The organism is Rhodococcus globerulus (assembly GCF_019334125.1).
In the GTDB taxonomy this organism is placed as follows: Bacteria; Actinomycetota; Actinomycetes; order Mycobacteriales; family Mycobacteriaceae; genus Rhodococcus_F; species Rhodococcus_F globerula.
The window spans coordinates 3,605,408-4,060,545 of the sequence record NZ_CP079698.1; the positions used below are offsets into that span (position 1 = coordinate 3,605,408).

The following is a 455,138-nucleotide window of genomic DNA, read 5'->3' on the forward strand; positions in this document are numbered from 1 at the left end:
CAAAACCCTGCCGACTCCAGGCCGAACACAACGTTGATCGTGAAGTGATCGGCAATCCCGGCAACATCGATATCGGTACGCGCAACGCCCGCCATTTCGAATGCCGTGTCGGCAGCCAACTTCGCCGCGGGAAAGGTGGCCAAATCCGGACTGGCATTGGGATCGATGTGACTGTGGCCTTCTCCGTAGCCCATCAACTGCACTGGACGATGCTTCAAGTCGCGAGCACGGTCCAGACTCGTCACCACGATCGCACCACCACCCTGGTTGATCGCACAGCAATCCAGTAGGTGCAGCGGATCCGCGATCATCCGCGAGTTGAGGACATCATCGACTGTCAGATCACCTCGCGACCCGTACACGGAAAGCGGATGCAAGACGGCGCCTTGGCGCTGTGCGACGGCGATCTCTGCGAGTTGCTCAGGCGTCGTGCCGAATTCATGCATATGTCGCATCGCCAACACCGAATAATCGGACACGCGCGTCGTTCCGTAAACGTATTCGTACGGGCCGCTGAGCTTCGCCATGGTCTTGACTGCTTCGTCACGGTTCACACTTGTCAAGCCGGGAGCCTTCCCGGCCGCGGCCGTCGCGATCACCACTACATCCGCCAAACCAGCTGACACGGCGTAAACAGCCAGGTGCACGTTGGCGGCAGCGGATGCCGCGCCAATTGCTGCGGTTGCATGAAATCGCAACGGTTTTCCGAGCGTGTCGTATCCGAGCGTAGCGCCGGGAAGTGCGGCACGGATGCCGGTACCCTGCGGGGCCTCCCCCACCAAACCATCAATATCGCCTACCTCGAGGCCTGCGTCCGCGCAGGCTCCCGCTACCGCTTCCCACCACACTTCCGACTGGACTCGGTCGGACAAGTCACCTTGTTCTGTGAGGTGAATGCCAGCTATCACCGCTGGCCGATTCCGCTGAATCACTTGTTGTTTCCTCTCATGACAAATCAAAGGTCGGCCGCGTGCCTACTCGCCAGGTGCCAGTGCTAGGTCTGCTGAAGTAGTGGGCACGCGACCGCGAGTTTTGTATCCGTGAGCAGATGGAACCCGGTTTCCAGAAGCGATTATTGCGGCCGCTGCAACAGGCATAGGCCGTCGACGGCGACTGGGCCGTCGGCCGTGATGATCAGTGGATTGATATCGAGCGATTCGATCGATTCGCGACCTCGTGCGGCTAGATCGCCTGCAGCGCAGAGAATTTCTGCCAGACGATCGCGGTCCCAGGCCGGCGCACCTCGGAATCCGTCCATAATTCCGGTGTCGTCAACTTCACCGACAAGCTCGAGAGCAACCCTGCGATCGAAGGGCGCCAGGCGCCCCCCGACCTTCTTCATTATCTCCACGAACACTCCGCCGAGACCGAATACGGTCAATGGTCCAAGCTCCGACGCCCCTTGCAGGCCGATGAAGATCTCGCCGTGACCGGAGACCATTTCCTGCACCGCAACGGTTGTCGGCAGATCGTCGCGGCGCGCGATCTCCCGCAATTCGGCTGTCACAGCCTGCAGATCCTTCTCTGCCACGTTCACCCGCACCGCATTGTGTTCTGTGCGGTGCGCAACATCAGCCAACTTCACGACGTAGGGGCCTGCAAAGGGAACAGGTTCGACGGCTCCGTCGAAAACGGCCCAGCGCGCAACCGGGATGCCGGCGTCGGTAAGCAGTCGCATGGTGGCACCGAAGGACAACATGCGCCCTTCCGCGACCTCCAGGACTTCTTCATCTCGTATCTGCAGTACAGGAACATCAGTGGCCGATACCGCACGTGGCCCCTGGTTGCGGGACCTGACAAAATTGCCCATGGTCTGCAACCCGCGCAGGCATCCCAACAGCCCGTTTCCGACCCCGACACCGTCTCTCCGCAGGTCCCCCAACCACTGGCCCCCGATTCCCGCAAGAGGAGCGAGTAGGAACGGTTTGCCCGGCTGACGCTGCGCGCGCTCGGCGAATTCCTCGGCCCGCTGTCGACCATTCGTATCCCAATCCGCATGCTGGCTCGTATAGAGCAGCGCGTCGACATCCGGATCGGCGGCATATCGATCGACAATGGACTCCCACAACCCTGGAACTGAACCGACGAACCCGGTAGCGTCCAGCGGATTCGCCAACGGCTTTCCGGGAATGTTCTCGTCGATGAAGGGCTGAAGTTGCTCGAGCGCCGGGATATCGACGCCTGTGTCTTCTGCCAAATCACTTGCGAGCTGGGCAAACCCGCCGGTGGCCGTAAGTACAGCCAGACCACGGACCTCAGTCCAACGCTGCGGGTTCAGTTGTTCGAGAAACTGGACCCGATCCACGAGCTCGTCGATCTCGTGAGCAAGCTCGATTCCAGCCTGGCGTAGGCCCACTTCGTAGACCCAGGCGTCACCGACAAGACTGCCGGTGTGCGACGCTGCCATCCGCTGCCCGCGCTCCGACCTACCCATCTTGATCGCAACGATCGGTTTGCCCGCTTCCTGTGCGCGAGCGGCTGCGGCGAAGAATGCATCTGGTCGGCGGATCTTTTCCAGAGCAAGCGCGATCACCGTGGTTTGCTCGTCGTCGACCAAGAAATCCAGGTAGTCAGCCAAATCCGTGACGGCCTCATTGCCCGCCGAGATGAGGAGATTCAGGCCGGCGCCGCCCGGGCGGCATGCCGACGCTGCGATCGCCTCGATCATGGCGCCGCTGTGTGTAACAGCGGAAAGTCCACCCGGCCGACGCCCGAAAGCTTCGAGCACGGTCAAGTCGACTTGGTCCGGCACGTTGATCATGCCAATTCCGTTGGGGCCCACCAGATGCATCCCCGCACCGTTCGCGATGGTCGTTATTTGCTGTTGAAGCTTGGCACCGGTCTCACCTGCCTCGGCGAACCCTCCGGCAACAAGCACCACTCCTCCAGCGCCGATAGTTGCGGCCTGCTCAACGATGCCTACCGAGTGAGCCGCCGCCACTGCGCTGAAGACTGCGTCAACAGGGCGCCCGAGGTCTGCAACCGAGGGGACGCACGGCTGCCCGAACAGTGTGTCGTGTTTTGGATGAACGAATAGGACTTCTGCCTCGCCCTGCATCGTCCGGTGCACGCTGTGGGCGAACGGCGAGGTCTCGGAGACCCCGACGAAGGCAACGGAGCGCGGCTTCAGGACCCTGTGAAGCGTCTTGTCCGCCGAGGTAGTGGCCGTAAGGTAATTATCGGTCTGCGTCACCGCTGTGCCTTTCTGATCTGCTGCAAATCGCCTAATTGCATTCTGTTGCATCTAATTTCACAAAATGTTTGGTTACACGCTTATCCCGAGCAGTCGTGTCTCCAGGTACTCGAGAAGTCCCTCTTGCGCACCTTCGCGACCGAGTCCGCTGTCGCCGACCCCGCCGAAGGGAGCTGCCGCCGAAGTGGGATTGATGTCGTTGACTCCGACCATGCCGAACTTCAGACGCTCTGCCGTCCGCATCGCCCGACTGATGTCACGGGAATAGATGTACGACGCGAGTCCGTAGCTGGTGTCGTTAGCCATCGCGATCACGTCGTCGTCATCGTCAAAGGCGATCACCGGAGCAATCGGTCCGAAGGTTTCCTCGCGGTAGATCAGCATGTCGGGTGTCACCCCGGACAGCACTGTCGGCGCGTAGAAATTGCCGGCGGCCAACTCGCCCTCTGTCAAACGGTGGCCGCCGAGTCGCACCTTCGCGCCGTGGTTCACCGCGTCCGACACGTGCCGTTCCATTCGCTCCACCGCAGCCTCGTTGATGAGGGGGCCGACCGAAACACCCTCTTGGAGACCGTGACCGACACTCATCCGGCCAAGCCGGGACGTCAGCACTTCGCAGAACTCGTCGACGATGGACGAATGCACGAAGTACCGGTTGGGAACGATGCAGGCTTGGCCGGTGTTGAGCATCTTGATTGCTGCTGCGCCCTTTGCTGCGTGCACCGGATCGGCATCGCTGAACACGATGAACGGTGCATGCCCGCCAAGCTCGAGCGAAATGCGCTTCAGCGAACGACCGGCGCCCTCAGCCAATTTCCGGCCGACCGCCGTCGAACCCGTGAATGTCACCTTCGCAACTTTCTCGTTGCTCGTGAACTCCTCGCCGACCATCCGAGGGTCGGATGTCGTCACAAGATTCATCACGCCCGGGGGAACACCGGCTTCTTCGAGGATCCGAAATACCTCCACCGCGCAGAGCGGCGTAGCCTCGGCCGGCTTGAGTACGACCGTGCATCCCGCTGCGAGAGCGGGCGCGACTTTGCGCGTGATCATGGAGATCGGATAGTTCCACGGGGTTACCGCGCCAACCACGCCTACGGGCTGGTGCTGCACCACGAAACGCTGATCGGGTCGCGCCGACGGGATCGTTCGACCGTAGATTCGCTTAGCTTCCTCGGCGAACCAGATGAGAAAGTCTGCGGCATACTGGACTTCGGTCCTCGCAGCACGAAGCGGTTTACCCTGTTCCGTCGTCATCAGCGTCGCCAATTCGTCCGCGCGCTCCAACATCAGCTTGTGCGCACGATAGAGAATGGCGGAGCGTTCGTAAGCTGTCCGCGCGCTCCACGAGTCCAGGGCATCATGAGCCGCGTCGATCGCTGAGCGAACCTCCTCGACACCCGCGTCGCCGACATTAGCGATCGACCGTCCACTAGAGGGATCGGTCACCGTGAAAGTTCGCTCCGTCCGAGCGGGACTCCAATTTCCGTTGATGAAGATCGACGTGACCACAGGTACTTCGGTCGCCATGGGAGTTATTGCGGATTCGACGGCATGTACTTCGGTCAAAGTGGACCCCTAGGAGAGCTGATGGATGGATTTTCGTGGTCGTGAAAGATCAACTCGCCCACTGCGGGCGCCAACTGCGGCTTCAATTCGGCTGGGCCGCAAAGTGAGCGTCAGCCACGGTGAACCGATGCAGTTGTGCATCCTCGCAGCGGCCGTTGGTAACGCGAAACTCTGAGCGTTACGGATTCGTCGAGGTGCAGAACCAGCGAAATTAATTTGATGATTTTATAATAATCGAAGACAGTGCGGTTCTGTCAAGGTGAGAAACGGGAATTCCCTGCCAATAGATTCATGATCGTCGAATTGATTTCGCCCAGACGGCGGCGCCGTACTGTGCACGCCGCCCGATTCCTCCAGGTGGCGCCAGGCAGGTCAGATCGAATGTTCCGGCGCCCCAGAGCCTTCAGATGAGGGTCAGGTGAGTGTTGCGTTCTCGCTGGGGATTCCCATGGTGTCGAATCGTTCCATCCTGAGTTGACACCTCAACCCGTCTTCCATGGCGCTCAATCGGCGGAGTTCTGCCGCAATCGCGGCGCCCATCCGAACGCTGAAGAAATCCGGCTCGGTAGCCGCATCCGGATACTCCGGCACGATCACATCGACCAAACCGACCGCGCGAAGGTCGGTGGAGTCGATACGTTGGCGCACTGCCATTTCCGGTGCGTGGGAGATGTCGTGGAACAGAATCGCACTCGCCCCCTCCGGAGGTAGAGGAGACAACCATCCATGTTGTGCGGCAATGACGGCATCGGCCGGAAGAAGCGCCACAGCAGCACCGCCGGTACCTTGTCCGAGTAATACCGATACCGTCGGGACATCCAAGGCAATCAGGTCGGAGATACAGCGGGCGATTTCGCCGGCGAGTCCGCCCTCTTCGGCTGCCTTGCTCAGCGCCGCACCCGAAGTGTCGATCACGGACACCAAGGGTAGCTGGAGTTCCTTGGCGAGTTTCATACCCCGGCGTGCCTCACGTAAGGCAGCCGGACCCAACGGATTCGACACTGTTTGACCGCGGCGATCCTGGCCCAGAAGCACGCACGAAACGTCACCGAAGCGAACTAGGGCTAGCAACAGTGCCGGATCATTCTCGCCTTGGCCGGTGCCGTTGAGCGCCAATGACTCCGTTGCGGCATGCTCGAGTAGTTCTCGCACACCGGGACGCTTGGTCGATCGCGACGCAATCACCGACGCCCATGCGTCACCATCCTCATCCGAAACGGGCGCACCTATGTCGTCTCCGCCCGCAGGTTCAAGCCGAGGAGGGCTCGGCAACGAGATGATCGACAAGGCGCGGGCGATGAGCTGACTCAACTCTTGCGGTGGCACAACGGCATCGACCAGTCCATGCCGGAACAAGTTTTCGGCCACCTGCACATCCGCCGGAAAGGACTCACCGTAGAGGGATTCGTACACGCGGGGTCCGAGGAATCCGAGTAGCGCTCCAGGTTCGGCGAACGTGATATGCCCGAGCGATGCCCAAGAGGCGAAGACACCACCTGTAGTGGGGTGACGCAAGTACACCAGATAGGGCAGATGTGCGGCCTTATGTTGGTTGACAGCGGCGGTAATCCGAATCATCTGAAGGAAAGCACTTGTGCCCTCTTGCATTCGGGTGCCACCCGAGGCCGGCAGTGCGACTAGTGGAAGTCGCGCGGCGGTCGCGCGGCGGATTGCCGCGACGATCCGCTCCCCCGTCGCGACACCGATCGAGCCGCCCATGAATCCGAACTCACCGAATACGAGAGCGACGCGCCTGCCATGCACGGTAGCCTGACCAGTCGTGACGGCCTCGTCCATTCCCGTTGTAGCACGGGCACGGCCCAATTCGGCTGAATACTCGTCATCGGCGACAGCGTCACGCGGAGATTCGTCCCAGCACCGCCACGATCCCTGATCGATGACCAGATCCCTCATCTCTGCGGCGCTCCGGCGCGTCATCGACCGACCTCGATTTGCCACTGCTTCGCACTGATCGTGGTGGGATCGCCAGCAGCAGAAGGGCATTGCCAGATGACGGGCAGGGTACTGGTCGTATGCGTCTCGCACATCGGTGTACTCCAATCGTTTGTGGTCCGGTTCGGTTAGTTGTTCACGTCGTTGAGCAACGTGTTCGAGCGAAGAGTTGTGCGCCTTCGGTCACGGCCTTCAGTGGTTCAGTCATTGCCCACTACGCGTTGGCATCCGAGGGATCCGACTCTCGAGGTTCGGCGAGTACGTTCCGCGCCGGCGCGTCCGCTGTTCGTTTGATGTTGCGCCTGGTCGACAGCACGATGATCACGATGGCCGATATCAGGGCACAACCGCCGAGTATGGACAGACTTGACGAAGGCTGGGCGGAGACGCCCCCGGAAGTGACCAAGATCGGTCCGACAATGAGACCTAGGTTGCCGCAGAAGTTGACGAATCCCGTGGCGCCGCCGGACAAACTTCGCGAGAAGTTGTCGATGACCCAAGCCCACCAGGGACCGAGCCCGGCATAAAGCCCAGCAACTGCGATGTAGAGAAGAAGTAACTCGACACCGAATGCCCCGTGGACGTATCCCCCCGCGAGCAGAGCTGCACCGCCTATCAGCAGTGGGACTGCAGCGTTCCATCCCCGACTCCACGGAGACTTGTCCGACAGAAGAGAATTGAGCAGCATCACAAGAACGGCAACTACGAAAGGCACGATGGAGACAAGGCTGACCGTTGCGACGCTGATTTCAAATGCCTGCGCGACCAAGCTCGGTAGCCACAAAGCCATGCCGTAGAAGGCGGACTGCCACAGGAGGAAGGTGCCGCCGAGTATCCACGCCATCGGACGCCGCAAAACTCCCCGAGCGAACGATCCTGGCGTCGATTCGGAGCGCCTACCCGCCAGAATGTAGTTGCGCTCCCCTTCGGTGAGTCGCCGATCGGTGTCGGGTGAGTCAGCTCCGAAAACCGCGAACAGTGCTGCCATCACGAATGCAGCCAGTCCCAGGCTGATGAACACCCAGTGCCAGGTCAGTGCCTGGGTCAGCCATCCACTGGACAGGCTCGCTATGACTGCGGCCAGCGGGATCGAGATCACGGTGAACGTGGCTGCCCGTCCGCGCTCCCATGTCGGATACCAGTTCGCAACGATCACGGCAAATGTCGACCACAAGGCTCCTGCCGCAAGGCCCATGGCGAAACGAATCGCTATGAGCGCACCGTAATTCGGGATAGTGGCGCAGAGAACGGCGCATAACCCCCAGATCGCCAGGGTCGCAAGCATTACGCGTTTCGGTCCGAATCTCGCTGCCAGGACGCCACCCGGGATTTGGGTGATGATGTATCCCCAGAAGAACGCGCTGAGCAGAACCCCGGTTGCTGTCGCGGCGAGCTGCAAGTCCGTAGAGATAAGCGGTGTAGCAATCGGAAAACTGGTCTGGTCCACGAACGTGATGAGGTAAATCACGAACAGCATCAAGCCAATTCGGTACCAGCGCGCACGCCCGACCCGGATCTGCGCCGGAGTTGCAGTAACAGCCATAGGAGGTGCCTCGTATTCAGGAGTAAGAAGGAGTAATTCGCAACTTTCGGCCGTACGCCGCAAAACTGTTCACAGAATCGCCCCGGACAGGGTGTTCTCCACACCGGTACGCAAATGTGCATGCCGATCGATCGGATACTCGACCACTTCGAACAGCACGTCTACATACTCGTGAATGTTGTAGTTGCGAAACAATTTTCGACAACCTTGCATCGTGATGATGCGGCGGGTTTTGCGGAGTGCGTCATCCCGTACAATCTCGGTTCCGTTGCTTCACAACGTAATTAAAGTATTCCAACGGCCAACCAGTGCGATCATGGTTCAGAAAATCTCAGAATTCGTCATTCCCAGCTGCGACTCGCGTAGCATCCTGTGACGTGACACCGGCCCACGAAAGCCGATCCGGGCTGGCGGGCCCGTCGAGCAGGCTTATGGACGTGGCACCGAGACTATGCAGAATAGCCGCGAGCGCACCATCATCGGCCTCTGTCCAAGCGTGTGCAACCGGTAGCACAGCGCCGCGACCATGGGGGCGCCTGAGGTAGACGAGTAAACCTCCGTCCACCGCGATTCGCTCGGTAGCCTTGACAAGTTCACGCCCGCAGAAACATGAGTCCGACCCGAAGATGCCGCCCATCGTGCACTCCACATGCACTGACACAACAGGGCGCACAGGTGTACCCGGACCGCGCACCACAATGTGCTCGGCGCCGGTGATCTCATCGACGAAGCCCACGACGTCGAGGGCGCTGCGGATGGCATGCCATGGCGTTCCGACAGCGCGGGTGACCCGGCCTCGGGCACCGTCACCGACAAACAGGCGGTGCGTCACGAGATCAGCGATATCGACGATCGGGTGGTCGTGACTGTCGCCGAGATCCGTTATGTCTGCCTCACGAACAATTTCTCCGTCGTCTCGTACAAGTTGCCCAGCAAGGGCGACCGGTGGCAGGCCTGCCAAGCGACAAAGGTCCACCGCAGCTTCGATGCGCCCCGGACTGACAACAACACCCCCGTCGGAAGCGACGACAGGCATGAGGTGCCCAGGGCGCGTGAGGTCGGCGGGCGTGGAACCTGGATCAGCCAGCACCCGCGCGGTCCGAGCCCTGTCGATTGCGCTTATGCCCGTCGTTATCCCAACGGCAGCATCGACAGACACGGTGTGCGTCCTCGTTCGTGGGCTGTCTCCATTGCGCACCATCAGCGGCAGGTCGAGATCCTCAGCCAGATCCGATGGAAGCGGGGCATATAGAAAGCCCGACGACCACCGGACCGCCCAGGCTGTCCAGGCTGTGTCCGCAAGCGCAGCGGACATCACCATGTCGTAACCGCCGCCGGAACCGGGTTCTGCACCCACAAGTACCGGTCGGCCGGCCTGCAATGCCGACACTGCGGATTGAATCGCGGATCGGCCTTGCCACCAATCGCCCCGAGGTAGTGCTTGTGTCAGGGACATCAGGTTGCCTCGGACGCCAGCGTCCGGAAACCACTGCCATGGAAGACCAGCGGTGCAACGTCCGGATGGTCTTGCATAGCTTCAACCCGAAGCAGAACCACATCGTGGTCCCCGGCCCGTACGATCTCATGGATGGTGCACTCGAGCCACGCAACGGCCCCATGCAGCAGCACCGCACCACCATCGGTCACCGTATAGGACGTATCCGCGAACCGGTCGTTCGCCGACTTCGACGCGAGTCGACGGCACATGACGCCTTGGTCGCTTCCGAGCACCGACAGACCGAGTCGTGGGCGGTCGACAAGTAGCGGCCAGGTCGTCGACGTGTCCTGCACGCACACCGACACCAGAGGCGGGTCTACCGAAACCGAAACGAATGAGCTCGCTGCGAAACCCACTGGGGAACCATCACGCAAGGCACATACCGCTGTCACCCCGCTCGGGAAGGTGCCATAGATGGCGCGTAGTGCCATCGGTTCGGAAGGGTTCGGGATAATCAAGGGAAAACCTCCAGCATTTCAGGGATCTCGCCGGCCACGTAGCTGCCTGCGAGCTGGACGCGCCACTGGGGCCACAGCCGCTCACCCGCTCGACGTCCGATTGGTAGTCGAGCGGATGAGCATTGGACACCGCGGAGCCGGACCGGCAGGGAACCTTGAAGCCGGACCAGCGGGGATCTTGGAGCCGGACCGCATCATGTCCAAGCCTGCAGGCCTGACCACCGTGACCTACATTCGTAGGGGTCCCAGCGGCATCACACTAACATCGTGATGATAACTCTCACAACGGTTTCCGCCCGGTTGCGAAACACCGCAATCGCAACTCCGGCTGACTCGAGTTCGCACCGACTCGTCGAGAAAGTCCCCGCCGGTGCGAATGGCACCGCGGACGAAGGACTTCGTCTCCGCCTTCGGCCGGAATTGGCATCTTGTCGTTCTCTCGGACCGATACCCCCTATCGGGGGGTGCGCTCCGCGGCGTCCTCTGCGATTGCTTTGTCCTGCGCGGCACGGAATTCCGCACCGAATGCTTGGCGACCCGAGTACAGGCGATCCCACGACGATACGAGCGGTGCCGAAGTGCCCTGAAATTCGGGAATGACGTACTGGGCGAACAGTTCCAACGACTTCTTTGTTGCCGCCTGATTAGCCCAGTCGCTCCCGGCAAGCAGCAGTGTCCCGAAGCCGCCTGACTGCTTCTCGAGGCGACTGACAAGTTCAATGGCTTGTTCGGGTGTACCCACCACTCCCATGCCACTCATGTTCAGACCATCGACCATTTCCTCGTGGGTTGTCGAAGCGAGTACCTGTTCGATGTCCACGGCTTCACCCGCGAACGGGCCGGTAGCACCGAACTTCGACATCGGCACCAGGCCGTGGCGCACATCCTCGTATGCTTGCTCTTTCGTTTCCGCGAGGTGAATCGGGGCCATCACCCGCCAGTTGTCGCGACTCACCGACTGCCCCGATTCTTTCGCTCGTTCCTCCATCAGACGCCAGGTCTCACCGACAAAGGAAAAGCCGCCGTTCGGATCGGTCGCAGCGATCGACAGAAGGCCGAATCCGTAACGGCCAGCGAGCTTCACACCCGACGGTGAGCGGACCGAAGCAACTGCGATCTCGAGATCGCGGCCCTTGTACGGCAGGACCTGCAGACGTGCGCCCTGGAGGGTGAACCAATCGGTCTTCATGTCGACGGTCTCACCTCTGAGCAACCGGGTGATCGCGTCCAAGCCTTCTTCCATCATGCGGCGCTGGTTATTCGGTTCAATGCCCATCATGTGCGCATCGGTCACGAGCGCTCCTGGCCCCGCACCAAAGGTGAAACGACCACGAGTAAGGTTGTCCAACAATGTGATACGACCAGCAGCCACCAAGGGCTGGTGGTACGGGACCGAGGTGACACCGGTGCCGAACCGAATGTCGCGTGTGCGCTGCGCTGCCGCCGCAATGAAAAGGTCCGGAGCTGAAACAATCTCGAACCCACCGGAGTGATGTTCACCGATCCACACTTCGTCGTATCCGAGGCGGTCCATGTGCTCGATGATGTCGAGGTCGTGCGCGAGCGATACCGATGGGCTCTTCCCCGGAATATGGTACGGAGACATGAAGATACCGAACTTCATTGGAGTTTTCCTATCCTTGAATTGAATGATCACGGGTTCTGAGGATGGAGGCATGGGAGCCTCGAACCTAGGCAGTGGCGGCGATGTCAGTGCATCGAACGTCCACCATTGACATGAAGGATTTGCCCTGTGATGTACCGTGCGCGATCCGAACCGAGGAAGACTATCGCCTCTGCTATCTCCTCGGGACGTCCGAGACGGCCCATCGGCACCAAGGCCATCATCTGCGGATCCGAGTCGGCATCGACCTGGCCGTCCGCGAGCGTTCCACCTGGGCCGATACAGTTCACTCGCACCGAAGGGCCGAGTTCAGCCGCGATCACGCGGGAGAACGAAATGACCCCACCTTTACTCGCCGAGTACGCAGAGAGTCCGGGATACGGGATGCGTGCCGCGCCTGAAATAACGTTGACAATCGCCGCACCCTCTTGCTCGCTCAGCACCGGCGCCCAGGCACGGCACATGAAGAAGGTGCCATCGAGGTTCACGGCCAGAGTGCGCCGCCAAACATCATCCGAAGTCTCCGTCATCAACGAGTTCGGGTAAATACCAGCGACATTGGCCAGTACATCGACCTTGCCGACGGACTCGATAACTCGTTCCTTCATGCTCTCGACGCTTGCCGACAACGAAACGTCGACATCGACAGCGAAGTGAGAGACTCCCTGCGAATCAAGGGTTTCGAGAGCTCTCTTGGCTGCGTCGCCGTTCAGATCGGCGACGACAACTTGTGCTCCGCGCGATGCAAAGAGTTGCGCAGTCGCCAGGCCGATGCCCTGGGCGCCACCGGTCACGATGACCGTTTTTCCCGCAAGTTCTAGGTTCATATGCCCTCCGAGGTAACTGTTGTGCTGGCAGGGGTTAGCAGTGGGCCGCACAGAACGCGCGGCCGAAGACGGTTACGACACGCTGGCCCTGCTCCCGAGTTCTCCGAATGACCAGATGCCAAGTCGGAATTCTCGAAGTGCGTACCGTCACGGTCGAATTCGATGGCTGTGCGACGAGAACAATGCAGGGAAGCCGGGTCTGTCGCGAGCGCAACTGGCAGACTCGGTGGCTTTCTTACCATTGGCGCCACCCCACATCCTCGAAGCTTCGATAAGCCTCTAATGATTTTCATCACAAGTCAAGGTTTTAGTTTGATGAAAATCTGAAAAGTGTTCCGAATGCTTACTTTCACCCCACTTTGCCCACCCCATCGTGCTACAGTTTTGCATCAATCAAACTATCGAGAGGCATGGTGCAATGAACGATCTGCTGGTGGACAGACTCGAGAACGTAACAGTCTTCACGCTGAACCGCCCAGAGGCGATGAACGCCTTGAACGGCGCGATCATGTCGGAACTCGAGGAGGGTCTACGGGAGTTCAACGCTGACGACAACCAACGGGTGGCCATCATTACCGGCGCCGGCGCAAGAGCATTCAGCGCTGGCGGAGACCTCAAGGCCATGGCTTCAGGACCGGCGAAGAACGCTGTTCCGCTCTCTCCCCAACCGGACATCGCGGGTGTCGCCGCAAGCGAGAAGCCAGTGATTGCCGCGATCAATGGATTGGCCGTTGCGGGCGGCCTCGAATTGGCGATTTGCGCGGACATCAGAATCGCCGCTGATACGGCATGGTTCGGCGTATTCGAAGTCAAGCGAGGATTTCTCGCGGGTGTGGCTGCTAACGTTCTGCCGCGTCTGATGCCCTTCGGAGCTGCGATGGACCTGATGTTGACGGGCGAGCGTCTTTCCGCCGAGGACGCACTTCGTCTTGGACTGGTACAGAAGGTTGTTCCTGCCGAGAAACTCCTCGACACAGCAATCGAGAAAGCTGCGGCCATCGCATCACACTCGCAGGTCGCAGTGCGGGGCACCAAGCAGGTACTACGCTACTGGCGCGACGTGCAACTTGCCGAGCAGCAGAAGTACTACGAGTCGGTCATGCAGCGCGTACTGCTCGCCGGCGACTTCGTCGAAGGCGCTCACGCTTTTGCAGAGAAACGCGAGCCTGCTTTCGCCAACGGCTGGCCCGATCCGTTCAGCAACCGGTGAAGATGCAGTAACGGCTGAACTCGAACCCGGCGGCGCCTTGCGCGATAGTTACCAGGGATGTGTGAACGCCAATTCGTTTTCTATGACGACCAGCGTTCTGCGCCGCCGGAAGTGCAGGATACTGGCCGCAGCCATAGTCGCCGCTCGGGCCTAGTGGCTGCTACATGGCTGCTGCTACATCGGCGCGGGTCTCTCTCCTGCAAGCGAATTCGACCGTCATTGCTAGTGCGGTAGGTGCTTTACCGCAAACTCATTGCAGCGAAGCCTCCGACTTGGGCGCGAACAAGATCGGTGCAGCAAGTGCGCGTGCCGTCGTAAGCCATTCCGGCAACATCGCAGCCAATGTGGCACTCAGGTCGTCGTCTCGATCGGCCTCCTGCAGCGATTCCAGCAAAATAGCAAGGATTCCCCCGACCAAGAACGACGCCGCCTTCCCCGCGTCCAGGCTGCCGGGCTTGCCAGGCGACTGATGGATAGCCGCGGTCAGTTGGTCTACCAACGTTGTCTTCAGTTCGGCAAGCGCCGGCAACTGTGTATCGGAGACTAGAACTGCAGAACACAGGCGGCGATGCTGCCCGAGATGGGCAAACAAATCTTCGAAAGTAACCGAGGCAGATGCTCCGTCCTGACGATCTACGTTGCGAACCTCTCCCGGCTCGAATTCGTCCAAGATCGACCGGAGCGCTGCGACTCCCACTTCTTCGATCCCCGTGAAGTGAGCGTAGAACGAACTCCGACTCACTCCGGCCTCACGAACGAGTTCGGCGACGGTTGGCATCTTGTCTGCTTCCAGCAACTGTTCGAAAGCCTCCAATAGTTGTCGACGAGTCCGCATCGAGCGCGGATCCATCGGATCTCCCTCCCGCATGAAAACTGCAGGTGGAATGCCAGTCAAGCCCATGAGGTCACCTCCATTTTTCATAAACACTAACAGCTGACATCGGACAGGTGTCCGTTAGTGTTTTCGCGGAACCACCGCAGAACGAAGGCGATGAGATGCCAACGACGGCCACTCATGCGTTTGTCTCCGAGCGCACCAGCGTCAGGCTAACTTCGTGTTCTGCCACCCTCGGATACACGTTGGATGCGAAAGACCCTTCAAATTACCGCTTTTCGGCGCGGATGGCTCGAAGCGAACGCAGCGGTCACACTCCTAGCCAGGGAGATTCCGAAAGCCGTTGATCGGCATAAGATTTCACCCAATCCCCGTGCGGCACGCCCAGAACTGACGGCCTGCATTTTTCGAGGTTGGGTGACTACAGGTGCTTGACAGACCCCGAGAATACTTAGATCATTGCAAATGTATCTAAATATAGATGCGAATCATACTTCACCCACGGCGGTTTCCACGAAGATCGTGATGGCCGTCATATCCCAAGCCGGAAGGTTTCAAATGACTGGAAGAGTTCAGGGCAAAGTCGCATTCATCACGGGCGCTGCTCGCGGGCAAGGACGTAGCCACGCCGTACGTCTGGCCGAAGAGGGTGCAGACATCATCGCAATCGACATCTGCAGTCCTATGGATTCGGTCGACTATCCGTTGGCGACGCCCGATGATTTGGCAGAAACCGTGCGATTGGTTGAGGCCCTCGGCCAGCGCATCGTTGCCACTCAGGCCGACGTGCGTGATTTCAGCGCGGTGGAGGCGGCCGTCAACGATGGTGTTGCACAACTCGGACGACTGGATATCGTCGCCGCAAACTCCGGAATCTTCAGCGCTGCCCGTATGGAGAATCTCGAGGAAAATGCCTGGCGGGAAATCATCGACGTCAATCTCACAGGGGCGTGGCACACAGCCAAAGCCACGATCCCGCATCTCCGCGAGGCCGGCGGCGGCGCGATTGTCATTACCAGCTCGGTTGCAGGCCTGAGGGGCGCACAAAACGCCGGCGCATACGTTGCATCCAAACATGGCGTGGTCGGTCTGATGCGCAGCCTCGCCCTCGAACTTGCCCAGGATCACATTCGCGTCAACACCGTTCACCCGGCAATGGTTGACACACCGATCATTCAAAATCCCTACATGTACGAGGTATATGCGCCCGATTTGACCCCGGAGGAACGGACCAAGGAGACGATGGCCGACAGGTTCGGCATGTCACACGCGCTTCCGTTGTCGTGGTTGGAATCCGTGGACATCTCCAACGCCGTTCTGTTCCTTGCCTCAGATGAAGGGCGCTACGTCACGGGCGTCGCAATGCCGGTCGACGCTGGTTGCATGCTGAAATAACGCGACCAACCTCTTCACCATCAAGTAGCCGAACGCCGAAGTGAGTGCCGCAGAATGCGACAGATTTGCGGCACTCACTGGAGGAGAATCAGGAGGACTCGGTCGGCTGGAATCTACGAGTGCATCCTCCGACAAGAACCGCACGTCCAGCTCAACCACGGGGAGCGATGCTCCCCGCGACCTTTCCCTCACCAGGTAGTGACCACCGGAACATGCTCCGCGCCAACGGCTACCGGATGAGCCACGTGATCTGTCATTGCCTGCCCGTGTCCCCTGCCTGTGGCCGCGGGAAATTTCAGCACGCCATCATCAACCGGCGCGATATCCGGAGCAAGTACCGAAATCGCCTCGAGCAGTGCGTGCAATGCTTCGGGACGAAGCGTGTAGAAGTTGTTACGACCCTCTTTGCGGAGGTACATGAGACCAGCTTGTATAAGGATCTTCGTGTGGTATGAAATCGTGGGTTTGGATACGTTCAACGTGTGCTCGAGCGTGCTACAAGGCAACTCCGAGACGGCGCACAGCTGGCGAACGATGCTCCAACGAACCGGGTCACCGAGAGCGCGGAGAAGGTCCATCGGACCGACCTCAGCCAGTGAGCCAACTGACACACCCGCATCGGACATGGAATCGGTTCGATCTTGTGACCACTCCATTGCACCTTGCATGAGTCCATCATAAACCACAACATGTCGTTAACTATCAAACAGATAGCAATAGTGACAACGGTAACTCGACGCCGGCGACTGTTTCGCCTCAGTCAACCGTGTTGGCCGGACTATCTTCCACACGAGTGACTCTGCACATTCGCCGCGCGTGCTGTGACCACTCAGTCACCAGTGAATACCGGTCGACGGCGCTCTTGGCTGGCGGCGATCCCCTCATGCAAATCCGCCGTAGCCATCGTTACCGGTTGCGCCAGAGACTCCCAAGTCACGGCAGCCGCCAGACCTGCGCGCCCCTGCTCGAGTCCCATCTTGGTCAGCTTGGTCGGAATGGGTGCCGCCGAGGCAATTGTCCGCGCCACATCAATCGAATAGCTGAGTACATCGTCCTGCACGCCGGTTACCAAACCCAATCTGAGAGCCTCGTCGGCCAAGACGTCACGGCCCGTATAGAGCATCTCCCGCGCCCAGGCGTAGCCGATTACCTCAGGCAAAAGCGCTGTGATTCCCATGCCCCCGTGTGTGCCCAAAAAGTTGAAGGGGGTCTTGAACAGTGCATCGTTGCTCGCATAACGCAGATCGCAGGCTAGTGCAAGGCACACGCCGGCACCGACTGCTGGCCCATTGATCGCCGCGATCACCGGGAATGGCATCTCCCGGGGCGCCAGCCAAGAGCGGTAGAAGGGTGCCATCTTTCGCTGCAGCCGATCGGGGGTGCGTTCGCCCGAAGGAGCGTCGTCCAGCCAAGACAGGTCCGCCCCCGAGCAGAACGACGTACCACTCCCCGTCACCACCAACGCCCGTACATCACGATCATTCTCAATGGCGTCGAGCGCCTCGGTCCAGGACCAAGTCATCTCTTCTGTCATTGCGTTTCGCAGATGAGGCAAATTGAGGGTCAACAACCGAACGTGAGGGGCTGGCTCGCTCAGGAGCACAGCCTGCTGTGGATCCGATTGCGTCATCGGTTACTCCTAGTGCGTAGGTCGCGCGGGTCTCACGTGAACCTGAAAATATGAGGCATAGAGATGCGATTGTTCAGAAACTATCACACGATGGGACCGGCTTTGCCGTGGTCACGGATCGAAGAATCAGCTGCAGAACACAGCACCGGACAGGATGCTCGTACTAAATTCGCCGACGAGAGGGGCTTCGCCCCTGTGCGCCTTTTTGGTAGCGCCCACTACCAGAAAGGCGCACGGGGCTGCAGGCCCTACTTACCTTAGATTGCGTCGAATACCTTGGGGCCGAACAGGATTGATGCGTCTTCGAGGCCGGGGCCTTCGGCGATGTCGCCTAGGATGCGGCGCATGACCTTGCCGGATCGGGTCTTCGGGAGTTCGGAAGTTCGGAAGTTCGGGGACGATGGTGATCTGCCGGGGTTTGGCGATGGGTCTAATGTCGGTGGACACCTGAGCCTCGAGTTCGGAGATCAGGACGTCGCCGGTGTTTTCGACACCTTCCGCCACGACTCGAATCCCGCCGGCATCATTCGCCGGCGGGCGTCCTACGAGAGATCGTCAAGCGGACCGTCATCGAGAGTCGGTCGAATGCTCGATGTCGGCAAGAAGAATCCGGTTCCGAACAGATGACTGAGTTGGATCCTCAGTGCGGTTACAGGTCTGCGATGACCCTGCAGCGATCCGCCAGTGTGCGACGGGTGACCCCGATATCCAGACTCATGCGGTCATGTCCGTGAATTACACCAGGAAGAACCTGCAATTCACATGAGATTCCCACCTCGTACAGTCTGCGAGCGTACGAAATCGATTCATCCCTGAAGATGTCGAGTTCACCCACTTCGATATAGGTAGGAGGAAGACCCGAAAAGTCCTCGAGACGCGCGGGCGCGGCGATCGGCGAGACCCTGTCGCTGCCGAAGTCTGCTCCGAGCACCGCTCTCCAGGAGGTCCAGTTGTTATCATGGGTCCACGCGACGGCACCCTCGAGAATCGGGTCCGGTTCAGTGTTTCGGTCGTCCAGCATCGGGTAAATGAGAATTTGTTTCGAGACCGGAACGCCTCTGTCGCGAGCAAGAATCACAGTTCCTGCAGCGACACCGCCGCCGCCGCTATCGCCCATGACGGCAACGCGAGCTGGATCTACTCCGAGTTCATCGGCGTGGTCGACAAGCCATTGAAGACCGGTGAATCCGTCTTCCGCAAGTGAGGTGCCTGTCTGTTCGGGAGCGAGCCGGTAATCAACAAGCAGCAGTGGAACATTCGACTCCTGCACGTAGTAGCGAACGATTCCGTCGTAGTGGTCGGGTTTGCCGGAGATCATCCCTCCACCGTGCAAGTACACGACTGCTGGACGGTCGGTCGTCCCGGTATCGGTGCTGTAGAAATGCAATCCAATTTCTGAGCCGTCAGGCGTCGGGGCGAAGTGCGAACTTACGGAGACGCCAGTTGAGGGCGGAGAAGGAACGCCTGCCATCCCGGCTTCGAGGACGGCCCGAAGCCCTAACGCGTCGCCGCGCTCAGGGATTGTGATCCCGCCATTCGCCATGGCGTCGGAAGCGATAACAGCGCAGGCTGCTGCCAGTTCAGGATCCATCATGTTGATCGTTGACATCGTTGTCCTATCAAGCTCGTGTTGGGTTGGGATCAGCGCCCTCACCGAGACACTAACGGACAACTGTACGATTGTCACCACTAATGGACAGTTGTTTGATTACGGCAGTTTATGATCGAACTCTGGAGCTCCAGCGCATCGACCTGCACAGCGGTGCGCGATTCTTGGATGCATGGAACCCGTAGCGCCCGTTGTCGTTACGAAGTCGACATCCATAATTCGGCACGACCCCGGCCGGCACGACAGCAAGAGGGCTACGAGTAGCGACAGCTGCAGCCCGTCGACCCAAGCCCCCCCCCGGAGCTGTTCCGCAGATTTGCGCCATCGACACATAATCTCGCCCTCCGAGTGGCGACTACCGGCAGCCACCCGGCAGCGATATCCTGAGTACATCGTCGACAAGGTGGCATACGTCACACCTGCTTCGATGACACGAAGAGGGTGAAGTGCACAGAAGCCGATGGCCGACCAGAAATCCGTTCGGGACGCGGGGTGACATGGTCCCCGACGTCAGCATTGAATTGAGTGCCGCGGGATTCGACAACGCCCGCGAGATCGAACGTGGCGATTTCAGTGTGGTCTATCGGTGCGATCAAACCTCGCTCAACCGCACCGTGACAGTCACCGTCATCCTCTCCGACCTGGACGTCGGCGACCGGAAGCGCTTCCTCCGGAAACAACAGGCAATGGGCCGACTCGCCGGACACCCCCACATTGTCACCGTCCTACAGGCCGGCGCCACCGAAAGCGGGCACCCGTTCCTCGTGACGCAAGACCAGTTGCGCAGTTCCCTCGATGCTCAACTCCGCCAGCACGGCCCACTGACTCTGGAAGACACATTGAGGTTAGGGGTAAAACTAGCCGGCGCACTCGAAGCCGCGCACCGACTCGGAATCGTGCACCGCGACGTGAAACCCGCGAACATCCTATTCACGGAATACGGCGAGCCGGCGCTCACCGACTTCGAGATCGCCTACATTGCAAGCAATTTCGAGACCACGACCGACGTCCTGACCGTGCCGTCCGCGTTCACTGCACCCGAAATCCTCACGGGCGAATCTCCAAGCCCCGCCTCGGACATCTACGGTCTCGCTGCCACCTTGTACTGCGCTGTGACAGGTCATCCCGAATTCGAACGCCGCAGCGATCAGCCATTGTCCATCAAGATCACGACACAGCCCATTCCAGACCTACGCGATCAAGGCATCGCCGACGCCTTATGTGCGGTGATCGAACGCGCCACGTCCACAAATCCGGACGACAGACACCGAACGGCAGCCGCACTCGGCGAGGAGCTTCGCGATCTCTTACTGCGACACGACATCCCGGCCGACGACATAGCCGCGCATGGACAACCTGAACCACCCTCGGGACCGCGACGTCTTCGCCCGAACATCCACTCGCACACCTCGCACAACTCCAGTGGGACACTGCCACTCGACCTAACCAGCTTCGTCGGGCGCCGCAGCGAACTCTCAGAGTTGAAAGCCTTGCTGAGTTCATCGCGGCTGGTGACGTTGACAGGGATCGGCGGCGTCGGGAAAACACGGCTCGCGTTGCGGGCAGCGGCAAATGCGAAGTCGAACTTCGGAAACGGCGTCTGGCTCGTAGAACTCGGCGAACTGTCCGACGAGTCACTGCTAGTCGACGTAGTCGTGGCCGCGCTCGGGCTGCGGGACCAGTCGGCCCTGTCTCCGAACACTGTCCTCCTGGATTTCCTCGCCAACCGCGAGGTGCTGCTACTCCTCGACAACTGTGAACAGGTAGTCGACGCCGCGGCCTCCCTGTCAGAGACGCTGCTTCGGTCCTGCCCGGGCGTGCGCATTCTGGCGACGAGCCGAGAAGCGTTCGGGATCGGCGCTGAATCGGTCATGCGAGTTCCACCCCTCACAGTTCCTGATCCCAACTGTGAACCGTCGCTTCGCGGACTCCCCCGCTACGACGCGGTCACGTTGTTCGTCGAACGCGCAGCCACTGCTCTCCCCCACTTCGAGCTCACCGACGACAACCGCAGCGTCATCACACAGATCTGCAACCGATTGGACGGACTGCCCCTCCCGATCGAGTTGGCGGCGGCTCGGCTACGCGCCATGTCGCCAGAGCAGATCCTGCAGCGACTCGACGACCGGTACTCCCTGCTCACCCGCGGCAACCGGGGCGCGCCGTCGAGGCAGCGAACGCTTCGATTGTGCATCGACTGGAGCCACGACCTGTGCACGCCGCAAGAACAGTTGGTGTGGGCACGGCTGTCGGTGTTCGCCGGCAGTGTCGGACTCGATGCTGCGGAAGCGGTCTGCAGCACAGGGATGAATCCTGACGACGTGCTCGACACATTGACTTCCCTGGTCGACAAGTCAATCCTCGTACGGGAGGAATCGAACGGTGCGGTTCGATTCCGACTGCTCGAAACCCTCCGTGACTACGGCCGGGAACAACTGCAGCGGCGCGATGAGTTTCTGGAACTCCGTCGCATGCATCGAGATTGGTATCAGCAGCTCGCGCTTGACGCCGAATCCGAGTGGATCAGCGCACGGCAGCTCGACTGGATCGCGCGACTCGAGCAAGAGCAGCCGAATTTCCGTGAGGCACTGGAATTCTGCATGTCCGACAGCCCGGACGCAGGGCTGCGCATCTCCGCCGCTCTCTTGCCGTTTTGGAGTTCGCGTGGGCCATTCAGTGAGGCGCGGCACTGGCTGGACCGACTCCTGGCGCGCCAGCCAGGGCAGGTGACGGTCGAACGAGCCATCGCGTTGTACTCCAGCAGCGTGCTGGCCGAGGTGCAGGGCGACATGGATGCGGGCGCCGACCTGGCCGAGGAAGGGCGCGGGCTCGCGGCACGGATCACCGACCCACGGACCCATGCCTTCATCGCACACTCCGACGGGATCTTGGCGGTGTTCAACGGTGACATCCCCCGGGCGTGCGCACGCCTGGAACGGGCCCTTGAATTGTTCGGGCCGGGAGACGACGCACCACAAATCGGCATTCTGCACATGCTCGGAATCGCGTATGAACAAGGGGGCGACATACGGAAGGCAATCGAATGCTACGAACGCGTGCTCGCTGTCACCGAGGCACGCGGAGAGTCCGTATACCGGTCATACGTACTGTGGTCCATGGCAGTTTTGATGTGGCGTCAGGGCGACCGTTCCCGGACAATACAGCTGCTCGAGCATTCTCTGCAGCTGTGCCGACAGGTGAAAGACCGCCTCATGGCCCCGACATGTTTCGAGGCGCTGGCCTGGATCGCGGCCAGTGAGAACGACCCACGTCGTGCCGTAATTCTGATGGCCGCGGGCGAGGAGCTGGTACGAGAAGTCGGCAGTGTCACGATCATGTTTCCCGCCCTCTTCGTCCACCATGAGGAATCCGATCGAGCATGCCACCAGGCACTTGGACAACGCGAATTCGACGCTGCCCATCGGAAGGGCCGGTCGCTGGGATTCGACGCCGCGATCGCGTATGCACTGCGTGAGGAACTCCCGGAGGCCCCGCCCGGTCATGCGTCGACGACTCCGACGAGACGAGAACAGGAAGTCGCGGAACTGGTGGCCGAGGGCATGACCAACAAGGAGATCGCCGACCGACTCGTGATCTCACCGCGAACCGCACAAGGACACGTCGAGCACCTGCTCACCAAACTCGGATTCACATCCCGCGCCCAGATCGCGGCGTGGGTGGTGGAGCAGACACAAAACGATCGGTAGCGACAAGTAGCTATGCGGACTCCACAGCAGGAAACACGATCCGGCTGCGCGCCACCGGCTTCGACCTCGGTGCCAGCCAGGGTTCAGACCCGCTGCTGCGCAACGCCCTACCCACCGCGGTTTGCGCTACGACCTCGAGGCAGACACCGGCCAAGGTAGGCTTCTTGGCATGGCGAAGCGAATTGCGGCCGGGAGGCCGGACAGCGCTCCCGCACCAATCGAACTGCTCGAAGGTGAATCGGCGAAGCTTCCAACCAAGTCCGCCCCAGCCGATGCTGCGCCACTCACGACAACGCCGAACCGGCCCGCCCGAGTCTCGTTGCGCGATGCGCAGCGAGCGGTAACGCGGACTCGGTTGATGGCCGGCGCTATGGATGTTTTTGCACATACGACGTACCCCGCGGCGACTGTTGACGAAATCGCGATCGCGGCGGGTGTCGGTCGGGCGACGTTCTATCTTCACTTTCGCAGCAAACTTGATCTCCTGCAGGCGATCATGACCGATGCGACACCCGAGATCTTGTCATACTTCGAGCGGGCCGATCCAGCGTTCGCCACCGGAGATACAGCGGCCGTCGAAGCCTGGGTCCGCGACGGATTGTCGTACTTCGAGAAGAATCGAACCTTGATGTTCGTACTCGATGAGGTCCTCGCGACCGAGAGAGCCGAGTACGCAACCTTGTTCAACACCCCGGTCGAGTTCAGCGACTGCATGCCGTTGCTCATGTCGAACTGGCCGTCCGAACGTCGATCCGAGGCGAGCGCACGAATCCGCCTGATGGCCTTGATGCTCAATCGGACATGGCTGTCCTCATCCGGACTAACCAACGACCAACTCGTGAAAATGCTCGCCGATATCTGTATGAAAGCTGTCTGTCCGCCTACCTCGCCGCCGGCCACGACCGCAGGTCACGAGGCTTGATTTCTTCCCAAGAATCCTAGAACTTCATTGCGAGATGCAGGCACAACCGGTTTCACCAACTTATCACCGGATGCGCACGAGCAATCCAGACTGAGGGCCTTGGTGGCGGCTTACGCCCTTCCCGTACTTATTTGTCGGTGCGACGATCGTCGACGCGCCCCAGAGGCGGGGCCTAAGGACTGACCGACGCTCACTGACTGATGTCCTTGTAGTCGACACCGACGACCGTCAGCTTGCAGCGGTGATACCTGAGCGTCCGCATCCTTCGTTGTGCGACTGCGCGCGGTGCATCGCCTCCGTCCGAGTCCCGTCAGCCCAATTGGTATGGGAACGAACCGCATCGGGGCGAAAGGTCCGCTCCATGCGAGCATTGCGATGAGTTGCGAAAACGCATTGTCTTCTTGGTAGACAGGTCGTACAGTCTTTCTGACACGGCATGGTTGATCGGGCGTTGCCTTCATGGCGACCGCCCAGGAAGGGTGCGTCAAATGCCCAAGTCAAAAGCTCGTTCCACGCTCTCCCGCAGTAACGTCGCCATTCATCAGATGGTTAACACGGACGATTGCGTCGCTTCTGAAGGACGGCCACTTACCCAGTGCCTCAACAAGGTCCAGCGGTGGATCGCATGGTGAGCACCGACGAACCGAAAGTTCGGGTCGATCCAACCAACGCCGAGCTGACAGGCGAGGAGCTGGCGATCACGCAGGAACTCGTCCGCTCCGCTCGTGCCCGCGGCGTCGCGATGACCGGACCGCACGGGATACTGAAGGCGTTGACCAAGACGGTGATCGAGACCGCGTTGGACGAGGAGATGATCGAGCACCTCGGCTACAGCAAGCATGACCCCACCGGCCGCGACAGCGGAAACTCCCGCAACGGCACCCGCGTCAAGACGGTACTGACCGACAACGTCGGCCCCGTCAAAATCGACGTCCCGCGGGACCGCGACGGCACTTTCGACCCGGCCATCCTCAAGAAAGGCCAACGACGCCTAGGCGGGGTCGACACGATCGTGCTGTCGTTGGTCGCCAAGGGACTGACCGCCGGAGAGGTCTCTGCCCACTTCGAGGAGATCTACGGTGCGTCGCTGTCGAAGGACACCATCTCCAAGATTACCGACCGGGGCCTTATCGAGATGGCCGACTGGGCCGCCCGTCCCCTCGAGAAGGTCTACGCCGCGGTGTTCATCGATGCGGTCTACGTCAAAGTCCGCGATGGGCAGGTCACCAACCAGCCCTTCTATGCTGCGATCGGTGTCGACCTGGCCGGACACAAAGACGTCCTCGGCCTGTGGGCGGGTACCGGAGCTGGGGAATCAGCGCAGTTCTGGATGCAGGTTCTGACCGAACTGAAGAACCGCTGCATCGAGGACGTGTTCTTCATTGTCTGTGACAGCCTCAAGGGACTCCCGGACTCGGTCGGAGCGGTCTTCCCCCAAACAACAATCCAGACGTGTGTGATCCATCTGATCCGGAACACGTTCAAACACGCCTCGAAAAAGTTCTGGGGTGAGATCGCCGAGGACCTCAAGCCGATCTACCGGGCCCCGTCGCGGGAGTCCGCGTGGGCGGCGTTCGAGAAGTTCGAGGACAAGTGGGGCAAGGCCTACCCAGCGATTGGCCAACGGTGGCGCAACGCTTGGGAACAGTTCGTGCCGTTTCTAGATTTCGACGTCGAGATCCGAACAGTGCTGTGCAGCACCAACGCGATCGAGAGCTTGAACGCGCGTTATCGGCGTGCGGTCACCGTCCACGGACACTTCCCGACGGAGCAGGCCGCGCTGAAGTTCCTGTATCTGGTCACCAGGTCACTGGACCCTAAGGGAACTGGTCAACAACGATGGACCATGCGCTGGCAACCGGCGCTAACCGCGTTCGCGATCACGTTCGGTGACCGCATGCCCATCACAGCTCGCCAACAGCAGATCCAATCCGAAGAACCCGAAATACGACCTGCCAATTACCCCATTTCTCGGACAGACCCAAGGTGCCAGGCTCGAAGTAGCTACCTGCATCCAGAAGGGGCACAAATACGGCGCTAACTCGTCGTGGCGGCGCACGAGGAGCGGTCCCGCCGTGCCGAGTGGGGACTATTGCAGCCGAGTTCGTCGCACTGGTGTTGGGTGACGTCGAGTAGAACGACACGGATGCCCGGACTGCCTCACTCACGAAAAATGTTGTCGCTGGTGGCCATACGATCCTGGTAGCGAGGTTGTAGACACATATCCAGCTCGGACATGTTGTCCCACGGCTGACGGTTCACGCTTCGACAACTCCGCCGCGTGGCCGCTCCTCGCGACGCCGGCACAGATCTCCCCGTCCAAATCAAGCCGCTTTCACCAGCCGACGCAGCATGAGATTAGAAGCGCCACTTGCACTTTTGCGCACAGACCGACGTCAAGCCCCCGGGAGCTTCCGGGCGTGCGCTATCCACGTTCTGCCGTGACGCTTCATCATCCGATAGCCGCTAGTTACCACCGAATCACCCGGCGGTGAAAATCTCCCGCGGGTTATCCACAAGCATTGTCTCGATGTCTCGAGGCGCGACGCCCGCGTTCAGCAATGCGGGGACGACGTCGTCCACGATGTGTTGGAACTGCCAGTTGGGCCAGTTTTTTGCACGGTAGTCGTCAGGAACGTTCTGGGTGTGACATGAAGTGTCGTGGGACAACACCATTCGCGATGCGTATCCGCGCCGTACTAATGCTGCGACGGTGGCCACTCGTTTCTCGAACGTCATGATGCCGTCGAGGCCGAATCTGTCCATACCGAGGTAGGAACCCGCATCAATCAAGCGCTGCAGGTAATCCAGATCGTCAGTGTCCCCACTGTGGCCGATGACCACAGCACCCAGATCTACTCCTTCTTCCGCGAAGATCTTCTGCTGATCCAGGCCGCGCTCGGCCAATGCATCGGTATGCGTGGAAATCGGAACGCCGGTGATGAGATGTGCACGGGCGACGGCGCGCAAGATTCTTTCGATATCGGGAGTTACACCAGGAGCATCGGTCACGCACTTGAGGATTCCCGCTCTGATCCCTGTTCCCGCGATGCCCTCCGTGATGTCCTTCACGAACATTCCAACCAGAGGCTCCTCACCCCCGAACATCCTGCCAGGCCCCCGCACACGAAGGTAGGTAGGCAGATCGGCAAAGGTATAGAACCCTGTCGCGGCGATGATCGTCACCGGCGACTTCTCTGCTACGGCCCGCACCCGTCGGATATCCCTACCCAAACCCAGCACAGTCAAGTCGACGATCGTGTCGATACCGGCGCTTTTCAGCGCGACAAGCTTATTGACCGCGTCCGCCGTGCGTTCGTCGTCGTCCCAGGTCTCGGGGTAGTTGACCTGATACTCGTGGTTTATCACGAACACGTGCTCGTGCATGAGCACCCGCCCGAGTTGCCGGCAGTCGATCTCTCCGGTCACGGTCTGAACTTTTGCCATCGGTGTGAATTCCTCCATACGCGCGAGCTGTGGAATCTATCTACAAGTGGTCAAATCTCTACGGCTTCAAGCCATCCGCGGGGCCGGCCTCGGACCGCCACCCAAAATCTCGCGATCGAACCGGGGCCGATTTGCGACCCCGGTTCGATTGCGCAGAGTCAGAGTTGCGGGCGCACTTTCTCGGCGAACGTAGTCATCGACTGGAGAACCTGCTCCTGCGGCTGGCTCCCGCCGCCGTCGAACCAGAGCACCAGACCTCCGAGGCCCGTGTAGCTGTGGAAAGATGCCACTTCCTCCGCGACGTCATCTGGCGACCCCAGAATGAGCATCTTGCGTTCGACGTATTGCTCGAAAGTGAGATCCTCGATGCTGAGGCCAACCTTGGCACGGTTCTTCTTCTCCCCAACGAACCACATATAGCCCTCGCGGAATTCGCGTCTGGCCTGCTCGGCGGTATCGGCGACATGGGTTGCTTTGAACTGTGAACTGCGAGAGAGGTTTTCATCGATCGCGTCGAACGAGTGTCCTGCCGCACGTGCCTCCTCGCGGTAGACCTCGACCAACGACTTCACCTGGTCACGGGTCGCACCTCCGAGCACGAACGCGAAACCTTGGCGTGCGGCCGACCGGAGTGACTCCTCGGTCGAACTGACCATGACATAGGTCGGCGGAATAGGCTTTTGGAACACCTCCGGGAAAAGTTCGACTTCGTCGATCGTTTCACCGACACCGGGCACCTGGTGGTACTTGCCCTGGAAATTGACCTTCCCGGTCCGCCATGCCTGCATGACGATTTCGAGGACCTCGTTGTAGCGCTCCTCACGCTCGGTCAGGTCTATGTTGTAGGCCTGGAACTCGACCGGATCATAACCCTTGCCGATGCCGAAGTTCAGCCGGCCACTACTCAACTGGTCAATGTAGGCGTAGTCCTCAGCCAGGCGCAGCGGGTGGTGCATCGGCAACCGTGAGACCGCGGATCCGACACGAATCCGTGTCGTGGCGGCCGCAGCCGCGGCCAGCAACAGTTGCGCCGAAGCCGTGATTCCGAACTTGCGACCGTTGTGCTCGGCCACCCAGGCATCTTCGAAGCCGAGCTTGTCGGCATGTTTGATCTGCTCGAGCGCTTTGTTCACCGCTACGTTGTGGCTGTGCCACGGCGGAACGGTGGACAAAGCGAAGACTCCATAACGGGGAGTAGATGCAGAACTCATTGCGTTCCAATCCGAAGTAGTTGGTGTCCATTTCGACCTATCCCAAGGCCTGCGTCATGAACGATGTAATGACAAATCCAGGTATGTGTTCGTGCGTTAACTGACATCGGTCAGGTACCAGTTACTTCTTGTACAGGCGATATCCGGCGAAGTTGCGCGCTTTTCGCCGCGTGTGCACCAGCGCGGCGGCCCGAGTAAACACCATCGGCAAGTGACAGACCGCTGACATAGCTGTGGGAGCAAATTCCGATTGCACACCGGCCGACGGCATAAATCCCTGAGATGGGCTGGTCCGCACTGTTAAGGACATGGCCCGAGGACTCGTCCACCCTGAGACCGCCGAGCGTGAATACCGTGGCTGGATACAGCGACGAATTCTTGATGGAAATCTTGACCGCCCTGAACGGACCTTGTTCGATCGCCGTGCATAACCCGGCCGCCTTGTGGCCCGGATCGCCGCTCGTACTTGCGATTCCGTCGTTATAGGCGCGCACTGTCTGAACAAGACCAGCCGGCGGGACGCCAATCTTGGCGGCAAGAGCATCCAAGGTGTCTGCCTTCTTGTGCCCTGCGGTGAACAAATACATCGTTTGCGGAAATTGGAAGGCTTGCCGACACTGCTTGCGGACCTGCCCGCGAGCCTTCTTCCAGCTCTTGGCATCAAGAATAAGAAAGCCCTGCCCTTGATGCTCGGTGATCATGACCTCGGCCAAACGCGCGCCATACACGTCCTCATTGATGATTCGTGCACCCGTCGGGCCCACCGTCACACCCTCGAGGAAGGCGCTCGGCGGTGACAGGAACCGCCAGGCCGCCAGCCGATCGAGATTGGTGGCTACACCACCGGCTGATATCCCGAGGTTGATTCCGGTACCGTCGTCGCCCACCGTGCCCAAGGGAAGCAGGCCCGGGTCTTGGAAGGGACCGGCGTGCTTGGCCATCATCTCGGAATTGAGTACGAATCCGCCGGCAGCCAGGATCACAGCATTGGCTCGGACGCTGACTTCAACGGCGTTCTTCTCCCAGAGTTTCTCGGCCTTGGCGTTGAGTCGGGCCCCGATAGGCGGAACCCAGTTCCCCAGTTTTCCGCCGACCTTGCTCAGCTTCCGGTGGCTGTCGCCACCATCGTCGTCAGGATTCATACTCCGATAAACCACACCGACAACCGCACCATCTTCGATGATGAGCTCGCTGACACGACTCAACGGCTTGAACTCAACGCCCTTGGCAATGGCAGACTGGCACAAGCTCATGGTGAGCGTGTGCCCACTTTTTACGCCCTTTGCAACCTGCCGGTGCCCGCGGGCGGCCGGTACTGCCTCGAGATTGTAGGGCCACGCTGTTTCGTTACCCGAGTAGTACAGGTAGTGCGTGTCGGCCGTGTAGGACGCCTTGTACGGCGACAACGTTCCTTGGAACTGCGCACCTTGCTGTTCCAGCCAATCAACCATGGCCGGACTCGTCTCGCAGAAATGGCGGAGTGTCTCATCTGAGACCACACCGTTCGCTTCCTGACGAAGGTAGTTGAACATGTTCTGCGGGCTGTCTTGCACACCGGCTGCCTGCTGATACCGCGTTCCGCCGCCTGCGTAGATCACACCGCCCGAGAGCGCAGCGGCTCCCCCGCCGTAACCGCGATCGAGTACGAGAACCCTCGCACCGGAATCGGCGGCCTCGATGGCTGCCGACGCTCCCGCCACACCGAAGCCCACAATCACAACGTCGTAATCGTTTTGCGGCTTCACAGTGACATTACTTTTGACCATGAGACTCCTTCTGATAACAGATGAATAAATCAAAAGCGCCGAAAACTGAACAAAGGACCAACTCGGCACAGGACCGCACCACAGCTCCGCACTCATGAAATCGACGTTTCATCAAGATTCAGGAACTGATCGGTCATGTCAAGGGTCTAGACCGCCATCCTGAAAGACAACCCCAAGTTTCAGAAAAATGGTGTAAGTGGATCGAGGGAGTGTCATAAAAATGGTGTAAACGAATTTAGGTGGTGTCAGAAAAATGGTGTAACTTCTGCCATCAGGCCACTGATCATTGTGAGCTCTATCCGGCCCTGCAACGGCCCCTGAACGGTTCTGTAACAACCACCTGAATAAAGTCACTCAAGGGGCAACTGATATCGTTTCCGTCGATGCTGCAAGCTTCCCATGATGGCCGGAAAAGAATTTCGACGCACCTTTAGATGGGAGGCAACTTGGTCAATTCTCTACGGTTTTTCACGAACTGACCTACCGAAGTTTTCGAGCATCCGCGAGATCACGACGTGGTGGTTTCCTCCCACATAGGCCTTGCGGTCTAGTGCGCGCCCGAATCCAACCCGGACGAATTCAACCATGACCAGCAGGAAGAAGCGCTCGGTGGACAGCACCGCCTTAAGCAGCCGAGGATCGGCACTATCGAATCAGGTTTGAGATCATTCTTACGGCGCGGGTTATCGAAACTCAGTTCGGTGATTCCTTCTTTACGTAAAACTGAAGTACGGCACATGCGTGACATTTTCCCGAGACTTCATATCCTGATTCAATTCTTTTGCGATCAGCGAATTAAGCTTCGTTTAGACACGGTTAAGTCTGTCGATTTACCGCCACTAAAGAGCCTGCACAAGGACAGAATGCCATCAAGTGGATACCGAGCCGATCTTCACGCCGGCGCCAGCCCTGCAGTCGCGAATACTTCGGATACCAGAATCGAATTCTAGGTTACTCCGGGAAATGTTCTTTCCGCTCGCGACAACGCGATTCTTGACGAATCGGGTTCACGCATGGACCCACTTCTAGACAGACCAATTCGGAAACGATGAAACCAGGCAATATCGTCAAAGCTGACAAGCGCTGAGATCTACCGGATCAATCGTCCGTCTAATTCTAATTCGTATCCAGGTTTCGGTGCCGCATGGCATTCGCGCGGTAACGCCTACTCTGGACGAGAATTTCTGGCTCAGGACATGAACTCGAGGCTTCGCCGTGGGTGAAACACCGGCACCGTCGCCAATGAGACGAACGCGAGCCCCAGCAGAACTGCATATCCGGCGGTGAAGCTTCCCGTGAACTGCCTCAACACGCCGAGCATCGCCGGTCCCGTCGCGCCGACGAGGTAGGCGACGAGCATGACCATGGCGCCGAGCCGCGCAGCGTCCGCCTGCGTGTGCGTCACGTCCACGAGTGCAACCATCGCCAGTGTCGAACTACCGCCGGCGCCAAACCCGAACATGACCATTGCAGGTACAGCGAGCTCCAGTGGCGCGAGGACAAGGCACAGCATGCCGGCAGCTGACAAGGCTACGACGAGCGCAAGTAGCAGTCGCCGGTCGGACGTGTAATCGGCGAGCACCGGCAGTGCCAGCATCGCCAAGAGCCCTGCGAGTTGGAAAATCACGAAGTAGCCGGCCGCCTGCTGCTGTGAGCCGCCCAGATGGATGTAGAGCGGCGAAACCCAGGCCAGCCCGCTGAAACCGATCATCATCGCCGAAGCGGTGAACCAGGTGATCCACCAGGCGGTCGGTGCGCGCCATGGCAGTCGATGATCGACGACTGGACCTGCCGGCCGGACCGCGTGAAGCCTCCGCGCTGTGCCTGCCCAGACCAGCAAAGTCACCGCAGCGACTGCGCCCCAAAGGGCGAGCGCTTGCCGCCAGCCGCCCAGCCACTCATCGGTGGGCACGGCAATCCATGCTGCGAGCGCCACGCCCACCGAGGTACCGACCGAATACAGACCCAACGCGAACCCACGCCTCCGCGCAACGTGAGTCATGATCAGGCTCGGGACCAAAGCGGAGGCTCCGCCCATTCCAGCCCCGACCACCATGCAAGAGACGAGGAACAGTGGCAGGCCCACTGGGATAACGCGGGCTAGACAACCGATCGACAACACACCGAGCATTACGGTCATCGCGTTGTTCACTCCGATGCGAGCGGCGACCTTCTGCCCCATCGGCGCGCCAATCCCCATGAAGGCCACGGCAACTGACGTCAGTAACCCTTGGGCGAGGCCGGACAGGTGTAGGTCACGCGTCATGTCTTGGAGCAGCGGCGGTATCGAGCCGAGCGAGGCACGCAAGTTCAGCCCTATTACGGCCATCAACGCAATAATCGCCCACGCCGGGACCGTGGCCTGTTGTGCGCGAGCCGTGACCGCGGAGCCGGTCACTGGGCTTCGCTGACGAAGTGCAGCAGGGCCGTAACGGGCTGGTCGGCAACTTCACACCGTGAGAAGTCCAGTCGTCCGTGCAGGGCGACACCGACAATCTCAGCAACACCGGCCACTGACGGTATTTCAGCTTGGCCGTTGTGCAAGCGCCTAATGATGACTGCCTCCTATCAAGCTGATTTCGGTAAATTCCGAGGGCACATGCCGACGTGGGGGCAAGACCTACTCAATGTTCCACTTCTTGGAGATTTCATTCGTTCAGGCTGGCAGCGAGATCGTGAAGGGCGCACCAGTGCGCTCGCGGAGGTAGTCGAGTGTGACGCCCGGCGCCAACTCTCGGAGGGCGAGCCCATGTTCTGTGACATCGAAAACACAGAGGTCGGTGATGATCCGGTCGACCACACCCAAGCCGGTTATCGGCAATGTGCATGAATCGACAACCTTGAAACTGCCGTCTCTGGCGATGTGCTCCATAAGCACGATGACTGTCCGGGCTCCGCCCACCAGATCCATCGCGCCACCCATACCCTTGACCATCTTTCCCGGAATCATCCAGTTGGCGATGTCACCGGTGGTCGAGACCTGCATTGCCCCGAGAATCGCTGCATCAATTTTTCCGCCTCGGATCATGCCGAAACTCGCAGCCGAATCGAAGATCGATGCGCCCCGGCGAAGTGTGACGGTGGCTTTGCCGGCATCGACCAGGTCAGGGTCTGTATCGCCGACGTACGGTGCTGGTCCGGTGCCAAGCACTCCGTTCTCTGATTGCAGCACAATCTCGACGTCATCGGGAACATGGGCTGGAACCAAAGTCGGCAATCCGATGCCGAGGTTGACATAGTTGCCATCCGACAGTTCCTGCGCAGCTCGGGCGGCCATCTGATCACGACTCAGACCAATGCGTAGTTGACCGTATTCATCACTGCGACTAGATGATTCAACTTCTACCGAACCACTCGTTACTCGATTGCGAGTAACCAGTTTTTCAATCCGCTTGTCAGCTGCTTGTGCCGGAGTCATCGCGAGCACGCGATGCACGTAGATGCCGGGTAGGTGAATCTCGTCGGGGTCGAGCTCGCCAGGCTCAACGAGTTCTTCGACCTCGGCAATCGAGATCCTGGCGGCCATGGCCGCCAGCGGATTAAAGTTTCGGGCCGACCTATGGAATACCAGGTTCCCGTGCCGATCGCCCTTCCACGCCCGCACCAGTCCGAAGTCGCACGTAATTGCCTCTTCGAGCACGAAAGTGCGTCGCTGACCGTTGAAGTCGAATTGCTCCGTCCCCTTCGGCGGGCTCTGCTCGAGCACCTCACCGTCCGGGCCGAACAACCAGGGCAAACCCCCTTCAGCGACCTGGCTGCCCACGCCGGTCGCGGTATAGAACGCAGGAATCCCGGCACCGCCGGCGCGCAACTTCTCAGCCAATGTCCCCTGTGGGACAAGCTCCACCTCGAGTTCACCGCCCAAGAACTGCCGCTCGAACTCCTTGTTTTCACCGACGTAGGAGGACACCATTCGCTTGATCCGCCGCTCGCGAAGCAGCAACCCGAGCCCCCAGTCGTCGACCCCGCAGTTATTCGACACGGTCACAAGATCGCGGACGCCCTTTTCCAAGAGACCTGCGATCAGCAGACTCGGAATGCCGCACAGGCCGAAGCCGCCCACCGATAACTTGGCTCCATCGTCTATTCCGTCGAGCGCTTCGGCGAAAGTGCCGACAACCTTGTCCATTCACAATCTCCCTACATTCGATAGCACAGTCGTTCTGGCGCAGTACCTTTCACGGCGCGCAGCCAGATGACCAATCGATGCGAGCTCACACAGCCGACTAACGCCGCCACTGCGCCGGCTGGCGTGATGCGACGCTGCGACCACATCCGTTGTGGCGGTGAATGTTCCAGTGTCGCATTCACCGCCACACAGGGCCGCTAGGTCAGCTCTCCAACCACAGTGCCGACTGCATATGTTTCGTCTGCCTCTGCCTTGATCTTCAAGACACCGTCGACAGGTGCCTCGATCTCGGTCTCGATCTTGTCTGTTTCGAGGAGGTAGATGCCCTCGCCCGCACTGACTGTCGCCCCGTCTGCCACAAGCCATTCGGATAGCGTGCCCTCAACCATCGTGACCCCCAACTTGGGAATGCTCAGTTCCATCGTTCTTGTCTCTCCTTCAGAAATCGTCGAGGCGCGCACTAACGTGCCGTCAGTACTACGTTCAGCTCAGCGAAAAAATCCCAGGACTGCCTGTTCGATTGCAGAGCGACTCGGCATGTACGCCTGCTCTAACACCGATGCATATGGGACCGGCGTGTCGGCTGACGCCACCCGACGCACCGGGCCATGCAGGTCGCCGAAGAGCTCTTCGCTGATCGTTGCCGCAAGCTCCGCCCCGAACCCGTTGCGGCGGACCGCTTCGTGCACGATGACGGCGCGGCGAGTCCTACCTACCGATTCGAGAATCGCATCAAGGTCGAGGGGAACGAGCGTACGCAGATCGAGCACCTCCGCCTCGATACCCGCGGCGCTGAGGTCGTGCGCAACTGCCAGGCAGTCGTGGACCTGTCGGCCCCAGCTGATGAGGGTGACGTCGGACCCTGGCCGCGCGGTCCTGGCCTTGCCGAGCGGCACCCGGTAGTCGCCGGCGGGCACGAAGTCCGAGGCGGAAAAGTACAACGGGTACATCTCGATGAACACCACCGGGTCGTCATCGAAAATCGACGACAAAAGTAGGCCCTTTGCGTCGGCCGCCGTCGACGGAATCACGACTTTCAATCCCGGGGTGTGGACGAGGGGGCCTTCGAGCATGTCCGAATGCTGCGCACCGAAGCCGCCGCCGGCGCCGGTCATGGTGCGAACGGTCAGCGGAACATTGGTCTGCCCGCCCGACATGTATCGCAGTTTGGCCGCATGATTGAGCAGCTGGTCCGCGCACACTGCCATGAAGTTCATGAGCATGATCTCCGGAATGGGCCGCATTCCGGTGATCGCTGCGCCGATCGCCGCACCCATGATCGCCTGTTCGGAGATGGGTGTCGGACGCACGCGCTCGAGGCCGTACTTGGTGGACAGGCCCTTGTGGATACCGAACCCACCGCCCTTCGGGTCCTGGATGTCCTCACCGAGTTCGAATACCGAATCGTCGATATCCATCGCTATATCGATAGCCTCGGAGATGGCCTCGATCATCTTCATTTCACGCCCGGCCACCGCGCCATCGCTGGGCTTACTTTGTACTGTCATCGAGTTTCCATCCCGTACACGTCGGTGGTCAGATCTGCAATATCAGGCAGCGGAGCTGCCATCGCGTATTCGAATGCGTCGTCGATTTCCTTCTGCAATTCACCCTCGATCGCGGCCACCTCGGCTTCGGTGCGATACCCGGACGTGATGATCCGGTCGCGCAATCGCGGCACCGGGTCCGCGTCGATAGCAGCCTTCAACTCTTCCGCAGGCTGGTACTCTTTCGTGTCACCCATCATATGGCCCTCGAATCGATAGGTAACCGCCTCGATCAGCGATGGGCCGTCACCTGCGCGTGCCGCGTCGATTGCGATCCGGGCGGCTCTGTACATCGCTTCGGGATCGTTTCCATCGACATGCATGGAACGCATCGAGTAGGCCGCACCGCGCTTCGCGATCTGATCGACCGACGTTCCTTGATCGTACGGCGTGTATTCCGCGTAACGATTGTTCTGGCAGACGAAAACAACCGGAAGCTTCCACAGCGACGCCAGATTCAGCGCCTCGTGGAACGCGCCGATATTCGCAGCACCGTCCCCGAAGTTCACCACCGCGACTTGACCACTCCGACGCATCTGAGCCGACAGCCCAACTCCGACAGCGATCGGTATCCCGGACCCGACGACACCGGTCGTCACGATCAGGCCGGACTTGACGTCCGTGATGTGCATCGGGCCGCCTTTTCCTTTGCAGCTACCACTCGCACGCCCGAAGAGTTCTGCGGTCAGAGTCCGTAGGGGAACACCCTTCGAAACTTGATCATGCACGCCGCGGTACATGGTCACCACATAGTCATCCGGCGCCAGCACGGCATTGATCGCCGCCGGAATGATTTCCTGCCCGCGCGCGGAGTAATACATCCCGCCGACTCTTCCCGCATTCATCATTGCGCGATACTGGTCGTCGTAGAGCTTTGCCTTCGTGGCGGTCGTGAATATGCGAACAAGGATGTCCGCGTCGACCACCGGTTCGACTTCTTCGGCGATTGAACTTGTCATTGATGCACTCCATTGGGCTGCCGAGCGGCTATCCGCTCGATCACGAATACGGGCTCTAGTTTGGATCTTCTGGAAGTAGTTTTTCCTGCTCGACCCTGCGGACCCCGGGCTTTCTAACCACGACATCGCCGCGAACCTTCACCTGACACGCGAGCCTGACACGGCGGGGATCAATTCTTCGTCTCCGCCCTGCAAGGTCCCTGGTCATCTCGGCCTCGGGCTCGGTGTGGGGAGAAACCAGGTCGAGTCCCTCGACGAGTTCGCACTTGCAGGCCGTGCACTGTCCCACCCCGAAGCAGAGCGTCGGCCAGTGGTATCCCTCGCGCCAAGCGGCCTGCATCAGGGACTCGCCCGCCCGCACCTCGATGACATGACCGGCAGGTTGCACGGTCATCCGGCCGGCGATGGGCTCGTCCGGTCGAGATTCGGCAGTCGGGGTACTCCCCGCCGTGCGATCGCTCATCGTGCCAGGTAGCGGTCGATTTCGTTATGCATTCCGTAGATCATCTTCTCGAACCGAGGAGACATGGTGGCCTCGGCGAACGCACTGCTCCGGTACCCGGCCTGCTGGCGCTGGATATTCTCGGTGTCCTGACGCAGAACGAACGGCAGATCCTTCACGGCGAGCGGGCCTTCCGGCTGTGCGGGAGCCTGCTCCCCGTCGGCCTCGACCGGAATCTGCATCGCAAACACCTCGAAGCGGCAGACATTCGGATCGGACCCGATCGGTCGCATCCGGTACAGCAGGAGGTTGCCGGTCAGTCCGAGGAACACCATGTTCGGGAAGACGTAGCCATAGGACGACGCCTCGGGATCGGGAGGAGGCAGCGGAATTCCGGCATCCTGCGCATACGCGAAATATTCTGCGAAGAAGGCCGGGACCATCTCCTCGTCCGGCAGCCCTTGGTGGCGTACCCGATCGCCGATGAACTCCTCGCGTTCGGTGAGGTACGCGCCGGCGGTGCCTTCGAACATAATCCGATTCTGTTCGAGGAAAAACTCACCGAACGGCAGGTGTGTGACGGGCATCGGCGCCATCGGAGCGCCTGTCACTTCATCGGTCTTCATCCTGGCACCAACATTGAAATGCCCATTGCCCTTGGGGTGGAACTCCAGGAAGTCCGCGTCATAATCGTCGCCTGTTGCTCCGAATGCAAGCTCCGGATGAGCTTGCATGACGTGGTATGCCTCGATAAATGCCTCGGTAGCCACCTTCCAATTCGCTGGAAGATCCAAGTACTTCCACCACCGGACCCGCATGCGGTCCATCCACATCGGCTCGAGATGCCTATCCATCGGACCGATGAACTCATCGAACGAAGGCGCATCATTGTCGAAATTGATCCAGACAAAACCATATCGAATCTCGGAACGAACCTCTTTCAGATTGATCTTCGATGGATCAATTGACTCTGCGATAAAACCATTTCGGGCATAAAGGTACGACTGGGTCCCGTCGAGGTTCCATCGCCACCCATGGAATGGGCACACAATCTGCTTGCCGCTGAATGAGCCGCAATCGAGTGCGAGTTGCGTGGCCCGATGCGGGCAGACGTTATGGAAAACCTTGATGGTCTCCTCATCGACCCGCACAACCATCACGGACTCTTCGGCGACTTTGTACTCAACGTAGTCGCCAGGAAACTGGACGTCCTCCACCCGGGCAGCCCACTGCCAAGTGTGCATCCACAGCTTACTGTTCTCTAGATTGGCAAATTCTTGGTCGTAATAGCGTTCAGCAGGAATATGCACCCCATCCGCCATACGGAACGGCACCCCGGACGTGTCCACATCGAGATCCGGGAGACACGGATTGACCTCCAACTGGGGTAGCGGCAATTCGCCATCCCCGGCCAAATTTTTTTGCTCGATCTGAGTAGTCAAAACATATCCTTCCAGTTATTTCCAACCCACCTGGTAAGCACTGCTTCTAGATTCTTCTTTGCTTCATCTAATCGTCGACGCCGCTCCGAAGCTCACAATCACGGCATCATAATAGGTTTGCAGCCCCACTATGACATCGCTTCTGACCATAAGACTCCTTCTGATAACAAGCCAACAAATCAAAAGCATCGAAAACCCGTACAAAGAGCAACCAGAAACAGGAACGCACCACACCCCATGTTCATGAAAGCTTACGTTTCACAAGCATCCAGGAGCCAATAGGCATTTCACAAACATTCAGGAATCGAAAGGCCGTGTCAAGGGGTGCCGTCCATCATCTACGCAGTAACGGAGAGTTTTGCAAAAAAGGTGTAAGCGGATCGAGGACGTATCAGATAAATGGTGTAAGCCGATCAAGGAAGTATCAGAAAAATGGTGTAAGCCAGCCGAGCGGGTATCACAAGGTATTGCGATGACCACGCCGGAAGGGTGGGACTGGCACGACGACCACCGGCTACACCCAGATCTAGGGCTAGCCAACCGTGCCCAATGCGAGCACCCCACTGCGCCACCCTCACGCCGAGCTGCGGCCGCATAAGCGCGGCAGAAAACCCGACTGGCTCAATTTGTACTGAACTTTTCGTGTATTTGCGCAGAGCGCGCGGCGCCACCCCGGTGTGAGCGCGTCTGGCGCGCTTCTCCGCCCGATCGGCGATCGCAGACCGCGAGCATTTCGGCCCGCGTCGACTCGTCCGGAACCAAACTGGCGTGAGTGGCGAGAAGTTTCGCGAGCCGTGCGAAGTAGACCTTCGAAGACACGCCGAATGTTACGAAAATGTCTTCGTCACTTCCGCCACCGTAGGGCGCCCACAACGTTGCGAATTGGATGAGTTCCGCGGACCGGATTGTGCCGGCGGACCCGCCGGAAACGCCACCGAGTTCGACGACATCTGCGGAAGGTGAGGACATGGGGATCTCCTTGTACGGGCGGAACGTGGAATCAAGTGGGGTGGATCTAACGGGATGAGATAGCGGCGACCGCTTCGGCGTGCATACGGCCGGCGCGGTAGGAAGACCGGACCAACGGACCGGACATGACGCCCAGGAAGCCGATCTCGCGCGCGATCTGCTCGAGGTGGGTGAACTCCTCGGGCTCGGCCCACCGTTCTACCGGATGGTGCCTCGAGGACGGTCGCAGGTACTGGGTGATCGTGATCAGCTGACAACCCGCCTCCTGCAAGTCGCGCAAAGCCTGGATCGCTTCGTCCGTGTTTTCGCCCAGCCCGAGGATGAGATTCGACTTCGTGATCAGTCCATTCTCGCGGGCCCTGGTGATCACCTCGAGTGACCGTTCATAAGTGAAGGCCGGTCGGACCCTCCGAAACACTCGGGGCACGGTTTCGACATTATGTGCCAACACTTCTGGCCGAGTATCGAATACTTCTTGCAGCTGGGCAGGATCCGCGTTGAAGTCCGGGATAAGCAGTTCGACACCGGCACCCGGACACAACTGGTGGATCTGACGCACGGTTTCGGCATAGAGCCAGGAACCGCCGTCCGGGAGGTCGTCGCGGGCAACACCGGTCACTGTCGCATAGCGAAGGCCCATCGAGCGAACCGATTCGGCAACACGTCGCGGCTCGTCGCGGTCCAGCTCAATCGGCTTGCCAGTATCGATCTGGCAGAAATCGCAGCGCCGCGTGCACTGGTCCCCACCGATCAGGAAGGTTGCCTCACGGTCCTCCCAGCACTCGAAAATGTTGGGGCAACCGGCTTCCTGACACACGGTGTGCAAGTTTTCGCGCTCGACGAGCGCAGTGAGCGCACGATACTCCGGCCCCGTACGAACCTTGACCTTCATCCACGGCGGCTTCCTCTCTATCGGGGTCCGGGCGTTGCGAACCTCGAGTCGGAGGAGTTTCCGGCCACCCGGGGACGTCCCGAGGGCGCCAGACGTGGTGGTGGATACGGGGTCATCAATACTCATGTGGAACTCCTTCGTTCGCCGGAGCCGGCGAGAGTTCGCCCGAAGAGTCCGACTGCTGCGAGATGACGAGATGCCATCGGTAATGTGAGACCCGCACGATCGGCTGGAGCTGCACCCTGGCGACATCGCGCACCGGCGGATGCGAGCCGCTCTCGATAACCTTTGCGTGACTATGTATTTGGCCGACGTCTTTTGGGCATCGAACACTCGGGTGTAAGAGTTCACAGCTGAGCGAGGTCCAGACCGAGGATGTCAAACGTCCAAGCATTTGGCAAGGGCGCCTGGTGACTCGTCAAGAAATCCTCTGGTATCGAGGATCGCCGCAGGCAAGAACTTGTCCCACGAATTGCGGAGTCATAGACAGCGTCCCGCCAACGGCGAGGCGCACCATTTACACCTTTTTCCCGGCAGGCCCCTGAAAACTGTTTACCCATCATTGATTTCGAAGAAACCTTCATCTACCTTTCAGCCGCATGGAACAAGGAATCCTTTACGTCACCTCCCGTCCGAGCTCGCCCGAGCGAGAAGCCGAGTACAACGAGTGGTACGGCCTACATCTGCGCGAAGTCTGCGCAATACCCGGATTCACCGGAGCTCGGCGCTTCGCTCCGGTGCAGGACGACGGCCCGTACGTTGCGGTATATGACATTGAGGCCGAAGACATTACCGAGGCTCTGGCAGGCCTTTACGCCGCAGCCACCGAGGAGGGAAAGATGCAGATGTCGGATTCCATGCAAATGGACCCGCCTCCGACGATTCGGCTCCTGAGACTGTGTGGGACACACGCGGTGAACGACTGACGTCGTGATGAGCGGAGAACTGCAGCGCCAAGACGACACACGCCACCGCAGACATTGACAAAGCTTGCCGAAATGCACTCTGCACGCGGAACCAGCATCGGTGCAGAACCCGCAGAATCTCGCCACTAACGGTCGGCACACCAGAGTATCCGCGCTACCCCTGATGGAGCGCTGCAAGGTTCCAGCCCGCGACACCCTGCTAACACCCCACCGGGCAGTGGCGCCCCATCGGACACCTCAATGCACCGGCGGCGCGAGAGAAGGCAAAAGATCACCGCACGCTCGGCACGCGACACATGGACAGCGCCGGCTCCATGCGTCGTAATTCGATATTGCCGATGACAGCACAATGACAAAGAATCTCAACAGGTTTCGACGTCGAATCCCTCGACTTTGAGCCTCCTACCGGAGAGCCGGAAATTGGCATACCCTGCCACCTGCTCGTACTCGATACGATCGAGAACGTAACCTTCCGGGTAGCAGCGTCGACGTCGCGCCCAACAGTTTCTGACGTATTGCGCGAGATGCCGCGCGAAATCAATCGAGCATGGCGCATTGAGCGCTGTGTGATCGACGAGGCAACAGTTTCGGGTGTTATGGTCGGTTCCGAATAATCGGAACGAGAAAGATCGAAAAATGGTTGGTGAACTCGACATCTCCGGGTAAAACCCGGCACTGACGGCCACCGGTAAGCGCTTTCGGAGCGCTGCCGCAGTGGCCATGTTGTCGTTCACCACATCATTTCTTTCGCGGAGCAGCTTTGACGCGCCCGCGCGCCACTCGAGGTCTCATCATGTCCGATTCATACATTGTCTGTTCACACCTGTCGTTTGCCTGGCCTGACGACACACCGGTTTTCGAGAAACTGTCCTTCAGTGTGCCCGCCGGCCGGACCGGGCTGGTAGCACCGAATGGCGCCGGAAAGAGCACCCTTCTCCGACTGATAGCGGGCGAACTGCCGTTAGGCGGTGGCAGCGTGTCCGTCGACGGGCTGCTCGGGTACCTTCCGCAGAGCTTGCCGCTGACCGGCGACCTCACCGTTGCCGAGGTTTTGGGGATCGCACCGATCCTCGCGGCGTTGGACGCTGTCGAGTCGGGGGATGCCGCCGAAGAGCACTTCACCACGATTGGTTCCGACTGGGACATCGAGGAACGTACCGGCGCCCAACTGGACCGTCTCGGCTTGGGAGACCTGTCGTTCACCCGCCGACTTCACACGCTCAGCGGGGGCCAGGTCGTCTCGCTCGGTCTCGCTGCGCAACTGCTGCGTCGCCCGGACGTTCTGTTGCTCGACGAACCGACGAATAACCTCGATCTCGATGCGCGGCACAAACTCTACGGCGTCCTCGACGATTGGAACGGTTGCCTGCTACTGGTCAGCCACGATCGTGTCCTACTGGACCGAATGGACCGCATCGCCGAACTCGACAATGGTGAAATTCGTTTCTACGGTGGAAATTTCACCGAATACGAAGGCGCCGTGAACGCTGCACGGGAAGTTGCCGAAAAGAACATTCGCAATGCCGAGCAGGACGTCAAGCGGGAGAAACGGGAGTTGCAGCAGGCCCGCGAACGCGCTGCTCGTCGCGCAAGCAACGCAGCACGCAACCTCGGAAACGCCGGGCTACCGAAGATCTTCGCCGGGACGATGAAACGCAATGCCCAGGAGTCTGCCGGCAAGGCAAACGAGACGCATAACGCCCGCGTCGATTCGGCCAAGGCCCGACTCGATACCGCGGGGCGAGCGTTGCGCGACGAACAACGAATCACGTTTGAACTGCCCGGCACCGATGTTCCTGCGGGCCGGACAGTGTTCCTGGGCGAACGGATGCAATTCCGTTTCGGTAATCGGGAGGTCTTCGCCGACGGCGGGGCAGATCTGGCGATCCGCGGACCTGAGCGAATTGCGGTGACCGGTCCGAACGGCGCGGGCAAATCCACGCTGCTGCGGATCATCAACGGCGAACTGCCCCCGACTGGCGGCAAGATCGCACAGGCGCAGGGCCGCGTTGCGTATGTGTCACAGCGACTCGACCTACTCGATGTGAACCTCACCGTCGCGGAGAACCTCGCTGCTTTTGCCCCGGACATGCCGGCACCGCAGCGGATGAATCTGCTGGCACGCTTTCTCTTTCGTGGATCTCGCGTTCACCTTCCAGTCGGGGTCCTCTCCGGTGGTGAGCGGTTGCGAGCGACCCTCGCGTGCGTGCTGTTCGCCGAGCCGGCACCTCAATTACTACTACTCGACGAACCGACCAACAACCTCGACCTTGTCAGTGTCGGGCAGTTGGAGAGTGCGCTCAATGCCTATCAGGGTGCCTTCGTGGTCGTCAGCCACGACGAACGGTTCTTGTCCGAGGTGAAGGTCGAACGCTGGTTACGTCTGTCGGAGGGACGTTTACGCGAAGTCGCCGCACCGGCCAATGTCACTCTTGGTGATGAACATGCCTGAAACAGCGTTGATTGCACAAGATCTCGTCCGCACGCTGGGAACGCGGCGGGTACTCGACGGCGTCTCACTCACCGCGGCACCTGGTGATCGGATTGGTCTCATCGGCGAGAACGGCGCCGGGAAGTCGACTCTGTTGCGGGTGCTCGCGGGTACGGACGAGCCCGATGCGGGCAGCGTGGAGCGACCGTCTGATCTCGCGTTCCTGCAGCAGGAAATGGTGTACGACAACAAGACGACGATCGCCGACGTACTCGATACAGCCCTCCGGGACGCGCGCGAGATCATTGCCGAACTCGACAGAGCTGCACAGGAACTCAGTCATGCGCCCGAGGATCACAACGTCCTCGACGCCTACACGGAATGTCTTGCACGCGCGCAGCGACACGAGGTCTGGGATGCGGACCGGCGGGCCGCGATGATTCTTGGCGGGGTAGGTCTCGGACACCTTCAGCATGAACGCCTCCTCTCGTCGTTGTCAGGTGGTCAACGCAGCCGGCTGGCCTTGGCGGCTCTGATGATTCGCCGACCATCCGCGCTGTTGCTCGACGAGCCGACGAACCATCTCGACGACGAGGCGGCATCGTTTCTGGCCGAGCATCTTTGCGGCCTGTCCGGGGTTGTCGTCGTGGCCACTCACGACCGCGCGTTCCTCGACGCCGTCTGCACGGATCTGATCGACCTCGACCCCGCTCTGGACGGTCCCACCCGCTACGGCGGTAACTACACCGCGTATCTGTTGCAGAAACGCGCCGAACGGGAACGCTGGCAACGGCGATTCGATCAAGAGCAGGAGGATTTGGACGCGTTGCGCTACGCGGCCGGTGTCAGTGCATACGAGGTTGCGCCGAATCATGTGAAGCGCGACAACGAAAAAATGGGATACGGTCACGCCGGGGGTCGAGTACAGAACCAGATCGCACGCCGGGTTCGCAGTGCCACCCGCCGGCTCGACAAGCTGGAACGAGACCAGATTGAGCAACCCCCGCAGCCTCTTCGGTTCAGTCCGGGCATGTTCACGACACAGTCGGCAGACGAGCTCCTTCTGTCATTGCGGCAGGTTCGAGTTCCTGGCCGAATGACAATGAACAGTCTCGATATCTCATCCACCGACCGACTACTGGTCATCGGAGCGAACGGTGCCGGGAAATCCACCTTGCTTGCAGTACTCGCCGGTGCGCTGGACCACACCGGCACGCTGGCACGAAAACCCGACCTGACGATCGGCCTTTTGGCGCAGGACACCGCGTTCGATCGGGCTGACCGAACTGCGCGGGAAATCTATGATCTGACCCTCGGCGCGGAGATTGCCGAGAAGGTTCCGTTGGATTCCCTTGGCCTGTTGGCGGTTTGGGATCAGGACAAGTTGGTTGGCGAGTTGTCCGTCGGTCAGCGTCGCCGGCTGGCGTTGGCACTGTTGGTGGCCCGTCCACCCGAGTTGCTGCTTCTGGACGAACCGACCAATCACCTGTCCCCGAGCTTGTGCGATGAACTCGAGGACGCCATGGGCACCGGTCCGGGCGCGATCGTGCTGGCCAGCCACGATCGGTGGCTACGATCCCGCTGGAAAGGAAAGGAAGTCCGAATGCACGGGCTGGAAGCGGGGTAGAAGCACTCGGGCCAGTTGTTGTCGGACCCAACCGTCACACTGGAGCAGTGAGAGTTGTCCTGGTTCCCGGTAGTACGACGTCCACGGGAGCAGTCACCGCGACGGTTGTTCGCACCGACCCCGACGGGACTGCCGTCGGCGACCGCGTCGAATATCCCGATCTGGTTGCCGCGGTCCAAGCAATCGAGAGTGCCGAGCATCCACGGTGGGTCTGGCCGAGCACAGCGTCGGTCTACCCGATGTTGCTGCGCGCCGGCGTCCACGTACAGCGCTGCCACGATATTTCGCTGACCCGCGCGATCCTGAGCATGCGCGCGGGTCAGCCGTCACCACCGGCCGAGGAGTCCGACGACGACCGTCTCGGCTTGTTCGACACCGCTCCCGTCCTCGATCCTGATGGTGTTGTTGCGGAGTTCGCGGAGCAACGCACTGTCATCGGCGCCGACGCGCGCCTGGATCTGCTGATTGCCGCAGAATCAGCCGGCGCGCTCAGTGCTGCTGAAATGACGCACGCCGGTCTGCCGTTCTCGACGCGGAAGCACCGCGAACTCCTCGAGGAGAGACTTGGCCCCCGGCCAACGGGGTACGACCTCCCCGTTCGCATGCAGGAACTTGCCACCCAGATCAGCGACGCCTTCGGGCGGACGGTGAACCCCGCGTCGTCCGTCGAGATCACCGAGGCATTCGGGCGCCAGGGCATCGAACTGCCGTCGACGCGCAAGTGGTTTCTTCAGGAAGTTGATCACCCGGCGGTTCCGTTACTCCTGCGCCACCGTGAACTCGCCAAGCTGTACAGCACCAATGGCTGGCAATGGATGGACAGTTGGGTGCGTGGCGATCGCTTCCGCCCCATCTACGTTCCCGGTGGTGTTGTCTCGGGCCGGTGGGCAAGCCGAGGCGGCGGCGCCCTTCAGATTCCGAAGACCATGCGCTCGAGCGTTGTTGCCGATCCCGGGCACGTATTCGTGGTGGCCGACGCCGGTCAACTCGAGCCCCGGATTCTGGCTGCCATGTCACGCGACCGCCGCATGATGGCGGCAGCCGGTGATGACGATCTGTACGCTCTCGTTGGCGCCGAGGCATTTGGCGGCGACCGCGCCAAAGCCAAAGTTGCCATCCTCGGAGTGCTCTACGGCGCCACCGCCGGTGAAGCCAAAGCGCTACTCACGTTGCTGCGCAAGCGTTTCCCTGTAGCGGTCGAGTACGTCGAGCAGGCCGCCAAGGCCGGCGAGCGCGGCGAGGTAGTGCACTCTCTGCTCGGCCGAGCGTGTCCCCCACCGTCTCCCGATTTCTATTCACACGGCGACGCTCACGCGCGCGGACGTTTCACCCGCAACTTCGTGGTGCAGGCAACGGCCTCGGAATGGGCTCTGTGTCTCCTCGCCGACCTGCGACGACGCCTCGCCGAGGACCCGGACGGCGAATTGGTGTTCTTCCAGCACGACGAGGTTGTGGTGCACACGCGAAACCCCGAGTCCGGCACAGCTCACGTACTGGCTGCGGCAGCATCGGCAACTCGACTGCTGTTCGGCGACACGGTTGTTCGATTCCCCATGGACGTCGGGGTCCGCGAAAGCTACGGAAAGAGCAGCGTCTAGCCCGCTCGGATGTCGTCGAGCGCGTGAACGCGTGTGCAGCACGCGTCGAGCAGATCACGATCGTGGCTGATGAGCAGCACCCCGATACCGTGATCCGTTGCCCGCCGCTCGATCAACCGTACGATGGTGGCGGTGGTCGCGGCGTCGAGCATCGCGGTGGCTTCGTCGCAGATGAGGTAACGGGGTTGCTGCGCCAATGATCTCGCGAGCGCCGCGCGTTGAAGCTGGCCGTCACTGACCTGATGCGGGCGACGCGCCAGCAAGTCGGGTGTGAGTCCGACTTCCGAGGCCAGTGCTTCGATGTCGATATCGCGGCGCGCGATGTCGGCGGGCTGCCCGATGATCCGTGCCAGCGTCTGCCGGGGATCAGTTGCGGCGCGTGGCGATTGGAAGAGCATGGACACCGCCCCTCTGAACTCAGCGGGAACACCGAACTTGGTTCCTGCAACGCGAGAACCGTCGATCTGCACTTCGCCGGACCACGGCGCGTCCAGCGACGCGAGAATCCTTGCCAGCGTCGATTTTCCGGTTCCGGACGGCCCGGTCAACCCGATCAGATGGCCGGCCGGGATCTCGAGGGAGACATTCTCGAGGACGGGACGCCCACGCTCGTAGCCACCGGTGACATCCAGGGCGCGCAAACTCATCGTGCACTCACCTCCCGGCGGGTTCGGTACGTGCGCTCTCCGAACGTGACCAGTTCGGTTGGCCCACCGGATTGCGCGGACTCCGGTCGGCGCAGGTAGTAGACGCACTCGTCCGGAAGATTCGTCAATTGAGGGGGTGATCCGGGGATGGGATTGAGCCCGCGGGACGGCAAGGCTCCGAGCAGGTCTCGGGTGTAATCGTGAAGCGGGTCCTGCAGAACCTGCGCAGCTGGGCCAGTCTCCATGATGCGCGAGGCGTACATGACGGCCAACCTGTCTGCGATCGCAACTCGGGTCAACGACGCCAGATCGTGAGTGATCAGCAGAACCGCGGCACCCGCATCGGCGCACTCGCGCAGCAGGCCGAGAACATGATCGGTGAGCGCGCGGTCCAGGTTGGCGGTGGGCTCGTCGGCCACGACCACCGACGGGTCCCCGGCCAACGCGCCGGCAATGGCAACCCGCTGCGCCATGCCACCCGACAGTTCGTGCGGGTAGCAGTCGAGGGCGGAAGGTTCGAGACCCACTCGCTGCGCCAAGCCGTCGCAAGTGTGGGCGGTGCCGAGTGCGTCGATTGTCTCCTGCAGTTGCGAGCGTGCCGTCCGCACCGGCGTGAGATATGTTGCGGCAGATTGTGGCACGAGTGCGGCATGACTACCACGGAAGGGTGCTCCGGAAAAGACGTCGATGTCGTCGACGGTGATGGTACCGGTGCGCTGAGTGCCAGGCGGCAGCATGTTCATCACCGATGTTGCGATGATGGACTTGCCACAGCCGGATTCTCCGACCAGCGCTGTGACAGTCCCAGGCGGCACCGCGAGGTCGATGTTGCTGGCAGCGTGAACAACCGAGCCGCCGGGCAGCGGAATCCGGACGGTGAGCGCATCGATTCGAAGGCCGGCATTCACAGTCGAAGCTCCGATGGCCGAGGCGGCGCGAGCTTCGAACGCAATGCCGAACCGGCCACCGCCACCGCAACGGTAGTGATCACCAGAACGGCTGCGGGAAACACCAACGTCCACCAACCACCGAGCAGCAGAGAACTGCGAGCCTCTTCCAGAAGTGTTCCCAGACTGGGCTTGTGGGGCGGAAGGCCGAATCCGAGGAACGAGAGCGTCGACTCGTGCCACACGGCGTGCGGCAGCAGGAGGACCACCGCGATCAAGGCCTGCGGCGCAGCAGCCGGAACCAGGTGGCGAGTGATCACATGTCTCCGGCTGGCTCCGGCGAGGACGGCTGCGTCGATGTACGGGCGGTCACGCAAATTCAGGATCTCGCCGCGGATGATGCGAGCTACCTGGGTCCAGTGTGTGAGTGCGATCGAGAGAACGATGGCGAGGATACTGCCACGGAACATCGCGACGATGACGATGCCGAGCAGCAAGTGCGGGAGGGCGTTCACCGCGTCGGTGCCGCGCATGACAACTCGGTCCACCCAGCCGCCGAGGAGTCCGGCAGTGGTGCCTACCGCCACCCCGATCACCGTGGACAACAGTGCGCAGGCGAGAGCGATCAGCAACGACGTCCGGATACCGGCAGCGACTCGAACAAACAGGTCTCGCCCCGCAGAGTCGGTGCCGAAAGGATGCGTGAGCGACGGAGCCATCCGGGCCTGCGCGAAGTCGGTGACACGGTCGTCGACGTCGGCGATCCACGGAACCAAGCCGGCGTAGAGCGCGACGAGGATCAGGACACCGACGGCGATTGCGAAGCGGCGTTTAGCCATCTGTGCTCACCCTCGGGTCGAGGAGGGCAACAACCACATCAGCGAGAAGCGAGCCGAGCATGACCGTCAGAGTTGTTCCGACCGTGAGGAACGCGAGCAACGCCATGTCGAGGTCCCGAGCGGAGGAGACGATGGCACCGGCAATTCCCGGCCAACTGAACACTTCTTCCACCAGCACCGCACCGACGACAAGTTCGGGCAATCGGACTCCGATGATGTTGACGAACGGCGCAAGGGACGTCGGCACGATATGACGTTGTGTGATGGTGGAAGCCGGTATTCCGCGCGCCACCGCCCCGGCGACAAATCCTTCACCGGTAGATCCGACGACGGATTCGCGCACTGCGAGGAGTAGCCACGGCATTTGGGAGATCGCAAGGACGGCGACCGGGAGAATCAGATGCCGAATGACCTGCCCCGCTGTGGGATCGGCACCGCCGTCGGTCAACCCGGCCACTGGCAACCACCCGAGCGTCAGTGCAAAGAGCGCGATGGCTCCGAGCGAGAGAACAAACGGCGGAAGTCCTTGAACGACGACGCACAGCCCGGACACGGTTCTGTCCAGGAGCCCACCCTTGCGGATTCCGGCGAGCACTCCCAGCGCCAGCGACGCGAGAATCGCAATCACCAGACTGATGCCGACCAGGAGGAGCGTCCACGGCAGACGTTCGGAAATGACTTGGGAAACTGGCTGATTGAAGGATCGAGAGACGCCCAGATCGCCGGTCACCACTGCATGCAGCCACGTCCAGTACGTGCTGTACCAGGGGTTGTCGAAACCCATCTGCGCGGCGATCAGGGCCTTGTCCGCTTCGCTGGTTGTCATGTACCGCGTGCCCAGATAGCCGACAAGCGGATCGAACGGCGAGATTGCCGCGGCGGCAAACAAACCGGCGGACACGACGATGATCACCGGGACGATGAACAGCATCCGGCGCCCGACCATCACGAGGATGGAGCGTCGGCGAGCGTTGTGCGATCGTACCGGGTCCGACGTTGCACCGGCTCGAACGTCGAGCGCCGTCATTGTTCTTGCGTCCACGTCTGCAACGACCACCACGGACCCCAGGTCACTCCGTGCGCGTGCGGTTCCAGCACCGGACCGGAAATCGTCCAATCGGAATCTTTCGACACGTACGTGTGATCGAGGAAGACCAGGTACACATAACCGGGATCATCGACGTACGCCTGCTGCACATCTCGGTAGGCGGCGTCGCGGGTCGCTTGGTCGAGGCTTCGGCGACCGACGTCGAGTCCAGCGTCGACAACCTGATTCGAGTAGTCACTGGGATTGTCGTAGATGCTGCCGACACCGGGAGCGATGGACGCGGAATTGAGTGCGTCGTAGGCCTGGGTATCGGGATCGAACGGTTCGTCGCCGCCGCCGAGCAGTGTGGAGTCCCGATTGATTCGCGGATCGATGCGATCCCAGGACAGTGCTTCGAGATCTACTTCGACGCCGATCCCGAGTGCGTCGGATGCAAAGGCCTGGGCCAAGTCTCGACGGACCGTGTCCACAGAGTTGTACATGATCGTGAACTGCGCACGTCGACCGTCTTTCGAACGAATCCCGTCACTGCCTTCGATCCAACCGGCATCGGTGAGGATCTGCTCAGCCTTGGCCGGGTCGTACGCAAACGTTGCGTCCGGGTTGTACGAGGCACCGTAGACCTCGGGAATCGGCGTGGCGGCGACGCGGCCGTGCCCACCGAGAACGTTGTCGATCATGGACTGCCGGTTGGCGGCAAGGTTGAGCGCCATGCGCATCGCCGGGTCACCGGCTACCGGATTGCCGGTGGGCAGCGAAACACCACGCCAGTCCGCGGACTGATGGGCCGTCACCGACATGCCGTCCCGCGATTCGAACGTATTGGCAAGCAGCGGCGGGAGATTGGTGCCGTCTATCTCACCCGAGGCCATCCGCTGCGCCCGGGTGTTGTCGTCCGGAACATAGAGCAGCGTGAGCTTCTTGATTTCCGGTGCGCCGTCCCAGTAGTTCTCGTTGGCAGCAAACACCGCGCGGTCGGGTGAAAGATCGACAAGGGTGTACGGCCCGGTCCCGATCGGTTCGGTGTTGAGCGTCGACTCGGCCGCCAGGGCCGGTGTCGCGACGGACTCCGACGGCACAATGCCGATCAGCATCTTGGTGAGTAGTGGTGCGTAGGAGTACGCGAGACGGAACTCCACGGTGTTCTGGTCCAGCGCTACGACATCGCTGATCATGTCGAACGACGACTTCGCCTCGGACGCTGATGCCGGATCGAGGATCGCCTTGTACGTGGCAACCACGTCGGCGGCGTCAAAAGTGGAGCCGTCGGAGAAGGTGACACCTCCGCGGAGAGTGACGGTCCAGAGGGTGGCGTCCGCGTTGGCGGTGGGGATCGACGTCGCAAGAGCCGGTTCGAAACCAGGCATTCCCTCACCGCCGCGCAGGCGCACCAGACCGTCGTACATCTTGGCTTCGCCGGCTGCACCGAAGCCGGCAACGGGGTTGTATCCGCCCAGTTCGTAGCCGTCGGCGAGGACCAGACCGTCGCTTGCGGTCGACGTGCCCGACGGGGTGCTGCACGACGTGACGAGCAGGGTGCCGACGACGGCAGCGATCGCGAACGTCGGAACTCCGGAACGGATGAGACCCACTGTTTGCCCCTTTTCTTCTGAATAAAAATAACATCTGTACAGATATTCAGATAAAAAATGGGCAATGCGGACGTTTCGCCAGACGGCAGCGCGTCAGGACACTGCGTGAACCAGTTGGGGCAGCGGCAGGCCGGTGTAGTTCTCGGCAATCAAGGTCAGCCCTGCTTGGGAGCCGGTCACGACGTCGAGTTCAGCTTCCTGCCGTTTGATGTCGAACGGCGACGCGTCGGGCGCTGTATGCAGCATCGTCGACATCCACCACGAGAAATGCTGAGCACGCCATACCCTCGGCAACACAGCCGCGGAGTAGCCGTCGAGGGCTTGTCGATCCCCAGCGGTAAAGAAACCGACCATGGCGTCGGCCAGAACCCACACGTCTGCCAGCGCGAGGTTCATGCCCTTGGCGCCGGTCGGTGGGACAGTGTGCGCGGCGTCCCCGGCCAGGAACAAGCGGCCGGATTGCATGGGTTCACACACAAAGCTACGGAACGGCAGGATGCTCTTCGAGAAGATGGCACCCTCCTTGACCTCGACGCCAGGTCCGTCCACGCGTCGGTGCAACTCGTCCCAGATTCGATCGTCCGACCAGTCGTCGACAGTGTCGTCGACCGAAACCTGTAGGTAGTGCCGCTGCACAGTCTCGGATCGTGTGCTGCAGAGTGAAAATCCCCGCGGGCTGTGGGCGTAGATGAGTTCGTCCGACGTTCGGGGGGCCTCGGCAAGAATGCCGAACCAGACGAACGGGTACTGGCGGAAGTAGTCGGTGCGTACCTCGGGCTCCGGAATGAGGTGGCGCGTCCCGGTTCGCGAACCATCGCATCCCGCAACAAGTTCGGAGTCCAGCCGCTGCGCCTGACCGTCGGAGTCGACAAACGTGATGAACGGGCGATCGCCAGTGTGCTCGTGGACCTCGACGTCACTGACGCCGAAGCGAATGTCGCCGCTGTCTGCCAGCCTGCGCGCAATCAGATCGATGAGCACCTCATGCTGCGGGTACACAGTGACAGCCCGACCCGTGAGCCCTTCGAAGTCGACGCGACGCCCCTCACCGGCGAACCTGATCTGGGTACCGGTGTGGCGATGACCTTCCGCGAGTAACCGATCACCCACGCCGGTTGCGATCATCAAATCCACGGTGTTCTGCTCGAGAATTCCCGCCCGGATCGTTCCTTCGACGTCTTCGCGGGTACGGCATTCCAGGACAACGGAATCGATCCCCTGAAGATGAAGAAGATGGGAGAGCATCAGACCGGCCGGACCGGCCCCGACGATACCGACCTGGGTGCGAATGGGCGGCAGACTCATAGAACTCTCCTCGGTAGAGAACAACTTTTCACTGATTGGATGGTCGCGGGACATGAGGGCCGTCAACAAGGTAGTTTTCATTGAGTGAAAGAAGTCGCTACTCCGCCGGGAATGCTGGAACGAGCTATGGTCCTGCTCGATCTGTTCACTCCGCAGCACCCCCGCCAGACAATCACCGAACTTGGACTGGGTTCCGAACTGCCCGTGCCGACGGTCTTTCGCATCTGCCGAGAACTCACCAGGCTCGGAGCCCTCGAACGTGGCGACGACGGCCGATTTCAGATCGGACTTCGGGTCTGGGAGATCGGGTCCCGCGCACCCCGAGCACACGGTTTACGTTCCGTAGCAATGCCGTTCATGGAGGACTTGCACGAAATCACCGGGCAGAACGTACAACTGGTTGTCCGCGATCACCTCGAGGCTGTCTACCTGGAGCGGTTGTCGAGCCACGACGCCGTCGGTCTTGTCGGCCGGGCCGGTGGACGATTGCCGCTGCACGCGTCCAGCGGTGGGCTGGTGCTTCTGGCTCATGCTCCCCATGGCGTCTTCGACGATGTTGTCGCGGCCGGATTGCGGGCGCTGACGCCGTTCACGATCACCGAGGAACCTACGCTTCGTTCTCTGCTGGCCGAGATCCGCCGCACCGACATCGTCATAGCTCGCCAGTACCTCAATCTCGGCACGCTGGCGATAGCGTCGCCTATTCGCCGCTCTCGCGACGTTGTCGCGGCATTATCTGTTGTCGTTCCACTCGACACCGGCAGCGCTCCCCTCGTCCCGGCACTGCAGGCGGCCAGTCGCGCGATCTCCCGAGGAATTTCCTGACCCGAATCAGGTTTCACCTCGACGGAAGATCTTGTTGCCCAGCCAGACCAGCGGATCATAACGCCGATCCACGACTCGTTCCTTCATCGGGATGATTGCGTTGTCGGTGATCTTGATGTCCTCCGGGCATACCTCGGTGCAGCATTTGGTGATGTTGCACAGACCGAGTCCGGACTGGTCTTGCGCGGCGTCCCGACGGTCTGCTGTATCGAGAGGGTGCATTTCGAGTTCGGCGATCCGAATGAAGAAGCGGGGGCCGGAAAACGCCTCCTTGTTGTCCTCGTGATCGCGCACGACGTGACAAGTGTTCTGACACAGGAAGCATTCGATGCACTTGCGGAACTCCTGCGAGCGGGCGACGTCGATCTGCTGCATTCGGTACTCACCGGGAGCCAAGCCGGGCGGCGGTGTGAACGACGGAATCTCGCGTGCCTTCCGGTAATTGAACGAGACATCGGTGACCAGATCACGGATGACCGGGAATGCGCGCATCGGAGTCACAGTCACCACTTCGTCCTCCGCAAAAGTCGACATCCGCGTCATACACAGCAGCCGCGGACGCCCGTTGATCTCCGCTGAGCACGATCCACACTTGCCCGCCTTGCAGTTCCACCGCACCGCGAGATCCGGAGTCTGCGTGGCCTGCAACCGGTGAATGATGTCGAGCACCACCTCCCCCTCGTTCACCGGAACCGAATAGTCCCGCAGCTCACCACCATCGGCATCGCCGCGCCACACCCGGAAACTCGCGTCGTAGCCCATGTCAGGTTTTCCTTCCCGGATGGCCGGCAAGTTCGGCGTCCGTGTAGTACTTCGCCAACTCGTCGATGTCGAAGAGCGCCAAAAGGTCCGGTCGCATCGGCGATTGCGGCTCGGAGGTGACCTGCACGTCGGGAACAACAACATCCGCTCGCCCGGCGACCGCTGCATCCACAGCGCACACCAGCAGGGTGTTGCGCCACTGCGCAGCCATCGCCGGGTGATCGTCCCGAGTATGTCCGCCCCGGCTCTCGGTGCGCAGCAGCGCGGCTTTCGCGACACATTCGCTGACCAGCACCATGTTTCGCAGATCCACAGCCAGATGCCATCCCGGATTGAACTGCCGATGCCCCTCCACCACAACCGAATCGATCCGTCGTTTGATGTCGTCGAGCGTGCGCAGCGCGCGGTCGACTTCCTCAGCGGTGCGGATGATGCCGACCAAGTCGTTCATCGTCTGCTGCAGTTCGGTGTGCAGGGTGTACGGGTTCTCGAGGGCACCGGCGTCACCCTGAGGTTCGAACGGCGAGAGCAACATCCGTGACGCGGCATCCACGTCGCCGTCCGCCACGACGGGCCGAGCAGGCAGCGACTTCACATAAGTCGCGGCGCCGAGGCCGGCTCGTCTACCGAACACGAGCAAATCCGACAGCGAATTTCCGCCCAGCCGGTTGGACCCGTGCATTCCGCCGGAGCACTCCCCCGCCGCGAACAACCCCGGTACGTTCGACGAACCGGAGTCCGGGTCGACCTCGATCCCGCCCATCACGTAGTGGCAGGTCGGACCGACTTCCATTTGCTCTTTTGTGATGTCGACGTCCGCGAGTTCCTTGAACTGGTGATACATCGACGGCAACCGGCGCTTGATTTCCTCGGCCGGCATTCGCGACGCGATGTCGAGGTACACACCGCCATGCGGGGTTTCGCGTCCCTCCTTCACCTCGGTGTTGATGGCGCGAGCCACCTCGTCGCGGGGTAGCAGATCGGGGGTGCGTCTGTTGTTCTCCTGATCCTCGTACCAACGATCGGCTTCTTCTGCCGTCTCGGCGTACTGGCCCTTGAACACCGGCGGAATGTAGGAAAACATGAAGCGGTCGCCGTCGGAGTTCTTGAGCACCCCTCCGTCGCCGCGCACTCCCTCCGTCACGAGAATGCCTTTGACGCTCGGCGGCCACACCATGCCCGTCGGGTGAAACTGAACGAACTCCATGTTGATCAAGTTGGCGCCCGCGCGAAGTGCCAGCGCGTGTCCGTCCCCGGTGTACTCCCACGAATTGGATGTGACCTTGAACGACTTGCCAATTCCGCCGGTAGCCATCACCACGGCCGGCGCTTCGAACAGCACGCACCGTCCACTCTCACGCCAGTATCCGAAGGCACCGGAAATACGGTCGCCGTCCTTCGTCAGTTCCGAGATGGTGCATTCCGCAAAGATCTTGACGCGCGCCTCGTAGTCTCCGGTGGCCGCGAAGTCTTCCTGCTGAAGCGAGACAATCTTCTGCTGCATCGTCCGAATGATCTCGAGTCCGGTGCGGTCACCGACGTGAGCGAGCCGCGGATACGTGTGACCACCGAAGTTGCGTTGACTGATTCGCCCGTCCGGCGTCCGATCGAACAGTGCGCCATAGGTTTCGAGTTCCCATACCCGATCCGGCGCCTCACGTGCATGCAGTTCTGCCATTCGCCAGTTGTTGAGGAATTTGCCACCGCGCATCGTGTCCTGGAAATGCGTCTGCCAGGTGTCCTTCTCGTTGGCATTGCCCATCGCGGCAGCGCACCCACCCTCCGCCATGACAGTGTGAGCCTTGCCGAACAGCGACTTACAGACCACGGCAACAGAGAGTCCTTGCTCTCTGGCCTCGATCACCGCGCGTAGTCCGGCTCCGCCGGCTCCGATCACCACGACGTCGTAGGTGTGCCGTTCGACTTCGGTCATTCACTCTCCCTGAAGAATTGGGTGGTCAATTGATCAGACGTAGGTCGTCGATCGTGCCGCTGGCCACGAGCATGATGTAGAAATCGGTGATCATGAGCGTGCCGAGCGTGGTCCACGCCAGCTGCATGTGCCGCGTGTTGAGTTTGCTCACCTGCGTCCACAACCAGTAGCGGATCGGATGTTTCGAAAAATGGGTGAGCCGTCCACCCGTGACGTGACGACACGAATGGCACGACACCGTGTAGGCCCACAGCAAGCACACGTTGCCGACGAGGATCAGCGTGCCGAGACCCATCCCGAAGCCACCGTCTGCTCCGTGGAAAGCCCGAATCGCGTCGTAGGTATTGATGATCGACACAACAACCGCGACATAGAAGAAGTACCGATGCGAGTTCTGGATGATCAGCGGAAGTCGTGTTTCACCCGAGTACGCGCGATGTGGTTCTGCGACCGCACATGCAGGCGGCGACAGCCACACAGACCGGTAATAGGCCTTGCGATAGTAGTAGCAGGTCAGCCGGAATCCCAGAAGGAACGGCAGCACCAGGAACCCGAGCGGAATCCACATCGGCAATTCACCGATCGGTGTGCCGAAATCGCTGGAACCCGGCGCACACGAGTCGCTCAGGCACGGAGAGTAAAACGGTGTCAGGTAGTGATAGTCCGCGACCCAGTACGCGCTGCGGACGAACGACCGGATCGTCGCGTAGACCAGGAAGACGGACAATCCCAGTACGGTCAGTAGCGGCGCTCGCCACCACCGGTCCGTTCTCAGCGTGCGTGCCGCAATGCGAGCACGCGAAGAAGCACCGACCCCACTCGAATCGATCGGTGGTGCACTCATCCGTCGTGCTCGGTCGGGTGGCCGCCGATACCCTCGTCATCGGCGCCCTGCCACATCGACGCGTCGTACGGTGTGTCGGGCACGGGGATTCGTTCAGCCTGTTCGTGATGGGTTAGGTGCGGCGGCGATGCGTCCAGATCGCCGGAGTCGATCTCGAGCCGCTCCAGATCATTGACCAACCGGCGGACCTGCGGTACGTCGCCGTACAAGGACCGCAGCGAACCGACACAGTGACGGAGATGGTCGATGGTGCGCTCGAGTTCGAGCATTTCGGTGGTTGACATAAATCTCTCCAACCGATCGGTAGAAGTGGTGACTCATATCGGCTTCGACAACCGGGTCGCTGTACCTCCTGCGCGTGAAAGTTGTGTTCCTCGCATCAGCGGGTACCCCAATTGCGGTAGTTCCACCCGGCTTGCTCGCGTGTTCTACTGAAAATGTTGTTTTATCGGTGACGGCCTCATGTGCCCCCAGGAGAACGATGACCAAACTGGATTCCACTGACGCGGAAAAGAACGACGGCAGAGCGATCAGAGCCTTTCGCCTGCCGATCTTCACGGTGATCGCATTGGCGATCTTCGCCTTTGTCGCGGGCGGTTTCGGCGGTTCGTTCCAGAGCAAACTCGCGGAGGTTCAGAAGAACGACAACTCGTCGTATCTTCCGAGTTCGGCAGAGTCCACCGTCGTCGCAAATGAATCCGCGAAATTCCTTCCGGTGGAGACCATTCCTGGTTTTGTCGTATTCCATCGGGATTCCGCGCTGACCGATGCGGACAAAGCTGCTGTCGAATCTGCACGTCAAGCCATTTCCCGAGTACCCGGCGTCGATGCCGACGGGATGCAGCCAACTCAATTCTCCGCCGACGGCACCATTGCATCCATTTTCGTTCCGCTGATCGCCAAGGACGATGGCGCCGCGGTGTCCGGTGAGGAGCTGGCGGCAACCGAACAGAAAGTCCTCGACGCGGCCGAGCAGGCTGCCGGCGACATGGAAGTACTACCGGCAGGTCCTGGCGGGCTCCTAGTGGCCTTCATCGACGCTTTTGCCGGCTTGGACAGTGCGCTCCTCGGCGCCGCCTTACTCGTTGTCATCCTGATTCTTCTAGTGGTCTACAGATCGCCGGTGCTGTGGTTCTTCCCGCTGTTCTCGGCGCTCCTGGCAATCGGCTTGTCGTCGATGGTGATCTACTTCCTCGCGAAGGCCGAGATACTGACCTTGACCGGTCAATCTCAAGGAATCTTGTTCGTACTCGTGATCGGTGCGGGCACCGACTATGCGCTGCTGCTCATTTCGCGTTACCGCGAAGAACTTCACAGCTACCCCAATCGATTCGACGCGATGATACGAGCGTGGCGTGAATCAGCGCCCGCGATCACAGCATCGGCTGTCACTGTCGTTCTCGGACTGCTCTGCCTGACCTTCTCGCAGTTGAACTCCAACAAGAGCCTCGGCCCGGTGGCCGCGATCGGGATTGCCTGCACGTATCTGGTGATGATGACGTTCATGCCCGTCGCACTGGCGGTGGTCGGCCGCTGGGTGTTCTGGCCCCGAACTCCACGCGTCGATCACGCCGCAGATCTTGCGACGCACGGCATGTGGGGCAAGATCGCGACAACTGTCGGCAACAGGGATCGCTCGCTGTGGATCGGCGCGTCGATCCTGCTCATCGTGTTGTTCGCGGCCGGAATCGGAAGCCTGAAAACCGATGGGCTGACCGCGGCCCAGAACTTCACCAACACTCCGGACGCTGTTGTCGGGCAAGAACTCTACGATTCCGCGTTCGACCCGGGAGCCGGTGCCCCGGCCGTCATCACTGCGAACGCGGATCAGTCCGATGCGGTCATCAAAGCGGCAAGCGCTGTCGAGGGTATATCCCAGGACGCCGGGTCCGTATGCACGCAAATCGACGTGGCGAAGGTCAGCGAATTGATCAAGACCAATCCAGCGGCCGTCGCCCAGGCAGCGGCCGCCGGCTGTGCCCCACCAGGCTTCACTGCCCCGCCGATCAACGGTCGCACCATGATCAACGCGATGCTTGTCGATTCATACGACTCGCCACAGGCACTCGAGACGATCAAGCGTCTCCGGACCGCTGTACACGCAGTTCCAGGCGCCGACGCTCTTGTGGGCGGCAGCACCGCAACCACACTCGACGTTCAAGCAGCGTCTGTGCGCGACCGCAATCTCATCATCCCCATCGTGCTTGCGGTTATCTTCGTTGTTCTTGCGCTACTGCTTCGCGCGCTGGTCATTCCCGTAATTCTGATTGCAACGGTGGTCCTTTCGTTTGCGGCCACCTTGGGCGTCAGCGGCTTCTTCTTCACTCACGTCTTCGGTTTTGCAGGCGCAGACCAGTCGTTCCCGCTCTACGCGTTTGTCTTCCTCGTAGCGCTGGGCATCGACTACAACATCTTCCTGATGACCCGTGTTCGCGAGGAAACCGGTGAATTCGGCACTCGCGCAGGTGTATTGCGCGGACTTTCCGTCACAGGCGGCGTCATCACCTCGGCCGGGATCGTGTTGGCGGCAACGTTTGCCGTCCTGGGAATTCTTCCACTGGTCTTCTTGGCCGAGATCGGTTTTGCCGTTGCGTTCGGCGTGCTGTTGGACACGATCATCGTGCGCAGCGTCCTGGTTCCCGCTCTGTCCCATGACATCGGCAAGAAAATCTGGTGGCCATCCAGCCTGGCGACCTCGAAAGACTGACTAGAGAAAAGCTTCTTTCGTCCACAGATGAAACAACGCGTAAGCGCGCCACGGTCGCCATTGCTCCGACAATGCCGCAGCTTCCTTGCCGGACGACACACCCAACGCGCGTTTGAGAACCAGATCATCCGGCACAAACGCGTCCCGATCTCCGAGGATCCTCACGGTGAGATAGTCGGCAGTCCACGGCCCGATTCCTGGCAGAGCTAGAAGATCAGCACGAAATCGCACTGGGTCGGCATCCCAGCCGAGATCAAGATACTCGGCAGCGGCAATCGCCAAGGCGTGCACCGTTCGTGCACGCGCACTGGTCAATCCGACAGCTTTCTGTATCGCGTCCGGGGAACTGGCCGCTACAGACTCCGCCGATGGGAAGGCCGAGAACTCGTGATTCACGGGTAGTCCGAACGCTCCGACAAACCGTCCACCAAATGTTCGCGCCGCCCCCAGCGAAACCTGCTGCCCCAGAACAGTCAGCACCGCAGTCTCGAAACCGTCGACGCTACCGAGCACACGTAAACCTGGCCGGGCCGAGATCAGCGGAGCCAGCGTCTTGTCCGACGCCAGCACGGCCTCCCACACACGATGATCGCCGTCGAGATCGAGCCACCGCCGTACAACCGACTCGAGCTGAGCGGCGTCCGTGTCCCTGTCCGCGCTCACCGACACACAATCGTCGTGCCATGACACCGACACGATCACGGGACCGGTCGGCAACGGCACGACGCGCACATGAACCCCGTCGTCGTGACGTTCCAATCCGGCTACCGCATGGGCCTTCAACGCGCCGATCAACGGCTCCGTCGCATACGGCGGCATGAACGGAAGAGTCAGCGTCGCAGCCTTGTTCATTGCCGCGATTCCAGGTCCAGCAGTACGGCCTTGAGCTCCGTGCCGCCCGCGTACTGGCCCAGGCTTCCGTCACTTCGGACAACTCTGTGACATGGCACCACCAACGGCAATGGATTCTTCGCACACGCCGTGCCCACCGCCCGCACTGCACGCGGGCTACCCGACGCCGCGGCGACCGTCGAATAGCTTGCGGTGTGGCCGTATTCGATCTCCGGAAGGTGGCGCAGCACTTCACGCCGAAATCCCTTTGCCAGTTGGAAATCCAAATCCAGGTCGAATTCCCTTCGGGCGCCGGCAAAGTACTCGTCCAGCTCCCGGGCAACGGCGTCGAGCCTGCGCGGATGATGCAGGACACGCGGACTGACAGTATCGGCCAGCCGTCCAAGCACGACGTCGTGCCCCTCGACGGCAAACGCCACCCGCACCAATCCGACGTCCGTTGCAGCGAGGAGCAATTTCCCGATCGGCGAATCAACGATCCGATAGGCAACATCGATCAACTGCGCCGCCGCAGCGGCATCAGCCAGCCGTGAGTGCAGTCGCGCCAGCGCTTCCGGGTCGGACGCCGGGAGTGCGCCGAACACATCAGCTTCGGTAGTCATGATCGGCTCCCTTCCGGAACGGTGTTGGTTAAGTATGTTTTTCGCAGGGACGCAATACCGTCGGAGCCGGCCTTCCTCGCGGCGGACGGAGTACTGCCCAGAATCTCGGCGATCTCCGCGTACGGCAGCCCGCCCAGGAAGTGGTACGCCACCGACGCTCGCTGCTTGAACGGCAGTTGTTCGAGTGCATCCCAGAGTTCGTGATTCCAGGTTCCCGGAAGGCCGATACGCGTCGGCAATTCCGGAAGGTCGTCGGTGGGAATCGCGACGCGCCCTCGTACTCGCACGATGTCGATGGCTTTGCGGTGCGCAATGGTCACGAGCCATGCCTCGACATTCGCGCCGGGATCCAGGTCCGGATAGGCACGCATTGCCGCCAGGAAGGTCTCGGACCACGCGTCCTCCGCATCGACCGGACCGACCACAGCGCGGCACACCCGAAGCACCACCGCCCCGTGCTCTGTCACGACGTTCTCGAATGGTTTCAGTGCCACGATCGGTAAACGCTCGCATCACGAGATATGTGAGTTCGTTCCATCAGAACAGCACGTCCGAGATTCCGCCGGACTCCTGCTCGAGTAGAAAACGCTTGCGGTCGAGACCGCCCGCAAAGCCCGTCAGGCTCCCGTCACTACCGACCACGCGATGGCACGGCACGATGATGCTGATCGGATTCTTACCGTTTGCCGCCGCGACAGCACGAATCGCCAGAGGGTTGCCAAGGGTTTGCGCGAGGTCCATATAGGACCACGTCTGCCCGTAGGGAATTGTCCGCAGCGCATCCCACACTCGTTGCTGAAACTCCGTGCCCGACGGATCCAACGGCAACGAGAACTCGGTTCGCTCTCCGGAAAAATACTCGTCCAACTGTTCCTGGACAGCACCGAAATTCGCGGGTGAACTCTCCCCGAAAGTCGACTCGTTCGGCTTGTGACGATGCTCTGCCATGTAGAGACCGCACAACCCGTTTGCCGTCGCGACCAGTGTCAACGGCCCGATCGGCGACTCGATCACTGTGTGGGTACGGTTAACCGCCATTTCTCGATCCTTCCAGGTATCGAGTAGCAACGGCCACGATGTGGGAACGCCAGCGCCTGAGCTACTCATATCTCGAAGACGACCCGACTCACAGGAATGTGAGAAATACCTGCACTTCCGACCATTATCAGGCAGTATCGAGTGATGGCTCTAGTTTTGCCGGGACGTTCCAGCCTGGTCCACTCCGTCAGCGATGTGGTGCACTGGTCGCTGTCTACGGTCGTTTTCGCGCTCACGCTCCCTGCCCGCCTCGAGGCGCTGTTGGTGAGCGTCGAGAGACTGGTTGCGCGAATCAGCCAGATAGCCGAGAACGCAGACCGCGTCGTAGTCGGCGCAGCTTCCGTCACTGTTCGCGCCGAGACGTTGATCGAAGCCGTCGAGCAAACATCTGACATCGCACAGCAACTTCTCGAACTGTACGAACCCATCGCAGTTCAACTGGCTCCGTTAGCTGCCAGGTTTGCGGATGATCTCAGCGAATCCGAAGTCACTGCCGCCATCACGCTGATCGACAAGCTCCCGGAACTCACCGAGCGGGTCACTGCCGTCCTGCCGATTCTCGCCACCTTGGACTCGGTCTCCCCCGAAGTCCACGAACTCCTGGGGGTCGTCAAAGACCTGAAACAGGCGATCGTCGGTGTTCCCGGGTTCCACTTCTTCCGCAAGCGTGGCGAGAATCGGCCGGGTTGATCAGGCCCCGTAGCCTTCGGTACCGGCTCGGGTCATCACGATCTTGGGGACCACTGCCCTGGCGGACAAACGTAGCAACCCGTCGACCAGTTCGACGATGTCGTCGACTTTGATCATCGATTCCGGCGTAATCCGATCGTGCGTCCACGCCGACATGTCGGTGTCGACGTATCCCGGAGCAATTGCTGTGCCGCTGACGCCGTTTCCCGATTCTTCGGCGTTGAGCGCCTCGATCATCGAAATCAACGCTGCTTTGGTCGCACCGTAAACACCCAAGCCGCTTTCGGCGTAGACGCCGGCAATCGATGCCAGCGCAACAACCTTTGCTCCGCCACTCGGATGTGCATCCGCTGCCAGGCGCAGGAACGGCAACGACGCCTGAAGCAGCGCCAAGGGCGTCCGCAGATTCACTGCGAGCGTCTTGTCGAAGCGCTTCATGGGGTAGTCCGCGATCCGCCCACTGGTTCCCACACCAGCGTTGAGAATGAGTGCACGCATCGAACCGAATCGATCACCGTGGGCGGCAACCAATTCCGCCGAAAATTTCTCGTCCGCCATATCACCGGCCAACACCAGAACGTCGGGCGAACCGGCGCGGCGCAGTTCCTCGGCAACTGCGTCGAGTTTCTCACTGTCTCGCGCCGTGATGGTCAATCCGTATCCGAGCGTCGCGAGACGCGTCGCAATGCCCAGCCCGATGCCTTTGGACGCGCCTGTGACGAGCGCCGACGCACTCACGCGAACTTCCCGTTCAACGCGTTCAGTCCCGCCGAGATCAGTTCGGGTACAGCCGTTCCCGCACTCTCGAAACCACCACCGACTGTCGCGCCGGCCCGGAAACGATGATCGATCCCCTGGGCGACAACGGCCAGCTTGAAGAATCCAAGTGCCATGTAGAAGTTCCAGTTGCCGAGATCCCGACCCGAGACGCGCGAATAGCTTTGGGCCAGATCGACAACAGACGGCAATGACGAACTGGTCCAGGCTGCCGGCTCCCCGAGAACCAGGTCCAACGCGGAATGGCGATACACGCACATCATGGCGATGTCGGCCAAAGGGTCACCGAGAGTGGACAATTCCCAGTCCACTACTGCCGCGACCTTCGTGACATCGTCGGCAGCGAGGATCGTGTTGTCGATCCGGTAGTCACCGTGGACGATCGACGACTCGGAATTCTCCGGAATAAGTTCCGAGAGCGCAGAAGCCAAGCGGTCGACGTCCGCAGAATCCTCGACCTTCACCCGCGACCACTGACCGGCCCACAATTTCACCTGCCGGGCGACGTACCCGTCGGGACGCCCCAATTCTCCGAGGCCGACGGCCTTGTAGTCGACATCGTGCAGCGCCGCAAGTACACGCACCAATTCATCGACGCAGGCCGTGACCTGTTCTGCCGGAAGAGCATCCAGTTCCGACTTCGTCCGGATCACCTGACCTTCGATGAACTCGACGACCGTGAACGTCGCACCCATCACCGACGCGTCCTCACACAGGGCGACGGTGGGAGCCACCGGCACCGCAGTGTTCTGCAGTGCCGACGTGATGCGGAATTCGCGCGCCACGTCATGCGCCGACGGCGTCAATCCCGCAGTCGGAGGGCGGCGCACAATCCAACTCGATGTGTCGTCGTAGATCCCGTAGGTGAGGTTGGACTTGCCACCGGAGATCAGTTTCGCACGCAGATCGCCGCTGACCGCTACGTCCGAGTCGAGCAGGTACTTCCGCAGGGCAACCAGGTCGAGACCGGGAAACTCAGTCATCACGCACCGTCTCGAGCAGCTCGACGTGCCGCGCCCACAACGCGCTTCGCGATTGCCCACCGATGAACCTCGGACGGTCCGTCGTACACGCGGAACGGGCGGACCTCGCGGGACAGGCGTGCGAGAGGCAAGTCGTCGGACACACCGATACCACCGCACATCTGGATGGACCGATCGACGATACGGAAGATCGCCTCCGCTGCATACGTTTTTGCGATCGACGTGGAGTTGCTTGCATGGCCACCCTGATCGAGCTCCCAGCACGCCTGAACCAGCAGCGCGCGAGTGGCCGCGATGTCGATTTCGTTGTCCGCGATCATCTTCTGGATCATCCCGAGGTCACCGAGCTTGGAACCGAATCCTTCACGCTCCGCCACCCGGGCCACGGCGATGTCGTGCCCCCGACGCGCGGCGCCCAGCCAGCGCATCACGTGTGTCATGCGGGCAGGGCCGAGACGTACCTGTGCGTAGGCGAAGCCCTGGTCGACCTCGCCCAGAACAGCCTCGTCGGGGACAAAGAGATCTTCGAAAGTGACCTCGCAGTGGCCACCGATCATGGACTTGTCGAGGGTTCCGATATGACGACCGACGATCAATCCCGGGGACTCTGCCGGCGCGAGAAACATTGTGGCACCGCCACGTTGGCCGGGTTCACCCGACGTGCGCGCCATGATGATGAAGAAGCCTGCGCCGTCAGCGCCGGTGATGAACCACTTCTTGCCGTTGATCTTCCAGCCGCCCGGGGCCTTCTCGGCGCGGGTGTTGAGGGCCGACGGATCGGATCCGGCACCGGGCGCTGGTTCTGTCATCGCAAAAGCCGAACGCTGGTCGCCGCGGGCGAGCGGCGCGAGGAACTGTTCCTTCTGCGCCGCGTTTGCCACGTGGGCCAGCATATGGACGTTGCCCTCGTCCGGGGCGGCGATGTTCAGTGCGGTCGGACCGAACAGTGAGTAGCCGGCCTCCTCGAATACCGGCGCACGATCACTCATGTTGAGCCCGTGCCCGCCGTATTCGATCGGCGCATGGGGAGCGAAGACGCCTGCCGCCTTTGCCGCGGTCTGCATCTCGATACGAGTTGCGTCGCCGCCTGCAACGGCAATGTCGCCGCCATGCTTGTCCTCGATCGGGAGAACGACATCCCGAGTGAAGGCGCGCGTCTTCTCGATCAGCGCGGTCACCTCCGGCGCATACGTCAGATCGATTGCCACCATCCACCTCCAAGTAAGACCGACCGAGCGATCGTTCGGTACCAGCACTCTCGCACATGCCGACTCACCGGGTCAACAATCTTCGAGCAATGCCTCCGAATGATCAAGGCGACCGGCAACCACCATGTCCCGGTACAGGTCGTCCTTGTTCATGAGCTCGTCGTGGTTGCCGATGTTGCGAATCCGGCCGGCTTCCATGACCACGATCCAGTCGGCGTCGCGCACGGTCGAGAGTCGATGAGCGATCGTCACCACAGCCCCGGTGCGCGCACGCTCGTTGATCGCATCGACTATCGCAGCCTCGGTGAGCGTGTCGACCTGGGCAGTGGCTTCGTCGAGCAGGAGCAACGCACTCGGCCGCAGAACTGCACGTGCCATCGCGATCCGCTGACGTTGGCCGCCGGACAGCGACGTGGCGGTCAGAGCGGTGTCGAGTCCGTTCGGCAGGGCCTCGATCGCGTCGTCGAGCCGGAGCAGACGTAGTACTGCCTGCACCTCGTCATCGGTCGCGTCGGGATGACTGAAGACCACGTTCTCTCGGATCGTTCCCGGTACCACCGGCGTCTCCTGCTCGACATACGCCAGGCTTTCGCGCACTGCTCGGTGATCGAGCGCGTTGTATCCGACTCCGTGCAGAAGAACCTCACCGGCTCCTGGTTCGACAAATCGCAGCACGGTCGAGAGCAACGTGGTCTTTCCTGCACCCGACGGTCCGACGATCGCCATATGTCCCCGCTGCGGGATGACCAGCGAGACGTCGCTCAGCGCGGGCTCGGTCGAGCCGTGGTAGCTGACCGTGACGTTGCGCAATTCGATCAACGGCGCGACCGGGTCGGTTTTCTGGACAACTCCCAAGGCGACGTCATGCGTCTCCGTAGGCATCGACTGCATCTCTCGAATCCTGATGGCTGCCGCGATTCCCGACTGAACAGAGGTGACGTTCTGCGCAAGCTCCGAGACCGGACCCATCAGCGTGAAGGCGTAGAGCAGAAAAGCGATGAGTGTGGAGACTGCCATTTCACCGTCGGCGACGCGCCAGGCACCGAACCCCAAGATGGCAATGATCGACCCTTGAATGGCGGTCCACGCGACAGTCCATGCGGTCGCGGATACTCGAACCGCTGTGACTGCATGCTTTTTTGCATCGGCCGCATTGTTCGTCACGAGAGCGCCGACTCGGTCCTCCGCGAGTGACACCTTGACCGTCCGGATTGCTCGCAAACCACCTTCGAGAACTCCACCGAGCTTGCCGAGCGATTCCTGGGTTCTGGCCTCCGCTGCGGAAATCCGGGGCATCAGAACGGCAAAGAGGATGGAGGCGAACACGATTGCCACCATGGTCACGCCCAGCAACGGCAGATCGAGAACACCCATCAGGACAATCGTTCCGATGGTCAGGGCGGCGGCATTGAGAATGTTCACCGCGGCTGACGACGCGGCCTCGCGCAACAGCAAGGTGTCCGACGTGACTCGGGTGACCAACTCTCCCACCGACCGCGATTGCAACGAGGGCACGGTCGCGGCCAGGAACCGCCGGACCAGCGAGGACCTGGCGTCGAACACGACCTTCTCGGCGGCAGTGCCGAGCACGATCCATTGAGCGCAGCCGAGCACTGCACCCACCACGAGAAGGACGATCAGTGTCAGGATCGGCCCTTGCAGCGAAGCGCCGGTGTCGAGCGTATCGAGAACCCACTTGGTGACCATCGGCGTCGCCAGCGTCGCCGCGGAGCCACACAGGGCCAAGACCAACCCGAGCAGGAGCGACGGCAGGTGAGGGCGAGCGAACTCGGCAAGAACGCGGAGATTGCTCCATTTCGGCGTGGGTTTGCGAGCGTCAGATTCGAGCATGAATTTATGGAACACGAATGTTCCAAAAAGGGCAAGGGAATTCCGATACGGAAAGACTGGATACCGAAACCGGACACGGCTACGCTTCGAATTCGTGACAACGATCCACAGCGCACCAGAACAAAGCGCGACCCGCGAGCGCACTCGCAAGGCAATCCTCGATGCCGCCATTTCAGTGTTCGCATCCAAACCCGCCGCGACGCTCAGCGAAATCGCATCGGCCGCAAAAGTCGGCCGGACCACCCTGCACCGCTACTTTCCCGAACGGTCAGACCTGGTCGAAGCTGTCGCGTCAGAGGCCACCCACGCCGTCGACAAAGCTGGCGCAGCGGCGAGACTCGGCGATGGCACCGGTGCCGAAGCACTGGTTCGCCTGTGCCACGAGTACTTCGAACTGGCCGACCTTCTGACGGTCCTGTTCTTCACACCCGGTGTGTATCAAGAAGATTCCTTTGCCGAATCCGCATCCAACGACAGCGGAGTCAGCGACGCCATCGAACGTGGACACTCCGACGGTTCCATCGATCCCGACATGAGTTCGGACTGGGTACAGAACCTGCTGTGGTCGCTGCTCTACACATCCATGGACTACGTCAACCGTGGCGCAGGCACCCGACTGCAAGCGTTGGATCTGACGGTTCGCAGTCTCCGTCGCGGAATCACGCCCGATCCCGCGGGCTAGGCCGTCACCGCCCGAACCCAAAGGAGTCAGCCATGCCAACTCACCCGCTCGATCGTCGCGTTCTCCTGAAGACCGCCCCGAACTTCCGCGACCTCGGCGGCATTGCCGTTGCAGGTGGCACCGTCCGTCCGGGCGCGCTCTACCGTTCGGCGACGCTCGCGAAACTCGACGGCGACGACGTTGCCGCGGTCGCCCGCTTGGACATTCGGACTGTGTACGACCTGAGGACCGCCGCCGAGCGCGACGGCGCACTCGACAATATCCCCGACTCGACACGGACGGTCTGGCTCGACGTACTCGCCGACAATGCCCAGAACGCCGCAGCCACCGGACTACTCATGACGGACCCGGCCGCGTACGCCGAGACGATCAGTGGCGGGCGTGGGATCTCGCAGATGGAGGAAGCGAACCGCAACTTCGTCAGCCTGCCATCCGCGCTCGACGCCTACCGCACGTTCTACCTCGACCTCATCGACGAAAAACGCACTGGGGCAGCACTTTTCCACTGCACCACCGGCAAGGATCGCACCGGATGGGCCGCAACCTCCTTCCTGCTCCTACTCGGCGCCGACGAAGCCGATGTACGCGCCGACTACCTGCAGACGAACACCGACCTGGCACCCATGACGGCACCGATACTCGACTTCGCCGCAAGCAAAGGCGTCGACGCCGAACTGCTCCGGCCCCTCCTCGGCGTCCGTGACAGCTACTTCGACGCCGCGCTCGACGAGATGCGCACACACTTCGGCACCGTCGAGGACTACGCACTCAACGGACTGAAGCTCACCGCAGAGCAACTCACCGCGCTCCGCGAGCGGTTCACATCCCGATCGGGCTTCATCACCGCGACGTGATCGGGGCCCTGACCGGACAGGCATCTTCGCCCTCGTCCCGCTTCTTCGGGCGATTGCCTACCCGGGTGACCACGACGACGGCGAGGATGCCCACCGCCAAGCCGAGCGCGGTGAACGGAGTGAAGGATTCCCCGAACATCAGCGCACCCCAGACCGCGGTGACGGGGGCGATCAAGAACATCAACGTATTGACGGACGTAATGCCGACCCGACGGAGCAACAACCAGTACAGCCCGTAACCGCCGAAGGTGGACAGCACGATCAACCAGAGCAATGCGATCCAGAATGTGTTGACACTCGGCGGTACGGCATTACCCGAAGCGACCGCTAGAGCCGTGAAAACTATTGCGCTGGTTGAGCAGTGGATAGCCAGCGCCTGCAGCGGCGGCGTGGACGTGGGAGCACGTTGTTCGACGAAGGTGGATGCGACCAGGCAGAGCATCCCCAGGAACGGGATCGCGTACGACCACCACGGCGCCGCTGTACCGGCTCCCGCGTCGGCGGCGGTAACCATCGCGACGCCGCCCAGCCCGATCACCAACCCGACCCACTGTGTGCGCGGCACTGCGACACCGAGGACCGGGCCGAGCAGCGCGGCTGCCACCAGCGGCTGAATACCGTCGATCAGTGCAGTTGTTCCGGTGTTCACGCCGAGATCGACTGCCCAGTACACAGACAACAGGTAGCCGCTCTGGGAGAGCATCCCGATCACCACCTGCCTGCCGAGAGTCCGCGGGGCCGGCATCGTGTTCAGGTGCCGGGCGGACAACCAGACAATCGGGACGAGCACTGCGGCGAGCGGGAGGAACCGCCACATCAGCACCGTGGGAATCTCGGCGCTGCCCGCGCCGAGTTTGGCTCCGATGAATCCCGAACTCCAGCACGCGACGAACAAGACCGACAAGGTAGCCGTCACGGCAGATCTCGGGATCGCGATCCGAGGTATACCGATCTGTTTACTCATACCTCGACTATACAGATCGGTATACTTTTGGCCATGGCAGAGGAATCCGTACCCGAGTTGACTCCGAAAGCGCGTCGCATCCTGGAGTCGGCGTCGAAGTTGTTCTACGAACAGGGGATTCACGCCGTAGGTGTGGATACCGTCGCACTGGACGCCGGGGTCACGAAGAAGACTCTGTACGAGCGGTTCGGCTCGAAGGACGGTCTCGTCGTGGAATATCTGAAGGACCGAGATCGGCGGTGGCGAGCCTTTCGCGACAAGAAGCTGGCATCAGCCGGAGACACTCGCGCCGAACAGTTGAGTGCGGTGTTCGATGCTTCCGCTTCCTGGTCCAAAGCGAGCGGAGGCAAGGGGTGCAGCATGATCAACGCGCACGCCGAGTTCAGTGATCGTTCGCATCAGGTGTTTGCCGTTATCGCCGAACAGAAGCAGGAGATGATGAACCTTTTTCGGCGAATCCTGGCGACGGAAGGGCACTCCGACGAACGCCTCGTCGAGTCCCTCATGCTGCTTCACGAAGGTGCCCTCGTCGCAGACGGGATCGGTATAGGCACCGACCCCTTCGGCGTCGGCCGGGACGCGGCCCTCGAATTGCTGAAGAACTCCAGGTGATCGCCGAAGTCCCGCTACATCCCCACCCGCTTCGCCCCCACCGTTACTTCCCCACCCGCTTCGCCCCCACCGTGCACCTCGCAATCCCCAAATACCGCTCCACCAACTCCTCCGGCGACAATTCACCATCCGGCCGATACCACTGCGCCACCGCCACGCACATCGTTACGACGGCCCGACTCGCGTCCACTGGATACTCGGCGTCGAACTCACCCGCTCGAACTCCGTCGAGAATGATCCGGTCGACCTGCTTCTGCTGTTCGTCACGCTGAGCGATGTAGCTAGCCCGACCCTCCGGTTCCATACTCCGAAGCTCCGAAGACGCGATGAACGACTGCTCCCGTCGAAACATGTGGAACCGCAACAGTGATTCGATCACCGCGTCGAAGCGATCCGACGGATCTGGGCCGGCTTCGATCTCGGCGGCACGACTGCGTTCGAGCAACTCGCCCATCACCACCGTGGTCAAGCCGACGAGCAAGGCCTGCTTCGACGGATAGTGGTGGTACAGACCTGGCACCGAGAGCCCCGCTCGCGCTGCGATGTCCCGAATCGAGGCCCCGTGGTACCCCTGCTCGACAAACGCTTCCAGTGCCGCCGCGAGAGGCTTGGACAGACCCAGGTCTTCGTAGTGTCGCCAGGATTCGGGCATAGCAGGCTCGTTTGTCATAACCGTTACCGTAGATCCACTTGCGCCGACACCGAACATGTCACCGTCATTGGTTACAGTCGATGTCCACCGATAAACAAGGGACCAGTCATGATCCACGTTCGCCATTCCGCGGTTGCCGCCGTACCCGTTGACGTCGCGTTTGCCTACATAGACGACTACCGGAATGTCGTGAACTGGATGTACGGCGTCTCCGAGTTCTACCCCGACGGCGAGTTCGATCAAGGTCTGGGCGCAACATTCGACGCCGCAATCCAAATTGGTCCGAGCACCGTGCGCTCGAAGCTCGAAATCACCGAGTGGGAGAAAGACCGCATCATCACACTCTCGTCACTGGGAGATGTCGCCAATTCGTCTACCTGGGAATTCACGCGGGTAGACGACACCAAAACCGAGTTGGCGGTCGATTTTGCCTACAAGCTGCCCGACGGCCTGACGGGCAAAGCCCTAGGCCTCGTGGTCGGGCCGTTCATCGAGAACGCAGTCCGCAACAGTGAGGAAACTCTGCGCCAGAATCTCGAAGCGGAGTTCGCACGCGGAACCCGCTGAGCCGATGCTACCGCTGCAATCGGAGCGCGTTGGCCCAAATCTGGGTAGCGGTCTTGACCACTTCTTCGAAGGGCACCGGCTTGCCGTCTGAGCCCGGTTCCTCAGACACGAACACGCTGTAGGCGAAGCGACTCACCATCGACGAGAGTGCTCGCGACGCCAACAACGGATCCAGCGACGTGTCGGCCTTCCCTTCCGTCTGCAACCGCTCGATGGCTTTTGCATTGCGCGTGATGAAGGTTGCACCACGATCGCGTCGTAGTTTCGCGAAGGCCGGATCGATCTGTGCCACCTGCTCGAGCAGACCCATCAATTTGGCATTGCGTTGGAAGGCCGTCAGGTACGCGCGGTTGCTCGACTCGAGCACAGCGTAAGGGTTGTCCGCGTCGCGTACGCGACCCATGCCGGGATGCAGCATGTCTTCCTGCGCGACTTCGAGGACAGCGGCAAAGATCTGCTCTTTGTTGTCGAAGTACGTGTAGAACGTGCCCGTGGAGCAGTTCGCTTCCTTCGTGATGTCAGTCAACCGGGCGTCGAGGTACCCCGCTCGCTCGAACACCGTCCGGGCTGCCGCAACCAGAGAAGCCCTGGTCCGGACCCCGCGTGCCGTCACCGGGAGGTCACGTAAAAGCTCCGTTGCAGCCATGGACGGCGGCGGACGGTCTTCCCAGTTCTCCGAGGGGTCGGCGTTTGAAGTCACCTGCTACTTATACGGCAAACGGGATGACCTCCCGTCATCGACGTCAGGTGATCGTGATCCCGCCGTCGACGGCAATGGTCTGGCCGGTGACATATCCGCCCGCCGGGGAGGCCAGCCACACCATGGTTGCCGCGAGTTCTTCCGGATCTCCCATTCGACCCATGATCAAGCGGGGAGCCATCGATTCGAGGTAGCCGTCGTTGTATTGGTCGGTCATTTCCGACTTGAAGAATCCCGGCGCGATGGCATTGACACGGATGCCCTTGCGGATTCCCCACTGCTGAGCCAGGTCGCGGGTCAATCCGACGATGCCGGCTTTGCTGGCTGCGTAGGCGGCCTGCGGCAGTCCCGCCGTGGTCAACCCGAGAATGCTCGAGATATTGATGATGGAACTGCCCGGCAGCATCACTCGACCGCACGCCTGCGCAGCCCAGTACGAACCGTTGAGATTGATGTCGATGACGGAACGAAACTCGTCGGGAGTTTCACGGGTTGCCGGAACCGCGGTTCCGACGCCGGCGTTGTTGACGAGTACGTCCACGCGACCGAACTTCTCCATAGCTGCGTCGACCATGTGCTGGGCCTGGGCCGGATCGACAATGTCGGTGGCCACACACAACGCTTCACGGCCTGCATCACGCACGAGCTTGGCGGTGTCTTCGAGCTTGTCGACGCGCCTGGCTGCCAGCACGACGTCGGCTCCCGCCTCAGCTGCGGCTTTTGCAAATGCCACCCCGAGACCCGACGACGCACCGGTCACGATGACAACTCGATCGGTCAGAGAGAACTTGTCGAGAACAGACATACGCGGTGATGCTCCTGTGGTCGAAGGGCTCGGGAGGAAATAGCGCTTGCGGTCGAAACTACAGGCCGAGGTCGCGGCCGATGAGTTCCTTCATGATTTCGTTGGATCCGGCCCAGATCTTGGTGACGCGAGCGTCCATCCAGGCGCGAGCAGCCCGGTACTCGGTCATATAGCCGTAGCCACCGTGCAGTTGGACGCAGTGATCGAGGACCTCGTTCTGTACCTGCGCGGTCCACCACTTTGCCTTGGCTGCGTCGATGGCGGTCAGCTCGCCGGCCGCATGAGCGGCGACGCAGTTGTCGACGTAGGCCTGGGTGACCTCGACGCGGGTCACCAAATCGGCGAGCAGGAATTTGTTCCACTGCAGCGAGCCGATGGGCTGACCGAAAGCCTTGCGGTCCTTGGCATATTGCAGCGTCTCTTCGAGGATCGGAGCAGCGTGCGCAATGTTGGACACTGCAGCGCCGACGCGTTCCTGCGGCAGCATTTCCATCATGTGGATGAAGCCGCGGTCGATCTCGCCGATGATGTTGGCGGACGGCACGCGAACGTTCTCGAAGAACAGTTCAGCAGTATCGGACTCGTGCTGGCCGACCTTGTCGAGCTTGCGTCCGCGCTCGAAACCGTCCATGCCGGTTTCGACGGCAAAGAGGGTGATGCCCTTGGACTTCTTCTCCGGGCTCGTTCGTGCTGCCACGATCACGAGGTCGGCGTTGTAGCCGTTGGTGATGAAGGTCTTGGAGCCGTTGATGATCCAGTCGTCGCCGTCCTTGACCGCCGTGGTCTTGAGCGAGGCGAGGTCGGATCCGCCGGAGGGCTCGGTCATGCCGATTGCGGTCAGCATCTCGCCGGTGCAGAACTTGGGCAGCCAACGCTGCTTCTGCTCTTCGGTGGTGAGCTGAACGAGGTAGGGAGCAACAACGTCGGCGTGGATGCCGAAACTCGAAGCAACCGCTGCACTTGCGCGCGAGAGTTCTTCTGCCAGCACCGCATTGAAGCGGTAGTCACCGGCTTCGCTTCCGCCGTACGCCTCCGGGACCTCGAGACCGAGGAAGCCGTTGCGTCCCGCTTCGAGCCAAATCTCGCGGTCGATGAAGCGCTGATCGATCAGCTTCTCTGCGACCGGAAGGATGTTCCGGTTGACGAATTCGCGAGCCGATTCGCGAAACGCCTCGTGATCGGGTCCGTACAGAGTGCGACGCATGAGGAGTTGCTTCCTTTCGGTGCGGCGTTCCCGCACGTGACGACCAATCTAAGCGCATGCTTAGAATCTAAGCACTTGCTTATAGTGGTTCGAGAGCGCGATATTGTCAACATCCGACATCCGTGACACCTGGAGGAACTGTGAGCGATTCACCTGACGTGGTGATCAGCCCCTCCAAAGCTGCAGCCCGCATCCGTGCTGCCGCCGTCGACGCGTTTGCCTCCGCCGGGTACGGGGGCACCACTACCCGTGACATCGCCGCGCGCCTCGACATGAGTCCCGCCGCCATGTATCCGCACTACCGCTCGAAAGAAGAGCTGCTTTTCGCGATCAGCTACGAAGGCCACACCGAAGCGTTGAAGGTTGTCGAGAGCGCTGACCGACCGGGTGAAGAACCGGCGGTTCGCCTGCGTGAACTGGTCAGCACCTTCGCCAGTTGGCAGGCCGGGCACCATTCACTCGCGCGCGTCGTCCAATACGAACTCACCGCACTCACCCCCGAGCACTACCGGACTGTCGTCGCCCTTCGCCGCAGCACGACGCGAGTGGTCAGGGAAGTCGTCAACGCCGGAGTGCAGTCTGGCGATTTCACGATCCCCGACGCAGAAGGTGTCACGCTCGCACTGATGTCCCTGTGCGTCGACGTGTGCCGCTGGTTCCCGGCCGGCAACTACACGAATCCGGAAGACATCGGAAAGCTGTACGGAGACTTGGCCTTACGGATGGTCGGCGCGAGCGCGAAGTAGCTACTCCACTATCTCCCCGAGACGACGCTCCAAGTAGGCCCGCTCCGGTTCGGTACCAACCAGTTTCAGAGCTCGCCGGTACGCGGATTCTGCAGCATCGATGCGGCCCAATCGCGCCAGGAGTTCGCCTCGCGCGAGGTGGTACGGGTGATAGTCGGCAAGTTTGGGCTCCGCGGACAGCTCATCCAGAGCAATCAATCCCGCCTCATCGCCGTCGCGCATCGCCAGCGCCACTGCTCGGTTGACTGCGACGACGGGCGAAGGCGTCAGCGTGAGGAGTACTCCGTACAGCGCGCAGATCTGCGGCCAGTCGGTGCTCTCCACATCCGCTGCCTCGTCGTGCAACGCCGCGATTGCGGCCTGCACTCCGTACGGACCAGGCGCTCCCCCGGTCAACGCGACCACGACGAGGTCGCTGCCTTCCTCGATCATCGGCTGGTCCCAGCACCCGCGATCTTGATCGTCGAGGAGCACGATCCCGCCACCGGTGTCGGTGCGGGCATCCCGACGCGCGTGGACGAGAAGCATCAGCGCAAGCAATCCGGCAATCTCGCGCTCATCGGGAAGCAATGCGCGCAAGATCCTCGCCAGCCTGATCGCCTCTACGGCCAAGTCGATTCGTTGCAGATCCGGACCCGAGCTGGCGGCGTACCCCTCGGTGAACACCGAATAGATCACCTGCAGAACACCAGGAAGACGCTCCGGGAGTTCTTCGGCGCTGGGAGTTCGGAAGGGAATCCGAGCCTGACGGATCTTCTTCTTCGCGCGCACTATCCGCTGCGCCATCGTCGCCGAAGGTACGAGGAAGGCGCGAGCAACTTCAGGCGTCGTCAACCCGCCGAGGCAACGCAAGGTGAGGGCGATCCGGTCATCTTCCGCGAGTGCGGGATGTGAGCAGGTGAAGAAGAGCTGCAACCGCTCGTCGGGAAGTTCCCCGTCGACCACGGGCGGCGCAGGGTCGGCACGATCGGCGTCCACCTGCATCACGGCCAATCGCGCCGCATAGGCCTGATCACGCCGAAGCCTGTCGACGGCTTTGCGACGCGCTGTGGTCAGCAGCCACGCGCCGGGTTTTGCCGGCACTCCATCCACCGGCCAGTGCACCAACGCGGCCTCGACAGCTTCGGAGGTGACCTCTTCGGCCAGATCCAGATCACCGAAACGGCAGACGAGCGAGGCCAAGAGTCGTCCACGTTCCTCCCGGAACACGGACTCGACCGAGTTCTCAGCCTGCTCGTCCACGGCGAATCAGTCCCCGAACCCGGCCAGCGGACGCACCTCGACGCTGCCACCGTCACGGGCGCCGGGGCATCGAGCAGCCCACGCAAGCGCCGCATCCAAATCAGGAACGTCGATGACGTCGTAGCCGCCGAGGATCTCGCGGGTTTCGGCAAACGGCCCGTCGGTAACAGTCTTTTCCCCGGACGGCGAGACCCGAACCGTCGTCGTAGTGGTCAGGTCGGCGAGGGCATCGCCGGACACCCAGATACCGGCGTCCTTCATTTCCTTGTCGTAGATCTCCCAGTCCTCCATCGTGCACTGAGGTTCGGTGTCTCCGCCGGGTGCGGTGTAGATAAGCAACATGTACTTCATGGCTGAACTCCCTGGTCTGTTGTTTCTCTTCCGGCTTTCTTGCCTTACAACATGACGACGAACGGTTCTTCCTCAAATCGACAGACGACGCGAAAAAACTTTTGGCAGGCACTCCGACGAGCTGCCGCTAGGCTGAAGTTTATGTCCGAACGCGACCGCGATGTCGGCGGAAAGCCACTCAACGCACGCCCGCGCGACGGTCTCGGGCGCCCTCTGCCTCGCGATTCCGCTGACGGTGTTCCCCGAATTCCGGACGACGTGCGTTTACCGCCGGACGAGGCGATCACCGAGGCACAACGCCTCCTCGATCACGGGATGCCCTTTCATGCACACGAAATTCTCGAAGGAACGTGGAAAAACGCACCCGCCGAGGAGCGCGACCTGTGGCAGGGAATGGCCCAACTTGCCGTCGGGCTCACGCACTTGCTGCGCGGCAACACCACCGGCGCGGTATCGCTGTTGACTCAAGGGCACGATCGGATCAGGCACTACGAGATCGAAAGTCCCCACGACCTCGACATTGCAGGTTTACTGACATGGTCCGAGCATCTGATCGCAGAGATCGATCGTCCCGGAGATTTCCCCGCCCCTCCGATTCCGAGGTTGAGAATTCCCTGATGCCTATCTTCCCGATGTTCCCGCTCGGCTCCGCGTTGCTACCGGGTGAATTGCTGCCGCTCAACATCTTCGAGCCCCGGTACCGGGCGCTGGTCGAGAACGTTCTCGCGGCCGCTGACGGTCCACTGTTCGGAGTTGTCCTCATCGCTCGAGGTCACGAGGTGGGCGGAGGGGAATCACGCCACGATGTCGGCACATTGGCACGCATAGAATCCCATGTCGAGATGGGTGCCGGGCGGTATCAGTTGTACTGCCGGACGGAAGACCGAATTCGCGTCAAACAGTGGCTACCGGACGATCCTTATCCGCTTGCGGAGGTCGAATTATGGCCGGACGAGAACAACGGAACACCGGTCACCGCCTACGAATACGACTCTTTGCTCGAGCGCATCGAGTTCATGTACGGAATGTTGGGAAAGCTTGCACTGCGGGCCGGGGAACAGACTCCACGGATACCTGCACCACCCTCTCCCTTGGATCCGTTGGGTTCACGGCTGTACGCCCTGGCCCGCAGCGTTCCGATGGGCGACGCCGACCGCCTGGCGATATTGACCGCGCCAGGCGCCGACGAACGTATCCGCACACTGTCCGAAGCAGTCGAAAACACCATCGAGGTGGCGCAGTTCAATCTGCTCTGAGTGCGATTACGCCATGGTCTGACCCATATCGATGACGATCTTCGTTCCGGTGACTGCGCGGGAGAGATCTGTCGCGAGGTAGACCACCGCATTGGAGATGTCCTCGACCGTCGTGCGCGGAACGGAGGTGAGGGGCCACTTGTAGGAATTCATGTACTCGGGATGCGTTGTGAGCACCTTGCCGACGTTGGGATCGTTGCCCATCTCGGTCTCCACTGCGCCGGGGTGAATGCTGTTGACTCGAATGTCGAAGCTACCCAATTCCGTTGCTGCAGTGCGGGCCAAGCCCACGAGGCCGTGCTTGGCCGCCGAGTAGTGCGCACAACCGGGCGCTTCGGCGACGCCGGCAGCGCTGCTGACAAGCACAATGGAACCACCGTTGCCGGCCTCGATCATCGCGGGAACCGCAGCAGCCATCGTGCGCCAGACACCATTGAGATTGATGTCCACCAGCGTCGACCACTGCTCTTCCGGCATCTCCCAGAACCGATTCCACGTTGCGATACCGGCATTCGCGATCACGACGTCGAGGCGACCGAACTTCTCGACGCCTGACGCCACTGCCGCGCGCAGAGCCTCGAGGTCACGCACATCCGCTACCGCGGTGACGATCTCGCGCCCCTCGGCTCGAACGAGGCGCGCCGTTTCTTCGAGGTCGGCCTCGGTTGCAGCTGCGTAACCCACATCCTCGGACACGGACGCACACACGTCGACGGCGATGACGTCGGCACCTTCCTGAGCGAGTCGAATCGCATGATTGCGGCCCTGACCCCGCGCTGCTCCGGTAATGAAAACGACCTTGCCTGCCAACAGTTGTGTCATTCCACGGACGGTAATGCGACTGCGACGGGGCGAGGTCGTCGACTCCCGGACAACGGGAGCGGGAAAGGAAGTCGAGACGACGTCCTCTGCGCCGCACCTCGCACTCGACTTCCGAACACCGGGACTGACGTTTGAATGTGTCCTGCATCACCGCCACTGTTGTCAGCGAGTGGCGGGATACTCCCTGCCTCCGACGCAGTTGAGGACACCAAAGTCGTGAATGGAACGGTCACAACCTCCAAGGTCAGGCGAGCTACCCGAGAATCCATGTTGGCTCGCGTGACGTCGATTGTCGATGCATACACCTCACCGCACGAGCGGCTCAACCTCGAAGAACTGGCACTGCGGACCGGTTTGCCGCGATCGACTACCCACCGGATTCTCCTGGAGATGGTCGAACTGGATTGGCTCATGCGACACGATCGTGCGTACCGCCTCGGCCCTCGGGCGCTGGGCACGGTCGGCCCGGAAGTGGCGCAAGCGCATGTGCGTATTGCGGCCAACGACATCATTCGCGAGCTCTATCTGCGCACCGGCATGGTGATTCATCTCGGTGTTCTCCACGGTGGACACGAGTACTTTCTGGACAAGATGGGTGGACCGCTCGCCGCCGCGTTGCGCTCACGCGTCGGTGCACGATTTCCCGCGCACCGCGGCGCGGGTGGGCGTTCCATGCTGGCTCTGCTTTCCCCGGAAGAAGTCGATCCGATGATCGAGAGAAACCTTGCGACTGTACCTTCCGACGACCCTCGAGAATTGGATGCCCTGCACGCCGAACTTGCACGTATTCGTACGTCGCACGGCATCGCCTATCAATCGACCGGGAGGGTCCCGGGGTTCGGTTCCGGAAGAATCTCCAGCTTGGGTTGCGCGATAAGAACTCCCGACGGCGCGGTGGTGTCACTGTGTGTCGCGGGCGAGGCTGAGAAGGTTCATCTCGACCGAGTCACGCCACTGGTCAGGAAGGCCGCCGACGACCTAGCAGCAGCCGTTTGACCTGCTCCATCTCGATAGTCGAGATGCACCGACTGTCCATACAGAGCCTTTGGCTTACTGATTCGAGTACGGCACTAACTGCCCAAGAGGACGAGAGGAATCACCGTGGACGAATTCGAAGGCAAAGTTGCACTGATCACGGGAGCCGCACGAGGCCAAGGACGTTCTCACGCAGTGTCTTTTGCCGAGCGAGGCGCCGACGTCGTCATTGTCGATCGGTGCGAAAATCGTGAGACCGTCACATACCCCATGGCAACTGTCGAGGACCTGGACGAAACCGCACGGCTGATCGAGAAGACCGGACGCCGCGCGCTGATCGTACGGGCCGATGTGGCTGATCGAGCTGCGATGGACAGCGCGGTAGCGCAGGGAATCTCAGAATTCGGCCGTATCGACATCGCTGTCGCCAACGCCGGAGTGTCCGCAATGGGTGCCGTCCAAGCAACCTCGACAGCGCTGTGGGACGAAACAATCGGAAGCAATCTCACCGGGGTGTTCAATACCATCGGCGCCGTAGCACCGGGGATGATCGAACGCGGATACGGCCGGATCATCACCATCTCGTCGATGCTCGGCCGCCAAGGTGCGACAAACACCGCAGCCTACGTCGCGTCCAAGTGGGGCGTCATCGGGCTGAGCAAGAGTTCCGCGCTCGATCTCGCGCAGCACGGAATCACCGTCAATGTTGTTGCGCCAGGGAATATCAGCACTCCCATGATCCACAACGACAAGCTCTATCGGCACATGCGCCCCGACCTCGAATCCCCCACCGCCGACGATGTGGAACCCATCTTCCGGTCACTGCACAGCCAGCCTGTTGCCTGGCTTGATCCCTTCGAGATCACGCGCGCGGTGCTCTTTTTCGCTGCCGAGGGCAGCGCCCACATCAGCGGAACAGTCATGCCGGTCGACGCCGGTAACGCTGCCCGCGTCACCGGCTGATCACGCATCGCTCGAACAGTATTCGACCAAAGGAGCCTCACAAATGACAACATCAGTACCCGACTCAGACGACGCTATCCGCGAGATTCAGGCCGGCGACGCCCCCACCCGATTTGCTCGCGGCTGGCACTGTCTTGGCCTCTCTCGCGAATTCAACGACGGAAAACCGCACTCGATCAACGCTTTCGGCACCAAGCTGGTCGTCTTTGCCGGCGAGAGTGGTGACCTGAAGGTGCTGGACGCCTACTGCCGCCACATGGGTGGCGATCTGTCGCAAGGTGAGGTCAAGGGCGATTCGGTAGCGTGCCCATTCCATGACTGGCGTTGGGGCGGCAATGGTAAATGCACAGGAATCCCCTACGCCCGCCGTGTACCTCCGCTGGCCAAAACTCGCTCCTGGCCGACGCTCGATCAGGACGGAATGCTGTTCGTCTACAACGACCCCGAAGGCAATCCCCCGCCGCCAGAGGTAGCACCGCCGCGCATTCTCGGCGCACTGTCCGACGAGTGGACGGACTGGAAGGGCTTCAAGCAGATCGTCGTCAACACGAACTGCCGCGAACTCATCGACAATAACGTCGACATGGCGCACTTCTTCTACATCCACAAGTCATTTCCGACGTACTTCAAGAATGTCTTCGAAGGCCACGTCGCGGCTCAGTACATGAACGGCGTTGGCCGTGACGATTTTCGTCGGCCCGCCGCGGCCGGTGAACCGAAACTGTCCGGAAACAGTTCTTCGGCAGCGTATTACGGCCCGTCGTTCATGATCGACGAGTTGACGTACCACTACGAGAACTTCGATATCGAGTCGATTCTGCTCAATTGCCATTACCCGATCGACGAGAACAGTTTCGTGTTGACGTACGGCGTGATCGTCAAGAACTCCGAGCATCTCGACGGTGAAGCCGCGACCAGTATGGCCGAGAGCATGAGCGGGTTCATCAGCACCGGTTTCGAGCAGGACGTCGAGATCTGGAAGAACAAGGCACGCATCGACAATCCACTCCTCTGCGAACAGGACGGGCCGGTGTACCAGCTTCGCCGTTGGTACGAGCAGTTCTACGTCGACGTCGCCGACATCAGCCCGGACATGGTGGCCCGCTTCGAATACGAACTCGACACCACACGTCCCGTCGAGTCGTGGCGACAAGAGGTTGCCGACAACATGGCAGCACGTCAGTGAGCGAGGCTGTTCAGATCACCTGTGGGACATGCTCGGCCGAGGTTGTGGTGGAGAAGTTCAGTTGGCACCACACAACGGTGCAGTGGGACGCGGCGACGCTGTCCCACTGCACTGAACTCGGCGTTCCCGCAACCGCGACGCATGACATCGCCCCGATGCGCAGCTGCCCACGGCTACGCGACGCGATCAACGTGGCGGCAGTCGAAGGGAAGTTCGGCGACCTCGACTGACCCCCTCAGTCGACGATCACGACATGCAGATTTCGTGGGCCGTGAACACCTTCGACGCGCTCGAGTTCGATATCGGAAGTTGCCGACGGCCCACTGATCATGGTGGTGGGCCGTTCGGGGGTCAGCTTTGCCATCGCCTCGGGCACACCAACTTCCACGCTTGCGCGATGAACGACGCAAATGTGGGTATCAGGCACCAGAGTCAATGCGCGACGCCCCTGATCCGGACCGGCATCGAGAAAAATGGTGCCGGTCTCGGCGCAGGACACTCTGGACCCCGTAACCACCGCGTCCAGTCTCTCGAGCTCCGGCGCAGGCACCTCGGAGCTGTCGACCACCAGTTCGCCGCTGAAGCCGGCAACCCAGGAGCGGTCAAGGCCGACAGGTATACCCACGGTTTTCAGATCGTTCGCGATGAGAATGCCGTTGATCGTCTCCGCGATATCTGTTGTGCTGCACTGATAGACATGCGCCTTGTAGTCCACCAAACGGTCGACAAGAAGCTCGATGCGCTCGGCATCGGGCAAGGTTCTGCCGGTGCGGTAGTGGCGCGGGATTTCGGCATCGCGAGCCGGAGCCAGTGTGATGGCGTCACGGATACGTCCGAGCACCACTTCGCGTGAGTTCATTTGCCTGCCTTACCTTCGCGACGAGCCTCGTCCAGCGCTGCTCGGCCTTCGTCGGAGTCCCACCAGGACCGGAAGGTCTGCTTGGGCGGCGCCGGGATATCCCTGGCCGCGGTCCAGCCGTTCAGCGGCGGCGGAAGCGTCGAGATCTTGCCCTTCTTGCCGGCTACGATGCGGCCCAGCCCAGCGGCCTTCTGCGCGGCAGTCCAGCGCGTCGACGAGGACATCGCGAACGAGGCTGCCTTCATCGCCACCGATTCAGCCGTCACACCGGCCTGTTCCACCTTCTGGTGTCTCAATTCGACAAGCAGCGAAGGGATATCGATCTTGACCGGGCAGGCGTCGAAGCATGCGCCACACAGGCTCGAGGCAAAGGGAAGCGTCGAGTTGGGGTCGTCTTTGCCGTGCATCCCGGCCAGCTGCGGTGTGAGCACTGCGCCGATCGGTCCCGGATACGTTGATCCGTAAGCGTGTCCACCCGTGCGCTCGTAGACAGGACACACGTTGAGGCAGGCCGAGCACCGAATGCAGTTGAGCGCCTCGCGGCCGATCTTGTCGGCCAACGCGGCTGTGCGGCCGTTGTCGAGCAGCACAAGGTGAAACTCCTGTGGGCCGTCACCGGGCGTGACACCGGTCCACATCGAGGTGTACGGGTTCATCCGCTCACCCGTCGAGGATCGCGGGAGAAGTTGGAGGAAGACCTCGAGATCCTGATACGTCGGCAGGATCTTTTCGATGCCCATCACGGTGATGAGAGTTTTCGGCAGCGTCAGGCACATGCGTCCGTTACCCTCGGACTCCACGACAGTGAGCGTTCCGGTATCCGCGATCCCGAAGTTTGCACCCGAGATAGCTACCGGGGTGGTCATGAACTTGTGGCGCAGGAACTTTCGCGCAGCGCCGGCAAGGTCGGCCGGATTGTCCCCGAGATCGGGGTCCACATCGGGCATCTCACGCAGGAAGATCTCCCGGATCTCGGATCGATTGCGATGGATCGCGGGAACCAGGATGTGCGACGGTTTGTCGTGGCCGAGTTGAACGATCAGTTCGGCTAGATCGGTCTCGTACGCCAAAATTCCCTGGGTTTCGAGGTGTTCGTTGAGTCCGATCTCCTGCGTTGCCATCGACTTGACCTTGATGACCTCGTCGGAGCCGGTAGCTTTGACAAGCTCGGTCACAATGGCGTTGGCCTCGTTGGCATCTGCCGCCCAGTGAACGTGTCCGCCGCGAGCGATGACCGCAGCTTCGAACTGTTCGAGCAGTTCAGGCAACCGCGCCATGACGTCCGTTTTGATCGCAGATCCGGCGTCGCGCAACTCTTCCCAGTCCGGAAGCTCACCCGTTACATTGAGGCGCTTGGCGCGAATGGTGTGCGTGGCCTTGCCGATATTGCGTCGTAGTTGCGCATTGGCCAGCTCGTGATGCGCTGCGACGGGGAACTTTTCGGTTCCGCGCAGAAATCCCGCACCTTCGGGCGACCTCGGGGGAAAGCTGGGTAGACCCAGCGTCACGGCGCTCATGCGTGCACCCGGCTTTCCACAGATGCCAGGATCTCAGCGAGGTGAATGGTCTTGGCACCCATCTGCAGTCGCGACATTCCGCCGCCGATATGCATGAGACAGGACGAATCTCCGGCGCTGCAGAACTCTGCGCCGGTGTCGGCCACATGGCGAATCTTGTCGGCCAACATGGCCGTCGACGTCTCGGCGTTCTTGATGGCAAACGTGCCGCCGAATCCGCAGCAGGAATCGGCTTCGGGGAGTTCCACCAGGTCGATGTCGCGAACGTTGCGCAGCAACTGGAGCGGCTTGTCGCCTACCCGCAGCATGCGCAGTGAGTGACAGGTCGGGTGATAGGTGACCCGGTGCGGGAAGTACGCGCCGACATCAGTGACATCGAGAACGTCTACGAGGAATTCGGAGAGTTCGTACGTCTTTGCCTTCACCGTCTGCACCTGCCCACACAGTGACGCTGTGCCGTAGCGCTCGGCAACAATCTCATGCTGATGCCGGATCGAACCGACGCACGATCCCGACGGCGCGACAACAGCGTCGATCGACGTGTCACCGAACGTATCGGCGTAGTTCGCGACCAGCGGCAGCGCGCCCGGCTGATAGCCGGTGTTGACGTGCATCTGCCCGCAGCAGGTCTGTCCGGGCGGAAACACGACGTCGTGCCCAAGACGGGTGAGCAGGAGGGCGGTGGCCTTGGCCGCATCAGGAAACATCGTGTCTCCGATGCAGGTGGCGAACAGCGCTACTCGCATGTGATCTCCGCAATCTTTCGGTGTGGTCAGACCACAGTAAAGCACGGTCAGCGCCACAAGGAACCCGAATACCCCGAAAAAACAAAAAATCCACACAATGCTCGATTGTGAGCCGGGTCATGGTGTACGTTCCTGTGGTCCGACCACACAAACCGTCATTCAGACCGCCTGTCAGGAGATACCAGTGGCTACCGAGCTACTCGCGGTGACTTTCACACCGTCCACTACCGCGATCGGCGGGTCGTTGACCGCGTCGGCGCTCGTCGGGCTGCTTCCCCTGGCGACGTTCTTCGTCCTTCTGACCGGATTCAAACTCAAAGCCTGGTACTCCGGACTCGGCGCGCTGGCAGTTGCCGCGATCGTGGCTGTCGTCGGCTTCGACATGCCCACGTCGCTGACAGCACTCTCGGCTCTCCAAGGCATCACCTTCGGGCTCTTTCCGGTCATGTGGATCGTGGTCACCGCCATTTGGTTCTACGAATTGACAGTCGTCAGTGGACGTTTTGAAGACTTGAGACGCGTCTTCAATACCGTGGGCCGGGGCGATATGCGCGTGCAGGCAATGCTCATCGCATTCTGCTTCGGCGGAATGCTCGAAGCGCTCGCAGGTTTCGGAGCTCCCGTCGCTATTACCGGCGCCATGCTCATCGCACTCGGCATGCCGCCGATCCGCGCGGCCGTGACCGTCCTGGTCGCCAATACGGCACCGGTTGCCTTCGGCGCCATGGCAATTCCGATCACGACGGCCGGTAACCTGACGGGCATTCCCGCTACCGAGATCGCAGCCGTCGTCGGTCGTCAGACTCCGATCCTGGCACTGTTCGTACCGCTTCTGCTTCTGTTCCTGGTTGACGGAAAACGCGGAATGAAGCAGGTCTGGCCCATCGCATTGGTCACCGGTGCCGTTTTTGCGCTCGCACAGTTCTGGTGCTCCAGCCACTTCTCGTACGAATTGACCGACGTCGTCGCATCTCTCGCCGGCCTCGCGGCTGCGGTGACGATGCTCCGCTTCTGGCATCCCGCCACTCCCGACGATCAGCGTTCCAAGGTCGAACCCGAAAAGCTCAGTCCGTCAAGAACCTTCCTGGCACTTTTCCCCTACCTTCTCGTAGTCGTGGTCTTCGGCGTCGCCAAACTCTGGACCGCCGGATTCGACCTCCCCGCCTGGCTGAGCAAGACTGACCGCAAGGTCGAATGGCCTGGTCTGTACGGAAATCTGCTGACCGACACGGGAACTCCCTCGTCGAGCGCGATGTACACGTTCTCGTGGCTGTCGAACCCCGGCACGCTGCTCTTGATCTGCGGCATCATCGTCACAGCCGTGTACGGATTCTGGACTCACGGCGGACGATTCCCGTTGACCGCCAGGCAATCGCTGACCACGTTCGGTACAACAGTCGTGAAGATGCGTCTAGCCATTGCGACGGTCGCCACTGTGCTCGGCTTGAGCTACGTCATGAACCAGTCCGGACAGACCGTCTCGATCGGCACCTGGCTGGCCGGCACCGGTGCTGCATTTGCCTTCTTCTCCCCCATGCTCGGCTGGCTCGGTACAGCCGTGACCGGTTCAGACACCTCTGCAAACGCCCTGTTCGCCAAGCTGCAGCAGGTTGCTGGACAAACCGCGGGCATCGATCCGACATTGTTGGTCGCGGCCAATACATCGGGTGGTGTCGTAGGAAAGCTGGTCAGCCCCCAAAACCTGACGATCGCCGCGACCGCAGTCGGCCAGGTGGGCAGCGAGCCCATCCTGCTGCGCAAAGTCATCGGATACAGCCTCAGCATGCTGCTGATCCTCTGCACGCTCGTGTATCTGCAGTCCACACCGGTCCTGTCGTGGATGCTCCCGTAAGCGCCACCTAGGCTCTTGGCTCATGCCCTCCGATTCGAGTCCACGCGCGTGGGAACAAGTACTGACGCACCTGGAGAAGCGGCTGACCTCGGGAGAAGTCGTCCCGGGTCAGCGGCTTCCGGGTGAGCGCATTCTGGCGGCCGAACTCGGCGTCGGCCGATCATCGGTACGCGAGGCTCTACGCGTCATGGAAGCACTCGGACTACTCAAAGCCCAGACGGGATCCGGCCCGACCTCCGGCGCGATGATCGTGGCCCGCCCTACCGGCGGCATGACCATGCTGATGCGGATGCAAGTTGCCGCACAAGGGTTTCCGGTGACAGATGTAGTGAAGACGCGCCTGGTTCTCGAAGCCGAGGTCATGCAGGAACTTGCGCGGACGCAACCCACACCGGACCTGGGAGCCGCTGTCGAATTACTCGACTCCATGGACAACCTTGATCTCAGCGCACACGAGTTCCTGATCCTCGACGCACAATTCCACGTTGCGCTGGCCGATGCTGCCGGCAACCAGGTTGTCGCGGCCATGATGACGGGGCTGCGCGAATCCATCGAGGCGTACGTCCTCTCCGGAGTGAACCTGGAGTGCTGGCCAACCACGTGCTGCCGGCTCCGAAATGAACACCGCGGAATAGTCGACGCCGTGCAGGCCGGAGATCCTGAGTTGGCGCGCGAACGCATCACCGGTCACATCCGTGGGTACTACGCGGAGAGCACCCACACCGGGGCCTGAACGTGGGTTGGTAATTGCACCCGTTTTTGTAGTGTAAGGTTGGTTTCACACCGACGCGGGGTGGAGCAGCTCGGTAGCTCGCTGGGCTCATAACCCAGAGGTCGCAGGTTCAAATCCTGTCCCCGCTACAAAGTGAAGGCCCGTAGGTTGCGCAAGCAACCTACGGGCCTTTTGCTGTGCGCGCCAATTCAGGAACGAGCCACCCGGCCCATCAGATAGAACTCCGGATTCGGCATCATCCCCGAGAAACTGGCCATTCTGTTGCTCAGGCCGAAGAACGCGGTAACAGCAGCGATGTCCCAGGCGTCCTCGTCACCGAAGCCGTGCTTGTGCAACGCCTCGAAATCCGCATCGCAGATCTCGTGCGACGCGGAGTTGACCTTGGATGCGAAGTCGAGCATCGCCCGCTGACGATCGGAGATCTCCGCTGTCCGATAGTTCACTGCCACCTGATCGGCAACCAGCGGCTTCTTTTCGTAGATGCGCAGGATCGCACCGTGCGCGACCACACAGTACGTGCATTTGTTCGCCGCCGAGATGGCGGTAACGATCATTTCACGATCACCCTTGGTGAGCGCCGAGTCTTCCTTGAGCATGATCGCGTCGTGGTAGTCGAAGAAGGCCCGAAACTCTGCCGGACGACGCGCGAACATCAGGAACACGTTGGGCACGAACCCTGATTTTTCCTGAACAGCAAGGATTTTGGCAGCGATATCCTCGGGCACGTCGGCCAGCTCTACTTGCGGAAAACGGTCGGTCACAGTGCCTCCTGGGCTGTCAGCCAATGATCAAATTAAGATAATCACCATTAACTGAGTTGTCCAGGGGCTCCGACATGCATCGCACCCGGATCCCCTAGTTCGCCATGCAGTCCGCTCAAGAAGATCCGCAACAACTCCGTGAGTTGCGCCTGCTGGGGAGCAGACAGCACCGAAACCAAGTCGGCCTCGCGGCCGAGCACACGGTCGACCAATTGCTCCACCACCTCATGCCCCGCGGCCGTCAGCGACACGTCGACAACCCTCGATCCCGACGTCGCCGACCGCTCCACCAAACCGGCAGCTTCAGCCCGAGCCAGCCTTTGTGAAATTGCGCCTGCCGTCACTCCGGTCCGTTCGGTGATCTGACGGGTCGTCAATCGATACGGCTCCCCAGCTCTCCGCAAGACGCTCAGCAGATCAAGCGTTGCCGTATCTGCGCCCGCGGCGGTAAGGATTCGCCGTCGGTCCTCACCGAGGAGTTTTGCGCACGCCCACAGCCTGGTCACGATGCCGATCCCCTCGACCGGAGTTCCCGGACGCTCACGCAACCAGGCCAAGGCAATCGCGTCGACGTCGTCGTCAGGGTCCAAGCCACCAGTCACATTGCACCTCATTTAGATCTAAATGATACGTTCTCGTATAGACCTAAACGTAGCTCACTGGAGGAAGACATGACACGCACAGTTCTGGTCACCGGCGGCGGAACCGGCATCGGCCGCGCCGTAGCAGCCGCATTCGCTCAGAGTGGCGACACAGTGTTCATCACCGGACGACGCACCGGACCGCTCGAGCAGACAGCGAGCGAACTGAGCTCGAACGTCCACGCCGTAACCTGCGACAACTCCGACCCGAAGGATCTGAAGCGGCTTCAAGACACGCTCCCGGCAAACCTCGACGTCGTAGTGCATTGCGCGGGCGGTAACACGGACTTCGATCGAGAGGCGCCGTCGGATCTCGATACCTTGGCCGCCGGATGGCGAGCCAATCTCGATTCCAATCTATTGTCGGCGGTTCTGACCACTGCTGCCGTCCGCGATCGCCTCACCCGCGGCGGCCGCGTCATCACTATCGGATCCATCGCCGCAGACAAAGGTGCGGGCGCCTACGGCGCAGCCAAAGCTGCTGTCGCAACCTGGAATATCGACCTTGCCGCCGAATTGGGTCCACTGGGAATCACCGCGAACATAGTTTCTCCCGGCTACATCGCCGACACCGAATTCTTCCGTGCCGTTCTCACCGACGCTCGACGGGAGGCACTGATCGAAGCCACGAGCACCAAGCGCGCCGGGACTCCGGAAGACGTCGCTGCCGCAGTCCTCTTCCTGGCCTCGGCGGGCGCCGGACAGATCACCGGCCAGGTAATCGCGGTCAACGGCGGAGAACGAACAAGTCGTTGATCTAGCCGCCGTCGATCTAGCGCAGATGACGGCCGAAGAACGCGTCGATTCTCCTCCAAGCATCTTCTGCCGCAACCGGATCAGGGCCCATCCCGAGGATTCGCTCCAGCGGACGCAGCACCTTGGGACCGGCTTCGGCATCGTTGAGGAACGCGTGTCCGGCCGTCGGATATTCCTTGATGTCGTGTTCGACGCCGGCCCTGTTCAGGGCGGTTTCCAGTTTCAGCGCCGCACCCCGCAAGGTGACGTCCTTGCCGCCGAAGCTACCCACCAGCGGGCATGAATCTGCCACTGCCGCATCAAGTTTTCGCGGGAGCTGGCCGTAATTGACCGAAGCGACGTCAAAATCTTCGGCGCTGATCAGCGCGAATCCACCGCCCATACAAAATCCGATGACACCGATCTTCCCGCTGCAGTCCGCGGATTCGACCAGCCAGTTTCGTGCGACCCCGATGTCGGTAAACGCCCGCCCCTGCCCGCGGAGCATCGACGTCATCGTCGGTACGAGGCAGCGCCTCGCCCCACCCGCGCTGTACAGATCCACGGCCAACGTCAGAAAGCCGGCGCCGGCGAGGCGCTGCGCTTGCCGCCGCATGACGTCGTCGAGCCCGAAAGCCTCGTGAATCATCACCACACCCGGCCACTGGCCAGGGGTGTCGGGAGTTTCGAGGATGCCACGGAGCGGTTGGGATCCGCCGACAACTGCGGCGCGGGCCGTCAGATCGATGTCCACCATTACCCGATCGTAAGCATTTGCCTGGTAAATGTGCCCGATTCACCCCATCTGAAGTGCGTTTTCGCACGCGGGCGTGCGCCCTGTTGCGCGGCATGGGAGGATGGGGGAATCGAGATCGGGACTTCGATGTGAAACCCGGATCGATTTTGTAGGGAGTATTTGTATGGCACAGGGCATCGTGAAGTGGTTCAACGGCGAAAAGGGCTTTGGTTTCATTGCTCCCGACGACGGAACACCGGACGTGTTCGTTCACTACTCTGAGATCTCAGGCAACGGCTACAAGTCGCTCGACGAGAACCAGCGTGTGGAGTTCGAGGTTGGCCAGGGCCAGAAGGGCCCCCAGGCCACCAATGTGCGCGCTGTCTAGTCAGTGACACAAGAAGAGGGTCGTACCCGCAAGGGTACGGCCCTCTTCTGTTTCTCCTACTGCTCTTGATCGTCCGCACGGGCTTTGATCACAGCAGCCACCGCGGCCTCGATATTCGATTCCGCGACAGCTTTGTCGACGCCGAGGTCGCTCAGAACACCGGAACCGTCCTCGAGTTCCAGCAGTGCTAGCAAGATGTGTTCGGTTCCGATGTAGTTGTGCCCCAAGCGAAGAGCCTCACGGAAGGTCAGTTCGAGAACCTTCCGGGATTGAGCGTCGTACGGGATGAGTTGCGGCAACTCCTCTGATTCGGCCGCAGGCAAAGCCTCTACGATGGCCGTGCGGACTGCGGCAGGTTCGATCCCCTGCGCTGCAATTGCCTGTGGTCCTAACGCTTCCGGTTCGGTCAGGAGCCCGAGAACAAGATGTTCGGGTCGAATCTCCGCATTACCGGCCGCTCGGGCTTCGTTCTGCGCAGCCATCACCACATTCTTGGCACGAACCGTGAACCGACTGAAACCGTCTTCGGGAACCATCAGCTTGCCCTCACCAGCCGCTTTCGGCACAAAACGCTTCTGCGCGGCTTGTTTGGAGACGCCCATGCTCCGACCGATGTCGGTCCACGACGCGCCTGAGCGCCGCGCCTGGTCTACGAAGTGACCGATCAGGTGATCAGCTACTTCACCGAGATGATCAGCGGCAACCATTGCGTCGGACAATTGATCCAACGCGTCGGTGTGAACTTTCTTGATGGCGGCGATGAGGTCGTCGAGACGGACTTGGTTTGTCATCTTCACTGGATCACCCATGCGTCAACCATAAGTTGACGCACGAGAATCGTCAACCCTGGGTTGACGATCGGCGGCTTCAGGAAAAGAACTCGCGCAACACCGGCACCATTGCATCGTCGGACACACCGTGTGCCTGCCCTGGAATCTCCAGCGCCTTTGCTCCCCCGATCCTTTCGCTGATTCGCGCCGCCGAGGAGCGGCCCCACTGCCCACTGTCACCGCCGTGCATGACCAAGGCGGGGACGGCGGCCGAGGTCAGCCAATCGAGCGACTGACTGCCGTGGTTACAGATGGCGACGTCGTACGGCAGGGTGTGAGCAATGGCGCACATGCCTGGCCAGTCCGAACTCTGCTTCATCTCCTCGACCATGTGCGACGACGCACCGGTCAGTGAGAGGAACCGCACCACCGCCCCCTCCTTGTCCCCGGCGGCAACCAATCGCCAGAGGTCACCCAGCGCGGCCGCATCCGACTGACCTTCGTCCATGTACGGCGCCTCGTAGACGGCAAGCTTCCTCATCGGAACGCCCTGCGCCGCAGCTTCCAACGCCAGTGCGGCGCCCGAAGAAAGCCCGTAGACCAGCGGCACCTCCCCAGTAGCGGCGATAACGGCGCGCAAGTCCTCCACCTCGGCCCCGATGGAATATGCACTGCCGTCGCCGCTGTCTCCGCGACCACGCCTGTCGTAGGAGTACACGGTGAAATCTGCTGCCAGCTCTGCGGCCAGGGAGTTGAACCACTGCCGATCGCAGAACGCTCCGGCGACAAGAACCACTGCTGGTCCTGCGCCGGAGCGTTCGTACGCGATCATTGTTCCGTCCGCGGAGCGCACTGTGTCCATGACCATCTCCTAGGGTTGGAGGACATCTCCTTCCCTGATTAGACCGCCGCAGACTCCAGAAGTCACCGATTCGGCATCAGCTGATTTTGGCGTACAGAGCATCCCACCCCTGGGCGACGTACGAAATGGTGTAGATCGAACCGTAGAAAGTCGATCCGCCGAGGTTAGTGACGTTGCCCGCCTGCACCGCAGGGAGTCGCTGCCACAGCTTGCTGGCCACCAACGCCTGATACGCCGCACTGTCCTCGTCCTCGGTGATCATGAAACCGTCGACGCCGGCCAGTACGTCCAAACCCTCGAGGCTGACGCCGCCTTCCGGATCCAGACCTTCCGCAGTGACGGTCTTTCCGCCGATATCGCCGAGCGTCATGTCACTGGGCTTGTCGCCCTTTTCCGACGTACGAATACTGGTGACGTACAGAGTGTTGGTGTCCGGCAGGAATGACACACTCGCAACCGTCTTCGACGCGATCTTCTCGGCATGACGCGATTGAATATCCGCAATGAGGTTGTCGTAGTCGAGAATCAGCTGGTCGAGCGTCTCGGTTCGGCCGAGCCAGCCCGACAGCCTGGTGAGGTTGGTTCGCCAGTCGTCGGTGAACTCGGTGGTGAGAACCGGTGCGATGGTCTGCATTTCACCAACGGGCCACCACTCACTTTCATAGTTCAGGCACACGATCAAGTCAGGTTCGAGCGCAAGAATCTGCTCACGATTAGGGATTTCGGACAGGAAAGGCACCGATGCGTCGACGGGCACCCAGGGCGTGGCCTTTGCATAGGTGTATCCGACCAGCGGAAGCTCCAGCGCCACAGCAGGTTCGAGATCGAGCCGAGAGTCGATCGCGACCACACGCTTGGGCTCGACGGGAATGTCGTACGTTCCGAGCGGGGTGGTCACCGAGCGCATTTCGTTTGCGGCGGCACTACTTCCGCTCTCGCCGCACGCCGCGAGAAAAGCACCCAATCCGGCGATGCCTGCACCGATTCCGAATTGGCGTCGAGTCAGATTCGAGACGATGCGATTATCGGTGTACCCCCGCGGGAGCAGCAGGGTAGATGAAGCGGGCATGTGCGCGGACCTTCCAGAAGAACGTGATCATCCGCCCTTCGCAGGCGAATAAGGATGCCCTAATAGAGTACGTACCGCGCATCGTCGCGACCGGCCCAGAAGTGTTCGGTTCCGGCCACTGTTCTCAGTTTGCCCCCAGCACCTGCCCGGACCACTCGACCAACGGCGTCAATGCGCGCCACGCCTTGCGGACTTCCTTCAGCGTCCGAGGACTGTCCAACCACGACGGACTGGGATAGCTGCGGCCGGCCGTCAACGACTTGTGCCGCAACAGTTCGATGCGCGGATGATCAACGGTGTACCCGCGCGGCGCCGTCTTGAGCGTGTCACCACCCACCGTGAATCCGGCCTTGCGCACACCTGCGAGAATCTTCTCGAGTTCCGCACCTCGGACGGCGTCGTCGACCGCCGCTCGGTACCGCGCAATCGTTTCGGACGTGCTGGCGTAGAAGCCCCCGGCAACCATCAGGCCCGCCGCATCGATCTGAACGTAGTAGCCACAACTCTGCGCAAGGCCCACAAAAGCACCTTGGTGCGTCTTGTACGGAATCTTGTCCTTCGAGAAACGCACATCGCGGTACGGCCGAAACAGTTTGGCTGTGCCGAACTCGTCTTCCAATTCCGTGACCAACGCCGCCATCGGTCGACGAACGATCTCGTCGTACGTCTCCTTGTTGGCCGCCCACCACACCTTGCTGTTGTCCGCTTCGAGATCCTCGTAGAAGTCGAGTGCAGCAACAGGTATTCCAGTGAACGCAGCCATGCGTAAAGCGTAGTCGTACCGGTTAGAGAGGCCATCACCTCCCGATGTGAGCCATGCGCTGCAGTGATGCCCCGATCGGGCAGAATCCGTAGACTGCGTGGGGATGATTTCCGAAATGCAGGCCTGGCAACTGACCGATACCAATCGAGACTGGCTCATCCACCGACCCATCGAAATCGCGATCTATGTGGTGCTGGCGGTAATTCTGCGATTCGCTCTGCACCGTGTGATCGATCGAATGTCGAACGGGCGCAAGCCTTCGGTGAACGCACGCAGGACACAGCGTGCCCGCACCATTGGTTCCGTCCTCAAATCGACCGTCTCCATTGTCATCCTGGTCTGGTGTGTGCTGCAGATTCTCGGGATCCTGGGTGTCAACGTTGCACCGTTCATCGCCTCTGCCGGCGTCATCGGCCTCGCCATCGGTTTCGGCGCACAGAATCTGGTGCGTGACTTCCTCTCCGGAATCTTCATGCTGCTCGAAGACCAGTACGGCGTCGGTGACGTCGTAGATCTGGGTGATGCGGTGGGCACTGTCGAAACCGTCGGTCTGCGCGTCACCACGGTCCGAGATGCAAACGGAACCTTGTGGTACTGCCGTAACGGTGAGATTCTCCGAGTCGGAAACATGAGTCAGGGCTATGCGACCGCTGTACTCGATCTCCCCATCGCCCACAACGCCAACGTGCACCGGGCATGCGAAGTCGCAACGCGGGCCGTACTCGAGGCGGCTGAATCCGACTCCATCCGATCGGACATGATCGAAAAGCCGGAGATGCTGGGAGTCAATTCCGTTACTGCAGAATCGATTACCATCCGGGTTACCGCGCAGGTCAAACCAGGCCGACAGTGGGCAGTCCAGCGTGCATTTGCCCGCTCCGCCCTGACTGCGTTCGAGCAACACGGGATCGAGGCGCCATACCTACCGATCCTCCGCTGAGCAAAACTATTGACGCCGGTGCCTTCGACGGATGCAATTACTCGAGCACAGAGGGAGTTACGTGAGAACAGCGTCGGAGTTGATGATCGACATACCCGGCGGCGTGGTCGATCTGCGTGACGACCGCAAGGCCACCCGTTGGAGCGTCGACATCGCTCCCTTCCGGATGGCTCGATACGTCACGACCATGCGCGATTCAGCGAATCCCAAGGTCAACGTGTCCTGGATCGACGCGATCGCAGCGTGCAACAGCCTGTCAGCGCAGGACGGACTGACACCTGCCTATCACGACATCGACAGTGAATCTCCGACGTGGGATCGCACATCGAATGGCTACCGGCTCCCCACCGAAGCGGAATGGCAGTACGCCTGCAAAGCCGGGACTCCCGGGTATCGCTACGGCCCGATCGATGAAATCGCCTGGTACGAAGCAAACTCCGGTGACACTTGCCATCCTGTCGGATCGAAGGCCCCGAACGCGTGGGGACTTCACGACATGATCGGCAACGTCTGGGAATGGTGCTGGGATCTCTACGACCCGGAGGTATACGGCACTTACCGCATCTTCCGCGGTGGCAGTTGGGCGGAGATGGCGCGGGGTTGTGGCGCCAGCGTTCGGCGTCGTAGCCACCCGAGCTTCGCAATCGACGACTTAGGGTTCCGTATCGCCCAATCTGCCGGTCCCGGCGCATAACATGTGAAGAATCCGCACACCGGAACCGGTGGGGAGAGAGGGCACAACAATGCAGCGTGAAGAGTCGTCGTTCACCGGAGTGTCCGGCACCAAGATCGTTTACGACGTGTGGACGCCGGACCGTGAGCCCACCGGCATCCTTGTCCTGTGCCACGGACTCGGGGAGCATGCTCGGCGCTACGACCACGTGGCCGCGAGACTGGGTGAACTCGGTCTGGTCGTGTACGCACCTGATCATCGTGGGCACGGACGTTCCGGCGGCAAACGCGTCCACCTCAAGGAGTTCTCCGACTTCACCGACGACGTCAACACCCTCTTCGGTATCGCCACCGCCGCCTATCCCGGCAAGGACAAGTTCCTTCTCGGCCACAGCATGGGCGGCGCGATTGCACTCTCGTACGCCCTGGATCATCAATCGGATCTCAAGGCATTGGCGCTCTCAGGACCTGCCGTGATCATCGCCACCGGTACTCCCAAAATCGTCATGCAGGTGGGCAAGTTCCTCGGCAAGTACCTCCCGGACGTTCCGGTCGAGAGCCTGGAAGCTGCGGCGGTGTCTCGCGATCAGAAGGTAGTCGACAAGTACAACGCAGATCCATTGGTCCATCACGGCAAGGTCCCGGCCGGCATTGCGCGTGGAATGATCACGGCGGCAGAGGGATTCCCAGCTCGCCTGCCGTCGCTCACCATTCCTGTTCTACTGCAGCATGGTTCAGCCGACAGACTCACCGACCCGGCCGGAAGCAAGCTGGTCGCAGACCTCGCCGGCTCCCCTGATGTGACCCTGAAGGTCTACGACGGCCTATACCACGAAATCTTCAACGAGCCTGAGCAGGAAGAAGTTCTGAACGATCTTGTCGAGTGGCTGCGCCCTCGCGTTAGCGGAGCTTAGGTTCGATGACACCGTGCGGGATCCTCTTGGCCGCAGGCGGAGGATCCCGCATGGGCACACCCAAGGCGTTGAAGTTCGACGCCGACGACCGATCATGGCTACGCCGCGGTGTGTCGACTCTCCGCGACGCGGGCTGCGCGCCGGTCATCGTGGTGCTCGGAGCTCGAGCAGCCGACGCCGCAGCACTCCTGCTGCCTGAGTCCACGGATACCCTTGTGGTGGAATCAGACTGGCAGAAAGGCATGAGCGAATCACTACGCTCAGGCCTGGAGGCGGCACAGAACCTGGATGCTGTTGCCGCTGTCATCACGCTCGTCGACCTACCGGACCTCGACACCACGACCATCACCCGGGTGATCGGCCCGACGGTTCAGTCAGATGACCTCCGACGCGCTGTATTTCACGGCGCCCCAGGACATCCCGTTGTCATCGGCCGCGATCACTGGCCGGCTCTGATCGCTTCCCTGGCGGGCGACAGCGGCGCCAACGCGTATCTGCGCACGCACCACGCCGATCACGTGGAATGCTCAGACCTGAGCACCGGCCGGGACGTGGACTACCCGCAGGCCTGAGAGCGGTCGGAGCCGTGTCCCGCCATTTCGACAACGCGTGGCGTACGCGGGCACTCCGTCCGCGTCCATCTGAGCAGCGGATGCTCTGCTGCTGTGCGCCGCCCGAGCTCACAAACCGGCCGGGGCGATGTTGGGATTCGCCCATGCAGGCGGTTCCCGGCGCGGCATCGAGCCCTGACCGTCCAGCGTCTTCACCTCGAGACCTTGATGCCAGGGAAAGTGCAAGCTGAACGCCACGAGCCCGGTCCGTTCATCGGCAGGAACAGTGCACATCGCGAAGACTGTCTCCACGAGGTATTCGACTGGTTCCGTCTCGTAGCCTGCAGGAAGTAGTGCCTCGGCGCCAGGCGTCGAAATAGCTGTCGACGGCCCAACCGCGTTGACTGCGATGTTGTCGTCGAGTAGTTCCGCTGCGAGGCCCTGAGTCAAGCGATGCAGGGCAGCTTTGGCTGCCGCATAGATGACGTCACCCGATGTCTTGTTGTACTCACGGAACGGCCTGATCGGACTCAGCCCTGTTGACGACCCGATGTTCACGATCCACCCCGCGCCGCGGGAACGCATGTGCGGAATTGCATTGTGTGCCAGCACGAAAGGTGCACGAATATAATGCTCCATGGTTCGGTCGAACGTCTCGAGCGACATCTTGTCGATGGTCGAGTAGTCTGCAAACCCCGCATTGTTGACCAGGATATCGATTCCACCGGTGGCCTCGACAACGCGGTCGATCAGGGTGTCACGCGCGTCGGCATCTTCCAGATCTGCCGGAATAGCCAGCGCTCTACCACCATTCACCTCGATCATCGCGATGGTCTCGGCAAGCGAGCCTTCGACTACGACGCTATCCCCGCCTCGAATCGCCGATGTCGGGCCGGACGATCGTGCGGTGACCACCACCGTCGCACCTTCGGCCGCAAGTCGGCGAGCAATAGCACGTCCGATACCGCGACTACTTCCGGTGACCAACGCCGTCTTGCCCGTCAATGACTTTGTCATTTGGTGCTCTCAGTCGTAGGTTTCGAGGGGCGCAGGTGGTTAACGCGAATCTCATATCTTCAGGCTCGCTTGGCCCCTCGACAGGTTCCGCTCACCAGAATGATGCATTGGACACCGAAGTGGTTGCCGCTCTCCCACGTGGCGGGAAACGCCGCTGCCCTTTGCTTGCCACCGATTGAGTGATACGAGAGATCGACTCACACAAGACATCTACTACAGAAGCATCGAGGGCCAGCTGTACACCGGCAACCGGAAACATTGTCTCCCGGTACGCGAGACAAGCACTACTGCAGGGGTTTTGATCAGAAGTAGTCTAGAAATATGGCAGGCGAGAAGATATTCGTGATAGACCGAATCCTCACAGAACGGGGGTGCGGGAAACGGTTCGTCGATGCATACACAACTCACTACGTACCCCGCGCACAGCGCCGCGGCATGACACTGACAAATATTCTCGTCAGTCCCCCGCTCTGGATCGAGGACGAAACCAACATCGTGACGATTACCTGGACAGTGGACGGCACGTCCGGTTGGTGGAAAATGACACGCCAAGGTCGAGCCGATCAGGAGTCCAGTCAGTGGTGGGAACGGCACTCTGCGTTGACAATCGAGCGCAGTCGCACCATGGCTGCTGACGCAGCCGATATCGAGGGACTCTCCGATGTATAGCGTCACACGAATCGTCCACGCCGCCGAAAATGCATCGCGCGAGACCTGGGACGACGCCGTGGCCTCTGTGACAGTGGCGGCTGAAGCAGCGGGTGCCACCCGCCTGGTTGTGTCGAGAACGCTGCCGGGAGTGATCAACGGTGGAGATTTGATCGTCCACTTACAGTTCACCGACGAAACGTCGTGGCAATTGGCGAGCGACGCACTCGACGGCAGCTTCGAGCATCCGGCCATCGAGCGGTTCCACGGCGTCGAGTACACATCCGGATCGACCGGACGGTCGGCGATCGACACCCGTAACAGTGTCTACCGAACATTGCTCCTGCGAGTTGTGCCCGGCACCGAGGCAAGCAAGGTCGAGCATTTCGAACGCGATTTATTACGGATGCCGGCGCTGATCTCGTCCATCGGTGCATGGCGACTCAGCCGTGTCAGTTCTGCCGTTGGCCCGACTCCATGGACGCATGTGTGGGAGCAGGAATTCACTGACCAGGCTTCATTACTCGGGCAGTATCTCGATCATCCGATCCATTGGGCTGTCGTGGACCGTTGGTTCGATCCGGAGTGCACCGAGGTCATCGTCCGCGATCGGATCTGCCACAGCTTCTGTTCGATCGACGACGTCGTTCTCGCGAGCGATTAACCACAGGCCCGGCCCCCTCGAGGGCCGGGCCTGCACCCATGCGCGATCGCCTATCTCTTTTCGAGCACTCCGCGAACCATTGCCCAGATGTCACGTCGAGCGGGTTCCGTGAACGAGAGCGAAGTGAACGTCAGAAAACCGTGAAACAGTCCATCGAACCGGTGATGGACGACGGGCACATCGGCCGCCTCCAACATCTGCGCATATGTGTCACCCGACGTGCACGGCGGATCGAGTTCGGCGGTGATGATGACAGCCGGCGGTAGGCCGGTAAGACTTTCTGCCCGCGTCGGAATCACACGAGGATCGTCGGTTCCGTTGGGTGCATATTGCTGCCAGTACCACTTCATCGCCGAAGTGGTGTTGTAGTAGCCGGTGCCGTACAGCCGATACGATTCCGTCTCGAAATCGTCGTCTATCACCGGGTACAGGAGAACCTGCGCCGCAATTGCCGGGCCCCCTCGATCTCGCGCCGCAATGGATACAGTGGCTGCAAGATTTCCACCGGCGCTGTCCCCAGCGAGGACGATGTTCGACGGATCTGCGCCGTAGTCACCCGCATTTTTTGCCGCCCATTCCAAGGCTGCGTACACATCATCATGCGCTGCCGGAGCCTGATGCTCAGGAGCAAGCCTGTAGTCAACTGCAACCACCACAGCGCCAACACCTTCCGCCATCGAGCGACAGAATTCGTCGTGACTGTCGAGATCGCAAAATACGAAACCTCCGCCGTGTGCGAACACCACGACCGGCAGATCATCATGATCTGTGTGCGGCCGGAACACCCTCAACGACAGATCTCCTCCCGGACCGTCGATCGTGAGATCGTGAACCTCGCGCATGTCCGGTAGCCCCTGCAGCGGAGCACGCCGACTACGAATCAGCTCACGCAGTTCGACTGGCGGGAATTTCGTCACGTCCGGGAATCCGGATTCCAGCGCGGCCAGCATTGCCGCAACTTCTGGATGGACTGTCATGAATGATCTCCTGATCGTCTACGAATTCTGTTATCTCGGTGCGGAAATCGCCATTTCCTGGGCCTCCGCTGCGTCCCGTTCAAATCCGTTGCATCCGGACTCCGCTACTTCGCGCCCACGCCATGTGCGGCACTCACGATGTGACACCCCTCTCGAAACCCGTCGCCGATACCCGACAACCGGAACACTTGCGTGCTGCCACGATAAGTCGCCCACCTGGCGATGAGAACCGACTCTCCCGTCCAGTGGTCGCTTATGACAACGAACTCCCAGCCGTGAACTGCTATCCGAATTTGGCCCCGGCCGTCCACTAAATCCTGACGCAAATGCCTAAGCCAGGTTTGGGAAGCGATTCAGCGAAACAGGATCGACGCCCGGGTCTCGGCCGTTCTGGCATTCCTGACCCGGACAGAAGCCGACAAATAGAGAAATGTCAGGCGCTGATCTGACGCTTCGACGCCAAGGTACGTTCCAGGAACGCGATACTCAGATCAACGATCGTGCGCCCTTCACGCAGCGCCTTGCCGATCACCGGGAAGGCATGGATCTGCCCACTCCAGATGTGGGTTTCGACGGTTTGCTCTGCCTTGATGAAGTTTTCGGTCATTATTTCCACGTCCGGGCGCATCAGTTCGTACTCAGCGCACACCAGAAACGAGGGCGCAAGCAACTTCGGATCGGCGTTGATCGGTGACTGCTCGCCGACAATGTTGTCCGGTCCGTTCAACCATCGATCCTTGAGTTTCTCGACCTGCGACATCGGCAGGTACGCATCGCGTTTCATGAAATCAGGATCGTGCTCTTCGAGGTCTACGTTGAGGAGCGGCGAGTACCCGACAACGGCGGCCGGGCGTGTGATTCCGCGCAGCGCTGCTATCTCGGCGACCTTCATTGCCAGGTAGCCGCCTGCCGAATCACCGGCAACCACAATCTTGTTCGGGTCTTCCGCGGTCTCGAGAAGTGCCGTGTACGCGGCCATGGCGTCAACCACGGACGTGCCGATCGACCCTTCGGGCAATTGTCGGTACCGAACGGAGATCACCGGGACGCCGGCTTTGGCGGACAGGAGGCCACACAGTGCTCGGTGGGTGGCAAGTCCGCAGAAGATGAATCCACCGCCGTGGAAGTAGAGAATGGTGGCTCCCTCGAGCGCGCCGGTAGCGCGGCGCGGGTGCGTCACTTTCTCGCAGGAAACCCCGCCCATCGTCAGCGGTTCGATGTCTAGATTCTTGGGCTTGGGTAGGCGGTCGGCAAGCGCGTCGAGCTTTTCGAGTTGCCGGATCCCGCGGTCACTGGTCGGCCAGTAGGTGAATGCGGGCTTCACAAATGTCCTGGTCACAGCAAAGATGAACCGTGCGCGCGGGCTCACGTTCCAGTGCCATACCGTCGAATCTCGCGTCCGCATAGCGTCCTCCCAGGTCAAGGCATTTTGTGTATCCGAGTTACACATACCTTGACTGAACGATAACCGACGCAATTTCGACAGGACAGGCTGGCGCCCGAACTCAGTATCCGAGCTCTTCGAGCCGTCGCAGAATTTCCTCCACTATCTCGACTGGACTACCACCGACGTCGATGATGATCGCCTGTTCATCCGGGTCGATCGGCTCGAGCGTGGAGATCTGCGAGTCCAGCAGTGACGGCGGCATGTAGTGGTCGAGGCGCGCGGTCAGCCGCTGGCCGATCTGATCGCGCGAACCGGCAAGATGAACGAACACGACGTTCTCACCCCGCAGTATGTCGCGGTAACTGCGCTTGAGTGCCGAGCACGTGACGATGCCCGGCTGCCCTGCATCGGTATGTTGCGTGATCCACTGCGCGATCTTGTCCAACCACGGCCAGCGGTCGTCGTCGTTCAACGGATGCCCGGTAGCCATCTTCTCGATGTTGGCCTGCGGGTGCAGATCGTCGCCCTCTTGGAGATCCCAGCCCATCGCGCCGGCAATCATTCCGCCGACAGTCGATTTGCCGGAGCCCGATACACCCATCACGACAAGCACGGGATTCTTCTGTGCTGCTTTCTCAGTCATGCCAATCCCCTAGATAATTGCGCTCAGGACAAGGACACCGGCAAGTCCGGACACCGAGATAATGCACTCCATCACCGTCCACGTCTTGAGGTTCTGCACAACGGTGACGCCGAGGTATTCCTTGACCAACCAGAATCCTGCGTCGTTGACGTGTGAAAGGAAGAGCGAACCCGCGCCGATTGCCAGCACCATCAACGAAACGTGAGTCGAAGAGAGCTCGGCGGCAACAGGAGCCAGGATCCCGGAGGCCGTGACTGTCGCCACGGTTGCCGAACCTGTTGCGACGCGGATCAATACAGCGACCAGCCACGCGAGGAAGAGCACCGGCAAGCTGCTGCCCTTGATCGCGTCGGCAATCACGTCAGCGATACCGGTGTCGATAAGCACCTGCTTGAAACCACCACCGGCGCCGACGATCAGCAGGATGCCGGCAATCGGCGGCAGTGAACTCTCGAGTGACTTCGAAATGGCCTTGCGATCCATTCCGCCGCCGCGTCCGAGCAGCACCATGCCGACCAGAACTGCGAGTCCCAAAGCAACAACCGGGGTTCCGAGGAAGTCCAGTACCGATTTGGGGAGCGATTCGGAATCAGGGGCGATGACCTCGGCCAGAGCTTTGCCGAGCATGAGCACCACGGGAAGCATGATCGAGGCAAGAGTGGCCGCAAAACTGGGGCGCTGCACCTTCTCCTCTTCGCCCCGATCCTCGCCTGTGACAAAGAGATCGGGAACTTTGACATCTACCCAGCGGGCAGCGATCTTGCCGAAGACCGGGCCGGCCAGGATCACCGTCGGGATGGCAACGAGTACACCAAGTGCCAATGTCAGACCGAGGTTGGCGTTCAACGCGGAAACGGCGACCAGCGGTCCGGGGTGCGGCGGAACCAAACCGTGCATCGCAGACAGACCCGCGAGGGTGGGAATCGCGATACGAATCAAGGACTGCCCGGACCGCCTGGCCACCAGAATGATGACGGGCATCAACAGGACGAGGCCGATCTCGAAGAACATCGGCAGACCGATGACGGCGCCAACCAGAGCCATCGTCCACGGCAGCGCCCGGTCACTTGATCGACTGACGAGGGTGTCCACTATTCGATCAGCACCGCCGGAGTCGGCCAGCAGTTTGCCGAACATGGCACCGAAGCCGATGAGAATGCCGACGCCGCCCATCGTCGAGCCGAACCCTGTCGCGAAGGCCGCAACGGACTCAGCCGATCCGAGCCCTGCAGCCAATCCGACGCCTACCGCTCCGATCGACAGAGCAAGGAAGGGGTGCAGATCGAGCCAGGTGATGAGCGCGATGATCACGGCGACGCCCGCAACGGCGGCGATGATCAGTCGAGCATCGCTTCCAGCCGGGACGACCTCGGCTGCCAGCAGTGCTGTGGTGTTCATAGGGACTCCAGTCCAACGAGTGATGGAGGTCACTGTTCCTCAATTAACCTACAATTTCAAGACCAGACACTAATTTGTAGTATTTATCGGACTTTCATCGGGCTTAATCCATACACATGGGACGATCTACGCATGGCCTCACTCCCGTTTCAGCAACTGCATGACTCGATGCTGGAACAACTGGGTCAGGACATCGTCAGTGGTGCCCTCGCGCCGGGCACCACGATCTCCGCGGATGAAGTCGCAACCCGCTACGACGTGTCCCGCACAGTCATCCGGGAAGTCGTGCGAGTACTCGAATCACTCGGCCTCGCATCGGTGCGTCGACGCGTCGGAATCACGATCCTCGGATCGGAGCATTGGAACGCGCTCGATCCCACTGTCATCCGCTGGCAATTGGCCGGCCCCGGCCGGTTCGAGCAACTGTCGATCCTCAGCGAACTACGCTCGGGAATCGAACCTCTGGCCGCTCGCTTGGCCGCGACCCGGGCCACCCCGCAGCAGTGCGGCGCGCTCACTGCGGCTGTGATCGGAATGTCAGCTACCTCACGGGCTGCAGACACCGACGCCTATCTGGGGCATGATTCGGACTTTCATCGCACACTGCTCGCAGCGTCCGGAAACCCGATGCTGCGTGCGATGTCACAGATCGTCGTGGAGATCCTCGAGGGCCGAACCCGCCACGCCCTGATGCCCCACGAAGCTGATCCGGAAGCCATTCACCTGCACGGAGTGGTCGCGTCGGCAATCCAGTCCGGTGACGCCGACGCCGCCGAAGCCGCGATGCGGTCGATAGTCGCGGAGTCCGCCGACGCCGTCGAAACCATGCGCACATCCGCGCCGCCGAGCACGACGTAAGTAAGCCGAGCCACAGACTCTGCTGATTTGCTCCGCAACCGCTCCGCAAGTGGAACGCTTGGAACCATGACATCACTCGCTACGCCCGAGAGCGCACTCTGATGGCCCGCCCGGTACGCGTCGTTGTACTCGGCGCAGGATCCTGGGGAACCACGGTTGCCGGGCTGGCCGCCCGCAACACCCCCACCTTGTTGTGGGCACGCAGTGCGGACACCGCTGACGAGATCAACTCCCAGCGCACCAACGGCAGGTACCTCGGTGAACGCAGGCTTCCGAAAGGGTTGAAAGCGACATCCGACCTGGTTCAGGCAGCGCGCGAGGCCGACGTTCTGGTCTGCGGCGTTCCGTCGCATGCCGTTCGTTCCACACTTGCCGAGATCTCCAACGAGGTTCGCGCGTGGGTACCGATCCTGTCGCTCGCCAAGGGTCTCGAACCCGGTACGCGTCAGCGCCCCACCGAGGTGATCGCCGAGTGCCTGCCCGGACACCCTGTCGGGCTTCTCGCCGGACCCAATATCGCCAAGGAGATTGTCGACGGCATGGCCGCCGCCTCCGTTGTCGCGACGCAGGACGACCGCGTTGCCGCAGCACTGCAGCCACTCTTTGCGTCGTCGGTGTTCCGCGTCTACCGCAACACCGACGTCCTGGGATGTGAACTCGGCGGCGTCCTCAAGAACATCGTCGCGATCGCGTCCGGAATGGCCGACGGTCTGGGCGTCGGCGACAACACCCGCGCCATGGTGTTGGCTCGTGGGCTCGCGGAGATGACCCGGATGGGCGAAGCGATGGGCGCCAATCCACGAACCTTTGCCGGCTTGACCGGCGTCGGCGATTTGATTGCCACCTGCATGGCTCCCACCTCCCGCAACCGCCGGGTGGGCGAAGCACTGGCGCAGGGCCTGACAGTCGAGGAAGCCGTCGAGAAACTGGGTCAAGTTGCCGAGGGCGTGAAAACCGCTCCGACGGTCATGGCTCTGGCCCGCGAGTACGGCGTGGACATGCCGATCGCGGCGGAGGTCGAGGCGGTCATCGCCGGCCGTCAAAGCGCCAACGACGCTTACCGAGGTTTGCAGAGGGTGGCTGCAGGCGACGAGGAAGACATCGCGTGATCAATATCTACAGGTATCTAGCCCATTAGCTAGATACCTGTAGATTGATCAATCGATACTCAAGCAATCACTGGACGCAGGATCCACCAACCGCCGACAGCCAGCACTCCCACGTTCACCACGAAGAACAACGTGACCCACACGATCGCGGGTATCGGCGAGAGTCTGGCCAGTTGATCCGCGTCGGAATCCGGCGCACCGCCGCGGCGGCTCCGCTGACGCTGCAGTTCGACGACCGGGCGGGGTCCGGCAAACAGCAGGAAGAGCGTCAAGAAGTATGCGGCAGCCACTTGCAGTTCTGCCGATCCCCACCACACGAGAGCAAACAGCGCCGCCCCCACAACGGCAAGCGAGAACACTCCGTACAGATTGCGGATCAACACCATCATCACCGCAACAACAAACAGTCCGATCCACAACACCAACACCGCCCGTTGCGCACCCAACAACGCGGCCGCTCCCAGTCCGAGAATCGACGGACCCACATAGCCCGCGAACGTCATCACGATAACGCCGAATCCTGTCGGTTTACCCGAAGAGATGGCAACCCCCGACGTATCCGAATGCAGCCGAAGACCTTTCAACCGGCGGCCGACCAGGACAGCAACAATGAGATGAGCACCCTCATGCGCGATGGTCACGACGTTGCGGGCAACCTGCCACAGGTGTGGTTCGAGGACGATCACCACGGCGACAAGCGCTGCCAGCGGAACTACCCAGGCTTGCGGAGCAGGGCTGATCGCCGTAACCCGATCCCACGCGGTCTCGAGCGCGTTCACTCTGCCTGCCCACGCAAGTAGCGGCCGAAGTGCGGCACCGTGAATCCGATCGAGCCTCGCTCCGCGGAGTAGATCAGTCCCTTCTTGATCAGCCCGTCACGCGCCGGCGACAACGATGCGGGCTTGCGTCCGAGTTCAACCGCGATCGCTGCCGTCGCCACCGGCCCGTCGTCACCGGACAGATCTGCCATGGCTCGCATGTACTCCCGCTCTGCCGGGGTTGCTCTCTCATACCGTGATCCGAAGAACCCGACCGCCAATTCCTCCTCGGCCGTCGGAGCACCTACCCGCACATCGTCTTTCGTGATCGGACTCGACGCGGCCACATCCCACGTGGCTTTTCCGTAAGCCTGAACAAAATAGGGGTAGCCGTCCGCCGCGGCGTACAGAGCGTCGAGCGCTGCGTCCGTGAACTCGACATCCTCACGTGCGGCGGGTGCGATCAACGCCTGGTCTGCCGCATCACGTTCGAGTCGATCGATCCGGTGGTAGCTGAACAGCCGCTCCGAATAGCTTTTCGATGCCGACAACACTGCAGGCAGGTGCGGAAGTCCCGCTCCGACCACGATCAAAGGTGCTGCGTCCTGACTCAATTCGTGGCAGGCCCCACAGATCGCCGATACGTCCGCTGCACCGAGGTCCTGCATCTCGTCGATGAAAATCGCGATACCGACACCGACGTCCCGCGCCAACGACGACGCATCCATCAGCAGTTCGACCAAGTCGATTTCGATGTCGCCGCTGTCGGCCCGCCCCTTGAGCGCCGGGGCGTCAATACCTGGTTGCCACCGCTCACGCATCCCCTTGTCTGCCGTCGCCCGGAGCGCAAACGATTTCAGAACACCGAGAAACTGCTCGACCCGCTCAGGATCGCGATGCGAGACCGCAATCTCCCGGACGGCCATGTGCAGGGCCGACGACAGTGGGCGTCGTAGGTCTTGGTCGGGGCGAGCCTCGATCTTGCCCGTCCCCCAACTCTTCGAGATGGCCGCCGACCTGAGCTGGTTCAGCAGCACAGTCTTTCCCACACCGCGGAGCCCGGTCAGGACAACACTGCGTTCGGGTCGACCGCGGGCAATGCGCTCGAGCACGACGTCGAACGCGTCTATCTGCTTGTCTCGACCGGCCAGTTCTGGCGGCCGTTGGCCGGCGCCAGGGGCATATGGATTGCGTACGGGGTCCATGCCCATCGACGGTACAAGTCAGCTAGCCGAATATGCCGTCATCTAGGGCGTGTCCTAGAGAGAACTAGTAAGCGCAATATCGGCGGGAGCTCGTCGGAGGAGTCCGCCAACCGTTGCCTTTGAGCTGACTGAAAAACTCAGTGTGGACGGCCTGGGTACTGCGAGAGCACTTTGTTCCGATACGCGCGGAACTCGTCGAAGCTCCCGGTGAGGGCCTGTAAAAGTTCGGCGGGGCTCTCCACCCAAGCCGCGTCGTCGAGTTCCGGAAGGTCTTCAGGCGCGTGGTTGCGCTGCGGCACAAGAAACGTCGGATCACCAGAGGGGTTGACGATCATGAAACCGGCGGCGACACACAGCTCGTAGATGAACGCGCACTCTGCAGCAGAAAGGCTGGCGTGGAAGATGCCGCCGCTCAAAGGATCGCCCTGGTCCAGTGGGTCGAGGTACAGGTCAGAGAAACGATCGTCGAAGCTCAGAGGCTTGCCGTCGAGATCGAAGATCTCTCCTCCGTACCGGCCCGCAACGAGTTGCAGGCCACGCCGTTCGAGGAAGTCGGCGACGCCGCCGCGGTCGGCATCAACCTGCTCGTCCTGCTTGATGCGCATGAAGGTCAACGAGAAGCCCATGTCGGCACACTAACCCGAACGCGCCGACTAACCGGCGCATTCGATCACGACCTGGACCGCGCCTTTGTCGGTGCCGATATGGCTGAGCCAGTACCCCCCGACATCCATTCGGTGAGCAGGGTTTGCCACGACCCGCAGTGGCAGCGCAGGTAGGTGACAGTCCCTTCGCTGGTCCGATGACGCGATTCGATTTCCCACCGGTGGATGCACCTGACGCTGGCAAGTTCTGTTTTCTTCATACGACAACCATGATGTAATGCCATTATGCATCTCAACCCTTACGGCGAATATGCGGTGACTTTGGCCGCCGACCTGGCCAATCGCCATCCCCAGAACCTGAATGAACTCGTCGAACGTTGCGTCGAGGCGGGCATCATTCTCGATTTCCCCATCGCCGAGAAAGACCTCGGAGAGACGCTCGACCTCCTGATCGAATGGTCGAAAATCGTCGACGTCACAGATGAGAATGCCCGTGCCGAACTGGTGAACGTCATGTTGGAGCAAGCGTCGGCCTACCCGCGCATGACCAATCACGCGGGCGATGGCTGGCATCTGCACTACCGCGATCCACAGCAGTCGCTTGCCGAGGTCCTGAAAGCCTTGTTTTCAGTTGGGACGGCACTACACCTCGTGGGCCGCGGAATGCATCGTCTGGGCCGATGTTCCCTCGAGGAGTGCACCAACATCTATGCCGACACCTCACGCAACGGCAGACAACGGTACTGCTCCCCGACCTGTTCAAATCGAGACGCGGTACGACGCCATCGCGCGCGAACCTGAACTCGCTACGAGGTGGGCACGACTACATCTATGCCCGAGCCGCCGTGGAAGTCGAAGCTCCCGAGATTGGCGCCGAGGCTCTCGCTGTTGCTGCCGGTGTTGACGGCACTGCCGTTACCGCTACCCGAATCACTACTTCCGGCGGAGATCCGCTCCCAGGCCTCGATGAGATCGTTCACACTCTCGAACCCGAGACCTTCCAACGAGCCTGAAACACTTCCCGTTCCGAGCCCTTCGAAGAATCCGCCGACAACCACAACTTCGGGCAAGCTTATTGCCGGAAGCGTCGTGATCGGCGGAATGAGACTCGGAATGAACACGCAGGCACCGACAACCGCGTAAACCCCGGTGGGAATATCGGTGACAGTCTTGGTCAGCTCTCGCTGCGGAAGGACTCCGAACAGATCACCGATGTTCGTAACCTGTGGATAGACAAGGACACCGGGATCGAGCAACGACGCCGGGTCACTGATGACGGCGGGCAGATTCCTGATATCGACAATCGCCGGTGTGCAGTTGATCAGGCTCAGTCGCGGATTCGGATTCTTGATAGTGAACGTAATGTTGTTGCCCGACACACTCACCGAGAGCGGGGGTGGCAATACAACCCGCTCTGCCGACGCAGCGGCCGGCGTCAGAAATGCCATTCCGATCGCCGCAGCGGACGCCAGTGCAATTCCGCTGAGAATTCTGGTGAATCCACGTGTGGCCATAACCTTCTCCGCTCAGCTGCCGAACAGTCCTGTGAGACTACCGGTATTGATGCCGCCGAGGGGACCGCCGATGATAACCACGGCGGGAGTTCCGACTGTCGGGGTGAGTCCACTTCCGTCGCGGAAGTCGACGCATCCGCCGACAACGGCGTACGTACCGTCGGGAAGATCAGGTGCAGTCTTGGTAACGGTCGAGCCCACTCCGACTCCGAAAAGCGTGGGCGGATCCGAAACATCCGGATAAACAACAACATTCGGATCGAGTAGTTTGCCGGGCTCCTGGGCAACAGCCGCCGCGTCCGCCGCGTTCAGGACAAATACCTGGCACCACGAGGTGATCGTCGTGTTGGTATTGCGCACCGTCAGCGTCAGGTCGTTACCGTCAACCGAGTACGACACCTCGGGAGCCGTCGTTGCTGCCGACGCGACTGCCGGGTTGATCAGCACCCCGACACCGAGCGCTGCCGCTGCTACAGCGACGGTCCCGACTACACGACGAACTGCACTTCGGCGCTGAATCAGCATTGACATCCCTCTCGATCACGTTCGACGGCAACCAGCAAAGGGTAGAACCACCCATCCTGCCGGGTCGTTCGAACCGCCGGAGTCGCATGGACCGAAGGCAGATCAAGGACCAATGTCCCGCATGCGGTTACACCCGAGTCGCCACTGCGCCGCGAACCAGACCACGACGCTCGAGGATGGGACGAACTCCCTCACCGAACTGGTAGGTCTCCTCGAGATGTGGATAGCCCGACAAGATGAAGTGGTCCAACCCGATTGCCGCGTATTCCGCAATTCTGTCGGCAACTTCCTCGTGCGAACCGACCAGAGCGGTACCCGCACCACCGCGCACCAATCCGACTCCCGTCCACAGGTTGGGCGCAATTTCCAGTGAACGCGCACCGATGCCTTCCCGGTATGCGGATCCACCGCCATGCAGTTCGTTCATCAGGCGCTGGCCCTCCGAATTCGACCGGGCGAGGTTCGCCTGCGCACGCTCCACCGTCGCCGGATCCAGAGCGCCGAGCAGACGATCAGCCTCGGCCCAGGCTTCTTCGGCCGTGTCACGACTGATGACATGCAAACGAATTCCGTAATCGAGCCGCCGCCCCTGGATCTCCGCCAAGTCCCTGATCCACGCGATTTTCGCGGCAACAGCAGATGGTGTTTCACCCCAGGTGAGGTAGGTATCGGCAAAGCGCGAAGCGACGGTTCCCGCAGCGGGCGACGATCCGCCGAAGAAGACGGGCGGAACCGGGTCCGGAAGGCGATGCAGCTCAGCATTTTCCACGCTGACGTACTCGCCGGAGAAATCGACCGGACCGTTGCCTGCCCACAGTTGACGGACGACGTCGAGGTACTCGCCGCAACGCGCGTAACGCTGATTCTTGTCCAGGAAGTCGCCGAACGTCCGCTGCTCGTAGTCCTCGCCGCCGGTCACGACGTTCAGGAGCAACCGTCCACCTGATTGCCACTGAAATGTTGCTGCCATCTGAGCTGCCAACGTCGGACTCGTCAGGCCGGGCCGCAGAGCGACAAGGAATTTCAGGGTTTCGGTGGTGTCGATCATCATCGCCGTCGTCAGCCAGGCATCCTCGCACCAGGCTCCCGTGGGAGTGAGGACTGCTTCGAAGCCGTTGGCCTCGGCTGCGGCGCCGATCTGATTGAGGTACTTCAGTGTGGCCGGTCGATCTCCGGACATGCCACTGCCGTGGCCACCGGCCATCAGATTCCGGGAATCGCCATAGGTGGGCAGGTACCAGTGGAAGCGCAAGGACATGGCAGTTCCTTCGGATCGACAACAACAAACAGGGGCAAAGACTCCATTAGACCGTTCGAGCGCGCCCGGCAACAGGGTTGAAATCGCGATGATTCTTACCGTCAGCCACCGCACATATACAGATATTCGTTAATCTTGTGAATTTTCTAGATACGGATAGAAACACCGGTCAAAGGCAAATTTATCGATACGCGATCGCATCGGATACATCCGTGTATCGTTTAGGAAACCAGCACAAGGAGGTACCGATGACGGATGTTGACACCTCCCCTACAAAACGTGTCACTAAACGTCGAGGTCAAACGCGTCAACGACTTCTCGACGCCGCCGCTGAGGTTTTTGGCGACCAGGGATTCGGACACGCAACCGTCGAGCAGATCTGCGAACGAGGCGGATACTCACGTGGCGCCTTCTACTCCAACTTCGACTCCCTTGACCAACTGTTTTTTGCCATGTGGGAACAAAAGTCCGCCGCAATGCTCGCTGACCTGAAGTCAGCCACCGCCGCAATCAGTACCGACTCCCTCGACATGACTGCCGTCGTCGGACGGATTGTTTCCGTAGTCCCGGTAGACGCGCAGTGGTACCGGATCAATGCCGAGTTCACGGCGCACGCACTCCGCAACGATGCACTGCGAACTGCAGTGGCCGACCGCGAAGACGCGATACTCCAGACTTTGCTTCCCCTGGTGCAGTCCGCACTCGGTGACGTCGGACGGCGCATCGTGGGAGATCCGACCACATTGGGGCGCGCCCTGGTCGCCGTTCACGACGGCACCAGCGTGCAGTGCCTGGTCGATCCCGACACCGACGCCGCGTTTGCCCTTCGCCTCGACATCTTTACTCGAATCCTGCTGTCCTACACCGAACCAATCCCGCCCCACCCATCATCAGAGGAGTCCCCATGAGCGAACATGCCGACGTCATCGTTGTCGGGGCCGGGCTTGCCGGCCTTGTCGCCACGTACGAACTGACCCGGGCGGGACGCAAAGTCCTTGTCGTAGAACAGGAAAATGCAGCCAACCTCGGCGCTCAGGCGTTCTGGTCACTCGGCGGACTGTTCCTCGTCAACAGTCCGGAACAACGCCGACTCGGCATCAAGGACTCACTCGACCTCGCCATGCAGGACTGGATGGGTACCGCGGCCTTCGATCGGGATCGCGAAGACCACTGGCCTCGTCAATGGGCAAAGGCGTACGTCGAATTCGCGGCCGGCGACAAGCGTCAGTACCTGCACGACTTGGGGCTTCGGTTGATGCCCAACGTCGGCTGGGCCGAGCGCGGCCGCGGAATGGCTCTCGGACACGGCAATTCCGTACCGCGATTCCATCTCACCTGGGGAACTGGCCCCGGCGTCGTCGACGTGTTCCTGAGCCGAGTGATCGCCGCCCAGAAACGCGGACTGGTCACGTTCAAGCACCGCCACCAGGTCGATCAACTGGTGGTCACCGACGGCGCTGTCACCGGCGTCCGCGGCACCGTTCTGGAACCTTCCAACAACCTTCGCGGAGTTGAGAGTTCCCGGACCCCGGTCGGCGAATTCGAGTTCGCCGCACAGGCCGTCGTGGTGACCTCCGGCGGAATCGGCGGCAACTACGAGCTGGTGAAGAAGAACTGGCCGGAACGACTCGGCAAGGCGCCGAAGCACATGCTGACCGGCGTACCCGCACACGTCGACGGACGGATGCTCGAAATCACCGAATCAGCGGGCGGAAACATCGTCAACCGCGACCGCATGTGGCACTACACAGAAGGCATCCAGAACTGGAATCCCATCTGGCCCAACCACGGAATCCGCATCATCCCCGGACCGTCGTCGATGTGGTTCGACGCTACCGGCAAGCGTCTTCCGGTACCCAACTTCCCCGGGTTCGACACGATGGGCACCTTCAAGTACATCCTCGACAGCGGCCACGAGTACACGTGGTTCATCCTCGATCAGAAGATCATCGAGAAGGAGTTTGCACTCTCGGGATCGGAGCAGAATCCGGACTTCACCAATCGAGATTTCAAGCTCCTCCTCGAACGCATCAAGAAGGGTGCACCCGGCCCTGTCGAAGCCTTCAAGCAGAAGGGCGCGGACTTCGTGGTGCGCAACAACCTTCGCGACTTGGTCGACGGCATGAATGCCCTGACCGACACGCCACTACTCGATTTCGAGGACATCGAGCGCGAAATGATCGCCCGCGACCGCGAGGTAGACAACAAGTACAGCAAGGACTTCCAGGTCACCGCCATCCACGGTGCCCGTAATCTGCTGGCAGACAAAATCGTGCGCGTCGTTGCTCCGCACAAGATCCTGGACCCCAAGAACGGCCCACTGATCGCTGTTCGCCTGCACCTCCTCACCCGAAAGACGCTCGGCGGCTTGGAAACCAATCTGGACTCGCAAGTGATCAAGGCCGATGGCAGCGTCTTCGACGGCCTCTATGCAGCTGGCGAGGTTGCCGGCTTCGGTGGCGGTGGCGTCCACGGGTACAGCGCCTTGGAGGGAACCTTCCTCGGTGGTTGCATCTTCTCGGGCCGCGCGGCAGGCCGAGCGCTGGCCCGAGACCTGTAGCGAGCTGGTGACGCCGGCCTCGAGATCGTGCGGCCTCGAGGCCGGTGCTCTACAACGATGTCCCGAACAGCATTCCGAGTAGATATGTTGCCGCCGCGGCGCCGTAACCGATGGCAAGCTGACGGAGCGCCCGCTTGAAAGGCGGCCCGCCGGAGAGCAGTCCGACAACAACGCCGGTGCCCAGAAGGGCAATACCCACCAGCAGCGAAGCCACAATCAGGGCCGTCACACCTTCCAGCCCGAACAGGTACGGCAGCACGGGAATGATTGCGCCGGAGGCAAAGAAACAGAAGCTGGCGGCTGCAGCTCCCAAACCGGTGCCGACAGACTCGTGAGTGTCTTCGACATCTGTCACACCGAAGTTGTTGTGCTTCAGGACCTCCGCCGCTCTCACTTCGGCTTCCTCTGCCGTCATACCGCGGGCTCGGTACACCAGAGCCAACTCGTTGGCGTCGACGTCGAGCAATCCGACGGCATCGCGCGCGTCGGTACCTGGAGTGGACGCTTCCAACAATTCACGTTGCGAGCGGACGGAAACGTATTCACCGGCACCCATCGACAGTGCGCCTGCAAGCAGTCCGGCCATGCCGGTGAGCAACACGATCTGATTCGAGACGCCACTACCACTGATACCGAGAACCAGGGCCAAGTTACTCACCAGACCGTCGTTTGCGCCGAACACGGCCGCGCGGAAGGTCCCCGAAAGCCGATTGCGCCCACGAGTTGCCAGCGCGCGCACCACTTCTTCGTGGATCTTCTCGTCGGCACCCATCGAGGCAGTTGCATCCGCGTCGTTCGGGTAAGGCGATCGGGTCTCTGCACGTTGAGCGAGCGCAAGAACGAAAACCGAGCCGAATCGTCGGGCGAGGAACCCGAGGATACGAGTGCGTATGTCGCCGGGCATCGGCTTTCCGACGTGTTCGCCGAGGAGGGCACGCCAGTGTGCCTCGTGCCGACCCTCAGCTTCGGCGAGCGCAAGGAGGATCTCGCGTTCCTCACCGGTGCGCCGCCCTGCGAGGTCGCGGTACACCGCGGCTTCTGCCTGCTCGTCGGCGAGATAGCGTCGCCAGCGCTTGATGTCATGTGGGTCGGGATCAGGCCTCGCGTTCGGAACTGTCGGCATCGAATCTCCTCACGTTCGGTGCGTGAAATGGCGCACTCAGTTGCCGCATTCCCGCACATCCCAGCCATGATTCGGATATACCGGACACACATGTCGGCTGGCCGGAGGAGCGAACCATGAATCCCACAGTAATACGTCGGATCGTCCTGCTCGCAGCACCGCTGACCGCAATTGCCCTCGTCAGCGGTTGCGGATCCGACAGCTCCGACACAGCCACCAGCACTACTGTTCCCACCACTACCTCGGCGCTACCGACATCCGCAGCGCCCGGCCCGGCTCCGGCAACAACTACGCACGCGACCCACTCGGCAGCATCGAGTACACAGGTCAGTCCTGAGAACTGCACGGTCGCAGAACTCAGCGTCACCCTCGGACAGGCAAGCGGCGCCGCCGGTTCCACCGAACTACCGGTGGTCTTCACCAACACCAGCACGCGCACCTGCACCCTCGACGGGTTTCCCGGCGTTTCCTACGTAACCGGCGCAGACGGCAGCGAGGTGGGCGCAGCGGCAACGCGCACTGGCTCCGGATCTGCGGTCTCCCTCGCACCGGGTTCCGCTGGAACCGCCTTGGTTCGCGCCACCAACGTCGAGAACTATCCGGCCGACCAGTGTGGTGTCACCGACGTCGCCGGACTACGTGTGTACCCGCCCAACTCCTACGATGCGGTGTTCCTCCCCTACCCCACCGAGGGTTGCTCGATGACCGGCGCGAACATCAATCAGCTGAGCGTCGCACCGGTCACCGGCTGAGCATTACGGCTTGAGGCGTCGTAGACCCCAGAGCGCGGGGATCAAGAACAGTCCCGAAAGAACGAGAGTCAGAGCAGCTTCCGTCAACTGGAATCGGCGGAACTGATCGGCCGAATGGTAGCGGACCTCGTAGTGGTCTGCTCCTTGCTCGTGCAAGCAGACCTCCATGTCCCGATCCTGCTGGGCCAAGACCGCCTCCATACGAACGTCGTACTGGGCGCCGGTCTCCTCGGACCGCTGTTCGTACGGGTCGTTCCCGTCGTCCGATCCACTCCAGGTGCATTCGTCGTAGCGAACGTCCACAAAATTGCCTTGGATATCGACGTAACCCTGCTCGATTTCCCAATTCAGTCCGGGAACAAATGCACCTTCAACAGCCGTGTAAATTCTTCCCCCGGACAGGGGTGACTTCTCGATCCCCACCGGCGCGTAGTGCGGCCTGGCAACAAACTGAAACATCACCAGTACACCAACTACGCCGACCATAGTCAGCGCCATTGCGCCGATCGAACTGTGCACCAGCAAAGCAAGCGCCGCTCCGAGCACTAGAGCCATGAAAGTGTAAGCACCCAAGGCCAATCCGCTCGATTGAAAGAGCGGATATGTCAGACTTGACACACCGAAGGGCTGCCCCCCGCCACTGACGAATGCGTAGCTGTCCCTCCCTCCGACAGCGCGGGTCCATTCGAGAACGAACCCGAGGACAGCAGCAGCCATGGCGATGGGGACAAAGACAACCAGCACTCTTGTCCAGAACCAGCGAGCCCGGCTGACCGACTGGGTAAGCCCCAGCACATGTGTTCCCTGCTCGATATCCCGCGAGAACACCGTTACGCCAACCAACGCTCCCAAAAACACCGGCAGCATCGTTGCAATGACGGTGGTTGCCGTGAGAGCAGTTTCAGCCGCACAGACCGTCGTTGTGTTGCCGAAACATTCGAGAAACGATCCGATGGGTCGAGCACTGCTGTCACTCATGACGAATGCGCCACCTACCAAGGCTGTAACAGCCAGCACCGCAATGATTCCCAGCGAGACAATGAGTGACGTCCGATGATGACGCCAGGTAACCCAGATCATGCCGACACCTTCGCTTCCGCACTCAGATGCCCGAGCACCAGGTCGTCCAGAGTTGCATCGTCGACAGTCCAACCTGGTAGTTCGTTCGGTCGACGGCCGGCTACGAGGTGAGAATTTCGACGCAGCCCGACATCGGTGTGAACAACAGTGCCGCCACCCACCACGTCCGACGGATCGCCATCACCAACCAATACGTAATGGGCTGAGACCAATTCATCCAACGATCCGGAGAGTCGAGCATTGCCGTCGCCGAGAAGAAGTAACCGATCCGAGACGTCTGCCAATTCGGAAATGATGTGTGAAGACAATAGGACGGTTGTGCCGTGCTCTGCGACATCTTCGAGCAGCGAGGTAGCGACAGACCGCCTGGCAAGGGGATCCAGATCTGCCAACGGTTCGTCGAGAAGCAACAGCTTCGGCCTACGTCCGAGTGCCAAAGCCAGTGCCACCCTGGTTCGTTGACCGGGAGAGAGCGTCTTGGCCTTCGCATCGAGCGGAATGTCCGCACGTTCCACCAAGGCAAGCGCGTACTTCGCATCCCAGCTGTCATTGGTGTAGGCGCCGAACCGAAGTAGTTCCGCGACAGTGAATTTCGGGTACAGCGGTTTATGCTGGGCCAGATAGGCCAGGCCCGGGCTGATGCCGTCACGACTCGGAGCGGCGCCGAGTACGGAAATCGCGCCGTGATCCGGCGTCGTCAATCCCACTGCCAAGGACATGAGTGTCGACTTGCCGGCACCGTTGACGCCGACAAGCGCGGTGATGCTCCCTGCCTCGACTTCGAAGGTGCATGCGTCGAGCACCTTCTTGCGCCCGAAGCGCTTGTCCACGTCAGCCATGGTGAGCGCTGATTCTTGCTCGGTCACGATGTCTCCCCCTCACTCTCGGACGAATCAGATTTGACGAACTCACGCTCGAGTTCCATGTCGACCAGTGCCTCGATATCCGTGCGCTCGAGGCCCGCCGCCACTGCGTCACGCACCCATCGAGAAAGCTCTGCCCGCAGAGCGGAGTTCTCCGCCATGCCCGGCTTCGCGAGCGACTTGGTCACGAACGTCCCCAACCCCGGCCGCGGCGCAACAAGACCGTCGCGTTCGAGTTCCTTGTAAGCCTTCAGAACAGTGTTGGGGTTGATGGCAAGAGCCCCCACAACATCCTTGGCGGTAGGCAGACGGTCACCGACCTGTAGGTCACCGAGCCGTAGTGCCTGCTTCACCTGGACGACCAATTGCACGTAGGTGGGAATGCCGGATCGGCGGTCGATACGGAAGTCGATCATCCGAACCCTTTCACTAGTTCATTAGTGGAATAGATATTTACCGTGCCTTTGCCGCTCGAGTCAAGAGTGGCCGCCCCTGTAAAGTGCAAATGCCCCGGGTTTCCGGGGTGCCACGCTGCTTGTGAAGTCCGGTGAAAGCCCGGCACTGTCGACGCAACTGTGAAGTTGTCCGTATACCCACGGATGAACGAGTCAGGTCACCCAGCCTCGTGGCGACACGATGGTCCTCGGACGAAGGACGCTCGTGCAGCCCAGCCCTCCGGCCGCGCCGCATGGCGACTTTCTCCGCACTGATGGAGGGGTGGCTGTGAACATTCGGCCGACACGCACGTTCCGATCGATCTTTGCGGCGCTGGCGGTGAGTACGGCGCTGTTGGCCGGTGCCTGCAGCAGTTCCACCACCTCCGACGCCCCCACCACGTCAGCGGTCTCCGACGGCTCATTCCCCGTGACGGTGGAATCCGGTCCCACCGGTTCTGGCACCGACATCACGATCGCGGCGCGTCCGACGTCGATCGTCTCACTCAGCCCCAGCGCTACCGAGACGCTGTGGGCTGTTGGCGCGGGCGATCAGGTCAAGGCGGTCGACAACCAGTCCGACTACCCGGCCGACATCCCGGTCACCGACCTGTCCGGCTTCTCGCCCAACGTCGAAGCCATCCTCGGCTACGCACCGGATCTGGTTATTGCGTCCGACGACATGAACGACCTCGTGTCCGGGCTTCAGAAGGCAAAGGTGCCGACTCTCCTTCTGCCGGCGGCAACGAGCATCGACGACGTCTACGCACAGATCGAGCGCGTCGCGATCGCAACCGGCCACGAGGAAGAGGGCGCCGAGGTGGTCAGTGACATGCGCACCGAAATCGACGCAGCGGTGGCGAGCGTTCCGGCCCGCGAGCAGCCCCTCACGTACTTCCACGAACTCGACTCCTCGCTCTACACGGTGACGAGCACAAGTTTCATCGGCCAGATCTACGGCCTGTTCAGCATGAAGAGCATCGCCGACGCAGCCGCTCAGGGCGATTACCCGCAGCTTTCGGCGGAGTTCGTGGTTCAGGCCAACCCTGATCTGATCTTCCTGGCTGACTCGCAGTGCTGCGGTGTCACCGCGGAAGCTGTTGCAGCGCGCCCCGGTTGGAACGGGATGAAGGCTGTGACCGGCAACCAGATCCACGTACTCGACGAAGACCTGTCCAGTCGATGGGGACCCCGCGTCACCGACCAGGTGAAAGCTGTTGCCGCGATCGTGGCGCAGGTTCCGACGGCCTGAGTTCTCTGATGCACAAGGCCGGTCTCGCGAACCATCGAACCACCGCGCTGGTCGGTGCCGCACTCATTTTATGCGTGTCACTGTTGATCGGCGTTCTGGTGGGACCGGCAGGCCTTACCCCTGATCGGGTCATTCTCGAACTGCTCGACGGGATTCCGGGCGTCGATATCGATTCCGGGCTGACCGTTCAACAGCAGGCAATTCTCTGGCAGATCCGACTTCCCCGCGTAGTCCTGGGTGCCTTGGTGGGCGCGATGCTGGCCGTCGCGGGAGCCGCGTATCAGGGTGTGTTCCGAAATCCGTTGGCCGATCCGTATCTTCTGGGAGTGTCCAGTGGTGCCGGACTTGGCGCAACGTTGGCTATCGTCTCCGGCGGGGCTGTGGGAATGTTCGGAATCCCCATGGCCGCCTTTGTCGGTGGCGTTCTAGCCGTATTCATCACGTACGCTCTGGGCCGCAGTATCGGCGGCGCCCAGAACGCGGTCGTCATCATTCTGGCCGGCGTTGCGGTGGCCGCGTTCACCAATGCCGCGCAAACTTTTGTGCAGCAACGGTTCGACGATTCACTGCGCGAGGTCTATTCGTGGTTGCTCGGCGGTCTGTCGACGGACGGTTGGTCGGAAGTTCTTGTTGTGCTGCCGTACGTGATTGTGGCCTCGGTAGTCATCCTGATTCACCGTCGAGTACTCGACGTCATGGCAGTTGGTGACGTGGAGGCAGCCAGTCTCGGTGTGGATCCCGCCCGCTCTCGACTCGTCCTGGTTCTTGCGGCAACTCTCGGAACAGCAGCAGTGGTCAGTGCCAGCGGCCTCATCGGCTTTGTGGGAATTGTTGTTCCCCATGCCGTTCGACTGGTCGCAGGACCTTCGCATCGACTGCTTCTCCCGCTGTCGCTGATGCTGGGCGCAGCGTTCCTCGTCCTCACCGACGTTGCCGCCCGATCATTGATGTCCCCCGCCGAACTTCCCATCGGCGTTGTGACAGCCATGATCGGCGCCCCGTTCTTCCTGCTCGTCCTACGCCGCAGTCGGGTGTCGGCATGACCGAGTTTGCCGTTCACTGCCAGGACCTTCGGGTTGTCCTGGGCGGCAACAACGTTGTCGACGGCATCGGACTCGACGTTGCAGAGGGTGAATGGGTTGCTGTTGTGGGACCGAACGGCGCCGGGAAAACCACGCTGATGCATGCGCTCGCCGGGTTGATTCCGTCTGCCGGCCAACTCACCGTCTCCGGCCGTAACCCTCGAGATGCCGGTCGCAAAGCCATGTCTCAAGTTGTCGCGCTGATGCCACAACGGCCCGTGGTACCGGAGGGCGCAACAGTCAAAGAACTTGTCGCGCTCGGCCGAACTCCGTATCTACGACGCTTCGGCACGGAGACCGCCGCCGATCGCATGGTGATCAACAACGTCATTCAGCGCCTGGACCTCACTGAATTTGCCGATCGCCGGGCTACCGAACTGTCCGGCGGTGAATTGCAGCGAGTAGTGCTGGCCCGAGCGCTCGCGCAGGAACCGAAAGTGCTGCTCCTCGACGAGCCCACCAGCGCCCTCGACATCGGACACCAGCAGCAGGTCCTCGATCTTGTGGAGGCAATGCGCTTGTCGGACAACATCACCGTGATTGCCGCGATGCACGATCTCACTCTCGCGGGGCAGTACGGATCGCGCATCGTCTTGCTCGATCGGGGCCGCGTGGTGGCAGACGGATCACCGGCCGACGTTCTGCGTTCGGACCTCCTCAGCGAGATCTACGGCGCCCGCGTCGAGGTTCTCGATCGACCGAGCGGACCCGTCGTGGTACCGATCCGGGAGCAGGACGGCCGCTGATGGAACTGCTGATGCTGGGTACCGGCGCCGCCGACGGTTGGCCCAACCCCTTCTGCGAGTGCACATCCTGCACCGCCGCACTGGCAAGCGGCACGGTCCGAGGGCACACAGCGGCCCTGCTGGACAATCGAATCCTGCTCGACTGCGGCCCCGAAGTACCACGCGCCGCTTCGCGATCCGGCCGCACCCTTGCCGGAGTCGAACACATCCTGCTCACTCACTCGCATCCCGATCATCTCGGCCCGATGGCGCTGCTCTTCCGGTCATGGGCCGATCGCACCGAACCACTGCAGGTACTCGGACCTCCTGACGCCCTTGATCTCTGCCGCGACTGGGTGGGGCCACACGACCCGGTCACCTTCACACCGCTTGTCGCTGGCCAATCGATCACACTGGGCACGTATGACGTTCGCGCTCTCGAAGCGACACATGAAGTTCCGACCCTGCTCTACGACATCACCGACAATGCCGGTGCCCGCGTCTTCTGGGCCACCGACACCGGGCCCCTCGCACCGTCGACAATCGCCGAGCTCGAGAACGCCTCGTTCGACGCCCTTTTCCTCGAGGAAACCTTCGGATTCAAGACCGATCATGGCACCGGGCACCACGATCTGCCCAGCTTCGCCCGGACGGTCGCCACACTGCGCGAAATCGGCGCGGTCACAGACAGAACCGACATCGTGGCCGTCCACCTCGGCCACCACAACCCGCTCGCACACGAACTCTCGGCAGCACTAGAACAGTGCGGCGCACGAACCGTTCTCGACGGCACAGTGCTGCGCATCGGCTCCCGCGCGCCTGGCCGAACTCTGGTTACCGGTGGCGCCCGGGCGGGCAAGTCCACCTACGCCGAAGCATTACTGTCCGGATACCGGCACGTCACATACATCGCCACCGGAGATCCGCATGACGACGATCCCGACTGGACGGAAAGGGTAGCGTCACATCGCGCGCGGCGGCCGGCAACCTGGGCAACTCTCGAAACCGTCGATGTAATCGAAATACTCTCCGGCTCAACCGACCCCATCCTGCTCGACTGCCTAGGTACCTGGCTGACCGCACAGATGAATCGCCACGATGCCTGGCTGGACGGCAACACCGCTGCGGTTCGCGAAGACATCGATCAGTTGCTAGCTGCCTGGAAGTCCTGCCCTGTCCCGATCATTGCAGTCACCAATGAAGTCGGCAGTGGAGTTGTTCCGGAAACCAAGTCCGGTCGTCTCTTTCGGGACCTGCTCGGCCTACTGAACGCACGCATCGCCGATGCGTCCGAGTCGGTTGTCCTGATGACCGCGGGACTACCCACCCGTCTACGCTGACATCTCAGATCAGCCCTGTGAGACGCCGCGCGCAATCGAGGAGAAAGCCCACCAACTCTCGGTCTTCCACAGTGACACGCTCGCACGAACCCTGGATACACAATCCGCCGGCGACCAGGTCGGCATGATCGCGAATGGGCACCGCTAACGCCGACCGCCCGAGCCGGGATTCCTGATTCTCGAACGCGAACCCCTGCAATCGAACCGAACGCAACTGCTCGGCCAGCATGGCACGATCATCGATCGTGAATTCGGTGAGTCGACGTAGTTCCAAATCGACAACGAGCCGCTCGTCGTAGGCCAACAGAAGTTTGCCCAGCGCATTTGCATGGATGTTCTTCGAAAGCGTGGTTATCCCGATGATCTCGTGATCAGGGTCCTTGTCGATGAATCGGAGTCGCCCGGCGTTGAACGACGCAACATGCAATCCGTATCTCGTGTGGGTACGCATGTCTTCGACTTGTTCGTGCAGCGACGGCGCCGGGCCACTCGTTGTTGCGGCATGCGACAACTCAGCCGTCCGACGCCCCAACGCAAAGCCGGACAGGTCAGGTACCCGCACGAGAAAACCCTCTGCCACCAACAGATTCAGCATCCGATACGCCGTGGCCGATGGAACTCCCGCGAAAGTGGCGATCTCCTTCGCGGTTGTTCCCGGTCCCAGATGCGCAACCGCCTCGAGCATCCCGAGCGCTTTCTGAACCGCTTTGGGTTGCTGCCCGCTGAAGTGCGATTCGTCGCTGGTCCGTTTGCCGACTCTGGTGCCGGTGGTGGCGCGGTCGGCGCTCACTCGCCCCACTCCGGTAGGTCGCGGTCTGCGGCAGAACGATCCGGCACCAGGCGTCGTCGACCGTCGTCGCCGATAAGGAGTGTTCCGGCCCCAGGTAGGAGGTCCGCAGTTTCAAGGCTGTCGAAAGCTCCTACCGCCGTCAGACTCTCAGGCCGCACCCGCCGGAGAATTGCACTCCAGATCACTCCGGATGCAGCAAGCGCTCCAGCAGCACACGGCAGCGCCCAGATTCCGTGGACGGCACCGTCGAGAATGATGTACACAAGCAAACCGGCCCCGGCGACGCTGACCGACAACGTGCACACACGTGTCACCGCTGTGTGCTCGCCGATTCGGTTCAAGAACTTCCAGGACGCAAAGGCCACCAACGTGTACGCGCACACGAGGGCAATTTCCACCACTCCGTCGAAAGAGCCTGAATCATCTCTCACCGCATCGGAAAACAGAAGAACGCCGACTGTGCTGACGGAGACAAACGCGAGGACCGCAATGTAAGGGGTTCGGAATCGACGGTGCATCCGGGCGAGCGATGACGGCAGCGCCCGTTCGACGCCCATGGAGTACAACAACCTCGAACCCGCTTGCGCGCAGCCGAGAGTGCATGCCAGCCACGAGCACGTCATACCGACCTTGACCGCCAGAACTACCCCGGCACTGGCACCGGATGCCGTCCCCTGGAAGTACGCCCCGACGATGGTTGCGCCATGCCCCGTCATCGCCGCCCACGCTGCAAAGACGAATAGTAGCCCGCAGATGATCGGCGAAATCAGCACTGTGCGTGTGACAGTGATCAACGGGCGCTTGGCCTCTGGACCGAAGAATGCTGCACTCTCGAATCCGGCCATACTCAGAACAGTCAGCATCGCCAGAAAAGGAACCACGCTCAAAGACTGATTCGGCAGTGACACAGTGCTTGTCGTATCGGTACGGGTTGCCAGCATCACCGCGATGATCAAGATCAACGAACAGCTTTCGATCACCAGAATCGCGCGGGTCGCAAACCGAACTCCACGCACCGCTATCCACGCAACGGTGAGGGCGATCAGTACGGTCACCACTACCGTCGAAAGCGGCCCGCCTACATTGGTGCCGATGAGCGAAATCGTATCCAGCAGACTGGGAACCGCCTGGGCCAACACCGATATCGAGATCCCGAGATACCCGACGACCAACGCGGCTCCGACTAAAAGCGCACTTCGGGTTCCGGTACCTTGGAAGACAAAGCTGTAGAGCGAACCAGCCGCCGCCAGCCTGCGGGTGAAATGCGTGATGCAGAGCGCAACCAGAAAAACTGCCGACGTTGTCGCGGCGATGGCGGCCAAACCTGCGTACCCAGGGCTGTACGTGATCATCCACAATGCGATGAACACCATTCCCGTAGCCGGTGCGATGGTCGACAACGACTGTCCGAGAAGATCGATCGGCGTCAGCCGCCGCCGACCCAGACCGCGCAACGGCGAGTACACCGGCTCGCCGTCCTGATCCGCACTCTGTGCCCGCGCGAGTGCCGCGCGCAACGCCGCCGTCACGGCCATGTCTCACCGTCCGTCCGATATCCGATTCACCGATTTCGGTCAAGTTAGTCCGCATTTGTTTCCGGGCAGTTTCCACCGTGGCGCGCAGTGACGATCCAAGTGGGAATCCGCGCGCTCGAGGTCTCGCCCGCTGGCCCTGCCACAGCTCCGAACCATGTCAATCCCGTGCCGAAGAAACCTACTGACCTGCACAAATATCGATTCTCACCGGCGGTGCGCATTCCCAGTTGCGTATCCCCCGGACGTATCGACACCGAAGCATGTTCGCCGCATCACCAGTACAGGATGTGTCCCACACACCAGCGCTTGCCGACCTGAAAGGGAGGAATCATGGACTTCACCATCGCTGCCGTATCGGCGATCATCGGGTTTGTCCTACTGCTCGCCGGCATCCCCAAGCTGACGGACTACGACGGTGTTCTGCGTTCGGTACGTGGATACAAAGTCCTTCCGAGCGGGCTCGAAGGACCGGTTGCCCGGGCACTTCCCATCGCCGAGACCGTGGCGGGCGCACTTCTCGTGACCGGCATCGCCCGGCAGTGGGCGGCCGGGGTTGCCGCACTCATGTTCGCGTCGTTCTTTGTCGGCCTTGTCGTCAACCTTGCTCGCGGCCGACGCGACCTCGACTGTGGTTGCTTCGCATTCGGCATCGGCGAGATCCCGCGTATCGGATGGTTCCACGCGGTACGTGCCGGAATCCTTGCCGCTGCGTCACTCTCCATCCTGGCAATCGGCAGCTCCGCGGGCGCGGGCGCGCAAGCAACAGCTGCCACCCTCGCACTCCTCCTGGTGCTGGGCGGCGTCGCCATCGCACAGATCCGATCCGTCGTTCATTTCGGCAAGCGCCCCGTCGACGACTACCTCTCGAGTGCTTCCGTCCGACTGCGTGCCGCCGGCGCCACGTCTCGGTACGGCGTTTGACCTTCTCCCTATTCACCGACTGCGCAAAGGCAGGACTTCGACGATGACTACTTTTCTACTCGTAGCGACCGTGATTCTCGTGATCGCCGTGGCCGTACTGTTCTTGATGGTTCTCGCTCTCGCCCGTGAAATCGGCCGTGTGCAGGTGCGTCTCGGACCACTCGGTGCCCGAATGATGGATACCGGTCCCAAGGTCGAACAGGTTGGGCCGTCGTTTGCCGGTTTGATCGACCAGGAAGGTCGAACCGTCGGAGTTGGTGGTCATCGAGACAAGGCTCAGCTCCTGCTGTTCACAGCACCGAGTTGCTCGACCTGCAAGAGCCTGCTTCCCGGCGTGCGGGCAATGGCCCGAGCCGAATCCGACCTCGACGTTGTCATCATCTCCGACGGAACCCCCGAGGAACACCGAGAGTTCTTGGCCGGCAGCGGCATCGGTCCCGAGCTCAGCTACATCGACGCTCGTGACGTCGGCATCGCCTACCAGGTGGGCACCACTCCGTACGGCGTGATTCTCGACGAGCACGGCAAGATTCGCGGCAAGGGCCTGTGCAACCACATGGCTCAGGTCGAGAGCCTGCTCAACGCACTCGAGTCCGGCACCCCCTCACTCCAGCACCTTCATGCGCAGGCTAAGTCGGGCAGCGCGGCCTGATCACCCTGAGTTCTGCTCGTTCCTCTTCACGAATCAGGAGAAATTTGTTGGACGACAATGCGTTTCCACAGCACAACATGACAGAGAACCGATATCCGGTAGACGAGGCAACCGTTCAAGCGCAGGCCGAATGGATGGCAGGCCAAGGTGGTTCACTGACCAGCCGCACCGGCCGCAAGCTCTCCGAACGCGTCTCGCGGCGGTCGATGATCAGCCGAATCGGCAAGTGGACCATGGGAGTATCCGGCGTAGCGCTGATCAGCACCTTGCCCGTCACTCGTACCGCGTTTGCTCAAGAAGCCGCGCCTCCCGCTCCGGCACCGGGCCCGGAACCGCTTGTTCCCGTGTACGACGGCAAGGATCCCGCGGAATGTGAATACTGGCGCTGGTGCAACATGGACGGCACATCCTGCGCTGCCTGCAACGGCGGCGGTGTCACCACGTGCGCGCCCGGCAGTAAGCCAGGCGCCGAGTTCTGGGTTGGCTGCTGCACCAATCCCGATACCGGAAAGACCTATCTGATCGCGTACTACGACTGCTGCGGTGCGCCTTCGTGTTCCAACGCCTTCTGCGGCGAGCCGGACATGCAGGCAGTGATGTACAACCCGGTTTCCGGCAGCTACGACCAGGAAATCATCTGGTGTGTCTCCGACGAATCGCAGGCGTACACCTGCACCATGGCTCCCATCATCGGTGAGGACTGCCAGACCCGTCCGGCTGCACGCCCCAAGGTCGGTGCCGGATCATGAGCAGTTCACGAATCCGAAAGCTCGCCCGTCCCGCCGTCGCAATACTGCCTCTCACCGTTGTGCTCGCACTGGCTGGTTGCAGTTCGTCCGACAACGACGAACCTTCCAGCGCAGGTGATGTCACCTATCCCACCGTCCCGTTCACCGCTCCTGGTGATGGCATTTCGCTCGGTCACGACGATCAGGAAATCGGCGACACCATTCCCGAACCCCTGCACGTCGGGTCGATCGTTCCGATTGCCGCTGACCGACTCCTCGGCGTCGAGGGTGGCTTCGGTCAGCTCGAACTCAGCGTCAACGTCATCGATCCGAAAACCGGTGTGGCCGAGAGCCGTATCACCGTTGGACCCGGTATCTGGGATCCTGTCATCCACGGATTTGTCGGGGACTCCGCCGATGACCCAGCAGTACTCGCCGCCGAAGTGTGGCGTCCCCGAGGTTCGCGCGGGGCAGCCGATTTCACGGTCAGCACCTACTCCGGCAACCTGTTGGAGCCGGCCGAGGTCATGCTGCCGGATGTCGCACGCGTGCATTCGCGTCCCGGCTCCAATGCCGTCACCTCCGACGGCAAGTTCTTTGTCACTTGGGACGACGGCTTGTACGGCATCCGTGTTGTCGACTTGGAGAAGCAGGAGGCGACCGGCGCCCTCCAGATCGTCGGATGTGGACCGTTCACCTGGATGGTCGGACACGAGCTCTACAGCGTGTGCGAGGACACCCGTGAGCTGCTTCAAGTCACAATCAGCGACGACGGAGTCCCCACCGAGACCGCCCGATCCAAGGTCTTGCCCGACGATTTCGTCTCCACTCGCAAGGTGACGTGGGCGGCCGACGCACAGAACGCGTTGTTGGTCAGCGAGAACGGTGACGTCTTCGTCTTCGACTTCTCGAACGGACTACCCAAGGAAGCCGTCAAGCCCATCGGAAATGCGGGCCAGGATTCCGGACGCTTCTCCGAGAACCTCATCAATGCGGATGCAACGCGTCTGGCAATCGAATACACCGACAGCGCAATTCACCCGGACTCCGCTCGCGGTGGTTCGATCGTGAAGATCGATCTCTTCGACGCGGCTACGTTCGCCCCGATCAAGAGTCTTTCTCTGGCCGACCTCGGCCTCACCGATATCGGAAGCACCGCCTTCTCAGTTGACGGTGCAACGTTCTACGTGCTCGGCACCGGACCGGAGGTAGAAGGCTCCGCTCCGCAGAAGATCGTGGGCTACAACGCAACCACCGGTGAGCAGGTCAGTTCCGTGGATATCTCGGGCAATGTCGGTGATGTCACCGGGTTGATCACACCAGAAGTACTTCGATGAGTCGTCCCGGATCCGGTGTAGTGATGGGCCGGCGCCGCTTCCTGAGTCTGGGAGCACTCGGCGCCGGGGCAATCGGGCTCGGCGCCGTGGGAACGATCGCCGGATGCAGTTCCACTGCAGCAACTCCGACGCCGCTGACCGATCTCGACTTCATCATGCCCACCGACCCCGAAGTTGCTGCTGCAGAGTCGGCACGAGCCTGGAACGGAACCACCGCCGCGTTTGCCTTGGCAGCCGGATTCTCGACGGTTGATCTCGGCGGACGCCTCGTGGACACATGGACGTACGGTGGCGCTGCTGTCGCTCCGGAACTTCGGCTGAAATCCGGTGACCGGGTGAACGTCTCCGTCCAGAACAACCTCGATGCCGAAACCACGCTGCACTGGCACGGAATTCGAATCCGCAACGACATGGACGGCGCGGCACCAACCACGCAGGCTCCCATCGCGGCGGCTTCGACCTTCGACTACAACTTCGTCGCCCCGGATCCGGGAACGTACTGGTACCACTCGCACAGCGGACTACAGGCAGACCGCGGACTCTTCGGCGCCATGATCGTCGAGGACCCGAACGACTCCAGTGGGGCCGACGCCGATGCCGTTCTGGTACTCGACGACTGGGTCGACGGATTGGGTACCACACCGGATTCCATACTGATGGCACTCAATCCGGCAATTGCCGGCGGCCACGGCGGCCACGGCGGAGCCGCATCAACACCCGTTGAGCACGCCGAGGGTGACATGGCAGTTGCGCAGCAGTTGGTGAGCGCCGGCCATGGTTCGTCCGAGCCTTTGGGCGGCATGACACAACACATCGCGTATCCATTGCACTTGATCAACGGGCGACCGCCCAACGATCCAGCTGTGGTGACCGCTGCGCCCGGTTCGACTCTGCGACTACGAATCATCAACGCGGCGGCCGAAACTCCGTACCGGTTTGCCGTGGCCGGGCACGAGATGACGATCGTAGCCACCGATGGCTTCGACGTGGAGCCGACTCCCGCCGACGCCATCATCGTCGGAATGGCGCAGCGCTACGACGTACTCGTGACGGTCAAGTCGGGAACATGGCCGGTGGTCGCCAAGGTCGAGGGCCGCGACGGATACGCGTCGACCCTCCTTCGCAGCACCGACGCGTTGGCACTCTCGAATCCGGATGTGGGTGGTGTGATCTCGGAGTTGGGCGGCCGTTTGGTGCTCGAAAGCGCTCTCCGTCCCGCGGAATCCACACGCCTCGAGACGAAGTCACCCGATCGCGACTACCACATCGAGTTGATCCAAGCCGGAGATCGTTACGTGTGGGGTATGGCCGGTGCCGATGCGGGCAAACTCGTGATGAAACAGGGTGAACGCGTTCGGATTACGATGAAGAACACGTCCACCATGTGGCATCCCATGCACACTCACGGCCACACCTTTGCGGTACCGGATTACGGCGGGCTTCGCCGTGACACCGTCAACGTGCTACCAGGCAGCGAACTCGCCATCGAGTTCGATGCCGACAACCCCGGCGAGTGGATGTTCCACTGCCACAATGCCTACCACTTCGAAGCCGGAATGACGGCAAATCTGCGTTACGTCCGCTGACAAGTAAGAAGAATCGAGAGGACCTCTCATGAAGAAGCTCGTTCCCGCTTTCCTCGCCGCTTGTGCGGCTTTGAGTCTCACCGCATGCAGCAGCGACAGTTCGGTGTCGGACGAACCCGCCGTCGTGATCGAGGTGAAGAACATGGCCTACACACCGGCGTCGGTCACCATCGAAAAGGGCCAGACCGTCGAGTGGAAGTTCGACGACGGCGGACTCCCCCACGACGTGGTCGGTAACGGTGAACTCGAAGGGAAACTGAAGAGCGAGTTGCTCACCGAGGGAACCTTCTCGTTCACGTTCGACGACGCCGGTACCTTCACCTACCACTGCACGCCCCATCCGATGATGGTCGGCACCGTGATCGTTCAATAGTGAGGAGGTGGATCGCCGGCTTCAGCCTTGCCGTCGCGGCAACGTGTGTTCCCGCGTGCGGCACAGAAGGTCCCGCCCCCGACGTCGTGGTCGAGATCAGCAATGTTCAGTTCAGTCCGATGGACGTCACCGTTGAACATGGCGGCACCGTCGAGTGGCGTTTCGACGACGGCGGACTTCTGCATCATGTGGAATCACCCGGACTGTTCGACAGTGGCATCACCGGAGATGGCACCTTCCGGCACACGTTCGAGAGCGCCGGCGTCTACGAGTACTCGTGCTCCGTGCACCCGTACATGATCGGAGTCATCACAGTGTTGTGACTACTGGCTCATCATTTTTCGTGAACTACATACATTTTGGAGGATCTGATGACTACCGTTCTCTCACACGGCCCACTCCAGACCGATGTCCCTGACATTCGGCCGACCCTTCAAGGCTCAGTCGGCACGGCTACTCGCGCCAGCCTCATCGCCGCAGGTGCTGCGGCGGGTGCCGGCATTGCACTCGTGGCTGCGCCTTCTGCGACAACAGCTTTGACCACTGCGGTTGTCGGAGCCGGACTGGTCACCTCACTGGCCGCCAACTGGTCGACCTGCGGAATGTCGGTTGCCGGAGTTGTTGCCGCACCGAAGCAAGCCGACCGTAAGGGATCGTCAACTCCGGTACGCCGACTCAGTTGGCATGCACTGGGTTCCGTCACGACAGGTGCCGTCACCGGCGCCCTGATCGGCGCTCTCGGCGCGGCGGTGTCCGGTTTCATTCCGATCGGCTGGGCGTTGGGTGCCTGGGCTGTTGTGGCACTTGCGTACGGTCTGCACGAGTTGGGTGTTCTCACGATGCCGACTCCGATGCGGCGCCAACAGCTTCCGCGCCATATGCGCCGCACCATGGCGCCGTGGAAGGTCTCACTGATCTTCGGCGCTATCATCGGGCCCGGATTCCTGATCTTCATCCGCTCGAGTGCGTACTACCTCCTTGCACTCGGTGTTATCGCCTCGGGCTCAACGGCTCTCGGCGCTGCACTGTTCACCGTTGTCTCCCTCGGCCGCTGCATGCCTAGCCTCGCGGCAATCGTGCACACCAATCGCGGTGGCTCGATGCCCGGTTTCCTCTCGGTCATGTGCGTCGTAGACCGTCGGGTGCAGAGCATCACGGGCGCCGCACTGATCGCACTGGGAGCATTTGCTGCTTTCGCGTTGGTCTGAGTTTCCGTCGAAAGTAGTGTGGCCGGTGAGCATTTGCTCACCGGCCACACTGCGGTCCGGAGATTCGAATCAGAGACGAGGCTTGCCTCAGTCCGAGAGGAAGACAATCGGTGTCGCTTCGGGAATTCTCCAACTTTCTGATCGAACGCATCGACGCCGCGGCCGCAGTCTACGGGTCGGGACGGCCCATTCCCGAAGCAGAAGCACGTGAGCGGTTGGCTGCCGAATTCATCGTGCCGGACGACGGCTACCTGGCGTTCATCGGCAGATGGGGCGGGTGCTACGTCGGGGTGTCCGTCCACGCCTGGGATCAGAGTTCACTCCTCGGGACAACCACGTGCCTGGAACTCACAGCCCCGTGCGCGCGATGACTTCGGCGAGATCAGGCGAGGATGCGCCGAGATCGCCATGCCGTCCTTGCTCTCGCGCGGCTGCGGTTGAATGTGTTGTGAGCGATGGTCCGTGACAAAGTGGTCTATTTGCCAGGACCAACTGCCGCATTGGCCGCGTAGATAACTTCTGAAGCGATCAGTAACAGACCCGAATGGACTGTGTTCTGGCCCGCGTCCATTCGTAAGCCGTGTCAAGCTTTGTCGCTATGCGGCAGGGACACCCGTCGACTGGTGCGGGTGCGATGTGAACAGTGACTCAATCGAGACAGAACTCATTACCTTCGACATCTTGCATTACGAGGCATGACTCGTTGTAGCCATCGGCGCGCAGTAGTCGCACACGTACCGCACCGAGTGCGATCAATCGTGCGCATTCGGATTCGAGCGCGGCCACGCGTTCTTCGCCCACGAGTCCCGTACCTACTCGCACGTCGATATGTAGTCGATTCTTGACAACCTTGTTTTCAGGAACGCGCTGAAAGTACAGGCGCGGACCTATACCCGAGGGATCGATACATCCCGATCCGTTGCGCTCGTAACCTAATACTTCGCACCAGAATTCCGCTACGCGCTCAGGCTCCTCACAGTCGAAGGTGACTTGAATCTTCTTGATCGATGCCATCGGATCACAGTAGAGGCGGGTCTCTTCGTTTGCACGTTCTTTATCGCATGGTTCGCGCTAGACGTGAGCTGCGGTGAGAATTTCGTGAATCCGTCACCTTAGTGATCGAGTGTCGAATCCAAGACCTCTTTGGTGAATACCGATCGCGCACAGAACTACCGAAACATCAGCGCCCAGCTCCCGAAGGGCAAGAGCTGCGTTCCTGACCGCACCGCCAGTGGTGATGACATCTTCGACCAGGGTGACAGTCTTCCCTGCGACGTCGATTCCCTCTGCCAGCTTGTTGGTTCCGTACGGCTTCGGTTCCTTACGAATAAAGACCGCCGGTAGACCGGTTGCCTGGCTGAGCATAGTGACGATCGGGATACCGCCCATTTCCAGTCCGCCGAGTATTTCGGTGTGTTCTGGAACCAACGGGGCTATGCGGTCGGCGATGCGACGTAGAAGGTCCGGGTCGGTTTCGAATAAGTATTTGTCGAAGTACTGGGAAGCGGTTAGTCCGGAGCGGAGAGTGAACTTGCCCGTCAGGCGGTGTGAGGAGGGGCAGATCTATCTCCCAGTTTGGCGGCATGTGCTCGCATACAGGTCCTTCGTACCTGCATCGCCTCCGGCTCAGCCAGACGGAACGGCCTGCGGCCGTGCTTGACAAAACCTATTGAGATTCCTTTCAAGTGTTATGGGCTCGAGCCGTCGGCTAGAGCTGACCACCCGCGTCGACGGTATGCGTGGTTCCCGTGACATAGCGTCCGCTGTCTCCGACGAGGTAGAGCACTGCCTCGGTGATGTCGGATGATTCGAGCGCGGGCACCGGCAGGGTGTTGAGTGTCAATGCGGCTTCCTCGAAGTCAGCGCGTGTCGGCGCGGCGAGGTCCGGCCGGAAGAGCTTGTAGGTGGCGTCGTTGAGGATCATGTCGGTTGCCACGGTGGTGGGATGGATGGTGTTGACTCGGATATTCTGCGGCGCAAGCTCTTTGGCGAGCACCTTCATGAACCCGACCAGACCCGCCTTAGCCGCTGAGTAATGCGCGGTATTCGCGTTCGCTTTCAGAGCGGCGAGTGAGCTCGTGATCACCACGGAGCCACCCCGACTACCCGCGACAATATGCGGCACCGAAGCGACGCAGGTCTTCCACACTCCGGTGAGATTGATGTCGATCATCGTCGACCAGGTTTCCTCGGACATCTCGAGCGTCGGAGCAGGCACCGAGATACCGGCATTGGCGAGCACGATGTCGAGCCGGCCGAGCTCATCGACACCGGCGTCGACCACCGCTTTCAAGCCGTCGAGGTCCCGGACGTCGACTTCGCGGGCAACAATGCGACGACCGAGGGCTTTGACCGCACGCTCGGTTTCCGCGAGGTCGTCCGCCGTGGCGGTCGGATACGGCACTGTGTCGACCTGGCGACATACGTCTATCGCGATGATGTCGGCCCCTTCTTGCGCGAGCCGTAGCGCATGGCTGCGCCCCTGGCCCCGTGCAGCACCGGTGACGAATGCAACCTGACCATCGAATTGCCCCATGACAGCAAACCTTTCGGCACATGTGGCACCGACCTTCAGCGGTGCCGCGTCGTACAACCGAGGTTATGTCAGTCGATGCCAAAACATGGCGTTTTGAGAAAACTCACCACCCGGGCGATACGGGTAACCCGCCCAAGCCCGAAGGCCGACGCCATGGCCGGGCGAACCTGGAACGATGGACGCGTGATGAGTACCGACAACCGAATCGACCGCGGTGGCAGGCCGGCGGCAACAACCGCGCACCACCTCGCCGCCGTCGCCCAGAGACTGTTCGTCGAACGCGGCTTCGACCGAACCAACGTCGAGGACATCGCGCACGAAGCGGGAATCAGCACTCGAACCTTCTTCCGATACTTCCCGACCAAGGCCGACGTCCTGTGGGTCGAATCGGACGCCGAGATCAGTCGGCTGCGACAAGCACTGGCCGACAGCACCGCGACCGAACCGTACGAAGCCGTCTTGGTGCGCGCCGTAGTCACCGCCATGGCTTTCCCCGACGACCAGATCGAATGGGCCAGACACCGCGCCCAACTGGTCCTTACGGAACCCGCCGTGCAAGCGCAGGCATCGCAGCGCCACACGCGGTGGCGAGCCGCTGCCACCGAATTCGTCAGCGCCCGCACCGCGGACGATCTCTTCCCGATTGCGGTGGGACACGCAGTACTCGCCGCCACACAATCGGCCCACGAGTACTGGATCGCGCATCCAGAGACGCAACTCGCCGATCAGCTCGAACGTGCACTGCTCCTGCTCCTCCCACCCCTACCCACAGCGGTCTAGCTCGCATCGACCTTGGAATCGAGATCCAATGCTCGGCTTGAATTACCTCCGCTCGAGGTAAACCACCAGGACAGCGCAGCGAAAGAATTGTCCGTCCCGCTGGGCGCACCTCGAGATGCGGAGGTTCCGATGCCCGAGCTCGACAACAACTCACCGCCCACGGGCGGAGATGCAGAACCTGCTCACGGCGACGTGGTCGGGCAACCCCATACCTCCGCCGAGGGGCAACCGATCATCGCTGCAGAACAAGACGCTGCCCGAATCAGCTCACCCGCCCACCCGCTGGGTAAGCCCGGACCGAGCTTCGACCGCAAGTCTCCGTTCATGATCGGAATGGCCGCAGCCGCGGGAGTGGCCGTCACTTACGGCGGGATCGAGTTACTGATCGCAGCACACGGCGTACTCGTCCTCATTGTCATCGCCGCGTTCCTCGCAGCCGGCCTCGAACCCGTCGTGTCTTGGTTGGTGCAACACCGAATTCCCCGTTGGGCGGCTGTGACCGTGGTCTTTCTCGCGGCCTTCGGCATGCTCGCCGGTTTCCTCGCTGCCGCGATACCCCCGATCGTCACCCAAGGCAGCGCACTCGTGGACAACGCCCCTGGCTACCTGCACCACCTCCAAGAGCGCTACCCCGCCATCGACGAACTCAATTCTCGATTCCATCTTCAGGACAAGCTCCAACAGACGATCGGTGGCGAAGGTGTCCCGGATGTCGTCGGCGGGATCCTCGGTGCCGGTAAGTTCGTGTTCAGTGCGATCAGCGGAACCGTCATCGTGGTTGTCCTCACCGCCTACTTCCTCGCCAACTTCCCCCGAATCCGGGCCTCGCTCTACCGCCTGGCACCCCACTCCCGCCGCCCGCGGACCATCCTGATCGGCGACGAGATCTTCGCCAAGGTCGGCGGATACGTCCTCGGAAACATCCTGATCTCGCTCATCACCGCCGTTCTCACCTTCATCTGGCTGATCACCTTCGGCGTTCCGTACCCACTATTGCTCGCCGTACTGGTCGCAGTACTCGACCTGATCCCGATAGTCGGATCGACGCTCGCCGGAATCGTCGTAGCACTGGTGGCTTTGACTGTGTCACTACCTATTTCGCTCGCCACCGTAGCCTTCTTCATCATGCTCCGACTCGTCGAGGACTACGTGCTCGTGCCGCGCATCATCGGCCGGACCGTCCAAGTACCACCCCTGATTACGGTCGTTGCTGTCCTGCTCGGCGGGGCTCTGCTCGGAATCGTCGGCGCACTGCTCGCCATCCCGATCGCTGCCGCGATCTTGCTGCTGGCCCGCGAAACACTCCTCCCCCAACTGGACCGTCGATAATCTGCCGGGGTTGTTTCGAACTCCTGCGTTCACGGAATAAGCATGGTCTTGATGGAGCGTCGCTCGTCCATGGCCGCATATGCCTCAGCGACCTGATCGAGCGGCAGAGTCAGATCGAAGACCTTGCCCGGCTGGATGTGCCCGTTCCAGACGCGGTCCAGAAGATGGTCGAGGTATGCCCGCACCGGTGCAGGTCCACCGCGCAAGCCGACGTTCTTCCAAAACATGTGCCGCTGAGGAAGATCCGCGACATGGGGAACGCCGACCCAGCCAACCATGCCGCCAGGGCGCGCGGACCGCAGGGCCTGCTCGACGGAATCGTGAGTACCGACGCACTCGAGCACCGAATCTGCTCCGATTCCGGATGTGAGTTCCTTGACCCGCTCGACGCCGTCGTCGCCGCGCTCGGCAACGATCTCGGTGGCGCCGAATTCCAGTGCGAGACGCTGCCGATCCTCATGGCGGCTCATCGCGATGATCCTCTCCGCGCCCAGTTCCGCTGCTGCAAGTACACCGGAGAGGCCCACCGCGCCGTCACCCACAACCACGACCGTGCTTCCCGGCTTGACGCCTGCGCTGACCGCCGCATGCCAGCCGGTACACATGACATCGGAGAGCGCCAGGATGTTCGGGATCATCGCCTCGTCCGGCAGTTCGGGGGTGGCGACGAGTGTTCCGTCGGCATTCTGGACGCGGATCAGCTCTGCCTGGCAGCCGTCGTATCCGGTGCCGTGGAGGCAATTCGCGTGTGCGCCGACTTTGCACAGCGCGCAGGTGTTGTCGCTGGTCAAGAATCCACCGACCACAAACTGTCCGGGCTTCACGGTGGTGACGTCGCTGCCAACCGCTTCGACGATGCCGACGTACTCGTGGCCGATGGGCGTCGGCTTGGTGACCTCCGCGATGCCACGGTATCGCCACAGATCCGAACCGCACACGCACGCTGCCACTGTGCGGACTATCGCGTCGGTGGGCTCCACGATCACGGGATCGGGTCGGTCCTCGAAGCGGATGTCATTGGGACCGTAGATAATTGTGCCGCGCATGAATAACTCCTTCGCTGCCGTTTGCGTATCAGGCGGGAAAAACCTCGAGGGTGGCCGAACGGGGGCCACTTTCGACAAGGTGATCGACAATGCTCGGGTACTGGCGGTACTTCTTCCGGTAAGCACTGTCCACAAGCGGGAGGTCTGCGTCACCGGCCTCGACGAACTTCACCTCGTACGCGCTGCCGCCGGAAATAATCTGCCCGGTTCCGGTCGCGATCGCGCCCTTGAACCAGGCTGCCGGACGGCCGTTGGTAGATCGGATGAAGAGCCGGTCACCCTCGCCGACGATCCAGATGATCGTGGGACTTCTCAGCGAACCGTCGGCCCGCCTGGTCGCGACCTGCACTTCCTGAGGGTTCGCGATTGCCGCTACCTGCTCTTCGCTCCAGCCCGTCATTGCCCGTACCCCTTGCGTCGACGACATGTTCCTTCAGCCAACCCCAGATCTGCCACGGGCGCGAGGGCCAGGGGTTACCGGTAATGCCAGTGCCTCCTTCGAGGGAGTTCGGCAACCTGACACCCCTTGCGCATAGTGAGCACCCCTTGCTGCATGCCACAACCGTTGTTCACTGTGCACAAACCGTGCTCACTCAACAGCTCTTGATATGCAAGCTCCAGCTTGCCTATAGTGGTGCCGTGGTCACCATCTACCGTGCTCTCGACGACGACACGAGGCGCATCATCCTCGACGAACTCGCGGCACATGACGGCCAGACTCTGTTCGAGATCTGTTCACTGCTCACGATGCGACACGGTCTGGGCTTCACGCGTCAGGCGATCTCTCAGCACCTCGGTGTACTCGAGTCGGCTGGACTGGTCGTGACCGAGCGGCGCGGACGCTCCAAATTCCACTACTTCAATCCCGAGCCACTTGCCGAAATCACCCGGCGATGGCCCATCGAGACAGGAACACCATGCAAATCAAACTGACAAGCATCTTCGTCGACGACCAGCGAGCAGCACTCGCCTTCTACACCGATGTCCTGGGTTTCACGAAGCACCACGACATCCCACTGGGCGAGGATGCGTGGCTCACCGTCGTCTCGCCGGAGGTACCGGACGGCCCGCAACTCCTGCTCGAGCCCGCGAAGCACCCGGCTGTGAAGCCGTATCGCGATGCTCTTGCCGAGGAAGGCATTCCACTCGCTCAGTTTGCCGTCGAGGACGTGGAGGCCGAGCATGCCCGTCTGACGGAAAAGGGTGTGGTGTTCACGCAGGCTCCGACAGATATCGGCACCGCCGTCATCGCTGTTTTCGACGACACCTGCGGCAACCTGATCCAGATCATCGCGGAGAAGCCTGCTCAGTGAGGCTCCTGCTGTGCACCTTTGTTAACCGACCGCGGTTAATAAAGGCGCACAGCAGAATTGACCGAATCCTCCGGCGGACTCGTAACCTTGGCATCACGACCGGACAGCATGTCGATTGCCGCTTTCGGCTTGGCGAGAATCCACTCTCGGGCAGCATTTTTGACTAATGTCGTTGTTGCGCAACCACAGTCACTGTTCACGCCGTCCGCATCGATTCCGGCGTCACGGCATAACGCGACGGCGCGGGGAACATGGTAGCCCTGGGTGACAATCAACGCCTTCGACACACCATACGTATGTATTGCCCTCGAGCAGGTGTCATACGTGTCCAGGCCGTACGGATCCCCGACGATACGACGCTCATCGATCCCCTGCTCTACCAGGTAATTTGTCATGGCCGCGATCTCGTCGCCCGAAGCCCCATTCGCGTCCCCGGACACCAATACGGCGCTCGCTTTACCGTCCTCGACCAGTTGAACGGCCGCGTCGAGGCGCCCTTTCAGGAACGCCATCGGCTTGCCGTCCTTGATCTGAGCACCCAGAACGATTACCACCGGAGCCTCGGGCGCATCCGCGACGTCGAAGGTGTGCCCCTTCGCGGCAACGGAGATCCAGACGACGGACCCCACATAGGCAACGACGCCGAGTGCAACGAGACCCGCAATCCACCGCTTCACTAGCGGAAGAGATTCGCGACAAACGGAATCGTGTCGGCTTGCGATTCGATCAACGCGCCGCTGTGGTCGGTGTTGTACGCCTTGAACGTCACGGGTTCACCATTCGCAACCAGAGCCGCGACGAGCGAAAGTGCCGACGGGGCAGGCACATCCACGTCCAGCAAGCCTTGGCCGATGAAAATGGGGCGGTCGTAACCGCTGGTCGGCACACCCATGTAGTCGTTCAGGAGACCGTAGAAGTTCGGGATTTCGTTCAGCGGGCGAGACAGCACCTCGCCCAGAACGAGCTTCTTCGATGCATCTTCCAAGTCTGCGGCGCACAGTTTTTCGGCCAGATCGACCTGCTCGCGACCCAGCGGAGTCAGGTACGAGTTGACGTCGATTTCCGGGTGAGCTTCGCGCAGACCCGCCAGAATGTAGAGGGCGTACGAGGTCAAGCCTCCGCCGAGTGCAATGGGCGGAAATCCGGGACCGGCCGGCAGGAAAACCAGTTCGATGTTTGCGGGCACACCCGTCCCCACACCGCCCCGGTAGTCGAGAGAATCCCCGCCGTATTCGGTTGCGTATCGCGCGGTCGTGATTGCCGCGCCGCCGCCTTGCGATTGTCCGACCACTGCCCAACGATTCGAGATCGAAGAATCGAGGGCGCGAGCGGCCTTCACGGAATCAACGACGCTGTGCGCCTCCACTTTTCCGTCGAGGTATGGCATGAGGCCCGGAGTTCCCAGCCCGACGTAATCGGTTGCGACCACGGCATAACCTTCGGCGAGCCAGTGGCCCAGATACGGGTAGTCGCGTTCCGGGAGTCCTGGCCCGACCAAGGAAGGTGCGCAGGAGTCGTCGAGGCCGGTGGTTCCGTGCGCCCACGCGATGACGGGCCAGCCGCCTTCGGGGGCGAGGCCAGCTGGTACGTAGTACGCACCGCTACTGAGGGCAGGGCTGCCGTCGGAACCGATGGTCCAGTACGTGAATCGAGTAGCGTCGACGGTCCCCGGAATCCAGAGATCGCGCGGTAGCGGTTCGCTCGACACAACGGTTCCGGTCGCAACCGAAACCCCAGGTGCCTCCGCAGACGCCATTGGCGCCAAGACCACCGAACTAATTGCCGCAGCACACAGCGCCGCAATAATCGACTTCGACTGAAAATTCACGTCCCGACAACCCCTCACTCCGATGCACTGGAGTCATCGTAGGACGTGGTTCCGATCGGCGCGGCTGATTGTCACGGCCGCGACGACAACACCGATCACCACTCCGATGAGGGTGTCCGCCACTCGCGCGAGCGCCGCGCTGGTCTCGATGGGTGCGCTGAGACCGATGAGCACCAGGGCCATCGGCGTCACGGCAACCGACGTCAACGCGTAATTCTTGACGACAAACAGCTCTGCCGCGGTCTGCAGAATCACCACTGCAACAACAGCCTGCCAATAGCCGAGCGTCAGGGCGATCAGAGCGGCAGCGATGATCGCTCCGCCGACGTTGCCGACAAGCCGTTGGATTCCGCGTTGAACGGTCTGCTTGTAGTTCAGCCCCTGCATTGCTGCCATCGCACCCATCGACGCCCAGAGCGGATGCTCGAGTCCGGCGCCCGCGGCAACCCATCCGGCCAATGCCGACGCCATGACAATACGAACGGCATTCATCACCACGGCGCGCGAGTACAGATGCCGTAGACCGGCGACGACGTAGTTCTCCGGCGCGGGCAATTCTGATACAGGCTCGAGCGAGTGCTCGATCATGCTGGAGCGCTTCATCTTACGAAGCTCATCCTCGTGCGCTGCAATATCGCGAATCAGCGACGCGTCGCCATGCTCGCTCCACAATCGCACTGCGGCATCCGCTTCGCCGAGCACCGCCATCAGTTCACGACCATGACCCAGCGTCGACTTGATCCGACTGCTCGACGCGATAACCGTCCGCGCATGGGCAATCGACGCCCGCGCAGTCGGGACTGAACCACCGGCCTCTAGCTTCCCGACGTTCGCAAGCGCGCGAGCGACAGCCAGACGTGCGGGGCCCATCGGCAGCACAAGCGCGGGAAGCATCGCCGCGGCCCATCCGATCAGTACACCGATCGTTCCGGCGACCACCAGCCGAACCAGATCCGCAAAGCTCGTGGCGAAGCCTGCTGCACCCGTCGCGGCAAAGACAAGAATCACCGGCCCTGGACCAGTGATGCGGAAGCCGGAGATGAAGCAGTAGGCAGCGCCGGCCGCCAACGAGAGAACACCGATCTGCGCCCAGACCGGCACACCGAACATCCCCAGAGCCGCACCAAATGCAATGAACGCAACCAACGCTGCGCCCACTATCGCGAGTTTGCCGGCCAACCGGGGGTATGGCTCGTATCGTCCGAACGCCGCACTCAGCGCGCCCAGCGCTGCAAATCCCGCCAGCTCTTCGTGCCCGAGCGCACCACCCAAGATCAGGACTACCGCTGTTGCCAGGCCGACCCGTATTGCCGGGGCAATTCCAGCGTCGGCGGAACCGAGCCGGAAAGCCGCCCGCCACGTCTGCGCTGACACCGAATGCGCAATTGCTCCGCTCGAATGGCGGAGTCGGCTCGATGTCGTGGTGGGGGTCGGAGTAGGCGTCACTAATCCAGCATACAGTTATTTCACTAGTAAATTACTTGTGAAGTACTGTGAAATCAGTCGCTAAGATGTGTGCCATGGATCAGGCCAACAGTCCCGAAGACGACTTCATCGACAAAGTCCGTCGTGAATGGAATCGCGCCTACCCTGACATCGACACCTCGCCGGTCGAGGTGATGGGACGGATCACCCGCATCAGTTCGCAGTCCCTCCACCAACTTGATCGCGCCCTCGCTCCCAGTGGCGTCTCCCGCGCCGAATTCGACGTGATGAGCGCACTGGCCCGCAGCGATCGCCCACTACGCGCCAGCGAGGTCACCGCAGTCACCATGTTCAGCGGCGCCGCCACCACCAAGCACGCCGATCGACTGGCCAAGCTCGGACTGGTGGAGCGTCAACGGTTCGAACGTGACGGACGCGTCGTACTTCTCCAATTGACCGAAGCCGGAAGCGCTTTGGTAGAAGCAGAGTTTCCGCGCCGGGTCGAACGCGACCGCCGGTTGCTATCGGGACTGAGCGAGGACGAGAAAGTGCAACTCACCGCACTCCTCAAGCGAATCTCGGTCAACATCGACGCCGGATTACCCGACTGAGCTACTTCGGCAGCGGAACGTTCTGCAAGCGAACCTGTCCACGCGCCACTTCTTTTCCCGTTTCCGGATCGGTGATGACAACCGACCACAACTGCTGAACGCGGCCCTGCTGAATCGGAAGTGCCACGACATCGACGCGTCCGCCGGTGCGGGCTCGCAAGAAGTCGGTTCCGTTGTGAACGCCAACGGCAAATTCTCCACGGTCCGCGACAGCGGTACTCGCACCGATACTTGCCGCCGATTCCACAGCCGTTGTGTAGACGCCGCCGTGCACCACACCCCACGGCGTGTGATGAGCGTCGGACAGATCGATATGTCCGACAACTTTGGTGCCGGACACCTCGTCGAGTTGTAATCCTGCGGCGCTCACAAAAGCGCTCGCTGCCTCGAGATCCACATCGGCCACGTCATGCTCCTCGTCTAGTCGGTTGGATTTCCCAACTCACAGTGCGGCATAGATTTGATGCCGTCAAGTGCTAAGTTGGATTTCGCAACCCACTGTCGATCGGAGTGAGCGTGACACCCAAAGGTCGTAACTGCTCCATCGCCAAGGCGTTGGACCTTGTGGGCGAGAAATGGTCGCTTCTGATCCTGCGTGAGATCGTCCTCGGGCAACGACGCTTCGACGCCATCGCGAAGGGCACCGGTGCCAGTCGGGATATTCTTGCAGCCCGGCTTCGGACGCTCGTCGACGCCGACGTGCTGACAAAACGCCTGTACGAGGACCATCCCCCACGCTACGAATACGTCGCCACCGAGTCAGGTAAAGCGTTGTATCCGATTCTGATGGCGATCATGGAATGGGGAGACACCTACGTGATCGACGGCCCACCCCCGACCGTCGTCGAACATCGGTGCGGCGAGCAACTGCACGCACAAGTGGTGTGTTCGCATTGCAATGCACCACTCGAGGCGCGGGACGCCACCGTCCTGCACCTCTCCCCGACAGCTCCCTAACGCTCCGGCGGAAACCCACCTGTTGCGATCGGTCCCCACGAATCGACGGTGACGCGGATCAGGCTCTTGCCCTGCTTGTGCATCGCTTGCCGGTACTCGTCCCAGTCGGGATGATCGCCGGCGATCGAGCGGTAGTAGTCGACCAGGGGCTCGACGGATTCCGGCAGGTCGATGAGCTCGGCCGTCCCGTTCACCTGCACGTACGGTCCGTTCCACTCGTCGGAGTGGATACACAACGACACCGTGGGAGTACGACGCACATTCACCGCCTTAGCCCGCTCCGGGTAGGTGGAGATGACGATGCGGCCTTCGTCGTCGACACCACACGTGATCGGTGAAATCTGGAGTTCGCCGGACTTGCGGACGGTCACGAGAGTGGCACGGTGGCGTGGTCTGATGAATTCGAGTAACTCGGCGTGCGAAACCCGGTCTGCACTCGCAATTTTCGACATACAACCAGCCTAGGTGGGTTTACGCGCTCATGGCATCTCGATGGTCTGAGCGCGCGCGATCTCGCCGATCGCGGTGGTGATGTACGTCGTCAGCGGTTTCTTGACAACCGCGGACAAGCTTCCGATCACAAGCACAGCTGAACGCAGGTATGCACCGTGGCCGATCCGGAACGAATCGTCTTCGAGATCGGTAATGCCGAGCGCGCCGGTGTACACGGCGGCGAGAGCCTGCACGTCGAGGTCGGGAAGCCACACGATGGTGGCCTTGGCGCAGGCAGTGAGCGCGTCTTGCACATCTTCGCTCGAGAGTCCGTCCGGGTGGGTGTCCTCGAGGAGTTCACGAACGATAGCCGCGTGCACCGATGTGACCTGCTCGAACGACAGCGTGCGCAGTTCATCGACCGCCTCGGTCAACGCATCGCGGTTGGCCGCTCGCACCGCGGCCAGCGCGTCTGCCGTGGCAGCGGCGATGTCGCGGGCAACCTTCGGCCACTCGGTGGGCCAACTCTGCTGGGGGTTCACGTTCGGTTCTCCTTGTTCGCGCTCGCGTGTGAGCTTGCCAGGTGGCACCGACAGCACACATTCAGGCGAAGCGGGCCAGAAATGCCATCGCGTTGTGGGGCGCAAAACCCTTCATGTCGTTGTCGAAGTACACAAACACGTCCAGTCCGTCGCTCATCCAGCCCTGAGCGCGTTCGGACCAACTGTCCAGGGCTTTGTCGGTGTAACCGCTTGCGTACAGTTCCTTGTCGCCATGCATGCGCACGTAGACAAAATCGCTGGTCGGCGTAGTGATCTGGGGGTACCTTCCCGCGGTATCGGCGACGACAAACCCGATGTCGTGCTCGCGCATCAGTTCCACCGCTTCCGGAACGGCAAAGCTGGCATGGCGTGCCTCCACCGCATAGCGGATCGGGAGTTCGATCTCTGCGTGCGCCAATACCCTGTCTTCGGTCAGCTTGTCGTCATGGTGGGCGGCCAGTTCGGCAGCCTGCGTCGTCGTACGCGGAAGCAGTTCGAAGAAGCTCGCCAACCGTTCGGGCTCGAACTGCAAGGTGGGCGGCAACTGCCAGAAGATCGGCCCGAGTTTCGGACCCAGCGCAAGCACACCCGCCGCAAAGAAGTTCGCCAGCCCTGTCTGTGTGTCGAGCAGCCGCTTCATGTGCGTGATGTACCGACCGCCCTTGAGGGCAAACACAAAGTCGTCCGGTGTTTCACTGCGCCACTTCGCGAAACTCTCCGGTTTCTGAAGCGCATAGAACGAGCCGTTGATTTCGATCGAAGTCAATTTCTCTGCGGCATAGGATAATTCCTTGCGATGCGCAAGGCCGCTCGGATAGAAGTCTCCACGCCAGGCGGGATATGTCCACCCTGAGATACCTACTCGGATATCTGCCACCAGTTCAGACTAGACGCCCGATACCCCGGCACTGAGCGCAACGGACACCGGCACGACGGTTAGGCACACCACTGCTGCGACAAACAACCCGATGACGAGCCGACGATCCCACTTTCCGCGGGCGCCGCTTGCCGCAAGCATGAAGATCACAAAACCCACACAGACAGACACGATCGTCACGATCACCGGAGTACCAACCATGGGTTGATTGTCCCCTACCACTTTGTGGGTATACCCCTCGGAGGTGAATACCCCTGCCGAGCAAGGAGTCGAAATGCCGAAATACCTCTGGCAAGTGACGTACACACCAACCGGGGCCGCCGGCCTTCAGAAGGAAGGTGGCACCGCCCGCCGCGATGCAATAACCCACATGGTCGAAAGTGTCGGCGGCACAGTCGAATCCTGCCACTTTGCACTCGGCAGTCATGACATGTTTGTCATCGGCACCCTTCCCGACGCCGTTGCCGCCGCGGCATTGAGCATTCGCACCACCGCCGAAGGAGCGGCTCGATCCGAATCCGTCACCCTGCTCACGCCGGAGGAAATCGACGAAGCAGTCAATCGCCCCACCGACTACCGTGCGCCCGGCACGGAATAGATCCAGGTCACACTCGGGTTACCACCACCATGACTGACGCGACGCAGACACCTGACCTGGGCACCTACGGAATCTGGCGAGGAGCCGCCGGATTGAAGCCGGATCTGGGGGCGGCAATCGAGAAACTCGGGTTCGGCACCATCTGGATCGGAGGTTCACCCCGCGCGGACCTTCTGGTGGCCGAGAAGCTACTCGACGCGACGGAACGCATCATCGTGGCGACCGGGATCGTCAACGTCTGGTCGTCACCCGCTGCTGAAGTTGCCGAGTCGTACCACCGACTCGAAGCCAAGCACCCGGGACGGTTCCTCCTCGGAATCGGCATCGGACATCCCGAAGCCACCGGCGATTACTCGAAGCCGTACGGCACCTTGGTGTCCTACCTGGATGAACTCGACGCGGCTCAGGTTCCGGAATCTCGTCGCGTCCTCGCCGCTCTGGGCCCCAAGGTATTGAAGCTGTCGGCTGATCGCGCTGCCGGTGCGCATCCTTATCTGACAACTCCCGAACACACTGCCGAAGCACGCGAGATTCTCGGCCCGTCGAAAATTCTTGCGCCGGAACACAAAGTTGTTCTCGAGACCGATCCAGGCAAGGCGCGGGCGATCGGCCGTCCGGCTGTGGCCAATCCATATCTGCACCTACGTAACTACACGACCAATCTCGAACGCCTCGGCTTTGCACCCGACGAAATTGCGAACGACGGAAACGATCGTGTCATCGACGCGCTGGTGGCCTACGGGACCGCCCGTTCCATCGCGGACAGGTTGCGTGAACATATTGCGGCCGGGGCCGACCACGTTGCGATCCAGGCGCTTCCGGCCGATGGTGATCCAATTGCGACGTACGAGGCATTGGCCGCAGAACTGTTCCGGTAACTCTCGACTTGGATAAGTCGTGTCCGAGTATACTTGGACACGACTTATCCAAGTAAAAAGGAGACAGGCATGAAGATCGTCATTTTCGGGAGCGGGCTCATCGGAAGTCAGGTCGCGTCGAAGCTCGGCGACGCCGGGCACGACGTGAAGGCACTCGGCCGTGCGGACGGTATCGACACCACCACGGGCGAAGGCCTCCTCGAAGCCGTGACCGGTGCAGATGTGGTCGTTGATCTTACAAATTCCCCTTCGTGGTCGGACGACGACGTCATGGCCTTCTTCCGCGACGGAACTGGCCATATCCTCGCGGCGGAGGAGAAGGCGGGCGTCGGGCACCACGTCATCCTGTCCATCGTGGGTGCCGATCGACTGTCTGATTCCGGGTACATGCGAGCCAAGGTCGCCCAGGAAGACCTGGTCAAGGCCGGCCCGATCCCCTACTCGATCGTCCGCTCGACCCAGTTCTTCGAGTTCATCGCCGGAATTGCCGATGCCGGGACCGTGGACGGCACAGTCCATGCAACGCCGGCGCATCTTCAGCCGATCGCGTCGCGGGACGTCGTATCTCACGTCGCCGAGGTTGTGACCGGCCCGCCGTTGAACGGGACGGTCGAGATCGCCGGACCCGAACCGCTGGGTATCGACGAATTGGTACGGCGCCTGTTCTCCGTCACCGGGGACGACCGCTCGGTGACGCCCGATCCGGAGGCCGGCTACTTCGGCGCGAAACTCGACAGTGCCGCGCTCACACCGACTCCCGGCGCGAACGCCTGGATTGCGCCGACAACACTGGACGAGTGGTTGGCCTCGAAGGCCTGAAAAAAGACAACACCACCGATGTCCGCCCCAAACCGGTTTCCACGGCGTCGATAGAGTTCTGGCATGAAGCTTTCCGGAGGAGTGGAGTGGTCGCTCCATTGCTGTGTGGTCCTCAGCCAGGCGCAAGGCCCGGTCCCCACGGCCAGACTCGCCGAACTGCACGGGGTGTCGAAGACATACCTGGCAAAACATCTGCGCGCCCTGGCGCAGGCCGGTCTTGTCAATCCGACTGAGGGCCGCGACGGTGGATACGTCCTGACCCGGCCACCCGAAGACATCACAGTTCTCGACGTCGTTCAGGCCGTCGACGGTAAGGAACCTGCCTTCCGGTGCACGGAGATTCGGCAACAAGGGATCCTCGCCGCGCCACCGGAGCAGTGCCTCGCCCCGTGCGGTATCGCCAAGGTTATGGCCGACGCCGAAAAGGTATGGCGCGCTTCGCTGTCGGGAGTCACCATTGCAGATCTTGCGGCAACTCTCGATCTCCCCGCTCTCAAGAAAGTTCTGGCAGCACCGTCGAACTGAGTGCTCCTACAGGGAAGATTCCTTGTCGTTGGCGGGATCCAACTGATCCTGGGTAGCCGCCCAACTCGCCAAGACTTTGAGCGCATCTGCCGTCGGAGTGCCCGGCGCCGCGGTGTAGACCAGCAGCGTCAGCCCGGGGTTGGACGGAAGTTCCATCGCCTCGAAGTTCAGCTCGAGGTCTCCGACAACGGGATGATGAACCTTCTTGAAACCTGTTCGATGAAAGCGCACATTGTGTTTCGCCCATCGCGTGCGGAATATCTCACTGCGCGTGGCTAATTCACCGATCAGTTCGGTCAGCGCCTTGTCGTGCGGGTTCTTCCCCGCCTCAGATCGGAGCATTGCCGCAATATCATCGGCGGCACGTTCCCAGTCGGTGAAAAATTCCTGCGAAGCCGGGTCGAGGTATACAAAGCGCGCATTGTTCGCCGGACGACGTGGATCCGCCAATACCGGCGAATACAGCGCCCGGGCCATGCGATTGGCGGCCAACATATCGTGCCGGGCGTTGCGAACCCACGCCGGGGCGTCGGTGATGGCGTCGAGTATCTGCTGAATGGCCGGACTGACACCTTTGGGTGCTGATCGGCGCTTCGGCGGAGCCGACGCACTTGCGGTCTTCGCCAGATCGAACAGGTGATCCTGCTCGGCCTCGTCGAGTTGAAGTGCCCGGGAAAGACTTTCGAGTACCGAGTCCGATGCTCCGGCCAGATTGCCGCGTTCCATTCGCACGTAGTAGTCGATGCTGACACCCGCCAGCAAGGCAACTTCTTCGCGGCGCAATCCTTTGACCCGACGGTTTCCGCCGTACGCCGGTAGTCCCGCCTGCTCGGGAGTGATACGTGCACGGCGGGAGCTGAGGAACTCGCGGATCTCGGCTCGGTTGTCCATGCCGATTACGTTACTCGAGTCGTCGAACCGCAGGGAGGTACTGCCGGTACCTGGAACGACAGGAACTCCCGCCAGGGTGATGCGGACGGTTCACTGGGTATCGACACCGCGAACCGAACAACCAAGGGGATTCATCATGCGCGCAACCATCATGTACAGCGCCGGAGACGTTCGCGTCGAGAACGTGCCTGACCCGGCACTGCAGCAGCCGACCGACGCCCTGGTACGCATCGTTCGAGCATGCGTCTGCGGATCCGACCTACATCCGTACCACGACATGCCTGCCACACCGGGCGGCACTCCGATGGGCCACGAATTTGTCGGCGTCGTCGAAGAGGTCGGCGGCGACGTAGCCACGCTGAAGAAAGGCGACTTTGTCATCGCCCCGTTCGCCTGGTCGGACGGAACCTGCGAGTTCTGCCGCGAAGGACTGCAGACGTCGTGCCGCCATGGCGGATTCTGGGCAGGAAACGGCATCGGTGGCGCCCAAGCGGAGGCCATCCGCGTGCCACTGGCAGACGGCACCCTCGTCAAAGCACCCGTCGGCGAAGACTCGGAACTGCTCCCCTCACTGCTCACCCTGTCCGATGTCCTGGGCACCGGCTACCACGCTGCCGTCAAGGGTCGAGTGAACGAACGCACCTCGGTCACCGTCATCGGCGACGGCGCAGTCGGCCTCATGGCGGTTCTCTCCGCCAAACGACTGGGCGCCGAGCGGATCATCCTCATGGGCCGTCACAAGTCGCGCACCGATCTGGGCATCGAGTTCGGAGCAACCGATATCGTCGCCGAGCGCGGCGACGAGGGCATCGCCAAGGTCCGCGAACTGACCGGCGGTGACGGCACCCATGTTGTACTCGAAGCCGTGGGCCACATGCCCGCCTACGAGCAGGCGATCGGTGTCGTCCGCCCCGGCGGTGTCATCAGCCGCGTCGGTGTACCCCAGTACGAGGTGGCACCCGTCGGTTTCGGCAGCCTGTTCGGACCCAACGTCACACTCACCGGTGGTCCCGCTCCCGTGCGCGCGTACATCGAGGAGCTCATGCCAGACGTTCTCGACGGAAAGATTCAGCCGGGCAAGGTTTTCGACCGAACAGTCAACCTCGACGAGGTACCGGACGCCTACCGCGCGATGGACACACGTGAGGCACTCAAAGTTCTTGTTCGGCCGTAATCCATGACCACCGTCGACACTGCCCGGACCGGTCGCGTCAACTCCACGGCAATCCTCGCGATCATTCTGATCAGCTACTTCATGATCCTGCTCGACAACTCGATCATCTTCACCGGGCTGCCAAGCATCGCAGCCGAGATGGGGTATTCGGCGACCGGGTTGTCCTGGGTGCAGGACGCGTACACCCTCGTGTTCGGCGGCCTTCTCCTTCTCGGGGCGAGACTCGGCGACATCTTCGGCCGTCGCCGCGTCTTTGTTGCCGGGTTGGCGATCTTCGCAGCCGCGTCGTTCCTGGTCGGGGTTGCTCCCAACGGTTGGTGGCTCATCGCGGCCCGCGCCCTCCAGGGCGTCGGCGCCGCGGTGGTCGCACCGGCATCACTGTCACTCCTGACGGCAAGCTTCCCGCCAGGGCGCGAACGGACACGCGCGGTTGCCTGGTACGGCGCAGCCGCCGGAATCGGCGCGAGCCTCGGCCTCGTGATCGGCGGTGCCCTTGCCGATTGGGTGTCCTGGCGCGCAGGATTTTTCATCAACGTCCCGATCGGCATCGCGATGATCGTTCTCGCACCGCGGTTCATTCCCGAAACAAAGCCGAGCACAGGACGTTTCGATGTAGCCGGCGCCGTCTACGCCACACTCGGAATGGCCGCACTGGTCTTCGGCATAGTCAACTCCGCCGAAGCCGGATGGGCATCACCGACCACCTTCCTGACGCTGACCCTCGGTGCGGTTCTCCTGGCTCTGCTGATTCGCAATGAATCGCGCGCGGAGCAACCCATCATGCCGCTTCGACTCTTCCGCTCTCGCGAACGATCCGGTGCCTACGCCGCCCGCATGCTGTATCTCGGCGCCATGATCGGATTCTTCTACTTCACCACTCAACTTCTGCAGGGCGCAATGGGTTTCAGCGCTTTCCAAGCCGGTGTGGCCTTCTTCCCGATGACTGTCGTCAATTTTGCAGTTGCACTGCTGATTCCGCGATTGACCCCTCGATTCGGGAATGCTCCGTTGCTCGCCGCGGGTGTGGCACTCACATTGGTAGGTATGACGTGGCTCAGCTTCGTGCATTCGGGCAGCACTTATCTGAGCGGCGTTGCACTACCGATGATCTTGATCGGCGCAGGCCAAGGTCTCGCGTTTGCGCCGCTCACCGCTGCCGGAATCGCCGGGGTGAAGGCCGACGACGCCGGAGCCGCGTCCGGACTGGTCAACACAGCACACCAACTGGGTAGCGCACTGGGACTCGGCATTCTCGTCGCGATCTCAGCCGGGGCCGGATCCGCTGCGGAATCCCCGAAAGAAGCACTCACCGAGCATGTCTCGACTGCACTGACCGCAGGTGCCGGCCTCCTTGCCGGTTGCCTCGTCATAGTTCTTGTCTTCATCGTGCCGCCAACGGGTAAACGAAAAACAGGTCGAAGAAGTGCGAGTTTGCAGAGACAGTCAATCGAACATCGTTCATCCACAACATAAGGAATTCCCATGGAGATTCTGAAGCAACCGCCCACGAGCAAAGCTCCCGCAGACTGGTTCACCGGCGACGTCTGGTGGGACGTCATCTACTCAGGCCAGGAACCGTCACGCATGCGCGCCAACATGGTTCGCTTTGCGCCGTGCTCACGCACAGACTGGCACTCCCACGCGCTGGGGCAGACCTTGCACATCGTGTCCGGCACCGCCCTGATTCAGGCTCGCGGCGGCGAGATCATCGAGGCCCAGCCCGGCGACACCGTCTACACACCACCCGGCGAAGAACATTGGCACGGTGCGGCACCCGACCACTTCATGACCCACCTCGCATTGTGGGAAGGCCCCAGCGACGGCAGCACGGAAACCACGTGGGGCGACAAGGTCACCGACGAGGAATACAACGCCCCTCGTAGCAATCGCCGATGAAGTCCGAATATCAAGGAGCGCAACATCGTGACTGAGACCATGACTGCACTGTTCGGTGGGCAGGGCCCGGACTGGGTGGCCCGCGAAGTTCCCGTTCCCGAGCCTGGCCCCGGACAGGTTCTTGTGCGCACTCATGCCGTCGCACTGAACAACGCCGATCCGCAGATGCTCGCTGAGTTCGACACACCGGGCTCCGACAACGCGTACGTCGCCGGATACGAATTTGCCGGTGACATAGCAGCACTCGGCCCCGGTACCCACAACCTCACAGTGGGCGATCGTGTCATGGGAACTGCGCCGAGCAGTTTCGCACAGTTCGTCCTCGCGGATTACCGGCACGTCATAGCCATGCCCGACAACCTGGAATACAACGAAACCACAGCCCTGCCGACCGCACTACTCACCGAACACGGGGCTCTGATGCTCGCCGGCTACACGCCGGGACAGACGGTACTCATCACAGCGGCCACGTCAGGCATCGGCCTGCTGGGAGTTCAGATCGCGAAGGCGCTGGGCGCAGCCGCCGTCATCGGCACCACACGATCTGCGGACAAGGAAGACGTATTGATCAAAGCCGGCGCAGACACCGTTGTCGTCACGACGAATCGAAATCTCACGGACGCCGTACTCGAAGCAACAGAAGGTCGAGGAGTCGATGTCGTACTCGACCACGCCGGCGGGCAGACTCTAGCCGCCTGCTTACCCGCCACCCGAGACGGCGGGCACCTCGTCAATATCGGACGCCTCGACGCCGCGCAGTCCACGATCGACCTGGACGCGCTCTCCTACCGCCATCTTCACCTGCATGGAGCATCATTCGGCTTCGGTCGAGCAGAAGAACTCGGGAACGTGATTGCTGCTCTCGCCGACGAGGTCATGCCTGCTGTCGCCGACGGTCGGATACGTCCCGTCATCGACAGCATCTATCCCTTCGCGGAAGCGGCCGACGCGGCACACCGCATGCGTAGCGGCAATACCGTCGGAAAGATCGTGATGCCGATGCCCTGATCGATCTGTGCGTCACACCCCAACAGGATGAATGGTTCGTTTTCGGTCTGACTCATGGCACGCTGATCCCATGGAGCCTCTCGAACCGATGCGGCCGGTGAGCGTTCACGCGCCGATTCAGACGTCGACCCCGAGATGGAAATCTGCGGCGGCCATGCTGGGAACGATGTGCGTCTTTGCGTATGCCCTGCTCTCGACTAGAACCGGAGCCGGCCCTGTTGTGATGGGAGTTGCCGTCGGCGTTGTCGGCATAGTCCTCTATGCCATGTCGATATCGCGCACTCTCAGAGAGAACTCGGGCAAACGCATACCGATGTGGGGCGCCCCTCCGGTGTCTCCGCGCGAGATGGACCTGCTTGCCGGAGTCGGTATGCCGTTGTTTGCAGCCGGCACCTTGACTGCACTCCGGGCGTCGGGAATGAATTGGTCATTTCTCTTCCTCGGGCTGTGCGTGATGGTGTCAGTTCTCGCTTTGATACTTCCTGCCCTCATCCATAATTCACGCGTGAAACGGGCACTGTCAGCCTGAGAACTTCACCGCATTCCGGTATCCCGAAGCGTGATGTTCAACCGGCCGGACATCAATCCGCTGTCCGGATATGCGCTTCCTGCAATTACTTTCGGGACTCCGTGATAAGCGAAGCGTGAGGCACCGCCGAACACGAAAAGATCGCCGGACTGAAGTTCGATGTCGGTGTACGGCTTATTGCGATTCTCAGTGTTCCCGAACCGAAAGACACAACTCTGGCCGATGCTCAGGGACACGACGGGCGCGTCGCAGCGCTCGTCCTTGTCCTGATGCATTCCCATCCGGGCGCCGTCGTCGTAGAAGTTGATCAGCGCCGTGTCGGGGGTGTAGATCTCACCTGAATCTCCATAGGCAGCCGTCACGGCTTCACGTCCCAACGCGATCAGCCACTCGGGTAGTGGGGCTACAGCCGCACCGTTCACGTCGTCGGCCGTACGCGTGTATTTGTAGGGCTGCCAATGCCAGCCGAGGCACACGGTTTGGACGGACATCTTGTGTCCACCCGGAACCACCGCCGAGCGCATCGGGACCGGCGCGGTTGCCCACTGTCGACATTCGCTCACGAGCATGCGCTGTTGGTCTGCGCCGAGCCAATCCGGAACGTGAACAGCTCCCGGGGCTACCACCATCCGCGGGCGCGGGATCAGCGCGTTCATGATTTCCAGGCTAGTAGGCGATGAGGCATTGACACTCTCCGCATGGGCTCGTATCGTAATCAACAGATTGGTTGATAAAGGAGTTGATTGACAAGTGATCGTGGACCCCGGGGCTGATGATCGCCTCGACAAGGCATTCATGGCACTTGCCGACCCGGTACGACGACGGATCATCGCCCGCCTGAGCACCGGACCCCAGACGGTTAACGAGCTGGCCGAGCCGTTCGAAATCACGAAACAAGCTGTCTCCAAACATATTCAGGTACTCGAGGCAGCGGGGTTGGTCACTCGCAGCCGTGACGCCCAGAGGCGCCCGGTGCATCTGAATGCCGCAGCACTCGAGGCTTTGACAGCCTGGATCGACCGCTATCGACTGGTCCACGAACAACAGTTCCGAAACCTTGATCACCTACTGCACACCACACAGAAGGAGACACAGCCATGAGCACCACCAATCCCGTCACGATCACGGCGCCCGAGGGCGTTCCGTTCATCGACATCACACGCGAATTCGACGCACCCGTGAGTGCCGTGTTCGCGGCTCACTCTGATCCCGAACTGGTCAAGCAATGGCTCGGCCCCAACGGGTACGAGATGGACATCGAGGAATACGACTTTGTCAGCGGCGGTCGATACAAGTACATCCACCGCGATCCAGAGGGTGGCGAGTACAAGTTCAACGGCGTTTTCCACGTTGTTCGTAAGAACGAATTTGCCATCCAGACCTTCGAATACGAGGGCTTTCCCGATGTGGTCAGCATCGAATCCATGACGTTCGAAGATCTGGGCAACGGGCGCACCCGCCTCTCCGGCCACTCCGTATATCCGAGTCTCGAGGCGCGCGACGGCATGATCGAGAGCAATATGGAACGCGGCGTCGTCGAAGGTTACGAGCGCCTGGACAAGATCGTCGCACAGTCCTGATCACCTGTTTGCCCGATCACTAACTGCGAAAGGCACTCTCATGGATTGGACGCTTGAAGTTGTCATAGTTCCGGTCAGCGATCTGGGGCGTTCCATTGCGTTCTATCGCGATCAGGTCGGATTCAATCTCGATCACCACACCGTGAACGAGCACATGACGGTCGCCCAGCTCACGCCACGTGGATCGGGTTGTTCTATCGTCATCGGCAACCTGCCGTCACAAACCGAGATGCCTCCTGGCTCTTTGAAGGGCTTGCAATTGGTTGTGTCCGACGCGGCAGCGGCCAGGCAGGAGCTCATCGACCGGGGCGTCGACGCCAGCGAGGTCACAGTTTTCGACGAGCGTGATGGCGGCACCTTCTTCGGGTTCTCCGATCCTGACGGCAACACCTGGGCGGTTCAGCAGTTGAAGGTTCGCGGCGAGAAGCCACTCATTCCGAAGGAGTACCAGGACCGCTTCGGCCAGTAGAAGCAGCCTTCCACACTGCGTAGTCCGCGGGCATGCAGACAGCGCAGGGTCGATAGCCGGCCGCAATCGCGGTCGGCTCGTCGGCGAAGAACACCCGACTGGCGACATACCCACCGCGCGCGATCGCCCGCGCAGCCCCTCTGCAGTCGAGTCGACCGTAGATCTTCGTTTTCCGGTGTCCACCAAGCACTCCGGGTGCCTGACTCTCGTACGGCTTGTTGTCGGCATCACGGAGGATGTACGTCCTATTCGGCATCATGAAGCACCAATCCCAAGGTTCGACGCGCCCCTGACTTCACGACGCTGACACCATGACGCACAGACGCTCTGGACCAACCGCGCGCGCTGGGAACCGGCCTGTCCCTGGTGGTGAATATCAGGGCATGTCCTTGCTCGAGCACTACGACGGTTCCCTTGGACTGGGCGCGCGGCCGCTGCTCCACGATCATGAATTCACCGCCCGTGTAATCGATGTGCGGCTTGTCCAGCCCGATCACCACTTGCATCGGAAATACCAACTCGCCGTACAGGTCCCGGTGCAGCGCATTCCAGTCACCAGGGCCGTAGGACAGCAGAATCGGCGTCGGACGCTGTTGGCCGCCGTCATGGCACAACTCGATCCATTCGTCGAAGGTATCCGGCCAGGGCGCGTGATCCCCCACGTTGAAAGCCCACTCACGCGCAACAGGCAGAAGCTGCCGGTAGAAGGCGGCTCGCATGACCGTGATCGGGTCCGGTACCGGATCACGAAAGTATCGGTACTCCCCTTGCCCGAATCGGTACCGCGCCATGTCGATCGTGCTCCGAAATCGGCCCACCTCCGCGTACCAGGACGCAATTTCCTTGCATTCCGACTCGTCGAGCAACGGTCCCGTCTGCGCACACCCGCTCGTGTTGATTCCCTCGATCAGCGCAGGCCAATCGAGGGAATCAACACGAGCGGGCAAATCGGTGAACTGGTCCATACGAAGTAGACGATGCTGCGCGCAGAAACGTGAGAACGGCCCCTGCTGTACGTAGGCTGAGGCATTGCCCGCATTCGACAAGTTAGTGTGACTCGGCATACTGACTAAAGTCGAACGTCGAACAAGGGAGAGCCGTGCCGGACCACACACGACGTCCAGTCGGTCCCTACTCTTCAGGGGTGCCCGTAGGCGCTCTCGACGTACGTATGCCTGACCTGGAACGATTCGGCCTCCCTCAGCTGTGGCGATCGGCAGTCATCGCGGTGGTGCTGTCCACGTCGATCATGCTTGCCCTGATCGTGTGGCCGTTCCGCAGACGCGGGCGCACCATCGCGGACGCGGCTTCCGACGGCTTGGTGGACGGCTTCATCACCCTCGGCCCGACGTTCGTGAAGCTCGGTCAACTGGTTGCGTCGTCGTCGGGTATTTTCCCGGCACCACTGGCCAATGCGTGCCTTCGGTGCCTTGACGACGTGCCACCTTTCCCAGCGCAGCAGGCTCGCAACGTCGTGGAAGCCGACCTCGGATACTCGATCTCCGAACTGTTCGCGACGTTCGACGATCATCCGCTGGCGGCTGCATCGGTGGCGCAAGTGCATGCGTGCGTCCTGCACGACGGACGTGAAGCCGTCATCAAAATTCAGCGGCCGGGTATTTACGCCCGCATGCTCATCGATCTCCGGGCCGCATATCGAGGCGCGAGAATTCTGGAGAAGTTCGTCGAATTCCTACGGATAGCCAACGCCACGGCCATTATCCGCGACCTGCACAGTGCCACGATGACGGAACTGAACAGTGCCGTCGAAGCCGATCGGCAAACAACGTTCCGGAACAACATCGGCACCTTCGGCGACAACAAGGGCGTGACGACACCCGAGGTGTACTGGGATTACTGCGGGCCGCGGGTGATATGCATGGAGCGAATGCGCGGTGTTCCTCTCGATCGCTTTGTCGCGAGTCCGGACGGCGTCGACGAAGCCCGCATGCTTATTCGACGCGGCGTGAAAGTATGGCTCGAATCCGTCATTGTTCACGGACCATTCCACGGCGATGTTCACGCCGGAAATCTCTGGGTCCTCGATGACGGTCGAATCGCGATGCTCGATTTCGGAATTGTCGGAGTTCTCCCCGAAACGTGGCGAACAATTCTCACCGACATGTTTCGTGCAACATTGATCGACGGAGATTTCGCCCGTGTCGCCCGCGGTATCCGTGCCTTGGGATACGCCACCGACTACGAGGTGGACGACGACCAACTCGGCTTGCAGGTTGCCACCGCTTTGGCGCCGATTCTGGGCCGCGACCTGGGAGAACTCAAATTGAGTGAACTCATCATGGCGTTGATCCAGTTGGGCAGACAGTGGGGTGTGGCCAGCCCCGAGGAATTGGTTCTGTTCGGCAAGCAACTCGGATATTTCGAGCGATATGCCACCGTGCTCGCACCGGGCTGGGTTATCGGTCAGGATCTTTACCTTTTCAAGAATGTCTTTCCCGACGACGTCACGGCCAAGGCGCACAATTTGGGAATCACCCTTCCGGAATAAATCTGTCGAACTTAACTACTACGACAATCCAGGCGCGGGGATTAATCTGAAGCAACCCCCTGCGCTAGGAGCACGCCGTGCAAGCAGCACCCGCCATCATTGCCGAGCAGAAGTCCGCAGACAACCGAATCAGCGGAACGACCCCTGCAACCACCATCGGCACGCTCATCACGTCCTTCGACAGTTCCATCATCGAGTTACTCGTCAGCCCAGGTGGGCCCGACGTCGAGATTCGATCAATGACACTCCTCGAAGACTCCGACATCGACGGCACGGAATCCCCGGGCGCACTGTCCGACGTGTATCTGCCGGTCGGAGTTCCGATTGATTCGGTGATCAAGTGGCTGGTCGCGTCGGAGCACAAGCCGAAGCTGATGCTGGTCAAGAATGCCGTCAACGAAAGCGCATTGCGGGCGGCTGCGGAAAAGTCGGGAATCGCGCTCGCGTCCGTTCACCCGCAGGCCAGCTCCGGTCATATCTACTCGCTGATACAGCAGTTGCTCATCAAGAACACCTACCGCCGTCGTACAACTGCTCAGGGTTCTGGGCTTGACCCCACTGGCGATTCCGATTTGTTCGCGCTCTCCGAGACAGTCGCAGAACTGACCGGCGGCTTGGTCACGATCAACGACAATGCCCAGCACATCCTTGCCCATTCCATCGGACACGAGAATGAGGACGAATTACACCAGCGGTCGGTGCTCGGCCGCGAATGGCCGAGCGGTTACAGCGAATGGCTACAGAAGCGAGGCACATTCGAACATCTACGACGCTCGGACGAGGTCATCGACATCCCGGCCGCACCGGAGTTCGGCGCCGCCCACCGGCTGGCCGTCAGCATTCGGCGCCGCGGCACAAGCATCGCTACCTCCGGCGTGCACCAGCAGCATCTCGGAACCATCTGGGTCCAGACTGCGGGAACACCACTTCACGACGGTTCCGACGAGGTGCTTCGCGGCGCAGCAGAAGTGGCCTCACGCATCGTGATCCGGATACTCGACGCGTCCCGCCGGGAGAGCGCCCAGATCCAGCGACTGTTCGGCGCCCTGGGCGGCGGAGTCGATATCGCTTCCTTGGCGGATTCACTCTCACTATCCCTCGACGGACCGGCCGCGGTGGTGGGATTTGTGACCACCGAGCAGACGCCGGCCGAGTTGCGGCGGATGACGAACTCACTGCGCCTGCACGCCAGCGCTTTCCGACGTGACGCCGTCACCACCGCGATAGTCGACCGGATATACGTGCTCTTCCCTCTGGCAGAAGGCGAATCGCTGATCAGCGACTGGGCCTCCGACACAGTTCACTACCTGGAGAGTTCGACGGATATCGTCGCGCGCGCTGCGGTCGCAGTGATGATTCCCCGGCTGTCCGGGGTGCCAGAGGCCCGAAGAGAAGTCGACCGGGTACTCGACGCTCCCGGCGACACGCCCTCCCGCGTCACAACTCTGGCTGCCTCCCGCACCGCAGTGCTACTCGGCGAAATCCTCGACCTGATCGGGGACAACGACCGACTGCGCGATCCCCGGGTGGATCGCTTGTTGTCTTACGACGACAAGAACTCGTCGGACATGCAATTCACACTCACGAGCTACCTCGCTGCGTTCGGTGATGTGAAAAAAGCTGCGGCCCTGCTGAAAGTGCACCCCAACACGTTGCGGTACCGCGTCCGTCGCGCTGAGCAGATCATGGGAATCTCGCTCGACGAACCGGACACACGACTACTGACAGAGCTTCAACTAGCACTTGTCAGCCGGGAACCGTCCGAACCCGAACGGCTGACACCCACCCTCTGACGCCCACCGCTCCGTCCGATCAACGAGACACGTCACGTACCGCGCACCACTTGCGCGGTACATAACACTCGTCAATGAATCGAACGTCTAACTCAGGAGCACCCTTGAGAACTCGCGGAGCCGTCATCCGTCAAGCGCCCGGCAAGTACGAGGTCGTCGACCTCGAACTCGATTCACCTCGCACCAATGAACTGACCGTCAAAATGGTTGCCTCCGGCCTGTGCCATTCCGACGACCACATCGCCAGCGGCGATCACGCAGTGGGCCGCTACCCCATCTGCGGTGGCCACGAAGGTGCAGGCGTTGTGGTCGAGGTCGGCCCGAACACCGAGGGATGGACAGAAGGCGACCACGTCATCTTCTCCTTCCTTGCCGCCTGTGGCCGATGCCGTTGGTGTGCAAGCGGAATTCAGAACCTGTGCGACAACGGCGCAGCAATCATGACGGGTGGTCGTCCCGGCGACGCCGAAAGCTACCGCATGTCGTTGGACGGCGAACCGGTTTCACAGACCTGCGGCCTCTCCACCTTCAGCGAATACACCACGGTCAGCACACTCTCCGCAGTCAAGGTGGACAAGCACCTTCCGCTCGAGACGCTGTGCCTGCTGGGCTGCGGCGTCGGCACCGGTTGGGGTGCAGCCGTCAACTCCGCCCAGGTGTACCCGGGCCAGACCGTGATCGTCATGGGCGTCGGCGGCATCGGAATCAATGCAGTTCAAGGCGCCGCGCACGCCGGCGCCGCGCACATCATTGCGGTGGACCCCGTCGAATTCAAGCGCACGAGCTCCCTGAAATTCGGTGCCACACACGCAGTGTCCACGATGGAAGAAGCAACCGATATCGCTCGGTCCTTCACCAACGGCCAGGGCGCCGACTCCGCGATCGTCACGGTCGGCGTGACCACTGGAGACCATGTGGCACAGGCTTTCTCGTCGATTCGCAAGGCCGGTACCTGCGTGGTCACCGGACTGGGCAAAATGACGGACATCGGAATTCCGGTGAGCCTGATGGAACTCACGCTGTACCAGAAGAGAATTCAGGGATCGCTCTTCGGCGCCTCCAACCCGACTGCCGACATCCCGTGGATGATCGATCTCTACACGAGCGGAAAGCTCAACCTCGACGGGTTGATCACCAACCGCTACTCCCTCGATCAGATCAACGACGGCTTTGCCGACATGCATTCCGGCCGGAACCTCCGCGGCGTTATCAACTTCTAGCACACGCTGTCTGGACTCGACCTCAAGTCGAGTCCAGACAGAACTCGCAGCATGACCGGCTACTTGATCGAGGATCCGTGTTGCGTCAACGGCATGACTTCGATGCTCATGTACGGGAACAAGGGGAGATTCCAGAGAATCTCGTGCAGTTCGTCAGCCGACTCGACGTCGAAGATACTGATGTTGCTGAACTGACCCACGATTCGCCACAAATGCACCCACTTGCCCTGGCGCTGAAGGTCTTGCGAGTACGCCTTCTCCGTGGCTACGGTCTCCGCGCGCACCACCGGGTCCAGATCGCGTGGAATGTCGACGTCCATCCGTACGTGAAACAGTGCCATGTTCTTCTTGTCCTCTAGTTCCTGGTCCAGGTTTTGACGGCGTCCATGTTCAGTTCGACTCCCAGGCCAGGCCCGGAGGGAAGGTGCAACTGACCTTCGGAATACTTCAGGGGTTCCTGGAGCAATTCCTCACTGAAAAGCAACGGTCCGAAAAGCTCTGTTCCGAAGTTGATTCCGGGCTCGGCGCAGGCGAAGTGCAACGAAGCCGCCGTACCGATCGGCCCTTCGATGGACGTCGCACCGTGGCACGCGATACCCGCAGCCTTGGCAATCGCGACGACCTCGCGGCTACGCTGCAACCCACCGCATTTGGTGGTCTTGAGCGCGATGACGTCGGCAGCGCTGCGACGTGCGATTTCCAAAGCGTCGTGCGGCGTCTGCACGCTTTCGTCGGCCATGATCGGAATCGGTAACAGCCTACTGAGTTCTGCGAGGACCTCGATTTGGTCTGCCGGAGTGGGCTGTTCGATCAGCTCGACGCCCCCCTCGGCGAGTTTCGGCAGGTACCGCAGCGCAGTGAAGCGATCCCACCGCGCGTTGACGTCGACACGGACACCGGCATGACCGTCGAGCGCCTGTGCAATCTCGACGATGCGCGCAACATCGACGGCAGGATCAAGTGCGCCCATCTTGAGTTTGAAGCTGAAATTGAGTCGGGCTTCGAGCTTTTCGTGGGCTTCCTCGATGATCTCTGCCGCCGGCGCCGCACCCAGTGCCCATGTGACGTCGACGCTTTCGCGGAAGGCCCCGCCGAGCAGCGTGTGCACCGGCACACCCAGGCTGCGAGCCCAGGCATCGTGCAACGCCACGTCGACGGCAGCCTTCGCGAATCGCGCATTGGCAACAACCTTCTCGATGTCGGCCATGATCGCAGTGATCTGATCGACGCGCCTGCCGACAACTACGGGCGCGATGTACTTCTCGATGATGACCTGCATCGTCTCCACCGATTCGCCGCCCCACCACGGGCCACCCGGAACGACACCTTCGCCGTAACCGATCACTCCGTCGGACGTGCGGATCGCGACCAGCAACAACGGCTGCGCCGTCATCGACGTGGTGGCGAACTTGTGGGGGCGAACCAGCGGGACGTCGAGGATGGTCGTCTCGATGGAGACGATCGACAGGTCTGTCATCAAATCACTTTCTTTCGAACAGTTGTGGATCAGGCCGGGTCGAGCACGAAGTCGTACGTGACCCGGTTGATTCCATCGGCACCCGGCTTCGGATCGAGAATCAGTTCGGGCTTCGTGGCGGTTGCCACGTCGTTCTCGATCCACTCACCGTCCTTGAAATAGAGCTGCGTAGTGATCGTGCGCTTGCCGGGAGCCTTCACCATGAGGTGCAGGTGAGCCGGACGCCACGGGTGCCAGCCGGCCTTCTCGATGAACCAGCCGGTGGGGCCGTCGGTCGGAATCTGGTACGGCGCAGGCTGAATCGTAGTGATCTCGAACCGTCCCTCCCCGTCGGTCACGATCGTTCCGCGGAGGTTCCCGTCGGGGATGTGCGGCGCGAAATGGGAGTAGTAGCCCTCGTCGTCCGCATGCCACAGCTCGACGGTGGCCCCGTCCAACCCGTTGCCGTCGAGGTCACGGACCTGCCCCTCGAAGACCAGCTTCGATCCAACCTCGTTGTCACGCATGGGAAGTTCGCACTTGGCCGCCAATGTCTTGGCGTCGGCCACGTAGTACGGCCCCTCGATGCTGCCCTTCGTACCGCTCTGGCCGCGGTACGCAACCTCTTCGACGTTGTGCTCGAGGAAGACGTCCAGCCAGAGCGGCCATTCACCGAACTGGCCGATGTCGATCAGCCACTGCTTGAGAACCCGATACTCGGGGTAGGTGACACCATGCTTGTCGATGACGCCGGCAAGTGCTTCGAGGACGTCCTTGGCGATGGCCGAGACACGCTCGGGCGGGGTGTCCGCACTGACTCGTTCCTGGAGGAACTTGTCGGTGGCGGCGGTGCCCGAACCTACTGCGGTGGGGCTCTCGGAAGTGGTCATGTGGTCCTCCTCGGGGCCGTGTATGGCTGTTACCGGGTGGGCGCCGTACTGCTGGGCTGAGTCGGCTTCCCAAGTCTGGTTGTACGCTCTGCGTACATCTGTTACGCTGTGCGTACGCTTGTACTGTGCGCCCAATCACAGACCTTTGTCAACCTTCGGGCGTACTACGTCGACATAACCGCAGCTGAAGGGCTATCCCGTGACCGAGAACGATCGCGATTACATCCAGAGCATCGAGCGTGGATTTGCGGTACTGACGGCATTCGACGAGAAGAATCCCAATCCGTCGCTCGCCGATCTTGCCGCTGAAACAGGGCTCTCCCGCCCTGCCGTGCGGCGCATCCTCCTCACCCTTCAAAAGCTCGGGTACGTCACCGGCAACAACAGTCGGTGGTCGCTCACCCCTCGCGTTCTGAGCATCGGGCAGCACTATTCGGCGTCACACGCCCTGACGGAGGCGGCACTCCCCCGCCTGCTGGAGATCGCAGAACACACTCACGAGTCGGCGTCACTGGGCGTGCTCGACGGCGTCGACGTGGTCTACGCCGCCCGTGTACCCGTCCGCCGGATCATGAGCATCAACGTCAGCGTCGGCACCCGAGTGCCTGCATATGCCACCTCCATGGGCCGCGCCCTGCTCGCGTGGGCGCCAACCGACATCATTGACAACGTCATCGCAAACTCCACGTTCGACGCCCTCACACCCACCACGATCACCGACGAAGGCGCATTCCACACCGCGCTTCGTGTTGTGCGCGAACAGGGCTACGCCCTCACCTCCGAGGAACTCGAAGACGGTTTGATCTCCCTCGCCGCCCCCGTCCGCGATGCCGGCGGAAGCGTCGTCGGCGTGGCAGCGTGTTCGACCTCGGCAGGCAGGACAACCCCGGAAGCTTTCCGCACCGACGTCGCACCGTTCCTCGTCGAGAAGGCAAATCAACTCAGCGCAGACATGGGATACCGGAGCTAACTTCTCAATACTTCAGACGGCAACAGACCGTACTTACGCCGGAATGACGACGCAAACCGTCCGGTGTGCGTAAAACCCCATCTCACAGCAACATCGGTGACCGTCGTCGAGTCGTCGGCATCGCGCAGATCTGCGTGGACCCGTTCGAGACGGATGTCGAGCAGGCATTCCGACGGGCTCCTGCCCACGTACTGCCGAAATCCTTCCTGCAATCTCCGTACGCTGACGCCCGCCACCTCGGCCATCTCCGCTGCGGTCCACACTCTGGCCGGGTCGTCGTGCATCTCGTCGAGTACGCGCTTGACGATGCGCGGCCTGGCGTGTCGCACCGCATCCTCACTTTCGGGCATCGCGGCAAGGACAAACGCCGAGATCACAGCACCGGAGAGCTGACCTGCCACCAGTTCGTTGTGCAGCACTCCAACCGGGCCGAGTATCTGATCCGACAGTGAGCGAACAAATTTCAGCCACCTGGCTCCGTCGTCCCCGCGGAGATCCACTTGATCGGGTAGGCGCATTCCGGGTCGGCCGAGTACCTTCTCCATCTCGCGGTCGAGGTATTCGCGGTCCATCCGGACTCCGACAATCTCGCAGTCCGCGCTCCAACGCGTGATTCTTGTGGTGATGTCGGGTGGACACACCGTCGCCACACCCTCCGTCGAGAACACGTGCGATCCCGCGAACACCGACTCGAGCTCGCCTGAGAGCGGGATGTTCACCCCGTAGGCACCGGGATGATCGGATTCGACTGCGACGTCTGCGCCCCATCGAATATGAGCGATCCGCAGCGGACCCAACTCAGCGGTGCACACCCCTACCCCACTGGCCGCGTGCCGTGACAACGGCGTGAGCGTGTGTGGGAAGTAGGCGTCCGACACCGCATGACATGCCTCGTCCCAGTCCCGCGGAGCTGTACCGATCATGGAATCGACCATCGTCCTTCACCTTCCCAACCCGTGACCAGCCACATTGCCGAGCATGGGCGCTGAACATCATTGAACACTGTGTCCCCGGTCACTTCCAAGGAAAAACGGGTACCGGCCGTGATCGGGTGCGCAATCCGGATAGACACCGCGCTGTACGGATCGACCGAAGGCCGCGCTCGCCGTACGTTCGTCTTCACTCCCGGCGCGAGTCGTCTGCCACTTCCGCCTCCCGCACTTCGCGGCACTCTCACTCACCAGCCATCCGACAAGGAGGTCCGGTCATGGAACAAAATCAACTTCGAGGCATCTTCGGCCAATTCGCCAGCGGCGTCACCGTCATCACCTGCACCAACGCCGACGGTCAGCCACACGGGGCCACGGTCACCGCATTCACGGCAATCTCCCTTGAACCACGCCTGTGCCAGATAACGATGACGCGAAAGTCCAAGGCGTGCGGCTACCTCGGCAACGCGCCGTTTGCCGTGAACATCCTTGCCTCCGACCAAGTAGACACGGCCATGCATTTTGCGGGCCGGCCACAGCGCACCGAGCCGCGATGGATCGACGGACCGACCGCTCCCCTGCTCGACGGCGCCGCAGCAACCATCTCGTGCATCCCGTGGAAGGAGTACGACGGCGGTGATCACATCATCTTCATCGGCGAGATCGTGGACGCACAGTCCAGCGGCAAGGATCCACTCCTCTTCTACCGAAGCACTTTTCACGATCTAGGCGCTACCTCGTCGACCACCGTCTGGAACGGCAGTCAGGACGACCCGCACAGCGGGTGGTTCGACGCCACCACTTCCTTCACTCCAATTCATCTTCAGCCCGCACCTCAAACGATCTGAAAGGCTTTGCCATGACGACCACCGAAATTCCTCCCACCGGCGTCGACCCCGCAGATTCCGGAGCGCCACAGGCCAATCCGGCCGCCGATTGCGAAGCCAACCGCACGAAGAACTTCGCCACCCGGCCGATGACCGGCGACGAGTACATCTCGAGCCTGCAGGACGGTCGCGAGATCTGGCTCCACGGAGATCGTGTCAAGGACGTCACGACGCATCCCGCTTTCCGGAATCCGATCCGTATGACCGCAAGGCTGTACGACGCTCTGCACACCGGCGAGCACGTGGACGCCCTGACTGTTCCGACCGACACGGGCAACGGCGGTGTCACCATGCCGTTCTTCCGCACCCCGACGTCGTCGGCTGATCTGCTCAAAGAGCGCGACGCCATCGCGACGTGGGCTCGTATGACCTACGGCTGGATGGGCCGCTCCCCCGACTACAAGGCAAGTTTCCTGGGAACCCTCCACGCCAACAAGGAGTTGTACGCACCGTTCCAGGACAACGCCGAGCGCTGGTACCGCGAATCGCAGGAGAAGGTTCTGTACTGGAACCACGCGATCATCAATCCCCCTGTGGATCGCCAACTTCCACCGGACGAGGTCGGCGACGTCTTCATGAAGGTGGAGAAGGAAACCGACGCCGGTTTGATCGTCAGCGGCGCCAAGGTTGTTGCCACCGGGTCGGCGATCACCAACTACAACTTCATTGCTCACTACGGTCTGCCGATCAAGAAGAAGCAGTTCGCCCTGATCTGCACGGTACCGATGGACGCGCCGGGCGTGAAACTGATCTGCCGCACCTCGTACACCGAACATGCCGCGGTGATGGGCAGTCCGTTCGACTACCCGCTGTCGAGCCGCATGGACGAGAACGACACCATCTTCGTCTTCGACAAGGTGCTGGTGCCGTGGGAGAACGTCTTCATGTACGGCGACGTCGACCGGATCAACGCATTCTTCCCTCAATCGGGGTTCCTGCCGCGCTTCACCTTTCAGGGCTGCACTCGCCTGGCTGTCAAGCTCGACTTCATCGCCGGCCTGTTGATGAAGGCACTCGAAGCCACCGGCGCCGGTGGCTTCCGCGGAGTCCAGACCCGTGTCGGCGAAGTGATCGGCTGGCGAAACCTCTTCTGGTCGTTGACCGAATCGATGGCACGCGATCCCGAACAGTGGGTCGGCGATTCGGTGATCCCGAAGCTCGAATACGGCCTCACCTATCGAATGTTCATGATCCAGGGGTACCCGCGGATCAAGGAGATCATCGAACAGGACGTCGCGTCGGGCCTGATCTACCTGCCGTCGAGCTCACTCGACTTCAAGAGCCCGGACGTGCGCCCGTACCTCGACAAGTACGTTCGCGGTTCCGACGGGATCACCGCCGTCGACCGTGTCAAAGTCATGAAGGCTCTGTGGGATTCGATCGGAACCGAGTTCGGCGGACGACATGAGCTGTACGAGCGGAATTACTCGGGTAACCACGAGAACGTCAAGGCGGAACTCCTCTTCGCCGCGCAGAATCGTGGGCACGCCAGTTCCATGAAAGGCCTGGCGGAACAGTGCCTGAGTGAATACGACCTCGACGGCTGGACGGTTCCGGACTTGATCGGCAACGACGACGTCTCGTTCTTCAAGAACCGGTAACTCCCGCCACCGTCAGGGCGGACTCGCGGTGCCGAGTCCGCCCTGACGGCAGGACCACGTTCACGAACACCATGCCCTGGGTCAGGACTAGGCATATGCCTAGTGTGACCTGCAACACAGAATGTCAAGGTGAATCCAGTACCGGACGCAGCCCCGTCCGGAAAACAGGCCCCAAGCAGATACCGACAGCCCTCGGTAATCGCAGCTGGTCGCCTAGTCGAGCTGGAGGACCCCATGACAGATATGTTGGACGCTGCTCAGAGCACAGACAAATACGCGAAAATGCGCGCTGCCCTCGACGACGCTCTCGTCGAGGACCCGGAGACCGGCCGCTACCAGGTACGGCGCAGCGTCTTCACGGACGAGCAGCTGTTCGACCTCGAGATGACCCACATTTTCGAGGGCAATTGGATCTACCTCGCGCACGAGAGTCAGATCCCCAACGTCGGCGACTACTTCACCACCTACATGGGCCGTCAGCCCATCGTCATCACCCGAAACAAGGATGGCGAACTCGGCGCACTGATCAATGCCTGCAGCCACCGCGGCGCGATGCTCTGCCGCCGCAAGACAGATAACCGAACCACCTTCACCTGCCCGTTCCACGGATGGACGTTCAACAACAGTGGAAAGCTCCTCAAGGCCAAGGACGCTCGGACCGGCGGCTACCCGGAACAGTTCAACAAGGACGGCTCACACGACCTGACCAAGGTCGCACGATTCGAAAATTATCGAGGGTTCCTCTTCGGCAGCCTCAATCCGGACGTCCTGCCCCTCGAAGAACATCTCGGTGACACCACGAAGGTGATCGACATGATCGTCGACCAGTCACCCGACGGACTCGAAGTGCTGCGCGGCGCCTCCACCTACACGTACGACGGCAACTGGAAGTTGCAGACCGAGAACGGCGCTGACGGCTACCACGTGTCCTCGACGCACTGGAACTACGCCGCCACCACAGCCCGCCGCACCGCCGGAGAATCGGCCAACGAAACCAAGGCGATGGACGCCGGTACCTGGGGTAAGCAGGGCGGCGGATACTTCTCCTACGACTACGGACACCTCCTTCTGTGGATGTGGTGGGGCAATCCCGAAGACCGCCCACTGTTCGAGCGTAAAGCGGAGCTGGAGGCTCAGTTCGGTTCCAAGAAGGCCGAATTCATGGTTGGTGCGTCAAGGAACCTCTGCCTCTATCCGAACGTCTACCTCATGGATCAGTTCAGCAGTCAGATCCGGCACTTCCGCCCGATCTCTGTTGACCAGACCGAAGTCACGATCTACTGCATCGCACCCAAGGGCGAAAGTGCCGCAGCCCGAAGCAACCGCATCCGTCAGTACGAGGACTTCTTCAATGCAAGCGGCATGGCCACCCCGGACGACCTCGAAGAGTTCCGGTCCTGCCAGAAGACCTATCAGGCCGCCGGTGCGCCGTGGAATGATCTGAGCCGTGGTGTGACACACCAAATTTCCGGACCCAATGACGTTGCCAAGGACCTAGGCATGGACCGCGTTCTCTCCAGCGGATCCAAGACCGAGGACGAAGGCCTGTACCCGATTCAGCACGGCTACTGGCGCGACGCCATGATCGCCGCGGTCGATGCCGAACAAGCCGCTTCTGCCCGGACCAACTGAGGATCTCGATCACCATGACACTAGCAACCGCCAATGCCGTCACACTCGAATCCGTGCAGCAGTTCCTCTACCGCGAAGCCCGCTATCTCGACGATCGTGAATTCGAGAAGTGGATCGAGTGCTACCACCCCGATTCCGAGTACTGGATGCCCGCCTGGGCCGACGACGGTGAACTGACTACCGATCCGCAGGCGGAAATCTCATTGATCTACTACCCCAACCGGGGCGGCATCGAAGATCGCGTATTTCGCATCCGCACCGATCGTTCCAGCGCGACAAGTCTTCCCGAGCCCCGCACCGGCCACAACATCACCAACGTGGAAGTGGTCGAAGAGCGCGGCTCCGTGGTTGACGTCCGCTTCAACTGGTTCACGCTGTACTTCCGCTACAACACCGTCGACACCTACTTCGGCACCTCGCATTACACGATCGATTTCTCGGGCGAGCAGCCGTTGATCCTGAAGAAGAAGGTAGTCCTCAAGAACGACTACATCCATCATGTTGTCGACATCTATCACTTCTGACGTTTACGATCGAATCGAGCTGTTCCCCATGACCTTTCAAATAGCATTGAGTTTCGAGGATGGCATCACCCGCTTCGTCGAATGCAACACCGACGAAACTGTCGCCGACGCCTCCTACCGCGCCCGGATCAACATCCCCCTCGACTGCCGCGACGGAGCCTGCGGCACATGCAAGTCGCTGTGCGAGTCAGGCACTTTCGACGCCGGCGACTACATCGAGGAGGCACTCACGGACGACGAGGCCGAGCAGGGATACTGCCTGCCGTGCCAGATGGTGCCGGAATCCGACCTCGTACTGCAGATCCCCACCACCTCCGCCGTGGCCAAGACTGCTGCCGGTTCGTACACGTCCACCATCACCGAGATCGTTCGCCACTCGGATTCGACTGTCGGCTTCACCGTCTCGGTCGACAATCGCGCAGATCTGGTCTTCCTTCCCGGTCAGTACGTGAACATCCTCGTTCCGGGAACCGAAGCAACACGCTCGTACTCGTTCAGCACCGGCCCCGCCGTCGAGTCGGCGTCGTTTCTGGTCAAGATCACGCCGGGCGGGCTGATGTCCGACTATCTCAGTCTGCGAGCACAGGTCGGTGACACACTGGAATTGACCGGCCCGATGGGCAGTTTCTTCCTGCGTAGCGGGCAGCGACGCGCACTCCTGCTCGCCGGGGGAACGGGTTTGGCTCCACTGCTCTCGATCCTGGAGAAAATGCAGACCGACGGTGTGACTCGACCCGTTCACTTGATTTACGGTGTGAACTCAGACCTCGATCTGGTCGAACTGGAGAAGCTGAGTGCGTACGCAGCATCGTTGCCGCAGTTCACCTTCGACTACTGCGTATCCGATCCCGGCAGCGCAGCGCCGAACAAGGGGTACGTCACGAGCTTGATCGAACCGGGTCATCTCGACGGCGGAGACGTCGACGTCTACCTGTGCGGCCCGCCGCCGATGGTCGAAGCCGTTCGCCAGCACTTCAAGAACGTGTCGATCACACCCACGAACTTCTACTTCGAGAAGTTCAACAGCGCGGCGACCCCGGCTGATTCACCGGCAAGCTCGATCGAAGAAACGGCAGCCGACACGTACGAGATCGGTGAAGAACACCTGCCTGTCGCGGAATCGGACGCACAGTTCGACGCCCGGATGGCGCTCGAACTCGGCGCATTGGAACTCACGATCGGGCGCCTTACTCCGGCACAGTTGACGGAGTACCGCATTCTGGCGGAGAACTCGGCAACCTCCATCGACCGCGACCACTTCACGGACGCAGCGGCATTCACCGAAACCAACGCCCTCTTCCACGACTTCCTCTTCCGCTGCACCGGCAACGACATACTGCTGCAGGCCTACCAACGTCTCGAGGTCACGCAGCTGATGAACCGAGTACTCCGGACCGCGGACTGGGTGGACGAACATGTCGCAGAGGATCACTCACGCATCGTGCGCGCATTCGAGCAGAATGATCGCGCCGCGGCCCGTGAGCTGATCGTTCAGCACAGCAAACACGCGAAGTCGACGATGCGACGTGCCATCACCGACGCTCGGGTCAGTGTGGCGTCGGTGATGGCACGTTACTTCTCCGGCCGGTTCGACGATCGGGTCGTTGTCGTCACCGGAGCGGCCCAGGGGATCGGGCGCAGCGTAGCCGAAAGAATCTCCGCCGAAGGCGGTTCCGTTGTTCTCGTGGACCGAGCAGAGCTGGTCCACGAGATTGCGGCACCGTTGGATCGTTCCCATTCGGTGACCGCAGATCTCGAGACCTTCGAAGGTGCCCAGCACGCAATAGATTCCGCGCTGAGACACTTCGGACACGTCGACGTACTGGTCAACAATGTCGGCGGCACAATCTGGGCAAAACCATACGAGCATTACACCCCGGAGCAGATCCATGCCGAAGTCACGCGTTCGTTGTTCCCCACCCTGTGGACGTGCCGGGCATTGCTACCCCACTTGATCGAACGGGCGAGCGGAACCATCGTCAACGTCTCCTCAGTCGCTACCCGGGGCGTCAACCGTGTTCCATACGCTGCGGCCAAGGGCGGAGTCAGCGCCATCACCGCGGCACTGGCGATGGAAGTCGCGCAGTACGGAATACGAGTCGTGGCAACAGCTCCCGGTGGAACGGAAGCGCCACCTCGCGTCGTGGCCCGCGGCCCCGGTGCACAGACCGACGAAGAGAAACTCTGGTACCAACAGATCGTCGACCAGACCGTCGACTCGTCACTACTCAAGCGTTACGGCACCCTCGACGAACAAACTGCCGCCATAACCTTCCTTGCCTCCGATGAGGCGTCGTACGTCACCGGAACGGTCCTTCCCGTTGCCGGCGGCGACCTCGGCTGAGCGAGTCACCCCAATTCCTGATCTCTCGAACGGAGATTTGTCATGTCCTCGATCGAACGCGGTTCCTGGGCCAGCGCCCGCCATCGCTCTTCAGTGCTGTGGGTAGTCACCATCGCAGCCATCGCCATCTTGTTCGACGGATACGACCTCGTCGTATACGGCACGATTCTGCCCGTCCTGATGGACGATCCCGGCCACATCGGAGTGCTTTCTGCCTCTCAAGCTGGAGCATTGGGCTCGTACGCCCTTGTCGGAGTCATGGTGGGTGCGTTGACGTGCGGCGCAATCGGTGACTACTTCGGACGCCGAAAGATGATGCTGATCAACATCGTCTGGTTCTCGGTCGGCATGGCGCTGGCGGCGTTTGCGACCAGCATCACCACCTTCGGGCTCCTGCGATTCTTCACCGGCATCGGCGTCGGCGGACTGGTTGCCACTGCCGGAGCAATGATCGCCGAGTTCGCCCCGCCAGGGCGTCGAAATCTGTTCAACGCCATCGTGTACAGCGGCGTCCCGGCCGGCGGCGTCATGGCGTCGATCCTGGCAATCATTCTTCGTGATTCCATTGGATGGCGGGGACTCTTTCTCATCGGCGCACTTCCGTTGATCATCCTGTTTCCGCTTGCGTGGTTCAAACTTCCCGAATCTCCCGCGTGGCTCGTCGCCCGCGGTCGGAGTGACGAAGCTCGGGCAATTTCCTCGAAAACCGGAATTCCCCTGCCCGTTATCGCCACTAGCCCCGCCGATTCGCCCGCAGAGCGAGTCGGCTTCCGAGCCTTGGCCAGCAAGCAATATGTTTGGGGCACAGCACTACTGGGCCTCATGAGTTTTGCCGGTCTTCTTCTGACCTACGGACTGAACACCTGGCTGCCCAAAATCATGGAGAACGCCGGATACAACGCCAAGGGTTCACTCTCGTTCCTGCTGGTCCTCAACGGCGGCGCGATCATCGGCGGACTACTGGCGTCGCGGATCGCCGACATCACCGGGCCCCAGCGGGTTGTCGCAACCACTTTCGGTTTGGCCGCATTAGCACTCCTGCTGTTCACGTTCGGCTTCCCGCTACCCGTCCTTCTCGCATCTGTTGCGATCGCCGGGGTCGGCACAATCGGAACTCAGGTGCTCATCTACGGATTTGTCTCCAACTACTATTCGACGGCGGCCCGAGCGGCCGGCGTCGCGTGGTGCGCAGGCTTCGGCCGTCTCGGCGGCATCTTCGGCCCGCTGATCGGTGGAAGCTTGATCAGTGCCGGTATCAGTTCCGAGTCCGCGTTCTACGTGTTTGCCGGTATCGCCGTGCTTGGCTCCATCGTGACCTTCTTCGTACCTAAGCAGGCCCCAGATCTCGATACTGCCGCAACTCCTGCCGCAGAGGTCCGATCGGAAAACGAATCTCGCGGTGAGCCCGGCGTTACGGTAGTCAGGTGACACTTCGGGACGTGCTGGTGGGCCGAGAACGCGAACTGAGCGTTCTCGGCCAGGCATTGGCTGCGGCGAAGGCAGGCACTCCGTCCCTCGTTCTCGTAGAGGGCGATGCGGGCAGTGGCAAGTCCACTCTGGTCAGCCGGTTCTCCGAAATATCGGCGCAGCACACTCTTCGATCCGCTCGCGGATTGGAGTGGGAGTCTCAGACGCCGTTCGGGGTCGTCACACAACTACTCGACCATCCGGTGTCGGTCCACGATCCCGTCGTCATTGCCCAAGAGATTCTCGACAGCACTGACCAGTTGACCATGGTGGTCGTCGACGACGCCCACCACAGCGATGTCGGCTCACTTCAGGCGATTACTTCAGCGCTCCATCGAGGTCGGGGCGCGCAACTCTTGGTTGTGCTCGTCGTCGAGGATTCACCGCACATCAACGCCGAGGTCCGGCGCATTCTCGAACTTCACTGGTCGCAGCGACTGCACATCAGCGCCCTCGACGCCGCTGCCGTCATCGACATCGCCCGGGTTCGCAACGGAATTGATCTCAGTTCCGGCGTCGCGCTCCAACTTCAGGAGTTCACAGCGGGCAACACACTCGACGTCGTCTCGCTACTCGACGAATTGCCGCCGACGTACTGGACTCAGTGGCACCGCACCTTGCCTGTTCCCCGCTATCGCGCAGCGTCGATCGCAGGCACACTTGCGCTGTGCTCCGAGGGTGCACGCACTTTGGTCGAAGCCGCCGCGATCCTCGGGCGCAGCACGACGTTGTCGCACCTCGCTCAACTAGCCGAAGTCGACGACATCGTCAGCGCGCTGGACAACGCCTTTGGTTGCGGTCTTCTCACCGTGCACGAGCAGCGCGGCAGCACCGAAGTATCCGTTCGAGGAAAGATGGTTGCCGCTGCCGTGAGCGCCACCTTAGGACCTACCCGACTGCACCAACTGCATTGTCGCGCAGCTGAGATCGCCTGGGGAGACGGCGAGCGGTTGTTCCATCTGGCTGCCGCCGCTACGACGCACGACGAAGCACTGGCCTCAGAACTGGTGACCTACGCCGAGCTCCGGGCAACCGACGGCGCGTGGTCCGAGGTGGCCGACGCAATGGTCACCGCCAGCCGTCTCACCACCAGCAGAAGCGACCACGAGACTCGACTACTGAGGGGAATTGACGCGCTGACCGGTGCTGGCGATATTCCACACGCCATGGACTTCGTTCCCGAAATCGAGAGTATTACGCGCGGACCGCTGCGCGACGCCGTCCTCGGATACCTCGCGATTCACCGGGGACGCCCAACCGAAGCTGCTGACCTACTGACTCGCGCTTGGAGCAGTTGCCCTGCGGATCTCGATCCCGCAGTCGCGGCAATGATCGCCCAGCGAATGGTCCTGCATTCTCTGGCCAGACTCGACGGCGCTGCTTTGGTCCAGTGGGTCGACCGTGCAGTCGAATTGGTCGGTCCGTCAGATCCTGCCGCAGTGGAGTCCGAAGCGATAAAGGGCCTCGGACTGGGTGCCACCGGACACACCGAACAGGCGCTCGCGGCCTACGAATCACTGTCGGACCGCATCCGGCCCGGCGCTCAAGCTCAGCGATTCCAGATGGGCCGCGGTTGGCTCGAGCTGGCAGTGGATCATCCCGAGGCGGCTCGTCGCGATCTCGAAAGCGCAGTGTCCACTGAATTTTCCAGCGGCTCGGCGCGTATCTCGCTGTGGGCGCAGGCCTGGCTTGCCCGCACACAGTTCGCCTTGGGGGCGTGGGACGACGCACTGTCGACGATCGACAGTGCCGCCGCGCAAGTCGATCGTTTCGAAATCGACATCGTCCGACCGTTGGTGCATTGGTCCGGGGCACAAATTCACGCGCTTCGCGGAAACTGGGACCTGGCCCGCAATCACGTGCGCCGCGCGCATGTTGGTGCACATTCCTACGAAATCATGTACGTTCCTTCGCTTCTCGCCCGGGCACAATTCTCCGAAGCTGCGGCCGACTACGCCGATGTACTGGCAGCGCTGACGCCCCTGACCTCGAGCACGTCACAACAGTGGCTCGACGAACCCGGGTTCTGGCCGTGGGTCGATCTCTATGCGAATGCTCTCGTGATGGTCGGTCGGGTCGACGACGCCGATACCTTCCTCCAACCACACGAGAAGACCGCACGCATTCGCGGGCACCGTTCTGCCACAGCACGTCTTGGATATGTTCGTGGCAGAATCCATGGAGCCCGAAGCGAACTCGGCGCCGCCAGAAACTGTTTCGACGACGCGCTTCTCAGCCTCGAGGACCTGCCACTCCCCTACGACCGTGCCCGAATCAATTTTGCCTACGGCCAAACTCTCCGGAGAGCCGGCAAACGCGCAGAGGCAGACGTCGTACTGAGGGACGCACGCGAGCTCTACTACGCGCTGGGCGCAGCGACATACGTCGAGCGTTGTGAGCGTGAGCTGCGTGCCGGCGGGTTGAACCTTTCACGTATGGACAAGGGAATCACCGATCTGACCCCACAAGAGCGAGCCGTTGCGGATCTTGTCGCTGCCGGCAAGTCCAACAAGGAAGCTGCGGGCGAATTGTTTCTCTCTGTCAAGACAATCCAGTATCACCTCACTCGTGCGTACGCAAAGCTCGGACTGCGCTCTCGTAGCGAACTTGCGGCGCTCTTTCGTGAACGCGAACTTGGCGATCCACACCAGGAGACCTGAAACATGTCGAATACCTCGACAATTGCACCCACTCGTGTCATCACCGAGCCGCTACCCCAACCTCTCTACAGTCCTCGGCGCGTTTTGCGAGACTTCGGCGGAACATACGGCGCAAACGCAGTTATCGGGATTGTCTTCTCTGCCACCGGCCCAGTAGCGGTCATCCTTGCTGCCGGCTTGGCCGGCGGGCTGAGCCAATCACAATTGGCCTCTTGGATTTTCGGCGCCTTCTTCGTCAACGGAATCTTGACGATCACCGCGTCCTGGCTGTACCGGCAACCACTGGCGTTTTTCTGGACGATTCCCGGAACCGTCGTCGTCGGCGCGTCCCTGCATCATCTTCCGTGGGAGCAGGCGATCGGAGCATTCTTTGCAACGGGCGTTCTGATCTTGCTGCTGGGATTGACGGGGTGGATCACACCGATCATGAATGCACTCCCCATGCCCATCGTCATGGCAATGGTGGCAGGCGTTTTCCTTCACTTCGGTACCGACCTGGTAGAGGCGCCCGCCCACGACGCCGCCATTGCACTGCCGATGATCGTCACCTTTGTTGCACTCAGCGCCTTCGCGAAACTGGGAAGGTATATCCCTCCCGTTCTCGGTGCCTTGATTGTCGGGGTGGTGGTCGTTCTCGCGACCGGACGGTTCGCACCTACCGGCGGCGATCACGAATGGTTTGCGCACCCAGTGCTGTCCACACCGGCATGGTCGTGGCAGGCAATGATCGAACTTGTTGTGCCGCTGGCGATCACCGTGGTCGTTGTGCAGAACGGCCAAGGGATCGCAGTCCTGCGAGCGGCCGGACATCAACCGCCGATCGGCAGCGCAACGATTGCGTGTGGCGTGTTCTCACTCGTGAACGCGGCGGTGGGATGCGTGTCAACCTGCCTGACCGGGCCAACCAATGCTCTCCTGTCAGCATCCGGGGAACGAACACGGCAGTACACCGCCGGCATCTTCTGTGGGGTACTCGCGGTTGTCTTCGGCCTTTTTGCCCCGACCTTCGTGTCGATGATGCTGGGCACGCCCGCTGCGTTCATCGTGACACTTGGCGGATTGGCAATGCTGAAGGCATTGCAAGGAGCTTTCGTCACCGCATTCGGGTCGCGATTCACCTTCGGTGCGTTGATCGCATTCCTCGTGACGATCTCCGACGTCGAACTGTTCAATATTGGCGGTGCATTCTGGGGACTCGTGGTGGGAGTGATCGCCTCACGCATCCTCGAGCGCTCCGACTACTCCTGAAGACTGCCCTGACATGCGAATATTCGCATGTACGACTTTGACAATCATTTACATTAAGCAGTAGATCTATACCCATGCACCTCACTACCCGCGTATCGCGGCGCCTCACTCTGGCCACATCAGTGGGCCTCTCACTTGCCCTTGTCACAGGATGTTCCTCCGACACCACGGACGCGGCGGAGGCAACAACCACCGCCGCGTCGTCAGCACCGAATGAACAAGCTTCGGCAACACCACGTCTCGCAATCTCCTACGACGGCGGCGTCCTGGTACTGGACGCAACCTCCCTCGATGTCGTCGGCGAAACCGCGATCGAGGGCTTCACGCGACTCAACCCGGCCGGCGACGGTCGGCATGTCATGATCTCCGCCGGCGAAGCGTTCAAGGTGCTCGACACCGGCACGTGGTCGTCGGCACATGGTGACCATTCCCATTACTACACAGCCGATCCCGCGATGTCGGACGTCGAGTTCGCAGCCAACGAGCCCGGACACGTTGTACGACATGCCGGAAAAACTGTCCTCTTCAATGACGGCTCGGGCCTGGTCGAAATCTTCGATCCCGTCCAATTGGCCAAGCGTCAGCCACGCGTCGAGACCTACACAACCCCGGAACCCCATCACGGGGTGGCTGTCGCACTCGTCGACGGAAGCCTGTTGACCACCATTGGAAACTCCGAGTCCCGCAACGGAATTGCAGTGCTCGATACCAACCGCGCGGAGGTCCTGCGCAACGAGCAGTGCCCCGGCGTCCACGGTGAAGCCGTTGCAGCAGACGAGACGATCGTGCTGGGCTGCCAGGACGGCCTGCTCGTGTACAAGAACGGCGCGATCACCAAGGTCCAGAGCCCCGATGCGTACGGCCGCATCGGCAACCAGGCCGGTTCCGAAGAGTCGGACATCGTGCTCGGTGACTACAAGACCGATCCTGACGCCGAACTCGAACGACCACAACGAATCTCGCTCACCAATACCACCACGTCGGAACTGAAGCTCGTTGATCTCGGCACCAGCTACACCTTCCGATCACTCGGTCGCGGACCGCACGGCGAGGCCCTTGTTCTCGGGACCGACGGCGCTATCCACGTCATCGACCCGAACACCGGCGCAGTGACCAAGAAGATTGCCGTCATCGGCGAGTGGACCGAACCCACTGAATGGCAGGAGCCCAGGCCCATCCTGTTCACACTGGACCACACCGCCTATGTCACCGACCCCGCGTCGAAGAAGCTGATCGCCGTCGACCTCGAAGACGGCAGCATCCTGACCGAAACCACACTCGATCACACCCCGAACGAATTGACCGGCGTCACTGGCTGATTCGGATTTCACTTCTGCCCCCGTCTCACACCGAGGTGGGGGCCGAAGCCGTCTTCCGAGCACGGATTCCGAACGGCATGTCGACCACCAGCCACATTTACACCGAAGCCACCGGCGAATACAGCGTTCGGCAGGTTATTCAGATTTCAGCAACCGAAGATGAACAGCCCAGATCCATTTGATTCCTCTTCTTCAGAAAGTTACCGACGACGAGACCACAGGGGAAGCCTCGAATCGCGACGGGATTGTTAGTGTCGAGGACGTGCTCACACATGGATTGACGGTGGACGGCCAACCAACGCTCGAACACATTGATTTCGCCGTTTTGGATTCCTTTCGATTCCCGGATGGGGACGGCTTCCCCGCTTCATATCGTGCATTTATCCGGCATGCAGGTTGGGCGCGGTCCTTCGGACTCTGGCTCATCTACCCGCCCGTGCATCCCGGATTTGCCGATGGCTGGCAAGGGCGCGCAGGGTATCTCACCGCGAACCTCCATTCCGCCTACCGAGAGGGTCACAGCGAGGAGTTCGATTGGATGGTCGAACCCGACGGCGATTGGTCGCTCCCCGCCTCGCTGCACGTATTCGGATTGAGCGAGAACGGCGACGCTCTGCTGTGGGATACAACATCGCGCGGCACCGACGGGGAGTTCCCAGTCTGGGAATCACGCTCACTCAACTCTCTCCACCGACTCGGCGACAGTCTCTCCGAAGCACTTCCGTCCATCCGCGCGCGAGCTTTGAGCTTGTTCGGACCGCGCACTTACGACATCGAACCACTCCCTCCGATCCCACTCTGAAGCACGAGGAGTAACTACGCCGGGCTTTCCGCGGCGGAGACGTCGAGGATCCAGGTCACCCCGAATGCATCGGTGAGCATGCCGAAACCGGGGCTCCACGCTGCCGCGGCGAGGCCCTCGACGATGGATGCGCCGGCCGAGAGCTTGGCCCAGTAATTCTGCACCTCTTCGAGGGTCTCCCCGCGAACGGAGACGAAGAACGGTTGGTCGGTGATCGTGGTGCCGTTCTCGCGGTGCGTCGAACCGGCATTGCCTGCCGAACCGCCCGACTGCCCTGGGATGTCGTACGCCATCACGCGAAAGCCGTCCTCAGTCTCGATCTGGCCGAATACGACGCCCTGCGCGCCTGGCACGTCTTTGGGCATCCCGAAGTCGCCATAGGTTGCAATTGTGACCTGGCCACCGAAGACGGACTGGTAGAACTCCAGGGCCGTTCGGGCGTCGCCGCGAAAGTTGAGGTGGGTCGTTGTCTTGATGCTCATGCCTGCTCCTAGTAAGAACGCTGTCCGGCTTCCTTCTTGACGACTGCCACTCTCACAGGCGTCTAGGACGGTTTTTGTCCTAGACTCGAACTAATCTCGTGAGATGGCGACCACGTCCCGGCTCTTGAATCTGCTGTCCCTGTTGCAGACCAGGCGTGACTGGCCAGGCGCCCTACTCTCCGAGCGGCTCGACGTCAGTCATCGCACGGTCCGCCGCGACATCGACCGGCTGCGGGAAATGGGCTACAACATTGCGGCAACCATGGGCCCGGACGGCGGATACCGACTCGATGCGGGCAGTGAGCTGCCTCCCCTGCTGTTCGACGACGATCAAGTCATCGCGTTGGCTGTTGCCCTGCAGGCGGCGACCATGACCGGCGCCGGAATCGAAGAGGGTGCAGTTCGTGCTCTGACCACCGTGCGGCAAGTGATGCCGTCGCGTCTGCGCCATCGGCTCGACGCTCTCACCTTCACTACGATTTCGGCCGGCCCCGGTGACACGGCGTCCGACTCCGTGTCACCGGAGGTACTCGTTGCGATGTCCACAGCGATCCGCGCTCTCGAAGTGCTCCGTTTCGATTATGCGAGCGACCGCCCGGCCGACAGTTCAACCGATAACGGCGAACCAGCGCCCCCACGCCGGGTGGAGCCGCATCATCTCGTGACCTCCAATCGTCGCTGGTACCTCGTCGCGTGGGATCTCGAGAGAGACGAATGGCGAATCTTCCGCGCCGATCGAATCGCCCCGCGCACCCCGAACGGCCCCCGTTTCATGCCGAGGGAGATCCCCGGCGGCGACGTAACCGAATACGTGTCCGGGCGCTTCAAAGGCTCGGAACAAACCAACAAGTGGCCTTGCCATGGCAAGGTCATTCTCCATCGGCCGGCCAGTTACGTTCTCCCCTTTGCCGGGGACGGCATCGTCGAAGATCTTGGCCCCGACCGGTGCAGTCTCGAAGCCGGATCATGGTCCTGGGTGGCTCTCGCAGCATCTCTCAACCGATTCGACACCGACATCGATGTCGTCGGACCAGCAGAACTGACCCGCGCCTTTGCGCAACTCGCCGCCCGCAACGCTGCGACCGCTGCGAATTAGATGCTCTCCCCGGCGACATGTCCCGCTAGCGAACAAGCCAATGTGGCGGGGCTGCAACACCGGCGGGCAAACATGTGTCACCGTTACCTCTGGCTGCGTTCACCTGGGGCTGGGTGACGAACAACGCGGCCGAGAGATCCGCGCCATCCAACCTGGCATCACGCAGATCCGCCCCGAGCAGGTCTACCGCTGTGAGGTCACTTCCCCTCAGATCCGCGGCGATCAAGCAGGCTCCGCGCAGATCGGCCCCACACAATCTGTGTGCGCGCAGGTCCGATCCAGCAAGGTCCACTCCGGCGGCGACGCTCGAGTCCATCTGATCAACTTCGGCAAAGTAGGAAGCCCGAACTTCCGCACTGGTCTCCATCAGTACTGACCTGACCGCAGAATGTAATGCGCCGATGTCAGTCGAGAACAGCTCGGCTTGTCCACCGCGAATCAGTGCAGCAATGGTGGATGCGAGTTCGCGAGCTTCGTGCGCAGCGTCCGGGTCATAGGTGCGTTCCTGCGCCTCGAACAGGTACCACAGCATCTCGTGCAACTGTTTGACGATCTTGAAGGCGGAGAACATATGTTGCTGCGTATCAGGACGCTCGCGCCAGCTGACGCCGGAGAACAACTGCTGCGACACAACCTGTCCCGCGCCGAAGCAGTCGAAGACCGTGCAGCCGCGGAACCCCCGGGATCGAAGTCCTTCGTGGACAGTGCAGGAGAAATTCGAGCCGAGGTGCCGGCACGGAGAACCCGCCGGCTTGTCCTCGGCAAAATCTACCGATCGCGAGAACCCGAAGGCCGTGCAGCACAAGGCAAAACAGTTGTTGCAGTCGGCGCGCAGATCCTCGCGCCGAACAGATGAGTGTGTCGATGACATGATGAAGTGAGCTCCAAAGTGGGGATTCCAGTGCAGGACAGGAGGCGGGAACCCGAGGTCGGGTTCCCTCTCGGGACACACGGAATCACCACCGCGCGCAGGCGCGGCACACAATCATCGCGACGGGTCTGGATCACAGACAAGTTTTGTTTATCACTGCAAACAAAGTACCAGTTCAGGCACGACGAGTCCGCGACAGGTCGAGCAACCGAACGACAACGTACCACTGCTAACCATATTCTGTTATCGTTGATTTCATGAGCTCGAGAGCGAAGATACTGGCAGCGGCAACCGAGTTACTCAACTCCTCTCCGGACGGCGACATCTCCACCCGCGCCGTCTGCGAGAGAGCCGGCGTCGGCGCGCCCGCGCTCTACCGCCAGTTCGGCGACAAAGACGGCCTGCTCGCAGCCGTCGTCGAAGCCGGGTTCTCCGAGTACCTCGCAGGCAAACGCGCTGCGATCCCCTCCGCAGATCCGGTAGCCGATCTACGTGCAGGCTGGGACGCGCACACGGCGTTCGCGCTCACACATCCTGCGCACTACCGGTTGTTGCATTCACCATCCACACAGAGCGCCGACACCGCCATGCAAGCCCAGGCGCTACTTCGATCCGTTCTCGAACGCTGCGCTGCCGCAGGTCTTCTGACCGTATCCGTCGACGTGGCAACACAGATGGTGATGTCCGCCAATGCGGGCGTCGCACTGATGCTCGTCGTGAGACCGCAGCAGTATCCCGACCCGACACTGTCGGGGCGTGTTCGCGACGGAATCCTCGCATCCATCATCGACGAATCCGGCACCCCGCAGGACGCCTCGCTCAACACCGTCGCATCCACCCTGGAGACCCAACTCGCTACGGCAGATTCAACTTCCCTCTCCACCAACGAGGTTGGACTGCTGCGCGAGTGGCTCCGCAAGCTGTCCGACGCCCCCGAACCCACTTCAGGAGTTACATCATGACTGACACCACCACCCGCGTCGCCATCGTCACCGGAGCGTCCGGCGGCATCGGCCGAGCGACTGCAGAGAAGCTCGCGGCCGACGGAATGGCTGTCGCCGTTCACTATTCGGGAAATCTTCAACGCGCCCAGGAAACAGTCGACACCATCGTCGCAGCGGGCGGGCACGCCATCGCGGTGCACGCCGATGTCGCAGACGAAGGTGAAGTAGCCGCTCTGTTCGACACGGTCGAGCAGGAGTTCGGAGGCATCGACGTCGTTGTCCACGCAGCCGGAATCATGATTCTCTCGACCGTCGCCGAATTGAACTTCGACGACTTCGACCGGATGCACCGCACCAATGTTCGGGGCACGTTTGTTGTCGATCAACAAGCCGCGAGGCGGGTGCGCAGAGGCGGTGCCATCATCAACTTCTCCACCTCCGTGAAGAAGCTGGCCTTCCCGACCTACGCTGCGTACGCGGCCACCAAAGGCGCAGTGGACGCGATCACGCTAGTTCTTGCGAAAGAGCTGCGGGGACGCGACATCACAGTCAACGCCGTGGCTCCAGGCCCCACCGCCACCGACCTGTTTCTGGACGGGAAAGACGAAGCGACAGTGGAGAACCTGTCGAAAATGGCGCCCCTCGAACGGCTCGGAACTCCGCTCGACATCGCGGAGGCAGTCGCGTTTCTCGCCGGCCCGGCGCGGTGGGTCAACGGTCAGGTGATCTACGTCAACGGCGGCGTCGTCTAGCGCATCTCCCCCGCTCCCACGTATGGATTAAGGCTGACGAGAGGCTTTCCCTCGGCAAATCTGCTGAATCGGAAATCGTTGCCGTCCACGGCCGAATCACTACTGATGCCATCGAGAATCAGATCGGCAACCAGCCGTCCGACAGCCGGGGAAATCTTGTATCCGTGTCCGCTGAAACCGACTGCGAGGAAAAGTCCGTCGACAGGTGACGGGCCGATGATCGGGTTGTAGTCCGGAGTGATATCGTAACAACCCGCATACGACGACGCCAAACGTGGATCCGGCATCGACGGCAGCAGACGCTCGAGCTTGCCGATCGCGGTCTCCACAAATGCATCCCCTGCCCGATTCAGGTAGATGTCCGGGTCGGCAAACTCAGGCGCAGAGTGATCACTGTTGCCTACCAACAGGTCTGCGTTGGGTTCGCGCCGGATGTACTGCAGGTTCACCAGATCCGAGAAGGTGGGCACGTGCGGGGTAGGTTCCCCCTGATCAACGAGCAGCAATTGCTCCCACTGCACCTTGATCGGGATGTCGACTCCGACTGTCGCGGCCAACGCGGGTGACCATACGCCGGTAGCAAGAACAACAGTATCCGCATGGATCTCGGCGCCGTCGGCAAGTGTGACGCCGTAGACGGATCCATCCTCTCGCGTCAGAAGTGTTGTCACTTCGGTCGATTGACGAACTGTCACGCCGAGTTCGCGCGCTTTCGTGCCGTATGCCATCCCCGTCATGTACGCATCGCCGTGCCCACCCAAAGGTTCGTAGGCAAAGGCCGCGAAGTCGTCCAGGTTGATGCCTGGCCAGAATGCTCGAACGGCGTCGGCGTCGATGAGGTCGACGGGCACACCCAGAGCACGATGCATCTCGACATTTGCCAACAAGGGTTCTGTGTTGTTGCCGCCAACCCCGACTATGTAACCGGTCTGACGGAAGCCGATATCGGTGCCGAGTACCTGTTCTGCATCCGAAAAGACCTGGACCCCATGCCAGGCCATCGCCGCCAGCGACGGGACCCCGTAGTGGCAGCGAACAATTCCACTCGATTTGCCCGTCATCCCCGAGCACATCGTATTACGCTCGAGCACAACTACATCCGACTCGCCCCGCAGCGCAAGCGACCACGCAATCGCAAGGCCCTCGAGGCCACCTCCCACGATCACTATCCGCGCATGCTCCGCCATCACTTACTCCTGTCTCGAGTTTCTCAACAAGAGACAGTGTTTCATAAAATGAAACCAAGAGTGTGACGGCGAAGTAAAACTTCGCAGACTCACTCGTTCTTCGGTTGTGGCTTCTCCGGGTTCGGCGTGGCCGGATCGATGGTGTCCGCCTGATCCCGCTTCTCGTTCAACTCATCCTTCGAGCTTGCTACGTCCCGCCGATGCTGCGCCGCATGCTGTTGCAGGGCAGATGCTTCCGCAGCTTTGGCATCGGCCTCGGCTTGCACCATGCGAGCCTTCGCCTCACTTTCCTTGGCCTTGGCCTCACGCTGGCCTACTTCGAACGACGACTCCGCCACGTCCTTGCGAATCGCCTCGGCCTCGAGGTGGCGCCGCTCGTTACGTTTGTTGCGAGCCGTCCACACCAGAAGCGCAACGACCACAATCACAACGACCACAACTACAATTGTCCAGATAACACTGCTGGTACTCATACTGAAAGCAGTACCCACCAGCAGATTTCTCACACGCCCATGTCCCCCAGACTTACGTTGGCGCCACACAGAACGACACACAGCTCACCGTCTCGCGGCGGTGAAACCGTGCCGTCCAACACCGGAACCAGCGCTGCGGCGGTACCCAACTCCACGAGTATCCGAAACTCGCGCCACAGAAAAGATCTAGCCCGAACGATCGAATCGTCATCTACGACAACACTGTCTACCGCTTTGTCGGTGACAGTCGCCCAGGCTATTCTTCCTACGCGCGACGCTCCGAGGGAATCGGATGCAATGCTGTCCAACTCGATATCGACAGGATGTCCGGCTTCCAGCGCAGCATGCAACGTGGCGGCACCGATTGGCTCTACCGCAACAACTCGATCCTCTGGCCGCGCTGCGGCAGCGATCCCCGAGACCAGTCCACCGCCGCCCACAGCGATGCAGTACGTTATCGGCCCGCTCGCTTCCTCCGCGACCTCGAGCGCGATGGTTCCGGCACCAGCCACAATGTCGGGAAGATCGTAGGCGTGTAGCTCCAAAGCCCCGCTCGACAAGGCAATCTCGGTCGCTGCTGCTGCCGCGAGAACATACCGATCGCCCACCTTTTCGACCGTTGCCCCCAACGCGCCGAGCGCCGCAACTTTTGCATCGGGCGCAGTTTCCGGCACGACCACGGTGCACCCCAACCCCCGGCGACGCGACGCCCATGCAGCTCCGATAGCCGCGTTTCCACCCGACGCGATCACCACCCCCGCACTGGGCATCGTGCCGTCAGCAGCTGCCCGCTCGATCGCGTTGAAACTGCCGCGCACCTTGAACGACCCACCGTGTTGGAGGTACTCGAGCTTGAACAGGACCGCAACGTCTCCGTGCGATGTCGGGACCGTGGTGCGAAAGATCGGAGTCCGTCGAGCCAACCCGTCGATCCGCTCGCGGGCGGCCTCGACGTCAGCGCTCGTCAGGGCTACTGGTCCCGTGATGTTCTCGGTGCGAGGAGTCATAAGGCAACCTTACGGATCGGCACCCGCTTTACCGACCACCTGCCACATGGACCACGCTGGGTCACACACGTCACTGGAGTAGCCGACCTCACGTGTCTGGCACTCGACTACTTCGAGTGCTAATCTTGCTGGTGCACAGTGATTTCGGTTGCTGTCACAGGGACTGCGACCATGGGAAACATGGGAGGTGAGTTGCTGTGCTTCGCTTCGATCCGTTCAGTGATATCGATTCGATCGCGAAGTCGCTGCTCGGCGCAGACGTAGGCGCCGGCCGAGTTCCTCGGTTCATGCCGATGGACCTCTACCGGGTCAACGATCACTACGTACTCAACGCCGATCTTCCCGGAGTAGATCCAGGAACCGTCGACGTGAGTGTCGATCACGGAATGCTGACGCTCTCTGCCACGCGTACTGCATCGTCGGACGAAAACATGCAGTGGCTCGCTTCGGAGAGGTTCGCCGGGAGCTACCGGCGGCAACTGGCACTCGGAGAGAACATCGATGCCGACCGAATTTCCGCGACGTACAACAACGGCGTTCTGTCCGTCACGATTCCGATTGCCGAGCAGGCAAAGCCTCGACGCATCGAAATCAGCCGAGCGGGAGATTCCGAACAGACGATGATCAACCCGACGCGTGAGCACGACTCCAATCGTTGATCAACTACCCGCACGTCGTACACGGTAGAAGGAGGCGAGGTCCAGGGTCCGGATACGATGTCTTTGATGGTGATCGCCATTCGGTGGTCACCACCTCTTTGTGCAGCACCGATACCGATGCCCCTTCGCACCGGCATTTACACAGTGTTCACCTGCCCCACTTGCAGGCCTTACACAACCAGTCCACTCTCGGGTGACGGTGATTCACCGCATAAGACACATCGCCGAACACACGTCGCATTCGAACGGCGATCACTCCGGACTCAACAAGGTGGACACATATGGATCAGGCAATCATTGCCGCAGATACCGCGTGGATCTTGGCTGCATTCACTGCCGTATCTCTCATGGTTCCCGGACTGGCCCTGTTCTACGGCGGAATGGTCAGTGTCCGAAGCACTCTCAATATGGTCATGATGACCTTCGGCGGCTTTGCCGTTGTCGGCGTTCTCTGGATCATTTTCGGATACTCCGCAGTCCTCGGCAATTCACTGGGCGGACTCGGATTACTCGGCGACCCACTCGAATACATCGGTTTGGGGCAGCTTCTCGAAGCACCCGCCGAACCCGCGCTGCCGCCCGCATTGGTGGCAGGATTCCAGCTTCTGTTCGCCGGCATCACCGTCGCACTGATCTCAGGAGCGTTTGCCGACCGCCTCAAGTTCGGCGCCTGGATGATCTTTGCCGGGATCTGGGCCACTCTCGTGTACTTCCCGGTTGCGCATTGGGTATTTGCCTTCGACTCCGCCGACGGCAGCGTCGTCGGCGGCTGGATCGCCAATAAACTTGCCGCAGTGGACTTCGCGGGTGGAACCGCTGTGCACATCAATGCCGGTATCGCCGCACTCGCGGTGATCCTGGTACTCGGTAAGCGTCGTACATTCCCGAACGCGCCACGGCCGCACAGCGTTCCACTGACCATCCTCGGCGCCGGCATCCTGTTCTTCGGCTGGTTCGGGTTCAACGGCGGTTCTGCACTGGCTGCCAACAACAATGCGTCGGTAGTCATCTTGAATACCGTCGCCGCCGCGTGTGCCGGCATCTGCGCCTGGCTCGTCGTCGAAAAGTTCCGTGAGGGTCACGCTACGACGCTCGGCGCTGCTTCCGGTCTGATCGCGGCCCTGGTCGCCATCACCCCTGCGTGTGGTGCAGTCTCACCGATGGGTGCGTTGATCGTCGGTGCAGCAGCAGGCGCGTTGTGCTGCTTCGCCATTTCGTTCAAGTTCAAGCTCGGCTACGACGACGCGCTCGACGTGGTCGGGATCCACCTCGTCGGCGGCATCCTCGGCACTCTGCTTGTCGGTTTGCTCGCCGTACCCGAGGCGCCCAGCGGAGCTCAGGGACTGTTCTACGGGGGTGGCCTCGAGCTACTGGGCAAGCAGAGCGTGGCAGTGGCCGCTGTGGTCGCCTACTCGTTTATCGTCACGTTCATCATCGCAAAGGGTATCGACCTCGCGATGGGCCTACGTGTCAACCCGGAAACCGAGTACGAGGGCCTCGACGTGGCTGTTCACGGCGAAACCGCGTACGTCATGGATTCCGTCTCGATGACCAGTTCCACGAAGCACCAGCCCGACGCGGTATCTGTTGCCGCCGAATCCATGACCACCAAAGCTGCAACCGCAGTAGAAAGCAGTTCGTAGTCTCGCAGACGTCCCGAAGTGTGCCCCTGCTCTCGACATCGAGCGCAGGGGCACACTGCTGTTCAGCCCTGGTGATTGTCAGGGTAGGCAGTCACTGCCAGGAATCGAATAGGTAACTCCACCAACTCGTTCGGTCCGTGCAGCCCCTCACCGTCGAGCAGGAGCGAGTCTCCTGGACGCAAGCGATACTCCGAGTCGCCATGGCCGTAGATCATTTCACCTTCGAGCATGTACAGCAGTTCGGTACCGGGGTGCTGAAAGAGCGGAAACACTTCACTGGCGTCGGTCAACGTGACAAGAACGGGTTCGAGTCGTTTGTTCTGCCCGCGCAACGCACCGAGCAGTTCGTAATGGTGCCCGACCCGGGTGCCGCGGCCGACGATCTCCGCACCGTGGCCGGCTTCGACGAAGACCGCGTCCCGCTTGGCATCGGCTCCGCGGAAGAGAGAGGTGACCGGCACGTCGAGACCGGCCGCGAGGCGGGCCAGGGTGGAGAGACTGCAAGACGTCTGGGCATTCTCGATCTTGGACAGCATCGCCTTCGAGATCCCGACTCTCGTAGCCATGTCCCCGACCGACAGACCACTGGCCAACCGGAGCTTGCGCACCTGGGCTGCGATCACCTTCTCGAGGTCGAGGCCGGTCGGAGTGTCCGCAGGAACTTCGCGCTGCTCCGGTGCCGGGTCTCCCGTGTCTCGGTGGACACTGCGCTTCGACGTCGTCATAGGACAAGCCTAACGGCGCGTCTACTGGGAGTAGACGCGCCGTCACTGATTGTGTGGCTTACATTCGTGTTACATCGCCCCGGGGATCCAGCTGGTGCCGGCTAGCGGCACCCGAGCCATTGCCGAGGCCTCCACTGTCAACGCAACCAGATCCTGCGGTTCGAGATTGCGGAGGTGCGATTTGCCGCAGGCCCGCGCCAGGGTCTGTGCTTCCATCGTCAGAACCCGCAAGTAGTTCGCGAGGCGTCGACCGGCGTCAACCGGATCGAGGTTCTTTGCCAACTCTGGATCCTGAGTGGTGATTCCGGCCGGATCACGCCCCGCCTGAAAATCATCGTAGAACCCGGGAGCAGATCCGATCTCCGCGTACTGCTCCGCAAACCGGGGGTGGTTGTCGCCCAGCGCAATGAGTGCCGCTGTCCCGATGGCAACAGCGTCTGCGCCCAACGCCATCGCCTTGGCAACATCTGCGCCGCTTCGGATTCCGCCGGAGACGATCAACTGCACCGAACCGTCACCGCTCCCACGATGAACGCCCATCTCCTGCAAAGCCTGTACTGCTTGTGGAATCGCGGCCAGCGTGGGAATTCCGACGTGTTCGATGAACACGTCCTGAGTGGCAGCCGTCCCACCCTGCATACCGTCCACCACCACGACATCGGCGCCGGCTTTCACGGCAAGTTTCACGTCGTAGTAGGTGCGTGTTGCGCCCACCTTGACGTAGATCGGCTTCTCCCAACCCGTGATCTCACGCAATTCGATGATCTTGATCGCCAAGTCGTCAGGGCCAGTCCAGTCCGGATGGCGGCAGGCGCTTCGCTGGTCCACCCCCATCGGCAGCGTTCGCATTCCGGCAACACGCTCGGTGATCTTCTGGCCCAACAGCATTCCGCCGCCACCAGGCTTGGCGCCCTGACCGAGCACGATCTCGATGGCATCCGCCTTCCGAAGATCGTCCGGGTTCATGCCGTAACGCGACGGTAGGTACTGGTACACCAGATTCTTGGACTGTCCCCTCTCCTCCGGCGTCATTCCGCCGTCGCCGGTGGTTGTGGATGTGCCCACTTCACTGGCCCCGCGCCCCAGAGCTTCCTTGGCCTGACCGGACAATGCGCCGAAGCTCATCCCCGCAATCGTGATCGGAATATCCAGGTGCAGCGGAAACTTCGCATGACGGCCACCGAGCACCACATCGGTGTCGCACTTCTCGCGATACCCTTCCAACGGGTACCGCGACATCGACGCGCCGAGGAACAGCAGATCGTCGAAATGCGGCAGTTTTCGCTTTGCGCCCCAGCCGCGGATGTCGTAGATCCCGGTGTCTGCGGCCCTCTGGATCTCGTGGATGACCCCGCGGTCGAAGGTCGCGGATTCACGAAGCCATGGTGCGGTTGTGCTCGGAGTGGTCATGGAAGGCTCCTTCGGAGAAAAAGATTCAGTACGCCGAAGCGTTGTCGACGTGGAAGTTGTACAGCGACCGGGCGGAGCCGTAACGGGTGAACTCACGTGGATCTGCGTCGAATCCGGCTGCGCCCAGCAGTTCCTGAAGCTCGACGAGATGCTCGGGGCGCATCTCCTTCTTGATGCAGTCGGCGCCGAGAGACGCCACGGTTCCGCGAACGTAGATCCGAGCTTCGTACAGCGAATCTCCCAACGCTTCACCGGCATCTCCGAGAACAACCAGCCGACCGGCCTGCCCCATGAACGCGCTCATGTGTCCGATGTTTCCACCGACCACGATGTCGACGCCCTTCATCGAAATACCGCAGCGCGCAGCAGCATTGCCTTCCACCACCAACAGTCCGCCGTGGGCCGTCGCACCCGCGGACTGCGACGCGTCGCCGCGTACCCGCACTGTCCCCGACATCATGTTCTCGGCAACTCCGACACCGGCGTTTCCGTTGACGGTCACCGAGGCCTGCTGATTCATCCCGGCGCAGTAGTAGCCGACGTGCCCGTCGATTGTGACGTCTATCGGCTGATTCAATCCGCACGCGAGTGCATGCTTACCGGCCGGATGACTCACGCTCACGCTGCTCGGAGCCTCGGTGGACTGAAGTGCGGCGTTGAAATCTCGGGTTTCGGTGATATCGAGATCAAAAGATTTGGTAGAGAGCGTGACCGGTGCGGAATCTACCGGAACTGCTGTCATCGGTGCCATACGTAAACCTCTTCCGGCTCTGGTTCGAAAATGTGTGCCTGGTCGATTCCGGGCAATCCCGCAAGTGCGCGGTATTCGGAGGCCATCGCGACGTACTGATCCGTCTCGGCGACGATCGCAGGCTTGCAGGCAATCGGATCACGCACTACCGCAAAGGAATCACTGGTCGAGACCAGCAGGGTGTAAAACCCGTCGAATCGCTCACCCAACAGTCGGAGCGCCTTCTCGAGGTCGACACCTTCGGAGAGTTGCTTGGCTACGAACCTCGCACCTACCTCCGTGTCGTTCTCACTGTCGAAGACCACACCTTCCGATTCGAGTTCACGTTTCATCGTCAGGTGATTGGAGAACGACCCGTTATGTACGAGGCATTGGTCCGGGCCGACGGCGAAGGGATGTGAACCTGCCGCCGTCACAGCCGATTCCGTTGCCATACGGGTATGCGCAACACCTTGCCACCCCGATGCCGACGGCAAGCCGAATCCACGCGCCAACTCGAGCGGGTTGCCCATTCCCTTCAGAACGGTGACATCCTCACCGAATCCGATGATCACCGCTGCGGGGAGCATCTCACGGACTGCCGCCAGAAGAACGTCAGTCGGAACGGCGGCGTGGATGACGGTGGTGGGATCCGCCTCGAGTACAGTCACCGCAGCACCCACCGACTCGGTGAGACTGTCCGCCAAGAACACAGCGTCTGATCCCGCACCGAGTACCGACACCGAACTGTGCCCGGCCGGTGACCACGTCGGGTCTCCGTAGATCGCCATACCGGCAGAATCCGGTCCACGATCCACCATTTCGCCCAGCATTCCGGTGAGCAGTTCACCGAGGCGGGGATACAGCGAGGGCTCTCTCAGATGAAGCCCGACAATGCCACACATGGGCAGTCTCCTTGTCTCTTGCGAAGGAATACGAGAATCAGAACGCGGTGAGGTAGTTGTCCACTTCCCAGGGAGTTACCGTGTTGTGCCACTGGAAGAACTCTTCACGCTTGAGGGTCGTGAAGTACCCAGCCACGTCGGCGCCCGCAGAATTCAGCGCCCCGGTCACCACGGGGTCTGCGGCCAAGGCATCCATGGCGTGCAGCAACGTCATCGGCAGCGAATCCGACGTCGATGCGCCTCCCGGTTCGCCTGGGTCCAGTTCGCGCCGAATACCGTCCAGACCGGCTGCGATCGTCGCGGCGGCGGCAAGATACGGGTTGGCAGAGCCGTCACCACCACGCAGTTCGACGCGGTTGCGATCGGGAACCCGGAGATAGTGTGTGCGGTCGTTGCCGCCGTACGTCGCATGCCGCGGTGACCACGTTGCGCCACTGGTCGTTGCGGTGGCTCCGGTTCTCTTGTACGAGTTGACCGTCGGGGCAATCACTCCTTGGAGTGCACACGCATGGTCGAGAATTCCGGCGATGAAGGAGTACGCGGTCGACGACAATCCGAGGCCTCGCTCGTCCGTCGAATCCGGGAATGCCGATTCTCCGTCTCGCCAGAGCGAGAGATGCATATGCATGCCGCTCCCCGTACGGTCGGCGAAGGGCTTCGGCATGAATGTTGCAGTCATACCGCGTTCTTCGGCAAGGACGGAGATCAGGTAACGCAAGGTGATCACTCGGTCGGCGGTGGTCATCGCATCCGAGTAGTTGAAATTCTGTTCGAACTGCCCGTTTCCGTCCTCGTGGTCGTTGGCGTAGTTTCCCCACCCCAGCTTGTTCATGGCAGTAGAAATCGACGTCAGGTGCTCGTACATGCGGGTGACATCGCGGGCGTCGTAGCACGGTTGGCGTGAGGTATCGAGAGTGTCTGCGGTGCGCAGGGCTCCGCTCTCGTCCTTGTCCACGAGGAAGTACTCGATCTCCGCTCCTACGTTCACGTCCAAGCCCATCTCCGCTGCCTCCGCGAGCACGGATCGCAGCATCACTCTCGGTGCGTAGGGCCAAGGCTTGCCCTCGACATGCGGATCGCAGTGCACCAGCGCAAGGCCGGGCCGGATAAATGGAATAGGGGTGTAGGAGGTTGGGTCGGGGATCGCCACGAGATCGGGATCCTTCGGCTCCTGCCCCATCGCGCCGGCTGCGTAACCCGCAAATCCGACGCCCTCTGTCTGCAGTTCTTCCACCGATTCGATCGGCACCAACTTCGCGCACGGTTTACCGGCGAGATTGACGAATACCGCGAGGATGAATCGTGTTCCGTCGGCCCGCGCTCGCGTTGCCAGGTCCATCGGGCGCTCACCTGTCACTGCATCCGGGATTGCCTGGGGCACTGCATGCAACTCTGCCGCTGTTTCATTCAGTTCGGCGGTGTCGATCGCCATCGAGACTCCTAGTTTCACGCAGGGCCCTAGTTCCACCCAACGTGGTCGGCTATTCCGGTTTCACTGGGTGAATCACTGTCATCTAACAGGAAACAAGGTTGATATGTCCATCTCGTTACGCCCAAGTGAGGTTGTGATGACGGCACCGTCGGCACTGGTGAATTTCTAATCAAGTTGCAGCAAAACAGATTACGGAGATTTTGTTTACCGCCACGTAACCGAAAATCAGTTTCCTCTCATTACAGTAAGTTTCACGTCAGCGATCACATCCCTGCGATCGGACGCTCTTTCAACCATCCCATTCCCTCAGGAGCACCGATGAGCATTTCTACGACGTCCACCACACCGGCAGAGTTCCGCGTCACCGCAGACTTCTGGGCAGACCTCCCCCAGATGCCCGAATCCGAGTACCCCGGCACCAAGGGATTCATCGACGACGTCTACTCCAATCCAGACGGTTCAGCGATGTCCGCGGGCTACTTCGAATTGATCCAGACCGACGCTCCACTCGACTACCTCTACGAATACGACGAAATGAAGGTGGTCCTCGAAGGCGAGTTCGTTCTCGAAAACCTCGACACCGGCCAAGTGAGTGTCGCGAAGGCCAAAGATGCGATCTTCTTCCCCAAGGGTTCGCGCATCAGGTTCACCACCCCCGATCGCGCGCTGGCCTACTACGTCGGCCACCGCTCGTTCGCACCGTAAGCCACCGTCGTGAGCGTCTGTGCCCGGTCGACCAGCGTTCCGCGCTGGGACGCCGAGCGGCTTCTCAGCGATCCGGACGGACGCTACTTCACCGTCGTCTCCTTCGGTGATCGCGCACACACCGATGCGCAGCAGGTCGTCGGAGAGCACTCCGGCCACCGGGTCAGCTGGTTGAAACTCGGCTCGCAGTGGAGCGCCGTGACATCCGCAGTGTTGCAGCGAGAGTTCGCTGCCGCGAGAGTGGGTTGGCGATTGATCGTGATCGGCGCCGAAATCGAAGTACTACAGACACGTTCGGTGGCAATCGCCGCCGGCGCCATACCCGCAGAGATCCTGACGTACGTCACAGGCGACGCGCAACGCCGGGTCTACTGCGTGCATTGCCGGCACGTTCACCAAACAGATGCACCTGTCGGAGCACTCAGCCCCTGTCCGCGATGCCGTACCGACTTGTTTGTCTACCACCATGTATCCCGCAGGTACGGAGCCTATCTCGGGTTCATGGCCGATGCCGAGGAGCAATGATGACCGCAACAACGGACGCACCTGGCGTCACAGACACCAAGTCGTTGACCTTGGTGCTGACAGAGGCCACCATGCTCTGCGCCGGTGTCCGATCTCTCCGCCTCGAAAGCGCCGACGGCTCAACACTTCCGTCCTTCACGCCCGGGAGTCACCTTGTTCTCGACTGCGGTACAACACCCCAGGGAATGCCGCGGCGCAATTCGTATTCGATGACCGGGCCGGAACTCGAACCGGATCACTATTGCGTTTCGGTCCAGCTGGATCGAGGCGGTAGAGGTGGATCACGCTGGATTCACGACTTGGAGATCGGCACGAGTATCCGCACGTCGCGCCCGCGCAGTGTGTTCGCTCCGGTACTCACGGCACGGCATCACTTGCTGGTTGCCGGCGGAATCGGTGTGACGCCGATACTGTCGCACGCGCGGGCCGCCGCACAATGGGGTCGATCCTTCACCGTCCTGTACGTGTGGCGGGGAACCGACGCAGCGCACCTGGCCGAACTGCGCGAACTGTGCGGATCACGTCTGCACGTCTTCTCCTCACGCCAGGAGTTGTGGGCCCACCTGGGGCCGGCTCTGCTGAAACAACCACTGGGCACCCACCTGTACACGTGCGGCCCCAGCGCGATGATCGACGCCGTCGAGGGTGCCGCCAAAGCAGCGGGATGGCCGAGTGCCCGCATTCACTACGAACGTTTCGGCGGCGTGGGGCTGGACCCCGGACAACCGTTTACCGTCGCATTGCGCGGCAGCGGACAAGAATTCGACGTACCTTCCGGAACAAGTGTCCTCGAGACTCTCGAACAGCACGGCATCACCATCCCCAATCTCTGCCGTCAAGGAGTATGCGGCGAGTGCCGAATACCGGTGGCAGACGGGAGCGTTGCACATCGCGATCTATATCTGACCGACGAGGAGAAATCCCGTGGCACATCGATGATGGCCTGTGTATCGCGGGCCGAGGGATCACGATTGGAGTTGAACTTGTGAACACATCGGCAGAACTACTCGACGTGCCCACTCGAATTGCGAACTTCCCGTTCCCTTTTGCCAAGGACTCGTACCGCTACAGCACCAACGTCGAACCTGCCGGGACACGTACAGGAACGGCCGCCGGCGAGTGGGGCAAACACACGATCGAGATCGACGAGAACTACCATCACGAATTGGCTGAGCGAACAAGGATATTGACTTCGGACGCCAGTCGATATCAGAGTCTGCCCCACATGATGCCGGCGCAGTGGGACGCCATGATGTCGATCATGCGCATGCTCGCCGAGAGCTATCCGGACTCCATGAGTCTCGAACGCGACGGCACGGCTTGGATCTGGCGAAACGGATTGCTCGATACCGAGCAGCGGTTTGTCGTCGGCGATCTCGGTACACTTCCGATCGACCCACTTCGGTTTGCCACCAACCAGATTCAGGAAGATGTCGTCCTCCTCGATCAGCGAGAAGGACAACTCTGGGGTGACGCCGGTGTAGTTACCTTCGCAGCTGATTGGTCATTGCGATTCGACGTCGGTATGAGCTTTCTGCAGATCCACGGCCCGGTACCTCGCGTGCATGCCGAGGGTGTTGTCTCCCGCGCCCAGAGTTTTCTCATGCGCCTCGAACCCGGTGAGCGATACCGCCGAACCAACTGGACCTTGACCGTCGACGGCAAACTCGACACCTCCACCGAGACGTATCCGCAGTGGGGACCCGACCGAACCAGCCTGGCACAGGGACCACTCGAGGATGTCGGCGACCGACTGTTCCTCCGCGTCGAGGTACAGCACCTGATTCGCTTGGCAACCTCCGGATCGATCATGTTTCTCATCCGGAGTTACCTTCTGCCACTGCGAGATATCGCATCGGTTCCCGTCTGGGCTCGGCGTCTACACGCAGTGCTCGACGACCTGCCGGAAGACATGGCCGACTACAAAGGGATTACCAAAACCCGCGGACCGGCAATGGACTGGCTGCGCGCGCATGCAGGAGTGGGCTCGTGACCGCAATCCCCGAACTGGATAGTGCCGGGCGTGAGTTTCTCCTCATCTCACTCGGCGGGTGTCCCGACGGTCGAAACACCGTGATCGACTGGGCAACCGAGGCAATCGCCGCCGGGCGATCGGTGACTGTTCACGTTCAGAATCAACTCGATCTCTCGCGCATCGAGCAATCGGTGGCAGGTTGCCACACCGGTGCCCGCATTGCCGTTGCCGGTCCAGAGTACGACGTGATGCAAGCACTGGCCGCCATACGTGCCTGCGGCGCACTGCCATGCGAAGTGCGATCCAGCGTCACGAGCACGGGAACAATTTCGCTCTTCTGCCCACATTGCGCACACACCCATCGGGTCGAGACCCGTCCCGGCTCGGCACACGAATGCCCTTCGTGCCGACTACTACTCGATATCCGGGTACACAGAAATTCGCATCACGGGAGCTACCTCGGCTCCGTCGCCGCGTAACACCGCCTTTCCACTCGAGGAGTGCAGTTGTGAGTGATCTGAAAACCTTGCCGTGGCCGTTCCCCGACGAAGACCGAACCTTTCGCTACGGCGTCAACGTTCAACCGGCACCGCGGTTGACGACAACCCTGGCGGGCGAGTGGGGTGAACACGTCGTTGATCTCGGCGACGACTACCTCTACATGATGCAGCTACGACGCGACATCCTCGATCGGGATCCAGGCCGGGCACAGATGCTGCCGCACATGATGCCGGCGTGCTGGGACGTCATGCTGTTTCTCATGCGTCAACTCGCCGCGTCCTATCCGGCTTCGATGTTCTTGGAAGGCAAGGGTAATCGCCATCGCTGGACCAATCGGCTACTGGGGATCGAACAGAGCTTCACACTCGGAGATCTGTTCACCCTTCCCGAAGACCCACTGACATTCATCGGTTGCCAGGTACCCGACGATATTCTGCTGCTCACCGAACGCGACGACCAATTGTGGTTCGACGCCGCACTGGTCACCTCGTCTGCCGACTGGTCCGTGAAATTCGATATCGGGATGAGTTTCGACGAGATTCACGTACCGGTACCTGGGTTGACCGCAGGTGGCGTAACCGGCAGAGCCCAGAGTTTCATGCGGATGCTGACAACAGAGCAGATCTATCGCCGGGTGAACTGGACGTTCTCCGCCGTCGGTTCCCGGTTGCGTGACACCAGCCTCGAAACGATGCCACAGTGGATGCACGACATGCCGGAGTTGATCTCCCAGAAAGACTGGGGCCGAATCCAACTCCGCATCGAACTCGAACACCTGATCCGACTTCCCTTGACCGGAGCACTGGTCTTCAATATCCGCACGTACCTGGCCCCGCTGTCGGACATCGCCGCAATCCCACAATGGGCGGAGCAATTGGCGGCCATAGTGACCGAACTACCTCAGGAAATAGCCGAATACAAAGGTATCGACGGTTACCGCATGGAAGCAATGGCGTGGCTACGTACACAATCCGAGGTGCTCGCTGCGACGGGCTGAGCGTTCGCTTACAGTCGGAGAATGGACATTCTCTCGAGCACGGTGAACGACGTACCGCTGAGCATCGCCCGACCCGAATCGCCTGCCACGCAGAAACCTGCGGTGATCGTGCTGCAGGAGGCCTGGGGCGTCAACGCTCATATCGAGAGCATCCTGTTACGCCTCGCCGACGCCGGATACCTTGCGGTCGCTCCGCACCTCTACCACCGTGGATCACAGTCGTTCTTCACCGATTTTCCATCGGCCAAGAATTCTCTCATGGCGCTGAACAGCGAGGGGATCGGTCACGACGTACGTGCCGCCGTCGCGTACTGCAAGTCCGAGGGAGCCGGCAAGGTCGGCTCCCTCGGATTCTGCATGGGTGGCACCGCGTCACTGTGGTGCGCCACTGTTCCTCTTGTCGATGCCGCGGTCACCTACTACGGCGGCGCGGTTGCCGAAGCACGATGGTCAGGAATCGCTGCCGGGACGGAACTTGCTGCCCAACTGAAGGTTCCGTGGCTCGGCCATTACGGCGACCTCGACACCGGTATCCCGCCGGAGAGCGTCGAACAATTACGCGAGGCCGCCTCCGAACTCGCCCGGGTGTACCGGTATGCCGACGCGGGCCACGCGTTCAACAACGACACCGCCGGCGACCACTACAACCCCGACGCTGCAACACTCGCCTGGTCACGCACTATGGAGTTTTTCGGCGAGACTCTGTGACGCCGAGTTCCGGTCAGGGAACCCGCTTGACTACCGTCCCCGTGATCTCATCCTGAATCTGGTCCGCTGTCGCCGCTTGACTCTGGGCACGACGCGAGCGGGTGAAGTAGTAGATGCCGATCACCGCCAGGACAAACGGAACTCCGAACACCAGCGTCATCTTGAAATCGTCGACCCACAACGTGGTGATCAGAATCGCGACCATGAGGACGCCGCCGAGAATTGTCCCCACGGGAAAGAACGGAATGGTGAAGGAGAGTTTTGTTCCGTCCTCTTTCATCCGCTTGCGGAAGAACCAGTGCGTGACGAAGATCAGCAGCCAGGTTGCCATGGCGCCGAACATCGACAGCGAGATCATCAAGGTGAAGGCCTGCTCGGGAAAGAGCACGTAGACGATCGTCGCGACCGCAATTCCCGACGTCGACAACAGCAATGCGTTGACAGGCGATCCATTGGATCGGACCTTACCGAGAACGGCGGGCGCGTCGCCTGCCCGGGAGAGCGAGAACATCATTCGGGACGACACGTAGAGCTGGCTGTTCATCGCTGACAATGCAGCAATGATCACAACGAAGTTGAGCACACTGTCGGCGCCGGGGATATTGACCACCTGCATGACCGTGACGAACGGACTGCCGCCCGCCAGGATCTTGTCCATCGGGGCGATCGCGAGTATCAACGCCAAGGTTGCGATGTAGAAGACGAATAGACGAACGATCGTGACCCGAAACGCCTTCCTTACCGCCACTGCCGGATTCTCCGCCTCACCCGCGGCGATGGCGATCATCTCGATACTGAGGTAGCTGAAGATCGAGACGATGACGGCAAACCACATGCCGGACAGTCCGTTCGGGAAGAACCCTCCACCTGCGGTGTAGTTATGGAAACCGTACTCGGGATTTCCACTGCCGAACACGACATACGCAGCCATGACGATAAATGCCACGATTGCGAATACCTTGACCGTCGAGAACCAGTACTCCATCGTTCCGAAAGCCTTGACGTTGAACATGTTCACGCCGATCAGCACCCCGGAGAACAACACGATCCACATCCACGACGGTACGTCGGCGAACCAGAACTGCATGTACTCACCGATCGCCGTGACTTCGGTACCGACTGCAAGCACGATGCATGACCAATAGAGATAGCGGACGAGAAACCCGATCAGGGGTCCGACGTAGAACTCTGCATAGGCACCGAACGAACCCGACGTCGCGTGTGCGACAGTCATTTCGGCCAACGCACCCATCAACAGCAGTGCAATGAGACCGCCGATTGCGTAGCTGATGATCACACTCGGCCCGGCAAAGCCGATAGCAAATTTACTGCCGAGAAATAGTCCCGTCCCGATTGCTCCACCGAGCGCGATCATGCTCATCTGTTTGGGGCCGAGTTCGCGTTTGAGACCTGATTCTCGCTGCTGAATGTTCTTGAAATCACTCATGGAAAACTCCTCACGAAGGCGGCCGCACCAGAACCGCAGAAAGTCGAACGATCAGGTGACGGCGTCGCGCTCACGAAACTCCGGGCGATCCCAAGAACTGCTCTCGAGGATGTCCCTCAGAGCGTCCACGGCGTTCCACACGTCGGCGTAGCCGATGTACAAGGGAGTGACGCCGAAGCGCAGTACTCCAGGTTCGCGATAGTCACCGATCACTCCGCGCGCAATGAGAGCCTTCATGATCGAATAGCCCTCGGAATGAACAAAACTCACATGAGACCCACGACGGTCATGCTCCAGTGGTGTGATCAGCTCCAAACCGAAACCCGCGCAGCGCTGCTCGACCAATGCGATGAACAGGTCGGTTAACGCGAGCGACTTCTGCCGGATCTCAGCCATGTCGACACGCAGGGCGATATCGAGGCCGCACTCGACAAGCGACAGAGCCGTGATCGGTTGCGTACCGATAAGGAAGCGTCGAATTCCGTCATGTGCCTCGTAGCCTGGCTCCATCGCAAACGGCCGCGCGTGGCCCCACCACCCGGAGAGCGGTTGCCTGCCCGCGTGCAGATTCCGCTCGTTCACCCAAAGAAATGCCGGTGATCCCGGACCGCCGTTGAGATACTTGTACGTGCAGCCGACCGCGAAGTCTGCATTTGCACCTACCAGGTCGATCTCCACTGCTCCGGCAGAATGGGCGAGGTCCCAGATCATCAATGCGCCACGCTCGTGCATCTGCGCCGTCACCGCTGACATGTCGTACAGATATCCGGTGCGATAATTCGCGTGGGACAGCATCACAACAGCGGTATCAGAGTCGACAGCAGCCGGCAATTCCGCGGGATCGTCGATCAGCCGCAATTCGTATCCGTTGTCGAGAAAACCGATGATCCCCTCCGCGATATAGAGATCGCTGGGAAAGTTGTCTCGCTCCGAGACGATCACACGACGGGTGGGCTGCGTCTGCTTCGCAATACTCAGTGCTGCCGCCAGGCACTTGAACAGGTTGATCGAGGTCGAATCAGTTACCGCTACTTGGCCTTGGCCGGCGCCCAACAGCGTCGCAAGCTTGTCACCTAGCCGTACCGGAAGGTCGAACCACCCGGCTGTGTTCCAGCTTCGGATCAGACCCGTCCCCCATTCTTCGTGGACTACGCGCTCGACACATGCACTCGCCGACCTCGGACGAGGTCCGAGCGAGTTTCCGTCGAAGTACAGGACTCCCACCGGAAGATCGAACTCGTCTCGGACTGACCGGATCGGATCCTCGGCGTCGGCGAGAACGCAGTCGTCGAAAGACTCGAGTGTGCGCGAAGTCGTATTCATAGTTCTCCTGAAAGTGTTGGTGACGCGGTGATTACGAGTAGGTACGCAGTACAGCCCGCACCGGGCTTGCGTCGAGGTCTCGAAACTTCAGCGGCAGAGCAATGAGCTCGTAGATGCCCTCTTCGACACCGTCGAGGCAGAGCCCTTCGAGGATCGCGACGTTACGATCGCTTGCTGCGTGGTGGCCGTCCATGGTCTTGCTGTCCATCGGATCGAACGAAGCACCGTCGATTCCGATCAGAACTCCACCGCGGTCTGCAAACCAGTGAGTCAGTTCCGGGGCGACACCGGCAAAAGTGCTTTCCCATTCGCTCGGGTACTTCGTATAGGTACGCAGAATCAGTCGCTGCGGTAGACGTCCGCCGAATCGCGCCGTCGCCGCTTCGACGGGACCGATACAGGCAGCGCCGACAACCCCCGTCACATCGACCACAAGGGCCTCGCCGAGATAGGGAGTGAGGGGAACAGCTCCGATGGTCGCACCGTCGATGCGAGTGTGCGCCGGCGCGTCGGCATGGGCGCCGATATGCGGGGTGGTCGTGATCTTGTTGATGGTGACCGGATCACTGTCGCTCAGGTCCGAAGTCACAGCCCGGGCGAACGCGGTATCTCCTGGCCACACGGGCGTCGCTTCGGAGATCTGCGGGCTGATGTCGATCAGCCCAGCCTCCACGTCGCCTTCTAGCCGGCCGATCTTCGGAAGCATCCAGACTCCTTAGTCCATACAGTCGATTGACTCAACCTCGACCGCTTAATAATTCGATCTGTGTGGCAAAAGCTAGAATCAACAGCAAGCAAGGTCAATAGATGCTGAATATCTTCGCAATGACAGGGAGAAATCAGATGATTAATGCGATCGAACAAGCGGCGGTGGCGGCGCGGCCGAATCATGTTCGGCTCGATGACGTCGATACGGCGATCCTCCGCGAACTCATCCGAGACGCACGTATCCCCAACAATGCACTCGCCGAAAAGGTGGGTGTCGCGCCGTCGACAGCCCTTGCCCGTATGCGCGCTCTGCGAGAATCAGGAGTTGTCAAAGGGTTTCACGCAGACATCGATCTGGAAAAGCTCGGCCTCGAGATCTCGGCGATGGTGTCCATCGTGGTGCATTCGCGCGCGCGAAACCGGATGACCGACATTGCCGAGCAGATCAGCAGGCTGGACTCGGTTCAGCGCGTATTTCTGATGAGTGGGGACCGCGATCTCCTCGTACACGTGTCCTGCGAATCACCCGCACGGCTCAGGGATTTTGTCAGCACTCACCTCAACGATCCCGCCATCGCCAACACACAGACCAACTTGATCTTCAGCGAACTGCACCAACCGCTCTGACCGACTTGGCGTGACAACCAAGTTCCGCTGCGCCACGACACATGCCCGACAGTCGAAAGACCGTCGGGCATGCTTGATTCAATTGTCCGATTCGCTAGTCAGGCAGGGTGACAAGGCCTTCCTGCGCAACAGTCGCCAGCAGGAGACCGTCTCGCGTGTAGATCCTTCCGTGAGAAAGTCCCAAACCGTTCCCGGCGAATGACGATTCCTGAACCAGCGCAATCCATTCGTCGACGCGTCCGTCGTTGTGCCACCACATCGCATGGTCAAGGCTGGCAGTGATCACGCCGGGGTCCGCCCACGCCGCACCGTTGTTCCGAAGGATCGGCTCGAGCAACGTGTAGTCACACAGGTAGGCGAGTGCTGCTCGATGCACGTTCACATCGTCAGGCAGTCGCTCGTAGGCCTTGAGCCACACCGTCTGCCGACGCGTACGCTCACCGTCTGCCGAGATGTAGATCGCTTCCGGTGAATGCCTGATGTCGAAGCTGCGATCGTTGGCCCAATACTGCGCGTCCCGCGCTGTCGAATCGCCGAGCGCTTCTGCGGCGGTCGGCAACGTCTCGGGATCTGCGAGGCCCACTGGCATTGGATCCTGGTGCCGCACACCGCCTGAAGCCACATGAAAGGAGGCCAGTCCCTGAAAGATCGTCTTTCCGGACTGAATCCCACGCACCGCACGCTGCGAGAATCCTCGACCGTCACGCAGGCGATCAACCTCGTAGACCGTCTGCTCGTGGACGTCGCCGGCGCGAAGGAAGTATCCGTGGAACGAGTGAATACCTCTGTCATCCGAAACCGTCTTCATCGTCGCTGCAACAGCCTGTGCGACAACCTCGCCGCCATAGGCGCGTTCGGACGGAATGACTTGGTGCCGAGCGATAAACGTGTTGTCACCGTCGCGCTCGAAGTCCCACGACGCCAACATCGGCTTACTGGAGAGTGTCATGCGCGTCGATACCCTTCGAGTGAGGCGTCGTCCACATCGGGGAGGTTGACGACGATGTTGTCCGGTGTGCGGGTAGTCAGCCAAACCAACTCATCTGTGAGGGACATGTTGACCTCGACGTGCGGCATGTACGGCGGCACAAAAACGAAGTCACCCTCGGTCATATCCACAAACTCGGTGTAGTTCTCTCCGAAGTAGATGCGGCCATGACCGGTAAGGACATAGCCGCCGGTTTCGGCTTCACCGTGGTGATGCGGAAGCGAACGGTAGCCTGGTTCGTTCGTGACCTTGCCGTACCAGATCTTGGTGGCCGGGGTGTGCTGGATACTCACGCCCGAGACGCGCTTGGCTCCGCCCGACTGAGCGGTCGCCTGATACTCGAATCCCTTTCTGGTGACGACAGGGACAACTTCGGTGACGGAATCGTTCGACATATGCTGCGCTCCTTCGTGTGTACAGAAAATCTGTATGTATGGAAAAGGTTGGTCGACTCGGTTATCCGAGTCGGACGGTGTTGGACAACTTGCCAATTCCTTGAATTTCGACTTCGACAACCGCACCGTTGCCCAAGAATGTCGGCGGCGTCATACCGGCGCCGACGCCACCCGGCGTGCCGGTCAACACCACATCTCCTGGTGCAAGTTTCGTGAATTGCGATATGTAGGACAGTAGTTCGGCAGGATTGAATACCAGATCGTCGGTAGTACCGGCCTGAACCAATCGCCCGTCTACGGTGCATGTGATTGTTGCCCCCGACGCCGGGTCGAACTCATCGGGGGTGACCAAGACCGGGCCGAGAGGAGTGGTCGCGTCGAAAGCCTTGCCCTGCAGCCATTGCAGGGTTCGACGTTGCCAGCTGCGAACCGAGATGTCGTTGGCCACCGTGTACCCGGCAATGCCGCGGCGAGCCTCGTCGACATCTGCGTTTCGCAAGTTCGCACCGACAACAACTGCAAGTTCAGCTTCCCAGTCGACGTCGGTGGCACATTCGGGAAGAACGATGTCGTCGTGCGGACCGGTCAAGGTATCGGCAAACTTGGCAAAAAGCGTGGGGAACGCGGGTTCTTCACGATTCATCTCACGCACATGCGCGCGATAGTTCAACCCGCAACAAAGAATCTTCCTCGGGTTCGGAACGACCGACATGACCTGCACCTGATCAAGATTGACCTTTTTGCCCGAATCTGCAGCACGGCTCACCAATTCGGATTTCTGACCCTCGCCCAGAAGCGTGCCGACATCCGGGGAGGCAATCAACCGCGCTCCGCTAGGCGTCATGACCGCCGCACTGGTCTGACCGTCCGAAAGGCGAACTGTGAGTAGTTGCATGGCCGTCAATGCCTCCGTGCATCGAATCGAGTAAATGTCCGTCGACCCGCAATCTGTCGAGTGACATTTTGTTGCGCTTTGTTTACGATGGTCAATGTAACACGATAGAGGGGGCGGCGACAGAGTTTCCCCCACCTACTCAGGGGACACAGACATGGCTATTTCTCGAGTCAATCCGTCGACAATGCTCAAGCCGTCAGGATTTGCCCATGCGGTACGCGCCGGCAACACCGTGTATCTCGCTGGTCAGACCGCGCTCAACACCGAAGGCAAGATAGTCGAGGGTGGGATCATCGAGCAGTTTCGGCAAGCGATGTCCAATACGTTGACCTCGTTGGTCGAGGCCGGCGGCAAGCCTTCCGACCTGGTCAGTGTCACCATCTACCTCACCGATATTCCGGATTACCAGGCCAACGGCCGGGAAATCGGTCGGCTGTGGCGAGAAATGGCAGGCACCGAATATCCGGCAATGGCCGGCATCGGCGTCACGTCGCTGTGGCAGAAGGAAGCGCTCATCGAAATTCAGGGTATCGCCGTCGTCGACGAGTGACAGGGCCCCACAAACGAGACTCCGGAGTGGTTGCGCGCGAATTGTTTTGCGCGAAACCACTCCGGAGTCGTACTGCTACAGCAAGTCCATCAGGCGTGAATTGCCTCCAGGGCATGGTCGCGCGCCGGCCCACTGAGCGCCGCATTGAGTTCGCGGAAAAGCTCCTCTGCAACGACGCTATTCCATCCGTCCGGCAGCAGATCCAGCGGCAGCCCAGGATCTCGATACGGGAGTCGTCGCCACATGGTCAACATCTCCACGTAGTGAGCAAACGCCTCCCCAGGCGTAAATCCATCCTTGTCGGATTGTTTCAGGATCGGGCGGTATGCATCGATGAATTCGGCGTACAGCGCCGTCAATTCGTCCAAGTCCCACCAGTCTCGGACTTTGGACCGCAGGTCGCCGAACGCGATGTGACTACCACTGAAGATGTCGACGTACCGATGCAAATCCCTGCGCTCCAAGGTCTCTCGAACCTCGCGCTCGATGTTCCCCGGTGCGATCCATACTCCGGAAGCGGCTGTGCCGAAACCGAGGCGAGTCAACTCGGTGCGGAGTGCATGCCGGTTCTCGCGCTCCGATTCGGGCACCGAGAAGACCACCACCAGCCAACCGTCGTCGATACTTGCGCGAGTCCGACCGAAGATGCGAGCGTCGCCTTCGGCGAGCACGTCGAGCAACCAGGGCGACATGGAGTACCCGGCCGACGTTCCGCGTCGCGAACTCGCGAGAACCTCACGACGCTTGAGACGCGAGATCGACGAACGCACTGCAGGGCCGTCGACGCCGAGTTCTGCCATCAAGCGCACCAACGCGGCCACCGATAGCCAGTTCTTCTCCGCTCGCCCGTAGAGGCCGAACAATGTCACGATCAACTGACGAGGGGCCGGATCGCCAGTGATCCGAGCGTCAGCGTCAGAGCGTTCTTTCGTCACGACCGTCATACCACCACGATAGTCCGTTATGGCGGTATGACGGTCGCCGATGCCACAGTTACGCAATCAGGGTGCGCGGACACCTGGCCGCCCGGAAACCGATCCCACTCCAGCCTGAGCGGCGTTTATATTGCGTGGCACCAAGGCAGCAACAGCAGCTCCGGCTACAGCGACAGCACCGAAGACATAGAAGTTCACCTGATATCCGAAGGCCAGATCCGCGATGATGCCACCGATGATCGGCCCACAAATCGCACCGACCCGACCGACTCCCAACGACCAGGCAAGCGCATTCGCGCTCAGTCGCTGCGGGTAGTGCGTGGCACAGAACCCACCTACCAGGATCTGTGTTCCCACACTTCCCAACCCCGCAAAAGCGACGAAGACAAACAAAAGCGCCATCGGCAGATTCACACTCAACAACATCACTGCGCCAAAGGCAACCAGGAATGAGGTGATGACAACCTTCTGAATACCGATCCGGTCCGCGATATACGACGCGCTGATCGATCCGACAATCGCGCCGAGATTCAGAACCAGGAGGAACGCAAGAGCACTGCCCAATGCATATCCTGCCGACCGCATGATCTGGGGCAGCCAGGTATTCAATCCGTAGACCAGGAGCAACCCGCAGAAGTTGGCGAGCGCAAACAAGATCGTCGATCGTAACCAACGCGGGGTGAACAACTCGCGCATACCCGATTGCACAGCATCCGTATCCGGCTTTGCCACAATCGGTTCCGCCGACACGACGTCCTCGTAGACAACTCCGAACTGCGCCGCGGTGGCACGCGCCTCATCGTCTCGCCCTGTCCGAGCAAGGTAGGAGATCGATTCCGGCAGAAACTTGTAGGCAACAGGCAGCAGAGTCACCAGGGGAAGCGCACCAAGCAGGTACAGAGCTTTGAAGTTGATATCGGGCAGCAATGTGATCGCCGATACCGCTGCGATCACGCCGCCGACCGAATACCCACTGAACATCACGGCGTTGGCAAAATTTCGGCGCTCCTTGGGCGCAAATTCCACGGTCAGTGCAATGCAGGTGGGCACCACACCACCGAGTCCGATACCAGTGAGGAATCGCAAGACTCCGAACACGTACTCGTTGGGCGCAAATACGGTCGCCAGCATACAAATCGAGAACCACACGATGGAACCGAGCATGATCCTGCGTCGCCCGAGCCGGTCGGTCAGGAAGCCGACGGTCATCGTCCCGAGGAGCATGCCCACCAAAGCCATACTGCCGATCAGGCCGGCCCCACCGGAATCGAGATTCCAGTCATCGTAGGCAATCAATGTGGGCACTGTTGATCCGTAGACAACCAGGTCGTACCCGTCGAACACGATGGTGACGAAGCAGAGAATCAACACCAAAATTCCCGTGCGCTGTTTGGCCCCTGGCCGTTGCGGTACATCCGGTCGCGACATATGCCTGCTCCTTGGTGGTCGGCTGACTCTGATCGGTGGCGCGACGCGAGATCCGCACCGCCTACGAGGGCTACTGGCGCGATCGCACCAGACAGAAAAGTGTGATCCACGCCATCTAGCGAGGTAAGATATACCGTAAGCCTGACGTTCGTCAATGAAACACAATATTGCAGGCAGACACGGTCCAGATGGAGCAAATCCGCAAGAAAGTTATTTCGTCTCTATTGCGATCGTTCAAACTACGGCATACATTGGGTTCCTCAACCAATACTCGAAAGGTCGAGAATGGCACTCACCGCAACGGCACACGTCGACACCTTCTGCCGTGACAATTTGCCTCCGGAATCTCAATGGCCCGAGTTTCTCTTCGAACTCCCCGACCTGCAGTACCCGGAACGCCTCAACTGCGCCACCGCACTCCTGGACGACACCGTCGCAGCACTTGGCCCCACCCGTCCATGCTTACGCTCGCAGACCGAGACCTGGACGTACGGAGACCTGCTCCGCCATTCGAATCAGATTGCGCGAGTACTCACCGAAGACTTCGGCGTTGTTCCCGGCAACCGAGTATTGCTGCGCGGCAGCAACAACATGTGGATGGTGGCCTGCTGGTTTGCCGTGGTCAAGGCGGGCGCCGTAGTGGTCACCACCATGCCGTTGCTGCGTGCACCCGAACTTCGAAAGCTGATCGCAATCACCACACCGACTGTCGCTATCACCGACAGTGCACTCGCCGAAGAACTTCTCGAAGCAGCGGGAACGATCCCTGTCATCACCTGCGGGACTAACGAATCCACCGATCTTCATGCCCGCGCATCGTCGAAACCCGGCACCTTCGAGAACGTAGACACGGCAGCCGACGATGTGGTTCTACTCGCCCCCACATCCGGCACCACCGGCGTCCCCAAGGCAACAATGCACTTTCACCGCGACGTATTGGCAAACGCCGACACGTTCTCGAAGTACATAGTCAAACCGACCGCAGACGATATCTTCACCGGCACACCACCACTGGCCTTCACTTTCGGTCTGGGCGGACTCGTCATCTTCCCCATGCGGGTCGGCGCATCGACACTTCTGATCGAACGCGCAACTCCGAGCGAACTGGCAGACGCTCTGCTCGAGCATCACATCAGTGTTCTCTTCACTGCTCCTACCGCCTATCGAGCGATGCTTCGAGCCGGTAAAGACCAAGCGCTACAGAGTGTCCGGCGGCTGGTGTCCGCGGGCGAGCATCTTCCGGAAAGCGTCTGGCGTGACGTCAAGGAGCGCACCGGGAAGTCGATCATCGACGGCATCGGCGGCACGGAGATGCTTCATGTCTTCATCTCCGCCTCCGATGACGACATCAGACCCGGTTCCACGGGACGTGCCGTTCCCGGATTTCGCGCCGAAATTCACGACATCGACGGAACCCCTGTTCCCGACGGAACAGCCGGACTCCTCGCCGTCAAGGGACCTACCGGTTGCCGCTACCTGGCGGATCCCCGGCAGACCAGCTACGTCCGCGACGGCTGGAACATGACCGGAGACAGATACATTCGGTGATACCGACGGATACTTCTGGTACCAGGCCCGCAGCGACGACATGATTGTCTCCTCCGGGTACAACATCGCAGCGCCAGAGGTCGAGTGGGTGATCGACCAGCATCCGGACGTTCTGGAATCGGGTGTTATCGGACTACCCGACGACGAGCGCGGAATGGTCGTCCACGCAATCGTCGTTCTGGCACCTGGTGTTCCCCGTGACGAGGCCAAGGTCAAGGAACTGCAGAACTTCGTCAAACAAACTGCCGCACCGTACAAATACCCCCGCAGCATCACCTTTGCGGATGAACTACCCAAGACGCCAACTGGCAAGCTTCAAAGATTTCGGCTGCACGAGCACGGCGCAGGAGCGGCATCATGACGCGCGCATCTATCCGGATCGAACGCGTCGTCGATTGGCAGGACACCGATGCTGCGGGCCACTACCACCATTCGACAATCATCCGGTGGGTCGAAGCAGCCGAGTCCGCACTGTACGAGCAGTTGGGATGCCTTCACCTGTTCGGCGTTGTTCCACGAATCAAGTACGACGTGGAATACAGCGAGCGACTGTGGCACCAGGACCTCGTCCACGTCGAACTGACGGTCTCGCGAATCGGCACGAGTTCACTGACTTTCGAATTCCGAGTCGACCGCGACGAGACAATCGCTGCTACCGGCACCCTGACCGTCGTTCACACCGATGGAGCCAGGGGCGGATCCAGCCCATGGCCTGAGCACATTCGTGCCGGCTTCGAGACCGGCAAGCGACAACAACCTGTCACCCAGACGAACACAACGAACTAAGGAAATCCCATGCGTATTGCAGTAGTGGGCGGCGGCCCCGGCGGTCTGTACTTTTCGGCACTGATGAAGCAACTCGACCCGAACCACGAAGTGACGGTGTGGGAACGAAACGCTCCCGACGACACTTTCGGTTTCGGAGTTGTCTTCAGCGACGAAACGCTGGGCGGAATCGAACATGCCGACGAGGCAGTCTACGAGCAGATGGCCACACAGTTCGCTCGCTGGGACGACATCGACGTCCATTACCGTGGAACCACCCTCACTTCCGGTGGGCAAGGCTTTGCGGCGATGTCACGCAAGGAACTCCTCCGCATCCTTCAAGAGCGCTGCCGGGATCTCGAGGTGGATCTTCGATTCCGTACCTTCGCACCGCCGGTCGAGGACCTCAGTCGCGACTACGATCTTGTCCTCGCGTCGGACGGCATCAACTCTGCGATCCGAAGCACGTATGCGGAGACCTTCAAGCCAACTCTCGACCCGCGCAAGAGCAAGTTCATGTGGCTCGGAACGGACAAGGTATTCGAGGCATTCAAGTTCTACGTCAAGGAAACCCCACACGGCGTCATGCAAATTCACGGCTACCCGTTCAGCGACCAAGGCAGCACCTTCATCGTCGAAATGCACGAAGACGTTTGGCGGAAAGCGGGATTCGACGCCTTTGCTGCGGCCGAGTTCCGCCCCGGCGAGAACGACGAGAAGTCGATCGCGATGATCACGGAAATATTCGCCGATGTCCTCGGCGGACACAGTGTCCTCGCGAACAACTCGAAGTGGATCAACTTCACGACAGTTCGGAACGAGCACTGGCGTCACGAGAATGTCATCCTTCTCGGCGACGCAGCCCACACAGCGCACTTCTCCATCGGGTCCGGAACCAAACTCGCGATGGAAGATTCGTTGGCCCTCGCCGCATGTCTGCATGAGCACGATTCCCTCGAGGCCGGTCTCGAAGCATATGAAATCGAGAGGCGGCCCGTGGTCCTGTCGGTTCAGCGCGCCGCCCAGGCCAGCCTCGAATGGTTCGAGAACATCGACCAATACACGGGCCAGAACGAACAGCAGTTCGCGTTCAACCTCATGACCCGTAGCCGCCGAATCACCTACGACAACCTCCGCCTACGGGATCCAGCGTTTGTGGAGGCTATCGACGACTGGTACGCGGCCAACGAGATCGAGGCCGGACACACCGACGAAACCACCTCGCGCCCACCGATGTTCCACCCATACCGAATGCGCGGCCTCGAGCTGGAAAACCGCATCCTGGTCTCGGCCATGGACATGTATTCGGCCGTCGACGGAGTGCCCGGAGATTTCCATCTCGTCCATCTAGGCAGCAAAGCTCTCGGTGGTGCCGGGTTGGTCATGACCGAGATGGTGTGCGTCAGCCCCGAGGGGCGCATCACTCCCGGCTGCACCGGGCTGTACAATGCCGAGCAGGAAGAGTCGTGGCGGCGGATAGTCAACTTCGTCCATGAACAGTCCAATGCAAAGCTCGGTGTGCAGCTGGGTCATTCAGGACGCAAGGGGTCCACGAAACTGATGTGGGAGGGCATCGACCAACCACTCGAGGACGGCAACTGGGACGTTGTCAGCGCGTCGGCGCTGCCGTACTCACCGGCCAATCAAGTTCCACGCGAAATCACCACCGCCGAGATGGACGTCGTGAGAGCGCAGTTCGTCGAAGCCGCGCGCAGCGCGGACCGGGCCGGATTCGACCTCCTCGAACTCCACTGCGCCCACGGCTATCTTCTGTCGTCGTTCCTGTCCCCGCTCTCCAACACACGGACGGACGAATACGGCGGAAGGATCGAGAATCGGCTTCGATTCCCGCTCAGTGTTTTTGATGCCGTCCGTGAAGTCTGGCCCACGGAGAAGCCGATATCGGTCCGCATCTCCGCGGTGGACTGGGCAGAGGGCGGCAACACCGTCGACGATTCCCTACGCATCGTCGAGGCCTTTGCCGAACACGGTGTCGACGTACTCAACGTCTCCTCCGGGCAGATCGTCAAGGACGAGGCACCCGCGTTCGGCCGCAGCTACCAGACACCTTTTGCCGATCGCATCCGGAACACGGTTGGTCGCACACATGGCGTCGGAGTTATTGCAGTGGGTGCAATTTCGTCGCACGATGACGTCAACTCGGTACTACTGGCGGGCCGCGCGGATCTGGTGGCGCTCGGTCGTCCGCATCTGTACAACCCGGCTTGGACTCTGCACGCTGCGGCCGAGCAGGAGTACACCGGTCCCGGCGTGTCGTGGCCCGACCAGTTCAAGGCGGGCAGCCGTAAACCGCCGAGTGGGCGCACCGACGGCCCACCGCCTCGGTTGACTCTGATCCGCGACGGGGAATCCGAGACGCGGCATTCGCGTTGGACTCCGAACGCAGCGCGGACGTAAAAACGGTAGGTGCGAACACAGGTCGTGTTCGCACCTACCGTTTTCTGCTGTGGTCAGGATCCGGCGCGGATCCATTCTTCGAGATGCGGCGCCTCGGTACCGATCGTCGTGCCGTCGCCGTGACCGGTGTGAACCTTGGTCTCGGCGGGGAGCGCGAACAGCTTGTCGCGAATGGACCCGATGATGGTCGGGAAGTCGGAGTACGACCGCCCGGTAGCACCGGGACCACCGGAGAACAAGGTGTCGCCGCTGAACAGTTCGCCAGCCTCCGGCAGGTAGAGGCAGGTCGATCCCGGCGAATGGCCCGGCGTGTGCATGGCCAGAATATCGGTGCCTGCCACCGAGATTCGCTGCCCGTCTTCCAAACTCAGGTGCTTGACGCCTGGATGTGTCATCTCCCAGAGGACGTCGTCAGCCGGATTCAGGTAGATCGGAGCGTCGAGCTTCTCGGACAGTTCCGGCGCAACGGTGACGTGATCGTTGTGTCCGTGAGTACACACGATTCCGACAACCTTGCGGCCGGCAACGGCGTCGATGATGGGCTGCGCGGTGTGCGCGGCGTCCACGACAACCACCTCGTTGTCGTCACCGATCAGCCAGATGTTGTTGTCCACGTCCCACGTTCCGCCGTCGAGGCTGAACGAACCTGATGTGACGACGCGATCGACTCGCAAGGTCACAGGACCACCACCGAGCGCAGGACCTCGCCGCGGTGCATCGTCTCGAAGGCCTTCTCGACCTCGTCGAGCTTGATGCGCTCACTGACGAACTTCTCGAGCGGCAGACGCCCCTGCTGGTACAGATCGACCAGGACCGGGAAGTCGCGCTCGGGCAGGCAGTCTCCGTACCACGACGACTTGAGTGCGCCACCACGGGAGAAGAAGTCGACAAGTGGCATCTCGAGAGTCATGTCCGGCGTCGGAACACCTACCAGCACTACGGTTCCCGCGAGGTCACGCGCGTAGAAGGCCTGCTTCCACGTCTCCGGGCGTCCGACTGCGTCAACCACGACGTCTGCGCCGAAACCGCCGGTCAGCTCCTGAACAGCTTCGACAACGTCGTCGACCTCGGTGGCGTTGATCGTGTGGGTTGCACCAAGTTCTGTGGCCCACTCCAGCTTTCGCGGATCACGGTCGATGGCGATGATAGTGTTGGCGCCGGCCAGACGCGAACCCATGATGGCGGCGTCGCCGACACCACCGCAGCCGATGACAGCCACCGAGTCGCCGCGGCCGACGTTGCCGGTGTTCATGGCGGCACCCATACCGGCCATGACACCGCAACCGAGCAGACCGACAACAGCGGGATCAGCCGACGCATCGACCTTGGTGCACTGGCCTTCGTGGACAAGGGTCTTGTCGGCAAACGCGCCAATGCCGAGGGCCGGCGTCAGTTCGGTTCCGTCTTCGAGGGTCATCTTCTGCTCGGCGTTGAAGGTGTCGAAGCAGTACTGGGGGCGTCCGCGCTTACATGCACGGCACTGCCCGCAGACGGCGCGCCAGTTCAGGACGACGAAGTCGCCGACCTCGACGTGCGTGACTCCCGCGCCGACGCTCTCGACGATGCCCGACGCCTCGTGCCCGAGAAGGAACGGGTATTCGTCGTTGATGCCGCCGTCGCGGTAGGTGAGGTCGGTGTGGCACACGCCGCACGCTGCGATGGCAACAACCACCTCGTTGGCACCGGGATCGGGAATCGTGATGGGAACGATTTCGACGGGGGCACCCTTGGATCGGGCGATGACGCCGCGTACCTGCTGTGGCATGGCTCTGCTCCTGGCTTGTGCGTTTTCGGACATGTCGTCACATAGCAATATATGAACGCACTACGAGGTTAACCCGAATACCCGAGCCGGAACCCTGGCCGAAATAACTGATCGACCTATCCGAAGAGCTAGGGAGCTGGTTTGACACCGGCTTCCGCGCCTACAGCTGCGGCAGCACCGCGGCTGTCGACGCCCAGTTTCTTGAGAACTCCCGCGACGTGAAATTTCACGGTGCTCTCACTGACACCGAGACGCTCGGAGATCGCCTTGTTCCGACGACCCGCGACCAGATGCTCGAGCACTTCGATTTCTCGCGGACCCAGATCGGACAGCGTGTGGTCGACGGGCGTCGCGGCAACCACGTCGAGCGGAATGGTGGCACTGATCCGGCTGCCCCAACCTGTAGTCGACTCCGAATCTATTGATCCGCCCAACGTCTCTACCCGCGAACGCAATTGGCGTTCCAGATCGGCAACGTCGGCTTCGCCTCGCCCGTCGTCGCGGATGTCGATCAACAGAGCGGAACCGTCGAGGCTCCACTCGACCCGAATCCGCGACAGCGTGTGTTGATCCGCAAGAGCAAGCACCGCACCTCGCACCACCGCCCGCGCGCCGTGCGCAACTTCACCGGGAAGCCCACGCCCCTCGACCGGCGGTTCCACCAGTTCCAACTCGACGTTGCGGTGTTTGAGCAGTGATCGCAACTCCCCGCGCATCCGCGCAAAAGCCGTGGTGATTGCCTCTTCCGCCAGTTCCCGATGGACGTCGACAGCGGACCGCAACCGGATCAACGCCGACGACGTGGTCTCCCTGGCAGCTGTTCGCGCCCGAGTGTCGTCGAGATCATCCGAACGCAATGTGGCCAGGACGGTCTCCAGCGTCGCCGCGTGAACCTCGGTCATCTCGGCAACCGTGCGCGCGCGTTCCGACGACGCGGCACGCGACTCCGCCAAATAAGCCGGGCTGGCATTGCGGACCTGCAGTTGAATGCCGGTAGCGACCACCCCGAACAGTGCTGCGGCCAACTCGAGCGCCGTTGCCCGAGTTGCCGTCGAGCGCGGCAACAGGACCAGCACTGTGTCTGTCCGATCGAGAACGGCCACCACTTCACGCTCCCGGCCGGCAACCGCCAGTTGCCCCCGAAAGATCTGTCCCACAGCAAGATCGGTTCGGATGCGATCAAGTTCGGCGATCGTGACTCGATCGACGACTGCCGGATCTCCAGCCACCTTGCGTGGCCGGCCGGTGCATTCACGTGTGAAGATCACGAGCGCGGTGTGTGGCACCAGATCAGTGAGCAACACCGAGAATCTGCGGCCGATCTCGGGCAGCGGACCCACCAGTACGTCGCGCAGTTCGGAGATGAGAGTGGGGAGTTGTTCGGTGGTACTCACCGTTCAACGATAGCCACTCGCTTTTACAGCGTCGTTTTCATCAACATCACGTTGTAGTCCGACCACGTCGTAGCAAGGAAGTACAAATCCTGCCCCTGAGACCACGGATGCATATACGCGCCGTAGAGGCCAGGGACGGCGCCCGGTTCGATCACGACGTCGGCGGCACTCCACGGGCCGGTCAGTTGGTCGGCGGTACGCAACACCAGAGCACCCCATTCGTTCGAGTACATCGCAACGAACTTTCCGAGATAGTTGTTGTACTGCACCGACAGTTCGCTGACGTCGCCGTCGAGAACCGGCGTCGCTACATCGGGTTTGTTTGGCACCCAAGCCTTTCCGTCCCAGTATTCGTACGCCGCGACGTCTACGATCGACTCTTCCTTCACTCGCGAAAGTCGCGCTTCGCCGAACCTGCCCGACGGTGTCCCGAAGTTGTAGACATACCCACCGTCCTTGACGAAGGACCCCATCTGGAAGTTGGCGTTACCGGTCAACGGCAGGTTCGGGCGCGCCGACGCCGGTTCCACCTGCCACGTTTCGCCATTGTCCCGGGAGGACGCGATCTGCGAGAAATTTGTCACCCATTCTCCTGATCCTCCCCACGACCGCACCGACATGTAGTTGACGTACTGCACGCCACCCACCGCGATACCCGTCGTAGGAATGCTGCTGGTTTCGACTCCGGTGACTTTGAGGCTGTCGATGATTTCGCGGGAGCGATTGGGGCGATCGACCGGTGAGGAGTCGATATTCATGCCGTCACTGAGAATGCCGTCGGCGCTGCGAAAGAGGACGTTGCTTCGCCAGTCACCCACAACGCCGCCGCACGTCGGGTCCGAATTCAATCCGACCGTATCGCCGAAGACCGTCAGAACCTGGCCTGCGCCGTTGTCCCACATGATCCCGAGATCGGTGCCGAGCACATTGAACCGTTCGACCGTCTGATTGGGGCTGAGCGCTCCGGTGATGTATTCGACCGCAGACGTGCGGCCTTGCATGTCGGGGAGATTCCCGTCGGTTCCGTTGAGCCACGGAATCGGGTTGGTCGGCCCACCTGACTTGTCGAAGATCGCCGAGATATTGCAACCCCACGGCGAGGCCTGGGCTGTTGTTGTGACAACGCCAGCGGGCACAAAGGCACAGGCCAATGCGACTACCGGCAATTTCCATGACTGTTTCATCGCTCCCCTTTCGCGGGGAGGATGCCCCGAAGAGAGGCGAACGTAACTTCGCTTCTATTCCGCGGCCTCTACTCGGGCACCGACGGCGTGAAGTATCACGATGTGCGGACCCCAGGGCACCAACGCGTCGACCGCACGCTCGAGGTCGTCGACAGGCGGCAGATCCTGCGGTCCCAGTACTTCGATCACCGCGGTGTGCGCCTGCCACGTGACGGACCCGACTTGAACGCCCGGAACTCCAGCCAGCCACTCTTCCGCGGCATCATGGATCTGGCTCGCCCACAACGAAGCCAGAGAATTCACCACCATCGGGATGGCAACAACAACCAGGGCCGACGCCAACACCAGGTAGACCCGTCGATGTCCCGCGGCAGCTGCCCCTGATTCGCGCGCATAACCGGCGATCACCAGTACCACCGTCGCCGTGATCACCATGGCAACGACATTCGACGCAAAGAGGATCAGCGCCCCCAACGCAAGCGACGGTGCACCCGAACCGAGACAGACACCCACAACGGCAAGAGGCGGAACCAGTGAAATCGCGATCGCCACGCCGGGGAGCACGTCACCGACATCGCGCCGGGTAATCGCGATCGACCCGGCAAACCCTGTGGCGATGGCCGCCGCGAGATCCGTCAACGTCGGGGTGGTTCGTCCGGTCACCTGAGAGTTGGACAGCACACTCGTCGGGTTGAGCAGAACAAGGGAAAACAGAAAACCGAGAGCAACGACAACAACGAGCCCACCCGCGACGTACACAACACTGCGGGCAATGAGCGCGCCCCGACCGGTAACGATGCCGAGGCCGATCCCCAGAATCGGCGTGGACAACGGAGCGACGATCATCGCCCCGATCACGGTGGCCGTCGAGTCACCCACCACCCCGGCGCTCGCGATCATCCCGGAGAGAACGAGCATTATCCAGAACGCGGAACGTTTTGCCGCCTTGTCTCCGGTGGAGAGATCCAGCCGATCGTCAAGTTCCTCGAGGCTGCGACGCTGGCTGTCCGGAATCAGAAATGAGCGCATAGCCGATCCTTTCGGACAAGAACCCGGACATTCTCCACACCGTAAGCCTTGCGCGGCTGCTCCGGGCCTACCTGGCCGAAATCGACTTCAGCCACCTGTCCATGACCGTCGCGGCAAACTCGAGTCCTTCGGTTTCCGCGGATGCCAACTGCTCGATGAAGATCCGAGGTCCGTCGGCGCCCAGCGAAGTCAGCAGCGACTCGCGATACTCGTCCAACTCCATCCAATCGCGAGCGACTTCACACGACGCTTCGAGGTGAAACTGCACGCCGTAGCTCTCCTTGTACCGGAAGAGCTGGTTCGGGTACTTGGAAGAACCTGCAAGATGCACGCCGCCCTCCGGGATCTCGAAAGTATCCGAATGCCATTGCATGGCAGGAAAAGTGGCGGGCAGACTCCCCCAGATCGGATCCAGTGTGCCGGCCTCGGTCAACGTGACGTCCTCGACGCCCACCTCCGGGACTGCCCCGGTGTACACGCGAGCACCAAGCGCTGCCGCCAACAATTGCGAACCGAGGCACACTCCCCAGACCGGAACGTCTGCGTCGACGAGCGCACGAATGTACGCGATCTCGGAGGCCAACCACTCGATGTCGTCTTGATCGCCGACGCCCATCGGGCCACCCATGACGATCACCGCGTCGAACTCGACATGTGTGGGAAGCGGGTCGGTTCCCAACAGGACGGTCTGCACATCGCCATACGTATCCAAGACCGGAGAGTACGCAGCCGGGGGCTCGCATTGTGCGTGTCGAAGTTCCAAGAATCGCATGTCGCTGATTATTCCTCGTATTCATCCCGGATCAGTTCCAGCGCCGATTTGTCGGCTGCGCACCAATTATGCGGAAAACCTCACGCCGAACTCGATTGCTTTGTAGTGTGACCGAGCTGGACGTATGTCCAGCGCATTCGGAGTGCCCCGCCGTCCACTCCGGTTCACGAGAAACGAGCCGTTCATGGTGTCCACATCCGCTCACGACGCTTCGCCCCGGCGTGTACATGTCATTCGCACGATCCTCGCGGTGCTGGTGATCGCGCCGCTCTCGATTGCCGCCTTCTACATGTGGGCTTTGTGGGACCCGGGCGACACTGTGAACCGTCTGCCCGTGGCCATCGTCAACGCCGACAAGGGCACCGATCTCGACGGCACCCACATCGTTGCGGGAGACGACGTGGTGGCCGCACTGGTCGACAGTGGCGACGTCGCCTGGAAGGTCGTCACGGCTCAGGAAGCGCAGACGGGCGTCGACGACGGCACGTACTACTTCTCCGTCGTGATACCCGAGTCGTTCAGCGCCGATGTGGCAAGTGCGGCTACCGGTTCGGGACGAAAAGCTCAATTGCAGGTGGTCTACAACGACTACAACAGCCTCGTCGCCGGCCCCGTCGGCGAGAGCATCATCGCCCAGGTACGTTCAGCCGTCTCCGAATCCATCGGCGAGCAGTCCATCGACCAGGTTCTGGTGGGACTCGGCGAACTCGGAACCGGCTTCGGAGAAGCAGCCGCCGGCGCACAACAGCTTTCCGACGGCTCCGCTGCCGCACTGGCCGGCACCAACCAGCTCTACGCCGGCAGTACGGAACTTGCGGCCGGTCTAGGCGAGGCGAACCAGGGCGGACAGGAACTTGCGGCGGGAGCGGGCGAACTCGCCGCGGGTACCGATGAGGCCGCAGCCGGGTCTCGAGAACTCGCGACCGGAATGCAGCAATTGGTGGGCGGCGCGGACGAACTGGGCGCCGGGGCGCGCCAGATCAGCGAAGTGGTCGACATGGTGACCACGCCCATCCTTGATGTCGCCGACTCGGCAAGTGCTGTGGTCGGTCAGATCGACACGTTGACGAATTCGCTTCGGCTCGCGGGAGACCCCGTGTCCGCCGGACTTGTCGACGCGCTCGCCTCGTTACGAACCTCGCTCACCGCGCAACCTGCAGATGACGACGTGATGGGCCAACTCAGCCAACTCCGGGACGGCGCCCGGGAAATCACCCGCCAACTCACGGATCCGGCTAGTGACTATCGCGGCGGATTGAACGCCGCTGCCGCCGGCGCCGGCGAATTGAGCACCGGCCTCGGGCAACTGTCCGATGGTGCGCACCAACTTGATGCGGGAGCAAACGAACTATCCTCCGGCATCGGCCAACTGGCAGCAGGCAGCGTCGAACTCCGCGACGGTCTTGGCGAGTTGAATGTCGGCATGGGTGAACTGAATGCAGGCTCGGGCGAGCTGGCCCAGGGACTCACCGACGGCGCCGCCCAGGTACCGCAGTTCACCGACGAGGAACGCGCCACCACCGCCAACCTGTTGTCGGCACCCGTCGCGGTTGACGCTCGAAACAACTACCCAGCGGCTGGATTCGGACCTGGAGCAGTACCGGCAGTGATGTCCGTAGCCCTGTTCCTCTGCGGAATTCTCACCTGGTTCGTAGTCCGCCCACGTCGTGGGCGCTCGCAGCAGGTGCATGGCTCGATGCTGCGTGAAGGTCTGCGCCGCTATCGCATTCCGGCACTCGTCACCCTTGTCACTGCTTTGATACTGTCCGTGATTGCGCTGACTGTCGCGGACGTGGACCCACCCAGCGTGGTGGCGATGGTCGCCGTGATGATCCTTGTCGGTGCAGCTGCAGTTGCCTGCGGACGCCTGTTCACCGTTGCATTCGGCGCCGTCAACGGAACGTTCATCGCACTGAGCGCCTTGATGATTCAGATCTTTGCATTCGGTGCGGTGTATCCCATCGAGCAGATGCCTGCCCCGCTGCGGTGGTTGCACGCCCTGATGCCACTGACCTGGGCGCGCAACGCGATGCGCATGGTCCTGGTCGGCTACTACGGGCCGAGGTTCTGGCTGGCCGTAGTAGCCTTGGCAGCTCTGGTGATCGGAGCCGTCGTGTTCACCATCTGGTGGCGGCGTCGACAAGAGCCGCCAGTTGACGACGCGCCGATCACAGAGGAGATCGTCTATCTGCAACCGGCGCAGACGTGACCGTCGTCAACCGATCAGCGAGCTCCGCTCGTTCCACCATCGAGGGGAATTACCGTCCCCGTCAAGTAGGCGCCGCCGCGTGAGGACAAAAAGATTGCAAGACCGGCCGCATCCTGTGGCGTTCCGACCCGGCCCAGCGGAACCGAATCCGCCACCGCCTGCGCGCTTTCCTCGTTCTCGAGCAAGAAGGCCATCATCTTCGACGGAAAAGGCCCAGGCGCAATGGCATTGACCGTGATCCGTTCGCCGGCAAGCGTCGCCGCCAACTTGCGGGTCAACATGTGCACTGCGGCCTTACTCGCTCCGTAGGAGAAGTTTTCCGAGCCTGACACCACAAGACCGTCGATCGATCCGATGTTGATCACTCGGGCGGGATCGTCTGTCGTCGCCGCAGAACGCAACTGTGGCAACAACTTCTGCGTCAACAGGAAGATCGCCTTGACGTTGATGTCGAAGATCTTGTCGAAGCCGGCTGCCGGGAAATCGTCGACGGGGGCGCCCCACGTTGCGCCGGCATTGTTCACCAGCACGTCGAGTGTCGGCGAAATCTCGGCGACCTTCGCGGCGAGGCTCTCGATTCCCTCGTCCGTGGACAAGTCCGCCGGGTGCGAGATGCAGGTGCCGAACTCGGAAAGCTCTCGCGCTGCTTCATCGCACGCTTCCGCTTTACGGGCCGAGATGACTACCGTCGCGCCGCCTTCGACAAATCCTCGAGCGATCATGTAGCCGATTCCGCGCGAACCACCCGTCACGACGACAGTCTTGCCACTGACGTCGAACAATCCCTCCAGCAAGCTCATGCGACCTCGAAAAGCCCGGCAGCACCCATGCCGCCGCCGATGCACATGGTGACAACAACCAGCTTGGCGCCGCGGCGCTTCCCTTCCAGGAGAGCATGGCCGACCAACCGCGCACCCGTCATCCCGTACGGATGTCCGACGGAAATTCCGCCACCGTCGACGTTGTACTTGTCGGGGTCGATGCCGAGCTTGTCGCGGCAGTACAGCGCCTGAGAAGCAAATGCCTCGTTCAATTCCCACAGATCGATGTCGTCGATCTTCAGTCCGTGCAGGTCGAGCAGACGCGGAATCGCGAATACCGGACCGATTCCCATCTCGTCCGGTGCGCAACCGGCAACAGCCATTCCGCGGTAGATGCCAAGAGGAGCCAGGCCGCGACGTTCCGCCTCACCAGCCTCCATCAACACCGATGCCGACGCGCCGTCGGACAGCTGTGACGAATTTCCGGCGGTGATGGACGAATGCGCGCTGACGGTACCGTCGGCCAGCACCGGACGCAGGCTCGCGAGGCCCTCCAACGTGGTGGACGCACGATTACCTTCGTCGCGAGTGAGTGTGACCGACTCGGTGCCGATCTCGCCGGTCTCCTTGTTCTGAACCTGCTTGACCGACGTCAGCGGCACGATCTCGAGATCGAAACGGCCTGCTTCCTGAGCTGCTGCAGTGCGCTGCTGAGACACCAGTGCAAACTCGTCCTGCTGCTCACGCGTGACGCCGTAGCGTTCGGCCACGATCTCGGCCGTATGCAGCATCGGCATGTAGATCGACGGCTTGTTCTCCTTCAGCCACGGATCTGCCGCACGGAAGTTGTTCATGTGATCGTTCTGGACCAACGAGATCGATTCGACGCCACCACCGATCGCGATCTGCATACCGTCGTCGACGATCTGCTTTGCCGCCGTCGCAATGGCCATCAGTCCGGACGAGCACTGACGGTCGATCGTCATTCCGGACACCGAGTCCGGAAGCCCGGCCCGCAGCACCGCTTGCCGTGCGACGTTGCCGCCGGAAGATCCCTGCTGCAACGCTGCGCCGAGGATGACGTCCTCGACTTCGCCACCCTCGAGCCCGGCGCGCGCAACGGCATTCGAAATAGCATGTGCAGCAAGCTCTTGAGCCTGTGTGTTGTTGAACGCGCCGCGGTACGCCTTGCCGATCGGAGTGCGGGCGGTGGACACGATGACAGCTTGTCTCATGAGGACCTTTCCAGTGTTGTGCGATTCAGGGTTGGAACACGACTCGGCCGACCGTGGTGCCGTCGCCGAGGCGACCGATACCGTCGGCAACGTCCGTCAACGACAACCGCTCACTGATCAGGGGTTTGACCAAGCCTGCGTCGGCGAGCCTGGTGAGCTCGACGTGGCAATCGTCGATGGCCTGCTGGTTGTACGCCTTGTAGAGGCCCCAGTGCAGACCGATGATCGAATAGTTCTTGATGAGAGCATGATTGAGAGCCGGTTGTGGAATCGTGCCACCGGCAAATCCGATGATGACGATCCGGCCTTCGAACGCGATGCACTTGGTCGACTTTGCGTACGCATCGCCGCCAACCGGGTCGAAGACCACGTCGGCGCCCTTGCCACCGGTGAACTCCTTCACCGCGGCAACAAAGTCCTCACTGTGACGGTCCACCACGAGGTCCGCCCCGAGCTTGCGCGCGTACTCGGCCTTCTCCGGTCCGCCGACAACACCGATCACCTTGGCACCGGCAGCTTTGCCGAGTTGCACTGCGGCACTGCCAACACCACCTGCGGCGGCATGAACCAGCAGGGTCTCACCTTCGAGCAGTTGTGTGCGACGGTGCAGCGCGAACCACGCCGTTTGATAGCCGATGCTCAGCGCGGAGGCTTCGGCGTCGTCCAGTGCCGATGGCGCCGGAAAGGTGTTGTTCTGGTCCAGCACCGAGAATTCGGCAAAGCCACCCGACGGCAAGCTCGGATTGCCGATCACGCGATCGCCTACCACAAACTTCGTGACCGAATCACCCACCGACACAACTTCACCACACAATTCCACACCGGGAGTGAAGGGCAGCGGCGGCTTGATCTGGTACTCACCACGGCACATGAGTACGTCGGGGAAGTTCGCCGGTGCTGCGAGCACCTTCACCAGCATTTCCGTGGCACCAGCTGTGGGCTCCGGCACCTCCTCCAACGAGAGGACATCGCGGGGTTCACCGAGTTGATTGACGCGCCAAGCCTTCACAGTGTTTTCTCCAGTTTCGGTAGTGAGGGTGGTTCAGGACGAGATGGGGAGGTCGACGAGCTCGGCAAGCCGCGCCCGGTGCTGATATGCAGTTCCCAGCGTCAATTGGTCACTCTTGGCTCGCTTGAGATACAGGTGCGCCGGATACTCCCACGTCATACCGATCCCACCGTGAAGCTGTACACATTCCTCCGCCGCGTGAACCGCGACTCCGCTGCAGTACGCCTGAGCGAGCGTCGCAGCAACTGCCGCGTCGGAGTCACCGCGTGCATAGGTATCAGCCGCATAACGCGCGGCCGCACCCGCAGAGCTGACTTCGAGCCACAGGTCCGCCAGACGATGCTTGATCGCCTGATACGAACCGATTGCGCGGCCGAACTGCTTGCGTTCCTTCACATAAGCCAGCGTGGTCTCGAGGCACCACTGCGCCACGGCGAACTGCTCCGAGGCCAGGAGTGCACTTCCGCAGAGCAATGCCTCCTCGACAGCCTCAGCGGCATTGCCACTGTCGACGCGGATCGATGGCGCCTCCGTGAACTCGACGTCCGCCAATCGGCGCGTCATGTCCAGGGACAGGATCGGTGTCACAGTAGCGTCAGCGATCCGCACGATGTGCAGCTCCACACCACTCTCACCGGCAACCGGAACAACAAGAACATCGGACTCGGCGACGCCGGCAACCGTGGTGACGCTGCCGACGAGTCCGCTTACCGTCGCTCTGACCGTGGGCGCGAAAGTACCTGGTGCAGTGGATAACGGGACGATCAGAGCAGCCGTCGAATCCCCGGCTGCCAATCGACCGAGCACCTCGGTTTCGCCGGCTTTCAACAGCGCCGTCGTCGCCAGCACCGCACTCGTGAAGAACGGAACGGGAGCGACCGCGCGGCCGATCTCCTCCATCACGACCGCGGCCTCACGCGTCGACGCACCTGCCCCGCCCAGTTCCTCGGGTACCAGCAGTCCCGCCAAACCGAGTTCCGACGCCAGCGACTTCCACAGCCCGGTGAAGTCGGCGGACACGTCGTCGTACGCCGTGACCACGGTGTCGGCACCTGAGCGCGCACTCAGCAAACGTCGAACACTGGCACGCAGGTCTTGTTCGGTCTCGGAGTACAGCAGATCGGCGCTCATCGGGGCAGGTCCTTCCAGGCGATGTCCTTGTCGACGCGATGCTCGGGCGGCAACCCGAGAACGCGCTCTGCGATGACGTTGCGCAGGATCTCGGACGTTCCGCCCTCGATCGAATTGCCCTTGGCTCGCAGATACCGGTAGCCGGGTTCACGCCCGGTGAAGTCGACAAAATCCGGACGACGCAGCGTCCAGTCGTCGTACCGCAGCCCGTCTTCGCCGTGCATTTCCAGCTCGAAACCTGAAATCTGCTGTGCCAAGCCTGCAAACGCCAGCTTCATTCCCGAACCTTCAGGCCCCGGTTGGCCGGCGGCAAGCTGCTGGCGCAGACGCTCACCCGTCAGACGCGCGACCTCCGATTCGGTCCAGAGCCGCATCAACTCGTCGTGCATCGCCGGGTTACGCAGATCAGGCACGTCGCGCCAAGCCTGCGCGACCTTGCCGATCATTCCGCCCTCACGAGGGGCACCCGAACCGATGGCAACACGCTCGTTGTTCAGGGTGGTGGTTGCAACCTTCCATCCCTGGCCTTCGCCGCCCAGCCGGTTGGCATCCGGAATCCTGACGTCCGTGAGGAATACCTCGTTGAACTCAGCCTCACCGGTGATCTGGCGGAGCGGCCTGACATCAACTCCGGGATCGGTCATGTCGCAGATGAAGTAGCTCAATCCTGCGTGTTTGGACCGCTCCGGATCAGTCCGGGCAACAAGAATCGCCAGCTGCGCGTTCTGCGCCCCCGACGTCCAGACCTTCTGCCCGTTCACTATCCAGTCGTCGCCGTCGCGGACAGCCCGGGTGGCGACGGCAGCCAGGTCCGATCCTGCGCCCGGCTCACTGAAGAGCTGGCAGTACACCGTTTCGGATGTCCACAACGGCCGCAGGAATTTTCGTTTCTGCTCTTCGGTGCCGAACGCTGCGATGGTGGGCGCAGCCATGCCGAGGCCGATACCGTTCTTGCCGGTGTCCGGCCCCGGGGCTCCCGCTGCCGCCAATTGCGCGTTGATCTGTCGCTGAAAGCTCTGTGGCAGATCAAGACCGCCGTGGCCTTCGGGAAAGTGAACCCACGCCAGTCCGGCGTCGAATCGTGCGCCGAGGAAATCCGATACCGATACAGCGTTCGGATCGTGTTCCGCGAGAAGCGTGTTCACCTTGGCGGTGAGGTCACGCGATACTGCCTCTTCGTCGAAAGCCATGCCCATTCCTTCGGTTCGAGCGGTGAGCGGACAGTCAGTCCTTGGGTCCACCGGCGACGTAGACGACCTGACCGGAAACGAAGCCTGCGCCTTCGCTGACGAAGAACGACGCGGTGTGCGCGATGTCCTCGGGCTGCCCGACGCGGTTGACCGGAATCTGCGAAGCGGCAGCGGTCTTGAAGTCCTCGAAGCCGACTCCCATGCGCTCGGCCGTTGCGGCGGTCATCTCGGTTTCGATGAATCCGGGGGCAATGGCGTTGGCGGTGACCCCGAACTTTCCGAGTTCGAAGGCCAACGTCTTGGTGAATCCCTGCATTCCGGCCTTCGCTGCGGAGTAGTTGACCTGTCCGCGGTTGCCGAGAGCCGACGTGCTCGAGAGGTTGACGATACGGCCGAACTTCGCTTCCACCATGTACTTCTGCACCGCGCGCGACATGAGGAACGCTCCGCGAAGGTGGACGTTCATCACCGAGTCCCACTCGGCAACGCTCATCTTGAACAGAAGGTTGTCGCGGGTGATGCCTGCATTGTTGATCAGTACGGTCGGCGAACCGAGTTCTGCTGCCACCCGCTCCACTGCTGCGGCGACCGACTCTTCGTCGGAAACGTCAGCGCCGACGGCCAGGGCTTGCCCGCCTGCGGCCTTGATCGCGTCGACGGTTCCGGCACACGCTGCTTCGTCGAGGTCGAGCACGGCAACGGCAAAGCCGTCTTCCGACAGTCGCCTGGCCACTGCCGCACCGATTCCGCGTGCTGCACCCGTGACAATTGCGGTTCTACGTTCCTGGCTCACTGGCCCTCCATGATTTCGTGATTCGACGGACACCGGACGATCTCGTCAGATCCCGGCCTGATCTGCAATTTCCCTGGCTTTGGCTACCAAGGCGTCAATACGTTCCACTGTGGGAGTTCCACTCTCGGCCGCATTCTGCGGTTCGTCGCGGGCACGACGCATCACGCCTTCGGCGATCACCGCAATCTTCCACAGGCCCAAGGTATGCCAGAACTTCAGCGCAGCAGGATCTCTCCCGGTAGCGTCGAGGTAGATCTGAGAGATCTCGTCTCGCGACGGGAATCCGGGGAGCGCTGACGCCGGGAAATCGCCGCCCGTGTTCTCCCCCGCCGCCGGCCAGTACGCCAACAAGCTTCCGACGTCTGCCAATGGATCCCCGAGTGTGCAGAGTTCCCAGTCGAGGGCCGCGACCACTTCGCCGTTGCTCACCGAGGTGATCACATTGCGTAGGTGAAAGTCGCCGTGCACCAACGTGGTTTCGGTGTGTGCCGGCTGCGCTGCAATCAGACGTTGGGTGAGATCGTCCAGATCAGGACATTCCCGTGTCTTCGACTGCTCCCACTGTCCACCCCAACGCTTCAGTTGTCGTGCAGCGTAAGGCTTGTGGCTTGCCAGATCATCGAGCCCGGCTTGTTTCAGGTCGACGGCGTGTATCTTCGCCAGCGTCTGAGCGAGCGAGATGCCGATTGCCCGGCGACGATCCTCCGACAACGCCTCGGCAAGTGGCATCCGGTCGACAACTTCGCCGTCCACGAACTCCATGAGCAGCATCGGAACTTCGGTGACAGCCGGGTCCTCGGTCAACCCGAACACGCGAGGCGACGGTACATCCGTGGATTCGAGAGCTCTCAGGATTCGAGCTTCGCGCGCCACGTCGTGAGCCGAGGCCAGCAGGTGACCGAGAGGTGGGCGTCGTAGCACCCAGCGGTTGCCGTCCTGATCGCGAACCAGGTACGTGAGATTCGACTGCCCCAGGCCGATTCGATCGAAGGACAGCGGCCCGGTGAAGTCGATCCCCAGGCCTGCGATCCACCCGGTGACCGCTTCGATATCGAGTCCCACTACTCCGACGCTAGCCACCGACGGACGCTCCTCGCCGGAACGGGAGCGCGTCACCCAACAACTGGCCACCGTCGATGGTCATGATCTCTCCGGTGATCCACTGGGCTGCATCCGAAACCAGGAAGGCGATGGCAGCAGCCACGTCCTCGGGTTCACCGATGCGCCCGAGAGCGGTCGACGCCGATACCGCTTCTTCATGTTCTTTCCACAGAGCTTCGGCGAGTTTGGTTCTCACCACTCCCGGAGCAACGGCGTTGACACGAATCTTCGGTGACAGTTCGAGCGCAAGCTGTTTGGTGATGTGGATCAGAGCAGCCTTCGACGCGTTGTACGTGCCGATTCCGGCCTCGAATGCCATGCCGCCGATCGAAGCGGTGTTGACCACGGATCCACCGTGCTCACTCATCCAGGCTCGGGCCGCCAGCCCGGTCCACAGGACTGGAGCCCACACGTTGACGTCGAAGGTCTTGGCAAAGCGCGAGTGATCCTGGTTGATGATCGGCCCGAACGACGGGTTGGTGCCCGCGTTGTTCACCAAGATGTCGAGACTGCCGAAACGCTCGATCGTCTGCTCGACGCACTTGCGGGCAGCATCCTCGTCCGTCGCGTGAGCGCCGACGCCGATCGCGTTGCCGGTCACCTGTGCGGCAGCGGCATCTGCGGATTCCTTTGAGCGCGAAGTCAGTACGACGTTTCCGCCCGCCGCCGCAATCGCCTGCGCGGTCGCGAGGCCGATGCCACGCGATGCGCCGGTGACGATTGCCGTCTTACCGGTGAGATCCAGTCCTGCCATGTCAGTTCGCCTTGACTTCGCGGTACTTGCGCAGTTCCTGCTTCGCGATGGCGCGCTTGTGCACCTCGTCCGGGCCGTCAGCCAGGCGAAGGGTGCGCATGTGGGCGTAAGCCATCGCGAGAGGGAAGTCGTCCGTGACGCCGCCGCCGCCGTGAACCTGGATGGCGCGGTCGATGATCTTGAGCGCGATGTTCGGCGCCGCAACCTTGATGGCTGCGATCTCGGTGCGCGCTTCCTTGTTGCCCACCGTGTCCATCATGTGAGCGGCCTTGAGCGTGAGGAGTCGAACCATCTCGATGTCGATACGAGCCTCGGCGATCCAGTCCTGGATATTCGCGTTGTCACTGACGGGCTTTCCGAAGGTGATGCGGGTGGATGCGCGCTTGCACATCAGTTCCAGTGCGCGCTCGGCCATTCCGATTGCACGCATGCAGTGGTGGATGCGGCCGGGGCCGAGGCGGGCCTGGCTGATCGCGAATCCTTCACCCTCGCCGGCGAGGATGTCCTTGGCCGGGACGCGTACGTCCTCGAAGGTGATCTCGCCGTGTCCCTCGCGGTCCTGGTAACCGAAGACGGGCAGGTTACGCACGATGGTGACGCCGGGAGCGTCGATCGGCACGACCATCATCGACTGCTGGCGGTGCGTCGCGGCATTGAAGTCCGTCTTGCCCATGACGATCAGAACCTTGCAGTTCTGGTGCAAAGCGTTGGAAGCGAACCACTTACGGCCGTTCAGTACGTACTCGTCGCCATCGCGATCCATGCGGAGCTGGATGTTGGTGGCGTCGGAGCTGGCAACCTCGGGTTCGGTCATGGCAAAGGCAGACCGGATTTCGCCTTCGAGAAGCGGCTTGAGGTACTTCTCCTTGTGCTCGTCGGTGCCGAAGAGCGTGAGCACCTCCATGTTTCCCGTGTCCGGAGCGGCGCAGTTGGTGGCTTCGGAAGCCAGGTGACTGCGGCCCATGATCTCCGCGAGCGGTGCGTATTCCAGGTTGGTCAGGCCGGGGCCCCATTCGGGGTGCGGGTGAAAGAGGTTCCACAGCCCACGCGCCTTGGCTTCCTTCTTCAAGTCGTCGATGATCGGCGGCTGGAAGTGCGGGTTACCGGACTCACGCATCTGCGCTTCGTAGACCGCTTCGGCCGGATAGACGTGCTTGTCCATGAAGTCGAGCAGTTCGGCCTGGTACTTCTTCGTGCGATCCGAGAACTCAAAGACTGACATGTGAACTCCTGACAGAGAGGGAAGGAAAATTAGGTGGCCGACGCTCCAGATGACTCGCGACACCTTCGACGACGTCCGGTCCGCGAAATGCGTTGACCATGAGCGTTTCCGCGCGCTGCGTGGATTCGTCGAACGTGCCGGTCTCGTCGGCGCTCAGCTGGGATTTCATGACGGACAACGAGGTCGGCGAGCAGTTGGCCGCAATTTCTGCGGCGTAGGCAACCGCTGCTTCTACGACATCACCGTCGACCAGGTGGTCGATCAGTCCGATGCGGTAGGCCTCGTCGGCTCCGACCATTCGACTCGACAGCAGTAAATCGGTGGCCCGACTCCGGCCGACAAGTCTAGGCAACATCCATGAGATGCCGTACTCGGCGATCAGCCCACGCTTGGCAAATGCGGTGGTGAATCGTGTTGCAGACGAACCGAATCGAACGTCGCAGTACAGCGCTTCCACGAAACCAAGTCCGGCCGCTACTCCGTTGATGGCGCCGATCAACGGCTTACGTAGCGACGTGGGAAACTCGCGAGACCGAGGCCTCACCAGATCCTCGTCGGAAACGTCGCCGACGTTCTTCAGGTTGCTCAGATCTGCACCCGAGCAGAATCCGCGACCCGCACCCGTGATCACGATTGCCCGGACGTCGGGATCGTCGTCCGCGGCGGCCAGTAGATCGAAGTACACGTCCTCGAGTTCGTTTGTCCAGGCGTTCAAGACGTCCGGACGATTGAAGGTCAGCAGTAGGACGGGCCCACGCTGCTGCGAAAGTACAAGTTCCGGAATCATCGCGTTCCGGCGAGCAACGACGCCTGGTAACGGCGCATTCCGCTGAGCCAGCGATCGTAGTCAGCGCCCTTCTGCCGGTACATGTCCAGTACCTTCGGGTGCGGGAGGATGAGGAAGTGCTCGGCGTCCATTGCAGCCAAGACGATTTCGGCACACTGGTCGGGTTCGATCACCTCGCCGGCAGCGAGGACAGCTCCCGTCGCAGCGACTCCGAGGGGATCACCGGTCTCTTTCCCTTCATAGAGGAGCTTGGTGTTGACACCCATCGGACACAGACAGCTGACTCGGACGCCCTTGTCTCCGTATGTCATCGACAGCCACTCGGCAAAACCCACTGCCGCATGCTTGGTAACCGAGTACACCGCCGAACCGACCTGCGTGAGCAGGCCGGCGGCCGAAGCGGTGCTGACGAAGTACCCTTCGCCGCGCTCGACCCATCCGGGAACCAACAAACGAGCAGCGCGAATGTGGGCCCGCACATTGATGTCGAAGGCTACGTCCCAGCCGTCCTCGTCGACGTCGAGACCGAGGCCTCCGGTGATACCGGCATTCGCGAAGTAGAGATCAACGGGACCGAAAGCCTCCTCGGCCTGCGCGATCAACCCCTCGATCACACCGGCGTCTGACACGTCGCCACCGGCGGAGACCGCCGATCCTGGGTGCCCTGCGTTGACCGCGTCGGCCACAGCGGCAGCTGCATCGGCATCGAGATCGGCCACAACTACGCGGGCACCCTCCGCCGCCAACTTCCTGGCGAGCGCTCCCCCGATACCGCCTCCACCTCCGGTGACAATTGCAACCTTCTGGGCGACCTTCATTGGCGATTCCTCTCGCTTGCATTCACCGAAAGCTTTTACCGTGATCCACGTCTCTTGTCATGTATAGTTGAATCCGGCGTCAACTTCAACCGTCGCCGCTGGAATCTATTTTCCAACCTCCTGAACTGCGAGTAAAGGACCACGATGACTGAAGAGCAATTGCCCGTCCGCCCGTCCACGTTTGCCGAGCTCGAGAAGTTGATCGGCCAGGAACTGGGACCCACCGACTGGTACGAGATCACGCAGGATCGCATCGACGCTTTTGCCGCGGTCACCAACGATCACCAGTGGATTCACGTCGACCCAGAGCGTGCGGCGGCGAGCGCATTCGGCACCACCATCGCGCACGGACTTTTCAGCCTCTCACTGGGCCCACAGTTCTCCTCCCAACTCCTGGCCTTCGACGGCTTTGCGCACAGCCTCAACTACGGATACGACAAAGTGCGCTTCCCCGCCCCGGTCCCGGTGGGCTCGCGACTGCGGATGCGCTCAACCGTGGTGTCCGCCGAGCAGTTGCCTGGCGGTATCCAGGTAAAGACGCGCCAGGTGCTCGAGCGCGAAGGTTCCGACAAGCCTGTGGCCGTCGCGGAAGCGGTAGCTCGCGTCGTCGAGAAGAGCTGAGACGATTTTCGAGGCGCGCCCTGAGCACTCTCGACCAGGGCGCGCTTCGTCAGCTCCGCCTCGGGAACTTCAGCGCATTGGCCCACAGATCCGTCACGGTGCCGACAATCTCGTCGAATTCGACCGGCCTGCCTTCCACTCGCCCGTCACCCAACGTGAATACACTGTGGGCAAATCGACTCACCATGCCGGACAATGCCATTGACGTAAGCAGAGGATTCAAGCCGGGATCAACGACACCACGTTCTTGCAGTTCGGCGATACCTCGCGCGTTGCGCAGAATAAATGCATCTGCCCGCTCGTTGCGAATCCTGCGGAACTCCGGGTCGATACTGGCAACTTGCTCCATCAATCCCATCAACTTTGCATTCCGTTGATATGCCGCAAGATACGCCCGATTACTTGCCTCAAGAATGGCATATGGATCGTCAGTGCCCGCAACCCTACCGATGCCCGGATGCATCATTTCCTCACGAGCTACCTCGAGGACGGCCGCAAAAACTTCTTCCTTGTTGGCAAAATAGGTATAGAAGGAACCGGTAGCACACCCAGCTTCCTTCGCTATATCTATCAATCGCGCATCCAAATAGCCGGCCCGCTCGAAAACCACACGTGCAGAGGCGATCAGCGCAGCCCTGGTGCGAGCACCCCGTTCGGTGCTCGGCGGATCACGATGCCCCGCCGGCGGAGCAAGAGGCAGTTCGGATATCCGCGAGTCGTCATCCACCACGCTACTCACCTTTCCGAAGTTCACTGCTACTGAGGGATATTCACGACAAACTCAATGTTGACACCGAGTTCAAGTGTACGCTCGGCAAGGACATCAGGACACACAATCGGTCGATTCTCCTGAAAGGCATATCCATGGTCAGCGTTCTCGATCCGGTAACCCGTTACGCCGCAGCCACACCGGACAACATCGCGATTCGCGGTTCCGGCCGGGACTGGACATACCGACAACTCCACGACGCCTCCCTCTCGTTTGGCGGCCGAATCCGCGCTGCCGGATTGAGCGAAGGAGATCGGGTGTTGCTCGCCGCTCCGTCGGTTGCAGAATTCATCGTGGCGTACATGGGCATTCAGGCAGCCGGTTGTGTTGTCGTGCCGGTCAATACGATGTCGGCACAGCCCGAGATCGAGTACGTGCTCGACGACGCCGATATTTCACTCGCGATCGCCTGGCATCAACTCGGGCCGGCGACCCATGACGCCGGCGCTGCCCGCGGCGTGCCGGTCTGGACCCTGACCGAAGAAACGGCGAGAACCGACCAGGAACCGACAGCGATTGCCGACCGAGATGTACACGACACCACTGCGATTCTCTACACCTCCGGCACCACCGGACGCCCGAAGGGTGCTCAGCTGACCGTGGGAAACCTGTTGTCGGCCGGCGAAATCGGAGCCGAGAGTAGCCGCGGAAACTCTTCGGACCGAACGGGAACGGGTCTACCGCTGTTCCACATCTTCGGACAGGGCTCCGTGATGATGGCAACCTTCACCGGCGGCGGATCACTCTCCCTGCTTCCGCGTTTCGATCCGACCGCCATGCTCGATCTGGTCCGCAAGGACAAACTCACTATAATGGCCGGTGTTCCGACGATGTGGAATGCCATGCTCCACGCAGCAGCCGACGTGGACAGCTCCGACCTCGAGCAACTCAGAATCGCAATCTCCGGCGGAGCCTCCCTTCCAGGCGAGGTGGCCCGCGCCTTCGAAACTCGGTTCGCCTGCACGATCCTCGAAGGGTACGGCCTTACCGAGACAAGCGCGTTCGGAACGTTCAACAGCATCGACCGTCCGCCGAAAATCGGCTACACCGGCCGGGCCGTCCCGAGAACCGAAGTCGAGGTTCGCGATCACGACGGAAAGCATTGCCCCGCAGGCACAGTCGGAGAGGTCTTCATCAAGGGCCCCACTGTCATGAAGGGCTATTGGAAACGCCCGGACGATACCTCGGCGGTACTCTCCCCAGACGGGTGGTTCCGCACCGGCGACCTCGGTGAAACCGATCCGGACGGAGACCTTCGTATAGTCGATCGGGTCAAGGATCTGATCATCCGCGGCGGGTACAACGTGTACCCCGGCGAAGTGGAGGAGGTGCTGTATCAGCATCCCGACATCATCGAAGCTGCAGTGATAGGTATCCCGGACGACTACTACGGTGAGGAAGTCGCGGCAGTCGTAGCGGTGCGATCGGGTAGCGCCGTCGATGCTGCCGACGTGACTACATGGGCACGGGAGCGCCTGTCGGCGTACAAAATTCCTCGGGTTGTGCAGTTCATCGACGCACTGCCCAAGGGTTCCACCGGCAAGATCCTCAAACGCTCGATCGACCGCACCGGACTGGTCACTCTGAAACAGAGCTGAGCACGCGGGAAAGCCCCGGCAGAATTGTCTGCCGGGGCTTACCTGTCTCGCTACGACGCATACAGATGCGCACCGGGGATCGCCTCCGGATCGTCGCGGACTTCCTTCGGATTGGTCTCGGCAAGCGCCCACGCACTGAAGAAGGTCACCAATCCCATGAGTGCGACGAACACAGCAACCAGGGTCGTGGTTCCCGTCTTCGCGATCAGCGCCGTCATGATGAACGGTGTGCCACCGCTGACAGTGATCGCTGCCAGTTGATAGGCAAGAGACGCTGCGGAGTAGCGGACATTCGGGGCGAACAACTCGCCCATGTATGCCGCGATGGGCCCGTATGTCATCGACTGGAAAACGCTGCCGACGGTGACAGCAACAAAGAAGAGCGGTAGCGACTTGGTGTTGATCAGCCAGAAGTACGGAAAGGCCCAGACAACGATCGCGGCCGCACCGATCAAGATCATCGGACGACGCCCGATCCTGTCCGACATCTTTCCCGACCACAGCACCACTCCGACGGTCAGGAGCGCGCTGAGGAGAGAGATGATCAGAAGAGAATTCCTCTTTAGGCCGAGTTCCGTTGTGCCGTAGCTCAAAACACCGGCAATGCTGATGTAGAAGAGCGAGTTGGTAGCAGCCAGAAGACCACAGCCGAGAAGAATCTTGCGCCAATGAGTTTTGATCGCTTTTGTCAGCGGCGCCTGCACCACTGCATCCTTCTTGTTGCGAGCCGCTTCTTTCTGCAACTCCAGAAATTCCGGAGTGTCTTCAACCTTGGTCTGGATGTACAGGACGACTGGGAAGAGTAATGCGCTGGCGAAGAAGGGAATTCGCCATCCCCAGCTCAGGAATGCTTCGTTCGAGATCGTCGCGGTGGCGATCAGAAATACGACGTTGCCGAGAACCACGCCGAACGAAACACCCATCTGTCCAAAGGTTCCGGAGAATCCCCGCTTCTTCGGACTAGCCGACTCCGTGAGAAGCAAGACAATGCCGCCCCACTGCCCGCCGCAGGCAAGACCCTGAATGAATCGCAAGGTGACCAACAGAATTGGAGCAGCGACGCCGATTGCCGATGCACTCGGAATCGCGCCGATCAGGAACGTCGCCAATGCCATCAGGAGCAGGCAGGTAACCACGGCAGGCTTACGTCCGTACTTGTCCCCGAAATGGCCGGCAACGATCCCACCGATCGGCCGAGCTACGAATCCCGCCCAGAACGTACTGAACGAGAGCAATGTACCCATGAGGGCGGACGAGTTCGGAAAGAATACATGCGGAAAGACAAGCGCTGCAGCCGTTCCATAGAGAAAGAAGTCGTACCATTCGATCGAGCTGCCCAGAAGTCCGGCGCCGAGAAGCTTGCGATGTGCACGCTTCCTGGTGCGCTCTTGATCGGATACGCGCCCTGCGGGCCCTCCCGAATTCACTACCGATCTAGTCATGCCTACTCCTCGATGGGTCGTAGCGATTGCACCCGAACGAAGCGCCGCCCCGACAGTAGAAACTGACGCCAACTTCAAGTTCGGATGATGTGACCAGTGTGCGACACGGGCGGAGTGATGTCAATCACTGAATAGTATTGTTATGCACTAGATTTGATGTCAGATCAGCCAGACACGACAATTGCCGGCCCATCACGATTCGAGGAGCCGGCAGTTGTTCGAGTGCGGAATTAGCGCGTAACCCTCAATTCACGACGAAGAATCTTGCCGCTCACGGTCTTCGGAAGGTCACTCATGACCTCGATGATGCGCGGGTACTTGTACGCAGCCAGACGGACCTTGCAGAATTCCACCAGTTCATCCGGCGTCGCCTCCAGCCTCTCCTTGAGTGAAACGAAGGCTTTCACGGTCTCTCCGCGATAGGGGTCCATGACACCCACTACGGCAGCCTCACGAACGGAAGGATGTTCGTAGAGAACATCTTCCACTTCGCGCGGCCATACCTTGAATCCCGAGGCATTGATCTGATCTTTCATCCGATCGACCACGTAGAACCATCCGTCAGCGTCCATGAAACCTACATCGCCGGTGTGGAAACGGCCGTTGGGCATGGCGTGGGCGGTCTCTTCCGGCTTGTTCCAGTATCCGAGCGCTACCTGCGGGCCGCTGACAACTATCTCCCCGCACTCCCCGACCGGTACCGGATTGTCGTTTTCGTCCACCACCTCAGCATGCGTACTCGAGACAGGCACGCCGACCGCTACCGCACCCGACGCGGGGTCGACCGGCGCTTCTCGTGAATTCGGCACAACGATTGCAGGACTGTTGGTTTCGGTCAAACCGTAGCCGTTGTGGATGTAGTGACCGAACTTCGCCCGAAACGACTCGAGCGCTGCATGCGGAATGGGCGCGCCACCCGAGTAGACCGATTCGAGACTACTGAGCAACTCTTTCGATACCGCCGCATTATCCGTCCAGGCGATGAAAACGGTAATTGCACCGATGATCGCTGTGGCGCGATGCTCCGAAATAGACTCCGCCGCAACAACGGGGTGGAATCTACACGTGAGAATTGTAGCGGCCCCCGATAGCAGTGGCGCCGCGACGTGTCCGATCAAACCAGTGATGTGAAACAACGGGGCTACGGCAAACACCGCGCCACCCGGGCGCAAGCCCACCCAGTCCCGATAGATCTGCGCTGCGAACACCACATTGGCATGCGTGTTCATAGACCCCTTGGGCGGACCCGTCGTACCGGACGTGTACGGCAGATACGCAAGATCGCTCGGCTCGAGGTCAACGGGATCGGGTGCGGCGCCGCGGTTCTCCTCGATCAACTCCAGCAGGTCGTGGCAACCCTCGTTCCTCACTCGGCTGGCAGACCCGAAAATCCTTTGATCACTTCGTGATTGAAAATCGAGTTCCGACGTAGTGATAACACATCCAACATCCGTACCCACAGACGCCGCCACCACCGTCTGGGCCGAGGACTCGAGGCAGATCACCGCAACGGCACCGCTGTCGAGCAGGACCGTCGCCAACTCACGGTCGCGGTACATCGGATTGACCGGAACCACAACGGCTCCCAACTTCCAGACAGCCAGAGTCGCGACAAAGAACTGCGGCACATTCTGCAGGACAAATGCCACCCGATCGCCGAATCCGATACCCTCACCGGCGAGAGCCACTGCCAAAGCGTCTGACATCGTGTCGAGCTCGCCGAACGTGAGAGTCGCGTCGAAGTATCTGATTGCGGGAGCATCAGCGTCGCGGGCCACCGACGCACGGAACATCTCCAGGGCATTGGTGTATTCGATGTCAACGGTTGGCGCAGTACCACTGTCGTAGCGCGCAAGCCAAGGACGTGGCACCGACAGCTTGCCCGCATACACGTCGTCCATGATCAGCTCTCGAAATATCGACGCGGATTGTCGACCAGCATCGTCGTGATCTGGTCTTCGGTGACGCCTCGCTCTAGCAAGGTCGGGATGACGTGATCGCTGATGTGCGTGTAGTTCCAGTTCGGCACAGCGGCAGCCTTCGCCTCGCTGGAGAACCAGTCGATGAAGCACGATGCGTCGTGGGCGAGGACCATCTTCTCCGCGTAGCCGCGACGAGCCATCTCCACCACGGTGTTCACGCGCTCCTCGAACGGCAAGAGCACATCCAGACCGAAGCGGTCCATACCCAGTAGGGAGCCGGCATCTGCGAGCGCACACAGATAGTCGAGATCCGTCGAGTCACCCGAATGACCGATCACGACCTTGGTCAGATCTGCGCCCTCGTCGGCCAGGACTTTCTGTGCAACGAGCCCGGATTCGGTATGCGGGTCGGTGTGGACGGTTATGGGCACACCCGTTTCGACCTGCGCAGCTCCAACTGCGCGCATCACTCGCTCGACTCCGGGAGTCAGCCCCGGCTCTTCGATGGCGCACTTGAGGAATGCCGCGCGAATACCAGTGCCGGCGATGCCTTCTCGAATGTCTTTGACAAACAGATCGACCATCGGCTCTCGCACATCGAAGAGCAATCCCGGTCCTGTGTGATGGAATTGGAACGGAATGTCGTTGTAGGTGTAGATGCCCGTGGCGACGATGATGTTGAGATCGACCTGCTCGTTGATCCGCGCGATGCGCGGAATGTATCGGCCGAGCCCGATCACGGTGGGATCGACGATTGTGTTGATCCCGCGGGACTTCAGTTCGGTCAGCTTGGCAACTGCGTCCGCCACCCGCGCCTCTTCGTCCCAAGGCTCCGGGTAGTCCGGATAGTTCTGGCGCATCTCCTCTCCGAGAACGAAGACGTGCTCGTGCATCAACACCTTCCCCAGATCGGCGCTGTCCACCGACCCGCGAACGGTCTGTACTGAACTCATCGACAAAACCCCTGACTGTGATCGGCATCACTTAACTGAGACAATGAGCTAGTGTGTCTCACCTAGGAGGGTTCGTCAATAGATAGCCAGAGCCGTACACAGACCCGAAAATCGACGCACCGGGCCACCGGAGAGAATGCCTGTATGCCATCCGACCGCGACCGACGGCGCGCCATCGACACCGCCGCGAGCATGTATCTCGCCGAAGAGGCGCTCGACATGTCACTACTTGCCGAGCGCCTCGGAGTAGGCCGCGCGACGCTCTACCGATGGGTCGGAAACCGCGACGAACTACTGGGGACGGTGCTGGCGGAAGCCACCGAGCGCACGTACCGCAAAGCGATGTCACAAGCGTCGGGCGAGGGCCCGGAGTACGTCATCGACGTATTCGGCCGAGTGATGCGTTCAGTAGACTCTTCAACCGAACTTCGCGCGCTCACCAAGAGGGAACCGATGGTGTTCATCAAGCTCGCGCTGATGCCCGGTGCCATCGAGTCCATTTCCGCGTCCATTGCCGCCGAGATCCTGCAGTCGCAGGTCGATGCCGGCCAGTTGACCCTCAGCTTGTCGCCACAAGTGCTGGGCCAGGCACTTGTTCGTATCTGCGACATCCACCTTTACGCACCTCTACTAGGTCGAGAGAAGGCAGAGATCGAGACAGCTCTCGATTTGATCGCACTTCTGCTCGGGGTCCCGCGCGTGTGAGTGCCCATCGAACACACCCGCTAAGGGTTAGTCCTCAGACGTCTGATGACTTGTTACGCTAGGCGAATTCGATTCGAAAGGTAGCAATGACCGACGACCACGGTGGTTTCGTTCTGCGCAGCGGTCCCCTGGTGCCGCAGATCGAACAGATCTTCCGGTCGAAGATCCGCCAATCGGTATGGCTGCCGAAGCAGCGGATCCCGAGCGAAGCCGCACTCGCCGTAGAACTGGGAGTCGGGCGTTCGTCCATCCGCGAAGCGATCCGGCTTCTAACTCATGCCGGGTTGCTGGAGGTACGGCACGGGGTCGGAACGTTTGTTGTCGCGGCGGAGGATCTGGAACACGCTGACGAATTCACACGGCTACTACGACGCTCACAGATGCTCGAGGTTTTCGAGGTGCGCCGGGCGTTGGAGGTCGAGGCCGCCAGACTCGCGGCGGAGCGCGCACAACCGGAAGATCTCGAGCGCCTTCGACGCCGGCTTACGCTCCGCCACAGCCACTTCGAACGGGATGTCGAGAAGTTTGTCGACACCGACCTCGATTTCCATACAGAAGTCGTTCGACTCTCGGGAAACGCTGTCCTGCTGTCACTGTTCGAATCGGTGCGTCCGCTTCTCCGCAAGACTCTCATCGACATGGTGGACATCGAAGAGGGAGTTCCCGATACTTCACAGGCCCACGACAGACTGCTCGACGCGCTATGGGATTCGGATCCCGACGCCGCAGTAGCTGCAACACGCGAAAACATCGACACCGTCCTCCGTCAGCTACGCATTCTCGATTCATAGAGAGGCTTCATCCGTGGAACACTCCAGCGGCACAGTGCTGTCGACCGAACATGTCGACTTGGTCCGAGACGGCCGGTACTTGTTGCAGGACATCAACATTTCGATCGAGCCCGGCCAGCATTGGGTATTGCTGGGGGCTAACGGTGCGGGAAAGAGCACTCTGCTGAGCCTGTTCGGGGCAACTGCGCACCCCACCCGCGGCTCCGTATTCGTTCTGGGCCACAAGTTGGGCCGTGTCGACATGCGTGAGTTGCGGATGGACATCGGGCATGTCAATCCGCGTCATACGATCGGCATTCCGATCACGGTGCGGAACGTCGTGATCACCGGACTCACCAACACCACCGAGTTGATGCCTCGCTGGTCACCAACTCCGGAGCAGGAAGCACACGCCGACGCCTTGATCGACCTGCTTGGCATGAGCCCCCGATCGAATGCACTGTGGCCCAATTTGTCTCAGGGAGAGCGCGGACGCGCACTGATCGCCAGAGCGCTCATGGTCGAGCCACGATTGCTTCTTCTCGACGAGCCCGCCACCGGTCTCGACTTGGCAGCCCGCGAACAGCTGCTGAGCGCGCTGGATGACCTACGTAGTCAAAACCCGTCCCTGGCAAGCATTCTTGTCACCCATCACATCGAAGAAATCCCAAGCACGACAACACATGCACTACTGATCAAGGACGGCGTTGTCACGGCAACCGGACTTGCCGACGATGTGATCACGTCGGAGAACATCAGCGACTGCTTCTCACATCCCATCGAGATCGAACGACGCAATGGACGTTGGAATGCCAGGTCCCACCCTCGCCAACGGAACCAACTGAGCCAACTGATCTGACAGTTCGTCAGATCCGGCGGGCGCCCTGCCCGCCCAAACCGAGTTCGTCTCCCGGATTGAGCAGGTTGCAGGTTTGCAGTGACAAGCACCCGCACCCGATACACCCGGTCAACTCCTCCTGGAGGCGCGCGATCGCCTGTTTACGATCCTCTAGCCGCTGATTCCAGGCGGTCGAGATCTTTGCCCAGTCCTTCTTGTTGGGTGTGCGGCCCTCTGGCAGGGAGGCGAACACTTCCCCGACCTCCGACAACGGAATGCCGAAGCGGACGGCCAATTGGATCAACGTCACTCGCCGTATGGCATGCCGCGGAAACTTTCGCATATTGCCGGCGGTGCGAACGGCAGGAACCAGACCCAGGGTTTCGTAGTACCGCACGGCCGACACCGCAACGCCTGTGCGGGCCGACACCTCGCCGATAGAGAGGAGTTCGTCGCTCTTGCGGATCATCCTCGCCTCCCGTCTGGCACCCGAAGTTGACCTCAAGCGCACTTGAGACTCTACCTTCATCGACATGCATTCCCCTACTGATGTCTCCGCCGGCACGTGGCGTCAATTACTGAGCGGGCGGCATCTCGGGACCGCTACCGTCCTGGCGGGCGGAGTGGCGCTGTACGCCACGAACGTCTATCTCACGACCAGTTTGCTTCCGACGGCAATCGACGACATCGGCGGGCAACGGTATTACGCCTGGACTGCAACAGTTTTCCTTATTGCTTCAGTCATCTCCTCGATGCTGGTCACCCGAATCCTCGGCGCGAAAGGGCCTAGAGGCGCGTATCTGATTGCGCTTGCGATCTTCGCGATCGGCACGATCGTCTGTGCGCTCAGTCCTACGATGGAAATGCTTCTGGTCGGGCGTGCTGTTCAAGGAGCAGGCGGCGGACTGCTGGCGGGTCTCGGTTATGCCGTGATCAACGCCGCCCTACCCAAGCAGTTGTGGACGCGCGCATCGGCACTCGTGTCAGCAATGTGGGGTGTCGGCACGTTCGCCGGGCCGGCCATCGGTGGAGTGTTCGCTCAATTCGGCGCTTGGCGCTGGGCATTCGGTGCCTTGGTGGTCGCGACAATCGCGGTTGCCGCGCTCGTCCCCAGCGCGCTGCCGGCACATACTGCAGGCAGCACCACCAGCAGTCCGGTTCCGATTCTCTCGCTGGCCCTGCTGACCGCAGCAGCGCTGTTGGTCAGCGTCGCGGGAATTCTGTCCAACCTTGCGGTGACCGCCACACTGGTTCTTGCGGCAGTGATACTTCTGATTGCTTTTGTCGCAGCAGACCGTCGCGCGAGCCATGGAGTACTCCCGCCGTCGACCTTCACCGCGTCGTCCCTCAAATGGGTGTACCTGACCATCGTCGCCTTGGCCCTGAGCTCGACGGTCGAAACGTTCATTCCGCTGTTCGGTCAGCTCCTCGCCGGTATGACACCGTTGGCCGCCGGTTTCCTCGGCGCCGCCCTCGCCCTCGGCTGGACCCTCGGCGAAATTCCGAGTGCCTCGGCAACGTCACCTCGCGCTGTCCGCACAATCGTTGTCGGCGGACCTGTTCTGGTCGCATTCGGGCTTGCTCTGACGGCCGCGTTCCTCACCGATCAGGCCGGCGCCGGCGCAATCGCAGCGTGGATCGTCGGACTGGTCATTGCCGGGGCGGGTATCGGCATCGCCTGGCCACACCTGGCTGTCGGTGCGATGAACTCGGTTTCGGAACCAGGCGAAGGAGCAAAAGCCGCCGCGGCGATCAATACCGTGCAATTGATCGCCAACGCGTTCGGCGCCGCTCTCGCCGGAGTTCTGGTGAATCTCGGCGCACCCTCGACTTTGCGTTCCGCACAATTACTCCTGATCACATTTGCCGTCGTAGCCTGTATCGGTGTGGCGATCGCAGCGCGCGCCTTCCCGTCGTCTCGAGGAGATCAACCGTGACCGAATCTCAGTCTGCACAGCCCGGAGACGGTTTCCCGAAAACCAGCGCGCCCGCAACGCGGGCTCTTCTTGCTGCCGGTTACACCGAGTTGTCGCAGCTCGCATCGGTATCCGAATCGGAATTGGCAAAGCTTCACGGAATGGGCCCAAAAGCCCTTCGCATTCTGGGTGAGGCACTCGCCGAACGAGGGTTGTCGTTCGGCGATTGAAGAAGTCTTCACACGACGCTGGCACGCACCTGATTTCCACCCTCACGTTTGGCTTGATACATAGCCGAATCGGCCACCCTGAACAGTGCGGAAACAATCTCGTCCACGGTTTCGTCCACTTCTCGGGGCGCCGTACGAATCGCGATTCCGATACTCGAACTGATTGCCGGTACGTCATTGTCACCACTCATGAATGTGGTGATCCGCGTCGACAGTTTTGCCACCGAATTGAAGGGCGCCCGCTCGAGCACTACAAATTCGTCACCGCCGACTCGAGCGATCAGAGCCGACTGCGACGTCCAGAGCCTGATGCGCAAACCGGTCCTGATGATTGTGTTGTCGCCGATATCGTGTCCGTGGAGATCATTGATCTCCTTGAATCGGTCGAGATCGATCACCACAACCAGAAGCGCATTGTGTTCGTCGATCTGCTCGCCCACGATGTCCGTCGCCCGACGTGAAAGCCCACGTCGATTGAGAAGCCCGGTCAGCGGATCGAATTCCGATGTTGTTGCATCCGAACTGAGCATCGCCAACATGATCTGTGAGACGACGGGAATCACATAGACGGTCGCGAGAGTGACACCTATTTTGGCAATTCCCAATCCTGGATCCGTGTTGTCACCAAACAGCAGCGGCCACCCCGCCATAATCGTGACCAGGGTGGCGAATACCAGGTGCCCGAGCTGCAACGTGGGGTTGTGGAAAAACGCGATGTAGCCACCGATCGAGGCAAAAACCACACAGCACAACAATCGTGCCAGCGGATCGACGTCCGAGAACGACGCCACCGCGATAGCAATATCGGAGCCGACAACAAAGGTGTAGGACCACAGCCGGGTTGGCGGAAACAGCCACCAAATGAGGGCAGCGATCAGGCAGGCTGCGACCACAACCAGGTTGACGGATCGCCAGAACGAACCTTGCGGTCCCACAGCACTCCACCTCATGAGGACGAGGATCAACCCCATCCCGAACGCAGTTCCGCCGACCAGGATTCGGCAAGCCGACACAAGACCACGGTCTTCGAGGTAACGCATGAAACTCTGATACTGATCGGGCAGACGCCACCACTGCGCGATCAGGTCGATCAACGCTTTCACGACGGAGCCTCGAACATACGAGGGCAAATCTCTCGCTTCCCCCAGGGTGGCCCACACTTGCCTGATTTCCCCGAAAATTCGGCCATAGCGTGCAGCATAGCCATAACGGACGGTCCGACCAACACGCTACGCTTGCAATATCGCCTGGTCAGGCAACTATCCAGCTACGGACCGTCCCGAATCAGACAATAGATCAGTCACCGCATCAAACCGTTAGGAGATTCTCAGGGCAATGACTAATTTGCATTCGGGTGACAATGAATCCGGAACTCGCATCCCGCACTCCTTCTGGTTGGATGAACACTTGAAGTCGACGCACCTAAGGGGTAGCAACAGTGGTTTCAGATCCCATCTCGGGCCTGCAGATGGAACTCGCCGATATGTGGCAGCGCGGGCGCGCTCGCGCCCGTAAGTACGCGCGGGCCATCCACCCCAAACTCGATCCGGCGCTCTACTCCGTCCTGGTTCTTCTGAACCGTTCGAATGCGGTTCCGATGTCGGATCTCATTGCTGCGCTCGATATCGAGAAGTCGACATTGACCAGACAAATCGATTCGGCCGAGCGCCTCGGACTGGTACAGCGGATCCCCGATCCCGATGACGCCCGGGCAAAGTTGGTTGCCCTGACACCCGAGGCCCGGGAACGTGTGACCACCGTCCAGAATCGTCAGGCCGACGAGTGGCGCGCACGATTGGCGACGTGGGATCCCGAGGACGTCATCGCGCTGACGTCGCTTCTGCATCGACTGGGCAGCATGGAAAACTAATCGCAAAACCGTTGCGTTCTACAACCAACTTAGCCTAATGTTGCATGTGTCAACTAACTAAGTGGGGTCGCCGTGGTCACGCATGAAGAAGTCGGATCGATCCGCCTGCAGGAGGCCCCCGCCGCTCCGATGTCGCACCGGCAGAAGATCGAGGCGCTTGTCGGACTTCTCCTCGGAATGTTCGTGGCCTTCCTATCCTCGACCATTGTCTCGAATGCCCTGCCGACCATCATCACCGAACTACACGGAACCCAGGATCAGTACACCTGGGTCGTGACGGCAACTCTTCTGGCTTCCACAGCCACAACGCCCATCTGGGGCAAATTCTCGGATCTCGTGAGCAAAAAACTGCTGGTTCAACTCTCCATCCTGATCTTCACCATCGGATCCATCCTGGCCGGACTCGCACAATCCGTCGGCATATTGATCGCCTTCCGAGTAGTGCAGGGCCTGGGACTCGGTGGCTTGCAGGCACTGGTCATCATCGTGATCGCAGCCATGTTCAGTCCTCGCGAACGTGGCCGATACCAAGGTCCGATCGCAGCCGTCATGTCGATTGCCACCATCGCCGGTCCACTCATCGGCGGCGTCATCGTAGATACCAGTTGGCTAGGGTGGCGCTGGACCTTCTTCGTCTGCGTCCCGTTGGCAGTGATCGCACTGATAGTCGTACAGCGCACCCTCAATCTTCCTGTAGTACGCAGAAAGGTCAAGATCGACTACGCCGGTGCGACTCTCATCGCCGGCGGCGTAAGCACACTCCTCATCTGGGTGACTTTGGCGGGCAAGAACTTCGAGTGGTCCTCCGGTATGTCGTTCTTCCTGTGCGGTCTCGGAATCGTGCTTATCGCCGCGGCAGTCTGGGTCGAGAGCGTGGTGGAGGAACCCATCATTCCCCTGCGGCTTTTCCGTGACCGCACCACCTCGCTCGCGACCTTCGCCAGCATCACCGTCGGTGTTGCCATCTTCGGCGGCGCGGTATTCCTCGGACAGTACTTTCAGATCGCACGCGGTTACTCACCCACTGTCGCAGGGCTTCTGACACTTCCGATGGTGATCGGATCCACCCTGTCGTCCAGTATCTCCGGCTCACTCATCACCAAGTTCGGTCGATGGAAGATCTTCCTCGTTGCCGGCGCGAGCACGATGACACTCGGATTCTTCCTGCTCGCCACCATCGACCACGCCACCTCAGTCGTCTGGATCGGCGTGTTTTTGTTCATCGCAGGCACCGGCATGGGCATGGTGATGCAAAATCTTGTTCTCGCAGTGCAGAATACGGTCGATGCGAGCGATCTCGGAGCGGCCAGTTCAACCATCACATTCTTCCGCTCGCTCGGCGGGGCAGCCGGAGTCTCGATCCTCGGCGCCGTTCTGTCGACACACGTGGCACATCTGACTGCTCAGGGCTTGAGCGCAATCGGCGTCGACGCAACGGGAGGCGCCGGGCTGTCCAATCTCAATGAACTGCCCGACGCCCTTGCCGACGTCGTCCGCATCGCGTACGGCGACGCCACCGCACGCCTGTTTCTGATTGCCGGAATTCTGGGGCTGCTCAGCCTTGTTGCCATCGCCTTCATCAAGGAACGTGCTCTGCGCACCCAGAGCGGTGACGAGCAACTGCTGGCCGAAGCAGAGTTGATCAAGTCGCAGCAATAACGCCGGCGACAAGCATTCTGCCTGCCACCGCAACCCTGAAGTCGATCATCGCCCGCTCGACATGGTTGGCGCTCGACACCACGACAACGCCGGTTGCTCCGCGGTCGGCCAAGATCTGCGAGGTGAACTGCGCGTTCTGCACTGTCGAACCCGATCGGCCTTCCTCGGTTATGCGGCCCGGGTGAACGCCATTGGCCACCAGCCAATCCCGCATAGCCCTGGCTTCGGTGACACCCGACTTGGGCGCACCGCCGCTGGTGATGATCGGTGCGGCTGGATACCTCTGCGCGAGGTACAAGGCAGCTTGCAGACGGTCGACCAACATATCTCGCATGGTGCCGTCGTCGAATAGCCCAGCGCCGAGCACAACGATGTTGGTTCCGACCGGATTCAGATCGAGGAGAAGCGGCGACCGCCTGGTCAACGTCTCTGCGCCCGTGCAGAACACGATCAATTCACGAATGGTGGTTTGACACCCACCAACTGTGGACAGAACGCCGTTGACCAGGGTAACGGGCGTGACATCAGCGCTGGCTGTTGCCGGCGAGAGTCCTACTCCTGCTACCGCAACCAACGAGGCTGCAACAATTCCTCTCAACACCGATTTACGCACAGTGACCATCAAATTGGACCCCCTGAAATGTCGGATGTCCGGTCACGGTAACGAGAATTTTGTCTTATTTACCCGTTTTGGCAGGATTGTTATTCAGGAAAGATCCTGGATCAACCGTCAGTTCCAGTCGATCTTGACCGCCGAGAGCATCGAACGGAGCAGGTCCGGCAGCTGCGCGATCATGCCCTGACCCGCAATCCGTTGAGATACCGGGGCGGCCAACGTCTCGCGCCACAGGACCGGTTGATCGTTCATGAGATCGCGGTAGACGGGAAGCAATTGGTTGGTGATGTATATCCAGCGCCCGTCTCGATCCGCCCAGTTGAAGTCCGGCAACGGAGTCGCGATTCTTGCTGCGCCAACCTGGAACTCGAGCGAATCGGACTCACGCGGTGGGATTACACCCGGCATCGACGGCGACGCGGCAAACGTGGTCAAGTACGTCAGAGCCCGACCGACGCTTCCGCGATAGTTCTTTGCCTCGTCCCATTGATCGCCGACGGATTGGTACTGCTCACGCCGAAGCAGTCGCACATTACCGTCGAACACCGCTTCCGGATTACCGGATGCAATGTTGCGCCAGGCAATTCGCGCATTTTCGTCGAGCAGGCCGGCCCGGTCCAGTTCGCCTATCCCGTCCGCCCCGTTGTGTATCCACGCCATATGCATGGGGATCAGGTCCGAGAAGATGTGTTTGCTCATGGCAATTACCTTGCCCTGGAACCACATCACATCCTCAGGTCGAATTTCGTGCCCCACCTGGAGCAACGCCTGGAGGTCTTCGGGCGCTGCCATCGATTGCGCGATGGGTGTGCCGACACGGTCGAGTTCGCGCCACACCACGGCCATAGCGTCGCTGATCGCTCGGATGTTCAGCACGACCCGCCCGAAATCCACGTCGAGTAGTCCCGCTGCAAAAGCCGGACCAACCATCCCACCCATTCCAGCCCACTGTAATTCACTGTGCTCGAGTTGGAGGCACTCGTAGAACGCAAAGGTATTGGTCAGGTTGCCGAGATTTGCGTGAACACCGTCGAACGGAGTCCAGGAGGCAAGGTCGATTCCCGCGGATTCCGTTCCGACTGCAAGCCAATACTGCTTCAGCAATACCTGATACCGCCGCGGATCCACCCCTGCCGATCTGGCCTCGTCGAGCAGGACACGAAGTTTCGCGGAATCGGAGGGCAGAGTCGGATGAAGCCCACCTGCGGCTTCGGCATCGGCGTTGACCGCGGTGAGATCGAGGTACCGATCCACCTCGCGCGCCGAAGCAGTTGTTCCTACCGCCATCGCGCTGCCAAGTGCAACCGAGCCCACCATAACAGTGCGGGCAAAATCTCTGCGCGTCAAAGACTTTCGGATCATCTACTTACTCTCTGCTTCATCGAATTCCGCAGCCAGCCAGGCGACGTCCTGCATCCCGAGCTGATCGGTAACCGTCTTGTACAGGTTGGTGACATAGTCGAGAGGCCCACACTGCGAAGGAATCAGATCGACGTCACCACCGTCGGCGCGATACGTATCCGCCAATTCCTGCGCCTCACTGAAGGGCACGAGAAAATCGTCTTCACAGGACGAGATAAGCAACTTCGACTTCGGTGCCTGCTTGCCCAAGGTGTTGTCCTCGTAGGCGGCCGCCAGCGCCGGAATGGTTCGGGGCGCTGGGTTGGTCAACAGAACATCGAACGGAACGAACGGAAGCGCCAAATACAGTGCTTGACAAGATGTCCGAAAAGCCGCAGCAACGTCGCGGCCAACCGGAGTGAAGTGATCGTCTAGCTTGATCTCCGGATACCCGGCATCAAAACCGAGGACAGACGAGAAGACAAACCCGGAACCGATGCCGCCGGCTGCAGTTGCCTCGAACGTTGCCGGATCGATCATCATCGCCTGGATCGCACTGGCCGTCACGTTCAGCTCTGGCGCGTAGGTATGGGCCTGCTCCGCCGCAAAGCCCGCCGCGACACCGCCACCGGCAACTCCGTAGATGCCAACCGGTGTATCGGATGCCAATCCGGCCTCGGGAAGCGCCAGCGCCGCTCGTACACCGTCGAGGGTGGCCTTGCCCGAGAACTGACCGACGGAGAACGGGTGCGGCGAGGTATCCCCGTCGTTTCCGACATCGCTCATCATGACGGCCCAACCGCGTCCGAACATCTCCGCAACGGGTCCGAGTGCCGAGAACATGGCCGGGTCGCTCTGATTTCCACCGGTCCACTGGTGACTGGGAGCGCAGTTGGCCCCGAGGCTGTCGTTCGCCTCGGCATAACCGATGATCTTGCGGTCAGCAGGAGCGGTGCCGTCCTCGGGAATCATCAGGATTCCGGTGCTGATCACCCGACGTCCGAAATGATCGGTTGTCGTGTACATGAGCTGGTAGGCGCTGACCGCGTCCGGTCGCACCTGATAGACCTGCACGCTCACTGGGCGGGCTTTGAGTAGGATTCCCGGCGCTGTGTCGCCACTGAGTTCTGGTTCGTCGAACCACGGATCATCCGACGAGAGTCCCAGTGGAGTGAACTCCCCCGAGATCTCACCACCCTGGAGAGCTCGCACAACCAGCGGATTGAAGACCTCGGACAGGTCGACAGCTTCCTGCGCCCCGGCCGGTGACCCCGCCGCGATCAGGGCAGCTGCCAGGACAGATGCAGCGCCGACGCACACTGCTCGTCGTCGTGACGTCGAGTTCACCATCGCCTACGTCTTCCTTACTTCCGAGTAATATTGTCCGTTACATAACCATTGACCGGCACGAACCGACAAGTCGCACTGCGTTCCCCTGCTCAATTACACAATCACGCCTAGGCTGACGACACCTATCCGGCACGTCTGGCTTGGGAGGTTTTACGAGTGAGTGTTCCGACCCGCGTACCGCACGCCGGTGCCGATTCAACACGGTCACGCCCACGCCCGTCGAACGTCACGTGCAAGATTCTGATGGCAGTGACGGGGCTGATCTTTGCGGCATTCGTGGTCGTCCACATGATCGGCAATCTGAAGGTGTACACCGGCGCCGAACACTTCGACGACTATGCACACTGGCTACGAACCGTCTTCGAACCGTTCCTTCCCTACGAAGGATTGCTCTGGATTCTCCGCATCGTTCTACTGGTCTCGCTGATCGCCCATGTGTGGTGCGCGTGGCTTCTCACCCTTCGCGCGCGCAGAGCCCGAGGACCGTTCCGCCGCAAGGGGTTAGGACTTTCGTCGTTCACCGCCCGGACAATGCCGGTGACCGGAGCAGTTCTCCTGCTGTTCATCGTCTTTCACATCCTCGACCTCACAACCGGCACCCGCCCGATCGGTAGCACCGAATACGAAGCGGCCACCCGATCGCAGAGTTACGCCTACGATAATCTCGTTGCCAGCTTCGAACGCCCCGCTGTCGCTGCCTTCTACATACTCGCGATGGCCCTGCTCGCTATGCATCTGGCCCACGGATTATGGAGTGCCGTCAATGATCTCGGTGTGACCGGTCAGCGGTTCCGCCAAGTTGCGGTCGCACTCGCCGGCATCATCGCACTGGTTGTCATGGTGGGAAACATGTCGATCCCCATCGCCGTTCTCACCGGACTCGTCTCGAAAACAGGAGCGTGATCAGATGAGCAGCTTCGACGCCGACGACCTGCGAACCATCGGTACCCCGATTGACGGTAATGTCCCGCCGGGAGATCCGTCGAGGGCCTGGCCGAACCGCAAACTCGACTACAAACTCGTCAGCCCACTCAATCGCCGCAAGTTCACGGTCATCGTTGTCGGTACCGGACTCGCCGGCGCGGCCTGTGCCGCATCGCTCGGCGAATTGGGTTATCACGTCGAGTCGTTCACGTTCCACGATGCACCGAGACGCGCACATAGCGTCGCCGCTCAAGGCGGCATCAACGCAGCCCGCGCCTGCAAGGTCGACAACGACAGCCTCGATCGATTTGTCAAGGACACCGTGAAGGGCGGCGACTTCCGTGGACGCGAGGCGGACTGCTTCCGGCTAGCCGAGGAATCCGTGCGGGTGATCGACCATATGAATGCCATCGGCGCCCCGTTTGCACGCGAATACGGCGGCACGTTGGCCACCCGATCGTTTGGTGGCGTCCAGGTTTCGCGCACGTACTACACGCGTGGGCAGACGGGCCAGCAGTTGCAGATAGCGTCGTCGCAGGCACTGCAACGACAAATCGCTGCCGGCACCGTGAACCTCCATACCCGCACCGAGATGCTCGATCTCATCGTCGCAGACGGACGCGCCCAGGGAATTGTGACGCGCGACCTCGTGACCGGCGAAATCAGGTCCACCACAGGACATGCGGTTGTCCTGGCGTCGGGCGGCTACGGCACGGTCTTCCACAAATCGACTCTTGCCAAGAACTCCAACGCCACTGCCGCGTGGCGAGCGCACCGGCGCGGCGCATTGATGGCGTCTCCGTCCTTCATTCAGTTCCACCCCACCGCACTTCCCGTCAATTCCGAGTGGCAGTCCAAGACCATCCTGATGAGCGAGTCGCTCCGCAACGACGGCCGCATCTGGGTACCAGCACAACCGGGAGACAGTCGCGAACCCGGAGACATCCCCGATAGCGAGCGCGACTACTACCTCGAACGCAAGTACCCCGCCTTCGGCAATCTCTCACCCCGCGATGTTTCCTCGCGCGCCGCCCGTGAGCAGATCGATACCGGTCATGGCGTCGGCCCACTGAAAAACAGTGTGTACCTGGATTTTCGAGATGCGCTCGCGCGATTGGGTCGAAAGACCATCGAAGAGCGGTACGGAAACCTCTTCTCGATGTATCGCGATGCCACCAGTGAGGATCCCTATACAGTGCCGATGCGTATTGCACCGGGCGCGCATTTCACCATGGGTGGCCTCTGGAACGACTACGACCAGATGACGTCGATCCCAGGCCTGTTCGTCGGCGGCGAAGCCGGCTGGGGGTACCACGGAGCAAACAGGCTCGGCGCCAATTCCCTGCTCTCCGCCTGCGTCGACGGGTGGTTCACCCTTCCCTATGCAATTCCGAACTACCTTGCACCCCTGCTCGGCACTCCCGAACTCAGCCTCGACGACGAGGCGGTGGTGTCGACGCTCAATGACGTTCGAGGACGAGTCGAACTCCTGTTGTCTGTAGGTGGCAAGCACGGCCCCGACAGATTCCATCGCCGACTCGGCGAGATCCTGTATGCGGGTTGCGGAGTCACCCGTTCGGCAGAAGGGTTGACAAAGGCCATTACGGAGATCCGGGAACTGCGCGGCGAATTCTGGTCGGACCTGCGGGTTGTGGGAACCGGAAACCAGTTCAACCAGGAACTCGAACGGGCTGGGCGGGTCGCTGATTTTCTCGAACTCGCCGAACTGATGTGCGTCGACGCGCTCGACCGGGACGAATCATGCGGAGCACATTTTCGTGCCGAGCACCAGACGTCGGATGGTGAAGCACTACGCGACGACGATCGCTGGTGCTTTGTCTCGGCCTGGGAAACCGCCAAGGACGGTCGGCACATCCGTCACGACGAACCGTTGTCCTTCACCGCTGTTCCGCTGCAAACGAGGAACTACGCATGAAAATCACTGTGGACGTGTGGCGCCAGAATGGACCTGAATCTTCCGGCGCCTTCGATACTTATCAGGTTGACGACGCGAGCGTCGAGATGTCGCTGCTCGAACTTCTCGATCGACTCAATGATCAACTCGTCGAAGAGGGCAAGAGCCCCATCGCGTTCGATTCCGATTGCCGCGAAGGTATTTGCGGTTCGTGCGGTATCACCGTCAACAACACCCCGCACGGGCCGGTGGCCAACACGCCGACGTGCCGCCAGCATCTTCGTAGTTTCTCGGACGGTGATCGAATTGTTTTGGAGCCGTTCCGTTCTGCGGCGTTTCCGGTGGTACGGGATCTGGTGGTCGACCGGTCGGCTATGGATCGCGTTCTCGAGGCCGGTGGCTATGTTTCCGTCAACGCCGGCACGGCACCTGACGCCGACAGTCAACCGCTCTCCCATCAGAATGCCGAAGCCGCGCTGGACTTTGCGGCCTGCATCGGATGCGGCGCCTGTGTTGCCGCGTGCCCCAACGGAGCGGCCCATCTGTTCACGGGTTCCAAACTCACCCATCTGTCGCTGGTAACGCAGGGTCGCAACGAAAGAGGCAAGCGCGCCCGCGCGATGTCCGATCAGATGGAAGCCGACTTCGGGCCGTGCTCGACCTACGGCGAATGCGCAAAGGTGTGTCCAGCCGAGATCCCGTTGACGGCAATCGCCGCCGTCAACAAGGAATCCATGCGGTTCAGCTTGCGCCGCAAGGACAACTGATCACCAGGCACCGATCACTTTCATCCACGCGCCACCGATGATCGTCCAGATGAGGATGAGCACAACGCTCATGACAAACCCGATTCGGAACCACTCGGAGGTCTTGATGTACCCGGAGCCGTAGACAACTCCGGCGGGTCCGGACGCGTAGTGCGAGATACCGCCGAACAGGCTGCCGATGAATCCGAACACCAAGGCCGAGAACAGTGGTGGAGCGCCCGTGGCAACCGCTGCGCCGAGGAACACGGCGTACATCGCGACGATCTGCGCCGTGTTGGAAGCAAACAGGTAGTGCGCGTAGAAGTAGACCAGTGTGAGAATCGCGAATGCCCAGATCCACGGCAGCCCGTCGACACTGGACGAGACCTGGCCGCCGATCCACGCGATCACGCCCAACTCTTCGAGATGACCTGCCATACCCACCAATACAGCGAAGAAGACCAGCGTCTGCCATGCGCCTTTATCCGTCACCAGGTTGTTCCAGCTGAGCACCTTCGTGACAAGGAGGATCGCGATGCCGACAAACGCCGTGGTGGTGGCGTTGACGTTGAGTTGTGTACCCAGGCACCAGAGCACAAGCAGCAGAATGAACGTTGCGGCCATGATCTTCTCGTCGCGGCTCACGGGACCGGCCTTGCGTAGCTCGTCCCTGGCCTGCTCCGGAGCTTGGGGGGTTTTCAGCATGGTCGGCGGGAAGATCTTGGACATCACCCACGGGATCGCGATCAAGCTGGCAATTCCCGGCACCGAAGCCGCCAATGCCCATTTACCCCAAGATATCTCGATACCTAGCTTGGCGGCCGCGTCGACGGCTACCGGATTACCGGCCATGGCGGTGATGAACATGGCCGAGGTGACCACGTTGACCTGAAGTGAGGTGAGCAGCAGATACGCGCCGAGCTTCTTCCGGGATTCCTCCGGTTCCGGATTGGAATCCTCGAGTTTGCTCAGCGAGACGATGATCGGATACACCACGCCGCCCGCTCTCGCGGTATTCGACGGTGTTGCCGGCGCAAGAATCAGATCGGTCAGCGCCATCCCGTAAGACAGTCCAAGACTTGACTTTCCGAGTTTCGTGACGAACATCAACGCGATCCGTTTGCCCAGACCGGTGACCAGAAAACCTTCGGCAATGAAGAACGAGGCCACAATCAGCCAGATCGTGGTGTTACTGAAGCCGGCAAGCGCCTCCGAAGGCGTCTCCGTCTGTGTGATCATCGCAATCGACAAGCCGACGAGGGCAACTGATCCGGTGGGCAGCGGTTGCAGGATCAACGCGACGATCGTGCCGACGAAGATGCCGAGCATCTGCATACCTTTGGGATCGACACCATCCGGCACAGGCAGGAAGAAGATGATCAAACCGAGGATCACGGGCACCGCAGCGGGGTAGTACCGCTTCATCATCGACGGTTCGGGTTCAACTACAACATCGGTGTGCTCGGATTTGGCCTCGGACATTTGCATCTCCTCGACTTGTCGCCTGACGGTGATTGTCCCCCACTTGCCCGAATTTCGTGCGGTCAATCGCCACAACACCTCTCGACATGTCCCGGCGCGCAGGCAATTATCGAAGTTACCTATTGTCGACGACCGGGAGACCGCATGCGCTCACAACGAATCACGACCAACCTCAATGTTCCCGATGTAGAGACGGCAAAGAGTTTCTACGCCGACTTCCTCGGCCTGAGCACCGAGGAGTTCAACATGGGTTGGGTGGCACGCTTCGCGTCTCCCGACTCCGATGCGCATGTACAACTCGTCACGCATGATGCGACCTCCCCCGAGGACTCGGTCATCTCCGTCCACACCGACGACGTCGACGGCGCGTACGACGAAGCCCGGACACTCGGATACGAGATCGTGCACCCACTGACAACCGAAGTGTGGGGTGTGCGCCGGTTCCTGGTCCGGGCCCCGGACGGCAACGTGGTCAACATCGTGGCTCATCGGGACTGACACCGGGACCGTTCGACGTTTTAGGTCATTTGACCTAGAGTTGGATGCATGACCGACACACTGCGCCACGACCCAGACGGCGCCATCCTCGTAGCTGGTGGATACGGAACCGTCGGCAGCGCGCTGACCGCCCTGCTTGCACCTGACTTTTTGCTACTCCTGACCGGACGTACCCCCGAGAAGGGCGCCGAGTTGGCCCGTCGGCACGGAGCTTCGGTCCGCCGCTGGGACCTCACCGATCCGACGCCTTTCGACGCCTCGGCACGTGCGGTCGTGTCGACCGTCAACGATCCACACGATCGTGTGTTGACTGCCGCGGTCCAAGCGGGAATACCGTACGTGGACATCACCCGCTGGACTACGAGGGTAGCCCGCGCAGCCACGTTGGCAAGCCAGATGTTGCCCACCGCACCGGTTTACCTGTCGTCCGGCTGGATGGGCGGTGTCACCAACATCGTTGCCGCCGCGCTCGCGGAAGAGCTCGGCGGCGCCGAGCTGATCGACGTCTCGATTCGCTACGACGTCAACGACATTGCCGGCCTCGACTCCGTCGAGTTCATGGACCGTCTCGGTCAGGACTTCGAGGTTATGCAGAACGGAAACCCGATCACCGTCAGCCCATTGACGGATACCCGCTGGGTGGATTTCCCGGGATCGCGCACCAAAGTCGGAAGGATCGACACTCCCGAGCAATTCACGTTTCCCATGACCCTGAACGTCGACACTGCAAGCACTCGAATCGGTTTCAGCTCGAATGCTTCCACGACAGCACTGCTTGCCGCCAAGAAGGTCGGTCTGTTTCGGTGGGGACGCGGAGAACGCTTCACCTCGCTACGACGCGGCTTGCTGTACTCACCCGGCACAGGCGGTAGCGCTCAGGTACGAGTCGACGTCACCGGCGCCAACGGTGCTACAAGCGCAACAATTGTCGATCCGCAAGGCCAGGCGCATCTCACAGCAGTAGGCGGCGCACTCGCAGTGCGGCACGTCCTGAGCGACGACGCACGTCCCGGAGTTGCTTTCCCCGAATCAGTTCCGAATCCGGGCCACGCTATCTCCGAGCTGGAGAATCTCGCCGTGGCAGTATTGCGGACATGACCCCGACCAAGGGCGCCATTCGCGCGGCAGCACTACTCGACGCTGCAGAACAGGTACTGACGACGCAGGGCAACGCAAACGCGGCCATGCGAGACTTTGCCGCCGCGGCCGGTGTGCGGGTGGGGCACCTGCAGCACTACTACCCCACCCGTGCCGACCTGATCCGCGCCGTCATGGCGCGCGCGTTGACCCGTTCGCTCGACCGGCTGGCCGCCGTGACGGACACACAGCAGACCGTGTCCCGCGAGGAATCCGAGCAGTTCGTCAGAATCCTGCTCGGCGAACAGGACGATCCTGCCACTGTTCGGCTGTACGTCGAGGTGTGGGCGTTATCCGCCGCCGACGAAGAAGTCTCCGTTGTGGTCCGAGATTTCTACGCGCAGTACATCGCGCACGTGGAGCGGGTTGTCGTGTGCACACAACCAGATCTTGATGCGGCGGGGCGAACAGCAACGGCGCAGACGATTGTCAGCCTGCTCGAAGGTTCTGCGGTTCTCCGCTCGGGAATCGCGGGCCGCAAGTCCGAGGATTCGGACCGGGCACTGGTGAGCACGCTGCAGTACCTGATTCACGGGTCCTGACGCGGACGTATCGTAAAGCCCATGAGCGTTGCAGACGAATGGGGTCGAATCACCACTTGGTGCCGCACACACGCACCGGTGACGGCTGCCGCGTTTCAACCAGGACTCAGCGACAACATCATCGACGAGTTCGAGGCGTCGACCGGTGTTTCCTGGCCCCAGGATCTGCGTGACCTCTATCGAGTCCAGAACGGCAGCCTGACTCACGACGACAGGACCGGACTCTTTCTCGGAAGCGTTCTTCCCGACAAGTTCTTGTACCCCATCGACGTCGCGACGGAGGTTCGTCTCACGCTGCTCGAAACGTGGGACGAGACGATCTACGAGAATCCCGACCTCTATCCCGCAGACGAAATGGATCGACGCGATCGGGACGATGCAGGTACTGCTGCAAACATGTTCATTCCGACGTTCATTCCCTTCGCCGGACTGGACGAGTACCACTTTTTCGTGGACACACGGGGCGGTGCCCTGCACCATTGCGTCACCGAATACGCCTCGGACGGGACCGACAACGGCGGACCGATCTGGGCGTCTGTCTCGGTCATGCTGGCGGCCCACGCCACCGCACTCGAGACGGGCGACACCATCGGAGTGTGGAAACCCGTTGTGAGCAAGGGTGTTCTGGAATGGGAAGTTGACGCATGACGCCAGCGCCCGGTCCGACGCGTCGTACGCTGGCCGACGGTCGACACATCTTCTACTTCGACGACGCGGGCGCCACCCACACGCGGACCGCCCGCGATCTACGCGAACTACCGTCCGCCACAATCGAGTCGCAGATGCGCTACGACGTACTGACCGGCCAGTGGATCACGATGGCGTCGCATCGTATGACGCGAACGCACCTGCCCACCACAGCCGAATGCCCGCTCTGCCCCACCACTCTAGCCGGCGCGCCCACCGAGATACCCGAGGCGAACTACGACGTCGCAGTGTTCGAGAACCGGTTTCCCAGTTTTGTGCCCGCGCAAGACGAATTATTGTCCGCCAACCGCTTCGGGCCCGATGATCGGCGCGCGGTCGGCCATTGCGAGGTGATGTGCTTCTCGAGCGATCACACCGCGTCGGTGGGCGAACTACCTGCCGAACGCCTGCGCACTATCGTCGGCGCGTGGATCTCGCGAACGGAGGAGTTGTCGGCGGATCCGTCGGTGGAGCAGGTGTTCTGCTTCGAGAACCGCGGAGAAGAGATCGGTGTGACTCTCAGTCATCCCCACGGACAGATCTACGCCTACCCCTACGTCACACCGCGAACCCAGGCAATGCTGGTTCAGGCGGACAAGCACTTTCAGAGCACCGGACGCTCACTCCTCGCGGACGTCCTGGCCTTCGAACGACAAGACGGCGCCCGGGTGGTGTACTCCGGGAAGCATTGGAGTGCCTACGTCCCGGCCGCCGCGCGCTGGCCCATCGAGATTCATCTGGCACCGCACCGCGATGTTCCCGACCTCCCGTCACTGAATACCGAAGAGCGCGAAGAGCTTGCGCAGGTCTATCAAGACCTACTCCAGCGTATCGACAGCTTCTACCCGGGAATCGACCGCGTGCCGTACATAGCGGCGTGGCATCAGGCCCCGATCCGCATCGACCGGCACCTCGGGCGGTTGCACCTGCAGTTGTTCTCGATCCTGCGTGCACCCGGCAAGCTCAAGTATCTCGCCGGGTCCGAATCGGCGATGGGCGCCTGGATCAGCGACACGGTGCCGGAGGCAGTTGCGACCCGCCTACGTGAGCTCGCCTGATGAGTTCCGTATCGAAAGATTCTGTACTCCATCAGTTCCACAACGCGTACGGATATCAGGCAACCGGCGTGTGGTCGGCGCCGGGCCGCGTCAATCTGATCGGCGAGCACACCGATTACAACAGCGGGTTATGTCTGCCCGTCGCTCTCGAGCAGCGGACGCTGGTAGCAGTTGCCCTGCGCGACGACCAGACAGTTCGCATACACAGCAGGCAGTCCGACGAGACATATGTGGGAGCCGTCGGCGAGATCGGAGCAGGCTGGGCGGCTTATCCCACAGCAGTCCTGTGGTCACTCGCCCGCGAAGGCATGACCGTTGCCGGCCTCGATCTGGTCATCGACTCGTCGGTTCCGGTAGGGGCAGGTCTGTCCAGTTCAGCGGCCCTGACCTGTTCAGTTGCACTGGCGGTCAATGATCTTCAGGGCGCAAGCCTTACCAGGGATCAGCTGGTGCAGGTGTGTATTCGAGCGGAGAACGACGGCGTCGGCGCACCGACCGGCGGCATGGATCAAACCATCGCGATGTTCGCCAAGCCGTCGACCGCCCTGTTACTCGACTGCCAGGACGGATCTATCGAACACATTCCCTTCGACCTCCGCGATGCCGGATTCGAACTCTTGGTCATCGACACGCGCGTGAAACACTCACTTGCGGACGGACAGTACGGGCTGCGCCGCACCCAATGCACAGATGCAGCAGCGGTTCTCGGCATCACCAGTCTACGAGAAGCCACCGCGGAGCAGGCTGAATCCCTGAGCGATCCGATACTCCGGGCGCGGGCACGGCATGTGGTTACAGAAATCAACCGAACGTTGTCGGCCGCAGAACTTCTGCGCATCAGAAGATTCGGCGACATGGGTTCACTGCTGAACAGCTCCCACGCTTCGCTGCGCGATGACTTCGAAGTCTCGTGCAATGAACTCGACGTCGCGGTCACCGCTGCCCGACTCGGCGGCGCTGTGGCTGCCCGGATGACCGGCGGCGGATTCGGCGGATCAGCCATCGCACTGATGCCGGCGGGGAAGTCCGCCGCTGTCACCGCATCCATCTGCGAGGCCTTTACAGCGCGAACCTGGCAACCGCCCCGTTTTCTTCACGTCGCCCCGGGCGGTTCGGCCACCCGCCTTTGAGCTCGAGATCCCCCTCACATAAATAGTCATCTCAGATGCGAATTATGTAGATTCAGGTCATGCAACTGACGCAGTTCACCGACCTGGGATTGCGCGTCGTCATGCGGCTGGCCGTACTCGACGCCGACGCCTCCCCCAGTACGCGGGTAATTGCCGAGCAGCTCAACGTGTCGTACGCCCACGCAACCAAAGTGGTCACACGACTCGGCGAACTGGGCATAGTCAACACCAAACGCGGGCGCGGTGGCGGGCTCTCCATCACCGAGCTGGGTCGGACCGCCACCATCGGCTGGCTCGCCAGACGCCTCGAAGGGCCCGGGGAGGTTGTGGACTGCGAAGGCGACAAACCGTGCCCTCTGCGCGGCGGATGCCTCCTGCGGAGTGCACTCCACGACGCGCAAGAGGCATTTTTTGCCTCACTCGACGGAGTCACGATCGAAGACGTGACGCGCCAACCGTCCAAAAATGTTCTGCTTCGCCTCACCACTCGGAGCGACGAAGCAGGCTGAACAACCGAATTTCGACCGAACGGAGCATCTCATGCTTTCCAGTGCGTCAACCGAGGTCATTCGCGCCACCCTCCCCGTGGTCGGCGCCGCCATCGGAGAAATCACAACGCTGTTCTACCGCAAGATGTTCGAGGCCCAGCCCGAACTCGAACGTGATTTGTTCAACCGTGGTAATCAAAAGCAAGGCGAACAGCAGAAAGCCCTCGCCGGAGCGATCGCCGCCTTCGCGACACTCCAGCTCGAACCCGACAGCGCCAAGGTCGATCTGATCCTTTCGCGTATCGCCCACAAGCACGCGTCGCTGGGAATCACCCCGGACCAGTATGTAATTGTGCACGAGCACCTCTTCGCCGCAATCGTCGAAATACTCGGCGATGCAGTCACTCCCGATGTCGCGAAGGCGTGGGACGAGGTCTACTGGCTGATGGCGGAAACGTTGATCACCATGGAGCGTGGGCTCTATCAGCTCGCCGGAGTCGAACCCGGAGACGTCTGGCGGACGGTGCGAATCACCGAACGCGTATTGCAGTCTGCCGATACCGTGTCACTGACACTCACGTCACTCGACGGCAGCATTCTCCCCACATTCGCTCCCGGACAGTATCTTTCAGTCGGGGTAGTCCTCCCCGACGGCGCTCGGCAAATCCGGCAATACAGCCTCTGTTCCGTGCCGAGTAGTGCCGACTGGCGCATCAGCGTGAAGAGGATTTCGGGCACGCCCGACGGCGAAGTATCGAACTTCCTCTACAACAACGCTTTCGAAGATTCCGAACTGTCGGTAACCACGCCGTTCGGCGATCTGATGATGCCGGAGGACGATTCGCCGCTCCTGCTCGCGTCTGCCGGAATCGGATGCACGCCGATGATCGGCATGCTCAATCATCTCGTAGATACCGGCGCTCAGCGCTCGGTGTCGGTAATTCACGCGGATCGCTCCATCGCTGATCACGCTCACCGAGCTGAACTCAGCGAGCTGGTCGGCAAGATCCCGGCCGCAACACTGCACCGCTGGTACGAAGACCTCGGTTCGTTAGCACCCCTCGGCGCTGTTCACGAAGGACGTGCCGATCTGCGTGAGATCGAACTCGAGCCGAACACACAGGCATTCCTCTGCGGCCCGATGCCGTTCATGCTGTCCATGCGCGAATCGTTGATAGCACGCGATGTTCCGGCGCAGAATATCCACTACGAGGTCTTCGGGCCGGACAGCTGGGCAAATATCTGAAGTGACGGCCGGCTAGCCCACCACCGGAAGCTGCAGCGGGCCTGAGGCGTCGGCAAAGATCGTCACCGGCATCCCGGCCAGACCGCCCCGGAAGCTGATGTCTCCCCCTGTGATCGCAAGTCGCACAGCATGACCGGGTTCGAAACGATGGACAATCGCGGGCATGGTCACCGGCACCGGTTGCGACGGATCACTGATCCTGATCGGCGCGATCAAACCGTTGATCAACGTCGAGGTTCCGTCGGGCGCCACGTCGTACACCTTGGCGAACACCACCGGTTGGCCGGGCGCCGCAACCCGCAACGTGACAGTCGGCGAACCGACAACGTCCATTGTGTCGGTCATCGGAGCCGAGGTCCACAAGGCCTCGGTTCCGGGGATCTGCACATTCGGAATATTGCCTGCCGGAGCGATATTGAGCGGTTCGATGCCGGTCGGAAGCCCCGCCGGAGCGGTGATTATGGTGTTCGCTCCGGGTACCGGCGGTACACCGCCTGGCAGCAGTGCGCCATCCGCGGAGAGATGGAAGTCCCGGTTGCTGCCGACATTCACGGTATTCGACGTCGCATAGGCCGGCGCTGCATTTCCCTCGTAGTCGATCCAATTACGGAAGTAAGCAAATTCCGGCCCGGTTTCGGTGTTCTCGTCCCGAAGATAGTGGTCGAACCAGTCGAGGAATCGGCCTGTTTCGTACTGAGTTTCGGCGTCCGGAGCACTGAAGCTGAATTCGCCTGGCGCAGCAGCCAAGTGACTGTGCCCCCACGAATGCCAGATCATCTTCACATCCACACCACGGCTTTTCAGCGCTTCATAGGTGGCCGTCGCCTCGTTCAAATCGAACAGAGTGTCCTGCTGCCCCTGCGCGAGCAACACCGGGATCTTGATCTGATCAATGTAGGACGCGACCGACGACGCCCGCAGATCCGCGACTATCTTCGGACCCACTTCACCTGTAACCACTGCCTGCGCAATGGCATTGCACATGTACGACACGTAGTTCGGGCAACCCTCGAGCCGCGCGGGATCGGCGATATACCCGTCGACACCAGGATTCGTGACTCCCAATCCGAACAGCAACGACGCGAACAGCACCTTGGACGCACCGGGTTCCACCGTCGAGACGCCGGTGACGATGCCGGTACTGTTGGGCGCCAACGAATACGACAGATCGTTCCACGTGATCATCGGGATGATCGTGTCGATGCGCGGATCGACACCGGCAGCGGCAAATTGAATACCGCCACCGTACGATCCGCCCGACATACCGACGCGAGGATCGTTGATCGACGGCGCTCCGTTGTGGTCCACCGAGTCTCGAACCACCACGTCTAGAGCCGGAAATGGTTGCGTCAGACCAGGATCAGTGAATGCAATTCCTTCGCTGCCGCCAAGGAAGCTGACCAACTGTGACGCGGCGATGCCGTCGTATGCAGGAGCATCGAGGGTGATCTTGCAGGTGGTTCCGCCGAAGCCGAGGCCCGAATACGTCAGACCCACGTACCCGTTCTCGGCAAGAAATTGCACCATCGGTATCTGATCTTTGTACGATCCGCCAAAACCATTGGTGGTCAGGATCGCCGGCGCCCGATTTCCGGCACTGACGCCGTCAGGGATGGTCAGCTCGCCGACAACCGTGCACTGCGTAGCCCGATCGGGGCCGACCTGAACCGAAAAGTACAGAAGCTGTGACGAATACGTACTGTCTGCGAGCGCGGGCGGCGCGAAGCCGAAGGCGCAAACCACTAACGTGACGATACTGATTACCAGTCTCCGGCGCACCCGCATACCGTACACCCGGAACTGTTTCCGGGCCGGTTATTTACGGCAAAACTCATCCCTCCCAACAGAGCGAAAGTACCTTTCGGCGCATTGAAGGCGACCAAGATACCTTTCGCTCGGAAGGGGGCTGATCACTTCCTCTCAATCCTCCACGGTCAAGGTCCCGTGCATGTCCGAGAAGTAGGTGCAGTGGAACGCGTAGGACCCTGGTTCCTCGGGCGCTGTGAGACGTGCGACTTCGTTCTCGTTGACAATGACGTCGAACAACCCTGGTGTATCAGACGTAACGGAATGCTCGTCATCAGTGTTGTTGCGGACCGTGACAGTTTGACCCGGCATCACGGGGGCCGGTGTGGAGTATTCGAAGCCGTTGATCACAATTTCCGCTGCCTGTGCGTTTGCAGCGGTCACTCCCATCTCGGCAGAGTGATTGCCGTGGGAATCGGTGCTGGTGTCACCACACCCGATCAAGGCAAATGTCGACAGGAACAGCGCCGCGATTGCGGCGACGATCCTTCTCATGGGTACCGCCTCCTGGTCGAATCCCCCCGTCATCCCCCAATGCGATGATTACCCCTGGGCACAGGCACCAAACGGCGAGGAGATCATTGGTGACATTCGACGTACTCGCATTGGTTGCTTTCGCCGGGCTACTCGGGCCGCTGCTGGCGGCACGCGAAGGCTGGCATATCCCGGTAGTCGTAGGCGAGTTGGCGGCAGGTGTCATTCTCGGGGTCACCGGATTCGGATTGCTCGATGCGACTGACCACACTTTCACGTTCATGGCCGATATCGGTTTTGCGTTGACGATGTTGGTGGCAGGCTCGCACGTCCCCGTTCGCGATCCTGCGGTTCGGTCGGCGATGGGTAAGGGCGCGGTCCGCGCGGTGATGGTCGGGGTTCTGGCCGCTGTCGCCGGGTACGCGGTGGCATCGGTTTTCGATACCGGTCACGCCTTTCTGTACGCGGTGCTCATAGCGTCTTCGTCTGCAGCACTTATTCTTCCGATCGTAGATTCACTCGCACTTGGTGGAACATCCGTTCTGCAGATGACGGCACAGATCGCCATCGCCGACACGGCATGCATCGTGGCGGTGCCGCTCGTAATCGATCCCGGTAACGCGGTGCGTGCGGGGCTCGGTGCATTCGCCGTCATCGCCGCTGCGGTCGTGCTCTATTTCGGGCTCCGGTCATTCCACCGTTCCGGAGCATGGCGGCGGCTCCACAAGTTCTCGGAGAAGCGTAAGTTCGCCCTCGAACTGCGGATCAATCTGGTGATCCTGTTCTCTCTGGCGGCGCTGGCAACAACCACTCACGTCTCCGTCATGCTCGCGGGCTTTGCTTTCGGTTTGGTCCTTGCGGCGATCGGTGAGCCCCGGCGCCTGGCGAAACAGCTCTTCGCCGTCACGGATGGCTTTTTTGCGCCGCTGTTCTTCGTGTGGCTCGGCGCTTCCATCAATCTTCGGGACCTCGTCAGCAATCCGTCGTCCATCTGGCTCGGTGTGTCTTTAGGCATGGCAACGCTCGTAGTGCATGCCGTGGTTCGGGTAATGGGTTTACCTCTTCCGCTCGGCATATTGTCTGCTGCGCAGCTCGGTGTTCCCGTTGCCGCGGTAACAGTTGGCTCGCAGCTCGGCGTGCTCGGCGACGGTGAGCCTGCAGCAATTCTGCTTGGCGCGATGATCACCGTCGGTGCCGCGACATTGGCCGGTGCAAGTGCGGCACGGTCGGGTCGATTACTGGCAGGGAAACGGTAAAACCTTCATCGCTGCGACCTATTTTCGGTTCTCACGAAAACATGCACAAAGTCAGTTCCCCGAAGTATTCATGCACTTGATCCCCGCGACTCTCCGAACAAATCAACCTGGTGATTGTTAGTTTTTCTTCGCTGGAATTCAATGCCAAAATAGGTGTCATGCGCACCCCTGTCCATCTTCCAACAGGGGGTAACTCATGGAATTTGCTCAATGAGTGGTACCACGAGGAGCACGACTACGAATGGATGAAACGCCAGCGCTCCAGCCGCGCGATTCAGCCTCTCTGTCGCGCCTTGCTCGGCATCATGTCGATGATCTTCGGTCTTACCGCGCTCGTTAAACTCGTCGGGCCCGACGCGCCGCCGACAACACTCGGGAAATACCTGGGGGCGATCGTGGTCGTCAGTTGTTTTGTCATCGCGGGACTTTGGTTCACTCGCCCCTTCCCCGGACGGCGTGGACTTATCGCCTTTGCAATTTTTGCCGACATCGGTCTGGCTGGGGCGGTTCTCATGGTGACTGATCGCGATTCAGCGACTTTCGGGTGTATCGCCTTTGCCGTGAGCGGTACTTACGCGACATTGTTCGTCAGCGCTAAATGGCTTCTGGGACACGTAGCCTGGGCTACCGGCGTCAGCATCATCGTTTTTGTTCTTGCTTTCGGTGCGGGAACAGTCGACCACGGCACACTCCTTGCCCGCGCATTGGTCCTATTTGCCGCAGTAACCCTTCTCCCGATCTTCTCGCATCTGACGTGGCGCATGATGTATCGAGATGCCCGCGAATCGGACCACGACCCCCTGACCGGTCTATTCAACCGTCGTGGACTCGACGCGGCGGTTACGGTTCTGTTCGATCAGGCCCGCGATGATGCGTGGTGTCTTGCATTCATCGTGGTCGACATCGACAAGTTCAAGTTGGTCAACGATGTACACGGGCACCCCGCAGGCGATCGGGTAATCCAGAGAACAGCCAACCGACTCAGCGCTCACCTCGGTCAACGGGCCGTAGTCGGTCGAGTCGGCGGTGAAGAGTACCTCGCAGTCATAGCGGGGCCACCCGAGATGATCATTACGTTGACCGAAGGCATTGTTCCGGCACTCTCCGATTACCCGGACCCGATACGCACAACGGTGAGCGTCGGAGTGGCGATCATGCCAACCGAGTCGAAAGCATGGACGGGTGGATCGTCAGCAATCTCGGTTGCGTCGAACGTCGCCGATTCGATGATGTACCAGGCGAAGGCTGCCGGAGGAAACGGCGTCCGAACCACCAGTATCTGAGCTGAAACTGCACTGAGGGACTGATTGCCATGCCTTCCCGAACTTGAATGCGAGAATGAACCACATGTCCAGTTCGGAAAGCGTGCGTTCGAGGAACACCTCGTGGCGCACGCTCAAGGAATGGTTCGACGAACCACACGATTACGAGTGGATAAGTAACCAACGATCAAGTCGCGCTATCGCGCCGATCTTCCGTGGCCTGCTTGGCGTAATGACTGCCATCCTCGGATCGGGCGCATTCTTCAAATTGATCGGACCCGATGCACCGACAGCCAGTGCCGGCAAATTCCTGTCGGTCTGCATGGTCATCGGATCGCTTATCGTCATGACCTGTTGGTTCACGCTGCCATTTCCCGGTAGACGCGGACTGCTCGCATTCGGCATATTCGCCGACCTCGGAATCGCGTCGGCAATTCTTCTTGTCCCCGACCGCGACTCGGCATTGTTCGGGTGCATCATCTTTGCGATAAGCGGTACCTTCGCAACGCTGTTCGTCAGTGCGAGATGGCTTATGACGCACGTAATCTTTGCAACGTCGATCACCACCCTCATCCTCGTGCTCGCCTATCAACAAGGAACCGTCGACCCCACGACCATCGCGGCCCGAGCCACCGTTCTACTTGGAGCCGTGACCATCGTGCCGATTTTCTCGCATTTGACGTGGCGAACCCTCTACCGCGATGCCCGCGATTCCGATCGTGATCCTTTGACCGGACTGTTCAACCGCCGCGGCCTCGACGCTGCGGTCATCGATTTGTTCGATTCGGCCCGGGTACAGGAAAAATGCCTGGCATTCATAGTCGTCGACATCGACAAATTCAAAATGGTCAACGATCTTCACGGGCATTCCGAGGGCGACCAAGTAATTATTCGCACTGCCAACCGCTTGAAGACGCATATAGGAGATCAGGGCGTCGTAGGGCGGGTGGGCGGCGAAGAGTACCTGGCTGTCATTTCAGGATGTCACGAAGAAATTGGCACGTTGATCGACGGCATCACTTCTGCAATTTCGGATCATTCCGATCTCGTCCCGACCACCGTGAGCGTCGGGGCAGTGATAATGCCGGCGGGGTCGAAGGCCTGGACCGGTGGATCGTCCGCAATATCTGTGGCATCGAATGTCGCGGACTCGATGATGTATCAAGCGAAAGCCGCCGGAGGAAACAGTTTGAGGGCTACGGAAATCTGACGAATGGATGAATATGGCTGCCTGATTCAGTCTTCGTTGCGGCAAAATATTCTTCCAAATTCGCCGCATCCAGGGGCTTGCTGATGTAAAAGCCCTGAACAAGTTGGCACCGCGCGGCTTGAACACGTCGCAATTGCACTGCCGTTTCGACGCCTTCAGCCAACGACTTCATCCCTAGTGTTCCGGCAAGTTCGACCACCGATTGCACCACCGCCATCGGCTGGTCGGCACAGTCGACGATAAACACGCGGTCGATCTTGAGGACGTCGATGGGCAGCCTCTGCAAAGTCGCGAAAGACGAGTATCCGGTACCGAAATCATCCAGAGCTACGGTGACCCCCAGCTCGCGCAATCGGTGCAGATCTGCGACAGCCCGATCGTCGACGACCCCGGTTTCGGTAATTTCGACCTGCAACAAATGCGGTTCGAGTCCGGTGGTTCTCAATACATCGACAACGGTGGCAAGAAAGCCCGTGGACACCAGCTGAACGGATGAGACGTTGACGGTGACCGCGATGCCGTCTGGCCAATTCGCGGCAGCCGTACAGGCAAGCTCCAAGGCCCGCGCCCCGAGGGGAATGATCATCCCGGTTTCTTCAGCCACTCCGATGAACTGGCGTGGTCCGAGCTGACCTCGCACAGGATGGTTCCACCGAATCAATGCCTCGAACGCCACCACCTGACCGGTCACCGCGTCTACCTGGGGCTGATAGTGAAGTTCGAATTGGTCGGCCGCGATTCCACGGGCGAGCTCCTGTTGAGCGGTGGCGCGCTCCGATGCCCGCGCCCGCAGCGCCGGGGAGAATCGGCCCACCCGGTTACGTCCTGTCGACTTGGCCTCGTACAAGGCAAGATCAGCGAGCATGACCAATTCGTCGACGTCGGCGGAGTCATTCGGGTTGGTCGCGAAGCCGATGGTCGCGCGTACCTCGATCCGGTTGCCGTCGACGAAGAACGGATCGTGCAGGACGTCGAGATATCGTTCGAATGCGCCTCGCTCGCTCTGGCCTGCGGGCATCCGGGCGATGAATCCGAACTCGTCACCACCCATGCGCGCGCACACATCCGAATCCGCTACGGCGCACAGTCGCTCGGTGACCGCGAGCAGCAACCCGTCTCCCACCGGATGTCCCAGCGTGTCGTTGACGGATTTGAAGTTGTCGAGGTCGAGGATCGCGACGTGCACCTGGCCTTCGTCACGGTCCGCGATTGCCTGCTCCAGCGCTTGTCCGAATGCTCGCCGGTTGGGCAGTCCCGTCAGGGCGTCGGTCTCCGCCTGCCGCAAAATATCCTGCTCGCGGACGTACCACTCGGTGATGTCGGAACCGACGCCGCGCCATCCGAGCATTTCACCGTCCTCGCGGATTCGTGGCTTTGCGGAGAGCGACCACCAACGGCAAACGCCGTCGACGCGGACTGACACCACCAGATCGCCGAAGGGCACCTGGCGTTCGAACTTGTCGACCAACAGATCAACTGCCTTCCGGCCCTCCGCGCTGGAGGTGATGGCAAGTTGGTCGAGCATCTGATCGAAAGTCCTGTCCTGTAGCTCGCCAACCGCTAACCCCGTTACCTCGGCGAACCGGGGCGACGTGTGGGTGAAGCGTCCCGCAGCGTCGACTTCCCACAGCCAGTCGCGTGATCCACCTTCGAATCCGTCGAGCAACAAGGCCACTGTCTGACGTTCCGATTCGGCTTGCATCTCGGCGAGCCACCTCCGCTTGAACGACGCGGACAGATACAGCGCACCGATTGTGAGTGCAAACGTGTAGATCACCAGTTGAAGCATCAAGACCGAGAGATACGGCTTCGTGTGGGACAGGAAGATGATGAACAACCCAACACCGTGGATATATATCCAGGTCAGACTGGCTGAACGAAGCGTATAGAAATTGATGGTTCCGGCGCCCATGAGACCGGCCATTGTCGCGATCAGGATCACGTCATCGGTTGCCGTCTCGGAAAACAGCAGCGCGAACAGAACGACGTCGAGGACTCCGAGGACTACAACCTCGAACATCAGACCGATGTAGTCCCGGCGAACAGATCGTTGCGCTCGCTTCTGGCGCAACGAGACCCACGTGTAAGTCGAGTTCAGGAAGACAAGAAGAATCGCCACCGCGCCGACCCAGCGAATCAGGTGCTGCTCCGGAGGAATGACAAACACGAGCACCGAACTGATGCCGGCCATGATGGCAAAGTTCGCCAACGGTGCGACGGTGACGGCCTCGTCTACCTGGCGGCGGAAGAAGTCGCTGCGCTCGGATTCCGGCAATGCCGCCCGGCGACTTGTTTGTCGGACAGAACTCAACATTCAGGTGGCCTGAGACCGTGGCGGATCGCAGCCGGACGCTGGTGTCCGGGCATCGGTTCCTCCTTTGTCGCCATACCGATCGGATTGCCGGTTGAATGGAGCTTTCCAGACTTTTTGGCTGTTTCTTCGCTCGACGTTAGCCGACTGCGAGTTTCCAGTTCCCGAAGATCGCCATTTCTCGACGTGAACGACGCAAAGCAGTTGTCAGTCGGAGGCAGGAATTCCGTTCGTTCGATCGTCGGACCCGACCGGTATCCGCGGAATCCGGCCGGTCGCGAACAGCGCCGCGACGGCAAGGAACGCTGCGACGGCAAAAGCAACACGCAGAGCTTCGAGTCTGGCCTCGGAATTGACGTCGACGATCGCCGCAGAAGTCTGCTCGTTCACGCCGGCCTGCGCCAAGGAGTCTTGAAGTTGGGTGGTCGAGAGGAATGGAACACCGGACACCATATTCGTCGTGGCTTGTTGCTGTACCGCTGCTGGAACAGCCGGATTGTCCTCGATCCCGGCAATTGCCGACGTTGTCAGTGTTGCGATCAGCACCGATCCGATCAACGCCGTTCCCAGCGACGCACCGAGGTTGGTTGCAGTGTTCTGTAATCCACCTACTTCTGCGCTCTTGTCGTCCGGCAGCGCCGACACCGTGACGGCTCCGAGTTGTGACGACAGCGCCCCCAAACCGAACCCGAGGAACAACATCGGAACCATCACGATCGCGGCATTTGCGCCCGGATCCATCCCGGCAACCAACAACAGGATGCCGACAATCATCGACAACAACCCGATGCGGACGACGCGACGGGGATTCGCCGTCGGCCGGAGCTTCGGAATTCCGATCGCGGCCAGTACCAGGGCTGCCGACAACGGCAGGATTCGCACCCCGGTCTCGAGTGCGCTCAGTTCGAGAACCACGGACAGGAAAAGCGGCACCGCAAAAAACACGCCCGCTTGAACGAGGAATTGGGCAAAGAACATCGAAAGCCCACCTGTCAGTTGCCGATTCCTCAGCATGTCCGGATCGACAAGTGGTTCCTTACCTACACTGACCAACCACGCTTCCCAGCGGAGGAAGCCGTAGACAACCAACATCCCACCGAGCAACAGCCACACGACCGGCGACATCCCCAGCATCTCCGGCCCTTGGGGTTTGGCCTGCAACCAACCCCATTCACTCGAACGCAGAACACCGAAAACGATCATGCCGAGGCCTGCCACTGACAATAGGGAACCCACACCGTCGAGGTGGCCCTTGGTGGGGGCAACATCGGCAACCTTTCGCAACACCAACAAGATCGCAACTACAAGGACGACCTCGCCGAGGAAGACATACCGCCACGACGCGAAAGTTGTGACAGCGCCCCCGATCAGTGGTCCGACGGCAACTGCCATCGCTCCGGCGGCCGCTACCAATCCGTATGCGGCCGGACGCTTTTCCGCCGAAAAGTTTGATGCCACCAGCGCCACGATCGCCGGCATGATCAATGCCGCACCGATCCCCTCGAGGAGCGACCATCCGATCAGCAACACGGCAAGATTGGGCGCGATCGCCGTCGTGAACGACCCGACCCCGTAGATGACCAGCCCCAACCCGAAGGCCCGCCGCCGGCCGATCATCGAACCGACCTTGCTGCCCGTGATCATCAGGGTCGCCATCACCAGGGTGTACAGCGTGATAGCGGTTTGGATACCGGTAATTGTGGTCCCGACATCCGCGGCCACGGTCGCCATCGAGACGTTCATGACCGAACTGTCGAGAGTCATCAAGAATTGGCCGCATGCCAACACTGCGAGGACCAAACCAGAACCTGCTTGTGTTGCCGATGTCTGCGCACGGGTCATCGCGAGGGAATACCCGAACATGTGTTCTTTCAAGCAGGGCGATTTTTGTCTGCCCACGCACCGACGTCACCGCGTTCCAACGCCACCGCAAGCAACTCCGGGAACTTGTCCGGCGTACACGCAAAAGCAGGAATGCCCAGCCCGCCCAAAGCGGCGGCGTTGTCGTGATCGAACGAGGGTGCACCGTCGTCGGAGAGGGCCAGCAACACCACCACCTGCACCCCTGCTGCTTTCATCGCGGCCATTCGTCGAAGCATCTCGTTGCGAATTCCGCCCTCGTACAGATCGGAGATGAGCACGAACATCGACTCGGACGGCCGTGAGATCAACGACTGGCTATAGGCGATCGCTCGGTTGATGTCGGTGCCGCCGCCCAACTGAGTTCCGAACAGCACGTCCACCGGATCCGCTAATTTCTCCGTCAGGTCAACCACCGCGGTATCGAAGACCACCAGCGACGTCTTCAATGCGCGCATCGACGCCAGGACTGCGCCGAAGACGGAGGCGTAGACAACACTGGACGCCATCGAACCCGACTGGTCGATGGCCAGTACCACGTCACGTTGTACGGCCGTGGATTTCCGTCCGTAGCCGATCAGTCGTTCCGGCACCACAGTGCGATACTCGGGCAGGTAATTCTTCAAGTTCGCCGCGATGGTGCGGTTCCAATCGATGTCTCGCAGCTTCGGATTGGACGTCCGGGCAGCACGACTGAGCGCCCCGGTCACCGCTGCTCTGGTCTTCTGAGCAATGCGCTCCTCCACTTCGCGCACCACCTTGCCCACCACCATCCGGGCGGTGGCCTTGCTGGCTTCCGGCATCACCTGGTTGAGGCTGAGCAGGGTGCCCACCAAGTGCACATCAGGTTCGACGGCATCGAGCAGTTCCGGTTCCAGCAGCAGGTGCGTCAGTCCGAGTCGTTCTATCGCGTCCTTCTGCATCACCTGAACCACGGTGCTGGGAAAGTAGGTACGGATATCGCCCAGCCACCGTGCAACTTTTGGCGCCGACGCACCCAACCCCGCTGAGCGCCGAGTTCCCTTCGTAGGTTTCGAACTGTCGTAGAGAGCGGCCAGAGCGGCATCCATCTGCGAGTCTCCCGGCAAGCCGAGTCCGCCCGTCGACTCCTCTGCGGATTCACCCAGCATCAAGCGCCATCGCCGCAGCCGCTGATCGTCATCGCTCATGCGTTGACCCCCAAGATATCCGAAACGACAGCCATCGCTGCCCGGCCGCGTCTTGCATCGGTCTCGACTGAGGTCTCGGTGACACGGCCACCGCGCACGGCCTGCCCGATCGCGCGCCGCTCCCCCGCCTCGAATGCACCGAACGTCCGGCGCAGCAACGGGAGGGTGTCGATGAAATCCTGCTCACGCAGCTGCCCAACCCAACTGTCGATCAAGTCCAGTAGCGCTCGATCGTGCACCAGGACCAGCCCACCGCCGCCGAGGAAACCGTCGACCCACCCTGCCTTGTCCACTGGCGCGCTACCGATGGACAGCGCCCGTGACAACCGCTGCGCCGCATCGAATTCCGAAATCGATCCGGCATCACGGAGCAATCGGACCATCCGACCCGTCAGAATCCCGTTGACGTCGTCACGGTCGATGAGACCTGAGACCACCTTCAGCCATCGCACGATGGACTCCGGATGGTCGCGCATCAACACGGCCGCGTGCACCTTGTCGAGATGATCACGGAACTCTTCGGCGCTCGCGTCGTCAAGTCCGGTAACCGCCACCGGCAGGCCGGTGCAGATTCGAACCAACAGTCCGTCGGCAACTTCCGTCAGAGCAGACACGTCGGTACCGCGCACGTCACCGTAGCGCAGGGTGCGTGTGAGTATCGGCAGCGCTGCCATCAGATGTGTTACGTCATGATCAAGAGCTGCAACAGTTTTGACACTCGTCAGCACCCGGGTCAGCGCGTCCGGAAGATCAGCGAGGAGGCACTGTTCCAAGAGTTCGATCAGCGCAGCGAGCGCAATATCGGGTGCCTGAACTCGTGCCTCGATTTTGGCCGCAGCTCCGACCGATACCGTTGTTCCCCACAGCGATGCCTCGATCACCGACACCGCAAATTCCGGCTTCCATTGCAATGCCCACGTTTCCCGGAAGGTACCCGTAGAACGCACTTCGTCCTCCGCCGGCACACCCCAGTCGATATCGAGGAGAGCCAACCTGTGCAGGAATCGTGAACGCTCGACGTCGATGTCGCGGCGCAAGTCCAGATCAAGGTTCTTCGCGCCCGCCTGTTGCTTGAGACGCAGCGTTTTTGCCCTGGCCCGCAAGTCTGCTTCCAGCGGAACCGTCGGAGTTTCTTCAGGCACTTCACCCAAAGACTCACCGACCACCAGTTTTCGGGTGATCAGATCGAGCAACACGTCGTTACCGTCGCACATCACCGACCTTGTCGCCTCTGTCACTTCCGACAAGCCGGCCAGAGGCCGAGAGCGTATGACTGCCAATGCTTCTGCCAGTCTCACCGCTTCGATGACGTGTGCACTCGAGATCGGCAGATCTTCGGCGCGAAGCACCCGGGCAACCTTGGTCAGCCAGCGGGCAACAGTCTTGTCCTGCGCTGTGAACAGGTGGTGATACCAACCCGGCGAGGTGATCCCCGCGCCGTACCCCGATACGGATGCCAGTCGCGAATGCGTCCAGGGAACCCACGTCAACGACGTCTTGATCTTGGTCATTCCCTTGAGGATTCGAGCATCCACCGAAGCGGGACCGAGCGGGCCCACCAACGCGGGCGCATGCCACGCACCGCACACGACGGCCACTCGCTGCGCGCCGTCCTTGAGTGTTTTTCGCAGCACCTGACGCATGTACGCCTCACGGTGCGCCGTCTCCTCGTCAATCGGAACGGTCTCCCGAAGTGCCGCCATCGCATCGGTGATCGCATCGAAGACATCCGAGCTACCTGTACCCGAGTTGGATTCGATGACGGAATCCCACCAACGCTCGGTATCGTCGTAACCTGCAGCCGCGGCCAACTCGGCCAGCGGGTCTCCTTCACGCGTGCTCAGTTCACGCTGATCCGCCAACATATTGTGCGCCGGTAGGTCGCAGAAACGGGCCTGCACACCGTTTTTCGCGGCCCAGTCAAGTGCCTGCCACTCTGGTGAGAACACCGCAAACGGCCAAAATGCGGCCTTCGACGGTTCGCCCGTCGCATACGCCAACAGGGCAACCGGTGGCGACATGGTTTCCGATGCCGCCAGCATTACCAGTGGATCTGCATCCGATGGACCTTCGATCAGGACAACTTCCGGAGCAAACTCCTCCAACCCGCGCCGAACGGCACGCGCCGAACCCGGCCCGTGATGACGGATCCCGAAAACTCGGACCCTGCTGTCCTGCATGGCAAATGTCACCCGGTGACCTCGCGGCAGGCCCGGTAGAAGTCGGACCAGTCGCCTCGTTCACGCACCACGGCCTCTAGGTATTCGTTCCACACCACGCTGTCCGCTACCGGGTCCTTGATCACCGTGCCGAGAATCCCGGCCGCTACGTCTGATGCGCGCAGGACACCGTCACCGAAGTGCGCGGACAACGCCAAGCCGTTGGTGACCACCGAAATCGCCTCTGCTGTTGACAGCGTCCCGGATGGGGACTTCAGCTTTGTCCGACCATCTGCCGTGGTGCCGGAACGCAATTCGCGAAATACCGTGACGACTCGACGAATTTCCTCAGCCGCTGCCGGAACGAGTGGCAACTCCAGCGCCACACCCAATTGTTCGACCCGCCGCGCCACAATGGCCACCTCGTCTTCCTCGCTGGCAGGCAGAGGCAGAACGACGGTATTGAATCGTCGACGCAATGCGGAGGACAGATCGTTGACACCACGGTCGCGGTCGTTGGCAGTGGCGATGAGGTTGAAGCCCTTGGCCGCCTGCACTTCCATACCCAATTCGGGCACGGGAAGCGTCTTCTCGGACAGAATCGTGATGAGAGCGTCCTGCACGTCGGCCGGGATGCGCGTCAACTCCTCGACTCGAGCGATCTTCCCGGTTTCCATCGCGTTCATCACCGGCGAGGGCACCAACGCGCCAGCGGTAGGGCCTTCGGCGAGCAGACGCGCGTAGTTCCAGCCGTACCGGATGGCTTCTTCGGGTGTGCCGGACGTGCCCTGAACCAAGAGCGTCGACGCCCCCGATATCGCAGCCGAAAGGTGCTCGGACACCCAGGTTTTAGCGGTTCCCGGCACTCCGAGCAAGAGCAGTGCGCGATCGGTCGCGAGCGTCGCGACGGCGACTTCCATCAGCCGACGCGGGCCCACGTACTTGGGAGAAATGACGGTACCGTCCTCGAGAGTGCCGCCCAGTAGGTAGGTGACGACCGCCCAGGGTGAGAGGTTCCACGACGGTGGCCGCGGACGCGTGTCGGCCGCCGCCAGTGCGGCTAACTCATGTGCGTATTCCTGCTCGGCGTGCGGACGCATCAGTGAGGTCGGATCAACAGTGGCACTCATGTGAGCTCCTCGAGCAGTGTCTTGCGGTGGACAATGGCGTTGGCGGTCTTGACAAAAGCTTGCTGCCAGTCGAGATCACGGGCACGTTCCGCAGCTCGGCCGAGCACGGTTACTGCGCTGTACGGGAAACTGGCCTGCGCAAGACGCAGCGACTCGGAGTACTTGTAGCGCGAGAACTCGGCAGATCTGGCCCCGCCATCTGCACGCCTGGCCGCGGCGCGTTCCCACTGCGCCACCACGGAGGCTGTGATGTCGTCCGGCCACGGGCGAGGCAGCGTCTGGAAGATCGCCGCCCGGTCCGGATGCAGGATGTTCGCGTCACCAGTTCCCGACAAGAGGAGATCGGCCAGATCGCGCGGCGGAATCATCGGGAGCAGGCGCCTGTCGGTGGACAGACCACGCGTGCGGAAAATCGCCTGAGCCCATTCCGAGTTATGTTGGAGTACAGTGGCCGTGGACCAGGCGTCGTGAAGGATCGGTTCCCAGGTTCGGTCGAGACTCAGGTTCAGAACTGCCGACGGTTGACCGATCATGTTGTTCCACAAAGACAGTGGAGCTGCACTGATCGCCTGCCGTACGTACTCGGCGCGGTAATCGGTGTGTGGGTTGGGCCGATCCTCGATCCCGTCGCGCTTCGCAGCCGCATCGATTTCTTCGGGGGCCTCGACCACAAGTCGCACACCGGACTGTGTTCGTTCGATCCGCACCCATTCCTGGACGCGCCGAGCCATACGTTCACCGAAAGGCGACTGCGGCAGTCGGGCGAGAACCGTCGCTGCTTCACGCCGGACATCCTTGCGCCTGTCGTCGAGGGCGCGTTCGAGCAAGGGCACGTCATCGGCACTCAATCCGGTGACGAGAGCTGCGACAAACGCTGCTTTGTGTTCTCCCCGTTCCGTTTCCCAGGATTGTGTCAGCTCTTCCGACGCCTGCGCCGGCTCGCTCCGGCGGGTATCGGCCAACCACCGGAGGCGTTCTGCCGGCGTTCCGTGCCGCCACCCGTCGACGCCGCCGCTGCGGTTACGAATCAGCATGGACCACTCGGGATTTCGGGCAGCTAGCCACTGTCCGCGCTCGCCGACGATTCGCAGGATTCTCTCACGGTAGACCTCACTGGCTCGTGCATAGGCCAGTAATTCCGCGACCAGATGATCCGGTGCCCGGAAGTTTCGCTCGAGCGCCAGCGCAAACCACTCGTCGAGTAGCGTCGCCTTGGCGGCCAGCATGGAAAGCAGATGCACAGAAGACGATTCGGGGAGAACCAGCCGCGGGTCGTCCTCCGCGGGCGCAGGCAGGTCGGCAGTGACGGAACCTGCTCCCCCGGCGCGGTAGGCCCTGGCCAGTGCCGTCGCCTCCAGCAGCACGACTGCCGGATCGCCGCCAAGTCGCGTGGCAGCCGAACGGACATCGACCGGGAGATCATCGAAACTCGGTGCTGTACGCGATGTTCCGAGCAGAGCCGCCGACATGAGAGTGCTCACAGTGCCGTCACCTGACCACTCACGAATACCGAGAATGCCTCGATGTATCGTGCATTCCACGTTCCGCAGACACTCACCGGATACCCGCCGGAGATTCCGAGGAGTGTCCACATCATGCGTGAATCACCTTCTGCCGGCAGCGCTGAACCGGACTTGTCCACCAGAAACCATGATCCGTCGACATATGACGGCGTCACATCGGTGACCACAACCGGCCACGACCGCAACCACGGATCAGCGCTGACTGCGTCGGTGTAGTGCTCCAGCGCCGCCGCAATATTCCCCGGCGGCAGAGTCGTGAACGGCTCCGCGTCACCATGTGTTGCTCCGAGTCGTGCCCGCAGCGCCGCCGCACCGGGATAGAAGTGCAGGTCTGCGTCGACAACATGTCCGACGGGCGGCACGACACCCGAGAAGTTGGGGGAACCGTGGGAGAAGTCGAGCAAAATCGCCCAGCGTCCCGTAGCTCGCCCCCGGAGCCACGTGGTGCGGGTGAAGAGCCGCTTCTCCTCCGTGATGCGTGAACCCATCACCATCCAGAGTTCGCGAACAGCAGGCAGTTCCATCACACTCTCGGTGGACACCGGGTATCCGACGTGCGCTCGCACCGAATCCCGAAGTGGACCGGGAAGTTGGTCCATTCTCTGATGCGCAACAACAAGGAGATGCAGGCGTACGAGTTCACCCAACACCAGTTCGGGCCAGTTCTCCGCCCCGGCCACCGCCCCGGCCAGCGACCGGAGCGCTCCGGCAACCCCCGGCGCCTGCGCGTCGACCATGCGTGCGGCCACTCCGTCGAGCGCTTCCCAGGAGATATCCATCGATGCCAGGCCACCACGTATCTGGTCGGTGATCCACAGGTCCAATTCGACCAATCCGCTTGCCACTCGTTCGGCGCGTTTCTGGGCTGTGGCCGGATCGGCAACTGCCTTGGCGGCAGGTACCGGTTGCTGTGCGGCCTTCCCCTCCCGTTGTGCCAACCACTCCGCAGCGAAGTCGAGCGGTTCCGATGCCACCGGGACGCGTCCGGTCGACCATTCGAGGAGAAGGCCGAGCGCGTGCTTGCACGGGAACTTGCGGCTGGGGCACGAACACTTGTAGGCGGGACCGCTCAGGTCGACTATCGCCTGGTAAGGCTTCGATCCGCTGCCCTGGCACAGTCCCCAGAGGCCGTTCTCGACCTGCCCGGTCTGCGACCACGAACCGGCCAGTTTCTGCGCAGCTGCCAACGAGGAGGCGTCGGGAGCTACCGATGCCACCTGCCCGGCAGTCCACGGCGAAGTCACTCGAACACCGTAGGTCACGCTGCCGACACCACCGCTTTCAGACGCTTCACCAGCACATACACAAAGCTCGAAAAAACTTGTCGGCATGATGTCGAGAATCCGTGGCTTGCTACGTCCCTGTAGTGAAGTGCGACCAGAATGGTGGCACCAACCCCGAGGAGAAACACGATGGCCAAGTACCTGCTTCTCAAGCATTACCGCGGCGCTCCGGCGTCGGTCAACGACGTTCCCATGGATCAGTGGACACCGGAAGAGATCACGGCCCACATGCAGTACATGCAGGACTTCGCGGATCGGCTCGAGGGGACGGGAGAGTTCGTCGACGGTCAGGCTCTTGCCCCTTCAGGAACATTTGTCCGGTACGACGGCGAGGGTCGACCGCCCGTCACCGACGGCCCGTTCGCGGAGACCAAGGACCTCATCGCCGGCTGGATGGTGATCGACGTCGACAGCTACGACCGTGCCGTCGAACTGGCGGGTGAGTTGTCGGCAGCACCCGGAGCCGGCGGAAAGCCGATCCACGAGTGGCTCGAATTGCGCCCCTTCTTGACCGCGCCACCCACGATTACCGACTGACTTCGACAGATGAACGACGTCTTGCTTCGGAGCCTCACTCCGAGCGTGCTCGGAATCCTCGTCCGCCGCGGAGCAGATTTCGCGGCGGCCGAGGACGCCGTGCAGGATGCGCTGCTCGAGGCAGTTCGGGTCTGGCCCGACAACCCGCCGCGAGATCCGAAGGGCTGGTTGGTCACCGTCGCCTGGCGGCGATTCCTCGACGCGACCCGAGCGGAGGCTGCTCGCACCAGGCGTGAGCAGCTGCTCGAGGAAGAAGCCGTGCGGGAGTCCGCACCCGCAGTGGACGACACACTCCAGCTCTACTTTCTGTGTGCGCACCCGTCGCTGACGTCGTCATCCGCAGTCGCACTCACGCTGCGGGCTGTCGGCGGGCTGACCACCCGCCAGATCGCGCAGGCTTACCTGGTCCCCGAATCGACGATGGCGCAGCGCATCAGCCGGGCCAAGCGCACCGTATCCGGCGTGCGGTTCGATCAGCCGGGCGATGTCGCCACGGTCCTGCGAGTCCTCTACCTGGTCTTCAACGAGGGGTACACCGGCGATGTCGACCTCGCTGCCGAGGCCATCCGGCTCACCCGGCAGCTCGCGGCCGCAATCGACCACCCCGAAGTGGCGGGCTTGCTCGCCCTCATGTTGCTCCACCACGCTCGGCGGGCTGCCCGGATCTCGCCCGACGGCAAACTTGTGCCCCTCGCGGAGCAAGATCGCAGCCGGTGGGACATCGAGGCGATCAGCGAGGGCATCACAACCTTGTACGCCGCGCTCGCCCGCGACCGGCTCGGTGAGTACCAGGCCCAGGCCGCTATAGCGGCACTCCACGCTGACGCGCTCACCGCCGAGGAAACCGACTGGGTTCAGATCGTCGAGTGGTACGACGAACTCGAGCAACTCACCGACAGCCCGGTTGTCCGCCTCAACCGAGCGGTCGCCGTGGGAGAGGCTGACGGAGCGCGCGCCGGTCTGGCGGCACTGGCAAGGCTGGACAACTCACTGCCCCGCTACACGGCGGTGGCGGCGTATCTTCACGAGCGCGACGGCGACCTCACGACGGCGGCACACCTGTACGGCGAGGCGGCGCACAAGGCAACCAACCTCGCCGAACGCGACCACCTCACACGCCAGGCTTCCCGGCTCAACTCCCGCCGGAGTGCAGACTGAATTCCTGTCTCAACCGGGAGGGCGCAACACCGATCTACCGAGCAATTCGCACACCTGTAACGCCAGAGCCAGATCCAGCTTGTCACGCCCGACGATGACTGGATCGCCGAGCGCTTTGTTGATGCGGTATTTCACGGTATTGCGGTGCAGATTCATCTGATTGGCGGTATGGAGGTGACTTTCGCCGTTCGCAAAGTACACGCTCAATGTTGTGCGCAGGGACGCCGCACCCGGGGTGTCGGCAGCCAGCGGCCCCAACACTTCCCACACCCAGGACTTGGTCGCGTCCAGATTGTCCGACAGGAGAGACACCACCGCGATGCCTCGGTCACCAAAACTCACGAGAGGCCGTCCCGGCGTATCCGGCACGGTTGCAACAGAATAGGCGGCGCGCGCTTGCTCGTGCGAACGCTTGAACCCGGACATCCCATTCCCGGGAAGACCGATGGCGACGCGGGTGCCACCGTCGAGCGGCACGGATGCCGACAGCACCTGCAGATCCGGTGCCGGAACGCGGCGTCCGAAGGGCAACCACGCCCACACTGTTCGACGGTCGATCGCGGTGACGATCACTGATTTGTCAGCGCCGGCAGCCGCGCCGAGATCACGCACCAGCCGATCCAGGGCATTGAAACCCAACGCATCGGCGTCCCACGTCGACCAGGCAACTACGGCAATGTGGTTCTGGTCCAGTCGATATCCGGTTTCAGCCTCGAAACTTCCCGCGTCTGCGCCAGTTCCGGACAACAGTGCGTGGATCGCAGCTGAATGCAAGTTGCCCTGTGCGTTGATCCACCGACTTCGCTCCTGTTCGTACGCATCGAAGACGTACAACGTAATCCAGTCGATGTAGCTGTACACCACGTCCGAAGTATGTTTCAGGACAGCCAGAGTCAGTCGGGCTGGAATATCGAGGGCGCTGACCTCGTCATGGCAGATCCTCATCAGATCGCCCTGGCCCATGTGATATGCCCGTACCAACGAGTTGGACGGGACATCTCGTTGGGCGAGCCTGAGCGCGTATTCCACTGCCGCGGTTGTGGGCTGGAGATGATCGATGGGGATGTCGTTTGCCAGCACATGAATGATGGTGGTGACATTTCCCTGCACGCTGGCTTCGAGCATCTCGATCAAATTGGCATCGTTGTCCAACTGGTCGATCTCGTGAGCCATCATGACGCTCATTTCGCGCGCTATTTCAGTGCTACGCGCATCGAGGCGTCGCGCCAATTCTGCAACCACGGCAAGAACTTCCGGTTCGGCGGCAGCCGGCACCCGGGCGAGGCGCCGCCTCGCGACGGCGTCTCGATCCTTGTGCGATGGACCCGTCACAAAACCTCCGCACCCTTCCGCCTGAGATACTTCAGTGCAGATTCGGCCGCGTTGTACCCGCACATTCCGTGTGCCCCGGCCCCTGGCGGCGTCGACGCCGAGCAAAGGTACGTACCCTCGATCCCGGTACTGTACGGATCTACAGCGATGCGCGGACGCAAAACCACTTGCAGTTCGGAATTTGCTCCTCCGATGATGTCGCCGCCCACCTGATTCGGATTGTCCTGTGCCAGATCAGCGGTACTGCGACTCGATGTGGCCACGATCTGATCCCGGAACCCCGGTGCAAACCTTTCGATCTGGCGGATGATCGCCTCCGTAGCGTCGCCGGTATATCCGTGTGGCACATGGGCATAGGCGTACAGCGGATGGATGTTCCCGGCAGAGCGGGTGGGATCAGCGAGGTATTGCTGCCCTAAGAGCACAAACGGTCGCTGCGGCATGCGCCCCGCATTCGTCTCACGCTCATTTGCCACAATTTCGTCGAAACCACCTGCCAGATGGACTGTTCCGGCCCGCGCACAATCCGGGTTAGTCCACGGCACATGACCTTCGATCGCAAAATCAACCTTGAAAGCGCCGGGTGCCAACTTGAACTTCCGGTAGGCCTTTGCCACTCGGGCGGGGAGACGATCCCCCAGGATTTCGAGAGCACCAACTGGATTGACATCCATCAGAACAACATCGGCGTCCGGAATCTCGACAGCTGTGCGCACCCGGATACCGGTGTCGATCTTGCCACCATGATCGAGGAGCATCGCCGCTAACGCATCGGTGATGGAGCGTGAACCGCCCTCGGCAACTGGCCATCCGTAGCGGTGACCAGCCGCGGTGATCATCAACCCCACGGCCGATGTGGCCGGACGGTGAAGTGGATAGAAGGCGTGCGCGGCGACCCCACCGAACAAAGCCTTGCCCTTGTCCGTCTTCCACAATTTCGCGGTCACGGTTGCCGGAAGCAGTGCTCGCGGACCGAAAGCCGCAAGCCTCAGCGGATGCCGCGGAACGTTCACGATGGGGCGCATCAGGTCGGACGCCAGCGCGTCGAAACCAGTCGACAGGTCGCTGAACATGCGTTGCCATCGCTGCCCGTCCGCGCCGAGCCCCGCTGCGGTCTGCTCCAGCGAGCGATACAGAACACCGGCATCTCCGTTGTCGAGGGGGTGCGCACAGTCCGCCTCGGCCCACCGCCAAATCAACCCGTACCGCTCGAGGTCGAGCTTGGACAGGTACGGCGAACCGATACCCATCGGGTGAAACGCCGAGCAGTGATCGTGGATCAACCCGGGCACGTCGATCGGACCGGAGCGTGTTCCTCCGCCGATCTGGTCGGCGGCCTCGAGTACCTGCACGTCCACACCGCTCCTGGCAAGGTGTACCGCGGCAGCGAGCCCGTTCGGCCCGCTGCCGACAACTACGGCCTTTGTCACTTACCCACCTCTTGCTCTATACCGCTGGTCTTCGTTCGCATCCTCGGCTCGGAGACGACCTGCGGGTCTGTCGCCGCGCGGTCAGCTCGTACGTCCAGTGTCCACTGAACATCGAACGGAATGGGGCCATTCGGCAACCACGGTTGTTCGGCTACCGCGTCGGCCACCTTGAAGGTGCCCCGTTCGATGACGCCCAACGCCGCGTCGATCACCTTGTACTCCTGCGTGCCCTTGTGGATGGGCTGGGATTCGATCCACGTCACCAGGAACTCGCCCGGCGCGAAGTTGCAACGACGCTGAATCGCCGCGATCATCTTCTCGTCGTGCAGATGGCCGTCGCCGAAGTTGAAGGCGACGATGGAGTTGCACATGAATTCGGCCTCCCGCAAGGAGTACGTGTTGATGTCCTCACCGAGGTGCCGGAGCATCAGCGAGAACAGCGCGCGCCCCTGGCTGTGCATCGAACGCCACCCCAACAGCTGATGCAGAACGACGTCGGACACGTCTTCGGGGTACATCGTCATCAACTGATTACGGGTATCGGGCGACGGACGCTTGATGCACTGGTCGATCTTGGCTTCTGCACCCGGCGCGAATGCCCACGTCGCAGACGCCCAGTTGCCGGCGTACTGACGCATGGAGGGCAGGAACGACACGAGATCGGGTCGAAGATTGCCGAGAATCGGGAAGAAAGCAAGTGCTGCAACAATTCCCACGGTAATCCACGGCGAGGACATGGCACCGAGACCGTAGCCGTCCCACGCCGGGAAGCCGAGGAACAGGAACGCCGCCGCGTAGGCAAACAGCAGGTTCCATTCCAGTGGAACAGCCAACGGGAAGGTCGACGCGATGAACAGGTGGAATCCGACCATGAGAATTACGGCAAGAATGGTCAGGGTCTTGTTGGTGGAGAACAGCAGGATCAACGGTGTGACGATCTCGACCATCGTTCCCGCCACGTGTGCAACTCCGCCACCGAGGTGTGAGGGCCGCAGGTCTTCGGGGAAATTACGGTAGTGCGCGCGCTTGATCTTCTTCGAGGGAATCCACGGTGTATTACTCAACATCGGCGGAACCACCAGTGAGAAGTGGCGACCGAACTTCGAGATACCGGCTCCGATCCACACCATGACGATCAGCAACTTGAGCGCCAGGATCATGTCGACGAACGGCAGGAACGTGAAGAAGAAAATAGCCGGCAGGTACTGCTCGCTGCGCGCGGCGATGAACGGGACCTTGTCGCGCAGACCAAGAATCGCCATGAGGACCAGGAACGAGTACAGGGCGGTCGGGCGTACCAGTCCGGCGTTATCGGCGATCGCCGCGTCGATTCCCGTGGTGTGCACTCCTGGAAGCACTGTGGCAACAAGAAGATTGGCAACAGCGGCGACGTAGATGAGCACGTCGAACACCGTCCGGGTGTCGCCGGAACTGAGTGGAACTTTGCCCGGCCACGGTGGCAGGCGAATCGTTCCCGGCCGAATCCAGTAGAGGACGCCACCGGTCATCGGTTTGAAGTGACCGGCCAGCGGGCCCCACGAACCTGCCAGGCCCAGCATCTCGAGCATCATCGTCCACAGGATCAGCTTTTGGTAGACGATGGGCTGATTCCACCAAGATCCTGGATCAACCCAGGAAAGACCGGAAGTCAATGTCGCAACTGCCGTTCCGGCCAATAGGTAGAGGAACAGCAACTTCATGATGTAGACGGTGTGGACCATCTTCGGTGTCCCGAAGCCGTAATCAACCCAGTGCGTGGACATGTCGCGAAGACGCTCGAGGAAAGGCTTGTCCATGAACGTGGCCGGGTCGACGGGAGGGGAGTTTCCTTCTTTGAATCCCATGGTGTGCTCCTGATGTGCAATATGTGGGCATGACGGATCAACTCGACGCACGTCATCGAGTTATTCGGGTATTACGGGATGTGGCTAGCGAGCGGGTTCGACGCTCAATGCTCGCCGCATTCCAGGTTTGTCGATCTTGCCCACCGGGTTTCGGGGTAGCGCGTCGACGACGTAGATCGCCACTGGCAGCTTCACGCGAGTGAGGAGCGCCGTGACATGTTCGAGCAGTTCGTTTTCCGTGACAGGCGAATCCGGATACGCAACAACATAGGCAACAGGTACCTCTCCGTAGACCTGGTGCGGAGCCCCGATCACAGCGGCCTCCAACACGGAAGGGTGCGTGGCAAGCGAGTTTTCGATTTCCTTGGGGTAGATGTTTTCTCCTCCCCGGATGATCATGTCTTTGATGCGGTCGACCAGAGTCAGGTAACCATCCTCGTCCAGAAACCCGACGTCGCCGGTATGCAGCCAACCGTCCACAACAGTTTTGGCTGTCTCTTCCGGTCTGTTCAGGTAGCCACGCATCACGTTGGCACCCTTGATGATTACCTCGCCCGCGACACCACGCCGAGCAAGAGTCCCGTCGTCGGCGAGGATCGCAATCTCTTGCCCGGGCAACGCAGGGCCGACTGTGCCGAGTTTGCGAATGCCGTCATAGGGATTACACGCAGACGCACATGTTCCCTCGGTCAATCCGTAGCCTTCCACGATGACAAAACCGAACCGTTCCTCGGCGCGTTCGAGCAGTTCCTTACTGATCGGTGCGGCGCCGCAGACACCTAGTCGCAACGACGCCGTGTCGAGCGTTGCACCTTCGGACTGCGAGGTCAGCATCGCGTAGATGGCGGGAACGGCGGAAAAGTAGGTGGGCCGCAAGCGTGCCACGTCGTCGAAGAACCTTGATACCGAGAACTTTCCGGTGATACTGACCTGACCGCCGACGATCAGCGGGGCGAGAACGCTCACACAAATAGCATTGACGTGAAACAAGGGCAGTACCAGAAGACAATGGTCCGCTCCCGTGATGCCGATGCTGCGCCCCATCGACGACGCCATGAACTGCAGGTTGGCATGGGTCAGAATGACGCCCTTGGGGGTACCCGTAGATCCACTGGTGTAGATCAAGAGCGCAAGGTCTTCCTCCGCCACGGCGACGTCCGGCAACGGTACGGATGGTGGCGCAACAGCCAGATCATCGACGCACAGCACTGCGCGTCCACCGTTCGGTGCACCCAGTCCAGACGTAACAACCAGTTGCGCACCGGAATCCATGATCTGATAGTCGGCCTCATTGGCCGTGAACATCGGATTGATCGGTGTCGCAGCGGCGCCGACGCGCCAGGCCGCCATGATCGCCGTCACCAACTCGACTCGGTTGGGAAGCATGATCGCAATGACGTCACCACGCCCGATACCCCGGCTTGCGAGTTGCGCCGCAACAGCTTCTACGCGATCGGCGAACTCCGCATAGGTCAGTTCGCTTCTATCGTCACGAAGGCACGGAGCGGATCCGTACTTCTTTGCCAGATCGGGGGCCAGATATCCGATGTCCACCACGTGAGTCAGCACCTTTCATTGCATGTGACTCAGAACACTATCGGCGATCTGGGGCCGAAGAAACGGTCGCGGAGGCTCAACTTGCCCAATTTCTTTGTCTCCGGAGCACAATCGGTCAGGCACTCGATTGAGGCAAGATCTCCTGGGCACGAGCAGCAACGGCGTCGGCGATTCGTACCAAGATGGGCGGCGACAACTTCCACTGCTGCCAGAACAGCGGCACGTCGTAGACAAAATCCGGATCGAACCCGATCAGCGCATACGCCGATTCGTGACTTTGCAGATCAGGCAACAGACCCCAGCCGTAGCCCAGTCGCACCGCATCCGAAAAACCCGCAGACGAGGGCACCTGGTGACGAGGAGGGTCAACGGGGTAGCCGACCTTCCTGCGCAAGTACCTGTCCTGCAGCAAATCCTTGCGGTTGAACACCACCACCGGTGCGGCTGAAAGTGCTTCTGCCGTAACACCGTCCGAAAACCATCTGTCACAGAATTCGACGCTTGCCATCGGCCGGTATCGCATGATGCCGAGCCGGCTCGACGTGCACCCTTGAATTGGCGTCGCCGCCGAGGTTACTGCCGCCATCACCGACCCGTCACGGAGGAGATCGGTTGTATGGTCCTGATCGTCGAGATGAAAGTCGAAACTCGCTTCGGCCGTGAAATCTGCAAGCACCTGAAGTACCCACGTGGACAACGAGTCTGCGTTGACCGCAACCGAGATACGAGCCAGTGAGCCCTGTTCGTTGTCAAGACCCAACTCGCGCATGGTATCCCGCGAGAGAGCATCTATCTGACGGGCCAATCGCAGTACCTCGCGCCCCGAGTCGGTGACCTGGACCGGCTTGGTGCGTTGCAGCAGAATCCGGCCCACCGCACGTTCGAGTGCTTTGATCCGCTGACTGACTGCAGATGGCGTGATGTGCAGTTTCCGAGCAGCCGCGTCGAATGTTCCCTCGTCTACCGCGGCGTGGAGCGCTTTCAACTGCTCAATGTCCAGCATGATCTGAAGCTACTCTTATGTGGCTTAAGAATCATTAGCTGGACTGCTGATTATTCGACGGCCAGGCTGGTGACATGCTCAGCAATAGTGACCCGACGTCCGCCGTCGTCGGTTTTGGTGTCGGACTCTCGTTGATCGTTGCGATCGGTGCCCAGAATGCGTTTGTACTTCGCCAAGGCCTCACGCGCTCGCACGTACTCCCGATCGTGACAGTCTGCGCCGTTTCGGACGCAATTCTGATTCTCGCCGGCATCAGTGGAATTGGAGCCATTCTCGAACACGCACCGTCACTGATCACTTTCGTTCGCGTTGCCGGTGCGATTTTCCTACTCAGCTATGCAGTGTTCGCTGCCAAACGTGCCGTCCGGCCGCAGACGTTGGCGCCCGATCAACACGGCAACGGATCAAGGCTTGCCGCCATCACTATGGCATTGGCTCTCACCTGGCTGAACCCACATGTCTACCTCGACACCGTGATACTGATGGGTTCGATTGCCAACGGCCGCGGCGAGATCGGACGGTGGTGGTTTGCTGCCGGCGCCATGACCGCCAGCGCACTCTGGTTTGCCGCTCTCGGTTACGGCGCACGTCTGCTGACGCCACTTTTTGCCAAACCCAATGCCTGGCGAGTTCTCGACGCCATTATCGCCGTGATGATGACGACCCTCGGGGTCAGCTTGCTCCTGGAACTCTGAACACGGGCGGGCTGAATTTTGTATCCCGTTCACTGGAACATCGACAACCGCACGCGGGTGAGGCCGTGCTTAAAATCACCTTACGTCGACGTCGAGGACATCACTGACGACATGGTTTCCCGCTTCGCATCTGCACAACCAGTAGCTTTCCGTGCGCGGAAGAACCCACCTGGAAAACCGGCGTAGCCGGGAAAGGCTGAATGATGATGAACTGGAACGAAGAATATGACGTGCTGGTGGTCGGTTCCGGCGGCGGCGGCGTCACCGGCGCCTACACGGCGGCTCGCGAGGGACTGACCGTCAATCTCATCGAGGCGACCGACAAATTCGGCGGCACCACCGCATATTCCGGCGGCGGCGGCGTCTGGTTTCCGTGCAACCCGGCGCTGCAACGCGCGGGTACCGACGACACCATCGAGGACGCGCTCGAGTACTACCACGCCGTAGTCGGCGACCGTACTCCGCGCGAGTTGCAGGACACGTACGTCCGCGGCGGCGGCCCCCTGATCGAGTACCTCGAACAAGACGAAATCTTGAAGTTCGAAATGCTCCCCTGGCCCGACTATTTCGGCAAGGCGCCCAAAGCCCGCCTTGATGGACAACGGCACACCATGCCCACCCCGCTCCCTGTCTCGCAGGCGCCGGAACTGCGGGAGGTTGTGCGCGGCCCCCTCGACTTCGACCGTCTCGGGATCCCGCAACCCGACGACTTTTTCATCGGCGGACGAGCACTGATAGCCCGCTTCCTCAAAGCCATCGAAAAGTATCCGAATGCGAAGTTGACCTTGAACAGCCCGCTTGTCGAGCTTGTGGTCGAAGAAGGAGCCGTCGTCGGCGCCATCGTCGAACGCGATGGACAGCGCGTAGCCATCCGTGCCCGCAGCGGCGTGATCCTGGCAGCCGGAGGTTTCGAGGCGAATGACGAACTGCGACAGAAGTTCGGGGTTCCCGGCCACGCCCGCGACACCATGGGGCCCGGAGCGAACCTCGGCAAAGCGCATCAGGCTGCCATCGCAGTCGGCGCTGACACCGACCTCATGGATCAGGCATGGTGGTCACCCGGACTGACCCATCCCGACGGGCGTTCTGCGTTCGCACTGTGGTTCACCGGCGGCATCTTCGTCAACCAGGACGGTGCACGCTTCGTCAACGAGTCGGCTCCGTACGACCGACTCGGGCGCGATGTGATCGCTCAGATGGAACAGGGCACCCTCACCCTGCCGTACTGGATGATCTACGACGACAAGGAGGGCGAGCGCCCGCCGGTGCAGGCACCGAACGTGTCGATGACAGCGACTGAAAAGTACGTCGACGCAGGCCTGTGGCACACCGCCGACACCCTTGAAGCCCTCGCCGAAAAGATCCGAGTACCGTCCGAAATACTGGTGGAGACAGTCGCTCGATTCAACAAGATGGTCGAAAACGGCGTCGACGAGGACTTCGGCCGTGGTGACGAAGCCTATGATCGTGCGTTCTCGGGCGGCGAACCACCACTGGTGACGATCGAGCAGGGCCCGTTCCACGCGGCGGCGTTCGGAATCTCCGACCTCGGCACCAAGGGCGGGCTGCGCACCGACACGGCAGCTCGAGTTCTCGATACGTCGCACAACCCGATTCCCGGCCTCTACGCGGCGGGTAACACCATGGCTGCGCCAAGTGGAACGGTCTATCCCGGCGGCGGAAATCCCATCGGCACCAGCATGCTCTTCAGCCACCTCGCCGTGCAGAAAATTCTCTCCGAGCGCGAGTAACGCACAGGCTGCCAGCGCACATGCGTTACCGTTCACACGACGCATGTTCCACGCAATTCACGTTTCGAGAGTTGTGACCGTCAGGTAGGACTGACCACGATGACCGCGGACGATATCGGCGACGAACCGCGTGAAGCCAGCCGCGGGTTGGTGCTGCTATGCCTGCTCGCGATCGTCGCCGGAGCTTGTGTCGGCTTCGTCGGTGGAGCGTTCCGGTGGTGCCTGCACAGGGCGGACAGTCTGCGCGAGGCGATTCTGGAATGGTCACATGGGATTCCCTATGTCGGCTGGCTTGTCCCCGTTGCACTGGTGGCGTTGTGCACAGCGCTTGCCGTCATGATCGTGCAACGCGTGCCACTGGCAGCGGGAAGCGGTATCCAGCATGTGGAAGCCGTCTTCCGCGGCGAGGCACAACCTCCACGTCTTGTCCTCGTGCCCGCAAGATTTGTGGGCGGCCTACTGGCGATCGGCTCGGGACTCGTGCTCGGTCGCGAAGGGCCCACCGTGCATATGGGTGCGGCGATCGGAGCAGAAGCAGGTCGGCGAGCCCGGCTTTCGGTACCGGATGTGCGACTGCTTCAAACATCCACTGCCGGAGCCGGACTTGCCGTGGCATTCAACGCGCCCATCGGTGGCGCTTTGTTCGTCTGCGAGGAAGTCACCAAATCGTTCCGGCTCCGCACCGTCCTTCCCACCCTGTTCGGCGTAGCGGTGGCAGTGGCATGCTCACGGCTGGTGATAGGTGATCGGCCTGACTTCGCGGCCGGCACCGTCCCAAGCCCACAGATTGCGCTCCTACCGCTGTTTGTCGTCTTCGGACTGCTCACCGGGATACTGGGGATTTTCTACAACCGCCTGATTCTGGGCATGCTCGATCTTGTTGCGCGCCATCGTCGTATTCCGCCGACCGCCATCGGAGCGATGATCGGTGCCGTCATCGGCGTCGTTCTGTTTCTCAACCCGCTGGTTGCCGGCGGCGGCGATACAGTCTCGCAGATACTTGTCGGTGGGCGCACCTTCGTCATGCCGATTCTGTTGCTGTACTTGGTTGTTCGATTCTTCACCGGCCCGCTGTCCTACGCCGCAGGAACTCCCGGAGGCCTTTTTGCTCCGCTACTCGCCCTCGGCGCGCTCTGGGGTTCGTTATTTGCCGGGCTGGCAAGCTTCATCCCCGGCGTCGACGCCGGAGTTACCGTCGCGATGGCGATGGTCGGTATGGCCGCGTTCTTCGGCGCTGTGGTGCGGGCGCCGTTCACCGGCATTGTGATCGTCGTGGAAATGACAGCCGTCACTTCGGTGCTGGTTCCGATGCTCGCCGCCACCGCTGCCGCAGTCGTCGTCGCGACATTGGCCGGGTCAGCACCTATTTACGACAGTTTGCGCGAACGGATGCTGCAAGGCCAACGCCCACCTCGCGCGTAGCGAAGTGGGCGTTGGAAGAACCTGCGTTACCGGGCAGCGCGAGAATCAGGCGGAGTGCGCCAACTCGGGTTCCTTTTCGAGCACCGGTGGAGCATCCTCGATTTTCACCGGTTCCTGCGTGTAGTGGAAGTGCGGGCGACGGTGGCCGATGAACGACCCGAACCAGGACATCACTGCGACATAACGGTTTCGGAAGCCCACCATGTACATGACGTGCACGGCCAACCACATGAACCACGCGATGGTGCCCTTGAATTCGATCTTCTTGCCCACCCGGACCACAGCGCTGAATCGGCTGATGATCGACATGCTGCCCTTGTCCATGTACTTGAAAGGCGTTCCGGCCTTGCGCTTTCCATTGACAATCTTGGCAGCGTGACGGCCACCCTGCATCGCGACGGGCGACTGGCCCGGCAACCCGTTGAGCGAGGTCATGTCGCCGACGGCATACACGTTGGCGAAGCCGCCCACCGTGAGGTCGGGATTGATGAGGAGTCGGCCGGCACGGTCACTCTCACAACCGGTTGCGGCTCCGAGAACTGCGGCAAAGTCGTTGGCGCGCACGCCTGCCGACCAAATGACGGTCTCGGCGTCGATACGCTTCTCTTCCTTGGTCGGGATCGACGACACCGTGACGCCATGCCCGTCGATGGCGGTGACCATAGTGTTGAGAACTACCTCGACACCGGACTTCTCGAGCGATTTCTGCGTGTATTCACTGAGCTTGCCACCGAAGGCGGGCAGTGCAACGCCGGCGCCTTCGACCATGGTGACAGTGACTTCTTCTGCACTGATGTTGTTGATAGCCATCGCGAAATAGCGTCGCGCCAATTCCTTGATCTGACCGGCCAACTCGACACCCGTTGCACCGGCACCGACAACAACAAAGCTCAGCAGGTTCTTGCGAGTGAGTGCGTCGGTGGTGGTGTGAGCCTCTTCGAAGCAGCGCAGGATTTGCTTACGAAGCAATTCCGCGTCTTCGACGGTCTTGAGCTTGTACGTGACCTCGGCAAACTCGTCGCGGCCGAAGTACGCCTGCGTTGCTCCTGTTGCTGCGATCAATGAGCGATATCCGAGCGTGTGCCGTTGGCCCGACGCCTCGTACACGATTGTGTTGTCTTCGGCATTGACCTCGACGACGCGTCCGAGACGAACATCCGCGTCGGGGAACTTCTGCAGGATGTTGCGGATCGGCGGAGCGATTTCGCCGGCCGAGAGCACGCCGGTCGCAACCTGGTAGAGCAGCGGTTGAAAGAGGTGCTCAGTGGTCTCGGAGATGAGGACAAACGGCGTCTTGGACTTCGTGAGCGTCTTCGCGGCAGCAAGTGCCCCGAACCCGGATCCGACGATGACGACCTGAGTCTTCTCGTGTCCCGTTGCATCCACATCTGCGCGACCCGCAGCAGTTCTGTCCACCACAAACTCCTAAACCAAATTGAAAGTATGACTATTACCGTATGGAACGGTCATAGGCTCAGTCCAGCTAGCTGCAGTATTCGCAAGACTGTTATCTGTTTTGCTCATAAGTAGGATGTCGGTATGGACTTTCGCCAACTCAAGTATTTTCTCGTCGTCAGCGAGGAACTGAGCTTCAGCCGTGCTGCCGAACGGTGCTTCATCTCCCAATCCGCCATCAGCCATCAGGTCGCGCGACTGGAAAAGGAACTCGGCGCGACGCTCTTCGAGCGGTCCACCCGGGCCGTGCACCTGTCACCGGCAGGCTCCCGGTTGGTGCCGATCGCCCAGCAGGTTCTCAGTCTCGAAACCATGGCGTACTCGGTGGCACGCGATCCCAGCGCACGCATCCGCATCACGGGAAACATGAGTTTTGCCGGTCAGACACTCGATGCGATTGCCCATGTGCGCGAACGACATCCGGACCTCGATGTGGAGTTCGTGATCAAGAGTTTTGCGCACCGAATGGACGCCGTGGCGTCGGGCGATGCAGACATTGCGCTTATTCGCGGCAGCGTCGATCGCCCCGGGCTCGAGCCTATCGACCTCGGCGTCGAAGATCTGCTGATCGTCATGTCGAGTCGCCACCCATTGGCCGGCCAGCAGAGCGTCGATCTGAATGATCTTGCCGCCTATCCGCTACTGCTGCCACCTCGCCAAAGCCAGGTTTTGATTCACCAGGTCGTGGAAGACGCGTTCCGGGAAATCGGGCGTCGAGTGCAGTTGGGTCCGGCAATTCCGAGCGATCACACCGCCACGCTCGACGTCATCACGAACCCAAAGGCCTGGACCCTCCTGTACTCGATCACCGCCGGCGAATCCCCGCGCGCCGGAATCAGCTTCATGCGAGAAGCTCACGGGCGCTTGCGAATCCCTGTCTCCGGCGTTACCCGCAGCGGCGCCACACATGTGCCGGAATTCAACGATCTGATTCAGGCACTCAAAGATTCCATGAACCCGTCTTTCACTGAGTGAAAGTTGGGTGGTCATCAGTTCCTTGGCAGAGCAGCGTGGTGAGTAACCATGTGATGCGGCCGAGCGGCGCATCCCCTTTTTCAAGGAGCGACCATGACGAGTTTGATGACCGAACCGGTCTGGGAATCGAAGATCTTTGCCGGAGAATGGATCGCCGGCGGGGCCACAGATCGCATAGTTGTCGAACCCGCAACAGGTAATCAGCTCAGCACAGTCGGCATGGCCACGCCTGACGATGTCGCTGCCGCAGCCACGAGGGCCGCCGCGGCCCAGAAAGACTGGGCAGCACGGCCGTACACCGAGCGAGCAGCCGTTTTGCGCCGCGCGGGTCACCTGTTCGAGCAATACGCCGACGAAATCGGTGAGTGGGTAGTCCGTGAGGCCGGCAGCATTCCGGCCAAGGCCGGGCTGGAAACCCACACCGCCGCTGAGGAGTGCTACAACGCAGCTGCCCTGGCCGCCCACCCGGTCGGGGAGGTTCTGCGTTCGGAACAGCCTCGCCTCAGCTTCTCGCGGCGCGTCCCCGTCGGAACTGTCGGCGTCATCGCGCCTTTCAACTTTCCGATCATCCTGGCCATCCGCGCGGTTGCACCCGCCCTCGCACTGGGCAATGCGGTGATCCTCAAGCCAGATCCACGCACCGCAATCTGTGGCGGCGTGGTCCTCGCCCGCATCTTCGAAGAAGCCGGCTTGCCCGCCGGCGTGTTCAGCATGCTGCCTGGTGGCGCCGACGCGGGTGAGGCCATCGTGGTTCATCCGAGCATCCGCGTCATCGCCTTCACCGGATCGACTCGCGCCGGCCGGGCAGTCGGCGAACTGGCCGGACGTCATCTCAAGCGCGCCCATCTCGAACTAGGTGGCAACAACGCCCTGATCGTGATGGACGATGTCGACCTCGAAAAAGCAGTGTCAGTAGGCGCTTTCGGCTCATTCATGCACCAGGGGCAGATCTGCATGACGACCGGCCGCCAATTGGTACACGAGAGCATCGTCGCCGATTACACTGCACTCCTCGCCGAGCACGCCGAGAAACTTCCGGTCGGCGACCCCTTCACCGGCCAGGTAGCGCTCGGCCCCATCATCGACGCCAAACAGCGCGACCACATCCACTCGCTCGTCACCGAAAGCATTGCGGCCGGAGCAAAACTGGCCGCAGGCGGAACCTACGAAGACCTCTTCTACCGACCGACAGTCCTGGCCGATACGCCACTCACAGCCCCCGCCTTTGCCGACGAGGTGTTCGGGCCCGTCGCCCCGGTGACGTCCTTCGCGAGCGTCGACCAGGCGATCGCCATCGCCAACAACTCCGAATACGGCCTGTCCCTGGGCATTCTGACCGCCGACGCCATGCGTGGGCTCGAAATCGCCCAGCAGATCCCGACCGGCCTCGTGCACATCAACGATCAGACTGTCGGCGACGAGGCTGTCATTCCCTTCGGCGGCATGGCATCCTCCGGCAACGGGGGTCGCGTCGGCGGCATCAGTGCCAACCTCGACGCCTTCACCGAAACACAGTGGGTAACGGCGCAGAGCACATTGCCCGTTTACCCCTTCTGACCCGAATAGAACAGGAGCGCAACATGACCCACGCGGCACGCGCGGCCGTTGTCGACAAGATCGGCGAACCCTTCACCATCGGCGACGTCACACTGGACACGCCACGGGCGGACGAGGTTCTGGTCCGCATCGTGGCCGCGGGTGTGTGCGGCACCGACCTCGGCGTTCAAGCCGGCCACATTCCCTTCCCGTTACCCGGCGTTCTGGGCCACGAGGGAGCGGGCATCGTCGAAGAAGTGGGCAACGCCGTCACCACGGTCAAGCCCGGTGACAAGGTCCTGCTGTCCTTCACCAGTTGTGGAACGTGCCGAAACTGCCGCACAGCACACCCCGCGTATTGTCAGGAGTTCTTGCCGCGCAATCTTATCGGTGGTAGTCGAGCCGACGGCACTGCCACGATCTCGCGAGGCGGCGAAGACGTGAGCGGCCACTTCTTTGCTCAATCCTCGTTCTCCACATATGCCCTTGCCGACGAGCGCGGCGTCACGAAGGTCTCCGACACCGCTGATCTCGGTCTACTCGCTCCGCTCGGATGCGGCATCCAGACCGGTGCAGGAGCGGTACTCAACATCCTGAAGCCGGAATCCGGCTCGACCATCGCAATCTTCGGTGTCGGAGCAGTGGGCATGGCGGCAGTCATGGCTGCAAAGCTGACGGGTGCGGAGCGCATCTTCGCGATCGACATCGTGCCGTCTCGCCTCGACCTGGCACGCGAACTCGGCGCCACCGATGTGATCAATTCGAAGGACGTTGACGCCGCAGCGGAACTGGACCGGATCAGCGGCGGTCTAGGCATCGACTACGCCATCGACGCCACCGGCAACGTCGCGGTGCTTGCGACTGCGATCGAATGCCTCGCTCCGCTGGGTACCGTCGCTGCCATCGGCGCTCCCGCAGCCGGAACCACTGTGGCGGTGGACGTAAATTACCTGCTCAACGGGCGCAAGTTTATCGGTGTCACGGAGGGCGACGCGGTGCCGCAGGTATTTCTGCCATCGCTGGTGTCGCTGATCGAGCAGGGGCGTTTCCCCTTGGAAAAGCTGGTGAAGTACTTCCGGTTCGATCAGATCAACGAAGCCGCTGAGGGCATCAAGAACGGCAGTGTGCTCAAGCCGGTGTTGCTGTTCGACTGATTCCCAGCGAGCTTCGGTGAACACAACCGTTGACGGGATCAATTCCCCGGACCTACCATCCAGAGAAATTTACTTCGCCACATTAAATACATTTCTCTTGTAGTTCCCGAGAAGGACCCATTGACGAATACCGCTACGACGAACACTGCTGCCGCGAACTTCGCAGTCGAATCCATCGCACCCTCTCCGCGCCGAGAAGCGGTGATCATCGCGGCCCTGAGCTTGGCCGCGATGATCGTCTCGATGATGCAGACGTTGCCGGTTCCGATTCTCGGGCGGATCCAATCCGACCTGGGAGTCTCGACCGCCGGCGTCAGTTGGGTGACAACGGCCACGCTGCTGTCTGCGGCGGTTTTCACCCCGCTACTGGGCCGCTACGGGGACCAGCATGGCAAGAAACGCACACTGGTCGGCGTTCTTGTCGTCATGGTGATCGGTTCGATCGTCGCCGCGCTGGCACATAATCTGCCACTGCTCATTCTCGGTCGGGTTCTTCAGGGAACAGCAACCGCGATCTTCCCGCTGGCACTCTCGGTCTTGCGTGAAGAGCTACGGCCGCACAGGCTTCCCGGCGCAATGGCCTTGGTCAGTGGAACTCTCGCGTTCGGCAGTGGGCTGGCCCTTGTTGCCACGGGGCTTCTCACGTCCGGCCCCGACGCCGACTACCGCAACGCCTTCTGGATGGCCACAGGATTCGCGGTGCTGGCCTTGATTGCCGTCATCACCCTGGTCCCGCCCACCACACACAAAAGCGGTGGGCGCGTGGACCTCATCGGTGCGCTGAGTCTGGGAGCAGCACTACTTCTGCTTCTGCTGTCGATTTCTCAAGGCCACCAATGGGGTTGGCGCTCGCCCTTGACGATCATCGTCTTTCTGGCCTCGATCGTGATGTTCGCAGTCTGGGTGTGGATCGAGAAGATCGTCGACGAACCGCTGGTCGACATGCGGATGTTCGTCCACCGCCCGGTGATGATGGCAAATCTTGCCGGCGTCGTGGTGGGTTTCGGCATGTTCGCAAACTTCCTCGGGATCTCGTATCTCGCACAACTTCCCCGCGATCTCACCGGCTACGGGTTCGACGCGAGCATTCTGCGTGCGTCGGTCGAATTCTTGCTGCCAGGCGCGTTGGTTTCCTTGATCGCCGCCCCGATCGGCGGTCGACTCATCAGGCTGCGTGGGCCACGCTTCGTCCTGGGGCTCACCGCGGTCCTCGGGGCGTTGCCGTTCGCGTGGCTGGCGTTCGACCACACGCACACCGCATCGGTTATCGGTGCAGGCATGGTGATCGGCGCCGCCCTCAGCCTCGGTTATGCAGCCATGCCCGCCATCATCATGTCCAACGTGCCACATCATCAGAGCGGCATCGCCAACGGCATCAACTCGATCTCACGTTCCACCGGCAGTGCCATCGGCAGCGCAGTGGTGACAACGATTCTGGCGTCGATGACAATTGCGAATCTCCCCGAAGGAGTACCTGCGATGCCCAGTGAATCCGCCTTCACTGTCACGTTTTCGACCGCCGCCGTCGCCTTCGTTCTGGTGGGCTTGGTGGGGTGGCTGGGTCTGCGCCCGCCGCGTTCCCTTGCAGCTTCGGAGCAACGTGCCACCCCGGAGCAACCTCCCGCTAGGTGAGATCGAAAGTACCGCAGAGGATTAGGTACACCGTAGCCTGCGGGCATGGCAGGCGAGACGCTCTACGTGGTCGACCGGATCGTCACGAATCGCGGATGTGGGAAGAAGTTTGTCGACGAATTCCGTGCCGGCTACCTGCCTGGTGCCAGTCGTCGCGGCCTGATGCTCGACAGCATACTTGTCAGTCCGCCGTTGTGGTCCGACAGCGAACCCAACGTCGTGACGATCACCTGGACCGTCGACGGAACCACCGGTTGGTGGGCAATGACTCGCCTGAGCCGCGGTGACACCAGCCTGAGGCAATGGTGGGATGCAATGGATCCACTCATCTCCGAACGTAGTCGCACCATGGCCGCTGCAGCCGACGACGTCGCGCCACTGGCCGATGTATAACGTCAAGAGAGTCGTGCATCTTCAATTCGATGACAAATCGGAATAGCAGTCAGACGGAACGCGTCGCGCTCAGATCTCCTTCCACCTGCCGCCGCGTACGGGGCGGGGCAAGCCGAAAGCATCGATGTCTCCTTGCGCAATTCGAGCTGCGGCCTCATCGATATCATCGAGCAATTGGGAGGCGAGGTCGATCTCCGCCTGAAAATGGCGGCCTACCCATCGCAAACTCATCTGGGTAAACGCCCAGCCTGGTTCGTTCTCGGAATGATCGGCATGTTCTATTGCCTCGAGCTTCTTCGCCTGAAGATTACAAATGTGATCCAGCACTATCGCTTTGAGTTGATCGGGGTCATTCAGGTGACCCACCCACAGTCTCAACATCACGCCATGTTTGAGGACAGGTGTTTCGATCGGCGATTCGCGTGACCATAATCTGACGACCTCGATACCGGATTCGGTTATCTCGAAGACTCGTCGGTTCCGCTGCCCCGATTCGGAAATCTCCCGCGAACGAACAAATCCCAGTGCTTCCAGCTTCTTCAACTCGGCGTAAATTTGACTTACCGAAGGACTCCAGTAATAGAATCCAATGCTCCAATCAGCCCACTTCTTCAGGTCGCTACCACTGAGTTCTTCACCGAATGTGAGCATTCCCAGCACTGCCCAACTTGTCGCGGGCAATGCTGGATAACACGTGGTCGCGGGATCAGGCACCGGGCCAGACTAACAAGATGTCAATCACCTGACGCCGACTTCCTCACCGAGTGGACTGATTTCGATATTGCGCTAACAGCTAAAGCCGCAATCGCAGTTCGGATACACCACGGATAAATGCTGTTCCGCCTCAGGTCACTGCACAAACAAATTCCCTGGACCCTGAGGTCGGGCAGAGAAAGGGAGACCGCAGACAGTGCGGTCTCCCTTTCATTCTCGGTCAGTCGGTATCAGCTCCTACTACGGGCATCCACCTTGTCGTCATCGTCGTCGCGCTCGCCGGCTGCGAGCTCGATGTCGGAATCCCGGGCGCCGGCGTCACCGCTCGCCTTCTCGAGCTCGACCGGTGTGTCACCTGACACGACCTCTTCTGCATCAGGCTTTTCCGGCAACGGCTTCTTGAGGCTCAAGATGATCGAGCCTGCCAGCACCACGATGATCACGGCGAGGCTTACCAGTGACGGAATCTCGGGGATGGAAGTGCTGATCACCTTGTGACCGGCCTGCATGATCAGCTTCACGCCGATGAAGGCGAGGATGATCGACAGTCCCTTGGACAGGTAGTGGAACTTCTCGAGTAGTCCCGAGAGCAGGAAGTACAGAGCACGAAGACCCAGGATCGCAAACGCGTTGCTGGAGTACACGATGAACGGGTCGTCGCTCACTGCCAGAACTGCCGGGACACTGTCGACGGCAAACACGAGGTCGGCCGCTTCGATGGCTACGACAACCGCGAACAGCGGTGTTGCGATGCGCTTTCCGGCTTCCTTCACGAAGAACTTGGTGCCGGCGTACTCGTCCTGAACCGGCATGATCTTGCGCAACATGCGAACCGCGAACGACGTGCCGGGGTCGAAGCTTTCGTCCTCGTCCTTGAGGAGCTTGTAGGCGCTGTAGAGCAGGATCGCGGCAAACACGAACAGGACTGCCGTGAACTTGCTGACGATCGCGACACCAGCGGCGAGGAAGATACCGCGGAAGATCAGGGCGCCGATGACACCGAAGAACAGCACGCGGTGCTGGTACTCACGCGGCACCTTGAAGTAACCGAAGATCAGGGCGAAAACAAACAGGTTGTCAACGGAGAGGCTCTTCTCCAGCAGCCAGGCCGTGGTGAATTCGACACCTGAGTCCACCCCCAAGGTCAGGGTGACAACCACCGCGAACACCAGCGACAAACCGACCCAGAGTGCACTCCACCTGGCGGCTTCCTTGAATCCGATGACGTGCGCGCCGCGGTGGGCAAGCAGGTCGATCAGCAGCATGATGACGATAACGGCGGCAAACGCGGCCCATGCCCACACGGGAACCGTCATCGCCGATCACCTACCCGACTGCCACGGTTAACTTCAGTCACGGGATTCTCCTTTGCCTGGAAGACGATTACTTCGATCACGACGGCCGTTTCACCGTCTTCACCAGTTTTCCTTGCCGACTTCAAACCATCACGGTCTATTTGTCGACGACTTTTCCCGCTGAAATTGCCGGGTTACGGCAATCTAGGCGTGATTATGCATGTCGGCAATCTGTCCGAGTGTTCTAGCCTGGCAAGCATGAGCACCTCGTTGTACTACTCCGCCGTTCGCCCTGAACCGTTGTCGGCCGACGAGAGGACGGAAATCGACCGTCTGATCGCCGTGCACAACGACGAGTTCCCCTTCGACGCCGAAGTCCTCGACTTGTACGACTCGGACATCCCGAACACGGTCCTGAACGGGTCCACCAAGATCTCGAACGACGAAACGGAAATCATCCCGTCCCTCGTGTACTGGTTCAACGCACTGACTGAACTCAGGCGTGCCTTGCCGAACGCGCAGTGGGATGTCTCGCTCGACGACACGCCCGTCGACTGGGACGACGAATCAGGCTATTCGCTACCCGGGTTGCCCGACATCAGCTGAGAGCAATCAGGTGAGCGGAGTTCGGGGCCAATCGAGAAGCTTGGCCCCGAGCACCGCCGCGTGCAGAGCAAAACCGTCGCCGGGATCATTCACGTTCTGGCCGGTGAGTTCGCGAATGCGATCCAACCGGTAGGTCACCGCCCGTACCGACAGGTGCAGATCCCGGGCCGTCTTTGCCGTGTTCCCTCCCGCCGCGAAGTAGGCGAGCAGCGTCTCCACCATCGGCTCTGCTCCCCCACGTGCTTCGAGCAGCGGCGTGAGGAGAGTCTGAATCAGGTCGGTGACCGCCGGCCTGTCGTTGACCAGCACGCGATAGACCAGCAGATCCCGCGCGTCGATTACCGGCGACTCGAGCGACAACCGCTGTGCGAGATCGAGTGCGTCGAGCGCTTCGCGGTACGACGCCACCACACCGGCGGCCGTTGTACGCGGTCGTCCGACCGCAATCTGCCAGGCCACGTCCATGGCGCGTCGTTGCAACTGAACGCGTCCGGCGCCATCGGCCCCGGATTCGAGAGCCAACCGAATTCCGCGAAGCACATGGTCGATTGCATCTCGATCCGGCGCCGCAAACACGATGACGAGTTTGCCGCTCTTGCTGGCGACCAGCGCGTCGGCATCACCTTTACTGCCGAGCACTGCACGCTCGACAGCGCCGACCAGAGGATTGTCGTCGGTGAATTCACGCGCAGCGGTCACGACTGCCACCGAATGCGGTCCGGACAAATGCAACCCGAAACTCGAAGCGCGAGCGAGCAATCCGACAACATCGGCGCCACCGGTCAACAAATCGTCCACAAATTCGCGGCGCGCGGATACTTGCGAACGCACGAGAGAGCGCTGCGCCAGCTGAAACCCCTCCGTCAGTTCCGCGACGGCGTCGTCGACAGCCCGGAGCATCACCTCGCCGGCTGCCACTACCGCGTTCGGATCCGATTGCGCTGCAATGACAGCGGGAAGCTCACGCCATAGGCGCCAGGCAGACGAGAGGTACAGATCAAGCAACGCACGTAACGCAACACCTTGCTCGGCCGCGTCCTCGCCACGGCTCCGGAATCGGTGAAGTTGCCTCCGCTGCAGCGGTTTACCGTCACAGACGGCTGAACTGATCACATCGAGGAAATCGCCGAGAAGTTCGATCGGCAATCCACCGGCGTCGTCTGCTCCCGCTACTGCAACCCGTCGAAGCACATCTGCGGGTACACCGGTTCCGTTCACTCCCGCATTCTCTCACTGCGCGGGTGTCAGGACAGATGCATCGAGCCCGTATCGATGTAGCGCTGATGGAACGAGAAAGCCTCGCCCAGGATGTGCGGAGTCTGACCCGCGCCCGGCTGTGCGTCGGCGCGGGCGACGTAGTCATGCAGCAGCGGACGGAATTCGGGGTGCGCACACTTGTCGATGATCAGGCGGGCGCGACGTCGCGGCGACAGGCCACGCAGATCAGCCAGGCCTTGCTCCGTGACAAGCACCTGGGTGTCGTGTTCGGTGTGGTCGACGTGCGGCACCATCGGGACGATCGCAGAAATCGCGCCACCTCGAGCTGTCGACGGGCTCAGGAACATCGAGACGTAGCCGTTGCGAGTGAAGTCGCCGGAACCGCCGATTCCGTTCATGATCTTCGTGCCCATGACGTGGGTCGAGTTCACGTTGCCGTAGATATCGGCCTCGAGCATGCCGTTCATCGCGATGACGCCGAGCCGGCGGATCACCTCGGGATGGTTGCTGATCTCCTGCGGACGCAACGTGATGTGTTCGCGGTAGAAATCGACGTTCGCGGTCAGTTCTTCGATGCCTTCTTCGGTGAGCGCCAAAGCCGTCGACGACGCATGCGCGACGGTTCCGTCCTTGATCAGCTTGAGCATCCCGTCCTGGATGACCTCGGAGTAGCAGGTCAGGCCGCGATACGGCCCCCGATCGAGACCGCCGAGCACCGCGTTTGCGACATTGCCGATGCCCGCCTGCAGCGGAAGCAAGGTATCCGCCGGCATCCGTCCAGCACGCACCTCGAAGTCGAAGAATTCCAGGACGTGGCCGGCGATCGCCTCGCTGACGGCGTCGGGTGCAGACAGGGGGCTCGCACTGTCGCGGCAGTTGGTCTCGACGACGGCAACTACCTTGGCGGGGTCGACCCGGAACGTCGTCTGACCGATCCGGTCCTCGACGCGAATGATCTCGAGTGGCTTGCGGTGAGGAGGGAGGGCAGTGCCGTAGTACACGTCATGCATGCCTTCCATAGCCTCGGGCACCCACGAATTGACCTCGAGAATGACTCTGTCGGCAACATCGAGCCAAGTTTTGTTGTTGCCGATCGATGCGGCGGGGATGAGCTCACCCGACGCGGTGATTCCGGCGACCTCGACAACTGCCACGTCGACCTTGCCGTAGTAGCCCTCCCAGACCTGCTGGGCAACGTGCGAGAGGTGAATGTCGACGTAGTCCATCCGGCCGTCGTTGATCCGCTTACGGGCTGTCGCCTCGGACTGATACGGCATGCGCAACGCGATGCCGTCGACCTCGGCGAGTAGGCGCTCGGTCTCGGTGGAGACCGAGGCGCCGGTCAGGAGGTTGATCGTGAAGTTCGACCCCTCCCCGCGGGTGTGGTGAATCCGCTCCGCCAGGGCAGGAACGATGACCTTGGGTGTGCCGGCGCTGGCAAAACCGCTGATCGCGACGGTATCGCCGGGGTGAATGAACTTCACCGCTTCCGCTGCGGACATCACTTTGGAAGCAAAAGCTGTGCTGCGAATACGTCCGGGGGCCGTTGTGTGCCCGGGCTCACCCAATGAGGAAGTCACGCCAACAGGATAAACACAGCCTGCCAAGGTCAAATATTCGGATTACCGAGACAGATTTGTTTCAACGTGATATGGCCGCGATCGATGGTCGACGCGGCCCGTACCCACAGTCCCCGAAACCACATTGCCCTCCGACCCCACGAAAGAGTTGACGGACAACGTCGTTGAGCATGTGCGCACCGATCGAGTGCGTTCGGCCGGGAAGGTCAGCTACCGAAGATCGAGCCGAGGGATCCGGTGACGGGTGGGTCGACGACCGGTGTCGTAGTGACGGTGAAGGTACCTGTACCTGTTGTCAGGACGTCGCCGCTCACGCTGGTGACGGTGCAGGTGACGGAGGTGGCCCCGACCGGAAACACGGTTCCGGAGGCGGGAGTGCAGGTGCCGAAAGTCAGCCCGGTGGGCATCGCGGGAACCGCCCAAGTTGCGGGGGCGCCGTCATTGGATGTGGCGGGGACGGTGATGTCGGACGGTAGTGCCGATGTACCGGTCAGGTTCGCACCTGTCAGGGTCACCCCGGTGAGGTTCGCGCCGGTGAGGTCTGCGCCGGTCAGATCCGCGTGGTAGAGGTCCGCGCCGGTCAGGTTCGTGCCCGCGAGATCCGTTCCGGTCAGGTTTGCGCCGGTCAGGTTGACGCCGGCGAGGTCCGTTCCGGCGAGGTTTTTTCCGGAGCAGTCGGTGGAGTTGCCGGCGGTGGGGTTGGCGACGTAGTTCCCGCACGCGCCGGCGATGATCTGGGCCGGGGTTTGCGTTGCGGCGGTGATGGTTCCGTTGACCTGCAACGTGGCCGGGGTTCCGACGCCGTTGTCGGCGGTGATGGTGAAGTTGATCGGTCCGGGGGCGGTAGGTGCTCCGGTCAGGACACCGGCGGAGGTCAGGGTGAGGCCGTCGGGAAGGGCCCCGACGGTGACGGTGATCTGCGGGGCGGGTGTTCCGGTGGCGGTGAAGGTATGTGGGAGTTCGGTGCCCACAGTCCCCGACAACGTGACGGGCGCGGAGGCGGCGAACCCGGGAGCTGCGGTATACGGGTTGACGGTGACCGTAACGGTCCCCGAACCGGACGCAAGGGTGTTTCCGGCGGTGCACGTGACGGTTGTAGTTCCGACGGGGAAGGTGGTCGGGGTGCCGATCGAGACCGCAATATCGGTCGGTCGGGTGCATTCGCCGAGCCCCACTCCCCGAACGCCCAGGGGTGAGGGAATTGTGACGGCAGCATCGGCCGGTGACGAGGCGGTCACCTGAACATCCGAGGGTATTGCTCTCGTTCCGGTCAGGTTCGCGCCGTACAGATACGAAAAGCTCAGGTCTGCGTCGGTCAGGTCCGCGTCAGTCAGGTTCGCGAGGACCATCGTGGCGGAGTACAGATACACCTCGGTCAGGTTCGCTCTGGTCAGATCGGCCTCCCACACATTTGCGCCGTACATGTTCGCGCCGGTCAGGTTCGCGTCGGTCAGGGTTCCGTAGCTCATGAAAGTGTTGCTCAAGGATGCGTCGATCAGGATCGCGCGGGTCAGGTTCACACCCGTCATTTGCGCGTCGCTCACGTCCGCGCCGGTCAGATCCGTGTCGGTCAGGTTAGCCTGCTCCAGTGTCGCGTAGCTCAAGTCCGCGGCGGTCAGGATTGCGTTTGTCAGTGTCGCACCGGCCAGGTCCGCGCCGATCAGGTTCGCGCCGGCCAGGTTCGCCTTCTGTAGGTTCGCGCCGGCGCAGTCGGACACTATGCCTTCAACAGGATCGGGGTTCGGGACATAGCGGACGCATGCACGGTTGAGGGTTTCAGCGACTGTTTCGGCGGCAGCGAAGCCGGCACCAGCAGTCACGAGCGAGGCCGTTGCGAGAACAACACCACCGAACGCAGCGACAATGCGACCGCAACGAGGACGAGTCCGCCCAGAGCGAGAATTGAGAATCGTCATCTATCGGCCTTCACACTCTGGGTCTCCGCACCGTGCGGCATGGCACCACAGCAGTAACCACCTGGAAAACGTAACGGATATCAGGGCATGAAACACCCAAAAAGAGTGGCCACTTTAGGCCTCGGGTACTAAGTGGCCGGAAACGCCCAACCGAGGGGCGAGTTCAGATAACCAGTCGAAGATCATCCGCCGTTGGACAATGGGCCGAAGCGCAATCAAAGGCATCGTGCAGCCGTCTTCTGAAACCGACATCCCGACCGAATGGAGCAACACGTGAGGACCTCACCGCCGACCGTCTCGCTGACGCTCGACCAGCTTGCCTCACGCGCTGCTTCACTGATTGCCGACAACCGTCGGTACGTCCTCGGCATCACGGGAGCACCTGGAGCCGGAAAATCGACGGCATCCCAGACCATCGCGCGAAAGCTGGGTACTCGATGCGCCATCGTCGAGATGGACGGCTTCCATCTCGCCAATCGGGAACTCGACAGGCTGGGCAGACGCGACCGAAAGGGTGCCCCCGACACTTTCGACGCTGACGGCTATGCGGCGCTACTACGTCGACTTCGAATGCAGGACAGCACGATCTACGCGCCGATCTTCGATCGCGAGATCGACGAATCCATCGGCAGCGCGGTGCCTGTCGACCCGGAGACTCCGCTGATTGTCACAGAAGGCAACTACCTTCTCTTCGAGACCGGAGCCTGGCCCGACGTCCGCGCGTCACTCGACGCCGTGTGGTATCTCGACGTTCCGGAAGAAACTCGCACGGAAAGACTGGTGACACGACACAGCCGCTTCGGAAGGAGTTCCGAAGCGGCTGCGGCGTGGGTACACGAGGTGGATCAACCGAATGCCGTTGCTGTCGAGGCAGTTCGGGTGCGGGCGGACCTGATTGTCAGGATCGAGCCGTCAGAGAGCCCGTGATGGGAGCTTTGGCCTTAGGATCGCCATAACGCCCATGCGACGAGGCAACGCTCATGAACGCGCTCCAGGAACAGCGACGAAGTACTTCTGGGACGGTTCGACGTTCTCCCACGTGCCGCCAAACGACTTCGGCACAAATGCGTCACCAGAAGCGAATTCGCGATGGTGTCGGTCGAGATCGACAAGTGCCACGCGGCCGCTGACCATGTTGCTTACTTCGTCGTACGGGTAGGGATCACAGTTGACCGGGGCCGAATGTTCGAATGTCATCGACTCTCGTGTCAGTTTCCCCCGCGTTGAAGCTCGAGATTTGTGCAGCAAATAGATTCAGTACATTTGAGGTGATCTTCTCGGTGAACGGATCGTGGTGAATCAGTCCATTCACCCATTCGGTAGAACCAGCGTTGAACACCGTTCCGAAACCTCGCTGGTGGCACGCGATCATTCCCGATCCGTATTCGAGATCACGAAGGTGCTCGGGCGGCTCACTCCCGTAGAAGCATTCGATAATGCCCCGCACCTCGGCAAAAGGTGCACCGATGGGAACCGCGCCGTTCCAATTGTCCCGTGAACCCGATACCGCCGGCGCCATCGCGATGATTTGCAGATCCTCGGGAGCACCGTCAACCCCGGTGGCGGAGGGCTGCCCCTTCGTGAACGTGTAATCCACTCCATCCATCTCGAATCCGGCCACACAGATCGGGGCGATCCCGAAGTTGTCGCCGTAATACAGGTCGGTTCCGTTCAGTGCCCAATGGTCCGGCCGGTACACCGTAAACCCGCCGGAGGACCGGGGAGTCGTTGCGCCATAACGGTTGTAGACACCAGCCATACCGGTCAAACCCATCGTCCACGCTCCCGGTCGGGCAACTTCGGGCGAATCCCATGCCGTTGTCACCCGCGTCGGATCAACCTCACGCATCGGATCATCGAACGGATTCTTGTAACAGACCTGTGCATCGCCCTCGATGCGGACCTGCCAGAGGAAGTTGCCGCCAAATCGCGCCAAACCTCCTCCGCCGTCAACGAACTCGTCGATTCGGTCGCGCATTTCCCATGACCAGTACTCATCGTGACCGACGACTACCGCACACGAATATCCCTGCAGTGCTGAAGGATCTTCGTGTAGATCATGCTGGGTTATGTGATGCACGCGGAAACCTTGCTCTTCCGCCCACACCGTGAACGGCCGTTCGTACGTCGCCCAAAAAGCATCGGCGTGATGACGCGAATAGCCGTTCACCCAGGCCCACTCGTAGGGTGGGTGTCTCGGAACCCAGCCCACTCCGGGAGTATCGGTGTGAATATTGCGCGCTGCACCTTCAGGTTTACGCAGCATTCCTCGCGCGATGGGGCGTTGCGTCGAGGAAATCGGTGTCGGCACGTCGCCGGAACCGTCCGGAACACCGCGGTAGTGATTGGCCCCGCCCCAGTCGTTGTAAGCCAACATCGTGCTCGTCGTGTGAATGAGAACCAGGTCGGCCAGCGCGGCGTCCCGCGAACGGACGATGAAAAAGCCTTCACGCTCGACGACGATGCCTTCGTGACGCATCCGTACGAGAATCAAATACATTCCCGAGGACCAATTCGAGGCGACTGTGAACGCGAGGGACTCAGACCATCCGCAGCCGACTGCATAGGCGTCCGCGGGCGTCGCCTGCTGCTTTCCGGGCAGACCGATGTACTTGACGATGCTATGGGGCCGTGCGCCGTCTCGCACGATCTCGAGGTCGTATTGGTCTGCGGTGGTGTGGACTCGAAGGGAGACGGTCTCGCCGGCGAAGTACGAGAACTTGTCTGCGTACACCCAGATCTCCGGCTCTCCCGAAAGCAATCCCGGCCGTTCGACCAAACCGCCGGGGACCGACCATGGGTGTTCGCTCATACCGACAGCACTTCGATCGAGTGGTTACGGACCCCCAGGCGCCGAAGAGCCCCCACCACGAATGCAGCGAGCAGTGGTGTTGCGAACCACAGATTATGAACAGTGGACAAGCCCGCCATAGTGCCCATGCCAAGTGCCAGGCGGACCTTCTCGCTGATGTCCACTCGGCTATATCCCACGGCCGTGACCAGAACGGCAACCATCAGCGCGCCTGTAGAAATCGGTATCGAGATATCGAAAAGGTTGTCGAGCGTGGACGACGTGAAAATACCGCAGGCGACAACAAAACCGATCTGGCCACCGAGATCGCCGACATAGGCCACTACCGAAGATCCCGCGCCGAACCCCTCCGCGATGTAGGCGCTGTTGGTAGTGCCCGAGCAAAGGTCATGAGGAGCTCGAGGCGGATGCGTGGCGGGACTTGTACCCGTTGGCCGCAGGTCGGTTTTGTCGGTCATGCAATGACTCCGTGCGTTATCGCAATATGCGCTTGGCTGAAACGAGTGCGTCGGGTTCATCCGAATTGGTTCGACGTTGTGCCGACGTTCCACGAGCGTGCCGAATCGTTTCTTCAGTGTCAATAGCTGTGATGAAACGATTCTGCACTCGAATGTCACTAGACGACCGTCCACTAGGCTTGCCTTCTTTTGCCTTGCCGAAACGATTGGGCGTTAACCTGTAGTAGAAACCGACCAGGGAGTAAGGAAACCAGCCCGATGATCACGCCGAACGTCCCGACGCTTCGCGATGTCGCGGCTGCTGCCGGCGTCGCGGTGTCGACAGTCTCCTACGCACTCAATGGCAAGGGCCGAGTCGACGGGACGACCCGGGCGCGCGTTCAAGAGGTGGCCGACCGCCTGGGTTACCGGGCAAATCGCTCGGCACAGAATCTTCGGACCGGCCGGACTGCCACCCTCGGACTGATGCTCCCCACTCGGGACGAGTTGTCATCGTCCGAGTACCTCAACTTCGACTGGTACGGCCGCGTGGCTACCGCCGCCACTCAGGCCGCGTTTCATGCGGATCACTCACTCCTGCTACTGCCGTCGATGAAAGACCCGAACGGGCTGCGGCGCATCGAGATGGACGGCGCTCTCGTCGTCGACCCGATGACGCACGACCCTCGCGTCGATGTATTGAACAAGCTCGGAATCCCTACTGTCGCAGTGGGCCCGGGAAGTCGCGAACAGTTCGGATGGACCATCTCACCGAATCTCTTCGCCACGACCGAAACGCTCCTGGACCACCTCACTGAGAAGGGCGCGACAGACATCCTCGTCCTCAATCCCGGAATGGATTCGGCGTGGAACCGCGCGACAACCACCGCTTACCGCGAGTGGTGCCGCACCCACAGCGTGACACCCAGAGCGACGGATGAACTTGCAACGTTCGAAGGTGTCGATACCGTCGAAAAACTCGTCGCCGCTGCGTATTCGACGACTCACGAAGCACTGACATCCGAGAATCCACCGGACGCGATCCTTTCGTTCATCCTCGGCTGCGCTCCTGCTGCTGCACGAGCGGCGCTCGATCTCGGTCTGTCAATTCCTGGAAGCATCTTGATCGCCCAGAACAGCGACGAACCCGCTCTACTGATCTCCGATCCCCCGATCACCGCCGTCGACTTCTTCCCCGAAGAACAGGCAGCATTGGCAGTGGATGCACTGCTAGCCCTGATCAACGGCGACGAACCGCGCAACCAGGGCCACACTCGGGGCGAACTTCGCGTCAGAGTCAGCACGGACCGAACCGTCGGCACCTGAAATTCACTTGTCGTAGATAGACTCCTATTTACGACAATCTCCCCAGCGTGACGAGAGGAATCCGGCCATCGCGCACCGCTCCGCCAACCGGCTGCTTCGGTATGTCGCGGTTGCGCTGGTCTGCTTGTTCACCCTAGTTATTTCCGTTTCCAGCGCGGCGGGCACCGATCGATCCGTAGCACCGTTACGCATTTCCTATGCCGCCGACACGGACACGTTCGGGGATTTGTATCTACCCCCCGGCGACGGAGATTCACTACCAGTGGTTGTCCTCATTCACGGTGGCGGATGGGCCCAGAAAAGTAACCTCGACTACGCAGGCGCGTGGGCTCGATCGTTGACGCCCTACGGAATTGCCGTGTGGAACATCGAGTATCGGCGCGTGGGCGGGCACGGCGGATGGCCGACCACTCTCTCGGACACCGTCACGGCAACAAACGCCTTGGCCGACGCTGTGCAGGAAAAGGCTTCCGGAAGACTGGATCTGGGCCGCGTGCACGTAGCCGGCTACTCGGCCGGCGGCCAACTCGCCGCCTGGGCAGCGTCGCGACCTAGCCAAGGTATCGACGCGCCCGACCCTGCTCTCACAGTATCCATTCGATCAGCCACCGTTATGGCCGGTGTCTTCGACATGGAACTCGCGGCCACATCCGGCAAGGATCGATTTGTTCGAAATCTTCTGGGCGGCATGCCGTCCGACTACCCGGATCGATACCGTGTTGCCTCGCCGATCGAACATCTTCCCATCGGCATCCCGGTCACAGCACTGCACGGGCAAGCTGACCGGGTGGTCTCGATCGAGCAGAGCCGACGCTATGCCGACGCCGCCCGCGCGGCCGGTGATCGCGTCGACCTGATCGAACTTCCCGGCGTCGGCCACGGCGAATTCACCAACACCGAATCCGCAGCCTGGGCTACCACCAAGCAAGCGATAATCGATCACATAAATACCCCTTGAGCAGGTGAAACCACCTACTGTGAGCATGATCGCCCGGAAAAGGATTAGCTGAAACCGACACCATGACGTACGGTGGGGTTATCAGAGGGCAGCCGTCAGTCAGGCAGCCGGTCGCTTCGCCCGGAACGACAGTTCCAAAACTCGTTCCAGGGGCAAGACTTCCAGTTCGGTGCAAATCCGCGCCTTTGATCACTACGCACTTTCATCAGTCCCGCAGATTGTTGACCAGGCCGAAGACTCCGACGGAGTCCGCCGCCAATCGCGTACCGACTGCACCAGTATCAACATGCGCTACACACCGCACGGGTCCAAAACCCATGTGGTTCAAAGGAATACCTTGTACAACACCATGATTCACCCCGACAACACGAACAACCAGACGAACAGTGTTCCGACAAACGGACTACGGATCCCGACCAATTCGGGCCGTCTCCGCGAACGGGCTCTCGAAATTGTCTGCACGCTCTACCGCTGCAGCACCGACGAAGCTGCTGACCTGCTGGTACGACATTCTCAGACCAACAACCTCAAGGTCACCAGCCTGATCAAGGCGCTTGTCGCCTTGATCGACGAAGACACGTCCGGCACCGGCTATGGCAACAACAATGCGCTGGCGTCTCACTTCTGGCTTCGCGAGATCAGGAATCTCAGCCAGGCGCACCGACGCAGCGATCACTTTCATCGCCATCTCGTCGGCGCCTGACCTGCTCTGAACGACAACTGACCTGAAACGACAACTGGGGCAGTACACGGAAATCGTGTACTGCCCCAGCTTCGTGTTTGCAGTTGTCAGGCGGAAGCCGATTCCTTGTTCAGGCCCTGCCGCACACCGTCGGTGTCGGTCGCCTCGTCCACGTGCTGCGGAGCGAAGAGCAGGCAGACGATGCTCAGGATGCACATGCCGATCAGCAGTGCGATGACCGGCCAGATGCTGCCGGTTGCCTTGTACATCAGCGTCGACACCAGCGGAGACAACCCGCCGAAGATCGCGCCTGCACCCTGGTACGCCAACGAGATGCTCGTGTAGCGCGCCTGCGGCTTGAACATCTGCGACAGAACGGCGGCAATCGGACCATACGTGGCAGCGAGCACCAGTCGCATGACCGCAAACGTCAGGAAGATCAGGAAGACGGATCCGGACTTCAGCACCAAGAACTGCGGCGCGGCGAGTATCGCGACCGCAGCGAGACCCCAGATGACCACGCGGACGCGCCCCACCTTGTCGCCGAGCCACGCCACGCCCAGGGTCGCGATCAACTCGACCACCGCGGCGACACTGAGCGCGTTGAGAATCAGCGTCTCCGACAAGCCGACGTCGGGGTCGGTCGCGTATGCCGTGATGAATGTCGTCACGAGGTAGTAGCCGCCGACTGCGACCGGCAGAATGCCGATGCCCAGGATGATCGGACGCCAGTTGGTCACCAGTGCGTACTTGAGCGGCAGCATCTCCGGGACGTCCGCGGACTTCACCTCGGACTCGAAGACCGGGGACTCCTCGACCTTGAGGCGAACCAACAAGCCGACGAGGATCAGCAGCGCCGAGCACAGGAACGGCAGACGCCAGGCCCACTCGCGCAGCGCGTCGTCGCCGAAGGTGGAGAGAATGCTGAAGAACCCGGTGGCCAGAAGGGCGCCGGCCGGGTTGCCCAGCTGAGCGAATCCGCCGTAGAAAGTCTTCTTGTCCTCGGGAGCATGCTCGACGGCCATCAGGACCGCGCCACCCCATTCACCGCCGACGGCGAAGCCCTGGACGAAGCGGAGCAGAACCAGCAGCAACGGCGCCCAGAACCCGATCGACGCGTACGTGGGCAACATGCCGATGAGGAAGGTGCCTGCACCCATCAGCGTCAGTGTGACGACAAGTGCGGTGCGCCTGCCCATCTTGTCACCGACATGGCCGAACACGATTCCGCCGAGCGGGCGAGCGAAGAATCCGACGGCGTACGTCGCGAACGCCGCCGCAACGCCGGTCAGGCGATCGGTTCCGGGCGGGAAGAAGATGTCACCGAAGACCAGGGCGGCTGCCGTGGCATATACGTAGAAGTCGTACCACTCGATGGTTGTACCGACGAAGGCTGCAAATCCCGCCTTGCGGGCCTTCACGATCTGTTGCTCTCGGTTCATTACTTTTCCTCGGTGGTCGAAGTGCTCGACAATAGGTGGTTATGACCTGAATGTGCGAGTTCGCCGTCGATCCAGGTCTCCCGCACCTCGATCTGCGCAATCGCGTCGGCCGGAACCTCGAGGGGGTCCGCGCCCAGAATGACGAAGTCGGCCCGCTTGCCGACCGAGATGCTGCCAAGTTCTGCTTCACGGCCCAGCGCACGTGCACCGTTGAGCGTGTGAGCCTGCAGTGCCTGGTCGGCGGTGATGCGGAGTGCATCGGAGCCGAGCTGATGGCCTTGACGCGTCACACGAGTGACGGCTGCTTGAATTGCCTCGAGCGGCTTGGGCTCTGCGACCGGGGCGTCGGAGCTGATGGTCACGGGAACCTCGGCAGCGATGAACTCCCCGAGCGGGTTGAACCGCTCACCCGGAGTTCCGATCGCAGCGGTGACGCCCTCGCCCCAGTTGTAGTAGTGCTGCGGCTGGTTCACCGGGTACACACCGGCCAGGTTCATCCGGGCGATCTGCTCGGCCGTCGGGAGCCCGCAGTGCTCGATGCGGTGACGCGCGTCGGCGTCGGGGTGAGCCTTCTGCGCAGCTTCGATGGCGTCGAGCACCATGTCGATGGCCGTCGGTGACTGAGCGTGCGTGGCAGTCTGCAGACCCACGGAGTGTGCCTTGGCAATGAGCTCCGAGTAGTCCGCCGGCTCATGGTAGAGCTGCCCGGTGCGGCACGGGTCGCCCACGTAGCCGTCGGGGAAGTATGCGGTCCAGCCGCCGAGAGTGCCGTCGGCGTAGAACTTGATGCCGCCGAACGCGAGCCGCGAATTGCCGAAGGCGCCATGCATTCCCGTGTCGATGACGTGATCGAGGAGATGACTGAGCATGTACATGCTGACGCGGGTCTTGAGCTGATCCTGCTCGGCCAGACGCAGGTACATGTCGAATTCACGACGCGTCACCTGGCAGTCGCCGATGGTGGTGACGCCGCCGGCCAGGAACTTGTCCTGAGCGACCGACAGCTGGCGAAGGTGCTCTTCCGGCTCGTCCTCGAGATGGAAGTTGGGTCCGTGATGGCCGACCTTCACACCGTTGACACCGGTGAGGATGTTGCACGCGGCGTCGGACAGCTCGCCCGTCAACTCGCCGTCTGCATCTCGGAAGAATTCGCCACCGGCCGGGTTCTCAGTGCTCGCATCGATGCCGTGCTTGTCGAAAGTGAAGGAGTTGACGACGCCGCCGTGACCGCTCGCGTTCATGAGGTAGACCTCGCGATCGGTGGCCACCTGATCGAGCTCTTCCTTGAGCGGATGGCGCACTTCGATCAGGTTGCGGTGCTCATAGCCGTATCCGCGAATCGGGACACCCTCAGGAGCTGTGAGTGCCGCTTCCTGAAGCAGGGCAATGATTCCGGGAATCGAGTGCGCCTTCTCCGGTCCGCAGTCCACCCAGCTGAGCATCTGTCCGTACATCAACGGGTGTGCGTGCGGATCGACGAATCCGGGGACGACGGTGGCGCCGTCGAGTTCGACCACCGCGGTCGTGCGAGTGCTCAGGCGTCGCGCCTCCGTGCGGCATTCCTCGAGTGTCCCCACCGCGGCAAAGCGGTTTCCGAACACCAGGAACGCTTCGGCTCCCGCCGTGCTGTCGTCAACGGTGTGGATCTTGGCGCCGGTGAAGATCGTGGCGGTGGCGTCGAGCGGCGAGGCTTCGTGCGTGTGCAACTTGCGCATGGTGGTCCTTCGTCGAGATGGTGGTGCAGGTCACTGCGTGTTGAGCGAAAACTACGCCCTGACCTGGAGCTATGCAATGCATCAAAGTTTCACACCAGGTGGTACACAACTTTTTTGTACAAGTTTTTGTGCATTTCTGCACTTATCCACATCATCTATGCCCACATGCGACTGTTCTAATAGGAAGCTCATACAGAAAAATCTCTGGAAAAGTTAGGGCATCCATGACAGTCGATCTCGATTCCAAGCTCATAGCTGCTCTTCAACGCAATGGGCGAGCGACGTACCGCGAACTGTCCGTGGCGGTCGATGCCCCACGCGCGGCAGTGTCCACCAGGGTGCAGGCACTACTCGACTCGGGAACGGTGTCCGTGGTTGCCGTCGCACACCCCGAACTTCTCGGCCTGAAGGCACTCGCACACGTGTCGATCGCCGTGTCCGGACCGATGACCCCGGTACTGGACGCGTTGATCGAATCCGAGGCTGCCGTGTACATCTCGGCAGTCAGCGGGCAGTACAACGTGATCGCGGAACTTCGGGTGCCCAGCCACGACGATCTGTACCGCGCCATCGCCGAACTCCGCTCACAGCGTGGCGTCAGATCCGTGAGCACGCTGGTCTACGTCGACGTCATCAAGGGAATCTTCATGCCCGAGACCGCTTTACAAGCCGACATCCGACTCGATTCGACGGACGTCGCCTTGATCGAACTGCTCGAGCGCAACGGTCGCATGCCATTTCTCGAGCTGGCCGAACACACCGGCCTGTCGCCGAGCGCTGTGCGCAATCGCGTCAATCATCTGATCTCGAGCACGGCACTGCGCGTCGGTGCCGTCGTCAAGCGGCGAGGTGGTGGCCGGTCGCTGGCGATGGGCATCGGCGTCAATCTCGGCTCACGGGACGACAACGCGGTATCGGAGATCGAGTCGCTCCCGGGAATCGAATTCCTCGCGCGGACTCTGGGACGGTACGACGTGATCGCTACGGTCGCCGCCAACTCGTCCAACGACCTCCATGCCTTGTCCGAGCGAATCCGGGGCATCGACGGTGTCAGCGGCTTGGAATCGTGGGCGCATCTCGAGGTTTTCAAGGAGCACTACGCCCGCAGCCTGGACGTACGCGGATAGTTCACAAGTCATTGACCCACTCGTGAGCGCACGTTAACCTCGGACAAAGTCATTGACCCACTTACCCGAGGTGGCACACATGTCCGATTCCGGACGCAAGGTAGACATCGTCGCCGCGGCGATCGAGGAGGCGATATCGACCGGTCGATGGCCCGTCGGATCAAAACTCCCGCCGGAGACCGCACTGGTCGAGGAATTGGGAGTCGCCCGAAACACCATGCGCGAAGCGGTACGGGCGCTTGCACACGCCGGAGTTCTGTCCGTTCGTCATGGTGGCGGCGTCTACGTCCTGGCGGCGTCGCCGGTGGAAGGATTACTCGGGCGCAGGCTCGCCAGAGGTGACGTTCTCGACGTACTGCGCTTGCGACGCGGACTCGAGGTCGAAGCCGCGCGACTTGCAGCGCAGCGCCATACCCCCGAAGATCTCGCGCGGATACATGCAGCCTGGAATGCCCACCCCGGTCACGTCGGCGGCTTCACTGTCGAAGCCGGCATGGCCCTGCACCTTTCGATCGTCGAGGCGTCCCACAATTCCGCACTGATCGACGTCTACCGGGGAGTCCTTGCCGCCGTGACGGATTCGCTGTCCGCAGTCAGTGTCGGTCCAGGTTTCCACGTCGACGAGCACCGACCCTTGATCGCGGCCATCGAGAAACGCAACCCCGACGAAGCAGCGCGCGCGGCGGTCGCAGCGCTCGATACGGTCATCGACGCAGTCGAAAGGAGTTTGTCGTGAAACAGGGAATCTGGAATGGTGCGACGTATTCGCCTCTTGCCGAGCAACTCTCACCGGCATCGACGGAGGCACTGCGCTCGATCGGGGACGTGAGCACGGTGTACGACGTCTGCGCCGGAACCGGGAACTTTGCGCTCCCGGCGGCCCAGTCCGGTATGACGGTCCACGCACTCGACCTCTCCGCCAGCCAGCTCGAGGTTGCACGCGAACGCTGGATTCCCCACCCCGGCACTACCCAACCCACCTTCACGATCGGCGATGCGCAGTCTTTACCCTGGCCGAATTCGAGTGCCGACGCCTGCGTCAGCATCTTCGGGATCATCTTCTGCCCCGACCCCTCGATTGCCCTCGCAGAGATGATGCGGGTGACCCGGCCAGGCGGAAAGATCTGCGTCGCAACGTGGTCGGCGAACGGGTGGGCAGCAGCACTTCGCACCGAGGCAGCTTCTGCGTGGGACGGCATCGCACCACTGCCGACGACGTGGTCGAGCTCGAGCGAATTCGAGAAGGCGGCAGCCGGATTGGAGTCGGTGAGCTCGGCCTCCCACCTGCTCGAGTGGGAACTACCAGCCGGATCGGATCCCGTCGAGGAACTGTGCGACCAGGCACCGGCGTTGAAGAACTTTCGCGAGGCCGTTCGAAGCACAGGGAATTGGAGTTCGATGTCAGCGCACCTCCGCTCGACGCTCGCGCCCTATCTCAGGTCGAGCGCGGCCGGCCCCGTCGCCACCAGCGAATACATCCTCCACATTGGCACTGTCCCGAACTCCGATACCGCGCTCTTCCGAACGCGCGGGTAACCCTCTTTGCCGGATACGGTCTCTTCACCGTCCACCGACTCCAAGAGGCCCACTCGATGTCTGAATCGATCTCCCTGCCTGAATCCAAGCAAGCACCGCAGCATACGGCAAAACAAACCCTGTCCATGACCGTCCTCATGACGCCGGACATGTCCAACTTCTCGGGCAACGTGCACGGCGGAACGATTCTGAAGTTTCTCGACCAGGTTGCATACGCGTGCGCGAGTCGATACGCCCAGACGTACGTCGTGACCCTGTCCGTGGATCGTGTGGTGTTCCGCGAACCGGTGCATGTCGGAGAACTCGTCACGTTCAGCGCTTCCGTCAATTACACCGGGCGCACGTCGATGGAAATCGGAATACGAGTCGAAACCGAAGACATTCTTCTCGGAAAATCTCGACACACCAATAGTTGCTATTTCACGATGGTGGCAATGGGCAGCGACGGAAAACCAGCTGAAGTACCCCAACTCCGACCAACCGGAACAATTGCGAGGCAACGATTCGAGGCGGGCCGTAGGCGCCGTGAGCTGCGCAGAGAGAACGAACTTCGTGAACGGTCCATACGAGCCGCAGTTCGGGACCTAACGCCCGAACATGACGACTGAGCTTCTCGACAACCGTCACCGACCCCGTAGGTAACGGGTTCGCACTCATCGGCGACGCTGGTGAAGACGACAACACACTGCCCCGATTCACAGCGGAACGTAACCGCTACTTTGACTCAATACCGCAGTGCCAGAGCGGGTATGACGATCCACATCGACTACATGGGCGGGTACGCGGGCGGCCGAAAGCACACCGTCTTCTCATTTCCGCGGCCACCCACGACAACGGCGAAGCCCAAAAAAACATCTCGGGCATCGCCTGCGTCGTAAATCTGTGGCCGGGACGTAATCTGCACGGCGTTTCTTCGGCGGCACCAAGGGGGAACCCTCCGATCACCACCGAGCCGGAGGAGCGAGCATGCGTGCACACACCGCCATTCCGAGCGAATCCACTTGTCAAAGGTACGTAGTCGCGGTCGCCGCCTCCGCCTTTGCCGAATCGGTCATCTGGTTCGACGGTCCGGCGTTCGACGCGGTACTTGTGCTTGGCAACGAGATTCCGCAGCACAGCGGCCACCGCGCCGTACTCGCGTGGAACCACTACTTCGGGTGGGCGCTCGGTGTGGAGGACATGCCGGATGCGTCGTTCACCGTCGTCGAGTGCCTCGGCATCGGGAGAATGCCCGATCCGGACCTGTGCGCCGACCGCGTTGTCGAGTTGATTGCCCAGGCGAGTAGTTAACGAACTCGTCGCGCGGTACTAATTCCAGCGGGCATAAGATCGAGCGCGAGTTTCGCACGCCCGACGAAAGAGAGCCCGACATGGACCCGCTGAGTAGGCCTGCCGGTCAGTTGGCTCTCGAAAACGAACCGGACGGCAGGGCGACCCTGCGCGCGCGTCAAACCCCTCGCAGTGAGCGGCGCAAGATCGGAAAGAGTCTACGTAAACGAGTGGCACGGTCGTCACTTGGCGATTGGACGCCACCACCGAACCGACGTGACCCGGTCGATCAGGTCAACACTGCCCACGAGGGAAGACTCGACTGGTTGGTACCGATTCGGGTGGGGCGCATGGTCGCTTCCCCGTACGGATTCCTCCGCGGGACTGCCGGACTGATGGCCGAGGACATGGCGGCGCTCCCGGCCACCGGTATCACGCCGGTCATCTGCGGTGACGCCCACGTCGGCAACTTCGGGTTCTACGGATCGCCGGAACGCGAACTTGTCATAGACCTCAACGATTTCGACGAAGCACATCCAGGCCCGTGGGAATGGGACCTGCGTAGGTTGGCTGCGAGCATCTGGGTGGCCGGTCGACAAAACGGCCTCACCGAATCTCAATGCGAAACAGCGACGACCTCGTGTGTGTCCGCGTATCGCCTCCACCTGGGAAAGCTGTCCGAGCGGCCACTCTTCGATCGTTCTTTCGACCGAGTCGATTTCGACGGACTGACCGACCACGTCACCGATCCAGGCTTGCTCGCCGAGATCCAACGCGCAGCGGAACGCGCCCGCCGACGTACCAGCGATCACGCGGTTCCCCGATTCACCGTCGAGGATCACGGACGACGACAACTACTCGAGAACCCGCCGCTCACAACACGACTCACCCCACAGGACACCGACTTCCTCTTGGAAGGTCTCGACGAATATCTCGAAACCCTTGCACCGCACTGGCGTCGAGTGGTCTCGGGATACAACGTCATCGACGTGGCGCACCGGGTCGTCGGCGTCGGAAGTGTCGCCCTACGAGCCTATGTCGCCCTGTGTGAAGGGAGCATCCCGGACGACGTCATATTCCTGCAGCTCAAACAGGCTCGCCGATCCGTTGTTGCGCCGTTCGTGCACGGCGACTCGGCCTGGCACGATCACCAAGGACGACGTGTCGCGGAATACCAGCAGGCCCTCCAGACAGTCAGCGATCCACTGCTCGGTTGGTGCACCGTCGACGACCGCCAGTACTACGTCCGCCAGTTCCGGAACATGAAAGGTTCAGTGGACCTGAACAATATCGACGCAGCAGCGCTGACCGACTATGTCGCGATCTGCGGTCGCCTACTGGCGAAGGGACACGCCCGAACCAGTGGCGCGTCACTGATTTCCGGCTATCTGGGAACCTCGGACACGGTCGATACTGCCCTCACCCGATTCGCTCGGCTCTACGCCGATCAAACCGAACGTGACCACGACGCTCTGTGCCGGGCGGTATCCGCCGGTACGATCGCCGCGGAGCCGGGAATCTGATCCCTCACGTCCGACTCACGGCAGTTTGACGCCGGATCACGCGACTTGATCGAATGAACCATGACTTCGTCGTACATCGACCTACGCTCGGACACCGTCACCAAACCTGACGCAGAGATGCGAAGGGCAATGGCCGACGCAGAGGTCGGTGACGACGTCCTCGATCACGACCCGACCATGGCGGCGCTCGAGGAAGAAGTGGCACACACTCTCGGTTTTCCGGCGGCTCTGTGGGTACCGAGCGGATCGATGGGCAACCTGATTGCGCTGATGCTGCACCTCCGCCGTGGTGATCAGTTCCTGGCACCGGAGCACTCCCACGTCCTGGGGTCCGAGTTGGGCACCGCTGCCTGGCTCGCCCAGGGCATGCCGGTGGCGCTGCCGCACGACGGAGGGCCCGGACGGCCCAGGCCCGAGACGGTTCTGAAGGCCGCAGGCTCCCCCGGTCCGTATTTCACGTTGAACACCACGTTGCTCTGTCTCGAGAACACCCACAACTTCGCCGGCGGCGCCGTCATGAATCCGGCCGAGTGGACAACGCTGGTCGACGCGGCCCGATCACGCGGCTTGAAGATTCACCTCGACGGTGCCCGCCTCTGGAATGCCGCTGCTGCACTCGATGTTTCGCCCACCGAACTGACTTCCGGCGCCGACACCGTCCAGGTATGCCTGAGCAAGGGACTGGGCGCGCCGGTCGGCTCGATACTGGCCGCGTCACCCGAACTGATCACCGAGGCCCGAAGGATTCGCAAGATGCTCGGCGGCGGCATTCGTCAGGGCGGCGTGCTTGCCGCGGCCGGCATCGTGGCCTTGCGCTCGCAGGCCCGACTGTCCGACGATCACGACAATGCGCAGCGCCTCGCGTCGGGGCTTCGTGAGCGCGGTTGGGCTGTCGACGAACCCGCCACCAACATCGTTCTCGCCGCCACAGCCGATCCATCGGCCACCGTTGCTCAGCTCGCCGCTGTCGACGTCGGTGCCGTCACCGTCGCCGGGAAGGTTCGGTTCGTGACACATCGAGACGTGAGCACTGCCGACATCGACGAGGTTCTGTCCCGACTAACCGCCTGAGCTACACCATCAGCGGTTGAACCTCCTGCGCGACAAGGCGAATAAACTCTCGGACGTCCGGCTCGTCAACGGTCGGTTGGAGTACCACGGTGGTTGCACCCGCGTCCACCCATCGCACTGCTGCGGCCGCAACGTCGGCCGCGGTCCCCACGGCAACCGCATCCACCGGCGACTCGCTACCGGACGCTGCGGCCTCGGCCAGCGCGCGCTCACGACCGCCTGAACCGAAGGCACAGATGACGTAGACGACCACCTCGTGATCTTGCGCTCCGATGTGTTGGATCGCCCGGCGCACGCCGTCCGGGGTGGTCCCTCCCGACAACACCGTGCCCTGCGCCAACTCACCACTGAGCGCCAAAGTCTTTGGCCCCGTAGCACCGACAAGCAACTGAGGCACCTCCTCCGGCGGCCATGCCAGCGTGACGTCCTCGAGATTCACGTACCTACCGGATACCGTCACCGACTCGCCACGTAGTAGCCGCTCGACCGCTCCGAACTGCTCACGCAGGAGGGTCAACGGCGATTCGGACTTGGCGCCGATCTGTCGCATCCAACTCTGAACGCCGTGACCGAAGCCAACCCGCAGTCGATCCGGATGGATTCTGCCCAGCGCCGAAATCTCCATCGCCGTGATCGCGGTGTTGCGCATCGGCGTCGGCAGCACACCGATCGCCACTCTCATCCGCGCGGTTGCGGCCAATACAGTTGCAGCAGTAGCTATTCCTCCACCGAAGAAGCAGTCCTCCCACAACCAGACCTCGTCGATACCGACTTCGTCGGCATATTTGGCAAGCTGGATCAGATCCTCCGGCGACTGCTCCGGACGAAGGACCACGGCAATCCGGGCCCCACTCATGTCGTCACCAGAAACGCAGCGATCTCGTCAGCCGTTCGGCGGCCCTGTTCGCGACCGAGTTCAGCTGCCGGACGCCGGGTGGCCGGCGAGAGGGAGTTCGTTCCGATCGCCTCGACGACGGCGTCGTCGGCGAAGATCGGCAGTACCCGTGACTGCGTCATCGCGTCGATTTCCTCTCGCAGACTGCCGCCCAGAAGATTCGGGGCGGGATCGGCTGCGGGTGAAAGAACCACGACCACATCACAGTCGGCAGCCAAATGAACATTCGAGCCACTTGCCATTCCGCCATCCATGTATCGGCGCCCGTCGATCGTGACCACCGGCCACACACCGGGGACGGCGCAACTCGCTCCGACTGCGTCGATCAGGTCTACGCCGGCCGACTTGCCGAACACCCTCAACTCACCGGTCTCGGCGTTGATTGCCGGGATGCGCAACTCCCGGTCGGGCCACGCCCGATTGCGCAGCCTCGCCTCGATGACCGCACGACGCACGGCGGGTTCGACGGTGTCGGCGGCCATCGCTGCCTCGCCGAGCGCACGAAGTTGTTCGGATCGATCCGCGGAACCTGCGATCGCGTCGACGAACATCTGACCGAGTACCTCGACATCGACCTTCGGATCGATCTCCCCCGTCGCCTCCGCTGTTTGTGCGTCGAAAAGTTCCTGCAGTGTCACACCGCCCGCGATCTGAGCGGTCACGGTGGAGCCTGCAGAAGTGCCGATCAACCCGTCAGCTGCCAGCAGCGCTGCGGCGGCGTCCGCCGAATTGTCCTGAACGCCGAGTAGAAAACCGGTTTCCCAGGCGATTCCCGCAACGCCGCCACCGGCCAGTACCAACCCCAGTTTCACGCCGTCCACCTCTCGTCGATCACCACCCGTGCCCGAACTCGACGTTAGACCTACTCTGAAGTGATGTTCATGCGCAGCGCAAAGACATTTGTTCCCGACGCACTTCGCGGGTTGATCGCATCCACCGACGACATCGCGTGGAATCCCGACCCCGGATACCTCACACGGGCACAACCGCTGCCCAAAGGACAAGTGGCCATCGTCTCCGGCGGCGGATCCGGACACGAACCGATGCACGCCGGGTTCCTCGGCGCAGGCATGCTGACCGCAGTCTGCCCCGGCTTGGTCTTCACTTCACCCAACGCTCTGCAAATTCACGAGGCCTCCAAAGCCGTCGACGCCGGCGGCGGTGTCCTCCACATCGTGAAGAACTACACCGGCGACGTCATGAACTTCGGTATCGCACGAGAGTTGCTGCGGGAAGACAACATCGATACCGATGTGGTCCTCGTCGAGGACGATGTGGCAACCGAACGAGCTGACGGCGACGGACCAGGACGCCGAGGTACGGCAGCCACCGTCGTCGTGGAAAAGGTTTGCGGTGCCGCAGCCGAGCGCGGCGAGTCTTTGGCAGAGGTTGTCCGGATCGGTCGCCTTGTCGCACAATCGGCACGCAGCATGGCCGTCGCGCTTGCGCCGTGCACGCTCCCCGGCGCAACGGAACCTTCGTTCGATCTACCTGCGGGCCAGATGGAACTGGGCATCGGCATCCACGGCGAGCGAGGACGCGAACGGATCGACGCGTTGCCTGCTCCCGAACTGGTGCGCCGACTGACCGATCCGATCATCGACTCACTCCAACTGGCCGAGGGAGATCGTGTTATCGCGCTGGTCAACGGATTAGGTGCAACACATCCCCTGGAACTGCAGTTACTGTTCGCGGAGCTCGGAGAATATCTAGGCGAGAAGGGAATTCACATCGAACGCCCCCTCGTCGGAACATTTGTGACGGCGATGAACATGGCAGGCGCATCCATCACCCTGGTACGCGTCGACGATCAGATCCTCGAACTGTGGGACGCCCCGAGCGCCGCGCCGGCCTGGCCGAATTCGCCGGCACGAAGTTACTCGGCTGTGGGTCCGCGGGAATCGTTCGGACCTTCGTACACGGCACCGACAACCCCGACTTCCGACGGAAACATCGGGGCATGGGTAGCCGATTGGGCGCAGAAGGTACTCGACGAGGAACCTGCCCTCACCGATCTCGATCGACGGGCCGGCGACGGCGATTTCGGTACCAACATGGTGGCCGCACTGGAACAATTGGATTTGACCGAGATGCGCAATACCTATTCCGCATCAACAACATTCGATGCCATCTCGCAAGCCTATCTCGGCCATGCGGGTGGAACGTCCGGAGCACTGTTCGGCATCTGGTTCCGTCATTTCTTCCGAGTAGCCCGGGAGGGCACACTGGATCTCGCGACCATTGCCGCTGCGGCACGGGCAGGTCTGGACAACATCACCGCACTAGGGGGAGCACGCCCCGGAGACAAGACCATGGTGGATGCGATTGCCCCCGCAGTGGACGCTCTCGAGGAAGGAGTTCGAGTCGACGGCGTACGCGCGGACGTGTTGCAACGAACCTCGGAAGCCGCCCGCGCCGGAGCCGAGTCGACGGAAGTCATGGTCGCCAGCCGGGGCCGCGCAAGCTATGTCGGCGAGGCGGCTCGAGGCGTCGTCGACCCGGGCGCACTCGTTATCGCATGGTTCTTCGAGTGTGCAGTGGGTCACTAACACGGCGCCCCGGCGATATGACTAGCCTGACATCACACAACCTCGATTGCGGCCGGTCTGGAAAGCACAGGATCGCATGACACCCAGGAGTAGCCCATGCTGAGCACGATGCAAGACGCCCCACTCTCCATTGCTCAAATCCTGCGGCACGGAGCCTCCGTCCACGGTGACGCCGAGGTTGTGACCTGGACCGAAAGTGGTCCGCGCCGTACGTCGTATGCCGAGGTGGGACGTCGCTGCGCTCAGCTGGCACACGCACTGCGCGGACTCGGCGTCGACGGGGATCAGCGAGTGGCCACGTTCATGTGGAACAACTCGGAGCACCTCGAGGCGTACCTCGGCATTCCTGCGATGGGCGCTGTCCTGCACACCCTCAACATCCGATTGTTCCCCGAGCAGCTGATCCACGTTGCCAATCACGCCGAGGATCACGTGATCATCGTGGATCCGTCGCTGATCCCGTTGCTCGCACCCCAACTGCCTTCGCTCACGACCGTCAAGCACATCATCGTGACGGGCTCTTCCGCCGCCGGCCTCGAAGCGCCCGCCGGTGTTGAGGTACACACGTACGAAGGCCTGATCGCAGAGCAGCCGACAGAGTTCGACTGGCCCGAACTGGACGAGCGCAGCGCTGCCGCGATGTGTTACACCTCCGGCACCACAGGCGACCCCAAAGGTGTTGTGTATTCCCATCGTTCGATCTACCTGCACTCGATGCAGGTCTGCATGAGCGACGGACCCAACCTCAAGCAGGGCGACCGCGCACTTGCCGTCGTTCCGCAGTTCCATGCGATGTCGTGGGGACTTCCCTACGCCGCGTTCATGATCGGCGCTTCGCTGATCATGCCCGATCGCTTCCTCCAGCCGGCTCCGTTGGCCGCGATCATCGCCAGCGAGAAGCCGACGTTCGCCGCCGCGGTCCCCACGATCTGGCAGGGTCTGCACCTCTACCTCGAACAGAATCCTCAGGACATCTCGTCTATGCGTGAGGTTCTGATCGGCGGCTCGGCAGTTCCGCCGGCACTGATGCACGCGTTCGAAGACGATCACAACGTCAGCGTCCTGCATGCGTGGGGCATGACCGAAACCTCGCCACTCGGCTCCGTGGCTCGCCCGCCGCTCGGTATCACGGGTGACGAGATGTGGAAGTACCGATACTCGCAGGGCCGCTTCCCCGCATCCGTCGAAGCACGCCTCATCGGCGATGACGGCAAAACTGTTGCCCACGACGGCGTTTCCGTTGGTGAGCTCGAAGTGCGCGGCCCCTGGATTACGGCGTCGTATTACGGTGTCGAGGCAGCAGACAAGTTCAACGACGGCTGGCTCAAGACCGGCGACGTCGGATCCATCACTGCCGACGGCTTCCTCAGCCTCTCGGACCGTTCCAAGGACATCATCAAGTCGGGCGGCGAGTGGATTTCGTCGGTCGACCTCGAGAACGCAGTCATGGGTCATCCCGATGTCACGGAAGCAGCTGTAATCGGCATTCCCGACGAGAAGTGGGATGAGCGACCGCTGGTGGCGGTAGTCCTGCGCGCGGATTCGGCAACAACGATGGCCGAACTGCAAGAGTTCCTCTCGGACAAGATCGCAAAGTGGCAGCTTCCCGAGAACTGGGCTGTGGTGCAGGAAGTTCCGAAGACGAGTGTCGGCAAGTTCGACAAGAAGCGTCTGCGGGCCGACTACCACGACGGCGGACTCAACGTCACGCGGCTCTGACACAGGGTAAACACCACAAGGCGGGCAACAGGTCTTAAACCTGTTGCCCGCCTTCGTTTACGGTCGATACCCGACTGTATGAAACGCGATGTCGACGTACTTCTCTGCCAATTGGGACGGCGACATCGGACCACCGGTCTGGAACCAACGTGGTAAAGATTGAGCCATTCCGAGTATGGCCCGGACGGTTTCTTCGGTGTCGGTGACCGAGAAATCTCCTGATGCCACACCGTCATCGACAATCCTGCGCATCAGCAATTCGAGTCGCTTGCGACTGGCCGCGTATCGGCTTCGGCTTTCCGGCGAGACATGCCGGATCTCGGTGTCCAACGCAGCGTGATGCGCCCGATGAGTCATGTACAGAACGATCGCCTCGACCACCAGCGCAAAGCGCTCCACCGGTTTTTCTCCGGCTTCTGCTTCTGCCGCTTCGGTTCTGGTATTCAGTTCGCTCATCGATACGTCGAACAGCGCGACCAGAACGGCCTCTTTGTTCGCGTGGTGATAGTAGAGCGCGGGAACGGTTACCCCGACGCGGTTGGCAATCTGCCGCACAGTTGTGCCGTGGTAACCGTTCTCGTTGAACAGTTCCAGCGAAGCCGTCAGGATGTCACTCATCAACAGCGGCGGAAAAGACCTCCAGTCCACTGCTACCGAATCCACACTCATCGCTTCGCCAGTCATCTTGTCTCCGAAATTACCGCGGTGCCATACGGATTGCACCGTCGAGGCGGATCGTCTCACCGTTGAGCATCGGGTTGGAGACGATGTGCGCTGCGAGTGCACCGTACTCGCTGGGGTCACCCAAGCGGGAGGGGTGCGGCACCTGAGTACCGAGCGACGCCTGAGCCTCTTCCGGCAGGCTGGCGAGCAACGGCGTCTTGAACAGGCCAGGAGCAATCGTGTTGACGCGGATCAGCAGCGACGCGAGGTCGCGGGCGATGGGGAGCGTCATACCGACAACGCCGCCCTTGGATGCGGAGTAAGCAGCCTGGCCGATCTGTCCGTCGTATGCTGCGACCGAGGCGGTGTTGATGATGACACCCCGCTCGCCGTCAATGGGCTCGGTCTTCGAAATGCGCTCTGCAGCAAGGCGAAGCACGTTGAACGTGCCGATCAGGTTGACGTCCACGACCTTCTTGAACGCGTCGAGGGGGAATGCGCCCTTCTTGCTGACGGTCTTGATGGCGTTGCCGATTCCGGCGCAGTTGACCGTGACGCGGATCGGTCCGAGGGTCTCCGCGAGATCGAGAGCGGCCGACACAGCTGCCTCGTCCGTGACGTCGGCAGCAGCAAAGCGAACGCGGTCGCCGAGTTCCTTGGCGATGGCCTCACCGTTGGAGGACGGCAGGTCGATGATGACGACGCTGGCGCCGTCGGCGAGAAGGGCTTTGGCGGTGGCCAGGCCGAGCCCGGAGGCTCCACCGGTGACGACGGCTACGCTGTCGTTGACGATCATGTGATTCCCTTTCGAAAGATGTTGTGTGTCAGATACGTTCGATAATTGTGGCGTTTGCCATGCCGGCACCTTCACACATGGTCTGCAGGCCGTAGCGTCCGCCGGTGGCCTCGAGGTGGTTGACCATCGTCGTCAGCAAACGCGTGCCCGAGGATCCGAGTGCGTGGCCGAGCGAGATGGCTCCGCCCCACGGGTTGAGCTTGGCCGGGTCGGCACCGAATTCGTGTGCCCACGCGAGTGGCACCGGCGCAAATGCTTCGTTGACCTCGTAGGTGTCGATGTCGTCGATGCTCAGTCCTGCGCGAGCAAGGACCTTGTGGGTGGCCGGGATCGGTGCGGTGAGCATGAAGACCGGGTCGTCGCCCATCACGGAGAACGAGTGGAAACGGGCGCGAGGTGTCAGCCCCAGCTTGGAGGCCATCTCTTCGCTCATGATCAGAGCAGCCGAAGCGCCGTCGGTGAGCGGTGAGGAGTTGCCGGGAGTGATCGACCACTGTGCTTCCGGGAAACGAGCTGCGTACTTCTCGGAGTAGAACGACGGCTTCAAACCGGCCAGGCCCTCGGCGGTGGTCGATGCGCGCACAGTCTCGTCGACGGTGTGCGTAACAGTTTCTCCGGCGGCATTGGTCACCGAGATCGGCACGATCTCCTTGTCGAACAGTCCCTCCGCCGCCGCAGCCGCAGCGCGCTGATGGGACTGAGCCGAGAAAGCGTCGAGCGTGTCCCGGTCGAACTTCCACTTCGCCGCAATCAGTTCAGCCGAAATGCCTTGGTTGACCAAGCCCTCGGGGTAGCGAGCGGCGATACCGGGACCGGATGCGTCCTTACCCATCGAGGTGAACCCCATAGGTACACGGCTCATGGATTCGACACCGGCGGCAATCACGATGTCGTACGCCCCGGCGATAACGCCCTGAGCGGCGAAATGTGCTGCCTGCTGGCTGGATCCGCACTGGCGGTCGATCGTAGTGGCAGGTACGGATTCGGGGAATCCGGCCGAGAGCACGGCCGTTCGGGTGATGTTCAGTGCCTGCTCGCCGGCCTGACCGACACAGCCGCCGATGACGTCGTCTACCAGCGCCGGATCGATGCCGTTGCGCTCGACAATCGACCGAAGTACGTGGGCCAACAGTTCGACGGGATGTGTCCCGGACAGTGCCCCGCCTGGCTTGCCCTTGCCTGATGCGATCCGGACTACATCGACAATCACTGCCTTGGTCATCTTCTTCGTTCCCTTCGAGGACGTGCACTTGAGACGGTCCGGCACCCAAGACGCATGCATCAGGCACCGGACCGAGATCATGTTGCGCAAGCCAACCACTGACTTAGCGCTCGTTAAATAGCTACCATGCCAGAGGTGCCGGCGTCAATGGCAACCACTGGGATCGATACCGGGTGGACAGGGGGCAAGGAGGGCCCAGCGACGGAGTCGGCAGCGCTACGTTCGACCGAGCGGTAGCCCTAAACCAATGGGCCCGAGATGTCCTCACCAAAAGGAATTAGCACCAAAGTATTAGGAACGCGATCCCGCATTCAAGCCACCTCTATGAATCGAGATTCCGGACTTCGTCAAGAGACAAAAGAAGCACTCTTCGCGGTGGTTCTGCACAACTTTACCGAAGGTTATGAATAACGCGTAGCTCATCAGCGCATTTACTACAGGGGAATGAGCGACTCGCCTAACGTGTCGAGAGAAAGAAGAACACTGAGAACACGAAGGCCAACACGATCACCGGGAGACGTCCTGGTTGAATTATGCCCGATTTGCCGCGGGGTAACTATCCGATGATCTGGCCGGCAGTGGGAATGACTGCCTTTACAGTCCAACCGTTGTCGTTTGGTCCGGCGAGAAGGGTTCCGCCCAGAAGGGTGACGCGTTCACGCATCCCTGAAATGCCCAGACGCTGACCGTCTGTCGCGGGTGTTCCTCTGTCGGCAATATTGGTGACGTCGACGCTGATCGAATCGCGCTCACGTCGCACAGTCACTGTCGCGGAACTCTCCGGCGCGTGGCGAAGAATATTCGACAATGCCTCTTGCACAACGCGATAGGAGGACAGTTGCACAGCACTGTCGAGTTCGGTGAAGCTATCCTCCAGATCGAGTTCCAAGGACGGTATGGACGCTCGACATCCCTCCACGAGTTCCGGAATATCGGCGATCATCGGTTGTGGGTACTTGGGATCGGCCTCGCCCAACCGCAGAATCCCCACAGTTTGACGCAAACTGTTCAGGGCCCGATCGCCATGGTCGATCACACCACCGAGCAGTGCCTTAGCTTGCGCCGGGTTGGAGGAAAACAATTTGTCTGCCGACCTCGCCTGAATGAGCAGACCCGTGAGGTGATGAGCGGCGACGTCGTGCAATTCGCGCGCCATATTCTGCCGTTCCTCTGTGATCGCATCGCTTATTCGCGCGTCGCTGTTCAACTGCATTTGCTCGATGGCGGCGGCACTGGCGGATGATTGAGCTCGATATCTCTGCACAACTTTCCCGATAACGATCATGACCGCGTAGCTGGTCATGATATTCACCGCGGGTGCTAACAAGAATTCTGGCAAATCCCCAGCCGGGACCTGAGCAAGCGTCATGCTTTCACCAGCGTCGCCCGGTCGAAATCTGGTCGTCATCCACAGATCAGCGAGCATTCCGGCAATCGTCAGTAGTACCAAGCGACTTCCGGAAGTTCTCCCAGCCATGACGATGATCGCAAACCAATACAGCGGAGTGGCCGCTGCTACTCGATCCTCGAACAGCAGGGCCAAAGCGACGGTGCCGACGAGAGTCAGAAGATACATCCACACCGGATGCCGCCGACGGAAACATGCGGCCACTGTCATGACAGTCAGAATGAGCACTGTCGTGATGAGAACAACCGGGTCGTCCGCGGCCGACTCTCCCGAATAACCACTACCCCGCGCCACCGACCAGGTTGCGACGAGCATCCACACGAGGCTGAGAATTCCGGCAGTGACCGCCAAGACAGCTGGGTTCCGCGATAGAATTTCGCGAGCACTCAGCGAAATCTTCTTGACCCGCGCCGGTTTCCGGCGAATGTCTGCCACTGGCTATTCCCCTACTTCATTTCTCGATCAAGTTTTGCGCGCAGTCGCCGTCTTCAAAGTACGCCATACCCTCATTTATTTACCCGATACTTCGGCAGCGAGTACTTTCAGATTCCAGAACGTCGCACGAATGCATCTGTGGCAGAGGGTGATATAGCGCCAATGACCCTGAGCAGGCCGGCATAGCGTGGATACAATTCGATCGGACGCGTTTCGATTGCCCGCAGGATCCACGACGCTGCCTGCTCCGCGGTCAATGCCGGTTGGCTGACGTATTCGGCGGTTGGCGCAATCATCGGCGTGCGAATCAGTGGAAATTGCACGGTACTGACGGCGACGCCCGTGCCATGACACTCTGCGCCGAGACTACGGCCGAAGGCACTGAGCGCAGACTTCGACGCGTGATACGCACTGAACCGTGGCATCACGCCGGCACTCACACCCCACGTCCCGACGTTGACAATATGTCCGGCACCGGCCTCGAGCATTGACGGCAAGAGTCGAAGCGTCAGCCGCGCCGGACCGAAGTAGTTGAGCGCCATCGTGCGCTCGTAATCATGAAACCGTTCTACGGAATCGGCGGCACTGCGGCGGATCGAGCGGCCCGCGTTGTTGATCAAAACGTCGACGGTCCCGAACTGGTCGGCTATCGCGTCGGCAAGTTCGTCGACGCTTTCACCGTTCGAGAGATCCGCGGGTAGAACGTGAGCCCACCCTCCCTCTCGGTGGATGTCGTCACGCACGCGCTCGAGTTCGTCAATGCCTCGGGCAACCAGGATCATCTCGGCACCACGAGCCGCCAACATGTGCGCGGTTGCCTCCCCGATACCGGACGACGCCCCGGTCAGCACGATGGTTCTCTCCGAAAGGTCGACGCGGGGGCGCGGAAGCAGCGAACCAAGCCTCGTGGGCGGATTCAACACGAAATTGCCCACCAGCCTGCTGATCATCGTCATCGCCTGTCCTTTTCTATAGGTTGACGAGATTACCGAGCAGTAAGTTATTGCGCGCCCATACGCCAGAAGATCGCGGAAACGCCCACGAAGCAGCAGGCAAAGCGTGACCCACAAAGCTACTGACCAGTAGCTCATGCCGCTTGTCGATCGAGAACTGTCTGGGACTAGCTTTTCCTGATACCTGTGGTTACATTAAAGCCAGACCGAGTGCCTGCGATCACACGAACCGGCCCTCGATACCACCGAAACCGCACGTAAGACCAGCGGTGACCGCGACAAAGAGGGAGACGCACATGACGCTGACAACGCCGTTCGACAAGAACGCGGAAGCATCCGACGACTCGTACAACGAGACACTTCGCCTCCTGTCCGAAGGATCCGTGAACAAGCACTTCGATCCGTATCTCGATATCGACTGGGATGCCCCCGAATTTGCGGTCACGCCCGGCGATACGCGCTGGATCCTCCCGGCTGAGACGGATCCGCTCGGCGCCCACCCGTGGTACCAGGCTCAGCCGATCGACAAACAAATCGAAATCGGGATGTGGCGTCAGGCCAACGTCGCGAAGGTCGGCCTGCAGTTCGAGAACATCCTGATCCGCGGCATGATGCAGTACGTTTTTTCACTTCCCAACCAGTCGGCCGAGGCACGCTACTGCACTCACGAATCCGTCGAAGAGTGCAACCACACCATGATGTTCCAGGAAATGGTGAACCGCATCGGCGCCGACGCTCCGGGCATGAATCGCGTGATGCGCATGCTGGCGCCGTTCATCCCACTTGCTGCCGGCCCCTTCCCGGAACTCTTCTTCGTGGGTGTCCTCGCAGGCGAAGAACCTATCGACCACATCCAGAAGAGCATCCTGCGCTCCGGGGGCGATATCCACCCGATCATGGCGTCCGTCATGGCAATTCACGTTGCCGAAGAAGCGCGTCATATCTCGTTTGCGCACAAACTTCTGAGCCGACGCATCCCGCTGATGTCGCGGCCGAGCCGCTTTGTCCTGTCGCTCCTCTTCCCGATCACCATGCGAATCCTGTGCGATGCCATCGTGATTCCGCCCAACACATTCTGGAAGCAGTTCGACATCCCGAAGTCCGTCAAGAAGGACTTGTTCTGGGAGCTACCGGAATCGCGTCAGACGCTGCGCAACTACTTCGGCGACGTCCGCATGCTCGCAACAGAGACGGGTTTGATGAACCGCGCGTCGCGATTGGTGTGGAAGGCCTGCAAGATGGACGGCCGCGCATCACGTTTCCGCAGCGAACCCCACCGCAGCGCACACAACGCTGCCGCCTAATCCGAGATCGGACCCAACCGCCATGCCACACGTAGTCACGCAGTCCTGCTGCAGCGACGCCTCGTGCGTCTACGCCTGCCCGGTCAATTGCATTCATCCGACGCCGGACGAACCGGATTTCCTCACCGCCGAGATGTTGCACATCGATCCACAGGCCTGCGTCGACTGCGGCGCATGCGTCTCGGCCTGCCCGGTCGACGCCATCGTTCCCGAGTCGAAACTGGCTGAACCGCAGCGGGTTTTCCTCTCGATCAACGCAGATTTCTACAAGGAGCAGCGGCCCCGCCCGTTACTTGCCAAGGTGATCCCAGCCGCGACTATCGACCAGGGGCGTCCACCGCTGCGAGTTGCGATCGTCGGCTCCGGTCCGTCCGCGATGTACGCGGCAGACGAGTTGCTCACGCAACCCGGTGTGCAGGTCAACGTCTTCGATCGGCTACCCGTTCCCTACGGCTTGGTTCGCGCCGGCGTGGCACCTGATCATCAGAAGACCAAGCAGGTCACGCGACTGTTCGACAAGATCGCCGCGCAGCGGGGTTTCGAGTTCTACCTCAACGTGGAGATCGGTAAACACCTCACTCACGACGAACTTCTCGAGAACCACCATGCCGTTCTCTACGCAGTCGGCGCTTCATCCGATCGCGGCCTTGGCATCCCGGGCGCAGACCTCCCCGGAACTGCGTCGGCCACCGATTTCGTGGCCTGGTACAACGGTCATCCCGATCATGTCGACGATGTCTTCGACCTTTCACATCGGCGGGCCGTCATCATCGGAAACGGCAACGTCGCACTTGACGTTGCCCGCATTCTGACGGCAGATCCCGAAAAGCTGGCCGGCACCGACATCTCTGCTCACGCGCTCGCAGCGTTACGGAAGAGTCGGATCGAAGAAGTAGTGATCGTCGGCCGACGCGGAATTGCGCAGTCTGCCTTCACCGTTCCCGAGTTCACCGGCCTGTTGGCGCTACCGGATATCGAACTGTCCGTCGGCCCGGACGACATGGTTCTCGACCCGATCACCGAGAAAGCCGACTCACTGCCGCACGCTGTCGAGCAGAAACTCCGACTCCTCGAAGCGCTGAAGAATCGCGATCATGTCGAAGTCGGAAGCAAACGCATCACTTTGCGCTACCTACTGACGCCAACCGAGATTTCCGGTGAGGACCGCGTCAGCGGGATCGAATTCGAGCGCAACACGCTTGTCGACGCCGACGGGACTGTCCGCATCGAACCCACCGGACATACGGAAACCATCGATGCCGGCCTGGTACTCACGTCCATCGGATACCGCGGTGTACCCATCGCGGGTGTTCCATTCGACGAGCGCGCCTCGGTTATCCCGAACGAGGGAGGCCGCGTCAGCGACGCACCCGGCGTGTACGCGACGGGCTGGATCAAGCGCGGACCAAGCGGCTTCATCGGCACCAACAAATCCTGCGCACAGGAAACCGTCCGGATGCTCGTCGACGACTTCAACCACGGACGTCTGCGTACCCCGGCGCCCGACACTGCTGCCCTCGATCGGCTGGTCCGGGCGCGACAGAATGGCGTCGTCGATCGAGCCGGTTGGCATGCCATCGACAAAGCCGAAGTCGATCGCGGCGTCGCGCACGGACGCGTTCGGGAGAAGATCCTCGACCAGGGTGAAGTGTCGTCCATTGTCGGAGCTGCAGGCCAGGTGAAACCACCACGTCGAAAGCTCTGGAAAGCGTCCCACTGACCGAAAATTTCGCCCCATCTGCGCTGCTTATCGTGTAATACTGCAACCTGTTCCAGTAAGCGGCACAGCGAGCCACGATCCTCGGATCCGGCACGCCCACCAGATGAGGTTTGCATGAGCGAGACTGCAACGTCGGCACCGAGCGGCAGCGTGACACCTGCGGTGGAGGGTTGGTTCACTACCGGCCCCGAACCTGCTCTGATCGGCACGAAGTGCCAATCCTGCGGCACCATTTCCTTCCCGCGCGAGACCACGTTCTGCAAGAACCCGAGCTGCTCGGGTGAAGAGTTCGGCGACGTCGAACTTTCCCGCCGGGGCACGGTCTGGTCGTACACCGACGCGCAGTACCAGCCGCCGCCGCCGTACATCCCCAGCTCCGACCCTTACGTGCCTTTTGCACTGGCCGCCGTCGAATTGCCCGAGGGCATCGTCATCCTCGGCCAGGTAGCCGACGGATTCGGCGTCGACGATCTCAAGGTGGGTAATACCGTCGAATTGGTTGTCGAGCCGCTGTACACCGACGAAACCGGAGTTCGTACGACGTGGCGCTGGAAGCCTGTCGCCGCAGCTGATCAGGAGTCGCAGTCATGAGCAAGGACGTCGCAGTACTCGGTGTAGGTATGCACCCCTGGGGCAAGTGGGGCCAGTCGTTCGTGAAGTACGGCGTTGCTGCCGCACGCGCCGCCCTCGCTGATTCCGGCGTGGACTGGAAGGATGTCGACTTCATCGTCGGCGGCGAAACCGTCCGCAACGGATACGGCGGATACGTCGCCGGAGCCACGTTCGCTCAGGCCCTCGGCTGGAACGGCGCTCGCGTCGCCACGTCGTACGCAGCGTGCGCGACGGGTGCGCAGGCACTCGACACAGCTCGCGCCCGAATCCTGGCCGGCCTCAGCGAAGTTGCCTTGGTCGTCGGCGCAGACACCACGCCGAAGGGCTTCCTCGCTCCCGTCGCCGGTGAGCGTTGGGACGACCCGGACTGGCTGCGCTTCCGCCTCATGGGCATGACCAACCCGGCGTACTTCGCACTCAATGCGCGTCGACGCATCGATCTGTACGGCGCCACCGCCGAGGACTTCGCAAACGTGAAGGTGAAGAACGCGAAGCACGGTCTGAGCAACCCCAACGCGCGTTACCGCAAGGAAGTCACCGTCGAGAACGTGCTGGCATCCCCCGTGGTGTCCAACCCGCTACACCTCCTCGACATCTGCGCCACTTCGGACGGCGGCGCAGCCATCCTGCTGACGTCCATGGAATACGCCCGCAAGATGGGCATCGCCGAACCTGTTCGTATCAAGGCAATTTCGACGGTCACTCCGACGTTCCCGCAGACGATCATGGACATGCCGAACTTCTCGACCGACTCCAGCTCCGCGGTCTCGGCTCCGGAGCGCACGTTCAAGGAATCCATCGGCTACGCGGCGTACGAAGAAGCCGGCATCTCCCCGGAGGACGTCGACGTCGCCGAGGTCTACGACCTCGCCACGTCCGTCGAACTCGACTGGATCGAAGACCTTGCACTCTGCAAGCGCGGCGAAGCCGAACACCTCCTGCGCGCAGGCGACACCACCATCGGTGGCCGCATCCCGGTCAATCCGTCCGGTGGCCTCGCCTGCTTCGGTGAAGCTGTTCCCGCCCAGGCACTTGCGCAGGTGTGCGAGCTCACCTGGCAGCTGCGCGGACAAGCCGAAGGCCGTCAGGTCGAAGGCGCCCGCATCGGCATCACCGCCAACCAGGGCCTCTTCGGCCATGGCTCCTCGGTGATCGTTTCCGCTTAACCTGTCTTACCCTCGTGGCGGTCGCACACTTAACTGTGAGCGGCCGCCACGATCACGTCTGCGACCGCACCCGGCTGCGAGACCAGCGAAGCGTGAGACGTCGGGAGTTCGCTGGTGGTCGCGCCCATCCGGTTTGCCATGAACCGTTGTGCGGTAGCCGGAATCACCCGATCGTTACCAGCCACGAGGTACCACGTCGGTGTGTTCGCCCAGGACGGCGGACCGCCGAGTTCAAGGTTCGCCCAGAGCGCCGCAGACTTTTGATGCGTCAACATCGTTGCCGCCGTCTCGTCCGAGACATCTTGCGCAAAAACCGAATGGAAGTACTCGTCGGTCACATATCCGTCGACGTTCTTACCGCCAATCGCGTGAGCGTCGTCGACGATCTTCAACCCCAGTGCGGGAGGTAGCAATTGGCTGCCCGGGAACCGAATGGGATCGATCGTGATCTGGACCGGCTCACCCTCCACCGGAGCAAAAGCCGCGATGTACACCATCGACTGCACCTTGGGATCGTGCACATTGGTGATCACGGCGCCCCCGTACGAATGTCCGACCAAAACTACCGGACCGTCGATATCCGCGACGGTCTTCTCGATCACTGCCGAGTCGTACGACGGCCCCCGCAGCGGATTATCCGGAGTCACAACCTCATAGCCGCGCGAACGCAAATCGGCGGCCACACCATCCCAGCTTGTTGCGTCGGCAAAAGCCCCGTGGACCAGGACCACAGTTGGCTGGGGCGCGGCACTCGCGCCGCCGGAACCGAGGATGATTCCAGCAGTCGACACCACCACTACCGACAGAATTGCGGTGAATACACGGGAAATCTTCATGTGTTTCCTTCGAGTCGGATGGGCGATCAGCTCGGGCGAGACATCACGCCCAGCGGAATACCCCCATCCCACCGATGAAAACCGACGGGTCAGAACTCCGTATTAATTCCGTCAGCGCCGAGAAGTCAGCAGCGCAGCAACATCGGCCTGTCCCAGATTCTGCGCGTTCTCCAACGCTGTCCGTCCGCGTGCGTCCCTGATCTCCTGATCCGCCCCGGCGTCGAGCAGCTGTGTGATCACGTCGAGGTAGCGCGGCGAACCGTCACCGTAGACAACAGCCTCGAGCAAAGCCGTCCACCCCGGGTCGTTGATGTGATTGACAGGCACTCCGGCCGCGATCAGCATCCGAACCGTGTCGACGTGCGCGTGCTCGCTGGCGGGAATCAAAGCGGTGCCACCGAATCGGTTGACACTGCGGACATCCGCTCCGTGACTGAGCGTCAACGCGAGAATCTGGTTCAAACCTTCCGCTCCGGCGTACAGGAAGGCCGAATCCTGAATGGAATCCTTGGCGTTCACGTCGGCACCGGCCAGGATCAGGGCGGTTGCCGCCTCCACGTCGTTGGCTTTGGTGGCCGCGATCAACGCCCGCTCGGATTCAGGAGTCGACCGAGCCGGGGCAACCGATGGCTCTGATGACGTGGATGCTTCGGCAGAAGCGACGGGCGCCGAAGGCGAAGTTGCAGGTGACGCCGCCGAACCACAACCAGCCACGGCAAGAACAACGCCTGCGGCAAGAACGATTCCCGACTTCCGATTCACCGTTCACAGTGTTCCACAATCGGAAATGGCCGATACACCTCGCACCGGGACCTTGGTCACCATCTTCTTGCCCGCTGATTAGCAAACGTCCGGTTTGGGTAATTGCCGTAACGGGACTACACCGCGTCGCACTCACCAACTTCAGGAGTTTGATGAGCAGCTCGGTTCGTGCATCCGTTTCGACGGCTAGATTGTCGGGTCCAGGTATAGCCGCGCGCGAAAACGAGAACCGCTTCCGTCCTCCGTCGGCGATCTCCAATGTCATCTCGCGCCCCCGTCTGCAACGCAAGCTCTCAGCCGCACATCACGCTCGCGCGGTGAACTTACTGTGCGCCCCTGCTGGGGCAGGCAAGACACTGCTGCTGGCCGACTGGGCCCGTAAACAGGCTCCCGCAGCGGTTTCCTGGCTGACGTTGGCGGAGCGTGAGAACAACGCGCAAGTGTTGTGCACCTCCCTCGCCGAAGCACTGGCCACGCATGTCGAACCCGTCGCGTGCGGTGCACCGACGGAGTTCTGGCACTCCCGCTTCATGAAGGCGATCGAGGCCAGCGGAAAACCGATCACGCTGATTCTCGATGACGTTCATGCCCTTCACGATCCGATGTCGATCAGCACCCTCGACCAGGTTCTCGCGGACGCACCGCCGAACCTCACGATCGTTCTCGCAGCCAGGTACGAGCCTCCTTTGACCTGGCATCGCCTAGCCCTCGACGGTCGTCTGACTCGATTCGAAGCACATGATCTTGCATTCGACAGCGACGAAATCAGCGTGCTGTTAGGCGAATACGACATCGAACTGGACCAACGACAGCTTGCGCTCATCGAATCGTTCACCAAGGGATGGGGCGCCGTGGTTCGGTTGGCTGCTACCTATCTCGCAGGACGAGGTGACACCGCGGATGCCGTCGACGAATTCACACACACCCCCAGGCCTGTTGCCGATTTCCTGGTAGACGAGGTATTGGCCGCACTCCCCACCCATCTCACGAGCTTCATGCTCAAGACCTCTGTGGCCGAAGCATTTTCCGTCGACTTGGCAGAGGCGATCACCGACGAAGACGCAGTGACGGAAATCGACACACTGATTCAGTTCAATTTGCCACTCACACGCACCGATTCAACCGATCACACAACTTGGTTCAGTTACCATCCACTGCTGCGCGAACACCTTCGCGCAGAGTTTCGCCGGGTCGATCAGAACGAACGCATCCGAGCGCACCATGAGGCCGCAACGTGGTTCGAGGCGCATCAACACGAACTCGAAGCACTCGAACTCGAAGCCTCCATCGGTGATCCGAAACGTATTATCGCCTTCCTCGATCGCTGCGGTCTCGGGCTCGTTCTGGACGGATACGGCAGCGATCTGACCCGAATACTCGAGTCGGTACCTACTCTCGTATCCGAGTCACCGCGCACTCGAATGCTCCTCGCCGCCTCAGCCCTCCACAGCGGTGACGTGACTACTGCCAGGACGTACCTGAATTTCCTCGAAACTGCGTCATCCGGGCTGGATCGCGACCCGCTGTTCTGCGCGTTGAAGCTGCAGGCTCTGTACGCCGGCGCGGGATTCGACACCGCAGTCGCCGGGCACGCCGAACGGCAACGCAGCACTCACTCCGACATCGAAGCGTTTGCACACCTGCAAACTGCGACCGGATACTTCCTCGACCGCGACTTCGAGCGCGCAAGCACCGAATACACCGAGGCCGCCGCACTCGGAGTACTTCGTGGCCGAAGCAGTTTAGTGTTGAGAGCCCTCACCGGTATCGGATTCTCGGCCGCCATGAACGGCGACATCGAGGCGATGATCGCCCACATCACGCACGCGCTGACCTACGCTGGCGAGCACAATCTCATGGGCACCGCGGAGTATGAGTTGGCAACATCGGTAGCAGCCCTTGGCACATATCTCTGCAGTTCACCGGATCTCCCGTATCGGATCCCCACCATCGAAAACTGCCGCCAGGCAGATGTTCTCGGCGTCAGCATGCCCGCATTCGGCTGGCACAGTGTCATCACTTTCGGATTGTGTCGACTCGACACCTCTGACGATCGACGCTCGACTGCCGCGGACATCCGTGACGCCATGATCAAAGCCATCGAACTGGGGACCTTCCCGATCGCGACATCCGCTCTGCTTCCGACCGTGGTCAGTGTCTGCCTCTCGGTGGGCGAATTGGACTGGGCGAGCCGGCTGATACACGACGCGACACAGCAATTCGGCGCTACCACCGAGGCACACTTGGCGTTGTCGTCTCTGCGACTGGCCGGCGGCAAGCTCACCGAGGCACAGGCCGAGTTGACCGCCGCTGTGGAATCACCCGAACACCCACTACTCGCTCACGGCATCTACACATCGGTGTTGCAATCCGTCATTCATTCCGCCAATCACCAACCACGCAAGGCATTTCGATCACTGCACGACGCATTACGCGCCGCCGAGCACGGAAACCTTCTGCGCCCCTTCCTCGATTACGGTCGCGCCCTGCGAGGAATCCTTGATGATTTCACCGGACATTTCGGAGACCAAGAACTGTTTGCCGAACGCGTACGGTCACACCTGCAACCACATGAACTTGCCATCGCTCCGATTCTGACTCCGGGCGAGTACACGGTACTGCGCGAACTCGCTTCGGGCGACACCACGGAATCGATCGCGGAAACCCTGTTCCTCTCGGTCAACACCATCAAGACCCACCTGCGCGGGATCTACCGCAAACTCGACGTCAGTAATCGTCGCGACGCTCTGAAAGCCGCGCGGCGTGGCGGACTCATCTGAGCAGACGCGCCGCCCGAAGCGCATACAGTTGCCCCCTCAGATCTACAACGACACCCGCGACCGCATGAAGGCGTGGGTGACCGTCACACCACGTCGACGGCTCGCATCGCGCGTTACGTTCGACATCGTCGAAGTCGGGTTGGTGGACAGCGCGATGACCCTTGCGGCGCAGGCATTCACGTCCCTGCTGCCGGTGATGATCGCCGCATCAACCCTTCAACGTCTGCAACCACTCTCGGACGCAGCGCGCGACAATCTCGGCGCCGAATTCCCACCGAGCGATGTCACCACCGGATCAGCGACAGCTTTCGGCATCGTGGGTCTGCTGATGCTGCTGATCAGTTCGACGTCGTATGCCCGAGCACTGGGTCGGATGTACGGGCGGATCTGGCATGTACCGATTGCCACGCTCCGACAAGCCTGGCGGTGGCTCGCCGTAGTTTTTGTCATCGCAGGTTCGGTTGCCATCGCCGCGGTGTGTCACAAGTTGGATTCGATTCCCGCAGTAGGGCAATTGCTCGGATTCACGGCCGTCTACGGCGTATGGGCACTGGTCTGGACATTGGTTCCGATGCTGCTGACAGCCAACCGGATGACCACCCGGATGTGCATCGGCTCCGGACTGTTGACGGCCACCGGCCTGAGTGCCCTTCACGTTGCCAGCACCCTCTTCCTTCCGCGGATCACGCGCACATCGCAAGACCAATTCGGTCTTCTCGGAGTGATGTTCACGCTCATCAGTTGGTTGTTCGTCTTCTCCGCGATTGTTGTCGTCGCCGGAACGATCGTGGGATCAGTTGCCAAAGACGACGGGCCGTTGGGGCGTTGGCTGCGAGGATCGTGAGCTCGGGTCGATCATGAACTCCGGCGATCATTGGGATCAGCCATGGCTTCCGCGACGCTCGGGTAGACATCGAGTTTCACACCACCACCAGGCGTACCGGCAAGAACGTCCCTGAACTGCCCAACGTCGCGGGCCACCCGGAACACGATGTTCTTCCGTGCCAGCGAATCCCGCAACTGTTCGAGCATTTGCGCACCGCTCACATCGATGAACGGCGATGTCTCGGCGTCGAGGATGATCATGGACGTACCGTCGGTGACAAGATCGTCGATCCGGTCTCGAACATGATCGGCGTTGGCAAAGAACAGGCCGGCTTCCACTCGCACGACGATCACGCCGTCGGAAGGCTGCAATTCCGGGTGAGACGCAATGTCCACCCATCGCGAGCCGCTCTTGGCCAGTTCCGCCACATGCGGTTTGGAGACACGGTACAGAAGCAGCAGCATCGACACGGCGATTCCGATGATCAAACCCGGCAATGTGTCGAAGATCAGCACACCGAACATAGCCGCTACGGCTGCCGCGAAATCGGCACGAGCCGCCACGCCGTAGATGCTGCCCAACCGCTTGGTCCACACCCGGTACAGCGCTGCGAGAGAGGAGAAGTCGACCAACTCGACCACGGCAGCGATCACCACGGCAGCGAGTGTCGCCTCGGGCAGTTTCTCGAACAACCCGGTGAGAAAGAGAAGTGTCAGCACCGTGAGCACTGCAACCGTGAGCCCACTGACCTGCGACTTGGCTCCGGCCCCACCATTGACTGCCGTCTTGGAGAGACTGCCGTTGACCACCATGCCCGAGCACAGGCCGGCTCCCAAGTTTGCGGCACCGAGTCCAGTCAGTTCCCGGTTCGCGTCGACGGTGTAACCGGCCTTGGCCGCGTATGTCTTTGCTGCGCCAAGACCTTCGGCAAAACCGATGAGCAGCACGCCGATGGCCGGTCCGATCAAGTCCAGGTAATCCTCGGCTCGCACTCCCTCCGGTAGCCCGACGCTCGGCAGCCCCGCGTCGATGTGGCCGACGATGTCGATGCCCCGATCGTCGAGGCCGAACAGTGCAACCGCCGTGATACCCAGCAGAACGACCAGGAGCGACCCTGGAACCAGCGGCAACCACCGCTTGACCGCCAACACCAAAGCCAGGCTGAGTAATCCGACAAAAACCGTGAGTCCGTCGACGCTCCCCAACTCACGCACAACCGTTGCGGCTTGTACGAAGAAATTACCTTCGCCCTTCTCGACGCCCAGTAGCTTCGGAACCTGCCCGATGATGATGGTCAGCGCCAATCCGACGATGAACCCCTTGAGCACCGGTTCGGAGATGAACGAGGCGATGAATCCCAGTCGCACAAATCCGGCGAGCAACCCGACCAGACCGGTGACGACGGCAAGTCCGACCGACAGGGCGACAAAACGTGAGTCGTCGCCACCGGCAAATGGAGCGATCAATGCCGCAGACAATGCCGCGGTTGCCGACATCGGACCGACAACAAGGTGGCGTGAACTACCAGCAGCCGCATAGAGAACCAGCGCGGGCACTGCTGCGTAAAGCCCCACAACGGGTGGGACGCCGGCAATGGTGGCGTATGCCAGGGCTTCCGGCACCAGCACCGCCCAGACCGTGAGCCCGGCGATGATGTCGGGCCGCAGCCACGCACGTTGATAGCCGGCCAGCGAACCGAAGACAAGCGGGGTGTGCGTGTGTCGAGTGCTCATAGTCCTTGGATCCCTTTGCTTATCTGCATTGCCGAGATCAAGATCAGCAGTCCGACGTTCAGCAGATGGGTATTGGTGGCGATCCACGTCCGAATACGCTGCAACGGCTCTGTTGCCTTCTCCTTTTTGATCAGGAGCAGCGCGACCGGAACTGCGACCGAACTAGCCGATACCAGCGCGAACACAACAGCGGATGCCCACTCCGCGGACGGTGCTGCGCTGCTCAATCGAAAATTCATGGCCGCTGCTATGGCACAGGACATGTCGATGGGATTGAGGACGAAGAGAGCAAAGCCGAGAACACCGGAGCGCCCCGGTGAGAAGTGTTCCACCGATTGCAGCATCTTCGGCAACTGAGGGGCCGCCGCGGCAATGTCACCCGGTCCGGTTGCCGCCGCCATTGCCTGCATCCGCCGATGACTACGGGTGTACACGAACCAGGCCCCGCCCAGAAGTACCGTTCCGAGGATCAAGTGCAGGATAGGTACCCACAGCGGCGGGTGTGTCCGCTGATGAACTTCCAGCGCTGTCAAAATTGCAAACGAGACGGCCAGCGACACAATGATTCCGAGGAACCATCCGACGAGATACGCGATGCTGTTGATCCGCGCCCGCTCGGAGAACAACACTGCGACTACAGCCACTATCGCAAGTGGGCTCATGATGATGCCGAGCGCCAGCGGAATCTGCTGCAACAACAACGACCCCATGACTACCTCCGCTCGGTTAGAATCCGCCGATTCCCTTGCCGATCAGCACAACTCCGATGACCAGGATCAGCACGCTCATCACTGTCGCGTTGTTCGCCTGCAGCCAGACCTTCAACTCTGCCAACGGGGTGCGCAAACGATCCGCCGCGATCAGATACCCGATCACGGGTAGACAGACAGTCGATGCCGCGATGACGGTGAAAACCGCGACGGCGATGACTACCTGCCCGGTCGGCAACGATGCAGCACCGATCGAGACACCTGCGGCGATACACATCATCAGATTTTTGGGGTTGACGGCGGCCAGTGCGAATCCGAGGCCGAATCCCTTGGCTGCCGTCATGTCGTCAATGGCCTGCATCCATTTGGGAGTCTCATGTTCACCGCCGCGTCCACGCCACTGCTTTGCGCCGAACGCAAGCAGGAGAACACCCAAGGCGATCTTGATCCACGAAACACCAGCCGAAGAATCGGAGGATTTCTCCAATTGATTCGACAGGAGAACGAATATTACTGTTGCAACGACGATTCCGAGTAACCAACCCAAGGCAAAACCGATGCTGGTACTTCCTGCTCGCTTGGACAGGAGCATCAGGATGGCCGCGATGATCGGAATCGGCGAGATTGCCACTCCCAACGCGAGTGGCAACAGATCTCCGATGACAGAACCCATTTCGGCCTCTTCTCTCTCCCGCTAGAGACTAGGGAAAACAGTCGGATTCGACCTCACACAAAAAGGATGAACACCAGCGAGAACCCTGGAAGAGGATGCTGTCCCGATGAGACGTCGTGGCCGCATGTCCGGCATTCACCCGAAGGGGATGACGTATTCACCGCGCGGCAACGTAAAAATAAATGGGTACAGACTAAATCGATGCGCAACACGTGTGATGGGAGAGAGAAACGATGACTGCTCCCACTCGCTACCAATTTCTCATCGACGGCGAAGTGTCGGATCGCGTGAAGGCTGCGTTCCCCGAATTGAGTGTGGCACCAACCGCCGGTGGCTACACCAGCCTGTACGGTCCCGTTGCCGATCACAGCGCCATGCGGAGCATCATGGCACGGCTCGATTCGCTGGGACTGACCGTCGCCGAATTACGCAGACTCCCAGACTGATCGACATTCACATGACTGTGGCCCCGACTGGGGGAATCAGCCGGGGCCACAGTTTCTGACGCGATGATCTACGCGGTATCCCACGTTGCGACTGCCCAAATGACCACGATGTCAAGCGCAATCACCAGGATCGACCACATCGGGTAGTACGGGAGCCACAAGAAGTTCGCGATGATGGAGAGTGACGCAATCACGATTGCCGACGCTCTTGCCCACACCGCACCCGTGAAGAGGCCAAGGGAGACCACAATTCCGATGATGCCCAGAACTATGTGGATCCAACCCCACGTCGAGATATCGAACTTGTAGGTGTAGTTGATTCCGACGACAAACAGATTGTTGTCGGCGACAGCAGCGATCCCCTGCAGCAGGGCAACGATGCCGGCTGTCAGCAGCAGAATCGCCGCCGCGAACGTCGTACCGACCGCGAACCCCTGCTTGACAGGGTGTTCGGCGGGTTCTCGTGGTGGAGCAGTCATCAGCGTTCCTTTCGACGAGAAAGCACTTCCCTCTCTAAGTCTCGAGTACCCATTTAGGGAAGACATCACCCATCGCGGATGAATCCCGTCTGCGGCGATCACCGACCGGGACCTCAGGTGTGCTCGTTAAGCCCCGCAAGATGGTCCGAGACCCGGCCGACAGTGAGCATTCCACTGCCCGCACCGGCAATTTCGTCTTCAGCAGACATAAGAGCAGCCCGCGCTCGTTCCATGACCTGACGGTCACCGACCGCGACGGAAGCTGCTGCGATAAGGCACCACAGCGCTTCGGAAAGTAGGTCGTTCGGCGGGTTGGGCAACGCGCGCACCGCTTCTGCGGCCTCGTTCACTTTCCCCTGCGCGAGAAGCAGATGTGGCCGAGCCCAGGGCTCGTACTGGCCCCAGTTCGTATCGGCGTCGAAGGCCGCCGGCACGCCGTGCCAGACTCGGAGTGCGAGAATTGCCAGCGGGAGAATTCCGTCCTCGAGGCCGGGCATGCCGGAACCGGGAAGACAGACCGCCGCGGCTTCGTACAGCTCCTCGCAGTGCGACACGTCCGCGCCTGTGGCGGCAATTCGCATCGCGCGGAACCAGGTGGTGAATACCGCTGCCAACGGACGCTCGTGACGTCCGGCCAATCGATCCACTGCGTCGGCATGTTGTTCGGCGGCATCGAATTGCCCGAGTGCGCCGAGAGCTTGCATCCGCACCAGATGCCCGAGAATTTCGAAGGTGGCCAGATCGTGCCGAGCGGAGAGCGTTATCAGTTCACCCCCGATGGCGTCGCGCTCTGGAGCCAGACCAGTTCGCCAGAAACTCTGTATGAACAACCCGTTGAGTGTGAAGGCAAGAAGTCCGGGGTCGTCGAGGGAGCGGGCGATCTGAACGGCAGCGCGGGCAGGTTCGAGTCCGGGGTCGCCGGCAAGTCCGCGTGATTCGAGTGCGATTGTCGCCAAGAGTCTTGCCCGAGCGAGGTCGTTCCCGTCAGGAAGTCGATCGATGGTGCGCTGAGCGGCCTCGACAATCTGAGCAGCCTGCCCCGGATCGTCGGATCGCGTCCAGATGGCAGGCACGTCGTAATTACCGATAATCCGTGCGGTGAGTTCGACGTCGTCCAATTGTTCAGCGGCACTGATGATTGCCAGTCGCTGGTTTCGAGCAGTCTCCAGTCCGCTTCCGCCCGCAACTGCCAAACTTCGGAGCAGGCCGACGGTTGACTCCAATCTCGATTTCGATCCTGCCGCTACGGTCCGGTCGTACGCTGCCGAAACCTGAGTGAAGATCTGTTCTGCCGCTACAGGATCCAGGTGGTTTTCGCGGCGGAGAATGTCGGACTCGAGGTCGGTCAGTCGTGGCCCGGGGTCGATGCCCAACTCTTCGGCGAGTAGCTCGCGTGCGCGACGTAGGACTGCCAGAGCATCGCCTTGACGGTTGGACCGGTACAGCGCGAGAGCGAGTAGTCGCCAACCGTCCTCGCGCCAAGGGTGTTCCGTGACGTGGGCGTCCAGATCGGGAATCGCTTCGGCAGTTCGCCCGAGATCGAGTTGCGCGGATGCGAACCGTTCGACGGCTGTCAGATGCAGTTCCTCCAAGCGGGATCGCTCCGATCGAGCCCAGGGCTCTTCGGTGTAGTCCGCATATGCCGGCCCTCGCCACAACTCGAGGGCGGTTCGGAGTAGTTCGAGTGATTGCGGTGGTGTGGACTCAGCGGCTTCACGCACCAGGCTCTCGAATTTCCAGGCATCGACCACTTCGGGTGCGGCCTGAATGGCATAGCCGCGCCCTTCCGTCACAATAACTTTCGGCTTCGTTCGAGGCGGACGACCGGGTTCGAGCGCACGTCGCAGCGCCGAGACGAACGTACGTAGTGCGCTGGTCGCTCCGGCCGGAGGATCGACCCAGAGGTCGTCGACAATCACGTCCACCGGAACTACACGGCCGCGGGCAACGATCAGGCGAGCGAGGACAGCTCGGTGTCGTGGACCCTTCAGATCGATCAGGTCTCCCGAGTTATTCCATGCAACCACCGGACCCAGCACTCCGAAAACCGGGCTTCCAACTGTGTGGTCTCGCATGTCCCCACGCTATCGCGCTCATCGAATGCTCATCGAATGCGGCGATGCTGATTGGCATCACCCCGACAAACGAGAGCGACCGATGACGATCACCATCCCAGGCTTCGACTACCAGCAGATTTCCACCCATGACGGCGTGCGGCTCAACCTCGCGATCGGCGGAAGCGGCGCACCGCTCGTCCTTCTTCACGGCTTTCCTCAGACCCATCTCATGTGGCGTCACGTGGCCACCGAATTGGCGTCGGATCACACCGTCATCTGCCCGGATCTCCGCGGATACGGAGCCAGCGACAAACCGGTCGAGGAAAACCCGGACACCTACTCCAAAAGAACAATGGCTGCCGACGTCGTCGAGGTGGCGCAGAATCTGGGACACGAGAGATTCGCTCTCGTCGGCCACGATCGAGGTGCATTGGTTGCCATCAGAGCCGGGTTGGATCATCCGGATGTGATCACACACCTCGGTTCACTGGACGTGCTGCCCACCTTGGATATGTGGGACATCCTGCATGGATCGAATGCGGCCGTGGCATTCCATCTCTACTTGATGGCTCAGCCACCTGGCCTCCCCGAACAGATGATCAGCGCCAGCGCCGACGCGTTCTTCGAGTATTTTCTCGACGTCTGGACGACTGATCGCGAAGCAATTCCGGCCGACGTGCGAGCGGAGTACCTGCGGGCCTCGAGGGAGGCGGTGCCGTCGATCGTTGCCGATTACCGCGCGTCGGCAGGCATAGACGTCGAACACGATCAGGCTGATCGCGATTCAGGCCACCAGCTGCGTATGCCGGTCACCGCCATCCAGCAGGACTGGGGTTCGATGCTCGGCTACGACGCCGAGGCCCTGTGGAAAGCGTGGGCGCCCGATCTCGAGCACCGCACGCTGTCCGCAGGTCACTTCATGGCAGAGGAGGCGCCCACCGACGTGGTCGACGCGATCCGCGCCCTGCTGAAAAGGTAGTTCTAGCGCTTGACCCCGGCCGCCAAGTCGTCGACCAGCACCTTGGCGGTCAAGGCGTATCCCGCGGCCTTGTAGTAGTCGAAGGGAATCACTCGACCGGCCTGTGCGGCGGGCAGTCGCTGCCATGTGGGCGAGGTGTACACGCTGCCGGAGGCGCTGCGATCCAAGGCGAAGATGACGTCAGCTTCTTCGAGACGGTTGAACTGCTCCGACCCGAGCATCACGCGAAGGTCGGGGCCCTCACGGAGCACCTCGAACCCCAGGTCCTCGGCGACGGCGGTGCGGAAATCGTTCTGGAACCACGCGATCTGATCCTCTGCGGCGGCAACGAAGGCAACCTTCTTGCCGGCCATCAGCGGTTCGACGGTAGGGCGGACCTGAGCCACATGGGCGTCGTACTCGGCCAGCACTTCTTCGGCGCGATCGCTGCGCCCGATGCCGGTGAGGAAGTCCGACATGACCTTTCGCCACTCCGGGGTGAAGTCCTTGCCGACGGGCAGGACTGGTGCGATCTGCTGCATCCGGTCGTTGCCGTACGACCCGGTGTCCCACCACCCGGCACTGAGGACCAGAAGGTCTGCACCGAGGGTCGAGATGTACTCGAAGTTGGGATCCGAAGCACCTTCGGCGAAGATCTCGACGCCTGTGGCACCAGGAACTTCACGACGGAGATGTTCAGCGGCGCCGGCGGGGTAGGCGGTCACCGGGTATCCGGCGAGGATCGAGAGTTCGAGGCCGTCTCGCGGATCGAGAGCAACCACATTCTGCGGGTCCGTCGGAATGATCAGCTTCTCGTCGCCGCGCGTGAACTCGAAGGTCTCCGCGTTTTCGGTCGTCGCACCCTCTGAACTGCTGCAAGCGGCTAGAAATGCAGCGGCGGCAACGCCTGCTCCGACGCCGAAGAATCCGCGTCGGGTCAGGTTGTTCACGATCGCCCAGTAGTCACGATCGGTGGTGGTCGGAGAAAGAAGTCGCGTCATGTTAATTAGGTTAGCCTTAGGAACTTGCGCCGGGAATGGGAAAACAGCTCCCACCAGCGCCAATAAATACGGCGAATACGCCAGCGCGGCGGCAGACGAATCCCAGCCCTACCCCTACTACGAGGTTGAATCAGGGGTAAAGAGACCGAAACCCACGACCGCAGAATCGGATGCCCAATCCAAATCGTGTACTCGAACCTTCCCGAACTCGTTGCCACCTACGGTGATTGCCTTGTCTCCGTCGACGGATACAACAATATTGGTGTGCTGACCGGACCATCGTGAACTGTCGTAGATCACGACGTCGCCGATTTCAGGTGTGTAACTGCCGTCGTTCTCGGCGTAGGCGTCAATTCCCTGGTAATACTCCTGGAGGGTGTAAACACCTGGAATACGCCAACTTCCGGAGTTCGGATTGGAGAGCGGGCGTCCGGCTTCTCGCATGATCCAGCTGACAAAATCAGCGCACCATTCCTCGTCAATTCCCTCGGAGTAGAAGGTGCCTGGACGGTCCTGCTCATGCTCGGACTGCAGTAATTCGAGTACGCGCACTTGATCCGAGGAGAGTCTGCTCGCATCAACTTCCGGGAAATCGGCAGTATCCCACGGCAAGTAACGCGAGGGTGCGAATGCCACAACGACGGCACCGACCACAACAACGATGCCGAGTACCCCGGCAATCCAGATCAGGATTCGACGTCGACGGTTCGGTTCGGCAGGACTCACCCTGACGAGTGTGCCAGCTCGCTCGGAATCCAATCGCTGAGCGAGAGGTTATGTCCGCACTATGTGGGTCAGGCGCATGCCAGTCAGCCGATCTGCTCGAACAGGGACACGATGATCCCTTCTGGCCCACGCACGTAGGCCATCCGCACGCTGTTCTCGTACTCTCCGATACCGCCGATGAGCCCGTACCCGTCTGCGGCCACCGCGTCGACGGCCGCCTGGAGGTCGCCGACCTCGAAGGACACATTGCGCAGCCCAAGCTCGTTGGCCATCGCCGTTGGCGATCCGGGCACGTGATCGGGCGTAACGAAGGACGAGAGCTCCAGCCGGGATCCTTCGCCCGGTGGCCGCAGCATTGCGATCTGACAGTGCGCGCCGGGGATGCCACAGACGGTCTCCACGAATTCACCCTCCACGGACCCGGTGCCCTCTAGCTCTAGACCCAGTCCGACGAAGAACGCCGTTGCGGAGTCGAGGTCCGCGACGGTAATACCGATGTGGTCGAAACGTTGTACGTGTGCCATGGGATCCATCTTCCAATTGTTCTCTTGTTTGTTGTCTTGCCGGGACGGAATCGGCGGCTGAGAATTCCCATAGCTTGATTCAGAATGGCGGCGGGTCGTTGCCGTAGTCGACGGGTTTGTGAGGCACGCGCTTTCGCGGTGTGGAGATCGGGAACGTTTGCCGGCGTTTCCGTTCCGCGTGTTGTGCTGTGCGGTGCTGAATCTTGACACGCCGGAGCTTCCGCTCACCTCGGATGCGGGCAGCTTTGTTCTCGAGTCGTGTTCGTCGCGGTTTGCCGCCTTCCGGTGGCGGTGGTTCCTGTTGGCTGGCGAGTAGTCCGGCGGCTCTGGTGCGGTAGCAATGGCCGGTCTGCGAGGTCAAGGTGAGGCTGCGATCCGGGTTCGGGTCCAGTTGCCACTTCCCGGAATGCTTGAGGCGGTGATGGTTGCGGCAGAACGCACTCAGATTCGACGCGACCGTTTTCCCGCCGCTCGCGGGGTTGGTGTGGTTGAACGGATCGTTGTGGTCGAGGTCGCAATTCCAGGCCGGGACATCGCAGTGCGGCCATTGGCAGCTTCCCGCGATGACCCGCAGCCACGCATCGAGTGCCGCTCCGGGGCGGTACACCGTCGCCGAGGCGGGATCAGGTGATTCCGGTACTCGCACTTCCCGAACGTCTGCGTCTTTCACGATGTCGCGGGCATGCTCGGCACTGATCACGCCAAAGCCGTCGAGATGTGCAGGTTCGTTCGATCCTGGACTCAGGGTGGAATCGTGTACTACGACATGTACCAACGGCCGGCGCATGATCACCAAACCACTGCGGTCCTGCGGGCAATCACCGCGGTCGCAGTCGCACACCAACACCGTCGAACCACTCACCAAAGCGCCCAACGCATCCGCGCGCCGCTGCTCATACGTACGGGAATCACGGCGACACACCGACATCGCCAACTCCCGCAACCGGCCGTCAAAGGCGCGGGCCTGCTCCGCCGGGATACTGCCCAAGATGCGGGCCATCCCGTCCTCGGCGGCACTGACCCCCACGAACCGATCCGCCAGGGCCCGGCGGCGTCGTTCCCGCATCCCCTCCGGATCGACGCGGGCGACGATCCGGTCGATCGCCGCCGTCAACCGGCGACCCGTCAACCCGGTACCGCCGTCCACGGGTGGAGCCAACACCTGCTCGAGCAGCAAGCGTTCGACCTCGTCGATCAGCTCGTCACCGACATTCGAGGTCGCGGATTCGATCAAAGAGACCCGATAGAAGTCGAGTTCGCCGCGGGACATCGCCGCCCGCGTGCGATGCAACCGCGTCTTCAACGCAAAACCCAACCCGATGAGCTTTCCGGCCGCAGCACGGCCCATCGTCAGGACCGCGCCGACCTCGGATTCGGCCAACTCGTGCGCCGACGACGTCCACGTGCCACCGTCGACATGCTCGGCGCTGCGGCGGGTGAAGAACTCCGCCACCACCGCCAGTTTCCGCTCGACCAACATCGCTTCACATGAATGCAACTCGGCCATCAAATCGACGAGGGCGCAATCGGTTTCGGTACCACTCAGCTGTGCTGAGATACCGAAACTCCCCACCCCCGAATCGAACATTCCCCCACCCTAATCGAAATTCTGTTCGAATAGAACAGCTATTCGAAACCAGTCGGAAAAGTCCGAAAAAAGTGCCTGCGATGTCCTGACGCATCACAATGTGTGCCACGTACCTATTGCCATGGCATCAAAGTGGTGCCATAGTGGTGCCATGGACTTGACACCGTACGTCGACAACCTTCGCCACGAACTCGCGGTGGCTGCCGAAGCCGGCGGAGAAGACGCAAAGGCACTCGCCGAACGTTTGACCGCACCGCTGGAATCAGCAGTGCGACTCACTCTCCTCGACGCGTTGTCCGCGGCGGCAGCAGAAATCACTCGCGACCTCGCACCAGGCTCGGTGGATCTCCGCTTCCGGGGACGCGAACCAGAATTCGTTGTGACACCCGCCCTCAGCGAACCGACTCCGGCAGACGTCGAAGAGCAACCGACGCCAGTTCCACGCGCCATCACGGAGTCCGACGACGCGGCGATGACTCGAATAAACCTGCGCCTAGGTCAAGAACTCAAGGACCGGGTGGAGGCAGCTGCCCGAGAGGCCGGGATATCGGTCAACGCGTGGCTGGTCCGCTCGGCTGCGGCCGCACTGGAAGGCAATCCGAGCCGAAACACGCCGAGGCAACAACCGTCCCGAGGTTCCGAGAGCTTCACCGGCTGGGTGCACTGACACCAGACTCTCTTCTCGCACCAACCCCTTTCACCAACCGAAGACAACATCATCGGGAGTATCACCATGCCTGTATTCAGCACACCGGACCCCATCATCGCGAGCATCGACGTAACTGTCGGACATATCCGGATCAGCGCAAGCGACCGTGACGACACCATCGTGGAAGTACTGCCCACCAACTCATCTCACGACGCCGACATCCGCGTCGCCGAACAGACTCGCGTCGAATTCGCTGGTGGACGACTCCAGATCAAGACGCCGAAACAGCGTGGACTCGGCATCTTCGGCAAAACCGGATCTGTCGACGTCTCCGTTCAACTTCCCTCCGGCTCGGAACTCGAGGGTACCGCTGCAGTCGCAAGCCTCCACGCCACCGGCACACTGGGAAGATCTCGCGTGAAACTCTCGAGCGGGGAATGCGCACTCGACACCACCGGACCACTCGACATCAGCACCGGCGCAGGCACAATCACCGTCGAGCACGTCGTGGGCGACCTCGATGCGAGCACCGGATCAGGAACCATCCGCATACGCCGCATCGACGGCAACGCGGTCATCAAGAACTCCAATGGCGACAACAACATCGGCGCGATTACGGGCACGCTCAAGGCAAAAACGGCAAACGGCGACGTTATCGTGGAGCACGCTGAATCTGATGCCACTGCCGCAACAGCCAACGGGGACATTCGCTTCGACAGCATCGAGAGTGGAGTTGTCTCCGCGAAAACCGCTGCCGGGAAGATTCATATCGGCGTTCGATCCGGAACCGCCGCTCGATTCGACGCCCATACCTCCTTCGGCCGCGTCGACAACCAGATGAACACCACACACGGACCGGCATCCACCGAGCGCAGAGTGGATGTCCGCGCACATACCAGCTACGGCGACATCGTCATTCGACGTTCGGAGCCTCCAAAAATCTAGCGAAAGGGAACGCTGATGACCCGCAAACCAGCTATCACCGCAACGGGCCTGACAAAGTCTTACTCCGACAAAACGGTACTGGACGGAATCGACATTTCCGTCGACAGTGGCACCGTCTTTGCGCTTCTCGGCCCAAACGGCGCCGGCAAGACCACCATCGTGGAAATCCTTTCGACCCTTGTTCCCGCGGACGGCGGCAACATCCGCATCGCGGGGTACAACCCATCCGACGATCCAGACGCGGTGCGTGCGCGCATCGGTGTCACCGGACAATTCTCGGCGGTGGACGACTATCTCAGCGGCGAGGAGAACCTTCTCCTCATGGCCGACCTTCATCACCTGAGCAAAGACGAACGCCGCACTCGCACTGACGATCTCCTGAAGAAGTTCGATCTAGTCGACTCCGCCGGAAAGCTCGCATCGACATACTCGGGTGGAATGCGCCGAAAGCTCGATCTTGCAATGACATTGATCGGCCGGCCGGAGATCATCTTCCTGGACGAGCCCACCACCGGCCTCGATCCTCGGAGTCGACGCTCGATGTGGCAGATCATCCGCGAGTTGGTGAGTGGCGGCGTCACCATCTTCCTCACAACGCAGTACCTCGAGGAAGCCGACCAACTGGCCGACCACATCGCCGTACTCGACCACGGCCGGATCGTGGCCGAAGGAACCGCTGCAGAACTCAAACGACACATCCCAGGCGGACATATTCGCCTGCATTTCGCAGACCGAGTCCAACTCGACTCTGCTGCAGATATTCTCGACCACTCCTCGCGTGACGAGGCTGCCTATGTTCTGCAAGTTCCCAGCGACGGTGGCGTCAGGTCACTGCGCTCTGTTCTCGACCAACTCGACGCTCACTCGATCGATGTCAAGGAACTCTCCGTCCACACACCGGACCTGGACGACGTGTTCCTGACGCTGACCGCCACCGAAAGGACCGACGCGCGATGACTACTGCAACTCTTGCCTACCAGGACTCGAAAACCATGCTGCGCCGCAGCATTCGCCACATCGTGCGATATCCGTCGATGACGGTGATGCTGGTCGGGATGCCGGTCGTCTTCCTGTTGCTGTTCGTCTACGTTCTCGGCGGGACACTCGGGAACGGCCTCACCCCGGGTGGCGGTGGTGGCGGACGGGCGGAATACGTCAATTATGTTGCCCCGGCGATCATTCTGATGACGGTTGCCGCGGCGGCGCAGGGTACTGCCATCTCCGTTGCCACCGACATGACTGCGGGGATCATCGCACGATTCCGCACGATGGCAATCACACGCACTTCTGTTCTCACTGGCCACGTTCTGGGCAGTCTTCTTCAAACGATAGTAAGCCTCGTTGTTGTCATCGCGGTGGCCGTCGCCGTCGGCTTCCGGCCGAGCGCCGGCGTTGTCGAATGGGTCGCCACGTTTGCGCTCCTCATCTTGGTGTCGATTGCCATGATCTGGTTGTCCGTTGCCTTCGGACTTGTGAGCAAGAGCGTCGAGACGGCAAGCAATCTTCCAATGGTGTTGATCCTCTTGCCTTTCCTCGGAAGCGGATTCGTGCCGACCGAGTCGATGCCAACCGTATTACGATGGTTCGCCGAGTATCAGCCGTTCACTCCGATCATCGAAACGCTCCGGGGACTACTTCTCGGCGAAGCGATCGGAAACAACGCAATTCTCGCAGTCGCGTGGTGCGTCGCGATCACCTTCCTCTCCTACCTCTGGGCGCGTAGTTTGTTCAACCGTCGCCCGGTGCGCTGAGCTCGAAACACACGATCTTCGAGAACAGGTACGGTGTCGCTGTCGTCGAGTTCGGAGGCGATGGCGACGTCGTGCGGAAACCCGAGAACCATCAACTCGCGCCCGGAGGCGCAGTCCCGTAGGCGGTCTTCGATCGAATCCGATACCGCCGCCCATGCATCTGCTGCCATCCGAGACTCCGGCGATACGGACCCGTTCCAGCCGGCCTCGATCAACGCCTCGATAACAGCACCCGCTCCCCACAGATCTTCCACCGCCGGACGCAATTCTCCACCGGGCCACTTCTCTCCGGACGCAACGATCGCCACCCGGGATCGGGAACCGTGTTCGTGCACAACCCAATCTGCTACCGCCGATGCGTTCCTCAACGAAGCACCCACACAAACCGGGCCAAGGGCCGCCAGCGCAAACGCGATCGTCGACCCGTTCGGGGACGGCAATACCAACCGTCGCGGACGTTCCGAATCGCGAATCGACTTGGGAGACAAACTGATCTGGCCTTCAGAAGCCACACTCCGTCGCACAGCCAGAACCGCGTCGACGTCGCGAGCGTAGTCAGCCGCACTCTCGTCGTACCAGGAATAAGGAAAGACCTCGATTCCTGCATCAGCGGCGACGCTCAGAGTCGTCGTGAACGAGAGAACATCAACCACAATGGCCAGGTCAACACCAGTAGCAATCGCTTCGGCACCTGCTCGGCCCCAGTCGAATCGAAGTCCGTACTCGAGTTGGCGATGTTCCGAATTCATGGCGCAAGCATCCCAGAAGAGAGGTACCGACGCTTTGTCAGGAGTTTCTCGTCTATGGTTAGGGTACCCCAATAACTGAAGGACGAGATTGCTGTGAATCCCATGTTGAGCCGCCGTGCCATGTTGTCGGTCACCTTCGCCACTGCAGCAGGTTTTGTCCTTGCTGCCTGCGGTGACAGTGCGAATGACGAGTCCACTACGAGCGCCGAGGGCGGCCACGCCGAACCGGGCGCCTTCCCTGTCACGATCGATCACAAATTCGGGTCCACCACAATCGAGCAGGCCCCCAGTCGTATCGCAGCTGTCGGTATCGGTGACGCCGATGTCCTACTTTCCCTCGGGCTGACGCCCGTCCTGGTCCCGGTGTGGAAGGGCTCAACCGACGACGGAATCGGTGTCTGGGCCGACTCGGCCGTTCAGGGCGCTGAGCCGACACCATTGGCCAACGCCACCACCGAGTTCGATATCGAGACGATTATCGCTGCGGCTCCGGACTTGATCATCGCGGTCAACAACGCGATCGACGAAGACCTGTACAAGCAGCTCAGTGCAATCGCACCTACGGTGCTGCACGCTGCCGATCAGACCGATTGGGTTCTGCCCTGGCAGGAAGTGACAACCCGTATCGGTACTGCCGTGGGCGTTCCCGCACAGGCCAAGCAAGAGGTGCAGGACGTCCAGGATCTGATCACTCGCACTCGCGCCGAGAACCCTCAGTTCGAAGGCAAGACAGCAGCACTCGTCATTCGGTGGAGCGACGGCAATCTGCGCGCATTCAGCCCCGAGGCCGCACGGGCGCAGCTGCTTACTCAGTTGGGGTTCACGGCGCCTGCCGCACTGAAGGAGCGATTTGCGGGCAAGCTGAACTACGAGATCTCCGCCGAGAACTACGACCTTCTCGAATGCGACTACCTACTCTTCGACAACTACGAGAAGGCTCGCCCCGAGATGGAGACGCAGGCTGCGTTCACCAATTTGAACGTCGTGAAGTCCGGTGGCCTGATCAGCTTGGACCCCATCGTCAGTGATGCGGTGTCCATGCCGAATCCACTCACCATTCCGTTTGTCCTGGAAGACTTCGTCGCGAAGATCAATCAGACGATCGCGGCTCGATAGCCTTCGTTCGACCTGACCACACCCACAACGCCACAGCTGACACGGCCACACAGACCGAAACGATCACCCACGGTGACGCCGGCGCTGCGTGGCCGTTGTCGACGAGGTCGTACACAAAGCCGACTCCCACCGTTCCCAGCAGCGCAAGCAGCCCTCCGATCGTGTTGAGCATGCCGAAGTGCGCCCCGAGATTGCTTTCACGGCCGAGGATCGCGATGGTGTCGCGCATCGGTGGCACCATCAGCATCTGACCCAAGTGGAGCAGTCCGATCCAGAGCGCCAGCCCGACTATCTGCGTCGACGCCGACGCCTCGGTACTCACACCGGTAGCCAGTGGCACCAGGAACGAACCGGAAATCAGCACCAGCCCGAAGGCGATCGCTCGGCGATGACCAATGCGGTGAGCCACTGCAACTGTCGGCCCCTGCCCCACTATCACCAGTACCGCCGCGCCCACGTAAAACCAACCGAGCGCAGACTGGGACCCGATTCCGCGCTCGAGTTGTTCGGGAAGCATCAGGTACAGCTGGCTGTAGGCAACCAACTGAAAGCTGCACAGGGTGGCGAAGATCAGGAAGCTATTGTTGGTCAACACACTTCGCCACACGTCGCGCAGCGTATAAGTCGACACCGGATCCTCGTGCGCGTCGCCCGGACGGGGAAACCAGACGAAGAACCCCACCCACATAATCACGAACAACAGAGCTGCCGCCGACGCCGTCCACGAGAACGGAAACACCAGCAGAGCAGCACCGAGCGCCGGACCGATCACAGTTCCCAGTCGGCTGCACATCTGTTCCACTGCAAACAAATCGGTACGACGCATGATGCCCGAGGACTCGAGTTCGCGACCGTATTCAGCGTTGGCCGACTCCACCGCCGGAGCAAAGAGCGCAGCGGCAAATCCCACCAGGAGTACTCCGACAATCACGGCGGCCATACTCTCGGCCAATCCGAGCATCAAAAAACCGACTACTCGAACGGCGATGCCCAACAGAATGATCGGACGCTTACCGAATCGGTCGGCGAGGCTTCCGCCGATGAAGAACATGCCCTGCTGACTGAACATGCGTAGCCCGAGAACCAGGCCGACAATCCATGCCGCAAAGCCAAGATCTTCCGAGAGATGTACCGCGAGAAAGGGCACAACGAGGTAGAACCCGATGTTGAACAACACCATCGACAGAAGCAGTAGCTTCACAACTGGCGGTAGAACGCGAACCTTCGCGAAGGTCTTACTACCGGGGAAACGCGTACTGAGCACCACAACCGAGAACACTATTGCCCGAGCGGGCTTCAGTGGAAATTACCTGCCCGGAAATGACGTGCCCTACGCGGAGCGGCCAACCGCATTCAGCGCTTCCACTATTGCCTCGTTGAATCCACCGCCGCCGTGACCGGCGTCGCCTCGCACTACCAATTCACTACCCGGCCAGCTTTTGTGAATCGCCCAGGCAGTGTCGAGCGGGCCGGAGACGTCGTATCGCCCGTGTACGAGGATCGCCGGTATCTCTGCGAGACGATGCATTCCGTCCATGATCTGATTGGGCACGAGGAAGCAATCGTGGCTCCAGAAGTGCGTCACCAATCGGGTGAACACCCGCCGGAAGTCCGGATTTTCGTATCGCTTACTCGGAGTCCACCCTGGCATCAGCGATACATGTACGTCTTCCCACCGGCACCACTGAAGCGCAGCATTTTCCTGCACAACAGGATTCGGATCCGCAAGCAACCGCGCGTACGCCGCCGGAAGGTTTCCGTCACGTTCATCCATCGGCACCGGCTCGATGAACTCCTCCCACTCGCGAGGGAACACTCTGCCCATGGCGCGGGTGATCCACTCGATTTCGGTGTTGGTGCCACCGGTGATCGCACCCAACACCATCGCGATCACACGCTCGGGAAAGGCCTGCGCGTACACCAGCCCCAAACTGACGCCCCAGGAAAGACCGGTGACGATCCATCGTTCGATACCGAGATACTCGCGCAGGCGCTCGATATCGTCGAGGATGTGGGCCGTTGTGTTCACCGTGAGATCGACGTCGGGCCCGTCCGCCAGCGGGCGGCTACGCCCACACCCACGTTGATCGAACAGGACTGCGCGGAAAATATCGGGGTCGAAGAACCGTCTGGCGCCGAGCGTGCACCCCGAACCCGGCCCACCGTGGAGATACAGAACCGGAACACCCGTAGATATCCCGACGCTCTCCCAGTACAAGGTTTGCCCGTCCGAGGTGTCGAGCATCCCTGATTCGTACGGATCAACCGGAGGAAACAAGTAAGCACTCATGGATCGATCCTGCCATCCGAGCAGCCGTCGGCGAACATCGACTTTCCAAAAACATTGTCCACCAGAATAATTCGACGACTCGTCAGGCAGCATGTTTCGCTCTCCGATGTGCGGGATATGCAGCGAGAACGGCCGACGGGTGGAGAACTCATGAAACGAATGATCGCAGCACTCATCGTCGCGGGCGCCCTCGTGTCCCTACCCGCCTGTGGCAATGACGACACAAACACAGAGACGGCAACCAGAACCAGCAACACTGCCGAATCTACGACCGTTCAAATCAGCTCCGTCACCTCCACCGCCGATCTGGGAATGATCGACCAGGCAAAACTGGCAGCATTTGTTGTGGCCTTCCGCACCGCCTACGCGGATCTCTCTCAGGATCGCGACGACGAAAGCATCCAGGAAATTGTGTTCAGCTCGTGCAACGCCATCGCCGACGGTGCGACCGAGCAAGAGGTCACCAAGGAGATCCGGGATCTCGCCGCGAACGACGGCACGGAAGCGACGCAGACTCAAGCCGAGCAGATCTACAAATTGGTGACACCGGCCTGCCCATGACGAGCACAGCTAAAGCACTTGTCGGCCCGGTGGCCTACCGTGTGTAGGACATCGCGTCGACGGGAGCACACCACATGCGTGAAGGTTTTCGCTTACCCGGCTATGGCGGTGCCGCGGTTTTCCTACGCAGCCACGCTGTTCCGGCTCGGGTGCTCGACACAGCGGCCCCGATCCTGGTGTTCGACGTAGGATTGCTCAGCCCCGACGAATACAACCAATACCTCAGCCGACGTGCCGACGACGGGTTCGTGGAACGGCTGTCGACATTCTTCTTCCACGCCGCGGCCGACTTCCACCCGGAGTTGTCACTGCCAACTTTCAGTGACGAGACCCTCGGCTTGACGATCTCCGTCCGCTCCAGCACCGATCAGCGCGTCGAACTCGAATTCTCGCTTGCCGGAGACGCGACCGGATCGGACTCCGAACGCGATGAAATGGGCTTCGAGACAAGCAGAGTCGTCCTCGCTACCTCAGCTCAATCGGTGAGCCGACTCAGTGGTCGGACGAGCTCGCATTTCGACGGGGAGGCGTAGCCATGGGATTCCTGTTCGAACTTCTCGATTTCCCCGACGGCAGTCGGATGACGGATCTGTGGAACAACACGTGGGCCGACGAAGCGAAGAGTGAAGAGATCGCGTCGGGTCACTTCATTCACCTCGGCGACGATCAGCACGTCGACGTCGAAGCCGACTTCCTGAGTAGCCATCTGCCGTTTCACGTCGCCGGATTCGGCGGAACCTTTCCAGACGGCAAACCCTGGATGTTCATCATGCAGAAAGCACCGGCCGATATCGCGATTCTCCTTCGTGGACAGGAAGATCCGCACTCCATGCTGCGCGAAGCACTCGACCGCGCGATGGAATTCAACCCCGATGCCCTAGTCGCAGAGGAGATGTCCTGGCATCACGGCGATCTCGTGAACATCTACGAGGACGAAGGTGTCCTGGCCTCCGCTGCCGAAAAGTGGTCGGTGGCCGATCTGCTGCGTGGACTTCTGGCGCAATGTTGCGGGGTGGACTTGACCGACATTGTCTCGGGATTCCCGGACTGCGCTTTCCCGGACACCGCGCACGCGTGTGAGGACGATGTTTTCAGCGACATCTTTGCGCGATGGGTTGCCGGCCTGCAGTGATGTGACGAGGTAGACAACCACTCGAAACATTTCGGAGTAGACTCATTTATGAGCGTGATCCGAAATGAAACGAGGTGAGCGGGATGACGAAGACAGACCACGAGTTGGGTCGTCGCGAACGCAACAAACTCGAGAAACAGACACGCATCTTTGAAGCCGCAGCCGAACTGTTCGCAGAAAAGGGCTACAGCGCGGTCACAACACAAGAAATCGCCGACCGCGCCGATGTAGCCGGCGGCACTCTCTTTCGTTACGCCGCAAGCAAAGCCGAGCTACTGCTCATGGTCTACAACGCGGAGTTCCGGAAGCAGATCGAACTGGGAGAAGAACGTGAAGCCAAGTCGACGGACACGGAAACCCGTGTACTCGAGCTTGTTTCACCGCTGCTGATCGCCAGCCGCCGAAACGACGAGAACACCGGCATCTATCAACGAGAAGTGTTGTTCGGCGAGCCGACCGAATGTTTCCGGGCCGAAGGCCTGGAACTGTCGCAGCGCCTACAAGCGCGGATTGCAGCGATCTTGGCCGAGGCTCATCCCGACCACACCGCCCACACCACCACCGCAGCTCGAACAATTTCGAACGTGCTGCACTTCGAGATAGCCCGCGCGGCATTGGACCGGATCACGGCTGACGAACTCACGAACATCGTTGCCGCACAGGTCCGATTGACGCTTGCCGGACTACCCACCGAAAAGGATTGAGGATCACAATGTCTGAACTGAAGCAGATCACCGTTCTGGGTACCGGGGTTCTCGGCTCGCAGATCGCCTATCAGACCGCGTACCACGGATTCGACGTGGTCGCGTACGACATCAACGCGGAGGTCATCGACAAGGCCAAGGCCCGGTTTGCATCGTTGGCCGCCGCCTACAAGGCGGAGAACGTCAAGGGTGCTGCCGAAGGCAAGGCTGACGAAGCGCTGCAACGTATTACGTACTCGCACGATCTCACCGAAGCCGTGGCCAAGGCCGATCTGGTCATCGAGGCAATTCCCGAAGACATCGGCATCAAGCGCGATACGTACGAGAAGCTCGCTGCAGTAGCTCCGGAACACACGGTATTTGCGACCAACTCCTCGACGCTCCTGCCGAGCGATCTCAAGGAGTTCACTGGTCGCCCCGAGAAGTTCCTGGCTCTGCACTTCGCAAATCACGTGTGGGTCAACAACACTGCCGAGGTCATGGGCACCGAGTCCACCGACCCCGCCGTGTACCGAGAGGTCGTCGAGTTCGCGAAGAACATCGGCATGGTGCCGATCGAGCTCAAGAAGGAGAAGGCAGGTTACGTACTCAACTCCCTCCTGGTCCCGCTCCTCAATGCTGCCTCCGACCTACTGATCGACGGCATTGCCGATCCCGACATGGTCGACAAGACGTGGCGTATCGGCACCGGGGCGCCGTTCGGGCCCTTCCAGATCATGGATGTCGTCGGGCTGACCACCGTCTACAACATTTCCTCCCAGGGCGGCGAGAAGCAGCGCGAATTCGCTGACTACATCAAGAAGAACTACATCGACGAAGGCAAGCTCGGCGTCGCAGTCGGCGAGGGCTTCTACAACTACAAGAGCTGATCACTTACCAGCAGACCGCGCGGTGGCCGCTACGTGAATTCACGTCGCGGCCACCGCGCAGTCGTCTGTTGGCAGTATGCCCGAAACACTTCTGAGCGATTGTGGCGCAAGCTTCTTCACGTGTGACCACATCCTCAGGAGACTTCCCTATATGCGTCGTTCCGCTATCTCGGCTATCACTACGCTGGCGCTTCTCGGCGCCGGAACATTGGCCGGCACACCCGCCGTCGCCGCTCCGCTCGCGTGTGGCGGTATCTCGACTGGTTCATTCTCCGGCTCGGCCGGCGGTTCGGAGTACCTGTGTGCGCAGGAAGGTGACCTTCTCGACGTACGCATCGGCGACGTACACGCCACGCAGCCTTCCCTCGGATACGACGAGGTGTACTACAAACTCGGTCGATACACACTCGGCAAAGACGAGATCAACAAGAAGTTCGACGACTGGTGCGAAGCCAACGGTCAAATTGAGGCCGAAACAGCCTCGGAGACATCATCACTGAAGGATCCGGCATCCTTCACCTGCGCACAACCGGTCGGCTCGGAAACCGCCGAGAGCATCGCGCCCATGAAGACAGTTGTGGTCGGGCCACGCGGCGAGCTCTATCTCACCGACGGACACCACACCCTCACGTCGTTCTACGAAACGCCGGACGGCGGCCCTGACATGCACGTTCGACTGCGAGTGCTCGGCAACCTCAGCAACCTGAGCGAGTCGGCATTCTGGGCCGAGATGGAGAAGAACAAGTGGGTGTGGACGCGCGACGTCGACGGCAACCAGGTTTCGGTGCAGTCATTGCCTAAGGGCGTCGGCCTGGCCAACTTCGCCGACGACAAGTACCGCAGCCTTCTGTACTTCGCCCGCGACATCGGCTTTGCGCCCGGCTCGATCCCGTTCCAGGAGTTCTACTGGGGTGCCTGGGTTCGCGACGCCTCGCCGGTCGATCTGAGCGGCTGGAACAACAACGATCTCACCAGCTACCTCAGCACCGTCAAGGCTGTGTCACAGGCTCAGACCACATTGCCCGGTAATGCCGTCGTCGACAGCGGTTTCACCGCCACCGATCTTGGCGTACTGACCGCCTGGAATGACGGGAAAGCGGAATCGAAGGGCGAGTTCGCCAAGCTGTCGAAGCCGTACACAGACGACAAGCCGGGCAAGATCGCCTACTCACTGGCCTACAAAGCAACCCTCTGACCTGCAACGATGAATTTCACATCGATGAAGCTTGACTAAGGCTTCACTCAGTAATCTGATCCCATTCGGGTGTCGCTTCAGCGAAGCAGCGACGCCCTGCCCTGACGGATACATGCCGTCATATCTGCCCAGACGAACCATTGCCGGGCAACCAGGTGTCGTTTTCCCAGGCAGGCGGCATCTCCCCCGCAGCGCGGGCGCTGTTCGAGTACTTCTTCGGTGATCAGCATCAGTCGAGTGACTTCATCTACGAGGACGAACTGAACGGACTGACCCGCGACGGCGTACTGACGCGCCTGGATCTGGCCCTCTCGCGTGATCAGTCCGAGAAGATCTACGTCGAGACTCGTATGCGCGAGCAGGGCCGGGAGTTGTTTGCCTGGCTAGAAAAGGGCGCCCACGTGTACGTCTGCGGCGACGCCACCCGGATGGCAAAGGACGTCGACGACGCGTTGCGCGAGGTGGTCGCCGAGCACGGTGTTCGACACCCACGGGTCCAGTTCCCACACCACCTACCTGACCCGGCCTCCGATCGCCTCGCCTTCGAAGCGATACGAACCGCCCCCCAACCGAATCAGCGGTCATGGACGTCTGGGAGGACGTCATGAGCAGCATTTCTGCAGCATCCTGACGCCCGAAGTTCTATCGGTGAACCGCGACTACGACGTGCTCGGATATCAAAGTGGTCCGCATCTGACGTCAAAGCGCTCACGAACGGCGCCAAGTGTCTGCCGATGGTGTTCCCGGTCATTGTGATGCGTCCGCATGAATCGGAGAGTTTCAAGCATCCTGCGCGGAATGGGATACCAACGATCGAAGTTGAGACCACAGTTCAGGAAGACCTTGTTCGGGACGGCGTCGAAGATGAGGCTGAGGTTGTACTGACCAAGCGTAAGTGCTGTCCAGATCAAGGTCTCTCTGGACTTGCGGGCCAGATCTTCACCATCGAGCTCGTAGAGTGGTGTCTCGTCGAGCTTGCCGAGGAACAACAGGTGGGTCAGAAAGTAGCTGGCGAACGATGAGAATCCAATCGTCACTGACCGCGTATTGATCGACAATGTCGTACCGTAAGTCGAAATATAGGGTTCGTATTCAGTGTCAGTTCGGAGAAGATAACCCGAGCAGTTCACCAGCCAGCTCCCGGGCTGTATGATCCTCGTTTCTCCACTGCGATATAGGATTTCGAGTCCGTCGGGCTGGTCGATCGCGTCGTCAAAGTACTCCATGTCGACAGTGTTAAGTCCGGACGAGATCGTCGCGGCTTCCGATTCCGAGAGCAGTCCGTTGAAGAATCGTCGTGATGGCTGGATCGGTTCCAGTCCGTGGGTTGCCTGAAACCAGTCCCTGACCTCATCCTCGTTTGTGCCATCGAATCGAAGCGCGATCTCATTGAACATGCGGGTTGGTAGCGTTCCCTTCCACAATCGTCGGGCACCGTTGGGAAACATGTCGTCCCTGTTGATGAAGTACGTTCCGGCCCCGGCGATGACGTTGACTTCCCTCCCCGGGTATTCGGTTACCGCTGCGTAGGCGGTATCCATTGCCGTTTTTCCGCCGCCGACGATCCAGATCGGCGTATCGCTTGCATGCATCTCCTCGCTTCGGATGTCGAAGAAATCCGGCGATACAGAGTGGATCTGTTCACTCGATACCGACAGCGGTTCGTTTGGGTTGACCCCGAAGCCCCTCGCTTTGATGACGCGCGTTGCGGCGATCGCAAGGCGTTGTCCTGTTTCCGATTGCGCAGTGATGCGATTGCCATCCGCCGACTCAGCGTGGGAATCGACTGTCCACCCGAAGTACTCGATGACCTGAACGCGTTTCTTGATGACGTCGAGGCAATGCGTGAAGTGATCCAGAACCTCGGGCTTGGTCGCCAAATACGATCTCTCTTGGCCCAAGGTCCACTTGATGTTTCCGGCGGTGAACAGTGGGTGGGGCTGGTGCAACCGAATGTAAGGGTAGGTGTCGCTCCACATCCCGCCGGGCCGGTGGCGTCGGTCGATGAGAATGATCTTGTGGTCGCGCGATAGATACTGTGAAGCGACCGCTGCAGCATTCAGTCCCGCGATCCCGGCGCCGACGATGCAAACATCGCACTGATCCATGAGTGGCCCTGATAGTGCTGGACTTGGACTATTCATTTCAACCTGCCTAGCTCGGAGTGTGCGGAGCGGTTTCGACTGACTCGACCAGGAGAGTGATCGTGATCTCCTTGGAGTTTCGGGTCGCAGGTTGATCTGTCAGCGCCCCCGGTCGGGCATCGTGATCGAATCCGGGTTCGGGATCCACCACCAGCACATCACTCGCTGTCGGCTTTGTCCTCGTGCAAACAGATGAGATCCGCGATAATCGAATGGACACGCGCGACGCCGCACACCTGACCCCACAGGGGTGGTCGATGATCACAGTTGACGAATTCTCCCGGCTCGTGGCCGCGATCTACGCATCGGCCGTCGATCCTGAACACTGGAATTCGACGCTTGCCGATTTTGTGCGAGCCTTCGACGGTGTCGGTTGCGGCCTGCTGACCTCGGGACCGACCAACCGGAAATCCGACGTGATGGTAAAGCAGATAGGTAAAGATCCTTCCGCGCTATCGACCTACAACGCCTATTACGGTCGGCTCGACTATGTGGCAGAAGCCGTGGAGAAGTCTCCGATCGGCCATATCCACACGGGGACCGAACTGATCCTCCCCAACACGAACACGGAGTTCTATGCCGACTGGTGCCGCCCCAACCGCTTCGGCGATGGCCTGTTCGTCCGTCTGACCGGAGGCAATTCCAGTGCATGGCTGGGGATTGCCGCATCCAGGGACTCGGAGCCGTTCGGAACCCCTGATCGACTCAGACTGATCAGGCGGTTGGTTCCGCACCTCCAACAGGCGATTCACACCGAAGCGAAACTCGTACACCTCAAGCAGGGCGAATGCGCTCTCTCTACCGCACTCGAGCAGGTCGAGCGCGGTATCGTGATCATCGGACTGGATGGTCGGATTATGCGGCTCAACTCCAGAGCTGAGACAATCCTCGCTTCCGGTGACGGCCTACATCTCGGTCAGCATGGGTCCATTGGAGCGTCGTTCGCTCGTACCGATCGAAAACTCCGAGACCTCATGTACCTCGCGACGGACTCACACGATAACCGGGTTCCTCGCGGCGGCACACTTTCCTGCCCTCGCCTTTCCGGGCGCTGCGACTATGCCGTTCATGTAGTTCCTCTCGCCGCGGACATCGCCGGAATCGGCACGGTCGGACTGGGCGAAGCGCGAGCCGCCGCACTCATCGTGATCGACGACCCGGATCGCGAAACCGATTTGGACACAACCGCATTGCGCGAGTTGTACGCACTCACCGGCACCGAGTCGGAAGTCGCCCTGCGCCTAGCACAGGGCGACAGGATGGAGCTGATTGCCGAGAATTTCTCCGTCTCGATCACCACAGTCAGGACCCACCTTCAGCACATCTTCGACAAGACCGGCACGCACCGCCAAGCCGAACTTGTGCACCTTCTCCTGTCCGCCGGTCCAACTCTTCACGACAATGTTCAAGGCCGCTTCAGGCGGCTTCCGTGACGAACAATCCGATCCAGGCCGAGAAGCGCCGAGCCCAGCCGGAGAACTTCTCACCGGCACAATCAGAGTGGAGATCGACCCGAACTAGCGACAGGCCACTACTGCTCGTCTACTGCTCGTCGCGACTCTTCGACCCCGGCAACAAGGCTGGGAACCAGATATCGGTCAGGACCTCCGCTGCCTGAACCCGGGTCACGTCGATGGTTCCCTGAACCGCCCAGCGGGTGAAGAAGCGCTCGAGTTGGCTGACCAGCAGTTCGACGCGCAGCCGAGCCTCGTCGCGCTGATCGGACGGCCACCGCTCGAGATATTTCGGCATCGCATTCGGCAGCTGTGTCATCCCGTCACGCGCAGTGATCCGGAATTCCGGCTCGAGTGCTACCGCCTCGTCCCACGCCGGCAGCAGCCTCTTGTTCTCGTCGAACCAGTCGAATGCCCGCTCCAACCACGCGGTGAATTCCGCGCGCGAATGTGTGTCGAGCACACGGTCGAGATCAATGTAGAAAGTGAACGCACTGGCGGCCATACCGGCTTCCCCGATGGTCTTCAGCATCGCCACCTTGCTGGGGAAATGCACGTAAAACGTGGCTCTACTGCATCCGACAGCCGAGGCGATGTCGTCGACCGTTACTGCCGCGTACCCGCGTTCTTCGAACAAAATGCGAGCAGCGTCCACGAGTTTGGCCCGCGTCGCGCGCTTCTGCTCGTCCCGCAGGGTGCCCCGCTTGCCTTTTCGACCATCCGTTGCCGTGCTCACATCAACTACCTTCGTTCACTTTGCGCTCTCTGGCAAATCGCCGACTCATCGTCATCGAGCAACATTGCGTCACTCATTGACACAACGTCAGCCAATGATGCACTATGACTCAAGTCACTTTCCGGGCTTCGACTCTTCGTCTCGATGTCCGGATCAGAACAGAAAGCGATGGCGTATGAGCCCCACGAATTTGCCGAGAGTCTGCATCATCGGCGCCGGGCCGACCGGAATCACGACGGCCAAGCGAATGAAGGAATTCGGAATACCCTTCGACTGCTACGAAGCATCCGACGAGGTCGGCGGAAACTGGTACTACAAGAACCCCAACGGCATGTCGGCCTGCTACCAGAGCCTGCACATCGACACCTCCAAGTGGCGATTGGCATTCGAGGACTTTCCCGTCTCCGCAGACCTACCCGATTTCCCGCACCACTCCGAACTTTTCCAGTACTTCAAGGACTACGTCGAACATTTCGGCTTGCGCGAGTCGATCATCTTCAACACCAGTGTTGTTGCAGCAGAACGTGATGCAGACGGACTCTGGACCATTACGCGCTCAGACGGCGAAGTCCGCACCTACGACGTACTGATGGTCTGCAACGGCCACCACTGGGACCCCAACATCCCGGACTACCCGGGCGAGTTCGACGGCGTCCTGATGCACAGTCACAGCTACAACGACCCGTTCGATCCGATCGACATGCGCGGCAAGAAGGTCGTCGTGGTCGGAATGGGCAACTCCGGCTTGGACATTGCGTCCGAACTGGGGCAGCGATACCTCGCTGACAAACTCATCGTCTCGGCGCGCCGCGGCGTGTGGGTGTTGCCGAAATACCTGGGCGGAGTGCCCGGAGACAAATTGATCACCCCGCCCTGGATGCCCCGCGGTCTGCGCCTGTTCCTGAGTCGCCGATTCCTCGGAAAGAACCTGGGAACCATGGAGGGCTACGGACTGCCCAAGCCAGACCACCGCCCCTTCGAGGCCCATCCGTCGGCCAGTGGCGAGTTCCTGGGACGCGCCGGGTCCGGCGACATCACCTTCAAGCCGGCGATCACCAAACTCGACGGAAAGCAGGTTCATTTCGCGGACGGCACAGCTGAGGACGTCGACGTAGTCATCTGCGCAACCGGTTACAACATCAGCTTCCCCTTCTTCAGCGATCCGAATCTGCTGCCGGACAAAGACAATCGATTCCCGCTCTTCAAGCGAATGATGAAGCCCGGAATCGACAACCTCTTCTTCATGGGACTGGCTCAGCCCATGCCGACACTCGTCAACTTCGCCGAACAGCAGAGCAAGCTCGTCGCGGCCTACCTGACCGGTAAATACCAACTGCCAACCCCCAGCGAAATGCAGGAGATCACCAAGGCCGACGAGGCGTACTTCCTCGCCCCCTATTACAAGTCTCCGCGCCACACCATTCAGCTCGAGTTCGATCCCTACGTCCGCAACATGAACAAGGAAATCGCCAAGGGCACCAAGCGCGCCGAGGCTTCGGGGAACAAGCTCCCCGTCGCGCCGCGTGCCGCAGCGCACGAGCTCGAGAAGGCGGATCGCATATGAGCCTGGTAAATGGCCACTGCAACAGCGAGTTCGAGGCCGTCTACAACGCCTTCGAAGCGCAACTGGCATCCGGCGAGGAACTGGGCGGCTCCATCGCCATCACCGTCGACGGAGAATCCGTCGTGGACATCTGGGGTGGCTACGCCGACGAATCCCGCACCACTCCTTGGGGTTCCGACACCATCGTGAACACCTTCTCCATCACCAAGACCATGGCAGCACTGTCCGCGTTGCTTCTTGTCGAACGCGGACAACTGGACGTCTACCAGAAGGTCGCCCACTACTGGCCCGAGTTTGCGGCAAACGGCAAGGAAGACATCGAAGTTCGCCACCTGCTGTCGCACACGTCGGGGGTCTCGGGCTGGGAGCGCCCGATCGAACTGAAGGACATCTACGACCTCGAGACGTCTACCGCCCGCCTCGCCACCCAGTCTCCGTGGTGGACGCCAGGTACGGCGTCGGGCTATCACGCGATCAACTACGGACATCTGATCAGCGAAGTCATCCGACGCATCGACGGGCGGACCCTCGGCAGGTTCTTTGCCGAAGAGCTTGCCGGCCCGCTGGGCGCCGACTTCCACATCGGCACGTCCGCAGAGCATTTCGGCCGAATCGCAACTCTTGTTCCGCCGCCGGCGCTGGAATTCGATCTGTCCACGCTCGACCAGGACAGCATCTTCATCAAGACCCTGACCTGCCCCTTGCTCGACTACCCCGAGGTCAATACCGCGCCCTGGCGCGAAGCCGAAATCGGCGGGGTCAACGGCCACGGAAACGCACGTTCGATTGCACGAGTTCAATCTCTGATTTCGTGTGGCGGTGAACTCGACGGCCAGAAGTTGCTCTCGCAGAGCACTATCGACTTGATCTTCGAAGTCCAAGCCGATGGCATCGACCTCGGGATCATGACTCCCCTCAAGTTCGGTATCGGCTACGGACTGCCGCACCCGGATACCGCACCACTCGTTCCAGGCGGACGCGCGTGCTGGTGGGCCGGAATCGGCGGCTCGATGCTGGTCAACGATCTGGACCGTCGGATGACCTTCGCGTACGTCATGAACAAAATGGCACCGGGCCTGATCGGGTCCGACCGCAGCAACGCCTACCTGAGCGCTGCGTACAACTCCGAGATCAGTGAGGTCAGTTCATGAAGGCAGCTCAGCTCATGGGGCCTGGTCTCCTCGAGATCAACGACGTGCCGATCCCCGAGATCGGTCCGTCGGAACTGCTGATTCGGGTGGGCGCAGCGGGAATCTGCCACTCCGACCTGCACCTGCTGCACTTTCCGTACAAGATGCGCGAAGAACCGCTGACAATCGGCCACGAAATTGCCGGAACGATCGAAGCCGTCGGGAGTAGCGTCGACGGCCGTTCCGTCGGAGAGCGTGGCGTCGTCTACCTGTGCTGGTCCTGTGGACAGTGCCGAGAATGCATGAGCGGCAACGAGAACATGTGCCTCGCTGCCGGACGAACCGCAATGCCTCCCTGTCCCGGGCTCGGTCCCGAAGGCGGCATGGCCGAGTACGTGAAAATCCCGGCCCGCTCCTTTGTCCCCATCGGAGATCTCGACTTTCTCCAGGCCGCACCACTCGCCGACGCAGCGCTGACCAGCTACCACGCCATCCGTGGCGCTCGTGAGCATCTGCAGCCCGGCGCCACCGCCGTGGTAATCGGAGTCGGCGGCCTCGGTCACGTTGCAGTACAAATACTTCGCGCAATCAGTGCCGTGCGCGTCATCGCCGTCGATGTCGGCCAGGATCAACTGGACCTGGCGAAGCGTTGTGGGGCCGACATCACCCTCGAATCAGGGCCGGACACCGCGCGACAGATCCTGGACCTCACGTCGGCCAGAGGTGCAGAAGTTGTCTTCGACTTCGTCGGTATTGATGCCACGGCGCAGATGTCTGTCGAATCCGTTGCGCCCAACGGCGCCTACCGAATGGTCGGCCTCGGTGGTGGAAACCCCGGAATCACCGCAGAGGCTGCCGGCGGACCTGGCTGGCCGTGGGGTGCATCGGTCCGGAAGTCGTATGGCGGCACCAGAAACGACCTCGTCGATTCCATCGCCCTGGCGCAGGCCGGTCTGGTAACGGTAGAAGTGGCCCGCTTCGACCTCGCTGATGCCCGCGACGCACTCGATCGTCTCGAGCACGGCAAGGTCACCGGACGCGCAGTGCTCGTACCCTAATTCTCGAAAGGTGCTTCACGTGACCACTCCCGCTGATACACAGGCATACATCGCGTCCGTCATGGCAGGCCTGACCGGCCCCGGTGGGCCTTTCGAAATGGGCGTCGAAGACGTTCTCGGTAGTTCGATGCCCGTCATGAAGAACCGTGACAAGTCGCTGGGAGACGTACTCGCAGCGTCTGTCGACTACGGATCACGCGACTACCTGGTGACCAAGGACCGACGCTTCAGCTACCTCGAACATGGTGCGGCCGTTGCCGCTCTAGCCACTGCGCTGCGCGAACAGTACGGCGTCGGCAAGGGCGATCGTGTGGGCATTCTTGCCGCCAACACACCGGAATGGGTGATCACATTCTGGGCAGCTCAGGCGCTCGGAGCCATCGCCGTCGGTTTCAACTCGTGGTGGGTGGCACGTGAGGTGAAGTACGGCATCGAACACACCACACCTACCGTGGTGATCGCCGATGCCAAGCGCGCGCACATTCTTTCCGGGTTGGGCACCGATATTCCGGTGCTCACCACGGAAGAGGATTTGCCGGCCCTGATCGAGAAGTTCTCCGGATCACCGCTTCCCCGTACCACGGTCGACGAGGACGATCCGGCCGTCATCCTGTACACGAGTGGAACCAGCGGACGCCCCAAAGGAGCTGTTCACACCCACCGAAATGTGTTGGCGGTCATCGATTACCACCGCTACAGCGACCGTCTCGCTGCAGCCTTCACCGGGCAACCCACCGACGGACGACCGAGCGACTTGCGTTATCTGTTGACCGCGCCGCTGTTCCACATCGCAAGCCTGCACAATCTGGCGGTCCCTCGACTGGCCACGGGCGGCGCCGTGGTCATTCATCAGGGCGCCTTCGACGTCGACGAAGTTCTCTCTCTCGTCCAGCGCGAGAAAGTCACCAACTGGGCTGTCGTCCCCACCATGGCAAGCCGACTGCTCGAACACGGCAATCTCGAGAAGTACGACCTGACGTCACTGAGCGCATTTGCATTGGCTTCAGCGCCGTCGTCTCCGGCCTTGCAGGAACGTCTACGGGCACAACTGCCTTTTGCGCAGCACGCTCTGGTGGACAGTTACGGACTCACCGAATCCTCGACCGGAATTTCGGTTGCGACGCCCCCGGAACTTGCTGCATTTCCCGGAACTCTCGGCCGGCCGATCATCGGTGTGAGCGTGGAAGTTCGCGACCCCTTCGGTGTTGCGGTTCCCGACGGGGAGGAAGGTGAAATCTGTGCGCGTAGTCCCTATGTGATGTTGGGATATTGGAACGACGAGGCGGCCACTGCGGCTGCCATCGCCCCCGACCGCTGGCTCAGGACCGGCGACTTCGGAGTTCTCGAAGACGGTCGTCTTCGACTCACCGGGCGCAGATCCGACCTTATCCTGCGCGGCGGCGAAAACATCTATCCCCTCGAGATCGAACAGTGCCTCGACGAGCATCCCGCTGTGCTCGAATGCGCCGTGATCGGCGTTGATTCGACAGACCTGGGCCAGGAAGTTGCTGCCGTCGTCGTTCTGCGTGACGAAGGCGCCGCGACGGAAGAGGAACTACGCAGCTATGTCGCCGAACGACTCGCTTACTTCAAGGTGCCGGTGAAGTGGCAACTGAGCACAACTCCTCTGCCCCGCAACGCAACCGGAAAAACCATACGCGCAAAGGTGGTTATCGCATGACCTACGACGCCGTGATCAACAACGGATTGTGGTTCGACGGCACCGGAGCCAAACCGGCAATCCGCAACCTGGGAATCCGGGACGGGCGAGTCACCGCTATCTCGCTCGACCCCCTCGACGAAACCGATTGCCCCCGAGTCATCGACGCCCGGCGAAAGTGGGTGATCCCGGGAATCGTCGACATTCACACGCACTACGACGTCGAGATCCTGGAAGGGCCGGCGCTGAGCGAATCCCTGCGGCACGGGGTCACGTCGATCTTTGTCGGATCGTGTTCCCTATCTACCATTCACGCCAGCCCGTCCGATGCAGGCGATCTCTTCGGACGCGTCGAAGCAATCCCACGCAAACACGTCGTCGAAGCACTCACGAGGGCCAAGACCTGGAACTCCGCGCGCGAGTACATCGCCGCACTCGAGTCACTTCCGTTGGGCCCCAATGTGGCAGCCTTCATCGGGCACTCCGATATGCGAGCCGCTGAGATGGGGTTGGACCGTGCAACGCGGAAGGACGTGCATCCCAGTGATGCCGAACTCGCGTCGATGGAAGCGCATTTGACCGAGGCACTTGACGCTGGTTTTGTCGGAATGTCCGGCCAGCAACTGCTGTTCGACAAACTTGACGGCGAAACCTGCCGCTCACGTACCTTGCCGTCGACGTATGCAACCACGAAGGAACGACGCCGACTCAACGCGATCCTGCGCCGCCGGGGACGGGTATTTCAGGCCGGACCAGACCCCACCAATCCAGTGAGCACCGGTGCCATGGCATTCACCAGCGTGGGCCTCTGGCGTAAGCGACTCAAAACGAGCATGCTCTCGGCAGCAGACATCAAGTCGAACAAGTTTGCCGTGGCAATTCTCGGGCCGCTGGCGCATCTGGTCAATCGACTCGGCGGTGACCTGCGCTGGCAGCATCTGCCTGTGCCCTTCGAGGTGTATGCCGACGGAATCGATCTGGTTGTCTTCGAGGAGTTCGGATCCGGTGCTGCGGCACTGCATCTGACCGACGAGATGGAACGCAACGTTCTGATGCAGAGCGAGGAGTACCGTCGACAATTCCGCAAGGACTACGACCAGAAGTTCGGCGTCAAGGTGTGGCACCGCGACTTCTTCGATGCCGAAATCGTGTCCTGCCCAGACGATTCTTTGGTGGGTAAGACCTTCGGCCAGGTCGGCGTCGAGCGTGGCAGCATCCACCCGGTCGACGCGTTCCTGGATCTGGTGCTCGAGCACGGAACCAAGGTTCGTTGGCGCACAACCATTTCCAACCACCGCCCCGAGATACTGGACAAGTTCGCTCAGGACAACGGCGTACAACTCGGATTCTCGGACGCCGGAGCACATTTGCGCAATATGGCGTTCTACAACTTCGGCCTACGACTACTTCGCCGCGTGTACGACGCCCAGAAGATCGGCCGGCCCTTCATGACGGTCGAGGCAGCAGTACATCGTCTCACCGGCGAACTTGCCGAGTGGTACGACGTCGATGCGGGGCACCTTCGATTGGGTGACCGCGCCGACCTTGTCGTTATCGATCCCGCTCATCTCGACGATTCGCTCGAGGCTTACGCCGAGAGTCCGGTTGTGGAGTACGACAACCTCTCTCGCATGGTCAATCGTAACGACGAGACCGTAACCGCCGTATTCGTCGGCGGCGAGTACGTATTCGGCGAGGGTGAAGCAGCACCGGTCCTCGGCAACCGCCGAACCGGAAAATTCTTGAAAGCAGGTGCCCATTAACATGTCCAGATTTGCCGGCAAGACCGCGGTCGTCACCGGCGCAGCCTCGGGGATCGGCGCGGCGATTGCACTGCGCCTCATCAGCGAAGGTGCGCGCGTCGCAGGCATCGATATCTCCGAGGGCGCACTGAAGGAGATCGCGACCCAACACGACGGTTCCTTCCTCGCCGCACCGGCCGATGTGACCAAGGAGTCCGATGTCGCCGAGGCCATTGCCGCTGCGGCAGCGGAATTCGGTGGGATCGACATCGCATTCAACGTTGCCGGAGCGTCGAGGGTGGGACAGATCGTCGACCTCGACGAAGCGGATTGGGACTTCACCATCGATTTGGTGCAGAAGGGTGTGTTCCTCTGCACCAAACACGAAGCGCGCCATATCCGTGAGCACGGAAGGGGTGGAGCGATCGTCAACGTCTCCTCACTCAACGCCCATATTCCGAGCCCGTACGGAAGTGCATACGCCACCGGCAAAGCCGGTGTCGAGATGTTCAGCAAGAATGCCGCGATCGAGCTCGCGGCGTCGGGAATCCGTGTCAACGCGGTTCTCCCCGGTCTGGTCGACACCCCACTGGTCGCGCCGGTGATGGGGTACGAACCCGCGCGTGACATGTTCCTGGATCGAATCCCCATGGCCCGAGCGGCAACTCCCGAAGAGATTGCCGCTCCCTGCCTGTATCTCGCGAGCGACGACGCCACCTACATCACCGGAACATCACTGGTGGTCGACGGCGGTTGGGAAGTGTCGAACTACCCGGATCTGACAACACTCGGTAACTGAATCAGTTTCCGGGCAGCACGCACTGCGTGTCGAGGCCGAGGACGTGGTTGAGCCGGCCGAAGGCCAACCACGATCCGAGGCACATGCTCAGTTCCACGATTTCGGCCTGAGAGTAGTGGGCAGTCATGCGTTCCCAGAACTCGTCGTCCAGTCCGTGATGATCGAGTGCGTACCGTTCGGCGTATTCGGCGGCCAGCCGTGTCCTGTCGTCAAAAGAATCGGTGGTTCGCCAGTCGGTGACGGACTGCGCAAAATCGGATTCGACAGTTGCACCGTCACGTTCGGTTCGCCAATCCTGGCAGAAGATACAACCGTTGATCTGAGCGATACGCAGCCGAGCGGCCTCGAACTCTCGCAGACCGAGAGTGGTGTCGGAATACACCTTTTGGGAGAACGCGGCTGCGGCGGGACCGATGCCCGGAACCATCTCACCCCACACGTAGCCGATCGGATTCTTGCCCTCAGGGATGTCGATGTTCATATTCGGTCCTCCAGGTATCGGCGCCGAGTTTGCCGACGCCTGGGGTGAGTGGGACGTCGAGCGCGTCGTACAAGCCAGGTTCGGCGGCCCGCAACCACGGGATCGCATTGACGAGACGCCCTACAGCAGTGGCATTTCCACCGGCCGCGCGATTTCCACCCTCGTCGGTGGCCTCGACGTTGATCTCAATTCGTGGGCGGCCTTCGATGATGACCTTGTGCACCCCGTCCCCATCGCCCGGAGGACACGGCCAGTCAGGAGCACACGACGGGTGAATCCGGGTGACGTGTTCGATGACGATCAACGGTTTGCCGTCGACAATTCCCTGAACTTCGAATCGCACACCGCCCTGGGTTCCGGCGGAAAAATCACCCATGTGCTCGGTGGTCACCGTCTCGTCGAGAGCCCGGCGCAGCAGGGTCTCACTGATGCCGTCGAGTTCGACGCCCAACGCACGTGCGATGAGCCGAATCTGTCCTCCCCACACCATCGTTGGGACACCTGATGCAACCATGGGCGGGTCGTACTCCATCGGCTGACCCATACCGACGAGGTAGCGCACCGAATCCGGCTGGTCGTACGTCGTGTAGTCGAAAATCTCCTGACACCGAATCTGGTCGATAGTTCCGGACAGGCCCGTGATCATCACCGGCAGAATGTCGTTTCCCCACCCAGGATCGACGCCGGAGACGAACAGCGCGCCGCCGCCGGCCTTGGCTGCGGCCAGGACGGGATCCCGCACTTCGGGCGGCGCCGAACGGTGGTCGTACAGGGCGTAGACCGAGGGCGTCACCACGACAGCGCCGCCGTGTAGCGCGCGCATGATGTCCGCGGTGGCATCGTCCGGCCGGATCTCACCCGAAGCTGCGTAGACAACGGCGTCGGGAACAGTGGCAAGAACGGCATCGGCATCATCGGTGGCAACCACACCCAACCGGTAGCCGAGTTGCGCGAGGTCTCCCGCATCTCGGCCGACCTTGTCGGGATTTGCGACTACGACTGCGCAGAGTTCGAGCGCCGGATTGGCGGCGACGGCCCGAATCGAGGCACGGCCGACGTTTCCCGTCCCCCACACAACCGTCCGGATCTTCGCCTCGATGTCGCGGTCATCCATAATTCGGACAGTACCCATTCCGGGGTAGTTGTCACGGCCGAATGCGCGAATCTACCCGGTGAGGAAAACCAAGGCTTGCGGCGGGAGAGTCGCGCCGGGGCTGCGCCGATACATCTCGGCCGGCCTGCCCGTAGTAGCCCTCACGTATTCCCCGGTACTGACCAGCGCGTCGACAACATGACGCCGGAAGCTGTCCTTCTGCAATTCACGATCGAACACCACCTCGTAGAGTTGCCGCAGTTGGGGGACGGTGAAAGTGTCGCCGAGGAGACCGGCCGGGTCGACGGCTTCGGCAAACCGGCTCCGGAGGTCGGCAACTGCCAATCCGACTATCTCGGTGTGGTCGAAAGCCAGGTCCAGGGCTCCGTAGGCATCGAGGAGGATCGCGTGGACCGGCATGCCACTTTCCGGCAGCGCTGCAGCGTGCGCAACCGATAAGACCCATCCCCTGTCGTCGCGATTCGGGTTGTCGAGAATTGCCAGTTGATGGAACTCCGCATCTACCATTCCCGCTTTGGAGTGCAAGGCCCGATCTGCTGCGGCAGTGAGTAATTCGCGCTCATGGAGAAAGGTGCCGGGCAAAGCGAACTTGCCCAGCCGATGCTCGACTACAAGCACTTTGAGGGCAGCGTCCGAATAGGTCAGAACGGCGACGTCGACGGCGACCGACGGCCGCGGATAGTCGGTTAACGATTTGCCGCTCGCGTCTGTCCATTCATTCACTCTTGCATATTAGCTCAATCATGATCTATGTTTAGCGCAAAGTTGAGCAAAGGGGTTGACGTGAGGCTGAACGCACTACAGACCGATCGAGCGGCGGGGGTACTGCTCGGCACGGCAGCTGGCGACGCACTGGGCGCCGGATACGAGTTCACGTATCCGAAGGCCGAGGTTGTCATCGACATGATCGGCGGCGGTCCGTTCAAGTGGGCGCCGGGTGAGTGGACGGACGATACCTCGATGGCCGTAGCCATCGCCGAAGTCGCCGCAACCGGGATCGATCTTGCCAGCACCGAGGGCCTGGATGCCGTTGCAGCGCAGTTCATTCGGTGGTACGACTCGAAACCCGAAGATATCGGCAATCAGACCCGGGCCGTACTGTCCGCCCACTCTCCCAACGCAGCGGATATGGCGACTCGTGCGAAGGCGGTCAGCGGACTCAAGGGCGGCAACGGTTCGCTTATGCGCACCGCGCCAGTTGCGCTGGCTTACCTTGACGACCCCAGAGGTGCTGTCGATGCCGCGTGGAAGATCGGCGCACTCACGCATGACGATCCACAGGCCGGCCAAGCCTGTCAGATATGGACCCATGCCATCCGCCACGCGGTGATCCACGGAAACTTCGACGGTGTCCGCGACTACCTGACCGGCGCCGATCAGGAGGTGGTCGATTATTGGGGACCACTGCTCGACCAGGCTGAAAATGGCAGCCCGCGAGACTTCTCCAAGAACGGCTGGGTGGTTCACGCACTCCAGACGGCATGGTGGGCAATAACTTCCACCGACAGCAGCAACACCGAACATCTGCAGCACGCGCTCGAAGCCGCGGTCCGAGCCGGCGGCGACACCGACACGACTGCCGCAATCGCCGGCGGCCTACTCGGCGCCCGCTGGGGAGCATCGGCGATACCGGAGCGGTGGCGCCGCATCATGCACGGGTGGCCGGGGTATACCTCCACCGACTTGATTCGTCTTGCACTCAACACCACAGGAGAAGCAATGCCCACCATCTCCGTCGTCGAAGGTGACATCACCACCCTGGACGTCGACGCAATAGTCAACGCCGCCAACACCGCTCTCCTCGGCGGTGGGGGCGTCGACGGCGCCATTCACCGCGCCGGCGGTCCGGAAATCCTCGAAGAATGCAAAGCTCTGCGCGCCTCCAGCCTGCCCGACGGCTTGCCGGTGGGCTCAGCCGTAGCCACCACAGCAGGAAAGATGAAAGCACGCAACGTGATCCACACCGTCGGCCCGCGATACTCACGTTCGCAGGATCGGTCGGCGCAGCTACGATCGGCGTACACGCAAAGCCTCGCCGTGGCCGATTCCCTTGGCGCCCAGACCGTCGCCTTCCCGCTGATCTCTTCGGGCGTCTACGGCTGGCCCAAGGAAGACGCTGCAAAACAGGCAGTTACGGCAATTCACTCAGCGCATACCGCTGTGGACAACGTCATTCTCGTTGCCTACGACAAGCCGTCGGCGGATGTACTACGGCGAGCACTCGAGTAGCGGCTAGCGAACCCTCATCCGGCGGTTCAACTGCCGACTCCCGAAGTCCAGACCCGCACCGTCACTGGTGGCCAGTGCAGTCAGCACAGCGGCGACGAGCAGCGATATGACTACGACACCCATGATGCGCACCTCGTTCGGACTCGAGCGGAAACACTTTTCTGAAAACAAGTATATGTAACTTAGGGTTACGTGCAATGTGTTGTCACTCACCTGAAACCAGCGATCGCGCTCCGAATCACATCAAACCTGGGCAATTCATAACGTCAATGCCGTCGGAGTTGGCCACACCGGAAGAGATGCGATGTTCGAAGCGTGTGGGGCACTGCGCGTCGGAGTGTCAGGAAACCGAGGATCTGTTTCCGCGTAGGGGCGTCAAGCGCCACGCCACAGCCGTCAGGGCGGCAGCAGTTCCCGCTGCCGGCCAGAGGGCGTGAGTGCCGATCCACCGATGTGCAAGCGCTCCCAGGACTGCACCGCCGATCAAGCCCGCACACATTCCGAAGTGTTGCAGCCATGCCCACCGCGGGCCACCCAGGAATGCGCCCGTCAAACGTTGGCCCATTTTCACCAGGGCACCCGTCATGTAAGTGACGCCGATGGTTACCTCGCCGTCACGCTGGAACACCGAATTGACCGCGCCCATGGACAAAGCCATAGCGGTGACCGCACCGGGAATGATGCCGAAGCTACCCAGTATCGCCCCCAGTACCAACAATGCCGTCACCACCGATAGCACGGTGACCTTGCGTGTCCGAACCGAATAGCGTTCCGTGACATACGTGATCACCGTGCCGAGCGCGATACCGAGCAGGAAGAGCACAATCACGGCCGCGGGCACTCGGGCGGCGGCCCACAATCCGTCGGCGATCGAGACGCTCATCTGAGTCATATTGCCGCTCATGAACGATACGAACTGTCCGCTGAGAACGATGAAGCCGATCGCGTCGACGTATCCGGCCAGCCCGGCAAGCGCTATCGCCAAACCGATGAGTGATCTGCTGTATCCCGTCACCCGAAAAGCCTGTCACAGTCGACCATGAACCATGCAGTCGTAACCGGACAGGTTATGCGTCGAGCGCTGTGAATCCTGCCAGTTGACGCAATCTCACCAGATCTACTTTCCGCCGCGGACGCGTCACCCCCGGTCGGTTGCGTGGAACCCGAACCCGAAGCGCGGCGGGCCGGACCTCGCACCGCACGGGGACCGGGAAGATCAATGCTTCACCATCGACGCCGACAGGAATCTCCGGCCGGTCGGCGTCGACGATCACCTCTAATGCCGTGGCTTGCGTCAGTCCACGCCGATGTGCGCGGCGAAGCAACCCGAGGGCCTGCCGCGGGCTGTTGACCGACAGCGCGACAACGCCGAGTGTTCCCAGGTCCAACCGCGGCCGTTGCCCGAGTCCGGCAAGGTCATCCGTCTCGTACGGGCCGTTGCTGACCAACACCGCTTGTGGTGACTCGATGACGCGGTCCTGAACGTGCACGACAAATTTTGCGCCCTGCTGCTCAGCCAGGACATCCGGGAGCATCCGCACGACCGTACTGGTCTTGGCATCGCGATACGACGGATTCTGCACCACTTCGGCATACGCGCCGAACGACGCGTTGTTCACAAACGGTCGATCACCCACAGTCCCCAGATCTACGTAGATGTCGACGCCGTCATTTAAAGCGTCAAGGCATCGCGACGGATCTTGGAGATCCAAACCGAGATCCGCGGCAAAATGATTGCGTGTACCTGCGCTGATCACCAGATAGGGCAACCCATGTTCCGCGGCGACCGCCGCCACCAAGGCCTGTGTTCCGTCGCCTCCCGCGACACCGAGTAGATCAGCCCCGTTGTCGACGGCCTTGCGCGCCACGTCTGCCACGTCAACCGGGTGGGCGGCGTCGAGAACGTATACCTCGGCACCCAATTCTCGAGCCTTGTCGATCAGACCGAATTTTCCGACCTTCCCGCCGCCCGAATTTGGGTTCATCACGAAGAAGGGCCGTTCTGCAGGGCTCGGAGGATGTTCCGGCACAGGAGAACCCGACTCATCGTCTTGCAGGGCAGCCCGAGCGCACAACGCGGCCACAATCAACAAACCGATCGTCACCAACACCACTGCAAGCAGATTCGCACGGATCAGAAAGACGAGCACCACTATCGGCGTCAACACCCCGATTGCGAGAGCGAACCAGCGCACAAATCCGCGACTGGTGAGAAACCAGTACGCGGCAACCACACTCACCACCACAGCTCCGACGCCCATGATCAACAACATCAGCGTCTTCAAGCCGGCAAAGACCAGCAGAACCACCACTGCTGCGAACGCCGCGGCCACAGCCGCTCTGGCCAACCATCGTTGCTTGCTCGTTGCCATGTCAGCTCCCCTGTTGAACTACGTCGTATGTCATGACATCAAGCGTGAGCGGCATCTGATTGCTGCGCCGACCGGTGTCCACGCCCGTTGCGAACTGCGCCGCGGCACCGGAATCCGTGACCGAATCGAGGTTGTCCTGGTTCATGATTCGGTTTGTCAGATCGAAAGAACGTATCTCGAACGGAAGTCCGTTCGACGCCAGAGGATCCGGTCCGTCCATGATGTGGAAATGCAGATGCGGGGCGTCGGTGTTACCGGAGTTACCCAACTTGCCCAACGATTGACCCGCCGTCAGATTGTCACCGACCTCGAGCGGGATACTTCCTCTCTGCAGGTGAGCGTAGAAGGCATATCGACCGTTTCCGAGATCCTGAACAACATGATTACCACCGAATTGATCGAGCGTGAGCCCGACGGGATCAGCGCCAGGAGTCTGTTCCGGAAGGTCATTCACCATCGAAACAATCTTGCCCTCCGCGACGGCAAAAACATCGCTGCCGTAGTAGGGATAACTGTTGACGGACGTCCGATCTCCATTGAACATCTGTCCCTCGGACGTCAGTTGAACGTAGTCGATGGCAAATCGCTCCGGAGCAAAAAGCTGTCCGTTGAGGGGACTGACGGCACCACGGTGAGCTGTCAGACCACAACAACCGTTTCCGTTCAACCAGTTCTCACCGTTCAGCGGCGGATCGATCACGACCGCAGACTGTGTCGATATCGTGGTTCGAGCCACGGTTTCCGTCATCTCCGCCGGGAGAAGGGGCAGATTCGGGGCGTCCACCGCCACCGAAATTCGATGTTCGACGACCTCGGGAACCTCTGAGCTGGACGGTACCGTCACGTCTATCCAGGCCAAGGCCGATTGGCCGGGGCCCAGAGTCTCCGTCGGCCTCGTAGCGCCGAATACCCTGATCCACGGCAGAAGCCCGTCGGAAATCGAACTCTGCAACGGAACTCCGTTCGACACCGGCTCGATACTCCGCAAGGTAAGCGGCTGCGCGAGGGTATTCGTGAGGAACAGCTCGTACGCGAGGTGTACCTCTCCGTCAGTGGCGGTTACCGGAATCGGAGCGGCAAGGGTAGCGGCAGTCAACGGGGTGAGCACTGGTTCGGCTGAGTTGGAGCCGGGAGCAGAAGTGAGCGAAGAATCCGAAGGAGTCGTCTGTGAATTCTGCGTCGTGGAGCACGAGACAACCATCGCCGCGGCAAGAAAAACTAATGCAATGCTGTTCTTTCCACTCGGACTTGCCATTTCAGGAATGTTAGACCTGAACCAGCCCGGTTGCGATAAATGCGCTCGATATTTACCGTATCGAATTCAATCCTTGAATAAGCGCATTTATGCATACCCACTAGGACTTCATTTATTCGTCTTGACGGCATTTTCTCGAGTCGACGCAAGATTCGCTACCATCGGGGACCGTGCTCCCACCTCTAGATCAGCAGGCTGAACGACTCATAGCTCTCGGCATCGGCGACATCGCCGGGATATCCCCCGCTGCGATACGTGCAGCAGCAACGTCGCGCGCCGAGAACTCTCTGCTCACCATCCACGAAAAGTACGCTCCCGCTTCATCGTTGGCCCACCTTCTCGAACGCCAGGGCAAACACGGCTTTGTTGTCACCGACATGACCGATGTAGATCAGTTCACTCCCACCGAGCACGCAGTGCCCCCGGACAATCCCGTGTATCTACTCGAGGACCTCGACCGAGGCGACGCAATGTCCAACTGGAGTCCGGACGAAGCGCTACCCGCAATCCTCGAAGCCGGGCGCACGCCGTTGACGCTCACCGAGGGTATCCACTGGCTGCTCCAATGCCCGGACGTTCTCGAACGTGGCCACTGCTTCATGACCATCGGCTCACGCTTGCGCAAACCCAACGGCGCACTGGATACGCGTACCCCCGCGCTGTGGATCAGCAACGGGACCGGGCGCGACGGTAAGGACAATCGCAACGCCCCCAAGGTCGGCTGGTGCTGGGCCGGCAACCGCCACACCTGGTTGGGATTTGCGTCGGCGAACACCCGAATTCCGATCAACGCATAGATCCACGGAGACCGGGTAGACAGCAGTACCGACTGCTCGCCTACCCAGTCCAGTGGAGTACATGATGTTTCTCAGTGACCAGTCTCTTCGCAACCGCACCCACCGGTTCGGGACAGCAATGTCGGCCTCATCGCTGCAGTGGCCACCACCGACGCCGGCGCAACGCACTGCGCGCTGGGGCGAAAGATCGGAGATGCTCGGCGCCCTGTCGGTACTCGTGTTCTGGGCTTTCGGCGTCGGCATCGTGCTCGGTGCGGGCGCCATCGTCATGGGAGTGTTCACCTTGCGCCGCCTTGGCCGGGATCCGAGTAGCACGCTGCCGGGAGATGCCGTCGTCGGCCTGATCACCGGCATCATCGGGCTTGCCCTGAGCGCATCGTTCTTCGTGGGAATACTGCCGCACTTGTAGCTAGTGTGTTGTGCCGCTGATCTTTTCAGCAGCCTCCATCAGTTCGCGCACTGCGCCGCGGGCCAGATCCTCGGACGCGGTAATCAACGTCAGGCAACCGGCCGGCTCATTGGCCGGCTGGGTCAACGGCACGCCGAGACCCCAGTATCCCGGCTCCACTTCGCCGTAACTGACGACGTAGCCGTCCCGGCGGGCATCGGTGACTCGACTCGATTCCCCGGGGACGGGCGGCTGCCCGGCCAACAACGCATAGCCGGCGGCGCCGCGGTCGATAGGGTGGCGACCACCCTCACGGAACGACACCCAGTACCGAGCATTCTTCGGCTCGACGACGGCGACGGCGACAGCTTCGGAGCCCTCCGCGACAAACAGCGCAACACTCGCGCCCAAGGAATTCGCGAGCCGACGCAACAACGGTGTCGCCTCGTCCCGAAGGCCGGCGTACAAGTCCCGAGCGAGCGCCGCCAATCCACCCCCGGCCCGGTACTTGCCGTCCGCACCGCGCTTGATGAGGCGGAAGTCAGCCACAGTGGTGAGCAACCGCGACGCAATGGTCCGGTGAACACCCAGGGCGTCGGCAACTTCCTGAATTGTCATTCCATCGGGAGTGGTGGCAACCAATTCGAGGGCCTGCAATCCCCTCGCCAGTGTTTGCGAGCCCGGTTGTTTGCCGGACGACCCATTCGATTCTGAAGCCACGCCCTTGACTCTATTCTCTCGGGGCTTGACGCCGGATCGGCACATCCTCAAGCAGTGGCTGCGGCGGCCAGGTCCTCTTCCCGTCTCGCCTCCGGAGTCTCCGGATTCTCACTGCGGCCGCGGTAGGTCGCGTCGAGAAGCAACGTCGCGATTCCGGCGATCACCAACACCCCACCGAACATCATGTAGACGCTCTTCGGAGTCCAGCCACCATCGAGCAGGTAGCCGGTCAGAATCGGAGCGATAATCGAGACCGTGCGACCGCACCCGATCATCCAGCCCACACCGGTGCCCCGGGCTGCCGCCGGGTAGATGGGCGGGCTGATCGCGTAGAAACCGGTGATGCCGCCATTGGCAAAAATGCCGACCAGTACCGCGAGCGTCAAAGCCAGGGCGACGATGTGGAATCCGGAGGCGTAACCGATGAACGCAGATACTCCACCGAACATCAAGAGAACTGTCACAACTCTCGGCCGCAACACGATCGACAGGCCCGCAAAAATGATCGATCCGATGACACCACCGACGTTGACGAGCACACCGGCAGTGACGCCCATGTTCGAATCCCCCGTTGCATCGGACAGCAACTTCGGCGTCCAGGTATTGGCGAAGTAGAACGACGCGATCAAGCATGAGTACCCGAGCCAGAGGAAAACCGTGCGACGCAGCATGATTCCCTTGAAAAGGCCGTCCCGCACAACACGTTCGGTCTTTCGAATCGGAACGGGCAGTTCCGACGACTGCTCGTAGCCGAGCCGATCCGCGATCTCGTTGTACCGCTCCAGTGCCCCGACCGGCCGCTTCTCGATGAGGAACTCGATGGATTCCGGCAGGGTCTTGATCACGACAACCAGCATGATTGCGGTGATTATCGTGCCGAAGATGAACGCCGACCGCCAGTCGAACACGGAAATCAGGACGCCGGAAATCGCGCCACCCACGGCTCCACCGAGGGGGTAGCCGACACCATAGATTCCCAGTGCGGTACCACGACGCTTGTCCGAACTGAACTCCGATACAAGAACATTCAGGTTCGCGACCAGTCCGCCGATCCCCAAGCCGGCAAACGCACGGAACGCGATGAGCTGTGGAACGTTGACAGCGCAGGCAGACAACGCCATTCCGACAGTGATGCCGACCAGGCACCAGATCGCGAGCCGGCGCCTACCTATCTTGTCCGCCAATGGGGAGATGAAAATTGCACCAAGAGCCGTGCCGATGATGCCGGCGCTGAGCAGGTAGCCGATCTCGACGGAGCTGATGTCCCAGGATTTTCCGAGGTGAGGCGCTACGAACGCCATGACCAGGATCTCGAAACCGTCGATCATGCTGAGGATCAGACAGATCGCGATTGTCGAAATCTGATATCGGCGCATCGGTTGCGTCCGAATCGCTTCACGAACATCCATCGAGGTCTACTTTCATAAGGTGGGAGGGGGCTTCCCCCGAGTAGCAAGAATCAGATATCCCGCAGAATCGCGGTCGTGACGGCAAAGCCGGAGATGTATTCCTTGATCGGCCGGTAGAACTCGTACGCGATCTCGTATTCACCGCAGGCCCGTAGGGCAGAGTAGGCAGCCACCCAGTTGCGCACCTCATGCGAGGAGTGCCCGGCTACCGCATCCATGTCGTCTGCGGTGTAGCGATCAAAGTCCTCGATCCGCCCGGACGCGCACACGTCGAGAAATCCTCTGTCCCACTCCGGATTCAGATCCATGATGTCGGCCTCGTCCGCCGCGAACTTGACGGCCGTGTCGATGACTCGCTGTTGCCTGGCCGCGCGCGCCTGCGGCGTCGGATTCCGGCCGTCGGTCAGCATCTTGCGCTGCGCCTCGTCGGCGGTGGCGATCTGCGGAACCGGCGGATCATGTGACAGCCCACCGGAACCGATGAACAGCACCTTCTTGTCGGAATTCTTGAAATACGCGCCGACGGCCTCGCCGAACTTACGCACGCGGGCGACCTTCACGAACGGCCTGGCCACCGAATTGACGAAGACCGGGATCAGCGGTTTGGACGCTACGTCGCCGTAGATGATCTCCATCGGTTGCACCGCACCGTGATCGACCTCCATCTGACGTGAAATCGCAAGGTCGAGCCCCTGATCCATCACGAACTGCGCCAAGTCCTCGGCCATAGCTTCCGGCACGTTCAGTTCACCGGCAAACGAGTCGTAATCGCCACTGCCCTTTGCCTTGTAGCCGATGCAGAACGGCGGCATCAGATCGTAGAAGAATCCGTTGTAGTGATCGGGTCCGAAGTTCACGATCACATCGGGATCAAAATTGTGAACAAATGCGCGGGCCTGGTCGAACGCTGCTTCCACCGATGCTTTGACATCGGCCGGCGGGTCGAGGTGGTGCAACAGTGGGCTATGCGACATGCACAGCAAAGCCTGCTTCATGACCGGCTCACACCCCGAGCGGAAAGATACTGCGTGATAACGGTATTGAACTCTTCTGCCCGCTCGACCTGTGACCAGTGGCCACACTGGCTGAAGATATGCACGTCGGCATTCGGGATGACGTTGAGTAACTCCCACGTACGCGACACCGGGATCACCACGTCCTGGACACCGTGGATCAGCAGAACCGGAACATCCAAACGAGAGAGCACATCGAAATCGAGCGGTAGTTCGGTGCGGTCACGGTCTCGGGCTGCGACCACCTCGGCGAGGCGATCCGACGCCGTATCGTTGAGGGCGGATTGGTAGCGCAGAGACACCAATTCGTCAGTGACAAGCGACTTGTCGACAACAAAGAGTTCGAGGGTCTTGCGAATGCCGGCTTCAGTCAGGTTCGGGTTGGAGTGACCGGCCAGCGCGCCCGTCAACTTTGCGCCGCCCGTGCCCATCGAGACGATCCCCAGAAGGCGTTCCGGGAAATCGATGGCAAACTGGAATGCAAGCCAACCGCCGAGGGAGTTTCCGACAATCCATGTCTTCTCGATGCCGAGGGCGTCGAGAACGCGCACCGCGTGGCGAACCCATTCCTTGATGCCGTACTCGGTGTTCGGAGCAACAACGCTCTGCCCGTAGCCGATGGAATCGATTGCGATGCAACGCCCCTGCTCACTGAGAACCGGAAGATTGAGCCACCAGTTGGCGGCGGCGGTGACGCCGGTGCCCGAACCGTGCAGGAACAGGATCGGGGTACCTTCGCCCAGTTCGTGGTAATGGGTGAGTTCGCCGTCTGCGGTCTCGATCCACTTGTCTTCGAGGCCGAAGAAATCGTCGGTGATGTACGAGGGAATCTCGGTTGTAGTCATATATCTGGCTTTCTCGTAAGTGTGTGTGTGGCGGATGGTTAGAGCGCGACCGGCACTGTGACCGCGTCCGCGACAGCGCCGGCCGGAGTGAATTTCATTGCGGCCAGGATCGCGTCCAACGTCTCCGGGGCATGCTGCGTCAGGCAGGCGCCGGCAACGAAACGGTCCGGGCGAAGGAAGACCAAGGGAGTGGGACGGTCGTCGAACCACTTCTTGAGTCGGCCGGTGTGATCGCCGAGGACCATAACGTCCGGATCCATGTGCTTCTGAGCCCATTCGCGCTGGGTCTCCGGAACTACCGCAACAAGGCGGGCACCGAGTAGAGACAACTTGTCGAGCGAGGACTGCGGGAGCACGTCCTTGGGGCTGTTGCCCCACACGATCACGGACCACCAGTTGCCGATCGCGTCGTCGAGCAGTTGGTCCGACGCATCCCGCGAGTTCACACGCGGCTGTGGGAACTGGACGCCAACCGGTGAGTTCTTGACGTTGGCGGTCAGCACCGGGATGAGCTTGCTCGTGAGTTTCGCTGCTGCACTTCCCGATTCCCGAGTGTTCGGGTCGGCCAGCACTCCCCTGGTGTAGCGCGGCATCGGCTTGAAGCGCATGTCCGCGAAGTAGCTCTTGACCTGAGGGAAGAGATTGAGCACCGACGACGCAGCGTCGCGGAGTACAGCACCGACCGGATTGGTGATCTTGATTAGCCGTCCGAACGTCAGCGACAGATCCACCATTGCCTGGGCGTGATCCTTGCGCTCCGACGTATAGGTATCGAGCAGTGCGTCGTCCGCCTGACCGGAAAGTACGGCGGCCAACTTCCACCCAAGGTTGGTTGCGTCGCGCATACCCGAATTCCAGCCCTGACCCATCCACACCGGCATCAGGTGCGCGGCGTCGCCCGCGATCAATTGGCGGCCCTTGCGGAAGTCGGAAGCGACGCGGCCGTGATGGGTGAAGACGCGTCGTCGAATGAAATCGAGTTCCGCCGGGTTGGGAACATGATCTGCCAGAAGAGCATTCACGTAGTCGGGGTCCGTGACCTGCTCTTCGGTTTCGTCGTCGTGCAGCATGAATTCCCAGCGCCGAACCGCGTGGGGTAGACCGATGGACACGTACGGACGCTTCGGATCGGCACCCAGGAACACGTTGGGGGTTCCCAGCGGATCGTTGTTGACGTCCACGACAAGCCAACGTGTAGAAGGTGATTCACCCTCGAAGCTGACACCGAGACGCTTGCGGGTCGGAGACTTACCACCTTCACACCCCACCAGGTACTGCGCACTGAATCGCCGTTCTTCGATGGTTCCGTCGGGGCGAGAAACCAACGCGATAGCGGTAACCGACTGGCCGTCTTCTTCGACGTTCTCGACGCGATGACCGAACAACACCTGAACGTTCCCGAACCGGGACAGTCCCTCATGCAGCGCCTTGTCGGCTTCTGGCTGGATGAAGCCGTGCTTACGTTCCCAGCCGAATTCCACGGTCTGCGGGTTGTTGACCAGCATGACCTTTCCGGCACCGTTGACCAGACGCATGATGTGCTGCGGATTGGTGTGCGGACGGATCGCATCCACCAGGCCCACCGTCTGAATGGTGCGGAACGACTCGTCGTCGAGTCCCACACCACGCGGGTAGTCGATCAGCGTATCCATGGCCTCGAGCACGGTGACCTGCTTGCCGTACATGCCGAGGATGTTCGCCAACATCAGGCCGGCGGGACCGGCGCCGACGATGAGTACTTCGGTGTCCTGAGTGGTTTTCATGGCTTCCTATCTGCGCTAATGCAACTATCGCGTGCCCTAGCGCACTATATGCACGATGCGTCTATTAGAAACCACGAAGCGGGGTACGTCAATGAGCTTTTGTGACCGGGGCCGCATTTGGTGCCCGATGGGATCGCTCAGACAGAATGGCGCGGCATCAAAACTGCAGCTAGAGCATGGTTTGCCGGCCTTCTCCATGTGCCCGAGACACAAAATGGCCGCGCCGGAGGTTGTTCACCTCCGGCGCGGCCATTGCGCAGATCTGAAGCCTCTAGACGACCCTGAGATCGAAGGTATGCCGCATCTCGCCGATACCTTCCACGTATGTCTTCAGCGTGTCACCCGCTCCGAGCAGCACCTTCGGGTTGCGGCTGAAGCCGACACCTGCCGGCGTACCGGTGAAGATCGCGTCGCCCGGCAGAAGTGGCACGATGCGGGACAGGTACTCGATAACTTCCGGAATCGTGAAGATCATGTCGCTGGTGCGACTCTTCTGCATCAAGGTGCCGTTGATCGAGCATCCCAGCTCGAGGTCATCCGGATTCTCGAATTCATCGGGTGAGACCAAGACCGGCCCCATCGGACTGAAACCTGGGAACGACTTCGCCAGACCGAACTGCTGCGGTGCGGTACCTCGCCACTGTGTGTGCCGTTCGGACAGATCCTGGCCCACGGTCAGTCCTGCTACATGACCCCATGCATCCGCGGCACTCACGTTCTCCGCCCGCCTACCGATCACCGCGACAAGTTCGGTCTCGAAATCGACAGCGCCCTCCGGCAACAGAATCTTGCCGTGTGGACCGGCCACCGACGCCGGAAACTTCCCGAATACCACCGGTATCTCGGGGATCTCCAGGCCGGACTCCACTGCATGGTCCCGGTAGTTCAAGCCGATGGCAAAGATCTGCGGCGGCAACGGCACCGGGCTTCCCAACGCCGAGTTGTCGATCTTCACGTCAGGAGTGCCCTCGAACCCACTCGCCCAGTGCGTGAACTCATCCCACCGCGAGTAGAGGCTTTGCACGTCGGAGGAGAAGGTCCCGTTGCTGGCAATTTCGATATCAACAGCACCGGCGTCCATTCCAAGACAAGCCCGGCCCGATAAGTTGTAAATACGCATAGCGAACTACCTTTCGAAGAATAGTGACAAACGCCGAGGCGCACATTTCCCGAACCTAACGGCGATCTCAAGTACAGCTCCCGACAAGTCGGCAATTAGACAGCCCACAGCTTGGGTACCCCTGACCTTGCGCACCCTGCCGGCCGGGAGGAGCAACACCATGAAACTCAACTCGCGAATCGTGGCGTCACTTGCAGCTTGCACATTGTTCTTGGGCGGATGCTCGGATTCGCCCAGTACGGATGTCAGTACAGCTACTGGTACTCCTGGAAACGGCGACTTCGCTGGACTGGTGGACATCGGTGACGGCCGCAGCATGTATTTGACGTGTAAGGGGACCGGATCGCCCACGGTCGTGTTCGTGTCCGGTCGAACCGATCGCGCAGATGTCTGGAAAACCGTCGCAGATCCGAATCCGACCGAAACTGCAGTTTTCGACGGCGTGGCCGAGACGACCCGGGTGTGCGCTTACGACCGCCCCGGAACTGTCACCATAACCGGCGAGCAAGTAGACGCAAGCCGTTCCACTCCGGTCCCCCAGCCCACTACCGCCGAAGACGGAATGCGCGACCTTCACGCTTTGCTGAGTGCGGCCGACGTTCCCGGCCCCTATGTCCTGGTCGCTCACTCCTGGGGTGGCTTGATCGCTCGGCTCTATGCCGACACCTATCCGACCGACGTCGACGGTCTGGTCCTCGTGGATACCCTCACCGAACTTCTCTACGACGGCCTGACTCCACAAGAGCAGCAGTGGTGGCTCACGCTCAACAGCAATTACTCTCCTGATCTCGAACCGTACAACCAGGAGAAGAGCAATTTGGAACCCAGCTTCCAATCACTACGCGACGCAGGCGATCCCCCTCCGATGCCCGTTGGGATCCTTGTCTCCGATCAACCGTTCGACCTTGAACCACTCTCGGCTGCAGGTGAATTGCCACCAGGGATACCTGTCGATTTCGGTCCGACGATATTCGCGGCCCACATTGCCGGACAGCAGGCTCTGGCCGAACGTCTACACGCACACCTCGATCTGGACACCGATGCCGGCCACTACGTCCACACCGAGCAGCCCGCACTCACGACCGATGCAATCGACGAAGTTGTTGATGCTGCTCGAACAAATCCGGATCAGTGGTTTTCCTGAAGAACGTCAAGGACGGCAGCACCACACCTTTGCCTCTACGCTCAGTCACACACTGTCCGTGCACGAGAAAGCCGGTCGACTGACGATGAGCACACACGACACGCCATCCGCCCGTTCAGTTCTGCACACACCGCGATTCTGGCTGGCACCGGTGATCGTTGTGCTGTTGCTGATGTCGGCGCTCGCTGCGCTGTATATGGGCGGAATCCTCGACCCCAAGAAGCATCTGGACGAGTTCCCGATCGCTCTGGTGAACGAAGATGTCGGCGGTACCTTGCCCGGAAGCGATCCCGCTGCAGTCGAGAACTTCGGAAACGACATCGCCGCCGCGCTCGAAAACGGGATCGATCCCGAGAAAATCGACTTACAGCAGCTCAGTCTCATCGAATCGCAATCACGACTCAGCTCCGGGACGCTCTACGGCTCCATCGTCATCCCCCGCGACTTCACCCAGCAGACAATAGCTCTGGCGCAGGGAAGCGTCGCCGCCACAGAGGTGCAACAACCGATCATCACCATCTACACCAATCCACGAGCCGGTTCCATCTCCGCGTCGCTGGTGCAGTCGATCGGGACAACTGCCCTGGAGCCGGTCAACAAGAACATGGGTGAGCAACTCACCACGCTTGTCACACAACAATTGCAGGCAGATGGTACCGGAATGCAGCTGTCCGGCGCCAGTCGACTTCTCCTCGAAAATCCGGTGAATGTTCTTACGGTCGCGCATGATCCGCTTCCCGACGGTACAGGATTCGGTCTTGTCGCTTTCTATTTCGCCCTACTGCTGGTCCTCGCCGGATTCACCGGAGCGACAGTCGTCAATTCCCTGGTAGACGGAATGCTCGGCTACGCACCCACCGAGTTCGGTCCCCTGTTCGTACAGAACGACGTAGTCGGGATCAATAGATTTCAAACACTTCTCATAAAATGGGGCTTCATGATCGTGCTGTCCGGTGTGGTGTCCGGACTGTTCCAGTTGATCAGCCGCACCCTCGGAATGCCTGTCACACAAGGCTTTGCCTTGTGGGCATACGGCACCCTCGTGATCATCGCGGTCGGAGTCACCGCCATGTCGGTGATGGCGGCGTTCGGCTCGCTCGGCATGCTGATCAACCTGTTCGTCTTTGTCATCCTCGCCCTGCCATCGTCCGGTGGCACGATTCCGCTCGAAGCAAGCCCCGGCCTCTACTCCTGGCTTGCGCAGTTCGAACCGATGCACCAGATCTACATGGGCACCCGCGCAATCCTGTTCTTCGGCGCCCACGGCGACGCCGGCCTGACCCACGCAATCTGGATGACGTTGCTCGGCCTGGCAATCGGACTGGTGCTCGGATTTGTTGTCACACGCCTCTACGATCGGAAAGGCTACGAACGAACCCATCGCGCAAAAACAGCCTGAAGCAGTTCCCGCGCTCAGGTTTGCCGGTCACGAAGTGCGTCCGCCTTGGCGATGAGCACCGCCTTCTCACGTTCGTTTCCGGCCAAACGAGCGGCCTCGAGCAGTTCGGTACGAGCTTCCTCGGTTCGCCCGAGCCTGCCGAGCAACTCACCCCGAACACTGGGCAGCAGGTGATATCCGGCAAGTTCACCGGAAGCAACAAGCTTGTCGACGAACTCGAGAGCAGGCGCCGGACCGTATGCCATCGATACCGCTGCAGCATGGTTGAGATCCACGACCGGCGATGGGGCAAGCTGTTGCAGCGCCTCGTACAGCAGCACGATCTTCTTCCAGTCCGTTTCTTCGAAAGTTGCTGCTCGTGCATGACATTCGGCAATCCCAGCTTGCAGTCCGTAAGGCCCTCGACCACGCCCGACGTCGTCCGCCCTCGCCAAAGCAACCAGACCGCGGGTGATCTGGGTCCGATCCCACCGCGCCCGATCCTGATCCGACAGCAATATCGGTTCACCGTCGGCGGTGGTGCGTGCGCCAAATCGTGATGCCGACAGCTCCATCAACGCAACCAGCCCGTGTGCTTCCGGTTCCCGCGGAACAAGTTCCGCAAGAATTCTCGTCAGCCGCAATGCTTCACTGCTGAGGTCGGTCCGCATCCACTCGGTTCCCGAACTGGCGGCATAGCCCTCGTTGAAAATCAGATACAGCACGCCGAGAACAGCGCTCAACCGACTCGGGAACTCATCCCGCGGAGGCACTTCGAAGACCACCTTCGCCGCCGTCAGCGTCTTCTTCGCACGCACTATCCGCTGCTGCATCGTTGCGGTTGGCACAAGGAACGCCTTTGCGATTTCCTCCGTCGTCAAGCCTCCGACCACGCGAAGAGTCAATGCCACCTGAGCTTTTCGATTCAAGACCGGATGACAGGCCATGAAAATCAACCGAAGAACATCATCGTCGATGCGATCCGGATCCCAACCGTCTTCGTCGAACCGATTCGCATCGTTGTCGAGCTCACGCGCAAAGTGCGCGTATCGCTCGTCGAGGCGTTCTCGTCGACGCCACCCGTCGATGGCGCGCCGCGTGGCGACGGAGGTCAGCCATGCTGCCGGATTGCGGGGAATGCCCGTGGCAGGCCACTGCTCGATCGCTTCGAGCAGTGCCTGCCCCGCAACATCTTCGGCAAGATCCAAATCACCGACAGTACGAGTGAGTGCGGCGACGATCTTCGCGCCGTCAATGCGCCACACCGCATCGACGGCGTTCCTCACCGCATCATCAGTCACGACTCAGCTCGAGACAGGGCGATCAGTACCCAACTCTTCACGCCAGCCGGCTTCCTTCTGGATGTACTCGTTGCTCTGGTCGAAATCTTCCATCTCCGAAACGCGGCGAACCTCGAGCTTGCTGCCCGGTCCAAGGGGGCAGCGCTTGGCCCACTCCAGGGCCTCGTCCTTGGTGGAGGTCTGAAGGATCCAGAAGCCCGAGAACAGCTCCTTGGTCTCGCCGTACGGACCGTCGGACACGAGCGGCGGATCGGATTCGAAATCGACGATGAATCCCTCCTCCATCGCCAGGCCCTCACCTGCGAGGAGGACTCCCGCCTTGATCAGGGACTCGTTGTACTGGCCCATCGCGGCGATAATTTCGTCGAAATCCATGTCCTTCGACGCTTCGATGGCTTCGTCGGTGGACCGCATGATCAGCATGTACTTCATGGGAATCTCCTTCGTTTGTGGACCGCTCATTCGGTCCCTCTGTCTATACGTCGAACGGCAAAGACACCGATCGACAAACTTCCGAAACTAATTTTCGAAGGACAAGTCCGCCGGTCGAATACGTTGCCCACGGTATCGGCAGAAGGGTCGTCGGGCAGCTCAGAAGTCGAGAAATCCCGGCACGACTTCATCGGCGAGCCCGGTCGCGTCAGCGCTCCCGTAGAAATACACCGAGCCGTAGCCGAACAGGTACTCCTCCACGAACTCGGATTGCGGCTCGGCAACCACCGGCCACCCCTCTTCATTGATCTGGAACAGGAAGCGATGCCCGTCCGCCTCGACGGCATTGGCATACGACGGTTCATTTTGTATGAGTACGGGTTGCGGCGCGATCAGTACCAACGGCGTCACCTCGTCGTCTGCGGGAAGATTGATCAACGCCGCGCTCCCCAGGCCCTCATGACTGCCGGCGGATTCCGCACTTCGTGATGACGGCGGGTGCAGGACTGCCCTGACCCCGATGTCCGGGTATTCGAGGTCGTCGTCGCCGATGGAAAAACCTCGACGGATGAAGACCGAAAGCTCTCGCGCACCGAGCCACGGCGCCGTGTGTGCCCCGAGCGTCAAGAGATACTCATGCGTCCGCAGAATCGTCTGTCCGCCGAAGACCTGCGGCGGGCGTCCACCGATCCTGGACCCACCGTCCGAATCGCTCCAACCCACCCCGAGATGTACTCTGCCCACCAGCGTCATCCTAGGCAGATCCGACGGGCGTCGGATGAAGGTCCGACAATTCCCTACAAGTCGCTGGTGACGTGAGACACACCGCACTCGATGATGGGTGCATGACAACATTCCCCACTCTCGACCCCGAACTCGCCGCAGCGGTCACGATGCTCCCGAAGGTCACCTTCGCCGACCTACCCACCGCGCGGGCAAACTACGACTCCCTAATTGGCACCATGTTGGCTGACCTGTCGTTCGACGGAGTCACGCTTCGCGAACTATCTGCTCCCGGAATCGACGACGATCCCGAGGTCGCCATTCGCTTCTTCACTCCGGCTGCCGCCACAGGTCCGATCCCCGTACTTCTCTGGATCCACGGCGGCGGATTCGCCATCGGCACAGCCGAATCCACTGATCCATTTTGCGTTGAGGTTGCGCGAGAACTCGGATTTGCCGTAGCCAATGTCGAGTACCGGCTCGCCCCGGAAACCCCTTTCCCCGGCCCCGTGAACGACTGCTACGCCGCGCTCACCTACATCCACGCACACGCCGAAGAATTGGGAATCGATCCCAGCCGCATCGCCGTCGGTGGCCAGAGCGCCGGCGGTGGACTTGCCGCCGGAACAGTGCTGAAAGCCCGAGATGAGGGCGTTGTGCCCGTCGCATTTCAACTTCTCGAGATCCCAGAACTCGACGACCGGCTGACAACGGTGTCGATGACAAACTTCGTCGACACTCCGCTGTGGAACCGCCCAAACGCGATCCTTTCGTGGCAGTACTACCTCGGCGAATCGTATTCGGGGCCCGAAGACCCTGATGTATCCATCTATGCCGCGCCCTCGCGGGCCACCGATCTCCGAGGATTGCCCCCGACCTACCTGTGCACCATGGAGCTCGACCCACTCCGCGACGAAGGAATCGAGTACGCCCTTCGCCTACTCCAGGCGGGTGTCAGCGTCGAACTCCACTCCTTCCCCGGCACCTTTCACGGTTCTGGTCTCGTCACAACCGCAGAGGTAACCAAACGAAGCAGCGCCGAGGCGTTCAGCGCACTGCAGCGAGGCTTGCGCGCGTTGTCACCAGTCTCGTAGCTTTGCAAGATGCAAGGTTTGATGTACCGGCTTGCCGAGCTCGACGCAAACTCGGCAGGCCTGGTACGAGTCATCGACTACTTCGACACCCTCGTTCGTCACGGCGCGGACACAGCGTCGCTTCTCCGCGCGAGCGCCCAGTTGGCAGATTGTGTTGCGGGCATCGAGATTGTCGAACACGGCCGAAGCAAGAAGAATCTACGCCGTTGTGACCCTCACGGCCGTTGGTCACCAGAACCCCAGCTCACCCCAAGCATCATCAGAGACATCACCGTCGACGACGAAGTTCTCGGCACAGTTTGGATCGAGCGCCGGGGCACAGACTTGCCACTCGACGAGATGCTCGTCGACCGGATGGCGCTGACCGCCTCGATAATCTTGCGGCCTCGACGCTTACTGACCGAAGCCGAACACACTCACAATCTACTTTTCCCGATGGACGAACTAGCGGTACTGACCTCATGCGCGGGTCTCGGCCTCGACCCCGCCGCTTCAGTGCGCGTCATCGCATCCACCACCAATGATATTGCGCGCCTACAATTCTCGAAGGATTCGACGCCGGGTCGAGCTACTGGAATCGAAGTGGACGGCGAATACCTGAATCTCGTGACGTGTTCATTCATCTCGTTGGCAGAATTCTCCGAAATCGCAAAAGTGATGCCTGTCCGGGCCGGAATATCTTTGGCGGCTGCCGCTTGCGAAATACACACACTTATCGGCACGGCGCGATTCGCCCGCAGTCAATCATCGCCCACCACACCGATTGTGAATGCAGACGATCTCGGCGCTCTCAACCTCCTGGCACCGGGCATAAAGATCGATCACACCCGAATTCCGGACCTGGTTCGCGCCAGAGAGTTCCGCGAAACCAAGGACGGGACCGAACTGCTGGAAACACTGAGAATGTACCTGCGATCCGGCACACTGAGAGCCGCGGCCGACTGCCTGCACCTTCACCACAGTAGCGTCGCTCACCGCTTGGCGAAGCTTTCCCACCACATCGGATTCCATGTCGACACCATCGAAAATCGTGCTCGTGCAACAGCAATGATGATGGTGCTCGACGCCATGTAGATGCTAATGGCCGTCTTCAGAACACTGCGTTTTGATCATCGGCACGAGGAATTGCCGTGCTAGTGCCTCCATCTGCGCATCGTCATGAAGGTTGACGGCCTCGCTGGGAATCATCAGAAAGGAAGCCGTCACTCGGACGAACATCTCGGCCACGAGATCAACATCCACCTCGTCCGCGATAGTGCCCGCGCCCTGTTCCCTGCGGAGTTGCGAAGCAACGAACTGCCGCACCATTGCGAGCGTTCGTCCGTTATCGCCGACGATCGATCCATGTACGTGCGGGCCGGCGTCGATGAGCGCCGAGATCAGTGCATTGTTGGAAATCGCACGCAGCGAGCTCACGAACCCCAGAACTATTCGATCATCCACCGTCTCCGCGAGCTCGATATCAACGAGAAATTGTTCGAAGTATGTGCGGAACTCCCGGAGAACAACCTGCTCGACGAGCGAATCCTTGGTGGCAAATTTCCGGTAGACGGTGATTCGGGACAGGTTGGCGGAGCGGGCCACGTCCTCCATCGACGTGCGCTGAATTCCCACTTTGCAGAACTGTTCGTGGGCCGCATCGAGTAGCCGGATACGAGAGCGATCTTCCTTGCCTGGAGCTTCGCCTGTTATCACACTCCCGAGGGACGTAATCGATTCCAAGGCAGACGAATTGGGATCCTTGCGGGTCACATGCACTCCTTCTTGCCACGAGGGTGCGCAGGTGGAAAATCAGACAAAACACTTGTGGCGCCCATCACGCTATGCTACCAATGATACGGAGATACATGATTTGTTTCATTGCTTCATCGGACTAACCGGGAGTAACGACATGGACGATCTCAGTAGGCGCAATGTGTTGAGAGTTGGCGGCACACTCGGAGCACTCGGCGCACTCAGCGCGCTCGCAGCACCAGCCAGTGCGCAGCCGTGGCACTGGTCACCAGCGGGTTCGGTGCCAGGAACCGGGAACGGTGCAGATCCGAGACAAACATGGGACACCCAAGCGGACCCGCTCGTGGCATCTCTCCTCGACCGAGGTGACGTTCCAAAGGTCAACGAACTCTTGCGCACCTGGAAGAAGAACGGTCAGCCGCTGCCAGCGGGACTTCCGTCCGACCTCCGCGAATTCATGGAACAAGCGCGGCAGCTACCGTCGTGGACCGATCAGAACAAGCTCGCGGCGGCCGTGCGGTTCAATGAGAAACGAGGTCTCTACCTCGGTGTTCTCTATGGCTTCGCCAGCGGAATGATGAGCACTGTCATCCCCAAAGAGGCGTTGGCAGTGTATTACTCCAAAGGCGGAGCGAACATGAAGAATCGCATCTCGAAAACCGCAAAGTTGGGATACGACATCGGTTCTCGCAACGCATTTCAGGCTGACGGCGAGATGATTGTCACCTCCGTCAAGACCAGACTGGTACATGCCGCGGTGCGGCACCTGCTGCCTCAATCTCCGCACTGGACGCACATGGCGCCGGAGGACGTTCCGATCAGTCAGCACGACATGATGGTCACCTGGCACAGTTTGCCGACTACCGCGATGCGAAACCTGAACGCGTGGAACGTGAAAGTCCCCACCGACGAGTCCGACGGATTTCTGCATTCGTGGCAACTGAGCGCTCATCTTCTCGGTATCGAGGATCAGTACATTCCCGCTACGTGGAACGACGCGGAATCTCAAGCCACACAAGTGCTGGACCCGATCTTGGCTCCCACCCCCGAGGGAATCAAGCTCGCCGACATTCTTCTCGATCTGGGTGCGGGCCTCGATTTCACACTTCTCACTCGGCCCATCCTCGGCGCGTTGACTCGCTTCATGCTGGGCAACGAAATAGCCAACTGGCTCAATATTCCGCGCGAACCCGTGTGGAGCACTCTCCTGGAAACGGCATGGGGTCCATTCGTGAAGGTACGGGAAGGGCTCCTTCCCGTACCCCTTGCACCACATGCCTACTGGACCTTCGACGAACTACTCCGACAGTTCGTTCTGCTCTACATGTCCGAACTTCGACCGATCAGCATCGAGATTCCCGAGTTCAACAACCCGAATTACCGCTGAGAGTTGATTTTCGCCGACCGAGCAGTTCGAGAAGCCTGTTACAGCAGATTTTCCGCCTCCTCAATTGCGGCGGCCAACTTCTTGGCGGAATCACGCAGCGCATCGGACAGTTCAGCGTGAACGGCGGCGGCGTCGATTTCAGCCTTGGCTCCGGCAAGAACTGCAGCCCACGAAGCGAGCGCAAGCTCGTTTGCTTCCGTAGTAAATTTTTCCTCGCGAGCCCTGTTCGCTTGTTCCTGAACTGCCAGTGCCTTATTCGACCGCGCACCGTCGATCGAATTGACGATCTCGACAGCGAGCGGCAACAACGCGGAAGCTAGGGCGACTCCCTTGGCGAGTGAGCCGACGTCACCGCCAGTCTTCACAATCGCCGCAGCTCGGCCTGCGGCCTTTTTCGAAGATGCCCCTCTTTGACTGCGCTCGAAGTCGCGCAGACCGCCGATCAGCAATGGTCCGAATTTGCTGACATATGGGGCTAACGCGTCGGGATGTCCGTCCACTGCCGGCTCGGCAGCCGCCGCAACTTCAGACGCGAGCGCCTCCAAGTTCGCCCATGAGGGCTCTTTGCGCTGCCGCTCATCAGTTCTCGCCACATCCTGAAGCAGACGATCAAGTTCTCGCGTGTGTTTCCTGTACCAATCATTGAGTGCCGACTGCAAGTCTTCGGCAACGACTGCCGAGTCTTGCTCTCCAGCGGCAAAGACCTGCCGGACAGCTTTACCCACCACTCCACGTAGGTCCGCCTTGGCATCACGATCGACGTCATGGAGCGAACTCGCCCACTGCTCAAGGCGAGCTGACGCCGCATCGGCTTGTTCAATGAGCGGTCCGGATTCGGCACGCTGGATTTTCAAGTCGGCCAGTGTGCGCATTAGCGCCTGGCGCCAGTACCGCTGCTCAGTTGAAGCCCGCAGCGCAACGATGTCACCCGACGCAACAGTCTTGATCGCCGTCGCCAGCCCATCCATACCGTCCCAGTCACGCGAATCGTCCCAGACATCTGAATCGACATCTCTTGCCGCTCCCGCCATCTGAGCAAAATCCTGCGACACCACATGCATCGGATATTCCGACGAAAGTTTCAGCGAGCTGCCAAGTTCCGCCCTTTTTCTCGACGCCAATCGCTGATATCCGTCGAGGTCATCGTCTGGATCGATACCAGCTTCGTCAAATCTGGAGATGACGAACCACAGATTTGCCGCGCTCCACCCGCCCGCAACTACCTCGCGAAGCAAATCGAATTCACCGGTGGCCAATTGTGGTGTGAGGGTGACGATCGCGATATCAGTGGTACTAATCGCCTCTCTCGCAAGTTCCGTATTCAGTGCGCCGCGGGCATCGTCTGCGCCGATCGCCAGCCCTGGCGTATCACGCAACAGGCAGCCAGCGAGTTCCACACCGTTCACGCCAAAAGTTTCGTGCCGAGCACTGATCGTCAACCACTCTGGAACTTGCACGCCGCTATCCACCAAGAGCCGGCGAATCAAGGAGCTTTTCCCCGTGTCATAAGAACCGAACACGGTGATCACAGGATTAGCCGTCGACGCAAAGTCGTGCCAGCGTTCAGCGTAGCTATCTGCGCGCGGCCCTTGCACGTTGTCCAGCCATGTTCTGACCTTCAGGATATCGATGTCATTCATTTGTCACTCCGTTCATGTTCGCGCAAATTACCGGCTCGGACAAGCAACAGTTCGAACTCCGCACACGATGCAGCCAAAGCACTCATCTCATCGTTCGCGGCTGTCTGCTCAGCCTCGAGCAACTCTTCGTAGGCTGCCAGCGCGTGCGTACATCCGAGAAGGACGGACAGCAATCCATCTTCATTTGACCCGTTCAGGATCAAGTCGATATGGGCATCTGCCGACCGAGCAATCGCGGCGTCCAACTCAGTACGCTTCTTCTCTCGACCTGACTGGGCAACTTCACCTTGGATCATCGAATTGAGGTCCATCGCCACCCCGACTGCAGCGAGGACTGGTGCTGCCTTGGCTACCTTGCCCGCCGCTTTTACTGCTCCCCAAGGCTTGAACTTGACTCCCACGCCTTTGCCGATTGCATAGATCGCATCTCGATTCCCCAATGCCTTAGCCAAGTTCGCGCCGCCCTTCGCAGCTTGTGCAAGCAAGGCGGTTCCATCTAGCGTCGGCGACTGCTTCCCGACAGCGTCAACTTCGATGATCAACCCCTCAACCGCAAACTCGGCAGATTCCAACTCACGGCCAATCGTCGACGCGTGTACACGGAACCAGTCTTCGATCTCTTTCTGTGCTTCGCGATGGAAACGTTCGATATCGGAGTTGAGTTCGGCGTCCGACTTCCACGATTCCACGGCGGCACCAATTGTGTCGAAGTCGTCCGGTCCTGCCGCACGCACCTTCTCCCTCGCCCCGTTCGCATGCGGGGCGACAATGCGACGCACGCGCTCCCGCAAGGACGCTTCCAAAAGTACGGAATCCTGCACACTATTCTTGATCGACTGCTGCACAGAAGCTCGAGCCGTAGTTTCGGACTCGAGGTCGATGAGCTTCTGTTCAATTTTGCCCCGTTCATTGAGCATTGCATTCAATGCCGTATCAAGTTGTGCGCCAGCCACACCGGATCGCCCCAACTTGGTCGAGAACGAATCAAGCATCCGAACGAGTGGCGCAACGCCATCCCAATCGCGGTGGTGGGAGTAGTCTGCGCGACTGACATCCGTACGCGCGCCGACCTCTCCGAACGGGTCACCCGAGAGCGTGTGTACATGGTTTGGGTTTACTTCGATACCACGCGAAGACAAAGCCCTGACGAGCTCCGCTTCCTTTCGACGCTTCAGCAAGAGAAAGTCTTCGGGCGCGGCGGTGGGATCGACGCCCAACTCGTCGGATCGATTGATCAGATAGATCGTTCGGCTGTTCTTTGCCACTGTGTGTCGTGTTCCGTCCACGATCTCTTGGAGTAGCGTCATATCCCCGATAAGCAGATTGACATGCAGCACAACAAGAATGAGCGAGGCATCCGCGGCGGCGGCCAGAGCTAGAGCGTCGTGGTCGCGATTGCCACTTTGAAACCCTGGAGTATCAAGCAATTCCACATGTCCGAGGTCATAGCTCTGAACCGAACTTGTTGTTGCGCTGCCTCGTACATACAGATCCTCGGGAACCGTACCGCTCATCTCCACGAGCAGTCGTTTGATCAGACTGGACTTTCCGGAACTGTAGTCTCCCAGCACTACGACTGTCGGTTTGATGCCAGCCTGATCTGAAGAGGAGCGCCCGCGCTGTGCAGCAGGATCGACCGCGTGCTCGAGATCTCGAATCAACGCGACAAGGGAGTCATTCGATGCCACCTCCCACGCGCGTGACAACGCCTGCCGTAGGCCAACCAGATCAGTGTTTTCCTGCTCGACGAACACTGGTAGACGCGATCCTTCCGAGATGCCCTCGTCGACGTCTCCGTTGTCGTGTTCGAACCAGTCTTCCCCTAGCCAAACCTTGCGAGCGAAGCTCGATCCTCCCGTTTCAGGTGCCCCGGAGCCGCTATCGGTTCGTATCGTCGCCGACCGTTCGGCGAGAACACGATCTTGCGCCCGCGCCATCACCGTCTTCACATCAATCGCTTCCGGCAATGACATCGAAAGTTCGCGGAGGTTCGCAGTCAGCTCGTCCACAGCTTTCTTGCCAGAATGCAAGGACAGCGACTCGTCGAGTAGCACTGTCAAGACCGGCCCGGCCATCTGCCAAGACAGGGCTCGGCCCTGATCCCGCAGGTCCTGCTCAATCCGATCATAGGTCTGATGAACAGCAGCCAAGGACTCACTGATGGCTTTGGATTTTGCTGCGAGACCACGCTTTTCAGTACTCGCTGCCATACGGTCGCCGGCAAAACGGCTGACAGACGACACAGCACCGAGTCCCACCGACGTAGCTACGCCTACCCAGCCCACCGGATTCCAGAAGTTGGCAACAGCGGGTAGTAGCACGACGCCTGACGCGCCGCCGGCCACCATACCTGCAAGTTGCATAGACCTAGCCAGATTGGATGTCAGCCCACCGGATGAGCCATCCAGATTTGCCGAATCGGTCAGCGAGCCTGTGAGATCCGGCTCTTCGTCAGAACTGACGAGTTGCAGTTCCCGAAGGAGGAACGATGTCTTGGACTTCCAGATGCTCCCCACAGCAGCTTGAATATCAGACATCGTGAAGACTGCTCTTTGAAAGGCATCCTGGTCGACCTGCTTACCCTCACCGAAAGCCTCCTCCACCAACTTCTTGGATCTGGCAACGGAATCCTCCCGTAGCCCTGAGAGATGGAATGCGATCAGACGGTTCATCTGCCGATCCAGAGAGCCCTCGGGACTCGCTGTGAACGTCTTGCCTCTGGCCTTTTCCAAAGCAGAGAGCAATTCCGGACTGCCGGCACCGAGAAACGCTTTTCGTTCGTCGCCTTCAATGTAACCCAACACATCAAGAAGTTGCGCGATCCGACGTTCCGCGGCCTCAATCCGTGGGTCGATCGTTTGCCTCAGTTCATCGAGTTCGCCAGCCTTTGCACCGAGCATTCCCCGCAATCCTTCTCGCAGCGACGTTCTGCGCAGATCGGACCCACCCTCGACAATCGATGCGGTTAGCAACTCCTCGAGTGCGCCGAAGTTCGACCATCGAGACAAGTACTCTGTACCGAACTTTTCGCGATCTGACAAGAAGTTCGTCTCAGCAGGGCCTTTGAACGGAGTACTTGCACGAGCAAACAAAGCGCGCCTACTCGAGATAGCAACAATTGGAGTACCCGGAAGGTCGATCTTGGACAACTCAGTTCGGATATTGTCGACGTGCTCGCGAACCCCCCGAGACAATGACTGGCGTGCCGGCTGACTGACAACCTTCGCAGGGTGACGCCAGCGCAGATTACGCACGTTCAGAACCGCGATGGCTGGTTTCCCATACGCGCGAACCCACTGCGCGACTTTCGTGAACTCCGATGCCTGTTGGCTCTGACTGTCGAAGCACAGCAGGACCACGTCGGCTATCTCGACAGCCCGTCGGGCAGTCTCCTCGAGATCAACTCGAGCCTGAGTACGCCCCCACCCATTGATGCCAGGTGTGTCCCAGAGTCGGCATCCGTGCCATTCGATTTCCGTGACGTCAGTAGTCCAATCGCTGTCGCCGGGCGACACGTGATCACCGTCGAGCTCACCGAACGCAGAGAGCAACGTGCTCTTGCCAGCGCCGGTACGGCCGAAGAAAGCGACGTTGAACGTCGACAGTGCCTTGCGCTGACCCGCGAGGTGGGTACGTAGGCCATCACCGAAACCATCCGCAAGTTCAGCGAGTTCACGCGTCAACCCTGCCTCGACTGAACCTGTCGAACCGACATCCGTTGCCTTCGCGAACTGGTCGCCGAGCGAATCAATCAGAGCGTCGAGTTTATCCAGCTCTCGCTCTCCGCTATCCACGGCCTGCTCGATTGCGTATTGAAGCGCAATTCCAGTGTTCTCCATCTTCGCCCTTCTCAGTCCACCCGGCTGCGTTACAGAAGGCGGGGAGTTTTCGAGTCGTTCACAAGTACAGATTCCGCAACAAGGTTCTAGCCGATACAACAAATTCGCGGAGTGCCACTATTCTCCGACTAGGCACGAACCGACATCAGAGAATGTCCAAACAATCATTCTTGCCCTCACCCGCACTTCAAGAATCTGAATTCCGCCTCGGACCTGAACTCTAGCTATTGAAAGTGCAGCATAGAACTCCCCACCGACATTTTGCTGCCCTCCGAGAAAACGGCTGCTGGAAACTCCCCGAAGAACGTTTATTACCACGCCAGCGCACACGAACGTGCAGCGGGATCGAGGCGAACCGACGTAAGAGGGGGTATAGATGACAACATGACGAGTGCGGAATACACGACTAGAGGAGTTTGTCCCAGGAATTGTCGAGCGTCGCTGAAGCATCCCGAAGGAAGTTCGGCTCATTGAACCCAGTCGAGAGGTACAGGCGCCTTGTCCGCGATGATGTTCGAATGGAGCAGCTAACGGCCGAGCAGTCATTTGCCGCACTCATCAAAGAGAGTGCCGTTCCGCTTCTCAAGGAGCACGGGTTCCGGAAGCAGAAACTGACCTTCAGACGGGAGCGAGACGACGTTGTCGACGTCGTCAACCTGCAACGGTCCGCGGGAAACAGTTACGAATCAATACGTTTCTACATCAATTGTGGTGTCTACTCTCCGGGCTTCGATCGAATCATCGGAAAGCCGGAACACGAGCGCCCGGCCGAGGTGGACTGCCAGTACCGACGCCGGATCGAGAACATCGCCTCCGGCATCGGACCACACGTGACCGTCGACGCAGAGACCGATATCCCCGCGACTGCTGGCATTGTGCGCGCCGCACTCACGAGCGCGCTGGAGGTGATGTGCCAGCTTCGTGGACCAGATGATATCGTCCGATTTGCATTGTCGGATATAGACTTTGACGTGTTTCGCTACCGGTTCGCGACAGGCGACAAAGCCGATGCGGATGAGCAATACCAACGAGCGCGCTACCGGTTCGGCGCAGAGCCTCGCTGGCAGCGCCTCGACGACCTGTTTCGACAAGCGTCCGCCCGCACAGTCGGTGCCGATTGACACTACGACGGCGACAGCGCGATATCCGTCTGCCGATCGCACCCTTCCGCGGTGCGACGAGCGCATTCGTCGATCACCTCGGTGATGCCGGACCGTGCCAGCGTGCGGCGTTGCACCATTGCCCCGTTACCCTGCTCGAAGACTTTCTCCAGTGAGGCAGTAACCCGCTCGAGCTCGCCGAACTCGGCCAGCATCGGCGCAACGTAATCCAGCAGTCGCCGAACCAGCTGACGCGTGGGCACCAGGCGCACGGTATCCATGTCGAGAGCTCGACCGGCAATTCCATCTCGGGCGGCCCGCCAGCACGCCGCACGCAATACCTCCTGATCGATGATCGGGGCCGGGCTGCCCGTCGCGATCTCTTTCATCACGGTGACAACAAGCGCATGTACCAGCGTGGCATACGTGATTGTCTCGTCGACTGTGGCTGGAATGTCACTGATCCGAATCTCCACGGTAGGAAGATGATCCGAGACCCGAACATCCCAATAGACCATGTGGGGGTCCAGAATGACACCCGCCTCGAGCATCGTGGCGATTGCGGCGTCGTAGTGATTCACGGACTCGAAGTACGGCGGCGGCCCGCAGCTCGGCCATCGCCCGTACATGATGTAACGCCAACTGGCATAGCCAGTATCGATGCCGGCACTGATCGGTGAGTTCGCAGTCAACGCCAAGAGCGTCGGCAACCACGGACGCAGATGGTTGATGATCCGAACGGCCTGTCTGCGGTCCTCCACACCGACATGCACATGGCAGCCACACATCACTCCCGCAGTAAGCGCCCCGAATTCACCGGCCATTCGTTGATATCTCGAGGTGTCAGTGGTCTCGTTCGGTGGTGGATCGTAGAACGGTGTTCCCACCGCCAGCAGCTGGCATCCGTCATGTGCGGCAGCGTCTGCTGCAGCGAAGCGCAGTTCACGCAGTTGATCCCGAAGGTCGCGGATATGACCCCCGATCGATGTGGCGGTCTCGACCTGACAGCGAGTGAGCTCCAATTGAAGATCGACACCGAGGTCTCTTCCTGCTGCCGCAACTTCGGTATTGCGCAACCTCGGCTGTTTGGTCAGCGGGTCGCACAGGAGGAATTCCTCCTCCACGCCCAGAGTGGGCGTGTCTAGGACGGCAGATTTATGCGGAACGGTCGTTTTTGCCATGGGGTCCTCGGCTTCGACAATTACAAACCACGGGTCTTCAACGGAAAGAACAGAATTCAGTGGTTGCGAAGTTCGTCGATCAGTTCACTTTTCTTCATCTTCGAGTACCCATGCAGGTCCAGTTCCTTTGCTCGCGTCTTCAATTCATCCACGGTCCATTCTTCGTACGAAGTGGACCGACCGCCAGTTTTAGCGACGTTCGAACGACCACGATTCGCTGCTGCGTTGGAGATCCGCGCCGCCTTCTCCTTGGAATCTCCTTTCTCGCGCAATTTCTCGTAGAGATCCTGGTCTTTGAGTTGCGGTTGCGAGTCCCTACGAGCCATCCGTCCGTCCCTTCTTCTGCTGGAGGCATGCCTGTGTCTGAGTGGATCGCTGCACTATGTCGGACCTACCCGATAAGCAGTTCCGCCAAACCGGCGAACGCAACCGCCCACCGCGCCGGGAGGGCACGGTGGGCAGAGCTTTCAGTTGGCGGAAGCCTCCGCCTCCGCTGCACGCAGGAAGCTTGGTGAATTCGACGCGCAGGCGAGACAGATCGCCTGATGTCCGGCAGACGGATCACGATCCATCTCGTAGGCGATGTAGGAGTCACCACATCGATGGCACTGCACGCGCGACTCCCACGGATCGGCTACCTCGTCGCGCGGATCGAACGGACGATCAAGAGTGAACCATCTCGGCTTCGAGAATCGGAGCGCGATCCCGTACAGCGCCGCCGCGAGGACACAGCTCACCGGGGGCGCCCAGACGGTACCGGACGTGCCGCCGAAGGCAACCATCACAATACCGACCAAAGATGATGCTCCCCAAGCGAACACCCCGGCGGGATTCACCGACGGAACGCGTCCCGGGCGAAACTCGGCGGGCGGAACGTGCGGAAATATCCCGCGGGAGGCAACAAGAATGTGAGTGAGCGCAATTGCCACCCAACTGACGATGATGACGCCTTGATAACTCAGCGCCTGAAGGATCCACGTCAGGACGTTCGTCAGCATCATCACGTAAACGACCACGGCGACGACAGCAAGCCAGAAGACCCGTGGCAGAGTGAGTTTGAATGCTCGGGCGAAGAAGTTCTGCACGTTCGTGGACGCCAGGTAGAAGTTCCCGGAGTTCACCCGAGTTTGACTCACCACCACCCACAACAGCCCCCAGAATCCCATCAGTGACACAATTCCGAGAATCGCCGATTCCTCGCTCAACGCTCCTTCGATCTCGATCGTGTGCGCGAGGAAGATGCCGACAACCGCATTCACAAAAAGGGTCATGACGTAAAAGGGTGTGCCAAAAGTGATCCGTCCGTTGAACTTCGCATCTTCGGGCCGTCCGAAGCGAGCGAAGTCCCACGCCATCATGGTGACAACCCACACTCCCATATACACCGTGTACGCAAACCACCATCCCGGAACACCGAGGTCAGCAGCGCCCTCTGGTTCATAGGTGAGCCAGTCGTTGCTGTAGCCGTATCGAACGATTGCCCAGACTACCGAGCCGACGAGTCCGACGAGATACAACGGAAGTAAGAAGCCGTTGATCTTGTCCAGCCACGTACTCACACCACGCATAGCCAGCGGCGCCTGATACACGACGACAATCAGGGCGCACAGGGCTATCGGAAGTGCAGGCAGGTACGCGTGCAGCGCACTGGCAACGATTGCACCCTCCGCCACAACGTAATACGTGATAGTGACACCGAACAGAGCAGCCGCAAAAGCAGATCCCGCTCGCCCGAAGAGCGCCCTCGAGAATAGCGAGACACTTGTTCCCGTCTTGGCTGCGTATCGTGAGACCACCGAATTGATCGCGCCGTAGCTCACGGCGGAGAGTGCGATGCCGATCAGTGTGTCGATCGTACCCACGGCAAGTGTGACGGTACTTCCGACCACAACCCAGAACATCGCGCTCATGAGCCCGAACCATGCCATCGACACCGACAGACGGCTGCTTCGCCACGAAAGCGGAACAATGTGAAGTGAATAATCCTCTGCAGCAGCGCGTTCCAGAACCTTCGGATCGTCATGGGACGATACGACCAGCGCCGGTACCTCGTTTGCACTCAAGCCCTGTGAAATAGACATGGCCAATCCTTTTCGATGACGTTCCCCTGGCGCCGTTGCCATCTGGATACTGGTGTTTGACGAACCACACTCGGGTGCCCCGAATCTCGTCGGGGCACCCGAGCAGAATGGAGCGGGTAGTTCAGAGTGCCGCGACCTCGGAGACAGACAACGTGCCCTTGACGTACTCGACGGCCGGATCGTCGGTCCAGTGGACGATCGTGCGTCGGCGAAACATCGCGCGGAACTGGTCGGTGGTGTTCTCCAGTACTTCACCGCTGCCCCAGTCGAGGATCACTCCGTATTGGCGCACGCAGTCCATCTCATTGATCAGACCGGACTGGTACTCGGATGACACCTCGTGTGCGTCGCGTTCCATCCAGGCGTGCCGATTATTGCGAATGTAATTGCGAGCCTTTTCCGTTGCATCCGAGTCGATCTCGTACTCGAAGATCTCGGGATCGACCTCCTTGATCACCACGCCGTAGTCCTTCTCGGCCCGTTCGATACTCACGTAACCGTCGATGACGTCTTCGAGTACCGCATCGACCTCGCGTTGCAGCGGATCGCCCAGCCCACCGCCGCCGGCCGAGGGACGGGTGAACTCGTCGCCGGACTTGATGGGAATCGCGGCGAAGATCGAGCCGAGATATCTCTCGTTCTCGGTTCCCTTGTTGAGCCACACACCGTGTGGAATTGACGGCAGTCCGCCCCACAATCCCCATGTGACAGACCGCTCACGGTCACAGCAGTAGGACATCACGGTCTTGCTACTCGCCCACAGTCGACCGCCCTTCTCTGCACCGAGGCCACCGCGGTACTTTCCGGGCCCGCCGGAATCAGGAAGCAGATCATGACATGTGGTGAGCACCGGCGCCAGCCGCTCCTGTCCCTCGAAAGGCTGTGTACCGTACTGGACTCCGAACACCGCAGCCGATGCGTTGTAGCCGTCTGCGCCGTTTCGGGCGCCCCATCCGCCCATCATCCAGTCGTACCACATGAAATTGGGGCTGCCGTTCTCTCTCTCGTCCCGTCCGCCCACGAGTAGATACTCGAGGTTGAAGGTACAGGCCATCGCGCGTTCCGGCTGAATGTCGGACCAGATCTCGAATACCGAACTCATGATCTTCTCGAACGGCCCGGAACAGAATCCCGCGCACGGCGACGGCCAGTCCGCGTTGACCACTGATCCGAGCGGACCGAGATCCGCTGTCACCACACGATAGAACCCGGAATTCAGTGGTATGTCCGGGAATTGCATCTTCGTACCCGCAACGATCCCGGCGAACGAACCACCGAATCCGGCGTTGAGCATCGACGAGATGGAAGCATGGGAGTCACTCAGGTCGTAGTGAACCGTGTCGCCCTTGATAGTCATCTTCATCGTGACCGGGATGAGTCCTTCTCCCAATCCCGGATCCTGATCGATGTAGTCCTCTGTGTACCAGACACCGTCAGGCAGAGCGGCAATCTTGGCGCGCGTCAGATCTTCGACGTAGTCCTGGACCTCAGCCATGGCCGTCTTGATCGTCTCGACGCCGTATTTGTCGCACAGACGCTGAATTTCGCGCTCGGCGACCCGTGTGGCCTCCGCCTGCGCCTGCATATCGCCGATGATGTCGCGCGGGTTTCGTGTGTTCTTTGCGATGAGGTAGGCCACGTCCTCGAGGAAATGGTCCTTGCTCCACAACCTCGTCGGCGGGATACGCAACCCCTCTCCCATATGATCGAGCGCGTTGACGTTGAACGAGCCTGGTGTAGCACCGCCGACGTCGGCCCAGTGCCCGTTGGCCTGCGCGTAGCCGAGCAGTTCGCCCTGGTAATAGATGGGCCGGATGATGCGTGTGTCGTTGAAATGGCTTCCGCCCTCGTAGACGTCGTTGATGACAAAGACGTCGCCAGGATGGATGTCGCCCTCGAACTGACGAATTACGGCCTTTGCCGTGTAGTGGAGCGTCCCGACGTGGGCTGCGATGTCGCCCGTTCCCTGCATAACGGTGTTGCCCTCGGTATCGCAGATGGCCGACGAGAAGTCACGCGAGTAGATGACAAAGGAATAGCAGGTTCGCAAGATCTGCTCTGCCATTTGGTCGACGGTGTTGATGAAGGCGTTCTTGAGAACTTCGAAGGTTACCGGATCCAGCGATGTAGTCATTTCATTTGCCCTTCGTATGAATTCGATTGCGGCCGATGGCAGATCATGCGGAGTATTCGAGGATGAGATTCCCCCAGACGTCGACGCGGGCAGTGGTCCGCGGCGGAACGACAGTGGTCGAATCCAACTGGTCGACGATGCACGGACCGGACAGAATCGCACCCGCGGGAAGATCTGCGCGGTCGTAGACCGGGGTTTCGAGTCGAGCCACCTCGTCGGGAAACAGGACGTGGCGCAATTCGGTCGGCACCGGGGTGAAATCGGCGGGATCAATCGGCTCGGCCGGCTTGACGTCAGCTCGCGGAGTAAGACCGATGGCACGCACCAGGATTCGGTAGATCTCCACACCGCCATCCTCGGCCGCAAAGTTGTGTTCCTTGAGGTGCGTAGCGTGGAACGTTGCCACAACCTCGTCGAGACTCTCGAGCGGAACGCTCACCGGGACAGCGATGGCGCGCCACTGCCCCAGATACCGCATGTCGAGGTAGTACTCGAAAATCATGTCCTCCGCGTCGACGTGCTCGGCAGTCAGGCGTTCGCGTCCCTGCGCCTCCAGTTCCCGGAACGACTTGGCGAGGTGCCCGAGATCTGCTTCCGCGGCATCGGCCAGGTACATCTTGGTGAGATCGTGCTGAATGTCCACGAGCATGCAGCCCATCGCCGACGTCACTCCCGGGTGCGGCGGAATAATCACTGTCGGGATGCCAAGATCCTTGGCCAGGTAAGCCGCGTGCAGTGGTCCGGCCCCGCCGAATCCCACCAACGCAAAATCTCGTGGGTCATGCCCCTTGCGAATCGAGATGAGGCGGACAGCATCGGCCATGTTCGCGTTGGCCACCTTGATGATCGACTGTGCGGCCGTGTCGACATCCAGTCCGAGTGGCGAGGCGACCTTTTCGATTGCGTTGCGCGCCAGAGACTCGTCGAGTTCCTTGACTCCGCCTGCCAACTTCTTGCCGACTGTGCCCAGGACCAGATTGGCGTCCGTGTTGGTCGCGAAATCGCCTGCGGCGCCATAACACGCGGGCCCGGGCTCCGAGCCTGCGGACTGCGGTCCGTTGCGGAGTGAGCCGGCGTCGTCCAGCCAGGCGATCGAACCGCCACCGGCACCGATGGTGAGAACTTCGATGCTCGGGAAGCAGATCGGGTAACCGAACTCGACGCTCCACATGTTCGTCGTTCCGAGCACACCGTTATCCGTCAGCGACACATCGGTTGACGTGCCACCCATGTCGAAGCCGATCGAGTTCTCGTATCCACACATTCGCGCAATATGACGGCTGGCGATGGCACCAGCGGCAATGCCGGACGCAGCGAGTCGCGCTCCGTACTTCTCCGCCATCTTCGGCGTCATCACACCGCCGCCGGAGTGCAGGAGCAGGACGTCGTTCTTGTATCCGTTCTCCTCGAGGCGCCCCTCCAGTGTTCGCGCATATGGCCCGATGATCGGCACCAACGCCGCATTCGCCACCGTGGTGGAAAACCGCTCGTACTCGAAGATCTCAGGGAGAACGTCACTCGAGGTCGTGATCGCGACACCCGGTAGCTCCTCGGCAAGTATCTCCGCCATACGGTTTTCGTGATCCGGATTGGTGAAGGAGTTGACGAAGCACACGGCCACGGTCTCGACGCCACGACGCTCGAGGATTCTCGCGACGTCGCGCGCCTGATCTTCGTCGAGGGTTTCGAGAACCGTACCGTCGTAACCGATACGCTCGCGCACCGTCATTCGGTGCCTGCGAGGCACAAACGGTTCAGCGACTTCCTGGTACGGATCCCAACTTTCACGGTCACCGCGACGAATTTCGATGACGTCGCGGAAACCCTCGGTAGTCACGAGCGCAATCTTGGGAAACTTGCGAGTGATGAGCGCATTGGTCGCGATCGTGGTTCCGTGCGAGAAGAACTCGACGTCCTCCCAGTTCACCCCTGCCTGCCTCATACCGGCCAGAACGCCTTCGATCGGGTCGGTCTGGGTCGGGTACTTCGCAGTGGTGATCCGCCCATCCTCGTGCTGGACGAACACATCGGTGAAGGTTCCACCGATATCGACCGCAGTGCGAATCTTCGCCGGCTTGCTGATGGCTTCGGTCATGTTGCCCTCCTCGGGATTGGTCACTGTCCGCCGACAACACAACTCTCCGGCGCCGAAGTGGACAATTGGCCTATCGACTAGGTGGAGGAACACACGTACTGGAGATTGATACAGGTCCAAGACACCGAAAATGCGTCTACCTGGCTGAACGACAAGGCGATTCACGTTACGACGAGGTATCCGACATTCCGATGAAACGTCCGGTCATCAAATCGCAACGCGCTGCCGTCCCGCCTCGAACACCATCGTGTGAAGTGCGGGAGCAGACCGTAGAGTGGGATCGACAGAGTGGGATCGACCGCCACCGCCGTGGCACCGCACGCGAGAAAGGAGCGGACGAGTGAAAATCGGAATGCTGTACTCACTCAGCGGGGCGCAGGCAGAGATGGAGAAGTCCATCCTCGACGGCGCCCTGGTTGCGGTTCACGAGGTCAACGCGAGCGGCGGGATCCTCGGCGAGGAACTGACATTCGCCGTGTTCGACGATTGCTCGGAAGTCGCGATGACGGGACATGGCATCAACCATCTGTGCCGCGAAGAGTCCGTCGACGTCATTGTCGGCGGATACACCTCAGCCAGTCGGGTCGCGATGCGCCCGGCGATCGAAGACAATCAATCGTTGCTGATGTACCCCACGTACTTCGAGGGTGAGGAGACCGATCCGCGCGTGTTCTATTGCGGCGCAGCACCGAACCAATACCTCGAAGACTATCTCGGCTGGATTGCCTGCACCCTCGGACGACGCGTCTACATCGTCGGTTCGGACTACATCTATCCCAGGGTGCTCGGTGAAGCGATTCGGCGGCTCGGCGAGCAACGGAACGTCGAGACCATCGGCAATTGGTACGCGCCGCTGGGCGAGACGTCCTTTGGCGCAGTCCTTGACGACATCAAACGCAAACGCCCCTCGGTGATCATCTGCAATCTTGTCGGACACGATTCGACCACGGCCTTCTACACTCAGTTCCACCAGGCTGGTTTCTCGTCTGATTCCCTACCCATCGCGGCCACCGCGACAACGGCGATCGACCTGGGGCACATGCCTGCCGAAATCAGCAACGGTCACTTCATGGCCGGCACGTACTTCGCCAGAATCGACAACCACATCAACGCGTCGTACCGGCAATCCTTGATCGACGTACGCGGCCAACACCGCACGCATGCAGCACAAGTGGGTGCCTACAATGCGGTTCATGCGCTGAGTCTGGCATCCGAACAGACCGCATCACTCGACCCTGCCGACCTCTCCGACGCGCTGCTCTGCGTTCGATTCGACGGAAACCCCGAGGGACTGCCGTTCCACTTCCGCAGCAATCACTACAGTGCGCACCCGTCGTACGTCGGTCGAGCGTCCGACGGTGACTACGACGTCATCGAAGAATTCTCACCCAGGCTCCCCGAACCCTGGTGGTCTGGAAGTGTCCCACTCCCCGTATCGAGATGACTCCCGTAGCGCAAGAGCGATATAGAAATCCGCGCGATCGGCCGTGGAGTGCACACCACGCCCCGTGAGGCGTTCAATTCGGTTCAGTCGGTAGCGAAGTGTGTTGATGTGGATACCCAATTCGGCAGCCGTGGCGCTCCATTGCCCGTCCAAAGCCAGAAACGTTCTGAGCGTTTCCAGATACTGTGAACCCTTGCTCTCGTCGTAGTCGACCACGGGCTTCAGCAGAGCGTTGTCGAGGACACTTACCAATCTGGGGTCGCTGGCGAGCAGAGTTGCGGCCATCGGTGCGGGGAGCGGAACCGAAGGGCTGTCCGGACCCGACGAGCGTGCGTGACGATCCGCCATCTGCCGGGCGCTGATCAAGCCCCGAACCAGATCGTCGCTGCTTCGCAGGACGCACGAACTCGTACCTATGGACAACGCGCCTTCGTGCCGCAGGGCGAACAGCGTTGCGAGCATATCGAGTTGTCCATCGAAACCTTCACTGCTGTCGATGGATTCGACAGCACCTCTCATCGTGACAAGCGCGTAGGCGTTGCCTTCGTATGATCCGGACACAGACGCGGCGGCACCTTGAAGCGCGAGATCCTGCAATCCGGCAACTACCGTATCGATCCGGCCTTCGGTCGCCTCTGGCACTACGACGGAGACGGCGCGAATACGGATTCCCGGTTCGAGCCCCAACGAACGTGCCCACGGATCGAGTGCGGCGGACGCAACATTTGCCTGAACCAGTTCGCGTATCAGTGCATTCTCGGACTGCGCTCGTGCCGCCCTGGTGACCTCCAGCGCATGGAGGCGGGCGTCGATCTGTCCGGCAAGCTTGCCCACGCGGCGCGTTTCCCACTGCACGCGGTTCGGATTCACCAGCACCAGAGCGTGGCCGGACCGGGGCAACATGAGATGAAGTCCCGCTGCATCACTCGGGGCACCCTCCAGCGAAGTCGGTTTGCGGGAAAGAATCTTGATCGGAAAATCCGCGGCGGGCACGATCGATCCAGTGATGACACACCCCTGCATCACTACCCACACGGTGACACCACTCTTCCCGACGAATTCGTCGAGGAGGTCCTGCACTGCCTCCGAGTGCGAATCCTGTTTCGGCACTCCAGCGGGTTGTGACGTGAGTGTCGCACTGAGTTGACCGAAGAGCATGTCCTTGGGCAGGAGAAACACCGGCATCGATTGGCGCACACACTCGGTCACGAATTCCGGAGGGAGATCGAAGTCGTCGTTGTCGACGACTACACCAACGCCTCCTCCCGACCGCATCTGGGCGAGAAGCGATTCCGGTGCAGACAGCGAGGGCCACGTCCCCGCGGGGACGTACACCACGCAGCCCGCCTCGAAATCGATGCCCGACGCCGAGTCGATTTCGCAAAAGGTGCTGACGGAGTTATCTCGCGCTTTCTCGACAGCCCCGGGCGTGAGGGATCGAAGGCCCGCACGATCGACAAGATCGCCTACCGTGGCCAACGTACCTCCCTCCCAGCGTCGAGGTCATGTGCCCGATTATGAAGCCACACATCGGTTTTCTCGACCGCTGGAGAGCACCCGAGCGCCTATTACAGTGTGGCCTTGGACACAGCCTCCCGATATTGCAGGTGCGATCGCAATGCGGCGTCGACTACCGATATTGCGTTGTCGTTGACCTGATGAGTACGCAGCGCGATGCCGATCTTGCGGGCCGGCGGATCTTCGAGCTCGAGAACACGAACTTCGCCAGGCAATTCGGGACGGCCCAGACGGGGCACCAGTGCGAGCCCGAGACCCGCGGCTACGAACGGGACATGCAGTGCGAAGTCGGAAATTTCTGCGGTGATTCGTGGCCGATGACCATGCAGGGCGAACATGTGGATGAGCCATGAATGACAAATCGTGCCCGCGCCGGTGGACACCCAACTGTATGTCGCGAGGTCTTCGAGTCCAGGCGACTGGGCAAGTGAATGGTCTCGGTGGCAGATTACGTCGGCAACGTCGTCGACCAGATCGTCGGCAGTATTGTCGGCAGTATTGTCGGCAAGGGGACCCACTGTGATCGCCGGATACACCGGCGCCTGCTGCCCTTGCCAATGATGTGTGACCGCAATGTCTACCATCCCGGCTGACAGGGCGTGATACGCCTCGCCTGGGTCCATCTCGGCGAGTGAACAGGTGAGCTGCGGGTGTTGATCCTGAACTTCGGCTATCGCCGTCAGCGCACCGTGCCGGATGGCGGTCGTAAATGCGGCGACACGCACATGGCCCGCAACTTGTGACTCACGAGCGGACGAAACACCGAGAATGGCCTCCAACCGACTCAACACCGGACCTGCCTCGTCGAGGAGCGCATGAGCCTCGGGCGTCAGAGCCACTCTGCGCCCCGTGGGCGTCAACAAGGATCGACCCGTCGCCTTTTCGAGTCGCTTGAGCTGCTGGCTGACCGCGGACGGACTCAGCCGCAGAACTGCAGCGGCAGCCGTCACTGTCCCATGCTCTTTGACCGACTGGAGCGCGCGCAGCGTGGCTAGTTCATCCATGAAGCAATCCTTCACGAAATAGTTCTCGAATATGCGATGGACGTGGACAGTGCTCACACCGGAAACTAGTCGAAGTCCACAAACGAGCACAGAGGAGAGAACATGCTGCCCATCGCGTCCGTGGTCGGGATCGGGCTCATCGCGCTGGGAATGGTGCTGACCCCCGGCCCGAACATGGTCTACCTCGCGTCGCGCTCCATCTCACAAGGCAGGCGCGCGGGATTGGTCTCGCTGGGCGGCGTCGCTCTGGGATTTGTCTTCTACCTGGGTGCATCCGCTGCAGGACTGTCCGCGCTGTTCGCGGCGGTCCCGGCCGCATATACGACCGTCAAACTCGTCGGCGCCGTCTACCTGGCATATCTCGCGTGGAACATGCTGCGACCAGGCGGGCGCTCACCGTTCGAGGCACGAGAACTCGACGCTCACTCCCCTTTCCGGTTGTTCGCCATGGGATTGGTGACAAACATCTTGAATCCCAAGATCGCGCTGATGTATGCGGCACTCGTCCCTCAGTTCGTGCACCCCGAAAACGGACCGGTGCTAGGTCAATTCCTTCAGTTGGGACTAGTTCAAATCACCGTTGCTGTGGCGATCAACGGAGCGATAGTTCTCGCTGCGTCATCGGTCTCCGAGTACCTTCGTCATCATCCTCGGGTCATGGCAGCCCAGCGCCTCGTCACCGGGGCACTTCTGAGTGCGTTTGCCGTCAAGGTTGCCGCAACGTGACTCTGCGCTGTGGCAACTCACTTGAATTTCCAACAAAGTGCCCGTGGGGGTGGCGAGCGGGGGCTTTGAGGGACCATCATCGATAGGTGAGTTTCGTCGGATTTTCCACGCGACGTGCACAGGTGGATCGATGTAGTCCATGACCGATGTCGACCCCTTCGCGACGCAATTCGACGCGACAGGTTCGGTCGCGGCGGAATTGTCTGCGTCCGGGTTCGAGGACGCTACCGAGATCGGCCGTGGAGGTTTTGGCGTCGTCTACCGCTGTCGGCAGCCGTCGCTCGACCGGACCGTGGCAGTAAAGGTTCTCACCACCGACCTCGACGAGGAGAACCGCGCACGGTTCTTTCGAGAGCAGCGCGCAGCAGGCCGACTGACCGGACATCCCAACATCGTGAATGTTTTTCAAACCAGCGTCACCGGTAGCGGACGGCCCTTCATCGTCATGCCGTACTACGCCCAAGATTCCCTCGACACCCTGATCCGACGGCACGGACCGCTCCCACTAGGTGAAGCACTGCGCCTCGGTGTGAGGATTGCCGGCGCCTTGGAGTCCGCGCACCGACTCGGCATCCTGCATCGAGATGTCAAGCCCGGAAACATCCTGCTCACCGATTACGGTGAACCGGCGCTGTCCGACTTCGGCATCGCTCATTTTGCCGGTGGATTCGAAACTGGCACAGGCATTGTCACGGGTTCACCGGCCTTCATTGCGCCCGAAATCGTGACCGGCGGGCCGCCGAGTTCCGCAGCGGATGTCTATGGTCTCGGCTCTACGTTATTCGCCACACTGACCGGACACGCTGCTTTCGAACGTCGCAGTGGTGAACGACTGGTCGCCCAGTTCCTGCGAGTTACGTCGGAGCCTGTTCCGAACCCACGCGAGTTCGGCATCCCGGACGACGTCGGCGCTCTCATCGAAAGAGCCATGTCCGCCAACCCGGGAACCCGCCCGTCGTCACAGGAGCTAGGACAACAACTCCGCGAAGCACAACGCCGCCACGATCTGCCTGTCGATGAAATGTCCTTGTACTCCGAACCTGCACGCACGCAATCCGTCCCATCGCCCACAGCACAGGGTCATCCGCAAAACGAGTACCCCGAAAAAAGTATTCCTCCGCCAACGGATCGCACCGGGGGACTCCCGCTCGAGCTGACCAGTTTTGTCGACCGCCGTACCGAACTCGCCACGGCCAAGAACCTACTGACGACCGCGCGACTGGTGACATTGACCGGAATCGGTGGTGTGGGAAAGACTCGACTCGCATTTCGGATCGCCGCCAAGACACAACACAGTTTTGCCGACGGCGTCCGGCTGGTGGAGTTGGCGGAGCTGCAGGAGCAATCGCTGCTCCCAGGTGTTGTGGCACGCACCCTGGGGATACAAGACCGGTCTGCGAAGCCCGTCCGGGAGATGGTTGCCGAGTTCCTCGCTCAACGAGAGCTTTTGCTGGTACTCGACAATTGCGAACAGGTAGTTACTGCAGCGGCGCAGCTATCCGAATTCCTGCTACGCGCCTGCCCCGACCTGAAGATTCTGGCGACGAGCCGCGAACCACTCGGAGTCGGAGGAGAGTCGATTCTCCTTGTCCCCCCACTACCGGTCCCCGATCCCGACAACCTACCGAAGGGCGCGCCGAGTAACGATGCCGTGCGACTGTTCGTCGATCGCGCCACCGGAGTTGTGCCGGGCTTCGAACTCACGCAGGACAATAAAGTCGCCATCGCGTCGATCTGTAGGCAACTGGACGGGCTCCCGCTACCGATCGAGTTGGCAGCGGCGCGATTGCGGGCGATGTCGCCCACACAAATCCTGCAGCGGCTTTCCGAGCGATACGCCTTGTTGACCAGTGGAAGCAGGGACGCACCGTCAAGGCAACAGACATTGCGAATGTGCATCGACTGGAGTTACGACCTGTGCACTCCGATGGAGCAAGCAGTGTGGGCGCAACTGTCGGTGTTCTCCGGTGGATTCGAACTCAAAGCCGCAGAACAGATTTGCGACGGAGAGCTGACACCGACGGACGTGCTCGACGCCGTGACGTTTCTGGTCGACAAGTCGATACTGATCCGTGAAATATCGGACAACACCGTGCGTTTCCGGATGCTGGAGACAATCCGTGACTACGGGCGACAGAAGGCACAAGAAGCCGGAGAGCATGAGTACACGGAACTTCGTCGCCGACACCGCGATTGGTTCGAAGCTCTGGCGCTCGCAGCAGATACCGACTGGATCAGTCCTCGGCAGATCGAGTTGATCACCACTATCGCTCGGGAAAAGTCCAATCTGCGGGAGGCTTTGGAGTTCTGTGTGTCCGACAGCCCTGAAATCGGCACTCGGATCACCACGGCTCTGTTTTCCTACTGGCTCGCCCGTGGCGCAATCACCGAAGGCCGCCAATGGCTGCGCCGCTTCAGCGAATATCGAATCGGCCCACCAACCATCGAGCGTGCCAGGGCAATTCATGCCGGAAGCCTCTTGTCTGCGGTCCAGGGAGATATTCAAACATCAGAAGCACTCGTCAAGGAGGGGCGAGTCCTCGCCGGCCAGTCGACCGACCCGCTGATCAACGCCTATCTCCAGCATGCAGAGGGCTATCTTGCCTTGTTCAACGAGGATCTTGCCGAGTCGTGTATCCACCTCGAAAAGGCTGCTCAGTTGTTCACCGAACAGAAGAACCTGCCCTTCCAGGTAACTGCCTTGCTTACCCTCGGCATGACACTCGACCTGATGGATGACACCGACCGAGCAATCGAATACAACGAACGCGCACTTGCCATTACCGAGGAACACGGCGAAACGGTGTATCGGACGTACGTCCTGTGGACGCTGGCTGTTGCGACCTGGAAGCACGGCGATGGCGATCGGGCATCTCGACTACTGAAGCAGGCATTGCGATTGGGCCGCAACCTCAATGACCGGTTGAACGCCAGCGTGTGCCTGCAAGCATTGTCGTGGGTCGCGATCGACAGCAAGGATGCCCGACGCGCAGCCATGTTGATGGGCGCCGCTGAGAAAGCGAGCGGGTCTGTCGGAGGTTCGTCTGTTGTCGTGCCGAGCATGGCCGTCTTCCAAGACGATTGTGAACGCAAAGTCAGACTCGCGCTGGGCGAGCGAGCCTTCAACAATGCGCGTAGCAAAGGCGCCGACCTTCGGTTCCGCGACGCTGTCGACTACGCACTGGGCGAGGAACGCACCAGCCCGCGAAGTTCCACTAACGGCCCGTCGAGCAGGCCGACAAAACGCGAACTCGAAGTCGCCGCGCTGGTGGCTGACGGTCTCACCAACAAGGAGATCGCAGCCCGCTTGGTGATCTCGCCGCGCACCGCGCAGGGCCATGTCGAGCATCTACTGGTGAAGCTCGGCTTCACCTCTCGCACACAGGTTGCCGCATGGTTTGCGGAATCGAAAGGCGATCGCACAGAACCGAAGTAGTTGCCTTGCAGTCAAATTCCCTAAGTGGAGAGGACGGCAGTGAGAGCCTTCAACTGTTCACGGCGGTACTCCCGCGCCGGAGTCGATCGGGCTTCGATCTGATCGAAGCCGTGGTAGGCACCTGGTGCCTCGAACAGTGTGCACGGAACACCGGCGTCGATCAGCCGCTTGGAGTAGCTGACGTCTTCGTCGTAGAACAAGTCGTTTGTGCCGACGCCGATCCACGTCGGCGGGAGTCCCGTGAGATCTTCGTACCGTGCGGGTGCGGCCAACGGCGGCACATCCGTGATCGACGATCCGAGATACGCGCTCCATCCGTAACGGTTACTGCGGGGGCTCCACACCCTGAATCGACTCTCGTCGAGGTCTGTTCGCTTGGTTGTCCGGTCATCGAGCATCGGATACGACAACAACTGGAATGCGGGCAGCACCTCGCCGCGTTCTTTGGCCAGAAGAGTCAGAGCAGCGGCCAAGCCCCCACCGGCGCTCTCCCCCACGACAGCGATTCGGCTCGCGTCGACGTCAGGTTGATCCGCCAACCACCGCAGTGCGCGGTAGCAGTCCTCCAAGGGGGCAGGATACGGATGATGCGGTGCGAGCCGGTACTCCACCGACGCTGCAACAGCACCCAATTGCGCGGCGATGTTCCGGCACATTCCATCCCCCATCGCTGCGCTGCCGATGACATATCCACCGCCATGGATGAAGAGCACACCCGGCCTGGGGATATCGGGCGCGGTGGGTCGGAATACCCGGACTGAAACATTCGCGTCGCAGCGGACAACATCCCCGCCTTTTGGCGGCACCAGGGCTCCTAATCCGGTGAGTCGACGGAGGAGTCCCGCAGTGCGCCGAGTGATCACGGTGCGTGGCAGGAATCGTGCGAGCTTCAATGCGGGGTCGAAATCCGTCGCAACCCGATCCGAGGTCATGGCATGTTCGCTTTCCGTCGACGTGTTCAACGAAACTATCGCGATTGCGACACCCTAGGCGGAAAACAACATGATTCAACAACCTGTGTAGTGGCCCGTCCGGACATCCAGGCAACCTGTTGGGGGTTAACACCAGTACCTGTCACCTCCGCCAAAACATCCCTACGGTGAAAACATGCCTGAAAATACGATCGCCCTGAACAACGGCGTGGAAATGCCGGCCATCGGGCTGGGCGTTTTCCAAACCCCACCGGATGTCACGGTTTCCGCCGTCGAGTCGGCCCTTCGCACCGGCTACCGGCACATCGATACTGCCGCCGCGTACTTCAACGAACGTGAGGTCGGAGAAGGTATCAAGCGTTCCGACGTCAACTCCGACGAGGTGTTCATCGAGACCAAGGTCTGGATCAGCGACTACGGTTTCGACACCACCCTCCACGCGTTCGACAAGGCGACGGGCAAGCTCGGCGTCGACCAACTCGACCTTCTTATCTTGCACCAGCCGCTGTCCAACCGTTTCGACCTGACCCTCGACGCCTACCGAGCTCTCGAGAAGCTACTCGCCGACGGCAAGGTCCGGGCCATCGGAGTCAGCAATTTCATGCCCGCACACCTCGACCGACTCTTGGCCGAGACAACCGTCGTACCTTCCGTGAACCAGATCGAACTTCACCCGTACTTCCAGCAGAAGGAACTGCAGCACCTGCACGCCGAGCACGGCATCGTGACGCAGGCCTGGTCGCCGATCGGCGGCATCACCTCCTACGGCGGCGGCGAGAAGAGCACCTTTGACGATCCGACTTTGCTCGATATCGCTGCGCAGCATGGTAAGTCGGCAGCCCAGGTAATGCTGCGGTGGCATCTGCAGCAAGGTCGCTCCGCTATCCCGAAGTCGACAAAGCCAACCCGCATCGCCGAGAACTTCGACGTCTTCGACTTCGACCTCACCAGCGACCAGCTTGCTGCGATCGATGCCCTCGACACCGGCGTACGCGGTGGACCCGATCCCGACAGCATCACACTCGAGAACTACGGCCGGGAGATCCCGGAGGCCTAATGCTTGCGGTGCACCTTTATTGGCCGCCCGTGGTCAACAGAGGCGCACAATTCAATTGCGCATCAGGCAGATTGAACAATGATTAAACGGGACGCGTTTCGGGAAGGCGTACATAATGGCCACATACAGAGTGATCAATCCCGCAGGTGATGTCATAGATACCCGTGACATTGAGAGCGCCGACGACGCACACGCGTGGTTCGTGGACGTGTGCGCCGACAATTCGGAGCTCGGGTGGCGCATGGAGGTAGGACACGGAGGAGACGAATGGTCCTTCTTCGACGACAGCGAAGGTACATCATCACGCTGAGCTCGAAGTATGAACGGAGGAAGTGAGAGCAATGAGTGAGTTGCTGAAAGGAAAGCGGGTTGCCTTCCTGGCAGCCCCCGAAGGCGTCGAGCAAGTTGAACTGACAGATCCCTGGGATGCAGTTCGTTCGGAACATGCTGAGCCTTCGCTTATTTCACTCGAGCAGGGAACAATCCAGGCATTCAATCATCTGGACCGAGGCGATGTTTTCGACGTCGACGATGTAGTCGAATCAGCGTCGACATCGGACTACGACGCCCTCGTACTACCTGGAGGAGTCGCAAACCCGGACTTCCTCCGCATGAACAAAGAGGCTGTTGCGTTCGTCCGCAGTTTCTTCGATGACGGAAAACCTGTCGCTGTAATCTGCCACGGACCGTGGACGCTCGTCGAGGCCGACGTAGTGAATGGTCGGACGCTCACGTCGTGGCCCAGCCTGCGCACCGACATCACGAATGCCGGCGGCAGTTGGGTCGACCACGACGTAGTTGTGTGCACGAACGGACCGAACACCCTTGTGTCAAGCCGGAAACCCGACGACCTCCCGGCCTTTTGCTCGAAGCTGATCGAGGCGCTCTCTGCCTAGCGTGTCGATTCAGGCACCTACGCGGTCTGCTGCCTTGTTGTGACCTTCTTGACGAGCACAATGAGCGCAGCAGTACATCGTGTCTTCCGCTTCGATTCCATGTCCGAGAATGCGGCATCCACAGTGCGCGCACTGTGGTGCCATTGCCTGGGCCGCGCATTCGAAGCTGTCGAAGGTGGCAGTGCGTTCGCCACGCGTGACTGTAAACGTCTTGTCGTACTCGTTACCGCACGTTTCGCAGGTAGCCATGAGCGTCTCCTTCGTCAGAAGCCGTCGGTGCTCTCGACGGCATGTCTGATCGTGGTACCCAGACTCGGTCCGACGTATCCTCTATGGAAGCCTCACCCCCAGTAACACTGGGACCGAATCGCTTTCACACCAACGGTCGAGGAACCGAGCGATTTCGACCCACTGTCCGCGCGGTGAGAACTCCGAGAACGCATTCGATCCGGTCGGTCGATTTCGTCGGCGAACTCGAGCCCACACGGTTCGCCGGAAGGAGATCGGGTACCTCCTGAAAATGACGACACGACCACCCCGGCATCCGCCTCCCCCCGTCTCCACCCACGGCAGGTCCAGCATGGACGATCTGTTGCAGACTATGACGCGAGCGGTGAACACACTGGCAAGAGCTGAAATTCGATTTGCTGTTGCGGGCGGTTGTGCCGTGTATGCACGCGGCGGACCACCATCGGGGCACGATGTCGATATCTTCCTGCGCAAGCAGGACGTGACTCCGGCATTGCACGCACTACGCGAGACCGGAATGAAACCGGTTAACCCGCCCGAGGATTGGCTGGCAAAGGTGTACGACAGCGACGTACTCGTCGACCTTATTTTCTCTGCCTCAGGGCGCGACATCACCGACGAGTTCCTGGACCGGGCAACGTCTATGCGGGTCGGTTCCGCTGTCGCACCCGTCGTCGGCGCGACGGACTTGATGATCGACAAACTGAACGTCCTCGATGCTCATCGTTGCGACTTCGTTCCCATGCTCCAGATCGCGCGCGATTTACGAGAGCAAGTCGACTGGCCGGAAGTTGTCGACCAGACACGAGCCTCGCCGTATGCGCGGGCCTTTCTTGGGCTCCTCGACGATCTCGAGATTGCTTCGACAAAATAGGCAAGCGAATGGAGGCTGGGAGGATGAAGGCAGAAGAGCAACTTCCGCAATACCTGGTGGCACACATCAGACGAGCTTTCGCCGAAGATCCACGAACATCGGAACTCGGTGTGCGGGTGACGATTCGAGGATCGAAGATCTACCTCAGCGGTGAACTGAACAGTCTCGCCCGAAAGCGGGAACTAGAATCGGTAGTCACGGAGTTGGCCCCCGACATTACCGTCTGCAACGACATCCATGTCGTGAGTTCTGCTGAACCACAATCTGATTACGAGGACTTACAGTGATCCGGGTCGCCGCGGTCGGCGATGTGCATCTCGGCGCAGATTCACACGGCGAGTTGCGGCCTGCACTCGACATGGTATCCACCCATGCGGACGTCTTGTTGCTGGCCGGCGATCTCACCCGGCACGGAGGCCGGGATGAGGCGAAGGTCGTTGCCGACGAGTTCGCAGACCTGGGAATCCCGGTAATCGCCGTGCTCGGAAATCACGACTACCACAGCAATGCCGTCTCAGACGTTACGGATACGCTTACTGCGCAAGGGATTTCTGTTCTGGAAGGCGAATCTGTCACCATCGATATTGCCGGACAAACATTGGGGATTGCAGGCACCAAAGGATTTGGTGGTGGATTCGCAGGTAAATGCGCCAGCGTGTTCGGAGAACCACAAATGAAGGAGTTCGCGGGCCACACCGTTGACGTCGCCGAGCGCTTCCGATCAGCGGTGTCCTCCCTCGAGGCAGACATACGCGTCGCACTACTGCACTACTCGCCGATCAGCGACACTCTGCACGGTGAACCGCCCGAGATCTACCCCTTCCTCGGGTCGTATCTCCTCGGCGAACCTATCGACGAGTTTCAACTCGATCTGGCACTCCACGGGCATGCTCACGCCGGAACCGAGCGTGGCACAACCCCAGGTGGGGTGAGGGTGCGCAATGTTGCACAACCAGTTATCCGAGCAGCATATGCCGTATACGGTCTCGGGTGCGCGGACTCCTGACTTCGAACCGCGAGGAGGCGTCGCACCAGGTCATCCCGGGCAGGCGGGGGTGACCATGTCGTAGATCCGTTCCGCTTGATCCTGAGTGGGTTCATTGCCGTTGTGTGCAGCGAGCGTTCGGATTTCATCCGTGACCTGCTGCTCGTCCACTCCGTTCGCAATGTCGTCGCAGGACTGGAGAACGATGAGCTCGATGCTGCTGTCGTCACGATCTTGCGTCAGTTCCGAGTAGCCGGCTCGAAAGGCGAAAACAAACGATGCAAGTTTTGCTTGATCGATCATTCCCAGATCAGTCGGTGACGCCGTCGGCTCACTCTCGTCTGTTCTCTGCGCCGGAGATCTCGCGGTTTGCTGCGTAGCGTAATCATTACCGTCACTGGTGGATTGGTCGGTATCGTCACTGCCGCACGCGACGGCAGAGACAACAGCGCAGGCGATCGCGACGGATGCAATGGTCTTGTTCATGTCTTCTTCTCCTCGATTCGCGATTCGTGATCGCCTGGTCAACGAGTGCGGTCGTGTGACGATTCGGTGATCGGCAATGACGTGACTACCGCCTTGTCCACGTGCACCTCCGGAGACAGCACTTGGAGTGGAAGATCGTTCTGAGGATCGGGTACCGCGGAGAGATGCTGAAGTATGACACCTTCACGCAGGGCCCACGGGCTCACATCGATCGAATCGACATCGAGGGCGTACAACGTTTCGTCAGCCACGATAGCGCCTGCAAGAATCTGGTGAGCGCGCGATCGCGCCACACCCTGCAGTTTGGCGCGACGATCGGTCGTCATTGTCGCCATCCGTGCGACCAAACCGTGAAGATCCTTGCGCGACAATGTTCGTCGCACAAACGGTCCTTTTCGCTGCGGCGGCGCTCCGGCCAGTCGCGCCAATTGCTTGAAGGTCTTCGACGTACCGACAACCCGCTGCGGTTTCCCTTCCCAGAGAAGACGATCCGCTGTCTCACGCAGGGAGGAACGTACGTACCGACGCAGTTCTTTGACTTGCTTACTCGGCGGCGGATCCGTGTCGAAGAAGGTGCGAGTCAGCCGTCCGGCGCCGAGCGGGAGCGAGACCGCCAACTCCGGAGCGGCATCGCGCCCCAGCGTGATCTCCATTGTCGTGCCACCGATATCGATATCGAGCAATCTGCCGGCGCACCAGCCATACCAGCGGTGCACGGCAAAATACGTCAAACGTGCTTCCTGCAGGCCGGTAAGAAATTGTGGACGCAATCCACACTCCGCGGCCACACGATCCAGAACTTCCTCCCGGTTCGCCGCATCGCGGATCGCAGCGGTGACAAAGAGATAGATCTGATCAACCTCGTAATGCCGCGCAGCCTCTAGTGACTGCGTCACCGCGTCGCACACCCGCTCTATTCCGTTGCCGTCCAGACACTGGCTGGCATCGATCGACTCAGCCAAACCTGTTGCGGCTTTTAGTGCGTGCAGCGGTAGTGGCGGCGCCCCTGCAGTAGCTTCCACGATCTGAAGCTGCGCCGAATTCGAACCGACATCGAGAACACCGAGCCGCATGCGTTAGCGAGTACCCCGAACACGAGAGCCAAACATCCGAGCCCGTTTCGCGTCAGCAATCCAGGCGGTGGCGCCTGGTCCACTCCACGATAGCGGAGGCAATCGCGTCGGGCCGATCCTCGGGTGCGAGGTGGCCGGCGGGTCCACATTCCATGACATCGAGGTGGGCAATATTCGACCTGCTCCACTCGATCTCGTCGCGGCCGACCATGAGTAGTTCGGACGGGCCGTTGAACGTCATCAGGAGTTTCGGTACATCGCTACTTCCCGCGAGCCACTTTCCGTACGACGCCACCCGCGTGTGTACGTCTGCCGGGGTGCCTTCGATGGGGAATGCCCGCGGCCAGGCAAGCAATGGCCGGCGACTCTCGGATGTGGGGTACGGAGCACGATACGAGGCCGCATCGCCGTCCGAGAGTCCGCTGAGCACGGTCTTGTCGAGAGCAACCTCGAGAAAGAAGTTCTGTTCGAGCACCTTCGCCTCACCTGTTCCGGGAGTGCGCAATGCCTCGACTCGCGCCCTGGCGTCACCCGGAAAATGTTCGGCCCACGTCATCGGACGGAGGATCGTCTCGAGGAAGGCGACCCCGCGGACGCGATCGGGATGCCGCGCAGCCCAGTCGAATGCCAGTGCCCCGCCCCAGTCGTGTCCGACGAGCACAACATCGTCGAGTTCCAAGGCGTCGAACCAGGCGTCGAGGTAGCGGGCGGTGTCTACGAAGCCATAGTCGATCGCGGGTTTACCGGACTCTCCCATCCCGATGAGGTCGGGGGCGAGAGCGCGGCCGAGGGCACTAACCGACGGCAGAATATTCCGCCACAGGTACGACGACGTGGGATTACCGTGCAGCAGCACGAACGGCGGACCGTCACCCGATTCCCGATGAGCCATTTTCGAGTCGAGCACAGGCGTGATGGGCATGACGTCTCCTCAAAATAGTTTCCATGTACTCTATTTTCAAATAGTAGCCATGTACTCTATTTTCATGCAAGACCGCGAATCATGGACAACCGGAGCACTCGTCTGGCACCTGAGCCTGCGCTGGCGCGCGGGAGTCGACCGTGCGCTCACCCATCTCGGCCTCACGCACGCTCAATACTCGGTACTCGCGCCCCTTCACAGCCTTGTCCGTGCGGGCGAAAGACCGAGCCAACGCGAACTCGCCGAACAGACTGGACTGCAACCGATTTACATCTCCAAACTGGTACGCGCGCTGGAGCGCAGCGGCTTCGTCTCGAGCGAACGCGATACCCGCGATGCGCGCGCTGTTCGTCTCGATCTCACCGAAGAGGGCCACCGAACTGCGTTGCACGCCAAAGAGATCGTTCGCCAGCTGGATCACGAGAACACTCATGCCCTCGGAGGTGAGGGCGGCCGCGAAATCGCAGAACTCCATCGAGCCCTCGTCGCACTACTGGACGCGACCGATGCAGCTGACGAATAGGCCGTTCATCGATCATCGTGCGAAGTTCGAAGTTGGCTCCACCGAAGAGCAAAAACGGACATACTAAACTTCATGAACATTCGATCTGCAGTTCTCTACGCCGCAATCGGCAAGGCCAGCGGGTTTCGCAGCGCAGTCGGGATCACCACGTTCCTGGTGCTCAGATTCCGGGGCACACGCTACGAACGACTCTCGATCGGTGGATCCGTCGTTGCAATCGGTGGCGAGTTCGTCATGGATAAACTCCCGACGACACCATCTCGGCTCGCGCCTCCGTCCTTGACCGCACGAGCTGCAGCCGGGGGCGCCGCCGCCTACGCGATTGCTCGGGCCCAGAGTGAACCCGTCGCCCCTGCCATCGCAATCGGCGCCGCCTCGGCGGTGGCAGGCTCGTATGCAGGCCACGCGTACCGAGGATGGGCATCGAAGCGAGTTCCGGCACTGGCAGCAGCCCTCGTCGAGGATGCAGTCGCCCTCGGAATGGGAGCGGCCGTGCTGGGCCAAGTGTGATACTCGATTGCGTCCGCCGACTGATCGCACTGGAAGATGACAGTTCGGCACACCCTCTGGCGATACGGCGAGCGTAGCCGTATGTCACAGTGGGCCAGAATATTTCCGCCCAACGGAATCAGTCGTGGCTTTTGCGGGCGCTCTTGCCACACTGGATGGAATGACGATCCACCGCACTGCGCAGACACTCACGGTTGAACGTTCGGGGTGCGTAGACCCCCGAGGATCACCTTGACCACTTCGTGGGCGAGCCAATCCACAGACTTGTCCTCGGTCGGCGTATACCACTCGCTCGATGACCAGATGGCATATCGAAGCATGTGGTCGACGACATCGATGTCAACGTCGTCACGAAAAATGCCCCGAGCAACTCCGGCGGCAAGAGCGCTCGACCACTCCCTCTCGAATTGGCCGAACAGCTCCCCGATGTTGCCTTGCTCGAGAATTGTCGCGTGGATGTAGTCACCCTCACGACGCCAGATGGACGTTGCGTGCAGGTACTTGTGCGAACAACGCAGAGCGATCTCGGAAAGCGCCTCGATACGTTCTGTGGGCTCCACGGCAGTAACTGCATGCACCTTGTCTACAAGTTCCTGGAGATAGACCCTGACGATCTCTGCGACGATCGCATCTTTGGAAGGGAAGTAATGGTAGAGCGCACCGGAGCGCACTCCCACTGCGTCGCCGATCTCCCGAATCGTGGTGGCGGCTATCCCTTTTGCTGCGAATATCTCGCCGGCGCGATCGAGGATTTGCTGTCGTCGCTCCTGCGGTTCCATATCGTCTGTTCTCCTGATGCTGTTTCGCGCATTCGACTGTCTGATTCGACCGCTCACCGAAACGAGCGAATGACCCCTACAGTATCGACCTGCGCTCGGAGAGTGGCCGAAGGTACCGCGAATGTAACTGCCAGAGCGCAATTTACTTTGAAGTTGTGAACTCACATCCGTATCGATCAGAGAAGAGGGCATGAAAACACTCAGTGGGGATAGAGCACTTGTGACAGGCGCCGGCCAGGGCATCGGCCGTGGGGTGGCTCTAGCACTGGCGGATGCCGGCGCAGTCGTAGCAGTGGTAGGTCGCACTCGGGCCAAACTCGACGAGACGGTTCATATGATCAGCGAACGAGGTGGGTCCGCATTCGCCTTCGAGTGCGATGTGACCGACACCGATCAGATCGATCGACTGATTGTGGACGTAGCAGGTCGAATGGGTGGGCCGACCATCCTGGTCAACAACGCGCAGACAGCTGCACACGGCCTGTTACTCGACCTCGATGAGGTTGTGTACCAACAAAGCTTGGATTCGGGCCCACTGGCAACGTGGCGACTGATGCGCCTGTTCCATCCATATCTGGTTGACGGCGGACGGATCGTCAATGTGGGATCTGCAGCCGGAATTCGCTGGGATCCGTCAGGATTCGGTGGATATGCTGCCGCCAAAGAAGCAATTCGGGTTCTGACGCGTACCGCCGCGTGTGAATGGGCGTCCGACGGGATTCGCGTCAACGCGATTCTGCCGCTTGCCACATCGCCGATTCTCGACGACTGGGCTCGGATCAGTCCGGAGGAAGCTGCGGCCTACGTGAAGACTGTGCCGTTGGGAAGGCTCGGCGACCCGGAAACCGACATTGGACCCGCTGTCGTGTTCCTCTGCAGTTCAGCCTCGCACTACATCACAGGCCATGCATTGCCCGTGGACGGTGGCCAGGCCCTTGTCCGGTAACTTTTCAGTTCAACGGAATTGGCCTGTCGCCTGACGATCATTCCTTCTACGTTCAAGGAAGAACGATAGGAAGGAAGTGTCATGGCGCCTGTCGACTGCGCATCGTGCGGCCAGCGAGTCCTCGTCGAGAAGTACAGCTCGATCCATACCGGTATCCAATGGCCGGCTGCAGAGAACGTGCGATGCCCTTACCGCGACGTCCAGGTCAACGCCCTGCAACCCGGATCACTGGTGCAATCGTGCAGCGGGCTGAGCGACGCTGTCCAGGCTGCAATTGAGACCGGCAAGCTTCGCGAATCTCCTCGCCCTGAGGGCCTTTCGCACGTATCGAATCATCGCTGAATACACACTGGAGGATTCATGACCGACATCATCGCCGAACCCGAGGTCAGGGTCATCGAGGCAGGCAAGAACCCGACTCGATTTGCGCGAGGCTGGCACTGCCTCGGCCTGGCCGAGACGTTTCGTGACGGAAAGCCGCACCAAATCAAGGCTTTCGGCACCGACTTGGTGGTGTTCGCAGACTCCGAGAACGAGTTGCACATCCTTGACGCATACTGCCGACACATGGGCGGCAACCTCGCGATGGGGCAGATCAAGGGCGACTCCATCGCCTGCCCGTTCCACGATTGGCGGTGGGGCGGGAACGGGCGCTGCACTGGCATTCCTTACGCGCGGCGCGTCCCTCCGCTAGCACGCACACGATCGTGGAATGTACTCGAACGCAACGGAATGCTCTTTACCTGGCATGACCCGGAGGGCAACACGCCGCCGGAGGATGTGACGATTCCGGAGATCGAGGGATGGGGCACCGATCGGTGGAGCGAGTGGTCGTGGCGCACCTTCCACGTGGAGGGCTCGCACTGCCGTGAGATCGTCGACAACGTTGTCGACATGGCTCACTTCTTCTACGTTCATTTCCAGATGCCGGGCTACTTCAAGAATGTGTTCGAAGGCCAGGTCGCTGCACAGCACATGCGCTCGGTAGGCCGGGACGACATCAAAACCGGTGTACAGATGGACCTTCCAGATGCCGAGACCGTGTCGGAAGCTGCCTACTACGGTCCGTCTTTCATGCTCGATACGGTGTGGACGATTTCCGGGGACACCACGGTGGAGGCAAAGGTCATCAACTGCCACTACCCTGTCACCGACAATTCGTTTGTCCTGCAGTACGGCACATGTGTCGAACGCACGCCGGGCAACTCGGACGAGCAGGCCGAAGCCACCGCTCAGATGTTCACCGAGGGGCTCGAGACGCAGTTCCTCCAGGATATCGAGATCTGGAAACACAAGAGCCGCATCGAAAATCCGCTCCTCACCGAAGAGGACGGGCCCGTCTACCAACTTCGCCGCTGGTACCAGCAGTTCTATGTAGACGTCGAGAACGTCACAGACGAAATGACCGCACGCTACGAGTACGAGGTGGACACCACTCGCGCTCTGGAGAACTGGTCCACCGAGGTGCAGGAAAATCTCGCACGCGTCGACGCGGATACGTAAAATTCGCGTGAGCTCACAGTTGCCGCGCCCTGCCCCAGCAGAGCGCGGCAACATCAGTTTCCGGACAGTCGATTTCGGATCGTTGCTACCGCGAGGCGGACAGGGACCGAGACAGCCATCGGATCGAACGTACCGGTAGGGCCGGTTACCGAGATCGCGCCAATCGGACTGCGGCCCTTAATGATAGCGGCACCGACACACGATACTCCGAGCACCGTCTCGTTCCGATCGTGGGCAATTCCGCGGTTACGAATGTCGGCATACTCCCTTCGCAGTCGAACTGGGTCCACTATCGTGTTCGGCGTGGAACGCGGCGGCGTCAGCGCCGCGGTCGGATCAAGCTCTGCCATCAAGGTTTTGCCTATTGCCGTCGACGCCGCGGGAAGGCGCCCGCCGGCGCGGGTGGGCAGCCGAACAGCGAAGGAGCCACCGACTTTGTCGAGATAGAGAACGTCAGCGCCGACTGGGACTGCGAGGTGAACCACGAGACCCGTAGTCGCGTGCAGTTGATAGAGGACTGGCTGCGCCACGCTGTGAAGCCGATCATGATGCAACGCAAGCGAACCGAGTTCGAATATCTTACGACCCAACCGGTACGTGTGACCCTCACGTTGAAGCCATGTCAGACGTACGAGTTGTCCGAGCATGCGGTGGGTCGACGACGCGGGAAGCCCCGTCCGTCTCGACAAGTCCGACAAAGTCAGTCGCTCGTCCTCATCGAAAGCCTCGAGCAATATCGAGGCGCGATCGAGCACCGCTACCGGGGAATTTTCATCACAGGGCATGGGGCATCTCCGTGGGTCGGCAGCGTACGGCAGGCACGCTGCATGAATGACCCCTTCGGCTTTAAGGGCCATATGCAGGTTGTTTGATCGCTTGATCAATGTACAATCGGACTATACAGTGCAAGTGACAGGGGTCACCACCTGACGGACACGCCAGATGCCAACGGCAACTGAAGCGACACTCGGGAAACCCCGGAAAGGAAGGCGTCCATGGCCGTTGTCGACATGAACGACAAGAAGTCCTCTGCCCCACCGGCCGGCGGTCGGTCCACCACAGACTTACCACCGTCGATGGTCGAGCGGATGACACTCATTCTCGATGCCTTCGATGGACGGGCAACCCACCTCAGTCTCGAAGAAACCGCGCGACGCGCCCGGTTGCCGCGATCGACCGTCCACCGCATTCTCGAGCAGCTCGTCAAGCTCGACTGGATCGCTCACGCGCCGATTGGTTACCGCCTCGGCCGACGCGCACTCGGACTTGACGGCGGCATCGGCGACCACGGCCAGCTGCGTGCAGCCGCAGCACCGCTGCTGCACGAACTACACCTGAAAACCGGAATGGTCGTGCATCTGTCAGTTCTCGACGACTGCGAAAATGTCTACCTCGACAAGGTAGGTGGACGCTTCGCTACGACGCTACCGTCGCGCGTCGGCGGTCGCGCACTTGCACATTCGACGGCAGGCGGCAAAGCGATGTTGGCGTGCATCGCTCCCGAACAGGTGGACACCCTGTTCGGTGCGACGCTCCCGCGCTGCACCGACAGCACCATCACGGACATCGCAGTTCTGCATCAAGAGCTGAGCCGTATTCGGCAGCGTCGAGGCTTGGCCTTCGAGTGCGGCGAATCAACACCGGGTGTCGCGTGCGTCGCGTCGGCTATTCGCGGGCACGAAGGGCCGATCGGCAGCATCTCGTTGTGCAGCGATACGCAGACCGCTCAGCTCGAGCGGGTAGCGCCATTGGTGCTCGACGCAGCTCGTGAGGTGTCGCGCTCCCTGTACCCCGAACTGGTCGCTCCACGTCGTGGCCGCAAGCCTCCACCGGTTCCCACGAGCACTTTCTCCGCAGCAACGATGGATCGCCTCATGGCGTCGTCCGAGCACTGGATCTGAAGCCATCGGATTTGTGCTCGGAAGATTTCACACAGCAGCCAATCGCCTGAGAATCCCAGCCAAAGTCTCGACGCCCGCAGCAGCCTCACTCGTCCGCCGGAACAGTCCGACAGGCTCGGCTGTACCAGGGGCCGACTGCGGCAAGCGCACAAGCGTTCCGTCGTCGAGGTCGGTCTGCGGCACGCGCTCGGGTGTGAACCACACCGAGTCACTGCGGCGGGCGAGAGTACGCGCAACCGATACATCAAGTGTTTCAACACAACCGCTCGGCAACGTGAGTCCATGCCGGCGCAGAAACACTTCGGTGTGCCGGCGCGGAACCGTCCCTGTTGTCGCCACCACCAATGGAAATTCGAGTACCCGCGGCATCGGCACCGGTTCCACAAACGCCGTCAAAGGATGGTCGGGGCGAACGACAAGTGCCAGCGATTCGGTGTAGAGCAGCTCGAAGTCGATTCCCTGCAAGACATCGGGATCCGTCATTCTGCCCACCACCAAATCAAGGTCGCCCGCGCGAATCCCTTCCAGAAGTGCGTCGTTGACTCCAGTGACAACATGTACCCCCAACTCCGGATACGTTTCGTGCAGCTGTGAAATCGCCTTCGGTAGTAAAACACTCGCGACTGTGGGAAGCGCACCTACGCGGACCGGCACACTGGGTGCGCCGGGGGCGACCAACGCCCGTGCCGCCGACGTCATGGCGTCGACGGCCGCAGACGCGTGGCCGAGAAAGTACTCGCCGGCCGGAGTGAGACGGGCACCATGACGGCCCCTCTCCACGAGACGCATCCCGGCCATCTGCTCGAGTTCGTTGAGCGTCTTGGTGACCGCCGGTTGCGTCAGGTGGAGTCGCTGTGCCGCTCTACCGAGATTGCGCTCCTGCGCGACGGCGACAAAGCAGGTCAGGTGCCGAAGCTGAATTCGGCTACTCGCTACGCCGGCCATGCGCCCAGACCACCAGACATTTCCATCAGCAGAGGTTATGAAAAGGGCGAGAAATCGTCAATTTACATGACTGAGTAGCGAAAATATGGTGGGCGAACATCCCTTCGACAGGAGACCACCGTGACAATCGGCGAATTTGTAGAGCGCGACGTCAGACTGCACCCTCCCGCACTGACGCCGGGTTACAAGACGAGCATCCTGCGCTCGCCTCGTCAGGCTTTGCTATCTCCCCGCAACACGCTGTCCGAAATTACCGGGCCCGTGTTCAACGGAAAAGACCTGGGGGCGAAAGACAACGACCTGATCCTCAACTTCGCCAAAGCCGGCTTGCCGATCGGCGAAAGGCTGATCGTGCACGGCTATGTACGTGACGAATTCGGAAACCCGGTCTCCGGCGCACTCGTAGAAGTGTGGCAGGCTAACGCGGGCGGACGCTATCGACACAAGAACGACCAGTATCTCGCGCCGATCGATCCGAACTTCGGCGGTTGCGGACGGATGCTCACCGATCACAACGGCTACTACGTCTTCCGCACTATCAAGCCTGGACCGTACCCGTGGGCCAACAGCGCCAACGCCTGGCGTCCTGCACATATTCATATGTCACTCAGCGCAGACGGTTGGGCGCAGCGGCTGATCACGCAACTCTATTTCGAGGGCGACCCCTTGATCGAGCGCTGCCCGATTGCCGCAACCATTCCGTCAATCGATCAGGTACGCAGCCTCATTGCGCATGAAGATCCGTCAAACGACGTGCCTTTCGACGCTCGAACCTACCGCTTCGATGTCACCCTCCGCGGACGACGAGCCACCTTCTTCGAGAACACGATTCCAGGAGCATCACGATGAACGTCGCCCATCAGTTTGCCGCACAATCTCTTGCGACACGATTTCCCGAAACCCCGTCGCAGACGGGCGGCCCCTACGTACACATCGGACTTGCGCCACAGCAGGCGGGATTCGAGATTTTCGAGAAGAACTTCGACAACAATCTTGTCTCCGATGACACAGTCGGAGAACGGATCACGATCGAGGGACGCGTCATCGACGGCAGTGGATCCCCAGTCCGCGACGCCTTGCTCGAAATCTGGCAAGCTAACGCGGCCGGCAAGTACTCGCATCACCTCGACCAACAAGACAAAAGTATCGATCCGAGCTTTGCCGGATGGGGCCGCACCGGCGCAGATTTCGAATCCGGAGTCTTCGAGTTCCAGACGATCAAACCCGGACCGGTCGAGCACAATGGCGACCGTGTCCAAGCCCCACACATCTGCTTCGTCATCTTCGCCAGAGGCATCAACATCGGACTGCATACCCGCCTGTACTTCGACGACGAAACCGAACTCAACGCAGCAGACCCGATCCTCTCGGGGATCGAGCTCCACAACCGCCGAAGCACTCTGATAGCTAAACGACGCAGCGAAGACGGAAAGACCGTCTACACCTTCGACATACGACTACAAGACACCCCGGACGGTGGAGCAGAGACAGTATTCTTCGATATTTGACTAGTACAGTAGGCGCCGGTCCTGATTTCCCCGTGCGGCGGGCGGCAATGCCGATGCGGGCGCTGTGGGCCACTGCTCCGGATCCGGATCAAGCTGTCGAAGCTGTTGCACCTGTTCACGACACCACGGCGAGACGTCGCGACCGCCACCGAGAACAGCGTCCGAAAACTTGTGCCAGTCAACCCATTCCACGCTTTCCACTTCCGTCGGATCGGGAACCGGTTGTGGGCCGTCGTAGATCACCCGAAAGACGGGGCAGATCTCGTTTTCGACGATGCCGGTGTCCATCACTGCGCGGTATCGGAAGGAAGGGAGCGCAAGGCTGACATCATCGACACCTATCCCAAGTTCTTGGTTCAGCCGACGTCGGACGGCTTCTTCGAGCGATTCGCCCGGAGCGGGATGTCCGCAGCAACTGTTGGTCCAGACACCTGGCCACGTTGCCTTGTCCAGTGCACGCCTCGTAATCAGGAGGTTGCCGCTCCGATCGAAGACATACGCCGAGAAAGCAAGGTGCAGTGGCGTTGTAGTGGTGTGGACGCTCGCTTTCGGTTCGATCCCGATGGATCGACCTGCGTCGTCGAGCAACACGACGTATTCCATGTGAAATCCCGTTCTCTTCGTTCGATCAGGGCGCCGGCGTCAGCAGCGTGCGGAGGCTGATCCATCCGGTTTCAGCCAGTCGCGGTGCCGCGATCGACATTCGGCGCCGCTGGGAAACGTGTGCCCGCTTGTGCAGTACGCGGTATCCGCTGTCTTCCACCGCACGCAAGATGTCGCCGTACAGGACAAACGCCGTGCGCATCGCGGGGCGTACCACCGGGTCGAGCATGTCGATCCCCGGTTCGGCAGTGCGGTACACCGCACGGGTGTGTGCGATCAGATGCGCGAGAGCACGCTCGAGTCGGACGTCGCTGCGGCCGGTGACACGACAGTTTCGTAACAGGCCTTCGTCGACACCGAAAGCATTCAGCTCCTCAGTCGGCAGATAGATCCGATCACGATCGAGATCCTCTCCCATATCCCGGATGAAGTTGGTCAGCTGAAAAGCTTCACCCAGTGCGACCGCTGGTCCGGCGGCGCTGTCGCGATCTGTCGCCGTGCCCAGGATCGGAAGCATTTGCAGGCCGATGACAGCGGCGGATCCGTACATGTACTCGGACAGTTCGTCCATCGTTCGATACCGCGAGCGGAACATCTCGGTTCCTGGTATGTCCATTCGCATCGAGCGCAGGAAGGCGTAGTAGTAGTCGTGCGAAATGCTGTATCTCGCAGTGGTATCCACGAGCGCTCTGAGTACCAGGTCGGATCTACTCTCCCCCAGCGGCTGTCCGTCGAGCGCATCTCGGATGCGAGCCTCGAACAGGTCAAGCTTTGCGCTTGCCCTACGATCGGCTTCGGTGGGTGAAGTACCCGTCGAATCGACTGTGACAGAGGAAAGCGCTGGCACATAACCTGATTCGCTGTCACCGGAATCCACGTCGACGATGTCGTCGACCATCCGCGCAAACCCGTAGAGCGCGTGCACGCCGGCGCGTTTGTCAGCCGGCAGTAACCGGGTCGCGAGGAAGTATGTTTTGCCATGCTGCTCGTTCAGGTCGCGGCACAGTCGATACGCGTCGTGGAGGCTCGGGTCGATCTTGTCGAGTTCACGCATGACCGACACCGACTTCGACACCGAGAGCAGCCGACGATTGCGCGTTGTTCGATCCTGTTATCCGCTCTGCGGCAAGCCTTCCCGAAACGAGAACCGTCGGCACGCCGACACCCGGAGTGGTCCCTGAACCGGCGAGGACGACGTTGCCGAGACCAGGAACCAGATTCTTGCGGCGGAATGGCCCGGTCTGACGGAATACATGTGCCGACGAGAAGGGACTGCCGTCGAGCATTCCCTTGTCCAGCCAAGTTTGCGGGGTGTCGAGGTGGTCGACGGACATCGACGAGGTCAGGTTGCGATATCCGCGTTGTTCCAACACTCCTTGAATTTCACGCATGTACGGAACCCCCAGACGATCCCAATCGAGGGGCGCGCTGGAAAGATTCGGGCAAGGAGCCAAGATCGAGATGGGTTCACTTCTGACGCCGTCACGAACGAGATTCAGCGATGGGTCCGTCACAGCCGGTCGGGTGATCAAGAGAGAGGGATCATCCATCAACTGCCCGCGGCCACGACGCGCGGTGATCCGAGCAAAGGTCTCAGACCACTGTTCGCCGAAGTCGATGGTGTGATGAGACCTTGACGGCCACGACTGCGTCACATCCACCGGAACCGTGCCGTGAAAGACGACGGCTGACGGCGATACGACGGAATATCCGCGTCGCCGACCGGTAGACGGCGCACCTGCCTGGTCGAGCAACCGATCGACTACAGGTAAGTCCGGAGTCAACACGAGGGCATCACACGAATAACTCCGACCATCCGACGTCAAAACCTTTGTGACGCGCTTGTTCTCGATGTTTACCTCGGACACGTCGGCGTCGGTGTGAAGCACTCCCCCGTGTCGTGTGAACGCGTCGGCCATCACCTCCGCGATTTTGGCCATGCCGCCCACCGGAAAGTAGACCCCGAGTGAGGTGTCCATGTGCGCGATGGCGCCGTACACGCCCAACGCCTTGGCGGGGGCCATTCCCGCGTAGAGTGCCTGGAATGTAAAGATTCGTCGCAGTCGTTCGTCTTTCACAAAGGATCCGACCCGCGGCCCGAGTCGACCGAAACCACCCAGCCGAGCCAGAGTGGCGGTGTCGCGCACTGCCGATGGCGTCGACACCAGATCGAGTGGTGAATCGAAATTCGAGTCGATGTACCGACTGAACTCGGTGTCGAAGATCGACGCCAGCCACCGTCGAAGCTTGCGGTATCCGTCGGACTCGCCTGGACCGCATGTCCTTTCGACCTCTGCCGACATCGCAAGCGGATCCGAGTACACGTCGATGGAACTGCCGTCTGCGTAACGCGTGTGATAGCTAGGTGAAAGCTTCGTCAAAGTGAGTGCAGGAGTGACGGAATCGAAAGACTCACCCACTGCGGCCAATGCGTCGGCGATCAAATTCGGCATGGTGAGAACACTGGCACCGTTGTCGATGTCGTACAGGAAACGACCCGCGTCATCGACCACCGGATAGGTACCGACACGCCCACCGATCGCGGCCTCACGCTCGAGGACTGTGACACGCTTGCCCGCTCCGATGAGATGGAGCGCAGCGGAGAGGCCGGCGAGGCCGGCGCCGACAACAACAACCGAATCGACTTGCCCGCTCACGGATCTCATGATCGATCACCTGTCACAAGCGCTGGGTTCGAGGCCGACATCAGGATTCTCATTTCTTCATCGTGCTAGCGAGGGTGGCCACGTCGGTGGTCGGGGCGTTCAACGGCCGACTCTTCCATGACAGTTCGTTTCGGGCGAAGCGTCGACGCGAATCGAGCACAAGAGTCGCAAAAAGTGCTGCCGAAATGGGGTGGGCGCAGGCCCGCGCCAGATCTGCGAGGTTGGCTCTGCCGGCAGATTCCGACTGCGCAGAGCACAGCCGAGCCGTGACTGCGGCAAGGTAGCCGGCAGTCCCCAAGCGTCGTGTGCTTCCCGTTCCCAGAACAGCGGCAGCCGGCGGAAGGAGATATACGATGCTCACGCCTGCAAGAGCAACGGCGGTGCCCACTCGTCCACCGAACGAGGACCACAACCACCGGGTGTAGCCCTCCCGAAGTTGAGGCCAGTCGCGATACATCCGACAACTGACAAAACCCGCACCCGAGACCAGAACCGTACGTTTGCCGTGGCTGCGAAGAGCTCTAGCTATGTCCAGATCTTCGGTGGCACTGGAGGCCACCGACTCGTGTCCACCGATTTCACGGTAGGCGCCGGCATCGAACATCAGGAATTGACCACACGCCACCGAAAGTGATTGTCTCAGCGACCTGTTCGCCAAAGGTACCAAGAGGGTCGACATCCACGAAAAGGCCAGCAAGGGCTGGACAAGATGCTCGGCGACGCTGCCCGACTTCTGTTCGGGCCACGGGCACAACAATGCTGCCTCTCGGCCGCGGAGCGCAGCAACCGACGCCGCGACCGCACCGGGCGACAGCCTGACGTCGGCATCGACAAAAGCGATTACGTCCGGTTGGTCTTCGAGACCGATATCGGCAAGGGTCCGACACGCTGCGGCCTTTCCCGTCCAACCAGGGCTTGGCGGATCACACGTGGATATAACCGTGATGCGCGGATCGCCGTCGGCGGCGCGGCGGGCGGCAGCCAGTGTGCCGTCGCCGGAGCCGTCATCGAGGACTATTACCCGAAGTTCGCCCGCATATGTTTGCGCCCGCAGATCCGCGATCAGCAGGGGCACGGTGGATTCCTCGTCGCGGGCGGGAATGCACACAACGACGCGATCGTGTGGCTTACTGATGTCCGTTCGCCGCAAGCGTGGCATGAACAGCGCATTCCCGATGGACATCACCGCAGACAATCCGGCCAGCGCCGCACCCGCCGCTGTCAGGCGATGCAGGATTCGTGGACTCGCGGCGGTCATGCCGTCACCGAGTCCTCTCGGGGCTTCCAGGTCCACATCCAGGCCAGGGGTATCCCCACAACACCCATCGCACAGAAGCCGTAGATCGCCGAAGACTTCAATTCGTCCCCGTCGAGCAGCGCAGCGTGGGCAAGTGCCGAGCCGAGCCACGTCCACATGAACAACACCACGGGCGCGGCATCCGAAACCCGCGGCCCGTACTTCCTGCGGGTATCGAAGCGCTTTCCGACATACTCGATCACAACTGCCATTATCAGGGCGGTGGCAAACCAGCCCAGATAGTTCGTGAACGGAATCGACGGTATGCCGGGAAGACCCGGATTTCCGGACGTCCACGTCCACTGGCCGTCCGTCACCATCTGAGTGTCCAGATAGAGATCCCACCCGACCATCCCGGCAGCCGTAATCACGATTCGCTGTCGAGACTGCCACTTCGGTGACGCGCGGGTTCGCTCGAGTACATAACCCACAGCGCACCAAATGGGATAGAACCCGGCAGTCCACGCAAGTGGAACCACCGCCGGGACACCCAGAATGTCAGGCCCCAACCGATCAGTGGCGTAGAAGTAACTGCCGAAGGGAAAACCTGTTGCCGTGCCGATCATTTCGGCGACAAGACCCAACCCCGCGGTGGCCGCGAACAGTACCGAGGTCCACGCCGGCCCACGCGCAATCACCGCATGAACAATCGATGCAGCAGCTAATAGGGCGACTACCGCAACAGTGACACCGTCACGTGAGTCCCCGCTCACCAAGGGATAGATGATCTGGGCGATCAATGCGCACGCGACGAGCCCCCATACGAGAGCGATCCATCGACCTGCGTTTCCGGCGAATCCGTTTCCGGTGGATGTTCGCCTGGCCGTCTCGGCAGCAGGCGAAGGCGTGGGCGCATCCATCACAGTCTTTCGTCGTCGGAAGCGCGCGGTTCCTGCGGTGATTCTTCCGCCATTTCGTGTGGCGACCTGGGCTGACGGCTCGCATCCAGGAACATTTGGAGAAAGCCGACACCCGGATTGCTTGGGCGCGGATTCTCGCCTCCGTGAGTACCAGAAGAAGAAATAGACATGTCGGTCACATTCCTGTGATTGTCGGCCAGAACTTCACGAGAGCTCAACGAACGGACTGTGAGTTGACGGAAAATCGGCTTCTACCAGTGCATGCATGACACTCTGCCCTTCCTGTCAACACCGTCTCGACACAGTTGAGCACGGAGACGGTACACACCGTCTGCGTGGCATTCGTAGCCGTTTCGCACCCGGATGGGAGTTCTCGAGAAAAAGTTTTCGGGCACGCGGGTGACACGCCATCGTCTTGCCGCGAATCACCCGTCGGTTGGTTTCAGCGCAGCGCGTGCTGCGGTGAGAATCTCCTCCGAGACGGTCGATCCCTTGGTGGCTCGCGAGAGGAGAATCGCGCCGACCATGGTGCACAATCGGGCAATGCCATCCTGATCGCCATCGGCGAGTCCTTCGGCAAAAGCACCGACACCCTGGGTGTAAACCCGACGAGCCTCGGCATCTTCGGGTTCGCGCGCCATGTCGACGGCAAGTGCCGCGGCGGGGCATCCGTCTGCCGGGTTGTCGCGATGCTCGACGGAGAGATAGGTGTCGATCAGGGACTGCTGAGCAACAACGCGCTGGTCCCCATGCTGGCCGAATTCGGACTTGTAGGTCTTCGACAGTTCAGCAAATGCATAGGCGGTGGCCTCGTCGATGAGCGCTTCCTTCGAGGCAAACTGCTTGTAGAAGCCACCGTGGGTCAACCCGGCCGCTTTCATCAAGTCGGCGACGCTGAGCTGGGTGCCCTGCTCTCGGAACAGGCGGGCGGCGGTTTTCACGACACGTCGACGGTTCTCTTCCGCTTGCTGTTGCGATACGCGGCCCATCAACCACACTCTCGTTTGGATTTCATTTGACATCTATCTTAGCGCGAATTTAGATTACATTCGTAATCTAAATTCCATCAGCACCTCGCCCCTGGGAGTCATCATGGATCTGAACAATGCAGTCGCCGTCGTCACCGGCGCCAATCGTGGACTCGGCCGGCATCTGGCCGCGGGACTCGTCGAGCGGGGAGCAAAGGTATACGCAGCCGCCCGAAATCCGGAAACAGTCGATCTACCCGGTGTCATTCCCTTGCAGCTGGACGTGACCGACGAGGAGTCGATCAAGGCTGCGGCCCGCACCGCGTCGGATGCAACTCTGCTCGTGAACAACGCAGGAATCTCCACCTCCGCGCCGCTGATTAGCGGCAACATCGATGACGTGCGCCGCGAGATAGACGTGAACTTCTACGGCCCGCTCGCCGTGACCCGAGCCTTCGCTCCCGTCATCGAAAGTAACAGCGGGGGAACAGTACTCAACGTACTTTCCGTACTGTCCTGGCTTCACCCCGCCGCGCTCGGATCCTATGCCGCAGCCAAGGCGGCGGCGTGGGCAATGACGGACGCTGCTCGAGAGGAACTGGCACCGCGCGGAATCACCGTCTCGGCACTGCACGTCGCATACATGGACACTGACATGGCGGCGGATGTACCCGCCGAGCAGAAGATCGACCCAGCCGATGTCGCCGCGCAGGCCTTGGACGGTATCGAAAAAGATTTGCTCGAGATCCTCGCAGACGACACCACTCGGTACATCAAGCAAAATCTTGCGATTGCGCCGAATTCAAACTGACCACGACGCGCTATTTTGCAGCAACGGCACTTCCGGCCGCCGTCGCTTCGTCACATGTTCTACCTACGGTTGCGTACTGAATTCTTTGTGGGGCAGGCTTTCTTGTGTACTGATGACGAGCCGAGGTCGGAGAATCATGAGTCACTACAAGAGCAATGTGCGCGACATCGAGTTCAATCTGTTCGAAATACTCGGGATCGGTGAGCTACTGGACGGCGACGCCTACGGCGACCTCGATACCGACACTGTGCGCAACATCCTCACCGAGGTCGCGCGGCTCGCCGAGGGTCCCGTCGCCGCCTCTTTCGCCGACGCGGATCGGCACCCCGTCGAGTTCGACGCACACAACCACGCCGTCGTGGTCCCGGAACCTCTACGCAAGACCGTCGAGGCTGTGAACGAGGCCGGCTGGTCGCGGCTCGGTCTACCAGAAGGCATTGGTGGTGTACCCGCTCCCGCACCGTTGGTTTGGGCGATCGGCGAGATGTTGGTCGCGGCAAACGGATCGGCGAGCTTTTTCAACATGGGTCCGCTGATGGCGAGCGTGCTCTACGGCGTCGGCACCGATCAGCAAAAGCATTGGGCAAAAGAAGGTTTCGAGCGCGGTTGGGCCGCCACCATGGTGCTCACCGAACCCGACGCAGGATCCGACGTGGGTGCAGGCCGTACGAAAGCAATCGCGCAGGACGACGGCACGTGGCACATCGAGGGCGTCAAACGGTTCATCTCCGGCGGCGACGTCGGCGACACTGCCGAAAACCTCTTCCACCTGGTACTCGCCCGTCCCGAGGGAGCCGGCCCTGGAACGAAGGGGCTGAGCCTGTTCTACGTCCCGAAGCTCCACTTCGACTCGGAGACACTCGAACTGGGAGAGCGCAATGGCGTGTACGTCACCGGTGTCGAGCACAAGATGGGCCTCAAGTCGTCCCCGACCTGCGAGCTCACGTTCGGGGCCACCGACATACCCGCCGTCGGCTGGCTCGTCGGCGGCGTACACAACGGCATCGCCCAAATGTTCCAGGTGATCGAGAATGCTCGAATGATGGTGGGCACCAAGGCCGCCGGGACACTGTCTACCGGATATCTCAACGCCCTCGCCTACGCCAAGGAGCGCGTTCAAGGGGCGGACCTCACTGAACTGACAAACAAAACCGCACCTCGCGTGACCATCACCCATCACCCCGACGTGCGACGCAGCCTGGCAATGCAGAAGGCCTACGCCGAGGGGCTCAGAGCGGTTTATCTGTACACCGCGGCGCATCAGAATGCAGATGTTGCCGAATTGGTTTCGGGTGCAGACGCCGAATTGGCGGCGCGGGTCAACGATCTACTGCTACCGATCGTCAAGGGTGTCGGCTCCGAAAAAGCCTACGAACTGCTCACCGAAAGCCTGCAAACCCTGGGCGGCTCCGGGTATCTGCAGGACTACCCGATCGAGCAGTACATCCGCGACGCCAAGATCGACACCCTCTACGAGGGCACCACGGCAATCCAGGCGCAGGACTTCTTCTTTCGTAAGATCGCCCGCGACCGTGGCGTTGCGCTCGCGCATGTGACCGGCGAGATACGAAAGTTCATCGACCGCGACGCCGGAAACGGTCGCCTCAAGGCAGAGCGGGCACTGCTCGAGACTGCGCTGACCGACGTACAAGAGATGGCCGGGACGCTCACTGGCTATCTGATGGCTTCTCAAGACCAGCCGTCCGAGTTGTACAAGATAGGCCTCGGCTCGGTGCGCTTTCTGTACGCGGTAGGTGACCTGCTCATCGGATGGCGCCTGCTGGTGCAGGCCGAAGTTGCGTTGGCAGCCTTGGACCGGGACGCGCCTGCAAAGGACCGGTCGTTCTATCGGGGCAAGGTTGTCATCGCGTCGTACTTCGCGAAGAACATCCTGCCCATCCTGTCCTCGACGAAGGAAATCCTGGGGTCCCTCGACAACGAGATCATGGAGCTCGAGGAAGACGCGTTCTGACAACGTGCCACAGTGAAGGCATGTATGTGCCCGACATCGACTACGTGGGGGTCTGGACCTTTCCGATCACGGGGCCGGATGCACCAGACGGCGCCCCCACCAACGTCGTCACTGCGTGCCAAGCCGTAGGAAGAGATTTGCAGTGCCGGTACGCCCCCGATACGTACATGGAGAACTGTCAGTGGACGGTCTCGTTGCTCGACACCGGCTACTGCCACCTCGCACTCAAGCCTGGCCCGCGGCCGAAGCACAAAAGTGCAGGAACCAGTCCGCTGAGGGGCCTCGGGTTCGGCGGGCCACGCATCGAACAGTCTGTGCAGGAGCTGACGGCCCTGATCGCCGGAGAAGTCCAGGATGAGCTGGCCGGCGGATTTGTGCAGTGGCCTATTGAGAAGGACCGATTCTTGATGCCGTCATTACGAGACGGACGCGCGGTATGGGCGGTTCGCAGCACCGATCGCGTTATCGCGGCGATCGGCAAACTTTGCGCGAGGTCGGCTTTGTAGCGTTTCGTCGCCGAGTACGGCGTCGCGGCGATCAGACCGGCAGGAACAGCGACGAAGTCCCCTACCAAGGGCACGAAGGCACACACCAGGGCGACGAGGCCCACTAACGCCTCATCGACGATCGTTGTCAGGCCATCTCGGGCACGTGCAGATGAGCGATCGCCAGCTCGAACTCACCTACCTCGAGAAGCCGCGCACCGGACTCACGGAGTCCCGAAGTTCTGATGGTCTCGGACTCCTCCCTGTTGCCATTCATCGCCGCAGCGCTGTCGAAGGTCACCGACGACACGGCGCGACCGGCGGCAGGATCGACCAGCAAGCTGGCACTGCAGAACCCCTCGAGGTCTTGCATCATGGGCAGGGAGGCCATCTTGTACACGTCGACTGCGCGCTCGAGGTGGCCCGGCTCGACCTCGAGCCATGTGACCCGCACGCAAGCGCCACGGTGTGAGCGGTGGTCACGATGCAGGACGGCAATGTCCCACCGCGCGACGGTAGTGGCGCCATGGAAGACCTCAGCCATGCCGGCGCGGAGCTGCAGGACCGGTCCTTCGCTCGCACGAAGGGAATCCTCGTCCGTCCAGGAGCTGGTGGCGATGCACCGACCGGAGCTGTGGTCGACCAGCAGGGACAGTCCGGCGCAGCCGTCGATGCCGGCGAGCGCGGGCATCACGGTATCGCGCATGTGCTTGATCCCGACGTCGATGAACGACGGCTGCGCATCAATGGTTGTAG

At 60.9% G+C, this 455,138-nt stretch carries 436 protein-coding genes, 1 tRNA gene and 4 pseudogenes (2 of these 441 running past the window's edge); 208 read left to right on the forward strand and 233 right to left on the reverse strand.

Going from position 1 to position 455,138, the window contains the following annotated elements; all coding sequences use genetic code 11:
- From KYT97_RS16300 to KYT97_RS16340, 9 genes are all read right to left on the reverse strand, one after another.
- Nucleotides 1-872, reverse strand: partial view of a thiolase C-terminal domain-containing protein gene (locus KYT97_RS16300; RefSeq protein ID WP_143547524.1) — the 5' portion only. Its footprint begins 256 nt before the window's first position; only the first 872 of its 1,128 coding nucleotides appear in the window; it begins with the start codon at nt 870-872; the stop codon falls past the left edge of the window.
- Between the two features lie 200 nt (nt 873-1,072).
- Nucleotides 1,073-3,193: an acetate--CoA ligase family protein gene (locus tag KYT97_RS16305; protein WP_179300769.1), complete on the reverse strand. Its 2,121-nt coding sequence runs from the start codon at nt 3,191-3,193 to the stop codon at nt 1,073-1,075.
- 72 nt (nt 3,194-3,265) lie between these two features.
- A complete protein-coding gene (locus tag KYT97_RS16310) occupies nt 3,266-4,762 on the reverse strand; it encodes an NAD-dependent succinate-semialdehyde dehydrogenase (protein ID WP_245005845.1) in 1,497 nt (498 codons plus the stop codon).
- 414 nt (nt 4,763-5,176) lie between these two features.
- Nucleotides 5,177-6,700, reverse strand: coding sequence for a carboxyl transferase domain-containing protein (locus tag KYT97_RS16315; protein ID WP_219110260.1), 1,524 nt, complete (start codon nt 6,698-6,700; stop codon nt 5,177-5,179).
- Between the two features lie 229 nt (nt 6,701-6,929).
- Nucleotides 6,930-8,258 (reverse strand): MFS transporter, encoded by a 1,329-nt coding sequence (locus KYT97_RS16320; RefSeq protein WP_095887218.1) that lies wholly within the window; start codon nt 8,256-8,258, stop codon nt 6,930-6,932.
- A 331-nt stretch (nt 8,259-8,589) separates the two neighbouring features.
- Entirely contained in the window at nt 8,590-9,714 is a 1,125-nt protein-coding gene (locus KYT97_RS16325; protein ID WP_095887219.1) for a 3,4-dihydroxy-2-butanone-4-phosphate synthase, read from the reverse strand.
- Nucleotides 9,714-10,187 (reverse strand): flavin reductase family protein, encoded by a 474-nt coding sequence (locus KYT97_RS16330; protein ID WP_095887220.1) that lies wholly within the window; start codon nt 10,185-10,187, stop codon nt 9,714-9,716. The genes KYT97_RS16325 and KYT97_RS16330 overlap by 1 nt, the downstream gene beginning before the upstream one ends.
- A 481-nt stretch (nt 10,188-10,668) precedes the next feature.
- The gene (locus tag KYT97_RS16335) at nt 10,669-11,838 is read right to left on the reverse strand and encodes an LLM class flavin-dependent oxidoreductase (protein ID WP_219110261.1); all 1,170 of its coding nucleotides are present in this window, start codon (nt 11,836-11,838) and stop codon (nt 10,669-10,671) included.
- Between the two features lie 86 nt (nt 11,839-11,924).
- On the reverse strand, nt 11,925-12,665 hold the full coding sequence (locus KYT97_RS16340) for an SDR family NAD(P)-dependent oxidoreductase (protein WP_095887222.1): 741 nt from the start codon (nt 12,663-12,665) through the stop codon (nt 11,925-11,927).
- A gap of 418 nt (nt 12,666-13,083) precedes the next feature.
- Between KYT97_RS16340 and KYT97_RS16345 the strand changes: the two genes are divergently transcribed.
- On the forward strand, nt 13,084-13,875 hold the full coding sequence (locus KYT97_RS16345) for an enoyl-CoA hydratase/isomerase family protein (protein ID WP_095887223.1): 792 nt from the start codon (nt 13,084-13,086) through the stop codon (nt 13,873-13,875).
- A gap of 250 nt (nt 13,876-14,125) precedes the next feature.
- On the opposite strand, the gene KYT97_RS16350 is transcribed toward KYT97_RS16345, so the two are convergent.
- Nucleotides 14,126-14,725: a TetR/AcrR family transcriptional regulator gene (locus KYT97_RS16350; protein ID WP_179300770.1), complete on the reverse strand. Its 600-nt coding sequence runs from the start codon at nt 14,723-14,725 to the stop codon at nt 14,126-14,128.
- 543 nt (nt 14,726-15,268) lie between these two features.
- Here KYT97_RS16350 and KYT97_RS16355 point away from each other — a divergent pair.
- Nucleotides 15,269-16,105, forward strand: a complete 837-nt coding sequence (locus tag KYT97_RS16355) for a mycofactocin-coupled SDR family oxidoreductase (protein ID WP_095887225.1) — start codon at nt 15,269-15,271, stop codon at nt 16,103-16,105.
- A gap of 188 nt (nt 16,106-16,293) precedes the next feature.
- Here KYT97_RS16355 and KYT97_RS16360 read toward each other — a convergent pair whose 3' ends face one another.
- The 4 genes and pseudogenes from KYT97_RS16360 to KYT97_RS16375 form a co-directional block, all read right to left on the reverse strand.
- Nucleotides 16,294-16,761 carry an ArsR/SmtB family transcription factor gene (locus KYT97_RS16360; RefSeq protein WP_179300771.1) on the reverse strand — a complete coding sequence of 156 codons (468 nt, stop codon included), beginning with the start codon at nt 16,759-16,761 and terminating at the stop codon, nt 16,294-16,296.
- A 173-nt stretch (nt 16,762-16,934) separates the two neighbouring features.
- Nucleotides 16,935-17,735 carry an enoyl-CoA hydratase/isomerase family protein gene (locus KYT97_RS16365; RefSeq protein WP_095887227.1) on the reverse strand — a complete coding sequence of 267 codons (801 nt, stop codon included), beginning with the start codon at nt 17,733-17,735 and terminating at the stop codon, nt 16,935-16,937.
- Between the two features lie 257 nt (nt 17,736-17,992).
- Nucleotides 17,993-18,242, reverse strand: a pseudogene (locus KYT97_RS16370) (AMP-binding enzyme); the annotation flags it as partial.
- Between the two features lie 142 nt (nt 18,243-18,384).
- Nucleotides 18,385-19,344 carry an alpha/beta hydrolase gene (locus KYT97_RS16375; protein ID WP_245005846.1) on the reverse strand — a complete coding sequence of 320 codons (960 nt, stop codon included), beginning with the start codon at nt 19,342-19,344 and terminating at the stop codon, nt 18,385-18,387.
- A 497-nt stretch (nt 19,345-19,841) separates the two neighbouring features.
- Here KYT97_RS16375 and KYT97_RS16380 point away from each other — a divergent pair, with 497 nt between their 5' ends.
- The 3 genes and pseudogenes from KYT97_RS16380 to KYT97_RS16390 all read left to right on the forward strand — a co-directional run.
- A complete protein-coding gene (locus KYT97_RS16380; protein WP_219112982.1) occupies nt 19,842-23,051 on the forward strand; it encodes a protein kinase domain-containing protein in 3,210 nt (1,069 codons plus the stop codon).
- Nucleotides 23,052-23,220: 169 nt separating this feature from the next.
- Nucleotides 23,221-23,973, forward strand: coding sequence for a TetR/AcrR family transcriptional regulator (locus KYT97_RS16385; protein ID WP_095887230.1), 753 nt, complete (start codon nt 23,221-23,223; stop codon nt 23,971-23,973).
- Nucleotides 23,974-24,598: 625 nt separating this feature from the next.
- A pseudogene (locus KYT97_RS16390) lies at nt 24,599-25,876 on the forward strand (IS256 family transposase); the annotation flags it as partial.
- A gap of 578 nt (nt 25,877-26,454) precedes the next feature.
- Here KYT97_RS16390 and KYT97_RS16395 read toward each other — a convergent pair.
- The 12 genes from KYT97_RS16395 to lipA form a co-directional block, all read right to left on the reverse strand.
- Nucleotides 26,455-27,420 (reverse strand): phosphotriesterase family protein, encoded by a 966-nt coding sequence (locus KYT97_RS16395; RefSeq protein WP_095888023.1) that lies wholly within the window; start codon nt 27,418-27,420, stop codon nt 26,455-26,457.
- 158 nt (nt 27,421-27,578) lie between these two features.
- Complete coding sequence (locus tag KYT97_RS16400) at nt 27,579-28,631, reverse strand: LLM class flavin-dependent oxidoreductase (RefSeq protein ID WP_095887231.1); 1,053 nt, start codon at nt 28,629-28,631, stop codon at nt 27,579-27,581.
- A gap of 110 nt (nt 28,632-28,741) precedes the next feature.
- On the reverse strand, nt 28,742-30,493 hold the full coding sequence (locus KYT97_RS16405) for an FAD-binding protein (RefSeq protein WP_280639065.1): 1,752 nt from the start codon (nt 30,491-30,493) through the stop codon (nt 28,742-28,744).
- A gap of 1,093 nt (nt 30,494-31,586) precedes the next feature.
- Nucleotides 31,587-32,795, reverse strand: a complete 1,209-nt coding sequence (locus tag KYT97_RS16410; RefSeq protein WP_095887233.1) for an MFS transporter — start codon at nt 32,793-32,795, stop codon at nt 31,587-31,589.
- 258 nt (nt 32,796-33,053) lie between these two features.
- On the reverse strand, nt 33,054-34,526 hold the full coding sequence (locus KYT97_RS16415; protein ID WP_095887234.1) for a 3-oxoacid CoA-transferase subunit B: 1,473 nt from the start codon (nt 34,524-34,526) through the stop codon (nt 33,054-33,056).
- A gap of 197 nt (nt 34,527-34,723) precedes the next feature.
- A complete protein-coding gene (locus KYT97_RS16420) occupies nt 34,724-34,948 on the reverse strand; it encodes a lipoyl domain-containing protein (RefSeq protein ID WP_095887235.1) in 225 nt (74 codons plus the stop codon).
- A 66-nt stretch (nt 34,949-35,014) separates the two neighbouring features.
- Nucleotides 35,015-36,034 carry an alpha-ketoacid dehydrogenase subunit beta gene (locus tag KYT97_RS16425; protein WP_095887236.1) on the reverse strand — a complete coding sequence of 340 codons (1,020 nt, stop codon included), beginning with the start codon at nt 36,032-36,034 and terminating at the stop codon, nt 35,015-35,017.
- Nucleotides 36,031-37,032, reverse strand: a complete 1,002-nt coding sequence (locus KYT97_RS16430) for a thiamine pyrophosphate-dependent dehydrogenase E1 component subunit alpha (RefSeq protein ID WP_219110262.1) — start codon at nt 37,030-37,032, stop codon at nt 36,031-36,033. The genes KYT97_RS16425 and KYT97_RS16430 overlap by 4 nt, the downstream gene beginning before the upstream one ends.
- Nucleotides 37,033-37,087: 55 nt before the next feature.
- Entirely contained in the window at nt 37,088-37,495 is a 408-nt protein-coding gene (locus KYT97_RS16435) for a 2Fe-2S iron-sulfur cluster-binding protein (protein ID WP_219110263.1), read from the reverse strand.
- Nucleotides 37,492-38,916, reverse strand: coding sequence for an aromatic ring-hydroxylating oxygenase subunit alpha (locus KYT97_RS16440; RefSeq protein WP_219110264.1), 1,425 nt, complete (start codon nt 38,914-38,916; stop codon nt 37,492-37,494). The genes KYT97_RS16435 and KYT97_RS16440 overlap by 4 nt, the downstream gene beginning before the upstream one ends.
- Before the next feature lie 621 nt (nt 38,917-39,537).
- Nucleotides 39,538-39,885 carry a hypothetical protein gene (locus tag KYT97_RS16445; protein WP_095887241.1) on the reverse strand — a complete coding sequence of 116 codons (348 nt, stop codon included), beginning with the start codon at nt 39,883-39,885 and terminating at the stop codon, nt 39,538-39,540.
- 46 nt (nt 39,886-39,931) lie between these two features.
- Nucleotides 39,932-40,903, reverse strand: a complete 972-nt coding sequence (gene lipA / locus KYT97_RS16450; RefSeq protein ID WP_219110265.1) for a lipoyl synthase — start codon at nt 40,901-40,903, stop codon at nt 39,932-39,934.
- Between the two features lie 473 nt (nt 40,904-41,376).
- Here lipA and KYT97_RS16455 point away from each other — a divergent pair, with 473 nt between their 5' ends.
- From KYT97_RS16455 to KYT97_RS16470, 4 genes are all read left to right on the forward strand, one after another.
- A complete protein-coding gene (locus KYT97_RS16455; protein ID WP_219110266.1) occupies nt 41,377-41,703 on the forward strand; it encodes a putative antibiotic biosynthesis monooxygenase in 327 nt (108 codons plus the stop codon).
- 793 nt (nt 41,704-42,496) lie between these two features.
- Entirely contained in the window at nt 42,497-44,155 is a 1,659-nt protein-coding gene (locus tag KYT97_RS16460; RefSeq protein ID WP_219110267.1) for an ABC-F family ATP-binding cassette domain-containing protein, read from the forward strand.
- Entirely contained in the window at nt 44,148-45,761 is a 1,614-nt protein-coding gene (locus KYT97_RS16465) for an ABC-F family ATP-binding cassette domain-containing protein (RefSeq protein ID WP_116102784.1), read from the forward strand. Before KYT97_RS16460 ends, KYT97_RS16465 begins: the two co-directional genes overlap by 8 nt.
- A 47-nt stretch (nt 45,762-45,808) precedes the next feature.
- On the forward strand, nt 45,809-47,359 hold the full coding sequence (locus tag KYT97_RS16470; protein WP_219110268.1) for a bifunctional 3'-5' exonuclease/DNA polymerase: 1,551 nt from the start codon (nt 45,809-45,811) through the stop codon (nt 47,357-47,359).
- Here the strand turns inward: KYT97_RS16470 and KYT97_RS16475 are convergent.
- The 6 genes from KYT97_RS16475 to KYT97_RS16500 all read right to left on the reverse strand — a co-directional run bounded on the left by KYT97_RS16475 (nt 47,356) and on the right by KYT97_RS16500 (nt 53,677).
- A complete protein-coding gene (locus KYT97_RS16475; protein ID WP_219110269.1) occupies nt 47,356-48,006 on the reverse strand; it encodes an ABC transporter ATP-binding protein in 651 nt (216 codons plus the stop codon). The two genes, KYT97_RS16470 and KYT97_RS16475, sit on opposite strands and share 4 nt — an antisense overlap.
- Complete coding sequence (locus KYT97_RS16480; protein ID WP_219110270.1) at nt 48,003-48,914, reverse strand: oligopeptide/dipeptide ABC transporter ATP-binding protein; 912 nt, start codon at nt 48,912-48,914, stop codon at nt 48,003-48,005. The genes KYT97_RS16475 and KYT97_RS16480 overlap by 4 nt, the downstream gene beginning before the upstream one ends.
- Nucleotides 48,911-49,732: an ABC transporter permease gene (locus KYT97_RS16485; protein ID WP_033233399.1), complete on the reverse strand. Its 822-nt coding sequence runs from the start codon at nt 49,730-49,732 to the stop codon at nt 48,911-48,913. The genes KYT97_RS16480 and KYT97_RS16485 overlap by 4 nt, the downstream gene beginning before the upstream one ends.
- A complete protein-coding gene (locus KYT97_RS16490) occupies nt 49,725-50,759 on the reverse strand; it encodes an ABC transporter permease (RefSeq protein WP_219112988.1) in 1,035 nt (344 codons plus the stop codon). The genes KYT97_RS16485 and KYT97_RS16490 overlap by 8 nt, the downstream gene beginning before the upstream one ends.
- Entirely contained in the window at nt 50,756-52,372 is a 1,617-nt protein-coding gene (locus KYT97_RS16495) for an ABC transporter substrate-binding protein (RefSeq protein WP_245005847.1), read from the reverse strand. The genes KYT97_RS16490 and KYT97_RS16495 overlap by 4 nt, the downstream gene beginning before the upstream one ends.
- Before the next feature lie 93 nt (nt 52,373-52,465).
- A complete protein-coding gene (locus tag KYT97_RS16500; RefSeq protein WP_219110271.1) occupies nt 52,466-53,677 on the reverse strand; it encodes a 4-hydroxybenzoate 3-monooxygenase in 1,212 nt (403 codons plus the stop codon).
- Between the two features lie 111 nt (nt 53,678-53,788).
- Here KYT97_RS16500 and KYT97_RS16505 point away from each other — a divergent pair, with 111 nt between their 5' ends.
- Complete coding sequence (locus tag KYT97_RS16505) at nt 53,789-54,502, forward strand: IclR family transcriptional regulator (RefSeq protein WP_219112990.1); 714 nt, start codon at nt 53,789-53,791, stop codon at nt 54,500-54,502.
- 6 nt (nt 54,503-54,508) lie between these two features.
- Here the strand turns inward: KYT97_RS16505 and KYT97_RS16510 are convergent, their stop codons facing one another.
- Genes KYT97_RS16510 through KYT97_RS16525 form a run of 4 tightly spaced genes read right to left on the reverse strand, consistent with a single transcriptional unit; the run spans nt 54,509 to nt 58,325 of the window.
- Complete coding sequence (locus KYT97_RS16510; protein ID WP_033233402.1) at nt 54,509-55,264, reverse strand: succinate dehydrogenase/fumarate reductase iron-sulfur subunit; 756 nt, start codon at nt 55,262-55,264, stop codon at nt 54,509-54,511.
- Between the two features lies 1 nt (nt 55,265).
- Nucleotides 55,266-57,197 (reverse strand): fumarate reductase/succinate dehydrogenase flavoprotein subunit, encoded by a 1,932-nt coding sequence (locus tag KYT97_RS16515; RefSeq protein ID WP_219110272.1) that lies wholly within the window; start codon nt 57,195-57,197, stop codon nt 55,266-55,268.
- A gap of 25 nt (nt 57,198-57,222) precedes the next feature.
- Nucleotides 57,223-58,041, reverse strand: coding sequence for a hypothetical protein (locus KYT97_RS16520; RefSeq protein ID WP_033233404.1), 819 nt, complete (start codon nt 58,039-58,041; stop codon nt 57,223-57,225).
- Nucleotides 58,038-58,325: a hypothetical protein gene (locus tag KYT97_RS16525; protein WP_033233405.1), complete on the reverse strand. Its 288-nt coding sequence runs from the start codon at nt 58,323-58,325 to the stop codon at nt 58,038-58,040. The genes KYT97_RS16520 and KYT97_RS16525 overlap by 4 nt, the downstream gene beginning before the upstream one ends.
- Nucleotides 58,326-58,522: 197 nt before the next feature.
- On the opposite strand from KYT97_RS16525, the gene KYT97_RS16530 reads away from it, so the two are divergent.
- On the forward strand, nt 58,523-60,748 hold the full coding sequence (locus tag KYT97_RS16530) for an MMPL family transporter (protein ID WP_219110273.1): 2,226 nt from the start codon (nt 58,523-58,525) through the stop codon (nt 60,746-60,748).
- Here KYT97_RS16530 and KYT97_RS16535 read toward each other — a convergent pair whose 3' ends face one another.
- Genes KYT97_RS16535 through KYT97_RS16550 form a run of 4 tightly spaced genes read right to left on the reverse strand, consistent with a single transcriptional unit; the run spans nt 60,749 to nt 63,240 of the window.
- Entirely contained in the window at nt 60,749-61,600 is an 852-nt protein-coding gene (locus KYT97_RS16535) for a DNA-3-methyladenine glycosylase family protein (protein WP_219110274.1), read from the reverse strand.
- Nucleotides 61,597-62,202: a methylated-DNA--[protein]-cysteine S-methyltransferase gene (locus KYT97_RS16540; RefSeq protein WP_219110275.1), complete on the reverse strand. Its 606-nt coding sequence runs from the start codon at nt 62,200-62,202 to the stop codon at nt 61,597-61,599. The genes KYT97_RS16535 and KYT97_RS16540 overlap by 4 nt, the downstream gene beginning before the upstream one ends.
- The gene (locus KYT97_RS16545) at nt 62,199-62,696 is read right to left on the reverse strand and encodes an RNA polymerase sigma factor (protein WP_172937014.1); all 498 of its coding nucleotides are present in this window, start codon (nt 62,694-62,696) and stop codon (nt 62,199-62,201) included. Before KYT97_RS16545 ends, KYT97_RS16540 begins: the two co-directional genes overlap by 4 nt.
- A gap of 43 nt (nt 62,697-62,739) precedes the next feature.
- On the reverse strand, nt 62,740-63,240 hold the full coding sequence (locus KYT97_RS16550; protein ID WP_219110276.1) for a methylated-DNA--[protein]-cysteine S-methyltransferase: 501 nt from the start codon (nt 63,238-63,240) through the stop codon (nt 62,740-62,742).
- Nucleotides 63,241-63,384: 144 nt separating this feature from the next.
- Here KYT97_RS16550 and KYT97_RS16555 point away from each other — a divergent pair, with 144 nt between their 5' ends.
- Nucleotides 63,385-63,930 carry a ribulose-1,5-bisphosphate carboxylase/oxygenase large subunit gene (locus KYT97_RS16555; RefSeq protein ID WP_092804224.1) on the forward strand — a complete coding sequence of 182 codons (546 nt, stop codon included), beginning with the start codon at nt 63,385-63,387 and terminating at the stop codon, nt 63,928-63,930.
- On the opposite strand, the gene KYT97_RS16560 is transcribed toward KYT97_RS16555, so the two are convergent.
- The 4 genes from KYT97_RS16560 to KYT97_RS16575 form a co-directional block, all read right to left on the reverse strand.
- Entirely contained in the window at nt 63,931-64,668 is a 738-nt protein-coding gene (locus KYT97_RS16560) for an SDR family NAD(P)-dependent oxidoreductase (protein ID WP_219110277.1), read from the reverse strand.
- The gene (locus KYT97_RS16565; RefSeq protein WP_219110278.1) at nt 64,665-65,690 is read right to left on the reverse strand and encodes a phosphotransferase family protein; all 1,026 of its coding nucleotides are present in this window, start codon (nt 65,688-65,690) and stop codon (nt 64,665-64,667) included. Before KYT97_RS16565 ends, KYT97_RS16560 begins: the two co-directional genes overlap by 4 nt.
- Nucleotides 65,690-66,898: an acyl-CoA dehydrogenase family protein gene (locus KYT97_RS16570; protein ID WP_116102781.1), complete on the reverse strand. Its 1,209-nt coding sequence runs from the start codon at nt 66,896-66,898 to the stop codon at nt 65,690-65,692. The genes KYT97_RS16565 and KYT97_RS16570 overlap by 1 nt, the downstream gene beginning before the upstream one ends.
- A gap of 72 nt (nt 66,899-66,970) precedes the next feature.
- Complete coding sequence (locus tag KYT97_RS16575) at nt 66,971-68,749, reverse strand: ABC transporter ATP-binding protein (RefSeq protein WP_187328637.1); 1,779 nt, start codon at nt 68,747-68,749, stop codon at nt 66,971-66,973.
- 94 nt (nt 68,750-68,843) lie between these two features.
- Between KYT97_RS16575 and KYT97_RS16580 the strand changes: the two genes are divergently transcribed.
- Nucleotides 68,844-69,431: a TetR/AcrR family transcriptional regulator gene (locus tag KYT97_RS16580; RefSeq protein WP_033233415.1), complete on the forward strand. Its 588-nt coding sequence runs from the start codon at nt 68,844-68,846 to the stop codon at nt 69,429-69,431.
- 32 nt (nt 69,432-69,463) lie between these two features.
- The gene (locus KYT97_RS16585; protein WP_219110279.1) at nt 69,464-70,285 is read left to right on the forward strand and encodes a tyrosine-protein phosphatase; all 822 of its coding nucleotides are present in this window, start codon (nt 69,464-69,466) and stop codon (nt 70,283-70,285) included.
- Here KYT97_RS16585 and KYT97_RS16590 read toward each other — a convergent pair.
- Entirely contained in the window at nt 70,272-71,249 is a 978-nt protein-coding gene (locus KYT97_RS16590; RefSeq protein ID WP_245005848.1) for a DMT family transporter, read from the reverse strand. The genes KYT97_RS16585 and KYT97_RS16590 overlap by 14 nt on opposite strands.
- Nucleotides 71,250-71,282: 33 nt before the next feature.
- Here KYT97_RS16590 and KYT97_RS16595 point away from each other — a divergent pair, with 33 nt between their 5' ends.
- Nucleotides 71,283-71,861: a TetR/AcrR family transcriptional regulator gene (locus KYT97_RS16595; RefSeq protein ID WP_172937021.1), complete on the forward strand. Its 579-nt coding sequence runs from the start codon at nt 71,283-71,285 to the stop codon at nt 71,859-71,861.
- Nucleotides 71,862-71,904: 43 nt separating this feature from the next.
- Here KYT97_RS16595 and KYT97_RS16600 read toward each other — a convergent pair whose 3' ends face one another.
- A complete protein-coding gene (locus KYT97_RS16600) occupies nt 71,905-72,531 on the reverse strand; it encodes a TetR/AcrR family transcriptional regulator (RefSeq protein ID WP_095888028.1) in 627 nt (208 codons plus the stop codon).
- Between the two features lie 90 nt (nt 72,532-72,621).
- Here KYT97_RS16600 and KYT97_RS16605 point away from each other — a divergent pair, with 90 nt between their 5' ends.
- Complete coding sequence (locus tag KYT97_RS16605; protein WP_141486748.1) at nt 72,622-73,080, forward strand: SRPBCC family protein; 459 nt, start codon at nt 72,622-72,624, stop codon at nt 73,078-73,080.
- Between the two features lie 7 nt (nt 73,081-73,087).
- On the opposite strand, the gene KYT97_RS16610 is transcribed toward KYT97_RS16605, so the two are convergent.
- From KYT97_RS16610 to KYT97_RS16620, 3 genes are all read right to left on the reverse strand, one after another.
- Nucleotides 73,088-73,726 carry a TetR/AcrR family transcriptional regulator gene (locus KYT97_RS16610; protein ID WP_095887255.1) on the reverse strand — a complete coding sequence of 213 codons (639 nt, stop codon included), beginning with the start codon at nt 73,724-73,726 and terminating at the stop codon, nt 73,088-73,090.
- A gap of 97 nt (nt 73,727-73,823) precedes the next feature.
- Nucleotides 73,824-74,585, reverse strand: coding sequence for an SDR family NAD(P)-dependent oxidoreductase (locus KYT97_RS16615; RefSeq protein WP_141486749.1), 762 nt, complete (start codon nt 74,583-74,585; stop codon nt 73,824-73,826).
- Between the two features lie 58 nt (nt 74,586-74,643).
- Nucleotides 74,644-75,789: an acyl-CoA dehydrogenase family protein gene (locus KYT97_RS16620; protein WP_092804239.1), complete on the reverse strand. Its 1,146-nt coding sequence runs from the start codon at nt 75,787-75,789 to the stop codon at nt 74,644-74,646.
- A gap of 140 nt (nt 75,790-75,929) precedes the next feature.
- Here KYT97_RS16620 and KYT97_RS16625 point away from each other — a divergent pair, with 140 nt between their 5' ends.
- Nucleotides 75,930-76,535, forward strand: coding sequence for a TetR/AcrR family transcriptional regulator (locus tag KYT97_RS16625; RefSeq protein ID WP_141486750.1), 606 nt, complete (start codon nt 75,930-75,932; stop codon nt 76,533-76,535).
- Here KYT97_RS16625 and KYT97_RS16630 read toward each other — a convergent pair whose 3' ends face one another.
- Nucleotides 76,536-77,777 (reverse strand): RNA polymerase sigma factor, encoded by a 1,242-nt coding sequence (locus tag KYT97_RS16630; RefSeq protein ID WP_219110280.1) that lies wholly within the window; start codon nt 77,775-77,777, stop codon nt 76,536-76,538.
- Between the two features lie 6 nt (nt 77,778-77,783).
- Nucleotides 77,784-78,128: a YciI family protein gene (locus KYT97_RS16635; protein WP_033233427.1), complete on the reverse strand. Its 345-nt coding sequence runs from the start codon at nt 78,126-78,128 to the stop codon at nt 77,784-77,786.
- A 141-nt stretch (nt 78,129-78,269) separates the two neighbouring features.
- Between KYT97_RS16635 and KYT97_RS16640 the strand changes: the two genes are divergently transcribed.
- Nucleotides 78,270-78,746 carry a DUF309 domain-containing protein gene (locus KYT97_RS16640; protein WP_045065112.1) on the forward strand — a complete coding sequence of 159 codons (477 nt, stop codon included), beginning with the start codon at nt 78,270-78,272 and terminating at the stop codon, nt 78,744-78,746.
- Nucleotides 78,746-79,384, forward strand: coding sequence for an LON peptidase substrate-binding domain-containing protein (locus KYT97_RS16645; protein WP_219110281.1), 639 nt, complete (start codon nt 78,746-78,748; stop codon nt 79,382-79,384). The genes KYT97_RS16640 and KYT97_RS16645 overlap by 1 nt, the downstream gene beginning before the upstream one ends.
- A gap of 6 nt (nt 79,385-79,390) precedes the next feature.
- On the opposite strand, the gene KYT97_RS16650 is transcribed toward KYT97_RS16645, so the two are convergent.
- Nucleotides 79,391-80,206, reverse strand: a complete 816-nt coding sequence (locus KYT97_RS16650) for a mycofactocin-coupled SDR family oxidoreductase (RefSeq protein ID WP_045065134.1) — start codon at nt 80,204-80,206, stop codon at nt 79,391-79,393.
- Between the two features lie 216 nt (nt 80,207-80,422).
- Here KYT97_RS16650 and KYT97_RS16655 point away from each other — a divergent pair, with 216 nt between their 5' ends.
- The 4 genes from KYT97_RS16655 to KYT97_RS16670 all read left to right on the forward strand — a co-directional run bounded on the left by KYT97_RS16655 (nt 80,423) and on the right by KYT97_RS16670 (nt 83,560).
- The gene (locus KYT97_RS16655) at nt 80,423-81,202 is read left to right on the forward strand and encodes an IclR family transcriptional regulator (RefSeq protein ID WP_219110282.1); all 780 of its coding nucleotides are present in this window, start codon (nt 80,423-80,425) and stop codon (nt 81,200-81,202) included.
- A gap of 105 nt (nt 81,203-81,307) precedes the next feature.
- A complete protein-coding gene (locus tag KYT97_RS16660) occupies nt 81,308-82,144 on the forward strand; it encodes a mycofactocin-coupled SDR family oxidoreductase (RefSeq protein ID WP_141486755.1) in 837 nt (278 codons plus the stop codon).
- A gap of 43 nt (nt 82,145-82,187) precedes the next feature.
- Nucleotides 82,188-83,330, forward strand: a complete 1,143-nt coding sequence (locus tag KYT97_RS16665) for a 3-ketosteroid-9-alpha-monooxygenase, oxygenase component (RefSeq protein ID WP_033233432.1) — start codon at nt 82,188-82,190, stop codon at nt 83,328-83,330.
- A complete protein-coding gene (locus KYT97_RS16670) occupies nt 83,327-83,560 on the forward strand; it encodes a hypothetical protein (RefSeq protein WP_033233436.1) in 234 nt (77 codons plus the stop codon). Before KYT97_RS16665 ends, KYT97_RS16670 begins: the two co-directional genes overlap by 4 nt.
- A 5-nt stretch (nt 83,561-83,565) precedes the next feature.
- Here KYT97_RS16670 and KYT97_RS16675 read toward each other — a convergent pair whose 3' ends face one another.
- Genes KYT97_RS16675 through KYT97_RS16685 form a run of 3 tightly spaced genes read right to left on the reverse strand, consistent with a single transcriptional unit; the run spans nt 83,566 to nt 86,452 of the window.
- On the reverse strand, nt 83,566-84,189 hold the full coding sequence (locus KYT97_RS16675) for a LutC/YkgG family protein (protein ID WP_092804248.1): 624 nt from the start codon (nt 84,187-84,189) through the stop codon (nt 83,566-83,568).
- Nucleotides 84,186-85,706, reverse strand: a complete 1,521-nt coding sequence (locus KYT97_RS16680) for a LutB/LldF family L-lactate oxidation iron-sulfur protein (RefSeq protein WP_095887262.1) — start codon at nt 85,704-85,706, stop codon at nt 84,186-84,188. The genes KYT97_RS16675 and KYT97_RS16680 overlap by 4 nt, the downstream gene beginning before the upstream one ends.
- Complete coding sequence (locus KYT97_RS16685; protein ID WP_172937026.1) at nt 85,703-86,452, reverse strand: (Fe-S)-binding protein; 750 nt, start codon at nt 86,450-86,452, stop codon at nt 85,703-85,705. The genes KYT97_RS16680 and KYT97_RS16685 overlap by 4 nt, the downstream gene beginning before the upstream one ends.
- 184 nt (nt 86,453-86,636) lie before the next feature.
- On the opposite strand from KYT97_RS16685, the gene KYT97_RS16690 reads away from it, so the two are divergent.
- The 3 genes from KYT97_RS16690 to KYT97_RS16700 all read left to right on the forward strand — a co-directional run bounded on the left by KYT97_RS16690 (nt 86,637) and on the right by KYT97_RS16700 (nt 89,165).
- Nucleotides 86,637-88,304, forward strand: a complete 1,668-nt coding sequence (locus KYT97_RS16690) for an L-lactate permease (protein ID WP_219110283.1) — start codon at nt 86,637-86,639, stop codon at nt 88,302-88,304.
- Nucleotides 88,305-88,326: 22 nt separating this feature from the next.
- A complete protein-coding gene (locus KYT97_RS16695) occupies nt 88,327-89,037 on the forward strand; it encodes a FadR/GntR family transcriptional regulator (protein ID WP_033233444.1) in 711 nt (236 codons plus the stop codon).
- Between the two features lie 54 nt (nt 89,038-89,091).
- Nucleotides 89,092-89,165: transfer RNA gene (locus KYT97_RS16700), tRNA-Met, on the forward strand.
- Between the two features lie 60 nt (nt 89,166-89,225).
- Here the strand turns inward: KYT97_RS16700 and KYT97_RS16705 are convergent.
- Nucleotides 89,226-89,798: a peroxidase-related enzyme gene (locus KYT97_RS16705; RefSeq protein WP_141486758.1), complete on the reverse strand. Its 573-nt coding sequence runs from the start codon at nt 89,796-89,798 to the stop codon at nt 89,226-89,228.
- Nucleotides 89,799-89,845: 47 nt separating this feature from the next.
- Nucleotides 89,846-90,400 (reverse strand): MarR family winged helix-turn-helix transcriptional regulator, encoded by a 555-nt coding sequence (locus tag KYT97_RS16710; protein WP_245005849.1) that lies wholly within the window; start codon nt 90,398-90,400, stop codon nt 89,846-89,848.
- Between the two features lie 69 nt (nt 90,401-90,469).
- Here KYT97_RS16710 and KYT97_RS16715 point away from each other — a divergent pair, with 69 nt between their 5' ends.
- Complete coding sequence (locus tag KYT97_RS16715) at nt 90,470-91,195, forward strand: SDR family NAD(P)-dependent oxidoreductase (RefSeq protein WP_219110285.1); 726 nt, start codon at nt 90,470-90,472, stop codon at nt 91,193-91,195.
- 16 nt (nt 91,196-91,211) lie between these two features.
- On the opposite strand, the gene KYT97_RS16720 is transcribed toward KYT97_RS16715, so the two are convergent.
- Complete coding sequence (locus tag KYT97_RS16720; protein ID WP_219110286.1) at nt 91,212-91,931, reverse strand: dienelactone hydrolase family protein; 720 nt, start codon at nt 91,929-91,931, stop codon at nt 91,212-91,214.
- 163 nt (nt 91,932-92,094) lie between these two features.
- Between KYT97_RS16720 and KYT97_RS16725 the strand changes: the two genes are divergently transcribed.
- Nucleotides 92,095-92,298 (forward strand): cold-shock protein, encoded by a 204-nt coding sequence (locus tag KYT97_RS16725; RefSeq protein WP_003939930.1) that lies wholly within the window; start codon nt 92,095-92,097, stop codon nt 92,296-92,298.
- A 56-nt stretch (nt 92,299-92,354) separates the two neighbouring features.
- On the opposite strand, the gene KYT97_RS16730 is transcribed toward KYT97_RS16725, so the two are convergent.
- The 4 genes from KYT97_RS16730 to KYT97_RS16745 form a co-directional block, all read right to left on the reverse strand.
- Entirely contained in the window at nt 92,355-93,107 is a 753-nt protein-coding gene (locus tag KYT97_RS16730) for a Clp protease N-terminal domain-containing protein (protein ID WP_219110287.1), read from the reverse strand.
- A gap of 58 nt (nt 93,108-93,165) precedes the next feature.
- Nucleotides 93,166-93,930, reverse strand: coding sequence for an alpha/beta fold hydrolase (locus KYT97_RS16735; protein ID WP_245005850.1), 765 nt, complete (start codon nt 93,928-93,930; stop codon nt 93,166-93,168).
- Between the two features lie 76 nt (nt 93,931-94,006).
- Entirely contained in the window at nt 94,007-94,999 is a 993-nt protein-coding gene (locus tag KYT97_RS16740) for an ABC transporter substrate-binding protein (RefSeq protein ID WP_045065162.1), read from the reverse strand.
- Nucleotides 95,000-95,123: 124 nt separating this feature from the next.
- Nucleotides 95,124-95,762: a DUF2461 domain-containing protein gene (locus KYT97_RS16745; protein WP_045065163.1), complete on the reverse strand. Its 639-nt coding sequence runs from the start codon at nt 95,760-95,762 to the stop codon at nt 95,124-95,126.
- Nucleotides 95,763-95,865: 103 nt separating this feature from the next.
- On the opposite strand from KYT97_RS16745, the gene KYT97_RS16750 reads away from it, so the two are divergent.
- The 4 genes from KYT97_RS16750 to KYT97_RS16765 all read left to right on the forward strand — a co-directional run bounded on the left by KYT97_RS16750 (nt 95,866) and on the right by KYT97_RS16765 (nt 98,860).
- A complete protein-coding gene (locus tag KYT97_RS16750; protein ID WP_033233458.1) occupies nt 95,866-96,702 on the forward strand; it encodes a mechanosensitive ion channel family protein in 837 nt (278 codons plus the stop codon).
- A gap of 82 nt (nt 96,703-96,784) precedes the next feature.
- Nucleotides 96,785-97,396, forward strand: a complete 612-nt coding sequence (locus KYT97_RS16755; RefSeq protein ID WP_219112993.1) for a formylglycine-generating enzyme family protein — start codon at nt 96,785-96,787, stop codon at nt 97,394-97,396.
- A gap of 49 nt (nt 97,397-97,445) precedes the next feature.
- Nucleotides 97,446-98,288, forward strand: a complete 843-nt coding sequence (locus tag KYT97_RS16760; RefSeq protein ID WP_092804281.1) for an alpha/beta hydrolase — start codon at nt 97,446-97,448, stop codon at nt 98,286-98,288.
- Between the two features lie 5 nt (nt 98,289-98,293).
- On the forward strand, nt 98,294-98,860 hold the full coding sequence (locus KYT97_RS16765; protein WP_116102641.1) for a nucleotidyltransferase family protein: 567 nt from the start codon (nt 98,294-98,296) through the stop codon (nt 98,858-98,860).
- Between the two features lie 108 nt (nt 98,861-98,968).
- Here KYT97_RS16765 and KYT97_RS16770 read toward each other — a convergent pair whose 3' ends face one another.
- A complete protein-coding gene (locus tag KYT97_RS16770; protein ID WP_095887273.1) occupies nt 98,969-99,856 on the reverse strand; it encodes an SDR family NAD(P)-dependent oxidoreductase in 888 nt (295 codons plus the stop codon).
- A gap of 435 nt (nt 99,857-100,291) precedes the next feature.
- Between KYT97_RS16770 and KYT97_RS16775 the strand changes: the two genes are divergently transcribed.
- Together KYT97_RS16775 and KYT97_RS16780 are read left to right on the forward strand one after the other, a co-directional pair.
- Nucleotides 100,292-100,525: a hypothetical protein gene (locus KYT97_RS16775; RefSeq protein ID WP_230590087.1), complete on the forward strand. Its 234-nt coding sequence runs from the start codon at nt 100,292-100,294 to the stop codon at nt 100,523-100,525.
- Complete coding sequence (locus KYT97_RS16780) at nt 100,518-101,168, forward strand: Dabb family protein (protein ID WP_095887275.1); 651 nt, start codon at nt 100,518-100,520, stop codon at nt 101,166-101,168. The genes KYT97_RS16775 and KYT97_RS16780 overlap by 8 nt, the downstream gene beginning before the upstream one ends.
- Nucleotides 101,169-101,218: 50 nt before the next feature.
- Here the strand turns inward: KYT97_RS16780 and KYT97_RS16785 are convergent, their stop codons facing one another.
- The 4 genes from KYT97_RS16785 to KYT97_RS16800 form a co-directional block, all read right to left on the reverse strand.
- Complete coding sequence (locus KYT97_RS16785; protein WP_219110288.1) at nt 101,219-102,145, reverse strand: alpha/beta hydrolase; 927 nt, start codon at nt 102,143-102,145, stop codon at nt 101,219-101,221.
- A gap of 433 nt (nt 102,146-102,578) precedes the next feature.
- Entirely contained in the window at nt 102,579-103,550 is a 972-nt protein-coding gene (locus KYT97_RS16790; RefSeq protein ID WP_045065280.1) for an alpha/beta hydrolase, read from the reverse strand.
- 100 nt (nt 103,551-103,650) lie between these two features.
- Complete coding sequence (locus KYT97_RS16795; protein WP_033233474.1) at nt 103,651-104,175, reverse strand: gluconokinase; 525 nt, start codon at nt 104,173-104,175, stop codon at nt 103,651-103,653.
- Nucleotides 104,176-104,184: 9 nt separating this feature from the next.
- On the reverse strand, nt 104,185-105,573 hold the full coding sequence (locus KYT97_RS16800) for a GntP family permease (protein WP_033233479.1): 1,389 nt from the start codon (nt 105,571-105,573) through the stop codon (nt 104,185-104,187).
- A 132-nt stretch (nt 105,574-105,705) separates the two neighbouring features.
- On the opposite strand from KYT97_RS16800, the gene KYT97_RS16805 reads away from it, so the two are divergent.
- Both KYT97_RS16805 and KYT97_RS16810 read left to right on the forward strand, forming a co-directional pair.
- Nucleotides 105,706-106,431 (forward strand): FadR/GntR family transcriptional regulator, encoded by a 726-nt coding sequence (locus tag KYT97_RS16805; protein WP_033233481.1) that lies wholly within the window; start codon nt 105,706-105,708, stop codon nt 106,429-106,431.
- 101 nt (nt 106,432-106,532) lie between these two features.
- A complete protein-coding gene (locus tag KYT97_RS16810) occupies nt 106,533-107,540 on the forward strand; it encodes an NAD(P)H-dependent glycerol-3-phosphate dehydrogenase (RefSeq protein WP_219110289.1) in 1,008 nt (335 codons plus the stop codon).
- 59 nt (nt 107,541-107,599) lie between these two features.
- Here the strand turns inward: KYT97_RS16810 and KYT97_RS16815 are convergent, their stop codons facing one another.
- The 3 genes from KYT97_RS16815 to KYT97_RS16825 all read right to left on the reverse strand — a co-directional run bounded on the left by KYT97_RS16815 (nt 107,600) and on the right by KYT97_RS16825 (nt 110,129).
- Complete coding sequence (locus KYT97_RS16815) at nt 107,600-108,319, reverse strand: M50 family metallopeptidase (RefSeq protein ID WP_045065287.1); 720 nt, start codon at nt 108,317-108,319, stop codon at nt 107,600-107,602.
- Complete coding sequence (locus tag KYT97_RS16820) at nt 108,316-109,503, reverse strand: ATP-binding protein (protein WP_141486773.1); 1,188 nt, start codon at nt 109,501-109,503, stop codon at nt 108,316-108,318. Before KYT97_RS16820 ends, KYT97_RS16815 begins: the two co-directional genes overlap by 4 nt.
- 137 nt (nt 109,504-109,640) lie before the next feature.
- The gene (locus KYT97_RS16825) at nt 109,641-110,129 is read right to left on the reverse strand and encodes a hypothetical protein (RefSeq protein ID WP_033233489.1); all 489 of its coding nucleotides are present in this window, start codon (nt 110,127-110,129) and stop codon (nt 109,641-109,643) included.
- A gap of 264 nt (nt 110,130-110,393) precedes the next feature.
- On the opposite strand from KYT97_RS16825, the gene KYT97_RS16830 reads away from it, so the two are divergent.
- Nucleotides 110,394-110,909, forward strand: a complete 516-nt coding sequence (locus tag KYT97_RS16830) for a CGNR zinc finger domain-containing protein (RefSeq protein WP_033233491.1) — start codon at nt 110,394-110,396, stop codon at nt 110,907-110,909.
- 5 nt (nt 110,910-110,914) lie between these two features.
- On the opposite strand, the gene KYT97_RS16835 is transcribed toward KYT97_RS16830, so the two are convergent.
- The 3 genes from KYT97_RS16835 to KYT97_RS16845 all read right to left on the reverse strand — a co-directional run bounded on the left by KYT97_RS16835 (nt 110,915) and on the right by KYT97_RS16845 (nt 113,405).
- The gene (locus tag KYT97_RS16835) at nt 110,915-111,622 is read right to left on the reverse strand and encodes a hypothetical protein (protein ID WP_051730408.1); all 708 of its coding nucleotides are present in this window, start codon (nt 111,620-111,622) and stop codon (nt 110,915-110,917) included.
- Between the two features lie 12 nt (nt 111,623-111,634).
- Nucleotides 111,635-112,147, reverse strand: a complete 513-nt coding sequence (locus tag KYT97_RS16840; protein WP_051730409.1) for a hypothetical protein — start codon at nt 112,145-112,147, stop codon at nt 111,635-111,637.
- 127 nt (nt 112,148-112,274) lie between these two features.
- Nucleotides 112,275-113,405, reverse strand: coding sequence for an LLM class flavin-dependent oxidoreductase (locus KYT97_RS16845; protein WP_033233493.1), 1,131 nt, complete (start codon nt 113,403-113,405; stop codon nt 112,275-112,277).
- 248 nt (nt 113,406-113,653) lie between these two features.
- On the opposite strand from KYT97_RS16845, the gene KYT97_RS16850 reads away from it, so the two are divergent.
- On the forward strand, nt 113,654-114,313 hold the full coding sequence (locus KYT97_RS16850) for a TetR/AcrR family transcriptional regulator (RefSeq protein ID WP_033233495.1): 660 nt from the start codon (nt 113,654-113,656) through the stop codon (nt 114,311-114,313).
- Complete coding sequence (locus KYT97_RS16855) at nt 114,310-115,965, forward strand: FAD-binding dehydrogenase (protein WP_033233497.1); 1,656 nt, start codon at nt 114,310-114,312, stop codon at nt 115,963-115,965. Before KYT97_RS16850 ends, KYT97_RS16855 begins: the two co-directional genes overlap by 4 nt.
- Nucleotides 115,966-116,014: 49 nt before the next feature.
- On the opposite strand, the gene KYT97_RS16860 is transcribed toward KYT97_RS16855, so the two are convergent.
- Nucleotides 116,015-117,088 carry a VIT1/CCC1 transporter family protein gene (locus tag KYT97_RS16860; protein WP_033233499.1) on the reverse strand — a complete coding sequence of 358 codons (1,074 nt, stop codon included), beginning with the start codon at nt 117,086-117,088 and terminating at the stop codon, nt 116,015-116,017.
- Nucleotides 117,089-117,204: 116 nt separating this feature from the next.
- On the opposite strand from KYT97_RS16860, the gene KYT97_RS16865 reads away from it, so the two are divergent.
- Nucleotides 117,205-117,840: a DUF4232 domain-containing protein gene (locus tag KYT97_RS16865; protein ID WP_045065294.1), complete on the forward strand. Its 636-nt coding sequence runs from the start codon at nt 117,205-117,207 to the stop codon at nt 117,838-117,840.
- 3 nt (nt 117,841-117,843) lie between these two features.
- Here KYT97_RS16865 and KYT97_RS16870 read toward each other — a convergent pair whose 3' ends face one another.
- Genes KYT97_RS16870 through KYT97_RS16880 form a run of 3 tightly spaced genes read right to left on the reverse strand, consistent with a single transcriptional unit; the run spans nt 117,844 to nt 120,199 of the window.
- Entirely contained in the window at nt 117,844-118,920 is a 1,077-nt protein-coding gene (locus tag KYT97_RS16870; RefSeq protein WP_033233503.1) for a hypothetical protein, read from the reverse strand.
- The gene (locus tag KYT97_RS16875) at nt 118,917-119,786 is read right to left on the reverse strand and encodes an ABC transporter ATP-binding protein (protein ID WP_080711672.1); all 870 of its coding nucleotides are present in this window, start codon (nt 119,784-119,786) and stop codon (nt 118,917-118,919) included. The genes KYT97_RS16870 and KYT97_RS16875 overlap by 4 nt, the downstream gene beginning before the upstream one ends.
- Nucleotides 119,783-120,199 carry a GntR family transcriptional regulator gene (locus tag KYT97_RS16880; protein ID WP_033233505.1) on the reverse strand — a complete coding sequence of 139 codons (417 nt, stop codon included), beginning with the start codon at nt 120,197-120,199 and terminating at the stop codon, nt 119,783-119,785. The genes KYT97_RS16875 and KYT97_RS16880 overlap by 4 nt, the downstream gene beginning before the upstream one ends.
- Nucleotides 120,200-120,506: 307 nt before the next feature.
- On the opposite strand from KYT97_RS16880, the gene KYT97_RS16885 reads away from it, so the two are divergent.
- Genes KYT97_RS16885 through cobU form a run of 4 tightly spaced genes read left to right on the forward strand, consistent with a single transcriptional unit; the run spans nt 120,507 to nt 124,616 of the window.
- The gene (locus KYT97_RS16885) at nt 120,507-121,469 is read left to right on the forward strand and encodes an ABC transporter substrate-binding protein (RefSeq protein ID WP_033233510.1); all 963 of its coding nucleotides are present in this window, start codon (nt 120,507-120,509) and stop codon (nt 121,467-121,469) included.
- Between the two features lie 8 nt (nt 121,470-121,477).
- Complete coding sequence (locus KYT97_RS16890; RefSeq protein ID WP_033233515.1) at nt 121,478-122,512, forward strand: FecCD family ABC transporter permease; 1,035 nt, start codon at nt 121,478-121,480, stop codon at nt 122,510-122,512.
- Nucleotides 122,509-123,297 (forward strand): ABC transporter ATP-binding protein, encoded by a 789-nt coding sequence (locus KYT97_RS16895; protein ID WP_033233517.1) that lies wholly within the window; start codon nt 122,509-122,511, stop codon nt 123,295-123,297. Before KYT97_RS16890 ends, KYT97_RS16895 begins: the two co-directional genes overlap by 4 nt.
- On the forward strand, nt 123,297-124,616 hold the full coding sequence (cobU, locus tag KYT97_RS16900; RefSeq protein WP_033233519.1) for a bifunctional adenosylcobinamide kinase/adenosylcobinamide-phosphate guanylyltransferase: 1,320 nt from the start codon (nt 123,297-123,299) through the stop codon (nt 124,614-124,616). The genes KYT97_RS16895 and cobU overlap by 1 nt, the downstream gene beginning before the upstream one ends.
- A 4-nt stretch (nt 124,617-124,620) precedes the next feature.
- Here cobU and KYT97_RS16905 read toward each other — a convergent pair whose 3' ends face one another.
- Together KYT97_RS16905 and KYT97_RS16910 are read right to left on the reverse strand one after the other, a co-directional pair.
- On the reverse strand, nt 124,621-125,406 hold the full coding sequence (locus tag KYT97_RS16905; protein ID WP_033233521.1) for an IclR family transcriptional regulator: 786 nt from the start codon (nt 125,404-125,406) through the stop codon (nt 124,621-124,623).
- Entirely contained in the window at nt 125,403-126,941 is a 1,539-nt protein-coding gene (locus tag KYT97_RS16910) for an APC family permease (RefSeq protein WP_033233523.1), read from the reverse strand. Before KYT97_RS16910 ends, KYT97_RS16905 begins: the two co-directional genes overlap by 4 nt.
- A gap of 330 nt (nt 126,942-127,271) precedes the next feature.
- Here KYT97_RS16910 and KYT97_RS16915 point away from each other — a divergent pair, with 330 nt between their 5' ends.
- The 9 genes from KYT97_RS16915 (at nt 127,272) to KYT97_RS16955 (ending at nt 134,117) form a co-directional block, all read left to right on the forward strand.
- Nucleotides 127,272-127,862, forward strand: coding sequence for a MauE/DoxX family redox-associated membrane protein (locus KYT97_RS16915; RefSeq protein ID WP_033233525.1), 591 nt, complete (start codon nt 127,272-127,274; stop codon nt 127,860-127,862).
- A gap of 43 nt (nt 127,863-127,905) precedes the next feature.
- Nucleotides 127,906-128,514, forward strand: a complete 609-nt coding sequence (locus tag KYT97_RS16920) for a redoxin domain-containing protein (RefSeq protein ID WP_033233528.1) — start codon at nt 127,906-127,908, stop codon at nt 128,512-128,514.
- Nucleotides 128,515-128,591: 77 nt separating this feature from the next.
- Nucleotides 128,592-129,263: a methylamine dehydrogenase light chain gene (locus KYT97_RS16925; protein ID WP_033233846.1), complete on the forward strand. Its 672-nt coding sequence runs from the start codon at nt 128,592-128,594 to the stop codon at nt 129,261-129,263.
- Entirely contained in the window at nt 129,260-130,579 is a 1,320-nt protein-coding gene (locus tag KYT97_RS16930; RefSeq protein WP_219110290.1) for a hypothetical protein, read from the forward strand. Before KYT97_RS16925 ends, KYT97_RS16930 begins: the two co-directional genes overlap by 4 nt.
- On the forward strand, nt 130,576-132,165 hold the full coding sequence (locus tag KYT97_RS16935) for a multicopper oxidase family protein (RefSeq protein WP_033233532.1): 1,590 nt from the start codon (nt 130,576-130,578) through the stop codon (nt 132,163-132,165). Before KYT97_RS16930 ends, KYT97_RS16935 begins: the two co-directional genes overlap by 4 nt.
- Before the next feature lie 28 nt (nt 132,166-132,193).
- Nucleotides 132,194-132,538, forward strand: coding sequence for a cupredoxin domain-containing protein (locus KYT97_RS16940; protein WP_033233534.1), 345 nt, complete (start codon nt 132,194-132,196; stop codon nt 132,536-132,538).
- Complete coding sequence (locus KYT97_RS16945; RefSeq protein ID WP_080711673.1) at nt 132,538-132,861, forward strand: cupredoxin domain-containing protein; 324 nt, start codon at nt 132,538-132,540, stop codon at nt 132,859-132,861. Before KYT97_RS16940 ends, KYT97_RS16945 begins: the two co-directional genes overlap by 1 nt.
- Nucleotides 132,862-132,909: 48 nt before the next feature.
- Entirely contained in the window at nt 132,910-133,746 is an 837-nt protein-coding gene (locus KYT97_RS16950) for a methylamine utilization protein (RefSeq protein WP_219110291.1), read from the forward strand.
- A 110-nt stretch (nt 133,747-133,856) separates the two neighbouring features.
- Complete coding sequence (locus tag KYT97_RS16955) at nt 133,857-134,117, forward strand: hypothetical protein (protein WP_051730410.1); 261 nt, start codon at nt 133,857-133,859, stop codon at nt 134,115-134,117.
- Nucleotides 134,118-134,394: 277 nt separating this feature from the next.
- Here the strand turns inward: KYT97_RS16955 and KYT97_RS16960 are convergent, their stop codons facing one another.
- From KYT97_RS16960 to KYT97_RS16970, 3 genes are all read right to left on the reverse strand, one after another.
- The gene (locus tag KYT97_RS16960; RefSeq protein WP_033233540.1) at nt 134,395-134,760 is read right to left on the reverse strand and encodes a VOC family protein; all 366 of its coding nucleotides are present in this window, start codon (nt 134,758-134,760) and stop codon (nt 134,395-134,397) included.
- A 93-nt stretch (nt 134,761-134,853) separates the two neighbouring features.
- The gene (locus KYT97_RS16965) at nt 134,854-135,174 is read right to left on the reverse strand and encodes an orotate phosphoribosyltransferase (protein ID WP_245005851.1); all 321 of its coding nucleotides are present in this window, start codon (nt 135,172-135,174) and stop codon (nt 134,854-134,856) included.
- A gap of 280 nt (nt 135,175-135,454) precedes the next feature.
- Nucleotides 135,455-136,282, reverse strand: a complete 828-nt coding sequence (locus KYT97_RS16970; RefSeq protein ID WP_141486787.1) for a mycofactocin-coupled SDR family oxidoreductase — start codon at nt 136,280-136,282, stop codon at nt 135,455-135,457.
- 186 nt (nt 136,283-136,468) lie between these two features.
- On the opposite strand from KYT97_RS16970, the gene KYT97_RS16975 reads away from it, so the two are divergent.
- Together KYT97_RS16975 and KYT97_RS16980 are read left to right on the forward strand one after the other, a co-directional pair.
- On the forward strand, nt 136,469-137,062 hold the full coding sequence (locus KYT97_RS16975; protein ID WP_245005852.1) for an acyl-CoA-like ligand-binding transcription factor: 594 nt from the start codon (nt 136,469-136,471) through the stop codon (nt 137,060-137,062).
- Nucleotides 137,063-137,191: 129 nt separating this feature from the next.
- Nucleotides 137,192-138,391, forward strand: coding sequence for an AI-2E family transporter (locus KYT97_RS16980; protein WP_219110293.1), 1,200 nt, complete (start codon nt 137,192-137,194; stop codon nt 138,389-138,391).
- A gap of 29 nt (nt 138,392-138,420) precedes the next feature.
- Here the strand turns inward: KYT97_RS16980 and KYT97_RS16985 are convergent, their stop codons facing one another.
- Both KYT97_RS16985 and KYT97_RS16990 read right to left on the reverse strand, forming a co-directional pair.
- The gene (locus tag KYT97_RS16985; RefSeq protein ID WP_219110294.1) at nt 138,421-139,437 is read right to left on the reverse strand and encodes a zinc-dependent alcohol dehydrogenase family protein; all 1,017 of its coding nucleotides are present in this window, start codon (nt 139,435-139,437) and stop codon (nt 138,421-138,423) included.
- Nucleotides 139,438-139,465: 28 nt separating this feature from the next.
- Nucleotides 139,466-139,837 (reverse strand): DUF2255 family protein, encoded by a 372-nt coding sequence (locus KYT97_RS16990; protein WP_095887296.1) that lies wholly within the window; start codon nt 139,835-139,837, stop codon nt 139,466-139,468.
- A gap of 248 nt (nt 139,838-140,085) precedes the next feature.
- Between KYT97_RS16990 and KYT97_RS16995 the strand changes: the two genes are divergently transcribed.
- Nucleotides 140,086-140,370 carry an ArsR/SmtB family transcription factor gene (locus KYT97_RS16995; protein ID WP_033233848.1) on the forward strand — a complete coding sequence of 95 codons (285 nt, stop codon included), beginning with the start codon at nt 140,086-140,088 and terminating at the stop codon, nt 140,368-140,370.
- Nucleotides 140,355-140,750 (forward strand): VOC family protein, encoded by a 396-nt coding sequence (locus KYT97_RS17000; protein ID WP_219110296.1) that lies wholly within the window; start codon nt 140,355-140,357, stop codon nt 140,748-140,750. Before KYT97_RS16995 ends, KYT97_RS17000 begins: the two co-directional genes overlap by 16 nt.
- A 35-nt stretch (nt 140,751-140,785) precedes the next feature.
- Here the strand turns inward: KYT97_RS17000 and KYT97_RS17005 are convergent, their stop codons facing one another.
- Genes KYT97_RS17005 through KYT97_RS17015 form a run of 3 tightly spaced genes read right to left on the reverse strand, consistent with a single transcriptional unit; the run spans nt 140,786 to nt 144,024 of the window.
- Nucleotides 140,786-141,427 (reverse strand): SanA/YdcF family protein, encoded by a 642-nt coding sequence (locus KYT97_RS17005; protein ID WP_233365851.1) that lies wholly within the window; start codon nt 141,425-141,427, stop codon nt 140,786-140,788.
- The gene (locus tag KYT97_RS17010) at nt 141,427-142,578 is read right to left on the reverse strand and encodes an alpha/beta hydrolase (RefSeq protein ID WP_219110297.1); all 1,152 of its coding nucleotides are present in this window, start codon (nt 142,576-142,578) and stop codon (nt 141,427-141,429) included. The genes KYT97_RS17005 and KYT97_RS17010 overlap by 1 nt, the downstream gene beginning before the upstream one ends.
- A gap of 33 nt (nt 142,579-142,611) precedes the next feature.
- On the reverse strand, nt 142,612-144,024 hold the full coding sequence (locus tag KYT97_RS17015; protein WP_425332387.1) for an FUSC family protein: 1,413 nt from the start codon (nt 144,022-144,024) through the stop codon (nt 142,612-142,614).
- A gap of 74 nt (nt 144,025-144,098) precedes the next feature.
- Between KYT97_RS17015 and KYT97_RS17020 the strand changes: the two genes are divergently transcribed.
- Entirely contained in the window at nt 144,099-144,614 is a 516-nt protein-coding gene (locus KYT97_RS17020) for a MarR family winged helix-turn-helix transcriptional regulator (RefSeq protein ID WP_219110298.1), read from the forward strand.
- Nucleotide 144,615: 1 nt separating this feature from the next.
- Here KYT97_RS17020 and KYT97_RS17025 read toward each other — a convergent pair whose 3' ends face one another.
- On the reverse strand, nt 144,616-145,020 hold the full coding sequence (locus tag KYT97_RS17025) for a PaaI family thioesterase (protein ID WP_033233555.1): 405 nt from the start codon (nt 145,018-145,020) through the stop codon (nt 144,616-144,618).
- 110 nt (nt 145,021-145,130) lie between these two features.
- Here KYT97_RS17025 and KYT97_RS17030 point away from each other — a divergent pair, with 110 nt between their 5' ends.
- Nucleotides 145,131-145,571: a winged helix-turn-helix transcriptional regulator gene (locus KYT97_RS17030; RefSeq protein WP_172937042.1), complete on the forward strand. Its 441-nt coding sequence runs from the start codon at nt 145,131-145,133 to the stop codon at nt 145,569-145,571.
- On the opposite strand, the gene KYT97_RS17035 is transcribed toward KYT97_RS17030, so the two are convergent.
- From KYT97_RS17035 to KYT97_RS17050, 4 genes are all read right to left on the reverse strand, one after another.
- The gene (locus tag KYT97_RS17035) at nt 145,568-146,023 is read right to left on the reverse strand and encodes a PPOX class F420-dependent oxidoreductase (protein ID WP_033233557.1); all 456 of its coding nucleotides are present in this window, start codon (nt 146,021-146,023) and stop codon (nt 145,568-145,570) included. The two genes, KYT97_RS17030 and KYT97_RS17035, sit on opposite strands and share 4 nt — an antisense overlap.
- Nucleotides 146,024-146,050: 27 nt before the next feature.
- The gene (locus KYT97_RS17040; RefSeq protein ID WP_033233850.1) at nt 146,051-146,545 is read right to left on the reverse strand and encodes a hypothetical protein; all 495 of its coding nucleotides are present in this window, start codon (nt 146,543-146,545) and stop codon (nt 146,051-146,053) included.
- A 61-nt stretch (nt 146,546-146,606) separates the two neighbouring features.
- Nucleotides 146,607-147,422 carry a DUF72 domain-containing protein gene (locus KYT97_RS17045; RefSeq protein ID WP_095887300.1) on the reverse strand — a complete coding sequence of 272 codons (816 nt, stop codon included), beginning with the start codon at nt 147,420-147,422 and terminating at the stop codon, nt 146,607-146,609.
- A 9-nt stretch (nt 147,423-147,431) separates the two neighbouring features.
- A complete protein-coding gene (locus KYT97_RS17050) occupies nt 147,432-147,623 on the reverse strand; it encodes a hypothetical protein (RefSeq protein ID WP_033233559.1) in 192 nt (63 codons plus the stop codon).
- A 73-nt stretch (nt 147,624-147,696) separates the two neighbouring features.
- On the opposite strand from KYT97_RS17050, the gene KYT97_RS17055 reads away from it, so the two are divergent.
- The 4 genes from KYT97_RS17055 (at nt 147,697) to KYT97_RS17070 (ending at nt 150,242) form a co-directional block, all read left to right on the forward strand.
- Complete coding sequence (locus KYT97_RS17055; protein ID WP_172937044.1) at nt 147,697-148,020, forward strand: GYD domain-containing protein; 324 nt, start codon at nt 147,697-147,699, stop codon at nt 148,018-148,020.
- 29 nt (nt 148,021-148,049) lie between these two features.
- Nucleotides 148,050-148,898, forward strand: a complete 849-nt coding sequence (locus KYT97_RS17060; protein WP_219110299.1) for an LLM class F420-dependent oxidoreductase — start codon at nt 148,050-148,052, stop codon at nt 148,896-148,898.
- Between the two features lie 69 nt (nt 148,899-148,967).
- A complete protein-coding gene (locus tag KYT97_RS17065) occupies nt 148,968-149,717 on the forward strand; it encodes an SDR family oxidoreductase (protein WP_219110300.1) in 750 nt (249 codons plus the stop codon).
- A gap of 63 nt (nt 149,718-149,780) precedes the next feature.
- Nucleotides 149,781-150,242, forward strand: a complete 462-nt coding sequence (locus KYT97_RS17070; RefSeq protein ID WP_045065355.1) for an RrF2 family transcriptional regulator — start codon at nt 149,781-149,783, stop codon at nt 150,240-150,242.
- A 6-nt stretch (nt 150,243-150,248) separates the two neighbouring features.
- On the opposite strand, the gene KYT97_RS17075 is transcribed toward KYT97_RS17070, so the two are convergent.
- Nucleotides 150,249-151,133, reverse strand: coding sequence for a helix-turn-helix transcriptional regulator (locus tag KYT97_RS17075; RefSeq protein ID WP_033233564.1), 885 nt, complete (start codon nt 151,131-151,133; stop codon nt 150,249-150,251).
- A 136-nt stretch (nt 151,134-151,269) separates the two neighbouring features.
- On the opposite strand from KYT97_RS17075, the gene KYT97_RS17080 reads away from it, so the two are divergent.
- The 5 genes from KYT97_RS17080 to KYT97_RS17100 all read left to right on the forward strand — a co-directional run bounded on the left by KYT97_RS17080 (nt 151,270) and on the right by KYT97_RS17100 (nt 155,740).
- Nucleotides 151,270-152,307, forward strand: coding sequence for a zinc-dependent alcohol dehydrogenase family protein (locus KYT97_RS17080; protein WP_045066747.1), 1,038 nt, complete (start codon nt 151,270-151,272; stop codon nt 152,305-152,307).
- A 3-nt stretch (nt 152,308-152,310) separates the two neighbouring features.
- Entirely contained in the window at nt 152,311-153,780 is a 1,470-nt protein-coding gene (locus tag KYT97_RS17085; protein ID WP_045065358.1) for an MFS transporter, read from the forward strand.
- 9 nt (nt 153,781-153,789) lie between these two features.
- Nucleotides 153,790-154,203, forward strand: coding sequence for a (R)-mandelonitrile lyase (locus KYT97_RS17090; RefSeq protein WP_045065359.1), 414 nt, complete (start codon nt 153,790-153,792; stop codon nt 154,201-154,203).
- Between the two features lie 27 nt (nt 154,204-154,230).
- Nucleotides 154,231-155,211, forward strand: a complete 981-nt coding sequence (locus KYT97_RS17095) for a quinone oxidoreductase family protein (protein WP_095887305.1) — start codon at nt 154,231-154,233, stop codon at nt 155,209-155,211.
- A 70-nt stretch (nt 155,212-155,281) separates the two neighbouring features.
- Nucleotides 155,282-155,740 (forward strand): hypothetical protein, encoded by a 459-nt coding sequence (locus KYT97_RS17100; RefSeq protein ID WP_045065361.1) that lies wholly within the window; start codon nt 155,282-155,284, stop codon nt 155,738-155,740.
- A 5-nt stretch (nt 155,741-155,745) separates the two neighbouring features.
- On the opposite strand, the gene KYT97_RS17105 is transcribed toward KYT97_RS17100, so the two are convergent.
- Nucleotides 155,746-156,396 (reverse strand): alpha-ketoglutarate-dependent dioxygenase AlkB family protein, encoded by a 651-nt coding sequence (locus KYT97_RS17105; protein WP_219110301.1) that lies wholly within the window; start codon nt 156,394-156,396, stop codon nt 155,746-155,748.
- Nucleotides 156,397-156,490: 94 nt separating this feature from the next.
- On the opposite strand from KYT97_RS17105, the gene KYT97_RS17110 reads away from it, so the two are divergent.
- The 3 genes from KYT97_RS17110 to KYT97_RS17120 are packed head-to-tail and all read left to right on the forward strand — an operon-like array spanning nt 156,491 to nt 157,789.
- Nucleotides 156,491-156,841, forward strand: coding sequence for an ArsR/SmtB family transcription factor (locus KYT97_RS17110; protein ID WP_033233572.1), 351 nt, complete (start codon nt 156,491-156,493; stop codon nt 156,839-156,841).
- Complete coding sequence (locus KYT97_RS17115) at nt 156,838-157,320, forward strand: SRPBCC family protein (RefSeq protein WP_033233574.1); 483 nt, start codon at nt 156,838-156,840, stop codon at nt 157,318-157,320. Before KYT97_RS17110 ends, KYT97_RS17115 begins: the two co-directional genes overlap by 4 nt.
- Nucleotides 157,321-157,360: 40 nt before the next feature.
- A complete protein-coding gene (locus KYT97_RS17120; RefSeq protein WP_095887306.1) occupies nt 157,361-157,789 on the forward strand; it encodes a VOC family protein in 429 nt (142 codons plus the stop codon).
- On the opposite strand, the gene KYT97_RS17125 is transcribed toward KYT97_RS17120, so the two are convergent.
- Nucleotides 157,752-158,045 (reverse strand): Ada metal-binding domain-containing protein, encoded by a 294-nt coding sequence (locus KYT97_RS17125; protein ID WP_141486900.1) that lies wholly within the window; start codon nt 158,043-158,045, stop codon nt 157,752-157,754. The two genes, KYT97_RS17120 and KYT97_RS17125, sit on opposite strands and share 38 nt — an antisense overlap.
- Nucleotides 158,035-158,754 carry a 2OG-Fe(II) oxygenase gene (locus KYT97_RS17130; RefSeq protein ID WP_219112997.1) on the reverse strand — a complete coding sequence of 240 codons (720 nt, stop codon included), beginning with the start codon at nt 158,752-158,754 and terminating at the stop codon, nt 158,035-158,037. Before KYT97_RS17130 ends, KYT97_RS17125 begins: the two co-directional genes overlap by 11 nt.
- A 206-nt stretch (nt 158,755-158,960) precedes the next feature.
- Between KYT97_RS17130 and KYT97_RS17135 the strand changes: the two genes are divergently transcribed.
- From KYT97_RS17135 to KYT97_RS17145, 3 genes are all read left to right on the forward strand, one after another.
- Nucleotides 158,961-160,298: an ABC1 kinase family protein gene (locus KYT97_RS17135; RefSeq protein ID WP_425332408.1), complete on the forward strand. Its 1,338-nt coding sequence runs from the start codon at nt 158,961-158,963 to the stop codon at nt 160,296-160,298.
- A gap of 77 nt (nt 160,299-160,375) precedes the next feature.
- Complete coding sequence (locus tag KYT97_RS17140) at nt 160,376-162,091, forward strand: PucR family transcriptional regulator (RefSeq protein WP_245005853.1); 1,716 nt, start codon at nt 160,376-160,378, stop codon at nt 162,089-162,091.
- A 104-nt stretch (nt 162,092-162,195) separates the two neighbouring features.
- Entirely contained in the window at nt 162,196-163,311 is a 1,116-nt protein-coding gene (locus KYT97_RS17145) for an NDMA-dependent alcohol dehydrogenase (protein ID WP_033233577.1), read from the forward strand.
- A gap of 59 nt (nt 163,312-163,370) precedes the next feature.
- Here the strand turns inward: KYT97_RS17145 and catC are convergent, their stop codons facing one another.
- The 3 genes from catC to catA are packed head-to-tail and all read right to left on the reverse strand — an operon-like array spanning nt 163,371 to nt 165,657.
- The gene (gene catC / locus KYT97_RS17150) at nt 163,371-163,652 is read right to left on the reverse strand and encodes a muconolactone Delta-isomerase (RefSeq protein WP_045065374.1); all 282 of its coding nucleotides are present in this window, start codon (nt 163,650-163,652) and stop codon (nt 163,371-163,373) included.
- 14 nt (nt 163,653-163,666) lie between these two features.
- Entirely contained in the window at nt 163,667-164,788 is a 1,122-nt protein-coding gene (locus KYT97_RS17155; RefSeq protein WP_092804413.1) for a muconate/chloromuconate family cycloisomerase, read from the reverse strand.
- 29 nt (nt 164,789-164,817) lie between these two features.
- Entirely contained in the window at nt 164,818-165,657 is an 840-nt protein-coding gene (gene catA, locus KYT97_RS17160) for a catechol 1,2-dioxygenase (RefSeq protein ID WP_141486796.1), read from the reverse strand.
- A gap of 199 nt (nt 165,658-165,856) precedes the next feature.
- Here catA and KYT97_RS17165 point away from each other — a divergent pair, with 199 nt between their 5' ends.
- Nucleotides 165,857-166,627 (forward strand): IclR family transcriptional regulator, encoded by a 771-nt coding sequence (locus KYT97_RS17165; RefSeq protein ID WP_116102592.1) that lies wholly within the window; start codon nt 165,857-165,859, stop codon nt 166,625-166,627.
- Here the strand turns inward: KYT97_RS17165 and KYT97_RS17170 are convergent.
- Nucleotides 166,624-167,562 carry an AraC family transcriptional regulator gene (locus KYT97_RS17170; RefSeq protein ID WP_033233582.1) on the reverse strand — a complete coding sequence of 313 codons (939 nt, stop codon included), beginning with the start codon at nt 167,560-167,562 and terminating at the stop codon, nt 166,624-166,626. The two genes, KYT97_RS17165 and KYT97_RS17170, sit on opposite strands and share 4 nt — an antisense overlap.
- A 272-nt stretch (nt 167,563-167,834) precedes the next feature.
- On the opposite strand from KYT97_RS17170, the gene KYT97_RS17175 reads away from it, so the two are divergent.
- From KYT97_RS17175 to KYT97_RS17220, 10 genes are all read left to right on the forward strand, one after another.
- Nucleotides 167,835-168,404 carry a flavin reductase family protein gene (locus KYT97_RS17175; protein ID WP_033233583.1) on the forward strand — a complete coding sequence of 190 codons (570 nt, stop codon included), beginning with the start codon at nt 167,835-167,837 and terminating at the stop codon, nt 168,402-168,404.
- Between the two features lie 11 nt (nt 168,405-168,415).
- Nucleotides 168,416-170,044: a 4-hydroxyphenylacetate 3-hydroxylase family protein gene (locus KYT97_RS17180; RefSeq protein ID WP_033233584.1), complete on the forward strand. Its 1,629-nt coding sequence runs from the start codon at nt 168,416-168,418 to the stop codon at nt 170,042-170,044.
- Between the two features lie 234 nt (nt 170,045-170,278).
- A complete protein-coding gene (gene benA, locus KYT97_RS17185; RefSeq protein WP_095887312.1) occupies nt 170,279-171,676 on the forward strand; it encodes a benzoate 1,2-dioxygenase large subunit in 1,398 nt (465 codons plus the stop codon).
- 14 nt (nt 171,677-171,690) lie between these two features.
- Entirely contained in the window at nt 171,691-172,200 is a 510-nt protein-coding gene (benB, locus tag KYT97_RS17190) for a benzoate 1,2-dioxygenase small subunit (RefSeq protein ID WP_219110303.1), read from the forward strand.
- A 28-nt stretch (nt 172,201-172,228) separates the two neighbouring features.
- Nucleotides 172,229-174,544 carry a benzoate 1,2-dioxygenase electron transfer component BenC gene (gene benC / locus KYT97_RS17195; protein WP_219110304.1) on the forward strand — a complete coding sequence of 772 codons (2,316 nt, stop codon included), beginning with the start codon at nt 172,229-172,231 and terminating at the stop codon, nt 174,542-174,544.
- A gap of 42 nt (nt 174,545-174,586) precedes the next feature.
- Nucleotides 174,587-175,972, forward strand: a complete 1,386-nt coding sequence (locus KYT97_RS17200; protein WP_033233588.1) for an MFS transporter — start codon at nt 174,587-174,589, stop codon at nt 175,970-175,972.
- A complete protein-coding gene (locus KYT97_RS17205; RefSeq protein WP_095887315.1) occupies nt 175,969-178,671 on the forward strand; it encodes a LuxR C-terminal-related transcriptional regulator in 2,703 nt (900 codons plus the stop codon). The genes KYT97_RS17200 and KYT97_RS17205 overlap by 4 nt, the downstream gene beginning before the upstream one ends.
- A 3-nt stretch (nt 178,672-178,674) precedes the next feature.
- Nucleotides 178,675-179,919, forward strand: coding sequence for a benzoate/H(+) symporter BenE family transporter (locus KYT97_RS17210; RefSeq protein ID WP_033233590.1), 1,245 nt, complete (start codon nt 178,675-178,677; stop codon nt 179,917-179,919).
- Between the two features lie 74 nt (nt 179,920-179,993).
- Complete coding sequence (aztD, locus tag KYT97_RS17215; RefSeq protein WP_219110305.1) at nt 179,994-181,238, forward strand: zinc metallochaperone AztD; 1,245 nt, start codon at nt 179,994-179,996, stop codon at nt 181,236-181,238.
- Nucleotides 181,239-181,500: 262 nt separating this feature from the next.
- Nucleotides 181,501-182,040, forward strand: coding sequence for a hypothetical protein (locus KYT97_RS17220; RefSeq protein WP_245005854.1), 540 nt, complete (start codon nt 181,501-181,503; stop codon nt 182,038-182,040).
- A gap of 14 nt (nt 182,041-182,054) precedes the next feature.
- Here the strand turns inward: KYT97_RS17220 and KYT97_RS17225 are convergent, their stop codons facing one another.
- On the reverse strand, nt 182,055-182,522 hold the full coding sequence (locus KYT97_RS17225; protein ID WP_219110306.1) for a VOC family protein: 468 nt from the start codon (nt 182,520-182,522) through the stop codon (nt 182,055-182,057).
- A 103-nt stretch (nt 182,523-182,625) separates the two neighbouring features.
- Here KYT97_RS17225 and KYT97_RS17230 point away from each other — a divergent pair, with 103 nt between their 5' ends.
- Entirely contained in the window at nt 182,626-183,618 is a 993-nt protein-coding gene (locus KYT97_RS17230; protein WP_219110307.1) for a helix-turn-helix transcriptional regulator, read from the forward strand.
- Nucleotides 183,619-183,643: 25 nt separating this feature from the next.
- Here KYT97_RS17230 and KYT97_RS17235 read toward each other — a convergent pair whose 3' ends face one another.
- Nucleotides 183,644-184,489 carry a pentapeptide repeat-containing protein gene (locus KYT97_RS17235; protein WP_245005855.1) on the reverse strand — a complete coding sequence of 282 codons (846 nt, stop codon included), beginning with the start codon at nt 184,487-184,489 and terminating at the stop codon, nt 183,644-183,646.
- Nucleotides 184,490-184,746: 257 nt separating this feature from the next.
- Between KYT97_RS17235 and KYT97_RS17240 the strand changes: the two genes are divergently transcribed.
- Both KYT97_RS17240 and KYT97_RS17245 read left to right on the forward strand, forming a co-directional pair.
- Nucleotides 184,747-185,451, forward strand: coding sequence for a TetR/AcrR family transcriptional regulator (locus KYT97_RS17240; RefSeq protein WP_219110308.1), 705 nt, complete (start codon nt 184,747-184,749; stop codon nt 185,449-185,451).
- Nucleotides 185,448-186,185, forward strand: a complete 738-nt coding sequence (locus KYT97_RS17245; protein WP_219110309.1) for an SDR family oxidoreductase — start codon at nt 185,448-185,450, stop codon at nt 186,183-186,185. The genes KYT97_RS17240 and KYT97_RS17245 overlap by 4 nt, the downstream gene beginning before the upstream one ends.
- Here KYT97_RS17245 and KYT97_RS17250 read toward each other — a convergent pair.
- The 3 genes from KYT97_RS17250 to KYT97_RS17260 all read right to left on the reverse strand — a co-directional run bounded on the left by KYT97_RS17250 (nt 186,182) and on the right by KYT97_RS17260 (nt 188,852).
- The gene (locus KYT97_RS17250) at nt 186,182-187,372 is read right to left on the reverse strand and encodes an NAD(P)/FAD-dependent oxidoreductase (protein ID WP_219110310.1); all 1,191 of its coding nucleotides are present in this window, start codon (nt 187,370-187,372) and stop codon (nt 186,182-186,184) included. The genes KYT97_RS17245 and KYT97_RS17250 overlap by 4 nt on opposite strands.
- An 89-nt stretch (nt 187,373-187,461) precedes the next feature.
- Complete coding sequence (locus tag KYT97_RS17255; RefSeq protein WP_033233856.1) at nt 187,462-187,845, reverse strand: hypothetical protein; 384 nt, start codon at nt 187,843-187,845, stop codon at nt 187,462-187,464.
- 29 nt (nt 187,846-187,874) lie between these two features.
- Nucleotides 187,875-188,852: a serine/threonine dehydratase gene (locus KYT97_RS17260; protein ID WP_219110311.1), complete on the reverse strand. Its 978-nt coding sequence runs from the start codon at nt 188,850-188,852 to the stop codon at nt 187,875-187,877.
- Nucleotides 188,853-189,049: 197 nt separating this feature from the next.
- On the opposite strand from KYT97_RS17260, the gene KYT97_RS17265 reads away from it, so the two are divergent.
- Nucleotides 189,050-189,511, forward strand: a complete 462-nt coding sequence (locus tag KYT97_RS17265; RefSeq protein ID WP_033233599.1) for an Hsp20/alpha crystallin family protein — start codon at nt 189,050-189,052, stop codon at nt 189,509-189,511.
- A 281-nt stretch (nt 189,512-189,792) separates the two neighbouring features.
- Nucleotides 189,793-191,154, forward strand: coding sequence for an ammonium transporter (locus KYT97_RS17270; protein WP_033233600.1), 1,362 nt, complete (start codon nt 189,793-189,795; stop codon nt 191,152-191,154).
- A gap of 62 nt (nt 191,155-191,216) precedes the next feature.
- On the opposite strand, the gene KYT97_RS17275 is transcribed toward KYT97_RS17270, so the two are convergent.
- From KYT97_RS17275 to glnT, 5 genes are all read right to left on the reverse strand, one after another.
- A complete protein-coding gene (locus tag KYT97_RS17275; protein WP_095887324.1) occupies nt 191,217-191,879 on the reverse strand; it encodes a helix-turn-helix domain-containing protein in 663 nt (220 codons plus the stop codon).
- A 69-nt stretch (nt 191,880-191,948) separates the two neighbouring features.
- A complete protein-coding gene (locus KYT97_RS17280; protein ID WP_219110312.1) occupies nt 191,949-193,289 on the reverse strand; it encodes an FMN-binding glutamate synthase family protein in 1,341 nt (446 codons plus the stop codon).
- 25 nt (nt 193,290-193,314) lie between these two features.
- Nucleotides 193,315-194,040, reverse strand: a complete 726-nt coding sequence (locus KYT97_RS17285) for a GltB/FmdC/FwdC-like GXGXG domain-containing protein (RefSeq protein WP_033233603.1) — start codon at nt 194,038-194,040, stop codon at nt 193,315-193,317.
- Nucleotides 194,028-194,924, reverse strand: coding sequence for a class II glutamine amidotransferase (locus KYT97_RS17290; RefSeq protein WP_033233604.1), 897 nt, complete (start codon nt 194,922-194,924; stop codon nt 194,028-194,030). The genes KYT97_RS17285 and KYT97_RS17290 overlap by 13 nt, the downstream gene beginning before the upstream one ends.
- A gap of 37 nt (nt 194,925-194,961) precedes the next feature.
- Nucleotides 194,962-196,356 carry a type III glutamate--ammonia ligase gene (gene glnT, locus KYT97_RS17295; RefSeq protein ID WP_045065421.1) on the reverse strand — a complete coding sequence of 465 codons (1,395 nt, stop codon included), beginning with the start codon at nt 196,354-196,356 and terminating at the stop codon, nt 194,962-194,964.
- Nucleotides 196,357-196,674: 318 nt separating this feature from the next.
- On the opposite strand from glnT, the gene KYT97_RS17300 reads away from it, so the two are divergent.
- Genes KYT97_RS17300 through KYT97_RS17330 form a run of 7 tightly spaced genes read left to right on the forward strand, consistent with a single transcriptional unit; the run spans nt 196,675 to nt 201,767 of the window.
- The gene (locus KYT97_RS17300) at nt 196,675-197,061 is read left to right on the forward strand and encodes a cupin domain-containing protein (RefSeq protein WP_045065424.1); all 387 of its coding nucleotides are present in this window, start codon (nt 196,675-196,677) and stop codon (nt 197,059-197,061) included.
- A gap of 9 nt (nt 197,062-197,070) precedes the next feature.
- Nucleotides 197,071-197,586 (forward strand): dimethylamine monooxygenase subunit DmmA family protein, encoded by a 516-nt coding sequence (locus KYT97_RS17305; RefSeq protein WP_219110313.1) that lies wholly within the window; start codon nt 197,071-197,073, stop codon nt 197,584-197,586.
- Nucleotides 197,586-198,575: a PDR/VanB family oxidoreductase gene (locus KYT97_RS17310; protein WP_219110314.1), complete on the forward strand. Its 990-nt coding sequence runs from the start codon at nt 197,586-197,588 to the stop codon at nt 198,573-198,575. Before KYT97_RS17305 ends, KYT97_RS17310 begins: the two co-directional genes overlap by 1 nt.
- Entirely contained in the window at nt 198,572-199,579 is a 1,008-nt protein-coding gene (locus KYT97_RS17315) for a heme-dependent oxidative N-demethylase family protein (RefSeq protein ID WP_219110315.1), read from the forward strand. Before KYT97_RS17310 ends, KYT97_RS17315 begins: the two co-directional genes overlap by 4 nt.
- Nucleotides 199,576-200,040 carry a dimethylamine monooxygenase subunit DmmA family protein gene (locus KYT97_RS17320; protein WP_219110316.1) on the forward strand — a complete coding sequence of 155 codons (465 nt, stop codon included), beginning with the start codon at nt 199,576-199,578 and terminating at the stop codon, nt 200,038-200,040. The genes KYT97_RS17315 and KYT97_RS17320 overlap by 4 nt, the downstream gene beginning before the upstream one ends.
- Before the next feature lie 29 nt (nt 200,041-200,069).
- Entirely contained in the window at nt 200,070-201,059 is a 990-nt protein-coding gene (locus KYT97_RS17325; RefSeq protein WP_233365827.1) for a heme-dependent oxidative N-demethylase family protein, read from the forward strand.
- A gap of 21 nt (nt 201,060-201,080) precedes the next feature.
- Nucleotides 201,081-201,767, forward strand: coding sequence for a dienelactone hydrolase family protein (locus tag KYT97_RS17330; RefSeq protein ID WP_219110318.1), 687 nt, complete (start codon nt 201,081-201,083; stop codon nt 201,765-201,767).
- Nucleotides 201,768-201,780: 13 nt separating this feature from the next.
- Here KYT97_RS17330 and KYT97_RS17335 read toward each other — a convergent pair whose 3' ends face one another.
- Genes KYT97_RS17335 through KYT97_RS17345 form a run of 3 tightly spaced genes read right to left on the reverse strand, consistent with a single transcriptional unit; the run spans nt 201,781 to nt 205,243 of the window.
- Nucleotides 201,781-203,214: an amino acid permease gene (locus KYT97_RS17335; protein WP_095887331.1), complete on the reverse strand. Its 1,434-nt coding sequence runs from the start codon at nt 203,212-203,214 to the stop codon at nt 201,781-201,783.
- Between the two features lie 51 nt (nt 203,215-203,265).
- A complete protein-coding gene (kynU, locus tag KYT97_RS17340; RefSeq protein ID WP_219110319.1) occupies nt 203,266-204,537 on the reverse strand; it encodes a kynureninase in 1,272 nt (423 codons plus the stop codon).
- 31 nt (nt 204,538-204,568) lie between these two features.
- A complete protein-coding gene (locus tag KYT97_RS17345; protein ID WP_219110320.1) occupies nt 204,569-205,243 on the reverse strand; it encodes a cyclase family protein in 675 nt (224 codons plus the stop codon).
- A gap of 137 nt (nt 205,244-205,380) precedes the next feature.
- Here KYT97_RS17345 and KYT97_RS17350 point away from each other — a divergent pair, with 137 nt between their 5' ends.
- The gene (locus KYT97_RS17350) at nt 205,381-205,872 is read left to right on the forward strand and encodes an Lrp/AsnC family transcriptional regulator (RefSeq protein ID WP_219110321.1); all 492 of its coding nucleotides are present in this window, start codon (nt 205,381-205,383) and stop codon (nt 205,870-205,872) included.
- A 94-nt stretch (nt 205,873-205,966) separates the two neighbouring features.
- On the opposite strand, the gene KYT97_RS17355 is transcribed toward KYT97_RS17350, so the two are convergent.
- The 3 genes from KYT97_RS17355 to KYT97_RS17365 form a co-directional block, all read right to left on the reverse strand.
- Nucleotides 205,967-206,821: an acyl-CoA thioesterase gene (locus KYT97_RS17355; RefSeq protein WP_219110322.1), complete on the reverse strand. Its 855-nt coding sequence runs from the start codon at nt 206,819-206,821 to the stop codon at nt 205,967-205,969.
- Nucleotides 206,818-207,255: a cupin domain-containing protein gene (locus tag KYT97_RS17360; RefSeq protein WP_042953132.1), complete on the reverse strand. Its 438-nt coding sequence runs from the start codon at nt 207,253-207,255 to the stop codon at nt 206,818-206,820. The genes KYT97_RS17355 and KYT97_RS17360 overlap by 4 nt, the downstream gene beginning before the upstream one ends.
- 61 nt (nt 207,256-207,316) lie before the next feature.
- Nucleotides 207,317-208,150: a fumarylacetoacetate hydrolase family protein gene (locus KYT97_RS17365; RefSeq protein WP_219110323.1), complete on the reverse strand. Its 834-nt coding sequence runs from the start codon at nt 208,148-208,150 to the stop codon at nt 207,317-207,319.
- 154 nt (nt 208,151-208,304) lie between these two features.
- On the opposite strand from KYT97_RS17365, the gene KYT97_RS17370 reads away from it, so the two are divergent.
- The gene (locus KYT97_RS17370) at nt 208,305-208,700 is read left to right on the forward strand and encodes a RidA family protein (RefSeq protein WP_219110324.1); all 396 of its coding nucleotides are present in this window, start codon (nt 208,305-208,307) and stop codon (nt 208,698-208,700) included.
- An 89-nt stretch (nt 208,701-208,789) separates the two neighbouring features.
- Here KYT97_RS17370 and KYT97_RS17375 read toward each other — a convergent pair whose 3' ends face one another.
- Together KYT97_RS17375 and KYT97_RS17380 are read right to left on the reverse strand one after the other, a co-directional pair.
- The gene (locus KYT97_RS17375) at nt 208,790-209,644 is read right to left on the reverse strand and encodes a PaaX family transcriptional regulator (RefSeq protein WP_042953136.1); all 855 of its coding nucleotides are present in this window, start codon (nt 209,642-209,644) and stop codon (nt 208,790-208,792) included.
- A 57-nt stretch (nt 209,645-209,701) separates the two neighbouring features.
- Nucleotides 209,702-211,063, reverse strand: a complete 1,362-nt coding sequence (locus tag KYT97_RS17380; protein ID WP_219110325.1) for an MFS transporter — start codon at nt 211,061-211,063, stop codon at nt 209,702-209,704.
- A gap of 285 nt (nt 211,064-211,348) precedes the next feature.
- Between KYT97_RS17380 and KYT97_RS17385 the strand changes: the two genes are divergently transcribed.
- From KYT97_RS17385 to KYT97_RS17395, 4 genes are read left to right on the forward strand one after another with little or no spacing between them, the layout of a single operon-like run.
- A complete protein-coding gene (locus KYT97_RS17385) occupies nt 211,349-212,611 on the forward strand; it encodes an AMP-binding protein (RefSeq protein WP_245005856.1) in 1,263 nt (420 codons plus the stop codon).
- 40 nt (nt 212,612-212,651) lie between these two features.
- A complete protein-coding gene (locus tag KYT97_RS30935) occupies nt 212,652-212,972 on the forward strand; it encodes an AMP-binding enzyme (protein ID WP_245005857.1) in 321 nt (106 codons plus the stop codon).
- Nucleotides 212,969-213,397 carry an acyl-CoA thioesterase gene (locus KYT97_RS17390; RefSeq protein ID WP_095887338.1) on the forward strand — a complete coding sequence of 143 codons (429 nt, stop codon included), beginning with the start codon at nt 212,969-212,971 and terminating at the stop codon, nt 213,395-213,397. Before KYT97_RS30935 ends, KYT97_RS17390 begins: the two co-directional genes overlap by 4 nt.
- Nucleotides 213,398-213,406: 9 nt before the next feature.
- Nucleotides 213,407-215,794 carry a bifunctional salicylyl-CoA 5-hydroxylase/oxidoreductase gene (locus KYT97_RS17395; protein ID WP_219110326.1) on the forward strand — a complete coding sequence of 796 codons (2,388 nt, stop codon included), beginning with the start codon at nt 213,407-213,409 and terminating at the stop codon, nt 215,792-215,794.
- A 53-nt stretch (nt 215,795-215,847) separates the two neighbouring features.
- Here the strand turns inward: KYT97_RS17395 and KYT97_RS17400 are convergent, their stop codons facing one another.
- The 6 genes from KYT97_RS17400 to KYT97_RS17425 form a co-directional block, all read right to left on the reverse strand.
- Nucleotides 215,848-216,474: an MBL fold metallo-hydrolase gene (locus KYT97_RS17400; protein ID WP_138870791.1), complete on the reverse strand. Its 627-nt coding sequence runs from the start codon at nt 216,472-216,474 to the stop codon at nt 215,848-215,850.
- Nucleotides 216,471-217,559 (reverse strand): S-(hydroxymethyl)mycothiol dehydrogenase, encoded by a 1,089-nt coding sequence (locus KYT97_RS17405; RefSeq protein WP_033233613.1) that lies wholly within the window; start codon nt 217,557-217,559, stop codon nt 216,471-216,473. Before KYT97_RS17405 ends, KYT97_RS17400 begins: the two co-directional genes overlap by 4 nt.
- A gap of 128 nt (nt 217,560-217,687) precedes the next feature.
- Entirely contained in the window at nt 217,688-218,953 is a 1,266-nt protein-coding gene (locus KYT97_RS17410) for a helix-turn-helix transcriptional regulator (protein WP_033233614.1), read from the reverse strand.
- Nucleotides 218,954-218,976: 23 nt separating this feature from the next.
- Nucleotides 218,977-220,137: a glycoside hydrolase family 183 protein gene (locus tag KYT97_RS17415; RefSeq protein WP_219110327.1), complete on the reverse strand. Its 1,161-nt coding sequence runs from the start codon at nt 220,135-220,137 to the stop codon at nt 218,977-218,979.
- A gap of 54 nt (nt 220,138-220,191) precedes the next feature.
- The gene (locus tag KYT97_RS17420) at nt 220,192-221,166 is read right to left on the reverse strand and encodes a TIGR00341 family protein (RefSeq protein WP_092804499.1); all 975 of its coding nucleotides are present in this window, start codon (nt 221,164-221,166) and stop codon (nt 220,192-220,194) included.
- 67 nt (nt 221,167-221,233) lie between these two features.
- The gene (locus KYT97_RS17425; RefSeq protein WP_239654639.1) at nt 221,234-221,878 is read right to left on the reverse strand and encodes a type 1 glutamine amidotransferase; all 645 of its coding nucleotides are present in this window, start codon (nt 221,876-221,878) and stop codon (nt 221,234-221,236) included.
- 244 nt (nt 221,879-222,122) lie between these two features.
- Between KYT97_RS17425 and KYT97_RS17430 the strand changes: the two genes are divergently transcribed.
- Complete coding sequence (locus tag KYT97_RS17430; RefSeq protein ID WP_219110328.1) at nt 222,123-224,147, forward strand: YhgE/Pip domain-containing protein; 2,025 nt, start codon at nt 222,123-222,125, stop codon at nt 224,145-224,147.
- A gap of 14 nt (nt 224,148-224,161) precedes the next feature.
- Here KYT97_RS17430 and KYT97_RS17435 read toward each other — a convergent pair whose 3' ends face one another.
- The 11 genes from KYT97_RS17435 to KYT97_RS17485 are packed head-to-tail and all read right to left on the reverse strand — an operon-like array spanning nt 224,162 to nt 234,948.
- Nucleotides 224,162-224,947 (reverse strand): RhlG family 3-oxoacyl-ACP reductase, encoded by a 786-nt coding sequence (locus KYT97_RS17435; RefSeq protein ID WP_219110329.1) that lies wholly within the window; start codon nt 224,945-224,947, stop codon nt 224,162-224,164.
- Nucleotides 224,944-226,143: an acetyl-CoA C-acyltransferase gene (locus tag KYT97_RS17440; RefSeq protein WP_095887342.1), complete on the reverse strand. Its 1,200-nt coding sequence runs from the start codon at nt 226,141-226,143 to the stop codon at nt 224,944-224,946. Before KYT97_RS17440 ends, KYT97_RS17435 begins: the two co-directional genes overlap by 4 nt.
- A gap of 25 nt (nt 226,144-226,168) precedes the next feature.
- Nucleotides 226,169-227,152, reverse strand: a complete 984-nt coding sequence (locus tag KYT97_RS17445; RefSeq protein ID WP_219110330.1) for an NADPH:quinone oxidoreductase family protein — start codon at nt 227,150-227,152, stop codon at nt 226,169-226,171.
- A 33-nt stretch (nt 227,153-227,185) separates the two neighbouring features.
- The gene (locus KYT97_RS17450; RefSeq protein WP_219110331.1) at nt 227,186-228,283 is read right to left on the reverse strand and encodes an acyl-CoA dehydrogenase family protein; all 1,098 of its coding nucleotides are present in this window, start codon (nt 228,281-228,283) and stop codon (nt 227,186-227,188) included.
- Entirely contained in the window at nt 228,280-229,473 is a 1,194-nt protein-coding gene (locus tag KYT97_RS17455; RefSeq protein ID WP_219110332.1) for an acyl-CoA dehydrogenase family protein, read from the reverse strand. Before KYT97_RS17455 ends, KYT97_RS17450 begins: the two co-directional genes overlap by 4 nt.
- A 34-nt stretch (nt 229,474-229,507) precedes the next feature.
- Nucleotides 229,508-230,266 (reverse strand): 3-oxoacyl-ACP reductase FabG, encoded by a 759-nt coding sequence (fabG, locus tag KYT97_RS17460; RefSeq protein ID WP_095887345.1) that lies wholly within the window; start codon nt 230,264-230,266, stop codon nt 229,508-229,510.
- A 45-nt stretch (nt 230,267-230,311) separates the two neighbouring features.
- A complete protein-coding gene (locus tag KYT97_RS17465; protein ID WP_219110333.1) occupies nt 230,312-231,346 on the reverse strand; it encodes a phosphotransferase family protein in 1,035 nt (344 codons plus the stop codon).
- The gene (locus KYT97_RS17470; protein ID WP_116102559.1) at nt 231,339-232,121 is read right to left on the reverse strand and encodes an SDR family oxidoreductase; all 783 of its coding nucleotides are present in this window, start codon (nt 232,119-232,121) and stop codon (nt 231,339-231,341) included. Before KYT97_RS17470 ends, KYT97_RS17465 begins: the two co-directional genes overlap by 8 nt.
- A gap of 1 nt (nt 232,122) precedes the next feature.
- Nucleotides 232,123-233,343, reverse strand: coding sequence for an acyl-CoA dehydrogenase family protein (locus tag KYT97_RS17475; RefSeq protein ID WP_092804511.1), 1,221 nt, complete (start codon nt 233,341-233,343; stop codon nt 232,123-232,125).
- Entirely contained in the window at nt 233,330-234,130 is an 801-nt protein-coding gene (locus tag KYT97_RS17480; protein ID WP_141486819.1) for an enoyl-CoA hydratase-related protein, read from the reverse strand. The genes KYT97_RS17475 and KYT97_RS17480 overlap by 14 nt, the downstream gene beginning before the upstream one ends.
- The gene (locus KYT97_RS17485) at nt 234,127-234,948 is read right to left on the reverse strand and encodes an SDR family oxidoreductase (protein ID WP_172937077.1); all 822 of its coding nucleotides are present in this window, start codon (nt 234,946-234,948) and stop codon (nt 234,127-234,129) included. Before KYT97_RS17485 ends, KYT97_RS17480 begins: the two co-directional genes overlap by 4 nt.
- 144 nt (nt 234,949-235,092) lie before the next feature.
- Between KYT97_RS17485 and KYT97_RS17490 the strand changes: the two genes are divergently transcribed.
- Nucleotides 235,093-235,569, forward strand: coding sequence for a MaoC family dehydratase (locus tag KYT97_RS17490; RefSeq protein ID WP_045065467.1), 477 nt, complete (start codon nt 235,093-235,095; stop codon nt 235,567-235,569).
- 49 nt (nt 235,570-235,618) lie between these two features.
- On the opposite strand, the gene KYT97_RS17495 is transcribed toward KYT97_RS17490, so the two are convergent.
- Nucleotides 235,619-236,299 carry a TetR/AcrR family transcriptional regulator gene (locus KYT97_RS17495; protein WP_033233630.1) on the reverse strand — a complete coding sequence of 227 codons (681 nt, stop codon included), beginning with the start codon at nt 236,297-236,299 and terminating at the stop codon, nt 235,619-235,621.
- Between the two features lie 134 nt (nt 236,300-236,433).
- Between KYT97_RS17495 and KYT97_RS17500 the strand changes: the two genes are divergently transcribed.
- Nucleotides 236,434-237,936, forward strand: coding sequence for an AMP-binding protein (locus KYT97_RS17500; RefSeq protein ID WP_219110334.1), 1,503 nt, complete (start codon nt 236,434-236,436; stop codon nt 237,934-237,936).
- Between the two features lie 50 nt (nt 237,937-237,986).
- Here the strand turns inward: KYT97_RS17500 and KYT97_RS17505 are convergent, their stop codons facing one another.
- The 3 genes from KYT97_RS17505 to KYT97_RS17515 all read right to left on the reverse strand — a co-directional run bounded on the left by KYT97_RS17505 (nt 237,987) and on the right by KYT97_RS17515 (nt 242,253).
- A complete protein-coding gene (locus tag KYT97_RS17505) occupies nt 237,987-239,378 on the reverse strand; it encodes an MFS transporter (protein WP_045065472.1) in 1,392 nt (463 codons plus the stop codon).
- A 230-nt stretch (nt 239,379-239,608) separates the two neighbouring features.
- Nucleotides 239,609-241,279, reverse strand: a complete 1,671-nt coding sequence (locus tag KYT97_RS17510; protein WP_219110335.1) for an AMP-binding protein — start codon at nt 241,277-241,279, stop codon at nt 239,609-239,611.
- Nucleotides 241,280-241,281: 2 nt separating this feature from the next.
- On the reverse strand, nt 241,282-242,253 hold the full coding sequence (locus KYT97_RS17515; protein WP_095887351.1) for a phosphotriesterase family protein: 972 nt from the start codon (nt 242,251-242,253) through the stop codon (nt 241,282-241,284).
- A 144-nt stretch (nt 242,254-242,397) separates the two neighbouring features.
- On the opposite strand from KYT97_RS17515, the gene KYT97_RS17520 reads away from it, so the two are divergent.
- The 3 genes from KYT97_RS17520 to KYT97_RS17530 all read left to right on the forward strand — a co-directional run bounded on the left by KYT97_RS17520 (nt 242,398) and on the right by KYT97_RS17530 (nt 244,587).
- Nucleotides 242,398-242,958, forward strand: a complete 561-nt coding sequence (locus tag KYT97_RS17520; RefSeq protein WP_116102550.1) for a TetR/AcrR family transcriptional regulator — start codon at nt 242,398-242,400, stop codon at nt 242,956-242,958.
- Between the two features lie 86 nt (nt 242,959-243,044).
- On the forward strand, nt 243,045-243,749 hold the full coding sequence (locus KYT97_RS17525) for a FadR/GntR family transcriptional regulator (protein ID WP_092804529.1): 705 nt from the start codon (nt 243,045-243,047) through the stop codon (nt 243,747-243,749).
- A gap of 13 nt (nt 243,750-243,762) precedes the next feature.
- A complete protein-coding gene (locus KYT97_RS17530) occupies nt 243,763-244,587 on the forward strand; it encodes an ABC transporter ATP-binding protein (protein ID WP_033233646.1) in 825 nt (274 codons plus the stop codon).
- A gap of 7 nt (nt 244,588-244,594) precedes the next feature.
- On the opposite strand, the gene soxR is transcribed toward KYT97_RS17530, so the two are convergent.
- The gene (gene soxR, locus KYT97_RS17535) at nt 244,595-245,035 is read right to left on the reverse strand and encodes a redox-sensitive transcriptional activator SoxR (RefSeq protein ID WP_033233647.1); all 441 of its coding nucleotides are present in this window, start codon (nt 245,033-245,035) and stop codon (nt 244,595-244,597) included.
- Nucleotides 245,036-245,099: 64 nt separating this feature from the next.
- On the opposite strand from soxR, the gene KYT97_RS17540 reads away from it, so the two are divergent.
- Together KYT97_RS17540 and KYT97_RS17545 are read left to right on the forward strand one after the other, a co-directional pair.
- A complete protein-coding gene (locus KYT97_RS17540) occupies nt 245,100-246,503 on the forward strand; it encodes an MFS transporter (protein ID WP_033233648.1) in 1,404 nt (467 codons plus the stop codon).
- Nucleotides 246,500-246,712 carry a helix-hairpin-helix domain-containing protein gene (locus KYT97_RS17545; protein ID WP_033233649.1) on the forward strand — a complete coding sequence of 71 codons (213 nt, stop codon included), beginning with the start codon at nt 246,500-246,502 and terminating at the stop codon, nt 246,710-246,712. Before KYT97_RS17540 ends, KYT97_RS17545 begins: the two co-directional genes overlap by 4 nt.
- Nucleotides 246,713-246,720: 8 nt before the next feature.
- Here the strand turns inward: KYT97_RS17545 and KYT97_RS17550 are convergent, their stop codons facing one another.
- Entirely contained in the window at nt 246,721-247,815 is a 1,095-nt protein-coding gene (locus tag KYT97_RS17550; protein ID WP_219110336.1) for a GGDEF domain-containing protein, read from the reverse strand.
- A 335-nt stretch (nt 247,816-248,150) separates the two neighbouring features.
- On the opposite strand from KYT97_RS17550, the gene KYT97_RS17555 reads away from it, so the two are divergent.
- Together KYT97_RS17555 and KYT97_RS17560 are read left to right on the forward strand one after the other, a co-directional pair.
- Nucleotides 248,151-248,582, forward strand: a complete 432-nt coding sequence (locus KYT97_RS17555) for a MarR family winged helix-turn-helix transcriptional regulator (RefSeq protein WP_033233651.1) — start codon at nt 248,151-248,153, stop codon at nt 248,580-248,582.
- A 129-nt stretch (nt 248,583-248,711) separates the two neighbouring features.
- Nucleotides 248,712-250,241 carry an MFS transporter gene (locus KYT97_RS17560; protein WP_219113005.1) on the forward strand — a complete coding sequence of 510 codons (1,530 nt, stop codon included), beginning with the start codon at nt 248,712-248,714 and terminating at the stop codon, nt 250,239-250,241.
- Here the strand turns inward: KYT97_RS17560 and KYT97_RS17565 are convergent.
- The 3 genes from KYT97_RS17565 to KYT97_RS17575 all read right to left on the reverse strand — a co-directional run bounded on the left by KYT97_RS17565 (nt 250,225) and on the right by KYT97_RS17575 (nt 253,548).
- Complete coding sequence (locus tag KYT97_RS17565) at nt 250,225-250,863, reverse strand: YdcF family protein (RefSeq protein WP_033233652.1); 639 nt, start codon at nt 250,861-250,863, stop codon at nt 250,225-250,227. The genes KYT97_RS17560 and KYT97_RS17565 overlap by 17 nt on opposite strands.
- Before the next feature lie 108 nt (nt 250,864-250,971).
- On the reverse strand, nt 250,972-252,219 hold the full coding sequence (locus tag KYT97_RS17570; RefSeq protein WP_219110337.1) for a Tat pathway signal protein: 1,248 nt from the start codon (nt 252,217-252,219) through the stop codon (nt 250,972-250,974).
- On the reverse strand, nt 252,220-253,548 hold the full coding sequence (locus tag KYT97_RS17575; protein WP_219110338.1) for a lipase family protein: 1,329 nt from the start codon (nt 253,546-253,548) through the stop codon (nt 252,220-252,222). It lies immediately after the preceding gene.
- 156 nt (nt 253,549-253,704) lie between these two features.
- Between KYT97_RS17575 and KYT97_RS17580 the strand changes: the two genes are divergently transcribed.
- The 3 genes from KYT97_RS17580 to KYT97_RS17590 are packed head-to-tail and all read left to right on the forward strand — an operon-like array spanning nt 253,705 to nt 257,154.
- Entirely contained in the window at nt 253,705-254,451 is a 747-nt protein-coding gene (locus tag KYT97_RS17580; protein WP_033233655.1) for a succinate dehydrogenase cytochrome b subunit, read from the forward strand.
- A gap of 4 nt (nt 254,452-254,455) precedes the next feature.
- On the forward strand, nt 254,456-256,408 hold the full coding sequence (locus tag KYT97_RS17585) for a fumarate reductase/succinate dehydrogenase flavoprotein subunit (protein WP_219110339.1): 1,953 nt from the start codon (nt 254,456-254,458) through the stop codon (nt 256,406-256,408).
- Nucleotides 256,405-257,154, forward strand: coding sequence for a succinate dehydrogenase/fumarate reductase iron-sulfur subunit (locus KYT97_RS17590; RefSeq protein WP_033233657.1), 750 nt, complete (start codon nt 256,405-256,407; stop codon nt 257,152-257,154). Before KYT97_RS17585 ends, KYT97_RS17590 begins: the two co-directional genes overlap by 4 nt.
- Here the strand turns inward: KYT97_RS17590 and KYT97_RS17595 are convergent, their stop codons facing one another.
- On the reverse strand, nt 257,155-258,615 hold the full coding sequence (locus KYT97_RS17595) for an anion permease (RefSeq protein WP_033233866.1): 1,461 nt from the start codon (nt 258,613-258,615) through the stop codon (nt 257,155-257,157). It abuts the gene before it with no gap.
- Between the two features lie 144 nt (nt 258,616-258,759).
- Here KYT97_RS17595 and KYT97_RS17600 point away from each other — a divergent pair, with 144 nt between their 5' ends.
- The 8 genes from KYT97_RS17600 to KYT97_RS17635 are packed head-to-tail and all read left to right on the forward strand — an operon-like array spanning nt 258,760 to nt 265,401.
- Entirely contained in the window at nt 258,760-259,113 is a 354-nt protein-coding gene (locus KYT97_RS17600; protein WP_219110340.1) for a VOC family protein, read from the forward strand.
- Nucleotides 259,114-259,161: 48 nt separating this feature from the next.
- Nucleotides 259,162-260,211 carry a saccharopine dehydrogenase family protein gene (locus tag KYT97_RS17605; RefSeq protein WP_219110341.1) on the forward strand — a complete coding sequence of 350 codons (1,050 nt, stop codon included), beginning with the start codon at nt 259,162-259,164 and terminating at the stop codon, nt 260,209-260,211.
- Nucleotides 260,208-260,792, forward strand: a complete 585-nt coding sequence (locus KYT97_RS17610) for a TetR family transcriptional regulator (protein ID WP_033233660.1) — start codon at nt 260,208-260,210, stop codon at nt 260,790-260,792. The genes KYT97_RS17605 and KYT97_RS17610 overlap by 4 nt, the downstream gene beginning before the upstream one ends.
- Nucleotides 260,793-260,813: 21 nt before the next feature.
- A complete protein-coding gene (locus tag KYT97_RS17615; RefSeq protein ID WP_045065499.1) occupies nt 260,814-261,440 on the forward strand; it encodes an SMI1/KNR4 family protein in 627 nt (208 codons plus the stop codon).
- Nucleotides 261,437-262,537 (forward strand): galactose-1-phosphate uridylyltransferase, encoded by a 1,101-nt coding sequence (gene galT, locus KYT97_RS17620; protein ID WP_219110342.1) that lies wholly within the window; start codon nt 261,437-261,439, stop codon nt 262,535-262,537. The genes KYT97_RS17615 and galT overlap by 4 nt, the downstream gene beginning before the upstream one ends.
- On the forward strand, nt 262,537-263,667 hold the full coding sequence (gene galK, locus KYT97_RS17625; protein ID WP_095887357.1) for a galactokinase: 1,131 nt from the start codon (nt 262,537-262,539) through the stop codon (nt 263,665-263,667). Before galT ends, galK begins: the two co-directional genes overlap by 1 nt.
- Nucleotides 263,668-263,726: 59 nt before the next feature.
- On the forward strand, nt 263,727-264,176 hold the full coding sequence (locus KYT97_RS17630; protein WP_033233664.1) for an RrF2 family transcriptional regulator: 450 nt from the start codon (nt 263,727-263,729) through the stop codon (nt 264,174-264,176).
- A 31-nt stretch (nt 264,177-264,207) separates the two neighbouring features.
- Nucleotides 264,208-265,401, forward strand: coding sequence for a globin domain-containing protein (locus tag KYT97_RS17635; protein WP_141486834.1), 1,194 nt, complete (start codon nt 264,208-264,210; stop codon nt 265,399-265,401).
- 12 nt (nt 265,402-265,413) lie between these two features.
- Here the strand turns inward: KYT97_RS17635 and KYT97_RS17640 are convergent, their stop codons facing one another.
- Both KYT97_RS17640 and KYT97_RS17645 read right to left on the reverse strand, forming a co-directional pair.
- Entirely contained in the window at nt 265,414-267,195 is a 1,782-nt protein-coding gene (locus KYT97_RS17640; protein WP_219110343.1) for a CocE/NonD family hydrolase, read from the reverse strand.
- 126 nt (nt 267,196-267,321) lie between these two features.
- On the reverse strand, nt 267,322-267,702 hold the full coding sequence (locus tag KYT97_RS17645) for a cupredoxin domain-containing protein (protein WP_033233666.1): 381 nt from the start codon (nt 267,700-267,702) through the stop codon (nt 267,322-267,324).
- An 89-nt stretch (nt 267,703-267,791) separates the two neighbouring features.
- Here KYT97_RS17645 and KYT97_RS17650 point away from each other — a divergent pair, with 89 nt between their 5' ends.
- From KYT97_RS17650 to KYT97_RS17660, 3 genes are all read left to right on the forward strand, one after another.
- The gene (locus tag KYT97_RS17650; protein ID WP_095887359.1) at nt 267,792-268,937 is read left to right on the forward strand and encodes a cation:proton antiporter; all 1,146 of its coding nucleotides are present in this window, start codon (nt 267,792-267,794) and stop codon (nt 268,935-268,937) included.
- Nucleotides 268,938-269,182: 245 nt separating this feature from the next.
- Nucleotides 269,183-270,220 carry a GGDEF domain-containing protein gene (locus tag KYT97_RS17655; protein ID WP_245005858.1) on the forward strand — a complete coding sequence of 346 codons (1,038 nt, stop codon included), beginning with the start codon at nt 269,183-269,185 and terminating at the stop codon, nt 270,218-270,220.
- A 64-nt stretch (nt 270,221-270,284) separates the two neighbouring features.
- Nucleotides 270,285-271,409, forward strand: a complete 1,125-nt coding sequence (locus KYT97_RS17660; RefSeq protein WP_072782667.1) for a GGDEF domain-containing protein — start codon at nt 270,285-270,287, stop codon at nt 271,407-271,409.
- On the opposite strand, the gene KYT97_RS17665 is transcribed toward KYT97_RS17660, so the two are convergent.
- From KYT97_RS17665 to KYT97_RS17695, 7 genes are all read right to left on the reverse strand, one after another.
- Nucleotides 271,396-273,723 (reverse strand): putative bifunctional diguanylate cyclase/phosphodiesterase, encoded by a 2,328-nt coding sequence (locus KYT97_RS17665; RefSeq protein ID WP_045065512.1) that lies wholly within the window; start codon nt 273,721-273,723, stop codon nt 271,396-271,398. The genes KYT97_RS17660 and KYT97_RS17665 overlap by 14 nt on opposite strands.
- A 204-nt stretch (nt 273,724-273,927) precedes the next feature.
- Nucleotides 273,928-275,562, reverse strand: a complete 1,635-nt coding sequence (locus tag KYT97_RS17670; protein WP_033233869.1) for an MFS transporter — start codon at nt 275,560-275,562, stop codon at nt 273,928-273,930.
- 29 nt (nt 275,563-275,591) lie between these two features.
- Nucleotides 275,592-276,749, reverse strand: a complete 1,158-nt coding sequence (locus tag KYT97_RS17675) for a VWA domain-containing protein (protein ID WP_219110345.1) — start codon at nt 276,747-276,749, stop codon at nt 275,592-275,594.
- Nucleotides 276,746-278,929, reverse strand: coding sequence for a DUF5682 family protein (locus KYT97_RS17680; protein ID WP_181317482.1), 2,184 nt, complete (start codon nt 278,927-278,929; stop codon nt 276,746-276,748). Before KYT97_RS17680 ends, KYT97_RS17675 begins: the two co-directional genes overlap by 4 nt.
- Before the next feature lie 8 nt (nt 278,930-278,937).
- Nucleotides 278,938-280,038 carry an ATP-binding protein gene (locus tag KYT97_RS17685; RefSeq protein ID WP_095887362.1) on the reverse strand — a complete coding sequence of 367 codons (1,101 nt, stop codon included), beginning with the start codon at nt 280,036-280,038 and terminating at the stop codon, nt 278,938-278,940.
- On the reverse strand, nt 280,035-281,519 hold the full coding sequence (locus tag KYT97_RS17690) for a DUF5691 domain-containing protein (protein ID WP_095887363.1): 1,485 nt from the start codon (nt 281,517-281,519) through the stop codon (nt 280,035-280,037). Before KYT97_RS17690 ends, KYT97_RS17685 begins: the two co-directional genes overlap by 4 nt.
- The gene (locus KYT97_RS17695) at nt 281,516-282,805 is read right to left on the reverse strand and encodes an SWIM zinc finger family protein (protein WP_095888041.1); all 1,290 of its coding nucleotides are present in this window, start codon (nt 282,803-282,805) and stop codon (nt 281,516-281,518) included. The genes KYT97_RS17690 and KYT97_RS17695 overlap by 4 nt, the downstream gene beginning before the upstream one ends.
- 168 nt (nt 282,806-282,973) lie before the next feature.
- Between KYT97_RS17695 and KYT97_RS17700 the strand changes: the two genes are divergently transcribed.
- Both KYT97_RS17700 and KYT97_RS17705 read left to right on the forward strand, forming a co-directional pair.
- A complete protein-coding gene (locus KYT97_RS17700) occupies nt 282,974-283,381 on the forward strand; it encodes a YciI family protein (RefSeq protein WP_095887364.1) in 408 nt (135 codons plus the stop codon).
- Between the two features lie 9 nt (nt 283,382-283,390).
- Nucleotides 283,391-284,539, forward strand: coding sequence for an RNA polymerase sigma factor (locus KYT97_RS17705; protein ID WP_172937089.1), 1,149 nt, complete (start codon nt 283,391-283,393; stop codon nt 284,537-284,539).
- Between the two features lie 9 nt (nt 284,540-284,548).
- On the opposite strand, the gene KYT97_RS17710 is transcribed toward KYT97_RS17705, so the two are convergent.
- The 5 genes from KYT97_RS17710 to KYT97_RS17730 all read right to left on the reverse strand — a co-directional run bounded on the left by KYT97_RS17710 (nt 284,549) and on the right by KYT97_RS17730 (nt 291,705).
- A complete protein-coding gene (locus KYT97_RS17710) occupies nt 284,549-285,871 on the reverse strand; it encodes a PucR family transcriptional regulator (RefSeq protein ID WP_141486838.1) in 1,323 nt (440 codons plus the stop codon).
- The gene (locus KYT97_RS17715) at nt 285,868-287,301 is read right to left on the reverse strand and encodes a phytoene desaturase family protein (RefSeq protein ID WP_045065522.1); all 1,434 of its coding nucleotides are present in this window, start codon (nt 287,299-287,301) and stop codon (nt 285,868-285,870) included. Before KYT97_RS17715 ends, KYT97_RS17710 begins: the two co-directional genes overlap by 4 nt.
- The gene (locus KYT97_RS17720; protein ID WP_219110346.1) at nt 287,298-289,145 is read right to left on the reverse strand and encodes a DUF3556 domain-containing protein; all 1,848 of its coding nucleotides are present in this window, start codon (nt 289,143-289,145) and stop codon (nt 287,298-287,300) included. The genes KYT97_RS17715 and KYT97_RS17720 overlap by 4 nt, the downstream gene beginning before the upstream one ends.
- Before the next feature lie 84 nt (nt 289,146-289,229).
- Nucleotides 289,230-290,702 carry a class I adenylate-forming enzyme family protein gene (locus tag KYT97_RS17725; RefSeq protein ID WP_219113007.1) on the reverse strand — a complete coding sequence of 491 codons (1,473 nt, stop codon included), beginning with the start codon at nt 290,700-290,702 and terminating at the stop codon, nt 289,230-289,232.
- Between the two features lie 115 nt (nt 290,703-290,817).
- On the reverse strand, nt 290,818-291,705 hold the full coding sequence (locus KYT97_RS17730; RefSeq protein ID WP_033233679.1) for a LysR family transcriptional regulator ArgP: 888 nt from the start codon (nt 291,703-291,705) through the stop codon (nt 290,818-290,820).
- Between the two features lie 74 nt (nt 291,706-291,779).
- Between KYT97_RS17730 and KYT97_RS17735 the strand changes: the two genes are divergently transcribed.
- The 3 genes from KYT97_RS17735 to KYT97_RS17745 all read left to right on the forward strand — a co-directional run bounded on the left by KYT97_RS17735 (nt 291,780) and on the right by KYT97_RS17745 (nt 295,573).
- The gene (locus tag KYT97_RS17735; RefSeq protein ID WP_219110347.1) at nt 291,780-292,400 is read left to right on the forward strand and encodes a LysE/ArgO family amino acid transporter; all 621 of its coding nucleotides are present in this window, start codon (nt 291,780-291,782) and stop codon (nt 292,398-292,400) included.
- 203 nt (nt 292,401-292,603) lie between these two features.
- The gene (locus KYT97_RS17740; RefSeq protein WP_172937094.1) at nt 292,604-294,151 is read left to right on the forward strand and encodes an FAD-binding protein; all 1,548 of its coding nucleotides are present in this window, start codon (nt 292,604-292,606) and stop codon (nt 294,149-294,151) included.
- A gap of 99 nt (nt 294,152-294,250) precedes the next feature.
- The gene (locus KYT97_RS17745; RefSeq protein WP_219110348.1) at nt 294,251-295,573 is read left to right on the forward strand and encodes a ClC family H(+)/Cl(-) exchange transporter; all 1,323 of its coding nucleotides are present in this window, start codon (nt 294,251-294,253) and stop codon (nt 295,571-295,573) included.
- 45 nt (nt 295,574-295,618) lie between these two features.
- Here KYT97_RS17745 and KYT97_RS17750 read toward each other — a convergent pair whose 3' ends face one another.
- The gene (locus KYT97_RS17750) at nt 295,619-296,989 is read right to left on the reverse strand and encodes an NAD(P)/FAD-dependent oxidoreductase (RefSeq protein WP_219110349.1); all 1,371 of its coding nucleotides are present in this window, start codon (nt 296,987-296,989) and stop codon (nt 295,619-295,621) included.
- Between the two features lie 123 nt (nt 296,990-297,112).
- On the opposite strand from KYT97_RS17750, the gene KYT97_RS17755 reads away from it, so the two are divergent.
- The 5 genes from KYT97_RS17755 (at nt 297,113) to KYT97_RS17775 (ending at nt 302,718) form a co-directional block, all read left to right on the forward strand.
- The gene (locus tag KYT97_RS17755; RefSeq protein WP_045065541.1) at nt 297,113-298,003 is read left to right on the forward strand and encodes a LysR family transcriptional regulator; all 891 of its coding nucleotides are present in this window, start codon (nt 297,113-297,115) and stop codon (nt 298,001-298,003) included.
- A gap of 93 nt (nt 298,004-298,096) precedes the next feature.
- Nucleotides 298,097-299,560 (forward strand): benzaldehyde dehydrogenase, encoded by a 1,464-nt coding sequence (locus KYT97_RS17760; RefSeq protein WP_219110350.1) that lies wholly within the window; start codon nt 298,097-298,099, stop codon nt 299,558-299,560.
- A 23-nt stretch (nt 299,561-299,583) separates the two neighbouring features.
- Nucleotides 299,584-300,693, forward strand: a complete 1,110-nt coding sequence (locus KYT97_RS17765; protein ID WP_219110351.1) for an NAD(P)-dependent alcohol dehydrogenase — start codon at nt 299,584-299,586, stop codon at nt 300,691-300,693.
- Nucleotides 300,694-300,813: 120 nt separating this feature from the next.
- Nucleotides 300,814-302,325 (forward strand): MFS transporter, encoded by a 1,512-nt coding sequence (locus KYT97_RS17770; RefSeq protein WP_245005859.1) that lies wholly within the window; start codon nt 300,814-300,816, stop codon nt 302,323-302,325.
- A 45-nt stretch (nt 302,326-302,370) separates the two neighbouring features.
- Nucleotides 302,371-302,718 carry a hypothetical protein gene (locus tag KYT97_RS17775; RefSeq protein WP_219110352.1) on the forward strand — a complete coding sequence of 116 codons (348 nt, stop codon included), beginning with the start codon at nt 302,371-302,373 and terminating at the stop codon, nt 302,716-302,718.
- A 69-nt stretch (nt 302,719-302,787) separates the two neighbouring features.
- Here the strand turns inward: KYT97_RS17775 and KYT97_RS17780 are convergent, their stop codons facing one another.
- Nucleotides 302,788-303,369, reverse strand: a complete 582-nt coding sequence (locus KYT97_RS17780; RefSeq protein ID WP_080711699.1) for a PadR family transcriptional regulator — start codon at nt 303,367-303,369, stop codon at nt 302,788-302,790.
- A 293-nt stretch (nt 303,370-303,662) separates the two neighbouring features.
- Nucleotides 303,663-304,748, reverse strand: coding sequence for a TerC family protein (locus KYT97_RS17785; RefSeq protein ID WP_219110353.1), 1,086 nt, complete (start codon nt 304,746-304,748; stop codon nt 303,663-303,665).
- Between the two features lie 237 nt (nt 304,749-304,985).
- Between KYT97_RS17785 and KYT97_RS17790 the strand changes: the two genes are divergently transcribed.
- On the forward strand, nt 304,986-305,333 hold the full coding sequence (locus KYT97_RS17790; RefSeq protein WP_045066763.1) for a hypothetical protein: 348 nt from the start codon (nt 304,986-304,988) through the stop codon (nt 305,331-305,333).
- A gap of 6 nt (nt 305,334-305,339) precedes the next feature.
- Here the strand turns inward: KYT97_RS17790 and KYT97_RS17795 are convergent, their stop codons facing one another.
- From KYT97_RS17795 to KYT97_RS31125, 3 genes are all read right to left on the reverse strand, one after another.
- Complete coding sequence (locus KYT97_RS17795) at nt 305,340-306,551, reverse strand: PucR family transcriptional regulator (RefSeq protein WP_219110354.1); 1,212 nt, start codon at nt 306,549-306,551, stop codon at nt 305,340-305,342.
- Nucleotides 306,552-306,577: 26 nt separating this feature from the next.
- Entirely contained in the window at nt 306,578-308,131 is a 1,554-nt protein-coding gene (scpC, locus tag KYT97_RS17800; protein ID WP_051730421.1) for a succinyl-CoA:acetate CoA-transferase ScpC, read from the reverse strand.
- Nucleotides 308,132-308,337: 206 nt separating this feature from the next.
- Nucleotides 308,338-310,047 (reverse strand): pentapeptide repeat-containing protein, encoded by a 1,710-nt coding sequence (locus KYT97_RS31125; RefSeq protein WP_219110355.1) that lies wholly within the window; start codon nt 310,045-310,047, stop codon nt 308,338-308,340.
- Nucleotides 310,048-310,320: 273 nt separating this feature from the next.
- Here KYT97_RS31125 and KYT97_RS17810 point away from each other — a divergent pair, with 273 nt between their 5' ends.
- Complete coding sequence (locus KYT97_RS17810) at nt 310,321-310,974, forward strand: nucleoside/nucleotide kinase family protein (RefSeq protein ID WP_045066765.1); 654 nt, start codon at nt 310,321-310,323, stop codon at nt 310,972-310,974.
- Nucleotides 310,975-311,025: 51 nt separating this feature from the next.
- Here the strand turns inward: KYT97_RS17810 and KYT97_RS17815 are convergent, their stop codons facing one another.
- Genes KYT97_RS17815 through KYT97_RS17825 form a run of 3 tightly spaced genes read right to left on the reverse strand, consistent with a single transcriptional unit; the run spans nt 311,026 to nt 313,317 of the window.
- Entirely contained in the window at nt 311,026-311,244 is a 219-nt protein-coding gene (locus KYT97_RS17815) for a cupin domain-containing protein (protein WP_239654643.1), read from the reverse strand.
- Nucleotides 311,210-312,859, reverse strand: a complete 1,650-nt coding sequence (locus KYT97_RS17820) for a N,N-dimethylformamidase beta subunit family domain-containing protein (RefSeq protein WP_239654644.1) — start codon at nt 312,857-312,859, stop codon at nt 311,210-311,212. The genes KYT97_RS17815 and KYT97_RS17820 overlap by 35 nt, the downstream gene beginning before the upstream one ends.
- Nucleotides 312,856-313,317 carry a hypothetical protein gene (locus tag KYT97_RS17825; protein ID WP_179300776.1) on the reverse strand — a complete coding sequence of 154 codons (462 nt, stop codon included), beginning with the start codon at nt 313,315-313,317 and terminating at the stop codon, nt 312,856-312,858. Before KYT97_RS17825 ends, KYT97_RS17820 begins: the two co-directional genes overlap by 4 nt.
- A gap of 258 nt (nt 313,318-313,575) precedes the next feature.
- Here KYT97_RS17825 and KYT97_RS17830 point away from each other — a divergent pair, with 258 nt between their 5' ends.
- The 3 genes from KYT97_RS17830 to KYT97_RS17840 all read left to right on the forward strand — a co-directional run bounded on the left by KYT97_RS17830 (nt 313,576) and on the right by KYT97_RS17840 (nt 316,283).
- On the forward strand, nt 313,576-314,622 hold the full coding sequence (locus KYT97_RS17830) for a LacI family DNA-binding transcriptional regulator (RefSeq protein WP_095887378.1): 1,047 nt from the start codon (nt 313,576-313,578) through the stop codon (nt 314,620-314,622).
- A gap of 124 nt (nt 314,623-314,746) precedes the next feature.
- The gene (locus KYT97_RS17835; RefSeq protein ID WP_342393889.1) at nt 314,747-315,580 is read left to right on the forward strand and encodes an alpha/beta hydrolase family protein; all 834 of its coding nucleotides are present in this window, start codon (nt 314,747-314,749) and stop codon (nt 315,578-315,580) included.
- A 337-nt stretch (nt 315,581-315,917) separates the two neighbouring features.
- The gene (locus tag KYT97_RS17840) at nt 315,918-316,283 is read left to right on the forward strand and encodes an ANTAR domain-containing protein (protein WP_045066768.1); all 366 of its coding nucleotides are present in this window, start codon (nt 315,918-315,920) and stop codon (nt 316,281-316,283) included.
- A gap of 86 nt (nt 316,284-316,369) precedes the next feature.
- On the opposite strand, the gene KYT97_RS17845 is transcribed toward KYT97_RS17840, so the two are convergent.
- Both KYT97_RS17845 and KYT97_RS17850 read right to left on the reverse strand, forming a co-directional pair.
- Nucleotides 316,370-317,704, reverse strand: coding sequence for an MFS transporter (locus tag KYT97_RS17845; RefSeq protein ID WP_045065567.1), 1,335 nt, complete (start codon nt 317,702-317,704; stop codon nt 316,370-316,372).
- Nucleotides 317,704-319,419 carry an amidohydrolase gene (locus KYT97_RS17850; protein WP_219110356.1) on the reverse strand — a complete coding sequence of 572 codons (1,716 nt, stop codon included), beginning with the start codon at nt 319,417-319,419 and terminating at the stop codon, nt 317,704-317,706. The genes KYT97_RS17845 and KYT97_RS17850 overlap by 1 nt, the downstream gene beginning before the upstream one ends.
- Before the next feature lie 224 nt (nt 319,420-319,643).
- On the opposite strand from KYT97_RS17850, the gene KYT97_RS17855 reads away from it, so the two are divergent.
- From KYT97_RS17855 to KYT97_RS17885, 7 genes are all read left to right on the forward strand, one after another.
- A complete protein-coding gene (locus KYT97_RS17855) occupies nt 319,644-320,546 on the forward strand; it encodes an Lrp/AsnC family transcriptional regulator (protein WP_045065572.1) in 903 nt (300 codons plus the stop codon).
- A 79-nt stretch (nt 320,547-320,625) separates the two neighbouring features.
- Nucleotides 320,626-321,282: a FadR/GntR family transcriptional regulator gene (locus KYT97_RS17860; RefSeq protein ID WP_219110357.1), complete on the forward strand. Its 657-nt coding sequence runs from the start codon at nt 320,626-320,628 to the stop codon at nt 321,280-321,282.
- Nucleotides 321,279-322,082: a class I SAM-dependent methyltransferase gene (locus KYT97_RS17865; protein WP_219110358.1), complete on the forward strand. Its 804-nt coding sequence runs from the start codon at nt 321,279-321,281 to the stop codon at nt 322,080-322,082. Before KYT97_RS17860 ends, KYT97_RS17865 begins: the two co-directional genes overlap by 4 nt.
- A 56-nt stretch (nt 322,083-322,138) precedes the next feature.
- Entirely contained in the window at nt 322,139-322,690 is a 552-nt protein-coding gene (locus KYT97_RS17870; protein WP_080711680.1) for an acyl-CoA thioesterase, read from the forward strand.
- 358 nt (nt 322,691-323,048) lie between these two features.
- A complete protein-coding gene (locus tag KYT97_RS17875) occupies nt 323,049-323,372 on the forward strand; it encodes a DUF6292 family protein (protein WP_033233691.1) in 324 nt (107 codons plus the stop codon).
- An 80-nt stretch (nt 323,373-323,452) separates the two neighbouring features.
- Complete coding sequence (locus KYT97_RS17880; protein ID WP_033233692.1) at nt 323,453-324,874, forward strand: DUF2252 domain-containing protein; 1,422 nt, start codon at nt 323,453-323,455, stop codon at nt 324,872-324,874.
- A 60-nt stretch (nt 324,875-324,934) separates the two neighbouring features.
- Nucleotides 324,935-325,945: a threonine aldolase family protein gene (locus KYT97_RS17885; protein ID WP_172937105.1), complete on the forward strand. Its 1,011-nt coding sequence runs from the start codon at nt 324,935-324,937 to the stop codon at nt 325,943-325,945.
- A gap of 1 nt (nt 325,946) precedes the next feature.
- Here the strand turns inward: KYT97_RS17885 and KYT97_RS17890 are convergent, their stop codons facing one another.
- Nucleotides 325,947-326,801 carry an LLM class flavin-dependent oxidoreductase gene (locus tag KYT97_RS17890; RefSeq protein WP_219110359.1) on the reverse strand — a complete coding sequence of 285 codons (855 nt, stop codon included), beginning with the start codon at nt 326,799-326,801 and terminating at the stop codon, nt 325,947-325,949.
- Complete coding sequence (locus tag KYT97_RS17895; RefSeq protein WP_219110360.1) at nt 326,798-327,661, reverse strand: patatin-like phospholipase family protein; 864 nt, start codon at nt 327,659-327,661, stop codon at nt 326,798-326,800. Before KYT97_RS17895 ends, KYT97_RS17890 begins: the two co-directional genes overlap by 4 nt.
- A 54-nt stretch (nt 327,662-327,715) precedes the next feature.
- Between KYT97_RS17895 and KYT97_RS17900 the strand changes: the two genes are divergently transcribed.
- Both KYT97_RS17900 and KYT97_RS17905 read left to right on the forward strand, forming a co-directional pair.
- Nucleotides 327,716-329,389 carry a dihydroxyacetone kinase family protein gene (locus KYT97_RS17900; RefSeq protein WP_219110361.1) on the forward strand — a complete coding sequence of 558 codons (1,674 nt, stop codon included), beginning with the start codon at nt 327,716-327,718 and terminating at the stop codon, nt 329,387-329,389.
- A 96-nt stretch (nt 329,390-329,485) separates the two neighbouring features.
- The gene (locus tag KYT97_RS17905) at nt 329,486-331,108 is read left to right on the forward strand and encodes a long-chain fatty acid--CoA ligase (protein WP_219110362.1); all 1,623 of its coding nucleotides are present in this window, start codon (nt 329,486-329,488) and stop codon (nt 331,106-331,108) included.
- A gap of 57 nt (nt 331,109-331,165) precedes the next feature.
- Here KYT97_RS17905 and KYT97_RS17910 read toward each other — a convergent pair whose 3' ends face one another.
- From KYT97_RS17910 to KYT97_RS17930, 5 genes are all read right to left on the reverse strand, one after another.
- The gene (locus KYT97_RS17910) at nt 331,166-331,792 is read right to left on the reverse strand and encodes a TetR/AcrR family transcriptional regulator (RefSeq protein WP_092804669.1); all 627 of its coding nucleotides are present in this window, start codon (nt 331,790-331,792) and stop codon (nt 331,166-331,168) included.
- Nucleotides 331,793-331,805: 13 nt separating this feature from the next.
- A complete protein-coding gene (locus KYT97_RS17915; RefSeq protein ID WP_045065589.1) occupies nt 331,806-332,567 on the reverse strand; it encodes a 3-hydroxyacyl-CoA dehydrogenase in 762 nt (253 codons plus the stop codon).
- Nucleotides 332,568-332,595: 28 nt separating this feature from the next.
- Nucleotides 332,596-333,789, reverse strand: coding sequence for a thiolase family protein (locus KYT97_RS17920; protein ID WP_095888047.1), 1,194 nt, complete (start codon nt 333,787-333,789; stop codon nt 332,596-332,598).
- 556 nt (nt 333,790-334,345) lie between these two features.
- On the reverse strand, nt 334,346-335,548 hold the full coding sequence (locus tag KYT97_RS17925; protein ID WP_219110363.1) for a sensor histidine kinase: 1,203 nt from the start codon (nt 335,546-335,548) through the stop codon (nt 334,346-334,348).
- A gap of 191 nt (nt 335,549-335,739) precedes the next feature.
- Nucleotides 335,740-336,588: an SDR family oxidoreductase gene (locus KYT97_RS17930; protein ID WP_371851330.1), complete on the reverse strand. Its 849-nt coding sequence runs from the start codon at nt 336,586-336,588 to the stop codon at nt 335,740-335,742.
- A 293-nt stretch (nt 336,589-336,881) separates the two neighbouring features.
- Here KYT97_RS17930 and KYT97_RS17935 point away from each other — a divergent pair, with 293 nt between their 5' ends.
- The 4 genes from KYT97_RS17935 (at nt 336,882) to KYT97_RS17950 (ending at nt 341,387) form a co-directional block, all read left to right on the forward strand.
- Entirely contained in the window at nt 336,882-337,889 is a 1,008-nt protein-coding gene (locus tag KYT97_RS17935) for an AurF N-oxygenase family protein (protein ID WP_033233700.1), read from the forward strand.
- A 22-nt stretch (nt 337,890-337,911) separates the two neighbouring features.
- A complete protein-coding gene (locus KYT97_RS17940; protein WP_219110364.1) occupies nt 337,912-339,609 on the forward strand; it encodes an FAD-dependent oxidoreductase in 1,698 nt (565 codons plus the stop codon).
- 114 nt (nt 339,610-339,723) lie between these two features.
- Nucleotides 339,724-340,200 carry a Zn-ribbon domain-containing OB-fold protein gene (locus KYT97_RS17945; RefSeq protein ID WP_033233702.1) on the forward strand — a complete coding sequence of 159 codons (477 nt, stop codon included), beginning with the start codon at nt 339,724-339,726 and terminating at the stop codon, nt 340,198-340,200.
- Nucleotides 340,197-341,387, forward strand: coding sequence for a lipid-transfer protein (locus KYT97_RS17950; protein WP_033233703.1), 1,191 nt, complete (start codon nt 340,197-340,199; stop codon nt 341,385-341,387). Before KYT97_RS17945 ends, KYT97_RS17950 begins: the two co-directional genes overlap by 4 nt.
- Before the next feature lie 29 nt (nt 341,388-341,416).
- Here the strand turns inward: KYT97_RS17950 and KYT97_RS17955 are convergent, their stop codons facing one another.
- Nucleotides 341,417-342,223, reverse strand: a complete 807-nt coding sequence (locus KYT97_RS17955; RefSeq protein WP_033233704.1) for an alpha/beta fold hydrolase — start codon at nt 342,221-342,223, stop codon at nt 341,417-341,419.
- A 111-nt stretch (nt 342,224-342,334) separates the two neighbouring features.
- Nucleotides 342,335-342,985 (reverse strand): ankyrin repeat domain-containing protein, encoded by a 651-nt coding sequence (locus KYT97_RS17960; protein WP_033233705.1) that lies wholly within the window; start codon nt 342,983-342,985, stop codon nt 342,335-342,337.
- A gap of 152 nt (nt 342,986-343,137) precedes the next feature.
- Here KYT97_RS17960 and KYT97_RS17965 point away from each other — a divergent pair, with 152 nt between their 5' ends.
- A complete protein-coding gene (locus KYT97_RS17965) occupies nt 343,138-345,765 on the forward strand; it encodes a winged helix-turn-helix domain-containing protein (RefSeq protein ID WP_219110365.1) in 2,628 nt (875 codons plus the stop codon).
- Nucleotides 345,749-346,609 (forward strand): hypothetical protein, encoded by an 861-nt coding sequence (locus KYT97_RS17970; RefSeq protein WP_245005860.1) that lies wholly within the window; start codon nt 345,749-345,751, stop codon nt 346,607-346,609. Before KYT97_RS17965 ends, KYT97_RS17970 begins: the two co-directional genes overlap by 17 nt.
- An 11-nt stretch (nt 346,610-346,620) precedes the next feature.
- On the opposite strand, the gene KYT97_RS17975 is transcribed toward KYT97_RS17970, so the two are convergent.
- The 3 genes from KYT97_RS17975 to KYT97_RS17985 are packed head-to-tail and all read right to left on the reverse strand — an operon-like array spanning nt 346,621 to nt 349,707.
- Nucleotides 346,621-348,324, reverse strand: a complete 1,704-nt coding sequence (locus KYT97_RS17975) for a SulP family inorganic anion transporter (protein ID WP_219110366.1) — start codon at nt 348,322-348,324, stop codon at nt 346,621-346,623.
- The gene (locus KYT97_RS17980; protein WP_219110367.1) at nt 348,321-349,034 is read right to left on the reverse strand and encodes a GAP family protein; all 714 of its coding nucleotides are present in this window, start codon (nt 349,032-349,034) and stop codon (nt 348,321-348,323) included. Before KYT97_RS17980 ends, KYT97_RS17975 begins: the two co-directional genes overlap by 4 nt.
- A gap of 16 nt (nt 349,035-349,050) precedes the next feature.
- On the reverse strand, nt 349,051-349,707 hold the full coding sequence (locus KYT97_RS17985) for a GAP family protein (protein WP_033233708.1): 657 nt from the start codon (nt 349,705-349,707) through the stop codon (nt 349,051-349,053).
- Between the two features lie 233 nt (nt 349,708-349,940).
- Here KYT97_RS17985 and KYT97_RS17990 point away from each other — a divergent pair, with 233 nt between their 5' ends.
- Nucleotides 349,941-350,153 (forward strand): hypothetical protein, encoded by a 213-nt coding sequence (locus tag KYT97_RS17990; protein WP_045065598.1) that lies wholly within the window; start codon nt 349,941-349,943, stop codon nt 350,151-350,153.
- A 68-nt stretch (nt 350,154-350,221) separates the two neighbouring features.
- Here KYT97_RS17990 and KYT97_RS17995 read toward each other — a convergent pair whose 3' ends face one another.
- Nucleotides 350,222-350,632 carry a DUF7144 family membrane protein gene (locus tag KYT97_RS17995; protein ID WP_033233710.1) on the reverse strand — a complete coding sequence of 137 codons (411 nt, stop codon included), beginning with the start codon at nt 350,630-350,632 and terminating at the stop codon, nt 350,222-350,224.
- Between the two features lie 113 nt (nt 350,633-350,745).
- Nucleotides 350,746-352,707 (reverse strand): AfsR/SARP family transcriptional regulator, encoded by a 1,962-nt coding sequence (locus KYT97_RS18000; protein WP_219110368.1) that lies wholly within the window; start codon nt 352,705-352,707, stop codon nt 350,746-350,748.
- An 82-nt stretch (nt 352,708-352,789) separates the two neighbouring features.
- Here KYT97_RS18000 and KYT97_RS18005 point away from each other — a divergent pair, with 82 nt between their 5' ends.
- Nucleotides 352,790-353,668, forward strand: coding sequence for an alpha/beta fold hydrolase (locus KYT97_RS18005; RefSeq protein WP_219110369.1), 879 nt, complete (start codon nt 352,790-352,792; stop codon nt 353,666-353,668).
- Nucleotides 353,669-353,670: 2 nt separating this feature from the next.
- Here the strand turns inward: KYT97_RS18005 and KYT97_RS18010 are convergent, their stop codons facing one another.
- The 4 genes from KYT97_RS18010 to KYT97_RS18025 all read right to left on the reverse strand — a co-directional run bounded on the left by KYT97_RS18010 (nt 353,671) and on the right by KYT97_RS18025 (nt 357,486).
- The gene (locus KYT97_RS18010; RefSeq protein WP_045065601.1) at nt 353,671-354,648 is read right to left on the reverse strand and encodes an ABC transporter substrate-binding protein; all 978 of its coding nucleotides are present in this window, start codon (nt 354,646-354,648) and stop codon (nt 353,671-353,673) included.
- Nucleotides 354,649-354,765: 117 nt separating this feature from the next.
- On the reverse strand, nt 354,766-355,374 hold the full coding sequence (locus KYT97_RS18015) for a CHAP domain-containing protein (RefSeq protein ID WP_172937116.1): 609 nt from the start codon (nt 355,372-355,374) through the stop codon (nt 354,766-354,768).
- Nucleotides 355,375-355,457: 83 nt separating this feature from the next.
- Entirely contained in the window at nt 355,458-355,898 is a 441-nt protein-coding gene (locus KYT97_RS18020) for a VOC family protein (RefSeq protein ID WP_033233714.1), read from the reverse strand.
- 79 nt (nt 355,899-355,977) lie between these two features.
- A complete protein-coding gene (locus KYT97_RS18025; protein WP_095887394.1) occupies nt 355,978-357,486 on the reverse strand; it encodes an HNH endonuclease signature motif containing protein in 1,509 nt (502 codons plus the stop codon).
- A gap of 151 nt (nt 357,487-357,637) precedes the next feature.
- Between KYT97_RS18025 and KYT97_RS18030 the strand changes: the two genes are divergently transcribed.
- The 4 genes from KYT97_RS18030 (at nt 357,638) to KYT97_RS18045 (ending at nt 360,831) form a co-directional block, all read left to right on the forward strand.
- A complete protein-coding gene (locus KYT97_RS18030) occupies nt 357,638-358,153 on the forward strand; it encodes a toxin-antitoxin system HicB family antitoxin (protein WP_219110370.1) in 516 nt (171 codons plus the stop codon).
- 66 nt (nt 358,154-358,219) lie between these two features.
- On the forward strand, nt 358,220-359,080 hold the full coding sequence (locus KYT97_RS18035; RefSeq protein WP_033233717.1) for a DUF4097 family beta strand repeat-containing protein: 861 nt from the start codon (nt 358,220-358,222) through the stop codon (nt 359,078-359,080).
- A gap of 15 nt (nt 359,081-359,095) precedes the next feature.
- Nucleotides 359,096-360,037 (forward strand): daunorubicin resistance protein DrrA family ABC transporter ATP-binding protein, encoded by a 942-nt coding sequence (locus KYT97_RS18040; RefSeq protein WP_045065606.1) that lies wholly within the window; start codon nt 359,096-359,098, stop codon nt 360,035-360,037.
- Nucleotides 360,034-360,831, forward strand: coding sequence for an ABC transporter permease (locus KYT97_RS18045; RefSeq protein ID WP_045065608.1), 798 nt, complete (start codon nt 360,034-360,036; stop codon nt 360,829-360,831). Before KYT97_RS18040 ends, KYT97_RS18045 begins: the two co-directional genes overlap by 4 nt.
- On the opposite strand, the gene KYT97_RS18050 is transcribed toward KYT97_RS18045, so the two are convergent.
- A complete protein-coding gene (locus KYT97_RS18050) occupies nt 360,786-361,580 on the reverse strand; it encodes a 2-phosphosulfolactate phosphatase (protein ID WP_172937118.1) in 795 nt (264 codons plus the stop codon). The genes KYT97_RS18045 and KYT97_RS18050 overlap by 46 nt on opposite strands.
- 102 nt (nt 361,581-361,682) lie before the next feature.
- Here KYT97_RS18050 and KYT97_RS18055 point away from each other — a divergent pair, with 102 nt between their 5' ends.
- A complete protein-coding gene (locus KYT97_RS18055; protein ID WP_239654691.1) occupies nt 361,683-362,696 on the forward strand; it encodes an ABC transporter substrate-binding protein in 1,014 nt (337 codons plus the stop codon).
- Here KYT97_RS18055 and KYT97_RS18060 read toward each other — a convergent pair.
- Entirely contained in the window at nt 362,671-363,963 is a 1,293-nt protein-coding gene (locus KYT97_RS18060) for an MFS transporter (RefSeq protein WP_219110371.1), read from the reverse strand. The genes KYT97_RS18055 and KYT97_RS18060 overlap by 26 nt on opposite strands.
- Before the next feature lie 63 nt (nt 363,964-364,026).
- Nucleotides 364,027-364,986: a prolyl aminopeptidase gene (pip, locus tag KYT97_RS18065; RefSeq protein ID WP_219110372.1), complete on the reverse strand. Its 960-nt coding sequence runs from the start codon at nt 364,984-364,986 to the stop codon at nt 364,027-364,029.
- A gap of 150 nt (nt 364,987-365,136) precedes the next feature.
- Here pip and KYT97_RS18070 point away from each other — a divergent pair, with 150 nt between their 5' ends.
- The 7 genes and pseudogenes from KYT97_RS18070 to KYT97_RS18100 form a co-directional block, all read left to right on the forward strand.
- A complete protein-coding gene (locus KYT97_RS18070; protein ID WP_033233722.1) occupies nt 365,137-365,547 on the forward strand; it encodes a hypothetical protein in 411 nt (136 codons plus the stop codon).
- Nucleotides 365,548-365,621: 74 nt separating this feature from the next.
- A complete protein-coding gene (locus KYT97_RS18075; protein ID WP_033233723.1) occupies nt 365,622-366,080 on the forward strand; it encodes a hypothetical protein in 459 nt (152 codons plus the stop codon).
- 2 nt (nt 366,081-366,082) lie between these two features.
- Nucleotides 366,083-366,679, forward strand: coding sequence for a hypothetical protein (locus KYT97_RS18080; RefSeq protein WP_033233724.1), 597 nt, complete (start codon nt 366,083-366,085; stop codon nt 366,677-366,679).
- Between the two features lie 83 nt (nt 366,680-366,762).
- The gene (locus KYT97_RS18085) at nt 366,763-367,383 is read left to right on the forward strand and encodes a TetR/AcrR family transcriptional regulator (protein WP_219110373.1); all 621 of its coding nucleotides are present in this window, start codon (nt 366,763-366,765) and stop codon (nt 367,381-367,383) included.
- A gap of 8 nt (nt 367,384-367,391) precedes the next feature.
- Nucleotides 367,392-368,252, forward strand: a complete 861-nt coding sequence (locus KYT97_RS18090) for a 3-hydroxyacyl-CoA dehydrogenase (RefSeq protein WP_219110374.1) — start codon at nt 367,392-367,394, stop codon at nt 368,250-368,252.
- A gap of 151 nt (nt 368,253-368,403) precedes the next feature.
- Nucleotides 368,404-369,447, forward strand: coding sequence for a ParB/Srx family N-terminal domain-containing protein (locus KYT97_RS18095; protein ID WP_219110375.1), 1,044 nt, complete (start codon nt 368,404-368,406; stop codon nt 369,445-369,447).
- Between the two features lie 212 nt (nt 369,448-369,659).
- Nucleotides 369,660-369,926: pseudogene (locus KYT97_RS18100) on the forward strand (sulfite reductase subunit alpha); the annotation flags it as partial.
- A 198-nt stretch (nt 369,927-370,124) separates the two neighbouring features.
- Here KYT97_RS18100 and KYT97_RS18105 read toward each other — a convergent pair.
- The gene (locus tag KYT97_RS18105; protein WP_342393890.1) at nt 370,125-371,591 is read right to left on the reverse strand and encodes an FAD-dependent oxidoreductase; all 1,467 of its coding nucleotides are present in this window, start codon (nt 371,589-371,591) and stop codon (nt 370,125-370,127) included.
- 257 nt (nt 371,592-371,848) lie between these two features.
- Between KYT97_RS18105 and KYT97_RS18110 the strand changes: the two genes are divergently transcribed.
- The gene (locus tag KYT97_RS18110) at nt 371,849-373,024 is read left to right on the forward strand and encodes a helix-turn-helix transcriptional regulator (RefSeq protein WP_219110377.1); all 1,176 of its coding nucleotides are present in this window, start codon (nt 371,849-371,851) and stop codon (nt 373,022-373,024) included.
- Nucleotides 373,025-373,133: 109 nt separating this feature from the next.
- Here the strand turns inward: KYT97_RS18110 and KYT97_RS18115 are convergent, their stop codons facing one another.
- Nucleotides 373,134-373,781, reverse strand: coding sequence for a TetR/AcrR family transcriptional regulator (locus tag KYT97_RS18115; protein ID WP_045065624.1), 648 nt, complete (start codon nt 373,779-373,781; stop codon nt 373,134-373,136).
- A 175-nt stretch (nt 373,782-373,956) separates the two neighbouring features.
- Between KYT97_RS18115 and KYT97_RS18120 the strand changes: the two genes are divergently transcribed.
- The 6 genes from KYT97_RS18120 to KYT97_RS18145 are packed head-to-tail and all read left to right on the forward strand — an operon-like array spanning nt 373,957 to nt 381,734.
- Complete coding sequence (locus KYT97_RS18120; protein ID WP_141486865.1) at nt 373,957-375,345, forward strand: flavin-containing monooxygenase; 1,389 nt, start codon at nt 373,957-373,959, stop codon at nt 375,343-375,345.
- The gene (locus tag KYT97_RS18125; RefSeq protein WP_141486866.1) at nt 375,342-376,496 is read left to right on the forward strand and encodes a serine hydrolase domain-containing protein; all 1,155 of its coding nucleotides are present in this window, start codon (nt 375,342-375,344) and stop codon (nt 376,494-376,496) included. The genes KYT97_RS18120 and KYT97_RS18125 overlap by 4 nt, the downstream gene beginning before the upstream one ends.
- Nucleotides 376,493-377,533 (forward strand): NAD(P)-dependent alcohol dehydrogenase, encoded by a 1,041-nt coding sequence (locus KYT97_RS18130; protein WP_219110378.1) that lies wholly within the window; start codon nt 376,493-376,495, stop codon nt 377,531-377,533. The genes KYT97_RS18125 and KYT97_RS18130 overlap by 4 nt, the downstream gene beginning before the upstream one ends.
- A 19-nt stretch (nt 377,534-377,552) precedes the next feature.
- Nucleotides 377,553-379,214, forward strand: a complete 1,662-nt coding sequence (casG, locus tag KYT97_RS18135; protein ID WP_219110379.1) for a steroid-24-oyl-CoA synthetase — start codon at nt 377,553-377,555, stop codon at nt 379,212-379,214.
- A complete protein-coding gene (locus tag KYT97_RS18140; protein WP_092804749.1) occupies nt 379,211-380,956 on the forward strand; it encodes an N-acyl-D-amino-acid deacylase family protein in 1,746 nt (581 codons plus the stop codon). Before casG ends, KYT97_RS18140 begins: the two co-directional genes overlap by 4 nt.
- A 1-nt stretch (nt 380,957) precedes the next feature.
- Nucleotides 380,958-381,734 (forward strand): SDR family NAD(P)-dependent oxidoreductase, encoded by a 777-nt coding sequence (locus KYT97_RS18145; RefSeq protein WP_245005861.1) that lies wholly within the window; start codon nt 380,958-380,960, stop codon nt 381,732-381,734.
- A 1-nt stretch (nt 381,735) separates the two neighbouring features.
- Here KYT97_RS18145 and KYT97_RS18150 read toward each other — a convergent pair whose 3' ends face one another.
- From KYT97_RS18150 to KYT97_RS18160, 3 genes are read right to left on the reverse strand one after another with little or no spacing between them, the layout of a single operon-like run.
- Nucleotides 381,736-382,215 carry a carboxymuconolactone decarboxylase family protein gene (locus tag KYT97_RS18150; protein ID WP_219110381.1) on the reverse strand — a complete coding sequence of 160 codons (480 nt, stop codon included), beginning with the start codon at nt 382,213-382,215 and terminating at the stop codon, nt 381,736-381,738.
- Nucleotides 382,196-383,329 (reverse strand): NAD(P)H-dependent amine dehydrogenase family protein, encoded by a 1,134-nt coding sequence (locus tag KYT97_RS18155; protein ID WP_051730426.1) that lies wholly within the window; start codon nt 383,327-383,329, stop codon nt 382,196-382,198. The genes KYT97_RS18150 and KYT97_RS18155 overlap by 20 nt, the downstream gene beginning before the upstream one ends.
- A 51-nt stretch (nt 383,330-383,380) precedes the next feature.
- Nucleotides 383,381-384,052 carry an NUDIX hydrolase gene (locus tag KYT97_RS18160; protein ID WP_219110382.1) on the reverse strand — a complete coding sequence of 224 codons (672 nt, stop codon included), beginning with the start codon at nt 384,050-384,052 and terminating at the stop codon, nt 383,381-383,383.
- A gap of 27 nt (nt 384,053-384,079) precedes the next feature.
- On the opposite strand from KYT97_RS18160, the pseudogene KYT97_RS30955 reads away from it, so the two are divergent.
- Nucleotides 384,080-384,907: pseudogene (locus KYT97_RS30955) on the forward strand (ADP-ribosylglycohydrolase family protein); the annotation flags it as partial.
- 141 nt (nt 384,908-385,048) lie between these two features.
- Nucleotides 385,049-385,558, forward strand: coding sequence for an O-acetyl-ADP-ribose deacetylase (locus tag KYT97_RS30960; RefSeq protein ID WP_239654692.1), 510 nt, complete (start codon nt 385,049-385,051; stop codon nt 385,556-385,558).
- A gap of 340 nt (nt 385,559-385,898) precedes the next feature.
- Here the strand turns inward: KYT97_RS30960 and KYT97_RS18170 are convergent, their stop codons facing one another.
- Genes KYT97_RS18170 through KYT97_RS18180 form a run of 3 tightly spaced genes read right to left on the reverse strand, consistent with a single transcriptional unit; the run spans nt 385,899 to nt 389,185 of the window.
- Entirely contained in the window at nt 385,899-386,573 is a 675-nt protein-coding gene (locus tag KYT97_RS18170) for a YoaK family protein (protein WP_219110384.1), read from the reverse strand.
- A gap of 52 nt (nt 386,574-386,625) precedes the next feature.
- On the reverse strand, nt 386,626-387,930 hold the full coding sequence (locus KYT97_RS18175) for a diacylglycerol/lipid kinase family protein (RefSeq protein ID WP_219110385.1): 1,305 nt from the start codon (nt 387,928-387,930) through the stop codon (nt 386,626-386,628).
- Between the two features lies 1 nt (nt 387,931).
- On the reverse strand, nt 387,932-389,185 hold the full coding sequence (locus KYT97_RS18180) for a M23 family metallopeptidase (protein WP_033233742.1): 1,254 nt from the start codon (nt 389,183-389,185) through the stop codon (nt 387,932-387,934).
- A 170-nt stretch (nt 389,186-389,355) separates the two neighbouring features.
- Between KYT97_RS18180 and KYT97_RS18185 the strand changes: the two genes are divergently transcribed.
- Complete coding sequence (locus tag KYT97_RS18185) at nt 389,356-389,982, forward strand: DUF5701 family protein (protein WP_033233743.1); 627 nt, start codon at nt 389,356-389,358, stop codon at nt 389,980-389,982.
- 118 nt (nt 389,983-390,100) lie between these two features.
- Entirely contained in the window at nt 390,101-390,391 is a 291-nt protein-coding gene (locus tag KYT97_RS18190; RefSeq protein WP_233366256.1) for a hypothetical protein, read from the forward strand.
- On the opposite strand, the gene KYT97_RS18195 is transcribed toward KYT97_RS18190, so the two are convergent.
- The 6 genes from KYT97_RS18195 to KYT97_RS18220 form a co-directional block, all read right to left on the reverse strand.
- Nucleotides 390,392-391,090: an IclR family transcriptional regulator gene (locus tag KYT97_RS18195; protein ID WP_033233745.1), complete on the reverse strand. Its 699-nt coding sequence runs from the start codon at nt 391,088-391,090 to the stop codon at nt 390,392-390,394.
- Nucleotides 391,091-391,137: 47 nt separating this feature from the next.
- Entirely contained in the window at nt 391,138-392,499 is a 1,362-nt protein-coding gene (locus KYT97_RS18200) for an MFS transporter (protein ID WP_219110386.1), read from the reverse strand.
- A 50-nt stretch (nt 392,500-392,549) separates the two neighbouring features.
- Nucleotides 392,550-393,494 carry a 3-carboxyethylcatechol 2,3-dioxygenase gene (locus tag KYT97_RS18205; protein WP_095887416.1) on the reverse strand — a complete coding sequence of 315 codons (945 nt, stop codon included), beginning with the start codon at nt 393,492-393,494 and terminating at the stop codon, nt 392,550-392,552.
- Nucleotides 393,491-394,357 carry an alpha/beta fold hydrolase gene (locus tag KYT97_RS18210; RefSeq protein ID WP_219110387.1) on the reverse strand — a complete coding sequence of 289 codons (867 nt, stop codon included), beginning with the start codon at nt 394,355-394,357 and terminating at the stop codon, nt 393,491-393,493. The genes KYT97_RS18205 and KYT97_RS18210 overlap by 4 nt, the downstream gene beginning before the upstream one ends.
- Before the next feature lie 38 nt (nt 394,358-394,395).
- Nucleotides 394,396-396,120 (reverse strand): bifunctional 3-(3-hydroxy-phenyl)propionate/3-hydroxycinnamic acid hydroxylase MhpA, encoded by a 1,725-nt coding sequence (gene mhpA, locus KYT97_RS18215; RefSeq protein ID WP_219110388.1) that lies wholly within the window; start codon nt 396,118-396,120, stop codon nt 394,396-394,398.
- A 271-nt stretch (nt 396,121-396,391) separates the two neighbouring features.
- Nucleotides 396,392-397,240, reverse strand: a complete 849-nt coding sequence (locus KYT97_RS18220; RefSeq protein WP_219110389.1) for a fumarylacetoacetate hydrolase family protein — start codon at nt 397,238-397,240, stop codon at nt 396,392-396,394.
- 160 nt (nt 397,241-397,400) lie between these two features.
- Here KYT97_RS18220 and KYT97_RS18225 point away from each other — a divergent pair, with 160 nt between their 5' ends.
- Nucleotides 397,401-398,384, forward strand: a complete 984-nt coding sequence (locus tag KYT97_RS18225; protein ID WP_219110390.1) for an alpha/beta fold hydrolase — start codon at nt 397,401-397,403, stop codon at nt 398,382-398,384.
- An 85-nt stretch (nt 398,385-398,469) separates the two neighbouring features.
- Nucleotides 398,470-399,783 (forward strand): YhgE/Pip domain-containing protein, encoded by a 1,314-nt coding sequence (locus KYT97_RS18230; protein ID WP_219113013.1) that lies wholly within the window; start codon nt 398,470-398,472, stop codon nt 399,781-399,783.
- A gap of 14 nt (nt 399,784-399,797) precedes the next feature.
- Here the strand turns inward: KYT97_RS18230 and KYT97_RS18235 are convergent, their stop codons facing one another.
- The 3 genes from KYT97_RS18235 to KYT97_RS18245 all read right to left on the reverse strand — a co-directional run bounded on the left by KYT97_RS18235 (nt 399,798) and on the right by KYT97_RS18245 (nt 402,248).
- On the reverse strand, nt 399,798-401,063 hold the full coding sequence (locus tag KYT97_RS18235; protein ID WP_033233749.1) for an RNA polymerase sigma factor: 1,266 nt from the start codon (nt 401,061-401,063) through the stop codon (nt 399,798-399,800).
- A 3-nt stretch (nt 401,064-401,066) separates the two neighbouring features.
- The gene (locus KYT97_RS18240; RefSeq protein ID WP_033233750.1) at nt 401,067-401,495 is read right to left on the reverse strand and encodes a YciI family protein; all 429 of its coding nucleotides are present in this window, start codon (nt 401,493-401,495) and stop codon (nt 401,067-401,069) included.
- A 159-nt stretch (nt 401,496-401,654) separates the two neighbouring features.
- Nucleotides 401,655-402,248, reverse strand: coding sequence for a hypothetical protein (locus tag KYT97_RS18245; RefSeq protein WP_219110391.1), 594 nt, complete (start codon nt 402,246-402,248; stop codon nt 401,655-401,657).
- Nucleotides 402,249-402,340: 92 nt separating this feature from the next.
- Between KYT97_RS18245 and KYT97_RS18250 the strand changes: the two genes are divergently transcribed.
- Together KYT97_RS18250 and KYT97_RS18255 are read left to right on the forward strand one after the other, a co-directional pair.
- A complete protein-coding gene (locus tag KYT97_RS18250) occupies nt 402,341-403,312 on the forward strand; it encodes an alpha/beta hydrolase (protein WP_095887422.1) in 972 nt (323 codons plus the stop codon).
- Between the two features lie 9 nt (nt 403,313-403,321).
- Nucleotides 403,322-404,386, forward strand: coding sequence for a PucR family transcriptional regulator (locus KYT97_RS18255; protein WP_245005862.1), 1,065 nt, complete (start codon nt 403,322-403,324; stop codon nt 404,384-404,386).
- A 3-nt stretch (nt 404,387-404,389) separates the two neighbouring features.
- Here the strand turns inward: KYT97_RS18255 and KYT97_RS18260 are convergent, their stop codons facing one another.
- The gene (locus KYT97_RS18260; protein WP_219110392.1) at nt 404,390-405,064 is read right to left on the reverse strand and encodes a TetR/AcrR family transcriptional regulator; all 675 of its coding nucleotides are present in this window, start codon (nt 405,062-405,064) and stop codon (nt 404,390-404,392) included.
- Nucleotides 405,065-405,203: 139 nt separating this feature from the next.
- Here KYT97_RS18260 and KYT97_RS18265 point away from each other — a divergent pair, with 139 nt between their 5' ends.
- Complete coding sequence (locus KYT97_RS18265) at nt 405,204-406,433, forward strand: oxygenase MpaB family protein (RefSeq protein WP_033233753.1); 1,230 nt, start codon at nt 405,204-405,206, stop codon at nt 406,431-406,433.
- A 38-nt stretch (nt 406,434-406,471) separates the two neighbouring features.
- Here the strand turns inward: KYT97_RS18265 and KYT97_RS18270 are convergent, their stop codons facing one another.
- Nucleotides 406,472-408,073 (reverse strand): GTPase domain-containing protein, encoded by a 1,602-nt coding sequence (locus KYT97_RS18270; RefSeq protein ID WP_219110393.1) that lies wholly within the window; start codon nt 408,071-408,073, stop codon nt 406,472-406,474.
- Nucleotides 408,070-411,912 carry a GTPase gene (locus KYT97_RS18275; protein WP_219110394.1) on the reverse strand — a complete coding sequence of 1,281 codons (3,843 nt, stop codon included), beginning with the start codon at nt 411,910-411,912 and terminating at the stop codon, nt 408,070-408,072. The genes KYT97_RS18270 and KYT97_RS18275 overlap by 4 nt, the downstream gene beginning before the upstream one ends.
- 518 nt (nt 411,913-412,430) lie before the next feature.
- On the opposite strand from KYT97_RS18275, the gene KYT97_RS18280 reads away from it, so the two are divergent.
- Complete coding sequence (locus tag KYT97_RS18280; RefSeq protein ID WP_219110395.1) at nt 412,431-413,033, forward strand: DUF4304 domain-containing protein; 603 nt, start codon at nt 412,431-412,433, stop codon at nt 413,031-413,033.
- A gap of 2 nt (nt 413,034-413,035) precedes the next feature.
- Here KYT97_RS18280 and KYT97_RS18285 read toward each other — a convergent pair whose 3' ends face one another.
- The 5 genes from KYT97_RS18285 to KYT97_RS18305 all read right to left on the reverse strand — a co-directional run bounded on the left by KYT97_RS18285 (nt 413,036) and on the right by KYT97_RS18305 (nt 420,503).
- Entirely contained in the window at nt 413,036-414,193 is a 1,158-nt protein-coding gene (locus KYT97_RS18285; protein ID WP_141486884.1) for a glutamate--cysteine ligase 2, read from the reverse strand.
- 56 nt (nt 414,194-414,249) lie between these two features.
- The gene (locus KYT97_RS18290) at nt 414,250-414,519 is read right to left on the reverse strand and encodes a DUF7218 family protein (RefSeq protein WP_045065664.1); all 270 of its coding nucleotides are present in this window, start codon (nt 414,517-414,519) and stop codon (nt 414,250-414,252) included.
- A gap of 141 nt (nt 414,520-414,660) precedes the next feature.
- Complete coding sequence (locus KYT97_RS18295; protein WP_141486885.1) at nt 414,661-416,274, reverse strand: purine-cytosine permease family protein; 1,614 nt, start codon at nt 416,272-416,274, stop codon at nt 414,661-414,663.
- Nucleotides 416,275-416,395: 121 nt separating this feature from the next.
- The gene (locus KYT97_RS18300; protein WP_219110396.1) at nt 416,396-418,408 is read right to left on the reverse strand and encodes a hydantoinase B/oxoprolinase family protein; all 2,013 of its coding nucleotides are present in this window, start codon (nt 418,406-418,408) and stop codon (nt 416,396-416,398) included.
- Between the two features lie 43 nt (nt 418,409-418,451).
- Nucleotides 418,452-420,503, reverse strand: a complete 2,052-nt coding sequence (locus tag KYT97_RS18305) for a hydantoinase/oxoprolinase family protein (protein ID WP_092805191.1) — start codon at nt 420,501-420,503, stop codon at nt 418,452-418,454.
- Between the two features lie 340 nt (nt 420,504-420,843).
- Here KYT97_RS18305 and KYT97_RS18310 point away from each other — a divergent pair, with 340 nt between their 5' ends.
- Entirely contained in the window at nt 420,844-421,947 is a 1,104-nt protein-coding gene (locus KYT97_RS18310; RefSeq protein ID WP_245005863.1) for a transporter substrate-binding protein, read from the forward strand.
- Here KYT97_RS18310 and KYT97_RS18315 read toward each other — a convergent pair.
- Entirely contained in the window at nt 421,888-423,426 is a 1,539-nt protein-coding gene (locus KYT97_RS18315) for a PucR family transcriptional regulator (RefSeq protein WP_219110397.1), read from the reverse strand. The two genes, KYT97_RS18310 and KYT97_RS18315, sit on opposite strands and share 60 nt — an antisense overlap.
- An 89-nt stretch (nt 423,427-423,515) precedes the next feature.
- On the reverse strand, nt 423,516-424,469 hold the full coding sequence (locus KYT97_RS18320) for a LysR family transcriptional regulator (RefSeq protein WP_219110398.1): 954 nt from the start codon (nt 424,467-424,469) through the stop codon (nt 423,516-423,518).
- A 102-nt stretch (nt 424,470-424,571) separates the two neighbouring features.
- Between KYT97_RS18320 and KYT97_RS18325 the strand changes: the two genes are divergently transcribed.
- Nucleotides 424,572-425,195: a LysE family translocator gene (locus tag KYT97_RS18325; RefSeq protein WP_033233756.1), complete on the forward strand. Its 624-nt coding sequence runs from the start codon at nt 424,572-424,574 to the stop codon at nt 425,193-425,195.
- Nucleotides 425,196-425,334: 139 nt separating this feature from the next.
- On the forward strand, nt 425,335-428,631 hold the full coding sequence (locus KYT97_RS18330; RefSeq protein ID WP_219110399.1) for a protein kinase domain-containing protein: 3,297 nt from the start codon (nt 425,335-425,337) through the stop codon (nt 428,629-428,631).
- Between the two features lie 20 nt (nt 428,632-428,651).
- Here the strand turns inward: KYT97_RS18330 and KYT97_RS18335 are convergent, their stop codons facing one another.
- Nucleotides 428,652-429,563: an alpha/beta hydrolase gene (locus KYT97_RS18335; RefSeq protein WP_219110400.1), complete on the reverse strand. Its 912-nt coding sequence runs from the start codon at nt 429,561-429,563 to the stop codon at nt 428,652-428,654.
- A 175-nt stretch (nt 429,564-429,738) separates the two neighbouring features.
- Here KYT97_RS18335 and KYT97_RS18340 point away from each other — a divergent pair, with 175 nt between their 5' ends.
- From KYT97_RS18340 to KYT97_RS18350, 3 genes are all read left to right on the forward strand, one after another.
- Entirely contained in the window at nt 429,739-430,620 is an 882-nt protein-coding gene (locus KYT97_RS18340; protein ID WP_116102453.1) for an aldo/keto reductase, read from the forward strand.
- Between the two features lie 115 nt (nt 430,621-430,735).
- The gene (locus tag KYT97_RS18345; protein WP_092804825.1) at nt 430,736-430,930 is read left to right on the forward strand and encodes a hypothetical protein; all 195 of its coding nucleotides are present in this window, start codon (nt 430,736-430,738) and stop codon (nt 430,928-430,930) included.
- Nucleotides 430,931-430,961: 31 nt separating this feature from the next.
- Entirely contained in the window at nt 430,962-431,516 is a 555-nt protein-coding gene (locus KYT97_RS18350) for a type 1 glutamine amidotransferase domain-containing protein (protein ID WP_045065749.1), read from the forward strand.
- Nucleotides 431,517-431,525: 9 nt separating this feature from the next.
- Here KYT97_RS18350 and KYT97_RS18355 read toward each other — a convergent pair whose 3' ends face one another.
- Nucleotides 431,526-431,765 carry a hypothetical protein gene (locus KYT97_RS18355; RefSeq protein WP_084702548.1) on the reverse strand — a complete coding sequence of 80 codons (240 nt, stop codon included), beginning with the start codon at nt 431,763-431,765 and terminating at the stop codon, nt 431,526-431,528.
- 331 nt (nt 431,766-432,096) lie between these two features.
- On the opposite strand from KYT97_RS18355, the gene KYT97_RS18360 reads away from it, so the two are divergent.
- Genes KYT97_RS18360 through KYT97_RS18365 form a run of 3 tightly spaced genes read left to right on the forward strand, consistent with a single transcriptional unit; the run spans nt 432,097 to nt 433,645 of the window.
- Nucleotides 432,097-432,639, forward strand: coding sequence for a nucleotidyltransferase (locus KYT97_RS18360; RefSeq protein ID WP_233365555.1), 543 nt, complete (start codon nt 432,097-432,099; stop codon nt 432,637-432,639).
- Nucleotides 432,640-432,662: 23 nt separating this feature from the next.
- Entirely contained in the window at nt 432,663-432,926 is a 264-nt protein-coding gene (locus tag KYT97_RS30965; RefSeq protein WP_245005864.1) for a BON domain-containing protein, read from the forward strand.
- Complete coding sequence (locus KYT97_RS18365; RefSeq protein ID WP_219110401.1) at nt 432,923-433,645, forward strand: metallophosphoesterase family protein; 723 nt, start codon at nt 432,923-432,925, stop codon at nt 433,643-433,645. The genes KYT97_RS30965 and KYT97_RS18365 overlap by 4 nt, the downstream gene beginning before the upstream one ends.
- Before the next feature lie 30 nt (nt 433,646-433,675).
- On the opposite strand, the gene KYT97_RS18370 is transcribed toward KYT97_RS18365, so the two are convergent.
- Genes KYT97_RS18370 through KYT97_RS18380 form a run of 3 tightly spaced genes read right to left on the reverse strand, consistent with a single transcriptional unit; the run spans nt 433,676 to nt 436,105 of the window.
- Nucleotides 433,676-434,110 (reverse strand): hypothetical protein, encoded by a 435-nt coding sequence (locus KYT97_RS18370; RefSeq protein ID WP_116102451.1) that lies wholly within the window; start codon nt 434,108-434,110, stop codon nt 433,676-433,678.
- 38 nt (nt 434,111-434,148) lie between these two features.
- Nucleotides 434,149-435,183, reverse strand: coding sequence for a Ppx/GppA phosphatase family protein (locus tag KYT97_RS18375; RefSeq protein WP_219110402.1), 1,035 nt, complete (start codon nt 435,181-435,183; stop codon nt 434,149-434,151).
- A gap of 52 nt (nt 435,184-435,235) precedes the next feature.
- Nucleotides 435,236-436,105: a haloalkane dehalogenase gene (locus KYT97_RS18380; RefSeq protein WP_116102448.1), complete on the reverse strand. Its 870-nt coding sequence runs from the start codon at nt 436,103-436,105 to the stop codon at nt 435,236-435,238.
- Nucleotides 436,106-436,169: 64 nt separating this feature from the next.
- Between KYT97_RS18380 and KYT97_RS18385 the strand changes: the two genes are divergently transcribed.
- Both KYT97_RS18385 and KYT97_RS18390 read left to right on the forward strand, forming a co-directional pair.
- Nucleotides 436,170-436,628 carry a MarR family winged helix-turn-helix transcriptional regulator gene (locus KYT97_RS18385; RefSeq protein ID WP_116102447.1) on the forward strand — a complete coding sequence of 153 codons (459 nt, stop codon included), beginning with the start codon at nt 436,170-436,172 and terminating at the stop codon, nt 436,626-436,628.
- Nucleotides 436,629-436,700: 72 nt separating this feature from the next.
- Complete coding sequence (locus tag KYT97_RS18390) at nt 436,701-437,138, forward strand: hypothetical protein (protein WP_245005865.1); 438 nt, start codon at nt 436,701-436,703, stop codon at nt 437,136-437,138.
- A 188-nt stretch (nt 437,139-437,326) separates the two neighbouring features.
- Here the strand turns inward: KYT97_RS18390 and KYT97_RS18395 are convergent, their stop codons facing one another.
- On the reverse strand, nt 437,327-437,917 hold the full coding sequence (locus KYT97_RS18395; protein WP_095887446.1) for a TetR/AcrR family transcriptional regulator: 591 nt from the start codon (nt 437,915-437,917) through the stop codon (nt 437,327-437,329).
- A 190-nt stretch (nt 437,918-438,107) separates the two neighbouring features.
- On the opposite strand from KYT97_RS18395, the gene KYT97_RS18400 reads away from it, so the two are divergent.
- From KYT97_RS18400 to KYT97_RS18410, 3 genes are all read left to right on the forward strand, one after another.
- Nucleotides 438,108-438,863 (forward strand): SDR family NAD(P)-dependent oxidoreductase, encoded by a 756-nt coding sequence (locus KYT97_RS18400; RefSeq protein WP_095887447.1) that lies wholly within the window; start codon nt 438,108-438,110, stop codon nt 438,861-438,863.
- An 81-nt stretch (nt 438,864-438,944) separates the two neighbouring features.
- Nucleotides 438,945-439,205, forward strand: coding sequence for a hypothetical protein (locus tag KYT97_RS18405; protein ID WP_116102444.1), 261 nt, complete (start codon nt 438,945-438,947; stop codon nt 439,203-439,205).
- 18 nt (nt 439,206-439,223) lie between these two features.
- Complete coding sequence (locus tag KYT97_RS18410) at nt 439,224-440,366, forward strand: 3-ketosteroid-9-alpha-monooxygenase, oxygenase component (protein WP_033233771.1); 1,143 nt, start codon at nt 439,224-439,226, stop codon at nt 440,364-440,366.
- 53 nt (nt 440,367-440,419) lie between these two features.
- Here KYT97_RS18410 and KYT97_RS18415 read toward each other — a convergent pair whose 3' ends face one another.
- Nucleotides 440,420-441,151 (reverse strand): IclR family transcriptional regulator, encoded by a 732-nt coding sequence (locus KYT97_RS18415; protein ID WP_033233772.1) that lies wholly within the window; start codon nt 441,149-441,151, stop codon nt 440,420-440,422.
- A gap of 210 nt (nt 441,152-441,361) precedes the next feature.
- Here KYT97_RS18415 and KYT97_RS18420 point away from each other — a divergent pair, with 210 nt between their 5' ends.
- Nucleotides 441,362-442,267 carry an IclR family transcriptional regulator gene (locus tag KYT97_RS18420; protein WP_092804843.1) on the forward strand — a complete coding sequence of 302 codons (906 nt, stop codon included), beginning with the start codon at nt 441,362-441,364 and terminating at the stop codon, nt 442,265-442,267.
- A gap of 27 nt (nt 442,268-442,294) precedes the next feature.
- On the opposite strand, the gene KYT97_RS18425 is transcribed toward KYT97_RS18420, so the two are convergent.
- Nucleotides 442,295-443,212 (reverse strand): LysR substrate-binding domain-containing protein, encoded by a 918-nt coding sequence (locus KYT97_RS18425; RefSeq protein WP_116102442.1) that lies wholly within the window; start codon nt 443,210-443,212, stop codon nt 442,295-442,297.
- Nucleotides 443,213-443,332: 120 nt separating this feature from the next.
- On the opposite strand from KYT97_RS18425, the gene pcaH reads away from it, so the two are divergent.
- Together pcaH and pcaG are read left to right on the forward strand one after the other, a co-directional pair.
- Nucleotides 443,333-444,061 (forward strand): protocatechuate 3,4-dioxygenase subunit beta, encoded by a 729-nt coding sequence (pcaH, locus tag KYT97_RS18430; protein ID WP_033233775.1) that lies wholly within the window; start codon nt 443,333-443,335, stop codon nt 444,059-444,061.
- Nucleotides 444,058-444,720, forward strand: coding sequence for a protocatechuate 3,4-dioxygenase subunit alpha (gene pcaG / locus KYT97_RS18435; RefSeq protein ID WP_219110403.1), 663 nt, complete (start codon nt 444,058-444,060; stop codon nt 444,718-444,720). Before pcaH ends, pcaG begins: the two co-directional genes overlap by 4 nt.
- Here pcaG and idi read toward each other — a convergent pair whose 3' ends face one another.
- From idi to KYT97_RS18465, 6 genes are all read right to left on the reverse strand, one after another.
- The gene (idi, locus tag KYT97_RS18440; protein WP_116102439.1) at nt 444,721-445,323 is read right to left on the reverse strand and encodes an isopentenyl-diphosphate Delta-isomerase; all 603 of its coding nucleotides are present in this window, start codon (nt 445,321-445,323) and stop codon (nt 444,721-444,723) included.
- A gap of 25 nt (nt 445,324-445,348) precedes the next feature.
- A complete protein-coding gene (locus KYT97_RS18445) occupies nt 445,349-446,377 on the reverse strand; it encodes a phytoene/squalene synthase family protein (RefSeq protein WP_116102751.1) in 1,029 nt (342 codons plus the stop codon).
- Nucleotides 446,370-447,989: a phytoene desaturase family protein gene (crtI, locus tag KYT97_RS18450; protein WP_045065782.1), complete on the reverse strand. Its 1,620-nt coding sequence runs from the start codon at nt 447,987-447,989 to the stop codon at nt 446,370-446,372. Before crtI ends, KYT97_RS18445 begins: the two co-directional genes overlap by 8 nt.
- A 49-nt stretch (nt 447,990-448,038) precedes the next feature.
- Nucleotides 448,039-449,247, reverse strand: a complete 1,209-nt coding sequence (locus KYT97_RS18455; RefSeq protein ID WP_245005866.1) for a glycosyltransferase family 2 protein — start codon at nt 449,245-449,247, stop codon at nt 448,039-448,041.
- On the reverse strand, nt 449,244-450,146 hold the full coding sequence (locus KYT97_RS18460) for a carotenoid biosynthesis protein (RefSeq protein ID WP_116102438.1): 903 nt from the start codon (nt 450,144-450,146) through the stop codon (nt 449,244-449,246). Before KYT97_RS18460 ends, KYT97_RS18455 begins: the two co-directional genes overlap by 4 nt.
- 425 nt (nt 450,147-450,571) lie before the next feature.
- On the reverse strand, nt 450,572-451,135 hold the full coding sequence (locus KYT97_RS18465) for a TetR/AcrR family transcriptional regulator (protein WP_116102436.1): 564 nt from the start codon (nt 451,133-451,135) through the stop codon (nt 450,572-450,574).
- A 103-nt stretch (nt 451,136-451,238) separates the two neighbouring features.
- Between KYT97_RS18465 and KYT97_RS18470 the strand changes: the two genes are divergently transcribed.
- The 3 genes from KYT97_RS18470 (at nt 451,239) to KYT97_RS18480 (ending at nt 454,403) form a co-directional block, all read left to right on the forward strand.
- Entirely contained in the window at nt 451,239-451,925 is a 687-nt protein-coding gene (locus KYT97_RS18470) for an SDR family oxidoreductase (RefSeq protein ID WP_033233779.1), read from the forward strand.
- 136 nt (nt 451,926-452,061) lie between these two features.
- Nucleotides 452,062-453,897: an acyl-CoA dehydrogenase gene (locus KYT97_RS18475; RefSeq protein WP_219110405.1), complete on the forward strand. Its 1,836-nt coding sequence runs from the start codon at nt 452,062-452,064 to the stop codon at nt 453,895-453,897.
- 20 nt (nt 453,898-453,917) lie between these two features.
- The gene (locus KYT97_RS18480) at nt 453,918-454,403 is read left to right on the forward strand and encodes a hypothetical protein (protein WP_219110406.1); all 486 of its coding nucleotides are present in this window, start codon (nt 453,918-453,920) and stop codon (nt 454,401-454,403) included.
- 127 nt (nt 454,404-454,530) lie between these two features.
- On the opposite strand, the gene KYT97_RS18485 is transcribed toward KYT97_RS18480, so the two are convergent.
- Nucleotides 454,531-455,138, reverse strand: the 3' portion of a protein-coding gene (locus KYT97_RS18485; RefSeq protein WP_033233782.1) for a hypothetical protein. 22 nt of this gene lie beyond the right edge of the window; the window shows 608 of its 630 coding nt (coding positions 23-630); the start codon falls outside the window, past its right edge; the stop codon is at nt 454,531-454,533.

What these genes read in the sequence shown, in the direction of transcription:
- KYT97_RS16315 (WP_219110260.1), bottom strand. Translation starts at nt 6,700, where the DNA reads ATGACGCGCCGGAGCGCCGCAGAGATGAGGGATCTGGTCATCGATCAG.
- KYT97_RS16320 (WP_095887218.1), bottom strand. Translation starts at nt 8,258, where the DNA reads ATGGCTGTTACTGCAACTCCGGCGCAGATCCGGGTCGGGCGTGCGCGC.
- KYT97_RS16325 (WP_095887219.1), bottom strand. Translation starts at nt 9,714, where the DNA reads ATGTCCCTGACACAAGCACTACCTCGGGGCGATTGGTGGCAAGGCCGA.
- KYT97_RS16330 (WP_095887220.1), bottom strand. Translation starts at nt 10,187, where the DNA reads ATGGCACTACGCGCCATCTATGGCACCTTCCCGAGCGGGGTGACAGCG.
- KYT97_RS16335 (WP_219110261.1), bottom strand. Translation starts at nt 11,838, where the DNA reads ATGAAGTTCGGTATCTTCATGTCTCCGTACCATATTCCGGGGAAGAGC.
- KYT97_RS16340 (WP_095887222.1), bottom strand. Translation starts at nt 12,665, where the DNA reads ATGAACCTAGAACTTGCGGGAAAAACGGTCATCGTGACCGGTGGCGCC.
- KYT97_RS16345 (WP_095887223.1), top strand. Translation starts at nt 13,084, where the DNA reads ATGAACGATCTGCTGGTGGACAGACTCGAGAACGTAACAGTCTTCACG.
- KYT97_RS16350 (WP_179300770.1), bottom strand. Translation starts at nt 14,725, where the DNA reads ATGGATCCGCGCTCGATGCGGACTCGTCGACAACTATTGGAGGCTTTC.
- KYT97_RS16355 (WP_095887225.1), top strand. Translation starts at nt 15,269, where the DNA reads ATGACTGGAAGAGTTCAGGGCAAAGTCGCATTCATCACGGGCGCTGCT.
- KYT97_RS16360 (WP_179300771.1), bottom strand. Translation starts at nt 16,761, where the DNA reads ATGGAGTGGTCACAAGATCGAACCGATTCCATGTCCGATGCGGGTGTG.
- KYT97_RS16365 (WP_095887227.1), bottom strand. Translation starts at nt 17,735, where the DNA reads ATGACGCAATCGGATCCACAGCAGGCTGTGCTCCTGAGCGAGCCAGCC.
- KYT97_RS16375 (WP_245005846.1), bottom strand. Translation starts at nt 19,344, where the DNA reads ATGTCAACGATCAACATGATGGATCCTGAACTGGCAGCAGCCTGCGCT.
- KYT97_RS16380 (WP_219112982.1), top strand. Translation starts at nt 19,842, where the DNA reads ATGGTCCCCGACGTCAGCATTGAATTGAGTGCCGCGGGATTCGACAAC.
- KYT97_RS16385 (WP_095887230.1), top strand. Translation starts at nt 23,221, where the DNA reads ATGGCGAAGCGAATTGCGGCCGGGAGGCCGGACAGCGCTCCCGCACCA.
- KYT97_RS16395 (WP_095888023.1), bottom strand. Translation starts at nt 27,420, where the DNA reads ATGGCAAAAGTTCAGACCGTGACCGGAGAGATCGACTGCCGGCAACTC.
- KYT97_RS16400 (WP_095887231.1), bottom strand. Translation starts at nt 28,631, where the DNA reads ATGAGTTCTGCATCTACTCCCCGTTATGGAGTCTTCGCTTTGTCCACC.
- KYT97_RS16405 (WP_280639065.1), bottom strand. Translation starts at nt 30,493, where the DNA reads ATGAGTGCGGAGCTGTGGTGCGGTCCTGTGCCGAGTTGGTCCTTTGTT.
- KYT97_RS16415 (WP_095887234.1), bottom strand. Translation starts at nt 34,526, where the DNA reads ATGGACAAGGTTGTCGGCACTTTCGCCGAAGCGCTCGACGGAATAGAC.
- KYT97_RS16420 (WP_095887235.1), bottom strand. Translation starts at nt 34,948, where the DNA reads ATGGAACTGAGCATTCCCAAGTTGGGGGTCACGATGGTTGAGGGCACG.
- KYT97_RS16425 (WP_095887236.1), bottom strand. Translation starts at nt 36,034, where the DNA reads ATGACAGTACAAAGTAAGCCCAGCGATGGCGCGGTGGCCGGGCGTGAA.
- KYT97_RS16430 (WP_219110262.1), bottom strand. Translation starts at nt 37,032, where the DNA reads ATGACAAGTTCAATCGCCGAAGAAGTCGAACCGGTGGTCGACGCGGAC.
- KYT97_RS16435 (WP_219110263.1), bottom strand. Translation starts at nt 37,495, where the DNA reads ATGAGCGATCGCACGGCGGGGAGTACCCCGACTGCCGAATCTCGACCG.
- KYT97_RS16445 (WP_095887241.1), bottom strand. Translation starts at nt 39,885, where the DNA reads ATGTCCTCACCTTCCGCAGATGTCGTCGAACTCGGTGGCGTTTCCGGC.
- lipA (WP_219110265.1), bottom strand. Translation starts at nt 40,903, where the DNA reads ATGAGTATTGATGACCCCGTATCCACCACCACGTCTGGCGCCCTCGGG.
- KYT97_RS16455 (WP_219110266.1), top strand. Translation starts at nt 41,377, where the DNA reads ATGGAACAAGGAATCCTTTACGTCACCTCCCGTCCGAGCTCGCCCGAG.
- KYT97_RS16460 (WP_219110267.1), top strand. Translation starts at nt 42,497, where the DNA reads ATGTCCGATTCATACATTGTCTGTTCACACCTGTCGTTTGCCTGGCCT.
- KYT97_RS16465 (WP_116102784.1), top strand. Translation starts at nt 44,148, where the DNA reads ATGCCTGAAACAGCGTTGATTGCACAAGATCTCGTCCGCACGCTGGGA.
- KYT97_RS16475 (WP_219110269.1), bottom strand. Translation starts at nt 48,006, where the DNA reads ATGAGTTTGCGCGCCCTGGATGTCACCGGTGGCTACGAGCGTGGGCGT.
- KYT97_RS16485 (WP_033233399.1), bottom strand. Translation starts at nt 49,732, where the DNA reads ATGGCTAAACGCCGCTTCGCAATCGCCGTCGGTGTCCTGATCCTCGTC.
- KYT97_RS16490 (WP_219112988.1), bottom strand. Translation starts at nt 50,759, where the DNA reads ATGACGGCGCTCGACGTTCGAGCCGGTGCAACGTCGGACCCGGTACGA.
- KYT97_RS16500 (WP_219110271.1), bottom strand. Translation starts at nt 53,677, where the DNA reads ATGAGTCTGCCGCCCATTCGCACCCAGGTCGGTATCGTCGGGGCCGGT.
- KYT97_RS16505 (WP_219112990.1), top strand. Translation starts at nt 53,789, where the DNA reads ATGCTGGAACGAGCTATGGTCCTGCTCGATCTGTTCACTCCGCAGCAC.
- KYT97_RS16510 (WP_033233402.1), bottom strand. Translation starts at nt 55,264, where the DNA reads ATGGGCTACGACGCGAGTTTCCGGGTGTGGCGCGGCGATGCCGATGGT.
- KYT97_RS16515 (WP_219110272.1), bottom strand. Translation starts at nt 57,197, where the DNA reads ATGACCGAAGTCGAACGGCACACCTACGACGTCGTGGTGATCGGAGCC.
- KYT97_RS16520 (WP_033233404.1), bottom strand. Translation starts at nt 58,041, where the DNA reads ATGAGTGCACCACCGATCGATTCGAGTGGGGTCGGTGCTTCTTCGCGT.
- KYT97_RS16525 (WP_033233405.1), bottom strand. Translation starts at nt 58,325, where the DNA reads ATGTCAACCACCGAAATGCTCGAACTCGAGCGCACCATCGACCATCTC.
- KYT97_RS16530 (WP_219110273.1), top strand. Translation starts at nt 58,523, where the DNA reads ATGACCAAACTGGATTCCACTGACGCGGAAAAGAACGACGGCAGAGCG.
- KYT97_RS16535 (WP_219110274.1), bottom strand. Translation starts at nt 61,600, where the DNA reads ATGAACAAGGCTGCGACGCTGACTCTTCCGTTCATGCCGCCGTATGCG.
- KYT97_RS16540 (WP_219110275.1), bottom strand. Translation starts at nt 62,202, where the DNA reads ATGACTACCGAAGCTGATGTGTTCGGCGCACTCCCGGCGTCCGACCCG.
- KYT97_RS16550 (WP_219110276.1), bottom strand. Translation starts at nt 63,240, where the DNA reads ATGGCGGTTAACCGTACCCACACAGTGATCGAGTCGCCGATCGGGCCG.
- KYT97_RS16555 (WP_092804224.1), top strand. Translation starts at nt 63,385, where the DNA reads ATGGCTCTAGTTTTGCCGGGACGTTCCAGCCTGGTCCACTCCGTCAGC.
- KYT97_RS16565 (WP_219110278.1), bottom strand. Translation starts at nt 65,690, where the DNA reads ATGACTGAGTTTCCCGGTCTCGACCTGGTTGCCCTGCGGAAGTACCTG.
- KYT97_RS16575 (WP_187328637.1), bottom strand. Translation starts at nt 68,749, where the DNA reads ATGCTCGAATCTGACGCTCGCAAACCCACGCCGAAATGGAGCAATCTC.
- KYT97_RS16585 (WP_219110279.1), top strand. Translation starts at nt 69,464, where the DNA reads ATGCCAACTCACCCGCTCGATCGTCGCGTTCTCCTGAAGACCGCCCCG.
- KYT97_RS16590 (WP_245005848.1), bottom strand. Translation starts at nt 71,249, where the DNA reads ATGAGTAAACAGATCGGTATACCTCGGATCGCGATCCCGAGATCTGCC.
- KYT97_RS16595 (WP_172937021.1), top strand. Translation starts at nt 71,283, where the DNA reads ATGGCAGAGGAATCCGTACCCGAGTTGACTCCGAAAGCGCGTCGCATC.
- KYT97_RS16600 (WP_095888028.1), bottom strand. Translation starts at nt 72,531, where the DNA reads ATGACAAACGAGCCTGCTATGCCCGAATCCTGGCGACACTACGAAGAC.
- KYT97_RS16605 (WP_141486748.1), top strand. Translation starts at nt 72,622, where the DNA reads ATGATCCACGTTCGCCATTCCGCGGTTGCCGCCGTACCCGTTGACGTC.
- KYT97_RS16610 (WP_095887255.1), bottom strand. Translation starts at nt 73,726, where the DNA reads ATGGCTGCAACGGAGCTTTTACGTGACCTCCCGGTGACGGCACGCGGG.
- KYT97_RS16615 (WP_141486749.1), bottom strand. Translation starts at nt 74,585, where the DNA reads ATGTCTGTTCTCGACAAGTTCTCTCTGACCGATCGAGTTGTCATCGTG.
- KYT97_RS16620 (WP_092804239.1), bottom strand. Translation starts at nt 75,789, where the DNA reads ATGCGTCGCACTCTGTACGGACCCGATCACGAGGCGTTTCGCGAATCG.
- KYT97_RS16635 (WP_033233427.1), bottom strand. Translation starts at nt 78,128, where the DNA reads ATGAAGTACATGTTGCTTATCTACACCGCACCCGGCGGAGACACCGAA.
- KYT97_RS16640 (WP_045065112.1), top strand. Translation starts at nt 78,270, where the DNA reads ATGTCCGAACGCGACCGCGATGTCGGCGGAAAGCCACTCAACGCACGC.
- KYT97_RS16645 (WP_219110281.1), top strand. Translation starts at nt 78,746, where the DNA reads ATGCCTATCTTCCCGATGTTCCCGCTCGGCTCCGCGTTGCTACCGGGT.
- KYT97_RS16650 (WP_045065134.1), bottom strand. Translation starts at nt 80,206, where the DNA reads ATGACACAACTGTTGGCAGGCAAGGTCGTTTTCATTACCGGAGCAGCG.
- KYT97_RS16665 (WP_033233432.1), top strand. Translation starts at nt 82,188, where the DNA reads ATGACAACATCAGTACCCGACTCAGACGACGCTATCCGCGAGATTCAG.
- KYT97_RS16675 (WP_092804248.1), bottom strand. Translation starts at nt 84,189, where the DNA reads ATGAACTCACGCGAAGTGGTGCTCGGACGTATCCGTGACGCCATCACA.
- KYT97_RS16680 (WP_095887262.1), bottom strand. Translation starts at nt 85,706, where the DNA reads ATGAGCGCCGTGACGCTGGGTCTACCCAGCTTTCCCCCGAGGTCGCCC.
- KYT97_RS16685 (WP_172937026.1), bottom strand. Translation starts at nt 86,452, where the DNA reads ATGCGAGTAGCGCTGTTCGCCACCTGCATCGGAGACACGATGTTTCCT.
- KYT97_RS16695 (WP_033233444.1), top strand. Translation starts at nt 88,327, where the DNA reads ATGCCCTCCGATTCGAGTCCACGCGCGTGGGAACAAGTACTGACGCAC.
- KYT97_RS16715 (WP_219110285.1), top strand. Translation starts at nt 90,470, where the DNA reads ATGACACGCACAGTTCTGGTCACCGGCGGCGGAACCGGCATCGGCCGC.
- KYT97_RS16720 (WP_219110286.1), bottom strand. Translation starts at nt 91,931, where the DNA reads ATGGTGGACATCGATCTGACGGCCCGCGCCGCAGTTGTCGGCGGATCC.
- KYT97_RS16725 (WP_003939930.1), top strand. Translation starts at nt 92,095, where the DNA reads ATGGCACAGGGCATCGTGAAGTGGTTCAACGGCGAAAAGGGCTTTGGT.
- KYT97_RS16730 (WP_219110287.1), bottom strand. Translation starts at nt 93,107, where the DNA reads ATGGGTGATCCAGTGAAGATGACAAACCAAGTCCGTCTCGACGACCTC.
- KYT97_RS16735 (WP_245005850.1), bottom strand. Translation starts at nt 93,930, where the DNA reads ATGGACACAGTGCGCTCCGCGGACGGAACAATGATCGCGTACGAACGC.
- KYT97_RS16740 (WP_045065162.1), bottom strand. Translation starts at nt 94,999, where the DNA reads ATGCCCGCTTCATCTACCCTGCTGCTCCCGCGGGGGTACACCGATAAT.
- KYT97_RS16745 (WP_045065163.1), bottom strand. Translation starts at nt 95,762, where the DNA reads ATGGCTGCGTTCACTGGAATACCTGTTGCTGCACTCGACTTCTACGAG.
- KYT97_RS16750 (WP_033233458.1), top strand. Translation starts at nt 95,866, where the DNA reads ATGATTTCCGAAATGCAGGCCTGGCAACTGACCGATACCAATCGAGAC.
- KYT97_RS16755 (WP_219112993.1), top strand. Translation starts at nt 96,785, where the DNA reads ATGATCGACATACCCGGCGGCGTGGTCGATCTGCGTGACGACCGCAAG.
- KYT97_RS16760 (WP_092804281.1), top strand. Translation starts at nt 97,446, where the DNA reads ATGCAGCGTGAAGAGTCGTCGTTCACCGGAGTGTCCGGCACCAAGATC.
- KYT97_RS16765 (WP_116102641.1), top strand. Translation starts at nt 98,294, where the DNA reads ATGACACCGTGCGGGATCCTCTTGGCCGCAGGCGGAGGATCCCGCATG.
- KYT97_RS16770 (WP_095887273.1), bottom strand. Translation starts at nt 99,856, where the DNA reads ATGACAAAGTCATTGACGGGCAAGACGGCGTTGGTCACCGGAAGTAGT.
- KYT97_RS16775 (WP_230590087.1), top strand. Translation starts at nt 100,292, where the DNA reads ATGACACTGACAAATATTCTCGTCAGTCCCCCGCTCTGGATCGAGGAC.
- KYT97_RS16780 (WP_095887275.1), top strand. Translation starts at nt 100,518, where the DNA reads ATGTATAGCGTCACACGAATCGTCCACGCCGCCGAAAATGCATCGCGC.
- KYT97_RS16785 (WP_219110288.1), bottom strand. Translation starts at nt 102,145, where the DNA reads ATGACAGTCCATCCAGAAGTTGCGGCAATGCTGGCCGCGCTGGAATCC.
- KYT97_RS16790 (WP_045065280.1), bottom strand. Translation starts at nt 103,550, where the DNA reads ATGCGGACGCGAGATTCGACGGTATGGCACTGGAACGTGAGCCCGCGC.
- KYT97_RS16795 (WP_033233474.1), bottom strand. Translation starts at nt 104,175, where the DNA reads ATGACTGAGAAAGCAGCACAGAAGAATCCCGTGCTTGTCGTGATGGGT.
- KYT97_RS16800 (WP_033233479.1), bottom strand. Translation starts at nt 105,573, where the DNA reads ATGAACACCACAGCACTGCTGGCAGCCGAGGTCGTCCCGGCTGGAAGC.
- KYT97_RS16805 (WP_033233481.1), top strand. Translation starts at nt 105,706, where the DNA reads ATGGCCTCACTCCCGTTTCAGCAACTGCATGACTCGATGCTGGAACAA.
- KYT97_RS16810 (WP_219110289.1), top strand. Translation starts at nt 106,533, where the DNA reads ATGGCCCGCCCGGTACGCGTCGTTGTACTCGGCGCAGGATCCTGGGGA.
- KYT97_RS16820 (WP_141486773.1), bottom strand. Translation starts at nt 109,503, where the DNA reads ATGGACCCCGTACGCAATCCATATGCCCCTGGCGCCGGCCAACGGCCG.
- KYT97_RS16825 (WP_033233489.1), bottom strand. Translation starts at nt 110,129, where the DNA reads ATGGGCTTCTCGTTGACCTTCATGCGCATCAAGCAGGACGAGCAGGTT.
- KYT97_RS16830 (WP_033233491.1), top strand. Translation starts at nt 110,394, where the DNA reads ATGCATCTCAACCCTTACGGCGAATATGCGGTGACTTTGGCCGCCGAC.
- KYT97_RS16835 (WP_051730408.1), bottom strand. Translation starts at nt 111,622, where the DNA reads ATGGCCACACGTGGATTCACCAGAATTCTCAGCGGAATTGCACTGGCG.
- KYT97_RS16840 (WP_051730409.1), bottom strand. Translation starts at nt 112,147, where the DNA reads ATGCTGATTCAGCGCCGAAGTGCAGTTCGTCGTGTAGTCGGGACCGTC.
- KYT97_RS16845 (WP_033233493.1), bottom strand. Translation starts at nt 113,405, where the DNA reads ATGTCCTTGCGCTTCCACTGGTACCTGCCCACCTATGGCGATTCCCGG.
- KYT97_RS16850 (WP_033233495.1), top strand. Translation starts at nt 113,654, where the DNA reads ATGACGGATGTTGACACCTCCCCTACAAAACGTGTCACTAAACGTCGA.
- KYT97_RS16855 (WP_033233497.1), top strand. Translation starts at nt 114,310, where the DNA reads ATGAGCGAACATGCCGACGTCATCGTTGTCGGGGCCGGGCTTGCCGGC.
- KYT97_RS16860 (WP_033233499.1), bottom strand. Translation starts at nt 117,088, where the DNA reads ATGCCGACAGTTCCGAACGCGAGGCCTGATCCCGACCCACATGACATC.
- KYT97_RS16865 (WP_045065294.1), top strand. Translation starts at nt 117,205, where the DNA reads ATGAATCCCACAGTAATACGTCGGATCGTCCTGCTCGCAGCACCGCTG.
- KYT97_RS16870 (WP_033233503.1), bottom strand. Translation starts at nt 118,920, where the DNA reads ATGATCTGGGTTACCTGGCGTCATCATCGGACGTCACTCATTGTCTCG.
- KYT97_RS16880 (WP_033233505.1), bottom strand. Translation starts at nt 120,199, where the DNA reads ATGATCGACTTCCGTATCGACCGCCGATCCGGCATTCCCACCTACGTG.
- KYT97_RS16890 (WP_033233515.1), top strand. Translation starts at nt 121,478, where the DNA reads ATGCACAAGGCCGGTCTCGCGAACCATCGAACCACCGCGCTGGTCGGT.
- KYT97_RS16895 (WP_033233517.1), top strand. Translation starts at nt 122,509, where the DNA reads ATGACCGAGTTTGCCGTTCACTGCCAGGACCTTCGGGTTGTCCTGGGC.
- cobU (WP_033233519.1), top strand. Translation starts at nt 123,297, where the DNA reads ATGGAACTGCTGATGCTGGGTACCGGCGCCGCCGACGGTTGGCCCAAC.
- KYT97_RS16910 (WP_033233523.1), bottom strand. Translation starts at nt 126,941, where the DNA reads ATGGCCGTGACGGCGGCGTTGCGCGCGGCACTCGCGCGGGCACAGAGT.
- KYT97_RS16915 (WP_033233525.1), top strand. Translation starts at nt 127,272, where the DNA reads ATGGACTTCACCATCGCTGCCGTATCGGCGATCATCGGGTTTGTCCTA.
- KYT97_RS16920 (WP_033233528.1), top strand. Translation starts at nt 127,906, where the DNA reads ATGACTACTTTTCTACTCGTAGCGACCGTGATTCTCGTGATCGCCGTG.
- KYT97_RS16925 (WP_033233846.1), top strand. Translation starts at nt 128,592, where the DNA reads ATGACAGAGAACCGATATCCGGTAGACGAGGCAACCGTTCAAGCGCAG.
- KYT97_RS16930 (WP_219110290.1), top strand. Translation starts at nt 129,260, where the DNA reads ATGAGCAGTTCACGAATCCGAAAGCTCGCCCGTCCCGCCGTCGCAATA.
- KYT97_RS16935 (WP_033233532.1), top strand. Translation starts at nt 130,576, where the DNA reads ATGAGTCGTCCCGGATCCGGTGTAGTGATGGGCCGGCGCCGCTTCCTG.
- KYT97_RS16940 (WP_033233534.1), top strand. Translation starts at nt 132,194, where the DNA reads ATGAAGAAGCTCGTTCCCGCTTTCCTCGCCGCTTGTGCGGCTTTGAGT.
- KYT97_RS16950 (WP_219110291.1), top strand. Translation starts at nt 132,910, where the DNA reads ATGACTACCGTTCTCTCACACGGCCCACTCCAGACCGATGTCCCTGAC.
- KYT97_RS16960 (WP_033233540.1), bottom strand. Translation starts at nt 134,760, where the DNA reads ATGGCATCGATCAAGAAGATTCAAGTCACCTTCGACTGTGAGGAGCCT.
- KYT97_RS16970 (WP_141486787.1), bottom strand. Translation starts at nt 136,282, where the DNA reads ATGGGGCAATTCGATGGTCAGGTTGCATTCGTCACCGGTGCTGCACGG.
- KYT97_RS16975 (WP_245005852.1), top strand. Translation starts at nt 136,469, where the DNA reads ATGAGTACCGACAACCGAATCGACCGCGGTGGCAGGCCGGCGGCAACA.
- KYT97_RS16980 (WP_219110293.1), top strand. Translation starts at nt 137,192, where the DNA reads ATGCCCGAGCTCGACAACAACTCACCGCCCACGGGCGGAGATGCAGAA.
- KYT97_RS16985 (WP_219110294.1), bottom strand. Translation starts at nt 139,437, where the DNA reads ATGCGCGGCACAATTATCTACGGTCCCAATGACATCCGCTTCGAGGAC.
- KYT97_RS16990 (WP_095887296.1), bottom strand. Translation starts at nt 139,837, where the DNA reads ATGACGGGCTGGAGCGAAGAGCAGGTAGCGGCAATCGCGAACCCTCAG.
- KYT97_RS17000 (WP_219110296.1), top strand. Translation starts at nt 140,355, where the DNA reads ATGCAAATCAAACTGACAAGCATCTTCGTCGACGACCAGCGAGCAGCA.
- KYT97_RS17020 (WP_219110298.1), top strand. Translation starts at nt 144,099, where the DNA reads ATGGATCAGGCCAACAGTCCCGAAGACGACTTCATCGACAAAGTCCGT.
- KYT97_RS17035 (WP_033233557.1), bottom strand. Translation starts at nt 146,023, where the DNA reads ATGTCGAAAATTGCGAGTGCAGACCGGGTTTCGCACGCCGAGTTACTC.
- KYT97_RS17050 (WP_033233559.1), bottom strand. Translation starts at nt 147,623, where the DNA reads ATGGTTGGTACTCCGGTGATCGTGACGATCGTGTCTGTCTGTGTGGGT.
- KYT97_RS17055 (WP_172937044.1), top strand. Translation starts at nt 147,697, where the DNA reads ATGCCGAAATACCTCTGGCAAGTGACGTACACACCAACCGGGGCCGCC.
- KYT97_RS17060 (WP_219110299.1), top strand. Translation starts at nt 148,050, where the DNA reads ATGACTGACGCGACGCAGACACCTGACCTGGGCACCTACGGAATCTGG.
- KYT97_RS17065 (WP_219110300.1), top strand. Translation starts at nt 148,968, where the DNA reads ATGAAGATCGTCATTTTCGGGAGCGGGCTCATCGGAAGTCAGGTCGCG.
- KYT97_RS17070 (WP_045065355.1), top strand. Translation starts at nt 149,781, where the DNA reads ATGAAGCTTTCCGGAGGAGTGGAGTGGTCGCTCCATTGCTGTGTGGTC.
- KYT97_RS17075 (WP_033233564.1), bottom strand. Translation starts at nt 151,133, where the DNA reads ATGGACAACCGAGCCGAGATCCGCGAGTTCCTCAGCTCCCGCCGTGCA.
- KYT97_RS17080 (WP_045066747.1), top strand. Translation starts at nt 151,270, where the DNA reads ATGCGCGCAACCATCATGTACAGCGCCGGAGACGTTCGCGTCGAGAAC.
- KYT97_RS17085 (WP_045065358.1), top strand. Translation starts at nt 152,311, where the DNA reads ATGACCACCGTCGACACTGCCCGGACCGGTCGCGTCAACTCCACGGCA.
- KYT97_RS17090 (WP_045065359.1), top strand. Translation starts at nt 153,790, where the DNA reads ATGGAGATTCTGAAGCAACCGCCCACGAGCAAAGCTCCCGCAGACTGG.
- KYT97_RS17100 (WP_045065361.1), top strand. Translation starts at nt 155,282, where the DNA reads ATGGAGCCTCTCGAACCGATGCGGCCGGTGAGCGTTCACGCGCCGATT.
- KYT97_RS17105 (WP_219110301.1), bottom strand. Translation starts at nt 156,396, where the DNA reads ATGAACGCGCTGATCCCGCGCCCGCGGATGGTGGTAGCCCCGGGAGCT.
- KYT97_RS17115 (WP_033233574.1), top strand. Translation starts at nt 156,838, where the DNA reads ATGAGCACCACCAATCCCGTCACGATCACGGCGCCCGAGGGCGTTCCG.
- KYT97_RS17120 (WP_095887306.1), top strand. Translation starts at nt 157,361, where the DNA reads ATGGATTGGACGCTTGAAGTTGTCATAGTTCCGGTCAGCGATCTGGGG.
- KYT97_RS17125 (WP_141486900.1), bottom strand. Translation starts at nt 158,045, where the DNA reads ATGCCGAATAGGACGTACATCCTCCGTGATGCCGACAACAAGCCGTAC.
- KYT97_RS17130 (WP_219112997.1), bottom strand. Translation starts at nt 158,754, where the DNA reads ATGGACCAGTTCACCGATTTGCCCGCTCGTGTTGATTCCCTCGATTGG.
- KYT97_RS17135 (WP_425332408.1), top strand. Translation starts at nt 158,961, where the DNA reads ATGCCTGACCTGGAACGATTCGGCCTCCCTCAGCTGTGGCGATCGGCA.
- catC (WP_045065374.1), bottom strand. Translation starts at nt 163,652, where the DNA reads ATGGCACTGTTTCACGTACGGATGGACGTCGACATTCCACGCGATCTG.
- KYT97_RS17155 (WP_092804413.1), bottom strand. Translation starts at nt 164,788, where the DNA reads ATGACAGACCTGTCGATCGTCTCCATCGAGACGACCATCCTCGACGTC.
- catA (WP_141486796.1), bottom strand. Translation starts at nt 165,657, where the DNA reads ATGACCACTTCCGAGAGCCCCACCGCAGTAGGTTCGGGCACCGCCGCC.
- KYT97_RS17170 (WP_033233582.1), bottom strand. Translation starts at nt 167,562, where the DNA reads ATGGTCGATTCCATGATCGGTACAGCTCCGCGGGACTGGGACGAGGCA.
- KYT97_RS17175 (WP_033233583.1), top strand. Translation starts at nt 167,835, where the DNA reads ATGGAACAAAATCAACTTCGAGGCATCTTCGGCCAATTCGCCAGCGGC.
- KYT97_RS17180 (WP_033233584.1), top strand. Translation starts at nt 168,416, where the DNA reads ATGACGACCACCGAAATTCCTCCCACCGGCGTCGACCCCGCAGATTCC.
- benA (WP_095887312.1), top strand. Translation starts at nt 170,279, where the DNA reads ATGACAGATATGTTGGACGCTGCTCAGAGCACAGACAAATACGCGAAA.
- benB (WP_219110303.1), top strand. Translation starts at nt 171,691, where the DNA reads ATGACACTAGCAACCGCCAATGCCGTCACACTCGAATCCGTGCAGCAG.
- benC (WP_219110304.1), top strand. Translation starts at nt 172,229, where the DNA reads ATGACCTTTCAAATAGCATTGAGTTTCGAGGATGGCATCACCCGCTTC.
- KYT97_RS17200 (WP_033233588.1), top strand. Translation starts at nt 174,587, where the DNA reads ATGTCCTCGATCGAACGCGGTTCCTGGGCCAGCGCCCGCCATCGCTCT.
- KYT97_RS17210 (WP_033233590.1), top strand. Translation starts at nt 178,675, where the DNA reads ATGTCGAATACCTCGACAATTGCACCCACTCGTGTCATCACCGAGCCG.
- aztD (WP_219110305.1), top strand. Translation starts at nt 179,994, where the DNA reads ATGCACCTCACTACCCGCGTATCGCGGCGCCTCACTCTGGCCACATCA.
- KYT97_RS17225 (WP_219110306.1), bottom strand. Translation starts at nt 182,522, where the DNA reads ATGAGCATCAAGACAACGACCCACCTCAACTTTCGCGGCGACGCCCGA.
- KYT97_RS17230 (WP_219110307.1), top strand. Translation starts at nt 182,626, where the DNA reads ATGGCGACCACGTCCCGGCTCTTGAATCTGCTGTCCCTGTTGCAGACC.
- KYT97_RS17235 (WP_245005855.1), bottom strand. Translation starts at nt 184,489, where the DNA reads ATGTCATCGACACACTCATCTGTTCGGCGCGAGGATCTGCGCGCCGAC.
- KYT97_RS17240 (WP_219110308.1), top strand. Translation starts at nt 184,747, where the DNA reads ATGAGCTCGAGAGCGAAGATACTGGCAGCGGCAACCGAGTTACTCAAC.
- KYT97_RS17245 (WP_219110309.1), top strand. Translation starts at nt 185,448, where the DNA reads ATGACTGACACCACCACCCGCGTCGCCATCGTCACCGGAGCGTCCGGC.
- KYT97_RS17250 (WP_219110310.1), bottom strand. Translation starts at nt 187,372, where the DNA reads ATGGCGGAGCATGCGCGGATAGTGATCGTGGGAGGTGGCCTCGAGGGC.
- KYT97_RS17255 (WP_033233856.1), bottom strand. Translation starts at nt 187,845, where the DNA reads ATGAGTACCAGCAGTGTTATCTGGACAATTGTAGTTGTGGTCGTTGTG.
- KYT97_RS17260 (WP_219110311.1), bottom strand. Translation starts at nt 188,852, where the DNA reads ATGACTCCTCGCACCGAGAACATCACGGGACCAGTAGCCCTGACGAGC.
- KYT97_RS17270 (WP_033233600.1), top strand. Translation starts at nt 189,793, where the DNA reads ATGGATCAGGCAATCATTGCCGCAGATACCGCGTGGATCTTGGCTGCA.
- KYT97_RS17275 (WP_095887324.1), bottom strand. Translation starts at nt 191,879, where the DNA reads ATGACGACGTCGAAGCGCAGTGTCCACCGAGACACGGGAGACCCGGCA.
- KYT97_RS17280 (WP_219110312.1), bottom strand. Translation starts at nt 193,289, where the DNA reads ATGACCACTCCGAGCACAACCGCACCATGGCTTCGTGAATCCGCGACC.
- KYT97_RS17285 (WP_033233603.1), bottom strand. Translation starts at nt 194,040, where the DNA reads ATGGCACCGATGACAGCAGTTCCGGTAGATTCCGCACCGGTCACGCTC.
- KYT97_RS17290 (WP_033233604.1), bottom strand. Translation starts at nt 194,924, where the DNA reads ATGTGTGGCATTGTCGGGCTTCATCTGAGAGAGCCCTCGCTGTATCCC.
- glnT (WP_045065421.1), bottom strand. Translation starts at nt 196,356, where the DNA reads ATGGCGATCGACACCGCCGAACTGAATGAAACAGCGGCAGAGTTGCAT.
- KYT97_RS17300 (WP_045065424.1), top strand. Translation starts at nt 196,675, where the DNA reads ATGAGCATTTCTACGACGTCCACCACACCGGCAGAGTTCCGCGTCACC.
- KYT97_RS17310 (WP_219110314.1), top strand. Translation starts at nt 197,586, where the DNA reads ATGACCGCAACAACGGACGCACCTGGCGTCACAGACACCAAGTCGTTG.
- KYT97_RS17330 (WP_219110318.1), top strand. Translation starts at nt 201,081, where the DNA reads ATGGACATTCTCTCGAGCACGGTGAACGACGTACCGCTGAGCATCGCC.
- KYT97_RS17335 (WP_095887331.1), bottom strand. Translation starts at nt 203,214, where the DNA reads ATGAGTGATTTCAAGAACATTCAGCAGCGAGAATCAGGTCTCAAACGC.
- kynU (WP_219110319.1), bottom strand. Translation starts at nt 204,537, where the DNA reads ATGAATACGACTTCGCGCACACTCGAGTCTTTCGACGACTGCGTTCTC.
- KYT97_RS17345 (WP_219110320.1), bottom strand. Translation starts at nt 205,243, where the DNA reads ATGCTTCCGAAGATCGGCCGGCTAGAAGGCGACGTGGAGGCTGGGCTG.
- KYT97_RS17350 (WP_219110321.1), top strand. Translation starts at nt 205,381, where the DNA reads ATGATTAATGCGATCGAACAAGCGGCGGTGGCGGCGCGGCCGAATCAT.
- KYT97_RS17355 (WP_219110322.1), bottom strand. Translation starts at nt 206,821, where the DNA reads ATGACACTCTCCAGTAAGCCGATGTTGGCGTCGTGGGACTTCGAGCGC.
- KYT97_RS17360 (WP_042953132.1), bottom strand. Translation starts at nt 207,255, where the DNA reads ATGTCGAACGATTCCGTCACCGAAGTTGTCCCTGTCGTCACCAGAAAG.
- KYT97_RS17365 (WP_219110323.1), bottom strand. Translation starts at nt 208,150, where the DNA reads ATGCAACTACTCACAGTTCGCCTTTCGGACGGTCAGACCAGTGCGGCG.
- KYT97_RS17370 (WP_219110324.1), top strand. Translation starts at nt 208,305, where the DNA reads ATGGCTATTTCTCGAGTCAATCCGTCGACAATGCTCAAGCCGTCAGGA.
- KYT97_RS17375 (WP_042953136.1), bottom strand. Translation starts at nt 209,644, where the DNA reads ATGACGGTCGTGACGAAAGAACGCTCTGACGCTGACGCTCGGATCACT.
- KYT97_RS17380 (WP_219110325.1), bottom strand. Translation starts at nt 211,063, where the DNA reads ATGTCGCGACCGGATGTACCGCAACGGCCAGGGGCCAAACAGCGCACG.
- KYT97_RS17385 (WP_245005856.1), top strand. Translation starts at nt 211,349, where the DNA reads ATGGCACTCACCGCAACGGCACACGTCGACACCTTCTGCCGTGACAAT.
- KYT97_RS30935 (WP_245005857.1), top strand. Translation starts at nt 212,652, where the DNA reads ATGATTGTCTCCTCCGGGTACAACATCGCAGCGCCAGAGGTCGAGTGG.
- KYT97_RS17390 (WP_095887338.1), top strand. Translation starts at nt 212,969, where the DNA reads ATGACGCGCGCATCTATCCGGATCGAACGCGTCGTCGATTGGCAGGAC.
- KYT97_RS17395 (WP_219110326.1), top strand. Translation starts at nt 213,407, where the DNA reads ATGCGTATTGCAGTAGTGGGCGGCGGCCCCGGCGGTCTGTACTTTTCG.
- KYT97_RS17405 (WP_033233613.1), bottom strand. Translation starts at nt 217,559, where the DNA reads ATGCCACAGCAGGTACGCGGCGTCATCGCCCGATCCAAGGGTGCCCCC.
- KYT97_RS17415 (WP_219110327.1), bottom strand. Translation starts at nt 220,137, where the DNA reads ATGAAACAGTCATGGAAATTGCCGGTAGTCGCATTGGCCTGTGCCTTT.
- KYT97_RS17420 (WP_092804499.1), bottom strand. Translation starts at nt 221,166, where the DNA reads ATGCGCTCATTTCTGATTCCGGACAGCCAGCGTCGCAGCCTCGAGGAA.
- KYT97_RS17430 (WP_219110328.1), top strand. Translation starts at nt 222,123, where the DNA reads ATGGTGTCCACATCCGCTCACGACGCTTCGCCCCGGCGTGTACATGTC.
- KYT97_RS17435 (WP_219110329.1), bottom strand. Translation starts at nt 224,947, where the DNA reads ATGAGCTTGCTGGAGGGATTGTTCGACGTCAGTGGCAAGACTGTCGTC.
- KYT97_RS17440 (WP_095887342.1), bottom strand. Translation starts at nt 226,143, where the DNA reads ATGAGACAAGCTGTCATCGTGTCCACCGCCCGCACTCCGATCGGCAAG.
- KYT97_RS17450 (WP_219110331.1), bottom strand. Translation starts at nt 228,283, where the DNA reads ATGAGCGCCGATCTGCTGTACTCCGAGACCGAACAAGACCTGCGTGCC.
- KYT97_RS17455 (WP_219110332.1), bottom strand. Translation starts at nt 229,473, where the DNA reads ATGGCTTTCGACGAAGAGGCAGTATCGCGTGACCTCACCGCCAAGGTG.
- KYT97_RS17470 (WP_116102559.1), bottom strand. Translation starts at nt 232,121, where the DNA reads ATGGCAGGACTGGATCTCACCGGTAAGACGGCAATCGTCACCGGCGCA.
- KYT97_RS17475 (WP_092804511.1), bottom strand. Translation starts at nt 233,343, where the DNA reads ATGTCAGTCTTTGAGTTCTCGGATCGCACGAAGAAGTACCAGGCCGAA.
- KYT97_RS17480 (WP_141486819.1), bottom strand. Translation starts at nt 234,130, where the DNA reads ATGATTCCGGAACTTGTACTTTCGCAGCAGCGTGGGCCCGTCCTACTG.
- KYT97_RS17485 (WP_172937077.1), bottom strand. Translation starts at nt 234,948, where the DNA reads ATGAAGGTCGCCCAGAAGGTTGCAATTGTCACCGGAGGTGGAGGCGGT.
- KYT97_RS17490 (WP_045065467.1), top strand. Translation starts at nt 235,093, where the DNA reads ATGACTGAAGAGCAATTGCCCGTCCGCCCGTCCACGTTTGCCGAGCTC.
- KYT97_RS17500 (WP_219110334.1), top strand. Translation starts at nt 236,434, where the DNA reads ATGGTCAGCGTTCTCGATCCGGTAACCCGTTACGCCGCAGCCACACCG.
- KYT97_RS17505 (WP_045065472.1), bottom strand. Translation starts at nt 239,378, where the DNA reads ATGACTAGATCGGTAGTGAATTCGGGAGGGCCCGCAGGGCGCGTATCC.
- KYT97_RS17510 (WP_219110335.1), bottom strand. Translation starts at nt 241,279, where the DNA reads ATGGACGACGTGTATGCGGGCAAGCTGTCGGTGCCACGTCCTTGGCTT.
- KYT97_RS17515 (WP_095887351.1), bottom strand. Translation starts at nt 242,253, where the DNA reads ATGAGTTCAGTACAGACCGTTCGCGGGTCGGTGGACAGCGCCGATCTG.
- KYT97_RS17520 (WP_116102550.1), top strand. Translation starts at nt 242,398, where the DNA reads ATGCCATCCGACCGCGACCGACGGCGCGCCATCGACACCGCCGCGAGC.
- KYT97_RS17525 (WP_092804529.1), top strand. Translation starts at nt 243,045, where the DNA reads ATGACCGACGACCACGGTGGTTTCGTTCTGCGCAGCGGTCCCCTGGTG.
- soxR (WP_033233647.1), bottom strand. Translation starts at nt 245,035, where the DNA reads ATGATCCGCAAGAGCGACGAACTCCTCTCTATCGGCGAGGTGTCGGCC.
- KYT97_RS17540 (WP_033233648.1), top strand. Translation starts at nt 245,100, where the DNA reads ATGCATTCCCCTACTGATGTCTCCGCCGGCACGTGGCGTCAATTACTG.
- KYT97_RS17560 (WP_219113005.1), top strand. Translation starts at nt 248,712, where the DNA reads ATGTCGCACCGGCAGAAGATCGAGGCGCTTGTCGGACTTCTCCTCGGA.
- KYT97_RS17565 (WP_033233652.1), bottom strand. Translation starts at nt 250,863, where the DNA reads ATGGTCACTGTGCGTAAATCGGTGTTGAGAGGAATTGTTGCAGCCTCG.
- KYT97_RS17570 (WP_219110337.1), bottom strand. Translation starts at nt 252,219, where the DNA reads ATGATCCGAAAGTCTTTGACGCGCAGAGATTTTGCCCGCACTGTTATG.
- KYT97_RS17575 (WP_219110338.1), bottom strand. Translation starts at nt 253,548, where the DNA reads ATGGTGAACTCGACGTCACGACGACGAGCAGTGTGCGTCGGCGCTGCA.
- KYT97_RS17585 (WP_219110339.1), top strand. Translation starts at nt 254,456, where the DNA reads ATGAGCAGCTTCGACGCCGACGACCTGCGAACCATCGGTACCCCGATT.
- KYT97_RS17590 (WP_033233657.1), top strand. Translation starts at nt 256,405, where the DNA reads ATGAAAATCACTGTGGACGTGTGGCGCCAGAATGGACCTGAATCTTCC.
- KYT97_RS17595 (WP_033233866.1), bottom strand. Translation starts at nt 258,615, where the DNA reads ATGTCCGAGGCCAAATCCGAGCACACCGATGTTGTAGTTGAACCCGAA.
- KYT97_RS17600 (WP_219110340.1), top strand. Translation starts at nt 258,760, where the DNA reads ATGCGCTCACAACGAATCACGACCAACCTCAATGTTCCCGATGTAGAG.
- KYT97_RS17605 (WP_219110341.1), top strand. Translation starts at nt 259,162, where the DNA reads ATGACCGACACACTGCGCCACGACCCAGACGGCGCCATCCTCGTAGCT.
- KYT97_RS17610 (WP_033233660.1), top strand. Translation starts at nt 260,208, where the DNA reads ATGACCCCGACCAAGGGCGCCATTCGCGCGGCAGCACTACTCGACGCT.
- KYT97_RS17615 (WP_045065499.1), top strand. Translation starts at nt 260,814, where the DNA reads ATGAGCGTTGCAGACGAATGGGGTCGAATCACCACTTGGTGCCGCACA.
- galT (WP_219110342.1), top strand. Translation starts at nt 261,437, where the DNA reads ATGACGCCAGCGCCCGGTCCGACGCGTCGTACGCTGGCCGACGGTCGA.
- galK (WP_095887357.1), top strand. Translation starts at nt 262,537, where the DNA reads ATGAGTTCCGTATCGAAAGATTCTGTACTCCATCAGTTCCACAACGCG.
- KYT97_RS17630 (WP_033233664.1), top strand. Translation starts at nt 263,727, where the DNA reads ATGCAACTGACGCAGTTCACCGACCTGGGATTGCGCGTCGTCATGCGG.
- KYT97_RS17635 (WP_141486834.1), top strand. Translation starts at nt 264,208, where the DNA reads ATGCTTTCCAGTGCGTCAACCGAGGTCATTCGCGCCACCCTCCCCGTG.
- KYT97_RS17645 (WP_033233666.1), bottom strand. Translation starts at nt 267,702, where the DNA reads ATGAGAAGGATCGTCGCCGCAATCGCGGCGCTGTTCCTGTCGACATTT.
- KYT97_RS17655 (WP_245005858.1), top strand. Translation starts at nt 269,183, where the DNA reads ATGAAACGCCAGCGCTCCAGCCGCGCGATTCAGCCTCTCTGTCGCGCC.
- KYT97_RS17660 (WP_072782667.1), top strand. Translation starts at nt 270,285, where the DNA reads ATGTCCAGTTCGGAAAGCGTGCGTTCGAGGAACACCTCGTGGCGCACG.
- KYT97_RS17665 (WP_045065512.1), bottom strand. Translation starts at nt 273,723, where the DNA reads ATGTTGAGTTCTGTCCGACAAACAAGTCGCCGGGCGGCATTGCCGGAA.
- KYT97_RS17670 (WP_033233869.1), bottom strand. Translation starts at nt 275,562, where the DNA reads ATGACCCGTGCGCAGACATCGGCAACACAAGCAGGTTCTGGTTTGGTC.
- KYT97_RS17675 (WP_219110345.1), bottom strand. Translation starts at nt 276,749, where the DNA reads ATGAGCGATGACGATCAGCGGCTGCGGCGATGGCGCTTGATGCTGGGT.
- KYT97_RS17680 (WP_181317482.1), bottom strand. Translation starts at nt 278,929, where the DNA reads ATGCAGGACAGCAGGGTCCGAGTTTTCGGGATCCGTCATCACGGGCCG.
- KYT97_RS17685 (WP_095887362.1), bottom strand. Translation starts at nt 280,038, where the DNA reads ATGAGTGCCACTGTTGATCCGACCTCACTGATGCGTCCGCACGCCGAG.
- KYT97_RS17700 (WP_095887364.1), top strand. Translation starts at nt 282,974, where the DNA reads ATGGCCAAGTACCTGCTTCTCAAGCATTACCGCGGCGCTCCGGCGTCG.
- KYT97_RS17705 (WP_172937089.1), top strand. Translation starts at nt 283,391, where the DNA reads ATGAACGACGTCTTGCTTCGGAGCCTCACTCCGAGCGTGCTCGGAATC.
- KYT97_RS17720 (WP_219110346.1), bottom strand. Translation starts at nt 289,145, where the DNA reads ATGGGATTCAAAGAAGGAAACTCCCCTCCCGTCGACCCGGCCACGTTC.
- KYT97_RS17730 (WP_033233679.1), bottom strand. Translation starts at nt 291,705, where the DNA reads ATGCTGGACATTGAGCAGTTGAAAGCGCTCCACGCCGCGGTAGACGAG.
- KYT97_RS17735 (WP_219110347.1), top strand. Translation starts at nt 291,780, where the DNA reads ATGCTCAGCAATAGTGACCCGACGTCCGCCGTCGTCGGTTTTGGTGTC.
- KYT97_RS17740 (WP_172937094.1), top strand. Translation starts at nt 292,604, where the DNA reads ATGATGAACTGGAACGAAGAATATGACGTGCTGGTGGTCGGTTCCGGC.
- KYT97_RS17745 (WP_219110348.1), top strand. Translation starts at nt 294,251, where the DNA reads ATGACCGCGGACGATATCGGCGACGAACCGCGTGAAGCCAGCCGCGGG.
- KYT97_RS17755 (WP_045065541.1), top strand. Translation starts at nt 297,113, where the DNA reads ATGGACTTTCGCCAACTCAAGTATTTTCTCGTCGTCAGCGAGGAACTG.
- KYT97_RS17760 (WP_219110350.1), top strand. Translation starts at nt 298,097, where the DNA reads ATGACGAGTTTGATGACCGAACCGGTCTGGGAATCGAAGATCTTTGCC.
- KYT97_RS17765 (WP_219110351.1), top strand. Translation starts at nt 299,584, where the DNA reads ATGACCCACGCGGCACGCGCGGCCGTTGTCGACAAGATCGGCGAACCC.
- KYT97_RS17775 (WP_219110352.1), top strand. Translation starts at nt 302,371, where the DNA reads ATGGCAGGCGAGACGCTCTACGTGGTCGACCGGATCGTCACGAATCGC.
- KYT97_RS17780 (WP_080711699.1), bottom strand. Translation starts at nt 303,369, where the DNA reads ATGCTCACATTCGGTGAAGAACTCAGTGGTAGCGACCTGAAGAAGTGG.
- KYT97_RS17785 (WP_219110353.1), bottom strand. Translation starts at nt 304,748, where the DNA reads ATGACGGTTCCCGTGTGGGCATGGGCCGCGTTTGCCGCCGTTATCGTC.
- KYT97_RS17790 (WP_045066763.1), top strand. Translation starts at nt 304,986, where the DNA reads ATGAGCACCTCGTTGTACTACTCCGCCGTTCGCCCTGAACCGTTGTCG.
- KYT97_RS31125 (WP_219110355.1), bottom strand. Translation starts at nt 310,047, where the DNA reads ATGACGATTCTCAATTCTCGCTCTGGGCGGACTCGTCCTCGTTGCGGT.
- KYT97_RS17815 (WP_239654643.1), bottom strand. Translation starts at nt 311,244, where the DNA reads ATGACATTCGAACATTCGGCCCCGGTCAACTGTGATCCCTACCCGTAC.
- KYT97_RS17820 (WP_239654644.1), bottom strand. Translation starts at nt 312,859, where the DNA reads ATGAGCGAACACCCATGGTCGGTCCCCGGCGGTTTGGTCGAACGGCCG.
- KYT97_RS17825 (WP_179300776.1), bottom strand. Translation starts at nt 313,317, where the DNA reads ATGACCGACAAAACCGACCTGCGGCCAACGGGTACAAGTCCCGCCACG.
- KYT97_RS17830 (WP_095887378.1), top strand. Translation starts at nt 313,576, where the DNA reads ATGATCACGCCGAACGTCCCGACGCTTCGCGATGTCGCGGCTGCTGCC.
- KYT97_RS17845 (WP_045065567.1), bottom strand. Translation starts at nt 317,704, where the DNA reads ATGAACCGAGAGCAACAGATCGTGAAGGCCCGCAAGGCGGGATTTGCA.
- KYT97_RS17850 (WP_219110356.1), bottom strand. Translation starts at nt 319,419, where the DNA reads ATGCGCAAGTTGCACACGCACGAAGCCTCGCCGCTCGACGCCACCGCC.
- KYT97_RS17855 (WP_045065572.1), top strand. Translation starts at nt 319,644, where the DNA reads ATGACAGTCGATCTCGATTCCAAGCTCATAGCTGCTCTTCAACGCAAT.
- KYT97_RS17860 (WP_219110357.1), top strand. Translation starts at nt 320,626, where the DNA reads ATGTCCGATTCCGGACGCAAGGTAGACATCGTCGCCGCGGCGATCGAG.
- KYT97_RS17870 (WP_080711680.1), top strand. Translation starts at nt 322,139, where the DNA reads ATGTCTGAATCGATCTCCCTGCCTGAATCCAAGCAAGCACCGCAGCAT.
- KYT97_RS17875 (WP_033233691.1), top strand. Translation starts at nt 323,049, where the DNA reads ATGCGTGCACACACCGCCATTCCGAGCGAATCCACTTGTCAAAGGTAC.
- KYT97_RS17880 (WP_033233692.1), top strand. Translation starts at nt 323,453, where the DNA reads ATGGACCCGCTGAGTAGGCCTGCCGGTCAGTTGGCTCTCGAAAACGAA.
- KYT97_RS17885 (WP_172937105.1), top strand. Translation starts at nt 324,935, where the DNA reads ATGACTTCGTCGTACATCGACCTACGCTCGGACACCGTCACCAAACCT.
- KYT97_RS17890 (WP_219110359.1), bottom strand. Translation starts at nt 326,801, where the DNA reads ATGAGTGGGGCCCGGATTGCCGTGGTCCTTCGTCCGGAGCAGTCGCCG.
- KYT97_RS17900 (WP_219110361.1), top strand. Translation starts at nt 327,716, where the DNA reads ATGTTCATGCGCAGCGCAAAGACATTTGTTCCCGACGCACTTCGCGGG.
- KYT97_RS17905 (WP_219110362.1), top strand. Translation starts at nt 329,486, where the DNA reads ATGCTGAGCACGATGCAAGACGCCCCACTCTCCATTGCTCAAATCCTG.
- KYT97_RS17910 (WP_092804669.1), bottom strand. Translation starts at nt 331,792, where the DNA reads ATGACTGGCGAAGCGATGAGTGTGGATTCGGTAGCAGTGGACTGGAGG.
- KYT97_RS17915 (WP_045065589.1), bottom strand. Translation starts at nt 332,567, where the DNA reads ATGATCGTCAACGACAGCGTAGCCGTCGTCACCGGTGGAGCCTCCGGG.
- KYT97_RS17920 (WP_095888047.1), bottom strand. Translation starts at nt 333,789, where the DNA reads ATGACCAAGGCAGTGATTGTCGATGTAGTCCGGATCGCATCAGGCAAG.
- KYT97_RS17930 (WP_371851330.1), bottom strand. Translation starts at nt 336,588, where the DNA reads ATGACGATGATCAGCAGGCTGGTGGGCAATTTCGTGTTGAATCCGCCC.
- KYT97_RS17935 (WP_033233700.1), top strand. Translation starts at nt 336,882, where the DNA reads ATGACGCTGACAACGCCGTTCGACAAGAACGCGGAAGCATCCGACGAC.
- KYT97_RS17940 (WP_219110364.1), top strand. Translation starts at nt 337,912, where the DNA reads ATGCCACACGTAGTCACGCAGTCCTGCTGCAGCGACGCCTCGTGCGTC.
- KYT97_RS17945 (WP_033233702.1), top strand. Translation starts at nt 339,724, where the DNA reads ATGAGCGAGACTGCAACGTCGGCACCGAGCGGCAGCGTGACACCTGCG.
- KYT97_RS17950 (WP_033233703.1), top strand. Translation starts at nt 340,197, where the DNA reads ATGAGCAAGGACGTCGCAGTACTCGGTGTAGGTATGCACCCCTGGGGC.
- KYT97_RS17955 (WP_033233704.1), bottom strand. Translation starts at nt 342,223, where the DNA reads ATGAAGATTTCCCGTGTATTCACCGCAATTCTGTCGGTAGTGGTGGTG.
- KYT97_RS17965 (WP_219110365.1), top strand. Translation starts at nt 343,138, where the DNA reads ATGAGCAGCTCGGTTCGTGCATCCGTTTCGACGGCTAGATTGTCGGGT.
- KYT97_RS17975 (WP_219110366.1), bottom strand. Translation starts at nt 348,324, where the DNA reads ATGAGCACTCGACACACGCACACCCCGCTTGTCTTCGGTTCGCTGGCC.
- KYT97_RS17980 (WP_219110367.1), bottom strand. Translation starts at nt 349,034, where the DNA reads ATGGGGTCGTTGTTGTTGCAGCAGATTCCGCTGGCGCTCGGCATCATC.
- KYT97_RS17985 (WP_033233708.1), bottom strand. Translation starts at nt 349,707, where the DNA reads ATGGGTTCTGTCATCGGAGATCTGTTGCCACTCGCGTTGGGAGTGGCA.
- KYT97_RS17990 (WP_045065598.1), top strand. Translation starts at nt 349,941, where the DNA reads ATGACTGCTCCCACTCGCTACCAATTTCTCATCGACGGCGAAGTGTCG.
- KYT97_RS17995 (WP_033233710.1), bottom strand. Translation starts at nt 350,632, where the DNA reads ATGACTGCTCCACCACGAGAACCCGCCGAACACCCTGTCAAGCAGGGG.
- KYT97_RS18000 (WP_219110368.1), bottom strand. Translation starts at nt 352,707, where the DNA reads ATGCGAGACCACACAGTTGGAAGCCCGGTTTTCGGAGTGCTGGGTCCG.
- KYT97_RS18005 (WP_219110369.1), top strand. Translation starts at nt 352,790, where the DNA reads ATGACGATCACCATCCCAGGCTTCGACTACCAGCAGATTTCCACCCAT.
- KYT97_RS18010 (WP_045065601.1), bottom strand. Translation starts at nt 354,648, where the DNA reads ATGACGCGACTTCTTTCTCCGACCACCACCGATCGTGACTACTGGGCG.
- KYT97_RS18020 (WP_033233714.1), bottom strand. Translation starts at nt 355,898, where the DNA reads ATGGCACACGTACAACGTTTCGACCACATCGGTATTACCGTCGCGGAC.
- KYT97_RS18025 (WP_095887394.1), bottom strand. Translation starts at nt 357,486, where the DNA reads ATGTTCGATTCGGGGGTGGGGAGTTTCGGTATCTCAGCACAGCTGAGT.
- KYT97_RS18030 (WP_219110370.1), top strand. Translation starts at nt 357,638, where the DNA reads ATGGACTTGACACCGTACGTCGACAACCTTCGCCACGAACTCGCGGTG.
- KYT97_RS18035 (WP_033233717.1), top strand. Translation starts at nt 358,220, where the DNA reads ATGCCTGTATTCAGCACACCGGACCCCATCATCGCGAGCATCGACGTA.
- KYT97_RS18040 (WP_045065606.1), top strand. Translation starts at nt 359,096, where the DNA reads ATGACCCGCAAACCAGCTATCACCGCAACGGGCCTGACAAAGTCTTAC.
- KYT97_RS18045 (WP_045065608.1), top strand. Translation starts at nt 360,034, where the DNA reads ATGACTACTGCAACTCTTGCCTACCAGGACTCGAAAACCATGCTGCGC.
- KYT97_RS18050 (WP_172937118.1), bottom strand. Translation starts at nt 361,580, where the DNA reads ATGAATTCGGAACATCGCCAACTCGAGTACGGACTTCGATTCGACTGG.
- KYT97_RS18055 (WP_239654691.1), top strand. Translation starts at nt 361,683, where the DNA reads ATGTTGAGCCGCCGTGCCATGTTGTCGGTCACCTTCGCCACTGCAGCA.
- pip (WP_219110372.1), bottom strand. Translation starts at nt 364,986, where the DNA reads ATGAGTGCTTACTTGTTTCCTCCGGTTGATCCGTACGAATCAGGGATG.
- KYT97_RS18070 (WP_033233722.1), top strand. Translation starts at nt 365,137, where the DNA reads ATGAAACGAATGATCGCAGCACTCATCGTCGCGGGCGCCCTCGTGTCC.
- KYT97_RS18075 (WP_033233723.1), top strand. Translation starts at nt 365,622, where the DNA reads ATGCGTGAAGGTTTTCGCTTACCCGGCTATGGCGGTGCCGCGGTTTTC.
- KYT97_RS18080 (WP_033233724.1), top strand. Translation starts at nt 366,083, where the DNA reads ATGGGATTCCTGTTCGAACTTCTCGATTTCCCCGACGGCAGTCGGATG.
- KYT97_RS18085 (WP_219110373.1), top strand. Translation starts at nt 366,763, where the DNA reads ATGACGAAGACAGACCACGAGTTGGGTCGTCGCGAACGCAACAAACTC.
- KYT97_RS18090 (WP_219110374.1), top strand. Translation starts at nt 367,392, where the DNA reads ATGTCTGAACTGAAGCAGATCACCGTTCTGGGTACCGGGGTTCTCGGC.
- KYT97_RS18095 (WP_219110375.1), top strand. Translation starts at nt 368,404, where the DNA reads ATGCGTCGTTCCGCTATCTCGGCTATCACTACGCTGGCGCTTCTCGGC.
- KYT97_RS18105 (WP_342393890.1), bottom strand. Translation starts at nt 371,591, where the DNA reads ATGAATAGTCCAAGTCCAGCACTATCAGGGCCACTCATGGATCAGTGC.
- KYT97_RS18110 (WP_219110377.1), top strand. Translation starts at nt 371,849, where the DNA reads ATGATCACAGTTGACGAATTCTCCCGGCTCGTGGCCGCGATCTACGCA.
- KYT97_RS18120 (WP_141486865.1), top strand. Translation starts at nt 373,957, where the DNA reads ATGAGCCCCACGAATTTGCCGAGAGTCTGCATCATCGGCGCCGGGCCG.
- KYT97_RS18125 (WP_141486866.1), top strand. Translation starts at nt 375,342, where the DNA reads ATGAGCCTGGTAAATGGCCACTGCAACAGCGAGTTCGAGGCCGTCTAC.
- KYT97_RS18130 (WP_219110378.1), top strand. Translation starts at nt 376,493, where the DNA reads ATGAAGGCAGCTCAGCTCATGGGGCCTGGTCTCCTCGAGATCAACGAC.
- KYT97_RS18140 (WP_092804749.1), top strand. Translation starts at nt 379,211, where the DNA reads ATGACCTACGACGCCGTGATCAACAACGGATTGTGGTTCGACGGCACC.
- KYT97_RS18145 (WP_245005861.1), top strand. Translation starts at nt 380,958, where the DNA reads ATGTCCAGATTTGCCGGCAAGACCGCGGTCGTCACCGGCGCAGCCTCG.
- KYT97_RS18150 (WP_219110381.1), bottom strand. Translation starts at nt 382,215, where the DNA reads ATGAACATCGACATCCCTGAGGGCAAGAATCCGATCGGCTACGTGTGG.
- KYT97_RS18155 (WP_051730426.1), bottom strand. Translation starts at nt 383,329, where the DNA reads ATGGATGACCGCGACATCGAGGCGAAGATCCGGACGGTTGTGTGGGGG.
- KYT97_RS30960 (WP_239654692.1), top strand. Translation starts at nt 385,049, where the DNA reads ATGCCCACCATCTCCGTCGTCGAAGGTGACATCACCACCCTGGACGTC.
- KYT97_RS18175 (WP_219110385.1), bottom strand. Translation starts at nt 387,930, where the DNA reads ATGGCAACGAGCAAGCAACGATGGTTGGCCAGAGCGGCTGTGGCCGCG.
- KYT97_RS18180 (WP_033233742.1), bottom strand. Translation starts at nt 389,185, where the DNA reads ATGGCAAGTCCGAGTGGAAAGAACAGCATTGCATTAGTTTTTCTTGCC.
- KYT97_RS18190 (WP_233366256.1), top strand. Translation starts at nt 390,101, where the DNA reads ATGTCGGCCTCATCGCTGCAGTGGCCACCACCGACGCCGGCGCAACGC.
- KYT97_RS18200 (WP_219110386.1), bottom strand. Translation starts at nt 392,499, where the DNA reads ATGGATGTTCGTGAAGCGATTCGGACGCAACCGATGCGCCGATATCAG.
- KYT97_RS18205 (WP_095887416.1), bottom strand. Translation starts at nt 393,494, where the DNA reads ATGAAGCAGGCTTTGCTGTGCATGTCGCATAGCCCACTGTTGCACCAC.
- KYT97_RS18210 (WP_219110387.1), bottom strand. Translation starts at nt 394,357, where the DNA reads ATGACTACAACCGAGATTCCCTCGTACATCACCGACGATTTCTTCGGC.
- mhpA (WP_219110388.1), bottom strand. Translation starts at nt 396,120, where the DNA reads ATGAAAACCACTCAGGACACCGAAGTACTCATCGTCGGCGCCGGTCCC.
- KYT97_RS18220 (WP_219110389.1), bottom strand. Translation starts at nt 397,240, where the DNA reads ATGCGTATTTACAACTTATCGGGCCGGGCTTGTCTTGGAATGGACGCC.
- KYT97_RS18225 (WP_219110390.1), top strand. Translation starts at nt 397,401, where the DNA reads ATGAAACTCAACTCGCGAATCGTGGCGTCACTTGCAGCTTGCACATTG.
- KYT97_RS18230 (WP_219113013.1), top strand. Translation starts at nt 398,470, where the DNA reads ATGAGCACACACGACACGCCATCCGCCCGTTCAGTTCTGCACACACCG.
- KYT97_RS18240 (WP_033233750.1), bottom strand. Translation starts at nt 401,495, where the DNA reads ATGAAGTACATGCTGATCATGCGGTCCACCGACGAAGCCATCGAAGCG.
- KYT97_RS18245 (WP_219110391.1), bottom strand. Translation starts at nt 402,248, where the DNA reads ATGACGCTGGTGGGCAGAGTACATCTCGGGGTGGGTTGGAGCGATTCG.
- KYT97_RS18250 (WP_095887422.1), top strand. Translation starts at nt 402,341, where the DNA reads ATGACAACATTCCCCACTCTCGACCCCGAACTCGCCGCAGCGGTCACG.
- KYT97_RS18255 (WP_245005862.1), top strand. Translation starts at nt 403,322, where the DNA reads ATGCAAGGTTTGATGTACCGGCTTGCCGAGCTCGACGCAAACTCGGCA.
- KYT97_RS18265 (WP_033233753.1), top strand. Translation starts at nt 405,204, where the DNA reads ATGGACGATCTCAGTAGGCGCAATGTGTTGAGAGTTGGCGGCACACTC.
- KYT97_RS18270 (WP_219110393.1), bottom strand. Translation starts at nt 408,073, where the DNA reads ATGAATGACATCGATATCCTGAAGGTCAGAACATGGCTGGACAACGTG.
- KYT97_RS18275 (WP_219110394.1), bottom strand. Translation starts at nt 411,912, where the DNA reads ATGGAGAACACTGGAATTGCGCTTCAATACGCAATCGAGCAGGCCGTG.
- KYT97_RS18280 (WP_219110395.1), top strand. Translation starts at nt 412,431, where the DNA reads ATGGAGCAGCTAACGGCCGAGCAGTCATTTGCCGCACTCATCAAAGAG.
- KYT97_RS18285 (WP_141486884.1), bottom strand. Translation starts at nt 414,193, where the DNA reads ATGGCAAAAACGACCGTTCCGCATAAATCTGCCGTCCTAGACACGCCC.
- KYT97_RS18290 (WP_045065664.1), bottom strand. Translation starts at nt 414,519, where the DNA reads ATGGCTCGTAGGGACTCGCAACCGCAACTCAAAGACCAGGATCTCTAC.
- KYT97_RS18295 (WP_141486885.1), bottom strand. Translation starts at nt 416,274, where the DNA reads ATGTCTATTTCACAGGGCTTGAGTGCAAACGAGGTACCGGCGCTGGTC.
- KYT97_RS18300 (WP_219110396.1), bottom strand. Translation starts at nt 418,408, where the DNA reads ATGACTACATCGCTGGATCCGGTAACCTTCGAAGTTCTCAAGAACGCC.
- KYT97_RS18305 (WP_092805191.1), bottom strand. Translation starts at nt 420,503, where the DNA reads ATGACCGAAGCCATCAGCAAGCCGGCGAAGATTCGCACTGCGGTCGAT.
- KYT97_RS18320 (WP_219110398.1), bottom strand. Translation starts at nt 424,469, where the DNA reads ATGGATGAACTAGCCACGCTGCGCGCGCTCCAGTCGGTCAAAGAGCAT.
- KYT97_RS18325 (WP_033233756.1), top strand. Translation starts at nt 424,572, where the DNA reads ATGCTGCCCATCGCGTCCGTGGTCGGGATCGGGCTCATCGCGCTGGGA.
- KYT97_RS18330 (WP_219110399.1), top strand. Translation starts at nt 425,335, where the DNA reads ATGACCGATGTCGACCCCTTCGCGACGCAATTCGACGCGACAGGTTCG.
- KYT97_RS18335 (WP_219110400.1), bottom strand. Translation starts at nt 429,563, where the DNA reads ATGACCTCGGATCGGGTTGCGACGGATTTCGACCCCGCATTGAAGCTC.
- KYT97_RS18340 (WP_116102453.1), top strand. Translation starts at nt 429,739, where the DNA reads ATGCCTGAAAATACGATCGCCCTGAACAACGGCGTGGAAATGCCGGCC.
- KYT97_RS18345 (WP_092804825.1), top strand. Translation starts at nt 430,736, where the DNA reads ATGGCCACATACAGAGTGATCAATCCCGCAGGTGATGTCATAGATACC.
- KYT97_RS18350 (WP_045065749.1), top strand. Translation starts at nt 430,962, where the DNA reads ATGAGTGAGTTGCTGAAAGGAAAGCGGGTTGCCTTCCTGGCAGCCCCC.
- KYT97_RS18355 (WP_084702548.1), bottom strand. Translation starts at nt 431,765, where the DNA reads ATGGCTACCTGCGAAACGTGCGGTAACGAGTACGACAAGACGTTTACA.
- KYT97_RS18360 (WP_233365555.1), top strand. Translation starts at nt 432,097, where the DNA reads ATGGACGATCTGTTGCAGACTATGACGCGAGCGGTGAACACACTGGCA.
- KYT97_RS30965 (WP_245005864.1), top strand. Translation starts at nt 432,663, where the DNA reads ATGAAGGCAGAAGAGCAACTTCCGCAATACCTGGTGGCACACATCAGA.
- KYT97_RS18370 (WP_116102451.1), bottom strand. Translation starts at nt 434,110, where the DNA reads ATGAACAAGACCATTGCATCCGTCGCGATCGCCTGCGCTGTTGTCTCT.
- KYT97_RS18375 (WP_219110402.1), bottom strand. Translation starts at nt 435,183, where the DNA reads ATGCGGCTCGGTGTTCTCGATGTCGGTTCGAATTCGGCGCAGCTTCAG.
- KYT97_RS18380 (WP_116102448.1), bottom strand. Translation starts at nt 436,105, where the DNA reads ATGCCCATCACGCCTGTGCTCGACTCGAAAATGGCTCATCGGGAATCG.
- KYT97_RS18385 (WP_116102447.1), top strand. Translation starts at nt 436,170, where the DNA reads ATGCAAGACCGCGAATCATGGACAACCGGAGCACTCGTCTGGCACCTG.
- KYT97_RS18390 (WP_245005865.1), top strand. Translation starts at nt 436,701, where the DNA reads ATGAACATTCGATCTGCAGTTCTCTACGCCGCAATCGGCAAGGCCAGC.
- KYT97_RS18395 (WP_095887446.1), bottom strand. Translation starts at nt 437,917, where the DNA reads ATGGAACCGCAGGAGCGACGACAGCAAATCCTCGATCGCGCCGGCGAG.
- KYT97_RS18400 (WP_095887447.1), top strand. Translation starts at nt 438,108, where the DNA reads ATGAAAACACTCAGTGGGGATAGAGCACTTGTGACAGGCGCCGGCCAG.
- KYT97_RS18405 (WP_116102444.1), top strand. Translation starts at nt 438,945, where the DNA reads ATGGCGCCTGTCGACTGCGCATCGTGCGGCCAGCGAGTCCTCGTCGAG.
- KYT97_RS18410 (WP_033233771.1), top strand. Translation starts at nt 439,224, where the DNA reads ATGACCGACATCATCGCCGAACCCGAGGTCAGGGTCATCGAGGCAGGC.
- KYT97_RS18415 (WP_033233772.1), bottom strand. Translation starts at nt 441,151, where the DNA reads ATGCCCTGTGATGAAAATTCCCCGGTAGCGGTGCTCGATCGCGCCTCG.
- KYT97_RS18420 (WP_092804843.1), top strand. Translation starts at nt 441,362, where the DNA reads ATGGCCGTTGTCGACATGAACGACAAGAAGTCCTCTGCCCCACCGGCC.
- KYT97_RS18425 (WP_116102442.1), bottom strand. Translation starts at nt 443,212, where the DNA reads ATGGCCGGCGTAGCGAGTAGCCGAATTCAGCTTCGGCACCTGACCTGC.
- pcaG (WP_219110403.1), top strand. Translation starts at nt 444,058, where the DNA reads ATGAACGTCGCCCATCAGTTTGCCGCACAATCTCTTGCGACACGATTT.
- idi (WP_116102439.1), bottom strand. Translation starts at nt 445,323, where the DNA reads ATGGAATACGTCGTGTTGCTCGACGACGCAGGTCGATCCATCGGGATC.
- KYT97_RS18445 (WP_116102751.1), bottom strand. Translation starts at nt 446,377, where the DNA reads ATGCGTGAACTCGACAAGATCGACCCGAGCCTCCACGACGCGTATCGA.
- crtI (WP_045065782.1), bottom strand. Translation starts at nt 447,989, where the DNA reads ATGAGATCCGTGAGCGGGCAAGTCGATTCGGTTGTTGTTGTCGGCGCC.
- KYT97_RS18455 (WP_245005866.1), bottom strand. Translation starts at nt 449,247, where the DNA reads ATGACCGCCGCGAGTCCACGAATCCTGCATCGCCTGACAGCGGCGGGT.
- KYT97_RS18460 (WP_116102438.1), bottom strand. Translation starts at nt 450,146, where the DNA reads ATGGATGCGCCCACGCCTTCGCCTGCTGCCGAGACGGCCAGGCGAACA.
- KYT97_RS18465 (WP_116102436.1), bottom strand. Translation starts at nt 451,135, where the DNA reads ATGGGCCGCGTATCGCAACAGCAAGCGGAAGAGAACCGTCGACGTGTC.
- KYT97_RS18470 (WP_033233779.1), top strand. Translation starts at nt 451,239, where the DNA reads ATGGATCTGAACAATGCAGTCGCCGTCGTCACCGGCGCCAATCGTGGA.
- KYT97_RS18475 (WP_219110405.1), top strand. Translation starts at nt 452,062, where the DNA reads ATGAGTCACTACAAGAGCAATGTGCGCGACATCGAGTTCAATCTGTTC.
- KYT97_RS18480 (WP_219110406.1), top strand. Translation starts at nt 453,918, where the DNA reads ATGTATGTGCCCGACATCGACTACGTGGGGGTCTGGACCTTTCCGATC.